This is a genomic window from Nesterenkonia xinjiangensis (assembly GCF_013410745.1).
GTDB lineage: Bacteria > Actinomycetota > Actinomycetes > Actinomycetales > Micrococcaceae > Nesterenkonia > Nesterenkonia xinjiangensis.
The window spans coordinates 2,805,933-3,267,305 of the sequence record NZ_JACCFY010000001.1; the positions used below are offsets into that span (position 1 = coordinate 2,805,933).

384 protein-coding genes, 11 tRNA genes, 1 other RNA gene, 4 pseudogenes and 1 riboswitch (2 of these 401 running past the window's edge) are annotated in these 461,373 nt (G+C 69.1%); of the genes and pseudogenes, 283 read left to right on the forward strand and 117 right to left on the reverse strand.

What is annotated here, in order from left to right:
* The 8 genes from HNR09_RS12630 to HNR09_RS12665 form a co-directional block, all read left to right on the forward strand.
* Positions 1 to 62, forward strand: partial view of a hypothetical protein gene (locus HNR09_RS12630; protein ID WP_179542367.1) — the 3' end only. It extends 394 nt beyond the left edge of the window; the window shows 62 of its 456 coding nt (coding positions 395-456); its start codon lies beyond the left edge, outside the window; it ends in the stop codon at positions 60 to 62.
* A 64-nt stretch (positions 63 to 126) separates the two neighbouring features.
* Positions 127 to 1,119, forward strand: coding sequence for a bifunctional riboflavin kinase/FAD synthetase (locus HNR09_RS12635; RefSeq protein ID WP_179542368.1), 993 nt, complete (start codon positions 127 to 129; stop codon positions 1,117 to 1,119).
* Positions 1,120 to 1,201: 82 nt separating this feature from the next.
* Positions 1,202 to 2,056, forward strand: a complete 855-nt coding sequence (locus tag HNR09_RS12640) for a methyltransferase domain-containing protein (protein WP_179542369.1) — start codon at positions 1,202 to 1,204, stop codon at positions 2,054 to 2,056.
* Positions 2,057 to 2,243: 187 nt separating this feature from the next.
* The gene (gene rpsO, locus HNR09_RS12645) at positions 2,244 to 2,513 is read left to right on the forward strand and encodes a 30S ribosomal protein S15 (protein WP_179542370.1); all 270 of its coding nucleotides are present in this window, start codon (positions 2,244 to 2,246) and stop codon (positions 2,511 to 2,513) included.
* A gap of 299 nt (positions 2,514 to 2,812) precedes the next feature.
* Positions 2,813 to 5,071, forward strand: a complete 2,259-nt coding sequence (locus HNR09_RS12650) for a polyribonucleotide nucleotidyltransferase (protein ID WP_179542371.1) — start codon at positions 2,813 to 2,815, stop codon at positions 5,069 to 5,071.
* A gap of 325 nt (positions 5,072 to 5,396) precedes the next feature.
* Complete coding sequence (locus HNR09_RS12655) at positions 5,397 to 5,561, forward strand: hypothetical protein (protein ID WP_179542372.1); 165 nt, start codon at positions 5,397 to 5,399, stop codon at positions 5,559 to 5,561.
* The gene (locus HNR09_RS12660) at positions 5,558 to 6,424 is read left to right on the forward strand and encodes a ribokinase (RefSeq protein ID WP_179542373.1); all 867 of its coding nucleotides are present in this window, start codon (positions 5,558 to 5,560) and stop codon (positions 6,422 to 6,424) included. The genes HNR09_RS12655 and HNR09_RS12660 overlap by 4 nt, the downstream gene beginning before the upstream one ends.
* 127 nt (positions 6,425 to 6,551) lie before the next feature.
* Complete coding sequence (locus tag HNR09_RS12665) at positions 6,552 to 7,823, forward strand: glutaminase (protein WP_179542374.1); 1,272 nt, start codon at positions 6,552 to 6,554, stop codon at positions 7,821 to 7,823.
* Positions 7,824 to 7,876: 53 nt separating this feature from the next.
* Here the strand turns inward: HNR09_RS12665 and HNR09_RS12670 are convergent, their stop codons facing one another.
* A complete protein-coding gene (locus HNR09_RS12670) occupies positions 7,877 to 9,082 on the reverse strand; it encodes an acyl-CoA dehydrogenase family protein (RefSeq protein WP_179542375.1) in 1,206 nt (401 codons plus the stop codon).
* A 331-nt stretch (positions 9,083 to 9,413) separates the two neighbouring features.
* Between HNR09_RS12670 and HNR09_RS12675 the strand changes: the two genes are divergently transcribed.
* Positions 9,414 to 9,920: a MarR family winged helix-turn-helix transcriptional regulator gene (locus HNR09_RS12675; RefSeq protein WP_179542376.1), complete on the forward strand. Its 507-nt coding sequence runs from the start codon at positions 9,414 to 9,416 to the stop codon at positions 9,918 to 9,920.
* A 34-nt stretch (positions 9,921 to 9,954) separates the two neighbouring features.
* Here the strand turns inward: HNR09_RS12675 and mmsB (HNR09_RS12680) are convergent, their stop codons facing one another.
* The 5 genes from mmsB (HNR09_RS12680) to HNR09_RS12700 all read right to left on the reverse strand — a co-directional run bounded on the left by mmsB (HNR09_RS12680) (position 9,955) and on the right by HNR09_RS12700 (position 14,542).
* Complete coding sequence (mmsB, locus tag HNR09_RS12680) at positions 9,955 to 10,890, reverse strand: 3-hydroxyisobutyrate dehydrogenase (protein WP_179542377.1); 936 nt, start codon at positions 10,888 to 10,890, stop codon at positions 9,955 to 9,957.
* A 101-nt stretch (positions 10,891 to 10,991) separates the two neighbouring features.
* Positions 10,992 to 12,488 (reverse strand): CoA-acylating methylmalonate-semialdehyde dehydrogenase, encoded by a 1,497-nt coding sequence (locus tag HNR09_RS12685; protein WP_179542378.1) that lies wholly within the window; start codon positions 12,486 to 12,488, stop codon positions 10,992 to 10,994.
* 191 nt (positions 12,489 to 12,679) lie between these two features.
* Positions 12,680 to 13,246, reverse strand: coding sequence for a VapC50 family PIN domain-containing toxin (locus tag HNR09_RS12690; protein WP_179542379.1), 567 nt, complete (start codon positions 13,244 to 13,246; stop codon positions 12,680 to 12,682).
* A 4-nt stretch (positions 13,247 to 13,250) separates the two neighbouring features.
* The gene (locus HNR09_RS12695) at positions 13,251 to 13,736 is read right to left on the reverse strand and encodes a helix-turn-helix domain-containing protein (protein WP_179542380.1); all 486 of its coding nucleotides are present in this window, start codon (positions 13,734 to 13,736) and stop codon (positions 13,251 to 13,253) included.
* Positions 13,737 to 13,909: 173 nt separating this feature from the next.
* Positions 13,910 to 14,542 carry an NUDIX domain-containing protein gene (locus HNR09_RS12700; protein ID WP_179542381.1) on the reverse strand — a complete coding sequence of 211 codons (633 nt, stop codon included), beginning with the start codon at positions 14,540 to 14,542 and terminating at the stop codon, positions 13,910 to 13,912.
* Positions 14,543 to 14,624: 82 nt separating this feature from the next.
* Here HNR09_RS12700 and HNR09_RS12705 point away from each other — a divergent pair, with 82 nt between their 5' ends.
* On the forward strand, positions 14,625 to 15,818 hold the full coding sequence (locus HNR09_RS12705; RefSeq protein ID WP_179542382.1) for an MFS transporter: 1,194 nt from the start codon (positions 14,625 to 14,627) through the stop codon (positions 15,816 to 15,818).
* A 23-nt stretch (positions 15,819 to 15,841) separates the two neighbouring features.
* Here HNR09_RS12705 and HNR09_RS12710 read toward each other — a convergent pair whose 3' ends face one another.
* Positions 15,842 to 17,347, reverse strand: coding sequence for an FAD-dependent oxidoreductase (locus HNR09_RS12710; RefSeq protein ID WP_179542383.1), 1,506 nt, complete (start codon positions 17,345 to 17,347; stop codon positions 15,842 to 15,844).
* 147 nt (positions 17,348 to 17,494) lie between these two features.
* Between HNR09_RS12710 and HNR09_RS12715 the strand changes: the two genes are divergently transcribed.
* From HNR09_RS12715 to HNR09_RS12735, 4 genes are all read left to right on the forward strand, one after another.
* On the forward strand, positions 17,495 to 17,821 hold the full coding sequence (locus tag HNR09_RS12715) for a nucleotide pyrophosphohydrolase (protein WP_378937056.1): 327 nt from the start codon (positions 17,495 to 17,497) through the stop codon (positions 17,819 to 17,821).
* Positions 17,808 to 19,628, forward strand: coding sequence for a DUF2075 domain-containing protein (locus HNR09_RS12720; protein ID WP_179542384.1), 1,821 nt, complete (start codon positions 17,808 to 17,810; stop codon positions 19,626 to 19,628). Before HNR09_RS12715 ends, HNR09_RS12720 begins: the two co-directional genes overlap by 14 nt.
* Before the next feature lie 1,517 nt (positions 19,629 to 21,145).
* Positions 21,146 to 22,597: a P-loop ATPase, Sll1717 family gene (locus HNR09_RS12730; RefSeq protein WP_179542386.1), complete on the forward strand. Its 1,452-nt coding sequence runs from the start codon at positions 21,146 to 21,148 to the stop codon at positions 22,595 to 22,597.
* Positions 22,598 to 22,938: 341 nt separating this feature from the next.
* Positions 22,939 to 25,005 (forward strand): serine hydrolase, encoded by a 2,067-nt coding sequence (locus tag HNR09_RS12735; RefSeq protein WP_179542387.1) that lies wholly within the window; start codon positions 22,939 to 22,941, stop codon positions 25,003 to 25,005.
* A 3-nt stretch (positions 25,006 to 25,008) separates the two neighbouring features.
* Here HNR09_RS12735 and HNR09_RS12740 read toward each other — a convergent pair whose 3' ends face one another.
* From HNR09_RS12740 to HNR09_RS12760, 5 genes and pseudogenes are all read right to left on the reverse strand, one after another.
* Positions 25,009 to 25,932 carry a VOC family protein gene (locus tag HNR09_RS12740; protein ID WP_179542388.1) on the reverse strand — a complete coding sequence of 308 codons (924 nt, stop codon included), beginning with the start codon at positions 25,930 to 25,932 and terminating at the stop codon, positions 25,009 to 25,011.
* 1,743 nt (positions 25,933 to 27,675) lie between these two features.
* Positions 27,676 to 28,494: pseudogene (locus HNR09_RS16620) on the reverse strand (alpha/beta hydrolase fold domain-containing protein); the annotation flags it as partial.
* 3 nt (positions 28,495 to 28,497) lie between these two features.
* Positions 28,498 to 29,079 (reverse strand): TetR/AcrR family transcriptional regulator, encoded by a 582-nt coding sequence (locus tag HNR09_RS12750; RefSeq protein WP_179542389.1) that lies wholly within the window; start codon positions 29,077 to 29,079, stop codon positions 28,498 to 28,500.
* A gap of 89 nt (positions 29,080 to 29,168) precedes the next feature.
* Positions 29,169 to 31,349, reverse strand: coding sequence for a YhgE/Pip domain-containing protein (locus HNR09_RS12755; RefSeq protein WP_246348830.1), 2,181 nt, complete (start codon positions 31,347 to 31,349; stop codon positions 29,169 to 29,171).
* A gap of 35 nt (positions 31,350 to 31,384) precedes the next feature.
* On the reverse strand, positions 31,385 to 32,245 hold the full coding sequence (locus tag HNR09_RS12760; RefSeq protein WP_179542391.1) for a hypothetical protein: 861 nt from the start codon (positions 32,243 to 32,245) through the stop codon (positions 31,385 to 31,387).
* Between the two features lie 283 nt (positions 32,246 to 32,528).
* On the opposite strand from HNR09_RS12760, the gene poxB reads away from it, so the two are divergent.
* The 5 genes from poxB to HNR09_RS12785 all read left to right on the forward strand — a co-directional run bounded on the left by poxB (position 32,529) and on the right by HNR09_RS12785 (position 37,124).
* The gene (poxB, locus tag HNR09_RS12765) at positions 32,529 to 34,244 is read left to right on the forward strand and encodes a ubiquinone-dependent pyruvate dehydrogenase (protein WP_179542392.1); all 1,716 of its coding nucleotides are present in this window, start codon (positions 32,529 to 32,531) and stop codon (positions 34,242 to 34,244) included.
* A 99-nt stretch (positions 34,245 to 34,343) separates the two neighbouring features.
* The gene (locus tag HNR09_RS12770; protein ID WP_179542393.1) at positions 34,344 to 35,372 is read left to right on the forward strand and encodes a GNAT family N-acetyltransferase; all 1,029 of its coding nucleotides are present in this window, start codon (positions 34,344 to 34,346) and stop codon (positions 35,370 to 35,372) included.
* A 108-nt stretch (positions 35,373 to 35,480) separates the two neighbouring features.
* Complete coding sequence (locus HNR09_RS12775) at positions 35,481 to 36,176, forward strand: TIGR03085 family metal-binding protein (RefSeq protein WP_179542394.1); 696 nt, start codon at positions 35,481 to 35,483, stop codon at positions 36,174 to 36,176.
* Between the two features lie 73 nt (positions 36,177 to 36,249).
* A complete protein-coding gene (locus HNR09_RS12780) occupies positions 36,250 to 36,747 on the forward strand; it encodes an XRE family transcriptional regulator (protein WP_218881940.1) in 498 nt (165 codons plus the stop codon).
* Positions 36,744 to 37,124: a HepT-like ribonuclease domain-containing protein gene (locus tag HNR09_RS12785; RefSeq protein WP_179542395.1), complete on the forward strand. Its 381-nt coding sequence runs from the start codon at positions 36,744 to 36,746 to the stop codon at positions 37,122 to 37,124. Before HNR09_RS12780 ends, HNR09_RS12785 begins: the two co-directional genes overlap by 4 nt.
* Positions 37,125 to 37,197: 73 nt before the next feature.
* Here HNR09_RS12785 and HNR09_RS12790 read toward each other — a convergent pair whose 3' ends face one another.
* On the reverse strand, positions 37,198 to 39,330 hold the full coding sequence (locus tag HNR09_RS12790; RefSeq protein ID WP_179542396.1) for a RecQ family ATP-dependent DNA helicase: 2,133 nt from the start codon (positions 39,328 to 39,330) through the stop codon (positions 37,198 to 37,200).
* 183 nt (positions 39,331 to 39,513) lie between these two features.
* On the opposite strand from HNR09_RS12790, the gene HNR09_RS12795 reads away from it, so the two are divergent.
* The 5 genes from HNR09_RS12795 to HNR09_RS12815 all read left to right on the forward strand — a co-directional run bounded on the left by HNR09_RS12795 (position 39,514) and on the right by HNR09_RS12815 (position 44,802).
* Positions 39,514 to 41,070, forward strand: a complete 1,557-nt coding sequence (locus tag HNR09_RS12795) for a TIGR01777 family oxidoreductase (RefSeq protein ID WP_179542397.1) — start codon at positions 39,514 to 39,516, stop codon at positions 41,068 to 41,070.
* A 170-nt stretch (positions 41,071 to 41,240) separates the two neighbouring features.
* Positions 41,241 to 42,023, forward strand: coding sequence for an isocitrate lyase/PEP mutase family protein (locus HNR09_RS12800; protein ID WP_179542398.1), 783 nt, complete (start codon positions 41,241 to 41,243; stop codon positions 42,021 to 42,023).
* Between the two features lie 167 nt (positions 42,024 to 42,190).
* Positions 42,191 to 43,501 carry a M16 family metallopeptidase gene (locus tag HNR09_RS12805; protein WP_179542399.1) on the forward strand — a complete coding sequence of 437 codons (1,311 nt, stop codon included), beginning with the start codon at positions 42,191 to 42,193 and terminating at the stop codon, positions 43,499 to 43,501.
* 135 nt (positions 43,502 to 43,636) lie between these two features.
* Entirely contained in the window at positions 43,637 to 44,131 is a 495-nt protein-coding gene (locus HNR09_RS12810; RefSeq protein ID WP_179542400.1) for a hypothetical protein, read from the forward strand.
* On the forward strand, positions 44,131 to 44,802 hold the full coding sequence (locus tag HNR09_RS12815) for a hypothetical protein (protein WP_179542401.1): 672 nt from the start codon (positions 44,131 to 44,133) through the stop codon (positions 44,800 to 44,802). Before HNR09_RS12810 ends, HNR09_RS12815 begins: the two co-directional genes overlap by 1 nt.
* Positions 44,803 to 44,910: 108 nt before the next feature.
* Here the strand turns inward: HNR09_RS12815 and HNR09_RS12820 are convergent, their stop codons facing one another.
* The gene (locus tag HNR09_RS12820) at positions 44,911 to 45,252 is read right to left on the reverse strand and encodes a MoaD/ThiS family protein (protein ID WP_246348833.1); all 342 of its coding nucleotides are present in this window, start codon (positions 45,250 to 45,252) and stop codon (positions 44,911 to 44,913) included.
* A gap of 4 nt (positions 45,253 to 45,256) precedes the next feature.
* Positions 45,257 to 46,339: a GTP 3',8-cyclase MoaA gene (gene moaA / locus HNR09_RS12825; protein WP_179543190.1), complete on the reverse strand. Its 1,083-nt coding sequence runs from the start codon at positions 46,337 to 46,339 to the stop codon at positions 45,257 to 45,259.
* Positions 46,340 to 46,629: 290 nt separating this feature from the next.
* Here moaA and HNR09_RS12830 point away from each other — a divergent pair, with 290 nt between their 5' ends.
* From HNR09_RS12830 to HNR09_RS12850, 5 genes are all read left to right on the forward strand, one after another.
* Positions 46,630 to 48,057: a molybdopterin molybdotransferase MoeA gene (locus HNR09_RS12830; protein WP_179542402.1), complete on the forward strand. Its 1,428-nt coding sequence runs from the start codon at positions 46,630 to 46,632 to the stop codon at positions 48,055 to 48,057.
* A 92-nt stretch (positions 48,058 to 48,149) separates the two neighbouring features.
* Positions 48,150 to 48,590, forward strand: coding sequence for a cyclic pyranopterin monophosphate synthase MoaC (gene moaC / locus HNR09_RS12835; protein WP_179543191.1), 441 nt, complete (start codon positions 48,150 to 48,152; stop codon positions 48,588 to 48,590).
* On the forward strand, positions 48,583 to 49,146 hold the full coding sequence (locus HNR09_RS12840) for a MogA/MoaB family molybdenum cofactor biosynthesis protein (RefSeq protein ID WP_179542403.1): 564 nt from the start codon (positions 48,583 to 48,585) through the stop codon (positions 49,144 to 49,146). The genes moaC and HNR09_RS12840 overlap by 8 nt, the downstream gene beginning before the upstream one ends.
* A 43-nt stretch (positions 49,147 to 49,189) precedes the next feature.
* Positions 49,190 to 49,657, forward strand: a complete 468-nt coding sequence (locus HNR09_RS12845; RefSeq protein ID WP_179543192.1) for a molybdenum cofactor biosynthesis protein MoaE — start codon at positions 49,190 to 49,192, stop codon at positions 49,655 to 49,657.
* A gap of 158 nt (positions 49,658 to 49,815) precedes the next feature.
* Complete coding sequence (locus HNR09_RS12850; protein ID WP_246349273.1) at positions 49,816 to 51,582, forward strand: gamma-glutamyltransferase family protein; 1,767 nt, start codon at positions 49,816 to 49,818, stop codon at positions 51,580 to 51,582.
* A gap of 16 nt (positions 51,583 to 51,598) precedes the next feature.
* Here the strand turns inward: HNR09_RS12850 and HNR09_RS12855 are convergent, their stop codons facing one another.
* From HNR09_RS12855 to HNR09_RS12870, 4 genes are read right to left on the reverse strand one after another with little or no spacing between them, the layout of a single operon-like run.
* Positions 51,599 to 53,011: a hypothetical protein gene (locus HNR09_RS12855; protein WP_179542405.1), complete on the reverse strand. Its 1,413-nt coding sequence runs from the start codon at positions 53,009 to 53,011 to the stop codon at positions 51,599 to 51,601.
* 9 nt (positions 53,012 to 53,020) lie between these two features.
* Positions 53,021 to 53,470: a hypothetical protein gene (locus HNR09_RS12860; protein ID WP_179542406.1), complete on the reverse strand. Its 450-nt coding sequence runs from the start codon at positions 53,468 to 53,470 to the stop codon at positions 53,021 to 53,023.
* Positions 53,471 to 53,479: 9 nt separating this feature from the next.
* Positions 53,480 to 54,241 carry a 4-hydroxy-tetrahydrodipicolinate reductase gene (gene dapB, locus HNR09_RS12865; RefSeq protein ID WP_179542407.1) on the reverse strand — a complete coding sequence of 254 codons (762 nt, stop codon included), beginning with the start codon at positions 54,239 to 54,241 and terminating at the stop codon, positions 53,480 to 53,482.
* 59 nt (positions 54,242 to 54,300) lie between these two features.
* Positions 54,301 to 55,536, reverse strand: a complete 1,236-nt coding sequence (locus tag HNR09_RS12870; protein ID WP_179542408.1) for a heparan-alpha-glucosaminide N-acetyltransferase domain-containing protein — start codon at positions 55,534 to 55,536, stop codon at positions 54,301 to 54,303.
* 19 nt (positions 55,537 to 55,555) lie between these two features.
* Here HNR09_RS12870 and dapA point away from each other — a divergent pair, with 19 nt between their 5' ends.
* The 13 genes from dapA to dapF all read left to right on the forward strand — a co-directional run bounded on the left by dapA (position 55,556) and on the right by dapF (position 70,306).
* Complete coding sequence (gene dapA, locus HNR09_RS12875; RefSeq protein WP_179542409.1) at positions 55,556 to 56,518, forward strand: 4-hydroxy-tetrahydrodipicolinate synthase; 963 nt, start codon at positions 55,556 to 55,558, stop codon at positions 56,516 to 56,518.
* Between the two features lie 173 nt (positions 56,519 to 56,691).
* Positions 56,692 to 58,326, forward strand: a complete 1,635-nt coding sequence (locus HNR09_RS12880; protein WP_179543193.1) for a ribonuclease J — start codon at positions 56,692 to 56,694, stop codon at positions 58,324 to 58,326.
* A 128-nt stretch (positions 58,327 to 58,454) separates the two neighbouring features.
* A complete protein-coding gene (locus tag HNR09_RS12885; protein ID WP_179542410.1) occupies positions 58,455 to 61,616 on the forward strand; it encodes an FtsK/SpoIIIE family DNA translocase in 3,162 nt (1,053 codons plus the stop codon).
* Between the two features lie 55 nt (positions 61,617 to 61,671).
* Positions 61,672 to 62,298, forward strand: a complete 627-nt coding sequence (pgsA, locus tag HNR09_RS12890) for a CDP-diacylglycerol--glycerol-3-phosphate 3-phosphatidyltransferase (protein ID WP_343047546.1) — start codon at positions 61,672 to 61,674, stop codon at positions 62,296 to 62,298.
* Positions 62,299 to 62,346: 48 nt separating this feature from the next.
* A complete protein-coding gene (locus HNR09_RS12895) occupies positions 62,347 to 63,132 on the forward strand; it encodes a nicotinamide-nucleotide amidohydrolase family protein (RefSeq protein WP_179542412.1) in 786 nt (261 codons plus the stop codon).
* A gap of 135 nt (positions 63,133 to 63,267) precedes the next feature.
* Entirely contained in the window at positions 63,268 to 63,714 is a 447-nt protein-coding gene (locus HNR09_RS12900) for a helix-turn-helix domain-containing protein (protein ID WP_179542413.1), read from the forward strand.
* A gap of 110 nt (positions 63,715 to 63,824) precedes the next feature.
* A complete protein-coding gene (locus tag HNR09_RS12905) occupies positions 63,825 to 64,367 on the forward strand; it encodes a MarR family winged helix-turn-helix transcriptional regulator (RefSeq protein WP_179542414.1) in 543 nt (180 codons plus the stop codon).
* Between the two features lie 69 nt (positions 64,368 to 64,436).
* The gene (locus HNR09_RS12910; RefSeq protein ID WP_179542415.1) at positions 64,437 to 64,655 is read left to right on the forward strand and encodes a DUF3046 domain-containing protein; all 219 of its coding nucleotides are present in this window, start codon (positions 64,437 to 64,439) and stop codon (positions 64,653 to 64,655) included.
* A 240-nt stretch (positions 64,656 to 64,895) separates the two neighbouring features.
* Positions 64,896 to 65,945, forward strand: coding sequence for a recombinase RecA (recA, locus tag HNR09_RS12915; protein WP_179542416.1), 1,050 nt, complete (start codon positions 64,896 to 64,898; stop codon positions 65,943 to 65,945).
* A gap of 8 nt (positions 65,946 to 65,953) precedes the next feature.
* Positions 65,954 to 66,694 carry a regulatory protein RecX gene (locus HNR09_RS12920; RefSeq protein WP_179542417.1) on the forward strand — a complete coding sequence of 247 codons (741 nt, stop codon included), beginning with the start codon at positions 65,954 to 65,956 and terminating at the stop codon, positions 66,692 to 66,694.
* A gap of 93 nt (positions 66,695 to 66,787) precedes the next feature.
* A complete protein-coding gene (gene miaB, locus HNR09_RS12925) occupies positions 66,788 to 68,341 on the forward strand; it encodes a tRNA (N6-isopentenyl adenosine(37)-C2)-methylthiotransferase MiaB (protein WP_179543194.1) in 1,554 nt (517 codons plus the stop codon).
* 4 nt (positions 68,342 to 68,345) lie between these two features.
* Complete coding sequence (miaA, locus tag HNR09_RS12930) at positions 68,346 to 69,305, forward strand: tRNA (adenosine(37)-N6)-dimethylallyltransferase MiaA (RefSeq protein WP_179542418.1); 960 nt, start codon at positions 68,346 to 68,348, stop codon at positions 69,303 to 69,305.
* A 29-nt stretch (positions 69,306 to 69,334) separates the two neighbouring features.
* Complete coding sequence (gene dapF / locus HNR09_RS12935; RefSeq protein WP_179542419.1) at positions 69,335 to 70,306, forward strand: diaminopimelate epimerase; 972 nt, start codon at positions 69,335 to 69,337, stop codon at positions 70,304 to 70,306.
* A gap of 58 nt (positions 70,307 to 70,364) precedes the next feature.
* On the opposite strand, the gene HNR09_RS12940 is transcribed toward dapF, so the two are convergent.
* Entirely contained in the window at positions 70,365 to 70,988 is a 624-nt protein-coding gene (locus HNR09_RS12940; protein ID WP_179542420.1) for a methyltransferase, read from the reverse strand.
* 440 nt (positions 70,989 to 71,428) lie between these two features.
* Between HNR09_RS12940 and hflX the strand changes: the two genes are divergently transcribed.
* Positions 71,429 to 73,207, forward strand: coding sequence for a GTPase HflX (hflX, locus tag HNR09_RS12945; protein WP_179542421.1), 1,779 nt, complete (start codon positions 71,429 to 71,431; stop codon positions 73,205 to 73,207).
* Positions 73,204 to 75,249 carry an ATP-dependent DNA helicase gene (locus tag HNR09_RS12950; protein WP_179542422.1) on the forward strand — a complete coding sequence of 682 codons (2,046 nt, stop codon included), beginning with the start codon at positions 73,204 to 73,206 and terminating at the stop codon, positions 75,247 to 75,249. Before hflX ends, HNR09_RS12950 begins: the two co-directional genes overlap by 4 nt.
* Positions 75,250 to 75,274: 25 nt before the next feature.
* Here the strand turns inward: HNR09_RS12950 and lexA are convergent, their stop codons facing one another.
* Positions 75,275 to 76,063: a transcriptional repressor LexA gene (gene lexA / locus HNR09_RS12955; protein WP_179542423.1), complete on the reverse strand. Its 789-nt coding sequence runs from the start codon at positions 76,061 to 76,063 to the stop codon at positions 75,275 to 75,277.
* Positions 76,064 to 76,361: 298 nt separating this feature from the next.
* On the opposite strand from lexA, the gene HNR09_RS12960 reads away from it, so the two are divergent.
* The 6 genes from HNR09_RS12960 to HNR09_RS12985 all read left to right on the forward strand — a co-directional run bounded on the left by HNR09_RS12960 (position 76,362) and on the right by HNR09_RS12985 (position 81,206).
* Positions 76,362 to 76,772: a LysM peptidoglycan-binding domain-containing protein gene (locus HNR09_RS12960; RefSeq protein WP_246348838.1), complete on the forward strand. Its 411-nt coding sequence runs from the start codon at positions 76,362 to 76,364 to the stop codon at positions 76,770 to 76,772.
* A gap of 88 nt (positions 76,773 to 76,860) precedes the next feature.
* Positions 76,861 to 78,006 carry a histidinol-phosphate transaminase gene (locus tag HNR09_RS12965; protein ID WP_179542424.1) on the forward strand — a complete coding sequence of 382 codons (1,146 nt, stop codon included), beginning with the start codon at positions 76,861 to 76,863 and terminating at the stop codon, positions 78,004 to 78,006.
* Between the two features lie 131 nt (positions 78,007 to 78,137).
* On the forward strand, positions 78,138 to 78,755 hold the full coding sequence (hisB, locus tag HNR09_RS12970; protein ID WP_179542425.1) for an imidazoleglycerol-phosphate dehydratase HisB: 618 nt from the start codon (positions 78,138 to 78,140) through the stop codon (positions 78,753 to 78,755).
* Positions 78,755 to 79,393, forward strand: a complete 639-nt coding sequence (hisH, locus tag HNR09_RS12975; RefSeq protein WP_179542426.1) for an imidazole glycerol phosphate synthase subunit HisH — start codon at positions 78,755 to 78,757, stop codon at positions 79,391 to 79,393. Before hisB ends, hisH begins: the two co-directional genes overlap by 1 nt.
* Before the next feature lie 77 nt (positions 79,394 to 79,470).
* Complete coding sequence (gene priA / locus HNR09_RS12980) at positions 79,471 to 80,244, forward strand: bifunctional 1-(5-phosphoribosyl)-5-((5-phosphoribosylamino)methylideneamino)imidazole-4-carboxamide isomerase/phosphoribosylanthranilate isomerase PriA (protein WP_179542427.1); 774 nt, start codon at positions 79,471 to 79,473, stop codon at positions 80,242 to 80,244.
* Positions 80,241 to 81,206, forward strand: a complete 966-nt coding sequence (locus HNR09_RS12985) for an SseB family protein (RefSeq protein WP_179542428.1) — start codon at positions 80,241 to 80,243, stop codon at positions 81,204 to 81,206. The genes priA and HNR09_RS12985 overlap by 4 nt, the downstream gene beginning before the upstream one ends.
* 59 nt (positions 81,207 to 81,265) lie before the next feature.
* Here the strand turns inward: HNR09_RS12985 and HNR09_RS12990 are convergent, their stop codons facing one another.
* The 4 genes from HNR09_RS12990 to HNR09_RS13005 form a co-directional block, all read right to left on the reverse strand.
* A complete protein-coding gene (locus HNR09_RS12990; RefSeq protein ID WP_179542429.1) occupies positions 81,266 to 81,787 on the reverse strand; it encodes a MarR family transcriptional regulator in 522 nt (173 codons plus the stop codon).
* A 183-nt stretch (positions 81,788 to 81,970) separates the two neighbouring features.
* A complete protein-coding gene (locus HNR09_RS12995; RefSeq protein ID WP_179542430.1) occupies positions 81,971 to 82,726 on the reverse strand; it encodes a hypothetical protein in 756 nt (251 codons plus the stop codon).
* A gap of 91 nt (positions 82,727 to 82,817) precedes the next feature.
* Positions 82,818 to 83,480 carry a PepSY domain-containing protein gene (locus tag HNR09_RS13000; RefSeq protein WP_179542431.1) on the reverse strand — a complete coding sequence of 221 codons (663 nt, stop codon included), beginning with the start codon at positions 83,478 to 83,480 and terminating at the stop codon, positions 82,818 to 82,820.
* 71 nt (positions 83,481 to 83,551) lie between these two features.
* Positions 83,552 to 87,565: an FtsK/SpoIIIE domain-containing protein gene (locus tag HNR09_RS13005; RefSeq protein WP_179542432.1), complete on the reverse strand. Its 4,014-nt coding sequence runs from the start codon at positions 87,563 to 87,565 to the stop codon at positions 83,552 to 83,554.
* A gap of 405 nt (positions 87,566 to 87,970) precedes the next feature.
* On the opposite strand from HNR09_RS13005, the gene HNR09_RS13010 reads away from it, so the two are divergent.
* Positions 87,971 to 88,159 (forward strand): hypothetical protein, encoded by a 189-nt coding sequence (locus HNR09_RS13010; RefSeq protein WP_179542433.1) that lies wholly within the window; start codon positions 87,971 to 87,973, stop codon positions 88,157 to 88,159.
* Positions 88,160 to 88,195: 36 nt separating this feature from the next.
* Positions 88,196 to 88,642: a hypothetical protein gene (locus HNR09_RS13015; protein ID WP_179542434.1), complete on the forward strand. Its 447-nt coding sequence runs from the start codon at positions 88,196 to 88,198 to the stop codon at positions 88,640 to 88,642.
* Between the two features lie 304 nt (positions 88,643 to 88,946).
* Here the strand turns inward: HNR09_RS13015 and HNR09_RS13020 are convergent, their stop codons facing one another.
* The 9 genes from HNR09_RS13020 to HNR09_RS13060 all read right to left on the reverse strand — a co-directional run bounded on the left by HNR09_RS13020 (position 88,947) and on the right by HNR09_RS13060 (position 96,478).
* Complete coding sequence (locus HNR09_RS13020; protein WP_179542435.1) at positions 88,947 to 89,441, reverse strand: hypothetical protein; 495 nt, start codon at positions 89,439 to 89,441, stop codon at positions 88,947 to 88,949.
* A gap of 340 nt (positions 89,442 to 89,781) precedes the next feature.
* Entirely contained in the window at positions 89,782 to 90,657 is an 876-nt protein-coding gene (locus tag HNR09_RS13025; protein WP_179542436.1) for a phage major capsid protein, read from the reverse strand.
* A gap of 277 nt (positions 90,658 to 90,934) precedes the next feature.
* Entirely contained in the window at positions 90,935 to 91,579 is a 645-nt protein-coding gene (locus HNR09_RS13030; RefSeq protein WP_179542437.1) for a hypothetical protein, read from the reverse strand.
* A gap of 4 nt (positions 91,580 to 91,583) precedes the next feature.
* Entirely contained in the window at positions 91,584 to 91,877 is a 294-nt protein-coding gene (locus HNR09_RS13035) for a hypothetical protein (RefSeq protein ID WP_179542438.1), read from the reverse strand.
* A gap of 155 nt (positions 91,878 to 92,032) precedes the next feature.
* Complete coding sequence (locus HNR09_RS13040; RefSeq protein WP_179542439.1) at positions 92,033 to 93,346, reverse strand: AAA family ATPase; 1,314 nt, start codon at positions 93,344 to 93,346, stop codon at positions 92,033 to 92,035.
* Entirely contained in the window at positions 93,343 to 93,705 is a 363-nt protein-coding gene (locus HNR09_RS13045) for a hypothetical protein (RefSeq protein WP_179542440.1), read from the reverse strand. The genes HNR09_RS13040 and HNR09_RS13045 overlap by 4 nt, the downstream gene beginning before the upstream one ends.
* 373 nt (positions 93,706 to 94,078) lie before the next feature.
* On the reverse strand, positions 94,079 to 94,294 hold the full coding sequence (locus HNR09_RS13050) for a hypothetical protein (protein WP_179542441.1): 216 nt from the start codon (positions 94,292 to 94,294) through the stop codon (positions 94,079 to 94,081).
* Positions 94,295 to 94,454: 160 nt separating this feature from the next.
* Positions 94,455 to 94,904, reverse strand: a complete 450-nt coding sequence (locus HNR09_RS13055; RefSeq protein ID WP_179542442.1) for a hypothetical protein — start codon at positions 94,902 to 94,904, stop codon at positions 94,455 to 94,457.
* Between the two features lie 98 nt (positions 94,905 to 95,002).
* The gene (locus HNR09_RS13060) at positions 95,003 to 96,478 is read right to left on the reverse strand and encodes a recombinase family protein (RefSeq protein WP_179542443.1); all 1,476 of its coding nucleotides are present in this window, start codon (positions 96,476 to 96,478) and stop codon (positions 95,003 to 95,005) included.
* A 31-nt stretch (positions 96,479 to 96,509) separates the two neighbouring features.
* On the opposite strand from HNR09_RS13060, the pseudogene HNR09_RS13065 reads away from it, so the two are divergent.
* The 11 genes and pseudogenes from HNR09_RS13065 to ssrA form a co-directional block, all read left to right on the forward strand.
* A pseudogene (locus HNR09_RS13065) lies at positions 96,510 to 97,472 on the forward strand (TadA family conjugal transfer-associated ATPase); the annotation flags it as partial.
* Positions 97,469 to 98,329, forward strand: a complete 861-nt coding sequence (locus HNR09_RS13070; protein ID WP_179542444.1) for a type II secretion system F family protein — start codon at positions 97,469 to 97,471, stop codon at positions 98,327 to 98,329. The pseudogene HNR09_RS13065 and the gene HNR09_RS13070, both read left to right, overlap by 4 nt.
* Positions 98,326 to 99,267: a type II secretion system F family protein gene (locus HNR09_RS13075; protein WP_343047547.1), complete on the forward strand. Its 942-nt coding sequence runs from the start codon at positions 98,326 to 98,328 to the stop codon at positions 99,265 to 99,267. Before HNR09_RS13070 ends, HNR09_RS13075 begins: the two co-directional genes overlap by 4 nt.
* Before the next feature lie 95 nt (positions 99,268 to 99,362).
* The gene (locus HNR09_RS13080; RefSeq protein ID WP_179540184.1) at positions 99,363 to 99,599 is read left to right on the forward strand and encodes a hypothetical protein; all 237 of its coding nucleotides are present in this window, start codon (positions 99,363 to 99,365) and stop codon (positions 99,597 to 99,599) included.
* Between the two features lie 6 nt (positions 99,600 to 99,605).
* The gene (locus HNR09_RS13085) at positions 99,606 to 100,034 is read left to right on the forward strand and encodes a TadE/TadG family type IV pilus assembly protein (protein WP_179542445.1); all 429 of its coding nucleotides are present in this window, start codon (positions 99,606 to 99,608) and stop codon (positions 100,032 to 100,034) included.
* The gene (locus HNR09_RS13090) at positions 100,021 to 100,530 is read left to right on the forward strand and encodes a hypothetical protein (protein WP_179542446.1); all 510 of its coding nucleotides are present in this window, start codon (positions 100,021 to 100,023) and stop codon (positions 100,528 to 100,530) included. The genes HNR09_RS13085 and HNR09_RS13090 overlap by 14 nt, the downstream gene beginning before the upstream one ends.
* The gene (locus HNR09_RS13095; protein ID WP_179542447.1) at positions 100,527 to 101,096 is read left to right on the forward strand and encodes a pilus assembly protein TadG-related protein; all 570 of its coding nucleotides are present in this window, start codon (positions 100,527 to 100,529) and stop codon (positions 101,094 to 101,096) included. Before HNR09_RS13090 ends, HNR09_RS13095 begins: the two co-directional genes overlap by 4 nt.
* A gap of 88 nt (positions 101,097 to 101,184) precedes the next feature.
* Positions 101,185 to 102,297 (forward strand): peptide chain release factor 2, encoded by a 1,113-nt coding sequence (prfB, locus tag HNR09_RS13100; protein ID WP_179542448.1) that lies wholly within the window; start codon positions 101,185 to 101,187, stop codon positions 102,295 to 102,297.
* Positions 102,298 to 102,492: 195 nt separating this feature from the next.
* Complete coding sequence (ftsE, locus tag HNR09_RS13105) at positions 102,493 to 104,301, forward strand: cell division ATP-binding protein FtsE (protein ID WP_179542449.1); 1,809 nt, start codon at positions 102,493 to 102,495, stop codon at positions 104,299 to 104,301.
* On the forward strand, positions 104,298 to 105,215 hold the full coding sequence (ftsX, locus tag HNR09_RS13110) for a permease-like cell division protein FtsX (protein WP_179542450.1): 918 nt from the start codon (positions 104,298 to 104,300) through the stop codon (positions 105,213 to 105,215). The genes ftsE and ftsX overlap by 4 nt, the downstream gene beginning before the upstream one ends.
* A gap of 119 nt (positions 105,216 to 105,334) precedes the next feature.
* Positions 105,335 to 105,712, forward strand: a transfer-messenger RNA (tmRNA) gene (ssrA, locus tag HNR09_RS13115).
* Positions 105,713 to 105,819: 107 nt separating this feature from the next.
* On the opposite strand, the gene smpB is transcribed toward ssrA, so the two are convergent.
* From smpB to HNR09_RS13170, 11 genes are all read right to left on the reverse strand, one after another.
* The gene (gene smpB / locus HNR09_RS13120) at positions 105,820 to 106,323 is read right to left on the reverse strand and encodes an SsrA-binding protein SmpB (RefSeq protein WP_179542451.1); all 504 of its coding nucleotides are present in this window, start codon (positions 106,321 to 106,323) and stop codon (positions 105,820 to 105,822) included.
* A 254-nt stretch (positions 106,324 to 106,577) separates the two neighbouring features.
* Positions 106,578 to 106,979: a fluoride efflux transporter FluC gene (locus HNR09_RS13125; protein ID WP_179542452.1), complete on the reverse strand. Its 402-nt coding sequence runs from the start codon at positions 106,977 to 106,979 to the stop codon at positions 106,578 to 106,580.
* Positions 106,976 to 107,515, reverse strand: coding sequence for a CrcB family protein (locus HNR09_RS13130; protein WP_179542453.1), 540 nt, complete (start codon positions 107,513 to 107,515; stop codon positions 106,976 to 106,978). Before HNR09_RS13130 ends, HNR09_RS13125 begins: the two co-directional genes overlap by 4 nt.
* Positions 107,516 to 107,580: 65 nt before the next feature.
* Positions 107,581 to 108,330, reverse strand: coding sequence for a metal-dependent transcriptional regulator (locus tag HNR09_RS13135; RefSeq protein ID WP_179542454.1), 750 nt, complete (start codon positions 108,328 to 108,330; stop codon positions 107,581 to 107,583).
* On the reverse strand, positions 108,327 to 109,229 hold the full coding sequence (locus tag HNR09_RS13140; protein ID WP_179542455.1) for a metal ABC transporter permease: 903 nt from the start codon (positions 109,227 to 109,229) through the stop codon (positions 108,327 to 108,329). Before HNR09_RS13140 ends, HNR09_RS13135 begins: the two co-directional genes overlap by 4 nt.
* Positions 109,226 to 109,999 (reverse strand): metal ABC transporter ATP-binding protein, encoded by a 774-nt coding sequence (locus HNR09_RS13145; RefSeq protein WP_343047548.1) that lies wholly within the window; start codon positions 109,997 to 109,999, stop codon positions 109,226 to 109,228. Before HNR09_RS13145 ends, HNR09_RS13140 begins: the two co-directional genes overlap by 4 nt.
* Positions 109,996 to 110,958 (reverse strand): metal ABC transporter solute-binding protein, Zn/Mn family, encoded by a 963-nt coding sequence (locus HNR09_RS13150; RefSeq protein ID WP_179542456.1) that lies wholly within the window; start codon positions 110,956 to 110,958, stop codon positions 109,996 to 109,998. Before HNR09_RS13150 ends, HNR09_RS13145 begins: the two co-directional genes overlap by 4 nt.
* Before the next feature lie 47 nt (positions 110,959 to 111,005).
* On the reverse strand, positions 111,006 to 111,914 hold the full coding sequence (gene hisN / locus HNR09_RS13155) for a histidinol-phosphatase (RefSeq protein ID WP_179542457.1): 909 nt from the start codon (positions 111,912 to 111,914) through the stop codon (positions 111,006 to 111,008).
* On the reverse strand, positions 111,911 to 113,107 hold the full coding sequence (gene rsgA / locus HNR09_RS13160) for a ribosome small subunit-dependent GTPase A (RefSeq protein WP_179542458.1): 1,197 nt from the start codon (positions 113,105 to 113,107) through the stop codon (positions 111,911 to 111,913). Before rsgA ends, hisN begins: the two co-directional genes overlap by 4 nt.
* Positions 113,104 to 114,525, reverse strand: a complete 1,422-nt coding sequence (aroA, locus tag HNR09_RS13165; RefSeq protein ID WP_343047549.1) for a 3-phosphoshikimate 1-carboxyvinyltransferase — start codon at positions 114,523 to 114,525, stop codon at positions 113,104 to 113,106. The genes rsgA and aroA overlap by 4 nt, the downstream gene beginning before the upstream one ends.
* Before the next feature lie 29 nt (positions 114,526 to 114,554).
* The gene (locus HNR09_RS13170) at positions 114,555 to 115,196 is read right to left on the reverse strand and encodes a DoxX family protein (protein WP_179542460.1); all 642 of its coding nucleotides are present in this window, start codon (positions 115,194 to 115,196) and stop codon (positions 114,555 to 114,557) included.
* A gap of 241 nt (positions 115,197 to 115,437) precedes the next feature.
* Here HNR09_RS13170 and HNR09_RS13175 point away from each other — a divergent pair, with 241 nt between their 5' ends.
* The gene (locus tag HNR09_RS13175) at positions 115,438 to 116,052 is read left to right on the forward strand and encodes a sigma-70 family RNA polymerase sigma factor (protein ID WP_218881941.1); all 615 of its coding nucleotides are present in this window, start codon (positions 115,438 to 115,440) and stop codon (positions 116,050 to 116,052) included.
* Positions 116,049 to 116,345, forward strand: a complete 297-nt coding sequence (rsrA, locus tag HNR09_RS13180; RefSeq protein WP_179542461.1) for a mycothiol system anti-sigma-R factor — start codon at positions 116,049 to 116,051, stop codon at positions 116,343 to 116,345. Before HNR09_RS13175 ends, rsrA begins: the two co-directional genes overlap by 4 nt.
* Before the next feature lie 183 nt (positions 116,346 to 116,528).
* On the opposite strand, the gene HNR09_RS16625 is transcribed toward rsrA, so the two are convergent.
* From HNR09_RS16625 to HNR09_RS13190, 3 genes are all read right to left on the reverse strand, one after another.
* A complete protein-coding gene (locus HNR09_RS16625) occupies positions 116,529 to 116,603 on the reverse strand; it encodes a 50S ribosomal protein bL37 (protein ID WP_378937354.1) in 75 nt (24 codons plus the stop codon).
* 56 nt (positions 116,604 to 116,659) lie between these two features.
* Positions 116,660 to 117,259: a GDSL-type esterase/lipase family protein gene (locus HNR09_RS13185; RefSeq protein ID WP_179542462.1), complete on the reverse strand. Its 600-nt coding sequence runs from the start codon at positions 117,257 to 117,259 to the stop codon at positions 116,660 to 116,662.
* A gap of 260 nt (positions 117,260 to 117,519) precedes the next feature.
* Positions 117,520 to 121,404 carry a multifunctional oxoglutarate decarboxylase/oxoglutarate dehydrogenase thiamine pyrophosphate-binding subunit/dihydrolipoyllysine-residue succinyltransferase subunit gene (locus HNR09_RS13190; RefSeq protein ID WP_179542463.1) on the reverse strand — a complete coding sequence of 1,295 codons (3,885 nt, stop codon included), beginning with the start codon at positions 121,402 to 121,404 and terminating at the stop codon, positions 117,520 to 117,522.
* 310 nt (positions 121,405 to 121,714) lie between these two features.
* Between HNR09_RS13190 and guaB1 the strand changes: the two genes are divergently transcribed.
* The 6 genes from guaB1 (at position 121,715) to HNR09_RS13220 (ending at position 129,049) form a co-directional block, all read left to right on the forward strand.
* Complete coding sequence (guaB1, locus tag HNR09_RS13195) at positions 121,715 to 123,220, forward strand: GMP reductase (RefSeq protein ID WP_179542464.1); 1,506 nt, start codon at positions 121,715 to 121,717, stop codon at positions 123,218 to 123,220.
* A 250-nt stretch (positions 123,221 to 123,470) separates the two neighbouring features.
* Complete coding sequence (locus HNR09_RS13200; RefSeq protein ID WP_179542465.1) at positions 123,471 to 124,877, forward strand: CNNM domain-containing protein; 1,407 nt, start codon at positions 123,471 to 123,473, stop codon at positions 124,875 to 124,877.
* A complete protein-coding gene (locus tag HNR09_RS13205) occupies positions 124,874 to 125,950 on the forward strand; it encodes a hemolysin family protein (RefSeq protein WP_179542466.1) in 1,077 nt (358 codons plus the stop codon). The genes HNR09_RS13200 and HNR09_RS13205 overlap by 4 nt, the downstream gene beginning before the upstream one ends.
* A gap of 144 nt (positions 125,951 to 126,094) precedes the next feature.
* A complete protein-coding gene (locus HNR09_RS13210; protein ID WP_179542467.1) occupies positions 126,095 to 127,096 on the forward strand; it encodes a metal ABC transporter solute-binding protein, Zn/Mn family in 1,002 nt (333 codons plus the stop codon).
* A complete protein-coding gene (locus tag HNR09_RS13215; protein WP_378936972.1) occupies positions 127,089 to 128,075 on the forward strand; it encodes a metal ABC transporter ATP-binding protein in 987 nt (328 codons plus the stop codon). Before HNR09_RS13210 ends, HNR09_RS13215 begins: the two co-directional genes overlap by 8 nt.
* The gene (locus tag HNR09_RS13220; RefSeq protein ID WP_179542468.1) at positions 128,072 to 129,049 is read left to right on the forward strand and encodes a metal ABC transporter permease; all 978 of its coding nucleotides are present in this window, start codon (positions 128,072 to 128,074) and stop codon (positions 129,047 to 129,049) included. Before HNR09_RS13215 ends, HNR09_RS13220 begins: the two co-directional genes overlap by 4 nt.
* Before the next feature lie 16 nt (positions 129,050 to 129,065).
* On the opposite strand, the gene HNR09_RS13225 is transcribed toward HNR09_RS13220, so the two are convergent.
* On the reverse strand, positions 129,066 to 129,500 hold the full coding sequence (locus tag HNR09_RS13225) for a transcriptional repressor (RefSeq protein ID WP_179542469.1): 435 nt from the start codon (positions 129,498 to 129,500) through the stop codon (positions 129,066 to 129,068).
* 244 nt (positions 129,501 to 129,744) lie between these two features.
* On the opposite strand from HNR09_RS13225, the gene HNR09_RS13230 reads away from it, so the two are divergent.
* From HNR09_RS13230 to mmsB (HNR09_RS13300), 15 genes are all read left to right on the forward strand, one after another.
* Complete coding sequence (locus HNR09_RS13230; RefSeq protein WP_179542470.1) at positions 129,745 to 130,986, forward strand: extracellular solute-binding protein; 1,242 nt, start codon at positions 129,745 to 129,747, stop codon at positions 130,984 to 130,986.
* Complete coding sequence (locus tag HNR09_RS13235) at positions 130,983 to 131,939, forward strand: carbohydrate ABC transporter permease (RefSeq protein ID WP_179542471.1); 957 nt, start codon at positions 130,983 to 130,985, stop codon at positions 131,937 to 131,939. The genes HNR09_RS13230 and HNR09_RS13235 overlap by 4 nt, the downstream gene beginning before the upstream one ends.
* Positions 131,932 to 132,909: a carbohydrate ABC transporter permease gene (locus HNR09_RS13240; RefSeq protein WP_246348839.1), complete on the forward strand. Its 978-nt coding sequence runs from the start codon at positions 131,932 to 131,934 to the stop codon at positions 132,907 to 132,909. Before HNR09_RS13235 ends, HNR09_RS13240 begins: the two co-directional genes overlap by 8 nt.
* Positions 132,906 to 133,412, forward strand: a complete 507-nt coding sequence (locus HNR09_RS13245) for a hypothetical protein (protein ID WP_179542472.1) — start codon at positions 132,906 to 132,908, stop codon at positions 133,410 to 133,412. Before HNR09_RS13240 ends, HNR09_RS13245 begins: the two co-directional genes overlap by 4 nt.
* A 99-nt stretch (positions 133,413 to 133,511) precedes the next feature.
* Entirely contained in the window at positions 133,512 to 135,038 is a 1,527-nt protein-coding gene (locus tag HNR09_RS13250) for an alpha-N-arabinofuranosidase (RefSeq protein WP_179542473.1), read from the forward strand.
* A 253-nt stretch (positions 135,039 to 135,291) separates the two neighbouring features.
* Positions 135,292 to 136,644 (forward strand): ABC transporter substrate-binding protein, encoded by a 1,353-nt coding sequence (locus HNR09_RS13255; protein ID WP_179542474.1) that lies wholly within the window; start codon positions 135,292 to 135,294, stop codon positions 136,642 to 136,644.
* Between the two features lie 160 nt (positions 136,645 to 136,804).
* Positions 136,805 to 137,971 carry a LacI family DNA-binding transcriptional regulator gene (locus tag HNR09_RS13260; protein WP_179542475.1) on the forward strand — a complete coding sequence of 389 codons (1,167 nt, stop codon included), beginning with the start codon at positions 136,805 to 136,807 and terminating at the stop codon, positions 137,969 to 137,971.
* On the forward strand, positions 137,968 to 138,396 hold the full coding sequence (locus HNR09_RS13265) for an HIT family protein (protein ID WP_179542476.1): 429 nt from the start codon (positions 137,968 to 137,970) through the stop codon (positions 138,394 to 138,396). The genes HNR09_RS13260 and HNR09_RS13265 overlap by 4 nt, the downstream gene beginning before the upstream one ends.
* Positions 138,397 to 138,413: 17 nt before the next feature.
* Positions 138,414 to 139,439, forward strand: coding sequence for a LacI family DNA-binding transcriptional regulator (locus tag HNR09_RS13270; RefSeq protein ID WP_218881942.1), 1,026 nt, complete (start codon positions 138,414 to 138,416; stop codon positions 139,437 to 139,439).
* A 227-nt stretch (positions 139,440 to 139,666) separates the two neighbouring features.
* On the forward strand, positions 139,667 to 141,403 hold the full coding sequence (gene araB, locus HNR09_RS13275) for a ribulokinase (RefSeq protein ID WP_179542477.1): 1,737 nt from the start codon (positions 139,667 to 139,669) through the stop codon (positions 141,401 to 141,403).
* On the forward strand, positions 141,400 to 142,119 hold the full coding sequence (locus tag HNR09_RS13280; RefSeq protein WP_179542478.1) for an L-ribulose-5-phosphate 4-epimerase: 720 nt from the start codon (positions 141,400 to 141,402) through the stop codon (positions 142,117 to 142,119). The genes araB and HNR09_RS13280 overlap by 4 nt, the downstream gene beginning before the upstream one ends.
* Positions 142,120 to 142,232: 113 nt before the next feature.
* A complete protein-coding gene (gene araA / locus HNR09_RS13285; RefSeq protein WP_179542479.1) occupies positions 142,233 to 143,741 on the forward strand; it encodes an L-arabinose isomerase in 1,509 nt (502 codons plus the stop codon).
* A 72-nt stretch (positions 143,742 to 143,813) separates the two neighbouring features.
* Positions 143,814 to 144,971, forward strand: a complete 1,158-nt coding sequence (gene chvE, locus HNR09_RS13290) for a multiple monosaccharide ABC transporter substrate-binding protein (RefSeq protein ID WP_179542480.1) — start codon at positions 143,814 to 143,816, stop codon at positions 144,969 to 144,971.
* Positions 144,972 to 145,005: 34 nt separating this feature from the next.
* Positions 145,006 to 146,562: a multiple monosaccharide ABC transporter ATP-binding protein gene (mmsA, locus tag HNR09_RS13295; RefSeq protein ID WP_218881943.1), complete on the forward strand. Its 1,557-nt coding sequence runs from the start codon at positions 145,006 to 145,008 to the stop codon at positions 146,560 to 146,562.
* Entirely contained in the window at positions 146,562 to 147,743 is a 1,182-nt protein-coding gene (gene mmsB, locus HNR09_RS13300) for a multiple monosaccharide ABC transporter permease (protein ID WP_179542481.1), read from the forward strand. The genes mmsA and mmsB (HNR09_RS13300) overlap by 1 nt, the downstream gene beginning before the upstream one ends.
* 32 nt (positions 147,744 to 147,775) lie before the next feature.
* On the opposite strand, the gene hrpA is transcribed toward mmsB (HNR09_RS13300), so the two are convergent.
* Positions 147,776 to 151,963 (reverse strand): ATP-dependent RNA helicase HrpA, encoded by a 4,188-nt coding sequence (gene hrpA / locus HNR09_RS13305; protein WP_179542482.1) that lies wholly within the window; start codon positions 151,961 to 151,963, stop codon positions 147,776 to 147,778.
* Between the two features lie 166 nt (positions 151,964 to 152,129).
* Between hrpA and HNR09_RS13310 the strand changes: the two genes are divergently transcribed.
* The 3 genes from HNR09_RS13310 to HNR09_RS13320 all read left to right on the forward strand — a co-directional run bounded on the left by HNR09_RS13310 (position 152,130) and on the right by HNR09_RS13320 (position 155,071).
* Positions 152,130 to 153,164, forward strand: coding sequence for an ABC transporter substrate-binding protein (locus HNR09_RS13310; protein ID WP_343047550.1), 1,035 nt, complete (start codon positions 152,130 to 152,132; stop codon positions 153,162 to 153,164).
* Between the two features lie 157 nt (positions 153,165 to 153,321).
* Positions 153,322 to 153,405, forward strand: a tRNA-Leu gene (locus tag HNR09_RS13315).
* Between the two features lie 238 nt (positions 153,406 to 153,643).
* The gene (locus HNR09_RS13320; protein WP_179542483.1) at positions 153,644 to 155,071 is read left to right on the forward strand and encodes an endo-1,4-beta-xylanase; all 1,428 of its coding nucleotides are present in this window, start codon (positions 153,644 to 153,646) and stop codon (positions 155,069 to 155,071) included.
* A 99-nt stretch (positions 155,072 to 155,170) separates the two neighbouring features.
* On the opposite strand, the gene HNR09_RS13325 is transcribed toward HNR09_RS13320, so the two are convergent.
* Positions 155,171 to 155,860 (reverse strand): 1-acyl-sn-glycerol-3-phosphate acyltransferase, encoded by a 690-nt coding sequence (locus tag HNR09_RS13325; protein WP_179542484.1) that lies wholly within the window; start codon positions 155,858 to 155,860, stop codon positions 155,171 to 155,173.
* Between the two features lie 146 nt (positions 155,861 to 156,006).
* Between HNR09_RS13325 and HNR09_RS13330 the strand changes: the two genes are divergently transcribed.
* The 4 genes from HNR09_RS13330 (at position 156,007) to HNR09_RS13345 (ending at position 160,685) form a co-directional block, all read left to right on the forward strand.
* Positions 156,007 to 156,795 carry an alpha/beta hydrolase gene (locus HNR09_RS13330; protein WP_179542485.1) on the forward strand — a complete coding sequence of 263 codons (789 nt, stop codon included), beginning with the start codon at positions 156,007 to 156,009 and terminating at the stop codon, positions 156,793 to 156,795.
* A gap of 25 nt (positions 156,796 to 156,820) precedes the next feature.
* Positions 156,821 to 157,186, forward strand: a complete 366-nt coding sequence (locus tag HNR09_RS13335) for a hypothetical protein (RefSeq protein WP_179542486.1) — start codon at positions 156,821 to 156,823, stop codon at positions 157,184 to 157,186.
* Between the two features lie 160 nt (positions 157,187 to 157,346).
* A complete protein-coding gene (locus HNR09_RS13340) occupies positions 157,347 to 159,170 on the forward strand; it encodes an AMP-binding protein (protein ID WP_179542487.1) in 1,824 nt (607 codons plus the stop codon).
* Positions 159,171 to 159,314: 144 nt separating this feature from the next.
* Positions 159,315 to 160,685, forward strand: a complete 1,371-nt coding sequence (locus HNR09_RS13345; RefSeq protein ID WP_179543204.1) for a class II 3-deoxy-7-phosphoheptulonate synthase — start codon at positions 159,315 to 159,317, stop codon at positions 160,683 to 160,685.
* Positions 160,686 to 160,706: 21 nt separating this feature from the next.
* On the opposite strand, the gene HNR09_RS13350 is transcribed toward HNR09_RS13345, so the two are convergent.
* Both HNR09_RS13350 and HNR09_RS13355 read right to left on the reverse strand, forming a co-directional pair.
* The gene (locus HNR09_RS13350; protein ID WP_343047551.1) at positions 160,707 to 162,455 is read right to left on the reverse strand and encodes a protein kinase domain-containing protein; all 1,749 of its coding nucleotides are present in this window, start codon (positions 162,453 to 162,455) and stop codon (positions 160,707 to 160,709) included.
* A 31-nt stretch (positions 162,456 to 162,486) separates the two neighbouring features.
* Positions 162,487 to 163,590: a polyprenyl synthetase family protein gene (locus HNR09_RS13355; RefSeq protein WP_179542489.1), complete on the reverse strand. Its 1,104-nt coding sequence runs from the start codon at positions 163,588 to 163,590 to the stop codon at positions 162,487 to 162,489.
* A 128-nt stretch (positions 163,591 to 163,718) separates the two neighbouring features.
* Between HNR09_RS13355 and dinB the strand changes: the two genes are divergently transcribed.
* The 24 genes and pseudogenes from dinB to nrdR all read left to right on the forward strand — a co-directional run bounded on the left by dinB (position 163,719) and on the right by nrdR (position 193,264).
* On the forward strand, positions 163,719 to 164,975 hold the full coding sequence (gene dinB / locus HNR09_RS13360; protein WP_179542490.1) for a DNA polymerase IV: 1,257 nt from the start codon (positions 163,719 to 163,721) through the stop codon (positions 164,973 to 164,975).
* A 275-nt stretch (positions 164,976 to 165,250) separates the two neighbouring features.
* Entirely contained in the window at positions 165,251 to 165,655 is a 405-nt protein-coding gene (locus HNR09_RS13365; protein WP_179542491.1) for a DUF3040 domain-containing protein, read from the forward strand.
* A gap of 539 nt (positions 165,656 to 166,194) precedes the next feature.
* Entirely contained in the window at positions 166,195 to 166,626 is a 432-nt protein-coding gene (gene mraZ / locus HNR09_RS13370) for a division/cell wall cluster transcriptional repressor MraZ (RefSeq protein ID WP_179543205.1), read from the forward strand.
* A gap of 188 nt (positions 166,627 to 166,814) precedes the next feature.
* A complete protein-coding gene (rsmH, locus tag HNR09_RS13375) occupies positions 166,815 to 167,819 on the forward strand; it encodes a 16S rRNA (cytosine(1402)-N(4))-methyltransferase RsmH (RefSeq protein WP_179542492.1) in 1,005 nt (334 codons plus the stop codon).
* Positions 167,816 to 168,481 (forward strand): cell division protein FtsL, encoded by a 666-nt coding sequence (gene ftsL / locus HNR09_RS13380; protein ID WP_179542493.1) that lies wholly within the window; start codon positions 167,816 to 167,818, stop codon positions 168,479 to 168,481. The genes rsmH and ftsL overlap by 4 nt, the downstream gene beginning before the upstream one ends.
* 85 nt (positions 168,482 to 168,566) lie before the next feature.
* Complete coding sequence (locus tag HNR09_RS13385) at positions 168,567 to 170,375, forward strand: peptidoglycan D,D-transpeptidase FtsI family protein (RefSeq protein WP_246348841.1); 1,809 nt, start codon at positions 168,567 to 168,569, stop codon at positions 170,373 to 170,375.
* Between the two features lie 174 nt (positions 170,376 to 170,549).
* Positions 170,550 to 172,283: a Mur ligase family protein gene (locus tag HNR09_RS13390; protein ID WP_179542494.1), complete on the forward strand. Its 1,734-nt coding sequence runs from the start codon at positions 170,550 to 170,552 to the stop codon at positions 172,281 to 172,283.
* A gap of 60 nt (positions 172,284 to 172,343) precedes the next feature.
* A complete protein-coding gene (locus tag HNR09_RS13395) occupies positions 172,344 to 173,810 on the forward strand; it encodes a UDP-N-acetylmuramoyl-tripeptide--D-alanyl-D-alanine ligase (RefSeq protein WP_179542495.1) in 1,467 nt (488 codons plus the stop codon).
* A complete protein-coding gene (gene mraY, locus HNR09_RS13400; RefSeq protein WP_179542496.1) occupies positions 173,804 to 174,910 on the forward strand; it encodes a phospho-N-acetylmuramoyl-pentapeptide-transferase in 1,107 nt (368 codons plus the stop codon). The genes HNR09_RS13395 and mraY overlap by 7 nt, the downstream gene beginning before the upstream one ends.
* On the forward strand, positions 174,892 to 176,577 hold the full coding sequence (gene murD / locus HNR09_RS13405) for a UDP-N-acetylmuramoyl-L-alanine--D-glutamate ligase (RefSeq protein ID WP_378936934.1): 1,686 nt from the start codon (positions 174,892 to 174,894) through the stop codon (positions 176,575 to 176,577). Before mraY ends, murD begins: the two co-directional genes overlap by 19 nt.
* A gap of 28 nt (positions 176,578 to 176,605) precedes the next feature.
* The gene (ftsW, locus tag HNR09_RS13410; RefSeq protein WP_179542497.1) at positions 176,606 to 178,183 is read left to right on the forward strand and encodes a putative lipid II flippase FtsW; all 1,578 of its coding nucleotides are present in this window, start codon (positions 176,606 to 176,608) and stop codon (positions 178,181 to 178,183) included.
* Complete coding sequence (murG, locus tag HNR09_RS13415) at positions 178,180 to 179,289, forward strand: undecaprenyldiphospho-muramoylpentapeptide beta-N-acetylglucosaminyltransferase (protein ID WP_179542498.1); 1,110 nt, start codon at positions 178,180 to 178,182, stop codon at positions 179,287 to 179,289. The genes ftsW and murG overlap by 4 nt, the downstream gene beginning before the upstream one ends.
* On the forward strand, positions 179,286 to 180,770 hold the full coding sequence (gene murC / locus HNR09_RS13420) for a UDP-N-acetylmuramate--L-alanine ligase (protein ID WP_246348844.1): 1,485 nt from the start codon (positions 179,286 to 179,288) through the stop codon (positions 180,768 to 180,770). The genes murG and murC overlap by 4 nt, the downstream gene beginning before the upstream one ends.
* A 41-nt stretch (positions 180,771 to 180,811) precedes the next feature.
* Positions 180,812 to 181,828 carry a cell division protein FtsQ/DivIB gene (locus tag HNR09_RS13425; RefSeq protein ID WP_179542499.1) on the forward strand — a complete coding sequence of 339 codons (1,017 nt, stop codon included), beginning with the start codon at positions 180,812 to 180,814 and terminating at the stop codon, positions 181,826 to 181,828.
* A 414-nt stretch (positions 181,829 to 182,242) separates the two neighbouring features.
* A complete protein-coding gene (gene ftsZ, locus HNR09_RS13430; protein WP_179542500.1) occupies positions 182,243 to 183,517 on the forward strand; it encodes a cell division protein FtsZ in 1,275 nt (424 codons plus the stop codon).
* 55 nt (positions 183,518 to 183,572) lie between these two features.
* The gene (locus tag HNR09_RS13435; protein ID WP_179542501.1) at positions 183,573 to 184,274 is read left to right on the forward strand and encodes a purine nucleoside phosphorylase YfiH/LACC1 family protein; all 702 of its coding nucleotides are present in this window, start codon (positions 183,573 to 183,575) and stop codon (positions 184,272 to 184,274) included.
* A gap of 40 nt (positions 184,275 to 184,314) precedes the next feature.
* Positions 184,315 to 185,088, forward strand: a complete 774-nt coding sequence (locus tag HNR09_RS13440; protein WP_343047552.1) for a YggS family pyridoxal phosphate-dependent enzyme — start codon at positions 184,315 to 184,317, stop codon at positions 185,086 to 185,088.
* 483 nt (positions 185,089 to 185,571) lie between these two features.
* Positions 185,572 to 185,928: pseudogene (locus HNR09_RS16235) on the forward strand (cell division protein SepF); the annotation flags it as partial.
* An 86-nt stretch (positions 185,929 to 186,014) separates the two neighbouring features.
* Positions 186,015 to 186,308 carry a YggT family protein gene (locus HNR09_RS13450; protein WP_179542502.1) on the forward strand — a complete coding sequence of 98 codons (294 nt, stop codon included), beginning with the start codon at positions 186,015 to 186,017 and terminating at the stop codon, positions 186,306 to 186,308.
* A 189-nt stretch (positions 186,309 to 186,497) separates the two neighbouring features.
* Entirely contained in the window at positions 186,498 to 187,547 is a 1,050-nt protein-coding gene (locus tag HNR09_RS13455) for a DivIVA domain-containing protein (protein WP_179542503.1), read from the forward strand.
* Between the two features lie 20 nt (positions 187,548 to 187,567).
* Positions 187,568 to 188,137, forward strand: a complete 570-nt coding sequence (gene lspA, locus HNR09_RS13460; RefSeq protein WP_343047553.1) for a signal peptidase II — start codon at positions 187,568 to 187,570, stop codon at positions 188,135 to 188,137.
* On the forward strand, positions 188,134 to 189,090 hold the full coding sequence (locus HNR09_RS13465) for an RluA family pseudouridine synthase (protein ID WP_179542504.1): 957 nt from the start codon (positions 188,134 to 188,136) through the stop codon (positions 189,088 to 189,090). Before lspA ends, HNR09_RS13465 begins: the two co-directional genes overlap by 4 nt.
* A complete protein-coding gene (gene dnaE, locus HNR09_RS13470) occupies positions 189,087 to 192,632 on the forward strand; it encodes a DNA polymerase III subunit alpha (RefSeq protein WP_179542505.1) in 3,546 nt (1,181 codons plus the stop codon). The genes HNR09_RS13465 and dnaE overlap by 4 nt, the downstream gene beginning before the upstream one ends.
* Before the next feature lie 128 nt (positions 192,633 to 192,760).
* A complete protein-coding gene (gene nrdR, locus HNR09_RS13475) occupies positions 192,761 to 193,264 on the forward strand; it encodes a transcriptional regulator NrdR (protein WP_179542506.1) in 504 nt (167 codons plus the stop codon).
* A 72-nt stretch (positions 193,265 to 193,336) separates the two neighbouring features.
* Here the strand turns inward: nrdR and rpe are convergent, their stop codons facing one another.
* The 5 genes from rpe to HNR09_RS13500 are packed head-to-tail and all read right to left on the reverse strand — an operon-like array spanning position 193,337 to position 198,370.
* The gene (rpe, locus tag HNR09_RS13480; protein ID WP_179542507.1) at positions 193,337 to 194,014 is read right to left on the reverse strand and encodes a ribulose-phosphate 3-epimerase; all 678 of its coding nucleotides are present in this window, start codon (positions 194,012 to 194,014) and stop codon (positions 193,337 to 193,339) included.
* A gap of 16 nt (positions 194,015 to 194,030) precedes the next feature.
* The gene (locus HNR09_RS13485; protein ID WP_179542508.1) at positions 194,031 to 195,704 is read right to left on the reverse strand and encodes an RsmB/NOP family class I SAM-dependent RNA methyltransferase; all 1,674 of its coding nucleotides are present in this window, start codon (positions 195,702 to 195,704) and stop codon (positions 194,031 to 194,033) included.
* Positions 195,701 to 196,774, reverse strand: a complete 1,074-nt coding sequence (gene fmt, locus HNR09_RS13490) for a methionyl-tRNA formyltransferase (protein WP_179542509.1) — start codon at positions 196,772 to 196,774, stop codon at positions 195,701 to 195,703. Before fmt ends, HNR09_RS13485 begins: the two co-directional genes overlap by 4 nt.
* Before the next feature lie 14 nt (positions 196,775 to 196,788).
* Positions 196,789 to 197,397, reverse strand: coding sequence for a peptide deformylase (gene def, locus HNR09_RS13495; RefSeq protein WP_179542510.1), 609 nt, complete (start codon positions 197,395 to 197,397; stop codon positions 196,789 to 196,791).
* A gap of 40 nt (positions 197,398 to 197,437) precedes the next feature.
* Positions 197,438 to 198,370 carry a cytochrome gene (locus HNR09_RS13500; RefSeq protein ID WP_179542511.1) on the reverse strand — a complete coding sequence of 311 codons (933 nt, stop codon included), beginning with the start codon at positions 198,368 to 198,370 and terminating at the stop codon, positions 197,438 to 197,440.
* 256 nt (positions 198,371 to 198,626) lie between these two features.
* Here HNR09_RS13500 and HNR09_RS13505 point away from each other — a divergent pair.
* The 13 genes from HNR09_RS13505 to HNR09_RS13565 all read left to right on the forward strand — a co-directional run bounded on the left by HNR09_RS13505 (position 198,627) and on the right by HNR09_RS13565 (position 207,790).
* Positions 198,627 to 198,700: transfer RNA gene (locus HNR09_RS13505), tRNA-Gly, on the forward strand.
* A 44-nt stretch (positions 198,701 to 198,744) separates the two neighbouring features.
* Positions 198,745 to 198,815, forward strand: a tRNA-Cys gene (locus tag HNR09_RS13510).
* Between the two features lie 42 nt (positions 198,816 to 198,857).
* Positions 198,858 to 198,929 (forward strand) — tRNA-Val (locus tag HNR09_RS13515).
* 26 nt (positions 198,930 to 198,955) lie between these two features.
* Positions 198,956 to 199,032, forward strand: a tRNA-Gly gene (locus HNR09_RS13520).
* A gap of 69 nt (positions 199,033 to 199,101) precedes the next feature.
* Positions 199,102 to 199,232: riboswitch (FMN riboswitch) on the forward strand.
* A gap of 219 nt (positions 199,233 to 199,451) precedes the next feature.
* Complete coding sequence (ribD, locus tag HNR09_RS13525; RefSeq protein WP_246348850.1) at positions 199,452 to 200,585, forward strand: bifunctional diaminohydroxyphosphoribosylaminopyrimidine deaminase/5-amino-6-(5-phosphoribosylamino)uracil reductase RibD; 1,134 nt, start codon at positions 199,452 to 199,454, stop codon at positions 200,583 to 200,585.
* Positions 200,586 to 200,590: 5 nt separating this feature from the next.
* Positions 200,591 to 202,702, forward strand: coding sequence for a 3,4-dihydroxy-2-butanone-4-phosphate synthase (ribB, locus tag HNR09_RS13530; RefSeq protein ID WP_179542512.1), 2,112 nt, complete (start codon positions 200,591 to 200,593; stop codon positions 202,700 to 202,702).
* Positions 202,699 to 203,196, forward strand: a complete 498-nt coding sequence (ribH, locus tag HNR09_RS13535) for a 6,7-dimethyl-8-ribityllumazine synthase (RefSeq protein WP_179542513.1) — start codon at positions 202,699 to 202,701, stop codon at positions 203,194 to 203,196. Before ribB ends, ribH begins: the two co-directional genes overlap by 4 nt.
* A gap of 65 nt (positions 203,197 to 203,261) precedes the next feature.
* Positions 203,262 to 203,525: a phosphoribosyl-ATP diphosphatase gene (locus HNR09_RS13540; protein WP_179542514.1), complete on the forward strand. Its 264-nt coding sequence runs from the start codon at positions 203,262 to 203,264 to the stop codon at positions 203,523 to 203,525.
* A gap of 70 nt (positions 203,526 to 203,595) precedes the next feature.
* Entirely contained in the window at positions 203,596 to 204,447 is an 852-nt protein-coding gene (gene hisG / locus HNR09_RS13545) for an ATP phosphoribosyltransferase (protein ID WP_179542515.1), read from the forward strand.
* An 18-nt stretch (positions 204,448 to 204,465) separates the two neighbouring features.
* Positions 204,466 to 205,236, forward strand: coding sequence for an imidazole glycerol phosphate synthase subunit HisF (gene hisF / locus HNR09_RS13550; protein ID WP_179542516.1), 771 nt, complete (start codon positions 204,466 to 204,468; stop codon positions 205,234 to 205,236).
* 46 nt (positions 205,237 to 205,282) lie between these two features.
* Positions 205,283 to 205,654, forward strand: a complete 372-nt coding sequence (hisI, locus tag HNR09_RS13555) for a phosphoribosyl-AMP cyclohydrolase (RefSeq protein WP_179542517.1) — start codon at positions 205,283 to 205,285, stop codon at positions 205,652 to 205,654.
* Positions 205,641 to 207,212 (forward strand): anthranilate synthase component I, encoded by a 1,572-nt coding sequence (locus HNR09_RS13560; protein WP_179543213.1) that lies wholly within the window; start codon positions 205,641 to 205,643, stop codon positions 207,210 to 207,212. The genes hisI and HNR09_RS13560 overlap by 14 nt, the downstream gene beginning before the upstream one ends.
* Positions 207,209 to 207,790: a Trp biosynthesis-associated membrane protein gene (locus HNR09_RS13565; protein ID WP_179542518.1), complete on the forward strand. Its 582-nt coding sequence runs from the start codon at positions 207,209 to 207,211 to the stop codon at positions 207,788 to 207,790. Before HNR09_RS13560 ends, HNR09_RS13565 begins: the two co-directional genes overlap by 4 nt.
* A 42-nt stretch (positions 207,791 to 207,832) precedes the next feature.
* Here the strand turns inward: HNR09_RS13565 and HNR09_RS13570 are convergent, their stop codons facing one another.
* Positions 207,833 to 208,714: a sulfurtransferase gene (locus HNR09_RS13570; RefSeq protein ID WP_179542519.1), complete on the reverse strand. Its 882-nt coding sequence runs from the start codon at positions 208,712 to 208,714 to the stop codon at positions 207,833 to 207,835.
* 149 nt (positions 208,715 to 208,863) lie between these two features.
* Between HNR09_RS13570 and HNR09_RS13575 the strand changes: the two genes are divergently transcribed.
* The 8 genes from HNR09_RS13575 (at position 208,864) to pyk (ending at position 221,687) form a co-directional block, all read left to right on the forward strand.
* Positions 208,864 to 209,253, forward strand: coding sequence for an HGxxPAAW family protein (locus HNR09_RS13575; RefSeq protein WP_179542520.1), 390 nt, complete (start codon positions 208,864 to 208,866; stop codon positions 209,251 to 209,253).
* Between the two features lie 7 nt (positions 209,254 to 209,260).
* Positions 209,261 to 210,097: an indole-3-glycerol phosphate synthase TrpC gene (gene trpC / locus HNR09_RS13580; protein ID WP_179542521.1), complete on the forward strand. Its 837-nt coding sequence runs from the start codon at positions 209,261 to 209,263 to the stop codon at positions 210,095 to 210,097.
* A 61-nt stretch (positions 210,098 to 210,158) separates the two neighbouring features.
* Positions 210,159 to 211,469 (forward strand): tryptophan synthase subunit beta, encoded by a 1,311-nt coding sequence (gene trpB, locus HNR09_RS13585; protein WP_179542522.1) that lies wholly within the window; start codon positions 210,159 to 210,161, stop codon positions 211,467 to 211,469.
* The gene (gene trpA / locus HNR09_RS13590; protein ID WP_179542523.1) at positions 211,466 to 212,296 is read left to right on the forward strand and encodes a tryptophan synthase subunit alpha; all 831 of its coding nucleotides are present in this window, start codon (positions 211,466 to 211,468) and stop codon (positions 212,294 to 212,296) included. Before trpB ends, trpA begins: the two co-directional genes overlap by 4 nt.
* 128 nt (positions 212,297 to 212,424) lie before the next feature.
* Positions 212,425 to 213,573: a prolipoprotein diacylglyceryl transferase gene (lgt, locus tag HNR09_RS13595; RefSeq protein ID WP_179542524.1), complete on the forward strand. Its 1,149-nt coding sequence runs from the start codon at positions 212,425 to 212,427 to the stop codon at positions 213,571 to 213,573.
* A 358-nt stretch (positions 213,574 to 213,931) separates the two neighbouring features.
* Complete coding sequence (gene gltB, locus HNR09_RS13600) at positions 213,932 to 218,590, forward strand: glutamate synthase large subunit (RefSeq protein WP_179542525.1); 4,659 nt, start codon at positions 213,932 to 213,934, stop codon at positions 218,588 to 218,590.
* Positions 218,583 to 220,049 carry a glutamate synthase small subunit gene (locus HNR09_RS13605; protein ID WP_179542526.1) on the forward strand — a complete coding sequence of 489 codons (1,467 nt, stop codon included), beginning with the start codon at positions 218,583 to 218,585 and terminating at the stop codon, positions 220,047 to 220,049. Before gltB ends, HNR09_RS13605 begins: the two co-directional genes overlap by 8 nt.
* 126 nt (positions 220,050 to 220,175) lie before the next feature.
* A complete protein-coding gene (gene pyk, locus HNR09_RS13610) occupies positions 220,176 to 221,687 on the forward strand; it encodes a pyruvate kinase (RefSeq protein ID WP_179542527.1) in 1,512 nt (503 codons plus the stop codon).
* Positions 221,688 to 221,778: 91 nt separating this feature from the next.
* On the opposite strand, the gene HNR09_RS13615 is transcribed toward pyk, so the two are convergent.
* Together HNR09_RS13615 and HNR09_RS13620 are read right to left on the reverse strand one after the other, a co-directional pair.
* Positions 221,779 to 222,378, reverse strand: coding sequence for a hypothetical protein (locus HNR09_RS13615; RefSeq protein ID WP_179542528.1), 600 nt, complete (start codon positions 222,376 to 222,378; stop codon positions 221,779 to 221,781).
* Positions 222,379 to 222,442: 64 nt separating this feature from the next.
* Positions 222,443 to 222,526 (reverse strand) — tRNA-Leu (locus HNR09_RS13620).
* 151 nt (positions 222,527 to 222,677) lie between these two features.
* On the opposite strand from HNR09_RS13620, the gene HNR09_RS13625 reads away from it, so the two are divergent.
* Positions 222,678 to 223,298: an ANTAR domain-containing response regulator gene (locus tag HNR09_RS13625; protein WP_179542529.1), complete on the forward strand. Its 621-nt coding sequence runs from the start codon at positions 222,678 to 222,680 to the stop codon at positions 223,296 to 223,298.
* A 91-nt stretch (positions 223,299 to 223,389) separates the two neighbouring features.
* Positions 223,390 to 224,889 (forward strand): DUF222 domain-containing protein, encoded by a 1,500-nt coding sequence (locus tag HNR09_RS13630; RefSeq protein WP_179542530.1) that lies wholly within the window; start codon positions 223,390 to 223,392, stop codon positions 224,887 to 224,889.
* A 27-nt stretch (positions 224,890 to 224,916) separates the two neighbouring features.
* Here HNR09_RS13630 and HNR09_RS13635 read toward each other — a convergent pair whose 3' ends face one another.
* A complete protein-coding gene (locus HNR09_RS13635; RefSeq protein WP_179542531.1) occupies positions 224,917 to 226,155 on the reverse strand; it encodes a LysR substrate-binding domain-containing protein in 1,239 nt (412 codons plus the stop codon).
* Positions 226,156 to 226,250: 95 nt separating this feature from the next.
* Here HNR09_RS13635 and HNR09_RS13640 point away from each other — a divergent pair, with 95 nt between their 5' ends.
* Both HNR09_RS13640 and ilvD read left to right on the forward strand, forming a co-directional pair.
* Positions 226,251 to 227,276 (forward strand): EamA family transporter, encoded by a 1,026-nt coding sequence (locus tag HNR09_RS13640; RefSeq protein ID WP_179542532.1) that lies wholly within the window; start codon positions 226,251 to 226,253, stop codon positions 227,274 to 227,276.
* Positions 227,257 to 229,005, forward strand: a complete 1,749-nt coding sequence (ilvD, locus tag HNR09_RS13645; protein WP_179542533.1) for a dihydroxy-acid dehydratase — start codon at positions 227,257 to 227,259, stop codon at positions 229,003 to 229,005. Before HNR09_RS13640 ends, ilvD begins: the two co-directional genes overlap by 20 nt.
* Before the next feature lie 12 nt (positions 229,006 to 229,017).
* Here ilvD and HNR09_RS13650 read toward each other — a convergent pair whose 3' ends face one another.
* The 8 genes from HNR09_RS13650 to HNR09_RS13685 form a co-directional block, all read right to left on the reverse strand.
* Positions 229,018 to 229,803, reverse strand: a complete 786-nt coding sequence (locus tag HNR09_RS13650; protein WP_179542534.1) for a FadR/GntR family transcriptional regulator — start codon at positions 229,801 to 229,803, stop codon at positions 229,018 to 229,020.
* Positions 229,804 to 231,540: a dipeptide ABC transporter ATP-binding protein gene (locus HNR09_RS13655; RefSeq protein ID WP_179542535.1), complete on the reverse strand. Its 1,737-nt coding sequence runs from the start codon at positions 231,538 to 231,540 to the stop codon at positions 229,804 to 229,806.
* Positions 231,537 to 232,430 (reverse strand): ABC transporter permease, encoded by an 894-nt coding sequence (locus tag HNR09_RS13660; RefSeq protein ID WP_179542536.1) that lies wholly within the window; start codon positions 232,428 to 232,430, stop codon positions 231,537 to 231,539. The genes HNR09_RS13655 and HNR09_RS13660 overlap by 4 nt, the downstream gene beginning before the upstream one ends.
* The gene (locus tag HNR09_RS13665) at positions 232,427 to 233,371 is read right to left on the reverse strand and encodes an ABC transporter permease (protein ID WP_179542537.1); all 945 of its coding nucleotides are present in this window, start codon (positions 233,369 to 233,371) and stop codon (positions 232,427 to 232,429) included. Before HNR09_RS13665 ends, HNR09_RS13660 begins: the two co-directional genes overlap by 4 nt.
* Positions 233,372 to 233,393: 22 nt before the next feature.
* Complete coding sequence (locus HNR09_RS13670) at positions 233,394 to 234,935, reverse strand: ABC transporter substrate-binding protein (RefSeq protein ID WP_179542538.1); 1,542 nt, start codon at positions 234,933 to 234,935, stop codon at positions 233,394 to 233,396.
* 17 nt (positions 234,936 to 234,952) lie between these two features.
* A complete protein-coding gene (locus HNR09_RS13675) occupies positions 234,953 to 236,389 on the reverse strand; it encodes an amidase (RefSeq protein WP_179542539.1) in 1,437 nt (478 codons plus the stop codon).
* Between the two features lie 96 nt (positions 236,390 to 236,485).
* Positions 236,486 to 237,265 carry an SDR family NAD(P)-dependent oxidoreductase gene (locus tag HNR09_RS13680; protein ID WP_179542540.1) on the reverse strand — a complete coding sequence of 260 codons (780 nt, stop codon included), beginning with the start codon at positions 237,263 to 237,265 and terminating at the stop codon, positions 236,486 to 236,488.
* A 16-nt stretch (positions 237,266 to 237,281) separates the two neighbouring features.
* On the reverse strand, positions 237,282 to 238,745 hold the full coding sequence (locus HNR09_RS13685) for an aldehyde dehydrogenase family protein (RefSeq protein ID WP_179542541.1): 1,464 nt from the start codon (positions 238,743 to 238,745) through the stop codon (positions 237,282 to 237,284).
* A 168-nt stretch (positions 238,746 to 238,913) separates the two neighbouring features.
* Here HNR09_RS13685 and HNR09_RS13690 point away from each other — a divergent pair, with 168 nt between their 5' ends.
* From HNR09_RS13690 to thiL, 17 genes are all read left to right on the forward strand, one after another.
* Complete coding sequence (locus HNR09_RS13690; protein ID WP_179542542.1) at positions 238,914 to 240,059, forward strand: 3-isopropylmalate dehydrogenase; 1,146 nt, start codon at positions 238,914 to 238,916, stop codon at positions 240,057 to 240,059.
* 304 nt (positions 240,060 to 240,363) lie between these two features.
* Positions 240,364 to 242,238 (forward strand): acetolactate synthase large subunit, encoded by a 1,875-nt coding sequence (locus HNR09_RS13695; RefSeq protein WP_179542543.1) that lies wholly within the window; start codon positions 240,364 to 240,366, stop codon positions 242,236 to 242,238.
* A 3-nt stretch (positions 242,239 to 242,241) separates the two neighbouring features.
* The gene (gene ilvN, locus HNR09_RS13700) at positions 242,242 to 242,775 is read left to right on the forward strand and encodes an acetolactate synthase small subunit (protein WP_179542544.1); all 534 of its coding nucleotides are present in this window, start codon (positions 242,242 to 242,244) and stop codon (positions 242,773 to 242,775) included.
* Between the two features lie 64 nt (positions 242,776 to 242,839).
* Positions 242,840 to 243,865, forward strand: a complete 1,026-nt coding sequence (gene ilvC / locus HNR09_RS13705; RefSeq protein ID WP_179542545.1) for a ketol-acid reductoisomerase — start codon at positions 242,840 to 242,842, stop codon at positions 243,863 to 243,865.
* 96 nt (positions 243,866 to 243,961) lie between these two features.
* A complete protein-coding gene (gene serA, locus HNR09_RS13710) occupies positions 243,962 to 245,563 on the forward strand; it encodes a phosphoglycerate dehydrogenase (protein WP_179542546.1) in 1,602 nt (533 codons plus the stop codon).
* A 23-nt stretch (positions 245,564 to 245,586) separates the two neighbouring features.
* Positions 245,587 to 247,194 carry a methionine--tRNA ligase gene (gene metG / locus HNR09_RS13715; protein WP_179542547.1) on the forward strand — a complete coding sequence of 536 codons (1,608 nt, stop codon included), beginning with the start codon at positions 245,587 to 245,589 and terminating at the stop codon, positions 247,192 to 247,194.
* A gap of 93 nt (positions 247,195 to 247,287) precedes the next feature.
* Positions 247,288 to 248,379: a 3-isopropylmalate dehydrogenase gene (locus HNR09_RS13720; protein WP_179542548.1), complete on the forward strand. Its 1,092-nt coding sequence runs from the start codon at positions 247,288 to 247,290 to the stop codon at positions 248,377 to 248,379.
* A 68-nt stretch (positions 248,380 to 248,447) separates the two neighbouring features.
* Complete coding sequence (locus tag HNR09_RS13725) at positions 248,448 to 249,521, forward strand: branched-chain amino acid aminotransferase (protein WP_179542549.1); 1,074 nt, start codon at positions 248,448 to 248,450, stop codon at positions 249,519 to 249,521.
* 24 nt (positions 249,522 to 249,545) lie between these two features.
* Positions 249,546 to 250,319, forward strand: coding sequence for a fumarylacetoacetate hydrolase family protein (locus HNR09_RS13730; RefSeq protein ID WP_179542550.1), 774 nt, complete (start codon positions 249,546 to 249,548; stop codon positions 250,317 to 250,319).
* 26 nt (positions 250,320 to 250,345) lie between these two features.
* A complete protein-coding gene (gltX, locus tag HNR09_RS13735; RefSeq protein ID WP_179542551.1) occupies positions 250,346 to 251,854 on the forward strand; it encodes a glutamate--tRNA ligase in 1,509 nt (502 codons plus the stop codon).
* On the forward strand, positions 251,851 to 252,582 hold the full coding sequence (locus HNR09_RS13740) for an HAD-IA family hydrolase (RefSeq protein WP_179542552.1): 732 nt from the start codon (positions 251,851 to 251,853) through the stop codon (positions 252,580 to 252,582). The genes gltX and HNR09_RS13740 overlap by 4 nt, the downstream gene beginning before the upstream one ends.
* Before the next feature lie 74 nt (positions 252,583 to 252,656).
* Positions 252,657 to 252,728: transfer RNA gene (locus HNR09_RS13745), tRNA-Gln, on the forward strand.
* 79 nt (positions 252,729 to 252,807) lie between these two features.
* Positions 252,808 to 252,880: transfer RNA gene (locus HNR09_RS13750), tRNA-Glu, on the forward strand.
* An 82-nt stretch (positions 252,881 to 252,962) separates the two neighbouring features.
* Positions 252,963 to 253,038 (forward strand) — tRNA-Glu (locus HNR09_RS13755).
* 128 nt (positions 253,039 to 253,166) lie between these two features.
* The gene (locus tag HNR09_RS13760) at positions 253,167 to 255,599 is read left to right on the forward strand and encodes a helix-turn-helix transcriptional regulator (RefSeq protein WP_179542553.1); all 2,433 of its coding nucleotides are present in this window, start codon (positions 253,167 to 253,169) and stop codon (positions 255,597 to 255,599) included.
* A 5-nt stretch (positions 255,600 to 255,604) separates the two neighbouring features.
* Positions 255,605 to 258,181, forward strand: coding sequence for a LuxR C-terminal-related transcriptional regulator (locus HNR09_RS13765; protein ID WP_179542554.1), 2,577 nt, complete (start codon positions 255,605 to 255,607; stop codon positions 258,179 to 258,181).
* A 49-nt stretch (positions 258,182 to 258,230) separates the two neighbouring features.
* Positions 258,231 to 259,361: a thiamine-phosphate kinase gene (thiL, locus tag HNR09_RS13770; RefSeq protein ID WP_179542555.1), complete on the forward strand. Its 1,131-nt coding sequence runs from the start codon at positions 258,231 to 258,233 to the stop codon at positions 259,359 to 259,361.
* Here the strand turns inward: thiL and HNR09_RS13775 are convergent.
* The gene (locus HNR09_RS13775; RefSeq protein WP_179542556.1) at positions 259,343 to 260,671 is read right to left on the reverse strand and encodes a nucleotide sugar dehydrogenase; all 1,329 of its coding nucleotides are present in this window, start codon (positions 260,669 to 260,671) and stop codon (positions 259,343 to 259,345) included. The genes thiL and HNR09_RS13775 overlap by 19 nt on opposite strands.
* A 118-nt stretch (positions 260,672 to 260,789) precedes the next feature.
* A complete protein-coding gene (locus HNR09_RS13780) occupies positions 260,790 to 261,701 on the reverse strand; it encodes an IclR family transcriptional regulator (RefSeq protein ID WP_378936877.1) in 912 nt (303 codons plus the stop codon).
* A gap of 189 nt (positions 261,702 to 261,890) precedes the next feature.
* Between HNR09_RS13780 and leuC the strand changes: the two genes are divergently transcribed.
* From leuC to HNR09_RS13810, 6 genes are all read left to right on the forward strand, one after another.
* Complete coding sequence (gene leuC / locus HNR09_RS13785; RefSeq protein WP_179542557.1) at positions 261,891 to 263,336, forward strand: 3-isopropylmalate dehydratase large subunit; 1,446 nt, start codon at positions 261,891 to 261,893, stop codon at positions 263,334 to 263,336.
* A gap of 32 nt (positions 263,337 to 263,368) precedes the next feature.
* Positions 263,369 to 263,968 carry a 3-isopropylmalate dehydratase small subunit gene (leuD, locus tag HNR09_RS13790; RefSeq protein ID WP_179542558.1) on the forward strand — a complete coding sequence of 200 codons (600 nt, stop codon included), beginning with the start codon at positions 263,369 to 263,371 and terminating at the stop codon, positions 263,966 to 263,968.
* A 184-nt stretch (positions 263,969 to 264,152) separates the two neighbouring features.
* Complete coding sequence (gene murA, locus HNR09_RS13795) at positions 264,153 to 265,475, forward strand: UDP-N-acetylglucosamine 1-carboxyvinyltransferase (protein ID WP_179542559.1); 1,323 nt, start codon at positions 264,153 to 264,155, stop codon at positions 265,473 to 265,475.
* 20 nt (positions 265,476 to 265,495) lie between these two features.
* Positions 265,496 to 266,239, forward strand: a complete 744-nt coding sequence (locus HNR09_RS13800; RefSeq protein ID WP_343047554.1) for a lysophospholipid acyltransferase family protein — start codon at positions 265,496 to 265,498, stop codon at positions 266,237 to 266,239.
* Positions 266,240 to 266,242: 3 nt separating this feature from the next.
* Positions 266,243 to 267,316 (forward strand): NAD(P)H-dependent glycerol-3-phosphate dehydrogenase, encoded by a 1,074-nt coding sequence (locus HNR09_RS13805; RefSeq protein ID WP_179542560.1) that lies wholly within the window; start codon positions 266,243 to 266,245, stop codon positions 267,314 to 267,316.
* An 8-nt stretch (positions 267,317 to 267,324) separates the two neighbouring features.
* The gene (locus HNR09_RS13810) at positions 267,325 to 268,485 is read left to right on the forward strand and encodes a D-alanine--D-alanine ligase family protein (RefSeq protein ID WP_179542561.1); all 1,161 of its coding nucleotides are present in this window, start codon (positions 267,325 to 267,327) and stop codon (positions 268,483 to 268,485) included.
* On the opposite strand, the gene HNR09_RS13815 is transcribed toward HNR09_RS13810, so the two are convergent.
* Entirely contained in the window at positions 268,448 to 268,996 is a 549-nt protein-coding gene (locus HNR09_RS13815) for a DUF3515 domain-containing protein (RefSeq protein ID WP_179542562.1), read from the reverse strand. The two genes, HNR09_RS13810 and HNR09_RS13815, sit on opposite strands and share 38 nt — an antisense overlap.
* Positions 268,997 to 269,163: 167 nt before the next feature.
* Here HNR09_RS13815 and HNR09_RS13820 point away from each other — a divergent pair, with 167 nt between their 5' ends.
* The 4 genes from HNR09_RS13820 (at position 269,164) to rsmD (ending at position 274,129) form a co-directional block, all read left to right on the forward strand.
* Positions 269,164 to 270,198: an LCP family protein gene (locus HNR09_RS13820; protein WP_179542563.1), complete on the forward strand. Its 1,035-nt coding sequence runs from the start codon at positions 269,164 to 269,166 to the stop codon at positions 270,196 to 270,198.
* Between the two features lie 35 nt (positions 270,199 to 270,233).
* Positions 270,234 to 271,253: a DAK2 domain-containing protein gene (locus HNR09_RS13825; RefSeq protein WP_179542564.1), complete on the forward strand. Its 1,020-nt coding sequence runs from the start codon at positions 270,234 to 270,236 to the stop codon at positions 271,251 to 271,253.
* Positions 271,250 to 273,484, forward strand: coding sequence for an ATP-dependent DNA helicase RecG (locus HNR09_RS13830; protein WP_179542565.1), 2,235 nt, complete (start codon positions 271,250 to 271,252; stop codon positions 273,482 to 273,484). Before HNR09_RS13825 ends, HNR09_RS13830 begins: the two co-directional genes overlap by 4 nt.
* A 93-nt stretch (positions 273,485 to 273,577) precedes the next feature.
* Complete coding sequence (gene rsmD, locus HNR09_RS13835; protein WP_179542566.1) at positions 273,578 to 274,129, forward strand: 16S rRNA (guanine(966)-N(2))-methyltransferase RsmD; 552 nt, start codon at positions 273,578 to 273,580, stop codon at positions 274,127 to 274,129.
* On the opposite strand, the gene HNR09_RS13840 is transcribed toward rsmD, so the two are convergent.
* Both HNR09_RS13840 and HNR09_RS13845 read right to left on the reverse strand, forming a co-directional pair.
* The gene (locus HNR09_RS13840; protein ID WP_179542567.1) at positions 274,102 to 274,998 is read right to left on the reverse strand and encodes a spermidine synthase; all 897 of its coding nucleotides are present in this window, start codon (positions 274,996 to 274,998) and stop codon (positions 274,102 to 274,104) included. The two genes, rsmD and HNR09_RS13840, sit on opposite strands and share 28 nt — an antisense overlap.
* Before the next feature lie 5 nt (positions 274,999 to 275,003).
* Positions 275,004 to 276,305, reverse strand: coding sequence for an aminotransferase class I/II-fold pyridoxal phosphate-dependent enzyme (locus HNR09_RS13845; protein ID WP_179542568.1), 1,302 nt, complete (start codon positions 276,303 to 276,305; stop codon positions 275,004 to 275,006).
* 69 nt (positions 276,306 to 276,374) lie between these two features.
* Between HNR09_RS13845 and coaD the strand changes: the two genes are divergently transcribed.
* From coaD to HNR09_RS13885, 9 genes are all read left to right on the forward strand, one after another.
* Positions 276,375 to 276,857: a pantetheine-phosphate adenylyltransferase gene (gene coaD / locus HNR09_RS13850; RefSeq protein ID WP_179542569.1), complete on the forward strand. Its 483-nt coding sequence runs from the start codon at positions 276,375 to 276,377 to the stop codon at positions 276,855 to 276,857.
* Positions 276,858 to 276,958: 101 nt separating this feature from the next.
* Positions 276,959 to 277,879, forward strand: a complete 921-nt coding sequence (gene galU, locus HNR09_RS13855) for a UTP--glucose-1-phosphate uridylyltransferase GalU (RefSeq protein ID WP_281366354.1) — start codon at positions 276,959 to 276,961, stop codon at positions 277,877 to 277,879.
* Positions 277,880 to 278,019: 140 nt separating this feature from the next.
* Positions 278,020 to 278,577 (forward strand): YceD family protein, encoded by a 558-nt coding sequence (locus tag HNR09_RS13860; protein WP_343047555.1) that lies wholly within the window; start codon positions 278,020 to 278,022, stop codon positions 278,575 to 278,577.
* Between the two features lie 72 nt (positions 278,578 to 278,649).
* Positions 278,650 to 278,853: a 50S ribosomal protein L32 gene (rpmF, locus tag HNR09_RS13865; RefSeq protein ID WP_179542570.1), complete on the forward strand. Its 204-nt coding sequence runs from the start codon at positions 278,650 to 278,652 to the stop codon at positions 278,851 to 278,853.
* A 68-nt stretch (positions 278,854 to 278,921) separates the two neighbouring features.
* Complete coding sequence (gene rnc, locus HNR09_RS13870) at positions 278,922 to 279,626, forward strand: ribonuclease III (protein ID WP_343047556.1); 705 nt, start codon at positions 278,922 to 278,924, stop codon at positions 279,624 to 279,626.
* A gap of 18 nt (positions 279,627 to 279,644) precedes the next feature.
* Positions 279,645 to 280,622 (forward strand): bifunctional DNA-formamidopyrimidine glycosylase/DNA-(apurinic or apyrimidinic site) lyase, encoded by a 978-nt coding sequence (gene mutM / locus HNR09_RS13875; RefSeq protein ID WP_179542572.1) that lies wholly within the window; start codon positions 279,645 to 279,647, stop codon positions 280,620 to 280,622.
* A 565-nt stretch (positions 280,623 to 281,187) separates the two neighbouring features.
* Positions 281,188 to 281,577: a hypothetical protein gene (locus HNR09_RS15975; RefSeq protein ID WP_218881948.1), complete on the forward strand. Its 390-nt coding sequence runs from the start codon at positions 281,188 to 281,190 to the stop codon at positions 281,575 to 281,577.
* Positions 281,578 to 281,705: 128 nt separating this feature from the next.
* Positions 281,706 to 281,954, forward strand: coding sequence for a hypothetical protein (locus HNR09_RS13880; protein ID WP_179542573.1), 249 nt, complete (start codon positions 281,706 to 281,708; stop codon positions 281,952 to 281,954).
* A 166-nt stretch (positions 281,955 to 282,120) separates the two neighbouring features.
* The gene (locus tag HNR09_RS13885; protein ID WP_179542574.1) at positions 282,121 to 282,639 is read left to right on the forward strand and encodes an ElyC/SanA/YdcF family protein; all 519 of its coding nucleotides are present in this window, start codon (positions 282,121 to 282,123) and stop codon (positions 282,637 to 282,639) included.
* Between the two features lie 77 nt (positions 282,640 to 282,716).
* Here HNR09_RS13885 and HNR09_RS13890 read toward each other — a convergent pair whose 3' ends face one another.
* The 5 genes from HNR09_RS13890 to HNR09_RS13910 form a co-directional block, all read right to left on the reverse strand.
* The gene (locus tag HNR09_RS13890) at positions 282,717 to 283,487 is read right to left on the reverse strand and encodes a MerR family transcriptional regulator (RefSeq protein ID WP_179542575.1); all 771 of its coding nucleotides are present in this window, start codon (positions 283,485 to 283,487) and stop codon (positions 282,717 to 282,719) included.
* Between the two features lie 359 nt (positions 283,488 to 283,846).
* The gene (locus HNR09_RS13895; RefSeq protein ID WP_179542576.1) at positions 283,847 to 285,007 is read right to left on the reverse strand and encodes an SGNH/GDSL hydrolase family protein; all 1,161 of its coding nucleotides are present in this window, start codon (positions 285,005 to 285,007) and stop codon (positions 283,847 to 283,849) included.
* A complete protein-coding gene (locus HNR09_RS13900; protein WP_179542577.1) occupies positions 285,004 to 285,600 on the reverse strand; it encodes a TetR/AcrR family transcriptional regulator in 597 nt (198 codons plus the stop codon). Before HNR09_RS13900 ends, HNR09_RS13895 begins: the two co-directional genes overlap by 4 nt.
* Positions 285,601 to 285,716: 116 nt before the next feature.
* Positions 285,717 to 286,496 carry a MerR family transcriptional regulator gene (locus HNR09_RS13905; RefSeq protein WP_179542578.1) on the reverse strand — a complete coding sequence of 260 codons (780 nt, stop codon included), beginning with the start codon at positions 286,494 to 286,496 and terminating at the stop codon, positions 285,717 to 285,719.
* Positions 286,497 to 286,502: 6 nt separating this feature from the next.
* Entirely contained in the window at positions 286,503 to 287,738 is a 1,236-nt protein-coding gene (locus HNR09_RS13910; protein WP_179542579.1) for an MFS transporter, read from the reverse strand.
* Between the two features lie 556 nt (positions 287,739 to 288,294).
* On the opposite strand from HNR09_RS13910, the gene HNR09_RS16245 reads away from it, so the two are divergent.
* Together HNR09_RS16245 and HNR09_RS13925 are read left to right on the forward strand one after the other, a co-directional pair.
* A complete protein-coding gene (locus HNR09_RS16245; RefSeq protein ID WP_179542581.1) occupies positions 288,295 to 289,491 on the forward strand; it encodes an LCP family glycopolymer transferase in 1,197 nt (398 codons plus the stop codon).
* A complete protein-coding gene (locus HNR09_RS13925) occupies positions 289,488 to 291,638 on the forward strand; it encodes a glycosyltransferase (RefSeq protein ID WP_179542582.1) in 2,151 nt (716 codons plus the stop codon). The genes HNR09_RS16245 and HNR09_RS13925 overlap by 4 nt, the downstream gene beginning before the upstream one ends.
* Here the strand turns inward: HNR09_RS13925 and HNR09_RS16525 are convergent.
* Positions 291,604 to 294,849 carry a glycosyltransferase gene (locus tag HNR09_RS16525; RefSeq protein ID WP_179542583.1) on the reverse strand — a complete coding sequence of 1,082 codons (3,246 nt, stop codon included), beginning with the start codon at positions 294,847 to 294,849 and terminating at the stop codon, positions 291,604 to 291,606. The genes HNR09_RS13925 and HNR09_RS16525 overlap by 35 nt on opposite strands.
* 108 nt (positions 294,850 to 294,957) lie before the next feature.
* Between HNR09_RS16525 and HNR09_RS13935 the strand changes: the two genes are divergently transcribed.
* Positions 294,958 to 295,031: transfer RNA gene (locus HNR09_RS13935), tRNA-Gly, on the forward strand.
* Between the two features lie 38 nt (positions 295,032 to 295,069).
* The gene (locus HNR09_RS13940; protein ID WP_179542584.1) at positions 295,070 to 296,290 is read left to right on the forward strand and encodes a glycosyltransferase family 4 protein; all 1,221 of its coding nucleotides are present in this window, start codon (positions 295,070 to 295,072) and stop codon (positions 296,288 to 296,290) included.
* A gap of 37 nt (positions 296,291 to 296,327) precedes the next feature.
* Here the strand turns inward: HNR09_RS13940 and putP are convergent, their stop codons facing one another.
* Positions 296,328 to 297,857 carry a sodium/proline symporter PutP gene (gene putP, locus HNR09_RS13945; protein WP_179542585.1) on the reverse strand — a complete coding sequence of 510 codons (1,530 nt, stop codon included), beginning with the start codon at positions 297,855 to 297,857 and terminating at the stop codon, positions 296,328 to 296,330.
* A gap of 58 nt (positions 297,858 to 297,915) precedes the next feature.
* Entirely contained in the window at positions 297,916 to 298,446 is a 531-nt protein-coding gene (locus tag HNR09_RS13950; protein WP_179542586.1) for a hotdog fold thioesterase, read from the reverse strand.
* Between the two features lie 18 nt (positions 298,447 to 298,464).
* Between HNR09_RS13950 and polA the strand changes: the two genes are divergently transcribed.
* From polA to rpsA, 3 genes are all read left to right on the forward strand, one after another.
* Entirely contained in the window at positions 298,465 to 301,290 is a 2,826-nt protein-coding gene (gene polA, locus HNR09_RS13955) for a DNA polymerase I (RefSeq protein WP_378936849.1), read from the forward strand.
* Between the two features lie 41 nt (positions 301,291 to 301,331).
* Positions 301,332 to 302,768, forward strand: a complete 1,437-nt coding sequence (locus tag HNR09_RS13960) for a GNAT family N-acetyltransferase (protein WP_179542587.1) — start codon at positions 301,332 to 301,334, stop codon at positions 302,766 to 302,768.
* A gap of 242 nt (positions 302,769 to 303,010) precedes the next feature.
* Positions 303,011 to 304,507, forward strand: a complete 1,497-nt coding sequence (gene rpsA / locus HNR09_RS13965; protein WP_179542588.1) for a 30S ribosomal protein S1 — start codon at positions 303,011 to 303,013, stop codon at positions 304,505 to 304,507.
* An 82-nt stretch (positions 304,508 to 304,589) separates the two neighbouring features.
* Here the strand turns inward: rpsA and HNR09_RS13970 are convergent, their stop codons facing one another.
* Together HNR09_RS13970 and HNR09_RS13975 are read right to left on the reverse strand one after the other, a co-directional pair.
* Positions 304,590 to 305,855, reverse strand: a complete 1,266-nt coding sequence (locus HNR09_RS13970) for a class I SAM-dependent methyltransferase (protein WP_246348855.1) — start codon at positions 305,853 to 305,855, stop codon at positions 304,590 to 304,592.
* 5 nt (positions 305,856 to 305,860) lie between these two features.
* Positions 305,861 to 306,559, reverse strand: a complete 699-nt coding sequence (locus tag HNR09_RS13975) for an IMPACT family protein (RefSeq protein WP_179542589.1) — start codon at positions 306,557 to 306,559, stop codon at positions 305,861 to 305,863.
* A 334-nt stretch (positions 306,560 to 306,893) separates the two neighbouring features.
* On the opposite strand from HNR09_RS13975, the gene HNR09_RS13980 reads away from it, so the two are divergent.
* A complete protein-coding gene (locus tag HNR09_RS13980; protein WP_179542590.1) occupies positions 306,894 to 308,735 on the forward strand; it encodes a BCCT family transporter in 1,842 nt (613 codons plus the stop codon).
* 46 nt (positions 308,736 to 308,781) lie between these two features.
* Here the strand turns inward: HNR09_RS13980 and HNR09_RS13985 are convergent, their stop codons facing one another.
* The gene (locus HNR09_RS13985; RefSeq protein WP_179542591.1) at positions 308,782 to 310,077 is read right to left on the reverse strand and encodes a cytochrome P450; all 1,296 of its coding nucleotides are present in this window, start codon (positions 310,075 to 310,077) and stop codon (positions 308,782 to 308,784) included.
* A 27-nt stretch (positions 310,078 to 310,104) separates the two neighbouring features.
* On the opposite strand from HNR09_RS13985, the gene coaE reads away from it, so the two are divergent.
* From coaE to HNR09_RS14000, 3 genes and pseudogenes are all read left to right on the forward strand, one after another.
* Entirely contained in the window at positions 310,105 to 310,782 is a 678-nt protein-coding gene (gene coaE / locus HNR09_RS13990) for a dephospho-CoA kinase (RefSeq protein WP_179542592.1), read from the forward strand.
* A 121-nt stretch (positions 310,783 to 310,903) separates the two neighbouring features.
* Entirely contained in the window at positions 310,904 to 313,045 is a 2,142-nt protein-coding gene (gene uvrB / locus HNR09_RS13995; protein WP_179542593.1) for an excinuclease ABC subunit UvrB, read from the forward strand.
* Positions 313,046 to 313,256: 211 nt separating this feature from the next.
* Positions 313,257 to 314,237, forward strand: a pseudogene (locus HNR09_RS14000) (TerC family protein); the annotation flags it as partial.
* Positions 314,238 to 314,306: 69 nt separating this feature from the next.
* On the opposite strand, the gene HNR09_RS14005 reads toward HNR09_RS14000, so the two are convergent.
* The 4 genes from HNR09_RS14005 to HNR09_RS14020 all read right to left on the reverse strand — a co-directional run bounded on the left by HNR09_RS14005 (position 314,307) and on the right by HNR09_RS14020 (position 320,042).
* Positions 314,307 to 315,716, reverse strand: a complete 1,410-nt coding sequence (locus HNR09_RS14005; protein ID WP_179542595.1) for an alpha/beta fold hydrolase — start codon at positions 315,714 to 315,716, stop codon at positions 314,307 to 314,309.
* 222 nt (positions 315,717 to 315,938) lie between these two features.
* Entirely contained in the window at positions 315,939 to 318,536 is a 2,598-nt protein-coding gene (locus HNR09_RS14010; RefSeq protein ID WP_378936837.1) for a DEAD/DEAH box helicase, read from the reverse strand.
* On the reverse strand, positions 318,536 to 319,198 hold the full coding sequence (locus tag HNR09_RS14015) for an MBL fold metallo-hydrolase (protein ID WP_179542596.1): 663 nt from the start codon (positions 319,196 to 319,198) through the stop codon (positions 318,536 to 318,538). Before HNR09_RS14015 ends, HNR09_RS14010 begins: the two co-directional genes overlap by 1 nt.
* 10 nt (positions 319,199 to 319,208) lie before the next feature.
* Positions 319,209 to 320,042 (reverse strand): HAD hydrolase-like protein, encoded by an 834-nt coding sequence (locus HNR09_RS14020; protein ID WP_179542597.1) that lies wholly within the window; start codon positions 320,040 to 320,042, stop codon positions 319,209 to 319,211.
* Positions 320,043 to 320,258: 216 nt separating this feature from the next.
* Between HNR09_RS14020 and uvrA the strand changes: the two genes are divergently transcribed.
* The 11 genes from uvrA (at position 320,259) to secG (ending at position 333,875) form a co-directional block, all read left to right on the forward strand.
* Positions 320,259 to 323,144, forward strand: a complete 2,886-nt coding sequence (gene uvrA, locus HNR09_RS14025; protein ID WP_343047590.1) for an excinuclease ABC subunit UvrA — start codon at positions 320,259 to 320,261, stop codon at positions 323,142 to 323,144.
* Positions 323,145 to 323,289: 145 nt separating this feature from the next.
* Entirely contained in the window at positions 323,290 to 323,979 is a 690-nt protein-coding gene (locus HNR09_RS14030; protein WP_378937347.1) for a lysophospholipid acyltransferase family protein, read from the forward strand.
* Entirely contained in the window at positions 323,972 to 326,023 is a 2,052-nt protein-coding gene (uvrC, locus tag HNR09_RS14035) for an excinuclease ABC subunit UvrC (RefSeq protein WP_179542598.1), read from the forward strand. The genes HNR09_RS14030 and uvrC overlap by 8 nt, the downstream gene beginning before the upstream one ends.
* A 67-nt stretch (positions 326,024 to 326,090) precedes the next feature.
* Complete coding sequence (rapZ, locus tag HNR09_RS14040) at positions 326,091 to 326,984, forward strand: RNase adapter RapZ (RefSeq protein ID WP_179542599.1); 894 nt, start codon at positions 326,091 to 326,093, stop codon at positions 326,982 to 326,984.
* Between the two features lie 2 nt (positions 326,985 to 326,986).
* Entirely contained in the window at positions 326,987 to 328,051 is a 1,065-nt protein-coding gene (locus tag HNR09_RS14045) for a gluconeogenesis factor YvcK family protein (protein ID WP_179542600.1), read from the forward strand.
* 142 nt (positions 328,052 to 328,193) lie between these two features.
* Positions 328,194 to 329,174, forward strand: a complete 981-nt coding sequence (gene whiA / locus HNR09_RS14050; protein WP_179542601.1) for a DNA-binding protein WhiA — start codon at positions 328,194 to 328,196, stop codon at positions 329,172 to 329,174.
* A gap of 185 nt (positions 329,175 to 329,359) precedes the next feature.
* Entirely contained in the window at positions 329,360 to 329,983 is a 624-nt protein-coding gene (locus HNR09_RS14055) for a superoxide dismutase (RefSeq protein ID WP_179542602.1), read from the forward strand.
* Between the two features lie 311 nt (positions 329,984 to 330,294).
* Positions 330,295 to 331,302: a type I glyceraldehyde-3-phosphate dehydrogenase gene (gene gap, locus HNR09_RS14060; protein ID WP_179542603.1), complete on the forward strand. Its 1,008-nt coding sequence runs from the start codon at positions 330,295 to 330,297 to the stop codon at positions 331,300 to 331,302.
* A gap of 138 nt (positions 331,303 to 331,440) precedes the next feature.
* Positions 331,441 to 332,667 carry a phosphoglycerate kinase gene (locus HNR09_RS14065; RefSeq protein ID WP_179542604.1) on the forward strand — a complete coding sequence of 409 codons (1,227 nt, stop codon included), beginning with the start codon at positions 331,441 to 331,443 and terminating at the stop codon, positions 332,665 to 332,667.
* A gap of 76 nt (positions 332,668 to 332,743) precedes the next feature.
* Positions 332,744 to 333,568 (forward strand): triose-phosphate isomerase, encoded by an 825-nt coding sequence (gene tpiA, locus HNR09_RS14070; protein ID WP_179542605.1) that lies wholly within the window; start codon positions 332,744 to 332,746, stop codon positions 333,566 to 333,568.
* A 55-nt stretch (positions 333,569 to 333,623) separates the two neighbouring features.
* Positions 333,624 to 333,875: a preprotein translocase subunit SecG gene (gene secG, locus HNR09_RS14075; RefSeq protein ID WP_179542606.1), complete on the forward strand. Its 252-nt coding sequence runs from the start codon at positions 333,624 to 333,626 to the stop codon at positions 333,873 to 333,875.
* Between the two features lie 135 nt (positions 333,876 to 334,010).
* On the opposite strand, the gene HNR09_RS14080 is transcribed toward secG, so the two are convergent.
* The 12 genes from HNR09_RS14080 to serB form a co-directional block, all read right to left on the reverse strand.
* Positions 334,011 to 335,162 carry an ABC transporter ATP-binding protein gene (locus HNR09_RS14080; protein WP_179542607.1) on the reverse strand — a complete coding sequence of 384 codons (1,152 nt, stop codon included), beginning with the start codon at positions 335,160 to 335,162 and terminating at the stop codon, positions 334,011 to 334,013.
* Positions 335,163 to 335,174: 12 nt separating this feature from the next.
* A complete protein-coding gene (locus tag HNR09_RS14085) occupies positions 335,175 to 336,839 on the reverse strand; it encodes an ABC transporter permease (RefSeq protein WP_179542608.1) in 1,665 nt (554 codons plus the stop codon).
* Positions 336,811 to 337,824 carry an ABC transporter substrate-binding protein gene (locus HNR09_RS14090; protein ID WP_179542609.1) on the reverse strand — a complete coding sequence of 338 codons (1,014 nt, stop codon included), beginning with the start codon at positions 337,822 to 337,824 and terminating at the stop codon, positions 336,811 to 336,813. The genes HNR09_RS14085 and HNR09_RS14090 overlap by 29 nt, the downstream gene beginning before the upstream one ends.
* 51 nt (positions 337,825 to 337,875) lie before the next feature.
* On the reverse strand, positions 337,876 to 338,700 hold the full coding sequence (locus HNR09_RS14095; RefSeq protein ID WP_179542610.1) for a metallophosphoesterase: 825 nt from the start codon (positions 338,698 to 338,700) through the stop codon (positions 337,876 to 337,878).
* Positions 338,691 to 339,392 carry a tyrosine-protein phosphatase gene (locus HNR09_RS14100; protein ID WP_179542611.1) on the reverse strand — a complete coding sequence of 234 codons (702 nt, stop codon included), beginning with the start codon at positions 339,390 to 339,392 and terminating at the stop codon, positions 338,691 to 338,693. Before HNR09_RS14100 ends, HNR09_RS14095 begins: the two co-directional genes overlap by 10 nt.
* 206 nt (positions 339,393 to 339,598) lie before the next feature.
* Entirely contained in the window at positions 339,599 to 340,399 is an 801-nt protein-coding gene (pgl, locus tag HNR09_RS14105) for a 6-phosphogluconolactonase (RefSeq protein ID WP_179542612.1), read from the reverse strand.
* 28 nt (positions 340,400 to 340,427) lie between these two features.
* Positions 340,428 to 341,372, reverse strand: a complete 945-nt coding sequence (locus tag HNR09_RS14110) for a glucose-6-phosphate dehydrogenase assembly protein OpcA (protein WP_179542613.1) — start codon at positions 341,370 to 341,372, stop codon at positions 340,428 to 340,430.
* 24 nt (positions 341,373 to 341,396) lie between these two features.
* A complete protein-coding gene (gene zwf / locus HNR09_RS14115) occupies positions 341,397 to 342,995 on the reverse strand; it encodes a glucose-6-phosphate dehydrogenase (RefSeq protein WP_179542614.1) in 1,599 nt (532 codons plus the stop codon).
* A 54-nt stretch (positions 342,996 to 343,049) separates the two neighbouring features.
* Complete coding sequence (locus tag HNR09_RS14120; RefSeq protein WP_179542615.1) at positions 343,050 to 344,690, reverse strand: glucose-6-phosphate isomerase; 1,641 nt, start codon at positions 344,688 to 344,690, stop codon at positions 343,050 to 343,052.
* A gap of 224 nt (positions 344,691 to 344,914) precedes the next feature.
* Positions 344,915 to 346,039, reverse strand: a complete 1,125-nt coding sequence (gene tal, locus HNR09_RS14125; protein ID WP_179542616.1) for a transaldolase — start codon at positions 346,037 to 346,039, stop codon at positions 344,915 to 344,917.
* Between the two features lie 69 nt (positions 346,040 to 346,108).
* Entirely contained in the window at positions 346,109 to 348,319 is a 2,211-nt protein-coding gene (gene tkt / locus HNR09_RS14130) for a transketolase (protein WP_179542617.1), read from the reverse strand.
* Positions 348,320 to 348,515: 196 nt separating this feature from the next.
* Positions 348,516 to 349,517: a phosphoserine phosphatase SerB gene (serB, locus tag HNR09_RS14135; protein WP_246348858.1), complete on the reverse strand. Its 1,002-nt coding sequence runs from the start codon at positions 349,515 to 349,517 to the stop codon at positions 348,516 to 348,518.
* 171 nt (positions 349,518 to 349,688) lie between these two features.
* On the opposite strand from serB, the gene HNR09_RS14140 reads away from it, so the two are divergent.
* From HNR09_RS14140 to HNR09_RS14210, 15 genes are all read left to right on the forward strand, one after another.
* Positions 349,689 to 350,477, forward strand: coding sequence for an ABC transporter ATP-binding protein (locus HNR09_RS14140; RefSeq protein ID WP_179542618.1), 789 nt, complete (start codon positions 349,689 to 349,691; stop codon positions 350,475 to 350,477).
* Between the two features lie 7 nt (positions 350,478 to 350,484).
* A complete protein-coding gene (locus HNR09_RS14145; protein ID WP_179542619.1) occupies positions 350,485 to 351,327 on the forward strand; it encodes a sulfite exporter TauE/SafE family protein in 843 nt (280 codons plus the stop codon).
* A complete protein-coding gene (locus HNR09_RS14150) occupies positions 351,324 to 352,199 on the forward strand; it encodes a TrmH family RNA methyltransferase (protein WP_179542620.1) in 876 nt (291 codons plus the stop codon). Before HNR09_RS14145 ends, HNR09_RS14150 begins: the two co-directional genes overlap by 4 nt.
* Before the next feature lie 78 nt (positions 352,200 to 352,277).
* On the forward strand, positions 352,278 to 353,114 hold the full coding sequence (locus HNR09_RS14155; protein WP_179542621.1) for an NAD-dependent epimerase/dehydratase family protein: 837 nt from the start codon (positions 352,278 to 352,280) through the stop codon (positions 353,112 to 353,114).
* On the forward strand, positions 353,111 to 354,520 hold the full coding sequence (locus tag HNR09_RS14160; protein ID WP_179542622.1) for a flavin monoamine oxidase family protein: 1,410 nt from the start codon (positions 353,111 to 353,113) through the stop codon (positions 354,518 to 354,520). The genes HNR09_RS14155 and HNR09_RS14160 overlap by 4 nt, the downstream gene beginning before the upstream one ends.
* 83 nt (positions 354,521 to 354,603) lie before the next feature.
* The gene (locus tag HNR09_RS14165; protein ID WP_179542623.1) at positions 354,604 to 354,861 is read left to right on the forward strand and encodes a type B 50S ribosomal protein L31; all 258 of its coding nucleotides are present in this window, start codon (positions 354,604 to 354,606) and stop codon (positions 354,859 to 354,861) included.
* Positions 354,862 to 355,018: 157 nt separating this feature from the next.
* Positions 355,019 to 356,191, forward strand: a complete 1,173-nt coding sequence (gene lplB, locus HNR09_RS14170; RefSeq protein WP_179542624.1) for a lipoate-protein ligase small subunit — start codon at positions 355,019 to 355,021, stop codon at positions 356,189 to 356,191.
* Positions 356,192 to 356,327: 136 nt separating this feature from the next.
* A tRNA-Leu gene (locus tag HNR09_RS14175) sits at positions 356,328 to 356,414 on the forward strand.
* A gap of 166 nt (positions 356,415 to 356,580) precedes the next feature.
* On the forward strand, positions 356,581 to 357,300 hold the full coding sequence (locus HNR09_RS14180; RefSeq protein ID WP_179542625.1) for a UTRA domain-containing protein: 720 nt from the start codon (positions 356,581 to 356,583) through the stop codon (positions 357,298 to 357,300).
* Positions 357,297 to 358,595 carry an anhydro-N-acetylmuramic acid kinase gene (locus HNR09_RS14185; RefSeq protein WP_179542626.1) on the forward strand — a complete coding sequence of 433 codons (1,299 nt, stop codon included), beginning with the start codon at positions 357,297 to 357,299 and terminating at the stop codon, positions 358,593 to 358,595. The genes HNR09_RS14180 and HNR09_RS14185 overlap by 4 nt, the downstream gene beginning before the upstream one ends.
* The gene (locus HNR09_RS14190) at positions 358,583 to 360,073 is read left to right on the forward strand and encodes a sodium:solute symporter (protein ID WP_179542627.1); all 1,491 of its coding nucleotides are present in this window, start codon (positions 358,583 to 358,585) and stop codon (positions 360,071 to 360,073) included. The genes HNR09_RS14185 and HNR09_RS14190 overlap by 13 nt, the downstream gene beginning before the upstream one ends.
* 22 nt (positions 360,074 to 360,095) lie before the next feature.
* On the forward strand, positions 360,096 to 361,031 hold the full coding sequence (murQ, locus tag HNR09_RS14195) for an N-acetylmuramic acid 6-phosphate etherase (protein ID WP_179542628.1): 936 nt from the start codon (positions 360,096 to 360,098) through the stop codon (positions 361,029 to 361,031).
* Positions 361,028 to 361,990, forward strand: coding sequence for a BadF/BadG/BcrA/BcrD ATPase family protein (locus tag HNR09_RS14200; RefSeq protein ID WP_179542629.1), 963 nt, complete (start codon positions 361,028 to 361,030; stop codon positions 361,988 to 361,990). Before murQ ends, HNR09_RS14200 begins: the two co-directional genes overlap by 4 nt.
* Positions 361,991 to 362,035: 45 nt before the next feature.
* Entirely contained in the window at positions 362,036 to 363,355 is a 1,320-nt protein-coding gene (locus HNR09_RS14205; RefSeq protein WP_179542630.1) for a M20/M25/M40 family metallo-hydrolase, read from the forward strand.
* Positions 363,356 to 363,416: 61 nt separating this feature from the next.
* Positions 363,417 to 364,622 carry an acyl-CoA dehydrogenase family protein gene (locus HNR09_RS14210; protein ID WP_179542631.1) on the forward strand — a complete coding sequence of 402 codons (1,206 nt, stop codon included), beginning with the start codon at positions 363,417 to 363,419 and terminating at the stop codon, positions 364,620 to 364,622.
* Positions 364,623 to 364,659: 37 nt separating this feature from the next.
* Here HNR09_RS14210 and HNR09_RS14215 read toward each other — a convergent pair whose 3' ends face one another.
* A complete protein-coding gene (locus tag HNR09_RS14215; RefSeq protein WP_246349301.1) occupies positions 364,660 to 364,827 on the reverse strand; it encodes a DUF5703 family protein in 168 nt (55 codons plus the stop codon).
* 263 nt (positions 364,828 to 365,090) lie between these two features.
* Between HNR09_RS14215 and HNR09_RS14220 the strand changes: the two genes are divergently transcribed.
* The 3 genes from HNR09_RS14220 (at position 365,091) to mshC (ending at position 367,723) form a co-directional block, all read left to right on the forward strand.
* On the forward strand, positions 365,091 to 365,417 hold the full coding sequence (locus HNR09_RS14220; protein WP_179542632.1) for a primosomal protein: 327 nt from the start codon (positions 365,091 to 365,093) through the stop codon (positions 365,415 to 365,417).
* 91 nt (positions 365,418 to 365,508) lie between these two features.
* The gene (locus HNR09_RS14225; RefSeq protein ID WP_179542633.1) at positions 365,509 to 366,336 is read left to right on the forward strand and encodes an undecaprenyl-diphosphate phosphatase; all 828 of its coding nucleotides are present in this window, start codon (positions 365,509 to 365,511) and stop codon (positions 366,334 to 366,336) included.
* A gap of 94 nt (positions 366,337 to 366,430) precedes the next feature.
* Positions 366,431 to 367,723: a cysteine--1-D-myo-inosityl 2-amino-2-deoxy-alpha-D-glucopyranoside ligase gene (gene mshC / locus HNR09_RS14230; RefSeq protein ID WP_179542634.1), complete on the forward strand. Its 1,293-nt coding sequence runs from the start codon at positions 366,431 to 366,433 to the stop codon at positions 367,721 to 367,723.
* A 14-nt stretch (positions 367,724 to 367,737) separates the two neighbouring features.
* Here the strand turns inward: mshC and HNR09_RS14235 are convergent, their stop codons facing one another.
* Entirely contained in the window at positions 367,738 to 368,676 is a 939-nt protein-coding gene (locus tag HNR09_RS14235) for a proteasome assembly chaperone family protein (protein ID WP_378936797.1), read from the reverse strand.
* A gap of 93 nt (positions 368,677 to 368,769) precedes the next feature.
* Here HNR09_RS14235 and HNR09_RS14240 point away from each other — a divergent pair, with 93 nt between their 5' ends.
* The 12 genes from HNR09_RS14240 to tatC all read left to right on the forward strand — a co-directional run bounded on the left by HNR09_RS14240 (position 368,770) and on the right by tatC (position 382,089).
* Positions 368,770 to 369,504 (forward strand): HAD family hydrolase, encoded by a 735-nt coding sequence (locus tag HNR09_RS14240; RefSeq protein WP_179542635.1) that lies wholly within the window; start codon positions 368,770 to 368,772, stop codon positions 369,502 to 369,504.
* Positions 369,501 to 370,286 carry a site-2 protease family protein gene (locus tag HNR09_RS14245; protein WP_179542636.1) on the forward strand — a complete coding sequence of 262 codons (786 nt, stop codon included), beginning with the start codon at positions 369,501 to 369,503 and terminating at the stop codon, positions 370,284 to 370,286. Before HNR09_RS14240 ends, HNR09_RS14245 begins: the two co-directional genes overlap by 4 nt.
* Positions 370,287 to 370,436: 150 nt before the next feature.
* Positions 370,437 to 371,504 carry a tRNA (adenine-N1)-methyltransferase gene (locus tag HNR09_RS14250; RefSeq protein WP_179543226.1) on the forward strand — a complete coding sequence of 356 codons (1,068 nt, stop codon included), beginning with the start codon at positions 370,437 to 370,439 and terminating at the stop codon, positions 371,502 to 371,504.
* On the forward strand, positions 371,501 to 373,228 hold the full coding sequence (arc, locus tag HNR09_RS14255) for a proteasome ATPase (protein ID WP_179542637.1): 1,728 nt from the start codon (positions 371,501 to 371,503) through the stop codon (positions 373,226 to 373,228). The genes HNR09_RS14250 and arc overlap by 4 nt, the downstream gene beginning before the upstream one ends.
* Positions 373,156 to 374,928 carry a depupylase/deamidase Dop gene (gene dop, locus HNR09_RS14260; RefSeq protein ID WP_425488283.1) on the forward strand — a complete coding sequence of 591 codons (1,773 nt, stop codon included), beginning with the start codon at positions 373,156 to 373,158 and terminating at the stop codon, positions 374,926 to 374,928. Before arc ends, dop begins: the two co-directional genes overlap by 73 nt.
* A 143-nt stretch (positions 374,929 to 375,071) precedes the next feature.
* The gene (locus HNR09_RS14265; RefSeq protein WP_179542639.1) at positions 375,072 to 375,287 is read left to right on the forward strand and encodes a ubiquitin-like protein Pup; all 216 of its coding nucleotides are present in this window, start codon (positions 375,072 to 375,074) and stop codon (positions 375,285 to 375,287) included.
* A gap of 4 nt (positions 375,288 to 375,291) precedes the next feature.
* Entirely contained in the window at positions 375,292 to 376,776 is a 1,485-nt protein-coding gene (gene pafA / locus HNR09_RS14270) for a Pup--protein ligase (RefSeq protein WP_179542640.1), read from the forward strand.
* A gap of 126 nt (positions 376,777 to 376,902) precedes the next feature.
* Complete coding sequence (locus HNR09_RS14275) at positions 376,903 to 378,024, forward strand: FKBP-type peptidyl-prolyl cis-trans isomerase (RefSeq protein WP_246349304.1); 1,122 nt, start codon at positions 376,903 to 376,905, stop codon at positions 378,022 to 378,024.
* Positions 378,025 to 378,196: 172 nt separating this feature from the next.
* On the forward strand, positions 378,197 to 378,601 hold the full coding sequence (locus HNR09_RS14280) for an FKBP-type peptidyl-prolyl cis-trans isomerase (RefSeq protein WP_179542642.1): 405 nt from the start codon (positions 378,197 to 378,199) through the stop codon (positions 378,599 to 378,601).
* A gap of 6 nt (positions 378,602 to 378,607) precedes the next feature.
* On the forward strand, positions 378,608 to 380,980 hold the full coding sequence (locus HNR09_RS14285) for a WYL domain-containing protein (protein WP_179542643.1): 2,373 nt from the start codon (positions 378,608 to 378,610) through the stop codon (positions 380,978 to 380,980).
* The gene (gene tatA, locus HNR09_RS14290) at positions 380,977 to 381,240 is read left to right on the forward strand and encodes a Sec-independent protein translocase subunit TatA (protein WP_179542644.1); all 264 of its coding nucleotides are present in this window, start codon (positions 380,977 to 380,979) and stop codon (positions 381,238 to 381,240) included. The genes HNR09_RS14285 and tatA overlap by 4 nt, the downstream gene beginning before the upstream one ends.
* Before the next feature lie 9 nt (positions 381,241 to 381,249).
* Positions 381,250 to 382,089, forward strand: coding sequence for a twin-arginine translocase subunit TatC (gene tatC / locus HNR09_RS14295; protein ID WP_179542645.1), 840 nt, complete (start codon positions 381,250 to 381,252; stop codon positions 382,087 to 382,089).
* 139 nt (positions 382,090 to 382,228) lie between these two features.
* On the opposite strand, the gene pepN is transcribed toward tatC, so the two are convergent.
* Together pepN and HNR09_RS14305 are read right to left on the reverse strand one after the other, a co-directional pair.
* Positions 382,229 to 384,922: an aminopeptidase N gene (pepN, locus tag HNR09_RS14300; protein WP_179542646.1), complete on the reverse strand. Its 2,694-nt coding sequence runs from the start codon at positions 384,920 to 384,922 to the stop codon at positions 382,229 to 382,231.
* Positions 384,923 to 384,987: 65 nt separating this feature from the next.
* The gene (locus tag HNR09_RS14305; RefSeq protein WP_179542647.1) at positions 384,988 to 387,084 is read right to left on the reverse strand and encodes an acyl-CoA dehydrogenase family protein; all 2,097 of its coding nucleotides are present in this window, start codon (positions 387,082 to 387,084) and stop codon (positions 384,988 to 384,990) included.
* A gap of 116 nt (positions 387,085 to 387,200) precedes the next feature.
* Between HNR09_RS14305 and HNR09_RS14310 the strand changes: the two genes are divergently transcribed.
* From HNR09_RS14310 to hemW, 7 genes are all read left to right on the forward strand, one after another.
* The gene (locus HNR09_RS14310) at positions 387,201 to 388,511 is read left to right on the forward strand and encodes an acetyl-CoA C-acetyltransferase (RefSeq protein ID WP_343047559.1); all 1,311 of its coding nucleotides are present in this window, start codon (positions 387,201 to 387,203) and stop codon (positions 388,509 to 388,511) included.
* A gap of 8 nt (positions 388,512 to 388,519) precedes the next feature.
* Entirely contained in the window at positions 388,520 to 389,878 is a 1,359-nt protein-coding gene (locus HNR09_RS14315) for a 3-oxoacyl-ACP reductase (RefSeq protein ID WP_179542648.1), read from the forward strand.
* Positions 389,879 to 389,971: 93 nt separating this feature from the next.
* Positions 389,972 to 390,928 carry a MaoC/PaaZ C-terminal domain-containing protein gene (locus HNR09_RS14320; protein WP_179542649.1) on the forward strand — a complete coding sequence of 319 codons (957 nt, stop codon included), beginning with the start codon at positions 389,972 to 389,974 and terminating at the stop codon, positions 390,926 to 390,928.
* A 51-nt stretch (positions 390,929 to 390,979) separates the two neighbouring features.
* On the forward strand, positions 390,980 to 392,005 hold the full coding sequence (holA, locus tag HNR09_RS14325; RefSeq protein ID WP_218881950.1) for a DNA polymerase III subunit delta: 1,026 nt from the start codon (positions 390,980 to 390,982) through the stop codon (positions 392,003 to 392,005).
* A 288-nt stretch (positions 392,006 to 392,293) separates the two neighbouring features.
* On the forward strand, positions 392,294 to 392,554 hold the full coding sequence (gene rpsT, locus HNR09_RS14330) for a 30S ribosomal protein S20 (protein ID WP_179542650.1): 261 nt from the start codon (positions 392,294 to 392,296) through the stop codon (positions 392,552 to 392,554).
* A gap of 208 nt (positions 392,555 to 392,762) precedes the next feature.
* Positions 392,763 to 394,619, forward strand: a complete 1,857-nt coding sequence (lepA, locus tag HNR09_RS14335) for a translation elongation factor 4 (protein ID WP_179542651.1) — start codon at positions 392,763 to 392,765, stop codon at positions 394,617 to 394,619.
* A 3-nt stretch (positions 394,620 to 394,622) separates the two neighbouring features.
* Positions 394,623 to 395,894, forward strand: a complete 1,272-nt coding sequence (gene hemW / locus HNR09_RS14340) for a radical SAM family heme chaperone HemW (protein ID WP_179542652.1) — start codon at positions 394,623 to 394,625, stop codon at positions 395,892 to 395,894.
* Here the strand turns inward: hemW and HNR09_RS14345 are convergent.
* Together HNR09_RS14345 and HNR09_RS14350 are read right to left on the reverse strand one after the other, a co-directional pair.
* Positions 395,884 to 396,360: a magnetosome magnetite crystal formation protein family gene (locus HNR09_RS14345; protein ID WP_179542653.1), complete on the reverse strand. Its 477-nt coding sequence runs from the start codon at positions 396,358 to 396,360 to the stop codon at positions 395,884 to 395,886. The genes hemW and HNR09_RS14345 overlap by 11 nt on opposite strands.
* Before the next feature lie 110 nt (positions 396,361 to 396,470).
* Entirely contained in the window at positions 396,471 to 397,295 is an 825-nt protein-coding gene (locus HNR09_RS14350) for a DUF3097 family protein (RefSeq protein ID WP_179543229.1), read from the reverse strand.
* 166 nt (positions 397,296 to 397,461) lie between these two features.
* On the opposite strand from HNR09_RS14350, the gene hrcA reads away from it, so the two are divergent.
* The 10 genes from hrcA to HNR09_RS14400 all read left to right on the forward strand — a co-directional run bounded on the left by hrcA (position 397,462) and on the right by HNR09_RS14400 (position 408,199).
* Positions 397,462 to 398,487: a heat-inducible transcriptional repressor HrcA gene (gene hrcA / locus HNR09_RS14355; RefSeq protein ID WP_179542654.1), complete on the forward strand. Its 1,026-nt coding sequence runs from the start codon at positions 397,462 to 397,464 to the stop codon at positions 398,485 to 398,487.
* A gap of 3 nt (positions 398,488 to 398,490) precedes the next feature.
* A complete protein-coding gene (gene dnaJ, locus HNR09_RS14360; protein WP_179542655.1) occupies positions 398,491 to 399,615 on the forward strand; it encodes a molecular chaperone DnaJ in 1,125 nt (374 codons plus the stop codon).
* The gene (locus HNR09_RS14365; protein WP_179542656.1) at positions 399,612 to 400,424 is read left to right on the forward strand and encodes a 16S rRNA (uracil(1498)-N(3))-methyltransferase; all 813 of its coding nucleotides are present in this window, start codon (positions 399,612 to 399,614) and stop codon (positions 400,422 to 400,424) included. Before dnaJ ends, HNR09_RS14365 begins: the two co-directional genes overlap by 4 nt.
* A gap of 11 nt (positions 400,425 to 400,435) precedes the next feature.
* Positions 400,436 to 401,548 (forward strand): PhoH family protein, encoded by a 1,113-nt coding sequence (locus HNR09_RS14370; RefSeq protein ID WP_179542657.1) that lies wholly within the window; start codon positions 400,436 to 400,438, stop codon positions 401,546 to 401,548.
* The gene (gene ybeY, locus HNR09_RS14375) at positions 401,545 to 402,078 is read left to right on the forward strand and encodes an rRNA maturation RNase YbeY (RefSeq protein ID WP_179542658.1); all 534 of its coding nucleotides are present in this window, start codon (positions 401,545 to 401,547) and stop codon (positions 402,076 to 402,078) included. Before HNR09_RS14370 ends, ybeY begins: the two co-directional genes overlap by 4 nt.
* On the forward strand, positions 402,075 to 403,493 hold the full coding sequence (locus tag HNR09_RS14380; protein ID WP_179542659.1) for a hemolysin family protein: 1,419 nt from the start codon (positions 402,075 to 402,077) through the stop codon (positions 403,491 to 403,493). The genes ybeY and HNR09_RS14380 overlap by 4 nt, the downstream gene beginning before the upstream one ends.
* Before the next feature lie 80 nt (positions 403,494 to 403,573).
* Positions 403,574 to 404,548, forward strand: coding sequence for a GTPase Era (gene era, locus HNR09_RS14385; protein ID WP_179542660.1), 975 nt, complete (start codon positions 403,574 to 403,576; stop codon positions 404,546 to 404,548).
* 283 nt (positions 404,549 to 404,831) lie between these two features.
* Entirely contained in the window at positions 404,832 to 406,574 is a 1,743-nt protein-coding gene (leuA, locus tag HNR09_RS14390; RefSeq protein WP_179542661.1) for a 2-isopropylmalate synthase, read from the forward strand.
* Positions 406,575 to 406,583: 9 nt separating this feature from the next.
* Positions 406,584 to 407,324 (forward strand): DNA repair protein RecO, encoded by a 741-nt coding sequence (gene recO, locus HNR09_RS14395; protein ID WP_179542662.1) that lies wholly within the window; start codon positions 406,584 to 406,586, stop codon positions 407,322 to 407,324.
* Positions 407,324 to 408,199, forward strand: a complete 876-nt coding sequence (locus HNR09_RS14400) for an isoprenyl transferase (protein ID WP_179542663.1) — start codon at positions 407,324 to 407,326, stop codon at positions 408,197 to 408,199. The genes recO and HNR09_RS14400 overlap by 1 nt, the downstream gene beginning before the upstream one ends.
* Here HNR09_RS14400 and HNR09_RS14405 read toward each other — a convergent pair.
* Entirely contained in the window at positions 408,103 to 409,308 is a 1,206-nt protein-coding gene (locus tag HNR09_RS14405) for an alpha/beta hydrolase (protein ID WP_246348865.1), read from the reverse strand. The two genes, HNR09_RS14400 and HNR09_RS14405, sit on opposite strands and share 97 nt — an antisense overlap.
* Here HNR09_RS14405 and HNR09_RS14410 point away from each other — a divergent pair.
* Positions 409,307 to 410,509: a quinone-dependent dihydroorotate dehydrogenase gene (locus tag HNR09_RS14410; RefSeq protein WP_179542664.1), complete on the forward strand. Its 1,203-nt coding sequence runs from the start codon at positions 409,307 to 409,309 to the stop codon at positions 410,507 to 410,509. The two genes, HNR09_RS14405 and HNR09_RS14410, sit on opposite strands and share 2 nt — an antisense overlap.
* Here the strand turns inward: HNR09_RS14410 and HNR09_RS14415 are convergent.
* A complete protein-coding gene (locus HNR09_RS14415) occupies positions 410,436 to 411,047 on the reverse strand; it encodes a DUF3043 domain-containing protein (RefSeq protein WP_179542665.1) in 612 nt (203 codons plus the stop codon). The two genes, HNR09_RS14410 and HNR09_RS14415, sit on opposite strands and share 74 nt — an antisense overlap.
* Positions 411,048 to 411,153: 106 nt before the next feature.
* Here HNR09_RS14415 and HNR09_RS14420 point away from each other — a divergent pair, with 106 nt between their 5' ends.
* The 5 genes from HNR09_RS14420 to def (HNR09_RS14440) all read left to right on the forward strand — a co-directional run bounded on the left by HNR09_RS14420 (position 411,154) and on the right by def (HNR09_RS14440) (position 415,707).
* Entirely contained in the window at positions 411,154 to 411,576 is a 423-nt protein-coding gene (locus tag HNR09_RS14420) for a HesB/IscA family protein (RefSeq protein ID WP_179542666.1), read from the forward strand.
* 386 nt (positions 411,577 to 411,962) lie between these two features.
* On the forward strand, positions 411,963 to 412,832 hold the full coding sequence (gene ctaC / locus HNR09_RS14425) for an aa3-type cytochrome oxidase subunit II (protein WP_179542667.1): 870 nt from the start codon (positions 411,963 to 411,965) through the stop codon (positions 412,830 to 412,832).
* Positions 412,833 to 412,834: 2 nt separating this feature from the next.
* Positions 412,835 to 414,559 (forward strand): aa3-type cytochrome oxidase subunit I, encoded by a 1,725-nt coding sequence (gene ctaD, locus HNR09_RS14430; protein WP_179542668.1) that lies wholly within the window; start codon positions 412,835 to 412,837, stop codon positions 414,557 to 414,559.
* Positions 414,559 to 414,960, forward strand: a complete 402-nt coding sequence (locus HNR09_RS14435; RefSeq protein WP_179542669.1) for a cytochrome c oxidase subunit 4 — start codon at positions 414,559 to 414,561, stop codon at positions 414,958 to 414,960. Before ctaD ends, HNR09_RS14435 begins: the two co-directional genes overlap by 1 nt.
* A gap of 156 nt (positions 414,961 to 415,116) precedes the next feature.
* A complete protein-coding gene (gene def / locus HNR09_RS14440) occupies positions 415,117 to 415,707 on the forward strand; it encodes a peptide deformylase (RefSeq protein ID WP_179542670.1) in 591 nt (196 codons plus the stop codon).
* A gap of 51 nt (positions 415,708 to 415,758) precedes the next feature.
* Here def (HNR09_RS14440) and trpD read toward each other — a convergent pair whose 3' ends face one another.
* A complete protein-coding gene (gene trpD / locus HNR09_RS14445; protein ID WP_179542671.1) occupies positions 415,759 to 416,811 on the reverse strand; it encodes an anthranilate phosphoribosyltransferase in 1,053 nt (350 codons plus the stop codon).
* A 194-nt stretch (positions 416,812 to 417,005) separates the two neighbouring features.
* Between trpD and ctaE the strand changes: the two genes are divergently transcribed.
* From ctaE to qcrB, 4 genes are all read left to right on the forward strand, one after another.
* A complete protein-coding gene (gene ctaE / locus HNR09_RS14450) occupies positions 417,006 to 417,653 on the forward strand; it encodes an aa3-type cytochrome oxidase subunit III (protein ID WP_322479185.1) in 648 nt (215 codons plus the stop codon).
* Positions 417,654 to 417,758: 105 nt separating this feature from the next.
* A complete protein-coding gene (gene qcrC, locus HNR09_RS14455; RefSeq protein WP_179542673.1) occupies positions 417,759 to 418,556 on the forward strand; it encodes a cytochrome bc1 complex diheme cytochrome c subunit in 798 nt (265 codons plus the stop codon).
* Positions 418,557 to 418,634: 78 nt separating this feature from the next.
* Positions 418,635 to 419,717 (forward strand): cytochrome bc1 complex Rieske iron-sulfur subunit, encoded by a 1,083-nt coding sequence (qcrA, locus tag HNR09_RS14460; RefSeq protein WP_179542674.1) that lies wholly within the window; start codon positions 418,635 to 418,637, stop codon positions 419,715 to 419,717.
* Complete coding sequence (gene qcrB / locus HNR09_RS14465; protein ID WP_179542675.1) at positions 419,714 to 421,438, forward strand: cytochrome bc1 complex cytochrome b subunit; 1,725 nt, start codon at positions 419,714 to 419,716, stop codon at positions 421,436 to 421,438. Before qcrA ends, qcrB begins: the two co-directional genes overlap by 4 nt.
* A gap of 122 nt (positions 421,439 to 421,560) precedes the next feature.
* Here qcrB and HNR09_RS14470 read toward each other — a convergent pair whose 3' ends face one another.
* Positions 421,561 to 422,880, reverse strand: a complete 1,320-nt coding sequence (locus tag HNR09_RS14470; protein ID WP_179543231.1) for a replication-associated recombination protein A — start codon at positions 422,878 to 422,880, stop codon at positions 421,561 to 421,563.
* A 183-nt stretch (positions 422,881 to 423,063) separates the two neighbouring features.
* Here HNR09_RS14470 and dtd point away from each other — a divergent pair, with 183 nt between their 5' ends.
* Positions 423,064 to 423,528: a D-aminoacyl-tRNA deacylase gene (dtd, locus tag HNR09_RS14475; protein WP_179542676.1), complete on the forward strand. Its 465-nt coding sequence runs from the start codon at positions 423,064 to 423,066 to the stop codon at positions 423,526 to 423,528.
* Positions 423,529 to 423,583: 55 nt separating this feature from the next.
* On the opposite strand, the gene aspS is transcribed toward dtd, so the two are convergent.
* Positions 423,584 to 425,407 carry an aspartate--tRNA ligase gene (gene aspS / locus HNR09_RS14480; protein WP_179542677.1) on the reverse strand — a complete coding sequence of 608 codons (1,824 nt, stop codon included), beginning with the start codon at positions 425,405 to 425,407 and terminating at the stop codon, positions 423,584 to 423,586.
* Positions 425,408 to 425,542: 135 nt separating this feature from the next.
* On the reverse strand, positions 425,543 to 426,868 hold the full coding sequence (gene hisS, locus HNR09_RS14485; protein WP_179542678.1) for a histidine--tRNA ligase: 1,326 nt from the start codon (positions 426,866 to 426,868) through the stop codon (positions 425,543 to 425,545).
* Between the two features lie 99 nt (positions 426,869 to 426,967).
* Between hisS and HNR09_RS14490 the strand changes: the two genes are divergently transcribed.
* From HNR09_RS14490 to HNR09_RS14590, 21 genes are all read left to right on the forward strand, one after another.
* Positions 426,968 to 428,359 carry a DUF349 domain-containing protein gene (locus HNR09_RS14490; protein WP_179542679.1) on the forward strand — a complete coding sequence of 464 codons (1,392 nt, stop codon included), beginning with the start codon at positions 426,968 to 426,970 and terminating at the stop codon, positions 428,357 to 428,359.
* 92 nt (positions 428,360 to 428,451) lie between these two features.
* A complete protein-coding gene (mltG, locus tag HNR09_RS14495) occupies positions 428,452 to 430,026 on the forward strand; it encodes an endolytic transglycosylase MltG (RefSeq protein ID WP_179542680.1) in 1,575 nt (524 codons plus the stop codon).
* Complete coding sequence (locus HNR09_RS14500) at positions 430,023 to 430,895, forward strand: shikimate dehydrogenase (RefSeq protein ID WP_179542681.1); 873 nt, start codon at positions 430,023 to 430,025, stop codon at positions 430,893 to 430,895. The genes mltG and HNR09_RS14500 overlap by 4 nt, the downstream gene beginning before the upstream one ends.
* 128 nt (positions 430,896 to 431,023) lie before the next feature.
* Positions 431,024 to 432,268, forward strand: coding sequence for a chorismate synthase (gene aroC, locus HNR09_RS14505; protein WP_179542682.1), 1,245 nt, complete (start codon positions 431,024 to 431,026; stop codon positions 432,266 to 432,268).
* The gene (locus HNR09_RS14510; protein WP_179542683.1) at positions 432,268 to 432,804 is read left to right on the forward strand and encodes a shikimate kinase; all 537 of its coding nucleotides are present in this window, start codon (positions 432,268 to 432,270) and stop codon (positions 432,802 to 432,804) included. Before aroC ends, HNR09_RS14510 begins: the two co-directional genes overlap by 1 nt.
* A gap of 27 nt (positions 432,805 to 432,831) precedes the next feature.
* Complete coding sequence (aroB, locus tag HNR09_RS14515) at positions 432,832 to 434,094, forward strand: 3-dehydroquinate synthase (protein WP_218881951.1); 1,263 nt, start codon at positions 432,832 to 432,834, stop codon at positions 434,092 to 434,094.
* 77 nt (positions 434,095 to 434,171) lie between these two features.
* Positions 434,172 to 434,735: an elongation factor P gene (gene efp / locus HNR09_RS14520; RefSeq protein ID WP_179542684.1), complete on the forward strand. Its 564-nt coding sequence runs from the start codon at positions 434,172 to 434,174 to the stop codon at positions 434,733 to 434,735.
* Between the two features lie 3 nt (positions 434,736 to 434,738).
* A complete protein-coding gene (nusB, locus tag HNR09_RS14525; protein ID WP_179542685.1) occupies positions 434,739 to 435,149 on the forward strand; it encodes a transcription antitermination factor NusB in 411 nt (136 codons plus the stop codon).
* 99 nt (positions 435,150 to 435,248) lie between these two features.
* Positions 435,249 to 435,824, forward strand: coding sequence for a bifunctional pyr operon transcriptional regulator/uracil phosphoribosyltransferase PyrR (pyrR, locus tag HNR09_RS14530; RefSeq protein WP_179543233.1), 576 nt, complete (start codon positions 435,249 to 435,251; stop codon positions 435,822 to 435,824).
* Positions 435,821 to 436,840: an aspartate carbamoyltransferase catalytic subunit gene (locus HNR09_RS14535; protein WP_179542686.1), complete on the forward strand. Its 1,020-nt coding sequence runs from the start codon at positions 435,821 to 435,823 to the stop codon at positions 436,838 to 436,840. Before pyrR ends, HNR09_RS14535 begins: the two co-directional genes overlap by 4 nt.
* Positions 436,837 to 438,240 carry a dihydroorotase gene (locus HNR09_RS14540; protein ID WP_179542687.1) on the forward strand — a complete coding sequence of 468 codons (1,404 nt, stop codon included), beginning with the start codon at positions 436,837 to 436,839 and terminating at the stop codon, positions 438,238 to 438,240. Before HNR09_RS14535 ends, HNR09_RS14540 begins: the two co-directional genes overlap by 4 nt.
* On the forward strand, positions 438,237 to 438,737 hold the full coding sequence (locus HNR09_RS14545) for a PH-like domain-containing protein (protein ID WP_179542688.1): 501 nt from the start codon (positions 438,237 to 438,239) through the stop codon (positions 438,735 to 438,737). Before HNR09_RS14540 ends, HNR09_RS14545 begins: the two co-directional genes overlap by 4 nt.
* Positions 438,738 to 438,745: 8 nt before the next feature.
* On the forward strand, positions 438,746 to 439,900 hold the full coding sequence (gene carA, locus HNR09_RS14550) for a glutamine-hydrolyzing carbamoyl-phosphate synthase small subunit (RefSeq protein WP_179542689.1): 1,155 nt from the start codon (positions 438,746 to 438,748) through the stop codon (positions 439,898 to 439,900).
* Positions 439,893 to 443,198, forward strand: a complete 3,306-nt coding sequence (gene carB / locus HNR09_RS14555) for a carbamoyl-phosphate synthase large subunit (protein ID WP_179542690.1) — start codon at positions 439,893 to 439,895, stop codon at positions 443,196 to 443,198. Before carA ends, carB begins: the two co-directional genes overlap by 8 nt.
* Entirely contained in the window at positions 443,195 to 444,046 is an 852-nt protein-coding gene (gene pyrF / locus HNR09_RS14560) for an orotidine-5'-phosphate decarboxylase (RefSeq protein WP_179542691.1), read from the forward strand. Before carB ends, pyrF begins: the two co-directional genes overlap by 4 nt.
* Positions 444,047 to 444,176: 130 nt before the next feature.
* Positions 444,177 to 444,497: an integration host factor, actinobacterial type gene (mihF, locus tag HNR09_RS14565; protein ID WP_179542692.1), complete on the forward strand. Its 321-nt coding sequence runs from the start codon at positions 444,177 to 444,179 to the stop codon at positions 444,495 to 444,497.
* A 176-nt stretch (positions 444,498 to 444,673) separates the two neighbouring features.
* Positions 444,674 to 445,243, forward strand: coding sequence for a guanylate kinase (gmk, locus tag HNR09_RS14570; protein ID WP_322479168.1), 570 nt, complete (start codon positions 444,674 to 444,676; stop codon positions 445,241 to 445,243).
* A 55-nt stretch (positions 445,244 to 445,298) separates the two neighbouring features.
* Positions 445,299 to 445,562: a DNA-directed RNA polymerase subunit omega gene (gene rpoZ / locus HNR09_RS14575; protein WP_179542693.1), complete on the forward strand. Its 264-nt coding sequence runs from the start codon at positions 445,299 to 445,301 to the stop codon at positions 445,560 to 445,562.
* Positions 445,563 to 445,593: 31 nt separating this feature from the next.
* The gene (gene coaBC, locus HNR09_RS14580) at positions 445,594 to 446,907 is read left to right on the forward strand and encodes a bifunctional phosphopantothenoylcysteine decarboxylase/phosphopantothenate--cysteine ligase CoaBC (RefSeq protein ID WP_179542694.1); all 1,314 of its coding nucleotides are present in this window, start codon (positions 445,594 to 445,596) and stop codon (positions 446,905 to 446,907) included.
* A gap of 84 nt (positions 446,908 to 446,991) precedes the next feature.
* Positions 446,992 to 448,191, forward strand: a complete 1,200-nt coding sequence (gene metK, locus HNR09_RS14585) for a methionine adenosyltransferase (RefSeq protein WP_179543235.1) — start codon at positions 446,992 to 446,994, stop codon at positions 448,189 to 448,191.
* 113 nt (positions 448,192 to 448,304) lie between these two features.
* Positions 448,305 to 450,389 carry a primosomal protein N' family DNA-binding protein gene (locus HNR09_RS14590; protein ID WP_179542695.1) on the forward strand — a complete coding sequence of 695 codons (2,085 nt, stop codon included), beginning with the start codon at positions 448,305 to 448,307 and terminating at the stop codon, positions 450,387 to 450,389.
* Between the two features lie 47 nt (positions 450,390 to 450,436).
* Here the strand turns inward: HNR09_RS14590 and HNR09_RS14595 are convergent, their stop codons facing one another.
* The gene (locus HNR09_RS14595; RefSeq protein ID WP_179542696.1) at positions 450,437 to 451,396 is read right to left on the reverse strand and encodes an alpha/beta fold hydrolase; all 960 of its coding nucleotides are present in this window, start codon (positions 451,394 to 451,396) and stop codon (positions 450,437 to 450,439) included.
* A 164-nt stretch (positions 451,397 to 451,560) separates the two neighbouring features.
* Here HNR09_RS14595 and leuS point away from each other — a divergent pair, with 164 nt between their 5' ends.
* From leuS to HNR09_RS14615, 4 genes are all read left to right on the forward strand, one after another.
* Positions 451,561 to 454,086 (forward strand): leucine--tRNA ligase, encoded by a 2,526-nt coding sequence (gene leuS, locus HNR09_RS14600; RefSeq protein ID WP_343047560.1) that lies wholly within the window; start codon positions 451,561 to 451,563, stop codon positions 454,084 to 454,086.
* A 3-nt stretch (positions 454,087 to 454,089) separates the two neighbouring features.
* Entirely contained in the window at positions 454,090 to 455,106 is a 1,017-nt protein-coding gene (locus HNR09_RS14605) for a DegV family protein (RefSeq protein ID WP_179542698.1), read from the forward strand.
* A 123-nt stretch (positions 455,107 to 455,229) separates the two neighbouring features.
* Positions 455,230 to 456,060, forward strand: a complete 831-nt coding sequence (locus HNR09_RS14610; protein ID WP_179542699.1) for a helix-hairpin-helix domain-containing protein — start codon at positions 455,230 to 455,232, stop codon at positions 456,058 to 456,060.
* Positions 456,054 to 458,825 (forward strand): ComEC/Rec2 family competence protein, encoded by a 2,772-nt coding sequence (locus HNR09_RS14615; protein ID WP_179542700.1) that lies wholly within the window; start codon positions 456,054 to 456,056, stop codon positions 458,823 to 458,825. The genes HNR09_RS14610 and HNR09_RS14615 overlap by 7 nt, the downstream gene beginning before the upstream one ends.
* A gap of 122 nt (positions 458,826 to 458,947) precedes the next feature.
* Here the strand turns inward: HNR09_RS14615 and rpf are convergent, their stop codons facing one another.
* Both rpf and HNR09_RS14625 read right to left on the reverse strand, forming a co-directional pair.
* Positions 458,948 to 459,682 carry a resuscitation-promoting factor Rpf gene (rpf, locus tag HNR09_RS14620; RefSeq protein WP_179542701.1) on the reverse strand — a complete coding sequence of 245 codons (735 nt, stop codon included), beginning with the start codon at positions 459,680 to 459,682 and terminating at the stop codon, positions 458,948 to 458,950.
* A gap of 394 nt (positions 459,683 to 460,076) precedes the next feature.
* Positions 460,077 to 461,373 carry the 3' portion of an FAD-binding protein gene (locus HNR09_RS14625; protein ID WP_425488284.1) on the reverse strand. It continues 44 nt past the right edge of the window, so 1,297 of the gene's 1,341 nt are visible here — the last part of the coding sequence; its start codon lies off the right edge, out of view; it ends in the stop codon at positions 460,077 to 460,079.

A 461,373-nucleotide genomic window follows, 5' to 3' on the forward strand; every position in this document is an offset into this window, starting at 1 on the left:
GTCATCGGCCGTCCCGGAACCTGCCGAGCGGAGTCCCTCGGACGGGAATGGGCACCGACTGATCGGTGCTCCATAATAGGTACCGGCCCTGATGCCGACGCACCACCTGCAGATCCGAGGAGACACGTGCATTATTGGAACGGTCTGGATGAGGTTCCCGCGGACCTCGGTCCGACGGCGGTCACCATCGGCAACTTCGACGGTGTCCACCTGGGGCATCAGGAGGTCCTGAGGCAGCTGGCCGTGGCGGCCGTCGAACATGGCTGTGTCGCCGTCGCGGTGTCCTTCGACCCGCACCCGGCCCTGGTGCACCGGCCCGATTCCAGCCCGGAGATGCTCACCGGGGTGCAGGAGAAGATCAACCGGCTGGCGACCACCGGGATCGACGCGCTGCTCATGATGCGATATTCACTTGATCTGGCCGCGCTGACTCCGGAGGAGTTCGTGCTGCGGTGCTTCGTGGAGGGGCTCAACGCCCGTGTGGTGGTGGTCGGGCATGACGTGCGTTTCGGCCGGGACAACACCGGCTCGTTCGAGACCATGGTCGAACTGGGGCGTCAGCACGGTTTCACGGTGGTCGGAGTGGACGACTTCGGCTCGGACCGGCGCTGCTCCTCCACCTGGGTCCGGGAGGCGCTGGCCGACGGCGACGTCGCCGCGGCCCGCGAGGTGCTGGGGCGTCCCCATGCGGTGCTGGGTGAGGTGGTCCATGGGGCCGCCCGGGGCCGCGAGCTGGGCTTCCCCACCGCGAATCTGAGCCAGCAGGCCGAGGGTATGATCCCGGCTGACGGCGTCTACGCGGGCTGGCTGACCGATGGACGCGGGCGGCGCTGGCCCTCGGCGATCTCCGTGGGTTCGAATCCCACGTTCGACGGGGTGCAGCGCGTGGTCGAGTCCTTCGTGATCGGCCGTCCCAAGGAGAAGGTCGAGGACTTCGACCTCTACGGGCAGCAGGTGCGGGTGGAGTTCATCGAGCGCCTGCGCGGCATGGTGGCCTTCGAGGGCATCCCGGAGCTGATCCGTCAGATGGAGGAGGACGTGGTGCGCGCCAAGCAATCGCTGGGCACCGACGATCCGGAGCACCTGGACGCGTGGCCGATCCCGGCCGTGGAGGGCTGACCTGATGGGCCCGGCTGCTCCTGAGGCAGGCGGGGCGGCAGGAGCGTCGCCGAATCGTCCTCGGCTCAGGCCCGGTGATCAGGTGGTCATCGCCGATCCGGGCCGTCGGCGCGTGCTCGGCGGTGCCTACGCCGAAGAGATGGATCGTCCTGCGGCCCGTGAGTATGATTCCCTGCGCCCGCGGTACCCGGGGACGGCGGTGGAGGAGGTGCTGGGCGCGGCGAACGTCGGCCGGGCACCGCTGCGGATCGCGGATCTGGGCGCAGGCACCGGGATCCTGACCCGTCAGCTGCTGGACGTCGGAGCGGACCGGGTGGGCCAGGTGCATGCGGTGGAGCCCAGCCATGTCATGACCCAGGTGCTGGCGGAGACCCTCGACGACGGTGACCAGACCAGCGGCGGCCAGACGAGCGACGGCGAGGGGGCGGGTGCTGCCGGATCCCGGCTGCAGATCCACCTGACGACGGCGGAGGACACCGGCCTGCCGGAGGACGGCGTCGACGTCGTCGTGGTGGCCCAGGCCTGGCACTGGTTCGAGGTCGCCGCCGTGCAGCGTGAGGCCCATCGGATCCTGGCCGCCGGCGGGGCGATGGCGATCCTCTCCAACCATCTCGACACGGCGGATCCCTGGGTGCATCGGCTGACCAGGATCATGCGGGCCGGGGACGTGCATCGACCCGGCTGGGTCCCGCCGATGAATCCGCGGCTGTTCGCCGAGCCGCGGACCGAGGAGTTCACCTGGTCGCGCCGGCTGACCGCCGACCAGGTGCGCGGGCTGGCCACCACGATGAGCTCATGGCTCAGTGCGGGGGAGAAGGAGCGGGCCCGGCGTCGGGCCAATCTGGACTGGTACCTCCAGGAGCACTCGGGTCTGGCCGGAGGTGACCTCGTGGAGCTGCCGTACCTGACGGTGCTGCACACCGCCGCCCGCCGGTGAGAGTCCTCGTCGGTGGCACATGCCGGTCGCTGCGGCGGATTCGTCCTGCTCCCTGGTGCTGGGGTAAAGTGGATCAGTCGTCGTCCGCGACGATCACGCCATGCTGCAGTCCGCGGTGGCTGGCGCTCGATGACGGTCCGCCGTCGTCGGGACTCTGTTCGCGGTACAAGCATCAAGGAGCAATCCCATGGCTTTGGATCCCGCTGTCAAGCAGGAGATCATCAAGGAGTACGCGACTCACGAGGGCGACACTGGTTCGCCTGAGGTTCAGGTCGCCGTGCTGACTCGCCGGATCAGCGACCTCACGGAGCACCTGAAGTCGCACAAGCAGGACCACCACACCCGTCGTGGCCTGATGATCCTGGTGGGTCGCCGTCGCCGTCTGCTCAAGTACCTGCAGAACACTGACATCGAGCGGTACCGTGCGCTGATCAAGCGCCTCGGCATCCGCCGCTGAGTGTCTCAGGCACCGCCCAAGGCGTGCAGACGCTGATACCAAGCTGATGGAACAGGTGGCTCCACACACGGTCGAATGACCGTGGGAGTCACCTGTTCTGTATGCGAGACTATGAAGGACAGGCACGCCGGTGCGAGCATGGATACCACGTGCTCCGGTCCTCGGTAGTGGCCTCCGGGAGCCGCGCGCAGGCGCAGGCAGCCCGTGGGCTTCGATCGATGGCCGTCATGTGGTCTGATCCAGCTCCTCTCGCCGGCGTCCGTGCCTGGTTATTCGACAACTGAGAGGAGACACCTGTTATGCAGGGTCCCGAGGTTCACTATTCCGAGGCTGTGATCGACAACGGTCGGTTCGGCACTCGTACCATCAACTTTGAGACCGGGCGGCTGGCCAAGCAGGCCGCCGGCTCGACTCTGGTCACCCTCGACGAGGAGACCACCATCCTGTCGGCCACCACGGTCGGCAAGTCCCCCCGCGAAGGCTTCGACTTCTTCCCGCTCACGGTGGACGTCGAGGAGCGCATGTACGCCGCCGGGCGCATCCCCGGCTCGTTCTTCCGCCGCGAGGGCCGCCCGTCGACGGACGCGATCCTGGCCTGCCGGCTGATCGACCGCCCGCTGCGTCCCGCCTTCAAGAAGGGCATCCGCAACGAGGTCCAGGTGGTCGAGACCATCCTGGCCATGAACCCGGATGACCTCTACGACGTCGTGGCCATCAACGCCGCCTCGCTGTCCACCCAGCTCTCCGGTCTGCCGTTCTCCGGCCCCATCGGCGGCGTGCGCGTGGCTCTGGTGCACGACTCCGAGGGCCCCCAGTGGGTGGCCTTCCCGAAGTACTCGCAGCTGGAGAACGCCGTGTTCAACATGGTCGTGGCCGGCCGCGTCGTCGGCGATGACATCGCCGTGATGATGGTCGAGGCCGAGGCGACTGACGGCTCCTGGAAGCTCATCAAGGACCAGGGCCGCACCGCTCCGACCGAGGACGTCGTCGCCGAGGGCCTGGAGGCTGCCAAGCCGTTCATCAAGGTCCTCTGCGAGGCGCAGGCCGACCTCGTCGCCCGTGCCGGCAAGGAGCCTGTGGAGGTGCCGACCTTCGTGGACTACGAGGACGACGTCTTCGAGGCCGTGAAGGCCGCCGGCGAGGAGAAGCTCACCGGCATCTACCAGATCGCGGACAAGCAGGACCGCGACGCCGCCGACGCCGAGCTGAAGGCTGAGCTCGTCGAGCAGCTCGCCGGCGAGGGCCAGAAGTTCGAGGGCCGCGGCTCTGAGGTGGGCAAGGCGCTGAGCGCGGTCACCAAGCAGGTCATCCGCCAGCGCATCCTGCGCGACCAGTTCCGCATCGACGGCCGCGGGCTGACGGACATCCGTCAGCTGACCGCCGAGGTCGAGGTGCTGCCGCGGGTGCACGGCTCGGCGATCTTCGAGCGCGGCGAGACCCAGATCATGGGTGTCACCACGCTGAACATGCTGAAGATGGAGCAGTCCATCGACAGCCTGTCGCCGGAGACCAAGAAGCGGTACATGCACAACTACAACTTCCCGCCGTACTCCACCGGTGAGACCGGTCGTGTGGGAAGCCCGAAGCGCCGCGAGATCGGCCACGGTGCTCTCGCCGAGCGCGCCGTGATGCCGGTGCTGCCCTCGCGTGAGGAGTTCCCCTACGCGATCCGTCAGGTCTCTGAGGCACTGGGCTCCAACGGCTCCACCTCGATGGGCTCCGTCTGCGCCTCGACGCTGTCGCTGCTCAACGCCGGTGTGCCGCTGAAGGCTCCGGTGGCCGGCATCGCCATGGGTCTGGTCTCCGATGAGGTCGACGGTGAGACCCGCTACGCGGCGCTGACCGACATCCTGGGCGTCGAGGACGCCTTCGGTGACATGGACTTCAAGGTGGCAGGCACCGAGGAGTTCATCACCGCCATCCAGCTGGACACCAAGCTCGACGGCATCCCCGCCTCCGTGCTGGGTGCCGCGCTGAAGCAGGCACGTGAGGCTCGGCTGCACATCCTGAGCGTCATCAACGCCGCGATCGACACTCCGGATGAGATGTCGGAGTTCGCGCCGCGCATCATCTCGGTGATGGTCCCGGTGGACAAGATCGGTGAGGTCATCGGCCCGAAGGGCAAGATGATCAACCAGATCCAGGAGGACACCGGCACCGACATCTCCATCGAGGATGACGGCACCGTGCTGATCGGCGCCACCAACGGTGAAGCCGCAGAGGCCGCGCGCAGCGCGATCAACGCGATCGCCAACCCGCAGGTCCCCGAGGTGGGGGAGCGGTACCTGGGCACGGTCGTGAAGATCACCACCTTCGGTGCGTTCATCTCGCTGACCCCGGGCAAGGATGGTCTGCTGCACATCTCCGAGCTGCGCAAGCTCAACGACGGCAAGCGCGTCGACGACGTCGAGGACGTCGTGGGTGTGGGCCAGAAGCTGCAGGTCGAGATCACCAAGATCGATGACCGCGGCAAGCTGTCGCTGTCTCCGGTGACCGAGGACGACGGCTCCGGCGAGGAGAAGCAGTCCGTCAACCAGGTGCTGGTCGACTCCGAGTGACTCTGCTGAGCTGACACCAGCTCTGAGCTGACGAAGGCCGGTGGCCGTTCCCTGCGGGGAGCGGCCACCGGCCTTCGTCGTGTGGGGCCGCATCCTCTGCCTCGAGCGCCCAGCAGGTGCGTAGGGTCCTCGGCGGATGGATCTGCCGGATATGTGATGCTGGACATGTGACGCCGGACGACGAGGTTAGCCGCCCCCAGGGGCGGAATTCTTCGCGTACCTGTTCGAAGCGCGCACCTCGACGCCGTCTGCGCCGCTGATGGCATCGTCTCCGAGGTCTCATCGGCCTGCCCCGACCACGGCCCTCTGTCGAAAGGACCGCTCCGTGCAGAAGATCTTCAAACAGCCGGACGATGTCGTGGACGACGTTCTGGACGGCATCTGCCACGCCCACGCGGAGCGTCTGCGACCTGTCGACGCCCCGGGACCGAGCGCGGCGGTGGTCCACTTCCTGCGTGAGCTGGCGGCCCGGGAACAGGAGACGGCATGACGCTTCTGGTCGTGGGATCGATCAATGAGGACCTGACGATTCGGCTGCCCGAGTTCCCCCAGCCAGGGGAGACCCTGGGCGCGTCCTCTGTGACGAGGACGATCGGCGGCAAGAGTGCGAATCAGGCAGTGGCAGCTGCTCTGGTCGGCGCGCAGTGTCGTCTGGTGGCCCGCGTGGGTTCCGACGACGCCGGGGCGGAGGCTCTGCGGGTGCTCCGCGAAGCAGGTGTGGACACCGATGGTGTCCTCGTGGGACAAGGGCCGACGGGTTCTGCGTTCATCAGTGTGCGTGACGACGGGGAGAACACCATCGTCGTTGTCCCCGGGGCGAATGCGCAGCTGCACGTGGAGCACATCCCTGAGGACGTGTTCGACGGGGCCGACTGGCTGCTGTTGAGCTTGGAAGTGCCGCTGGCGACGGTCGGCGGGCTCGCGGCCCGCGCGCGTGCCGCCGGGGTCCGGGTGGCTCTGAACGCGTCTCCGTTGCCGAGCCAGGTCCTGGATCTGACCGATGTGGACATGGTCGTGGTGAACGACGGAGAGGCGTCGAGACTGCTCGGGGACCAGGCGTCGGCCGAGAGTGCGCGTGCAGACCAGCTCGGTGTCGAGACGCTGGTGGTCACCCACGGCGGGGACGGAGCAACGATCCACGGTCGGGAGGGGGACGTTGTCTCGGTGCCGGGGGTGCCGGTGCGTGCGGTCGACACCACGGGCTGCGGTGACGCCTTCGCCGGAGCTCTGGTGGGACGCCTCACCCGTGGTGACACGGTGTCCCAGGCAGGGGCGACGGCGGCACGTTTCGCAGCCGAGGCGGCGACCCGCCCAGGTGCCCAGGCGTCGTATCCTCGGGACTTCGCCGTATGAATCCGCGGCGTGCGCGAAGGGCTTGCCCGCGGGCGAAGAGCGCTGGAAGATGGGGACCGTTCCACCGAGTGGACCCGTCGGCTGATCTGCACTGATCGCCGGCGTCCCAACCTTCGAGAGGACATCGATGCGCTCCCCGATCCTGGACTACCTCGACACGCTGATCTCCGAGACGGATCACATCTCCTCGGGGGAGCCGGCGGACTACATCCCTGAGCTGGCCGCCGCCGACCCTGACAAGGTCGCCGTCGCCCTGTGCACCGTCAACGGTACGGTCTACGCCAGCGGGGACGCGGACCATCAGTTCAGCATCCAGTCGATGTCGAAGCCTTTCGCCTACGCGTTGGCGATCGAGGATCAGGGGCTGGAGAGGGTCCGTGATCTCATCGGGGTGGAGCCCAGCGGGGAGGCCTTCAACGAGCTGTCGCTGGATCCTGAGACGGGAAAGCCCCGGAACCCGATGATCAATGCCGGCGCCATCGCCACCCATGCGCTCATCGCCTCTGAGGGGCAGTCCAGGGTGGAGCGGGTTCTGAAGTTCTTCGGCAGCCTGTCGGGCCGGACGATCGAGATCGATGAAGCGGTGGCGTCCTCCGAGCTCGCCACGGGGGACCGCAACCTGGGACTGGCGTATCTGCTGCACTCCTCAGGGCAGCTCGCCGGAGATCCGCAGGAGTCGGTGACCGGATACATCCGCCAGTGCGCGGCCTCGGTGACGGTCTCGGACCTGGCGCTGATGGCGGCGACCCTGGCCAACGGGGGCGTGCAGCCGCGGACCGGGGAGAGGCTGCTGTGCCGGGAGAGCACCCGCCACCTGCTCAGCGTGATGGCGTCCTGCGGGATGTACGACGCCGCCGGCGACTGGCTCACCGGCGTGGGCATCCCCGCCAAGAGCGGCGTGGCCGGAGGCATCATCGGTGTCCTCCCGGGCCAGGTGGGGGTCGCGGTCTTCTCTCCGCGGTTGGACGGGCACGGCAACAGCGTCCGTGGTGTGGAGATGATGCAGCGCCTGTCCGAAGATCTGGGCCTTCACCTCATGGAGGCGAGCCGTCCAGCCAGGTCGGCGCTGCGCGAGACCCGCATCGTCTCCCTGGAGGGGCGCCCGGCGACGATCTACGTGCTTCAGGGAGACCTGGTGCTCAGCAGCATCGAGGCGCTGGTCCATGAGCTCATCCAGTCCCCGCCGACCACCGATGTGGTGGTCTTCGACATGGCACGGGTGGATGAGGTGCTGCCCGTGGCACGACGCACCTCCTCCGAGATGGCGGCGAAGCTTCTGGATGAGGGGCATCGGATCGTCATCGTCGACCCCGAGTCCATGGTCGAGGACTTCACGGACAGCCGTGGACGAGGGATCGAGCGGTGGAGCCCCGAGAGGCTCGAATCCGCTCTCGCCTGAGATGATCCGCCAGGGCGGGTCCCCGAGGGGCCTCTCCCACCGGATCCCGGGTCCTAGACGAAGGCGGACATTCCGGTGAGCTCTCGGCCGGCGATGAGCATGTTGATGCTGTGGGTGCCCTCGTAGGTGTAGAGCGCCTCGATGTCCGCGGCGACCTTCGCGATCTCGTGGGTGCTCAGGATGCCGTTGCCGCCCAGAATCTCTCGGGCGGCTGCTGCGGATTCTCGGGCCAGCCTGGTCAGCGTGGCCTTGGCCAGCGAGGCCCGCAGCATGGTGAGGGCACCTTCTTCCTGGAGCCGGCTCAGTTCGCCCATGAGGGCAGTGGAGACCGCGAGATTCCCGGCCACCTGGGCCAGGGCAGCCTGGATGAGCTGGAATGACGCCAGGGGAGTGCCGAACTGCTCCCGCTGACGTGCGTAGCCGCTGGCGATGTCGAACAGCGCCTGCTGGGCTCCCACGGCCTGCCAGCCCACCCATGCCCGGGAGGACATCAGGAGATGGTTGGTCACGGAGAAGGAGGTGGCCCCGGGCAGTATGGCGTCCTCGGGCACGGTCACATCGAGCTCGACGTCGGCGTTCTGCATGATGCGCAGGCCCGTCTTGCCGTGGATCGTGCTCGCCCGGTATCCGGGGGTGCCGGTCGGCACCAGGAATCCCTTGATCTGGCCGTCGGCCGTGTCTCGGGCCCAGACCAGGGCGATGTCGGCCATGGTGCCGGCGCCGATCCACCTCTTGGATCCGCGGATCCGCCATTCTCCGTCCGAGAGGGTCGCCGAGGTGGCCAGCCCGCCGGCGATGTCGGAGCCGTGCTCCGGCTCGGTGAGGCAGAATGCGCCGATGGTCTCCAGGGTGCGCAGCCGGGGCAGCCAGCGCTGTCTCTGATCCTCGGAGCCGAGCTGCTGGATGGTGCCGATGATCAGTTCGTTGTGGATGCCCAGCAGCGCGGACAGCGAGACATCGGCTCGGGCGATGGCCGCGTGGGCCAGGCCTTGGAAGAGTGGGGAGGATCCGTCGACGAGCGTCTCGCCGAGTCCCAGTGCAGCCAGCCCGGGGAGCAGGTGGTCCGGGAACTCCTCCGCGTTCCAGGGCTCGATGACGGCAGGGCGCACCGTCTGCTGCAGATGCTGAGTCAGGCCTGCGAGGCGCGCCTGTTCGGCGTCGTCGAGGTGGCGAGACAGCTGCATCAGGTCCAGGTGCTCCTCGCTGGGGACACTCTTGTGGGGCCGTTCCTGGATCACAGGGGTGGTCTGTGTCGTCATCGTCGTCTCCGTCTCCTGGGGTCTGAGCCCTCGTGGGGCTGGTCGCGCGTGCCATGGGTGGTGGCTTTACCGACTATAGGACTTCCAAGTATATTCTAGAGTGACTGCGATCACACATCGACACGAAGGGCATCGAGCTGCCCCAGGCCATCTCGGGTAGGATTCGGCGCGTCCAGCTGCGTCATGTCGACGAGGAGCGCGCAGGCCGGGCGGTCAGGACCAGGGGCCCGCCCGGAGTTTTGAGAGGAAGAGCCGGGTCTCACGCGGCGGTGACCGGCCGTCGTCCCTGCCGCAGAAGGGCTCGCCGTCCCCACTCCCGAAGGAGACCTGTATGCACGACCCCCTCGCCAAGGACCCCATCGCTGAGGTCAGGAGGAACTGGGAGCGGCACGGGTGGGAGTCAGCGGCAGCTCCTGCGGCGGCCGTGACGGCGATCATGCGCACCCAGCAGATCCTGCTGGGCCGCGCCCAGGAGATCCTCAAGCCATTCAAGCTGACGTTCGCCCGGTACGAGGTGCTCTCCCTGCTCAGCTTCTCGCGGGAGAACCGCATGCCGATGAACAAGGCGAGCAAGCTGCTCCAGGTCCACCCGACATCGATCACCAACGCGGTGGACCGGCTGGAGTCCGCGGGGTTGGTGCAGCGCCAGCCTCATGAGTCGGACCGGCGGGCGATGCTTCTGGTGCTGACGCCCGAGGGCACGCAGGTGGCGGAGCGCGCCACGAAGGCGCTCAACGAGCAGTTGTTCGAGTCCACCGGCTTCGAAGAGGCAGAGATCGAGGACCTCAACGCGATCCTCGCCCGGTTCCGCCGGCGCGCGGGGGACTTCGCCGACTGACCGCCGGCGTCTCAGGTCTCGGGGCGCAAGTGCCTCAGGCCTCGGGTGAGGAGGAGTTCTCGCGGATGGTGTTGATGATCGCGGAGAAGTCCTGCCGGGCGCCGTCACCTGCGGCGAACTCGGAGTAGATGGCGGCGGCCAGCCGGCCCAACTGCGCGTCCACCGACTGCTCGTCCAGCGCGTTGGTGGCCAGCGTGAGGTCCTTGGCCATCAGGGCGCCGGCGAATCCAGGCTGGTAGTCGCGGGTCGCCGGGGAGGTCGGCACCGGTCCGGGGACGGGGCAGTTGGTGGTCAGCGCCCAGCACTGTCCGGAGGCCTTGGAGACGACGTCGAAGAGCGCCTGATGGGTCAGCCCCAGCTTCTCCCCGAGCACGAAGGCCTCGCCCACCGCGATCTGGGTGACGCCGAGGATCATGTTGTTGCAGATCTTGGCGGCCTGGCCCAGGCCGTTGCCGCCGCAATGGACGGCGCGGGCTCCCATGATGTCCAGCAGCGGGCGCACAGCGGCGACGACGTCGTCCTCGCCGCCCACCATGAAGGCCAGCGTCCCGGCCTCCGCGCCGACCACGCCGCCGGAGACCGGCGCATCGACGGCGCGGAAGCCGGCCTGCTGGGCCAGTTTTGCGGCCTGTTGGGCCTCGGAGATGTTGATCGTCGAGCAGTCCAGGAAGATGGTGTCGGGGCGGGCGGCCGCCAGCAGCCCGGGCGTCTCCTGGTACGCCGAGATCACGTGCCGCCCGGAGGGCAGCATGGTCAGGACCACCTCGGCCTGAGCGACGGCTTCCAGCGGGTCGGTGACCACCTGCACCCCGTGGTGGCGGGCGGTCTCCATGGCTTCCGGGACCACGTCGAAGCCCAGCACCGGAACGCCGGCGCTGACCAGGTTCGCGGCCATCGGCCCACCCATGTTGCCCAGTCCGATGAAGGCGACGGTCGGGTGCGACGTCGTCTGTGGAGCGTCGGTGCTCATGAGTGTGCCTCCAGGGGTGCAGGGCCGGATATAGGGTCTGATGCGGGGCGGAGCGCGGGGGTGGACGGTGGGTCAGGAGGAGAGGTCGCGTCGCCCACGGGTCAGCTTCCCTCGGGCATGATGAAGCTGGCGCCCTCTTTGATGCCGGAGGGCCAGCGAGTGCTCACGGTCTTCGTCTTGGTGTAGAAGGTCAGCCCGTCGGTGCCGTGCTGGTTGAGGTCGCCGAATCCGGAGGCCTTCCAGCCGCCGAAGGTGTAGTAGGCGATGGGCACCGGGATAGGCACGTTGACCCCGACCATCCCGACGTCCACCCGGGAGCTGAAGTCGCGGGCGGTGTCGCCGTCGCGGGTGAAGATCGCCACCCCGTTGCCGAATTCGTGCTCACTGGGCAGGCGCAGGGCCTCGTTGTAGTCGGCGGCGCGCACGATGGTCAGCACCGGGCCGAAGATCTCTTCCCGGTAGATGCGCATCACGGGGGTGACCCGGTCGAAGAGCGTGGCGCCGACCCAGTAGCCGTTCGGGTAGCCCTCGACGGTGGCGCCGCGGCCGTCGACGACGAGTTCGGCGCCTTCGTCCACGCCCACCCCGATGTAGTCCTCGATGCGCGCCTTGGCGTCGGCGCCCACCACGGGGCCGAAGTCGCTGGTGGGGTCCAAGGAGGGGCCCACGGTGAGCTTGCTGATGCGCTCCACCAACTTCTCCCGGAGGGCCTCGGCGGTGGCCTCACCGACCGGGACAGCGACGGAGATCGCCATGCACCGTTCGCCGGCCGAGCCGAAGCCGGCGCCGATCAGGGCATCCGCGGCCTGGTCGAGGTCGGCGTCGGGCATGATCACCATGTGGTTCTTCGCACCGCCGAAGCACTGGGCGCGCGTGCCGTGGGCGGCGGCGGACGCGTAGATGGACTGCGCGATCGGAGTGGACCCCACGAAACCCACGGCTTTGACCCGGGGATCCTCGATGAGCGCGTCCACCGACTCCTTGTCTCCGTTGACGACGTTCAGGGTGCCCGGGGGCATGCCTGCCTCCAGGGCCAGCTCGGCCAGGCGCAGCGGCACGGAGGGGTCACGCTCGGAGGGCTTGAGGATGAAGGTGTTGCCGGCCGCCAGGGCGATCCCGGCCTTCCACAGCGGGATCATCGCCGGGAAGTTGAAGGGAGTGATCCCGGCGGCCACCCCCAGCGGTTGGCGCAGGCTGTGCACGTCCATCCCCGTGGCGACGTCGTGGGAGAACTCGCCTTTGAGCAGGTGCGGGGCTCCGGCGCCGAACTCCACGACCTCCACGCCGCGCTGGATGTCGCCCTTGGCGTCGTCGAAGGTCTTGCCGTGCTCGTTCGAGAGCGTCTCGGCGAGCTCGTCGCGGTGGGTCTGGATCAGGTCGACCCATTTGAGCAGGATGCGGCCGCGCCGCTGGGGGTTCATGCCTGACCACTGCGGGAACGCGCGCTGGGCGGAGTCGACGGCCCGGCTGACCTCATCGCGGGAGGCCAGCGGCACATGGGAGGAGACCTCGCCGCGCACCGGGTTGAAGACCTCGCGGTGACGGCCGGAGGTCCCGCGCACATGCTCTCCGTGGATGAAGTGGGACAGTTCGGGCATGGGGATGCTCCTTCGTGCGCTGAGTGTGAGGTGCCTCTCACTCGTCACCCTAGGCTCACGTCATTGGACGTGCAACTATCAGGGTGACCGTGCGGCCTCAGAGGTGCGACGGCGCGCGTGTGGTCCGGTAGCGGTGCGCACCGTATGCAGGTCCAAGATCCCGACGGCCGGCCGTCTCCCCGCGGTTGGAGTCAGGCCTTTCTCGACCGCAGATGTGTGAGTTCTGTCGCGAAGAGGGGGAGGTCCATGGTGTCATGGAGCGCTTGCGCGTACCCCTCCAAAGTCATCGATGGATTCTGCATCTGAGCGACGATGTCGAAGGTGATCTGGAGGACGTCATCAGGGTGCAGGTCCAGCTGGTCCAACAAGAAGTCGTCGGGTGTGCGGACGTCGATCTCGTAGGGCCCGACTGACGTGACGGGAAAGTCCTTGGTGTTCGACGTGACGATGAGTTCAGCGTTCGCTCGAATGGCTGCTGCGAGGACATGTCTGTCCTTCTCCTCGTTCGTCATGGCCGGGATCAGATTCGCGTAGTCCTCGACCATGGCATCGGGAAAGTGCTCCCGCATGGCTGAGACACGTCGCCGTGCTGCTTCGGGGCTCAGCCTGAGCTGAGTGACGAGGTTCTTCTCCACTTCTTCGAGGATGTCCTGGGACCAGAGGAGGCGAAAGTGCCGCGCATCGGCCATCCGCATCATCAGATCCGTCGTGGGCATGGGGATCAGTACACAGGCGTCGACGAGTACGGGGAGCGTCACCTCGTCACCTCGTGGAGGTCGATGTCGTCGGCGTGAAGTAGGTGCCGTCGGCGGCTGCCTCTGCGGTCAACGCGTCAAGGGCCTGGCGTCGCTCCTGACGTGCTCTGTTCTCGTAGTCGATGAGGTCTTCCAGCTTCACGCGGCGATGCCGGCCAACCTTGGTGAACGGGATGTCGCCGTGTTCGAGCAGCTTCACGAGTGTCGGGCGCGAGATGCCGAGGTGATCGGCCGCCTGCTGGGTGGTCAACTGGGCATCGGTCGGCACGATGGAGACTCCACGTCCTGCAGACAGCGCGTCCACGATGAGGGTCAGCATGTCGTACACCTCGGCAGGAATTTCCTGCCGTTCGCCGGTCGGGGATACGAGGCACGGTGCTTGCTGTCCGGCCGTTGACGGGGCGCGTTTGACGAACTGGGCAAGTTTCTGGATGTCGTCTTCGACAGCGGGATTCGGCGCTACGGTGGCTCGTTCGAGGGCTGGAGTCGTCATACTCCCATTCTATCCCGTATTCGAAATATTCGAAACACATGGGATGGCGATCGTTCTCAGCGCCATTGCACCGCGGCCGGCACAGCATCGAGTGGCCATGAATCACGGTATCTGGGGTCCCGCACCGGCGTGTCCCAGGGCAAGTACAGGGATTCGTGGCCACTCGATGCTGGTTACGGGGCGACGCCGCGCGGCTGGTCCGCCCACGGCGCCCGGGCGTCGCGGAGCCTGCCGGCACCGGTGCGCACCGCGTGCAGCGCCAGGATCCCAACGACGGCGGAGGGGTTGTGGATCCGTCCGGAGAGCACCGCATCCACCGCCTCGGCCAGGGGCACCCAGGTGGGCACGATCTCTGACTCCTCCGCCTCCCGGGCGTGCAGCTCGGCCTCCGGGACTGCGCTGAATCCCTGAGCCAGGTAGATGCGGATGGCCTCATCGGAGGCGCCGGGGCTGGTGTAGTAGTCCACCAAGGTGTGCCAGCTCTCGGCCCGCAGGTCTGCTTCCTCGAGCAGCTCCCGCTGGGCGGTCTCGAGCATGGGTTCACCCTCGACGTCGAGCAGCCCGGCGGGGACCTCCCACAGGTGCATGCGCACCGGGTGGCGGTACTGGCCGATCAACAGCACGCGGTCCTGCTCGTCCACCGGCAGCACGGCCACCGCCCCAAGATGCTTGAAGTAGGCCCGGCGCAGGGTCTGCTGCTCGGCTCCGAAGCGGAACGAGTCCTCGACCAGGGTGAACAGGCGGGCGTCATGGTGGATGACGGAGGTGTCGACCGGCTTGTGGGCGGGGGAGTCGTGGAGCGCCATGGGGTCAGCCTAACCCTGGGCCGGAGGAGGCTGGTGATGTCTGCTTGTATGTTGTGCACAGCAGACACGAGAGGCGGAGCAGATGGCACAGCGGCAGCGCGGCGCAGCGGGGACGGGCTTCTGGATCGTGGCTCTGCTGCTGTTCAGCGCAGGATGGGCCGCCAATCACTTCGCGTCGATGCTTCCGGTGCTGCGGGTGGAGGGCCCGTTGTCCGCGGTGGCGGTGAACGCCGCCTTCGGCATCTACGCAGTCGGCCTGCTGCCCGGGCTGCTGGGCGGCGGCGGTCTGGCAGACCGGATCGGACCCCGTCCTGTCGTCCTGGCAGGGGGCCTCACCGCGGCTCTGGGCAATCTGGTGATGATGTGCGGGTACACGGAGCCGTTCATCCTCACCGGCCGGCTCATCGTCGGCGTCGGGGTAGGCCTGGCCGTAAGCGCCGGCACCGCCTGGGCCGCGAATGTCCGCGGCATGAACGGCGCGGCGCTCGCCGGGCTGATCCTGACCTCAGGCTTTGCCGCCGGCCCGGTGATCACCGGGGCGCTCGCCGTCGTGTTCTCCGGCACGGCGCGGCTGACGGTCCCGTACGCGACGACGGCGGCGCTCTCACTCCTCGCGGTGGCCGCGGCGCTGCTCGCCGGGAAGGGGGCCGCCGCGCCCACACGGGGCGCTGAGGCCGGGGAACAGGCGAGGTCAGCCCCTGGGCCGCAGCGGAGTGCGTTCAGGGCACTCTCTGCGGCGCTGCCGATGGCTCTGTGGGTGTTCTCCTGCGCCACCGTGGCGTTCGTCGTCCTGCCTGCGCGCCTGCCGGTCTCCGAGGAGCTGCGCATGCTGCTGCCCGGGGCCGCGGCCGCCCTGGCGTTCAGCGCGGGGCTGGGACTGCAGGTGCTCGCCCGGCGAGGACGGTGGGGACCGGTGACCGGGGTGGCCGGGGCCCTGCTGGCCGGGATCGGGTTCACCTTGGTCGGGGTGGGCGGTCAGGCGCCGCCGGTGTGGCTGTTCATCGTGGCGATCCTCATCCTGGGTGCGGCCTATGGCCTGTGCCTGCGTGAGGGCCTGGTCGATGTGGATCGGCTGGCGCCGCCGGCGTCGCGGGGCCTGGTCATCGGTGTCTACTACACCTTCACCTATCTGGGCTTCGGACTGCCGGTGCTGCTGGAGGCCCTCGACCCTGCGCTGGGCCCCTCGCTGCCGCTGTTCGTGCTGGCGGGAGCTGCCGTCGTCGTCGCGATCCTGCGCACGGTGCATATGCGGTTCACGGATCACCTCACCCGGTAGGCGGGACTTCGGCGGGAGCGGTGTCACTCTTCGTCGTGGGGACGGCTGAGGTCGTGAAGCGCCGGGCCCTCGAGCCGTGTGCCGTCGGGGGCGAAGCGGGAGGCGTGCAGCGGGCAGTCCCAGGTGTGCTCGGCGTCGTTCCAGCGCAGGATCCCGCCCATATGCGGGCAGATGGCGGAGACCGCGCAGGTGGTGCCCTCCACGGTGGAGACGCCCAGCGGCCGGCCGTGACGCTGCCCCACCACGCCCTGGCGCTCCGCGGGGGCGTCATGGGGCAGGGAGGTCAGCTCGGCCGAGGCCCAGCCGGTGGCCATGTGCATGCCCGTGGAGAGATTGTCCTTGAAGCCGGTGGCGACGTCGGCGGCACTGGTGACGCGCTCGCTCAACGCCTCCGCCCAGCTGGGGGAGTGTCCGTGGATCTGGGAGGTGATGGCCAGCGCGGCGGCGACCCCGTTGGTCATGCCCCATTTGTTGAACCCGGTGGCGAAGAAGACCGTGCCCTCGCTGTGGGGGAGCGTACCGAGGAGTGGGAGCTGGTGGATGCTGCGGTAATCCTGGGCGGACCACGCGTGGGTGCGCTCGGCACCCGGGAAGTGCTCCCGGGCCCAGGTCTCGAGATCTGCGACGGCGCCGGAGTGGGACGTCGCCCGGCCGACGGAGTGGTCATTGCCACCGATGAGCAGCAGCTCGCTCCCGTCGGCTGCCGGCACACTGCGCAGGGTGCGATCCGGGGAGTCGACGCTGAGGTACATCCCCTGCACAGGGGAGGACCCCTCGGGCAGCCGGAAGGTCAGCGCGTAGGAGCGATGGGCGGAGAGCGTGGCGAAGTGCCCGCCTCGGTCCAGCACGGGCACCCCGGTGGCCAGCACCAGGTGGTCGGCCTCGACGTCGCCGGCGCTGGTCTGCACCGTCAGCGACCGGTGGTGGTCGGCTCCGGTGACCCGGACGCCTTCGATCAGCTCACCATCCCGATCGATGAGCTCATTCGCCAGGGTCTGCAGCACCGGCATCGGGTGGAACTGGGCCTGATCGGGCATTCGGATCGCCCCGGCCACCTCGAACGGCAGCTCGGTGGCATCGGCCCACTGGGCATCCAGACCGGCGGTCTGGCAGGCCTCCAGCTCCCGACGGAGGGTGGCGACGCCGTCCTCGGTGGTGGCGTAGGTGAACGCGTCCCGCCGCTGGTAGGAGACCTTGTGCTCGTCCAGGTGGCGCAGCAGCCAGGCCTGACCCTCCCGATTGGCCTCCACATACGCGCGCAGGATGTCATCCGCCTGGTGCTCCCGGATGCCCGAGAGCACGCTGCCCTGCAGCAGGGAGAGCTTGGCGGTGGTGTTCCCGGTGGCCACCGCGCCCACCGAGCGGGCCTCCAACACGGCCACGCGCTTGCCGGCCCGGGCCAGCAGCACCGCAGTGGTCAGCCCAGTCAGGCCCGCCCCGGCGACGACGACGTCATAGCGGTCCCGGGAGATGAACCCGGTGTTGGTCGGTGTGATGGTGGGGGAGGTGTCGAGCCAATAGGAACGCATGGAATCCTCCGCGCAGCCGGGTGCGATGGTCTGGTGCCCATCCTGGTGTCGGCACCACATCGGCGTCCAGAGCTGAGGCGCGGCAGCTCCTCGAACGCCCTCAGGAACGTTGGCCCCGGGCTTGAGGACTGAAGGAGGACTGATAGCGTGAGCAACGTGGAAGACGCGTTGTCAGAACTGCGAAATTTCGTCCAAGAACGTGAATGGGCACAGTTCCATTCGCCGGAGAACCTGGCCAAGAGCATCGCCATCGAGTCAGGCGAACTGTTGGAGTGTTTCCAATGGTCCGGGGAAACTGGCGACGCGGAGCGTGTCCAAAGCGAACTGGCCGACGTCCTGACCTACTGCCTCCTGCTCGCCGACAGGCTGGGTGCGAACCCCGAGGAACTTGTTCTGCAGAAGTTGCAGCACACGCGGACGAAGTATCCCGTGGACAAGGCGAGAGGCCGGAGCACGAAGTATGACCGGCTTTAGCATCGAGACGATCAGCCTGAACAGTCCGCCGCCGGCGGAGCCCGAGTCCCGACTGCACAATTGGCCCGTCGTTTACACACTCGATGACGGCCACGAGATATACGTCGGGGAGACCCTCAGTGCGATCAAGCGTCTCCGCCAGCATCGCGACAGTGAGACGAAGAATCACCTCCACGCCGTGCGCGTGGTGCTGCATGAGCGCTTCAACAAGTCCGCCGCTCTGGACCTGGAGAGTTTTCTGATCCGATTGTTCGCGGGAGACGGCAAGTACCGGCTGCTGAACCGAAACCACGGAATCGTCGATGCCGACTACCATGATCGCGCAGTCCGTCGAGGCGATTTCGAGGAGATCTTCTCGACGCTGCGGGACCAGGGCCTCTTCGAGCGGTCGATACCTGAGATCGAGCAGTCCGACCTGTTCAAGCTGTCCCCGTTCAAAACGCTCACACCCGAGCAGGCGCTCGCCGTTGAGGATGTCCTGAGGAGCCTGGGTGCTACCTGGGACGCGGGGCCAGGGGTACCGAGGTCGATCGTTGTGGAAGGTGACCCCGGGACCGGGAAGACGATCGTCGCGGTCTACCTCATGAAGCTGCTTCAAGACTTGGCGACTGTGACGGACGAGGAGATGGCCGAGGACATCGATCCCGATGGCCGATTCGCCGAGTTCTTCACCCCGAGCTTCCGGGCCAATGTGAGCACGGGCGATGTAGGACTGGTCGTCCCACAACAGTCGTTGCGAGAATCGATCCGTCGAGTCTTCGGACAGACGAAGCAGCTGTCCCCGGACATGGTGGTCGACCCGTTCGCAGTCGGTGCCGGTGACAAGCACTATTCAGTCTTGATCGTGGATGAGGTCCACCGCCTCAACCATCGGGCCAACCAGCCGTCGGCTCGTCAGAACACCAGATTCCGGGAGATCAACGAGCGCCTCTTCGGAGCAGATGCCCCTGACCTCACTCAGCTGGACTGGATCATCGCGAAGAGCGACACACAGGTTCTTCTCGTCGATCCAGAACAGAGCGTGCGTCCAGCCGATCTGCCGCGGTCCGTCCTCGACGAAGTGATCTCTCGATCAGGGGCGGTAGGGCACCACCACACGCTGGCCTCGCAGCTGCGCCTGCGGGCTGGAGACGGTTACATCCCCCACGTGCGAGCGCTTCTCCAGGGGCGAGCAACGGCTCCTGCGGAGGTCGGCGAGTACGAATTCCTCATGTTCTCGGACGTCAGTGCCATGCACCGCCGAATCAAGGAGCTGGATGCAGTCCATGGCCTGGCCCGGCTTGCTGCTGGATTCGCATGGCCATGGGCGAGCAAAGAGGACAAGTCTGCCTACGACATCCACCTCGATGGCTGTTCGCTGCGTTGGAACTCAAAGGACACAGACTGGGTGAATGCGCCGAAGTCGTTGCACGAGGTCGGATCCATCCACACACTCCAGGGCTACGACCTCAACTACGCCGGAGTGATCATCGGACCGGATCTGCGCTATGACGAGGAGAGTGGCGAAGTGAAGTTCGACAGATCGAACTACTTCGACAAGCGTGGGAAGCAGAACAATCCGAGCCGGGGAATCGTCTATAGCGATGAGGACATCCGGGAGTACGTCCTCAACATCTATCGGGTCCTCATGACGCGCGGAATCCGAGGGACCTTCGTCTACGTGTGTGATCCCGCTCTGCGGCGATACTTCAGCCGGTTCATTCCGGATGCAGAAGGCATCCCGGCTCCCGCAGATCTCACGTGTAACGAAGCGGTTGGAACTGAATATCACGCTCTCCATAATGACTCGCACCAACGGCGGAACTGAACGTGTCGAGTGTCAGGTAGTGCCAGGTAGGGCGACTCCTGCAAGTTGTCGTAGCCACAAGACGATGCCTGCGATGATGACTTCAGAGATGTAGTCCGCCGCGCGTCTGCGTACCTGGTGGCTAGTCCGCGGAAATGTCTGAGGCAGCCGAACCACCTCTCAATGACATTCCGGCCCCTAAAGGACTCCGGACTGAACGCTGATGGCCTGCCAGCGGATGCCCGCTTGGCTTTTCGGCCGATATGCTGATCAACACGTTCAGGGCTAATGAAGCGGATCCTGTGGGCTCCTAACGCCGACCGGGTCGGGGGATGCGAGTCTGCCTTGTCCATGATGACCTCATCGGGATTCATCCGTGGCCGCCCCGGGCCATCGCGCCTATACGGACCTGCTCGAGTAGCGGGATCAGTTGCGGTTACCCCTGCCTGGCCGGTAGTGAAGATGATGCTGTTCGGCAGTCCACGCGAGCCGGCGGCCGGGTGATTGTGGAAGTCAGTCCTTCTCGAGAGCGACCTGTGTATTCTCCTGCCAGGGGGGGGGGTGCTTCTGACGGGCTGCCCGTTATCGCGGTCCCAGCACCATGCAATTGAACTTACACTGCGGAGGCTCCGACACTGATGACCCATTCGATGCCGCTGACGGCGTCCTCATCGACCATGACGTGCTCGAGGGTCTTCTTCCCAGTTCCACCGCTCGCCCAGATCCGTCGCAGTAGGGGCGAGTTCCCGGCTCGTTGCGTCCGGGCGGGTTTCGCTACGGTGCGCCGTTGTGGAGCTTCCAAAGGATGCGATTGATGACTGGGTGGTGTTCCCGCCATCTGCGGCACCCGCCATTGATAGGCAGCAGTTCGATACGTTCCCGGGCTTTATTAGGGATCTCTCAACGACAACATATGCACCGCGACCAACAAGTTGCTGCGCGAGCTAACAGTGCTCAGGTCGAGGTCCGTCAGGACGGTCTCAAGGAACACGGCCTGAACCTTCAGCAGTTTCGCCCCGGACCCAGAGCTCAGTGGGGCATTCGATCTGGAAGCACTCGCACCAACTTCCGGAGCACGCTGGCTCGCGTTGAGCCCTTTGGGCTCCGCAGCTCTGGGCGACGGGTCGTCTTGGCGGCCTCTGCATTGTTCGAGGCGTCGGCTGGTGGCCACCAGATCCAGCTGGCCCGCCATCGTGAGGCCACCGATGCAAAGGGTAGTGAACGTAGGGTTGGAGGGGACGAAGTCTTCCAGATGGGTGTGGTAGGAACTTTCCTCTTCCGGACACCTCGACGTCCAAGTGTCCACCTCCACCCTGTAAGATTTTCATCCTCATCCGCGATGAACCATGGGACTCGCCACCGGGAGAACGGGTGATTGGCGGACTCAACAACGACTTCTCAGGAGCAACAGCGATCTGACAACGGTAGAGTACGAGCAGTTCCACTGGGCTACCTGGGACAGCAGATCTCGCCTCATAGGACAGCTGCACGTAACCTGTGGCGTTTCAATATACCGACGTACGTACTACTCTCAGAGTATGGCCGACATGCTCCCTCGATTCAGTGTCCTCAACTTCGGGCATCTAGATGCTCGCGAAGAAGCTCAGCTACAGCCGGAGCTTCTCACGGAAGGCTATTTCGATTACCAAAACGCCGCGTACGGGCTATCCACAGGGAATACGTGGGGGATCTTGGGGCCGAAAGGTTCCGGGAAATCTGCGGTCCTTGAGAACCTTAGGCTGACATGGCAGGATCGTCATGACAGATTTTTCGAGTACTGGGATCTCTCGAATTTCCCGATTGCCGATGTTGCAGAAATAACTCAAGATATCTCTAAAGGGCCCGCAAGAGCGCGTACCTCCTGGGAGTTTCTTCTTTGGCTCAGAGTGGTTGAGTCTCTGAACAATGATGTAGGCGCCAGCTTGAGTCATGAGTTTGTTGCGCTATTTAAGCGCCTCAAAAGAGCGGGATTCATTGGATCTGACTGGTCGGTTAGCGTAAATAGGTGGACAGGTGGTGGTCTCGGCGCAGACCTAAAGTTGCTGCAGGGAAGCCTGAGATTTAACCGAGAGTCGGTAACTACTCTTGAGGTTTCCAGTGATTTGCGCGAATCCGTTATAAAATCCAAGACAGATTCGAGACACCTAATTGCTGTAGATGGGCTCGATTCGTTCTTCTTCGAAGTCAGTGATCAGTGGACGTCTCTTGCGGGTCTCCTGTCGGCCATGTCGACGGTTAATCACGCGTTGCGCGGTGCGGGGTTGCCGATTACAGTTGCAGTTGCGGGTAGATCGGATATCATCGACATGGTTCCAGATCCTGAAACCAATAAGCTCAAAGAGCATTTTATCTATCTAGACTGGCACTTAAACGGGATTGGTGCGAAGAACCATCTCTGGAAACTTGTCAGCACAAAGGCTGCTGTTATGCATCCCCAGGTAAGAGATATTACTAAACAGTACCTGGGGCGCAAAATCGTGGCTGGTGAGCTTGGCCCATATCATGATATATCTCAGATAATTCTCGACAATACGAGACTCCTTCCTCGGGATATTGTTGCCTTGCTGTCTCATCTCCAGAAGGTTCACACCAGCGAACATCCGGTTCACCCTGAAAAGGTTAAAAGAGCGCTTGAGAGATATTGCGAAGAGTATTTTATTGGAGAGATATTTAATAATCTCGCAGGGATCTTGCCGAGCAACAGGGCTCGGGAGCTCTCGAGCTTCCAGGATGCGCTGCGCGCTTCACCAAGCCGTCTTTTCACAATGGATTACATGACTACTGAGCTCAGAGGCGAATTGGAGCCTTCTGAAATCAAAAAGCTTCTTAAGCAGCTATTCGAAGTTGGTGGAATTGGAGTCAAGTCCGGAGAGCATACAGATTTCACTTTCCGTAGAACTTCTGGTGGGGCCTTCACTACTCGCGGAAAATTCATGCTTCACGATGCGCTTACCCGTGCTTGGAATAAGCCTTGGCGAGACAAGTCGTAGACGACATTGCTGAGTATCTAGACAGCGACGACGCCCGACTTCGGCGGGAGTTGTCATTCATGGTGGACCGCAGGAAAAGGACCGCTCACGGCATGAGCGCGGGGGTGCATCGACGAAAAGCGATTGACCTTGCGGAAGTAGCGTTGGAGCTCGGCGCATGGATCGAAACCCTTTTCGACCCGCGCCAGTGATGCGTCATCTTAGGCTCCGCATTCACCGCAGGTGTCACGTGCGATGCCTGACTCCTTACGCCTCGTGCCTAGATCAGTGCGCATCAGACGTGAACCGTCCTCAGAAGGGTTCAAGACAATTTGCGGACCGCAGAAGCTGGGAGGAGAAAGATGAAAACTCCGGGCCAGGCAACTAGCCTCGAACAGCGGATCCGTGCCCTCACCACTGCGCAGCCCTTCGCAGTCCACTGGGAGATCCGGGACCTGTCTTCCAAGAACTCCGTCACCATCGGCAACGGCGCCGACGTCCAGGTCGCGTCCTTTAGCACCCGGAAGGTCAGCGTGCTGCTGGTCTGCCTCACCCTGGTCCAGCATGGAAAGCTGTCCCTGGACCAGCGGCTGCCCATCACCGCGGAGATGGCCGAGGGTGTGCAGGCCGGCATCATGAAGGACCTCGCCGCCGGCGTCGAGCTCAGCCTCGAGGACCACCTGCGGCAGATGATGATCACCTCGGACAACATCTGCACTCAGCTCGTCTTCGACGCCATCGGCGCAGCCGCCGAGGCGACCAGCCTGCACCAGGACGATCGCGCCGCCGCGGCTCTGCAGCAGGTCAACGACTACTGCGCCTGGATTGGCATGCGCGCCACCCTGCACCGGGAGATCTTCCCGCGCAGCGGCGACCTGACCTGGCATCACAGCATCGAGGCGACGACCGTCACCACCGCCGCCGACCAGGCCCACCTGCTTGCACAGCTCGGCCGCGGCACGCAGGGCACCGAGGCCGCCGAACTTCTGCATCTCACCCCTGAGCTGTGCCGATTCGCCGTCGAACTCATGCGTGGCCTCTACACGCCCCTGCTCGGCGCGGAGACCATTGCGCTGCGCTTCGGGGAGAAGAATGGCCGCGGCCTGCGCAGCCTCTCCCAGGTCGGGCTCGCCACCACCGACGACGGTGCCCCGGTCGCCGCCGTCGCGGTCTTCGCCGAGAGCATCCCCACCCAGTTGCCCGACGGGACCCCTGGCCGTATTGCCGCCTACGAGCTCTTCGGCCAGATCGGGCAGACGATCGAAGCGTGGCACCTGGGGGAGCGACAGCCTGAACCCCGCCAACTCCTGCGTCTGAACCCCCATCAGGATCTCGGCGCCACCGACGCTCAACTGGAGGCGGTCATGTCCCACCAGGGCGTGCTGGCGGCCAGCGGGGGAGTCACCGACAGCGACACCACCTACGCCGAAATCGGTCGGGACGTCGTGAGCAACCGGGAGTTCCACCCGCTCGCCGGCTCCGGGAAGTTCCTCGCCGCGCTCGCCCTCGCTCAACGTGAGGCCGCGGATCCCGGCTTGCTGGAGGCGTCGGTGACCCTGACCGCCGAGCACCGGCGCCGCGCCGCCGTCGGGCCGCTGCATATCTCGCCCGGTTCCGGCCAGAACGCTGGTACGGGCCAGGGCGCGGGCCAAGCCGCGGACGAGCTGACGCTGAGCCTGCACGACGCACTCGGGCTCATCATCCGCACCTCTGACGCCGCGACCTCCTTGGCCGTGCGGGACGCCCTGGAGGCCAGGGGAGTGGACCTTCTCGCCGAGACCCGTGGGTTCCTTGAAAGGTTCAACCCTCCGGGCCAGACCCTGATTCACACCCAGATCACCGGGTTCGAAGACTGGGGGGCCGCCCGTGGCGACCTGCTGACTGGAGAGACCTCACCCCACGAGCTGCGGCAGCTTCTCATGCTCGTCACCGGTTATGGCGGGCTCCTCGGTGAAGAACTGCCCGACCGCGGAGAACCCCTCGTGGCTCCGTCTGCCGCGAGCCGCATGCTGGGCTGGATGTCCCCGGTCTTCGAACCTGCAGGGCTCGCCTGGGCGTTGCCCGGCTACGGGCCGAAGAAGGTGCCCCAGTGGACGGTCTCCGGGCTGGAGACCCGGGGCCCGAGGACCCCGGCTGCGGACGGAGCCTCCGACGCCCACGACGACGCTGACGCCGAGACCCACCCTGAGGGCTGGACGTCCGTGCTCATCACCCGCCGTCCCGGCGTGGAGCCCACGCAGGGAGGGGTGCTGTGGATGGCCGCCTACGTGCCTGCCGGCCCCACCGAAGCCGCTCCCGAGGCGCCGACGCGCACCGGACGCGACGCGGCTCGGATCTTCGGTGAGCTCGGGCTGACCCTGCACCGGCGCGGACTTAGTCGGGCAAAGCTCCGCGGGAGTGTGGCCCCGATGTACATCAGCGACAGCTGATCGTCAGCGGCTGAGCAGCTCCTTAGTCTCGGTCCCGGGTACTGCGACTGAGACCTGAGTACCCCACGGGTCGGTGGTCACCACGCGGTGGCCGTCGTCGTCGAAGTTCAGCCCCCGCATCCGGTAGCGTGCCACCAGGGCGTCCAGGTCTTCTCGGCCGGGCACGGTGATCGCCAGATCCCCCAGCCCCAACCGGGAGGCGCGCGGCCCAGCCCCGCCGCTGTTCCAGGTGTTCATCGCCACGTGGTGGTGATACCCGCCGGCCGAGGCGAACAGCGCCCCCGGCAGGCTGGCGGTCGGGTCGAAGCCCACCGCGCCCACGTAGAACTCCCGGGCACGGGCGACGTCGCCCACCTGCAGGTGCACATGCCCCACCTTCCCGGCCCGGGCCGATCCGGCGTCGAGCACCTCCTGGTCCAGGTGGCGGCGCAGATACGCTCGCGGATCCAGCGGGCGGGTGCCCATGCGGATCTGCGTGCCGTGGACCTCCCAGGTGTCCCGCGGCCGATCCCGGTAGAGCTCGATGCCGTTGCCCTCCGGGTCGGTGAAGTAGAAGGCCTCGCTGACCAGATGATCACTGGAGCCCACGAACCGGGACTGCGGATGCTGGGCCGCCCGGTGCACCGTGGCCGCCAGGGAGGCCTCGTCCTCGAACAGGAACGCCGTGTGGAAAAGGCCCGCCTCGCGCGGATCCACGCTCGGCAGATCCGGGGTGTGGATCAGCCGCACCATCGGGGTGGCGCCGCGGCCCAGCACCCGGTGGACCTCCCGGCCCCGGGTGCGCTCCTGCAGCGGCTCCATGGCCAGGGCGGTCTCGTAGTAGGCGGACATCGCCTCCAGGTCACCCACCCGCAGGGTGACCGCATCCATTCCGGTGGCGGGGTTCAGGATGCGGCCGTCAGCGGCGGGGGAGTGCTGGGTGTCCATGGGCGATCGTCCTTGCGTCGTCGGGCCCCGGGGATCAGGAGACCAGTTGGTTGTTGCTACAAGTGAGAACGTGGAGATGCGGCGAATTGTTCCCCGGTGCGTCGGCGTGGGTGCTGTTGACCTGATCGCGATCCTGTAAGCCCTGGTCCATGTTCTAGTCGTGGAGAACTCACGGACAAAGACTGGGAACGCATCGAACCTCTGCCTCCCGCCAATCGCCGAGGCTACCGGTGGCGAGATCTGCCCGAGTGCTACGAGTCCTGGAAGACCGCTTATGAACGGCTACGGGTCTGACCCTCACCATCGCCAGCACCGTGTTGTGGCTGCGATGACTCACAGGAGACGCCCTAGACGGCGGAGACCATCCTGAACTGTTGGATAGCTCAGTCAACGTCTCGTATCGCGTGACGGATACTCGCGTCGAGGACTTTCTTAGTTCGCCCTTGCTTCCACGGCTTGAAGGTCCACAGAAGAATCTGTGAAACCGTCAGGAAGGCGCAAGAACCCACGACAACGCCCCACGCGACAGAATCCAGGATTGCCCCAGAAGTGAGTCCGGTGATGGCCGGGACAAGAGCGTATGCTCCGGTGACCCATATCGAGGAAGGCGTGAGTTGTTGTTGCCGGACAGCCTCTACACGGTAGGTCATCAGGTTCACTGTCTCTGAAATCAGGATCGTCATAGTCCCAGTCCAAGCCATCGTCCCGATGTCAGGAGGGTCAAGGAGTAGGAAGTTGCCGGTGGCCGCACTGCTGAGGAAAAGAACAGCGAACCAGATCGGGGCGAGAAACGCATGACCGAAGACCGCAGCCCCGAACGATGGGAGATATTCAGATGCTCGGAATAGACGCAACATGTGTCGTTAGACCATGCAAGCGTCGATAACGGAATTGACTCCGAGGACCTTAACGGTGAGCTCGGGATCAACTGTGGTGAGGTCGCCGAGTTCTTGACTCAGCCGCGCCTTGCGGTCTGGAAGATCCTCTGGCGGAGCTTCCCGGAGATCTTCAGGAAGGTCCTCCAGGGCGCTCAGGATCTCCTCGATCTGCGCCTCAAGCTGCGCTTCGGTCTCGGCGGAGGTGAGAGCGGCCGCCCCGTTAGAGGAGCCTCGCGCTGACGCAGAGGTTGCTCGAGAAGGCGTAGCTCCGACGAAGTGACTACCGGCGAGAAGACCTAATGTTCCACTTCCTGCTGTCGTCAGAAATGCTCGTCCTTGCATCGGAGGAAACCTCTCAGGCGGGGAGCTCGACTATTCGACCCTAAGGGCACTGCTGGACGGTAGTAAAGCCCGCAAGAGGGCTCTTCGGACGTCAGGAGCTCATCGCAGATGAGGGGGTAGCAAGGGGCTGAATCCTCCGGTATCCAGCAGGGCCCGGAGGATGCGGTTGGCCAGGTGTCGGAATGCCAGAGCGGTTCCACGCAGATGTTCCCATCGGCCGTTGATCACCTCGGGCTGCCGCTGCGGCACCGCGCGGCTCAGGGGGTCGATTGCCTCGATGAACACTGCTTGCCCGTGCTTTCCGGGGCGACGACATTCTGGGCATCCGTAGTCGCGGACACGTACCCGGAGCATGGTGGTCTCCCGTCCACCGAGCCGTTCCCCTCGCCGTAGCGCGGTCGTCCTCGCGTCGTCGAGGGAGCCCTCGGGCGACCTGCGCGGAGCTGATTTCCCGGACGGACTCGACGATCCGCCGTCGTGCCCTCCGCCCTTCCGGAGTCGGCAGCAGGGGGTAGACATGCAGATGCCCGGGCTGCTCATGGAACTCCACATCCACTCCAGACTCGCGGGCGTTGCGCACGAAGAGCCTGGTGTCCGGGTTCAAGATGTCTCGAGTGCCGCTGAAGATCATCACGCCGCTGATGCCTTGGAAGCCTCCCAGGATCGGGTTGAGGATGGGATCCTCTCCATGCTCACCGATCCACATCTCCGCCACCTCGAGCTGGCCCTTCTTCACCAGCCATGGGTCCGAGGGCTGGACGGCGTCGATCTCAGGATTGGTGAATCGCAGATCGAGCGCGGGCGAGACCAGCACGGTCAGAGCGGTCGGCACGCGGCGTTCCGCCAGTAGGAGGCTTGCCGACATCGCGATGCTGCCCCCGGCGGAATCGCCCATGAGCACCATCTGCTGTTCATGCTGCTCACAGAGCTCCGCGATGCGCGGCACCACCGTCTCCGCCGTGCCGCCCTCATGGGCGAGGGGATACACCGGCATGATTACCGAGACCGATGCCTCGTGGGCGAGTTGCTGCACCCACCGCCAATGGGCTCCCGCAGCCTCATGTATCCAGCCCCCTCCATGGAGGTAGACCACAGTGCCGTGCGCTTCAGCATGGGCAGGGGAGATGGTGTAGATGCGCCACCCTCTGTCCCAGGTGGCTGTGACCGTGACGTCCCGGCGCAGTCGCTTCGGCGGGTTGACCGGTCGAGGCCGCAGCTTCAGCTTGTCAAGATGCCGACGCACGTGTGCACGAGTGCGGTAGTTCCGGTTGGCTCGCCGCAGCCGCATGGCTGCAGGCAGGAGCCTGGCGGTCAGGCTCATATCCTGCTTCGACTCACCCATGCCCTACCCCAGCCCTCCGGCGGACATCGCCACCAGCGCCTGCACGCAGTCCTCCTCGGACCACTCCTGGTGGGTGGTGTGCTGCTCGATGCTCAACGTCACCGCCGCCGACAGCAGGGAGGTCGCCATGATCTCCAGCCGGGCCGGGGACGACGGCGTCTCGGCGTGCCCTTCAGCCACTCGGGCCGCGTCGAGCCGGGCCAGCCGGTCGGTCAGCAGACCTACGATGGCCTCCTTCTCGGCGCGCAGCTGCTGGGACTCGTCATCCCGGCGTCGAGCCAACGCATAGGCCACCAGTCCGGTGAAGGACGGGTACTCGCGCAGGAACGCGAAGGCCGCACGGATCTGCGCGGTGAGGCTGGCCCGGACGGAGGCGAGGTCGCCGACGTCGTCGAGGTCATCCATGATGCGCTGCAGCTCCTCCGCCCCATGCACCAGCATCTGCCGGACCAGGTTCTCCTTGGAACCGAACTGGTAGTACACCGAGCCCTTGGCCACACCGGCGATCGCCGCCAGCTCCTCCACGGAATGCTCTTGCACGCTGCGGTGATCATCCAGGGCCATCATCGCCTGCAGCAGACGCACCCGGGCTGAACCCCGCCGTGGACCTCCTCGTGAGCTCGCTCGTGAACCCGCGGCTGCCTGCGGCCCGCTGTCAGTCTCGCTCACCGCGCTCATGCGGCCTCCTCAATCGCCGGCTGGAGCCGCTTCAGGCTCCACATCTTCTTCTTCCGGATTGCCAGCACCAGCAGCGTCAGCCCCACCCCGGTGGTCGCCAGCAGCGCGGCCAGCGTAGTGGACAGCGTAGCCAGGTCCGCACCGTAGATGACATGCCTCAGGCCATCGACCACGTAGCTCATCGGCAGCACCGGGTGCAGAGCCTGCAGCGGCTCCGGCAGCGTCTCCGGCGGGAACGTACCGCCCGAGGCCACCAACTGCAGCACCAGCAGCAGGATCATCAGCATCTTGCCCGGATTGCCCAGCAGCGCCACCACCCCCAGCACCAGGGCGGAGAACGCCATGGACGCGGCGAACAGCACCGCCAGAGCCAGCCACGGATGCGCCGGAGACAGGCCCAGTCCGGCGACGACGGCCCCGTAGAGCAGCAGGCTCTGCGTCAGCGAGAGCAGCAGGAACGGCACCCAGGAGCCCAGCGCTATCGACGCCGACGGGGCGTTGGAAGCCAGCGCCCGGGTGGAGGTCGGCCGCAGTACCTGCAGCATCACCAGCGCACCGATCCACAGCGACAGGGCCAGGAAGAACGGCGCCATCCCGGCCCCATAGTTGCCGGCCTCGGTCTGCGCCGTCTGGTTGACCTTCAGCGGGTTGCCGATGACCTCGCTGATCTCCTCACGCTCATCATCATCAGGGTTCGGCACCTCCTCGGCCCCGTCATCCAGTCCGTCGGTCAGCTCCTCGGCGCCGTCGGCCAGTTCCACCGAGCCGTCCGAGGCCTCGAGGAGACCATCCCGCAGGGCCACCGCGCCGTCGTTGAGCGCGGTCGCGCCGTCGTTGAGCTCCCCGGCGCCGATGGCCAGCTGCCCCACCCCGTCATGGGCGGTGTCAGCACCATCGGAGAGGTCCGAGGCCCCGGAGCTCAGCTGCAAGGCACCATCGCGGGCGGTGCTCAACCCGCCCGAAAGGTCAGGGGTGGAGTCCGCCAGCTCCGCGGCACCATCGGCCAACGTCGAGCTGCCGGCTAGCAGCTCATCGGCCCCATCAGCGACCTCACGCGCACCGGTGGCCAGCTGATCGATGTCCTCCTGGGCCTCACCCAGCTCCGTGCGCGCCGTCTGGGCGCGGGTGATCAGCTCAGAGTCTTCCGCCACCGAATCCAGCGCGCCGCGCGCCTCCTCCACCTGCTCCTCCTCGATCACCCCGGCGTCAAGGAGGTCCTGCACCGCCTGGTCCGCACGCCCCTCGGCCGAAGCCTCGAACTCCGAGATGATGTCGCTGGCCTCATGGGAGGCGTTCGAGAGCGCTTCATTGCCGTCGGCCACCTGCCCGGCGCCCTCGCTGAGGGTGCTGATCCCGGTGTTCAGCTCCGAGGCGCCGGCGGAGAGCTGCCCGGCAGCGGTGTCCACCGCGTCGGCGCCCTCCTGCAGCTCAGACATCCCGCTGGAGAGCGAGGAGGCGCCGGTGGAGAGCTCATCGGCCCCGTCAGAGAGCTGCTCGGTGCCCTCGGAGAGCTCACCCAGGCCGGTCACCAGCTCATCGACGCCGTCGTCGAGATCCCCGGCCCCGTCCACCAGCTCCACGGAACCCGAGTGCAGCTCACCGATGCCGTCGCTGAGCTCGCCGGCGCCGTCGTGGAGCTGCCCGGCGCCATCGGCGGCGTCGATCAGCTGCCGGTGGATCTGCCCGAAACCGGTCAGCATCGCATCTGCGGTCTCCTGGCCGACCTCGCTGGAGACCGACTCATGGACCTCTGAGGCCAGCACGCTGACGATGTTGCTCAGCAGATAGTTGTTCGCCTCATTGGTGGTGATGTCCAGGATCGCCTGATCGGCAGACTCGAAGCTCGATGGCGAGGCCAGCGCCTCCGAGAAGTCCTCCGGGATGATCAGCGCGAACTGGTGCTTGCCCGAGGCCACGCCCGCCTCCGCGGCCTCCCGGGAGTCGACGGTCTCCCAGCCGAAGGAGGCGTCGTCGATGAGCTCCTCGGCGACGTCGTCACCGACGGTGCGGTGCTCGCCGTCGAAGTCCGCCCCCTCGTCAAGGTTCACCAGGGCCGCGTCGACGTGCTCCAGATTGTCGTAGGGATCCCAGTTCGCATACAGGTAGATGCCCGCATAGAGCACCGGCACCAGCGCCAGCCCGAAGATCGTGATCAGCGGAGTGAAGCTGCTGGTCATCCGCGCGAACTCTGAGCGCACGAGTCGCAGGAACGTCATTCTTTGCCCTCCAGAAGGTCATCCAGGTCGCCCTTCTGCGCCGCAGCGGCTGCGTCCTCAGCGGGCACGTCCTCAGCGGAAGCGTCGGCCAGGGGAGCCTCGTCAGCGGGCGTGTCCTCAGCGAGCTGCTCCAGGGCGTGGTCTTCGACCAGCTCATCCTCTGGACCGCCCTCGTCGACGCCTTCGACTCCCGCGGTGGACTCCTCATCGGCACTCGGCGGCTCATCGTGGTGGCCGGCGAACGCGCAGGTGATGTCCTCCCGAACCGGAGGCGTCTCCAGCAGGGCCAGCAGGGACCGGCCGGAGTCGAAATCACAACGGTCGCTCAGGAAGTCGGCCAGCTCATCGATGTCGACGTCGTGGCGGTCCGGAGAGTCGACCACGGCGAAGCGGACGGCCGGGTCGGAGAAGGCCAGCTCGATGAGCAGGCCGAGCCGACGCAGCGGCTCCAGCGTGTCGATCCGGTCCCCGGCGATGTCCTCCGCCTCATGCTCCGCCAGCCAGGCGCGGACCCCGATCCGCCGGGCCTCGCGGCCCACCCGACTGCGCAGCGGCCGCAGCGCCAGCGACTCGGAGACCACGTTCTTCACGGTCATATGGTGCTCCGGGGCGGTGATGCCGGGGGAGTCCACCAGAGCAGTCCGGTGCCGGAGTGCGCGCAGATCCTCGACGTCGTCGAGGAGCACCGTGCCCTGGTCCGGCACCATCCGTCCGGAGCTGATCAGCGCCAAGGAGGTCCGCGCCAGAGAGGTGGAGGCCTGCAAACCGGAGAGGGCGCCGTCGGCCGCGGAGAAGCTGGTGGGGTCGAGGATCCGACCGCGATGACCGTCGAAGGCCACATCCTGAAGTCTCAGCATGCGACCATCGTACGCTTGAACTGACTGGTCAGTCTAAAAATGTGAGGAGTGCATCATCTCGCGCCCTCCGCCTCCTTCGTCCCCGTCGTCTTCGTTCGTCCCCGTGGAATTCCTCGGGGACGAACGAAGAGCACGGGGACAGAAGCCTGCCCCAAGCCCACCCCGTCGCCGTGACTCCGTTCATAGCCAACAGCCGCGCACAGTCCTAGACTCAGCTCGAGGCGGCCCCCGCCGAGGATCCGGCGGTCACAGGCCGCCCTCTGCCACGGAAGGGGAACATCCGATGCCCACAGTCGCACGCACCATGGTCGACACCCTGCACGCCAGCGGGGTGCAGAGGGTCTACGGGATTCCGGGAGACTCGCTCAACGGCTTCACCGACGCCCTGCGCGCCGCCGGCACCATCGAGTGGGTGCAGGTCCGCCACGAGGAGACCGCCGCCTTCGCCGCCAGTGCCGAGTCCCAGGTCACCGGTGAGCTGGCCGTCTGCGCGGGCAGCTGCGGACCCGGCAACCTGCACTTGATCAACGGGCTCTACGACGCCCAGCGCTCGCGGACCCCGGTGCTGGCCATCGCCGCGCACATCCCCAGCGAGGAGATCGGCTCCGGCTACTTCCAGGAGACCCACCCGCAGGAGCTCTTCCGCGAGTGCAGCGTCTACGTGGAGCACGTCACCCACGCCGAGCAGATGCCCCGACTCATGCGCATCGCCATGCGCGAGGCGCTCGAGAAGCGCGGCGTGGCGGTGCTGGTGATCCCCGGGGACGTCGCCCTGAAGGAGATCACGGCGGCGCCGGAGACGATCCGGGCCACCAGCTCCGTGGTCACCCCGGCCGAGGACGCCCTGGCCTCCGCCGCCGAGGCGCTCAACGGCTGTGACCGGGTCACCATCCTCGCCGGCGCCGGTGCGGCCGGCGCCCATGACGAGCTGCTGCAGATCGCCGAGCGGCTCCAGGCCCCCATCGTCCACGCGCTGCGCGGCAAGGAGCACGTCGAGTACGACAACCCCTATGACGTCGGCATGACCGGCCTGCTCGGTTTCTCCTCCGGGTATCACGCCATGGAGGCCGCCGAGACGCTGCTGGTCCTCGGCGCCGACCTGCCCTACCAGCAGTTCTACCCGCAGGGCGCCACCGTGGTGCAGGTCGACATCCGCGGCGCACAGATCGGCCGCCGCACCCGGGTCGACGTCGGACTGGTCGGGGGAGTGAAAGAGACCGTCGCTGCGCTGCTGCCCCGGCTGGACGCCCACGCCAGCTCCAAGCACCTCGACGGCGCCACCAAGCACTACCGTCGCACTCGCAAGGACCTCGACTCGCTGGCCACACCTTCGAAGCGGACCATCCACCCGCAGTACCTGGCCCGGCTGATCGACGAGGCCGCCGCCGACGACGCCGTCTTCATCCCCGACGTCGGCTCCCCGGTGGTCTGGGCCTCCCGGTACCTGACCATGAACGGCCGACGCCGGCTCATCGGGTCCTTCTCCCACGGCTCCATGGCCAACGCGCTGACCCAGTCCATCGGTGCGGCCTCCGCGGACCCGCGCCGGCAGGTGGTCGCCCTGGCCGGCGACGGCGGACTGACCATGATGCTCGGGGAGCTGCTCACGCTGACCCAGGCGCAGCTGCCGGTGAAGACCGTGGTCTTCAACAACTCCTCGCTGAACTTCGTTGAGGTGGAGATGAAGGCCGCCGGCTTCGTCAACTACGGCACCGGCCTGACCAACCCGAGCTTCGCCGACGTCGCCGAGGCGATGGGCATCCGTGGCATCCGTGTAGAGACCTCCCAGGACCTCCCGGCCGCGGTGGAGGAGTTCTTTGCCCACGAGGGCCCCGCGGTGCTGGATGTGGTCACCGAGCGGCAGGAGCTCTCCATGCCGCCGGCCATCACCGCAGAGCAGGCCAAGGGCTTCACCCTCTACGCCATCCGCACGGTGCTCTCCGGCCGCGGCGACGAGCTGGTGGACCTGGCCCGCACCAACTGGCGCCAGCTGTTCTGAGCGGCCGCCTGATCGGGCACCCCTGACCGGGCACCCCTGATCGGGCAGCCCGACCGACCACCCCTGTGCCGGGCCGCCGGGCTTCGGTAGGGTCGTGACATGGGAGAACTTCTCGATGATCTCGCCGCCGCCCGGGCCGCCTGGACCGGCCTCCAGCTGAGGGACTGGTACGCCCAGGACCGGCTGCTGGCCCAGCTGCGCACCGCGCTGGAGCCTGATGCCGAGCGCTTGGAGAACCCCGAGTTCGGGGCGGAAGTCCGCGACCTCGTGCAGGCCGACGAGTCCGCCGCCGCCGATGACGTCCACGTCGAGGTCGAGGATCCGCTGCTCTGGGCGGACCGACGGATCACCCACGACGACGGCGGCTGGTCGGTGATCGGCATCAGGTTCCGCGGACGCGATCTCACCTGCCCCTTTGTCGACGTCATCGCCTCCTCGCTGAGCCCGACCCCGGAGAACATCCGCAGGATCGTCACCGAGGCGGCGGAGGACCTCCAGGAGTTCCGTCCGCTGACCGCCCGGCTCACCGTCGGGGACCCGGACTCCGGTCTCGCTGAGGTCCACGACGCCTCGGGCATCGGCCCTTCGGCGGTGGACCAGTACCTGGTGGCCGGACTCATCCGGGGGATCAACCACCGCACCCGGGTGGCCTCCTACCGGCGGGTGAGCCTCGAGCCGATGGACCCGACCCTGGCCGCGGCACGGGTGGCCGAGATCTACGCCGCCCACCCGGAAGGCACCCGCTGGGCGACCCCGGCGGGTTCCGACGAGCTGCAGGAGGCCTCTGAGGACGGCGCCCTGTTCGAGATCTTCGCCAATGGTGAGCCCGCCGGGGTGGTCTCCGCCCCGCGCGACGACGACCACGGCCTCAGCGGCCACCTGGTCCAGGAGATCTGTCTGGACGAGGACCATCGCGGCCGCGGATACGGCCCGGCCGTGCTGCAGCGGCTCTGCGAGGAGCTGCCCCATCCGGAGCCGGGAACAGTGCTCTGGGGAAGCATCCACCCGGAGAACGTCCCCTCGCTGCGCAATGCCCATGCCGTGGGACGCACCACCGTGGGTGGCCAGCTCTGGGTCGCCCCAGAGGGACTGCCCGGCATGCCGGCCGCACTGGCCCGCCCGTGGTGAACGTACGCGCCGAAGGACGAGCCACGGGCACGCAAAGGCCCGCCGCCCCCTGATGATCTCCTCCACGACCGATGACCCCCGCCCGCACCCCCGACGACAGGATGCTCCGTGACCTCACCTTCCCTCCGTTCTACCGCCGCCGCCGAACGCCAGGCCTTGGTCCGAGCACTGCGGCAGCACGGTCCGCACGCCCACACCCTCTGTGAGGGCTGGACCGCCCACGATCTGGCCGTCCATGTGGCGGCCCGCGACGCCCGGCCGCACCTGGTGTTCGGCCAGGAGCTGCCCGTCGTCGGCGACGCCGCGCGGGAGAAGTACAAGACCTTCGAGAAGATGGACTTCGAGGAGCTGCTGGATCGCATCGAGGCGGGAGTGCCCTCCTGGCACCCGGCCCGCTCCCGCGCTGTGGACGACGCGGTCAACACCGTGGAGTTCTTCGTCCACACCGAGGACGTGCTGCGCGCTGAGGAGCTGAGCCCCTCCGAGGAGGAGCAGACTGACACCGAATCTGTCGACACTGAATCCGCTGATGCCGAGACCGTCGGAACGGAGCTGCAGCCGCGCCGCCGTCGGGCGCCCGAAGCGGTCCAGCGGAGACTGTGGCAGCACGCCTCCCGGACGCTGTTCCTGGCCGCCGCGCGCAAGCACAACCGGCGTATCACCTTCATCAGCCCCGGCTTCGGCTCCGTCACCCATGGGTCTTCGAAAGACCCGATGATCAGCCTCGAAGGCGCCCCCGGGGAGCTCATCCTCTGGGCCTTCGGCCGCGAGCAGGCCGCGGACGTCGTCCTCCGCAGGCACTGACGCGCCCGTCGCGGGGGAGGCGGCGGGCAGACCGCCCCTGGTTCATAGCAGGGGACCGCTATACCGTGGAGTCATGGATGAGGTCGCTCCGTCGCTGCACGAGATGACCCCGCGGGAGATCCTGCGGGCACGCCGACGCGCCCTCGGCCGGACCCAGCAGCAGCTCGCTGAGGCGATCGGCACCACCCAGTCGGTCATCGCCGCCGTCGAGAGCGGACGCCGACCCCTGAGCGTACCGATGCGGCAGAGACTCCATGCGGCCCTGACCCCAGACCCTACCGAGCTGCTCCAGCGCCACCGGGAGACGATCAAGCAGGCCGCCGAGACCCACGGGTTCACCGGCGTGCGTGTCTTCGGCTCCGTGGCCCGCGGCACCGCGGAAGCCTCCAGCGATCTGGACCTCTTTGTGGAGTACGCCGACCCGCAGCAGCGCCAGCCGCTGGAGATCTTCGGACTCCAACGCCAGCTGGAGGGACTGCTGGGGATACCGGTCGACGTGAACCTGCTGACCGGACGCCCGCTGAAGGGGGCCCGCGCCCAGCAGGCGCTGAAGGAGTCGATCGCCCTGTGACCGACCCCCGACATCACCCCGACCGCACCCCCGAGCTCCTAGAGGACATCGCCGAGCAGCTGGCCGTATGCCGTGACATCGTCGCCGACGGCTACGAGATGTACATGGGCGCCTCCCAGGACTCCTACCTGCGACGTCGCACCGCGGAACGCGCCGTAGAGATCATCGCCGAGGCCAGCCGCCGGCTCGACGCCGATTGGAAGCAGCAGCACCCTGGCGTCCGGTGGCGGTACATGACAGACATGCGTAACAAGATCGCCCACGACTACGGGGCGATCCACGACGACATGGTCTGGGAGGTCATCGTCGGCAGCGTCCCGGAGATGGGCCGGCTCCTGGGCTTGGCCCCGGCGGAGGACCCCTACGGCCCGCACTGAGGCCGTGGAGGCGGAGCGACACGCACGCCGCCGGCCCCCGCCCCGCCCCGCCGCGCCTCAGCCGCGCCGCATCTCAGCCGCGCATGCCCAGAGCGAAGGGCAGCACCAGATCCGCCCCGGCACCGCGCAGCTCCCGAGCCGCCACCGTCAGCGTCCACCGGGAGATCACCTCGTCATCCACCAGCAGCACCGCCGCACCCTGCAGCTGGGACGCCATCTCCTCGGGCACCCGAAACCGGCCCAGCAGCCCGGCCAGCCGGAAGGCGCTGTTCGCCTCCGGTGAGCTGGAGGGCCCGCCGTCGACGGGCTCCAGCGCCCCGGCATAGGGCAGGCGTCCGACCTGGGCCACCCCGCGGGCCAGGGAATCGACCAGCCGCGGGTGGCGCCGGGAGGGCACCGACACCACCACATCCGGCCGCCGCTCCCAGCCCCATTCCGCCAGCACCCGCACCACCGCAGAGGCCAGCTGATCCGGCACCGGGGCGTCCTCGCCCTGGATCGCTTCACGCACCGTCGGGCCCCAGCCCAGATCGGACAGCCGGGCCAGCGCCCGGCCCTCCGCGGCCACCTCGCCCGGACCCAGCCGGCCCTTCAGCGAGAGTCCCAGGGCGCCCAGCCCGGTGGGCCACTGCTTGCGCGGGGCGATCTCCACCCCCACCCGGTCCATCGAGACCCGGGCCTCAGAGACCGAGTCCTGATCCAGCTCACGGGGAAACCACGGCCCCGCGCAGGTGTCGCAGCGGCCGCAGGCGGTGGCGGCGGCGTCGTCCAGGGCTGCGGCCAGATACGCCATCCGACACTGCCCGGGAGGCAGCCGCTCATACTCGAGCATCGACTGCTGCTCGGCCCGGCGCAGCCGCAGGATCGTGTCATAGCGCTCGGCGTCATAGACCCACCCACGCCCGGTGGAAACCCATCCGCCGCGCACCCGGTGCACCGCGCCGTCGACCTCCAGCACCTTCAGCAGCAGCTCCAGCGGGGAGCGGCGGATCTCCACCATCGCCTCCAGCCGGGCCACCGAGAGCGTCTCCTCCGGGTGCTCGGCCAGCGCAGTCAGCACCGCATCAGCACGTTCCTGGGTGGGCATCGAGGCCTGCGCGAAATGCTCCCAGATGCGGACGTCCTCCCGCCCGGGCAACAGCAGCACATCGGCGTTGTCCACCGCACGGCCGGCACGGCCGATCTGCTGGTAGTAGGACACCGGTGACGAGGGCGCCCCCAGGTGCACCACGAAGCCCAGGTCCGGCTTGTCGAAGCCCATCCCCAGCGCCGAGGTGGCGATCAGCGCCTTCACCCGGTTCTCCTTCAGCGCCTGCTCCAGCTGGGCACGCTCGTCCGGATCCGTCTGCCCGGTGTAGGCGACCACGTCATGGCCGTGCTCCCGCAGGTGACGGGTGAGATCCTGCGCCTGCGAGACGGTCAGCGCATAGACGATCCCGCTGCCGGCCAGCGAGCCCAGATGCTGGGTCAACCAGGCGATCCGCTGCTCCGAGTCTGGCAGGGTCAGCACACCCAGGCGCAGCGAATCCCGGCTGAGGCTGCCACGCAGCACCAGGACCTCCTTGCCGCTGGCATCCCCGGCCGGGGAGAGCTGGGCGGCGACGTCCTCCACCACCCGGGAGTTCGCCGTCGCGGTGGTGGCCAGCACCGGGACCGCCGTCGGCAGGTTGCGGACGATCTCCCCGATCCGCCGGTAGTCGGGGCGGAAGTCATGGCCCCAGTCGGAGATGCAGTGGGCCTCGTCCACCACCAGCATGCCCAGCCGATCCAGCAGCCCCGGCAGCACCTCATCGCGGAAACGCGGATTGGCCAGCCGCTCCGGGGAGATCAGCAGCACGTCCAGCTCATCGGCGGCCAACGCCTCCAGCACGGAGTCCCACTCGTGGGCGTTGGCCGAGTTCACCGCCTGCGCCCGCACCCCGGCGCGGGTGGCCGCAGCGATCTGGTCCCGCATCAGCGCGATCAGCGGGGAGACGATCAGGCTCACCCCACGCCCCCGGCTGCGCAGCAGATGCGCGGCCAGGAAGTACACCGCCGACTTGCCCCAGCCGGTCTTCTGCACCACCAGCACCCGGCGGCGCTGCTCCACCAGTGCGGAGATGGCCTCCAGCTGGCCCGGACGGAAGTCATCGTCACGTCCCGTCAGCGCGGTGAGGCGCTCGCGGGCCTCGGCATGGAAGGCGGAGTCCACTGCAGTCTCAGTCATGACGACCACTCTTCCACGGCCGACTGACAGCTGGCCCCTCGGTGCTTCCTCGCGTGTCAGACGCCCTGCTCAACGACGCAGGAAGGCTCCCTGGAGGGCCGCGGGAGTGATAGATTGCGGCCAGAGGGCCGCCGACGGGAAGAACCTCCGTCAGCGGCCGAGGAGTCCGGGCCGGGAGGGCCGATGTCGCGATTCGATCATGAGACGTATCTGCCATTCGCCCGCGACGACGTGTTCGCCTGGTACACCCGCCGCGGTGCGCTGACCCGGCTGCACCCGCCCTTCGCCGGCGAGGTCCTCGCCGAGCCGGAGGACGGCCCCGTCAACGGCGCGGAATCCCAGATCACGCTCAACCTCCCTGGGCTCTTCGGGGCCAGCGCCACCGCCGCCGCCGGCCTGGCCGGCTCCGTGCTGCCATTCTCTCCGCGCAGCCGACTGGCCTGGCACTCCCGGCATGAGGACTTCCGCCCGGGCCACGGATTCACTGATGTGATGATCTCCGGACCCATGCACAGCTGGCGCCACGAGCGGGAGTTCCTGGACCAGGGCCAGGGCACCCTGCTGCGCGAGACCATCACCTACCAGCATCCCGCCGAATCCCGCCTGCCCGGTCCGCTGCGACGCCGCATCCAGAACAGCCTGGAGCAGGAGCTGCACCGGGTCTTCACCTTCCGCGCCCACCAGACGGCCCAGGACCTGGCCTTCCATCAGAGCCATGGCCGACTGGCCTCCCAGCAGCGAGAGCGTCGATCCCATCTGGACGTCGAGGACGACGCCTGCGCGGACGGTCCCCAGGTGGTCGCCGTCTCGGGCGCCTCGGGGATGATCGGCACCCAGGTCTGCGCGCTGCTCGGCGGTGCCGGCATCGAGGTCAGGCGGCTGGTCCGTCGGGACCTCAGTCGGACCGAGGCGGGGGAGTCGGAGACCGGAGTCGGGGAGATCGCCTGGGATCCGGACTCCGGGCAGTTGGACGAGCAGGCGCTCGCAGACGTGGACGTCGTCATCAACCTGGCCGGCCGGCCGCTGGCCTCCCGATTCACCGATGAGCACAAGCGCCGGGTGCGCTCCTCGCGCGTGGACGGCACCACTCTGCTCGCTGAGACGCTGGCCCACCTGGAGGAGACCAGCCCGAGAGGGCGCGCACTGATCAGCGGCTCGGCCATCGGCTGGTACGGGGCCACTGCGCAGGATCGGGTCGGAGCCGCCGGTCAGCTCACCGAGAGCATGCCCTCCGGCACGGACTTCCTCGCCGAGGTGTGCCGGGCCTGGGAGAGCGCGGCCCGCCGGGCCGAGACCTCAGGCGTGCGTGTGGCGACCATCCGCACCGGCCTCGTGCAGTCACCCTCCGGAGGCGCACTGCAGCAGATGCTGCCGCTGTTCGCCGTGGGGGTGGGCGGCCCGCTGGGAGGCCCCCAGATGCAGAGCTGGATCAGCCTGGATGACATCGCGGGGCTCATCGTCCACCTGGCCCTGACCCCGTCGGCCAGAGGCCCGGTCAACGGCGTCGCTCCTGCCCCCGTCACCGCGAGGGCCTACGCCCGGTGCCTCGGCGCGGTGCTCCGGCGGCCCTCGGCGCTTCCCACGCCCTCGTTCGGCCCCAAGCTCCTGCTGGGGGCCCAGGGGTCACGGGAACTGGTCATGGCGGACCAGAACGCCAGCGCGGAGAAGGCTCTGGATCTCGGCTACGCCTTCCGCCACCCCACCCTGGAGGAGGCCTTACGGCACGTGCTGGGACGGTGACCGGCCGTTCCGCCCGAGCCCGCAGCCTCGCACCCCCCCCCCCCCCTTCACACACCTCGCTTCACACACCTCGCTTCACACACCTCGCTTCACACACCTCGCTTCACACACACCGATTCATCCACCCCGATCCCCCCCCCCCTTCCCGCAGACCCCGAGAGGACCACACCATGACCCCCGCTCCCAGCACCGCCGAGCTCGCCGCCCGCGCTGACACCCTGCTGAACCTCCACCACCGGCAGGCCCCGGTGGTCCTGCCCACCGCCTGGGACGTCTGGTCCGCGCGGTTCATCGAGGAAGCCGGCTTCGAGGCGCTCACCGTAGGCAGCCACCCGCTGGCAGACTCCCTCGGCGCGGCCGACGGCGAGGCGATGAGCCTGGAGCAGGCCCTGGAGGCCATCGCCCGCATCACCGCCGGTGTGGACATCCCGGTCTCCGCGGACCTGGAATCCGGCTACGACACCCCACCGGCTGAACTCGTCGAACGGACGCTGGCCGCCGGCGTCGTGGGCATCAACATCGAAGACGTCGTCCACTCCCGGGGAGCCATGCGCTCAGCCCAGGAGCATGCCGACTACCTGGCCGGGATCCGGCAGGCCGCCGACCAGGCCGGGGTCCACCTGGTGATCAACGGGCGCACCGACGTCTACAAGCACACCGGGGACTTCAAGGACCCGCTCTCCGAGACGCTCCACCGGCTCCATCGCATGGAGGAGGCCGGCGTCGACAGCCTCTACCCGGTCGGTCTGCCCTCTGAGGAGGTGCTCAGCACAATCCTGGCCGAGATCCGCACCCCGCTGAACGTCACAGCTCATCCGGAGCAGGGGGCGGTCCCCGACGGGCTCGGTCTGGCACGGCTGACCGAGCTGGGCGTCTCCCGGGTCAGCTTCGGCCCGCTGCTGCAGATGACGCTGGCGGAGAAGGCCTCCGGAGTGCTCGACGGCTGGAAGTAGCAGGGCATCGTCGTCGAGGGCCGGCGGGGCTGAGCCGGCGCAGCGATGCCGGCGGCACATGCGTTCCGGCCGGTGACCTCGCGGCTGCTGGGTTACCCTGGCACCTTGCCGTCGCTCCCGGTCCCACGCCGGGCGCACCCTCGATCCAGCAGGAGCACCCTCACCCCATGCGCGTGACCATCGCCCCCCGCACCGAAGGCATCCTCAACTCCGACGCCGGCTCCACGGTGCGCCGCTCCGTCCTGCCCTCCGGCGTCCGGGTGCTCACCGAGGACATGCCGGGCCAGCGCTCGGTGACCATCGGCTTCTGGATCGCGGTGGGCTCACGGGATGAGGCCCAGCACCAGCACGGCTCCACCCACTTCCTGGAGCACCTGCTGTTCAAAGGCACTCCGAGCCGCTCCGCCCTGGACATCGCCGCCGCCTTCGACGCGGTCGGAGGAGAGTCCAACGCGATGACCGGCAAAGAGTCCACCTGCTACTACGCCCGGGTGCTCGACGCCGATCTGCCCATGGCCGTGGAGGTGCTCACCGACATGGTCACCTCCGCCTCGCTGGATCCGCAGGAGATGGAGACCGAGCGCGGGGTCATCCTCGAGGAGCTGGCCATGGCCGAGGACGATCCCGACGACGTCGTCCACGAGCGCTTCTCCGCCCAGGTGATGGACGGCCACGCGTTGGGGCGGCCCATCGGCGGCACCCCTGCTGACATCCGCACGGCCACCCGCGACGACGTCCACGCGCACTTCACCCGCTGGTACCGGCCGGACGAGCTGGTCATCACCGCCGCCGGCGGACTGGACCACGATCAGCTGTGCCGGATGATCGACGAGGCCCTGGACACCTCCGCCTGGGACACCACGATCTCCCAGGACCCGGCGCCGCGCCGGGTGGGGCAGGAGCAGGTGATCCCGGTCCGCGCAGGGGTGGAGGAGCATTTCAAGCCCGTCGAGCAGGCGCAGGTCATCCTGGGCGGCCGCGGCCTCTCCGCGGCCGACGAGGACCGCTTCGCCCTCTCGGTGATGCACGCGATCCTCGGCGGCGGGATGTCCTCCCGGCTGTTCCAGGAGATCCGCGAACGCCGCGGCCTGGCCTACTCCACCTACTCGTTCTCCGCCGCCTACACCGACGCGGGCTGCTACGGCCTCTATGCCGGATGCCTGCCGGAGAAGGTGGACAGCGTCATCGCGGTGATGACCGCTGAGCTGGAGCGCATCGCCACAGCACCGGTGACCGAGGAGGAGCTCAGCCGTGCCAAGGGCCAGCTGCGCGGCGGGACCGTGTTGGGCATGGAGGAGACCTCTTCACGCATGTCCCGGCTGGGCCGCTCCGAGCTGGTGCGCGGCGAGTTCGTCGACATCTCCGACACGCTCGCTCAGCTGCAGGCCGTCACCGCCGAGGACGTGCGCAGCGTGGCAGGCCGGCTGGCGGACTCGCCGCGGGCGACCACGGTCGTCCGGCCCGGTCGGGACGGCTGAACTCCAGGCCGCGGGGTGGAGGCCCACTGATGACGGGGGCACGCTGCCGCTCCTACACTGGTCCCTTGGACGGCCGACGGCGCCGAGGACGACCGGAGGGTGAGGACCAGGATGCCCGGAAGGGCCAGTGACGGCATGGAGGAACAGCTGATCAGCGACGTCGGGCTGGACCGACGCCATCAGCTGGTCGCCTGCCTGGCCGGAGTCGGCGTGGCTCTTCCCGCACTTGCCTGGGGCTGGTCCACGGCCAGCGCCCTGCCCGTCCTGGGTGGGATCCTGCTGGCCTGTGTGGTCTTCGCCTGGTCCTCGCTGCTGCGGGTGAGGCTCAGCGTGGTCGGGGAAGGGCTGCGCCTGCGTGCAGGGATCTGGTCCGCCGAGATCGTCCCCTGGCAGGCGGTTCAGCAGATCCGCACCGGCGCCCGCACCCAGCTGATCGCCGTGTGGGGCCGGAAGTCCGAAGCCGAGGCCACGCAGTACCTCGTCGACGGGCCCACGCTGCGCATCGTCACCTCCGGACATGAGTATGTGGTCAGCGTGGAGGACTCTCGCGCCGCGATGCAGGAGCTGAGCGCCCACTGGCCGGGCGAACACACGTTGCGCACCCTTGACCCGCAGCAGAGGAGCACCTGATGGACGATCGACGCCGCTATGGTTCCACCCTGGGATCCTCGAGCGCCGGATCGGCGCACACCGGGCGGACACGACCCGGACTGCGCCGACGGCGCCGCGCGGTGGCGTTCGCAGCTCCGCTGCTGGGCGCCCTGCTGCTGTCCGGATGTGCGGGGGGAGGGGAGCAGGACGCCCCCGAACCTGATGAGGACCCGGTGACCACCGCACCGGGGCCCTCGCCGCAGGGTCCCGACGACGACGGCGCAGCCGATGAGACCCAGGGGCCCGATGACATGACCGATCCCGACGAGCCGGACTCCGACGTCGCCCAGACAGACCTTGAGGATAGCGGCGACGGCGACACCGGCGTCCCGGAGCCGACGCCGCAGCAGGTGGAGGAGACCCCCGAGCTCATCGAGGAGGTCCAGGCCACCTGGGAGGCCTACGAGGAGCTCTCCGAGACGGAGCTGGAGGTCATGTTCTACTCCGGGAACCTGAGCTGCTACGGGGTCCGCACGGTGGTCGAGGAGGACGCTGAGGAGGTCCGCATCGCCACGGTCTCCGGCCGACTGCCGGAGGCCGCCGACCAGCCCTGCACCCAGGAGGCCCTCTACGTCTCCGTGGTGGTGGAGCTGGAGGAGCCGCTCGGTGACCGTGAGGTCGTCGAGCTGCCGGACGTCGAGCTCAACTGACCGATCCTCCGTGGAGGAGCGGTCCTGGTGTCACCGTGCGCGGAAGCGGCCCCTGGATGACGGGCGTCTGGATGGCAGGCACCTGAATGAGGGAATGCTAGGCCCGGCTCAGCCGCCGGCGAAGGGCGGGAGCACGTCCACCTGATCCCCGGGTTTCAGCGGCGTGGTCTCCGCCGCGGCCCGCACCCCGTTGATCAGGAAGGAGCAGCGCGCCAGCACGCGGGGCAGCTGCTCGAGGCCCCCCGGGTGACCTGATTCCCCGGGCTCGCCGGGATCACCGGTGCCCACGGCATCGGGAAGTCGCGCCAGCACCGCGGCCAGCGACGTCGGCTCGGACAGTGTCAGGTCCAGCTCCTCGACGCCGGCGGCCTCGGCGGCCGCCGCGAAGAGACGCACGGTCAGGGTCCCGTCGGCGGTCGTGGTGACCGGGTCGTGCGGTGCGGTGGTCATCGGATCATCCTCCGATCGCCGACATCGAACGGCCCGGGCGGGTGAAGGAGTCCAGGTCGAAGCCGGGACGATCGGTGCCGTGCGCGGCCGGCTTGAGCCACATGGCCTCGGCCCAGCGGCGGGCCACGGCGTCGTCGTCGGCTGCCGGATCGCGCAGCAGGTGGGCCAGGTCGACCTCCTGGTGGGAGAACAGGCAACTCATCACCTTGCCCTCGGCGGTGATCCGGGTGCGACGGCAGTCCGCGCAGAACGGCTCGGTGACCGAGGCGATCACCCCGACCCGTCCCAGCGGCGTGCCGTCCAGGGCGAGCACCTCGAAACGTTCGGCCGGCGCGCCGGCGCGAGGCTCGGCATCGGGCTGCAGCTGGAACCGCTCGGAGAGCAGCGCCCTGGTCTGAGCGGCTGAGACCGTGCCTTCGCTGCGCCAGTTCTGGTCGCCGTCCAGCGGCATCTGTTCGATGAACCGCAGCTCGTAGCCCTGGGCGAGCGCCCAGGCCAGCAGATCGGGTGCCTCACGCTCGTTGATCCCGCGCATCAGCACCGCGTTGACCTTCAGCGGCGTCAGCCCTGCCGCTGCGGCGGCCTCCACTCCTCGCAGGACCTTGTCCAGCGAGTCTCGGCGGGTGAGCTGCGCGAAGGTCTCCGGGTGCAGCGAGTCCAGCGAGACGTTGACCCGGTCCAGGCCGGCCTCGACGAGCGCGGCGGCCTTGCGCTCGAGGCCGATGGCATTGGTGGTCATGGCGATCGGCAGGTCGGGGTGGTCGGCCCGGATCCCGGCGATGATCTCCAGCAGATCCGCCCGCACCAGCGGCTCGCCGCCGGTGAGGCGCAGCTCGCGCACCCCCAGGGTGTCCACGCCGATGCGCACCAGCCGGCGGATTTCCTCGGCGGTGAGTAGCTCGTCCTTGGAGAGCCAGGGCAGCCCGTCGGCAGGCATGCAGTAGGTGCAGCGCAGGTTGCACTTGTCGATCAGCGAGATGCGTAGATCCGTGGCGCGCCGGCCGAAGCGGTCCAGCAGCCCGCGGGCAGGATCAGCGTCCTCGGCCCCGGGCAGGGGCTGGCCGGGCCGGGCCGGCAGGCTCGGCATGCCCAGCGGCACACGGTGCGGCCCGTTCGCAGACGCCGGCACCTCAGTGTCCGAGGAGGGCTCCTGCGACTGGGCGCTCTCAAACTGCGCGCCCTCGGCGTCAGCGTTCCCAGCGGCCAGTTCCTCCATACCCCCATGCTACGGGTCCGAGTGTTTCTGTCGCATGACCCCAGGTCCGGCCCGCCGCATCGGCTGTGGACCGCCCTCCAGGCGGCTGGTGATCGTCCGACGGGGCGCCTGGGGCCGTGGAGAAGACGCCCATGTCACAGGCGGGTACTACACTCGCACCCATGGCGCCAGCACCAGCACCATCCCCGTCCGTCCCGGCCACCCGCCGCACCTCCGTGCCCGAACACGTGGAGAGACTCCGCGGTCTGCTGGCCGAAGCCCTGGAGGATCCGGCCCGCCCCCGCACGGAACGACGCCGGGTCACCGACTCCGGCCTGGTGGGCCGGGTGGCCGCCGTCGACGTCGAGGCTCCCGGCCCGCTGCCCAGCTTCGACAACTCCCAGATGGACGGCTTCGCCGTCCGCACCGAAGATCTGCGCACCCAGGCCCGCGGCGCAGCGGGCGAGAGCACCCTGCCCCTAGCGGGGGTGGTTCCGGCTGGCGCGGCGGCCCCTGAGCTTCCCCCCGGTGCGGTGCTCGCCGTGATGACTGGTGCACCCATCCCTGAGGGCGCAGACTGCGTGGTCCCGGTGGAGCGCACCACCGCAGGTCGCTTCGAGCAGATCCTGCCCGCACGCCCGGCACCCGGCGTCGCCGAGGACGCCGGGGACGCCTCACCGGCGCAGGTCACCTTCACCGGCCTGACCGAGGAGGACCTGCAGCCTGGCCGTTTCATCCGCCGCACCGGCTCCGACGTCCAGGCCGGGGACCGGGTCCTCAGCGTGGGAGACGTGCTCACTCCTTCCGTGCTGGGCCTGCTCGCCGCCCTCGGGCTGCCCGATGTGCGGATCCGTCCCCGAGCGCGCGCCCTGGTGCTCTCCACCGGGGACGAGGTGCGACAGCCCGGCAGCCCGTTGCAGCCGGGACAGCTGTACGACGCCGACACTCCGCTGCTCATCGCGGCCCTCGAGAGCTTCGGCGTCGACGTGCAGGCCGCCTCGGCCACGGCCGATGACGTCGAGATCTTCACCGACGTGGTCTGGGCCCTGTTGGCCGAGCATGACCCTCAGCTGCTGGTCACCGCCGGTGGAATCAGCGCCGGAGCCTTCGAAGTGGTCCGCCAGGGACTGGCGAGCCGCGGCGTGGAGTTCGGCTCCGTGGCGCAGCAGCCCGGGGGGCCCCAGGGCTGGGGACTGATCCCTGCACAGGGGCGCCAGCCCGCGGTGGCCGTGATCTGCCTGCCCGGCAATCCGGTCAGCTGCGCCGTGAGTTTGGAGACCCTGGTGCGCCCCGCGCTCGCAGAGCTCGACGCCGCATGCCCGCCCCCTCATCGGCTCACCGTACGGCTGGAGGAGGCGGTGGACTCGAAGCCGGGGGTCACCCAGTACCGGCGCGCGGTCTTCACGGCGCCGGAGGCTGAGGCCGCTGCGTCCGACCCGGAGCAGGGCCAGCCCGTTCCCGAGGTTCGGCTGGTGGGCGGGCCGAGCTCGCATCTGCTGGGCCATCTGGCCCGCGCCGACGTGCTTCTGGAACTGCACGAAGAGGACACCCACGTGGAGGCGGGTGCCGAACGTGAGGCCCTGCTGCTGACCGGAAGGACGTTGCCGTGACCGGAACTGAGACCAGGCCGGAACCCGGCTCCGCGGAGCCTCGCCCGTCGACCCCGACGCTGACCCATGTGCGCGAAGACGGCAGCGCACACATGGTGGACATCTCGGAGAAGGACGTCACCGCGCGCACAGCCCGTGCCCAGGCGGTGCTGCGCACCCGGGAGGCGGTCACGGCGCAGCTCGTCCAGGGGGCGCTGCCCAAGGGTGACGCCCTGGCCACCGCACGCATCGCGGGGATCATGGCGGCCAAACGCACCCATGAGCTCGTCCCCCTGTGTCACCCGCTGCCGCTGAGCAAGGTCACGGTGGATTTCGACGTCGACCAGCCCGAACCCGGCGAGGTGCTCATCACCGCCGAGGTCCGCACCACCTCCCGGACCGGGGTGGAGATGGAGGCCCTCACTGCTGTCTCCGTGGCGGGCCTGACCCTCTACGACATGATCAAGGCGGTGGACCGCGCCGCAGTGATCACCGACCAGCAGGTCATTCACAAGACCGGCGGACAACACGGAGAATGGACCAGACATGACTGACCCTCAGCATCCGTCGGCGGAGACTCCCGCCTACGACGACGATCGCACCCGCGAGAGGATCATCGCCCCGGTGATCGTCTCCACCCGCGCCGCCCAGGGTGTGCGCGAGGACCAGAGCGCGCCCATCATCGCAGAGTTCGCCGACTCGATCGACTTCGGCTGCCGGCCGCCGGTGATCATCCCGGACGGAGAGGGCGTGCTCGCCGCGATCTCCGAACTGCTGGTCCAGGTGGCGCCCGCCGTGATCATCACCTCCGGCGGCACCGGACTGACCCCGGACGACCTCACCCCGGAGTACACCCTCCCGCTGCTGGACAAGGAGATCCCCGGCATCATGGAGGCGGTGCGCGCCCACGGTCGGGCACATAACCCGCTGGCCGCCCTGAGCAGGGGAATGGCCGGCGTCGCCGAGGGCACGGTGATCGTGAATCTCCCGGGTTCGCCGAAGGCCGTCCGGGAGGGCATGCAGGTGCTGGTGGAGATCCTCCCGCACCTGTGTGACCAGGTCTCCGACCTCCGCAAGCACGACGAGTGGGGATCCCCAGGTGACCAGTGAACATGTCGGCACCCCCTCGCCCGAGGACGCGAGCCTCGCTCCGTTGACCCGGGAGGGCACCCCGCACCACGCCGGACCGGCCCCCGCCGCGCATCGACTCCTCCACGCCGCGCTCAGCGCAGAGCCGCTGGACCCGACCCGGGCTCACCACGAGGTCTGGGCGCCGACCGCCGGGGCCGTGGTCGACTTCGCCGGGATCGTCAGGGACCACGACGGCGGTCGCACCGTGGAACGCTTGAGCTACACCGCCCACCCCAGCGCCGAGGAAGCCCTGACCCGGGTGGCCCGGGAGGTCGCCGCAGCCCACCCCAGTGTGCGCATCTGGGCGGCCCACCGGGTCGGAGACCTGCACATCGGGGACCACGCGCTCGTCGTCGCCGTCGCCTCCGCGCACCGCGCGGAGGCCTTCGCCGCCTGCGCCGAACTGGTGGAGCAGATCAAGGCCCAGGTGCCCATCTGGAAGGAACAGTTCTTCGCCGACGGCGCCAAGGAATGGGTCGGCATCGACTGAGCCCTTCGGCGGCACCGCACATCATCGACTGCTCTGCGGCCCGGCACGATCCTGCCGAGGACCGGAGAGACGCCCCTGAGAGGACACTGCTCGTGAGCACCACCTTCACCCACGCCGAAACCTCCACGACCCGCCCCACCCTTCAGGGCCGGTTCGGCATGTCGGCCTCCACCCACTGGCTGGCCACGGCCGCTGCCCAGGCGGTGCTGGAGCGCGGCGGCAACGCCTTCGACGCCGCCACCGCCGGCGCCTTCGTGCTTCACGTCGTCGAACCCCATCTCAACGGCCCCGGCGGGGACATGACCGGAGTCTTCGTCGCGGCGAAGACCCCCGACTCGCCGCAGATCCTCATGGGGCAGGGTCCCGCCCCGGCAGGTGCCAGCATCGAGCACTATACGGGTCTCGGCCTGAGCACGGTCCCCGGGGCAGGCGCGCTGGCCGCCGCCGTGCCCGGTGCCGTCGACGCCTGGCTGGTGCTGCTGCGTGACCACGGCACCTGGGCGCTGGGCGAGGTGCTCGAGTTCGCCATCGACCTCGCAGTGCACGGTGCACCCGTGCTCGAGCGCGTCTCCGCCGCCATCCGCAGCGTGTCCGAGCTCTTCACCGAGCATTGGCCCACCTCGGCGGCCCTGTGGATGCCCGAGGGCCGGCCGCCCGCCCCGGGGTCGCTGATGCGCAACCCCGAGTACGCCGCCGTGCTGCGGGGACTCCTCGCCGCTGGCACCGAGGCTGAGGGCCGCACCGCGCAGATCGAGGCCGCCCGAGCTGAATGGAAGACCGGTCTGGTGGCGCAGAAGGCGGCTGAGTTCGCCGCGACCCCGCATCGCCACTCCGACGGCGGAGACCACGCCGGAGTCATCACCACGGAGGACTTCGCCGCCTTCGACGCCGGCTATGAGACTCCCGCCACCGTGGAGTTCCGCGGCCACACCATCGCCAAGACCGCGGCATGGGGCCAAGGGCCGATGCTGCTCCAGGTGCTGAAGATCCTGGAGGCCTATGCCGACGCGGACCTCGACCCGGGCACCGAGCGGGGCGCGCACCTGATCCTGGAGGCGCTCAAGCTCGCCCTCGCCGACCGTGACGCCCACTACGGCCACGAGGACCTCGACCTCGATCATCTGCTCTCCGAAGCCTACGTCGCAGCACGTCGGGAGCTCATCGCTGAGACCGCCAGCATCGAGTTCCGGCCGGGTGAGCTGCCGGGTCGCTCGACCGTGCTGCCTCCGCTGGAGGAGGCTGAGGAGGTCTCCGGCGGTGCTGGAGTCGGCGCCGGAGTGGGGGAACCCACTGTCAGCAGGCCGGGCGAGCAGACGGTGAAGGCGACGGGGGAGACCCGCGGGGACACCTGTCACATCGACGTGGTGGACCGCTGGGGGAACATGATCTCCGCGACCCCTTCGGGCGGCTGGCTGCAGTCCTCACCGACCATCCCTGGGCTCGGCTTCTGCCTGGGCACTCGGCTGCAGATGACCTGGTTGGACGAGCGGTCACCCTCGCGGCTGGAGCCCGGTCGCCGACCACGCACCACGCTCTCGCCGACGCTGGTGCTCAAGGACGGTCAGCCAATCATCGCACTGGGCACCCCCGGTGGCGACCAGCAGGACCAGTGGCAGCTGCCGATGCTGCTGCGCATGCTCGTCGGAGGTCATTCCCCGCAGCAGGCCATCGACGCGCCCACGCTGCACACCACCTCCTCGCCCGGTTCCTTCTGGCCCCGCACCTGGGAGCCCGGAGGTGCGGTCGTCGAGGACCGCCTGGGCGAGGAGGTCATCAGCGGGCTGGAACGTCGAGGGCATCGGATCACCCGTGCCGGGGACTGGTCGCTGGGCCGGCTCTCCTGCGTGACCCGTGACCCCGCCACCGGGCGGTTGAGCGCCGCGGCGAATCCGCGGGGAGCTCAGGGCTACGCCGCCGGGCGCTGAGCACCCGGGCAGAGCGTCACCGCAGCAGCTGGATCTGCCATTCGCCCAGCAGGTGGGTCATCCACAGCAGCCCGGCCCCAGCCACCGGCGCCGCCGTCACCAGCCAGGGCGGGACCCGCGCAACTGTGCCGGGCAGCACCGGCTCCGGACGGGCGAGACCCGCCTCAAGGATCACCGCTCCCGTGGCGGGGCGGCTGAAGTAGGTGACGTGCTCTGCCCACCACGGGCCCTCCGGATGAGGGGGCACATACCGGACACACACCTGGCCACGCCGGGTGTCGCCGTCGTCGCCCTCGCCGAGCCCGGAGTCGGGGGAACACTGCTCGCGATCCTCCGCCTGGATGCGTGTGGGGAACACCGTCCCCCAGGAGATCGGATCCAGCAGCGACTTCACGTGCCAGATCCGGCTCTGCGGCACCTGCCCCACGTCGTCGGGCCGCCGGCGCAGCCACCTGACCACCGCTGCGGTCAGCGCCCCGTAGAGCACCGCGGCCAGCACCACGACTGCGGCGCCGGAGAGCAGCACCCCGCCGGCCCCGTGGACGGAGACGCCGGGACCTCGCCCCGCCTCGGCGACGGCGTCGAGGCCGCGGGTCAGGGCCAGGTGCAGGAACGCCGGCCATGCCAGCACGAACGGCCACACCACCAGCGGCAGCCACGCGCTCGCCGCCACCACCCGCAGGGTGCTGAGCTGGTGCTCTCCTGAGCCGACCCACACGCAGCGCTCCGGTGCGGTGCGCAGCGCCACCCGACGGCTGAGCTCGGCGCCCTGGGAATGCCCGACCAGGGTGACCCGGTCCGCTCGTGCCGCCGCGGCCTCCACCAGACGGCGCAGGCGCGGCAGCACCGTGTCATCGAGGGCGGCGGAGCGGTAGAGCCACACGTCCCCGACCACCTCGACCAGCACATGATGGAGCCCTCGACGCCAGGGCGGGACGAGCCCGGCCAGCGGGAGCCCGATCAGCAGCACCAGGACGACCAGCGGTACCGCGGCGAGCATCGCGGCCGACGTCAGCAGCGCCGCCAGCCGGCGTCCGGCCCGCCCGACGGCGCCGACGCCGTCCGCGGCCTCCCGCCAGCGGTCGCCGCACCAACCTCCTGCGCCGCTGATCAGCGCGAACGGGGCGATCTCCAGGAGCCACAGCAGCACCACCCAGAATCGGGGCGTCCGGAGCCCGGAGTCCCACCAGCCGTCGTGGAACTCGGCGAGATAGGGCTCGTGGCCGGGAACCTCCACGCGAGCGCGATGGGTCAGTTCGGCCGGGGCGGCCGAGTCCACGGGGAGGTCGGTCAGCGAACCCCCGGCAGCCTCCGCGCCGCGCCGCACGGCGTCCCGGGTCTGCTCGGCGAGGTCCCCGGAGTCATGGACACCGATCCCGTGGACACAGACATACGCGGTGGTGCTGATCTGCGGGGTCGTGCTGCTCACCTGGCGGGGTCAGCCGCGGGCCTCGGCCCGCTGCATCTGAATGGCCTTGCGCATGGTCCTGCGGGCCCGTGCGCGGTCGGCGGCGACGTCGTAGGCCACCGAGAGGCGGAACCAGCTGCGCCAGTCTTCAGGGGTGGCCTCCGCCGCGGTGGCGTAGCGGCGGAACTGCTCGTCCGCCTGCTCGCGATTCGGCCGTCCGCCGGGCGAACGATCCACGGTGTCCTCGGGCAGCCCGCCCTCCTCCGCCAGGATGCGCCCCAGCCGCTCCGAGCCGAGGCCGAAGAGCAGCTCACGCAGCAGCACCCACACGCCCAAGGCGACCACCAGCACTGCACCGACGCCGATGAGCTTCGCGGCGGTCTCCTCGGCGGTGAGCAGCCGCCAGGCGTTGTAGCCGGCGGCACCCAGGAAGATGGTCAGCATCAGGATGACCAACGAGGTCCAGATCTTCGCCTTCATCGATGCCGCCTACAGGCCCAGGTCGAGGTAGCCGTCGAGCCCGTGGGTGAGCCCGGGCCGTGAGGCCACAGTGCGCAGGCCCAGCAGCACTCCGGGCATGAAGGAGGCACGGTCGAAGGAATCATGCCGGAGGGTCAGCTGCTCACCTGCGGATCCGAGCAGCACCTCTTGGTGGGCCACCAGCCCGCGCAGGCGCACGGCATGGACATGGACGTCCTCCACCGTGGCGCCGCGGGCGCCGTCGGGGTCCTGGGTGGTCGCGTCGGGAGAGGGGGCGACCCCGGCCTCGCGCCGGGCGCGGCCCATCAGCTGCGCGGTCCGTGCTGCGGTGCCGGAGGGGGCGTCCACCTTGTCCGGGTGGTGCAGCTCGATGATCTCCGCTGATTCGAAGTACCGGGCGGCCTTCGCGGCGAACGCGGTGGCCAGCACCGAGCCCAGCGCGAAGTTCGGGGCGATCAGCACGCCGGTATCGGGATGCTGGGCCAGCAGCGCCTGGAGGCGTCCCAGCCGTTCGTCGTCCCAGCCGGTGGTGCCGACCACGGCGTGGATCCCGTGCTCCACGGCGAAGCGGACGTTCTCCTCGGTGGCGTCCGGGACGCTGAGGTCCACGATGTGCGTGGCGCCGGACTCCCGCACCAGGTCCAGGGAGTCGCTCCGTCCCAGCCGGGCGACCAGCTCCATGTCCTCCGCGCCGTCGACGGCGCTCACCGCTTCGGTGCCCATGCGCCCTCGGGCGCCGAGCACCGCCACACGAATCTCAGCTTGGCTCATGGTCCCCAGCGTATCGTTCGGCGGGGACACGGCATGACCCCCGGGGACGTCGTGACGGCTCATTGCGGCCGGCGTCCGGCCACACCGACTCCGGCGGCGTGGGTCACCGCCTCCAGGGGGCCGCGGCGTCCCAGCAGCTGCTGCAGCGTCCCGCCGGCCAGCGCCGCCAGCACGAGCGACACCATGATCTCCGTGGAGCCGATCGCGTCGGTGTGGAGCAGGCCGCCCTCGTCGCGCCAGAGGTGCAGCACCACCAGATGCCCCACATAGAGGGTCAACGGCATAGCCCCGGCGCCCACCACCGGTGCGGCCAGCCGGCCCAGCCGGTCAGTCACCAGCAGGCACACCCCCAGCACCAGCAGGGAGGTCCCCACGGTGTGCAGCACATCCATCGAGGTCCCGGAATGCGGGGTGGCGAGCAGGAACCAGCGGTCGTCCTCGATGATCGGCAGCAGGGTGCCGGTCTGCAGCTCTCCACGCACCTCCGGCTCGGGCAGCCCCGAGGTCCTGGCCAGATCCGAGACCACCTCGCTGGTGACCAGCGTGAGCTGACCCACCAGCCAGCTGGAGGCGGCCAGCAGAGCCCCGACGACGGCCAGCCGCACCGCCACCGCCGTCTCGGTCAGGCGCAGCCGCCCGACGGCCATGCCGGTGAACAGGTACGCCGGCCAGATGAGCAGCGGGTAGTAGCCCGTCACCGCGAGGTCCATGGCGAGCAGCTCAGGCTGGAGCAGGTCGGCGAAACCGGGGGAGTGCCACAGCCGCCAGGTCACGGCGAACCCCTCGATGTCCTCGGCGAGCCCGGTGTAGACCCAGCGGAAGGCGAGCGGCGCGAGCAGCACCCACCCGGCGGCCAGACCCAGCAGCGGCTTCACGCCCAGGGACAGGAACGGCAGGGCCAGGAGGAACAGCACCCCGTAGTGGACCAGGATGATCGCCACGGAGGTCTCCAGGGCCGCGACGGCGAGACCGACGACCAGGATCAGCAGGGCCCGGACGGCCACCACCTTCCGGTTCCAGACCACCCGCTCCCGTGAGCCCGCGCCGGCGGCACCGCCGCTGAGCAGCGCCAGTCCGACGCCGGCCAGCAGGGCGAACAGCGCCGAGGGACGGCCGGTGAACAGCCAGCCGGCGAGCGTCGGATCGCCGGTGAACTCGTCGGTGGTGCTGATGACATGCACGGTCATCATGCCCAGGAGCGCGAGGCAGCGTGCGGCGTCGACGCCGGAGATGCGTGAGGTGCGCCTGGTGGGGCCGCGACGCGGCGACGCACCGGCGGTGCTGGGGCTGTCCACAGACGGTAGGCTACTGCCCATGGCGAGCGACAACGAGCTGACACACGAGTTCGACCTCCACCTCACTGAGGGCGAGGTCAAGCACCCGGACCAGACTGACCCGTTCTTCGGGCATCTCATCACTGCGATGGTCACGCCCTTCACCAAGGATGACCGGGTCGACTACGACGCCTTCGAGGCGCTCGCCGTGAAGCTCGTGGACGAGGGCAACGACTCGCTCGTGGTCTCCGGGACGACGGGGGAGACGTCCACGCTGGAGGACCATGAGAAGGAAGGGCTGGTCCGGGCCGCGAAGTCCGCCGTCGGCGACCGGGCGAAGGTCATCGCCGGCACCAGCACCAACCACACCTCCCACGATCTGGAGATGGCCCGGCGCGCCGAGCGCGCCGGCGCCGACGGGCAGCTGGTGGTCACCCCGTACTACAACAAGCCCAGCCAGGACGGCGTGCTGGCCCACTATCAGGCGGTCGCCGATGCTGCGGACCTGCCGCTGATGATCTATGACATCCCCGGACGCTCCGGGATCGCCATCGAGACCGAGACGATCCTCAGGCTCGCCGAGCACCCGCACATCATGTCGCTCAAGGACGCCAAGAACGACATCACCGCCACCACCGAGGTGCTCACCAAGACCGAGCTGGAGGTCTACTCCGGCGACGACCAGAACGTGCTGGCCTGGATGGCCATGGGTGCGGTCGGCGTCGTCTCGGTGACCTCCCACGTAGCCTGCCCGCACTTCCGCCGGATGATCGACGCGCTGCTGAACTATGACCTCAAGGAGGCCCGCATCGTCCACGGCGAGCTCGGCCCGGTCATCCGCGGCATGATGACCCGGGTCCAGGGTGCGGTCTCCTCGAAGCTGGTGCTCGACTGGCTGGGCTTCCCGATCAACGCCGACGTGCGCCTGCCGCTGGTCCAGGCCAACGCCCATGAGAAGGAACTCGTGCTCGCGGACCTCCGTGAGGCCGGCTGGAACCTCTGAACGGTCGTCCGACCGGCCGGCGCAGGTTGACAGCTGCTCGTTCTAGGTGGCGGAGCCATCCAGGACGTACGCTCGATGACAGACTCTGACATATCCGACACACCCGACCCAGGAGGTCCACCACCTTGGCACCACAGCGCCTGATCACCCCGCCCAAGCTGAAACCGGGCACGATGCGCATCGTGCCCCTGGGCGGGCTTGGAGAAGTCGGGCGCAACATGGCGGTCTTCGAGATCGACGGCAAGCTCCTCATCGTCGACTGCGGTGTGCTCTTCCCCGAGGAGGAGCAGCCCGGCGTGGACCTGATCCTGCCGGACTTCAGCTACATCGAGGACCGGCTGGACGACGTCGTCGGCGTGGTGCTCACCCACGGGCACGAGGACCACATCGGGGCCGTGCCGTACCTGCTGCGCCGGAAGCCGGACATCCCGCTGATCGGTTCCACCCTGACCCTGGCCTTCATCGAGGCGAAGCTGGCCGAGCACCGGATCAAGCCCTACACCCTCGAGGTCACGGAGGGCGACGTCGAGGAGTTCGGCCCCTTCGAGTGCGAGTTCGTGGCGGTCAACCACTCCATCCCGGATGCGCTGGCCGTGTTCATCCGCACCGAGGCCGGCAGCGTCCTGCACACCGGTGACTTCAAGATGGACCAGCTTCCGCTGGACGGCCGGATCACCGACCTGCGCCACTTCGCCAAGCTGGGCGAGGAGGGCGTGGACCTGTTCCTGACCGACTCCACCAACGCCGACGTCCCCGGCTTCACCACCCCGGAGAAGGAGATCGGTCCGACCCTGGACCAGCTCTTCGGGACCTCCAGCCGGCGGATCATCGTCGCCTCCTTCTCCTCCCATGTCCACCGTGTCCAGCAGGTGCTCGACGCCGCCCACGCGCACAACCGCAAGGTGGCCTTCGTGGGGCGCTCGATGGTGCGCAACATGGGCATCGCCTCGAAGCTGGGCTACCTGGACGTGCCGGAGGGCATCCTGGTGGACATGAAGAAGGTGGACAACTACCCGGACTCCGAGGTGGTCCTGATGTCCACCGGGTCACAGGGTGAACCGATGGCCGCGCTCTCGCGCATGGCCAACGGCGACCACCAGATCCAGGTGGGGGCGGGTGACACCGTCATCCTGGCCTCCTCCCTGATCCCGGGCAATGAGAACGCGGTCTTCCGGGTGATCAACGGGCTGCTCAAGCTCGGCACCGATGTCATCCACAAGGGCACGGCCAAGGTCCACGTCTCCGGGCACGCCTCGGCCGGCGAGCTGCTCTACTGCTACAACATCGTGCGGCCGAAGAACGTGATGCCGGTGCACGGGGAGACCCGTCACCTGATCGCCAACGGCAAGCTGGCTGTGGAGACCGGCCTGGACCCCGAGCGGGTGCTGCAGTGCGAGGACGGCTCCGTGGTGGACCTGCGCGACGGCGTCGCGCGTGTCACCGGTCAGATCGAGTGCGGCTACGTCTACGTGGACGGCTCCTCCGTCGGAGAGATCACCGACGCCGACCTCAAGGACCGCCGCACCCTCGGCGAGGAGGGCTTCATCTCGGTGGTGACCGTGGTGAACAGGCAGACCGGGCAGATCGTCTCCGGCCCCGACATCCACGCCCGCGGCGTCGCCGAGGAGGACAAGGTCTTCAAGGAGATCAAGGCGAAGATCGCCCGGGCGCTCACCGAGGCCATCCAGGAGAACCGGGAGCACACCACACACCAGCTGCAGCAGATCGTGCGCCGCACGATCGGCTCGTGGGTCAGCCGCAAGCTGCGCCGCAAGCCGATGATCGTCCCGGTGATCGTCGAGACCTGATCCGCACCGCGGGAACTCCGGAGGGCAGGGGCGCCGGGCGCCCCTGCCCTCCGGTGTTCCCGGGGCGATTCGGCCCAAAGGTGTGGCCATCACGCTGATCGGGGCGCGCTCGCGGTAAGTTGGCTGGCATGGCGACACGTACTTCCCCCTCGCGCGCCGCCAGCACGGACGGACGAAAGAAGAAGTCCGCCTCAGCTGCTGCCAGCCGCGCGAAGACGTCGAAGAAGAGCTCCACCACCGCCCAGGACCCCGAACGGGGCAACCTGGCGGCCTCCGCCCTGCGCGGCCTCTGGATGGCCTTCGCCACTCCGGTGGCCTCCGCGATCCGCGGAATGGGCCGTCAGGTGAAGGTGCACCCCGAGGACCGTCGTGACGGCGCCGCGCTGGTGTTCATCCTGCTGGCGCTGGTCACCGCCGTCGTCGACTGGTGGGGTGTGCGCCAGCACGACCACTGGAGCATCGCCGTCGTGCACAACGGCACGGCGGGCACCTTCGGCTGGGCCTCGGCCCTGCTGCCCGTGGTGCTGCTGATCACCGCGGTGCGCTACATCCGTCATCCTCAGGAGCATGAGGGCAACGGCCGTGTCGCCATCGGTCTGACCCTCATCCTCTGCTCCGCGGCGGGCCTGGCCCACCTGGCCCACGGCATGCCCGCGCTCAACGCCGCCTTCGAATCGATGCTCGCCTCCGGGGGGATCATCGGCTACCTGGCCACCGTGCCGCTGGCCAGCCTCATCACCCCCTACCCGGTGTGGGCGATCCTCTCCCTGGTGCTGCTCGCCGGGATCCTGGTCCTCACCGACACCCCCCTGCGCCGCATCCCGCAGCGTGTCGCCGTGGCCAAGGGGTACCTGGTGGGCGAACGGCCCGAGCCGCTGCCCGAGACCAAGCCGCTGGCCGAGGAGGCTTCCGAGGACAAGAGCGCCCGGAAGCCACGCCGCTCCCGTGCCCAGCAGGCCGCACCGGCTGAGGAGGCCGAGATCTTCGAGGACTCTGAGGAGCGCCCGAAGAAGGGCCTGCTCTCCCGGATCCTCGGCACCAGGAGCGCCGGCGAGGCCCAGGAGGGGGAGCAGTTCGGCTCCGACTCGTCAGCCGACGAGGCCTCCATGGCGCAGGCCGGCGACGGCGCCTACGACAGCCCCGTCCTCGAAGAGGGCACCACGCCCGCCGCACCGGCCGTGCCTCCGGGCGTGCGACGCCCCACCGCCCAGGAGCTGGCCATCCAGCGTGCCCGTGGGAAGGCCGCCGAGTCCGGGCAGGCGCCCGGGACCGCAGGTCAGGAGGACGCCGCCTCCGAGGGTGCGCGCGTGCAGCCGGCGCCGCAGCCTGCTGCCGCTCACGCCCCTCAGCCGGCCGCCGTCAGTCCGACCGCGGCACCGGCCGAGACCCCGGCTCCTGCCTCGGCCCTGCCGGTGCGTTCGGAACAGCTCGAGCTGGCCGGAGACGTCACCTACACCCTGCCCGATCAGGCCATCCTGCCCTCCGGCCCGCCGCCGAAGGAGCACACCTCGGCCAACGACGAGATCGTCGAGGCCCTGAACCAGACCTTCTTCCAGTTCAAGGTCGACGCCCGGGTCACCGGCTTCTCCCGCGGTCCGACGGTCACCCGCTATGAGGTGGAGCTGACTCCGGGCACCAAGGTGGAGAAGGTCACCTCGCTGGAGAAGAACATCTCCCTGGCCGTGGCCTCGAACGAGGTCCGCATCCTCAGTCCCATCCCGGGCAAGTCGGCCATCGGCATCGAGATCCCGAACAAGGACAAGGAAGTCGTGGCCCTGGGCGACGTCCTGCGCTCCAACGCGGCGCGCAAGACCGAGCACCCGATGGTGATGGGCGTGGGCAAGGACATCGAGGGCGGCTATGTGGTGGCCAACCTGGCGAAGATGCCCCACCTGCTGGTGGCCGGAGCCACCGGTGCCGGAAAGTCAGCCTTCGTGAACTCGATGGTCACCTCGGTGCTCATGCGTGCCACCCCGGACGAGGTCCGCATGGTGATGGTGGATCCCAAGCGTGTGGAGCTCACCGCCTACGAGGGCGTGCCCCACCTGGTGACGCCCATCATCACCGAGCCGAAGAAGGCCGCGGAGGCGCTGCAGTGGGTGGTCAAGGAGATGGACAACCGCTACGACGACCTCGCCCACTTCGGCTACAAGCACGTCGACGACTTCAACAAGGCTGTGCGGGCCGGGAAGATCCAGCTGCCGCCGGACTCCAAACGGGACCTGCGGCCCTACCCGTACCTGCTGGTGATCGTCGATGAGCTCGCCGATCTGATGATGGTCGCCCCGCGCGACGTCGAGGACTCCATCGTCCGCATCACTCAGCTGGCCCGTGCCGCGGGCATCCACCTGGTGCTGGCCACCCAGCGCCCCTCGGTGAACGTGGTCACCGGCCTGATCAAGGCCAATGTGCCCTCCCGGATGGCCTTCGCGACCTCCTCGGCCACCGACTCCCGCGTGGTGCTGGACTCGGTGGGCGCGGAGAAGCTGCTCGGCCAGGGTGACGCCCTGTTCCTGCCGATGGGCATGAACAAGCCGATGCGTGTGCAGGGCGCCTGGGTCAACGAGTCCGAGGTCCACTCGGTGGTCGAGCATGTGAAGTCCCAGCTGAAGGCGCAGTACCGTGAGGACGCCGTCGCCGCCATGGAGCCGAAGAAGCGGGAGATCGACGCCGACATCGGTGACGACCTGGACCTGCTCCTGCAGGCCACCGAACTGGTGGTCACCACTCAGTTCGGCTCCACCTCGATGCTGCAGCGCAAGCTGCGCGTGGGCTTCGCCAAGGCAGGGCGGCTGATGGACCTGATGGAGTCCCGCGGCGTCGTGGGGCCCTCGGAGGGATCCAAGGCGCGCGATGTGCTGGTCGCCCCGGAGGAACTTCCCGGAGTGCTGGCGACCCTCCGTGGGGAGGAGCCTCCCACCGCGGCACCGTCCGAGGATCCTCCCGAAGCCTACGAGGGCGCCCCGGTGGACCTCGAGCCGGCGGCCGGCGTCGCGACCGGCATCCCTGCCGAGACCGGGCCCACGCAGGCCGCTCCGCAGCAGCCTGCCCAGGTCAGCGAGCAGGCCCGTCCGGCGAGCACCGAGCATGCGGCGACCGGCCCTGTGCGGCCGCAGCCCGGCCGGGGAGCGCCGCCCGCCGGGGGATCCACGATGTCCGGGCTGAGCTCGGCCGATCTGATCGCGCGGGACCTGGCCGAGCGCACTGCCGCGCTCCCCGAGGCGAGGGACTATCATGACGGGCACGACTCCACCGCCGCGGAGGACGCCTGGCAGCTCACCGGACGGTGACCTGTCGGGCGCCAGTCCCGGGCCTGCCTCCCGACCCGCCGAGAAGAGGAGCCGCGTGAGCTCGTCCACCCCAGATCAGCCGAACCCCGAAGAACCGCCGCCGGTGCTGAACATCGCCAACGCGCTCACGATGCTGCGCATCGTGCTGGTGCCGCTGTTCGTCTGGTTCCTGCTGCTCGACGCCGCTCCCGGTGCCGAGGGCGGGCTGGAGGCGACCAACGGCGGCTGGCGCTGGGCCGCGGCAGGCCTGTTCGCCGCGGCCATGATCACCGACAAGATCGACGGAGACCTGGCCCGCGCGCGGAACCTCGTCACCGACTTCGGCAAGATCGCCGATCCCATCGCGGACAAGCTGCTCATCGGCGGTGGTCTGGTGATGCTCTCCGTGCTGGGCGAGCTGCCCTGGTGGGTGACCATCGTCATCCTGGCCCGGGAGCTGGGAGTCACGGTGCTGCGCATGGTGGTCATCCGATACGGCGTCATCCCCGCCTCCCGGGGAGGCAAGCTCAAGACCGTGCTGCAGGCGGCAGGGCTGCAGCTGATGCTGCTCCCGCTGGTGGTCATCGCCGGCTGGCTGGCCGACGTCGCATTCTGGATCGTGATGGCGGCCCTGGTCGTCACCGTGCTCACCGGCGTCGACTACGTGCTCTCGGCACTGCGGCTCCGTCGCGCGGCGCGCTGAGCCCTGACAGCCGAGATCTGAGACCGAGACCCCTAGGAGGCCCAGTTCATGGCCCGAGGAGAGCCGGACGCCCCAGAAGGCAGCCGCGGGGAGACCGCCGGAGGCGTCGAGGCCCATCGGCAGGAGCCCGAACCCGTACGTGCCCACCGCCCCGACCCGGACGTGGCCCATGAGCGGTGGACCCAGGACGGCCAGGACATCTCCGGCGAGGCCGGGCAGATCGCGGACGCGGCCGAGCGGCGCACCGATCCTGTGGAGATCATCCAACGTTGCGCCCATCGCGGGCTCACCCTGGCCACGGCCGAGTCGCTGACCGCCGGCTCGCTGGCGGCCCGCCTGGCCGACGTCCCCGGTGCTTCTGCGGCGCTGCGCGGCGGAGTGATCGCGTACTGCAATGCGGTGAAACAGAGACTGCTGGGGGTGGACGAGGATCTGCTGGAGTCCCGTGGCGCCGTCGACCCCGCCGTCGCGGCGTCCATGGCTCGCGGGGCGGCCTCGGCGACCGGCTCCGTGCTGGGGGTCTCCACCACCGGCGTCGCGGGTCCGGAGCCTCATGAGGGCAAGGAGGTCGGCACCGTGTACGTGGGGCTGGCCTGCAGGAAGTCCGCCGCCCAGCGGTTCGGGCTGCGGCTGCCCGAGGCCTGCGAGGTCGACGATCATGAGTCCTCCGCCGAAGGGGCGCCCGACACGGAGGAGGACTGGATCTCGGGTGCGGTGCTGCTCGATCTCGACGGTGACCGGGCCGCCATCCGGGACGCTTCGGTGGAGGCAGCGCTTAAACTGGTGGAGGAGCTTCTGCTCACAGAACCTCCAGGATTCAACGATCCCCGCTAGAGTGGGGAACAAAATCCGGGAGGATCGGGTTATCCCCCGGTGAAGCGTCTGCATCGCACCGTTTCTGGTGAGGGCCAGCACCTGACCGAGGGGCAGACGCATGAGGGCCATCGGAGTCCACGAAGGAGAAAGTCCATGGTGAGACAGCCAGTCACCGTCAACGGCATCACCCGTTGGAAAGACCTGGACCTCGACGCCGCACCGGCGGCCGAGTCCAAGGAGGCCAAGGCTGTGGTCCTGCGCCAGGAGATCGGAGATGTCCTGCGCAGCATCCGGCAGGCCGAAGGTCGCACGCTGCGTGACGTCTCGCACGGCGCGCGCGTCTCGCTGGGCTACCTGTCCGAGGTCGAACGCGGACAGAAGGAAGCCTCGTCCGAGCTGTTGGCCTCGATCTGCGCCGCGCTCGACGTGCCGCTCTCGGCGATGCTGGGCCAGGTGGCCGAGCGCGTCGCAGCGGCTGAAGGGCTGCATGTGCCGGACACCGTGCCCACCGAGTTCCAGCGCGAGTTCGGCCACGGCGTGGTGCCCGACGGCATCCCCGAGGAGTTCACCCAGGAGGAGTTCGCCCGCAGCTGCGGCTGAACCGATCAGAACGTCCGCGCACGGAGGGCCGTCCCATCGCGGGAGGGCCCTCCGCCGTGTGTGCGCGGGGGTGTCCGAGGTCTGCGCCTCGACCCTTTAGACTGAAGTGCATGGATACGCCCGAGCGCCCTGCCCTGGTCCGCGAGCTGGAGCGTGAGTTCAACCGGCTCTTCGTACGTCGTCGGTTCAACGCCCTGCAGCTCGCCCGTCGGATCGACCCGGAGATCGAACCTGCCTCCTATTCGGTGCTGGCCACCCTGCAGAACGAAGGCCCCGCGCGGATGACCTCCATCGCGCGGCATCTGGGGATCGGCAAGCCCACGCTCTCCCGGCAGCTGACCACTCTGGTCTCTCGCGGGTGGGTCAGCAAGGAGACCGATCCCGCCGACGGCCGGGCCCAGACCGTCTCGCTGACCGCGGAGGGTCGTGAGCGCCTCGAGACCGCTCAGCAGGAGCGTGCTGACCGCTACCTGATGATGCTCCAGGCCTGGAGCCAGGACGAGATCGAGACCCTCAGCACCCTGGTCGCCAAGCTGAACCGCACCTATGCGGAGCATGACCCGGCCGGCCCGGGTCTGCCCAGATCAGACCAGGATCCGCAGGGCAGCGCCCAGCCCTCCGCCGGGGATGGCGCCGCCATCGGAGACGAATGAGCGCCACCCGGTGCTCGTGAGATGTGACGACACCTGCGCGGCGCGCCGCCGCCGGAGAGGACGCTGTTCATGCAGCTGAGCAGATTCTGGTTCCTCATGGAGGGTGAGTTCGGCTCCGGCTATGCGCGCGTGCTGGCGGGCTCGCTCGTGCTCAGCGGCTATCAGAAGACGGCCTCCGAAGCCCTCGAGGCCGGAGTGAGGCCGCGCGACGTCTGGGATGCGGTCTGCGATCAGCAGGAGGTCCCCGAGACGCGGCGGCTCGGCCGAGACATTCCACCGAAGCGCTGAGCTGCACGCTCTCGGAGAGACGGCGACACGCGCATGCTCTTCGAAGCTATGTTCGAGGCCCTGGGGTAATGTTCTCCACAGAAGGTGTCGCATACAGAGTCCGCCACGCCCGACGGTCCACAGCTCAACGCCGCGCGCAGAGACGTGTCAGAGGTGGTGCGTAGTGTCGGAGGCGTCATCACGGCACCGCATCGCACCGGTGCGAGACAACCAGCACAGACGACGTCACAGAGGTGAACCATGGCAGTCAGCCCAGACCGGGAGAAGTCGCTCGAAGCGGCCCTGGCCCAGATCGACAAGCAGTACGGCAAGGGATCGGTGATGCGGCTCGGGGATGAGACCCGAGCCCCGATCGAGACCATCTCCACTTCGTCCATCGCCATGGATGCCGCGCTCGGCATCGGTGGCTTCCCTCGCGGACGAGTCGTCGAGATCTATGGCCCGGAGTCCTCCGGCAAGACCACCGTGGCGCTGCATGCGGTGGCCAATGCACAGAAGAACGGCGGCATCGCGGCGTTCATCGACGCGGAGCACGCCCTGGATCCCACCTACGCCGAGAAGCTGGGGGTGGACACCGACGCCCTGCTGGTCTCCCAGCCGGACACCGGTGAGCAGGCCCTGGAGATCATGGACATGCTGGTCTCCTCGGGGTCGCTGGACATCGTCGTCATCGACTCCGTGGCCGCACTCGTGCCGCGCGCCGAGATCGAGGGCGAAATGGGCGACAGCCACGTCGGCCTGCAGGCCCGGCTGATGTCCCAGGCGCTGCGCAAGATCGCCGGGCGGCTGTCCCAGACCAAGACCACCGCCATCTTCATCAACCAGCTTCGGGAGAAGATCGGAGTGTTCTTCGGTTCACCGGAGACGACCTCCGGCGGCAAGGCGCTGAAGTTCTACTCCTCGGTCCGGGTGGACGTGCGCCGCATCGAGACCCTCAAGGAGGGGACGAACGCGGTCGGCAACCGCACCCGCGCCAAGATCGTGAAGAACAAGATGGCCCCGCCGTTCAAGCAGGCCGAGTTCGACATCCTCTATGGCGAGGGGATCTCTCGTGAAGGCGGGCTGATCGACGTCGGCGTGGAGAACGGTCTGGTGAAGAAGTCCGGCGCCTGGTTCACTTATGACGGTGATCAGCTGGGTCAGGGCAAGGAGAAGGCGCGTCACTTCCTCAAGGACAATCCGGACCTCGCCGATGAGATCGAGCGTCGGATCCGGGAGAAGCTGGGCATCATCGGCCCGCCGTCCGAGGAGGACGGCCCCTCGCTGAAGGCCGTCGACGGCCCCGCCTGAGCTGACAGATGAGTGCCAGCGAGGATCCCGCGTCCGCACCTCAGACCGAGGACCACCAGCGGGACACCATCGATGCGTTGAAGGAGGCCCTCGCCCGGATCGAGGCGGGGGACTCGCCGTCGTCCTTTGATCCGGCAGAGGAGTCCGCCCCCGTCGGGTCTGGGTCGGCGACGGCTCCGGCGTCAGGCTCCCCGGCGGAGCCTCCTCTGTCCCTGGGCACGGAGGCTCCCGATGAAGGGGACGAGCGTGACCGGGCGCGGAATCTGGTGCTGCGCAAGCTCACCGGCTCCGCCAAGAGCCGCCACCAGCTGGCTGAGGCGCTCCGTGAGAAGGAGTTCTCCCAGGAGGTCATCACGTCGGTGCTGGACCGCCTGGAAGAGGTCCAGCTGATCGATGACGCCGCCTTCGCCCGGATGTGGATCCGCACCCGCCACGAGACCCGCGGTCTCGGACGCAGCGCGCTGCGTCGGGAGCTCAAGGACCGCGGCATCGCCGAGGAGACGGCCGAGGAGGCCCTGGAGCAGCTCAGCGACGCTGATGAGGCCTCGGCCGCCAGGGAACTGATCGCCAAGAAGATGCGTGGGGTGACCGTGCCGCCGGGGCAGGACGCCGCCGCCCGCAAGGAGCGGGAGAAGCACACTCGCCGCCTGGTGTCCATGCTCGCGCGGCGCGGCCACAGCCCCGGTGCGGCGTTCCAGCTGGTCCGTGAAGCGCTGGATGAGCACACCGCCGGTGGTGCGGGCGTGTGAACCCGCCACCGCGGGGGCGTAGAATTGACCGGCACCGCGGGTCACACCGCGCCCGAGTCCGAGACTGCCCCCGTGAGATCTGCGAGCGTGACGATGACCGAGACGACCCTGGACCGCACACAGCCGGCGTCGGCCCGCGAGCCCTCGGGCGAGCAGCCGGGGAAGGTCCGCACCTACGACGTGCGCACCTTCGGCTGCCAGATGAACGTCCACGACTCCGAACGCATCTCCGGGCTCCTGGAGAACGCCGGCTACATCGCCGCGGAGGAGCACGCCACTCCGGACCTCGTCGTCTTCAACACCTGCGCAGTGCGGGAGAACGCGGACAACAAGCTCTACGGGCACCTCGGAAACCTGCGCGCCACCAAGCGTGACCACGAGGGCATGCAGATCGCAGTCGGCGGCTGTCTGGCACAGAAGGACCAGAACGCGGTGCTGGAGAAGGCCCCGTGGGTCGACGTCGTGTTCGGGACCCACAACATCGGCTCGCTGCCGACGCTGCTGGAACGCTCCCGGCACAACCAGGACGCGCAGATCGAGATCCTGGAGTCCCTGGAGACCTTCCCCTCCACACTTCCCACCAAGCGTGATGCGGTCTACTCCGGCTGGGTGTCCATCTCCGTGGGCTGCAACAACACCTGCACGTTCTGCATCGTGCCCTCGCTGCGAGGCAAGGAACGTGACCGGCGGCCCGGCGAGATCCTCGCCGAGGTGCAGGCGCTGGTCGAGGACGGAGCCGTGGAGGTGACCCTGCTCGGGCAGAACGTGAACACCTACGGGGTCGAATTCGGTGACCGTGGGGCCTTTGCGAAGCTGCTGCGCGCCTGCGGGGAGATCGAGGGCCTCGAACGCGTCCGCTTCACCAGTCCGCACCCGGCCTCCTTCACCGACGACGTCATCGACGCCATGGCGGAGACGCCCAACGTGATGCCGCAGCTGCACATGCCGCTGCAGTCCGGCTCGGACACCGTGCTGAAGTCCATGCGACGGTCGTACCGGTCCAAGAAGTTCCTCGGGATCCTGGACAAGGTCCGCGCACGGATGCCGCACGCGGCCGTCACCACTGACATCATCGTGGGCTTTCCCGGCGAGACCGAGGAAGACTTCCAGGACACCATGCGCGTGGTCGAGGCATCCCGCTTCTGCTCCGCCTTCACCTTCCAGTACTCGGCCCGCCCCGGCACACCGGCGGCCACCATGGAGGACCAGATCCCCAAGCAGGTGGTCCAGGAGCGCTTCGAGCGACTGATCGCGCTGCAGAACCGCATCACCGCGGAGGAGAACCAGCGGCAGATCGGCACCGTGCAGGAGCTGCTGGTCACCGCAGACTCCGGGTCCAAGGGGTCAGAGACGGGACGACGCTCCGGCCGGGCCCCGGACAACCGTCTGGTGCACTTCTCCGTGCCCACCGGCGCACCGGAGCCACGCCCGGGGGACTTCGTGACCGTGTCCATCACCGACGCGGGCTCCTATCACCTGCTGGCCGATCCGACGTCCGTCGACGAGTTCAGGCTGCGGCGTTCCCGGGCCGGCGACGCCTGGGACCGCGCACAGGCCGAGTCCTGCGGCGTGGGCACGACGCAGGTGGGCGGGGAGCAGCCCGGGGCCGTCTCCCTGGGCATGCCGACGCTGCGCCCGAACGGCTGAGCCCGTGGCCGCCGCGCAGTCGGAGCTGCCGCTGATCGTCGTCGTCGGCGCCACCGCCACCGGCAAGTCGGCGCTCGGCGTGGAGCTGGCCCATCGACTCGGCGGAGAGGTCGTCAATGCTGACTCCATGCAGCTCTACCGAGGAATGGACATCGGGACCGCCAAGGTGACCGACGAGGAGCGCCGCGGGGTGACGCATCACCTGCTCGACGTCCTCGATGTCACCCAGGAGGCCTCGGTGGCCGTCTACCGGCAGCGGGCCCGAGAGATCATTGCTGAGATCCGGGGACGCGGCCGAGTGCCTGTGCTGGTCGGAGGGTCCGGGCTCTACGTGCGGGCCGTCATCGACTCCATCGAGTTCCCGCCCACTGACCCGCAGGTGCGCAGTGTGCTCACCCAGCGTCTCGAGGACGCCGGGTCGGATCCGCTGCGGGAGGAGCTGCGGGAGGTCGATCCCGAGTCGGCAGCCGCCATCCAGGATGACCGCCGTCTGGTCCGGGCCCTGGAGGTCGTTCGGCTGACCGGACGCAGCTTCTCCTCCTTCATGCCGCAGCGGCTCCACGAGCCCCAGCTGGAACCGGTGCGGCAGATCGGTCTGCGCATGCCCCGCGCTCTGCTTCGCGAGCGCATCGAGACGCGCGTGCAGCGGATGGCTGCCGGCGGGCTGCTCGAGGAGGTCCGCACACTGGCCCTCGCCGGGCTGCGCGAGGGTCGGACGGCCTCCCGGGCCATCGGATATCAGCAGTTCCTCGCCGTCCTGGATGGTCAGCTCACCCAGAGTGAGGCGATCGAGGAGACCGTGGCCTCCACCCGACGCTTCGCGAAGCGCCAGGACACCTGGTTTCGCGCCGATCCTCGAATCAGCTGGCTGGATGTGGACATGGACGCCGAGGACGTCGTCGGGGAGCTGGCGGAGCGGGCACAGGTCACGTTGCAGGAAGCGGAGCGCAGCCCCAGACGTTGAACCTCACCGGAACTGATCCCACCCATCCCATGCTCAGGAAGGCATCCACCGTGGCCCATCACCTCTCCGCACTCGACGCGCTGAGCGGCGCCCGATTCACCAAGGCCCACGCGACGGGCAATGACTTCGTGATGCTCTCCGACCCTGACGGCTCACTGGAGATCACGCCTGGGGCCGTCCGTGCCCTGTGCGATCGCCACCAGGGGATCGGAGGCGACGGGCTGATCCGTGCGGTGCCCGCTCGGCTCGCCGCGGAGACGCGGCAGCTGCTCGAGGAGGAGGACCAGCTCTCCGACGCCGAGGCCGAGATGCTCTGGTTCATGGACTATTGGAACGCCGACGGGTCGGTGGCGGAGATGTGCGGCAACGGGGTGCGCGCCTTCGCGAACTTCCTGATCTCCGAAGGCCTCGTGGAGCTCGCCGAGGGGGAGGAGCTGCCCCTGGTCACCCGGGCAGGCATGCGCACGGTGCGCCGAGTCCCCGAGGGCTATGCCATCGGCATGGGCATCTGGTCCTTCATCGACCCGGAGCTCGCCCAGGCCAACGCCTCGGATTCCCTGGTCATCGCCCAGGGGCTCACTGATCCGCGCCCGGCGCTGAGCATCTCCTTGGGCAACCCCCACACGGTGGTGGCACTGCCGGAGGAGGAGGTCCTGGAGGCCCTGGAACTCCATGCGGCGCCGCAGGTGGATCCGGTGCCCCCGCAGGGCACCAATGTGGAGTTCGTGGTCCCCTCAGATCCGCTGGTGGTCGACGGCGAGGGGCAGGTGCGCATGCGCGTGCACGAACGCGGGGTCGGCGAGACGCTGTCCTGCGGCACCGGAGCCTGTGCGGCCGCCGCCGCAGTGCGGGTCTGGGCCGCCGAGGACGGAGTCGACACGTGGACCGTCCAGGTGCCCGGAGGTGAGGTCCGCGTGCGTTTCCTGGCCCGGCAGGACGGTGCCGAGGACGTGGAGCTCTCCGGCCCGGCGGAGAACGTCTTCGCCGGCACCCTCGCCTGAACGGGCGCGGCCTGCAGGGCTCGGGGACGGTTCAGGGAGGGCTCAGCCCTGGGCCGGCTCAGCCCTGATCGCGCCGCACCCGCAGCAGACGGAAGCCCTTGGAGGTCTCGGGGCGGTCAGCCTCGAAGTCGTCGCCGACTGCGGCGAGCATCGAGCGGATCCAGGTCAGCAGCGAGTCCGCACCCAGGTTCTTCTGCACCACGAGCCAGGCTTCGGCGTCGTCGGCGAGCCGGGGGAGCCACAGCTCCAGCAGTTCGTGCAGGACGGCCTTGCCCACCCGGATCGGCGGGTTGGACCAGATGGTGGTGAATCGGACCCCTGAGGGGACCTCCTCCGGGGACATGACTCGCACATTGTCCAGGCCCAGCCGCTGCGCGTTCTCTGCACACAGCTCCCGGGATCGTTCGTTGACGTCCACGGCCCAGACCGTCGCCTCCGGTGCGCGCAGCGCCAGAGTGAGGGCGATCGGGCCCCAGCCGCAGCCGATGTCGAGCAGGTGACCCTCACGGGCCGGATCCGGCACGTGCTTCAGCAGCACCGCCGTTCCCTTGTCGATGCCGTCCGGGGAGAAGATTCCGCCGGCGGTCACCACGGAGACCTGTCGGCCGGCCAGCTCGACGTCGACCTCGCGGCGTCGCGCCGATCCCGAGGGGGTGGTGGAGAAATAGTGCTGAGAGCTCACAGGGTGATGCTATCGCCTCAGCCCGACAGGGGATTCGCCGTCGGGGCGAGAACCCCGTAAACTTGGTGAGCATGTGGATTCCTCACCCCTGATGCTCCCGTGAGCAGCGGCCTCCTGGTCGCCCACGGTCGAGCGCGCAGGCCTCATCGGTCGATGCCCGCCTGCCATCACCCTGCACGAGCTCTGGCCCGCCGTCTGCACGACGTGCCCGCCGGCCGGAGATGACCATCACGTCTCGAATCCGCATCCCTCTCCACGCACCGGAGGACTGATCCTCCACAGCGGGTGCCCTGCCCAGGTCGCACTGCACAGCTGGCGGCCTCCGCTAGTACCGCCGCAGCGCAGAGCCGTAGGATGGAAGGACCCTTCTGGGGGCCGGCCGGAGTCGAGATCCGGTACACAGGGACCCGTCGCTGACCGGCGGTCCCGACAAGGAGATCATGACGAACACCCATCAGGACAACACCACACCCAGCACCGGAGACGAGCAGCACGAGGACATCACGCCCGCTGCCGCAGCCGTCTCCGGTGACCAGGCCTCGGTCGATGCCACCATCGAACGCATCCTGGCCGCCGACGAGGCTCGCGCAGAGACGGTCACCCGCTCTGCCCGGACCCGTTTCGTCGCCGACCCTGCGCATCGTCGTGAGGGAGAGGCCGCCGGGCCCGACCGCCGATCTGTGCTGGACGGGCAGGCTCGGGAGCTCTCGGACCTGCGGACCCAGCACACCGAGGCCGACGGAGATCAGTTCGATCTGCTCGAGCGGCGCTCGCTGCGCCGCGTGGAGGGCCTCTCCACCGAGCTGGAGGACGTCTCCGAGGTCGAATACCGGCAGCTCCGCCTGGAGCGGGTCGTGCTGGCCGGTCTGTGGAGCGACGGGCCCATCGCCGAGGCGGAGCACTCGCTGCGCGAACTCGCCGCCCTGGCCGAGACCGCCGGATCCACCGTGCTGGACGGCTTCGTCCAGCGGCGCGCCACTCCCGATCCCGGCACGTTCTTCGGCTCCGGCAAGGCGGAGCAGATCCGCCAAGCCGTCGCCGAGCTCGGTGCGGACACGGTGGTCGTCGACTCTGAGCTGGCCCCGTCACAGCGGCGCGGGCTCGAGGACATCGTGAAGGTCAAGGTCATCGATCGCACCGGCCTGATCCTGGACATCTTCGCCCAGCACGCCAAGTCCCGGGAGGGCAAGGCTCAGGTGGAGCTGGCCCAGCTGGAGTATCTGCTTCCGCGGCTGCGCGGCTGGGGCGAATCGATGTCCCGGCAGGCCGGTGGACAGGTCGGCGGCGCCGGCGCGGGCATGGGATCCCGCGGTCCCGGTGAGACGAAGATCGAGCTGGACCGTCGGCGCATCAACACGCGGATGGCGAAGCTGCGCAAGCAGATCGCGGGGATGAAGCCTGCGCGTGACGCCAAGCGGGCCAACCGCAGGCGCAATGCGGTGCCCTCGGTGGCGATCGCCGGATACACCAACGCCGGGAAGTCCTCCCTGCTGAACCGCCTCACCGACGCCGGAGTCCTCGTGGAGAACGCGCTGTTCGCCACGTTGGACCCCACGGTGCGCAAGGCTGTCACCCCGGACGGGATCGGCTACACCCTCTCGGACACGGTCGGCTTCGTCCGGCAGCTGCCCACCCAGCTGGTGGAGGCCTTCCGCTCCACGCTGGAGGAGGTCGCCGACGCCGATCTGATTCTGCACGTCGTAGACGCCTCGCATCCGGAGCCGGAGGGGCAGATCAGCGCGGTCCGCAAGGTCCTCGCTGATGTCGACGCCCATGAGGTGCCGGAGATCATCGTGCTCAACAAGGCGGACATGGCCGACGACGTCGTCATCGAACGGATCCGTCGCCGGGAGTCGCGCACCGTGCTCGTCTCGGCGCACACCGGCCAGGGAGTCGACGATCTGCGGGAGCTGATCAGCGAGTCGATCCCGCGTCCGGACGTGGCGCTGGAGCTGCTGGTGCCCTACGCCGCCGGGGACCTCGTCTCTCGGCTGCACGGCTCCGATGCAGAGATCCTGAGCACCGAGTACCAGGCCGAGGGCACCCGGATGAGCGTACGGGTCCGGCCGGAGCTGGCCGCCGAGCTGCAGGAGCACGTCGTGGCCGGTGGTCCCACCGCTTCGGGGGACGCGCCCGCTGAAGGTCCGGACGCTGAAGGTCCGGACGCTGAAGGTCCGGACGCTGACGCCGAGGCGACGGACGAACCGGGCGCTGCATGAGCGCGGAGGCGCCCACCACCCAGTCCACCGGGCATCTGCGGTCGACCACGTTGCTCGAGCACGCCGTGACCGCCATGGGCGGTGTGCATCGGGAAGGCCAGGTCGACATGGCACGCCATGTCGACCATGCCCTTCGACGGCGGCGACACCTGCTCGTGCAGGCGGGCACCGGGACGGGCAAGTCGCTGGCCTACCTGGTGCCCGCCGTCGTGCATGCGCTGGACAGCGAGCGTCCGGTGCTGATCTCCACAGCGACCCTGGCGCTGCAGGCGCAGATCATGGGCCGTGACCTGCCGCGCCTGCTGGAGCAGCTGGGGGACGAGCTTGACCAGGGGATCAGCATCGCCCTGGTCAAGGGGCGTGCCAACTACCTCTGCAAGCACAAGCTCGAGGGCGGTTTCCCTCAGGACGATGAGGAGCAGGCGCTGTTCTCCTTCGGCGACGAGCCCGCCGGTGAATCCGCCCCGGAGCCCGGCTCTCGGTTGGGGCGAGAGGTCGTGCGCCTGCGCGAGTGGGCCGAGGAGACGGAGACGGGAGACCGTGACGACCTCCCCGAGGGGGTCTCGGACAAGGCCTGGCGGCAGGTCTCGGTCAATGCAGTGGACTGCATCGGACCGCGACGATGCCCGATGGCCTCCGAGTGTTTCTCCGAGCTGGCCCGCGAGCGTGCTGTGGACGCTGATCTCGTGGTCACCAATCACGCGATGCTGGCCATCGACGCCTTCGAAGGTCTGCAGGTGCTGCCCGAGCATGACGCGGTCATCATCGACGAGGCCCATGAGCTCGCTGACCGGGTGACCTCCGCCGTCACAGCGCAGCTGTCGGTGCAAATGATCCAGACGGCGGCGAACTCGCTGCGCCGGCACACGTCGCTCAGCGGAGAGGATCTGCAGGCTGCGGCCATCGCCGTCGACGCCGCCTTCCACGCCAAGGAGTCCGGACTGCTGGCACGTGGGCTGGACCCTCAGCAGACCCAGGCCCTCGAGATCGCCCGCAACGCGGCCCGCACCGCCCTCTCGGACAGCAAGCCCTCCGGAGACTCCGACGGCGACACCGGTCGCTCCACGGCTCGAGCCCGGGTGCAGGCGGTCCAGGAGACCGCGGAACGCATGCTGCAGTCTCCGGAGACCCCGGACGTCATCTGGCTGACCAGACCTGGAAGCTTCACCCCAGGAGTGGGATACCGCGAGGCCGACGTCACCGAGCCGCCGGTCGTGAACGTGGCCCCCACCTCGGTGGCCGGTCGGCTCCGCGAGGGGCTCTTCGGCGACAGGACCGTGATCCTGACCTCGGCGACGCTCACCATCGGAGACAGCTTCGAACCCGTCGCCGGCGCGCTGGGGCTGGGTGGGGAGAAAGCCCCTGCCTGGGATGGCGTCGACGTCGGCAGCCCATTCGAGTACCCGAAGCAGGGGGTGCTCTATGTGGCGAAGCATCTGCCGGCTCCGTCGCTGAAGACCGCCGACCAGCAGCGTGATGAGCTTGCCGAGCTCATCGAGGCCTCACGTGGGGCGACGCTGGCGCTGTTCTCCTCGCGCCGTGCGGCGGAGGAGGCGGCCGAGGACCTGCGTGAGCGGTTGGACGTACCGATCCTCTGTCAGGGAGACGCCACGATGTCGTCGCTGGTGCGGGAGTTCGCCGCGGACGAGGAGACCTGCCTGTTCGGCACCATGGGCCTGTGGCAGGGTGTCGACGTTCCCGGCCGATCCTGCCGACTCGTGGCGATCGACAGGATCCCCTTCCCCCGACCCGACGATCCGCTGATGAGCGCGCGCACCCAGGAGGTCGCGCGGCACGGAGGCAACGGCTTCATGCAGGTGGCTGCCACTCACGCCGCCACGCGACTGGCCCAGGGCGCGGGGCGGCTGATCCGCAGCGCCGAAGACAGGGGAGTGCTGGCCATCCTGGACTCCCGGCTGGCCACGGCGCGTTACGGGGGCTTCCTGAAGAAGTCCATGCCGGACTTCTGGCCCACGGTCAGCGGAGACATCGCTCGAGGCGCGCTCCGCAGGTTGGCGGACCACCAGTCCAGCGAGGGCTGAGTCCGCGCGGGCCTCCGTCCTTGGGTCAGAGGCTGCGCAGCACGGTGACGACCCGGCCCATGATGGTCGCCTCGTCGCCGAGGATCGGCTCGTAGCTGCGGTTCTGCGGCAGCAGCCACTGGTGCCCGTCGCGACGGCGCAGGGTCTTCACCGTGGCCTCCTCGTCGAGCAGCGCTGCGACGATGTCGCCGTTCTCCGCCGTATGCTGCCGGCGGACCACCACCCAGTCGTCCTCGAAGATGCCGGCCTCGATCATCGAGTCACCCCGGACCTGGAGCATGAACAGCTCACCCTCGCCGGTGAGCTGGCGGGGCAGAGGCATCACGTCCTCCACATGCTGCTCGGCCAGGATCGGGCCGCCGGCGGCGATGCGCCCGACCACCGGGATGTCAGTGGTCCGGCTGTCGGACTGCTCGCGATAGGCGTCCAGGTCCACCACGGCGCTGTCCACGGCGCGGCGGCGCTCCGCCGGCCCTTCTGAAGCCTGGGAGGTCTGCTCCGCGTCAGTGGGACCCTCAGCGGCCAGGAGGCGGCCTGAGGAGTCACGGATGACCTCCATGGCGCGCGGCTTCCCCGGGACTCTGCTCAGGTAGCCCATCTGCTGGAGACGAGCGAGCTGATGCGTCACCGAGGACAGCGACGCGAGGCCGCAGGCGTCCCCGATCTCACGCATCGACGGAGGATAGCTGCGCTCGGCGAGGGACTGCTGGATCACATCGACGATGCCGCGCTGCCGCTCCGTCAGGCGGGGAGCCTCCCCATGCGTCCGGTCCCGCGGCAGGTTCTTCTCAGCAGGTCGCTTCTCCACGGCCATGTCTCACGCCTCTCTCCGCAGGGTCTCATCGGGTTCGCGGCCGACTCCGGAACGTCACGAGGCCCAGAACGTGCAGTTCATGTCAGAGGGTCCTGATGGACTCTCCGACATGGACGCCCGATCGAACATCGCATCCGAAACTCGGTTCGAACATGTGGCTCAGGCTACGGGAACCGGGCGCCCGGGGCCAACATATTCGAACGCATGTCTGGTCCCGTGTCGAACATGTGTGCTAGAAATAGAACACAGCTTCGAACAGTCTTCGATGCCACAGTCAGTACGAGAGAGGTTCTTCCCCATGCGTCACTCGCACACCTCCTTCACCGCCCGTCCGGTCTCCGGTGCGGCTCACGCATCCGGCCCCCTTGCCTCGGTCGCTCTCGGGCGTCCCGGCATGACCCTGACTCGGCGGGGGCGGCTGCTGCTCATCGGCCTGCCGGCGCTCACTCTGCTGGCCGCCGCCCTGGTCGGACTCGCGCTGCTGGCCGGCAGCTTCGCCAACATGGCCCAGGCCTCGAGCCAAGAGCCCGCAGGTGTGGAGGCCGTCGAGGTCACGGTCGCCCCCGGCGACACGCTCTGGAGCGTCGCCTCGGAGCTGGACTCCGGCGAAGACGTCCAGGTCCTCATCGGGCAGATCGCGGAGCTGAACGGCCTCTCCTCCTCGGAGCTGCACCCGGGGCAGACCCTCCACGTTCCCGTGCTGGACTGATCGTCTGGTGGCCGATGGGCGTGACGCACTGCGTCAAGCTCAGGCTCCACGGTGGGGGCGGGGCCAGCTCCGCGAGTAGGATGGGCGCGTGAAATCTCAGCAGAACGGGGCCGGCGCGACGCCGACGACGGAGAACCCTGACCGATCAGACCGCCTGGCGCGGCTGCCCCTCCGGGATGAGCTGCGCGGGCAGGAGCCCTACGGAGCCCCGCAGCTGACCGTGCGGGCCATGCTCAACGTCAACGAGACCACCTATGACGTCCCCGCCGACGTCGTGGACGCGATCACCACAGAGGTCCGGCACGCCGCACAGTCCCTGAACCGTTACCCGGACCGCGAGTTCACCCGGCTGCGCGAGAAGCTCGCCGACTATCTGGGCCATGGGCTGAGTGCCGAGAACATCTGGGCGGCCAACGGGTCCAATGAGATCATGCAGCACATCCTGCAGGCCTTCGCCGGCCCGGGACGCTCCGTGCTGGCCTTCCCTCCCACGTATTCGATGTACCCGCTCTACGCTCGCGGGACCTACAGCGAGTACATCCCGGGCACTCGGGGGGAGGACTTCACGCAGAGCGCTGCGGACGTCGCCCGGCAGATCCGCGAGCACCGCCCTCATGTGGTGATCCTCTGCTCTCCCAACAACCCGACCGGCACCGCGCTGGGGCTCGATGTCGTCGAGGCCGCCTATGCGGCCGCCCTCGAGGGCGACACTATGGTCGTCGTCGACGAGGCCTACGGGGAGTTCCGGCAGAACGGTACGCCCTCGGCGCTGGAGCTGCTGGCCGGACGGGAACGGCTGATCGTCTCACGCACGATGAGCAAGGCCTTCGCTTTGGCGGGTGGACGGCTGGGCTACCTGGCCGCCGCGGAGGAGGTCACAGACGCGCTGCGGCTGGTGAGGCTTCCCTACCACCTCTCGGCGGTCACCCAGGCCACCGCGGAGGCGGCCCTGGACCACAGCGCGACGCTGATGGCCAACGTCGAGCGCATCAAGTCCCAGCGTGACCGCATTGTGGAGACGCTGAGCAGCTACGGGCTCACCCCCGCTCCGTCGGATGCGAACTTCGTCTTCTTCGGCGGCCTGAGCGATGAGAAGGCCGCCTGGCAGCATCTCCTCGATGACGGCATCCTCATCCGCGACGTCGGCATCCCCGGCCACCTGCGGGTGACTGCCGGCACCGAGGAGGAGACAACCGCCTTCCTCGAATCGCTGCGGCGCCATCTGGGGCGCTGACCCCGGGCCGTGGCCGGGGCGTTCCACCGTCTGAGACCGCTGTCGTGCACGCTGAGGCCTTCCACAGCGGTGCGTAGACTGGACTACGGCGTCACCAGACCCACCCCCCCCGTACCTCACGAGCAGGAGCCATGGGAGCAGAACTGATCTCGGGCCGCGCGGCCCAGATGGAACGAGTGACCTCCGAGTCCAGCGTGCGCGTCCGCATGGACCTCGACGGAACCGGCACCTCGAAGATCTCCACCGGTGTGCCGTTCTTCGACCACATGCTCACCGCCTTGTCGAAGCATTCGCTGATCGATCTGGAGATCGAGGCCAGCGGAGACACCCACATCGACGTCCACCACACCGTGGAGGACACCGCCATCGTCATCGGTGAGGTGCTGCGCACCGCCCTGGGCGACAAGGCGGGCATCCGCCGTTTCGGCGAGGCGACGGTCCCGCTGGACGAGGCGCTGGCGCAGGCGATCGTCGACGTCTCCGGTCGCCCGTACCTGGTCCACACAGGCGAGCCCGAGGGGCAGCAGTACCACCTGATCGGCGGCCATTTCACCGGATCCATGACCCGTCACGCCTTCGAAGCGGTCACGTACCACTCCGGGATCTGCCTGCACATGCGTGTGCTGGCCGGACGGGATCCCCACCACATCGTGGAGGCGCAGTTCAAGGCCTTCGCCCGAGCTCTGCGTGCCGCGGTCGAGTCGGACCCGCGGGTGGAAGGCATCCCCTCGACCAAGGGAGCGCTGTGATGGCGAAGCCTGAGGTCGTCGTCCTGGACTACGGCTCCGGCAACGTCCATTCCGCGGTCCGAGCCCTGGAGCGCGTCGGCGCCCAGGTCACGTTGACCCGGGACACCCAGCAGGTGCTCGACGCCGACGGGCTCGTCGTCCCGGGAGTGGGCGCGTTCGCCGCGGTGATGGAGGCCTTGACGTCCATCGACGCTCCACGCTGGATCGGACGTCGAGTGGCCGGTGGGCGCCCCGTGCTGGGCATCTGCGTGGGGCACCAGATCCTCTTCGAGCGCGGAGTGGAGCATGGGATCGCCGCCGAGGGGATGGGGGAGTGGCCCGGAGAGGTCACCGCCCTGCCGCAGGACGTGGTCGTCCCCCACATGGGGTGGAACACCGTCCGCCCGGCGCGGGACTCGGTGCTCTTCGACGGCATCGAGGACGAGCGCTTCTACTTCGTGCATTCCTATGCCGTCCAGGAGTGGGGCTTCGACCAGACGGTGGACGCCATGTCTGCGCCGAAGGTGACGTGGTCCCACCACGGGGCGGACTTCATCGCCGCCGTGGAGAACGGCCCGCTGGCCGCCACCCAGTTCCATCCCGAGAAGTCCGGCGACGCCGGCATGCAGCTGCTGAAGAACTGGATCGAGAGCCTCTGATCCGCTGGGCCGCCGCATCGGCCAGCCCGCTACGACCACCCGCAGGACCACCGCCGCAGGAAGAGAGATCCGCCGCCATGGCTGAGAGCGCCCCCGAGAACACTCCCGAGACCGCCACCGTGCCCGCCCTGGAGCTGCTGCCCGCCGTCGACGTCGCCGACGGCCAGGCCGTCCGCCTGGTGCAGGGGGAGGCAGGTTCCGAGACCGGCTACGGAGATCCACTGGAGGCGGCCCTGACCTGGCAGCAGCAGGGGGCCGAGTGGATCCATCTGGTGGATCTCGACGCCGCTTTCGGCCGCGGGCACAACCGTGAGGTGCTGTCCCGCGTGGTGAAGGAGCTGGACATCAAGATCGAACTCTCCGGAGGCATCCGCGACGACGAGTCGCTGGACCGCGCTCTGGAGTTCGGCGCGACCCGGGTGAACCTGGGCACCGCCGCCTTGGAGGACCCCGAGTGGACTGCTCGCGCCATCGAGCGCCACGGCGAGGCCATCGCGGTGGGACTCGATGTCCGCGGCGAGACCCTGGCCGCCCGTGGCTGGACCAAGGAGGGCGGCAACCTCTGGGAGGTGCTGGAGCGCCTCGAGGACGCCGGCTGCCCGCGGTACGTGGTCACCGATGTCACCAAGGACGGCACCCTGCGTGGGCCCAACACCGATCTGCTGGCGGAGGTCTGCCGGCGCACCGCCAAGCCCGTGGTGGCCTCCGGCGGGATCTCTTCCCTGCAGGACGTCTCCGCGCTGGCCAAGATGGTCTCCCACGGCGTGGAGGGCGCCATCATGGGCAAGGCGCTCTACGCGGACAAGTTCACCTTCCCCGACGCACTGAAGGCGGCGGCCGCCTCGGCATGACGCACCATCACCGCGAACAGGGGCACCGGCCGGACCCGGCACGGAACCCGCTGGACCAGGGCGCCGGGGTCGCCGAGGACACCGAGTGCTCGGCCCGTGAGCTTCCGTCCCACATCGCGAACCTGCTGCAGCGTCAGTCGCGTGCGGCCGACGGTCGGCCTGCGGACTCTGCGGGCATCCCCTGGGAGGGCCGGAACCTCTCCGGAGAGGGGAATCCGCTGCATGCCTTCGACGGCGACGACGGCCGAGCTGCTGTGCAGATCGTCACGGCGCGTCAGAGGCTGCTGGCCGGAGAGCTGGACGAGGCCGGATTCGTCGCCGCGCTGCAGGGGCAGAGGCTCTTCGTCCCGGTGATCGCCACCGTCGGCGAGCACGGGGAGGCCGACGCCGGCGCCCCTGCTGGTGACAAGGAGGCCGACATCGCTCTGGTGACCATCACCTCCGCCTCGGGGCGTCCGGCCATGCCGATCTTCACCTCAGTGGAGGCGCTGACCTCCTGGCACCCTGAGGCTCGTCCCGTGGCCGCAGAGGCTGAACGGGTCATGCTGGCGGCCCTGGCCGAAGAGTCCGAGCTGGTGGTGCTGGATCCGGGGGCGGACTTCACCTTCGTGGTGCGGCGCCCGGCTGTGGTGGCCCTGGCCCAGGGCGGGCAGTGGACACCCTCATATCAGGACCCGCAGGTGGCCGCGGCGCTGGAGGGAATCGTGGAGCAGTGCCTGGGCGTGGCCCGGCTGGTGATGGCTCCCGGCAGGGGCGTGGGCACGGCGACCTCGTCTGGCACATCGATCGCCGGGGGCGGCAGCGGGCCGGAGCTCAGGATCGGGGTGGTGCTGGAGCCCGGGGTGGATGCGATCGACGGCCGGCTGGCGCTGGCCAGTGTGCAGGCGTCTCTGGAGGACCTCACGGTGCTCCGGCAGAGGGCGGACTCTGTGGAGGTCGTGCTGGCCCGCGAATCTGGCTGAGCGGAGCAGCCACGAGGCGCACCAGAGGTGGTCGGCCGAGACCTGGCGCCTCCTGCCGGTCAGCGCAGCTCCGTCTCCTCCGTGGTCTGCAGGAGTTTCCTGCAGATCTCCCGCAGGGCTGCGGCCTCGTCCTCGTCGACGCTGTCATGGAAGATCTGCCGGATGTGCTGGGCGTGGACCGCTGAGGCCTCCCGGAAGACCCGGCGCCCTTCCTCGGTCAGCGTGGCGGTCATCCCGCGACGGTCGGTCGGGTCCGCGCACCGGCTGATGAGCCCGCGGGCCTGCAAGGACTTGGCCTGGTACGAAAGTCGTGAGGGGGAGAAGACCATCCGCTCGGCGAGCTCCCCCATGCGCAGCTGATTGCCTGTGGCCTCGGTGAGCAGGAGCAGCAGGTTGTAATCGGTCAGGCGCAGTCCGGTGGTGGCGTGGAGGCGCTTCTCCATCTTCACATTGATGGTCGCCGCAGTCTCCACGAATGAGCGCCAGGCCCGTGCCTTGATGGAGGATCCGGTGAGGTCCTGAGCCGCTGGAAGAGCCTCGGCCGAAGAGTCCTGGTCGTCGTCGCCCTTGATGGCGGTCACGCGGGCACCTCCTGCGTGCATCAGTCGTGCGGTGATCGAAGCCTGTTCAGTCTACGTCACCCCAGCTGAGGGGCATCTGAGGCGCCGCGCGGGCGTGCGACGGCACAGTCAGGGCGCCCCGCGGACTTCGCGAGGCGCCCTGACTGTGCCGAGTCGTGCTGAGTCGTGCTGGTGAGTGTGAGGTCAGTCGTCGATGTGGATGACCTCGGCCGAGGTGACGTCCACCGCGATCTCTCGGCCGTTGTCGAGCTCGATGTCCCAGACGACGTCGCCGCCCTCGGTGTCGAGCTGTGCCTCGTCCACGAAGGCGCCGGCCGGATCGCCGGCGTGCTCCTCAGCGGTCTGGAAGGCCTCGGCGATATCGATCTCGATCGCGTCGATCTCGCGCAGATCGTCAGAGTCGGGGGCGTCGTCGTCCTCGGTGTGGACGATCTCGCCGCTGGCCTTCTCCGTGTGGAGTTCACGCTCGATGCCGTCCACGGAGATGTGCCACTCGTAGCGGTCGTCGTCGGATTCCACCTCGAAGACCACACCGTCCGGGTACTCGGCCTGTACGGTCTCCAGGCCGCCGTAGAGCGGGTGGTCCTCACCGGAGGCTGACGGCTCGTCCTCCTCGGCGGGGTCTTCCTCTGCCGTGGCGTCAGCGTCCTCCGCCGGGTCGGTCTCGTCAGCCTCGCCCTGTGCGTCGTCGGCAGCGTCCTCGTCCTCGGTGCCGATGGTCACGGTGGAGTTCGGCTCGCCGTCGCCTGAGGTGTCCAATGTGTCGTCGGGGCCGCAGGCGGTCAGGGCCAGAGCAGCCAGAGCGGCAACGGACAGTCCGGTGATCGTCGCGGGAGAGAGGGTGCGGGAGGCCGGGGTCATAGTGTGCTCCTTGGAGGGGACATGCTCGGAGGGTGCCTGGGGCGAGCGCTCGTGGTCATCGTGCGTGTTCTTCTGCATGCTCAGCATTCTGTGCACCGCAGATGAGAGATCGATGAGACCCTGATGAGGTCTTGATGAGAACCGCCGGTGTGGATCTTCCGACGCGGGATCAGTCGGAGTCCTCGTCCACGGTGTCGGGGTCGCCGCCGATGTTGTTGTCCTCGACGGGGTTGTCGCCCTCGGGCACGATGGCGCCGTTGCGGGCGTCGACGATCACGGTGTTCTCGGAGGTTGCGCCCTCCACCGTGATGGTCCAGACGACGAGGTCACCTTCGCGGCCCTCCAGTCGGGCGTCGAGGACTAGCCCGGACGATTCGGTCCGGGCGATCTGCATGGCGCGCAGCATGGGCACCTCTGCCTCCGGCGCCACCTCCTGCAGCGACTCCTCGGCTCCGCCGCCGTCCAGCGTCTCGACGTCTGCGGTGCCTTCCTGATTGGTCACCACGGTGCGGACCTCCTCTCCGTCGACGAGGATGTCCACTGTCATGCCGGTCTCATCCGCACCGGTCTTGTCGAAGGCGACGGCCTTGCCCTCTTCCACGCCCAGGGCGGTGTTGACCGCCTGGAGGGCCACGTCCCGGGTCAGGTCGATGTCATCGGCGTCATGGGGGTTCTCCGCGGAGGGCTCGGTCGAGGGCGCGAGGGTCTCGTCTTCGTCCACACCGTCCGGCTGCTCGGGCGCGTCGTCGTCGGGGGAGCCGCAACCGGCCAGAAGGCTCGCCGAGACGGCGATCGCGACCAGGGCTGCGGAGCTGCGGGATGCACTGAACATGCCTCCATCTCTATCGTCGCGACCTCCATGGATCCTGGATGTGTCCTCGATGAGCTCACCGATCCGACGTGTCATATGGGCCAGGCCCACTGGATCATCCGCGGCCCCTCGGGCCGCAGGTGCACGGCGCGTCCCGGAGTCGGGCGTCTCAGCACGGGGACGTTCACGGCGAAGAAGTCGGCCTGTGACCGGTGGGTGGGGCTGAGCAGCATGTTGCTCGGTGAGGACCGGGCGTGGTGGGACCAGGGGATCTGCGAGTACAGGGAGCTGCTCGGCGTGGCAGCGCCGACCACCTGCACGCCCCGATGGATCCAGGTCTCCACCGTGCGGTGCTTCTGCGGGTCGAGGCGATCGGCGTCGTCCAGCAGCAGGACCCGTGCTGGGGGCTCGTCCGTCCACGGATCGTCTGCACCCCAGAGCACAGCATCCTCGAGCTGACGGGCCAGCACCTCCAGGCAGGTGCTCCGCCCGGTTCCGGAGGTCCCCAGGATGAGGGTGGCCGGCGCGTCTCTCCAGCCCACGAGCCGCTGGGTGAACTGTTCGACGCCGATGACGGCTTCCGCCCTCCCGGGGGCTCCGGCGGGGCAGGGGACCGCCGCACGCACCTGTTCGAGGGAGATCTGCTCCGGCAGCGGCTGTACCGAGATCTGTGGCCGGACGGAGTTCCGCGGGTGAACCGCAGGACCGCGAGTGGAGGCGCCTGAGCCCTGTGGTGTCGCGTCCGTCTCGGGCACGGTGACCAGCTGGATCTCCGCTCCTGGGCACGGGTGATCGGTGTCGAGGAGGATGCCGCGGCCGGGGAGGCTGTCCACCGGGCGGAGCTTGGGCCACAGCATCCGGGTGTCCTGGGAGACCCCGTGGGGAAGATAGACCCGGCGCGGCAGGCGGGAGCCGACGCGGCCGCTGGACAGCTCGCGCCCGCCGGAGAGCACCACGGAGATCCCGACGTCAGCGCCCTCGCTGATCAACGTGCCCAACAGGTGCTCCATCTGTCCCCCGCCGGGCCCTTGGGAGGCCTGGTGCCATTGGGGGTAGCCGCTGACCACCAGGACGATCTCTTCGTCATCGGGAGACGTCAGGACGCTGCAGGTGCGCCGAGCGCTGAGCTCGTCCTGGAGGAGCTGGAGCAGGTGCTCCACCTCGGCCGGGTGGTCCTCGGTCAGCCAGCTGGCCAGCGCCGGGTGGTCGGCGAAACGCTGCAGGGACCGGTCGCCGTCGAGCAGGTGCACCTGCCAGCGGGGGCAATCCGGCCCGGCGACGCCGCGGAGCAGCTGCGAGGCCAGCGCGACGAGGACCTCGCGACCCCCTGACCCGCCCTCGCCGATCAGGCCGAGGCTGCCGTCTCGGCGGGGATCCCACGGCACCTGGACCTGGTCCTGTTCGCTCGGCAGGTCCACGCGGCCCAGCACCGGCGGCCCGTCTCTTCCGCCTCGGGCGGCGCGCGGATCGAGGTCCTGGGCCAGCGGGGGCACCAGAGGCGTATGGCGACGAGTCCTGCCCGATGCTTGGCAGGCACGGCCGAGGGCACGGACGACGTGCTGGGTGGCCGCCCCGCCGGAGTGGGCGCCCTGTGCCGGCGGGCGAGTGCTCCGGGCCGGCGACACCGCCAGCTTCTCGGTCGCAGCGGTCAGCAGACCTGTCTGGAAGGGGATCGGCTGCTCTCCGGGTCGACGCAGGATCCCGCGGCCGGGAAGGTTCCGTGGGATCCTGCCGGCGTCCACGGTCCCCACGAGGTCACGGGACTCGTCTTCGCTGCGCAGTCGCAGCGTGATGATGCTGCCGATGTTGGCGCGGATGTCGGCGGTGACGACCCCCTGGGGGCGCTGAGTGGAGAGCACCAGGTGCAGGCCCAGCGATCGCCCCAGCGTGGCCAGGCGCATGAGCTCGTCCATGGTCTCAGGGAGCTCATGGGAGAAGATCCGGAACTCGTCGATGACCACCAGGATCCGTGCCAGCGGCTCCTGCGGGCGCAGCCGCCGATACTCCGGGTAGTCCCCCGCCCCGGCGTCCAGGAACAGCCGCTCTCGGCGCACCAGCTCGGAACGGATGCCCTCCAGGGTGCGTTCAGCCTGGGCTTGGGAGAGGTCGGTGATCAGCCGCAGCGAATGCTCCAGCTCGGCCAGGTGTTGGAAGCTGGCGCCGCCTTTGAAGTCGAAGAGCACCAGCGCCAGCTCCTCCGGGCCGTAGCGGGCGGCCCACCCCAGGATCAGCGCCTTGAGCAGCTCGGACTTCCCCGAGCCGGAGGTCCCCGCCAGCAGGATGTGCGGACCGTCCTCCACCAGGTCCAGGTACTCCTCACCGGCGGCGCTGCGGCCCAGCACTGAGAGCAGGGACCCAGCGGCTGACCGGTCCAGCAGCTTGGACGGCAACGGAATCTCCAGCTGATCTGGGACGATCCCCTCAACGAGGAGCGCCGCGCAGTATGGAAGCGCCAGACGCAGGAGATCTTCCAAGCTCGCTCGGGAGAGACCGTCGACCACCAGTCCACGGGCCCCGCCGGACCCGCCATCGATGCGACGGCGGTCGTCGCCGTCCGGCGCCCCTGCCGGATCGGAGAGCGCCCGGTCGACCTCGCGGTGACGCAGCTCTTGGGCGTCGAGATCGATCTCCCAGGCTGAGCGCTCGCCGGGGGCTCTTGAGCACGTCTCCGGAGTCCGGTGCGTGAGCACGCACCAGCCGTGCCGCAGGGCGTCGTGGAGCTGGTCCACGGTGACCGGCTCATCGACCAGCAGCACCGCCGGCGGTGCCGGAGCCTGCAGAGCGTCAGGACGGAGCTGACCGGCGGGCACCACGGTGACCTCGTGATCCTCCAGGACCGAGGGCCAGTGCTCTGGACTCCCGACCACGAGGATCTCGGGTCGGGCAGTGCGCTCGCGGATGATCAGCTGGGCGAGGATCCAGTGCAGGAGCCGGCGACGGACCCGTGGCGGGCCGCTGATCGTCAGCTGCTCACCGGGGCGCAGCGGCACTCCGATGCCGCACTGCACCAAGACGCCCTCCATCTGCCGCGTCGTGGCAGGCAGACCCACCGCCGGGGAGGTCACGCCGTGTCCCAACCGCACCACCGGGGCCGGCGCCGAACCGGTTTCGACGGGTGTCTCCTGCGGTGAGGAGCTGACCGGCGCGTCGTGCTCTGCGGTGCCCGCACGAAGCCGTCGGACCAGAGCCCCGGGAGTGTCCAGCCGATCGTCGACACGATCGGCCCACCGAGAGGCGGCCACGTCCACTGCGGCGCGAAACCGACGACGCCGGCGGGCCGCGTCGGCCACGGTCGCGGCCGCCACCAGCGCGGACACTGCGCTGAAGAGCAGGAAGAACCACATGCCTGTCACGAGCACCAACACGATGCCGATGATCAGGGGTACGCAGGCCATCATGAGCATCATCCGATGCTTGCCCTCCGGCGGAACTTCCTCCACGGGCTCCAGAGGGGGCGGCCAGAGACCGGGAGCGGCAGGGGGCGGTGCTCCGGTGACCAGACGCAGCGTGGCGTCTCCGACGTGAAGGGGCTCCCGGCTCGTCCACGGGGTGGTGGGGTGTCGAGGACTTCGCCACGACCGCGGGGTCTTCGTTGACACGGTCACTGAACGGGCACCGACGTCGATGAAGCAGTGTTCCCGTGCGATGCCTGGGTCGGCGAGCGGGACGGCGACGGATCCTCGGCCTATCGTGTGCCGGCCTCGCGGCAGCGCGAGCAGACGACCTGCGTCCGGCCCCTCGTCCACGCAGAGCTGCAAGGGCGTGACATCACTAGGTGCCGCTCGGCGCTTCTGCGGCTCGCCTGGTCTGTCGATGGTGGAGCCCGAGGCTGTGGGGTGGAAGACCACCACCATGCCTGGGTGGATCCGCGGCGACCCCGGGGGCAGTGCGGCCAGCGGCACGCCGGCGACGGTGGCCTCCACCGGCCTCGGGGATGTCCCAGCCCAGATGGTCAGCGCGTCGTGGAGCTGCGCGCCGGACGGGCGGGCGGCGCCGTCGATACGAAGTCTTGCGTCATATGTGCCATATCCCGGCGCCGAGCGCCGAAGGGCCTGCCAGCGGTGCTGGGGCATCGCCTCCGGTGTGGTGACCACTGTCAGGGTCAATGACAGTGGTCCTCCTCAACAGCGTATCGACCGGCGTCGGCGAGGCCAGCCTAGCCATGTGGCAGCGTTCAGGGAGCCCAGCTCTGACAGAACTGTGGATAACTCCGAAGAAGGGCTCTGTGCCGTCGAGTTATCCACAAGCTGCGTCATCCTTGTGGCTCGTGTCTCATCTGCTGGCTAGGGTGTTGCTCTGTGAGTCCGGCCAGGGACGGGCCGGAAGGACGGGGATCGGCAGGGGAGCCGAGCCCCGGTACCAGGACCGGCGCTGGGAGACGCCGGATGACAGCCGGCACAGCACAGAGGGGGACGAGTCGTGGATGCTCTGACGATCGTGGAGGAGGAGGTCCGGAGCAGATCCGTCTGTGCGGACTGGACCCGGCGGAAGATCGGGGCGGCCTCCGAGACATGGTCGAGGCCGCAGTCGATGAGTATGACAGGCGCTCGATGGTGAGCTCCCTGCCGCTGATCGGTGAGCTGGAGGCGGCAGTCAAGCACATCCTGGACTCGGTGGCGGGTTTCGGAGAGCTTCAGCCCCTTCTTGAGGACGACACCATCGAAGAGATCTGGATCAACGGTCCGCAACTTGTTCGCTAGATATATCCATCTAGGGACGATTTGGAGCACCACACCATGACCACGATCACCATCGACCAGCACGTCAACCCCACCAGCACCCGCTACACCGTCCGCGCCGAAGACGGCACACGCATCGGCAGCTACGTCCAGGCCCACGGGGCTCACGACGTCCAGGGCATCTACCCCGCGAACCCCATCGACCCCGACGGCGAACCCTGCGACCTGCGAGGCCTCGGACGCGGCTGCATTGAGGCTATCGCCTACCTCTGCGACTGCGCAGGCGTCACCGGCTACCGCATCCAGGAGATGCCCGGACTCGTCGAGGTCTCCGACGACCTGCGAGCCTCGATCCTCGCCGCCGTCGAGGACGCCGGAGGCATGGAACAGATCACCGTCTCGCAGATGTTCCGAGCCGCGAACGACCTCGGCGTCGGTGCTCACGTCTTCGCCGCCGTGCTGCCCCTCTCCGAGCTCACCGGACGTGTCAGCGGCTCCCGGTAGCCTCCCAGGCCAGTAGGCCCCCGGTGTTGCTTGCTCCATCACCGGGGGCCTACTCATGTCCGGCACCGGCCCGGAGCCCTTCACCGGCCCGTACCCGCACGGCTACTCTCGGCGCATGGACGACGCCCTACCCGACACCTGCCCCACCTGCAGAGGCGCGATCAGGCCGCGCCCTATCCCGCGTCGCGAGCAGACGCTCACCGAGACCTCACGGTCTCGGAAGTGGACGTGCCCCCGTGGCTGCTACGACGGCCCGGTCAACACTCCGCCCGCACGATAGACCGGCACACCAGAAGCCGGCAGCTCAGCCGCCGGCAGGGACTCCCCAGCGCTGAAACCACCTCGAGGCGGTCGCCAGCGTCTCGGCCACATGCCGCCCTGCCAACAGCTCAGCATAGGCCCGTTGCTGGCCCTTGCTGTCCCGCTCATCCCTGCCCAGGGCCTTCACGCCGCGCCAGATCACACGGACCCCGAACGACGCCGGGAACGTGATCGGGAACGTGACCCCCTCGACCCTCTCCACGGCGACGACGGGGCTGTGTGAGTACCGGTTGCGGGCGAACCTCACGCCCTGAACCGTCTGCCCCGCCGCGTCGTTGCTGCGGGCCTCCCGGTACCCCGTGGCCGTCTTCTCCAGACGCTCATTGAGCATCTGACACCACCACGCGCATTCCAGGACGGCAGCCTCTACCGGGCGCGTGTCCTCGGGCCGGGAGATGAGGGCACGCTCTGCCACCCGGTAGCGCTCAGTCGCCGCGTCGAGGCCCGTCGCCCCGAAGATCAACCGCTCATCTGTCATGGCCCTGAGCCTACGGCGGCAGACAGCAGAAACCCCGGATCCCAGAAAAACGGGAAACCGGGGGGAGATCTCGCTATGGCCGTAGGGGGGCGACCTCGCCACCGGGGAGGGGATACCCCCTGGGGTGGAGTCGGCCCGTGGAGTTGGCGCGGACGGGAGCAGCAGAAAGGATGGAAACATCTGCTCCCGTCCGCGCCGGATTCCTCACTGTGGACGCGTCGGCCAGGGCGCGCCCTACGTGAGGCACTGGCCGCGCCGGAGGCTGTGGAGCAGCGCAGAGAGTCGCTGTCGCAAGGCCTCCGACGTGGGCGGCGCGGCCAGTGGTCTACAGGTGCGAGGGTCAGCCCTCGCCGCCGATGACGACCTTGGCAATAGCCCCGTGATGCGGGAAGCCGAAGCCCACCCGGCACGTGACCTTCAGCGCCACACGGTCACTGGTGAAGTACACGTCACTGGACACGTCGAGTTCGATGTCCTGCGACAGTGCGACGTAGATGTGACGGTGGTCCAGGCCCCACACGGTGCCCTCAGAAACGTGAGGGGAGGGGATCAGCGGACGCCCCAGGAGGTCCCCGTTTTCAAGCAGCACCCGGTTTGAATCGGACGCGTCCTTGAGCTGCAGAATCTGCAACATCGTCGCGGGGTGGGCCACCCAGCCGGAGACCTCCCCCTCATTCGTGGCCACGTCGAGGGCTGCCTCCTGGAACGCATCCAGGTTCTCGAGGGTAGCGACGGTCAGCGCGTCGAGGTCCAGGGACTCGAGCCCACTCGGGGCGTTCGCGTTCGTGGAGGCGAGGTCACCGAAAAATGCCTGATCCACCTTGCGGCCTGCCTCGCGGGCCAGGGACTGGCCGACACGCTGCGAGGCTTCGGGGGTGGAGTCGCGGGCGAGCTCGCGAGTGATCGGCACGATGCCAGCAACCTTCTTCGGGTCGATCACGATCTCGTCCAGTTCGGGGGCGTCGGTGACGATCTCCTGACCCTCGGCCACCCATTCGGCGGACGGGTCTTCGCGCCACACGGGGATTCGCAGCTCTGAACGCTGCTGGTACCGGTGGACGGTGGTCAGCTGCGGGGCGGCGGGGAGGGCGTCACCCTCGGGGTGGACGCCGCCGCCGAGGGCGAGGGATGAACGGAACAGTGGGTCAAGTACCAGGTCCGTGTACTCGGGCTGCAGCAGCCCGGATGCGCCAGTGGTGGCGGTGGTGAAGCTCATGAGGTGTTCAGCCTTTCGGGAGGACGGCGGGGCGCGTGACCAGTGCCAGACGGGCGCGCAGCGTGGCCCGCTGCGGTCAGGTGGCGTGTCCCCGCCTGTGATGGTGGGGTGTGGTTCCGCGCCGCGTCCTGGCGGCTGACGGTGCCCCTCCTGGGGGCTGAACGGTGAGGTGCGGTCTTACTCTGCCGGGTGCCCTCCTGGGGCGGTCTTCCCTGGCATGGCCGACCTCACCGTTCAGCATATCAGCGCCGGTGGTGGGTGCCGGTGGCTGGGAGGGTCAGCGGCGGTGGGCTGCGCCCTTGATGAGGTCGTCCCATGAGGTACTGCTGCCCTGGCGGTCGATCTGGTTCTCGAGGCCTCGGAACGGATTGGGCAGGCCGAGTTCTCTGGCCGCCTTCCGGTCGGCTTCGCGGATGGCGGGAATGCTGAAGGTACCGTCGTCGGCCCGGAAGTCCTCGAGGGCGTAGCCGAGCCTGCGCAGCGGTTCGGCGCTGCGCAGGGTACTGAGGTGCTTGCCGACCTCGGCCCACTGGTAGGCGTCTAGCTGCTCTTGCAGGGCCGCGTTCTGCTGCTGGGCTGCTTCGAGCTGTGTCTCCGTCTCGCGGAGCCTGCGCCGGTACTTCGCGGCCTCGTTGCGGCGTCCGGTGGTCTCGTCGGCGTCGCTGGTGCCGTCCTCGCCGTCCTGGTCGCCCTCAGAGTGGCCCTCGGGGCTGCTGGTGGCGTCCTGGTGGCCCTCGGGGGCGTTCTCGGGGCTGCTGGTGGGCTCCCGGCCCTCCTGACTGGCTGCTGTGTGCTCCTGTGAGCGGCTGGGAGTCTCGGGGCGGGCGCTGGTGCCCTCGGGGGCCTCCTGGCCGTCCTGGGCGCTGCTGGCGGCGTCCTGGCTGGCGTTGCTGCTGGTGGTGGTGTTGCTGGTGGTGGTCATGGGGTCATCCCTCCTGGTCGGTGGTGTTGTTGTCGGCGTGGAGCAGTTCGCGCTGCGTCTGGTCTTGCATCTGCGACAGGCAGGCCTCGGCATTGCCCCCGGTTGCGGCGTTGATCGCTGAGATGCTCATAGCGGCGAGCGCTTCGACGGCTCGGAGCAGGTCGTCGCCGTCGAGGTCGTCGAGCACCTTGGCGCGGTGCGGGTCTCCTCGGTAGACGGCGAGGGTGTAGGCGTAGGCCCTGGCTCGAATGTGGGCGGGGAAGTAGGCGGCTTCGCCCGGTGGTGGTGTGTGGCTCATGGGTGTGGTGTCCCTTCGCGGTCTGAAGTTCGCTGGATAGTGGTGGTGCGGTTCTGGCGTAGTGTGCTGGTGGAAGTGCAAGTGCGCTTATATAAAGCGCACTTAGCGCACTTCCGTAGCGCGCTGTTCAGCACGGTTAGCGCAGTTCAGCGCAGTTAGGTTTTCGCGGGTAGCGCGTACTCCTTCCCGCCGCCTCGTCCCTGCCTCGGACGGGCCACCACTCGGCCAGTGGCGACATGCTCGTCAAGCGCCTGCCGGATGAGGTTGTTGTCCCCGGCGATGCTCTTCTCGATCAGACGTTTCGACTGCCAGCCCTCGGCATCTGACAGGTGCTCGAGCACCCTGTCGCGCAGCTGCTCGAGCTTGCCCGTGATCCTGTGCTGCTTCCGGCTACCCCCGGCGATGCGCAGCGCCCCGTCGTTGAACTCGATCAGCGCCTCGGGGAAGTCCACTTCCCGGCCGTAGGCCTTGAAGTAGCGGTCAGATGCGGGGTTGTCGGCCTCGGCTCGGACAAGGGTCCACATGGCATCATTGCTGGCCAGCAGCGCCGAGTCACCGCGTGCCCGCTCCGAGTTGTGGCCGGTATGGGTGACGATCAGTGACTCGTCCGCGCCAGCCTCGGCCATGAGCTCGTCCCAGGAGGTGAGGAACCTCCCGGCCTCGCGGTTCTCGTCGAGGCCGAGGGCGTCGAGGACGGGCCGCAGGTTGTCCAGGACGACCACCTGCGAACCCTCGAGGGCGCGCGCCCATCGGGTGCGGGTCGCCGGGTCGAGCACGTTGAACCTGGACAGGTCACCGCGCAGGGACAGCACCCGGACGTGTTCGGCGTTGTGGATGCGCTGGGCCGCCAGCCACCGGGCGAGCTGTCCGCGCCCCATCTCCGTGTCGATGAGGGTGACCCCGGCCTCGGCGGGTTCAACGCCGAACCTGTCGAGTAGCGGGTCGCCGTCTGCGAGGCTGCGCAGTAGGTTCGCCATGAGGGTTGTCTTCCCGGCCTTCGGCGGGGCGGCGAGTAGCACCCTGCCGCCCCTGGGCCAGAGGTCTTCTACCCTCCATGCGGTTTCCTCGTCCGCGTGGTCGTGGATGAACGCGTCGAGGCCTGCCGGGGCAGGGATGGTGGTCTCTGCTGCCTGCTCGGCGGCGAGGGCGCGGCGGGCGTCCTCCCTGGCGCGGAGGCTGCTCACCTGCTGGCGGACGCGGGCTGCGTGGACCTGCTCATCCAGCGCCACCGGGTCGGCTACGTCCTCCCGTCCGCCGAGCACGGTGGCGAGGGCGGCGTTCCACAGGTGCGGGCCGACGTCGTCAGGGACGTCGCCGTGACGACGTTCCACGGTCCGCAGGTAGCTCCGGTGAGTGGTCTCGACTGCCTGCCGCTGCTCATGGGGCAGGCCGTCGAGAATGTCCCGGATCAGGCCGTGACTCTTGGGGTACTGGTTGCGCAGTACGGTCATGTCGGGGGCTGTGGTCACGTGTCCGCCTCCTGCCTGCGCTGGGCGATCTGGCGGGCGCGCTCGCCGGGGTAGCTGGGGATGTCGGCCCGGTCGGCTCCGGTGATCCAGTAGGTGCCCGTGGGGTGTGCGTCTGCGTACCGGCCTGCGCAGTGGGCGACTCTGCTGAGGATGGCGGGGATGTCCTCGCCGTAGCCGCGTCCGGTGCCGTGGTTGTGTTCACGGCGGCAGAACGGGCAGCGGACGACGACGCCGAGGGTGTACCGGGGCACGCCGAGTTCGTCGGTGCCGTGTGGCCCGGACCAGTAGACGCGGATCGTCTCGGCCTCGGCCAGGAGGGGAATGTCTTCCCAAGTGGGGGCGCTGGTGTGTCGGCTCATGGTGTGCCCTCCTGCCCTGTGATGGGGCGGAGTTCGCACACGTGCACTTCACCGTGGAGCCCACGGGAGCGGGCCCGCTGGACGGCCTTCTGGGCGGCGTCGAGGGATAGGTGTACCTTGCGCCGGTAGCGGGGCTGGCCGTGGGCGGTCTGTACCTGTGTCAGGGCGACGTAGACGCCTGTGATGCGGGCGGTGAGGTCGAGGCGTGGCCCGTCCTCGACGGCGGGGACAGGGGCAGGCTGGTCGCTGGTGACTGTGTTCCCACGGGTACCGGGGTGGGGTATCATGGTGGTGTCGTCAACGACGCGGCATGGTTCTCCTTCGTCCGCAGCGCCCCGGCCCTCTCCGGTCGGGGCGCTGTTGTGTGCGCTGGTCATGCGCCTTCACCTCCTGGGTGAGGGGTGAGGGCTGCGACGATGCGTTCCCGCTGCTCGCTGGTGAGTGGGGGAGCGGTGGCGAGGGTCTTGGCGACTGCGGCCTCGAGCTTCGCGGCGGCGAGCTCTCGGCGGGCCTGGTCTGCGGCCTGTTGGTCCCCGTACCGTGTTGCGGCTCCGAGGCGGGCGCGCGCCTGTGAGATGTCCGAGGGCATGAAAATGGCTCCCTGGAAATTGGGCAGCGCGGGGCTGCTCAGCTTCCGGGAGCCGTTGGGCTACACACGCGGTCTGCGTGCCCGTGGTCCATGCATGTAGCGGCATGGAGCGCATGGGTCAGCCTGTGGCTGACTCGCCACCTATGCTAATGCATCGGGCTTAAGCAATCACCGCGACACGACGACCAGATGCGACCGCCTCGACATGGGCGCGGATGAGCTGGTCCACCCGGTGGCTCAGGACGGCACCGCACTCACCGCATGGCAGGTTCCACGCTCCGCCCTCGGGTGGGCTCCCCTCTGCGAGGCGGCGCGGATCGACGTGTGGCCCGCGCCGAGACTGGCCGACCCGCAAGCCCCTCACGGTCCCGCCGAGCGTCAACGTCAGGCCCGTCGAGTGCGCTCGCCGGTCGTTGCGCTTCTGGTGGTCCAGGCGTACGCGCACAGCCTTGCCGCCTCCTGCGGCCCGTAGTGCCGCGTCCAGCTCATCCGACGCCAGCAGGCGCGCAGCGGCCACCCGGCCGGGGTCCAGTGCCTGCAACCGTTCTCGCTGCTCGTCGGTGACGTCGCCGTCCTCTGGCGTCGGCAGTCCGGTCAGCAGGCTTGCCATGTCGCGTATGCGCTGCGCCTCGTCTCGGGTCTTTCCCCGGACTGTCCACCCATGATCCGGCTGAGGGGGGCGCGCTCCGCTACCGCTCTGGTGCGACGTCATGCCGTCACCTCCTGTCTCTCGAACGTCACTGTCACGCTGTCGGGGTCATACTCGCGACCATTGCCGGAGCCCACCCGGTCCACGCGGATGCGCAGACCGACCTCCCCGAGGATGCGCAGCACCCGCCGCCGCTGCTCGACGTCGGCCCCGTCCCACACGGTGGCCGCATCTGGACCGGCGAACCCCTCGAGCCCGTCGGCAGGCATGGACCGGGCGAGCTGGGAGCGGGCAGCCTCGAGCTGTGGCCGTAGCTTGCCCGTGATGCGCTGGAATTGGTCACCTGTGATGATGTCGTCCGCGAACTGGTCAGCGGCCAGGCCTAGCTTCGCCTCGAGGGCGTCCACCCTGCTCCGCGCTTCGTGGGCCGCTTCGGCGTCCCCGCCGAGCAGCCTCACGCCCTCCCGCTCGAGGTAGCCGACGACGACGGCGCTCACATGCTCGTCGAGGTCTGTCATGGGCCGGGAGACACGCATACACCCGGCGTGCGGGCACGTGTACGCCGCCGCGTAGGTGCGGACCCGGTAGCGAGGCTCGGACTCACCGGCCAGCGGGGGCACCTTCACCCGATACGTGTACCCTTTCTTGCCGACCAGGTAGCGACCGCACTCGCCACACTCGGCGATGCTGGTCAGCAGATACCGGACTGCCGTGCCCCGGTTGTTGGTCTTCCGTGCCGGGTCGGTCAGGTGCGCGACGACGCGCTCGTGAGTCTCCCGGTCGATGATCGGCTCCCACTGTCCCGGCCCCATCTCCTGGCCCTTGTACGTCCGGATGCCGCAGTTGCGCCACCGCAGCAACATGCGCCGCAGCGGTTGCGTCTGCCACGGCCCGCCCCTGGGCGTGGTGACGCCGCGCTCGGTCAGGTCGTTGACGATGCTCCACAGGCCTTCACCGGCGAGGACACGGCGCACACACTCCCGTACGACTGCCGCCTCGGCCCGGTTGATGGTCAGCCGCTTGTCAGCGGTGATGTCCCACCCGAACGGGCGCGGCCCCGCGTGCTTCCCCGCCTCGGCAAGCTCCTGATGCTTCCGACGGACGCGGCGACTCAGCTGCTCGACCTCATGCCGGGCCACAGTGCCCTTGATGCGGGCCGTCATGCGCCCCTGTGGCGTGGACAGGTCAATCTCACCGCCGACGCTGGCGAGCTCGAGCCCGTGACGTTCTGCCCACTCGATCACGCCCTCGAGCTCTCGCGGCGTGCGGGTCAGCCGGTCTACGTCCCAGACCACGACGGCACGGACACGGCCTGCGTCCACGTCGCGGGCGAGCCGCTGATACGCCGGACGGGGCTTGCCCTTCGACGCGCTCACGTCGTTGTCCTCGTACACGTCCACCACTTCCCAGCCCTTGCGGGCGGCGAGGGCTTCGCAGTCCTGCCGCTGGCGCTTCACGCCGAGGCCGGTGTCTTCGGTGTCCTGCGAGATGCGGACGTAGATGCCTGCTGGTGTCGGTTGCATGGCGCTGCTCATGACTCTAGGCTACCCCTAGCGAACAATTCCCCCGCAGGAGGTCTTCGTGGCTCGCGGGGGCCGTTCGGAGCTGACGTCCGTCACGTTGACCGAAGAGCGGGTCCGTGACCTCGTGGAACGCATGCTGAAGAGCTCCGGTCGCCGGCTGGACCTGTCCTCACCTTTCGTGGACGCCGCCCTGCCTGACGGCTCTCGTCTGCATGTGGCGATCCCCGACATCACCCGTCGCCACTGGGCGGTCAATATCCGCAAGTTCATCGCTCGCGCCTCCAGCCTGGATGATCTCGTCCATCTCGGTTCGCTCTCGGTGGCCGCCGCCCGCTTCCTGGAGGTGTGCGTCGCCGGCGGCATGAATGTGCTGGTCTCTGGTGCGACGCAGGCCGGCAAGACCACGATGCTCAACTGCCTGGCATCGGCCATCGGGCCCCGGGAGCGGGTCATCACCGTGGAAGAGATCTTTGAGCTCCAGCTGCCCCTCCGCGACGTGGTGGGTCTGCAGTGCCGCCAGCCGAATCTCGAGAACGAGGGCGCGATTCCGCTGCGGCGACTTGTCAAAGAGGCGCTGCGCATGCGCCCTGACCGATTCATCGTCGGTGAGGTCCGCGAGGCGGAGAGCCTGGACATGCTCATCGCGCTCAACAGCGGCCTGCCTGGCATGGCGACAGTCCACGCCAACGGTGCTCATGAGGCACTGACCAAGATCTGCACCCTGCCCCTGCTCGCCGGGGAGAACATCGGCCGCAGTTTCATCGTGCCGACGGTCGCGTCCTGCGTGGACCTGGTCGTGCACTGCGCTCGTGACGGGAGGGGGAGCCGTCACGTCGAACAGATCGTGGCGGTCGGCTCCCGGGTCGAGGCCGAGCGCATCGAGACCTCCACACTGTTCATCCGCAACGAGGGGGAGCTGCAGGTGAGTCCGAGCGCGATCTTCGACCTGCCGAAGCTCTCAGAGGACGGCCACGGCCAGCTGGTGAGGGCGGGGGTGCTGGGGTGAGCCTGCTGCTGGGCACTGCCCTGGGGATGGGCCTGCTGCTGGTCTGGTGGTCGTTCTGGCCACGTCGAATGGACCGTCCTGATCGTGCTGGAAGGCGCGCGGGGCGCCTTCGGCGTCTGCTCGCGGAGGCAGGGCACCAGCGTGTCGGGGTCTCGGGCGCGGTGACGGCGATCCTCGCCTGTGCGGTAGTCGGCTTCCTCCTCGTGATGCTGCTGACCGCGGCGGTCCCGGTCGCGCTGTGCTTCGCTCTCTTCGCCTCCTCCGTGCCCGTGGTGGTGCTGCGTTGGCAGGCGGCACGCCGACGTGCGGCGCTCCGAGAGATCTGGCCCGACGTCGTCGACCATCTTCGCTCCGCCGTGCGGGCCGGGATGTCGCTTCCTGAGGCGCTCATCCAGCTGGGCAGCTCCGGCCCGGCACCGCTGCGTGAGCCCTTCGTGGAGTTCTCCCGGGACTATCGCGCGGGCCAGAACATGCAGACGTCCCTGCGGCGGCTCAAGGAGAGACTCGCCGACCCGGTCGGTGATCGGATCATCGTCGCGCTGACCATCACTCGAGAAGTGGGAGGCTCGGATCTGGGCAGGCTGCTGGGAACCTTGGCGGAGTTCCTCCGCGAGAATGCCCGCACCCGCAGCGAACTCGAAGCACGTCAGTCGTGGACGGTCAACGCCGCGAAGCTGGCCGTCTCCGCGCCCTGGGTCGTCGTGCTTCTGCTCTCCACTCAGCCGGAGGCCGCAGAGGCCTACCGCGGGATGACGGGGCTGATGGTGCTCGCCGCAGGCCTGGTGGTCTCCCTCGTCTGCTATCGACTCATGCTGCGTATCGGTGCGCTGCCGGAGGAAGAGAGGGTGCTGCTGTGAGCGTCACGATCACCTGGGCCGTCATCGCCGGGCTGGGACTCGGCCTCGGGCTGCTGGTGGTGGTCTCCTCCCTGCCGGTGATGAACCGCCCCCGCTTCGTCGATCGGATCTCCCCGGCCCTGCGTTCCACAGGAGTGGGCGTCGGGCTGTTCACGCCCACCGCGCCGCCTCTGGTCCCTCTAGGGGCCGTGGGACGGATCTTCACCCCGCTGCTCAAGGCCGCCATGGTCCGTCTGGACAGATTCAGCCTCGATGTCGCCGCGCTGCAGCGTCGCCTGGACCAGGCGGACTCACGGAACGCCCCGTCGGAATTCCGGCTCCAGCAGGTCGCCATGGGTGCTGCAGGTGCTGTCCTGGGGGCTGCGATCAATCTGGTGGCCTTCGTCTCCGGGCAGTTCCACGGGGCGGTGGCCGTGCTGAGCGTGACTGTGCTGGCCGTGCTGGGGTTCGCCCTTCGCGACAACCTGCTCAGCTCACAGATCCGCCGTCGTCAGCGCCGGATGCTCTCCGAGTTCCCCACGGTGGCGGAGATGATCGCCCTCGCGGTCAGCGCCGGGGAGAGCGCTCCTGGGGCATTCGAACGGGTCAGCCGAGTCTCCCGCGGCGAGCTGAACGTCGAGCTCACCCGAGTACTGCGGCAGACCCAGGCCGGCACGAGTTTCTCCCACGCACTGAAGACCATGTCGTGGCGTGTGCAGTCACCACCGATCTCACGATTCCTGGAGGGCATCATCGTGGCGATGGAGCGGGGCACACCTCTGGCCGACGTCATGCGGGCTCAGGCACAGGACGTCCGAGACCTCTCGAAGCGCGACCTGATGGAGACCGCGGGCAAGAAGGAGATCTCGATGCTCGTCCCACTCGTCTTCGGGGTGCTTCCGCTGACTGTAATCTTCGCCGTCTACCCCGGGCTCGAACTTCTTTCCATCGGAGTTTGAGGCCCGCACTGCACTTGACCACCGTACGCACCGAGACCTGAGCTCCAACCACTGAACCGATCACCATCCATCACATCATCGGAGAGGAACACACCATGTACGTCCAGAAGAACCAGCCCCAGACGCCAAGCTGTGACGAGCGAGGGGACCTCCAGCACGGCCGTGGCCCGGCCGCGCTGCTGACTCGTCTGCACACCGAGGAGCGCGGTGACGTGCCGGGCTGGGTGATGATCACCCTGATGAGCGCCGTGCTGGTCGCGGGGCTGCTGGCCATCGCCCAGCCGGCGCTCCAGGGGCTGTTCAGCGACGCCATCGACCAGGTGTCCCGTTGACCTCCGATGGTGAAGCTCAGTAAGTCCAGCCCGTGCGGGGGACGGGTCGAGTGCCGATCCCTGCTGCGTGAGGAGCGTGGTGCCGCCACTGCGGAGTTCACCATGGTGGCCACACTGCTGGTGCTGCTCACACTGGCGGTCATCCAGCTGATGACCTTCGTCCACGTGCGCAACACGCTCATCGACGCCGCCTCCTCCGGCGCTCGCTTCGGGGCTCTGCACGACCGCACCGCGGAGGACGGGGTGGAACGGACACGATCGCTCATCGCCTCCTCGATCGCCGGCGACCATGCCGGAGACGTCACCTACACCTACGTCGATGAGGAGGAAGGCCGCACGTTGCGCATCACGGTGCGGGCCGGGGTCCCGCTGATGGGGATCGGGCCCGGTCTCGGAATGCTCGAGGTGCAGGGGAGGGCCTATGCCTTCGACTGACACCCGTCCGTCGACTCGTCGACTCCGGACGTCCGGGGCTGCCGGCAAGCTTCTGGCCCCGCTGCGCCGTCGGCTCGGGCCGGTGGAAGCGGAGGACGGCTCCTCGATCGTGGAGTTCATCCTGCTCGCCGTGCTGCTGCTGATCCCGATCATCTACTTCATGCTGGGCGTCTCATCAGTCCAGGGCGCCTCGTACGCCGCGTCCGGGGCAGCCGACCAGGCCGCGAAGATGTACGTGGCCGCCGAAGGCGGCGATCCGCGGGCCGACAGCCGCAGTGAGGCCGCGGTGCTGGCTGCGCTGCAGGACTTCGACATCGCCGCAGATCGGGCCACCGTCAGTCGGGGCTGCCCGCAGGGTGACTGCACCGCCGACGGTGACCTTGTCACCTTCTCGGTCGAGATCCAGGTCCCGGTGCCTCTGGTCCCTGACGTCGGGTCCTGGCAGCCCACCCTGGTCACGGTCTCCTCCACCTCGGTGCAGGTGCAGGGCGGATGAGCGACGGGACCCGACCTCAGAAGTCCACTGGGGGATCAGTACCGCACCGCGAGGGGAGATGCCCCAGGAAGGACCGCAGGACCGCTGGGGGAGTCCACCGTCGCGTCCTGCCTGGCCTCCGTTCCGGCGTCCGAGCCCGCTGCCGGCAGCTGCATGACGAGGAGTCCGGCCAGTCCACGGTGCTGATCCTGGGCATGATCCTGGTGGTGCTGATGCTCGTCTCCGTGGTGGTCGGCGCCACTGCGGTGAACCTGGAGGCCCGCAAGCTGCTCTCGGCGGCCGACGGCGCCGCCTCCGCAGCGGCACAGAGCGCCGCGGGAGCAGGCTCCGCACCGACCCTGACCTCCTCTCAGGTCCGCGCCCAGGCTCAGGACTATCTGGACGCCTCCGGTGCGCACGGCCGCCTCCCCGGGCTCGAAGTCACCGACGCGTGGGTCGCGGACGGCGGCCAGACGGCCCACGTCCGGCTCGGGGCTTCGGCCGAGCTGCCGATCCTCAGCTGGTTCCTGCCCGCCGAGATCCCGATCAGTGCAGAGTCGCACTCCCGGGTCAGCCTCAATCGATGAGCCGCAGCGGTGGAGTCCTGCGCAGCCAGCGCCGGATCTGGTGCCGCGGCAGGCGAACCTCCCCGCCAGCCGGTAGGGTGGAGACGTTATGGCAGAGACTGATTTCCCCACTGAGCTGCGCTCCCTGCGCTCCACCCTCACCCGCATCACCGACGTCACCGACGTGGACAAGCTCCGGGACGAGGTGGCGGAGCTCAGCGAGCGGGCTGCCGCGCCGGACCTGTGGGACGACCAGGCCAACGCACAGAAGATCACCTCCCAGCTGAGCCACAAGCAGTCCGAGCTCGAGCGCCTCACCAAGCTCGCCGGACGCATCGACGACGTCGAGCTCATGGTGGAGATGGCCCACGAGGAGGGCGACCAGGAGGTCCTCTCCGACGCGGCCCAGGAGATCGAGTCCATCCGCAAGGCTCTGGCCTCCCTGGAGATCGTGACCCTGCTCGCCGGGGAGTACGACGAGCGTGACGCCGTGGTGACCATTCGTTCCGGTGCCGGAGGCGTGGACGCCGCAGACTTCGCCGAGATGCTGCTGCGCATGTACACCCGCTGGGCCGAGCGCCGCGACTGGACGGTCAAGGTCCTCGACACCTCTTACGCCGAAGAGGCCGGCCTGAAGTCGGCCACCTTCGAGATCAAGGCCCCCTATGCCTTCGGCACCCTCTCGGTGGAGGCCGGCACGCACCGCCTGGTGCGCATCAGCCCCTTCGACAACCAGGGCCGCCGCCAGACCTCCTTCGCCGCCGTCGAGGTCATCCCGCTCATCGAGGGCACCGACAGCATCGACATCGATGAGAACGACCTCAAGATCGACGTCTACCGCTCATCCGGTCCCGGCGGCCAGTCGGTCAACACCACCGACTCCGCGGTGCGCATCACCCACCTGCCCACCGGCACCGTGGTCTCGATGCAGAACGAGAAGTCGCAGATCCAGAACCGCGCCGCCGCCATGCGAGTCCTCGAGTCCCGCCTGCTGCTGCTCAAGCAGCAGGAGGAGGCCGCGGAGAAGAAAGAGATGGCCGGCGACATCAAGGCCTCCTGGGGTGACCAGATCCGCTCCTACGTGCTGCACCCCTACCAGATGGTCAAGGACCTGCGCACCGAGCACGAGGTCGGCAACACCTCGGCGGTGCTCGACGGCGACCTCGATGGCTTCATCGATGCCGGCATCCGCTGGCGTGCCCAGTCCCTCCTGGAGAACTGAGCGCGGCCGGGCTCCCGGACCCTCCGGGCTGCCTGGTCACCTCTCCGGTGCCCCACCGGTGGCCCAGGAACTTCCGGCACGCCGTCCCTGATGGCCCGAAAGCGGCCCCAGCTGAACTAGAGTCAGAACGCGCCGGCCTGCCTTCCCCGACCTGTGCCCCGAATGGCCGGTGCGCGCCGGGGCAGCTGGTGAGAGATGATCCGCTTCGAACACGTCACACGGCGCTATGAGCCGGGAGGCCGTCCGGCCCTCGACGACGTCACGGTGGAGTTCAACCGTGGTGATTTCGTCTTCCTGATCGGCGCCTCGGGCTCTGGAAAGTCCACCCTGCTGCGCATGATCCTGCGCGAAGGCCTGCCGCAGCGCGGCAAGGTCACGGTGGCCGGCCAGAACCTCGGCCTCATGCTGGAGCGCCGGGTGCCGGACTACCGGCGAAGCGTCGGCATGGTCTTCCAGGACTTCCGCCTCCTGCCGGACAAGACCGTCTTCGACAACGTGGCCTTCGCCATGCGGGTCATCGGAGCCAAGCGCTCGCAGATCCGTGAGCGGGTGACCTCGGTGCTGGAGCGGGTCGGACTCGAGGACCTGGGCCGCCGCTATCCGCATGAGATCTCCGGCGGAGAGCAGCAGCGTGCCGCCATCGCCCGAGCCATGGTCAACGAGCCGGCCATCCTGCTGGCAGATGAGCCCACCGGCAACCTGGATCCGCGAGCCTCCGACGAGGTCATGAAGATCCTGCGCTGGATCAATGCCTCTGGCACCACCGTGGTGATGGCGACCCACGATCGCGCCATCGTGGACCGCATGCGCCGCCGGGTCGTCCAGCTGCACGACGGGGCGCTGGTGCGCGACGACGAGCGCGGCTCCTACGACCCGCCTCGCGGTTCACACGCCTGGACCATTCTGAGCGAGCAGGAGACCAGTGGGGCGCTTCGAGCCCACGACCCGCGCCCCGCGCCGGCACCGGCGGCGGAACCGGCGCCGCACACGGTCACCGCAGATGCCGCCCGGAGCGCCGGCGAGGATGTGCCCGCCGTGGCCTCCTTCGACAGCGACTCGGAGTCCACACCGGAGCCCGGCACCACGCCCGAGGAGAGCCCCGCGCCCGGGGAGGAGGGGATCCACGTGAGCTGGCCGGACCACCTCCGCGGTCCGCAGGCCGTGGTCGACGTCCCCGAGCCCACTGGCGAGTTCGACGGCGCCGAGATGCCTGACCTGGACCGTGACGGCTACACGGAGCCCGAGAGCGGGCTTGAGCCCGAGGGGGAGGGCGCAGACCCCGAGAGGCTGCGCGACGCGCTGCGTCAGGCTGTCTCCTCTCACACGCAGATGTCCGCCGGACCGGAGGGCGCCGCGGAGAAGCCACGGCTCTCCTGGCTGTCTCACGCCGCCGGGGGAGAGGTCGACCGCCAGGGCAGTGCCGCGACTCCCGCAGCCCCTGGGTCTGCCAACGACCGCCGTGATGAGATCGAGGATGCCCGGCTCCGCGCGCAGAGCAGCGAGGACGAGCCGCCCATCCATGAGCCGGACCACCCGGCCTCTCGCGGCCAGGGCCCCCGACGACGCCTCCCGGTGCCGCCGGCCAGTCCGGCTGAGTCTGCCACGGCGGCGACTCCCGACGAGGGGGAGGGCCCGGCCTCTTCTGACCCGCCCTCCTCTGAGCCTGCGCCGCCTGACCCGGCTTCTGTCGAGCCGGCCGACCGTGACGTCCCGGAGCACGTGCCCGATGCTGACCGCCCCGCCAGCGCCGTCGACGCCGAGGGCGAGGAGGTCGCCGACCTGCCCCCGGAGCATCACCAGTCTGACGCAGCTTCCCCGGCGGATGATCCCATCGAGCATGCTCCACCCGGCGGGTCGAGCCCCGACGTCGAGTCTCCTGAGGTCCCGAAGCCACGCTCCTCGGCCTCCCAGTCCACCTATACCGACACCCGCCGCACCGCTGAGCAGCTCGGGGTCACCGGAGAGCATCGCTCCATCTGGCGACGACTGAGGAGGAACCGATGAATCGCCTGCTGTACATGCTGCGCGAGACATTCACCTCGCTGCGCCGCAATGTCGCCATGGTGGCCTCGGTCATCCTGGTCACCTTCATCTCGCTGACCTTCGTCGGCGCCGCCGCGCTCATGCAGACCCAGGTCGATCAGATGACCGACGACTTCTACGACCGGCTCGAGGTCTCGGTATTCCTCTGCACCGAAAACTCCACGCAGTCGGCCTGCCCCACAGGGGCGATCAGCGCGGACCAGCGTGAGGCCCTCGAACTCTCCCTGGAGGAGGGCGCGGCGAGCCAGTACGTGGCCAGCTTCCGGCACGAGTCCCAGGAGGAGGCCCTGGAGAGCTTCCTCGAGTCGCGCGGTGAGAGTGCCCGCACCGCGTCCCTGGAGGCCGCAGACATGCCCGAGTCCTTCCGGATGCTGCTCCATGAGCCGGAGGAGTATCCGATCGTCACAGAGCTGTTCTCCTCGGCGCCGGGAGTGGAGACCGTGGCCGATCAGCAGGAGGTCCTCGATCAGATCTTCGCGATCCTCAACGGGCTCACGATCGTCGCACTCATCATCGCTGCGGTCATGATCGTCTGCGCAGTGCTGCTGGTCTCCACCACCATCCGGCTCTCCGCCTTCAGCAGACGCCGGGAGACCGGGATCATGCGTCTCGTCGGCGCTTCGAAGTCGATGATCAGGCTGCCTTTCGTCTTCGAAGGCGTCATCGCCGCAGTGATCGGCTCCCTGTTGGCCTGCGCGGCGACCTGGGTGGTCGCCGAGTTCCTGCTGGGTCAGTGGCTCTCCCAGCAGGTCCCGGGGATCCAGTTCATCGACGCCTCCTCCTCCTGGATCATCATGCCGGGGCTGGTGCTCATCGGTGTGTTGCTGGCGGTGCTGTCCTCCTGGCTGACGGTCCGTCGCTACCTGCGCGTCTGAGCGGCGCCCCGCTCCAGGAGCCCTGTCGGAATATTGTGGCCCCGGCCTCGGTTGTCCTATACTGGAACACCTGCGCCGCACCGTTGGTGTGGCAGGGACGGTGATTGACAACCGCATAAGGGGACGATCGGTTTCGACGATCTGAGTTGAGCATGGGGAAGCGGGCCGAGGATGTAGGGTGACCTCGTAAATACCACTCTGCAAAACAATAAGTGCCGATTCTAAGCGCACTGACTTCGCCCTCGCTGCCTGATAGCAGCGACCGCGAGTCTGTCGGCCTGAGTTTGCTGTCGACTCAGCAGCCGGCATCAGCTAGATAGCCACTGGACGCCGTCCTTGTCGTGGGGACGTCGCTCGACAATTTCACGACTGGGCCCGGGTCAGCCACTTGTCTGCATGATGGCTGGGGCCGAGTAACACCCAATGCGCAGACTGCGCCCGGAGAAGTCCATGCAAGGCCAGATCGGACGCGGGTTCGATTCCCGCCGTCTCCACGAAAAGCCCCGCCAGGGTCTCCCTGGCGGGGCTTTTCTATGCGGTCCTCCCTGCGAAGGTGTGCTGGTCGACAGGTCAGCGCACCCGGTGCGTGGCGCTCAGGAGAGCCTCAGGCGGCGCCGCGGTTGCGATAGCGCATGGCGCGCTGGGCGTCGCGCTCGTCCTGCTTGCGACGCAGCGTCTCGCGCTTGTCGAACTCGCGCTTGCCCTGGGCGATGCCGATCTCGACCTTCGCGCGGCCATCCTTGAAGTACAGCTGGAGAGGGACGATCGTGTGGCCCGGCGACTCGATCTGCCGGGTGATCTTCACCAGCTCCTTGTGATGGAGCAGCAGCTTCCGCTTCCGGCGGGCGCTGTGATTGGTCCACGTGCCGTTCAGATACTCCGGGATGTGGACCTGCTCGAGCCACAGCTCGCCGCCGGAGGAGAATGCTGCGAAGCCATCTGTCAGCGAGGCCTGCCCTTCGCGCAACGATTTCACCTCGGTGCCGGTCAGCACCATCCCCGCCTCGTAGCGGTCCAGGATGTTGTAGTCGTGCCGTGCTCTCCGGTTGGTGGCGACCACGTTGTTGTTGGGGTCCTTGGGACCCTTGCGTGAGTTCTTCTTCGCCATGGTGCCACCTCCTCGCAGCTGCATCGGGGCCAGTGCCCGCGGCCGCATGGCCGGCCGCAGAGCCGACTGTCCATCATACACCCAGGGTGATCCCTGTGGGGGAGATCACACCACGCGGCGTCGGTCGACGCAGTCCGCGGGGACCCGTCGCGTGGCAGGCCCTCCCCGCGCCGCCGTCGAGGCCCTCACCGACGGCCTCCCATACAGGACCGATCCCTGGGCCCTGCCTCGCCGGTTCCGCTGAGCGGAGGTGCTCAGAGAGACCCGAGCCCGGACAGCGCCAGCCCGATGCCGGCGGCCAGGAACCCGCAGGCGACGTTGACCAGCCAGATCCAGGCGGCCTGCATCCGCTGGCCGTCCACCCATCGCTGGGCCGCGCGCAGCGAGACCGTCGCGAAGGTGCTCAGCGCACCGATGAGCCCGTAGCTGACCACCGTGATGACACCGGGGGAGAAGACCCCGGACTCGGGCACGGCCTCCAGGGCCGTCAGCGCGGAGAACCTCCCGAAGAGGAAGCCCAGGAACAGGCAGCCCAGCGAGTTCGCCACCAGGATGCCGTAGCGCACATAGCGGTCCAGCAGCAGGCGCAGCACCGCTCCGGTCGCACCGCCCAGGGCCACCCCGAGAACCACAGCGACCGAGAGGGTCGTGGTCATCGGCTCTCACCCCCGGGGCCCTGATCCGCCCGCGCACCGCGGCGCACATAGGGGTCCTCCACACCTCCGAAGATCGCCCGGCCCACGGTGACCCCCGCCGCGGCGGCCCCGGTGGAGGCGATGACGCTGATCAACAGATAGAACAGCATCTCCACGGTCCCCGGGTTCACGTAGGTCACGGCGCTGAGCTTCTCGAAGGCTCCGCCGGGCACCGCGGGCATCACCGCCAGGATCACCAGGGAGAAGGTCGTGTAGGAGCCCAGCAGCCCGGTGCCCAGCACCGGCACCGCCCAGCGGCGCAGCGCCGGCCGGGCCGCCGCGATCCCGGTGAGCATCCCGAGCATCCCGGAGCCGGTGATGTTGATGAGCAGCGTCGTCCAGGGGAACTTCATGCCGTGCTCAGGGATGACCTGCCCCAGGCTCAGCCGCAGCAGGGCGCCCACAGCTCCGGCGCAGGCGACCAGCAGGATCAGCGCCGGCAGCGGGGGAGCTGTCGGCGCCGCAGCGGCGGGAGCGGGTGTGACGGGAGAAGACACCGTCCAAGCCTAATACGCCGCACGGCCCAGGAGGTGCAGCCCGGTCGGATGAAGCTGCCTCGGGTTCAGCCTGTGGCGTCCTCGGACAGCGGCGCCGACGACGGCCGGGACGTCGTCACCACCGACACCCGCATCGCGTGAGCCAGCTCATGGGCCAGCCGGATGCCTTCCCCTGCCCCGGTGCGGGCCACCACGACGTCGCCGGCGTCGGAGGCTGTCACCTGCACCTGCGCGCCGATCTCCATGTCCTGCTCCGCCAGGATCCGCAGCGCGTCCGGAACTCCGTCGTCCACCTGTTCCAATCGCACGGCCGAGGCGGCCGGAACCCGGCACAGCAGCTCGGTGTCCGGATAGTCCATGCTCAGGTCCGGGCCGGGGATGGGGTCACCATGCGGGTCCACCCGCGGATGTCCCAGGCGGGAGTCGAGCCGGTCCACGAAGTTCTCCGAGACGGCGTGCTCGAGCCGCTCGGCCTCCTCGTGGACCTCGTCCCAGCCGTAGCCGAGCTCGCGCACCAGCCAGGTCTCGATCAGGCGATGACGGCGGACCATCGCCAGAGCCAGCTGGCGCCCCTGCTCGGTCAGCCGGATCGGGGCATAGGGCTGATGGTCGACCAGGCCCAGGTCTGCCATCTTGCGCACCATCAGCGTCACCGACGGGTTCGACACGCCCAGGGTCCTGGCCAGCGCCGAGGCGGTCACCGCGGCGTCGTCCCACTCGGCCAGCCCGTAGATGGTCTTGGCGTAGTCCTCCACCGACGTGGTCGCCGAGGCGGTGCGGGTGGAGCGTCCCTGGGCGGAGGTGCGCGGGGTCATGAGGTCCTCTCGGTGGACGCGGAAGCCTGATCAATTCTAGGTGCCGCCGGACGATGCCGCCGCACCGCCTGGCCCAGCAGGCCCTTCCGGGGGGCGAAGAGATAGGCCGCAGTGAACTGCGCGGCCTGGACCAGCACGATCGTGCCGCCGGTGGCGATGTCGAGCCAGTAGCTGGCATAGACCCCCACCACCGCCGAGGCCACCGCCGAGGACGAGGCCACCGCGAGCATCGGCCCGAAGGTGCGGGTGACCAGCAGCGCCGTCGCCCCGGGGATCACCAGCATCGCCACCACCAGGATGATGCCCAGAGTCTGTAGGGCGGTCACCGTGGTCAGTGCCAGCAGCATCAGCAGCACCGCGGAGAGCCCGGCGGTCGAGAGGCCGATGGTGTGGGCGAAGGTCCGGTCGAAGGCGAGCAGTGTGAAGTCCCGGCGTTTGATGAGCAGCACCGCCGCGGTCAGCGCGCCCAGCACCAGGACCTGGTAGAGGTCCGTCCGGGAGGTTCCCAGCACATTGCCGAAGAGGATGTGCTGCAGGTGCGTCTGGCTCGGGGTCCGGGAGATCAGCACCAGGCCCAGCGCGAACAGCGAGGTGAAGACCACGCCGATGACGGTGTCGTGCTTCAGCGTCGAAGAGGTGCTGATCCCCCCGATCAGTGCGACCGCCAGCATGCCGAACACGAAGGCGCCCACGGCCATGGGGACTCCGAAGATGTAGGCCAGCACGATGCCCGGAAGGATGGAGTGGGCGACCGCCTCTCCCATCAGCGACCACCCCATGAGCACCAGCCAGCTGGAGAGCAGGCCGCACACCCCCGCGGCGACCACCGACACCAGCAGGGCGTTCTGCATGAACCCGAATTCCAGAGGCCCCAGCAGCAGCTCGGACAACGTGCTCATCGTTGCCCCTCCGACCCCGGCAGCTGCGGACCCAGCCCCAGCACCGTGCCGAAGGCCCGGGCCAGGCGCTCTTCGGTGAGCACCGCTTCGGGAGGCCCGGAGGCCAGCACGGTGCGGTGCAGCAGCACCACCTCCTCGGCCAGCTCCGGGATCCCTTCCAGGTGATGGGTGGAGACCAGCAGCGTGGTGCCGGCGTCGCGCAGCTGGTGCAGCACGGAGACGATCAGCTCTTCCGAGGCGCGGTCCACCCCGGCGAAAGGCTCGTCCAGCAGCATCAGCGGCGCCTCCTGGGCGATCGAACGGGCCAGGAACGCTCGCCGCCGCTGCCCGCCGGAGAGCTCACCGATCGTGCGCGTCCGCAGTCCGCCCAGGCCCACCTGGTCCAGGGCCGCACCGACCCGCTCGCGATCCGCCGTCCGAGGGCGTCGGGTGAAGCCCATGTGCCCGTAGCGACCCATCATCACGGTCTGCTCCACCGTCACCGGAAAGGAGTGGTCCACCTGATCATGCTGGGGGACGTAGCTGACCAGGTTGCGACGACGTGCCGCCTGAGGGCTCCGGCCGAACAGCCGCACCCGTCCGGCGGCGGGGGCGCGCAGCCCCAGCAGCGCGGCGAACAACGTGGACTTGCCCGAGCCGTTGGCGCCCACCAAGGCGCAGAGCCGGCCGGGCGTCACCGTGAGGTCCACCTGCTCGAGGGCCAACACTCCGGGGTACCCGGCGCTGAGGCCGTGCACTGCGATGGCGTCCGGGGCCGACTGGCTCATCATTCGGACCCCTCCACGTCCGCCCCATCGAGGATGAGCTCCAGGTCATGGCGCAGCAGATCCAGGTAGCTGGGCACCGGGCCGTCCTCCGCGGAGAGGGAGTCCACGTACAGCGGCTCGCCCAGCTCGGCGCCGGAGTCCTGGGCCACCTGCTGCTGGGCGGCCTCGTTGACGGTCGACTCGCAGAACACCGTGGGGACGTCATGGTCCTGCACATAGCGGATCTGCGCCTCGATCTGCTGGGGCGAACCTTCGTCATCGGCATTGACCGGCCACAGATAGTGCTCGCCGAAGTCGAGGTCCTCGGCCAGGTAGCTGAAGGCGCCCTCACAGGTGACCAGGTGGACGTCGTCGAGCTGCTCGGCGCGGTCGCGGGCCTCGGCGTCGAGATCCTCAAGCTCCTCGCGCAGCGCATCGGCGTTCTCGGCGAAGACCTCGGCGTCCTGGGGGGAGAGATCCGTCAGTGCCTCCTCGACCCCGTCGACGTACTTCACGCCCTGCTGCGGAGACATCCACGCATGCGGGTTGATCGGCATCTCCGTGGAGTCGTCCGGGTGGCCGGGCAGCCGGGTCACCGGCAGGGGATCGATGTCATCGGTGACGACGACGGTGGACGCCTCGGACTGGTCGAGGAACTGCTCCAGCCAGGCCTCCAGGCCCAGTCCGTTGGCCAGCACCAGATCGGCCTCCGCGGCGTCGCGCACATCACCGGGGGTGGGGTCATATTCGTGGATCTCCGCCCCCAGCGGAGTGATGGAGCGGACGTCGACCCGGTCGCCCCCAACCTCGGCGGCGATGTCCTGCAGCACGGTGAACGTGGTGAGCACCACCGGCACGTCCTCACCGCCGGGCTCTGCCCCATCCGATCCGCTGTCCGATCCTCCGGCGGGGGAGCAGGAGCTGAGCAGCAGCGCACCGAGGGCGAGGAGTGCGGCCGTGGACGTCGTCGTGGAGTGGGGCATGGCTCCAGTATGGTTTAGGCATACCTAAAGCTGCAAGCAGGGGTGGTTCAGGAGTCGCCGATCTCCGCTGATTCCGCTGATTCCACTGACTCCGCCGGTTCCCCGGCGACCGGCCGCACGGTGCTCCCAGCGCGTCCCTCTTCCATCCATGGAGTGGGGTTGTCCGCCGCCAGGGCGCCCAGCGCCGCCTCGTGCAGCAGGCCGTTGGTGGCCAGTGCGTTCGTCCCGGCGCAGCCGGGTTCGCCGTCCAGGGAGGTGAACAGCCCTCCAGCCTCGGTCACGAGGGGCACCAGGGCGGCCATGTCATGCAGCGCCAGCTCAGGCTCTGCCGCCAGGTCCACAGATCCTTCGGCGACCATGCAGTAGGACCAGAAGTCCCCGTAGGCGCGGGTCCGCCACACGGTGTCGGTCAGCTCCAGGAAGTTGTGGATCCGGCCGATCTCCCGCCACCCTGCCAACGAGGAGTAGGAGAAGGACGCGTCCTTCAACGTGGCGACCTTCGAGACCCCCAGCTGGGTGGCCGCGGCCAGAGACTTGCCGGTGTAGGCGCCGCCGCCCTTGGCGGCCCACCAGCGGCGATTCAGCGCAGGGGCGCTCACCACCCCGACCACCGGCTCCCCGTGGTCCACCAGAGCGATGAGCGTGGCCCAGACGGGGACGCCGCGCACAAAGTTCTTGGTCCCGTCGATCGGGTCGATGACCCACCGTCGGGGCCCCGACCCGGAGGAGCCGAACTCTTCGCCATAGATCGCGTCCCGGCCCCGTGTGCGGCCCAGCTGGCCACGGATGGTCTCCTCGGCCCGCCGGTCGGCGTCGGTGACGGGGGTCAGATCCGGTTTGGTCTCCACGGTGAAGTCCATGGACTGGAAGGAGGCCATCGTCTGGGCGTCCACCGAGTCGGCGATCATGTGAGCGAGGCGGAGATCCTCGGTATAGGGGCTCGAGCGGTGGTTCATGGGGACAACCCTAGTCGTTTCTCGTCCTGCTCCTCAGCTGAACCGGTCAGTGAGGACAGCAGCCCGCGCAGCGAGGCCAGCCTGCTCGGACCGTGCTCGCCGGCGTGTCCGTCCTCCACCCAGCTGTCCAGGGCGCAGCCGCCCTCGGGTGCGGCATGGGCACAGCCCGGCTCGCAGCCGGTCGAGCCCTCCACCAGGTCCCCGAAGGCCGCCAGCACGTCATCGGGGTCCACATGGGCCAGCCCGAAGGATCGAACCCCGGGCGTGTCGATGATCCAGGAGTCCCGGGCGGCGGCCTCGTCCAGCGGGGATCCCGGCTCCGAGGACGGTTCGAGGTTCAGCGCCACGGCGGAGGAGGAGGTGTGGCGACCCCGTCCGGTCACCGCGTTGACGCCTCCGATGGCCCGATCCGCGCCGGTCAGCGCATTGACCATCGTGGACTTGCCGACGCCGGAGTGCCCGATCATCGCCGTGACGTGGCCGCAGAGCAGGCCGCGCAGTCGGGTGACGGCCGCAGGGTCCAGCCCCGGCGCGGGGACGCCCGCCTCGAGCTGGCCGTCCTCCTCGGCGTGCCCGGAGACCACCGTGGCCAGACTGAGTTCGGCATAGTGGCTGATCAGCCCGGCCGGATCCTCGGGGTCCTCGGCGAGATCCGCTTTGGTGACCAGCAGGATCGGGTCGATGTCGGCGTGATAGGCGGCCACCAGGGCGCGGTCGATGAAGCCGGTCCGCGGCGCCGGGTCGGCCGCGGCGACCACGATGAGCAGCTGGTCGGCGTTGGCCACCACGACTCGCTCGGCATCATCGGTGTCGTCGGCGCTGCGGCGCAGCAGCGTCGAGCGCTCCTCGATGCGCACCAGACGGGCCAGCGTCCCCTCCTCGCCGGAGGTGTCGCCCACCAGGGCCACGACGTCGCCGGGGACCACCGGAGTGCGGCGCAGCGCCTTCGCGCGCACGCCCAGCACCACCCGTTCCTCGAGCGGGGCCCGGCTCTCGGCGCCGGAGGAGGAGGCGTCCTCTCCCTGGTGCATGCGCACCGTGTAGCGTCCGCGGTCCACGGTGACCACGCGGCCGAGCTCGGCGTCGGGATGCTCGGGGGTGTCCTTGGTGCGCGGGCGGGAGCCGCGCTTGTTCGGCCGGAATCGGATGTCGGACTCGTCCCATTCCCGGCGTGAGGACCAGTGGCGGCTCATGGCGTCTCAGCGTCTCCCGAGTGGCCGGAGCTGACCAGGTCCTGCCACAGCTGCGGGAAGGTCGGCATGGTCTTCGCGGTGCAGCCGATGTCCTCGACCTCCACCTCGTCGACCACCAGACCCAGGACGGCGGCGAAGGTGGCCATCCGGTGGTCGGCATAGCTTCGCACCAGCCCACCGTGTGAGATGGGGGACAGGACCCGGAATCCGTCGTCGGTCTCCTCGGCCTCGCCCCCCAGACGGCGGATCTCCGCCGCCAGGGCGGCGATGCGGTCCGTCTCATGGCCTCGCAGGTGAGCTACCGAGGTGAACGTCGTCTCGCCCTCGCACAGGGCCGCCAGCGCCGCCACGGTGGGGGTGAGTTCCGCAGTGCCGTCGACGGTGCCCGGCGTGGTGAGCCGCTGCGGCCCGCGGACGGTCAGCGTCAGAGTCTCCCCGCCGGCCTCCTCGGTGGTGGAGATCGCTGCGCCGAAGTCCGCCAGCAGGCGGGTCCAGCGGCGTCCGATCTGTGTGGAGGTCTTCGGCCAGCCGCGCATGACCACCTCGCCGCCGGTGACGGCGGCCGCGCAGAGGAAGGGACCGGCGTTGGAGAGATCGGGCTCCACCCGGACGGTGAAGGCCGGAATCGGTCCAGGCTCCACCCGCCAGGTGAAGGGCTGCGGGGAGCTGACCGTCACACCGAGCTGCTCCAGGACCGTCATGGTCATCTCCACGTGCTCCAGTGACGGCACGGAGGTGCCCGAGTGCCGCAGGGTCAGGCCCTTGGTCATGCGAGGAGCGGCCAGCAGCAGGCCGGAGACGAACTGTGAGGACGCCGAGGCGTCGATGGCTGCCTCGCCGCCGTCGAGCCCGCCGGGGGAGTGCAAGGTGAACGGCAGCGTGGAGGGGGCCTGGGAAGCTGGCTTCGAGGACCCTCCCGGGGCGGATCCAGCGTCCCCGGTCACCGCGACGCCGAGCTCGGCCAGGCCCTGGAGCACGGCCCCCATGGGGCGCACCCGGGCCTCCGGGTCGCCGTCGAAGTGCACGGTCCTGCCGGTCAGTGCGGCGACAGCCGGCAGGAACCGCATCACGGTGCCGGCCAGGCCGCAGTCCACCCGGACCTCTGGGGCGTGTGCGACGGAGGGGTGCCCGGCGGAGGGGTGGGCGGCCTGGTCCAGCGGCAGCGGGGTGATCCGCACGGCCTGCTCGCCGGTGCCCGCCGGGTCCGAGATGTGCTCCACCCCGGCGCCGAGCTGCTCCAGGGCAGCGAGCATCAGGGCGGAGTCGCGCGATTCCAGGGCGTTGATCACCAGGCAGGGTCCGTCGGCCAGCGCGGCCAGCAGCAGGAGTCGATTCGTCAGCGACTTCGAGGCCGGGACGACGACCTCTCCACGCACCGGTGCCCCCGCACGCGGCGCAGGCCACGGGGTCGGGGGCACCGGGGGAGTGTCAGCAGACATGGCGGTGCTCAGAACGCGTCCTCCGCCTTCTTCTTCCCCTCCTTCGCGGCTGCGGAGATGGCCTTGACGGCCTCCTTCTCAGCACGCTTGAAGCTCTTGGCGGCGTCACGCTCCAGGGCCTTGGCGGTCTTGACGGCGTCGTCCCCGAAGTCCTCGGCCCACTGGTACGTCTTGTCCCGGAACTGCGCCCCCTTCTTCCGGGACCGTGTGGCCAGGTGCTCGGCGCGCCAGCCCAGCGAGGGCTTGCCGTCGAGGTCCGCGACGGCCAGGCCGAGCCCGCCCAGGATGGCCAGGTTCTTCAGCAGCGTGTCGCGCTGAGAGGTCAGGTCCTCCACGGACTCCAGGCCCGCGCTGCGAAGCTCCACATAGCTGTTGACCTTGTGCACCCCGACCAGGGTGAAGGCGGCCAACCGCGGGAACCGGCCGATGGCCAGGGCGACACCGGCGACGACCTCGACGCCGCCCAGCACCTGAGCGGTGCGACGTGGGTCGGCGGTCACGATCTCCGCCTGGGGGATCAGCGAGCTCAGCTCCTCCAGGGTGGGCTCCAGCTTCTCGGCGGCCTCCTCCGTGTTGCGGAGGCGGTCGATGCCGTCGGCGATGAAGCCGGCGCCGAGCAGCGGGCGGGCGACTTTGCGGATCAGGGACATGGGAACCTCCTGTGGCGCCGCGGCGTCGGGGTGTTCGCCCGGCTCCGCGTGCTGTGAACTCGGTTGAGCGGTGGATGCCGGAGCATGTGGCGTCCGGCATCGTCCAGAAGACAATCTACCCAATCAGCCCCGGTCGGGGAATTGTGGACCGCGCTTCGTCGTTGTCCTGTCCATGACCATAGGCACGCTGGAGCACCCCGCCCCGACGCCGGTCCGAGTCATGCGCGTAGACTCATGGGTGATGGAAGACCGTGACGAGAACGTGAATGTGGCCGAGGAGACCGATGCCCAGCGTCGTGTGCGCTTCGAGTCCGATGCACTGCAGTATGTCGACCAGCTCTACTCTGCGGCCATGCGCATGACGCGCAATCCGCAGGACGCTGAAGACTTGGTGCAGGAGGCCTACACCAAGGCCTATTCGGCCTTCCACCAGTACAAGCCCGGGACGAATCTCAAGGCGTGGCTGTACCGGATCCTCACCAACACCTACATCAACATCTACCGGAAGAAGCAGCGCCAGCCCCAGCAGGCCAACACGGACACCGTGGAGGACTGGCAGATGGCGCAGGCCGCCGAACACACGTCCACCGGGCTGCGTTCGGCCGAGGCCGAGGCGCTGGACCACCTTCCGGATTCGGACGTCAAGGACGCCCTGCAGCAGATCCCCGAGGAGTTCCGCCTCGCGGTGTACTTCTCCGATGTCGAGGGTTTCGCCTACAAGGAGATCGCCGAGATCCTGAACATCCCCATCGGTACGGTCATGTCCCGACTGCATCGTGGCCGCAAGCTGCTGCGCGAACTGTTGACCGACTATGCCCGCGAACGAGGCTTCAAGAAGCAGGAGGCTCGAAAATGAGCGAAGACCGCACCACGGAGGAATGCCTCGGCGGGGACTGTCGGGAGGCCGAGGAGCGGATGGAGCGCATCTACGAGTACCTCGACGGCGCGCTGAGCAGAGACGACCTCGAAGAGGTCCGCACCCACCTGCATGACTGCCCGGACTGTGCCTCAGACTACGACCTGGAATGCATCATCCGGTCCGTGATCCGTCGGTCCTGCGCGGAGCGTGCTCCAGACACCCTGAAGGTGACGATCATGGAGCGGATCAGCGAGATCCGCATCGAGGCCGGGCACGAGAGTCGCCGCTGACCCCAGCCGCACCTGCAGACATGACAGAGCCCCCGCCGGAGTGATCCTGCGGGGGCTCTGCCCTTCTCTGTGCGCTCGCTGTCCGTGGCCCTCCGTCGCCGGAGGAGGCACGGCGCGCGCCGCGGCCTCACGCTCGCGGGCTAGCTGCGGAGCGTTCAGACCTGAGAACAGGTCTCAGACGAGTCAGCAGTTGGGCCGCTTGCCGTGGTTGGCGCTCTTCTTGCGGCGGTCCTTGCGCTTGCGTCCACGCTTGCTCATAGGGGAACTCCTTTCGTCGGCTGCGCTCCATCCTACCGGACGGCGGCGCGGGCGACTCAGGCCGCAGGCTCGCGGAGACCCAGCCACTGATACCAGCCACGGTGCAGCACCAGCCAGGCGATGAGCCCATAGCCGGCCTGGCCCGGGACCCCGTCGTTGGCGGCGAGATCATGGCGCCACTGCTCGTGCTGAACCAGCGGGGTGAGGGTGTCGACATAGACGTGGGATCGGCGTGAGGCCACGTCCTGATAGGCGGTGTTGAGTTCGGCCAGCCGCTGGTTGCGCTCCGGGTCCAGGCCCGGTGGGGGACCGACCACCAGGCAACGGATCCCCTCCTGGCTCGCGCGATCCAGGATGTTGGCCAGGTTCAGCCGCGAACGTGCCGAAGAGGTCGTGCTGTCCAGATCGATGTCGTTCAGGGCCACGATCAGGTGGTTCTCGGTGTCCTCGCCGAACCTCGGGGCGGCCTCGGCCTGCCAGCGGTGGGAGAGCGCTTCGGTACCCTCCCCGGGCATGGCCAGCACATAGGGTTCCAGCTGCACGGATTCCGTGGGGGTCTTCGCCAGCACGCGGCCGAGCCACCCCAGCGCGCGGGGGTCCCCCGCTCCGGTGAGAAGCTCATTGCCGACGGCGACGATTCTGATGCTGCGATCCACGTCGTCCCTTCCTCTGTGACGCCGTCCGGACCCGGGTCGCCGGGGGGACGGCTGGCGGACAGCGACTTTCCTTCCCCTGACGTTACCGCCTCAGCTGTCTGCCGTCGGTGTCGGACGCGCCACGGGAGCTCATCGCCCCGGCCGACGTGGTGGAATCCGTCTCCTGACGTGCCGCGCGGCAGAGACGGCAGAGACGGCGGAGGCCGTCGGCCCTTCGGGTCGACGGCCTCCGGAGCCACCGGCTCAGCGCGGGGACACGCTCATCCGTCCACGTGCGAGAACGCCTGGGAGAGGAGCTTGTCGAGCTCCTTGGCGTGGCGGCGGGCCTGGCCGACCGAGGTGGCGGCCGACTCCCGGCGTGAGACGAGCTGCAGGTCCTGATCCAGCAGCGGCTGGAGGTTCAGCCCCAGGAACGGCCACGGGCCCTGGTTCGCCGGCTCGTCCTGCGTATAGATGAAATCCGTCGCCGACGGGTAGCTGGCCAGCTCTTCGCGCAGCTGGTCGACCGGCATCGGGTAGAGCTGCTCCAGACGCACGATCGCGGTGGTCTCATCCTCGAGCTTGGTGCGTGTCGCCACCAGGTCGTAGTACAGCCGGCCCGAGGTGATCAGGACCCGCCGGACCTTCGAACGGTCGACCGTCTCGTCACCGATGACCTCCTGGAAGGTCTTGGACGTGAAGTCCTCCACCGAGTTGGCCGCGGCCTTCAGGCGCAGCAGCTGCTTCGGAGAGAAGACGATCAGCGGGCGGCGCGGTCGGGCGACGGCCTGGCGGCGCAGCAGGTGGAAGTAGTTCGCACCAGTGGAGGGCATGACCACGGTCATGTTGTCCTCCGCGCAGAGCTGCAGGAACCGCTCCGGGCGACCTGACGAGTGGTCCGGGCCCTGGCCCTCATAACCATGCGGGAGCAGCATCGTGACTGACGATCGCTGGCCCCACTTCTGCTCCGCGGTGGCGATGAACTCGTCGATCACGGTCTGTGCCCCGTTGACGAAGTCGCCGAACTGCGCCTCCCAGAGCACCAAGGCCTGAGGGTTCTCCACCGAGTAGCCGTACTCGAAGCCGAGCGCGGCGTATTCGGAGAGGAGCGAGTCATAGATGAAGAACCGTGCCTGGTCCTCGGTGAGGTTCTTCAGCGGATACCACTCATCGCCGTTGGCCCGGTCGTGGAAGACCGCGTGGCGCTGGACGAAGGTGCCGCGTCGGGAGTCCTGGCCGGCCAGGCGGACCTCGATGCCCTCCATGAGCAGCGAGCCGAAGGCTGCGATCTCCGCGAAGCCCCAGTCGATGCCGCCCTCGCGGGCCATCTTGGCACGCTTCTCCAGCAGCGACTTCAGTTTGGGGTGGGGCGTGAACGTGTCGGGGATGTTGGTGTGCACCTCGCCGATGTGGGCCAGGGACTCCTCAGAGATCGCCGTGTCGGTGGCGCCCCGGACGGGCACGTCCTCCTCCAGCTCAGAGGCGGTCGGGGCGACGGCGTCTTCGTCGCCTCCGGTGCTGGAGATCGTCGAGACCGGCTGCGTCTGGGCCGCGTGCGTCTCGGTGAAGACCCGCTCCAGGCGCTGCCGATAGTCCTGGAGGGCCTGGTCAGCCTCGTCCTGGGTGATGTCACCGCGTCCGACCAGGTTCTCGGTGTAGAGCCGTCGTGTCGAGCGCTTGGCCTCGATGAGGTTGTACATCTTCGGCTGGGTCATCGACGGGTCGTCGCCCTCGTTGTGGCCGCGACGGCGGTAGCACACGAGGTCGATGATGACGTCCTTGTTGAACCGCTGGCGGTACTGGAAGGCCAGCGACGCCACCCGGGCCACCGACTCCGGGTCATCCCCGTTGACGTGGAAGATGGGCGCCTGGATGGCCTTCGCCATGTCGGTGCAGTATGTCATCGAACGGCCCCACTGCGGAGCGGTGGTGAAGCCGACCTGGTTGTTGACCACCACGTGCACGGTGCCGCCGGTGCGATATCCGCGCAGCTGGGAGAGGTTCAGCGTCTCGGCGACCACACCCTGGCCGGCGAAGGCTGCGTCGCCGTGCACCAGCAGCGGCAGCACGGAGAAGGCGTTCACCCCGTCGGGGCCCTGGTCCAGCCTGTCCTGCATGGCGCGCACGATGCCCTCCAGCACCGGGTCGACCGCCTCCAGGTGCGAGGGGTTCGCGGCCAGATAGACGCTGGTGGAGTTTCCCCGGTCGGAGGTGAAGGACCCGCGCGTGCCCAGGTGGTACTTCACGTCCCCGGACCCGATGCCGGCCTCGCGACCTTCGAACTCGCGGAAGATCTGCGCGTAGGTCTTGCCGGCGATGTTGGCCAGCACGTTCAGCCGCCCACGGTGGGCCATGCCGATGGCGACCTCTCCGAGGCCCTCGTCCGCGGCCTCGGAGAGGATCACGTCCAGGAGCGGGATCAGCGACTCGCCGCCCTCCAGGGAGAAGCGCTTCTGCCCGACGAATTTGGTCTGCAGGAACGTCTCGAAGGCTTCGGCGGAGTTGAGCCGGCCCAGGATGCGGAACTGCTCGTCACGCGAGGGCTTCTCGTAGGGGTGCTCGATCTCGTCCTGGAACCAGTGGCGCTCCTCGGGCGACTGGATGTGCATGTACTCGATGCCGGTGTTGCGGCAGTACGTGTCACGCAGCACCCCCAGGATGTTGCGCAGCGGCAGCATCTGCTTGCCGCCGAAGCCGCCGGTGGGCCAGTCCCGGTCCAGGTCCCACAGGGTCAGGCCGTGGGACTCGATCTCCAGGTCCGGGTGCTCGCGCATCCGGTACTCCAGCGGGTCCACCGAGGCCATCAGGTGACCACGCACTCGGTAGGCGTGGATGAGCTGCTGGATCCGGGCGACCTTGTTGATCTGGTCCTCGGGGTTGACCTGGATGTCGGCCGACCAGCGCACCGGACGGTACGGGATGCGCAGCGCCTCGAAGATCTCGTCGTAGAAGCCGTTCTCGCCCAGCAGCATCTGGTGGATGGTCTTCAGGAACTCGCCCGAGCCGGCGCCCTGGATGACCCGGTGGTCATAGGTCGAGGTCAAGGTGATGACCTTGGAGACGGCCAGCTTGTTCAACGTCTTCTCCGAGGCGCCCTGGAACTCTGCGGGGTACTCCAGGGCCCCGACGCCCACGATGCAGGCCTGGCCCTTGGAGAGCCTCGGGACCGAGTGCACGGTGCCGATGCCGCCGGGGTTGGTCAGCGAGACGGTCGTGCCGGCGTAGTCGTCCGGAGTGAGCTTGTTGTCCCGGGCACGTTTGACGACGTCGTCGTAGGCGGCCCAGAACTCGGTGAAGCTCATGTCCTCGGCAGCCTTGATGTTCGGCACCACCAGGGCACGTGTGCCGTCCGGGCGCGGCATGTCGATCGCCAGGCCGAAGTTCACATGGGCGGGCTGCACGGCCGCGGGCTTCCCGTCCTTGACGTCATAGGTGACGTTCATCGATGGGTTCGCGCGCAACGCCTTCATCATGGCGTAGCCGATGAGGTGGGTGAAGGAGACCTTGCCGCCGCGGGTGCGCTTGAGGTGGTTGTTGATGACCACCCGGTTGTCGATCAGCAGCTTCGCCGGCACCGCCCGGACCGTGGTGGCGGTGGGGACGGAGAGCGAGGCGTCCATGTTGGCGGCGATGGCCTTGGACATGCCCTTCAGGACCGTGACCTCGTCCTGCTTCTTCTCCTTCGGGGCGTCGTCACCGCGGCCCGGGGACGGCTCCGAGGGGATCGGTGTGGTCCCGGAGTCCTTGGACTTCTTCGTGGTGGGCTGCTTCGGGGCCACCGGGCGGCTGCCGGTGGTGGTCTTCTCCCCGGAGGGCTTCTGCTGATGGTCCGGCTCGGCGGGCTTGGCCGTGCTGGGGGTGCTCTCGCTGCGGGGGCTCTTCTGGTTCGCTGCGGTGGGGCGGCTCTCGGCGGCGGTGCCGGAGTTCTTCGCCGCAGAACGGGTGGTCGGGGAGGAAGAGGTCGACGAGGACTGCTGGGCGGCGCCGTTGCCGGCCCGCGTCTCGGAGGCGCGGGCCGGAGACTCATCCTCGAGCCTGCGGAAGATGTCGGCCCACTTGCGGTCCACCGATTCGGGGTCCGCCTTGTACTTGTCGTATATGTCGGCGACCAACCATTCGTTTCCGGGGAACTCCTCCGCGAGACGGCTGGACGTTAGCTCTGGCACTGTGGATACGCCTCTTCCATATGTGTTGTGTCGGTTCGCCGCACCGCCGTACCTTCATCCCGGGCCGAGGTGCTCGGCCTGCGGTGCGATATTCCCACCTGGAGGGTCACGTCGACGGCGTCCTCACCGCCTGCGAGGCTCGCGCCCCGGCTGGCCGGCGACCCTCTCGGTCACCTCGTCCCAGCATAGTGACTTTCCCGACGGGGCCGCCACCGGGCGCGGTATCGTGTCAGATGCCGTGCGACACGTCCTGAGCGGAGGTGTCCCCGCGGCGCGAGCGCCAGACCACGAAGGGCGGACGACCACCCCCATGAAGTTCATCAACGAGCCCACCACCGATCTGACCTATGCGGATGTGTTCCTGATCCCATCCCGGTCCGAGGCGATGTCTCGCATGGAGGTGGACATCTCCGCCGACGACGGCACCGGATCCGCCACTCCGCTGGTGGCGGCCAACATGACCGCCGTGACCGGGCGCCGGATGGTGGAGACCATGGCCCGCCGCGGCGGGCTGGGAGTGCTGCCCCAGGACATCCCGCTGGAGGTCATCCGTCAGGTGGCCGAATGGGTGAAGTCCTGCCACCCGGTCTTCGAGACTCCGTTGAAGGTCGGACCGCAGGACACCCTCCTCGACGTGATCCACCTGCTGGACAAGCGCAACCATCGTTCGGTCTGCGTGGTGGACGAGGACCTCCGGCTGGCCGGGATCGTCAACGCCGAGGACGGGGAGGGTCAAGACCGCTTCTCCTCCGTGGGCTCCGTGATGCGGATGCCCCAGGTGCGGTTCACGACCTCGGAGCTCGGTCTGGAGGAGCATGCGGACGTGCAGGATTCCCAGGCCCTCGATGCGGGGCTGCGACAGGCCTTCCTCGCGATGGACGAGTCCGGCTGCGACTATGCGCCGGTGACCACCGCCGACGGGACCCTGGCGGGGGTGCTCACTCCGCGGGGCGCGCTGCGTTCCACGCTCTTCGCGCCCAACCTCGACGCCTCAGGCCGGCTCAAGGTGGCCGCCGCCGTGGGGATCAACGGTGACGTCGCCAGCAAGACCGAGGGCCTGCTCGACGCCGGTGTGGACGTGCTGGTGGTCGACACCGCCCATGGGCACCAGCGCAAGATGTTCGAGGCGCTGGGCACGGTGCGTCGGGTGGTCGACGCTCGGGGCGAGGACGCGGCCCGCGTACCGGTGGTGGCCGGCAACGTGGTCACGGCCGAGGGTGTGCGTGAGCTGATCGAGGCCGGGGCCGACATCGTCAAGGTCGGGGTCGGTCCGGGCGCGATGTGCACGACCCGGATGATGACGGCGGTCGGCCGGCCGCAGTTCTCCGCCGTCCTCGAGTGTGCAGCCGCAGCCCGAGCGCTGGGGCGGCACATCTGGGCCGACGGAGGCGTCCGGCACCCTCGAGACATCGCCCTCGCCTTGGCCGCCGGCGCCTCCCAGGTCATGGTCGGCTCGTGGTTCGCCGGCACCTTCGAGAGTCCCGGCGACCTCATCACCGAGGCCGACGGGCGTCGCTACAAGGAGAGTTACGGCATGGCCTCCGCCCGCGCGGTGCAGCACCGCACCGCCGGTGAGGACGCCTTCGCCCGGGCGCGGAAAGGGCTCTTCGAGGAGGGCATCTCCTCCTCGAAGATGTACCTGGACCCGCAGTCCCCCGGAGTGGAGGATCTGCTGGACACGATCACCGCCGGGGTGCGCTCGTCGATGACCTATGCCGGGGCCCGCGACCTCGCCCAGTTCCATGAGCGGTCCGTCGCCGGGGTGCAGTCCGCGGCAGGCTACGAGGAGGGCAAGCCGGTGCCCACCACGTGGTGATCGCAGGGGCCGCGTCCGGGCTGCCGCGCGGCGCAGTGGTGACCGTCCTCGCCGCGCTGTAGACTGCGAAGCCTTATGGAGTATCGACAACCGGGCTCGCGCCCGATTCTCACTGTTCCTGTTCACCTGCCGGCCCAGTCCGCCCTGATCGGGGCTTCGGCCCACCGATCCGCGAGACCACACCGCCTCCCCGCCCGGACCACGGCTCCGCCGTGTCGCTCCGCGGAGTCGCGGGGGTGCAGCTGACATCGTGGAATGGATTCTCCTGGGCGTCGGACTCCTGCTGATCCTCGGCACCGGATTCTTCGTCGCCGTCGAATTCTCCCTCGTGGCCCTCGACCAGCCCACCGTCCAGCGTGCGATCGACCGCGGCGACCGTCGCGCGATTCCGCTGATGCGTTGTCTGAAGTCGTTGTCCACGCAGCTCTCCAGCTGCCAGCTGGGCATCACGCTGACCACCCTGCTCACCGGATACGTCGCCGAGCCGGCGTTGGGTGCGCTCGTCGCGGGGCCCCTCGAGGCGCTCGGTGTGCCGGACCAGGCCACCGGGGCGGTCTCGCTGACGGTGGCGATGGTCATCGCCACGCTGGTGACCATGCTCATCGGTGAGCTGGTGCCGAAGAACCTCGCCATCGCCGAGGCCTTCCACATCGGTCGCGCGCTCGCCCGTCCGCAGCTGGTCTTCACCGCGCTGTTCCGTCCGCTGATCGTCGTGCTCAACGGCTTCTCCAACCAGGTCCTCCACCGTTTCGGCTTGGAGGTCAAGGAGGAGCTCTCCGGCGCCCGGACCCCGGAGGAGCTGTCGTCGATGGTGCGTCGCTCGGCGATGCTCGGCACCCTCGACGAGGGCACCGCCGCGTATCTCGACCGCACTCTGCGGTTCTCCGAGCGCACTGCCGCCGATGTCATGACGCCGCGGCCACGGATGATCACCGTCGAGGCCGAGGCTCCGCTGACCGAGCTGATCGACGTCGCCCGCCGGACCGGCCACTCGCGTTTCCCCGTGCTGGGGGAGTCGGTGGACGAGGTCCGCGGGGTCGCACACCTGAAGAAGGCGGTGGCCGTCCCGCGTGCCAAGCGGGAGGGACTCGTGGCCGCCACCGTGATGAGCGAGATCACCCGGATCCCCGAGACCATCCATCTCGACGCGCTGCTCTCCGTGCTGCGAGAGGCGCCGCTGCAGGTGGCGGTGGTGGTCGACGAGTATGGCGGCACCGCCGGAGTGGTCACGCTGGAGGACCTCATCGAAGAGATCGTCGGAGAGGTCGCCGACGAGCACGATCGGCTCACCCCCGGAGTGCTCCAGGCCGCGACCGGAGACTGGTACTTCCCGGGGCTCCTGCGCCCTGACGAGATCAACGCCCAGATCCTGGAGCTGGACATCCCGGAGGACTCCGCCTACGAGACCGTGGCCGGCTTCCTGCTGGACCGGCTGGGCCGGATCGCCGCCGTCGGCGACGAGGTCGAGGTCCAGGGCGGGCTGCTGGCAGTGGTCGGCGTCGACGGCCGGCGCATCGACAGGGTCCGTTTCACCCCTGATCCTGAGGCGCGCCGTCTCGCCGCGGAGGCCGCCGCAGCGCGCGCGCATCGCGCCGCGGCGGAGCGTGCGGAGCACATCCGCGCCGCCGCAGACCGCAATGGGGGTGAGCACCGATGATGGCCGATGTGATGGGCATCGTCTGGCTCGTCGTGCTCCTGGCCGGCAACGCCTTCTTCGTGGCGGGTGAGTTCGCCGTCATGAGCGCCCGGCGCAGTCAGATCGAGCCGAAGGCCGAGGCGGGCTCCACCGCCGCTCGCACCGCGCTCTACGCCATGGAGCATGTCTCCCAGATGCTGGCGATCGCCCAGCTGGGCATCACCGTGTGCTCGCTGCTGATCCTGCAGGTCTCCGAGCCGGCGATCCACCATCTGCTCACCGAGCCGCTGACCATGGTCGGGCTGAACGCCACAGCAGCCTCGGTCACCGCCTTCCTCGTGGCGCTGGCGCTGGTCTCGTTCCTGCACGTCACGCTCGGCGAGATGGTGCCGAAGAACTTCGCAGTCTCGGTGGCCGACCGGGCTGTGCTGATGCTGGCGCCGCCGATGGTCGTGCTCTACAAGGTCCTGAAGCCTGTCATCCTGCTGCTCAACCATGCGGCCAATGCGGTGCTCCGGCTCTTCCGCGTCACACCGCGCGACGAGGTGGTCTCGACCTTCACCCTGGAGGAGATGCAGTCCATCGTGGCGGAGTCCACCCGTGGCGGCACGGTGCACGACGACGCAGGGGTGATCGCCGGGGCGCTGGAGTTCGGTGATTACACCGCCGATTCGGTGATGGTGCCGGTGGAGGACGTCGTGACGGTCCCGGGCGGCGTCACCCCGAGACAGGTGGAGAAGGCCGTGGGACGCACCGGTTTCTCACGCTTTGTCGTCCTGGACGAGGAGGGGGCGCTGGCCGGCTATGTCCATCTGAAGGATGTGATGAGCCTGCCGGAGTCCCAGGTCGGTGAGCCGATCCCGGTCACCGCGGTGCGTTCGCTGGGCAACATGGCCTGCGAGGACGAGATCGAGGACTGTCTGGCGCAGATGCAGCGCACCGGCTCCCACCTGGCCCGTGTGATCGATGCAGAGGGGGTGACGCGCGGGATCCTCTTCCTCGAGGATGTCCTGGAGGTCCTCGTGGGGGAGATCCACGATGCCACGCAGGCGCAGGACTCGCGTCGGCGTCACCGGGTCGGGGAGGAGGCCTGAGCCCCTCTGTGTGCTGTGGGCAGGATCATGCGGATCATCTGCAGATGAGATTTGTTCGCAACAACGAGCAGGCGTACGCTGTAACCCGCCTCGGGCATGGACGCGCCCGAGAGACTCGCCACCGTACATCAGAAGGACCACACCATGTCCGAGATCGCTCTCACTCCTGCTGGACCTGCCGCCGACTCCCGTCAGGGGACCGGCCGTCGGCCACCGTGGGTGCGGGCTCTCGGACTGTTGGGGGCTCTCGGGCTGGGCCTGACGGCCTGCGGCGAGGGAGAGGCCGGCGCAGGGGAGGACGCCGGGGCGGTCGACGGCGAGGACACCGGCCTGGTCATCGTCGCCTCCACCGATGTCTACGCGGATCTCGCCGAGAAGATCGTGGGTGACACCGCTGAGGTGGATGCGATGGTCGACAACCCGGCGATGGACCCGCACTCCTACGAGGCCACCCCGCAGGACCGTCTGCTCATCGAGCAGGCCGACGTGGTGATCGCCAACGGCGGCGGCTATGACCCGTTCATCACGCGCCTGGCCTCGTCGGCGGACAAGGATGACCTCGTCTTCCAGATCCTCGACGGGGAGAACCACCATTCGCACGAGTGGACGGGCAGCTATGAGAACGAGCACGTCTGGTACGACCTCGCTCTGATGGCTGACTTCGCCCATGAGTTCGGCGAGCACATGGGCGACCTCGCCCCGGAGAACGCGGACCTCTACACGGAGAGCGCGGAGCAGCTTGCCGGGCAGATCGAGGAGCTCGACGAGCGCAACCGCGCCGTGGACGCCGAAGGCCTCGCCTACCTGGCGACCGAGCCGGTCTCCCAGTTCCTGCTGCTCGACGCCGGCTTCGAGGACCTCACGGAGGAGCAGTTCCTGGCAGCGGTGGAGCATGGCGACGATGTCGCTCCCCGGCTCTATCAGGACGCCCTGGACATCGCCACGAGCGATGACATCGACATGCTGGCCTACAACGAGCAGACTGAGACCAACCAGTCCCAGCAGATCCGTCGAGCCGCTGAGGACGCCGGCGTCCCGGTCCTGGAGTTCTCCGAGACGCTCCCTGAAGACACCGACGACTTCCTCGAGTGGATGGATCGCAACATCGACGAGGTCGAAGAGATCGTGGAGGCTGGACGTGGCTGATCCCGGTGCGAGCCCGGCGGTGCTGTCACTGGACGGAGCCGGGATCGCCTTCCATGGGCGCAGGCTGTGGGAGGGGGTCGACCTTGACCTCTCCGCCGGCGAGTTCCTCGCCGTGCTCGGCCCCAACGGAGCCGGGAAGTCCACCCTGCTGAAGGTCCTTCTCGGACTGCAGCGGCTCAGTTGGGGCGAGGTCCGCGTGGCCGGGCGTCCGGTGCGCCGCGGCAGCAGCACGGTCGGCTACATCCCCCAGCAGCATGCCATGCCGGCGGAGACCCCGCTGCGCGCACGGGATCTGGTGGCCCTGGGGCTGGACGGGCACCGCTACGGCTTCCGGCTGCGGCCGCGCGCGCAGCGGCGCGAAGTGGACCGGCTCCTCGAGCAGGTGGGCGCCACGGAGTATGCGGAGATGCCGGTGGGGCTCCTCTCAGGGGGCGAGCAGCAGCGCCTGCGGGCCGCCCAGGCACTGGCCTCCGATCCGGCGGTGCTGCTCTGCGACGAGCCGCTGCACTCCCTGGATCTGCATCATCAGCAGGCCATCACCGATCTCATCCAGAGGCAGGCCACCGAGCGTGGTTCGGCCGTCGTCTTCGTCACCCATGAGATCAATCCGGTCATCGAACACGTGGACCGGGTGCTCTACCTTGCGCGGGGTCAGCACCGGATCGGACCGACTCGCGAGGTCATGCGTTCCGAGGTGCTCAGCGAGCTCTATGGCGCCCCGATCGACGTGATCGAGCATCGTGGCCGGCTCGTGGTCATGTCCCATCACCTGGAGGGGCATCACTGCGCGCCCGGACACGGCGGGACGGGGGACGCCGCCCATGGGCCTGAGGCGCAGGCGCGGGCCCCGGAGGACCCCCGGGCCGGGGTCGGCCCGCACGTCCACGACGACGACCATGAGCCCCACGGCCATGCCTCATCCCGGCATGTTGGGCGGGAACAGGCGCCCGAGGGGCGTCGGATGGGAGCTCCCCGATGATCGAGCAGATCACGTCCTCATTCAGCGTGGACGGCTACTGGGAGCTGTTCTCCCTGGTCCGGAACTCCGTGATCGCCGCCGCCGCCCTCGGCCTGATGGGAGGGGTCATCGGTGTGCTCATCATGCTCCGCCGCACGGCGCTGGTCGTGCACGGCATCGCTGAGATCTCCTTCGCAGGTGCGGCCCTGTTCCTGCTGATCGGCCTCGACGTCGTGCTCGGTTCGGCGATGGGCGCCGTGGGGGCGGCGCTGCTGATCGGTGTGCTCAGCCTCAAGGACAAGGACACCAGCGCGGTCACCGGCGTGCTCATGCCGTTCGGCCTGGGGCTGGGGATCCTCTTCCTCTCGCTCTACCAAGGCCGCTCGGCGAACCGCTTCGGGCTGCTGACCGGGCAGATCGTCGGAGTGGACGACATGCAGACGCGCACCCTGGTCACCGGCGCCCTGGTGATCACGGCGCTGCTGGCCGTCGTCTGGCGGCCGATGCTGTTCTCCTCCATCGACCCGCAGCTCGCTCAGGCCCGCGGTGTCCCCGTCAACGCGCTGTCCCTGGTGTTCATGGTGCTGCTCGGCGTGGCGGTGGCGATGTCCGTGCAGGTGGTGGGCGCGCTGCTGGTGCTCTCCCTGGTGGTCGTCCCGGCCGCGGCGGCGCTGAAGGTGACGGCCCGGCCGGTGATGGCGGTGGGCCTGTCCATGATCTTCGCGCTGATCTCCTCGGTGGGCGGCATCATGCTGGCGATCACCGGGCAGATCCCGATCAGCCCCTACATCACCACGATCTCGTTCCTCATCTACCTGGTCTGCCTGCTCATCGGCCGCGGCCGGCGGCTGCGGCGTCAGGAGCAGGCGGCGCAGGTGATGGCCGGCCCCGAGGGCGGGTCTGTCCGTGGTGGGCAGGAGCTGGACCACAGGTCTTCGGAGGCATCCGTGGGCCCCGAGGCCCAGGGCGCCGAACGTCGGCGGGCGAAAGTCTGATACCCCGCACGCCCGATCAGGACGCGTCGCGCAGGCGTGCCGCGCAGGCTTCGCAGAGGCCGAAGATCTCCAGGGTGTGCTGCACGTCGGTGAACCGGTGCTCGGCGGCGAGCTCCTCGGTCCACTGCTCGATGTCCGGGGCTGCGAACTCCACAGTCAGCCCGCATCCGCGGCACACCAGGTGATGGTGGTGCTCTTCGCGAGCACAGAGGCGGAAGATCGCCTCGGTGTCGTCGGGACGCAGCACGTCGACCAGGCCCTCCTCCTGATGCGACTGGAGGATGCGGTACACGGTGGCCAGCGAGACCTTCTCGCCGCGTCCCTCGAGGATGCGGTGCAGGTCCTGAGCACTGACGAAGTCCTCCAACGAGCTCAGCGCGGCCCACACAGCTCGCTTCTGGCGCGTGGAGCGCCCGCGCACCGGGGGCGTGGCGGTGTTCTCAGCAGTCACAGGTCTGGTCCTCCCTGCGCAGAGATGGGCTCTGGCATCACTCCAGCCTAACAGCGCCGCGCCTCCGACGGTCCCCGTCTGCGGCGGGCAGAGGTGCGTCCGGGTGGCCGCTGCCGCCGGCTCCTGACCGTGACCTCGACCGCACCTCTGACCGCCGGAGTCTCCCTCATCCCTTGACGGGGAACTGCCTCTCGAGTACTTTATCGATAAATCAGTGTGACCCAGACAACACTCGGAGGCGAACATGAGATCACGGTCCCAGCTGGCCGGACTCGCCGCAGCAGCCCTGGTGCTGCCGCTGGCGGCCTGTGGAGAGGGGGGAGGTGAGGAGCCTCTCCAGTTCTGGAACCTGCTGAGCGGGGACGACGGCCGGTTCATGCAGCAGATCGTCGACGACTACAACGACACCGATCCGGAGATCCCCGTCTCCTTCCAGCCCGCCCCGCGAGACGACATGTACATGCGGATGTACTCGGTGGCGCGTGCCGGCTCCGACATCCCCGACGTCGTCCTGGCACACAATCTGGTGATCGCCGAACTGGCGACCAATGAGATCCTCACCCCCGTTGAGCCCCTCATGAGTGAGCAGCCGGAGCTGCGGCAGGAGAACTACCTCGACGCCGCCTGGGAGGCAGGGGTCTACGACGGTGCCCAATGGGGCATTCCGCTCGACCTCCATGGGCTGGTCACATATTACAACGTTGCACTAGTGGAGGAGCTCGGCCTGGAGCACATCCTCGACGACGGCATCGTCACCGTCGAGGAGCTCCTCGAGCTGGAGGACGAGCTTCCGGACGACCTCTACGCCACCACCGCCTGGTTCATGCCCGGTCTCATCTACAACTGGCAGTACAACGTGGGCGACGGCGTGGGAGGGGCCGCCGAGGACATCGACTTCGGCGGCGACAGCTACGTGGAGTCCTTCGAAGCGGTCAAGGCGCTGCAGGAGTCCGGTCTGATGGCTCCCGAGGACTCCGATGCGGCACAGGTCTTCCGCAGCGGACGTTCCGTCTTCCACCCGTCGGGCACCTGGGAGATCAGCGCGCAGGACGAGGTCGAGGGCCTGGAATGGGATCTCACGCACAGCATGCAGCTCGATGCGGAGAATGCGGTGAACCAGTTCGAGTCCCACTCCTTCGTGCAGATGGCCGATGAGGACCGCGATCTCGAGCGGGACCGGGCGGTCGCGGACTTCCTGGAGTTCGTGCGCACCAACTCGTTGCACTGGGCAGAGGCCGGCCAGATCGTCGCCAGCCGTGACACCTATGACAGCGACGCGTATGCGGAGTACCCGCAGTCCTTCTTCACCCAGCCTGAGAACGAGGGGCTGCTGGTGACGGACAACTTCGAGTTCGCCCCGTACGTGGGGGAGGCGCTCTGGGATGAGGCTCAGAACGTGACGTTCGGCCGGTACAGCATCGAGCAGGCCGTCGAACGGATGAACTCGTCCACCCAGGCCCGGATCGAGATGGTGGAGGCGCCATGAGCACCAGCACGACTGCACGCCGCGAGGCGCGGACCCGCACCCGTCGGGCCCCCTCGTCGTCGAGGAGGCTTCCGCAGGGGCTGCGCGCCTGGCTGCGTGCGCTCCCGTTCATGGGGCCGCACCTGGTCCTCTTCGCCGTCTTCGGGCTCATCCCGGCGGTCTTCGGCATCTACGTGGCCTTCACGCAGTGGAACCTCGTCGGAGATCCGGAGTTCATCGGACTGGACAACTTCCGGGTGCTCTTCGACACGGACCACGCCTTTCACCGGATCTTCATCAACGGCCTGTGGAACACCATCCTGTTCGTGATCATCGGTGTCCCGCTGCTCATCGGAGTGCCTCTGGTGCTGGCGGTGCTGCTCTCCCGGAAGGACCTGCGCGCGGCGAACGTCTTCCAGGGCATCTTCTTCGTCCCCGGCCTGATCTCGGTCTCGGCGGGCGCGATCGCCTGGAACCTGGTGTTCAACCGAGAGTTCGGGCCGGTGAACCACTATCTGGGCACCGACATCAGCTTCACCACCACCCAGCCCTGGGCCTGGGGGACGATCTTCGTGCTGACCATCTGGGCGGGCATCGGCGGCAACCTCATCATCTATCGCTCGGCGATCTCCGCGGTGCCCCAGGAGCTCTACGAGGTCGCCTCCATCGACGGGGCCGGCGCCGCGCGATCCTTCATCAACGTCACCCTTCCATCGATCCGCCTTCCGCTGCTCTACACCACGGTGATGACGACGACCGCGTCGTTCAACGTCTTCGCCCAGCCGCTCATGCTCACCAACGGCGGGCCCGCCGACAGCACCACGGTGCTGATGATGGAGGTCCGTGATCTGGCATTCGGCGGCGGGCCCTCCATCGCCGGTGTCGCCTCCGCCATGGCCGTGCTCCTCGGCCTGGTGCTCATGGCCATCTCCGCGATCCAGTTCTTCATCATGTACAGGAGGACCGATGTCTGACACAGCCGTCATCGAGACCGACCAGAGGGCCCCGGGCCGAGGCGGCGCCGACGGCGTCCCCGGCCACCCCTTCCCCGGCGCACAGGGCGGCGGGCGAGGCCGGCGCCGCAGGATCCCCGGGGGCAGTCCGATGCGTTCCCGGATCGCGCTGATCATCACCTATGTGGTGCTCGCCGCCCTGGCGCTGATCTGGCTGCTGCCGGTGGTCTTCTCCCTGTCCACCTCGTTCAAGTCGCCCACCGAGTTCGCCTTCGAGGCCTTCCGGATGCTTCCGGCCCAGTGGGTGGCGGACAACTACATCGCTCTGCTCAACGACGTCGCCGGCTATCCGGTGCTGCGGTGGTTCTGGAACTCCATGTTCATCTCCACGATGCACGCCACTCTGACTGTGGTGGTGGTGTCCATCGCAGGCTACGGCTACTCGCGACTGGACTTCCCCGGCAAGGACACCCTGTTCTTCACCCTGCTGGCGATCTCCCTGTTCCCCGTCATCGCGAACCTCATCCCGCTCTACGAGATCGTCGCGCGGCTGGGCTGGGTCAACTCGCCCTGGGCGATGATCGTGCCGGGCCTCGCCGGAGTGGCGAGCATCTTCCTGGTGCGCGCCTTCATGGCGGGGATCCCCAAGGAGATGGACGACGCCGCCCGCATCGACGGGGCCGGAGACTTCCAGATCTTCTTCCGGATCGTGCTTCCGCTGATCCGGCCCATCCTCATCGTGATCTTCCTGTTCGCCTTCACCGGATCCTGGAACGACTTCCTGTGGCCGTTGATCGTGTTCAACGACGTCGAGCAGATGCCGATCACCGCAGGGCTCCAGCTGCTGCAGAACATGCTGGGGGCCTATGACAGCATCGGCCAGCTCATGGCCTCGGCCGTGCTGGCGATGATCCCGACCCTGGTGCTGTTCCTGGTGGCGCAGAAGTACTTCGTCAGCTCCTTGAGCATGTCCTCCGGGATCAAGGGATGACCGTGATGGTTCCCCGCCAGGCCCGGCGCTCCACCCGCCCCACCGGCTCCACCCGCCCCACCGGCTCCGCCCGGCCCCCGCGCCGGCGGGCCGAGCGGGCCCTGCTGTTCATCGCGGCCGGTTGGAACGCCGTGCTGGCAGTGATCACCCTGTTCCCCTTCCAGTATTGGTTCGCCTCCAGCGGGTACCAGGGACTCGAGGAGGCCGATGCCCTGGGGTCGGCCTCGATGGTCACCGAAGTGGCCGCCGTAGTGCGGACCTACGGGATCGCCGTGCTGGTCGGCGCGCTGCTGACCGCGGTCATCGCCTGGCGGCTGAAGATCGATCACAGCCGGGCCGTCACCTGGTGGCTGATCGCCTGCGTGGTGGGCACGTTCATCACCCGTGACGTGGTCAGCGTGCTGCTGTTCAGCGTGTGCCTGGCCGTCTACCTCTCCCGATCCCGGGCCCTGCGCCTCCATGCCGAGGCGGAGGCGGCACGGGCCCGCGAGGCGCCTGTCTGACGCGCCGCCTCGCACGCTGCCGCCGGCCCGCCTGCAGGCGCGCATCCCCAGTCCTCCGTCGGGCGTCCGCGTCCTAGCCTTCCGAGATCAAGGAGATCCATGAACCCCGCCCCTGCCCTGACCGCCGTCGTCGACATCGACGTCCCAGGCCCCACAATCAGTCGCCACCTCTACGGCCACTTCGCCGAACACCTCGGCCGGTGCATCTACGACGGGTTCTGGGTCGGTGAGGACTCCGAGATCGAGAACATCGGTGGCATCCGGGCCGATGTGGTGGAGGCGCTCCGCTCCATCGCCATCCCCAATCTGCGCTGGCCCGGCGGCTGCTTCGCCGATGAGTACCACTGGACCGACGGCGTCGGCCCCCGCGATGAGCGCCCTCGGATGGTCAACACCCACTGGGGTGACGTCGAGGAGAACAACCACTTCGGCACCCACGAGTTCATGGCACTGTGCGAGCTGCTGGACGCCGAGCCCTACATCTCCGGCAACGTCGGCTCCGGCACGGTGAAGGAGACCAGCGACTGGGTGGAGTACCTCACCCGCGCAGGCGACTCACCGATGGCGCGCCGGCGCGCTGAGAACGGGCGTCGGGAGCCCTGGTCGGTGAAGTTCTTCGGCGTGGGCAACGAGCCCTGGGGCTGCGGCGGCAACCTGACCGCCCAGCAGTTCAGCACCCTGGCCCGCCAGCACGCCACCTATGCGCGGAACCACGGGGAGAACAGCCTCTACCGCATCGCCGCTGGGGGATCCGAGGACGACTATGTCTGGACCGAGGTGCTGATGAAGCAGCTCACCCGCGGACTGCAGGATCCCTCGCCCAGCGACCTCTACCAGGCGATCTCCTTCCACTGCTACACGATGTCCGGGTCCTGGATGGACAAGGGTTCTGCCACGGAGTTCAGCGAGGAGGAATACTGGACGACCCTGGCTCGGGCGGAGCGCGTCGGCGAGATCCTGGCCGGACATGTCGCGGTCATGGACGCCTACGACCCTGCCAAGAAGGTGGGACTCGCGCTGGACGAATGGGGGACGTGGTGGAACGTCGAGCCCGGCACCAACCCGGGCTTCCTGCATCAGCAGAACACGCTGCGCGACGCGTTGGTCGCCGCGGTGCACTTCGACGCGTTCCATGCCCATGCGGATCGGCTGCGGCTGGCCAACATCGCCCAGACCGTCAACGTGCTGCAGTCGATGCTCCTCACTGACGGGCGTCGGCTGATCCTGACGCCCACCTACCACGTCTTCGCGATGAGCGTGGGGCATCACGACGCACGCCGTCTGCCGGTCAACCCGGTGCGGGCCGGTGCGGTCCATGAGGCCGACGGGCGTGAGGTCTCCACGGTGAAGGTCTCCGCCTCCACCAAGGACGGGACCGTGACGATCACCGCGGCCAATCTGGATCCGACCTCCTCCGCCGTGGTCGAGCTGCACCTGCGTGGTGGTGACAGTGGGGTGATCACCGGGGCGCAGGTGCTGACCTCGGCCGACCCGCGGGACCACAACACCGCGGAGGACCTGGACCGTGTCGCACCCGTCCCGTTCGAGGGGGCGGTCTGGGACGGTGGCCTGTTGAGGCTGGACCTGCCGGCGGCGAGTTTCGTGAGCCTGCAGCTGAGCGCCTGAGCCGAGCCTGCCGCGGCCGCTCGCACCCGTGCAGAGGGAGGGTGTTGACCGGAATGAATCGATACAACTACTGTATCGATACAGGATGTGAACTGCATCACATTGTGCGGGCTCGGCGACAGCCGCCGTTCCCGACATCGAACGGCCCGTGAGGCACTGCACCGGCCGCGCGCCTGAGAGCACACCGCACGTGCTCGTCTGACCTCGGACGGACCGCCCCCGGACCGTCCGTGACACTGAAGGGGAGAACACCATGACCACCACCACGACCACACCTCCGAGCAGAAGCAGCCGCACCGCGCCGCACGGGTCCAGGGCACCTCGACGGCTGGGGCGATGGGCCCGGCTCACCGCGGCAGGCTGCGTCGGCGTCGTCGCCCTCACCGCCTGCGGCAACGGCGGAGGGGGAGGCGGAGGCGAGGACGACGACGTCACCCTGCGCTTCGCCTGGTGGGGTGCGGAGCATCGCAACGCGCTCACCGAGGAGCTCGTGGAGCTCTACGAGGAGCAGAACCCCCACGTGACGATCTCCACGGAGTACACCGACTGGGAGGGGTACTGGGACCAGCTGGCGACGCAGTCCGCCGGAGGAGACGCTCCGGACGTCGTCCAGATGGACGACACCTATCTGCGGGAGTATGCGGACCGGGGCGCGCTGCTTCCCATGGATGAGCTCGACACCTCCGGCTTCGAGTCCGAGGTCGTGGACAACGGCACCACCGACGACGGCCTGATGGGCATCACTACGGGCGTCAACACCATGACCGTGCTGGCGAACCCGGATCTCTTCGCGGAGGCGGGACTCGAGATTCCGGACGACACCACCTGGACATGGGAGGACTACGCGGACCTCACCGAGGAGCTCAACGAGACGCTCGGGGACGGCATTTGGGGTGACGGCGGAGTCCCGCAGACCGTGGACCTGCAGATCTGGCTGCGCCAGCAGGGCAAGAACCTCACCACGGATGACGGCGAGCTCGGATTCACCGTGGAGGACGCCGAGGAGTACCTGGAGTTCCAGCTCGAGCTGCTGGAGCGCGGTTCCTATCCCTCGGCCTCGCTGATGCAGGAGGAGTCCAACGCCGCACCCGGTGAGTCGATCTTCGAGCAGGGTGAGCAGGCCATCGGTCGGTGGTGGAGCAACATGGTGCCGGGACTCTCCGACGTCGCCGAGACGGACTTCGAGATGCTGCGCTACCCCTCCATGAGCGGCAGCAGCGTCGACAACGGCCTGTGGTTCAAGGCCACCATGATGTTCTCGATCACCTCGCAGACCCAGCATCCGGAGGAGGCCCAGGCCTTCGTGGACTTCCTGGTCAACTCGGAGGAGGCCGCTGAGATCACCGGCATGGACCGGGGGCTGCCGGCCAACGAGGACGCCCGTGAGGTGGTGCTCGCCCAGCTGGAGGGCCAGGATGCGGCCGTGGCCGAGTTCATCGAGGAGGTCGAGGATGAGATCGGTGAGGCGGAGCCCGTGCCGGCCCTGGGCTTCTCGGGCCTCCAGGACATCGCCTACCGCTTCTGCGAGGAGATCTTCTTCGGGCGGCTCGACCCGGCGGAGGCCGCCGAGCGCATGCACGCAGAGATGGAGAGCGAGATCCAGTGATCCGCTGAGCCGATCATCGCTGGAACAGAAAATGAACAGGGCCGGATCGGCGCCGGGGCCCCGCCTGTTGCTAGCATGCGACAGGCGGGACCCTCGTCACCGGACGAGGTCTCGCGACGGTGGTGACGTGGAGGAGGCGCACTCGGTGAGCACGGTGAGGATGAGCGATGTCGCGCGGGCGGCGGGGGTCTCCACGATGACTGTCTCCAACGTGGTCAACGATCGTCCCGGCGTCAGTGCCGAAGTGCGACGCCGGGTGCTCCGGCAGCTCGCGGACTCCGGCTATCGGATGAACGTCTCCGCGCGGAACCTGCGCTCCGGCCACAGCGGTGTCATCGGTCTGGCGGTTCCCGGCCACGACGTCCCGTACTTCGGATCGCTGGCCATGCACATCGCCCGCGAGGCCGATCAGCGAGGCTACCGGGTCGCCGTGGAGCAGACGGGCGCCCAGGAGGCCGGCGAGGTGGCCGCCATCCAGTTCTCCCGCGCGATGGACTACGACGGACTCATCCTCAGCATCGTGGGCATGGACCTGGAGAAGCTCGAGGTCGCCCCGACCTTCCCCATCGTCCTGCTCGGCGAACGGGAGAATCCCACCGCCGCGGACCATGTCAGCATGGCCAACCGGGAGGGCTCCCGGGCCGCCGTCGAGCACCTGCGCGAGCAGGGCGCCCGACGCATCGCCTTCATCGGAGGCCCCGACACCCCTGACCAGACCATCCACAGCCTGCGACTGGGCGGCTATCGCAGTGCTCTCGAGCAGGCCGGGCTCGGCGTCGACCCTGCGCTGCTCTTCGACGCGTCCGAGGTGACGATGGAGTCCGGACGTCTGGCGGGACATCGGCTCGCCCGAGAGATCCGCTCCGCCCGGCAGGAGGGACGGCCGGCGCCGGACGCGGCCTTCGCCATCACCGACACCGTGGCCTTCGGCGCTCTGCGCGGCCTGGCCGACCATGGGGTGACCGTTCCCGAGGACCTCCTGCTGGTCGGTTTCGACGACATTCCGGAGGCCGCATTCATGGTGCCCGCGCTCAGCTCGGTGGCTCCGGACCTGGCCTGGACCGCCCGCCGGGCCGTGGAGCTGCTCCTGGAGCGCATCGGGGCCTCCGGCCGGCCTGGCGGCGCCGAGTCTCGGCAGGTGCGGGAGGAGACCATCCCGTGGTCGCTGGAGGTGCGAGAGTCCTCCACCCCGGTACGATCGCAGCAGGGGTCCGTGCCGGTCCCAGGCGCCGAGCACACGGAGGGCTCTGCGATGGCCGAACAGGACGCCTTTCTCGTCGCGCAGACCCCGCCATCGTCGTCCACTTCGACAGGAGACGCATCATGAGCACCGTGTTCACCAAGATCATCGACGGCGAGCTGCCCGGCCGATTCGTCTGGCAGGACGAGGTCTGCGTGGGCTTCCTGAGCATCGCCCCGCTGGCCTATGGGCATGTCCTGGTGGTGCCGCGCCAGGAGATCGACCGCTGGACCGATGCCGAAGGGGAACTGGTCGCCCATCTGATGCGCGTGGCCCATCGGATCGGCAAGGCCCAGGTGGAGACCTTCGGCTCAGCCCGCGCGGGCCTGACCATCGCCGGTTTCGAGGTCGATCACCTCCACGTCCACGTCTGGCCGTCCGACTCCATGGCGGACCACGACTTCGCCCGGGCGATCACTGATCCGGACCCGCAGACCATGGACGAGTCAGCGGAGAGGCTGCGCGTGGCGCTGCGCCTGATGGGCGATGCCGACACCGTGCCGGCCGGCTGAACGAGACCACGGTGGCGATGACCTCCCGACAGCCCGTGGGACGTGCTCCCTCGATGGTCGACGTCGCCCAGGTCGCAGGAGTCTCGCACCAGACGGTCTCTCGGGTGCTGAACGCCCCCGACGCCGTCCGTCCGGAGACCCGTGAGCGGGTCGAGCAGGCCATGCGCGGCCTCGGCTACCGGCGCAACAGCACCGCCCGGGCGCTGAAGACCCGGCAGACCGGCCTGATCGGCGTGGTCAGCCCCGGAGACTCGACCTTCGGGCCGAGCCGGATGACGATGGCCATCGAGGAGGCGGCACGCGAGACGGGCTATGCCACCGCGTTGAGCGTGGTCCGGGAACCGGGGCCCGAGACGGTCGACGACGCGCTGGAGTTCTTCCTGGACCGGGGCATCGACGGCATCGTGGTCATCGCACCCGTGGTGGCGATGGTCGAAGCCGCTCGTCAGATCTCCCGCAGCGTGCCGGTGGTGGTGCTCGCCTCCGTCGCCGAGCCGTCCGCAGAGATGCAGGTGGTCGGCATCGATCAGATCGAGGGCGCGCGTCGGGCGGTGCGGCATCTGCATCGGTCCGGGCGGCGACGCATCGCCCACGTCTGCGGGCCGGAGGACTACCTCGACGCCCAGGGGCGCATCGTCGGCTGGCGTGAGGAGCTGCAGGACGCCGGGCTGCCGGTCGCGCCGCTGGCGCGGGCCGGAGGATGGGCCGCCGCTGACGGGCACGCCGCGGCCAGGCGGCTCCTGGCGGAGCAGTCTGCGCACGGCCCTGCCGGGGAAGACCTCCCGGACGCCGTCTTCGCGGCCAACGACTATCTGGCTCTGGGCATCATCCAGGCCGCCCGGGGAGCGGGCCTGCGCGTCCCCGAGGATCTTGCCGTGGTGGGCTTCGACGACGTCGACGGCGCGGACTTCTTCTCCCCTCCGCTCACCACGGTGCGGCAGCCCTTCGAAGAGGCCGGAGCGGCGGCGATGGCCGCCCTGTTCGGAGGCGAGGGAGTGGACTCGTCCATCCAGCCGCAGCTGGTGGTGCGGAGCTCCGCCTGAGCGGTCGCGGGCGCCCTCCCGGTCAGCCCGGGTCGCTGCGCTCTGCTGCGCAGCTGGGTCCTTCCCTCTCAGGCCTTTCCCGCTTCATCATGGGGTGGCATGGACCACATAGGGATGTTAACGTTAACATGATCGTGTCCGGTATCACAGGGGCGGAACCGCCCTCCGGCGGTCGGTCAGGCCTCGGGCCGCGCGCCGCCTCTCGACCTTGAAGGAGCTCGTTCCCGATGACCTCTCCCGACGCCGTGGTGATCGGTGTCGACTTCGGCACTCTCTCCGGCCGCGCCCTCGTGGTGCGCGTGTCCGATGGGGCCGAGCTCGGCACCGCCGTCCAGGAGTACCGCCACGCCGTGATGGACTCCACGCTCACAGCCCACCAGGGCGAGCCGCTGCCGCCGGACTGGGCGCTGCAGCTGCCGGCCGACTACGTCGACGTGCTCAAGAACGCCGTGCCCGCAGCGCTCGAGGCCGCAGGCGTCTCCGCTGATCAGGTCATCGGCATCGGCACCGACTTCACCGCCTGCACCATGGTGCCTACGACTGCCGACGGCACCCCGCTGAACGAGCTGCCGACGTTCGCCGACCGTCCGCATGCCTATGCGAAGCTCTGGAAGCACCATGCCGCACAGGGCCAGGCTGACCGCATCAATGCACTCGCCCACTCCCGCGGTGAGGCCTGGATCAACCGCTACGGCGGCTTCATCTCCTCCGAGTGGGAGTTCGCCAAAGGTCTGCAGATCCTCGAGGAGGACCCGGAGGTCTACGCGGCGATCGACCACTGGGTGGAGACCGCCGACTGGATCGTCTGGCAGCTGACCGGCCGCTACGTCCGCAACGCCTGCACCGCCGGTTACAAGGGCATCTATCAGGACGGCGCCTACCCCTCGAAGGACTTCCTGGCGGCGCTGAACCCGGGCTTCGAAGGGTTCGTCGAGGACAAGCTCGATCATGAGATCGGGCAGCTCGGAGACCGCGCCGGGGCACTCTCGGCCGAGGCCGCCGCGTGGACCGGACTGCCGGAGGGCATCGCCGTGGCCGTGGGCAACGTCGATGCCCACGTGACCGCACCGGCCGCAGACGCCGTCGAGTCCGGCCAGATGGTGGCCATCATGGGGACCTCCACCTGTCATGTGATGAACGCCGACGTGCTCGCCGAGGTCCCGGGCATGTGCGGGGTCGTCGACGGCGGGATCCTGGCCGGCGCCTGGGGCTATGAGGCCGGTCAGTCCGGAGTCGGGGACATCTTCGCCTGGTACGTGCAGAATCAGGTGCCCGGCGCCTACGCCGAGGAGGCAGCCTCCCGAGGGCTGAGCCTGCACGAGCTGCTCACCGAGAAGGCTGAGACCCAGCCGGTCGGAGCTCACGGACTGGTGGCCCTGGACTGGCACTCCGGCAACCGCTCGGTGCTGGTCGACCATGAGCTCTCCGGACTCATCGTGGGCCTCACCCTGAGCACCAGGCCTGAGGACGTCTACCGGGCGCTGGTCGAAGCCACCGCCTTCGGCACCCGCACCATCATCGAGGCCTTCGACGCCTCCGGGGTTCCGGTCCGTGAGCTCGTCGTCGCCGGCGGCCTGCTGAAGAACCGATTCCTGATGCAGCTCTACTCGGACATCACCAAGCTGCCGATCTCCACGATCACCTCGGATCAGGGCCCCGCGCTCGGCTCGGCCATCCACGCCGCTGTCGCCGCCGGCACCTATCCGGACGTGCGCAGCGCGGCCCCGGTGATGGGCGGGCGCGTCGTCGAGGCCTACACGCCTGACCCCGCGGCGGCGAAGGCCTACGACGCGCTCTTCGCGGAGTACAGGGCGCTGCATGACCACTTCGGGCGGGGCGGCGACGACATCATGCGTCGGCTCAAGCGCATCCGTCGGGAGGCGCACGCCGCCCAGGGCGCCGGCAGCACCGCGACCGACGCCGACGTCGCGGTCTCCGCCCAGACCCAGGAGGCTCGCGCATGATCCGGCTCTCCGAGCTGCCCTCCGACGTTCAGGAGTCCGTGGCCCGCACCCGGGAGAAGGTGGCAGCGCTCCACGCCGAGCTGCCGCGCAACGAGCTGGTCGTCTGGACCGCCGGCAACGTGTCAGAACGGGTCCAGATCCCGCCTGACGCCGACGGCGTCCCCGGTCTGTTCGTCATCAAGCCCTCGGGCGTCTCCTACGACGAGCTCGCCGCAGAGAACATGGTGGTCTGCACCCTCGACGGGGAGAAGATCGAGGACGGCACTCCGGATCGGCTCCGGCCGTCCTCCGACACCGCCGCCCACGCCTATGTGTACCGCCACATGGACGGCGTCGGGGGAGTGGTGCACACCCACTCGACCTACGCCACCGCCTGGGCGGCGCGATCCGAGGCGATCCCCTGCGTGCTGACCATGATGGCCGACGAGTTCGGCGGGGACATCCCCGTCGGGCCCTTCGCCCTGATCGGTGACGACTCCATCGGCCGCGGCATCGTCGAGACCTTGCGCGGGTCCCGCTCGCCGGCGGTGCTGATGGCTCAGCACGGCCCCTTCACGATCGGCGCGGACGCGAAGGCCGCGGTGAAGGCCGCCGTGATGTGCGAGGAGGTCGCCCGCACGGTGCACTTCGCACGCGCCTACGGCGAGCCTCCGCGCATCGATCAGGAGCAGATCGACTCGCTGTTCGACCGATACCAGAACGTCTACGGGCAGTAGACCGACGACGTCGCCCCTCGAGCGTCCCGCGAGGCGGGTGCTGACCGCCTCGCCTCCACTCGACTCCTCGTCCCTCGACCCCACATCGCTGCACTCTTCAGGAGAACCCACCCATGGCATCCCCCTTCACCGGCAAGAAGATCTGGTTCCTCACCGGCTCCCAGGACCTCTACGGCGAGGAGACCCTTCGTCAGGTCGCCGAACAGTCCCAGCGCGTGGCCTCCACGCTGGACGCGGCCGAGGACATCCCGGTCACCGTCCAATGGAAGCCCGTGCTCAAGGAACGTGACGCCATCCGCCGCGCGGCGCTGGAGGCCAACTCCGATCCTGACTGTCTCGGAGTGATCGTCTGGATGCACACCTTCTCACCGGCGAAGATGTGGATCCAGGGTCTGGACGCGCTGGACGTCCCGCTGCTGCACCTGCACACGCAGGCCGACGCCGCGCTGCCCTGGGCGGAGATCGACATGGACTTCATGAATCTCAACCAGGCCGCCCACGGCGACCGGGAGTTCGCCTACATCGCCACCCGGATGGCCACCCCGCGCAAGACCGTCGTCGGGCACGCATCCGATCCGCGGGTCACCCGCCGTGTCGGCATCTGGACGCGTGCGGCGGCAGGCTGGGATGCGCTGCGGAACCTGAAGCTGGCCCGCTTCGGCGACAACATGCGCAACGTGGCCGTCACCGAGGGGGACAAGACGGAGGCCGAGATCCGACTCGGCGTCTCGGTGAACACCTGGGCGGTGAACGACCTCGTCGAGCGGGTGGACGCCGTCGAGCAGTCGCAGGTGGACGCTCTGCTGGCAGAGTACGACGAGCTCTACGACGTCGCCGAGGATCTCCGCGTCGGCGGCGGGCGCCGTGAGTCGCTGGCCTACGCCGCGCGTCAGGAGGCCGGGATGCGTTCCTTCCTCGAGGAGGGCGGCTTCGGGGCCTTCACCACGAACTTCGAGGACCTCGGGGGCCTGCGCCAGCTGCCAGGGCTGGCCGTGCAGCGCCTCATGGCGGCCGGGTACGGGTTCGGCGCCGAAGGCGACTGGAAGACCGCCCTGTTGGTGCGCGCGGCCAAGGTGATGGGCCACGGCCTGCCCGGGGGCGCTTCACTGATGGAGGACTACACCTATGAGATGACTCCGGGGGAGGAGAAGATCCTCGGGGCCCACATGCTGGAGATCTGCCCGAGCCTCACCAGTGCGAAGCCGCGGGTCGAGGTCCATCCCCTGGGCATCGGGGACCGCGAGGACCCGGTGCGGATGGTCTTCGACACGGACCCCGGGGAGGGGGTCGTCGTCGCCATGGCGGATCTGCGTGAGCGTTTCCGTCTCACCGCCAATGTGGTCGACATCGTCGAGCCGGAGGCCGATCTGCCGAACCTGCCGGTGGCCCGGGCAGTGTGGGAGCCGCGGCCGGACTTCGCCACCTCGGCGGAGTGCTGGCTGACCGCCGGGGCCGCGCACCACACGGTGCTCACCACCGCTCTGGGTCTGGAGGCCTTCGAGGACCTCGCCGAGATCGCGGCCATGGAGCTGGCGGTCATCGATGAGAGCGTGACCACGCGGACCTTCGCCAAGGAGCTGCGGTGGAACGCGGCGTACCACCGCCTGGCCCAGGGGCTGTGATAGACATCACCCAGGATGTTCGACGTCGGACACTCACACCGCGCGCCCTGGCGGCGCACTGAAGGAGGAGACATGCGTTCCACACTCACCACCGTCCTCGGGGCCGGAGCGGCCCTGACGTTGCTGCTCACCGCCTGTGAGGGAGAGGGAGCCGGGACCGGGGACGGCGCCGGAGGCGACGGCGACGCCGCTCCGGAGGACATGACCATCGGTGTGGCGATGCCCACCCAGACCTACGAGCGCTGGCTGCAGGACGGTGGGAGCATCGAGCAGGGGTTGGAGGATCTGGGCTACGGGGTCGACCTGCAGTATGCCGACGACGACATCCCCACCCAGTCCCAGCAGATCGACCAGATGATCACCCAGGGAGTCGACGCGCTGATCGTCGCCTCCATCGACGGCTCGGCGCTGACCAGCCAGCTCGACGCCGCCGCCGCTGCCGACATCCCGGTGATCGCCTATGACCGTCTGCTCACCAACTCTGCGGATGTGGACTTCTACGTCACCTTCGACAACTACGAGGTCGGGGTGAACCAGGCGAAGTCGCTGCTCTACGGCCTCGGTGTGCTGGACGAGAGCTTCGAGGACGCCGACGACGCCCCGGAGGGTCCGCTGAACATCGAGCTGTTCGCCGGCTCGCTCGACGACAACAACTCCCATCTGTTCTGGCAGGGCGCGATCGAGACCCTCGAACCCTACCTGGAGGACGGCACCCTGGAGGTCCCCTCCGGGCAGGACAGCATCGAGCAGGCGGCCATCCAGCGGTGGGAGCAGGAGACCGCCCAGGAGCGCATGGAGAACCTGCTGACCAGCCATTACAGCGGAGACGACGAGTTGGACGGTGTGCTCGCCCCGGCGGACCCGCTCTCCCGAGGCATCATCACCGCGCTGCGTAATGACGGCTGGGGCCCGAGCATCGAGGACGGCATGCCGATCGTCACCGGTCAGGACGCGGAGATCGCCACGATCTCGCTGATCGACCAGGGCATCCAGCACTCCACGATCTTCAAGGACACCCGCCTGCTGGCCGATGAGGCGGTGCGTGCCGCGGAGGCCTACCTGCAGGGCGAGGAGCCGGAGGCCAACGACACCGAGACCTACGACAACGGTGAGATCGTGGTCCCCTCATTCCTGCTCGAGGTGGAGATGGTGCTGCAGGACAACTACGAGGAGATCCTCGTCGACTCCGGCTACTACACCGAGGAGCAGGTCGAGTCCGGCCAGCTGTGAGGGACCGGTCCCAGGCGGATGACGAGGAGGACCCATGACAGTCAGGACGGCTGTGGAGGACCCGATCCTCCAGATGCTCTCGATCACCAAGCGTTTCCCCGGCGTCGTCGCACTCTCCGAGGTCTCGCTGACCGTCGAGAGAGGCGCGATCCATGCGATCTGCGGGGAGAACGGCGCGGGCAAGTCCACGCTGATGAAGGTGCTCTCCGGGGTGTACCCGGCCGGCGGCTACGAGGGCGAGATCCGCTTCGAGGGGGAGGCGGTGTCCTTCAGCGGGATCAACGACTCCGAGGATCACGGAATCGTGATCATCCATCAGGAGCTGGCGCTGGTGCCTCACCTCTCGGTGGCGGAGAACATCTTTCTCGGCAACGAGCAGGCCACCGCCGGGATCATCGACTGGCATGAGACCAACGTCCGTGCGGTCGAGCTCATGGACAAGGTCGGGCTGCACGAGAATCCCGTCACCCCGGTCGGAACCCTCGGGGTCGGCAAGCAGCAGCTCATCGAGATCGCCAAGGCCCTGTCGAAGAACGTCAAGCTGCTGATCCTCGACGAGCCCACCGCTGCGCTGAACGACGACGACTCCGCCCATCTGCTCGGGCTCATCCGTGACCTGCGCGAGGAAGGCGTCACCTGCATCATCATCTCCCACAAGCTGGGAGAGATCGCCGCGGTCGCCGACGCCACCACCGTCATCCGTGACGGTTCCACGATCGAGACGATCGAGATGCACGACGGCGCCACGGCGGAGCAGACCACAGCCCGGATCATCCGGGGGATGGTCGGCCGCGACATGGAGCACATGTATCCGGAGCGGGACGTGGAGATCGGTGAGGAGATCCTCCGCATCGAGGACTGGCACGTCACCCACCCGAACCAGCCGGACCGGGTCGTCGTCGACGGCGCCTCGCTGCATGTCCGGGCGGGGGAAGTGGTGGGCATCGCCGGCCTGATGGGTGCCGGACGCACGGAACTGGCGATGAGCGTCTTCGGGCGCTCCTGGGGCCGGGACATCCGCGGCACCGTCTCCATGCACGGCACTCCGGTGCGGATCCGGAACGTGTCCGACGCCATCGAGCACGGCATCGCCTATGTGAGCGAGGACCGGAAGCAGTACGGGCTGAACCTCATCGAGGACGTCCGGATCAACATCACCGCCGCCGGGCTGAAGAAGCTGGCACCGGCAGGCTGGGTGAACGCCAACGAGGAGATCGCCGTCGCCGAGCGCTACCGGAGCTCGCTGAACATCAAGGCCCCCTCGGTGCTCTCCATCGTGGAGAAGCTCTCCGGGGGCAACCAGCAGAAGGTGGTGCTCAGCAAGTGGCTCTACACCGAGCCCGAGCTGCTGATCCTGGACGAGCCCACTCGCGGCATCGACGTCGGCGCGAAGTTCGAGATCTACTCGATCATCAATGAGCTCGCCGCCGCGGGGAAGGCGATCCTGGTGATCTCCTCCGAACTCCCCGAGGTACTGGGGCTCTGCGATCGCATCTACACGCTCTCGGCCGGCCGCATCACCGGCGAGGTGGACGCGGCCGAGGCCACCCAGGAGGGGCTGATGGAACTCATGACCAAGGAGAGTGACTGATGGCCGGCACGTCCAATCTGCGCGAGCTGCTCACCCGCAACCTGCGGCAGAGCGGCATCTACATCGCCTTCGTCTTCATCGTCCTGCTGTTCACCGTCCTCACCGGAGGCACGCTGCTCAGTCCGGGGAACCTGACCAACCTGGTGCTGCAGTACTCCTACATCCTGATCCTGGCCATCGGCATGGTGATGATCATTGTGGCGGGACACATCGACCTCTCCGTGGGGTCGGTGGTGGCGTTCACGGGCGCGGTCTCGGCGGTGGTCGTGATCAGAGAGGGGATGCCGTGGTGGGTGGGCGTGATCGCCGCACTGATCACCGGTGTGCTGGTGGGGATCTGGCAGGGCTTCTGGGTGGCGATCGTCGGCATCCCGGCGTTCATCGTCACCCTGGCGGGCATGCTGATATTCCGTGGCCTCACCATGCAGACCCTGGACAACGTCTCGCTGTCCCCGTTCCCCTCGGAGTACCAGTACATCGCCGGTGGGTTCCTCAACGGACTGCTCGGCGGACCCGGCTACGACGTCTTCACCCTGTGCATCGGTGCGATCGCGGCAGTGGGCTTCGCCTGGTCCCAGTGGCGGAACCGCATGCGCAAGCTGGAGTACCGTCAGCCGGTGGAGGCCCTCTGGCTGTTCGCCGTGCGGGTCCTGCTGGTCGCCGCGATCATCATGGCCTTCGCCTGGCGGCTGGCCAATGCGCGCGGCACGCCGGTGGTGCTGATCCTGCTGGCGGCTCTGGTGCTGCTCTACGGGTTCATCACGCAGCGAACGGTCTTCGGCCGTCACATCTACGCCATGGGCGGCAACCTCCAGGCGGCCAAGCTCTCCGGGGTGAAGACCCAGCGGGTGAACTTCCTGCTGTTCATCAACATGGGGGTGCTGGCCGCCGTGGCCGGCATCGTGTACTCCGCCCGGTCCAACAGCGCCCAACCCGGCGCCGGGTACATGTTCGAGCTGGATGCGATCGCCGCCGCCTTCATCGGAGGGGCCGCGGTCACCGGAGGTGTCGGCAAGGTCCAGGGCGCGATCATCGGGGGCCTCATCATGGCGGTGATGTCCAACGGCATGCAGATCATGGGCATCGACCAGTCCACGCAGAACGTGGTGCGCGGCGTGGTGCTGGTCCTCGCCGTGGCCTTCGACGTCTGGAACAAGAAGCGGGCCACCGCGGACCGCTGACACCTCGCCCCGGCGCAGGGGAGGACCACCGCTCAGCGCGACCCCTGCGTGATGGCTCGGCGGATCCGTTTGGCCGAGACCGTCTGCGCGGTGCCCAGCTGCTGGGCGAAGAGATTGACCCGCAGCTCCTCCAGCATCCACTTCACCCCGGCCAGCTGCTCCGGCACCGGCAGCTGGTCGGGCACCGCTTCGATGGCCGTGTCGTACTCGTCCTCCAGCTTCTGGACCAGCGCCATGTCCTGGGCGTCCTTGGTCAGGCCCTGGCCGGCCTCGAGCCGGTCCAGACGCAGTGCCATCGCCTGCAGGTACCGGGGCAGATGCCGCATCTGCGTCTGCCCGGTGGCCGCCACGAAGCCCGGATGCACCAGCACCTCCAGCTGGGCGCGCATGTCGCTGACGGCCGGCTGCAGAGCGGCGGAGCCGGCTGAGTCCAGCCGTGTCCCCAGCTGCGCAGAAGCGGTCAGGACCTTGGCCAGCACGTCGGTGAGGGACAGCACGGTCTCGATGAGCTCTGCACGGGCCTCCCGGGCGACCTGTTCGAACTCGACGGCGCTGAAGGGCAGCTCCGCCGGCACCAGATGGTCCAGGGCCGCGGTGGTGCAGTCGGTGACCAGGGACTCCACGGTCCCGTGCGGGGAGCGGCCGAACGCGAGGCGCTCGCGGTTGCTGAGATGGTCCACCACATAGCGCTGCGGAGAGGGCAGGACCTCGCGCAGCAGTGCGACGACCCCGCGGCGGTGGACCCGGTGCTGGTCGGCGGCGGAGTCCTGGATGGTGCAGTGAACCCCACGGCGTCCCTGCTGCTCCTCCGCCAGGGCCGGATAGCCGGTCACCTCACGACCGCCCACCCCGCGACTGAGCTCCCGAGGCAGGTCGCCGAAGGTCCAGGAGGTCTGCTCCCGCTGGGCGGGCACGGGCGAGGCTCCTGCCGAGGTCTCGGTCCCGGGACCTTCTGCGGCGTGCTGATGCCGCCCGGATCTGCCGGATCTGCCGGAACTGCCCGGCATGGCCTGCGGCGGCACCGAGGCGGCGCCCCGGGAGCCCTGGGGGGAGCCGGGCCGGCCCTCCTCGCGCTTGCCGCCTCCGGCCAGCGACCGACTGATCGCCTCGCGGTTCTGCTGGGCGAAGCGCAGCTGCAGCTCTTCCAGGTCCTGGGAGCTGTCCAGCACCCGTCCGCGCTCGCTGAGCACGGCGTAGGTGAAGCGCAGGTGCGCCGGAAGCCTCCGCAGGTCGAGGGCCTCAGGGTCCACACGCTCGCCGCGCAGCCGCTGAAGCACCGTCGCCAGTGACGGGGCGAGCGGATCCTCTCCGGGGACGAACTCCTGCTCGAGGCGTGTGCGGGCCTGGGCGGCCACGTCCGGGGCCGGCACGAAGTTCTTGCGCAGCTGCTTGGGCATCGACCTGATCAGCTGGGTGATCAGCTCCGTGCGCAGCCCGGGGATCAGCCAGTCGAAGTGAGTGGGCCGCAGCTGGTTGAGGAAGAGGATCGGCACCCGGACGGTGACGCCGTCGGCGGTGGTGCCGCGTCCCTCGCCGCGGCTCCAGGAGTCCGGATTGAACTCGTAGCGCAGCTCGAGGCGCAGGCCGTCGAGGTCCAGGTGTTCGGGGAACGCCTCGACGTCGACGGCCTCGGCACCCTCGCCGAGGACATGATCCTCGGTGAGGTCGAGCAGCTCCGGGGTCTCGTGGCGCTGGTTCTTCCACCAGGAGTCGAAGTGCCGTTGGGAGGTGATGTCCTGCGGCAGCCGCTCGTCGAAGAACGCGAAGAGCATGTCGTCCGAGGCGCGCAGATCGCGCCGTCGAGTGCGGTTCTCCAGCTCCTCGATCTCCTGGAACCGCTCTCGGTTGCGCCGGTCGAAGTGGTGCCGGGTCGTCCAGTCGCCTTCGACGAGCGCGCGCCGGATGAACAGCTCGCGGCTCTGCTCGGCATCGATGCGGCCGAAGAGCACCTGTCGGTCCGCCACCACCGGGACCCCGTAGAGCGTCACCTTCTCGGTGGCCACGGCAGCGCCCTGGCGGGCGGACCAGCGCGGCTCGGAGTGGGTGCGTTTGACCAGGTGCGGGGCGAGCTCCTCGATCCACGTGGGGTCGATGCGCGCGGCTGTCCGAGCCCACAGTCGGGAGGTCTCGACCAGCTCGGCGGCCATGATCCAGTCGTGGGTCCTCTTGAACAGCCCGGAGCCCGGGAAGACGGCGAACCGCGTGCCGCGGGCGCCTTGGTAGTCACGGGTCCGTGGGCTGTACAGGCCGATGTGGCTCAGCAGCCCGGAGAGCAGCGATCGGTGCACCGCGTCGTGCCGTGCCGCCGGCTCCACGGGCATCTGGCTGCGTCGGCGGGGTCGGGTGATCGGTCCCAGGTCCGCCTGTCTCGCGAGATCGGCGAGCTGGACCACCAGATCCTGCCACTCCCGGACCCGCAGGTAGTTCAGATGCTCACGGCGGCACATCTTGCGGAACTGGTTGCCGGAGAGCTCCTGCTGCTGGATGAGCAGATGCTGCCAGAGGTTCAGCAGCGCGGAGAAGTCGGAGGCGTCGTCGGCGAATCGGCGATGCATCTCATCGGCCTGCTGGCGGACGGCGGCCGGGCGCTCGCGCGGGTCCTGGATGGAGAGGCCGGCCACCAGCACGGTGACCTCCTCGAGGCAATCCCGCCGGCCGGCCTCCACCATCATCCGTCCCAGCCGAGGGTCCACCGGCAGCTGCGCCAGGGCACGGCCCACCGGCGTGATCGACCCTCGACGCTCCTGCTCGCCCTGGCGACTCCGGCGCGCGCCCCCGCCCGGGGCCTTGCCGCCGGTGTGCAGTGCGCCCAGCTCGGTGAGGAGCCGGACCGCGTCGGTGACCGCCTTGGCGTCGGGAGGCTGGACGAAGGGGAAGTCGAGGAGGTCCTCAGGGGTGCGGGTGATCCCCATCGAAGACATCTGCAGCAGCACCGAGGCCAGCGAGGTGCGCAGGATCTCCGGATCGGTGAATTCGGGACGCGACTCGAAGTCGCCCTGGGAGTAGAGCCGGATGCAGATGCCGTCGCTGGTGCGGCCACAGCGTCCTGCGCGTTGGTTCGCGCTGGCCTGCGAGATGGCTTCGATGGGCAGCCGCTGGACCTTGGTGCGGGTCGAGTACCGGGAGATGCGGGCTGTGCCGGTGTCGATGACGTATTTGATCCCGGGCACGGTCAGCGACGTCTCGGCGACGTTGGTGGCCAGTACGATCCGTCGCCGACCCCCGGGGGAGAAGACACGCTTCTGCTCGGCCAGCGAGAGCCGGCCGAACAGCGGGAGGATCTCGGCGTCGGCGAGCCGACGGTCGCGCCGGACGACGTCGGCCAGCGCGTCGGCGGCGTCGCGGATCTCCCGTTCTCCCGGGAAGAAGACGAGCATGTCTCCGTCGGGCTCCTCGGCGAGTTCGAGCACGGCGTCGCCGACGGCGTCGATCATGTCCCGCTCCTCGGAGGAGCCTGCACCTGCGGAGTCCTCGTCGAAGGCGTCCTGCTCGCTGGTCTCGACGTCGGGGCGCAGGGACCGGTAGCGGACCTCCACCGGAAAGGTGCGTCCGGAGACCTCGATGATCGGCACCGTGGGCTCGTCCGGGTCAGGGCTGAAGTGGGTCGCGAAGCGCTCCGGATCGATGGTCGCCGAGGTGATGATGACCTTCAGCTCCGGACGCTTCGGCAGGATCGACTTCAGGTACCCGAGGATGACGTCGATGTTGAGGCTGCGCTCGTGGGCCTCGTCGATGAGGATGGCCGAGTACCGGCGCAGCATCGGGTCGCGGCGCAGCTCGGTGAGCAGGATGCCGTCGGTCATCAGCTTCACCGAGCTGGCCTCGGAGACCTCGGAGGTGAAGCGGACCTGGTAGCCGATGTCCTCGCCGATGCCGGTGCCCAGCTCCTCGGCCAGTCGCTCGGCCACAGTGCGGGCGGCCAGTCGGCGGGGCTGGGTGTGCCCGATGATGCCGTCGCGCTGCAGCCCCAGCTCCAGGCACATCTTCGGCAGCTGGGTCGTCTTGCCGGACCCGGTCTCCCCGGCGACGACGACCACCTGATGCTCGCGCAGCGCCTCCAGGATGATCTCGCGCTCGCCGGTCACCGGAAGCTCATCGGGGTAGTTCAGGTCTTCTGCCGTGAAGCTGCGGCGCTCGGGGCCTCGTCGGGACCGACCGCCCTCGCGTCCGGCGTTCGGGCGTGGGGAGCGTCGGGAGGCTGTGCGCGTGGGTTCAGGCATGACGCCTACGAGTCTATCGAGTCCCGGCACGTCGCCGTGCCGGACATCCTCCGGTGTCATCCTCGTGCCGGCGAGGCATCCGTGCGAGCATGTCTAGCGATCGATCTGCCGTCCCGGGGCCCGTGCCCGCGGGGATCGGCACCCGTCTGAGCTGAGGAGGACGACCGTGCGCAGCACCATCGGAGGAGGGGCGTCCCGAGGACCGCTCCAGGGGACGGCCGGCCTGGCGGCCGTGACTCTGCTGCTCAGCGGCTGCGGTGCGGAGCCCGGCGGCGCGGACCAGGACGGCGGAGAGGGTGAGGCGCAGAGCTTCTCCATCGGCATCGCCCAGCCGGTGGCGCATCCTTCGCTCGATGCCACCCGGGAGGGCTTCAAGGAGGCGGTGGAGGATGCCGGTGTGCAGGTCGACTGGGAGGAGCAGAACGCCCAGGGCGACGCCTCCATCGAGGCGACGATCGCCTCCCAGCTCGCGGGCGGCGGTCATGACCTCATCGCCACCATCGCGACCTCGCAGTCCCAGCAGATCGCCACGGCGACCCAGGGCGGTGAGACCCCTGTGCTGTTCATGGTGATCACCGACCCGGAGGCGGCGGGACTGGTGGAGTTCTGGGAGGCTCCGGGCGGGCACATGACCGGCACCTCGGACCTGAACCCCGTCGACGAGCAGCTCGAGCTGATCACCGAGATCGACCCCTCTGTGGAGACGCTGGGCATCCTGTACGCCTCAGGGGAGACCAACTCTCAGGTGCAGGTGGACCTGGCCGAGGCGGCCGCCGAGGATCTCGGGCTGGACATCCGCACCGCCACCGTGACGAACTCCGCCGAGGTCCAGCAGGGCGTGGAGGCGCTCGCCGAGGTCGACGCCCTGTGGATCCCTACCGACAACGTGGTGGTCTCCGCGCTGGAGTCCGTGGTCCAGTTCGGTCAGCAGCAGCAGATCCCCCTCTTCGCCGCTGACGTCGACTCGGTGGATCGCGGAGCGGTGGCCACCTACGGTGTCGATCACCATGCCATCGGCAGGCAGTCCGGACAGATGGCGCTGCGCATCTTGCTGGAGGGGGAGGACCCGGCCACGATGCCCGTGGAGGTGTCCGAGGAGCATGAGCTCCACGTGAACCCGCAGGCGGCCGAACAGATGGGTCTGGAGGTCCCGGAGGAGATCCTGGACGCCGCGGACGTGGTGGTCGGGGAGGGGGACTGAGGCCCGAGCAGTGTTGTGGCGGGCGTCACGGAACCTCGATTAGGCGACCGGCTGAGCTTGTGGTTAGGATGGATATCGCTGTTCGACGGAGTGAACGGAACGAGGCCTGCCGGTGACGGTGGGATAACGGGCCGAGAAGCTTCCTGGATGGCAGCTCGCGCGAGTGGCGGAATTGGTAGACGCGCTGGCTTCAGGTGCCAGTGCCTTCACGGGCGTGGGGGTTCAAGTCCCCCCTCGCGCACGAGCCGACAGAAGGGCCCCGGAGGATGTCCTCCGGGGCCCTTCTGCGTCTGCAGGTGCGGCAGGGAGTGTCTGTGACGGTTGACACACGATCCTCGAATAAATAGTCTCTCGGGAAGACAAAACATGGGGTGGGCCACATCTCGCCGGACGAACGGCGGACCTGGCTCAGGCTGACCAGCGATGAGAGCGCTCCCTCCATGTATGTCTGACCGAGCACTCGAACTCAGGAGGATCACATGCCATCGCAGACCACCACGCGGCGTCTCGCCGCCGCCCTGTGCGCCGGGCTGTTGACGGTGTCGTTGGGCGCGGTCGCCGCGCAGCCGGCTGCGGCCTACGCCCCCGACGGCGCGCAGGAGCAGGGCGCCCCGGGGAACTCGGGGAACGTGGGGCGGCCGGACAGCCCGGGGAACTCAGGAAACGCCGGACGGCCGGACAGCCCGGGGAACTCGGGGAACGCCGGACGGCCTGAGAACCCTGGCAAGCCGGACAATCCCGGGCGCCCCGGAGACGGGAACGACGCCGAAGACGGCCAGTGCGCCTTCGCCCCTGAGGGCGGACGCACCGCCTATGAGGCCGACCGCGACTCGCTCAGGGCCCACAGTGACGACGACATCCGCATCGGCAACGTGGCCGCAGGAGGCGGCCACCACTCCGACGAGGAATACCCGGACCCCTTCCCGGATGACGCGGACTATCGACAGCACCTGGCCGAGGAATATTCCTCGATCACCCATGAGAACTACCTGAAATGGGAGTTCGTCCAGCCTGAGGAGGGCGTCTACGACTTCGAGGCCGCCGACGCCGTCGTGCAGCTCGCCCAGGCGCATGACATGGATGTCCGTGGCCACGCGCTGTCCTGGCACTCGCAGAACCCCGACTGGTTGGAGGAGGGTGACCACAGCCCCGAGGAGCTCCGGGAGATCCTGGAGGACCATGTGCGCACCGTGGTCTCCCGCTACGCCGGCTGCATCCAGCAGTGGGACGTCGCCAACGAGATCTTCGGCGACGACGCCGACGCCACCATCCGCGACGACGAGAACATCTGGATCCGTGAACTCGGCGTCGAGATCCTCGACGACATCTTCCGCTGGGCCCATGAGGAGGATCCTGAGGCGCTGCTGTTCTACAACGACTACAACGTCGACGGCATCAATGCGAAGTCCGACGCCTACTACGATCTGGTCCAGGAGCAGCTGGACCGCGGAGTGCCGGTGCATGGCTTCGGCGCCCAGACCCACTTGAGCATGCAGTACGGCTTCGATGAGACATACCAGGACAACCTCGAGCGATTCGACGCCCTCGGACTGCACACCGCGGTGACCGAGATCGACGTCCGCGGAGAGGTCGATGAGGGTGACCGGATGAGCGCCGCGGACCGCGCGGGCGCGGCCGAGAGGTTCGAGACCGTCCTGCAGGTGTGCCTCGAGGTGGAGAACTGCAACTCGTTCACCGTCTGGGGCACGCTGGACGCCCACAGCTGGGTGCCCAACACATTCCCAGGCGAAGGCGACGCCACTCTCCACGAGGGGGACTACGAGCGCAAGCCGACCTACTGCATCATCCAGCGCACACTGGTCGAGCATGCCGAGGGCGCCGAGGTCTGGGACCAGGACGCCGCTTTCGAGCAGTGCCGCGGGCTCCTCGAGCAGGCCGGCGTCTGAACCGCCACCACCGTCGGTGACGATCATCGGGGGGGGGGGGGGGGGTGAAGGCTCAGCGGGTGGCGAGGAGCGCCGGGACCCTCGCCGCCCGCTGCCGGCTCAGGACTCGCCTGCCTCCAGGCGGCGCTTCACGTCCGCGGCATACCGGTCCACGTACTCCTGTCCGGAGAGCCTCATGATCTGGTACATGATCTCGTCGGTGACCGCCCGTTGGGCGAAACGGTCCTCCGCATTGTCGTGATAGGCCTCGAAGGTCAGCGGCTCCCCGATGATGAGCCCGACCCGGCGGATGGAGGGCACCTTCTTGCCGATCGGCTGCACCTTGTCCGTGCCGATCATCGCCACCGGGATCACCGGCACCTGCGTGCGCAGCGCGAGTCGCGCCACGCCGAGCTTGCCGCGGTAGAGGCGACCGTCCGGGCTGCGGGTGCCCTCGGGGTAGATCCCCAGCAGTGCGCCCTCGCGCAGGGCCTTCTCCCCGGCGTCCAGAGAGTCCTGGCTGGCGCGTCCACCGGAGCGGTCCATCGGGATCTGGCCGGTGATGTCGAAGAACTTCCGGGTCACCCAGCCGGTGGCGCCCCTCTTCACGAAATAGTCCTTCTTGGCCAGGAACCGCACGGGACGCGGCACCTTCACCGGCATGAACACCGAGTCGGAGAAGGACAGGTGGTTGGAGGCCAGGATGGCGGGACCGTCCTCGGGGATGTTGTCCAGCCCTTTGACCCAGGGGCGGAAGAGGGCGTTGACCGCAGGGGCGACGGCGAAGGTCTTCGCGACGTAGTAGAACACGAGCCGGGGCGTCCTTCCTCGGAGCGGGGGCCACGGCAGGCAGGCCGGGCCCGCGGGAGGTCTGTCAGGCAGGCCGGCCGGAAGCGGGTCCGTCCGGGGCGGCCGTGCTCCACTCTAGACCGTGGGCCTGCGGCTACTGTGGTGCCATGCCCCACCGGACACTCGATGCCCCGACCGTTCACCAGGCCTCTCGCGGACCGGTCCCCGCCCCCGGCATGCCGGGGGTGCTGCTGCTCCACGGATTCACCTCCACGCCGGCGTCCATGGCGCCGGTGGCCGGGGTGATCCGCGACGCCGGCTGTGCGGTGCACGTGCCGATGCTGCCGGGCCACGGCACGCGCTGGCAGGATCTCAACACCACCTCCGCCGAGCAGATCCTGCGGGCAGCGCTGGCCGGGTGGGATCGGCTGGCTGCGAGACGTCGGGAGGTCGCCGTCGTCGGGCTCTCCATGGGAGGTGCCCTCGCGCTCCATGTGGCCGCGCGGCGGAGCCCCTCTGCCGTGGTCGCCATCAATCCGTGCCTGCGGCTGAAGCCCTTCCAGCTGACGCTGGCGCGGCTTCTGGGCGGGGTGCTGCCCTCCACGACGCCGGTGGGCGGGGACATCGCCAGGCCAGGGACGGTGGAGGAGGCCTATGACCGCACTCCGGTGCGCGCGGTGGCGACTCTGGGGCGGCTGATCGCACAGGTCCGCGGTGAGCTGGACGACGTCCGCGCCCCGGTCCTGCTGCTCCGGTCGGCGAGGGACAATGTCCTTCCGCGCTCTTCAGCGGATACTCTGGTGAACAACATGGATCCAGGGCAGCTGACGGAGGTCGTGCTGGAACGCTCGCTGCACGTCGCCACCCTGGACCACGACGCCGACGCCGTCGGCTGGCGCACGCTCGAATTCCTGCGCGACGCCGCGAGGTCGGGCGAGCCGCAGGCAGGCCCATGATGCAGTTACCTTCAGGGGAGGACGAATGACCCGCCACCGCGACGACGATCCCAGTGCGATCTTCAGCCGTCGGGGATCCTCTCGGCCCGTGAGCGGCTCGGGGCCGGGGCCCCGGGACTGGTCCGTGGACGAGGATTCGCTCGATGAGATCGATGACTTCAGACCGCCCAACCCGAAGAGCCCGCTGGCCGGGGCCAAGCCCGCCGTCGTGCTCGGTGTGGTGCTCGCCGTCGGAGGGCTGCTGGCGCTGCTGCTGCTCACCTGGCTCCCCATGACGATTCCCTCCTGGGCTGCTCCGGCGCTGATCGGCGTCACGCTGGTCGGTCTGGTGACGCTGTTCCTGCAGATGCCGCGGAGCCGCACGGGGTCCGGTGACGGGGCACAGGTCTGAGCCGCCGGAGGGATTCCATGACCTTGTGGACAGCAGCCCCTCCCGGTCATTACTGTGAGTCGGGCCACATTGTAGTTACCATCAAGTAGTGCCCCACGCCGTGAGGTGGTGCCGAGCACCTGGCCCCACTGCAGCGGTCCGTCGACAGAGGAGTCCAGTCGTGAAGGAATTCGCCGCCCCGCCGGTCATCGAGGTCCCTGCCGAGCTCAACATCACCGACCTGCTCGAACGCCAGGTGGAGGCGGACTCCGCGAACGTGCTCTTCGGCCGCCAGCTCAGCCCCGGTGAGTGGACTGACGTCACCGCCGGGCAGTTCCGGGAGGACGTCGTCGCTCTCGCCAAGGGTCTGGTGGCCCGCGAGATCCAGGAGGGGGATCGGGTGGCCATCATGGCCCCCACGCGGTACGAGTGGACCCTGCTGGACTTCGCCATCTGGTACGCGGGTGCGGTGACCGTGCCGATCTATGAGACCTCCTCGCCCTCCCAGGTCGCCTGGATCGTGGAGGACTCCGGAGCGCGTCTGGTCTTCGTCGACAGCGCTCCGCACGAGAAGGTCGTGGACCGCGCCGTCTCCCAGGAGAAGCTGGAGAGCGTCAGCGGGGTGCTTCGTCTCGACAATGACGATCTCGACTCCCTCCGGGCCGCCGGTGCCGAGGTCGAGGACGCGGAGATCGAGCGACGCCGCTCCCGGGCCGGCCTGTCCGAGCTGGCCACCATCATCTACACCTCGGGCACCACCGGGCGGCCCAAGGGGTGCGAGCTCACCCATGGGAACTTCACCGAGCTGTCCCTGCAGACCACCAAGTCGCTGGCGCATGTGGTGAATAAGGACTCCTCCACGGTGATGTTCATCCCGCTGGCGCACGTCTTCGCCCGGTTCATCTCGGTGCTGTGCGTGGCGGCCGGCGCCCGTGTCGGCCACACCGCCGACATCAAAGACCTCGTCGATGACCTGGGTACCTTCCGTCCGACCTTCCTGCTGGCCGTGCCGCGCGTGTTCGAGAAGATCTACAACGCAGCCATGATGAAGGCCGAGGGCGACGGCAAGGGCGCCATCTTCGCGAAGGCCGCCCAGACAGCGATCGACTGGTCCAAGGCCCAGGAGGCCGGCAAGGTTCCCTTCGTGCTCGGCATGAAGCACAAGCTGTTCTCGAAGCTGGTCTACTCCAAGCTGCATGCCCGCATGGGCGGGCGCGTCACCCACGCGGTCTCCGGAGGAAGTCCGCTGGGTGCCCGGCTGGGTCACTTCTTCCATGGCATCGGGGTGATGATCATGGAGGGTTACGGGCTCACCGAGACCACGGCGCCGATCACCGTGAACACCCCGGAGAAGTTCAGGATCGGATCCGTCGGGGTCCCGCTGCCGGGATGTGCGGTCAGGATCGCCGACGACGGCGAGGTGCTCGGCAAGGGCGTGTGCGTCTTCTCCGGCTACCGCAACCGCCCGGAGCTCAAGGACGAGGCGTTCACCGAGGACGGCTGGTTCCGCACCGGCGACATCGGTTCGCTGGACGATGACGGCTTCCTGACCATCACCGGTCGCAAGAAGGAGATCCTGGTGACCGCGTCCGGGAAGAACGTGGCGCCGGCCCAGCTCGAGGACCAGATCCGTGCTGACGCAGTCGTCTCCCAGGTGGTCGTGGTGGGCGACGCGCGGCCGTTCGTGGCCGCGCTGATCACGCTGGACCCCGAGACCCTGCCGCAGTGGCTCCAGCGGCACGGCATCGACCCGCAGACGCCGATGAGCGAGCTCATCACCCGCGACGAGATCCTCACCCATGTGCAGTCGGTGATCGATCGTGCCAACGAGTCCGTCTCCCGTGCCGAGTCGATCCGCACCTTCAGGCTGCTGGAGGAAGACTTCACGATCGAGTCCGGGCACCTGACCCCTTCGATGAAGATCAAGCGTCCCAGCGTGATGAAGGACTACTCCGACGTCGTCGACGACCTCTACTCCGAGGCCGCGGCCGGACGTGAGAGCTGAGCGGGACCGGTGGGGCCCACTGCGGCTGTGGCGCGTCAGTCCAGCATCTGGACCGAGCGCCCCCCGCATTGGGTCGACCCGCGGTGTGAGCCTTAGGCTTATGACGTGACTACTACGCCAGAGAAGACCTCCGTCCAGACCCCGTTGACCGCGCCCGGAGAGATCCTCCACACCGGTGCCGCCGACTATCCGGGTCTCGACGAGTGGCGTCGGCTGCCCATCCGGCAGCAGCCGGACTGGCGTGATCATCCCGACTTCGACTCCGCCGTCGACGAGCTCTCCTCCAACCCCCCGCTGGTCTTCGCCGGGGAGGTGGACAAGCTCAAGCGCCGACTGGCCAAGGTCGCCTCCGGGGAGGCCTTCCTCCTGCAGGGCGGGGATTGTGCGGAGACCTTCGCCGGAGCCACCGCGGACAAGATCAGCGCCCGAGTGAAGACCCTGCTGCAGATGGCGGTGGTGCTCACCTACGGCGCCTCCCTGCCGGTGGTGAAGATGGGCCGCATGGCGGGCCAGTTCGCCAAACCGCGCTCCTCGGACATGGAGACACGCGGAGACGTGACCCTGCCGAGCTTCCGCGGCGAGATCATCAACGGCTTCGACTTCACCGAGGACTCCCGCATCCCGGACCCGAAGCGCATGGTGCGTGCCTACAACACGTCCGCCGCCACGCTGAACCTCGTGCGGGCCTTCACCGAGGGCGGTTTCGCCGACCTGCGGGCGGTCCAGCAGTGGAACAAGGGTTTCATGGACAACCCGGCGCATGCCCGCTATGAGTCCATCGCCGGCGAGATCGACCGCGCCGTGCGGTTCATGGAGGCCTGCGGTGCAGATTTCGACGCGTTGAAGCGCACCGAGTTCTACGCGGCTCACGAAGCTCTGCTGCTGGACTACGAGCGGGCGCTGACCCGCATCGACTCCCGCACCGGCGAGCCCTACGTGACCTCCGGCCATTTCGTGTGGATCGGGGAGCGCACGCGGGAACTCGACGGCGCCCATGTGGACTACCTCTCCCGTGTGCACAACCCGTTGGGCGTGAAGCTCGGGCCGAAGACCACAGTGGAGGACCTGCTGGCGCTCATCGAGAAGCTCGACCCGCAGCGTGAGCCGGGCCGCCTGACCTTCATCACCCGGATGGGCGCGAAGAACATCCGTGAGAAGCTTCCCCCGCTGGTCGAAGCCGTGCGCGACTCCGGAGCCAAGGTCGTCTGGGTCACGGACCCGATGCACGGCAACACGATCACGGCCAAGAACGGGTACAAGACGCGTCAGTTCGACGATGTCATGGACGAGGTGCGCGGGTTCTTCGAGGTGCACCGCTCGCTGGGGACCTACCCCGGCGGCCTGCACGTGGAGATGACCGGTGACGACGTCGCCGAGTGCCTGGGCGGCTCTGACATCATCGACGAGTCAGCCTTCGACGCCCGCTACGAGTCGCTGTGCGACCCGCGGCTGAACCACAAGCAGTCCCTGGAGATGGCCTTCCTCGTGGCGGAGGCGCTCACCCAGGTGGAGTGAGCCTCGGCCCTCTTCGCAGCCTCAGTCGCCTCGGAGCGCCCCGGCCACCATGGTGGGGAGTTCCGAGGCGTCGCTGTGTCCGAGGCTGGGGATGATCTCTGGGCTCAGCCCCAGGTACCAGGCGAAGAGCACCAGCAGGGCGGTGCAGATCATCACGACGGCGATGGTCAGCCACGTGCGCGTGGGGGTCGGTCGGGACAGCTCCACAGTGGGGCGCTGACGACGGCGTCGCTCGTCGCCGGGCTGCTCACCGCGGCGGCGCACCCAGGCGGCGGGCCCGCGCCCCGAGGCCGGTTCGTCCCGGGATTCCTGCTCGCCACGGCGCAACGGACGCAGGGGCCCGACGGCGGAGAACTCCGAGGTCTCCTCAGCGCTCAGTGCCGCGGAGCCGGCGGGCCGGTGCAGGGCGTCGGTCGGGCCGGCCGGGGCCGTCTCTGTGCCGGAGGGCCGTTCCGGACCGGGCGCAGCAGCGAGCACCGTGGTGGCGTCGTCCCCCTCGGGCGCCCCGACGGCACCATCGGGCTCATGAGAGACCACGGGGCCCTGCCATGGGGCGTGCTGCTGCCCGGGGTCCGGTGAGCGGAAGGCCTCGGTGGGGACCTCCGCGACGGTCTGCCGTTCATCCTCCTCCAGCGTGCTTCCGGCACGGGCGTGCAGCAGGGCGGCGGCGACGTCGTCGTCCCACGCATCGGCCTCCACCCGAGTGGGGAACTCCTCCTGGGGCCCCCACGCGGCGGTGGCGCCCTCATCGGCGCTCTCCAAACCACCCTCGGCGGAGGCCTGGCCCGCGGCCGCAGCTGCGTGCCGCTGCTCGGCCGGGGCTGCTCCGGCCTCGGCGCCCGGAAGCACAGCCGTCCCGTCGGGCGTTCCGCCGTCGTGCGTCTCTTCTCCCGCGGGGTGCTCCTGGGGAGGAATGTGGTCGAGGTCCTCCTCGCGGAGTTCCGCACGGCACCGGCGTACCAGGGCGAGGAGCTCGTCGGCGTGCTTGGGACGCTCCTCGACCGCGGGACGCGTGGCCGCCCGGACGACCTCGTCCAGCGCCGGGGAGAGCCCGGGAACTGCGGCAGAGGGTGCCGGCACCGTGGAGTTCACGTGCTGGAAGGCCACACGGACCGGGGAGTCCCCGGTGTAGGGCTGCACCCCGGTGAGCATCTCGTAGAGCAGGATCCCGACGGCATAGATGTCGGCGCGCTCGTCGGCACCTTCACCGGAGAGCAGCTCAGGTGAGATGTAGGCGACCGTCCCCATCAGCGTGCTGGTGCCGGAGTGGTGCGTGGCGGCCCGGGCGAGGCCGAAGTCGGCGAGCTTGATGCGCCCATCCCGAGAGACCAGCACGTTCTCCGGCTTGATGTCGCGGTGGACGAGACCGGCTCTGTGGGCGGCGCCGAGCCCGTGGAGGATGGCTTCGGTGTAGGTCAGCGCCAGGCGAGGGGTCATCGGGCCGCGCTTGAGCAGGGTGCGCAGCGTCGCCCCGGGCACGTGCTCCATGACGAGGTAAGCCGTCTCACGGGTCTGCCCCTGGTCCAGGACCTGGACGACGTGGGGATGAGAGATCAGGGCGGCGTTGCGGGCCTCCTGCTCGAAGCGCTCGACGACCTTGCGATCCTCGGCCAGATGGGGGAACAGCACCTTGAGCGCCACGTGGCGGCCCAGACGCGCGTCACGGGCCAGGTAGACCGTCGACATGCCGCCGCGGGCCACCCGGTCTTCGATCTCGTAGCGTCCGTCGACGGTGGTGCCGATCCACGGATCTGACTGTTCGGTGCTCACCTGGTCCAGCCTAGCGAAGACTCGGGGCTGCTCACCTGCTGCGCCGCACCAGACGGTCGCTGACATCCTGCAGGTCCGTCAGGACGTCTTCGGCCACGCCCGCCTCGCGCAGTCGGCGCACCTCCTCGTGGCTGCGCTCCAGGAGCGACTCGATGCTGCGCTCGACCTCCGCGACGGCGCCGGCGTCGGTGAGGATCTCCCGCGCGCGCTCCACGGATGCGGCAGAGAGCTCAGGGTCACCGAGCATCGCCTCCAGTTCGCGCGCCGCGGGTGCGGGGGAGCGGAAGAGTCCGTAGGCGACCAGCTCGGTCCGCTTGCCCTCGCGCAGGTCGTCACCCACCGGTTTGCCGGTGGTCTCGGGGTCGCCGAAGACGCCGAGCAGATCGTCCCGGAGCTGGAAGGCCTCGCCCACGGGCAGGGCGGCCGCGGCCAGGAGCCGGCGCAGGGGTTCCTGCGCGCCGGCCAGCGCGGCGCCCAGGACCACGGGGTGCTCAGTGGAGTATCGGGCTGCTTTGTAGCGCAGCACCTGGCGGGCACGGACGACGGCCTGGCCTTCGTCCTCGGCAGCGGGGGCCACCTCGGCGTGGACGTCGAGATACTGCCCGGTGATCACCTGGGTGTGCATCTGCTGGAAGCTGCGGCGCGCGGCGGCCAGCGCCTCCTCGGCGCCGTGCCGGTCCCGGGCGGCCGCCTCCGCCCCGGCGAAAGCCTCGCCTGCCCAGGAGAGCGCCAGGTCGCCCGCCAGGATCGCCCCGGAGGTTCCGAAGTGCACCGGATCTCCGGTGAACGCCTGCTGGCCGTGGAGCGTCTCGAAGCGCCGGTGGGTGCTCGGCTGGCCGCGGCGAGTCGCCGAGCGGTCGATGACGTCGTCGTGGACCAGCGCCGCTGCCTGGAAGAGCTCGAGGGAGACGGTGAGACGGTCCAATGCCGGGTGCGAGCCCGCCTCGCCCCCGGCCGCCCTCCAGCCGATCCAGGCGAGCACCGGACGCAGCCGCTTGCCTCCGCGGGTCAGCGCCGCCAGCGTCTCGACCAGGGGTGCGGCGTCCGGGGAGATCTCGGCGACCTCGAGTCGCCGCTCGTCCACGTGGTGGGTGCAGCAGGTCGTGACGTGGGCGATGAAGTCCGGGGTCCGCATCCGGGGTGGCCTCCTGGGGTCGGGACGTAGTGACCGCTGGGCACCGAGGCGCCGGGACGGCGGTTGCCAGCCTATCCCGTCGAGTCGCTGTCGGGTTCCGGGTCAGAGCAGCTGAGTACCCTGGGAGCATGCACGAAGGAACTCCCTCGCGGCAGGACCGGCGGCCGCGGATCCTGGCGCATGTGGACATGGACGCCTACTTCGTCGAGGTCGAGCTTCTGGAGCGGCCGGAGCTGCGCGGACGCAAGCTCATCGTGGCCCAGGACTCGGGGCGCTCAGTGGTGCTCTCGGCGTCCTATGAGGCGAGGGCCGACGGTGTGCGCTCGGCGATGCCGCTGGGACGCGCCCGGCAGCTGAGCCCGCGCGCCCTGATCCTGCCCCCGCATCCGTTGCGGTACCGGGAGTTCTCGCTGCGGATCATGGAGTACTTCGGCACGGTGACCGATGCCGTCGAGCAGCTCAGCGTCGATGAGGCGTTCCTGGACCTGACCGGAGCCCGGCGACGGCTGGGGACGCCGGAGGAGATCGGCCGGACCATCCGCCGCGAGGTCCGGGAACAGTTCGGGCTGCCCTGCACCGTGGGCATCGCCGATCGCAAGTTCATCGCGAAGATCGCGTCGACCCGGGCCAAGCCTGACGGACTGCTCGTGGTGCCGCCGTCGCAGCGGCTCGATTTTCTGCACAGCCTGCCGGTCCGGGCGCTCTGGGGCGTGGGCGGTACCACCGCTGCCGCGCTGGAGCAGCTCGGAATCAGCACCGTGCGTCAGCTGGCAGAGACCCCGGAGGATCTGCTGCGTCGACGTTTCGGCGTCACCGGCTCACACCTGCGTCGGCTGGCCTGGGGAGATGACGAGCGGACGGTGCAGCCCCACCGGGAGGAGAAGAGCATCGGGGCGGAGGAGACCTTCGCTCAGGACGTCTCCTCCACCGCGGAGCTCCACGAGGAGATCCTGCGCCTGAGCCATCGGATCGCGGCCCGGCTGCGCGCCGCGGGGATGTCGGCCCAGGGCATCAGCCTGAAGCTGCGCTACCGGGACTTCGAGACGCTCACCCGCAGTGCGACGTTGACCCACCCCACCCAGTCTGCCCTGACCATCCGTTCCCGGGCGGCGGTGCTTCTGGATCGGCTCGGTCCGCGGGCTCAGCCGGTGCGGCTGATCGGAATCCGCGCCGAGCGGCTCCATCACGACGGCGGAGCGCTGCAGCTCAGCTTCGACCGGGCTGAGACCAACTGGATCGATGCCGAGAACGTGCTCGACGCCGTCGCACGTCGCTTCCCCAGCGCCGCGGTGGGTCCGGCGTCGCTCCTGCGGTCGGAGAGCGGGGGGCGGGAGGACACCGATGCTGCCGACGATCGGAGCAGCGCTCCGGACGACGTCGGCTGAGCTCGTCCCCTGCGGGGTCCAGGGAGAGCGGGTGACCCGGCGGCGTCACGATGTCGCAGGGGTTCGTGACCGGTGGCATCCAGCTCCGACGTGCGCGGAAGTTGAACCTGGACGTCAGCTGAACACTCGGTCACAGCACTGTCACAGGACGGATCACAGCTAGGTCTCGGGCCCGCCGAGACGGTAGAATGATATTCCAGGCGAACCTGCTTGGACCCTGTGCGAAGAAGGACGCCCAGGGACAGCGACCGCCGGCGACTGCAAGGAGCGTCACGATGCCACTCTCGGAGCGAGAACAGCGCATGCTGAAGGAACTGGAGGAGCAGCTCCAGTCCGAGGACCCCGGTTTCGCGACGTCGATGCAGGAGGCGCCCACCGGGAAGGTCAACATCCGGAATCTGGTGCTCGGGCTCCTGATCGCCGTCCTCGGTCTCGTCGTCCTGCTCTTCAGCATCTACAGCCAGTGGATCCCCGTCGGGGTCGTCGGCTTCCTCGTCATGGGTGCCGGTGTCTATTTCGCGACCACCGGAGGCACCGGGGCGGGATCGTCCCGGGGAGGTTCCGGAGGGAACGGCGGCGGCGGAGGCGGGGGAGGTCCCCGTGGCACGACACCCAGCCCCTCGGGCTCATTCATGAGCGGACTCGAGCAGCGTTGGGAGGAGCGCCGCCGCCAGGACTGATCGTCCTGGTCCGGCCCACGCCCTGATCTCGCGCGACCCGCTGGGTGGCGCGGCGCCCCTCGCTCTGGTGGCCCTTGTGGCCTGAAAGATTCTCGAAGCCCTCCTGGGAGATCCTCCCGGAGGGCTTCGCTGTGTCCGGCGATCGCCGGGCGTCGGCGTCGGATGAGTGGGGGCGGGCCCGCGGGCCCGCCCCCACTGATGGTGACCGGTGTCCTCCACTTCCCACCACGCGAGTCTCCACTTCCCACCACGAGGGTCCCCACTTCCCACCACAGGCGGTCCACCGCTGCCCTCCGGCGACGCCGTGAGGGCCCCCCGAACGGCCCGACCTCGCCGCGGCGCCCCACCTCCCACCACCTCCTGCTGTTCCATGAAACTCCATGTCAGCGCGATGCGACGGTGGAGTCAGACGGATCTCCCCGGGGTGGCATGGGGCATGTGGGTTGAAAGTGGGGGGAAGTGGGGTAAAGTGGAGGGCGTGAGAGGGAAGAGGGTTCCTGGAGGGCGATTCAGCGCGAACATGTGAGGCGGTGGGAGCTGTGTTCCTCGGCACCTACACCCCGCGCATGGACGAGAAGGGTCGTCTGATCCTCCCCGCGAAGTACCGTGACGATCTGGCTGAAGGCCTGGTCCTCACACGCGGGCAGGAACGGTGCATCTACGTGTTCAGCACGGAGGAGTTCCAGAACGTGCATCAGCAGATGCGCCAGGCCCCGCTGACCTCTCGACAGGCACGTGACTACATCCGCGTGTTCCTGTCCGGCGCCTCGGACGAGACGCCGGACAAGCAGGGTCGCATCACGATTCCGTCGGCTCTGCGGGAGTACGCGGGGCTCGATCGCGATGTCACGGTGATCGGCGCGGGGGACCGGGCTGAGATCTGGGACAGCGCGGCATGGAACGCCTACCTGGAGGAGAAGGAGTCGGAGTTCTCGTCGACGGACGAGGAGGCCATTCCGGGAATCTTCTAGGTGCACGGCATCCTCCGGGATGCCACAGCGTGCGGCACGCCGCACGGAACCACGAACAGGCGAGAGGGTCCTTGGGCGAGTTCTCCAGCCGCTCCGAGCGCATCCTGACATCCCTTCCCCGGTGTCAGGCGGCATCGGCGCGGAGGGGGAACCTGGTCAAGGATCCTCTCCGGCATCGGGAGGCGAACATGGCAGAGCGGAGTCCTGGAGACCGGCACGTCCCCGTGATGCGCGATCGATGCGTCGAGCTGCTTCTCGGCCGCGCGGACGTCCTTCGCCGGGCCGGACATGCGCCGGTGGTCATCGACGCCACCCTGGGCATGGGAGGCCATGCTGAGGCGCTCCTGTCCTCCTGCGACGATGTCCGGGTCATCGGCCTCGACCGAGACACCCAGGCCCTGGAGCTGGCCGGCCGACGGCTGTCCGCCTACGGAGAGAGGTTCCGCGGGGTCCGCACCGTCTACGACCGGGCGGACGAGGTCGCAGCGGAGGAGCTGGTCGACGGTGAGGCGTTGGCAGGGATCCTCTTCGATCTGGGCGTCTCCTCCCTTCAGCTCGACGAGGCCGAACGCGGCTTCGCCTATTCCTACGATGCTCCGCTGGACATGCGGATGGACGCCGCGGCGGACTCTGAGGACGAGACGGCCGCCGAGCTCCTCGCCCGGATCACCGAGGCCGATCTTCGCCGCATCCTCAAGGAGTACGGCGAAGAGCGCTTCGCCGGACGGATCGCGTCACGCATCGTGGCCCGGCGAGGCAGCACGCCGTTCACCTCCACCGCAGATCTTGCGGCCGTCGTCGATGCCGCCGTCCCGGGTGCCTCCAAGCGCACCGGCGGTCATCCCGCCAAGCGCACCTTCCAGGCGCTGCGCATTGCGGTGAACCGCGAGCTCGAGGTCCTGGCCGAGGCCGTGCCGCGTGCCATGGACGCCCTGCCGCTGGGCGGCAGGCTCGTGGTGCTGAGCTACCACTCCCTGGAGGACCGGCTCGTCAAGCAGTCGATCACCTCTCGGACCAGATCCTCAACACCCCAGGGGCTGCCAGTGGAGCTCGAGGAGCACCGGCCCACCTTCCGACCGCTCACCCGCGGGGCCGAGATTCCAGACCAGGAGGAGATGGCCGTCAACCCGCGAGCCGCCTCCGCGAAACTGCGATCGGCTGAGAAGATCAAAGTTGTGAGGAGCACACGATGAGCACACAGGCTGTTCCCGAACAGGACCTGTCCCCGGCGCGCTCCGCTGCAAGGCCGCAGCAGTCCCTCGGCCTGGCCGCGCCGGCCCTGCGTGCGCTGCCGAAAGTGCGCCGCCGCCATCGTGGTCTCACCGCCGGCATCATCGCTCTGATGGTCGCCGCGCTCGCCGTGGTGCTCGCGGTCAACATCCACGTGTCGAACGCCCAGTATCGGGTCGTGGAGCTCAGCAACCAGCACCAGCTGCTCACCCAGCAGAATCAGGCGCTCGAGCAGCAGGTCCTGCACCTGCAGTCGCCCCAGGTGCTCTCCGACACGGCCGTCTCGCTAGGCATGGTGATGCCGTCCGAGGCGGGTGCGTTCGATCTCGCCACCGCTGAGGTCAGCGGATCGGCCGAGGCCGCGGACTCGGCCGATCGCCCGTCCCGCTTCGTCTCGACTCCGGTGCAGCCCGGGGACGAGATGGCGCCTTCGCTGGATGTCGCGGAGCAGGCCGGCGGCGCCCCCTCCGGGATGCTCGGGACCGGCGCGTTGAACACCCTCACCCTGCCCGCCCCGGGGCACAATGGACAGCAGGCCGCGGAGGCGCCGGCCACAGAGGGCGGGTCCGATGACAGTCCTCAGCGGCTCAACGGCGGGACCATCCCGGCCCCCGGCCTGAACTGACAGCGCTCGGCCGTCGGGCTCCGCACCGTCGGTGCCCGGTCCCGTCCGCCGACCGCCCCTCAGACCTCGGAGGATCCCAGCAGCGATGGTGACGTCGAATCAGAGCGTGGACGACCGCCGCACGCGTGAGGGGAAGGTCATGTCCCAGCGCATGCGCATCGGCCTCGCGGCACTGATCGCGCTGCTGCTCGTGCTCGGGGTGCGGCTGTTCCACGTGCAGGGGCTCGACCCCTCAGGACACGCCCAGGCCGCCGTCTCCGAGCGTCTGCGCAGCATTCCGCTGCCCGCCGAGCGTGGAGACATCCTTGACGCCGAGGGGCGCACCCTGGCGACCAGCGTGCAGCGCTACGACCTGGTGGTCGACCAACGGCTCGTCGATGACTTCAGAGTCCGCGACGAGGTCACCGGTCTGTGGACCACCATGCCCCTGCAGACGGCGATCGCGGACCTCGCCGAGATCCTGGATGCCGAACCGGATGACCTGGAGGAGCGGATGAGCGGAGACCGCGCCTATTCGGTCCTCGCGCGTTCCATCACCCCCGACGAGCGTCGACGTGCCGAGGACCTTGACATCCCCGGCCTCTACGCCGAGCCGGTGTCCCAGCGCACCTACCCCTCCGGGGCGGTCGCGGGCTCCATCCTGGGCTTCGTCGGGTCCGACGGCGCCCCGCTGGAGGGCCTCGAACTCGCTCAGGACTCTGCACTCTCCGGCACCGACGGGGAACGCACCTTCGAGATCGCCGCCGACGGCGTCAGGATCCCCACCGCTCCCTTCGAGGAGATCCCTGCCGAGGACGGACAGGACGTGCGTCTGACAGTGGACCAGGACCTGCAGTGGTTCGCCCAGGAGGCGATCGCCCAGAAGGCCAATGAGTACAGCGCCGTCTGGGGCAACGTCACGATCATGGACGTCCGGACCGGCGAGATCCTGGCGATGGCAGACTCGGAGACGGTGGATCCGGCTGACCCCGGCGCCACCGATGAGCTGTTCCGGAGGCCCATCGCGCTCACCCAGGACTTCGAGCCAGGTTCCACCGGCAAGGGCATCACCTTCGCCCTGGCACTGGAGGAGGGTGCAGTCCTGCCCACCGACGCATTCACGGTGCCGAACCGTCAGGAGTTCGACGGCCAGGTCATCAACGACTCCATGCGCCATGAGACCTTCGACATGACGGCCGCCGGGATCTTCGCCCGGTCCTACAACACCGGCACGGTGATGATCGGCAACGAGGTGTCCGAGCAGGACCGCTACGACTGGATGCGCCGGGTCGGCATCGGAGAGGAGCTCGACGTCGGGCTGACCTCCTCCGCGGACTCCGTGCTGCGTCCTCCCGAGGAGTGGGACGCCCGGCAGCCCTTCACCACGCAGTTCGGCCAGGGCTACACCACCACGGTCCTGCACAACATCAGCCAGTTCCAGACCTTCGTCAACGACGGCGTCCGGGTGGATCCCACGCTCATCGACTCCTACATCGACCCGGACGGCACCGAGCATCCCGTGGAGGGCGGCTCCGAGCGTGTCTTCTCCTCAGAGACCTCCGAGGAGATGCTCAAGCTCATGGAGGGCGTGGTGGATCACGGAACCGCGAGGGCCGCGCAGATCCCGGGCTACCGCGTGGGCGGCAAGACCGGCACGGGGCAGGCCGCCGGAGAGGGGGGAGGCTTCGACGGGCATACGACGTCCTTCATCGGCGTCGCACCGCTGGACGACCCGCAGTATCTGGTGTCCGTGACCGTGCACCGCCCGCAGGGCAACTGGCGGGACTGGACGGTGGCCGACACGTTCTCCGATGTGATGTCCTACGTGCTGAGCACAAGGAACGTCCCGCCCTCCGGAGAGGAGTCGGAGGCCTACGACGCCTTCGTCGGTGACGATCAGGACAGGCCATGGTGAGCGCCGCGATGATCATCCGATGACCCTCGGATGACAGCCGGAAGGGCAGCTCCGCGCAGGTCACCGGCGGTGTCACCGATGTCGCATTCTGAGCTGCCCACCGGAGCTGCGGTGTCGTGATAGAACTTTCAACGGTCCAGCCCATCTGCCCCCTCCACCGGAACGAGAGACTCGATGCCCACCCCAGACGCCACGCTCTCCATCGCGGAGCAGGACAGCGTGTTCAGGCCCCGGAAGGTGCACGGCACCACTGTGGGCGTGCTCACCGAGGAGCTGCAGGCGGCCGGCTATGAGCCGCTGCTGACACCTGTGGGGCGTCGCGAGCACGAGACGCGGCTGAGCGGAGCCGCCATGAACCCCCAGGCCGTCGGACCCGGGGACCTGTTCGTGGCGGTCAGCGGTGCTCGCGCGCACGGCGCGGACTACTCCCGGCAGGCCGTCGACGCCGGCGCCGCGGCGGTGCTCACCGATGCCGCAGGGGTGGACCGTGTCCGGCATCAGGTGGGCTACCGAGTCCCGGTGCTGCAGGTGCAGCGCGTCCGCGAGGCCGTCGGACCGGCCGCCGCGGTCATCTACGGGAACACCGCGGCCTCCGAGCCGGCGCTGTTCGGGGTGACCGGCACCAACGGCAAGACCACCACCACCTACTTCCTGCGCTCGCTCCTCGAGGAGCTGCACCGTCCGCGAGGCCAGCACACCGGGCTGATCGGCACCATCGAGATCAGCGCGGGCCAAGACGCCATCCCCTCCCAGCTGACCACCCCGGAGGCGGTCCAGCTGCACAGTCTCATGGCGTTGTTCCGGGAGCGTGGCATCGCCGCGGCCGCCATGGAGGTGTCCTCACATGCCATCAGCTATCGGCGTACCGCGGGCCTGTACTACGACGTCGCCGGATTCACCAACCTCACGCAGGACCATCTGGATCTGCACGGCACGATGGAGGAGTACTTCGCGGCCAAGGCGGAGCTCTTCACCCGTCGTCGCACGCGGACCTCGGTGATCACCGTGGACGACCCCTGGGGCCACCAGATGGCCTCGGTGGCCACCGGTCGCGTAGTCACTCTGGCGACTGCTGGGCAGGCCGCGGAGGTGGACTGGCAGGTCGTCGACGTCGAGCCTGACGGGATGGGGCACCGCTTCACGCTGCATCACGCCCGCAGCGGTGAGCGCCTCCGGACCCGTACGGGCCTGCCCGGGCTGTTTAACGTCTCCAACGCGGCACTTGCGGCCGTCATGGTCCTGGAGGCGCCTGATGCCCCCTATGGGCGACAGGAGGTGGCCGAGGCCCTCCAGGAGCGCGACCCCTTCACGATCAGCGTGCCGGGTCGCATGCAGGTCCTGTGTGAGGCGCCGGCGGCGATCGTGGACTTCGCCCACAACCCCGACGCGATGATCCGGACCCTGGACGCGGCCGCCGCGACGAAGGGAGAGGGCCGGATCATCCTGGTCATCGGCGCCGCGGGGGAGCGGGATCGCAGCAAGCGCCCCACGATGGGGGCGATCGCAGTCCGCATGGCCGATCATGTGATCATCAGCGACGATGATCCCCACGGGGAGGACCCGGCGCAGATCCGCGCCGAGGTGATGGCCGGTGCCCGAGAGGCCGTGGAGTCAGGCGGCCTCACCACGCAGCTGGAGGAGATCGCCCCGCGCGCCGAGGCGATCGAGCGCGCCGTCGCCGCGGCCTCTCCCGAGGACACCGTCATACTGGCCGGGCGTGGCCACGAGGTGCACCAGGACTTCGCCGGGGAGCACCGCCCGATCGATGACCGGGTGGAGCTGAGCGAGGCGCTGCTCCGGCACGGCCACTCCCCATGGGAGATCATGGACTCCACCGTGCGGCAGAGCAGCCTCCAGACCGACGGCGTCCGGAACAGTCCACCCCAGCAGTCCGACGACCATGGGTGACGCCGCCCGCCGCCGCACCGCACTGCCCGCCACGACCCCACAGATCGGACCCGAGACAGCATGATCGAGCTCTCCGCGGCTGAGATCGCCGAGATCACCTCCGGCCGACTCTCCGGCCTCGATGACCCGCAGGCGGTGATCGTCTCCGCCGCGGAGACGGATTCGCGCGCCATGGAACCCGGTTCCCTGTTCATCGCGAAGCCCGGCGAGATCACCGACGGCCACCTGTTCATCGACGCCGCGCTCGCGGCCGGAGCCTCCCTGGTGCTCGCTGAGCGGGAGACCGCCGATCCGGCGGGGAGGCCGCATCCGGCCGTCATCGTGGACGACGTCGTCGAGGCGATGGGACGCCTCGCCGCGCAGGTCGTGAGCCGCATCAGGGCTCACTCGCCGACCACCGTCATCGGCATCACCGGCTCGGCCGGCAAGACCACCACCAAGGACCTCCTCCGAGCCGTGCTCGAGAAGGAGGGACCCACCGTGGCGCCGAAGGGCTCCTACAACGGTGAGGTGGGCGTCCCGCTGACGGTCTTCACCGCGTCGTTGGACACCCGATACCTCGTGGTCGAGATGGGCGCGGACGCACCCGGAAACATCCGCTACCTGGCGCAGATGGTGCGTCCCGACGTCGGCGTGGTCCTGATGGTCGGCTCCGCCCACGCCGGCAAGTTCGGCGGCGCGGACCGCATCGCCGAGGTCAAGCAGGAGCTGGTCGAGGAGGTCGGCGCCCAGGGGGTGGTCGTCCTCAACGACGACGATCCGCAGGTCCGTCGCATGGCCGACGTCGCCTCCGCCCCGGTGACCTGGTTCTCCGCGGACTCCATGGACGCAGTCGAGGGTGCGGTCACGGCCAAGGAGGTCCGTCTGGACGACGACGGCCACGTCCGGTTCACCCTGTTCCTCGGTCAGGAGATGCACGAGCTCACCAGCGGTCTGACCGGCACCCACCACGTGACCAACCTTCTGGCCGCGGTCGCCGCGGCACGCGCCGTCGGAGTGGCGGGCGAGCGCATCGTCGAGAGGCTCGACGGCCTGGGCCCCGGGAGCCGCTGGCGCATGGAGCGCACCGAGCGGCCCGACGGGGTCACGGTCATCAACGATGCCTACAACGCCAATCCTGAGTCCATGCGCGAGGCGCTGCGCACCCTGGCGATGGTCACCCGGCCCTCCGGGCGTCGCTCGGTGGCGGTGCTCGGAGCGATGCTCGAACTCGGTGACGAGTCGATCATCCGGCACGCCCAGCTGGGCGAGACCGTCGTCCGGCTCAACATCGACCGCCTGCTGGTGGTCGGTGACGCCGCCTATCCGCTCTACCGAGGTGCCGTGGCCGAGGGCAGCTGGGGTTCCGAGGTGCACTGGGTCGCCACCGCCGAGGAAGCTGAGGCTCACCTCGACCAGGAGCTGGTCAGCGGCGATGTCGTGTTGTTCAAGTCGTCGAACGGCGCAGGACTTAGACTGCTGGGAGATCGGATCGCCGCGAAGGGCTCCGACGACGTCGACGGCGGGAAGGCAGGTGCCTCGTGGTAGCAGTGGTGATCGGCTCGGTCCTGGGCCTGATCCTGACCCTCCTCGGCACCCCGCTGTTCATCCGGCTGCTGGTGAAGCGCAGCTACGGCCAGTTCATCCGGGACGACGGTCCGACCTCGCATCACGTCAAGCGGGGAACACCGACCATGGGCGGCGCGGTCATCGTGCTGGCCGTGGTGGTCGCCTATTTCGTGACGCACCTGTTCCTGGTGCTGACCCGTGAGCAGACCACCGGACCGACCGCCTCGGGCATGCTCCTGCTGCTGCTCATGGTCGGCATGGGCCTGGTGGGCTTCGCCGACGACTTCGCGAAGATCAGCAGGAAGCAGTCCCTGGGTCTGACCCCATGGGCGAAGATCACCGGCCAGGCCGTGGTCGGTGTGCTCTTCGCGGTGCTCGCGCTGAACTTCCCTGACCCCCGCGGGATCACTCCCGGCTCCACGGCGATCTCCTTCGTCCGGGAGACCGCTCTGGACCTCGCCTTCGCGGGCCCGATCCTCGGGGCGATCCTGTTCGTGATCTGGGCCAACGTCATCGCCACGGCGACCACCAACGGAGTGAACCTCACCGACGGACTCGACGGCCTGGCCGCCGGCGCCACGGCCATGGTCACCGCCGCCTACACGATCATGTCGATCTGGCAGTCGAACCAGTCCTGCGGCGGAGTCCGTGCAGTCGACGCGGTCTGCTACCAGGTGCGAGACCCCATGGACCTGGCTCTGCTGGCAGGCATCGTCACCGGCGCGCTGATCGGATTCCTGTGGTGGAACACGTCTCCTGCGAAGATCTTCATGGGTGACACCGGATCTCTGGCGCTGGGCGGTGCGCTGGCCGCCTTCGCGATCCTCAGCCACACCCAGCTGCTGTTCGTCATCCTCGGCGGACTCTTCGTCATCATCACCCTTTCGGTGATCATCCAGGTCGGATTCTTCAAGATCTCCGGGGGGCGTCGCGTGTTCCTGATGGCGCCGCTGCAGCACCATTTCGAGCTCAAGGGCTGGGCCGAGGTCACCGTGGTGGTCCGCTTCTGGATCATCGGCGCTCTGACCGTCGGCATGGGCATGGCCGTCTTCTACGGCGAGTGGGTGCTCACGCAGTGAGCGGGGCGCTCCACCCCCCGGCACCTCAGGAGCAGGGGGCGCCACAGGATCGTCGGCTCCCGGTCGTCCGTCCCGACCTCCTCGGCTGGGACGCTGGCTGGGAGGGTCTGCGCGTGGTGGTGACCGGGCTGGGCGTCTCGGGCTTCGCGGCCGCGGACACCTTGGCCGAGCTCGGAGCCCGGGTCGTCGTCGTCGACAGCGGGACGGGCGAGGCCCAGCGGAGGTACGCCGAGACCCTGGAGCTCGTCGGCGTGGTCGAGGTCCTGCTCGGCGCCGGACACACCGCCGAGCTGCCCGCCGTGGAGGGCGAGCCTGCCGAGCTGGTCGTCACGTCCCCGGGCTGGAGGCCCGATGCGCCGATCATCGCCGCAGCGCTGCGGCAGCAGGTGCCGGTCTGGTCCGAGGTGGAGCTGGCCTGGCGCCTCGGGGCACGGCCCGGGGCCCGGCAGCCGGAGTGGCTGGTGCTCACCGGCACCAACGGCAAGACCACCACGGTGGGTCTGCTGGAATCGATGCTGCGGGCCGACGGCCGCCGTGCTGTGGCCTGCGGCAATGTCGGCACGCCGGTGCTGGACGCCATCCGTGACCCCGAGGGCTTCGAGACGCTGGCGGTCGAGCTCTCGAGCTTCCAGCTGCATTACACCGAGCTGCTCGATCCGGTGGCCTCTGCCGTGCTGAACATCGCCGCCGACCACGTGGACTGGCACGGAGGGTTCGAGCAGTACCGGGCGGACAAGGCACGGATCTTCGAGAACACCCGAGTCGCCTGCGTGTACAACGCGGAGGACCTCGCCACCGAGCAGATGGTGGCCGAGGCCGATGTCCAGGAGGGCTGCCGGGCGATCGGATTCACCACGGCCACGCCCGGCCCCTCCATGCTGGGTGTGGTGGATGACGTCCTGGTGGATCGCGCCTTCCTCGCGGAACGACACCGCCAGGCCCTAGAGATCGGCCAGCTGGCCGACTTCGGTCCCATGGCGCCTCAGCACCTGGTGGCCAATGCGCTGGCCGCGGCCGCTCTGGCGCGCGCCGCCGGAGTCTCCCCGGAGGCCGTCCGCGAGGGCATCCGTGCCTATGAACCGGGGGAGCATCGGATCCAGCCGGTGGCGAAGTCCCAGGACGTGCTGTGGGTCAACGACACCAAGGCCACGAACCCGCATGCCGCGGCGGCCTCGCTGAAGAGCTTCCAGGACGTCGTCTGGATCGCCGGAGGGCTGCCCAAGGGTGTCGTCTACGACGAGCTCGTCGTTGAGGTGGCCCCGCGGCTCAGGCAGGTCATCCTGCTGGGCAGGGACTCTTCCCAGCTGAGATCCAGCCTGGAGCGACACGCGCCCGGCGTGCCGGTGGTCGGTGGACGCGTGGGGGATGATGGGGGCGGCGGCCCGCTCCCTGCGCTGGAGCGGCGGCTCCGTGGAGAGGACGGCGCCGACGCGATGCGCGCCGCCGTCGAGGCGGCCGTTGAGCGGGCGGAGCCGGACCAGACCGTCCTGCTGGCTCCCGCCGCAGCGTCGATGGACCAGTTCGCCTCCTACGGGGCGCGCGGTGAGGCCTTCATCGAGGCGGTCGCCGCGCTCATGGACCGGCGCCACGCCGGCGAGGCCCGGCTGGGCCGGCCGGGGCCGGCGCACGCGGAACAGGCTGAGCAGGAGCGGACCGAGGACCGCTGAGGAGAGCACCACGGATCAGGAGGACGGCATGGACGACCGACGACCCCGTCTCCCCTCCGTCAGGCGGCCCGCATCATCGGCTCCCGACTCGCGTCCGGAGGCGGCCCCTGCCGAGCACGGGCCGACCACGGCCGCGGATGCGGAGGACGCCGCAGCAGGCGCCTCCCGTCCGGCCGCGGAGCCCTCCCCGGAGGAGCTGCGCAGCCGCATCCACGTCGTCGAGACCGCCGGGCCCGACGCAGGAGGCGTGACGGAGGCGCAGGCGCCCGCCGGGGAGCCCGGCGGATGGAAGGTCGAGCGTGCCTCCCGCTGGTCCGGCAGGATCCGCCGCTTCTGGCGCTTCACGGAGGGCGGCAGCGCCCACACCAACTTCTGGCTCGTGCTCGGCTCCACCCTGGCACTGACCGCCATCGGACTGACCATGGTGCTCTCCTCCTCCTCGGTGGACGCCTTCGGAAACTCCGGAAGCTCCTTCACCCTGTTCATCCGCCAGGCGATGTGGGCCGGAGTCGGGCTGATCGGCATGTTCCTGATCTCCCGGCTGCCCGACCGTGCCCTGGGCCTGTTCGGCTGGGTGCTGATGATCTTCTCCGGGCTGCTGCTGGCGCTGGTCGTCTTCACCCCGCTGGGGCATGAGGTCAACGGCTCCAAGAACTGGCTTCGCCTGGGCCCGGTCCAGGGACAGCCCTCGGAGCTGGCCAAACTCGCGTTGGTCCTGTGGGGCGCGGCGGTGCTGACCCGGAAGGGACGACTGGTCCGGCAGTTCGTCCACTGGGTCATGCCGCTGGTGCTGCCCGGTGCCCTGTCGATCCTGGTGCTGGTCCTGCTTGGTGGTGACCTGGGCACGAGCCTGATCATCCTGCTGATGGTGGGCACGCTGCTGTTCACCGTCGGCGTCTCCTGGCGCTACTTCGCGGTGACCGCGGTCTCCGCCGTCGTCGCCGTCCTGCTCCTGGCCTGGACGAGTTCCAACCGGCTCTTCCGCATCCAGGCCTGGCTGGGCATGAACTGTGACCACGCCTCGGACCCTTGCCACCAGTCCCAGCAGGGCATCTACGCGCTGGCCACCGGCGGCTTCTGGGGCGTGGGCCTGGGCCAGTCCCGGCAGAAGTGGCACTACATCCCTGAGGTGGAGAACGACTTCATCCTCACGATCCTCGGCGAAGAGCTGGGACTGTTGGGCACCCTGGTGGTCCTGCTGCTCTTCGGCGCGCTGATCCTGGGGATCTTCCGGGTCGCCACCAACACCACGGACCGCTTCGCCCGGCTGGCGTGCATGGGCATCGCCGCCTGGCTGGTGGGCCAGGCGTTCATCAACATCGGGATGGTCACCGGTCTGCTGCCGGTCATCGGGGTGCCTCTGCCGTTCATCTCCTATGGCGGATCCGCGCTGACCTGTGCCCTGCTGGCGGTCGGGGTGGTGCTGAACTTCGCGCACCGACGACGCCGCGAGGATCGCGATCGGGGCCATGCTGGACCCGAAGAGACTCGAACAGGGGAGAGCCGCACCTCCTCTCGCGTGGCCCGCTCCCGGGTCCCGGAACCCAGTCCAGAACGGAGTCGGCGTCCTGCCGGCCAGAACAGGAAGAAGGCCGTCTCTCCATGAGCACACCCTCTGTGGTCCTCGCCGGCGGCGGCACCGCCGGCCACGTCAGCCCGATGATCGCCGTCGCCCGAGCCGTGGAGCGGCTCGCGCCCCAGGCGCTGGTGGCGATGATCGGCACCGAAACAGGGCTGGAGACGCGTCTGGTGCCGGAGGCAGGATATGCGTTGGAGACCATCGAGAAGGTCCCCATGCCCCGGCGGCCCTCGCGGGACCTGGTGCGCTTCCCCGGACGATTCCGGAAGGCGGTCGACGACGCCGCCGCGATCCTCACCGCCCGGGACGCCGATGTGGTCATCGGTGTCGGGGGATACGTGTGCACTCCTGTCTATCTCGCGGCCCGGCGTCTGGGAGTGCCGGTGGTCATCCACGAGGCCAACGCCCGGCCCGGTCTGGCGAACCGCCTGGGCTCCCGGCTGGCGACGTTCAGCGGTGTGGCCTTCGAGGGCACCCCGCTCAAGGGAGCCCGGTGGGTGGGCATGCCGATGTCCCGGGAGATCTCCCAGCTCGACCGCTCCGCAGCGCGCGAGAGGGCGCGCCGTGAGCTGGCCCTGGATCCGGACCAGGTGACGCTGGTGGTCACCGGAGGCTCCTCGGGCGCGGCTTCGGTCAACCGAGCGGTCGCCGACTCGCTCGACGAGCTGCTGGCCACCGGGGCCCAGGTGCTGCACCTGACCGGCCGGGACAAGATCGTGCGTGACGAGTCCGGGGTGCCCGTGGCGCGTGAGGGGTATCATCAGCGCGAGTACCTCGACGGGATGCAGCAGGCCTATGCGGCCGCGGACCTCATCGTCGCCCGGTCCGGGGCGGCCACCGTCTGCGAGATCGCTGCGGTGGGCTTGCCGGCGGTCTTCGTCCCGCTGCCCATCGGCAACGGTGAGCAGGAGCTCAACGCCCGAGAGCTCGTCGACGCCGGAGGGGCTCTGCTGGTCAAGGACGAGCACTTCACCAAGGACTGGATCAGGCGCAATGTGGCCCCGCTGCTGGCCGACCCGCGACTGCTGCGCACCATGGAGGGCCACGCCGCCGAGCGAGGGATCACCGACGCCGACGAACGCATGGCCCGGGCCGCGCTGGACGCCGCAGGACGCGGGGAGGGAGAGCGATGAGCGACGGAACCGTCTCTGAGGAGCCCATGCAGGAGCCGCTGACCCCCGCACAGCTGGGACGGGTCCATCTTCTGGGGCTGGCCGGTGTCGGCGTCTCGGCCGTGGCCCGTCTGCTGCAGGCCGCCGGGGTGCCGATCTCCGGCACGGACGGCAAGGAGCTGCCGGTGCTCGATGAGTTCCGCGCGGCAGGGGCCTCAGTGCGCGTGGGCTACCGTTCCGAGAACATCGCGTCCGTCGAGCGGGAGACCGGGGAGAGGATCAGCACGATCATCGCCTCATCGGTCGCAGCCGAGGGCAACCCGGAGTACGACGAGGCCCAGCGCCGTGGCCTGCGCGTGCTGCACCGCTCCGAGGGGCTGGCCGCGGTGATGGTCGGACGCCGCTCCGTGGCGGTGGCCGGCACCCATGGCAAGACCACCACCTCGTCGATGACCACGGTGCTGCTGGAGCAGAGCGGACTGGAGCCGAGCTTCGCCGTGGGCGCGACGGTGGCCGGACTCGGCGTCAACGCGGCCTCTGGGGCGGGGGACTGGTTCGTGGCCGAGGCTGACGAGTCCGACGGGTCGCTGCTGAACTATCGCCCGGAGGTCGCGATCATCACGAACGTGGAGGCCGATCACCTGGACCATCACGGCACAGCCGAGGCCGTCCACCAGGTCTTCGTGGACTTCACCCAGCGCATCCTCGACGGCGGTGAGCTCATCATCTGCCGTGATGACTCCGGAGCCCGCCGACTGCTCGAGCAGGTCTCGTCCGACCTGACGGCCCGGGGCGTCACGGTGACGTCCTACGGGACGTCCTCGGAAGCGGATCTGCGCCTGGAGGGCCACGCCGAGGCGGCCGTCGGCGCGCTCGGGCAACGGTTCACCGTGCGCACCGGACAGGGGCCCGATGCCGAGCAGGCGCAGGTGAGTCTCGCCGTGCCGGGTCTGCACAACGCCATGAACGCGCTGGCAGCGCTGGCCGTGGGCCTGCGCGCTGGTCTGGACCTCCACGAGGGTGCCCAGGCGCTGGAGCACTTCCAGGGCGCCGCGCGGCGCTTCGACCACCGCGGCGAACACCGCGGTGTGCGGGTCTACGACGACTACGCCCATCACCCGACGGAGGTCGCCGCCGTCCTGACGGCCGCTCGTTCCGCAGTGGGGGAGCAGGGCCGGGTCCACGTGGTCTTCCAGCCGCACCTCTTCAGCCGGACGCAGCTCTTCGCCCAGGAATTCGCCCAGGCGTTGGCAGCTGCGGACACGGTGGCGGTGCTCGACATCTATCCGGCTCGGGAGGAGCCCATCGCCGGAGTGACCTCGGAGCTCATCGCCGAACCCCTGTTCGCCCGTGCCGGTGCCCCCGCAGGAGGACGGCTGGATCGTCGGGAGGCGGTCCGAGTCGTCGCAGGAGCAGCAGGTTCCGGGGACATCATCCTCACCCTCGGGGCCGGTGACGTCACCGCGCTGGGCCCTGACCTGGTGGAGGCGCTGCGAGGATGAGTCCCCGCCGCCCTCGTCGCCCCTACGCACCGCGTCCAGGGGTGACCCCGTCAAGCACGCCCACGGAGCCCGATGCCGAGGAGTCCCGGGAGGATCTCCGCGCAGCGGATCCTGGCGGTACGGACCCCAGTGGTGACGTGCCGGGATCTGAACGTCCTGCCGCCGCTGACCCGCAGCTGGAGGAGGACGGCACGGTCGTCGCCCTCGGGGCGGAGCGGCCACGCCGCGCGAGGATCGCCGCTGAGGAGGTCTTCGACGACGGAGGCGGGCCCGAGGAGGACCCGCAGTGGAGCTCTGCCGACTCGGAGACTGCCGAGCCGCTGCCGTTCCCCGAGCCGGAGGTCGTCGGGGCGCGCCGCCGCCGTCGTCGTCGCTTCGGCTGGGCCGCGGGCGTGCTGGGTGTGCTGGTCGCCGTCGTCGCGGTGCTCTACTTCTCCCCGCTGCTGACGATCCAGCAGGTGCAGGTGGAGCGCAACGACCTGCTCACCGATGGGCGCGCCCAGGAGCTGCTCCAGCCCCTCTACGGCCGACCCCTGCCGCAGGTCGGCAACGCGCAGGTCCAGGACCTGCTGGCCGAGGAGGCGGTCGTCGAGGACGTCATCGTCCAGGGAGAGCTGCCGGACACGCTGACGGTGGAGGTCGTCGAGCATCCGCCGGTGGCGGAGGTGCGCGAGGGCGACGGGCTGCTGTTCTACAACGAGCACGGCGAGGTCATCCGCAGCTTCGAGGACGCCGGCGACGATGCTGCGCAGGGGTACGCCACGCCGCGGATCAGCCACCAGGCGGCGCTGCAGGACGAGGCGGTGTTCCGCACGATCGTCTCGGTCCTGGGAGAGCTTCCCCCCTCAGCCCGGGAGGCGATGGACTCCGCCACCGCGGACTCCATCGACTCGGTGCAGCTCATCCTCGACGACGGGCGCACCGTGCTGTGGGGCGGGGAAGACCTGGGCGAGGCGAAGGCCACGGTGCTGGAGGCGATCCTCGCGTCCTCCGCCGAGGATTTCACCGAGGCGGAGATCATCGACATCTCGACACCGGACACGCCCGTGACCCGGTGAAGCTGCTGGTCGAAGGCATGCTGACGCGCCGCACGGCCGATGGTCGGGCCGTGTCCAGTCAACGCCGGTAGAGTGGCGGAGAAGGCAACCTTCGACCCAGGTCGAACGTTCGCGAGAGATCTAAGGTTCAAGTGCAACGTGAACGTTGCCGAGGGTTGTGGACCACAGAACAATGGCAGGGGTACGGAGGCTCCCGTCTGCTCGACGAGCCGCTGCGACGTCTGGGCTTCCTGATCACCGGCCCGGTGTGACCGCGAACCACACCGGTCCGGCCGGGGAGGCCGACGGGTCAGCAGGATCCCCCGCCTCGGCGGAGGGTCCGGCAGACTGACAGTGAGGAGTCGCGCTGGCGGCTCGCAGGGCGGCGGGGGTCTCCGTGCCTATGACGTGAGAGACGAGCAAGGGACACACAACGTGGCAACACCGAACAACTACCTGGCCGTGATCAAGGTCGTCGGCATCGGTGGCGGCGGCGTGAACGCCGTCAACCGGATGATCGAGGTGGGCCTGCGGGGCGTCGAGTTCATCGCCATCAACACCGATGCCCAGGCCCTCCTGATGAGCGACGCCGACGTCAAGCTCGACATCGGTCGTGAGCTGACCCGAGGTCTCGGCGCGGGCGCCAACCCCGAGGTCGGCCGCCAGGCCGCCGAGGACCACGCCCAGGAGATCGAAGAGGTGCTCACGGGCGCTGACATGGTCTTCGTCACCGCCGGCGAAGGTGGTGGCACCGGCACCGGCGGCGCGCCCGTGGTGGCACGCATCGCCCGGTCCCTGGGAGCCCTCACCATCGGTGTGGTCACCCGGCCCTTCACCTTCGAAGGCCGTCGCCGCGCCAGTTCGGCCGAGACCGGCATCGAGGGGCTGCGCGACGAGGTCGACACCCTGATCGTGATCCCCAACGATCGGCTGCTCTCGATCTCGGACAAGAACGTCTCCGTCCTCGACGCCTTCCGCTCGGCGGACCAGGTGCTGCTCTCCGGCGTCCAGGGCATCACCGACCTGATCACCACCCCGGGGCTGATCAACCTGGACTTCGCCGATGTGAAGTCCGTGATGCAGGGTGCCGGCTCGGCGCTGATGGGCATCGGCTCGGCCAACGGCGAGGATCGGGCGGTCAAGGCCGCCGAGCTGGCGATCGCCTCTCCGCTGCTGGAGGCCTCCATCGACGGCGCACACGGCGTCCTCCTCTCGATCCAGGGCGGCAGCGACCTGGGCCTGTTCGAGATCAACGAGGCCGCGCGCCTGGTCCAGGAGGTCGCCCACCCCGAGGCCAACATCATCTTCGGCGCCGTCATCGACGACGCTCTGGGGGATGAAGCCCGGGTGACGGTCATCGCCGCCGGCTTCGATCAGGTCGACGCCACGTCGGCCCCGCAGCAGGCCCCGGCCCACTCGGCCCCGCAGCAGGCCAACCGGGCCTCTTCGCCCGCGCCCGCCGCACGCCCGCAGCCGTCCACCGTGCCCGGCACGACGCCGATTGCCGGCGGCTCCGTTCCCGGGACGACTCCGGTCCATCAGCCCGCCCACTCGGTCCAGCAGCACCACGCCGGTGAGCATGAGACTGCTCCGCAGCAGCAGGTGCCGCGTCAGGCCCAGCAGGAGCAGCAGGACATCCCGGACATCGTGGAGTCGGACTACACCGGCAGCCGCAGTGACGATCTGGACGTCCCCGACTTCCTGAAGTGACGGGCGTCCGATGAGGGCGACAGGCGACGCGGACTCGCCGTTCTGGTGGCATGGCATGACCGCCGACGGCGAGGTCCACGTCGCCTTCACGTCTGTCCGTGCGGGAAACCTCGCACGCCACGTCGGGGAGCAGCAGCGGGACGCCGTCGCCAGCCGGCGCCGCGGCCTGGAGGCTCACATGGGCGTGGGCTCAGGAACCCTGCGCTTCCTGGATCAGGTCCATTCCGCCCTCGTCCTGGATGCTGCGGAGCACCCTGCCGATTCCGCGCATGCGCCCACCGGGGACGCATGGATCTCCCGCGGAGGCGCCGAACCGCTGGCCGTCATGGTCGCCGACTGCCTGCCGGTGCTGCTGGTGGGTCAGGGTCAGGGCAGCGCACCGCTGATCACCGGCGCTGCGCATGCCGGCCGCGAGGGGCTGATCGGCGGAGTGCTGGAGAACACCGTGACGGCGATGCGGGAGCATGGCGCCGAGAGCGTTCAGGCCTGGGTCGGGCCAGGGGTCTGCGGCTCCTGCTATGAGGTCCCGGCCGCCATGCACGAGGAGCTCGGGACCGTGCGTCCCGCCCTGGCCTCACAGACGACCTGGGGGACCCCCGCGCTCGATCTCCGCTCCGAGGCGGAGGAGATCCTCCGTGAGCTCGGCGCGGGGATCGCGGAGCTGGCCGGCTGCACGCTCGAAGACGAGACGCTCTACTCCCATCGGAGGGCTCCCGGAGAGGGGCGTTTCGCAGGGCTCGTCTGGCGCGCCCGCTGAACTCCTCGGGACCCGCTGTGGACTCACCTACAGTGGAGGGGTGGACCTGAACAGCATCCCCGCACCCGAGATCGATGACCGCCGCACCGAGGAGCTCCGCACCCGCCTGGCCGCTGTGCACGAGCGCATCGATCGCGCCGTGGAGCAGGCTGGACGGACGGAGCGTCCCGAGCTGATCGTGGTCACCAAGTTCTTCCCTGCCGAGGACGTCCTGCGGCTCCTGCGCCTGGGTGTCCGGGACGTCGGGGAGAACCGGGACCAGGAGGCCGCCGTCAAGGCCGAACAGGTCGCCCGCCTGGTGACGGCGCACGAAGCGGCCGGCCCTGCGGTCCGACTGGAGCTGCCACGGTGGCACTTCGTCGGCCAGCTGCAGTCCAAGAAGGCCCGCTCGGTGGCCCGCTACGCCTCGACCGTGCATTCGGTGGACCGGACCTCCCTGCTGAGATCCCTGCGCACCGCGGCGGATCCAGCGTCCCCGCTGGAGTGCCTCATTCAGGTCGACCTGCGTGAGGAGATCCCTGAGGACTCCCGTGGAGGCGCGGCGCCGTCTGAGGTCCCCGCCTTGGCGGAGGGGATCGAGTCCGCCGAGGGTCTGCGGCTGGCCGGCGTGATGGCGGTCGCTCCGCTGGGGGAGCCGGCCGCTCCTGCGTTCGCGCGACTGGCCGAGCTGTCGGCCCTGATGCGTGTCGACCATCCCCAGGCAGACATGATCTCGGCGGGGATGAGCAATGACCTGGAGGACGCGGTGGCCCATGGCGCGACACACCTGAGGATCGGTCGCGATGTCCTCGGGAACAGGCCCCTGCCGCGATAGTGTCAGAAGCGCGCAGTGACAATCCCAGGACCTTCAGGACAGAGCCCGATGCCTGCTCGCGTCGAGGTTCGACCATCCGAGGTCCAGACTTCCCCCAGGAGAATCCTCATGGCCGGTGCATTCAAGAAGACCATGATCTACCTCGGCCTGGCCGATGGAGATGACTACGAGGACGACCGCTTCGGTGCCGAGGAGCGAGGCTCGGCCCGTGGCGAGGCGGGCTCGCCCGCCGCCGAGGCTCCCCGTCAGGCCGCCACGGCCGCCCGAGGTGCAGGTTCGACGGCGACGACGCAGTCGACCCGCACCGGAGCAGTGCCGGCCGTCCCGGCAGCCTCCGTCTCCCGTAGCTCGGAGGTCGTCTCCCTCGACGCCGCCCACGGCGCGGGCGGGCAGGGACCGGCCTCTCGGGCCGCCGGGGCGCACGGGGGGTCGGAGGAGGGCACCGTCGGTGCCGGCCGCTACAACAGCTCCAGCCTCGCCGTGGATCCCGAGTACCGGGCTCCGGTGACCCCGATCAAGCGTGCCCCCTCCTCCCGGGATGAGAGTTCCGCAATGCGTAGAATCACGACCGTCCACCCGCGCTCCTACAACGATGCTAAGGTCATCGGTGAGTCCTTCCGCGACAGCATCCCGGTGATCATGAACGTCACCGACATGGGAGAGGCGGAGGCCAAGCGTCTGGTCGACTTCTCCGCGGGCCTCGTCTTCGGCCTCGGAGGTTCGATCGAGCGAGTGACGAACAAGGTCTTCCTGCTGACTCCCAAGAACGTGGAGGTGCTCACCGAGGAGCGCGCGGCAGGCGACTCACCGACCTCCGCGCAGTTCTTCAACCAGAGCTGAGCCCCAGGGCTGACACGAGGTCCTGAGGGCCGCACTGCTGAGCCCTGAGACGACCCCGCCCCTGATCAGAGGAACGACGCCGAACTGTGGACCTCATCGCCGCCCCGATCTATCTGCTGCTGACCATCTTTCAGCTGGCCCTGGTGATTCGGATCATCTTCGACATCACCCAGCAGTACGCGCGCCAATGGCGCCCCCGCGGGCTTCCCCTGGCGCTGGCCATGGGGGTCTACGCGGTGACCGACCCCCCGATCCGCTGGCTCCAGAAGCGCATCCCGCCGCTGAACCTCGGGGGGATCGCCCTGGACATGGGCTTCATCATCGTCTTCCTCGGGGTGGTCATCGCGAAGATGATCGTCCGAGCTGTCGGCGCGGGTTGACCGTCCCTCGCCGAGGTGCCTGGAGGTGGGGCTCCAAGCCTCGCTTGAAGGTTGAGGTCGAACCTTGAGGCGGCGAGCAGGTATCCTTTTCGATGACCGCATGACATTCCCCAGGACGCTGTAGGCCCGCGGACCGACGCTGAGTTCCGCTCCTTCACGCTAAACCGCTTCTCGACGAGGTGACACTGCATGGCCCTGACTCCCGACGACCTCCTGAACAAGGAGTTCCCGGAGACCAAGTTCCGTCCCGGCTACGAAAAGGACGCGGTCGACGACTTCCTGGACGACGTCGTCGTCGAGTTCCGTCGACTCATCCAGGAGAACGAGGATCTCAAGGCGCAGGTCGCCGCCCTCGAGGAGCAGATCGAGGAGAACCCCGCCAACCTGGAGCCCGACGAGCTCAATGACGCCGGTCTCTCCGGCTACGCCGGCACCGCGGCCGAGGTCACCGGGACGTTCTCCCCGGTCACTGAGGACCCGGAGGACGAGGGTGGCGACGACGACGCGACCGAGTCCGTCCCCGAGGAGACCGCCGCAGAGGTTTCGTCACCCGAGGACGAGGCGGAGGACATCAGCTCCGTCACGGCGTACCCGGAGTATCCGCTGGGCACCCGCCCGGCCCAGCCGGCCCCCGAGGCCCCCGCCGCCGCGTCGTCCCAGGAGGGCGGAGAGAACGCCGACGGCGTGGCCTCCACCGCCACCGGCGTGCTGGCCATGGCCCAGAAGCTGCATGACCAGTACGTGGCTGAGGGTGAGCAGACCCGCGCGGCGTACATCGCCGAGGGTGAGCAGACCCGCGCCGCGTACATCGCCGAGGGTGAGCAGACCCGGACGGCCCACATCACCGAGGGTGAGCAGACCCGGACGGCGTACATCGCCGAGGGCGAGCAGACACGTGCGGCCTACATCGCTGAAGGTGAGACCACGCGCGACCAGTACATCGCTGAGGGTGAGAAGACCCGGGCGGAGTACATCGCGGAGGCTGAGCGTCGGCGCGCAGAGATCGTCACGGAGGCGGAGACCCGCGCGGAGAACATGATCGAGGAGGCTGAGCTCACCTCATCCCGTACGCTGTCCGTCCTGGAGCGCAAGAAGGCTGACCTGGAGACGAAGGTCAGTGAGCTCACCAGCTTCGAGCGCGACTACCGCGCCCGCCTGAAGGACTACATCGAGGGCCAGCTGACGGACCTCAACAGCCGGGGCTCCATCGAGAAGGAAGCCACCGGCACCGAGCTGTGAGCGCCGGTCAGCTCCCGTCCGTGTCAGCGCAGCCGTCGGCCAAGGGGCCCTCTCGTCGGGTCGCGATCCTGACTGCCGCGGTGATCGCGACGTTCGCCTGGGGCGTGGACCAGCTCACCAAATGGTGGGTCGAGTCCTCCATGGTCCTCGGCGAGCAGATCGAGGTGCTGCCGCCGGTGCTCTACTGGCGCTACCACCTCAACCCGGGCGCCGCCTTCTCCCTCGGCACCGACCACACCTGGTTCTTCACGCTGGTGATGACCGGTGTGCTGGGCTTCGTGATCTGGCATTCTCGCCGACTCGGCGGCTCCTGGCTGTGGGCGTCGGGGCTCGGCGGGCTCGCCGGGGGCGTGGCCGGCAACCTCACCGATCGCCTCTTCCGCCCCCCGGCCTTCGGGCTCGGTGAGGTGGTCGACTTCATCGCCGTCCCGAACTTCGCCATCTTCAACGTGGCCGACTCGTTCATCGTCTGTTCGATGATCGCGGTCTGCGCCATGATGGTCTTCGGGCTGAACATCGACGGCACGCGGGAGACGACGCGAGATCGAGGTGCTGACGCGAGCTCCTCGGAGGACGAGGAGGACCGATGACCGGCGAGCAGGAGCCGTCGGAGGTGCTCCTCGAGGTTCCTGCCGATCAGGACGGAGCCCGAGCCGACGCCGTCATGGCGGTACGGTTCGGGCTCTCGCGCACTGAGGCCGCCTCCTGGCTGGCCTCAGGGGCGGCCCGGCACCGCGCGGGGCGACGAGCCGGGCAGCCGGTGAAGAAGTCCGAGAAGCTGGCGCAGGGGGTCGTACTCCAAGTGACGGTGCCTGATCGTGACGATCCGTTGGAAGTGGTGGAGGAAGTCGTGGAGGACCTGCACCTGCTGCATGAGGATGACGACATCGTCGTCGTCGACAAGCCCGTGGGCGTCGCCGCCCACCCGTCCCCGGGGTGGACCGGCCCCACCGTGGTCGGAGGCCTTCTGGGCCTGGGCGTGAAGCTCACCACCTCGGGCGCCCAGGAGCGACGAGGCATCGTCCACCGGCTCGACGTCGGCACCTCCGGTGTGATGGTGGTGACCAAGACGGAGCATGCCTACAGCGTGCTCAAGGACGCCTTCCGCACCCGCACACCGTCGAAGACGTACCACGCTCTGGTCCAGGGGCTTCCCGACCCCGTGGACGGCACCATCGACGCTCCGATCGGCCGACACCCAGGTCATGAGTGGCGCTTCGCCGTCGTCGAGGAGGGGCGCGAGTCCCGCACGCACTATCGGCTGCTGGAGGCCTTCGGGAGGGTCAGCCTCATGGAGGTGGCGCTGGAGACGGGCCGCACCCACCAGATCCGGGTCCATTTCTCAGCGCTGGGGCATCCCTGTGCCGGCGATCTGACCTATGGCGCGGATCCCACCCTGGCCGCCGAGCTCGGACTGACCCGGCAGTGGCTGCATGCCTCGGAGCTCGGTTTCACGCACCCCTCGTCCGGAGAGTGGGTGAGCTTCCGCTCGGAGTATCCTCAGGATCTCGCCGGAGCCCTGCACATCTTGGAGGATCGATGACCACGACTGGCGATTTCGTCCACCTGCACAACCACACCGAGTACTCGATGCTCGACGGCGCGGCGAAGATCGACGAGCTCTTCGAGCAGACCCAGCGCCTGGGCATGCCGGCGGTGGCCACCACCGACCACGGCTTCCTCTTCGGTGCCTATGAGTTCTGGAAGACGGCGCAGAAGTACGACGTCAAGCCGGTGATCGGGCTGGAGGCGTATCTGACCCCGGGCACCCATCGCACGGAGCGCCGGCGTGTGAAGTGGGGCGAGGGTGTCGCCGGGGAGAAAGACGTCTCCGGCGGCGGCGCCTACACGCACATGACGATGTGGGCCGAGGACACCCGCGGCATGCACAACCTCTTCCGCATGGGGTCCCTGGCCTCCATCGAGGGCTACTTCTACAAGCCGCGCATGGACCGCGAGGTCCTGGAGACCTATGGCAAGGGGATCATCGCCACGACCGGATGCCCCTCCGGCGAGATCCAGACGCGCCTGCATCTGGGCCAGTACGAGGAGGCGAAGAAGGCAGCCGGCGAGTTCCAGGACCTCTTCGGCAAGGAGAACTTCTACTGCGAGCTCATGGACCACGGCCTGGAGATCGAGCGCAAGGTCAAGGGCGACCTGCTCAAGCTCGCCAAGGAGATGAACCTCCCGCTGCTGGCCACCAACGACCTCCACTACACGCATCAGCATGACCACAAGGCCCATGGGGCGCTGCTGTGCGTACAGTCCAACTCCACCCTGGACGACCCGAAGCGCTTCAAGTTCGACTCGGAGGAGTTCTACCTGAAGTCCGCCGCGGAGATGCGCGCGCTCTTCCGCGACTTCCCGGAGGCCTGCGACAACACGCTGGCGATCGCGGAGCGCTGCCAGGTGGAGTTCAACGAGTCGGCGTCCTACATGCCGCGCTTCCCGGTCCCGGAGGGGGAGACCGAGGAGTCCTGGTTCATCCAGGAGGTCGAGCGGGGGCTGGCCTACCGGTACCCCTCCGGAGTGCCGGACAAGGTCCGGAAGCAGGCCGAGTACGAGATCGGCGTCATCACGCAGATGGGCTTCCCCGGCTACTTCCTGGTGGTCGCCGACTTCATCACCTGGGCCAAGGAGAACGGGATCCGCGTGGGGCCCGGGCGAGGTTCCGGAGCGGGCTCCATGGTGGCGTACGCGATGCGCATCACCGACCTGGACCCGCTGGAGCACGGGTTGTTCTTCGAACGGTTCCTCAACCCGGACCGCGTGTCGATGCCGGACTTCGACATCGACTTCGACGACCGTCGGCGCAGCGAGGTCATCGACTACGTGGTGCGCAAATACGGGGATGAGCGTGTCGCGATGATCGTCACCTACGGCACCATCAAGTCCAAGCAGGCGCTGAAGGACTCGGCGCGCGTGATGGGTGAGCCGTTCTCCACTGGAGATCAGCTCACCAAGAAGATGCCGCCGGACGCGCAGGGCAAGCCCATGCCCCTGTCGCAGATCTACGACGAGAGCTCCCCCCGGTATTCCGAGGCCGGGGAGATGCGGGACTTCCTGGATTCCGATCCGCGGATGAAGGAGATCTTCGACCTCGCGTCGGGTCTGGAGGGGCTGAAGCGTCAGTGGGGCGTCCACGCGGCCGGGGTGATCATGTCCTCGGATCCGCTGATCGACATCATCCCGTTGATGAAGCGCGAGCAGGACGGCGCGATCATCACCCAGTTCGACTACCCGATCTGTGAGTCGCTGGGCCTGATCAAGATGGACTTCCTGGGTCTGCGCAACCTGACGATCATCTCCGATGCCCTGGAGAACGTCCAGAAGAACCGAGGCGTGGAGATCGACCTCGAGACCCTGGAGCTGGACGACCGGCCCGCCTATGACCTGCTGGCCAGCGGCAAGACGCTGGGAGTGTTCCAGCTCGACGGCTCCGGTCTGCAGTCCCTGCTGAAGGCGATGAAGCCGGACAACTTCGAGGACATCTCCGCGACCATCGCTCTCTACCGCCCGGGTCCGATGGGTGCGAACTCGCACACCAACTACGCGATGCGCAAGAACGGCGGACAAGAGGTCACTCCCATCCACCCGGAGCTCGCGGAGCCGCTGGAGGAGATCCTCTCCACGACCTATGGCCTCATCATCTATCAGGAGCAGGTCATGGCCATCGCCCAGAAGGTGGCGGGCTACTCCCTGGGCCAGGCGGACATCCTGCGGCGCGCGATGGGCAAGAAGAAGAAGTCCGAGCTGGACAAGCAGCAGGTCGGCTTCTTCGGGGGGATGGCGGAGAACGGCTATTCCGAGGAAGCCGCCCAGGCCCTGTGGGACATCCTGCTGCCCTTCTCCGACTATGCGTTCAACAAGGCCCACTCCGCAGCCTATGGACTGGTCGCCTACTGGACCGCATACCTGAAGGCCAACTACCCGGCCGAGTACATGGCCGCGCTGCTGACCTCCGTGGGGGAGAACCGCGACAAGCTGGCCCTCTATCTCGCCGAGTGCCGCCGCATGGGCATCACCGTCACCCCGCCGAGCGTGAACGAGTCCACTTTGAACTTCACCCCGGTCGGCGATGAGATGATCCGCTTCGGCATGGGCGCGGTGCGCAACGTGGGCGCCAATGTGGTCGCCGGCCTGGTGGAGGCCAGGGAGGAGCAGGGGAGCTTCCAGTCGTTCTCGGACTTCTTCAAGAAGGTCCCTCAGCAGGTCTGCAACAAGCGCACGATCGAGTCGATGATCAAGGCCGGGGCCTTCGACGACATGGGTCAGACCCGACGCGCGCTCGTGCAGGTCCACGAGCAGGCGGTGGATCAGGCGGTCAAGAAGAAGAAGGACTCGTTGCAGTATGAGACCGACATCTTCGGAGCCATGTCCACCGGGGAGGACGACATGGACGACTTCGACGCCGTCCAGGTGCCGGACCTGCCCGAGTGGGACAAGAAGGACAAGCTGGCCTTCGAGCGCGACATGCTCGGCCTCTACGTCTCGGATCACCCTCTGCAGGGCCTGGAGCGGGTGCTCGCCCAGCATGCCGACCGGTCCATCAGCTCGCTGCTCAGCGAGGACGGCCCGGCAGACGGTGCCTCGGTGACGATCTGCGGGATGATCACCACTCTGCAGCGGCGCATCGCGAAGTCCTCCGGCAACCCGTACGCGCGGGTGGAGGTCGAGGACCTGGCCGGCTCCATCGAGGTCATGTTCTTCGGCAAGGCCTACCAGCCGATCTCCACGGTGCTCGCTGAGGACCTCGTGGTCGCCATCAAGGGGAGGCTGCAGCGGCGCGACGACGGCGCGGTGTCCATCTCGGCTCAGGAGATGATCGTGCCGGAGCTCGACGGCGAGGCGGGCAGCGGTCCTGTGGTGCTCACCGTGCCCAGTCAGCGGGCCAGCGAGAAAGTCGTCACTCAGCTGGGGGAGGTGCTGCGGCGTCACCGCGGAAGCAACGACGTCCATGTGCAGCTGCTCTCCGGGGACAAGGTCGAAGTCATGCGTCTGGGGGCGCACTATCAGGTCACGCCGTCGCCATCGCTGTACGGCGATCTGAAGGTGCTCCTGGGCCCGAGCTGCCTCCAGGGCTGAACCCCGTTCATCACCACAACATCTTGTGGTCCGCATTTTGTTGCGGCCCATATGTTGTAGGTAGAATGTTCACGTCACAGCCATTGTGACTCGGCGCTCGATTGTGAGGACGAGAGGAGGGTGCCGAGATGTTCTGCCCCTATTGTCGGCATGACTCCTCCCGGGTCGTGGACTCACGGACGCTCGAGGACGGATCCGGGATCCGGCGTCGTCGCCAGTGCCCGCAGTGTGCCAAGCGGTTCACCACGATGGAGACCACCTCGCTGAACGTCATCAAACGTTCCGGGGCGGCCGAGCCCTTCGACAGGTCGAAGGTCATCAACGGTGTGCGCAAGGCCTGCCAGGGACGGCCCGTCTCCAGCGACGACCTCGCCGTGCTCGCCCAGGAGGTGGAGGAGGCCGTCCGGGCCTCCGGCAACGCCGAGGTCGACGCCAATGACGTCGGGCTGGCGATCCTGGGGCCGCTGCGGAAACTCGATGTCGTCGCCTATATGCGCTTCGCCTCCGTCTACCGGGGGTTCGACAACCTCGATGACTTCGAGGAGGCCATCGAGGGGCTCCGGCGTGAGGAGCTGCATCCCAGCGGGGGCGACGGCGCCACCGTGGTGCAGCCGCGGTTCGGTTTCCGCTAGACTCTCAGGTGTACCGGCGGTGCTCTCTTCAGGGGAAGGTTGAGAGCGCCGCCGGTTCTTCTGTCCGGCCGGTCAGCCGGTGAGCAGGCCGCGGAGGTCTGCGATGGCGGCGTCGGGGTCCTCGGCGGAGTAGACGGCCGACCCGGCCACGAAGGTGTCGGCCCCGGCCTCAGCGGCCCGTAGGATCGTCTCCGCGTTGACTCCGCCGTCGATCTGGATGGCGATCTCGCCGCCGAGGTCGTCCACGGCCCTCCGGGCCCGGCGGATCTTCGGCAGCACGAGATCCAGGAAGGCCTGCCCGCCGAACCCAGGCTCCACGGTCATCAGCAGGACCATGTCCAGCTCCCCGAGCATGTCGAGGTACTGGTCGATGCCGGTGGCGGGCTTGAGGGCCATTGCGGCCTTCGTCCCCCGGGCATGCAGCTCTCGGGCCAGACGCACCGGTGCCTTGGCGGCCTCGGCGTGGAAGGTGACCGACTCACAGCCGAGCTCCGCGTACTGCGGTGCCCACTGGTCGGGGTCCTCGATCATCAGGTGGATGTCCATCGGAAGGTCCGTGGCCTTCCGCAGCGACTCCACCACCGGCAGCCCCATCGTCAGGTTCGGCACGAAGTGGTTGTCCATGACGTCCACGTGCACCGCGTCGGCGGTGCTGATCCGAGAGAGTTCGCGCGCCAGGTTCGCGAAGTCCGCGTTGAGGATGCTGGGGTGGATGCAGGGTGTGCGGGGGCTCGGTGTCGAAGTGTTCACAGATCGATCCTATGCCTCAGGCGTCCTCGGCGGGGCGGTGGAGGAGGGCGAAGAACATCGCGTCGGTGCCGTGGACGTGCGGCCACAGCTGGACCATGCGACCGGCGGTCCCGCCAGTCCCGTCGTCAGCCCCCTGAGGGGCCGGGGTGAGCAGCTGCGCCGCCTCCGGCGTCCCGGTGCCGCGCATCGCGTCGTGGACGTCGAGCAGGCGCAGATCGGGGCGACGTCGCAGTAGGTCCTCGACCTGCACCACCGATTCCGCCATATGCGGCGAGCAGGTCGCGTAGCCCAGCAGCCCGCCGGGCGCGAGGGCCTCGGCGGCGGCGTCGAGCAGCTCCTCCTGCAGCACGGTCAGCTCGGCCAGGTCTGAGGGGCTGCGCCGCCAGCGGGCCTCCGGACGACGGCGCAGCGCACCCAGTCCGGTGCATGGCGCGTCCACCAGGATCCGGTCGAACCCGCCGCGCGCGGCGATGCGCCCGCGCACCTCCGGGTCCTTCGCGATCCCGCGGCCGTCACCTTCGCGGACCTGCCACGCCGAGTCGCTCACGGGGGAGAGCGCGCGGCGCACGAGCTCAGCGCGGTGTGCGGCCGGCTCGTTGGCGAGCAGGACGGCCCCCTGCTGGGCGGCCAGTGCCGCCAGCAGCGCCGCCTTTCCTCCCGGGCCCGCACACAGGTCCAGCCAGTGCTCCCCGGCGGCGTCGGGCTCCCGAGCTTCTGGGGCACGGGCGGCGGCCAGCGCACGGGCGATCCACTGGGAACCGATGTCCTGGACACGCAGCTCACCCTCACGCACACCGGGGAGGCGCCCCACGTCGCCGCCGCGGAACACGGCGGCACCGTCGAGGAGCGTGCTGCGTTCGGCGCCGGCCTCCACCGCAGAGGTGAGCCGGTCCTCTCCGGCACCTGGGAGATCCACCAGATGCACCTCCGGGGCGGCATTGTCGGCGGCCAGCAGTTCGGGCAGCTCCTCGCTCCGGTCGGCCAGGCGCAGCGCCTGCTTCAGGGAACGGACCACCCAGGCGGGATGGGCGTGGCGCAGGCCGAGCTCCTCATCGGAGCCGGCGGTGAGGCCCCGCTCCCGGATCAGCTGCGCGAGCCAGGCGTCGCGGTCCTGGGCGCTGATCCGACGCAGCACGGCGTTGACGAACCCTCCCGGGCCGGCACCGATCTCTCCACGCACGAGGGCCACGGTCTCCGAGACCGCGGCGTGGGCGTCCACGCGCATGCCGAGGAGCTGATGGGCTCCGAGGCGCAGCGCGTCGAGGACCGGGGCGTCGAGATCCTTCAGGGGGCGGTCCACGCAGGCGGCGATGATCGCGTCGTAGGTGCCCTGGCCGCGCAGCGCGCCATAGGCGAGCTCGGTGGCGAAGCCGGCGTCTCGGCGATCCAGCCGTGCACGGCGGATCTCCGCGGGCAGGGTGAGGTTGGCATAGGCGTCGTCGCGGCTCACGGCACGCAGCACCCGCCAGGCGGTGCGCCGGGCCGCATCGGCTTCGCGCCGACGGCGGCTCGGGGCCTCCGCACTGCGATTCCGTGCCCGCGAGCCGTCTGCCCCGCCGCGGTGCCGCTGTCGACCGGCGGCGTCCCGGCGGTCGGCGCCCCCGCTCGGGGGGTCTGTCGGGTTCCGGCCCTCGCCTGTGCCCCCGCTGTGGCGTCGCGGGCCGCCTCGTGCGGGTCGCTGGTCGCTCATGCCTGATCCTCCTCGTCGTGGCCGCCCAGCACGACGCGGCCGCGCAGGCCGCGCAGCCAGTCGGCGGCGCTGATCATCCGTTTGCCGGCCGGCTGCACCGCGCTGAGCACGACGCCGCCCTCGGCGGTGCGCAGGACGACCACATCGTGGGCAGCGGCGCGGTCCGTGGGAGCCCGGGCGACGTCGCCGGGCACGGCGCGGGACAGCGGCTCCGGCAGCTCGGCCTCGTAGACCCGGGCGGGTCCCAGCTTGATCCGCTGCTCGCCGTGCAGGGTCCAGGCGCCAGGTTCGGGGATGGTGGCGTTGATCCGACCCGCCACGGCCTCGGCCTCCTGCCGCGGGTCGATGAAGGCGTCCTCACGACCGAGCTTGCCGGCGAAGGTGGGCTCGCCACGCTGGGGCACCGGCACGGAGGTGCCCTGCAGCAGCTCGGGCAGCAGCGCGGTCAGCAGGGTCGAACCCAGCCGAGTGAGGTCCTGCAGGACCGCCCCGGCGCTGGCCTCGGGGGAGAGCGGAACCTCGCACACGGCGTGGATCGGGCCGGTGTCCATCCCCGTCTCGAGCTGGAAGACGGTGGCCGCAGCGGTGGCGTCGCCCGCCAGGATCGCGTGCTGCACCGGGGCGGCCCCGCGATGGCGGGGCAGGGCGGAGTAGTGCAGATTGACCCAGCCATGCGGCAGCGCCTCCAGCGCGGTCCGCGGAAGCAGCGCCCCGTAGGCCACGACGACACCGAGGTCGACGTCCCAGGCGGTGATCGCCGCCAGAGTCTGCTGATCGATCCGGTCGGCCTTGACCACCGGCAGCCCCAGCTCGTCGGCGGCCTGGGCCACCGGGGAGGGGGTGAGACGCCGTCTGCGCCCCACCGGGGCATCGGGGCGTGTGAGGACACCGGCGACGGCGACACCGTCGGCGATCAGCGTGTGGAGGCAGTCTGCGGCGATCTGCGGGGTGCCGGCGAAGAGCACCCGGCCCTCCCGCGGGCCGGTGATCAGCTGGTCCCGTGTGACGGCGGCATGGGCCTCATGGAGTTCGTCGAGGGTGAAGGTGCGGGGGCTCGGAGCAGCGGTCATGGTGTCCTCTCGCGTCATCGACGGGGTCCGCTGTGCGGCGCGGCGGGCGGCGCGGCGAAGAAGCTGCTGCCGGCGCCGACTCCGGTCGGAGGTGACGGTGCGGCGGTCTCGCGAAGTGTGCGCATGGCCCGGCGTCGGTCCTCGCCGGTGAGCCGATCGATGAACAGCCGGCCGTCCAGGTGGTCTGTCTCGTGCTGGAAGCAGGCCGCCAGCAGACCCTCGGCCGCGATCCGAAGTGCAGCGCCGTCCGGGGCGGTGCCGGTGAGCACCACCCGCTGAGCGCGGTCCACCGGCGAGTAGACGCCGCCCACCGAGAGGCATCCCTCGCGCAGCAGGTTCTCCTCCTCGGCGGGGTGGTCCGCGTCGCGCGGGGTGGGGCCGATCGGCCCCACCGAGACGAGCTCAGGGTTGATCACGGCGCCTCGCGAACCCATTGCGTCATAGGTGAAGATCCGCAGCCCTACGCCGATCTGCGGGGCGGCCAGGCCGATGCCCCCGGCTGCGTCCATGGTCTCGTACATGGCGGTGACGAGCTCGGAGATGCGTGCGTCGAGCGCGCCTACGGGCGCGGCGGGGGTGCGCAGGACGGGATCGCCGAGCTTGCGGAGCGGGAGAACAGCCATGGAGACGATCCTACTGCCGGGACATGCGGTGGCCCCGGGCTCACACCCTCGGTGTGACAGGTGGCACAGCGTCGGTGGGGGATCCGGCGCCGGCCGGTGCCGGGGCGCCGACGGCCGCCCGTGCAGCCGCGGGGGCCGGGGGAGGAGGCAGGGGCCGCAGCGCGGGCCCGGCCTCGGCAGTGCGTCGGGTGTGCTCCCAGACCTGTCGCAGCGCCCAGAACTTGTGCCAGTGGGGCTTCAGCGCGTCAGGCGAGGCCTGGACGGGGACCACCTCGGCCTCGGAGATCGCCACCGCCATGAGCAGAGACTCCTTCCCGTGGGTCCAGGGCTCCCAGATGCCGGCCTGCGCATCGACGAGGCGTTCCTCGGCCTGCATCCCGGCCACCAGCTGCATGACCACCGACTCATTGAGCGGCTTCGCCCGTCCGCGCCGGTCAAGCCCTTTCGTCTTGAAGTCGATGACGCAGGTGCGGCCGGCGATCTCGGCGACCAGGTCCAGGGTGCCGGCGTAGCCCACGGCATGGTTCCAGACCGTGATCTCAGCGGCGATCGGGCGCACGTCATAGAGCTGCCACCACTCGTCGAACCGGTCGGCGAAGGCGGACTCCCCGTGCTCTGTCAGCACTGCGCGGGCCGACTCGGCCTCGTGGGCACCTCCCAGGGAGCGCAGCGCCACCTGCTCCGCATAGTGGTGGACCCGGTCTCCGCGGCGGGCGGCGGCGTCCCGGAAACGTTCGGCGGCGGAGGAGGCATGTCGCGCCAGGGTCTTCAGCTGGGAGGCGGAGCCGACCGCCCCCGTCAGCCGGTCGTCCTGGACGAGCTCTGTGGTGGCCAGGTGTCCGGCCCAGCCGGTGAGGTCCTTGGGTTCCTGGCCGATCACCGTGGTGATGGAGGGGACCTCGGGGGCGGAGGTGAGCGAGCGGGAGTACATCCGGCCGAACTCTGTGGCATGGGCGAGGGTGGGCTGTGTCATCACGGCCCAGTCTGCCACGCGCCTCTGATGCGCAGCGGGGCCGCGGCGTCGTGTCCGAACCGATCCAGGACGGTCTGAGCTGCTCCGGATCCTTGGAAGGACGGGGATTCGCCAGGTCACAGCGCCGAGTGTGACGGCGGACACGCCACGCCGATTGGACGAGCGGCCGAGGGCTGGGCTAGAGTTTCATGTCGTCGGAGAGCGGACATTCGGGCAGGCCGAGAGGCGCGTCAGAAGGTCAGCTGGAAGCCGACGTGCGGATGTAGCTCAGCTGGCTAGAGCATCACCTTGCCATGGTGAGGGTCGCGAGTTCGAATCTCGTCATCCGCTCGATGGGCTCGAAGGAGTCGATCCCGACTCCCGGAGACGGGTACGGTGGGGTGGCCGAGTGGCGAGGCAGCGGCCTGCAAAGCCGTCAACGCGGGTTCGATTCCCGTCCCCACCTCGCTCGGGCCGCCTCGGCGGGCCGAACAGCTGAATTGAATAGGCGCGATTGGCGCAGCGGTAGCGCGCTTCCCTGACACGGAAGAGGTCACTGGTTCGATCCCAGTATCGCGCACTGAGTGGTCTATACTGATCACTCGTGCGGATGTAGCTCAGCTGGCTAGAGCATCACCTTGCCATGGTGAGGGTCGCGAGTTCGAATCTCGTCATCCGCTCCAGAAGAAGGGCCCGGAATCCTCAGGATTCCGGGCCTTTCTCGTCTGTGTGGCAGACTTGTCCACGACACACTTCGTGCTCCGGGGTCGGTGAAAGTCCGAACCGGCGGTGAAAGTCCGCGACCCGAGGCCGTTCGCGGCCACGGTTGAACCGGTGAAACTCCGGTACCGACAGTCAGAGTCTGGATGGGAGAAGCACGAAGGCCGGTCGACGACCGGGGCGCCTTGTGCACCCCTTGTCGGGCCGGCCGCCGCGCAGGCATCGTCGCCCCGGAGCCGACTCCACCGTCGGGCCTGGGAAGGACACATCGCTCATATGGACGGTCTGCGCCGGCTCCTCGAAGCCGCCACTCCGAGCACTGGACGTCTCCTGCAGCCGTCTGCCGCCGACGTCCCGGTCCGCGCCCAGGAGCAGGCTCGGCATGGCTGATCAGCTGGACGAGACCCGCATGCGCGCGGCGGTGGAGGCCGCCTACCGCGGTCCGCGCGGTGCCAACCCGTTGGTCGGGGCCGTGCTCGTCGCCGCGGACGGCACCGTCCTGGCCGTGGGACATCACCGTGGTGCCGGGAACCTCCACGCCGAGCGGGAGGCACTGACCCGCATCGCCCGCACCTCACCCGGCATGGACCTCTCGGACGCGACGCTCTACTGCAGCCTCGAGCCCTGCCGCCACCACGGGCGCCAACCTCCGTGCACCGAGGCGATCCTCTCCGCCGGGGTCGGGCGCGTCCTCTACGGTGCCGACGATCCCACCCCCGACGCCTCTGGAGGGGCCACGGTGCTGCGCGCGGAGGGGGTCGACGTCGTGGCCGGCGTCCTCGCCGAGGAGTGCCGGCGGATCAATCAGCGCTGGGCCCGGGCCCAGCGTGAGGGGCGCCCCTTCGTCACGGTCCACCTGGCGCAGAGCCTGGACGGTCGCATTGCGGCCGCTGACGGCACCAGCCAGTGGATCACCTCGGCGGCCTCGCGGGAGCACACCCACCGGATCCGCCGGCGGATCGATGCGATCCTGGTGGGCAGCAACACGGCCGCAGTGGATGATCCGCGGCTCACCGCCCGGCTGCCCGACGGGACGCTTTCCGAGCATCAGCCGCTGCGCTGCGTGATGGGCCGGCGTCCGCTGTCCGAGGACGCCCGGCTGCGCCGGGGCCGCCCCGAAGGCGAGGGCTGGGTCCAGCTGCGCACCCATGACCCGCTCGAGGCCCTGCAACGCCTCGGCGAGATCCAGCACGAGGGACACCCGGTGCGGCATGTCCTCATCGAAGGGGGATCCCGCGTGCTGGCCGCCTACTTCGCCCAGGATCTGGTGGACGAGATCTTCGCCTACCAGGCGCCGCTGATCCTCGGCGCCGGACCCTCCAGCGTGGGGGACATCGGCGTCACCACGCTCTCCGCGGCCCGACGCTACGCCCAGGACCCCGCCGAGGGCGGGGCGGTCCGGATCCTCGACGACGACGTCTGCGTCCACCTCCAGCCGGCGGAGGACGCCCATGTCCCCGACTCATCCGACGCTCCGGCCGATCAGGCCGGTGCACCAGCAGACAGGAGCAGCTGACCAGCATGTTCACCGGAATCGTGACAGGCCTCGGCCGGGTGGTCTCCCGGCGGCCGGACCCGGCCCGCGGGGTCGAACGACTGAGCTTCGAGGCGCCCGGACACGTCGAGGGCCTCGCCCTGGGCGGGTCCATCGCCGTCAACGGCGTGTGCGTGAGCGCCACCGCCATCGAGGGTGAGACCGTCAGCGTGGACCTCATCGTCGAGACCCTCAAACGCACCACCATGGGACAGCTCGACGTCGGGGCCCGGGTCAATCTGGAGCGTTGCCTCCCCTCGGGCGCCCGCCTGGACGGACACGTGGTCCAGGGCCACGTGGACGGCATGGGGTCGCTGCTGGAGCGGGACGTCAACGAGGGCCGGCACCGCTTCGCGGTGGGCCGGGATCTGGCCCCGTTCATCGCAGAGAAGGGCTCGATCGCCGTCGACGGCGTGTCGCTGACCGTCACGGCGGTGTCGGACGCGGGCGCGTCCGAGGCATGGTTCGAGGTGGGGCTGATCCCCACCACGTTGGTCGAGACCACGCTGGGCGCGCTGCCCGACGGCGGACAGGTCAACCTCGAGGTGGACGTGCTGGCCAAGTACACCCGCCGGATGCTCGACCTCGACGCTGTCGCTGAGGCCGCTGAGGTCGCTGAGGTCGCTGAGCACGATGACCCGGGCGCCCCCGAGGTTCCGGTGCCGGCCGTCCGGCGGCCGGACACTCCGGCTCCGGTGCTCGACCCGATCGAGGTCGCGCTGAACCAGCTGGCCAAGGGGCGACCCGTCGTCGTCGTCGACGATGCCGACCGCGAGAACGAGGGTGACATCATCTTCCCGGCGGCCGCGGCCACCGAAGAGCTCATGGCGTTCACCGTGCGGCACTCCTCCGGGGTGATCTGCGTGCCGATGAGCCGGGAGCGCGCCGAGCACCTGCGTCTGCCCCCGATGGTGGAGGCCAACCAGGACCCGAAGGGCACCGCCTACACGATCAGCTGCGACGCCGGCTCCGGGGTGAGCACGGGCATCAGCGCCGCAGACCGGGCGCGTACCGCCGCCCTGCTGGCCGACGCCGCCGCCGAGCCGCACGACCTCACCCGGCCCGGCCACCTGTTCCCGCTGATCGCCGACGACGCCGGCGTGCTGGGGCGGGACGGCCACACCGAGGCCGCCGTGGATCTCTGCCGGCTCTCCGGACACCCGGAGGTCGGGGTCATCGCCGAGCTCGTCCATGACGACGGCCGGATGATGCGGCTCCCGGCGCTGCGCGAATTCTCCGACGACCACCAGCTGGCGCTGATCTCCATCGCCGACCTCATCGCGTATCGCGGGGGAGAGCCTCGCCCGGAAGCCGTCATGGACGCCGTGCAGGCCTCCTGGGAGCGCCCCGAGGAGGAGTCCAGCGCATTGGTCACTCCGGGTCCGGTGGTGACGCTGCCCACCGTGCACGGGATCTTCGCCGCCCAGGTGTGGACCGAGCACGCCACAGGCCACGAGCACCTGCTCATCTCCGCCCGGTCCCGGCCCGCCTCGGAGACCGGTGCCGCGGAGGACCGACCGCTGATCCGCATGCATTCCGAGTGCGTGACCGGAGACGTGCTGGGCTCCCACCGCTGCGACTGCGGCACCCAGCTGGCCTCGGCCCTGGAGTCCATCCAGCGCGACGGCGGCCACCTCCTCTACCTGCGCGGTCACGAGGGACGCGGCATCGGGCTGGCCAACAAGCTGCGCGCCTACAGCCTCCAGGAGCAGGGCGCGGACACGGTGGAGGCCAACGAGATGCTCGGCCTTGCCGCGGAGCTGCGTGACTACACCGGCGCCGCGGCGATCCTGCACAGCTGCGGGATCACCCGGCTGACCTTGCTGACGAACAACCCGGACAAGGTGGAGTCCCTGCTGAAGGCGGGGCTCGACGTCCAGCAGGTCCCCTCCAACGGGGTGGTGCACGAGGAGAACCGGAGGTACCTGCGCACCAAGCGGGACCGGATGCGCCACCTGCTGGACCATCTCGGCCTGGAGGACCGCGAGGCCCGTGGGGCCTGGACAGGAGAGGATCCGGGGGCCGCGGAGGAGCAGATCGCCGACCATGAGGAGCCTGCGGAGCGTTCGCGCCCGCTCGACGAACAAGGAGAGAGATGAGCAGCACCGGAACCCCTGAGATCGACACCGCCGAGCTGGAGAGTCTGCGCGCCGCCGCCGAGAAGCCGCTGCGTGTAGCAGTGGTGGCCTCACGCTGGCACACCCAGGTCATGGACGGCCTGATCGCCGGATCCCGCCGCTTCCTGACGCAGATCGGAGTGGAGGACATCACCCTGGTCCGAGCCCCGGGCAGCTTCGAGCTGCCGGTGCTCAGCGCCGCGGCGGCCTCCGAACACGATGCCGTCGTCGCGCTGGGAGTGGTCATCCGCGGGGGGACCCCGCACTTCGACTACGTCTGCCAGGCCGCCACAGATGGCCTGCTGCGGGTCGCCCTGGACACCGGTGTGCCTGTCGGCTTCGGCCTGCTGACCTGCGATGACGAGCAGCAGGCCCTGGAACGCGCAGGTCTGGAGGGCTCCCAGGAGGACAAGGGCTTCGAAGCGGCGCACGCCGCGGTCTCCGCCGCCGTCGAGGCGGCCCGGCTCGCCTCATGACGGGGGAGGCGACGTATGACGGGCCAGAATCGTCGTCGACCCCCGGAAGGGAATACCCTGGGACGGTGAAGAACTTCGACCAGCTCTACGCCGAACTCGCCGAGAAGGCGACCAGCCGCCCGGAGGGGTCCGGCACGGTGGCCGCGCTCGACGCCGGCGTCCACAGCATCGGCAAGAAGATCGTCGAGGAGGCCGCAGAGGTGTGGATGGCCTCCGAGCACGAGTCCGACGAGGCCGCCGCGGAGGAGATCTCCCAGCTGCTCTACCACCTCCAGGTGATGATGCTCGCCAAGGGCCTCAGCCTGGAGGATGTCTACCGACATCTGTGAGCAGCCGGCCCCTGGGCCGACAGCCCGCGAACCATACTCGAACGACATCCGAACAGGGAACGACACCTCCATGCTGCGTGTAGCTGTACCGAACAAGGGCGCCCTCTCCGAGGCAGCCATGGCCATGCTCTCCGAGGCCGGATACGTCCAGCGCCGTGACAAGCGCGAGCTGGTCATGATCGATGAGGAGAACGACGTCGAGTTCTTCTACCTGCGTCCCCGCGACATCGCCGTCTACGTCGGCTCCGGAACCCTCGACGTCGGGATGACCGGCCGCGACCTCTTCCAGGACGCCCGGGTCGACCATGGCGCCGAGGAGATCATGGGGCTGGGATTCGGCGGGTCCACCTTCCGGCTGGCCGGCCCGGCCGGCAGATTCCGTTCTGCCGAGGATCTGGCGGGCAAGCGCATCGCCACCAGCTATGACGGTCTGCTGAGCCGCTGGCTGGAGGACCAGGACCTCCCCGACGTCGAGGTCGTGCACCTCGACGGCGCGGTGGAGACCGCCGTGCGCCTCGGGGTGGCCGACGCGATCGCCGACGTCGTGGAGACCGGCAACACCCTCAAGGCCGCCGGCATGGAGACCTTCGGAGAGCCGATCATGCGCTCCGAGGCGATCATGATCTCTCGCCACGGGGAGCGTCCCGCAGGCATCGACCGGGTGAGCCGGCGTCTGCAGGGCGTCCTGGTGGCCCGCCAGTACGTGATGATGGACTATGACATCCGCCGCGAGCACCTCGAGGCGGCCAGCGCCATCACGCCGGGGCTGGAGTCGCCGACCATCTCGCCGCTGGCCGACGAGAACTGGGTCGCCGTGCGCTCCATGGTGCTCGCCAAGCGGACCAACCAGCTCATGGACGAGCTCTACGAGCTCGGCGCCCGAGCAATCCTGGTCACCTCCATCCACGCCTGCCGGGTCTGAGCGGGGAGGCTCCACGAGATGTCACTGGCCGTGAGAGTGATCCCCTGCCTCGACGTCGACGCCGGCCGGGTGGTCAAGGGCGTGAACTTCGAGAACCTGCGCGACGCCGGAGATCCGGTGGAGCTCGCGCACCGGTACAACGACGCCGGAGCGGACGAGCTGACCTTCCTGGACGTCACGGCCTCGTCCGCGGACCGGGAGACCACCTATGACGTGGTCACCCAGACCGCGGAGGAGGTCTTCATCCCGCTGACCGTCGGCGGCGGGGTCCGCACCCAGGAGGACGTCGCCGCGCTGCTGCGCTGCGGGGCGGACAAGGCCTCCATCAACACCGCTGCGGTGACCCGCCCGGAGGTCATCGACGAGATCACCGGCCGCTTCGGCTCCCAGGTGCTGGTCCTGTCCCTGGACGCCCGGCGCACCGAGGATCTCGGCGTCGCCTCCGGCTTCGAGGTGACCACCCACGGCGGACGCCGGGGGACCGGGATCGATGCGATCTCCTGGTGCCGCGAGGCAGCGGAGCGCGGAGTGGGAGAGATCCTGCTGAACTCCATCGACGCCGACGGCACCCAGAACGGCTTCGACGTCGAGATGATCCGCGCGGTCCGTCACGTGACCACCGTCCCGCTCATCGCCTCAGGGGGAGCCGGCCGCCCGGAGCATTTCCCGGCCGCCATCGACGCCGGCGCCGACGCAGTGCTGGCCGCCTCGATGTTCCACTTCGGCCCGGTCGACATGATCGCCCAGGTCAAGGAAGCCATCCGCGCCGCCGGGCACCCCGTCCGCTGACCTGGCTCGTCCGCCCGCCACCCGCCCATCCGCCGAGGAGCTCGCCATGACCCAGACCCCGCTTCCCGCCGAGATCCGCGAGAAGGTCACCTTCAACGATGCCGGGTTGCTGCCGGCCATCGCTCAGGACGCCGCCAGCGGCGAGGTGCTCATGCTGGCCTGGATGAACGCGGAGGCGCTGGCGTCCACGCTGTCCTCGGGCCGGGCGACCTACTGGTCCCGGTCGCGGGGGGAGCTCTGGCGCAAGGGGGAGACCTCCGGGCATGTGCAGCAGGTCCGTCAGGTGTCGTTGGACTGTGACGGGGACACCGTGCTGCTGACCGTGGACCAGACCGGTCCGGCCTGCCACACCGGCACCCGGACCTGCTTCTCCGGGCGCGAGGTCGTCCTGGAGGGAGGACATGATGACCAGACCTGATCGTCGATTCGGCACCGTCTCTCCCAGCGCCGAGGAGTTCGCCGAGCTGGCCCAGGACCATCGCGTCATCCCGGTGACGATGCGGCTGCTCGCCGACGGGCACACCCCCTTGAGCATCTACCGCGCGCTGGCCGACGGCCGGCCCGGCAGCTTCCTGATGGAGTCTGCGGCCCCGGGGGCCGCATGGTCCCGCCATTCCTTCATCGGGGTGCGCTCGCAGGCCACGCTCTCGGAGCGGGCGGGTCGTGCCGTCTGGCTGGGGGAGCCGCCTGCCGGCACGCCGCAGGAGGGCACCACCGCCGAGGTGCTGCGGGAGAGCCTCGAGTTCCTCGGCGGGGACAACGGCAGGGCGCGCATCGGGCAGCTGCCGCACCTGACCTCCGGACTGGTCGGATACGCCGGCTGGGACGTCGTCCGGCACTGGGAGCGGCTTCCGCACCCTCCGGTGGACGATCTCCACGTCCCGGAGATGGCGATGAACCTGGTCAGCGACCTGGTCGTCCATGACAACCGAGACGGCACCGTCACCCTGGTGGCCAACGCCTTCAACCGCGACGGGCGGGACACCGGGGTGGAGCATGCCTACGCCGACACGGTGGCACGGCTGCAGCAGATGCGCGCCGCGCTCGCCGAGCCGGTGCAGCCGGGAGTCTCCGTGGGCGAGCCGGACTGGCAGGAGGCCGTGGAGGGCGATCTGGAGCATCGGGTCGAGCTCGCCTGGGACCAGGACGAGTACCTGGCGACGCTGGGAAAGGCCAAGCAGGCGATCGTCGACGGCGAGGTCTTCCAGATCGTGGTCTCGCGCCGCTTCGAGGTGGCCACTCAGGTGGACGCGTTGGCGGTGTATCGGATGCTGCGTCTGCTGAATCCGAGCCCCTATATGTACCTGCTGCACTTCGAGACGCCCGAGGGCGAGCCGTACCAGGTGGTGGGCGCCTCTCCGGAGGCGCTGGTCACCGTGGAGGACGGCACCGTGGTCACCCACCCGATCGCCGGCACCCGCCCGCGCGGGGAGACCCCGGCGGAGGACGAGCGGCTGGCTGAGGACCTGCTCGCCGACGAGAAGGAGCGGGCCGAGCACATCATGTTGGTGGATCTGGCGCGCAACGATCTCGCCAAGGTCTGTGTGCCGGGCTCGGTGCAGGTCACCCGGTTCATGGCGGTGGAGCACTTCAGCCACGTGATGCATCTGACCACACACGTCCAGGGTGAGCTCGCGCCCGGATCCTCCTCTTATGACGTGCTCGCAGCCACCTTCCCCGCGGGTACCCTGTCCGGGGCGCCGAAGCCTCGTGCTCTGCAGCTGCTCGATGCCTGGGAGCCGACCGGTCGGGGTGTGTACGGGGGAGTCGTCGGGTACTTCGATTTCTCCGGCCGCATGGACGCGGCCATCGCGATCCGCAGCGCGCTGCTGAAGGGCGGCCGTGCCTACGTGCAGGCCGGCGGAGGGATCGTCGCGGACAGCGACGACGACGCGGAGCGTCTGGAGACTGTGAACAAGGCGGCGGCCCCGCTGCGTGCGGTGCTGGCTGCGGATCGGATGGAGGACGTGCGATGAGCCGACGCACCGTGGTACTGGCCGGGCTGGTCGCCGGAGTGCTGCTGCTCGCATCGGCCACGCAGCCCTGGGTGATCGCCTCCGGGCTGGGCGAGGTCTCGGCGATGGATCGGGTGGAGATCCCCGGCTCCGACATCGCCGACACGGTGACCGCGATGGCGCTGGTGGGCCTGGCTTCCGCGGTCGCGGTGACGATCGCCAGGCGCATGGCGCGGTTCGTGATCGGTCTGCTCCAGCTAGGGGCCGGCGCGGTGGTGACCGTGACGCTGCTGCAGGTGATCGCCGCACCGGGTGAGGCGTCCTTGGGAGCGCTGGGAGAGGTCACCGGGACGACCGAGCTGGCCCAGCACTATGCCCTCGGACCGGCGGTGTGGGTCGGACTGGCCGGAGCGTTCCTGCTGGTGCTCGCCGCGCTCGCACTGCTGGTCTTCTCACGGCGCTGGCCGGACCGGAGCTCGAAGCGGTATGAGAAGTCCCGCGCACCTGCGGGCAGCGAGGAGGATGAGGACGACCCCGACGAGTTCGACCTCTGGGACGGACTCACCGCGGGGGAGGACCCCACGTCCGGCCGTCGCTGAGGATCTCCTGCCCCGGGATTCCCCGGTCGTCCTCGCGGGTGCTCAGCTCCCCACCTCCACCTCCAGCTCAGGGTCCTGGGCCCACTGGCTGAAGCTGCCCGGATACAGCGCCGCCTCGAAGCCTGCCAGATGGGCCGCCAGGGTGGCATGCGCCGCGTTGACCCCGGATCCGCAGTAGCTGATCACAGGCCGGTGCTCCTCAGCCCCGGCCGAGTGCAGCCGGGAGCGCAGCTCCTCGGCGGGCAGGAAGCGGCCGGCGTCGTCGACATTGCCTGCGGTGGGCAGGTTGACGGCACCCGGGATGTGTCCGGCCCGAGGGTCGACCGGTTCATGCTCGCCGGTGAACCGCTCCGGGGCACGCACATCCAGGAGCACACCCGCCGCCGGGCGCCCCGTCTGCAGATCTGCGGACAACCGGCGGACGGTCTCACGATCCACAGAGGCGGCGGACGGCACCCCGTCCGGCTCCCGGAGCGGGTCCTCGAGCAGGATGGTGCTGGGCTCGGGGGCGACCTCCCCGGTCTCCAGCGGCAGGCCGGCCCGTCGCCACGCCTCGAGGGCCCCGTCGAGCACCCGCACGTCCTGCACTCCGGCACGCCGGAGGAGCCACCAGGCCCGCGCCGCGGCCAGGTTCTGCAGATCGTCATGGACCACCACGGTGGTGCCGGGCCGCAGCCCCCAGCGTCTCGCCGCCTGCTGCAGCGTGGCCCGGTCGGGCAGCGGGTGCCGTCCCTGGGCGGCGGGCCGTCCGTGGGCGCTGAGCTCGTGGTCCAGGTCCACGAACACCGCGCCGGGGATGTGGCCCGCACGGTGGTCCTGCCGCCCGTCCGGCCTGTCCAGCCGCCAACGGACGTCCAGCACGGTCGGAGGAACGGGGGAGCACAGCAGCGCGTGAAGCTCGTCGGCGGTGATGAGTGTCGGCATGGACACCACCCTGCTCCGCATCCGGGGCGCTGTCCAGCAGGAGCAGAGGGCCGGGAGCCCCCTGGTGCGCAGGAGGACATCTGGTCGGAGTCCGGCGGGCGGGCATGGCAGAATGGAGGGCGAGCAGACGTGATCGAGAGAGGACTCTGATGACCACCACGCAGCAGCGGACCGTGCGCGACGTCGAGCAGCAGCCGGCCGCCGGTGAACAGCCCGGCGACGCCCACATCCACCACGACCACATCGGTCATGGATCGACCCCTGCCGCCTGGGCTCTCAGCCTCACCCTGATCGTGGGCTCCATCGTGGCGGGCATCGGCTTCGTGATCGAGGTCTGGGTGCTGGCCTACATCGGTGCGGCCTGCGTCCCTCTCGCGCTGATCCTCGGTTGGGGCCTGAAGAAGGCCGGCTACGGTGTGGAGATGGACAGCTGGTCCGTACTGGAACGCGGCGAGGACCCGCGTGACCACCAGGGGCCCGCCATGCCTGACAACACCTCCGGCACGAGCCAGCGCGTCCCTGACGCTTCCACCAGCTGAGCCGCCGGTGAGCACCGAGACCCCCTCCTCCGCCGCGGCCACAGGTACCGTCCTCGACGGCATCATCGCCGGCGTGCGTGAGGATCTCGCCGTCCGCCGGGCCGCGGTCCCGCTGGCCGATCTCGTCGCCCGTGCCGCCGATGCCCCCGCTGCTCGGGATGGTCTCGCCGCCCTGCAGGGAGGCCGCTCGGACGCTCACGGTGTGCGCATCATCGCCGAGGTCAAGCGGTCCTCGCCGTCGAAGGGCGCACTGGCCGACATCCCGGATCCGGCCGAGCTGGCACGTGCCTACCAGGTCGGTGGCGCCGCCGTCGTCAGTGTGCTGACCGAGCAGCGTCGCTTCGCCGGCTCGCTGGCGGACCTCGATGCGGTCCGCGCGGCCGTCGACCTGCCGATCCTGCGCAAAGACTTCATGGTCGAGGAGTATCAGTTCCACGAGGCGCGGGCCCACGGCGCCGACCTCGTGCTGCTCATCGTCGCCGCGCTCGACGACGCACGCCTCCGCGATTTCCTCGCGCTCACCCACGAGCTCGGGATGGAGGCGCTGGTCGAGGCGCACACCGAGGAGGAGATCGCTCGCGCCGTCGATGTGGGCGCGCGCATCGTGGGAGTCAACGTACGCAATCTGAAGACCCTCGACGTCGACGTCGCCCACTACGGCACCATGGCGCGCCATCTGCCCGAGGGCGTGGTCCGCATCGCCGAGTCCGGCGTGGACGGACCCGGGGTGGTCGCCGACTACGCCGCCCAGGGAGCCGATGCGGTGCTCGTGGGGGAGGCTCTGGTCCGCGACGGGGACCCCGCCGCCGCACTGGGCCGCTTTCGCGCCGCCAGCCGCTCCTGAACCCCGGGCCTCGGCGGGCCCGGGCGTGCGGCACGCTTCACCACCTGAACAGGAGAACCTCATGACTGCAGAGTCCGCCTCCGGGAGCTTCCGCGACGCCGCGGGTCCGTACTTCGGGCCCTATGGCGGGCGATGGATGCCCGAATCCCTGGTCGCGGCCCTCGACGAGGTCGAGACGACCTTCCTCGAGGCCCGTGAGGACGAAGAGTTCCTGGCGGAGTTCCACCGGCTCTGCCGGGACTACACGGGCCGGCCCTCGCTGCTGGCGGAGGTGCCGCGCTTCGCCGGAGAACAGGGGGCAGCTCGGATCTTCCTGAAGCGTGAGGACCTCAACCACACCGGTTCGCACAAGATCAACAACGTCCTCGGCCAGGCGCTGCTGGCCCGGAGGATGGGCAAGACGCGACTCATCGCGGAGACTGGCGCCGGTCAGCACGGGGTGGCCACCGCCACCGCCGCGGCTCTGATGGGCATGGAGTGCGTGGTCTACATGGGCGCAGAGGACACTCGTCGCCAGGCCCTCAACGTGGCGCGGATGAGGCTGCTCGGGGCAGAGGTCGTCCCGGTGGAGCACGGAGCCCAGACCCTGAAGGACGCGATCAACGAGGCGCTGCGTGACTGGGTCGCCACGGTGGAGACCACCCACTATCTGCTCGGCACCGTCGCCGGTCCCCACCCGTTCCCCGCCATGGTGCGCTGGTTCCATCAGGTGATCGGGGAGGAGGCCCGCGAGCAGATCCTCGAACAGACCGGCCGGCTCCCGGACGCGGTCTGCGCCTGCGTGGGCGGGGGCTCCAACGCGATGGGCATCTTCCACGGCTTCCTCGACGACGCCGACGTGGACCTCCACGGTTTCGAGGCCGGCGGGGACGGCGTGGACACCGGTCGGCACGCGGCGGCGATCACCCTGGGACGGTCAGGGGTGCTGCACGGAGCGCGCTCCTACCTGATGCAGGACGAGGACGGGCAGACCGTCGACTCGCACTCGATCTCCGCCGGTCTGGACTACCCCTCGGTGGGTCCGGAGCATGCGCATCTGGCCGACGTCGGTCGTGCCGTCTACGAGCCGGTCACCGACGCGGAGTGCATGGTCGCCTTCGAGACGCTGTGCCGCACCGAGGGCATCATCCCGGCCATCGAGTCGGCCCACGCCCTGGCGGGCGCCGCCCGGCTCTCGTCGAGCTGGACCGAGGCGGATCCGGAGGCCGCCGCCGAGCGGATCATCATCGTGAACCTCTCCGGCCGTGGGGACAAGGACGTGGCCACCGCTGCGGAGTGGTTCCGGCTGCTCCCCGGCCAGGCCGATGCGGCCGAGGCCGGACAGACGGACCAGGATGCCGGCCGCGCGCCGGAGACGGGAGTTCAGGCATGAGCGCAGAGAAGATCTCCGGCGCGGCAGCATCGTTGAGCACTGCGCGCTCCTCCAAGACCGCGGCCAGGATCGAAGCCGCCCGGGCCGAGGGCCGAGCCGCGTTCGTGGGGTACCTGCCCGCCGGCTATCCGGACAAGGAGTCCTCCATCGCTGCGGCGCTCGAGCTGGTCCGCAACGGCGCCGACGTCATCGAGATCGGCATCCCGTACTCGGACCCGGTCATGGACGGCCCGGTCATCCAACAGGCCACCACGGAGGTCCTGGCGCGCGGGTTCCGCATCGACGAGGTCTTCGAGATCGTCCAGGCCGTCACTGACGCCACGGAGGCAGCCGTGCTGGTCATGACCTACTACAACCTCATCGACCGCATGGGGGCTGAGGAGTTCGCCCGCCGTCTGGCCGAGGCCGGGGGAGCCGGGGCGATCACCCCGGACCTCATCCCGGACGAGGCTGAGGACTGGATCGCGGCGACCGAGGCCCATGGTCTGGACCGGGTGTTCCTCTCCGCGCCGACCTCGTCCCCGGAGCGGGTCGCGGAGATCGTCCAGGCCTCCCGCGGGTTCGTCTACGCGGTCTCCCTGATGGGTGTGACCGGCGCCCGTTCGGAGGTCTCCCACGCTGCGGAGCGGGTCGTGCGTGCCGCCCATGACGCAGGTGCTGAACGGGTCTGCGTGGGGCTCGGCGTGTCCACACGGGCGCATGTCGAGGAGATCGGCCGCTACGCCGACGGGGTGATCGTCGGCACGGCGCTGGTCGCCGCCCTGCGCGACGGAGGGCCGGAGGAGGTCGGCCGCCTGGCCGGCGAGCTCTCCGGCCGTCCGGCCTGAGCGACGTCCCGGCCGCGCCCGGGGCATCCTGCCTGATCACATTGCACAGCCTGAGCGCCTAGACTGCTCCCCGGTCGGCTCCACGTCAGGAGCGACCGGGCATTCACCACGGAGAGGACGACGCGTCAATGACTTCCACTGCAGCGGCTGCCGCGACGGACGGCGACCTGCTCGCGGGGTTCCCCGCACCGCCCTCCAGCGGTCTCGACCTCGGACCCATCACCCTGAACTTCTATGCGCTGTGCATCGTGGCGGGCATCGTCGCCGCGATCCTGCTGACCTCGCGCCTGTGGAAGTCTCGGGGCGGCAGCGCCGACAACGTCATGGACGCGACCTTGTGGGCCGTCCTGCTGGGCATCATCGGAGGGCGGCTCTACCACGTCTTCTCCTCGCCTGACGCGTACTTCGGCCCGAACTTCGACGGCTCGGGCGATCTTTCGCTGATCCCGCAGATCTGGCGGGGCGGTCTGGGGATCTGGGGTGCGATCCTGCTGGGCGCGGTCGGTGTCTGGTTCGCCTGCCGCCGTTACGGCATGAAGTTCGGCGGATTCGCCGACGCGGTCGTGCCCGGGGTGCTGCTGGCCCAGGCCATCGGGCGCTGGGGCAACTGGTTCAACCAGGAGCTCTATGGCGGTCCGACGGACCTTCCCTGGGGCCTGACGGTGGACATGGAGCACCGGGTGCCGCAGGTCTCGCACATGAGCGAATCCACCCTGTTCCACCCGACGTTCCTCTACGAGAGCATCTGGAACCTCCTCGGCGTGGTGGCGCTGCTGTTCCTGTATCGGCGGTTCCAGTTCAAGCAGGGCATGCTGGCCTGGACCTACGTGGCTTACTACACGCTGGGCCGCTTCTGGATCGAGAGCCTGCGCATCGACGAGCTGGACAAGTCGACACAGTTCATCAACATCCTCGGGCTCAACTGGCGCCTGAACATGTGGGCCGCCGTGCTCACCTTCCTGGTCGCCGTCGCGATGCTCTACGTGCTGTGGTCGAAGCGTCCGCGCACCGCGGAGCAGCTCGCCGAGGAGCAGGAGGTGTTCACCCCCGGTCACGGCCCCCGCGCGGAGATCGCAGACGGCGCGGCCGACGGTGATGACGACAGCGCAGGCGACGGTGATGAAGACAGCGCAGCAGACGCCCAGGACACTGCCGATGCCGACGGTGAGGCTGCCGACGACGTCGACGCCGAGGATGCCTCCTCCCGTCCGGATCCTGAGACTGTCTCTTCGGATCCGCGAGGACAAGCCTCGGGAGGCTCCGCGAAGGAGAGCTGAGCCACGCGCCGCAGGCGCTCCGTGTTCCAGATCGTGAGATGCGATTTGCGTCCACGGTGCCTGCGCGCGGAAGATTGGTCTGATCAGCCTGAGACTCAGGCAACACCGGTGTGCCCGTCGACTCGCATCCGTTGACGACGGCCACCCGAGGCTGGCCACGGCCCATGCGCGAGCGCGAACCACGCTGCTCCGCCTGAGCGCCGAGAAGCATGAGACGCACGACGAGGGCGCCCGGCCCGTTCGCGAGAAACAGCGGTGGGCGGTGCGACCGCCCCGGCGGAACGCGTCCCTCCAGCACACAGGGGTCGATGATGTCCCCTCCCATGGAACGTCCGTATGCGGAGGAAGGAACACCGTCATGTCCACACAGGGATCGCTGGGCACATACAGCCCTGCTCCTGCCGATGGCGCGCAGGGTCCTGCCGAGGGGGTCGTGAGCCCCTTCGTGCGTTTCTCCGCCTACCCGGAGAAGAACGGCCTCTACAGCCCGGAGAACGAGCACGAGAACTGCGGCATGGCCGCCGTCGCGACACTCCGCGGCGAGCCCGGCCACGACATCGTCGACCATGCCCTGGTGGCGCTGCGCAACCTCGAGCACCGCGGTGCGGTCGGCAGCGACGTCGGCACCGGTGATGGTGCTGGACTGCTGACGCAGATCCCGGACGAGTTCTTCCGTGCTGTGGTCGACTTCGAGCTCCCCGCCGTCGGCGGCTACGCCGCCGGCACGGCGTTCCTTCCGCAGTCGGAGTCTGAGCGTGAGCAGATGTGCCTCTCGCTGGAGGACCTGGCGGCAGAGCAGGGCCTGACGGTGCTCGGCTGGCGTGAGGTGCCCATCGACGATTCGATGATCGGAACCCTGGCCCGGGAATCCATGCCGCATTTCCGGCAGCTCTTCGTGGCGCTGGCACCCGAGGGTTCGGAGGAGTTCAGCTTCTCCGCTCCGGGCACCCTGGACCAGCGCGCCTGGCGTCTGCGCAAGCGCGGCCAGAACCGCCTCGGTGTGTACTTCCCCTCGCTGTCCTCGAAGACGATCACCTACAAGGGCATGCTGACCACCGCGCAGCTCGAGCCGTTCTTCCCGGATCTCTCTGACGAGCGGTTCAAGACGACCCTGGGCATCGTCCACTCCCGCTTCTCCACGAACACGTTCCCGTCCTGGCCGCTCGCCCAGCCGCTGCGCAACATCGCGCACAATGGCGAGATCAACACGGTCAAGGGCAACCGGAACTGGATGCGCGCCCGTCAGTCGATGATGGCCGGCGAGCTCCTGGGGGAGGACCCGGAGTACCTCTTCCCGATCTGCACGCCGGGTGCCTCGGACTCCACATCCTTCGACGAAGCCGCCGAGCTGCTCATGCTCTCCGGTCGTCCGTTGGCCCAGTCGATGCGCATGATGGTGCCGGAGGCGTGGGAGAACCACGAGTCCATGGACCCGGATCTGCGCGCCTTCTACCGCTACCACTCCATGCTCATGGAGGCGTGGGACGGACCTGCCGCCATCGCCTTCACCGATGGTCAGCAGGTCGGCGCGGTGCTGGACCGCAACGGCCTGCGTCCGGCCCGCTACTGGGTCACCGACGACGGACTGGTGGTGATGTCCTCGGAGGTCGGCGTCGTCGACCTGGAGCCTTCCCGCATCGTCCGCAAGGGTCGGGTGGCCCCGGGCATGATGTTCCTGCTCGACACGGTCGAGGGCCGGATCATCGAGGACGAGGAGATCAAGTCCGGATTCGCCTCCTCCCAGCCCTGGCAGGAATGGGTGGACGAGAACCTCATCGAGCTGGAGGACCTCCCGGAGCGTCTCCACGTGCGCCACCCCAAGGAATCGGTGCGTCTGCGTCAGCAGACCTTCGGCTACACCCACGAGGAGCTGCGCATCCTGGTGGGTCCCATGGCCTCCACCGGGGCGGAGCCGCTCGGTGCGATGGGCACCGACACTCCGATCGCGGTGCTCGCTGACCGTCCGCGGCTGCTCTTCGACTACTTCGTGCAGAATTTCGCCCAGGTGACCAACCCCCCGCTGGACGCGATCCGCGAGGAGCTGGTGACCTCATTGGGGCTGCACATCGGCCCCAACGGCAACGTGCTGACCACCGACAAGGTGAGTGCGAAGCAGGTCGCCCTGGACTTCCCCGTCATCGACAACGACCAGCTGGCCAAGATCGCCAACATCCGCAGCGAGGACGGCCACAAGATCGCGATGAAGGTGCGCGGACTCTACCGGGTCGGCAGCACCGAGGAGGAGTTCCGTCAGCGCATCCGTGATCTGTGCGAGCAGGTCTCGGCGGCGGTGAACCGCGGCGTCAGCTACATCGTGGTCTCCGACCGTGACTCCAATGCGCAGTGGGCCCCGCTTCCCTCGCTGCTGCTGCTCTCGGCCATCCATCATCATCTGCTGAAGTCCGCCAACCGGACCCGCGCCTCGCTCATCGTGGAGGCCGGCGACGTCCGCGAGGTGCACCATGTGGCCTGCCTGATCGGCTACGGCGCGGCCGCCGTCAACCCCTACCTGGCCATGGAGTCGGCCGAGGACATGGTCCGCCGCGGTGAGATCACCGGCGTCTCCGAGTCGCAGGCGGTGCACAACCTGCTGACCGCTCTGGGCAAGGGCGTGCTGAAGATCATGTCCAAGATGGGCATCTCCACTGTGGCCTCCTACTGCGGCGCGCAGACCTTCGAGGCGGTCGGTCTGGCGCAGAACGTGGTGGACCAGTACTTCTCAGGCACCCATTCGCCGATGGGCGGGGTGGGTCTGAAGGTCATCTCCGCGGAGGCCATGTCTCGGCATTCCAAGGCCTACCCGCAGGATGGCAACGACATGGGCCGCGGCGACGAGCTGGAGGTCGGCGGAGAGTACCAGTGGCGCCGTGAGGGCCCGCCGCACCTGTTCAACCCGGAGACCGTCTTCAAGCTGCAGCACTCCACGAAGACGCGGCGCTACGACGTCTTCAAGCAGTACACCAAGGCGGTGGACGATCAGTCCCAGGCCCTGATGACGCTGCGCGGGCTGATCAAGCTGCAGGGGAACCGCAGCTCGATCCCGGTCTCCGAGGTCGAGCCGGTCAGCGAGATCGTCAAGCGTTTCAACACCGGGGCGATGAGCTACGGCTCCATCTCCCAGGAGGCCCATGAGACCCTGGCGATCGCCATGAACCGCCTGGGTGCGCGCTCCAACACAGGGGAGGGCGGGGAGCACCCGGCCCGACTGGTGGATCCGGAGCGCCGCAGCGCGATCAAGCAGATCGCCTCCGGCCGGTTCGGCGTGACCAGCCAGTACCTCACCCATGCCGACGACCTGCAGATCAAGATGGCCCAGGGCGCCAAGCCCGGTGAGGGTGGCCAGCTGATGGGCAAGAAGGTCTATCCCTGGGTCGCCGAGACCCGTCACTCCACACCGGGTGTCTCGCTGGTCTCCCCGCCTCCTCACCATGACATCTACTCCATCGAGGACCTCGCCCAGCTGATCTATGACCTCAAGCGGTCGAACACGGGTGCCCGGGTCCATGTGAAGCTCGTGGCGCTCAACGGAGTGGGAACGGTGGCGGCCGGCGTGACCAAGGCCAAGGCCGACGTCGTGCTCATCTCCGGGCACGACGGCGGCACAGGCGCCTCCCCGCTGAACTCGCTCAAGCATGCCGGCGCCCCCTGGGAGCTCGGATTGGCCGAGGCTCAGCAGACGCTGATGCTCAACGGCCTGCGCGAGCGGGTCACCGTGCAGGTCGACGGCCAGCTGAAGACCGGCCGCGACGTCGTCATCGCTGCGCTGCTGGGTGCGGAGGAGTATGGCTTCGCGACCGCCCCGCTGGTGGTCTCGGGCTGCATCATGATGCGCGTGTGTCACCTGGACACCTGCCCGGTGGGCGTCGCCACGCAGAACCCGGTCCTGCGTGAGCGCTACACCGGCCAGGCCGATCATGTGGTGAACTTCTTCGAGTTCGTCGCCCAGGAGGTGCGCGAGTACCTGGCCGAGCTGGGCTTCCGCACCCTGGACGAGGCGATCGGGCACATCGACTCCCTGGACCTCGATGATGCCAAGCGTCACTGGAAGACCGACGGCCTCAACCTGGACTCCGTGCTCGGCGGCTATGACCCGGAGGACCCGGCGATCCGCGGGGGACTGCGTCGCACCGGCGGGCAGGACCACGAGCTGGAGAAGCACTTCGATGTGGCGCTGATTGAGCAGGCCCAACCGGCGATCCGCCACGGGCAGCACGTCACGCTGCAGCGCAAGATCATCAACACCGACCGTTCGGTGGGGACCATGCTCGGCCATGAGGTGACCAAGGCGCTGGGGCTCCGGACCCTCGACCCGGACACCATCGAGGTGGACCTGGTCGGCGAGGCTGGCCAGTCCCTGGGGGCTTTCCTGCCGCATGGGATCACCCTGCGGCTCTCCGGCGATGCGAACGACTACGTCGGCAAGGGGCTCTCGGGAGGACGCGTCGTCGTCCACCCGGACCCCTCGGCGCCGCTGGTCGCCGAGACCAATGTCATCTCCGGCAACGTGATCGGCTACGGAGCGACCTCCGGCGAGCTGTTCCTCCGTGGACAGGTGGGGGAGCGGTTCCTGGTCCGAAACTCCGGGGCCACCGCCGTCGTGGAGGGAATCGGAGACCACGGCTGCGAGTACATGACAGGTGGTCAGGCGCTGATCCTCGGCCCCACGGGCCGGAACTTCGGCGCCGGCATGTCCGGCGGCACCGCCTTCGTGCTGGACTTCGATGAGGACCGCATGAACAACCAGGCCCGCTCCGCCCGTGACCTGCTCCTGCTCCCTCCGGACGAGGAGGACCAGCAGATCATCCTGGACCTGCTCCGCCGCCATGTGGAGGAGACCGGCTCGGCAGTGGGCGAGCGCCTGCTGGCAGACCCTGCCGGCACCTTCGGGCGCATCACCAAGGTGCTGCCCCGCAACTACGACGCCGTGCTGCGTGCCCGCTCCTCCGCCCTGGATGACGGGCTGGACCCGGACGGGGACGAGACGTGGCAGAAGATCCTGGAGGTGACCCGTGGCTGATCCGCGCGGATTCATGAAGCACCGTGAGCGCCAGGACCGGCCCTCACGCCCCGTGCCCGTACGCATCATGGACTTCAAGGAGGTCTACGAGCGACAGCAGAAGGGCACGGTGCAGACCCAGGCCAGCCGTTGCATGGACTGCGGCATTCCGTTCTGCCATACGGGCTGCCCGCTGGGGAACCTCATCCCGGAGTGGAACGACCTCATCTGGCGGGATCAGATGGAGGAGGCCTCCGCCCGGCTGCACATGACCAACAACTTCCCGGAGTTCACCGGGCGCATCTGCCCCGCCCCCTGCGAGACCTCCTGCGTGCTGGGCATCAACCAGCCTGCAGTGACGATCAAGCAGTCCGAGGTCTTCATCGCCGACGAGGCCATCGCCAACGGCTGGGTGGAGCCTGTCCTGCCGCAGCGGCTGACCGGCAAGACCGTGGCGGTGGTGGGTTCCGGGCCGGCTGGCCTGGCCGCGGCCCAGCAGCTGACCCGTGCCGGACACACCGTGGCCGTCTACGAGCGGGACGACAGGCTCGGCGGACTGCTGCGCTACGGGATCCCGGACTTCAAGATGGAGAAGCACCACGTCGACTTCCGGGTCGAGCAGATGGAGGCGGAGGGCACGCGCTTCTACACCTCCACGGCCATCGGTGAGGACATCACCTGGGACTCGCTGCGCGAGAGCTACGACGCCGTCGTGGTCGCCACCGGCGCGATGGTGCCGCGAGACCTGCCGATTCCGGGTCGAGGCCTGGACGGCGTGCACTACGCCATGGAGTACCTGGTGCAGTCGAACAGGGCGACGCACGGAGACTCGGTGCCGGAGCAGATCCATGCCGAGGGCAAGCACGTGATCGTGCTCGGCGGTGGTGACACCGGTGCGGACTGCATCGGCACCGCGCATCGTCATGGCGCGGCCTCGGTGACCACGCTGGCCATCGGCACGCAGCCCCCGGAGTCCCGCGCGGCTCATGAGCCCTGGCCCATGGATCCGAAGATCTTCGAGGTCACCTCGGCCGACCAGGAGGGCGGGGAGCGTCGCTACCTGGCCTCCACCGTCGAGTTCCTCGGCGATGAGCACGGTCGGGTGCGTGCGCTGCGCGTGGCTGAGACCGAGTACAACGCGGACGGTTCGCGCACGCCGAAGGCAGGCACCGAGCATGAGATCCCTGCGGATCTGGTGCTGCTCGCGCTCGGCTTCCTCGGCGCGGAGCAGGCCTCCCTGTCCGACCAGATCGGCACGACCTTCGATCGTCGCGGCAACGTGGTCCGCTCGGAGGACTACATGACGTCCTCGGACGGCGTCTTCGCCGTGGGCGACGCCGGACGGGGGGCATCGCTGGTGGTCTGGGCCATCGCCGAGGGGCGCGCGGCCGCCAAGGAGGTCGACGAGTACCTGGAGGGGTCCTCCCGCCTGCCGGCCCCGGTCAAGCCTTCGGACCGGGCGATCTCGCTGAGCGGGTGAGCGTCCGGCCCTCCGTGAGATAGGCTCATGGTGTCGGCCGCCGGATCTCCGGCGTGCCCTCCAGCTGGCCCAGCGTCGTGCCAGAGGATCGAGAACTTGACAGTCCTATACGACAAAGGGTGAGGCATGAGACACGCGAAGATCGTCGCCACCTTCGGACCGGCGACCGCCGGCTATGAAGTGACGCGCCAGCTCGTCGAAGCAGGGGTGGACGTCGCCCGGGTGAACATGAGCCACGGCGACTACACCGTCCATGAAGAGACCTACCGCACCGTCCGCGAGGTGTCCAAGGACCTGCGCCAGGCGGTGGCCATCTTCGCTGACCTGCAGGGACCCAAGATCCGCCTGGGGCGCTTCATCGAGGGCGAGCACGTGCTCGCCGAGGGCGATCGGTTCACGATCACCATCGACGACATCGACGGCACCAAGGAGCGCTGCTCCACGACCTTCAAAGGTCTGCCCGGTGATGTGAAGCCCGGCGACACTCTGCTGATCGACGACGGCAAGGTCTCCCTGCGGGCCCTGGAGGTGACCGACACCGACGTCCTGACCGAGGTGGAGGTCCCTGGCAAGGTCTCCAACAACAAGGGCATCAACCTGCCCGGTGTGGCCGTCTCCGTGCCGGCGCTGAGCGAGAAGGACGAGGAGGACCTGCGGTGGGCCCTGCGCATGGGCTTCGACATGGTCGCCCTGTCGTTCGTGCGTGACGCCACGGACATCGAGGCTGTCCATCGGATCATGGATGAGGAGGGCCGGCGCGTGCCGGTCATCGCCAAGGTCGAGAAGCCGCAGGCGGTGGACGCGCTGCAGGACATCGTGGACGCCTTCGACGCGGTGATGGTCGCCCGTGGTGACCTGGGTGTGGAGCTTCCGCTGGAGGAGGTCCCGATGGTGCAGAAGCGCGCCATCGAGCTGGCCCGCCGCTGGGCGAAGCCGGTCATCGTGGCCACCCAGGTGCTGGAGTCCATGATCGACAACCCCCGTCCTACCCGCGCGGAGGCTTCGGACTGCGCCAACGCAGTGCTCGACGGCGCTGACGCGGTCATGCTCTCCGGGGAGACCTCGGTGGGCAAGTACCCCGTCAAGACCGTAGAGACCATGGCCTCTATCATCGAGGCGACCGAGCGCAAGGGCCTGGGTCGGATCCCACCGCTGGGTTCCACCCCTCGTACCCGTGGAGGCGCGGTCACCCGCGCGGCCGCCGAGATGGCGGAGCAGCTGGGTGTGAAGTATCTGGCCACGTTCACCCGCTCAGGCGACTCGGCCCGGCGGCTGTCCCGTCTGCGTCGTGAGCAGCCGATCTTCGCCTTCACCCACGTGGAGCACACCCACAACATCATGTGCCTCAGCTGGGGCGTGCAGCCTCGGTGGGTGGAGTTCGCCTCCCACACGGACAAGATGACCGCACAGGTGGACAAGCTTCTGCTGGAGGAGGGCATCGCCCAGCCGGAGGAGCTGGTGGTCATCGCGGCCGGTTCGCCTCCAGGTCAGGCCGGCACCACGAACATGGTCAAGGTGCACCGCATCGGTGACATCTCGGACGCGGCGGACATCGATTCGCTGCGGCGCGGTGACGCCCCGCCGAACCGCGAGCCGGTGGGGCCGTGGCCGGCGCGCAGCGCGGACAGCGCACTCTGAGGGGCTCGTCCCCTCTCTGCATGACGGAGCCCCGTGGCGATCTCGCCACGGGGCTCCGTCATGCCCGGGTCGGTGTGTCCGCCGTGGCCAGCTATCCGGGGTAGTGCGGAGCCCAGGTGAGGAAGGCGGCTCCGACCCCGACGCCGAGCAGGCTCCCCAGCATCACCTCGAGGGCGCTGTGGCGCTGCAGGACGAGCCGGGCCCAGCACACGAGCATCCAACAGGCTGCCCCGAGCGCCCACCAGGTGTCTCCGGGAAGTCCGGCGGGGACGACGAGCCCGGTCAGCGCAGCCAGGATCGCGTGCACGCTGATCTTGACGCGGGTGTTGACGACCATGACGGCGAGCAGCGTCCCGACCCCGAGGCCTGCGGCGAGGCGGACGTCGACGGTGGTCGGAATGATCAGCAGCAGAGCAGTCCCGAGCAGCATGGAACCCAGGGCGAGGGCATAGACCAGGTGCCGCTGGCTTCGGTGGCGGACGTATCGGTCAGTGGCCGCCCCGCGACGGACCAGCACGAGGATGATCGCCCACGGGACGACCGCGAGGAACGTCACCGCGATGAGCGATGCCCACCACCACAGGGGGTCGGTGAGCACAGCCACCTGGACCAGCAGCACGGCGATGAGCGGGGAGGGGCTCAGCACGTCGGTGAGCAGCTGGGCGAGGCGGAGGCGAGCGCGACGACGCATGATGTCAGAGTCTAGGCCGCCGAGGCTTCCACGAGGTGCCGCAGGAAGATCCCTGCAGCATTTCTGGTGCCCGAAGTGGGACTCGAACCCACACACCAGAGGTACCGCATTTTGAGTGCGGCGCGTCTACCAATTCCGCCATTCGGGCCGGTGCCAGTCCTCAGGGCGTCTGTTCGTCTCATGGAGGCGACCCTGAGGTGCCTGAACAGCATAGCGGGCGATACCCTAAAGGGGACAACCGGCCCGTCCATCAGCCGTCTGCCCTGTGCGGACGGCCCGGACCTCATCCAAGGAGAACGGTGACTGAAGAGCAGCAGTCCGCCCCATCGGGCGACGCCCCCGCGGAGACCCAGGGCCGTCGCGTCCTCGTCGCCGAGGACGAGACCCTCATCCGCCTCGACATCGTCGAGATCCTCACCGGCGCCGGCTACCAGGTGGTCGGCGAGGCGGACAACGGCGAGCAGGCGGTGGAGCTCGCGCGGGAGCACGAGCCCGAACTCGTCGTGATGGATGTCAAGATGCCCAAGATGGACGGCATCACCGCGGCGAAGGTGATCGCGGAGGAGCGCATCGCCCCCGTGGTCATGCTCACGGCCTTCTCGCAGCGTGATCTCGTCGAGTCCGCCCGCGAGGCCGGCGCGATGGCCTACGTGGTCAAGCCGTTCACCGAAAACGACCTCATCCCCGCGATCGAGGTCGCGGCCGCACGGTTCGATGAGATCCGAGCGCTGGAAGAGGAGGTCACCTCCCTGGCTGACAAGTTCGAGACCCGCAAGCTGGTCGACCGCGCGAAGTCGTTGCTGACCAGCAAGATGGGGCTGAGCGAGCCTGAGGCATTCCGCTGGATCCAGAAGACCTCCATGGACCGCCGGCTCTCGATGCGCGAGGTCGCTGAGACCGTCGTCGACCAGATGTCCTGACGGACTCGTCCACCTGTCGCCGTCTTCCGTCGGACGTGTCAGGGGTGGCGCCTAGGGTGTGAGACATGGACACCGCGGCGCCACACGCCGTGTGGCAGGACCCCGGCACGGACGCCGTTCGCGGCGTGCCACGCTGGCGCTGCGGCGTGCTGAAGCTGAGCAGGTTTGCGCCGCCCTCCAGGTGGTCGACGACGCCGACCGTCGCCTCGCCGCGCAGGATCTCACCGGGCAGCTGCGTGAGCTGGAGCGCCGGGCCGTCCGTGCCCAGATCGCAGGCGCGATGTGCCTGAGCGAGCACTCCGTGGCGACGCTGCTGAGGCAGGCTCGCACGGCACGCCGGGACCTGCCTCGGACCTGGCGGGGCTTCCGCGAGGGGCGGCTCGATGCCCGGACCCTGCGCCGCATCGTGGAGACCAGTGAGCAGCTCGTCCACCCTGCCAGCCTGGAGGCGCTCGACGCGCGGGCCACGGCCTGCGCCGAAGAGCGGCGTCCCGCACAGATCGACGCCTGGCTGCGCCGGTTCGTGGCTGTGCGTGAGCCGGAGGAGCATCGGCGCCGGGCACAGGCTGCCGAACGCGCCCGAGGTCTGTGGCTGGAGCACCTGGACGATGGGATGAGCCATCTGCACGCGCTGCTCCCCACACTGACCGCCGAGGCCATCCGGAACCGCCTGCGTGCTGTGGCCGTCAGTCCCACTCAGCCGATCCCTCACCACTCGACACTCACCCCGGACGGGTCGGAGAATTCTGACCCGGCCGGTGGACTCGCTGAGACGCGTGCGGGAGGCGACCCGCGCACTCTCGCCGAGCGTGAGGCTGACCTGTTTGCCGCCTGGCTGCTCGACGGTCGCACCGTGCGTGACGCGTCCGTCGAGGCGTCAGTGGCCGTGATGGTGCCGCTGGCGCCCCTGGCCGGACAGAGCGATGCGCCGGCTGTGATGCGCGACCGGTCCCGCCCGGTGCCGCCGGACCAGGTACTCGGGCTGCTGGCTGATCCTTCCACCCGCCTTCGGTGGCACACGATGATCGTTGACCTTGCGGAATCCGATCCCGACTCGCCCGATCTGCAAGCTCCGTCAGACGGGCCCGCCATCGGCCCGCCCGCCCGTGATGGGCGCAGGGGCGATCTGCTGAGCACGACGGACCCACCGTCTGACTCCGGAGCCTCACCGGCGCATCCCGGTCTCGGTCCGACGGGTGTGGAGTTCGACGTGCTCGCCCATGAATACAGCGGACGATTCGTGCCGCGTGTGCTGCGTGATGCGGTGTCCTTCCGTGACGGCACCTGCCAGGCGTCGGACTGCACCGTGCCCGCAGAACGATGCGACGCCGACCACCGGCTGCCCTGGCCCGCAGGCTCCACCGCGGCGGCCCATCTGCAGATGCTGTGCCGGCGGCATCACCGGATGAAGTCTCACGGTGTGCTGCCTCAGGCAGAAGACACGCGGGACCAGCGACCCGACGTTCAACACCCTGGCGTTCAGCACCCCGGCGATCATCGTCCGGACGTGGGTCGTGCCGCCGGGCCTCCCGCCCGCACCGTGGACCTGGTCTTCCCGCCGCAGCAGGTGGAGTACGTCTGCGCCGCCTGAACGCCCCTCTCAGCTCGGCGGGTGCTCTCAGCTCGGTGGGCCCATCTCGAAGTACACCGGGTGGTGTCGGCTGCACCCCGGGTTGAACGCCGCCCCGCAGCCGGTGCATCCTTCGGCCTGGAGGTACTCGGTGATGCTGAACCGCCGTCGGCACACGCCGCAGAGCAGGGCCTCGGCGTCATGCCGATCCGCGGGCCAAGGCAGCACAGAGTGGTCCTCGGCCCCGGCATGGCAGTGCAGGCAGGGGTACCAGCGTCCGCAGCAGTGGAATCGGATCGCCACCACGTCCAGTGCGGAGGCGTAGTGCACACAGCGGGTCTCGTCGTCCACCACGGGTCCTGCCACCTCGCCCGGGGACGGCTCACGGTGGGCGTCCTCCAGCGCGGCGCCGGTCTCCTGCAGCAGCCGGGTCACGGTGCGGACGGCAAGCCGGGCATGCCGATCGGGGCGGCTCAGAGCCACGATGGAGCGCTGCGCCCGGACACCGGTCAGCGGACGCAGCACGAGACCCTCACGGGGGCGGGTGGTGAACCCCGGCAGCAGGGCGGCGCCCATTCCGGCAGCCACCAGCGACTCCACGAGGCGGTTGTCGCGCAGCCGCACTCGACGGGACAGTGGGGCTCCGAGCTCGTTCTCCAGAGCCACGAGAACCGTGTCGAAGGGGTAGCCCGGGGGCACCCCGATCCACTCCAGCGCTTGCGCCTCCTCAGGGCCGATCGCTTCGGCGCCTGCCATCGGGTGGTCGGCCGGCAGCGCCACCACGAGGGGTTCATGCGCCACCACGGTGACGTTCAGCTCCTTCGTGCCCGCGGGGGCGTCTCCGCTCAGACTGTGGGCGATCACGATGTCGGAGTCGTGGGCGCGCGCCGCGAAATCAGCCTCGGCCAGGTCGAAGTCATCCAGGTCCACTACGATCCCTGTCCCAGCGGTCCGCGCCAGCAGGCCCGGCATGAGCGCCTCGCCGGCGCTGGGCAGCGTGCCCAGGGTGACGGTCCCGGCAGGGGCGCCGCGCCGAGCGTCCAGCTGGGCCTGCAGGTCGGCCATGCGCTCGGCGATGTCCGCCGCCCCGGCGGCCAGCAGCTCTCCCTCCGGTGTCAGCCGCACCGTGCGTGACGCCGGCTCCACCAGCCGCACCCCCAGGTCCCGCTCTGCCGCGCGCAGGTGCTGGGACACTGCCGAGGGAGAGCGGTGGGTGGCCTTCGCCACAGCAGCCAGTGTTCCGCGGGCGGCGAGCTCGCGGAGGAGTTCAAGATGTCGGTGCTCCATGGGAGGCATCATCCCACCCATTCGTCAGTTCTGCTTCACTGCAGGTGCAGAATGATGCGCTGGTGCTGATGAGTGCTGCGAGGAGAGACTGAACCATGCCCATCCGTCATGTCCTCCTCGCGCTCACCGTCGCTCTGCTCTGGGGCCTGAACTTCCTTGCCATCCATCTCTCGCTCCAGCAGTTCCCGCCGCTCTTCCTGGTCGCTCTGCGCTTCGCCGTCCTGGCCGTGCCGACCCTCATGCTGGTGCCGCGCCCGGACGTGCCGCTGCGCTGGCTGATCGGCTACGGGCTGGGCTTCGGCACCCTGCAGTTCTTCGGGCTGTATCTGGGCATGGCGGCGGGCTTCCCTGCAGGACTCGCCTCCCTGGTGCTGCAGTCGTCGGCACCCTTCACCGTGCTGCTCGGCGCGCTGCTGCTCCATGAGCGGCTCGGACTCCGCCGGGCCGTCGGCGTCTCCGTCGCGGTGGCCGGGCTGGTCGTCGTGGGGCTGGCCCGCGGGGGCCTCGACGGCTGGGCGCCCTTCCTGCTGGTGGTGCTCGGCGGCTTCGGCTGGGCCCTGGGGAACATCGCCTCGCGACAGGCCCGGTCCGAGAAGCCCATGCACCTGGTGCTGTGGATGACCGTGATCCCGCCGCTTCCGATGCTTGCCCTCTCGCTCACTGTCGAGGGACCGGAGCAGATCGCCCATTCCCTGACCACCGCCTTCACCGCGGCCGCCGTCCCGGCCTGGCTCGGCCTGCTCTACACCATCACTGCCGGAACCGTCATCGGCTCCGCGGTGTGGGTCTGGCTGATGGCCCGCCACCCGGCCAGCACCGTCGCGCCCTTCTCCCTGCTCGTGCCGGTGGTCGGGATCCTCACCGCGTGGGCGGCGCTCGGGGAGGTGCCGCTGCAGGGGGAGATCCTCGGTGGGGTCCTGGTGATCGGAGGGGTGCTCTGGGCCAACAGCCGGGCCCGGCGCCGGCCACCTGCGCAACCTGTGCCTGACCCTGTGCCTGACCTTATCGGCGAGCCCTCCACCACCTCCGCGCTCGTCTCACATTCCAGAACGGCGGCGAGGTGCCTCCCCGCGCCCTCCGAGCCCGGTATACGATCTGCCTATGGCACAGAGCACCAGTGAGGACACCCCGTTCACCCCTCCGCAGCCGGTCACCGGCCCGTCGACCGCCGAGAAGCCCCGCAGCTGGCAGGTCACCGACGGCTACACCCGCGCTCCCGCCCGCGGCATGCTCCGCGCCGTGGGCATGGGGGATGAGGACTTCTCCAAGGCGCAGATCGGCATCGCGAGCTCCTGGAACGAGATCACCCCCTGCAACCTCTCGCTGGACCGCCTGGCCCGTGCCTCGAAGGAGGGAGTCCACGCCGGAGGCGCCTATCCGCTGGAGTTCGGCACGATCTCCGTCTCCGACGGGATCTCGATGGGCCACGAGGGAATGCACTACTCGCTGGTCTCCCGCGAGGTCATCGCCGACTCGGTGGAGACCGTCATGCAGGCCGAGCGGCTCGACGGCTCCATCCTGCTGGCCGGCTGTGACAAGTCCCTGCCCGGCATGCTCATGGCCGCGGCCCGTCTCGACCTCTCCTCGGTGTTCCTCTACGCCGGATCGATCATGCCCGGCATCGCCCGCTTCGCCGACGGCACAGAGAAGGAGGTCACCCTGATCGACGCCTTCGAGGGCGTCGGTGCCTGTGCCCGCGGCGCCATCAGTGAGGCCGACCTCGACGTCATTGAGCGCGCCATCTGTCCCGGCGAGGGGGCCTGCGGCGGCATGTACACCGCCAACACCATGGCCGCCATCGGTGAGGCGCTGGGCATGTCCCTGCCGGGCTCCGCGGCTCCGCCCTCGGCGGACCGTCGTCGAGACACCTTCGCCCATCGTTCGGGCGAGGCTGTGGTGAACCTTCTCCGCCAGGGGATCACCACCCGCGACATCCTCACCAAGCCTGCCTTCGAGAACGCCATCGCTGTGACCATGGCTTTCGGCGGCTCCACCAATGCCGTGTTGCACCTGCTGGCCATCGCCCGGGAGGCCGGCGTCGACCTCACCCTGGACGACTTCAACCGCATCGGTGACAAGGTCCCGCACCTGGGAGACCTGAAGCCCTTCGGCCAGTACGTGATGGCCGACGTCGACCGGGTCGGCGGCGTCCCGGTGGTCATGCGCGCCCTGCTCGACGCGGGGCTGCTCCACGGCGACTGCCTCACGGTCACGGGCCGGACGGTCGCGGAGAACCTCGCGGCCATCAATCCGCCGGACATCGACGGCAAGATCATCCGCTCGCTGGACGACCCCATGCATCACAACGGGGGCATCGCCGTGCTGCGTGGATCCCTGGCGCCGGAGGGCGCGGTCGTGAAGTCGGCCGGCTTCGACGCCGAGGTCTTCGAGGGCACCGCCCGGGTCTTCGAGCGTGAGCAGGCTGCGCTGAAGGCCCTGGAGGAGGGGAAGATCCATGCCGGCGACGTCGTCGTCATCCGCTATGAAGGGCCCAAGGGAGGCCCCGGCATGCGCGAGATGCTGGCGATCACCGGCGCCATCAAGGGCGCCGGGCTCGGCAAGGACGTCCTGCTCATCACGGACGGCCGCTTCTCCGGAGGCACCACGGGATTGTGCATCGGCCATATCGCCCCTGAAGCGGTCGACGGCGGTCCGATCGCCTTCATCGCCGACGGCGATACCATCCGTGTGGACATCGCCGGACGTTCCATCGAGCTGGTGGTCGCCGAGGACGAGCTGGCCCGCAGACAGCAGGAATGGACTCCGCTGGAGCCGTATGTGACCACCGGTGTGCTCGGCAAGTACGCCAAGCTGGTGGGTTCGGCGGCCGAAGGGGCCTACTGCGGCTGAGCTCTGCCCCTGTCAGCCGAGCAGCGGCCCCAGCGCCTCAAGCTCCTCGGCGGTGAGCCGATCCTTGTAGAAGCGGTAGATGTTCTCCGTGGCGATCTTCCGTGCGCCGGTCGGGTCCTGGGCCTGGATGCGCTCGGTCAGTGCGGCCGCGTCCTGAGCAGAGCGGCGTAGCCGCGAGCTCAGCGCCGTGCTGTCGGTCTCGCCCCCGAGTCGCTGCCGGGCGATGGTCGTCAGCGCTCCGTCGACGGCCTGCCCGGTCGCCTGCAGCAGCTGGTTGCCGGAGGCGGCGCGGATGGCCGTGTGGAAGCCGGAGAGCAGCACGCCGAACTGCTCCGGGAGATCCGCAGGCGCCTCGGGCTCCGCGGTGGATGCCCGGTCGGCCAGATGCGTGAGGTCAGCGGCCCGGGCGGAGATCTCCTCCTTGGCCTGGGTGTCGTCCGAGGCAGCGGCGAGCAGCGCCGACTGGCCCTCCAGAAGCAGCCGGAACTGGATCAGCTCCGCTCGGGTCGTGCCCTGCTGGTGCGTCATGCGCAGCAGCGGGCGCTCCAGGGCCTGAGGAGTGAACGGCAGCACCTCGGGGCCCCGCGGGTCGCCCGCTCGGGTGTTGACGACCCCGGTGGCGTGCAGCACCCGCATCGCCTCACGCACCGTGGGCCGTGAGACCGAGAAGGTCTCCATCAGTCTCCGCTCGCCGGGGAGCCGATCGCCGGGGTGCAGCCTCCCCTCGCGGATCCCAGCCTCGATCTGCTCCACGATCATCTCGTAGGAGGGCACCTTCTTCACCGGTTCGAAGCGCATCTAACGCACCTTGTCTCTGAGTCGGGGGATGGCGGACACCAGCTCTTTCGTATAGGGGTGCTGAGGAGATTCCAGCACGTCCGCTGAGGGGCCGCACTCCACGATGTTGCCGGCCTTCATGACCGCCACGACATCACAGCTGTGACGGACCACATTGAGGTCATGCGAGACGAAGACCAGGGTGAGCCGGTACTCCTCGACGAGGTCGTCCAGCAGATTGAGGACCTGAGCACGCACGGAGACGTCCAGCGCAGACACAGCCTCATCGGCGATGAGGATCTCCGGCTTGGTGACCAGAGCCCGGGCGATGGCGATGCGCTGGCGCTGCCCGCCGGAGAACTCGTGCGGGTGCTTCGCGGCCGAGCTGAGTGGCAGCCCGACCTGCTGCAGGAGCTCGTCCACCCGGCGGCTCCGCTCGGTCCGGGACGCTGTTCGCAGCGGTTCGGTGATGATGTCTTCCACTGCCATCCGGGGATCCAGAGATCCCATCGGGTCCTGGAAGACGATCTGCATGGTCTCACGCAGCCAGCGCAGCTGCTTCTCCCGACGGCGGCTGATCACCTGTCCGCTCACCTCCACCTGACCTGAGCTCGGGTCGTCGAGCGCGGTGAGGAGTCGAAGCAGCGTCGACTTGCCGCAGCCGGACTCCCCGACGATTCCGAACCGCTGCCCTGCGGCCACGTCGAAGGAGACTCCCCGCAGCGCCCGCACGGTGCGACCGCGGCCGAGGAGCCCAGGGCTGCCGTACGTGCGGGTCAGGTCACGGACCCTGAGCGCCGGGTCCTCCACCTCGTTGAAGACGGGGGAGGAGCCGCCCTCGGTCAAGGTCTCATGCTGAACGGCCCCGGCCCCGGCTCCGGCCGGGGGTACGGGCGTCTCGACGGGATCCGGGCGTTCCGGGGGCGGTCCGTCCACGGTCACCAGTCGCCTGGTGGCCGGGTGCGTCTCGAGGGCGGAGGCGGCCATCAGCGCGCGGGTGTAGGGATGCTCCGGTGCGGTGAACACCCTGTCGAGGGGCCCGCTCTCCACGATCTGTCCGTGGCGCATGATGATCACCCGGTCGCACACCTCCGAGACCACGCCCAGATCATGGGTGACGAACAGCAAAGAGGAGCCTGCGCGCCTCACCTGTTCGGTCATGAGGTTCAGGGCCTGCTTCTGGACGGTGACGTCCAGGGCGGTGGTCGGCTCGTCGGCCAGCAGGAGGTCCGGCTCATTGGCCATGGCCATCGCCAGCATCACGCGCTGCCGCTGGCCCCCGGACATCTGGTGCGGGTAGACGGTGGCGGCACGGGCGGGCTCGGGGATGCGCACCGAGGAGAGCAGCTCGAGCATGCGCAGTCTGCGGTCTGTGGTCCTCGGCTGGTGGATCCGCAGGCTCTCGGTCAGCTGATCTCCCACCTTCATCAGAGGGTTCAGCGCCGTCATGGGCTCCTGGAAGACCATGGAGATCCGGTCTCCACGGAGAGTGGCCATCTGCTTCTCCTGCGCCGTCAGCAGGTCGACCGGCTGAGGGCCGCCGTGAAGAGTGACACGCCCGTCGGCGTGCAGGCCTGGACCGAGCAGGCCGATCACGGAGAGGCAGGTCAGGGACTTGCCTGACCCCGACTCGCCGATGAGGCCCACGCGTTCCCCACGGGAGATGCTGAAGTCGATGTTGCGGACCAGCCGGTCCGCGCCCGCGCGGACGGAGAGGCCTTCCACGCTCAGCAGGGGTTCTGCACGGCCGACGCTCAACGCGCCACCTCCATTCGCGGGTCGAACCGGTCCCTGAGCCCGTCGCCGAGCAGATTGAAACCCAGCACGGCGACGGCGACGGCCAGCCCTGGCCACAGTACGGTCAGGGGTGCGACATGCAGGACGGACTGGCCGTCCTGCAGCATACGGCCCCAGGAGGCTGTGGGCGGGGGAGTGCCCAGGCCGAGGAAGCTCAACGCCGCCTCCGCGAGGATGGCGATGGCGAATCCCACGGTGGCCTGGACGATCAGGATGCCGCGGATGTTCGGGAGCACATGACGCACCGCCAGATAGAGCGCTCCCCGCCCGGCGGCGCGGGCGGCCAGGGCGAATTCGCGGCTGAGGACCTGCAGAGTGCCCGAGCGGACGACTCTGGCCACACCCGGTGCGAGTCCGAGTCCCAGAGCGATGATGGCGGTCAGCGTGCTGGGCCCGAAGACCGCGGCGAGGATGATGGCCAGCAGCAGCGCTGGGAAGGCCTGGAGGATGTCATTGCCGCGCATCAGCCACATACCTGCGCCGCGGTCGGTCATCGCCGCGATGATGCCGAAGGGCACACCGAGGGCGAACCCCACCGTCACCGTGCCGAGCCCGACCAGCAGCGGCACCCGTGAGCCGGCCAGCAGCATCGACGCGATGTCCCGGCCCAGTCCGTCCGAGCCCAGCCAATGGTCGGCGCTGGGACCGGCCAGACGGTCGACCGCGTGGGTGGCTGTGGGGTCCTGGGGGGTCCAGAAGAGGGAGACCAGCGCCATCAGCAGCACGGCAGAGACCAGTACGCTGCCGGCGAGGATCATCGGGCCGCCGCCGCGGCGGCGACGGCGCAGAGGCGGCACCTCCTCAGTCTGCGGCGCGGAGCGGTTCTCCGGGCTGCTCTTCCTCGTGCTCATCTCGTGCTCCTGAGGCGGGGGTCGATGACGGGGCGCACCAGGTCCACCAGCAGGTTGACCACGAGCACCAGGATCACCACACACATCACGATCGACTGGATCATGATGAGATCGCGGTTGGCCACCGCCCGGATCAGGGTGGACCCGAGCCCGGGGATGACGAACACCGTCTCGATGACCACGGCCCCGATGATGAGGTTGGCGAACTCGATGCTGGTCACCGTGACCACGGGCACCAGGGCGTTGCGGAGTCCGTGACGGATCAGGGTCCTGCCCGGGGTGAGGCCCTTGGCCCGGGCGGTGCGCATGAAGTCCTCCCGCATCACCTCCAGCACCGCAGCACGGGTGTAGCGTGCCAGGATGGCTCCGTTGACCAGGCCGAGGGCGAGTGCCGGGAGGGCCAGATGTCGGAGGAAGTCCACGCCCGCCGCCGGCGGCGACCACCCTCCCGAGGGCAGCCACCCCAGGGCCACCGCGAAGACCGCGATGAGGAGCAGGCCGGCCAGGAAGTTGGGCACGGAGATGCCCAGCTGGCTCAGGCCGGAGAAGAGCGCACCGTCGGGGCGGTGGTGACGCACGGCGGAGAGGATGCCCAGGGGCAGCGCGATGAGGACTGCCACGCAGATGCCGCCCAGCACCAGCAGCAGCGACACCTGGAGCGCATCGAGGACCTGGGGGGCCACCGGCGTGCGGGACGCGTAGGACAGTCCCATGTCGCCGCTGAAGAAGCCGGTGACCCATTCCAGGTAGCGGACCGGCAGCGGCCTGTCCGCGCCCAGCTGCTGGCGCAGCGCCTGCACCTGCTCCTCGCTCGCCTGAAGGCCCAGCTGCGCCCTCGCCGGGTCACCGGGCAGCACCCCCAGCAGGAAGAAGACCACCACTGAGGCGACCATCACCGTCAGGACGAAGACGCCCAGCCGACGGATCACGTGCAGCAGCATGGTTCTCCTCCACCCGCTCGGATCACTCGGCGACGGTGACGTCGGACAGGTCGATGCCCACGCCCAGGTCGTTCTCGGGCAGGCCGGAGATGCCCTCGGTGGAGAGGACCACGTTCGGCGCGTTGTACAGCCACACCCCGGGGGTGTCCGCGACGATCTGCTCGGTGAGCTCCTGCATCGTCGCCACGTACTCGTCGTCATCGGTGGCGGAGGCGGCCTCGGCGAAGAGGTTCTGTGCCTCCGGAGAGTCGTAGCCCCAGTAGTAGTCGGCGTGGGCGTAGTTGGCCATGTTCCGGGGCTCCACGTGGTTCACCAGAGTGAGGTCGAAGTTCTGGTCGACCATGTTCTCCTCGACCCATACGGCGGGGAACTCCTGCGTCTGCAGGGTCACCTCGATGCCGACCTCGTTGAGATTGTCCTGGATCACCTGGGCGGAGGCCTCCGCGTAGGCCCTGTTCGGCACGGTGAAGGTCAGCGAGAGGTCCTCGACCCCCGCAGAGTCCAGCTTCTCCCGGGCCAGCTCGGGGTCGTGCTCATAGGTGGTGGAGAAGTCGACGAAGTAGGGATCAGTGGGAACGGTCGGTCCGCCCAGGATCTCCCCGTAGCCGGCAGTGGCGGCCGCGAGGACCGATTCCCTGTCGATGGCGTGCTGGAGGGCCTCACGCACCGCGGGCTGGGCCAGGGCCTCGTGGTCGGGGTTCATCGACATCACCACCACGCCCTGGGTCGAGCCCACCAGGACGTCGACGTCGTCCTCGGCCTCGAGGCTCTCCAGCTGGTCATAGGCCTCGGAGCGAAGGATGGCGTCCACACCGCCGGTGCGGATGGCGTTGGCGGCGGCGGAGGCGTCTTCGTAGTAGACCAGCTCCACCGTGGCGGTCCCGGCCGGTTCGCCCCAGTACTCATCATGGCGCGCGAACTCCATGCGCACCGCGTTCTCGTAGGTCACGAATTCGAAGGGGCCGGTGCCGTTGGCCTCGGTGGCCAGGCTGTCGACGCTGTCGGGGGAGAACATGGTGCCCAGCGGACCGGCCAGCCAGAAGAGCGCGTCGTAGTCCGGCTCGGAGAGCACCACGGTGACCTCGTGATCGTCCACGACCTCCACCGAGTCGATGGCCGACAGGTCCTCGGGGGTGTTGGCGGACCACTCGTCCAGCCGCTCCAGCGAGAACTTCACGATCTCGGCGTCGAACTCAGTGCCGTCGTGGAAGGTCACTCCTTCGCGCAGCTGGAACGTGTACTCCAGGCCGTCGTCGCTGATCTCCCAGGACTCGGCCAGCAAGGGCTGGAGCTCGCCCTGGGAGTCGACGCGCACCAGACCCTCGTAGACGTTGTAGAGCAGCGCTTCGAAGATCGCGGCACCGCCTGTGGTGGTGAAGTCCAGGTTCGCCGGCACTGCGAACATGCCGATGCTGACGCTCGCGTCGTCGGCGACGACGCCGTCGCTGTCGGTGCCGTCGGCCGGAGAGGCGTCATCGGCGCCGGCGTCGCAGGCGGTCATCAGCGTCAGGGCGCCGATGGCCAGGACCGCGGTGAGTGCCGTGCTGGATGGGGCTGGTCTCATGATGGTGTCCTTGTCTCTCAGCGTCCGGGGATGACATGGTCGGTGACTCGCCCGCGCGGCCAGGGTCGGGAGGCGTTCTGCGGACGCTCACCCTCGAAGAAGGCCGCCGCGGCCAGCGCGGTGCGATCCTGGTGGCGCTGGGCGGCGATCTGGAGGCCCACAGGGCTCCCCTCCGAGGTGAATCCGGCGTTCACGGAGGCGGCGGGCATGCCCGCGAAGTTGTAGCCCACACAGAAGTGGATGTGCTCCATGGCCCGATGCACGTCATTGGACGGCATCGGCCACTCCGCGGGGAAGGCCGCGCCGGGGGAGATCGGGGAGAGCACGATGTCGAGGCCGGCCGAGGCGTCCAGCACGGTGCGGCCCAGCTCGATCTGAGCATCATGGGCCTCCAGAGCCTCCTCGGCGCTGATCGACGAAGCTGCCCGGCACCAGTCGGCGATGAACGGCAGCATCTTCGCCTGCTGCTCTGGCGCGAGCTGCTGGTATCTCCTCCAATGGCTGGCGCGCCAGAACTTGTCGATGAGGTCCACCGTGCCCGGCGTCAGATAAGGGGGCACCTCCACGACCTCCGCTCCCGCGGCGACGAAGGTCTCAGCCGCCCGCCGGATGAGGGCGGCGACCTCCGGATCGACCGGGGCGCCGTCGCCGATGTCCAGCATCAGGCCCACGTGCAGCCCGATCGGGTCCAGCTCGAGGTCGAGCCAGTCTGTGCCGTCCTCACGCAGCGACCAGGGATCTGCCGGATGCGGCCCGGCGAGCACGCTCATCGCTCGGGCCAGGTCGGCCGCGCTGCGCCCCATCGGGCCGATCGTGCGTCCTGGGTAGGGCGGGTCCACGGCGATTCTGCCGTAGGTCGGTTTCAGCCCGGCGACCCCGCACCAGGACGAGGGCAGACGGATGGACCCGCCGATGTCCGAGCCGAGATTGATCGGGGCATAGCCGGCGGCAGAGGCGGCCCCGGCTCCTCCGGAGGAACCGCCTGGGCTCCATTCCAGGTTCCAGGGGTTGCGGGTGATCGGGTGGGCGGACGAGATGCCGGAGGAGAGCATGCCGAGCTCAGACATGGTGGTCCGTCCCAGCACGCAGGCTCCGCCGCGCAGTGCCCTGTCCAGCACGGGGGCGTTCTGCCCGGCCGGTATCGGGAGGTTGGATGCTGAGCCCAGGATGGTCGGCCGGCCCGCCACCTGTTGGTTCTCCTTCAGGGTGAGGGGGATCCCGTCCAGAGAGCCCAGGGGCCTGGACCGTTCCCAGCGCCGGGCCGAGGCTTCGGCGGCGGCCAGAGCCGCCTCGTCGTACCGGTCGTACATCGCTCTCAGGGAGGGTTCGAGGGCATCCATCCGGTGGAGGCAGGAGTCGACGACGTCGACCGGGCTCAGCTCGCCCGAGGCGTAGCCCGAGGCCATCTGCCCCGCGTCGAGATCCGAGAGATGAGGTGCGGACAGCGATTCCATGGAGTGACCCCCGCAGCGTCGAGATTCAGTGTGCAATGCATCACGTGGACAGGTATGTTACTGGCCTGGCCAGTAGGAGGCCAGGGTGGGGAGTCCTCACGGGGGAGTCGGCGGGGTGAATCGGCCGTCGATCGCAGTCCACCCCCCGTCGACGCGAAGGCTGGTGCCGGTGACGTAGCCGGCGGCGTCCGAGGCGAGGAAGACCACCGCCCCGGCGAGCTCGGAGGGCACGGACCAGCGGCCCAGCGCGCTCTTGGAAGCGTAGGCCTGGTACCACTGCGGGTCGGACTTGATCTGGTGCGTCAGGGACGTCTCCACCACTCCGGGGGCGATGGCATTGACTCTCACCCCCGCCTCGCCGAACTCGGCGGCGGCGGTCTTCACCAGCTGCACGGCTCCCGCCTTGGTCGCGGCGTAGACCGACTGGCCCGGCTCCACCACCTCCTCGCGGATGGAGGAGAAGACGATGATGCTGCCGCTTCTGCGTGCCACCATCGGCGCCCCGAACTGTTGGATGACCATGAACGTGCCCTTGAGATTGAGCGACACCACGCGGTCGAACTCCTCTGGGGAGTAGTCCAGGATTCTCTTCCGGACGTTCATGGCGGCGGTGAGCACCACCGCGTCCAGCGGGCCCAGATCCTGGGCCGCCCGGCGGACGGCCGCGGCGTCGGTGACGTCCAGCTGCAGCGGGTCGCCCGCCACCTCCTCGGCGGCGGACTGTGCTGTGCCGATGTCCTGGTCTGCGCAGGTGACGTGGGCCCCGTGGTCCTTCAGGGCCTTGGCCGCCTCGAGGCCGATTCCCCCGGCGCCGATGACCAGCGCCCGGCGTCCGTCCAGGCGGAACAGGTCCCTGTACGTGTGCGTCGTGCTCATCGTGCTCCTTCGATGCCTAGTCCGGCCGGATGATGGCCATCCGGGTGACGGTGAGTTCCTCGATGGCGAATCTGGGCCCCTCGCGTCCTATGCCGGAGTCCTTCACCCCGCCGTAGGGCATGATGTCTGAGCGGAAGCCCGGCACCTCGTTGACGACGACGCCACCGACCTCGAGCTCGTCGATGGCCCGGAACGCGTTGGTCAGCGACCGGGTGAAGATGCTGGCATGGAGGCCATAGCGGGAACGGTTCACCATCTCGAGGGCCGCGTCGAGGTCAGGCACCGACCGGACCCCGATCACCGGCGCAAAGATCTCCTCGCCCCATGCCTGCGCCGACTCCGGCACGTCCAGCAGCACGGTGGGTTCCACGGCCCCGGCGGTGGCGTGGCCCCCGTGCAGGATCCGGGCGCCGAGGCGTTCTGCCTCGGCCACCCAGCGAAGGGTGCGTTCGGTGGCCGCGGCATCGATGAGCGGCGCGACATCGGTGGCGGGGTCCCGCGGGTCACCGACCCGAAGGGCCTCGACCAGTGGGGTGAGCTCGGTCAGAAACGCCTCACGGACGGCCTCGCAGACCACCACCCGCTGCACCGCGATGCACGCCTGCCCGTTGAAGTAGTACCCACCGCGAACCACGGCCTCCGCGGCCCTGGCGGGATCTGCCTCGGCATCGACGATCAGCGCCGCATTCGACCCCAGCTCCAGGAGGGTCTTCCGTGGGGCCGCATCCCGGGCGATCTGGTGGCCGACGGCGTCTGAGCCGGTGAACGAGACTGCTGCCACCCGGGGGTCGGTGACCAGATGGCGGCCCACCTCGGCGTCTCCGGTGACCACCTGGATGATCTCCGGAGGCGCGCCGTGTGCGGTCGCCGCCTCTCGGACCAGGGTCGCCAGCCACAATGTCGTCAGGGGAGTGGCCGGGGCGGGTTTGCAGATCACCGGGCAGCCCGCGGCGAGAGAGGGTGCGATCTTGTGGCTGGCCAGCAGCAGGGGTGCGTTGAAGCCGGTGATGCCGACCACCAAGCCGATCGGCCGCCGGGTCCAGAACCCATGCATCCCGGCGCCGGAGGCCTGCAGGTCGAGCGGCACGGTCTCGCCATGGATATGAGCGATCTCCTCAGCGGCGGCCGACCACGTGACCAGGGTGCGCGAGACCTCCATCTCGCAGTCCCTGCGCACCTTGCCGGTCTCTGCCACGAGCAGCGCTACGAACTCATCGGCGCGGCTGCGCAGTGCCTCGTGGACGTCCAACAGAATCTCCCTCCGGACCTTGGAGGTGAGCCTGCCCACGGTCCTGGTTGCTGCGGCTCCGGCGCCCAGTGCTCGCTGCGCATGCTCCACCAGTCCGACCGGCGCGTGGGCGACGACTGAGCCGTCGAAGGGGAAGACGACTTCGGAGGTCGGCACATCCTGCACCCATCCAGGACCGAGGGGGAGCCCGTGGGGGATCGACGCCAGGCAGAGATCGGGTCGCTGGTCCATGGTGAGGTTCTCCTGGTCCGGGATGACGAGCGGCGCGGGGTACTGGTCAGGCCAGTAGTGGGCCCCCTATAGTTTGATCCAGGTCACACTGAGCGGTCAAGGTCCGGAGCTCGCATGAGGAATGGCCACCGCTCTCAGCCAGGTCAGGATGGAGAGGACAGGACCGCCATGAGGACGTATCGGCTCGCCGTCGTCAAGGGCGACGGCATCGGCCCTGAGGTGACAGAGGCCGCGTTGCGAGGGATGCATGCCGCGGCGCGGCGCTGCGGCTTCAGTCTGGACACGGCAGACGTCGATCTCGGGGCCGAGCGCTACCTGCGCACCGGGGAGGTGCTGGACGAGGGGACCGTCTCCGCCCTGCGAACCCACGACGCCGTGCTCCTGGGCGCCGTCGGAGACCCCAGGGTGCCCCCGGGCATCCTGGAACGCGGCCTCATCGTCGCGCTGCGGGTCGCCTTCGCCCAGTCGGTCAACATTCGTCCCGTCCGGCTGTATCCGGGAGTGCAGAGCCCCATCCGCGGAGTCACTGCCCAGAACTGCGACCTGGTGGTCATCCGCGAGAACACCGAGGGTCTCTATACCGGGGGAGGGACCCTCGCCCATGCCGGCACTCCCCATGCGGTGGCCGTCCAGAACTCCCTGACCACGGTCGCCGCCACCACGGACACCGTGGAGTTCGCCTTCCGGCTCGCGCAGGAGCGACGTCGCCGGGTGACCTTGTGCCACAAGACGAACATCCTGATGCATGCCGGGCAGCTGTGGCAGGAGGTGGTGGACCAGGTGGCTCTGCGCTACCCCGAGGTGGAGCACGACTACGTCCACGCCGACGCGATGTGCCAGCATCTGCCGCTGGATCCGGGCCGCTTCGACGTGGTGGTCACGGACAACCTCTTCGGGGACATCATCAGTGATCTCGGGGCGACGGTGCAGGGCGGCCTCGGCCTGGCCGCCAGCGCCAACTACAACGTGGCAGGCTCGGCTCCGAGCATGTACGAACCGGTGCATGGGTCGGCACCGGACATCGCGGGGAAGGGGTGGGCCAACCCCGCTGCTGCGGCCCTCTCGGCGGCGCTGTGTCTGGCCGGCCTCGGTGAGCGGGAGGCCGCACTGTGTCTGGAGGCGGCCACAGCCTCCGTGCTGGCGGAGCTGCCTTCTCTGGCCGGCCCCGGCATGGGCAGCGACACCGCCGCACTGGGTGAGCGCATCGCTGCCCGGGTCATGGACGTCGACCCGGCACAGCACGCGGGTGGAGGCGGATCCCTGATGAGTGCTCTGAGTCGGCTCGCCCGGGAAGGGGCGACGGCCGTGATCTGAGCCGTCCACTCAGTGAGACGGGTTCATGGTCTGTTGACACCCGTCATGCGCCCGGGAAGCATAGAGGCCATGCGTCACCTGCTACGAGTAGCCGTACTCGCCGCCGGGGGAGAAGTGGAGTGATCCACCTTCCTCAGGGTGGTCCGAGCCCTGTTCGTGGCGGGCGGGACGACGGTCGCACCCTGAGCTGACGTATACGCTCAACCCCGGTAGAGAGCCCCAGCAGGGACGCTTTTCTGTCGGGGTTTCTCCTTTCCGGGTTCCCGCATCACCCGCCCAGGGACAGGACAACAGGAAGTCAACGATGAGCACACCAGCTGCGACGAGCCCCGCGGCGCTGGCCGCGAAGAGGCCGCGCCCCAGTCACACGACCTCGACCGATCGTCGTCTCTACGGACCAGGCCAGCCGGTGGAACCTGTGCAGGTCACCGGCTCCCAGTCGATCGTCCGCAGCCTCGAGGCACTCGGCGTGACCGATGTCTTCGGCATCCCCGGCGGCGCCATCCTGCCGACCTATGACCCGCTCATGGACTCCGCCACGGTGAACCACATCCTCGTCCGTCACGAGCAGGGTGCGGGCCATGCGGCTCAGGGCTACGCGATGGTCACCGGGGAGGTCGGCGTCTGCTTCGCCACCTCCGGACCCGGCGCCACCAACCTCGTCACGCCGCTGGCGGACGCGCACATGGATTCCGTGCCCATGGTTGCGATCACCGGTCAGGTGAACGCGCAGGTGATCGGAACCGATGCGTTCCAGGAGGCCGACATCGTCGGGATCGCCACCCCGATCACCAAGCATTCCTTCCTGGTCACCGACGCCGACACCATCCCGCAGGTCATGGCCGAGGCGTTCCACCTGGCCTCCTCCGGACGGCCCGGACCGGTGCTGGTGGACATCACGAAATCCGCCCAGACCGCGCAGACGACCTTCTCTTGGCCGCCGAAGATCGGTCTCAACGGGTACCGGCCGGTGACCCGCGGACATGCCAAGCAGGTGCGTGAGGCGGCCAAGCTCATCCGCGAGGCGAGCCGCCCGGTGTTCTACATCGGCGGCGGCGTGATCAAGGCCGACGCCTCCGCGGAGTTCGCGGCCCTGGCGGAGACAGTGGGCGCGCCGGTCGTCAACACGCTGATGGCTCGCGGCGCCTTCCCCGACTCCCACGATCTCAACGTCGGCATGCCTGGCATGCATGGGACGGTCTCAGCCGTCGCCGCCCTGCAGCGCGCCGACCTGCTCATCACTCTCGGTGCCCGCTTCGATGACCGCGTCACCGGCCAGCTGGACAGCTTCGCGCCCGATGCCAAGGTCATCCACGCCGACGTGGACCCGGCGGAGATCTCCAAGAACCGGCTCGCCGACGTGCCGATCGTCGGGTCGCTGAAGGAGATCGTCCCGGAGCTCGACGCCGCGCTGACCGACCTGTTCGAGAAGGAGGGCCGGACGGAGATCGAGGGCTGGTGGCGTCAGCTGCGGCGTCTTCGCGAGACCTACCCGCTGGGCTGGACCGAGCCCGAGGACGGCGCGATCGCGCCGCAGAAGGTCATCGAGCGCATCGGCAAGGCCGCCGGCCCGGAGGCGATCTACGTGGCCGGGGTCGGTCAGCATCAGATGTGGGCCGCCCAGTTCATCGACTACGAGCGCCCCCGCCAGTGGCTGAACTCCGGCGGCCTGGGCACCATGGGCTACTCGGTGCCGGCCGCGATGGGCGCCCAGGTGGGCAATCCCGAACGGGTGGTCTGGGCCATCGACGGCGACGGCTGCTTCCAGATGACCAACCAGGAGCTGGCCACCTGCGCCATCAACGACATCCCGATCAAGGTCGCGGTGATCAACAACTCCTCCCTGGGCATGGTCCGCCAGTGGCAGACGCTGTTCTACGAGTCGCGCTACTCCAACACGGACCTCAACACGTCGCTGAACCCCTCCGGCGAGGCCGTCGTGCGCATCCCTGACTTCCTCAAGCTGGCAGAGGCCTATGGCTGTGTGGGCCTGCGCTGCGAGCGGGAGGAGGACATCGACGACGTCATCGCCCAGGCGATGGCGATCAACGACCGTCCCGTGGTGGTCGACTTCGTGGTCAGCAGAGACTCGATGGTGTGGCCGATGGTGCCGGCAGGGGTGTCCAACAGCGACATCCAGGTCGCCCGCAACATGACGCCGGAATGGGACGAGGAGTAGACCATGACCAGCCCTCAGCCGAACCCCGGTGCCCAGCGCCGCACCCTGTCCGTCCTCGTCGAGGACGTGCCCGGTGTCCTGACCCGTGTCTCGGGCCTCTTCGCCCGCCGGGCCTTCAACATCGACTCCCTCGCGGTCGGCCCCTCCGAGATCGCCGGGCTGTCCCGCATCACGGTCGTGGTCGATGCCGACGCCGAGCTTCTCGAGCAGATCACCAAGCAGCTCAACAAGCTCATCAACGTCATCAAGATCATCGAGCTGGCACCGGAGAACTCGGTGCAGCGCGACCACCTGCTGATCAAGGTCAAGGCCGACTCGCCGACCCGGCTGCAGGTGACCCAGGCGGTGGACCTCTTCCGCGCCAAGATCGTGGACGTCTCCGTGGACTCGCTCACCGTCGAGGCCACCGGCGCCCCGGACAAGCTCAACGCCTTGCTGGAAGTGCTCGAGCCCTACGGCGTGCGGGAGATCGTGCGCTCCGGCACGCTGGCCATCAGCCGAGGCTCGAAGTCCATGACAGACCGGGCGCTCCGCTGAGCGGCCCGGGCCCCACCCACGACATCCCTCATCAGAAGAACCCATCACTCAAGGAGATCTCGACGTGACTGACCTCTACTATGACGACGACGCCGACCTGTCTGTCCTCAGCGACAAGAAGGTGGCCGTCATCGGCTACGGCTCGCAGGGCCACGCCCACTCGCTCTCGCTGCGGGACTCGGGTGTGGACGTGCGAGTCGGTCTCAAGGAAGGCTCCAGCTCCAAGGCCAAGGCCGAGGAGCAGGGACTGACCGTCAAGCCGGTGGCCGAGGCCGCCGCCGAGGCCGACGTCATCATGATCCTGGTCCCGGACCAGCACCAGGCCGCGGTCTACTCCTCGGAGATCGAGCCGCACCTCAAGGCCGGCGATGTGCTGCTGTTCTCCCACGGGTTCAACATCCGCTACGGCTTCATCACCCCGCCGAAGGACGTGGACGTCGCCATGGTCGCCCCGAAGGGCCCGGGCCACGTGGTCCGCCGCGAGTACGAGGCGGGTCGTGGTGTGCCGGCGCTGATCGCTGTGGAGCAGAACCCCAGCGGCCGGGCCAAGGAGATCGCCCTGGCCTACGCCAAGGGCATCGGCGGCACCCGTGCCGGCGTCATCGAGACCACCTTCACCGAAGAGACCGAGACCGACCTGTTCGGCGAGCAGGCGGTGCTGTGCGGCGGCGCCTCCCAGCTGGTGCAGTACGGCTTCGAGACCCTCACAGAGGCCGGTTACAAGCCCGAGATCGCCTACTTCGAGGTCCTGCACGAGCTGAAGCTGATCGTCGACCTCATGGTCGAAGGCGGCCTCACCAAGCAGCGTTGGTCGATCTCCGACACCGCCGAGTTCGGCGACTACGTCTCCGGCCCGCGGGTCATCTCCCCGGAGGTCAAGGAGAACATGAAGGCCGTGCTCGCCGACATCCAGGACGGCGGCTTCGCGAAGCGCTTCATGGACGACCAGCGCAACGGCGGCGCTGAGTTCGCCGAGCTGCGGAAGAAGAACGAGGCGCACCCGATCGAGTCCACCGGTCGCGAGCTGCGCAAGCTGTTCTCCTGGATCACCCAGGAGGACGACTACACCGAGGGCACAGCCGCCCGCTGAGCCGCTAGAGTGTGTGGGGCCGGGCCGGTCACCGGCCCGGCCCCACACGTCTGACCGGAGCATGACAGACCACCCATCACCGAGAAGAAGGACACTGTGAGCATCAACCGCCCCGTCGTCGTACTCGCCGAGGAACTCTCTCCCGCCACCGTCGAGGCCCTCGGGCCGGACTTTGAGATCCGTCAGTCCGACGGGACCGATCGCCAGCGTCTCTTCGCCGATCTCTCGGACGCCGATGCGCTCATGGTGCGCTCGGCCACCACTGTCGACGCCGAGGTGCTCAGCCACGCGCCCCGGCTGAAGGTCGTCGCCCGCGCCGGCGTCGGACTGGACAACGTGGACATCAAGGCGGCCACCGCCGCCGGCGTCATGGTGGTCAACGCCCCGACGTCGAACATCATCTCCGCGGCCGAGCTGACCTGTGCTCACATCCTCGGTCTGGCCCGGCACATCGCGCCGGCCACCCGAGCGCTCAAGGACGGGGAGTGGAAGCGCTCCAAGTACTCCGGCGTCGAGCTGCAGGACAAGGTCCTGGGCGTCATCGGACTGGGCCGCATCGGTGGCCTGGTCGCAGAGCGTATGAAGTCCTTCGGCATGGAGCTCATCGCGTACGACCCCTACGTCACCTCGGCGCGCGCCCATCAGATCGGCGCCCAGCTGGTGACCCTCGAGGAGCTGTTCGCCAAGGCGGACGTCATCACCATCCACATGCCGAAGACCCCCGAGACTCTGGGCATGCTCAACCGTGAGGCCTTCGAGAAGATGAAGGACACCGCGTTCGTGGTGAACGTGGCCCGCGGCGGACTGGTCGACGAGGCAGATCTCGAGGCGGCTCTGGCGGAGGGCCTCATCGGGGGCGCCGCCATCGACGTCTTCGCCAGCGAGCCCTCCACCGACCTGCCGTTCTTCGGCCGGGAGAATGTGGTGGTCACCCCGCACCTGGGCGCCTCCACCTCCGAAGCCCAGGAGAAGGCCGGCGTCTCCGTGGCGCGATCAGTGCGCCTGGCCCTGGCCGGCGAACTGGTGCCCGACGCGGTCAACGTGGCCGGGGGCGCCATCGACGAGCTCGTCCGCCCCGGAATCCCGCTCATCGAGAAGCTGGGCCGGGTGCTCAACGCGCTGGCCTCGGATGCCTTCACCGACGTCGAGACCGAAGCCGCCGGCGAGATCGCCGAGCACAACGTCGACGCTCTGCAGCTGGCCGCCCTGAAGGGCCTGTTCACCGATGTCGTCTCCGAGCAGGTCTCCTATGTCAACGCGCCGATCCTGGCCGAGCAGCGCGGCATCGCCACCCGGCTGACCACCACCCCTGACGTCGAGGACTACCGCAACGCGCTCACCGTCCGCGGCGCCACGGCCTCCGGGGTCAACCTGGAGGTCCGCGGCACGCTCACCGGTCCGAAGCAGATCGAGAAGATCGTGGGCGTCAACGGCTACGACCTCGAGATCCCGCTGACCGACCACCTGGTGATCTTCGAGTATGCGGACCGCCCCGGTGTGGTCGGCGCCCTCGGCCGGATCCTCGGCGAGGCCGAGGTGAACATCGCCGGGATGCAGGTCTCCCAGGACACCCGGGAGGAGCGCGCCCTGGCCGTGCTGGCGGTCGACGCGGCCCTGCCTGCCGGTGTGCTGGAGACCATCTCCCAGGAGGTCGGCGCGGCCCTGGCCGCTGAGGTCGACCTCGAAGAACGGAACTGAGAGGAACTGAGGGGCGACCACTGATGTCACGACCCGCCTACTATCTGACGACGGCGATCACCTACCCCAACGGTGAGCCGCACATCGGCCATGCCTACGAGTACATCTCGGCCGACGTGATGGCCCGCTTCAAGCGCCTCGACGGGTACGACGTCCGTTTCCTCACCGGCACCGACGAGCACGGGCAGAAGGTCCAGCAGACCGCTCAGGCTGAGGGGATCACCCCCTACGCTCTGGCCACGCGGAACGCCCAAGCGATCAAGAGGGTGGACGATGAGGTGCTCGGCATCTCCTATGATCGCTTCATCCGCACCACCGACGACGACCACTACGTGGCCTCTCAGGCGATCTGGCGGCGGATGGTCGAGGCCGGGGACATCTACCTCGACAAGTACGCCGGCTGGTACTCGGTGCGTGACGAGCGGTTCTTCGCCGACGACGAGACCGAGGTCCGTGAGGACGGCGAGCGATTCGCGATCGAGACCGGCACGCCGGTGACCTGGACCGAGGAGGAGAGCTACTTCTTCCGGCTCTCCGCCTACCAGGAGAAGCTCCTCGAGCTCTATCGGTCCCACCCGGAGTTCGCCGCGCCGGCCAGTCGCTTCAACGAGGTCATCCGCTTCGTGGAGAGCGGCCTGGAGGACCTCTCCATCTCCCGGACCACCTTCGACTGGGGGGTCCCGGTGCCGAAGGATCTCACGGCCGGGCAGACGGAGCTGGACCATGTGATGTACGTCTGGGTGGACGCGCTGACGAACTACCTCACCGGGGCCGGGTTCCCGGACACCGAGTCCGAGGAGTTCCGGCGGCGCTGGCCCGCCGATCTGCACATCATCGGCAAAGACATCTCCCGGTTCCACTGCATCTTCTGGCCGGCGTTCCTGATGAGCGCCGGCCTGGAGCTGCCGCGCCGGGTGATGATCCACGGATTCCTGCACAATGCGGGGGAGAAGATGTCCAAGTCGGTGGGCAACGTGGTCGCCCCGGCCGCGTGGACCGAGGCCTACGGCCTCGACGCCGTGCGGTTCTTCCTGCTGCGGGAGTTCCCCTACGGCCAGGACGGCTCCTACACCCATGAGGCCGTCGTCGGACGGAAGAACTCGGACCTGGCCAACAACCTGGGCAACCTGGCGCAGCGTTCGCTGTCGATGATCGCGAAGAACTGCGAAGGCGCTCTGCCGGTCGCGGGTGAGCTCAGCGAGGAGGACCGGGCGATCCTGGACCAGGCCGCCGGGCTGCTGGAGATCTGCCGCGCCGCCTATGGGAAGCAGGACTTCCACCGGGCGCTCGAACGCACCTGGTACGTGCTCGGGGAGGCCAACGCCTATTTCGCCGAGCAGGCGCCCTGGCAGCTGAAGAAGACGGATGTGGAGCGCATGAACACCGTGCTGTGGGTGACCGCCGAGGTCCTCCGCCGGGTCGCTCTGCTCATCCAGCCGGTGATGCCGGGCTCGGCCACCCTGCTGCTGGACGCCCTGAGCGTGGATGCCGGCGGCGACGCCGGTGCCACCAACGCCTCCAACACCGGTCCGCGCAGCTTCGCCGCCTTCGATGAGGAGCTCGTCGCAGGCACTCCGATCGCGAAGCCGCAGCCGATCTTTCCGCGGCACGAGGAGCCGGTCGTGGTCTGAACCGGGCCGTCGGGTGTCGCCCGGGGTCTCAGATGCTGAGAGCTCAGGTGCTTCTCTCGCCGCCCGGCGGGAGAAGCACCTAGCCTGAGGGACATGTCTGACATCGTTGCGCAGAACCCCATCGGCACCACGTTCGACATCGCCGTCGTCCCCGGGGACGGCATCGGCCCCGAGGTGATCGCCGAGGCTCGCCGCGTGCTCCAGTCCGTGCTCGACGCGGCCTCAGTGGCGGTGACCTGGACCGAGTACTCGCTGGGCGCCGCCCACTGGGTGGAGACTGGGGAGACGCTCTCGGAGGCGACTCTGGAGCGGCTGCGCGGCCATGATGCCATCCTCTTCGGTGCCGTGGGCGCCGACCCGCAGGACACCCGCATCCCCTCGGGGCTCATCGAGCGGGAGCTGCTGCTGAAGCTGCGGTTCAGCCTCGACCACAGCATCAACCTGCGTCCGGCCCGCACCTACCCGGGCACCGCCACTCCGCTGGCCGGAGACCCGGAGATCGACTTCGTCGTGGTCCGGGAGGGCACCGAAGGGCCCTACGTGGGCAACGGCGGAACGATCCGTCGCGGCACCGCCCATGAGATCGCCACCGAGGTCTCGCTGAACACCGCGCACGGGGTGCGCCGTGTCGTCGCAGACGCCTTCTCCCGTGCCGCACAGCGCCGCGGCCGGCTGACTCTGGTCCACAAGCACAATGTGCTCACGCACGCCGGGGACCTGTGGCGCCGCACCGTGGAGGAGGCCGCCGCCGAGCATCCCGAGGTCAGCTGGGACTACATGCACGTCGACGCCGCCACGATCCACATGGTGCAGGACCCTGCGCGCTTCGACGTCATCGTCACCGACAACCTCTTCGGTGACATCCTCACCGATCTTGCCGCGGCGGTCACCGGCGGCATCGGCCTCGCCGCCTCCGGGTCGATCAACGTCGAAGGCTCGGCGCCCTCGATGTTCGAGCCGGTGCATGGCTCCGCCCCGGACATCGCCGGCCGGCAGATCGCCGACCCGACCGCGGCCGTCCTCTCCGGCGTCCTGATGCTGCAGCACCTCGGACTCGCCGAGCCCGCCGCGCGCCTGGAGCAGGCCGTGCACGCTCAGCTCGCGGAGTGGGCCCGGGACCCCGAGGCGGCTCGCGGGCTGAGCACCGCCCAGCGCGGCGAGGCTCTCCTGGCCCGACTCGGCTGAGAGGTTCCCGAGCCGTCGGTCAGCGGTAGAGTGGACCGCACGCAGAGAACGAGCGAAAGGCTGTTCCCATGACGTTCGACGTCACCTCACACCCTGAGCCGACGACGGAGGCCCGTCGCCAGCAGATCCTGGCCGACCCGGGCTTCGGCACGAACTTCACCGACCACACCGCGGTGATCGACTGGACCCAGGGCGCCGGCTGGCACGGGGCCCGCGTGGAGCCCTACGGTCCCATCACCCTGGACCCGGCCGCGGCCGTGCTGCACTACGCGCAGGAGATCTTCGAGGGCATGAAGGCATACCGTCATGCCAACGGCGGAGTCCACACCTTCCGTCCGCGGGAGAACGCGCGCCGGATGAACCGCTCAGCCCGCCGGATGGCCATGCCGCAGCTCGACGAGGAGCTGTTCGTGCAGTCGCTGGAGGCGCTGGTCGGGATCGACGCCGACTGGGTCCCCAGCGGCGAGGGCGAGGCGCTGTACCTGCGCCCGTTCATGTTCTCCACCGAAGCCTTCCTCGGGGTGCGCCCGGCACGGGAGTTCACCTATCGGGTCATCGCCTCGCCGGCCGGCAACTACTTCGGCGGCGAGCTCAAGCCTGTCCGGATCTGGGTCACCCGGGACTTCACCCGTGCGGCGCCCGGGGGGACCGGCGACGCGAAGACCGGCGGGAACTACGCCGCCTCGCTGGCCGCCCAGGCGCAGGCCACTGAGAAGGGCTGCGACCAGGTGCTGTTCCTGGACCCGCTGCATGACAACGCCATCGAAGAGCTGGGCGGGATGAACGTCTTCCTGGTCACCGCCGACGGTCGGCTGATCACCCCCGAGCTGACCGGCACCATCCTCGAGGGGATCACCCGGGACTCCGTCATCCAGCTCGCCAGGGACCGCGGCCTCCAGGTCGAAGAACGTCGCGTCACCCTCGACGAGTGGGACCGCGGAGTGCAGGACGGCACCGTCACCGAGGTCTTCGCCTGCGGCACCGCCGCGGTCATCACGCCGATCGGCGAGCTGCTCGACGGCGACCGCACCATCGCCTCCACCGGAACCGGTGAGGTCACCCAGTCGATCCGTGCCGAGCTGCTCGGGATCCAGACGGGGACGGTCGCGGATCGCCACGGCTGGATGCACCGTCTCGTCTGAGGCTCGCGCGATAGGGTGGTGAGCATGCGCATCGCACGTTTCGTCACTGACGCAGAGCCCACCTTCGGAGTCGTCACCGGAGAGCCCGGACAGGAGACCATCACCGAGCTGGTCGGAGATCCCTTCTACCAGGGGATCCAGCAGACCCAGACAACGCACGCCCTCGACGACGTGCGGCTGGTCGCTCCGATCATCCCGCGGAGCAAGGCGATCGGCGTGGGCCGCAACTATGCGGACCACGCCAAGGAGATGGGCCATGACCTGCCCGTCTCGCCGCTGCTGTTCCTGATCCCCAACACGGCAGTCTCCGGGCCCCACGAGCCCATCACCCTGCCCTCCTTCTCGGAGGAGGTCAGCTATGAGACCGAGCTGGCCGTGGTCATCGGCCGGATCTGCAAGGACGTGCCTGTGGAGCGGGCCGCCGACGTCATCTTCGGATACACCGTGGGCAATGACGTCACGGCCCGTGACGCGCAGCGGACCGACGGACAGTGGGCCCGGGCCAAGGGCTTCGACGGCTCGACCCCCCTGGGCCCCTGGATCGAGACCGAGCTGGACCCCGAAGGGCTGCGCATCTCCGGCCGCCTCAACGGAGAGACGGTCCAGGACGGCACTACCGCGGACATGGTCTTCGGGGTGCCCGAGCTGGTCTCCTACATCTCCCAGGCCTTCACCCTGCTGCCGGGTGACGTCATCCTCACCGGCACCCCCGCCGGCGTCGGGCAGGTCTCCTCGGGAGACCGCTTCGAGGCCGAGATCGAAGGCATCGGCACCCTGGTCAACCACTTCCGCAGCTGAACACCCACAGGAGTCACCACACCACCATGAGCATCCCCGTCGTCGACGCCTCCACCCCGGTCCGCGTCAGGTTCTGCCCCTCACCGACCGGCACGCCGCATGTCGGCCTGATCCGCACCGCGCTGTTCAACTGGGCCTACGCCCGGCACACCGGGGGGAAGCTGGTGTTCCGCATCGAGGACACCGACGCCGCCCGTGACTCTGAGGAGTCGTACCAGCAGCTCTTGGAGGCGCTGCGCTGGCTGGGGCTGGACTGGGACGAGGGTGTCGAGACCGGCGGTGAGCACGGCCCGTACCGACAGTCCCAGCGGGGTGAGATCTACGCCGACGTGCTGGAGAGGCTGAAGGCCGCCGGGCACGTCTACGAGTCCTTCTCCACTCCCGAGGAGGTCGAGGAGCGGCACCGCGCCGCCGGCCGTGACCCGAAGCTGGGCTATGACAACGCCGACCGGGATCTCACCGGGGAGCAGATCGCCGCCTTCCGTGCCGAGGGCCGGGATCCGGTGCTGCGGCTGCGGATGCCGGCCGAGGACCTCACCTTCACAGACCTGGTGCGGGGGGAGATCACCTTCTCCGCGGGTTCCACCCCGGACTTCGTGGTGGCCCGTGCCAACGGGCAGCCGCTCTACACGCTCGTCAACCCCGTGGACGACGCGCTGATGGAGATCACCCACGTGCTGCGTGGTGAGGATCTGCTGTCCTCGACGCCGCGCCAGATCGCCCTGTATCGGGCGCTGCACGACATCGGAGTGGCCCGGTACATGCCGCTGTTCGGCCACCTGCCCTACGTGATGGGGGAGGGGAGCAAGAAGCTCTCCAAGCGGGATCCGGAGGCGAACCTGTTCCACCATCGGGACCGCGGATTCATCCCGGAGGGCCTGCTCAACTACCTGGCGCTGCTGGGCTGGTCGCTCTCCGCGGACGAGGACATCTTCACCGTGGACCAGTTGGTGGAGCACTTCGACGTCGCCGACGTCCTGGGCAATCCGGCGCGTTTCGACACCAAGAAGGCCGAGTCCATCAACGGCACCCACATCCGCCGACTGGAGCCCGCGGACTTCCGTGACCGCCTGGTGCCCCATCTGCGGGCTCTGGGGCTGGTGGGCGCGGAGCTCACCGCGCGGCAGGGCCGCATCCTCGACGGCGCCGCGCCCCTGGTCCAGGAGCGCATCGCGCTGCTCAGCGAGGGTGCGGACATGATGGGGTTCCTGTTCGTCGGCGACGAGGACCTGGAGATCGAGCCCAAGGCATTCAGCGGTCTCGGGGAGGACGTGCTCGGCACCCTCGACGCGGGCGTCGCGGCGTTGGAGGGCGTGGCGGAGGATTCCTGGCACACCGAGGTCATCGAGGGGGCCCTGCGCGGGGCGCTGATCGACGGCCTCGGCCTGAAGCCCCGGAAGGCCTTCGGGGCAGTGCGCTCAGCGATCTCCGGACGCAGGGTCTCCCCGCCGCTCTTCGAGTCCATGGAGCTGCTCGGCCGGGAGTCCTCGCTGGCGCGCCTGGCACGCTTCCGTGCGGAGGTCGAGGCCCGGTGAGCCCGGCCGGCGTCCTGTTCGACGTCGACGACACGCTCGTCGACCTGGAGGGTGCGATGCGGGCCACCTTCCGTGAGCTGGCCTCCGCACACCTCCTCCGCGAGGGGGTCGTCTGGGAGGACTCCGCCTGGGAGGCCGCGGAGAGCAGCTTCTGCGGCGACGCCGGTCAGCAGTACGCCCGATACCTCGCCGGGGAGCTGAGCTTCCTGGAGCAGCGGATCGCTCGGGTCCGGGACGCCTACCGGGCAGCCGGGGCGCCGGTTCCGGATCCGCAGAGCCTGCTCCACTGGGAGGACGGGTATGAGCAGGCGGTGAGACGGCGCTGGCGCCCCTTCAGCGACGTGCCGGAGGCCCTGGCCCGGCTGCGCTCTGCTGGCGTGGCGGTGGGCGCGGTGACCAACAACGTGGCCGCGTATCAGCGGGCGAAGCTGGGCATCGCAGGGCTGGGCGGATTCGACGTCGTCGTCGGCACCGACACCGTCGGGGAGGTCAAGCCGGCGCCGGCGATCTTCCACGAAGGCGCCCGGCAGCTGGACCTTGCCCCGGCCTCCTGTGCCTATGTAGGAGACAATCCCGTCGTCGACGGCGTGGGCGCGCGCGATGCCGGGCTGGAGTCTGTGCTGGTGGATCGCAAGGGCATCGTGGAGTCCCCCGAGGGGGTGACCAAGGTCGCCACCGTGGAGGCCGCCGTCGATTTTGTGCTCGGGGCACCTGCTCGTGTAGAGTAGTTTCCCGTTGCGGGGCGCGCGGAAAGCCGGGACGAGAGATCCTCCAGGCGAGCCGAATGGCCAGCAACAGCCGATGGGCTATGGTGTAATCGGCAACACAGCGGTTTCTGGTACCGTCGTTCTAGGTTCGAGTCCTAGTAGCCCAGCGCGATCCGATTTGCGGATCGAAAACCCAGTCGATAGGCTGGTGCAGCCCTCGGCGACGAGGGCATCATAATGACATAGGGCCCCATCGTATAGCGGCCTAGTACGCCGCCCTCTCACGGCGGTAACGCGGGTTCGAATCCCGCTGGGGTCACGGTCGATGGTCTCCTGTTCCTTTCGAGGGGCGGAGGCCATCTCTCCGTCAGCTGCCTTGACGGCAGCTGAAAAGTGAATATGGCCCCATCGTATAGCGGCCTAGTACGCCGCCCTCTCACGGCGGTAACGCGGGTTCGAATCCCGCTGGGGTCACCATATTCAGAAATGCCTCGGATCACATGATCCGAGGCATTTCTTCTGTCTGCCGGCACCACCGGCCTTTCTCCCTTCTCCGGCGATCAGGGAATCTATAGGATGCAGGAGGAAGCTCCGAGAGGTTGCCCATGACTGGTGCCCGTCCCCAGGCCGCCCCCGGCGGCGCAGACTTGATGATGGTCGAGGCAGACTGGAAGCGCGCGCTCGACCACTGGCAGTCGCGCCCGGCGGCGGCCCTCTTGGTCGAGGGTGAGCACGGTGCGCCGAGCGAACGCTTCATCCAGGAGCTGGCCCGAGCGACGGGAACCCGCCTGCATCTGCTCGGCGCCGACGGGAGGGTTACGGCTGAGGCGGTCTCCACCGTGGTCTCCACCGTGCTGTGCCCCCACCTGGAGACGCCTGCCCACGGGCCCGGAGCCGTCCTGGTACCCGGAGCGGACCGCCTCGACACGAGTTCGCTGACCGCGCTGGATGGCCTGCTGCGGCAGGAACGCGTGCCCGTGATGCTGACCTGTTGGCCCGGTTCGGACTTCGGGTATCGCTTCGCCCGGGTCGCGGGTGCGCCGCGAGGGCTTCGCGTGAGCCTGGACATGCTCCCGGTTGCCGCGACCCAGCGGCTGCTCACGCGGCTCTTGGGCGTCCCTCCCACCCAGACCCTGACCCGCTACCTCCACCAGGTCTCCGGGGGACATGTCCTCGAGCTGGAGGACGTGGTGGAGGTCGGACTCGTCGAGGGTTGGATCAGCGCCGCCGGCCGGCGGGCGTCGATCGCGCGACTGCCGGACTGGCTGGATCGGCGCACGGCGCGTGGGACGGTCCGCAGACTTCGGGAGGGCACGACGCCCGTGGGCCTCGACGTGCTTCAGCAACTCGCCGAGCTTGGGCCGCGCGACCTCTCCTCGCTGGCCGCAGACTCCACGACGCGGGACGCGGTCTTCGGGCTGGAAGCGGCAGGTCTGGTCGTCCTGGACCGTTCCACGGTCGGGCTCAGCTGTGCCGCGCACCAGCATGCCCTCTCCTGCGACACCGAGAGGTCGGAACGGTCGCGCGGTGAGCCGGCGCCGGAGTCCGCGCTGGGTAGGGCGCTGCGCGGTGAGCCGGTCGGGGAGGAGGAGGGAATCACCAGAGCCTCGCAGCTGCTGCGCAACGGGCTCCTGTCCCAGATGCGGGTGCTGCTGCGTCGCATGGATGCCCATGATCCCCGGGTGTCCTGTCTCGAGGCAGCCGCTCTGGCCGCACAGGGGGCACCGGCTGCAGGACTCGCGGTGTTGGACGCCGGGGATCCTCCCGTGACTGGCGGTGTCGCGACCCTCGCTCACGAGCTGCGGAGCTTCATCCGTTTCGGCCTCCTCGGCGACCAGGGTGACCCGTCGGGGCCGCGATCAGACCTCAGCGGTCGGCTGTGCACCTTCCGCGAGACCCGGGCCACGGAGTATCTGCGACGCTTCTGCGCGCCGGCTCCGGGCTCGTGGGCCCCGGTCCTGGGCGACACCGCCCTCAGCGGTGATCTGCAGCCCCTTCAGGTGGAGACCTACACCCTGCTCGCACTCGATGCCTACGCCGCTGCGCTGGCCGGCCACAGAGACAGGGCCCGCACGGCGCTCCAGGCTCTCGAGCAGTTCGGTGAGCAGGGAATCCCCCTGGTGTGCCTGTCCTGGGTCGCCGAACGGGTCAGCGTCGCCCGTGTCCTGCTCGATGCCGCGGATTCGCTGCTCCCCGAGGACTGGACCACCCGGCAGGTCCCGGAGCGCACGCTCGCCATGGCTCTGGCCGTCGGCATCGTCGAGGTGTTCCGCGACGTCGTCCGCGGGGTCCGCCCGGAGAGCCTCCACGGCCGGCTGGAGGATCTCTGGAGCGAGTTCGAGGCCGGTGGGCCGGGCGGCCACGTCACGCGCATGCAGCTGGAGGCGCTGGACTTCCTCATCGACGGGGAGCGATCGAGGGATCTCATCGGGCCGCCAGGGGTCGCGGTGACGAGGGTGGGGGAGTCTTACGGGGATGCCTGGGTGACGGCGATGCTCGGGCTGGCGCGGCTGCTCCACGCCCCGGCTGAGGCCGTCGGCTCCCTCGTCCGGTCCCAGACGAGCGATGAAGCGACCGTCCCTGGGGTGCGTCGTCTCATGCTCCGCTGTCTGGCGCTGCGGCGCGCGCGGGAACTCGCGACGACGGACCTCGTCCTGCTGCTGCAGGCCTGCCGACGGGTCGACGTCGAGGAGGAGATCCTGGACATGCTCTCTGCGCACATCGCAGGAGATGCAATCCAGATCAGGGCCTCCATACAGCGGCTGGGGACGAGCCATCCCCGGCTGCATGTCTGGGAGCATCTTGACAGCTCGGGGGAGGGCCCCCTGCGGTGGAACGAGGTCTATGCGACGTTGTCGCCCCGTGAGCGAGAGACGGTCGCGCTTCTGATGAATGGGCTCCGATCCGCCGATGTGGCTGAGAGGCTGGGGATCAGCCCCCGCACGGTGCAGACCCATATCCGTCACGTGTACCGGAAGCTCGGCGTGGGCTCCCGCACGGCACTGCGTGCCCTTCTCACCCGGGGGAGTCCTCGCTGATGCTGATGCCGCCCCTTCTTGTGGAGGCCCCGGACTTCCGCCCCTCCCGTGCACTGGCGGAGGCCCTGCTCACCGTCGACGACTACGACGTGGCCGCCGTGATGATCCCGGCCCTCTGGGGCGCCGACGAGCTGCTCGGCGAATTGGCGGGGCGGACCCGAGTGCATCGGCTGCGCCACGACGCCACATCGGGGGAGTCTCTCGCCTCAGCACTCGGGCCGCCAGGGGTGGAGAATGACGCGGGCGCAGTGGGCTTCATCGTTGTCCAGCACCCTGCAGAGCTGGAGGGACGGCGGTTCAGCGAGCTGCTGGAGTTCGTGTCCGGCCGGCCCCTGACCGTGTTGCTGATCCTGCGGAGCCAGCAGGACCTGCCGGAGTCGGTCATCCGGCACGGACGCACCGGCCGGGTGGTGACTCTTGCCGTGCGGGCGCTCACGCCGGAGGACACCGTTCGTGCGATGGTCCGAGAGCTGGGTGGTCCGGTGACTTCGCTGGCGGCCCGGCGCACGGTGCTGCTCAGCGGAGGCCACCCCCAAGCGGTGAACATGGTGCTCGACCGGGCGCGTCGCACCCAGGTGCTGAGACCAGTCGACGGTGTCTGGAGGTGGGAGCCCGAGGAGCCCGCCTTCCGCCGCAGGCTGGCCGAAGAGCTTCCGGAGCTGATGCGTGGCTTGGAGGAGAAGGAGCATGAGCTCCTCCGCCTGATCTCCTGTGCCTGGCGACTGCCGGAGTCCTGGGCGGTCCGGGAGTTCGGAGTCTGCGTAGTGGACAGTCTGCGGGCGCAGGGCCTCATCGGTGTGGATGCCCCGGCTCCTCATGGCCCTCCGGAGCTCAGGATCACCTCGGAGCTGCTGGAGAGCGGCATCGCCGACCGGATGCGCCCTGCCGAATCGGCTCGCCTCTGGCATGTCATGGGGGCGACGGTCCCCCGGGTCGGGATCGGCGCGACGGCCGAGATCGGCCTGATCTGGTGGGCGGCACGCGTGGGGGAGCAGGTCGGTGTCGAGGAGGCGCTGCGCGCGGCACGCGGGGCGATCTCACGCTCCTGGTACGGGCCGGGGATCGCGGTGCTGGACGCGATGGCGGAGGATCCCGGCCCCACGGCGCGGGTGCTCCGTGCCCGCGCCATGCTCGGACTGGGACGCGTGCGGGAGGCGCTCCAGGATCTCGGGCGGCTCGTCCGGCACTCTCCGGGGGACACCGCCCCGTCCTCTGAGCGGCTCGACGCGCTGCGGCAGGGGCTCCTCCTGGCGCGTAGGCTGAGCCTCTTCCAGCCGGCTGCGGCGGCCCCGCTGGTCCGGCAGCTCTCCGCGGTGCTGGGGCCGGGGACGACTCCGACACTCGACCGGATCGTCGGCATGGCCGACGAAGCCGTCTGCCCAGGAGATCCTGAGGACGTCGAAGGCGCCCGCCGGTGGCTCCAGGAAGTGCGCCGGATCCACCAGGAGGCCCCCTGTGACGAGGCTGCCGTGGCCCAGCTCCATGTCGGCGCCCGCCTCGGTCTCGGACGGCATCCGGACCTCGGACGCCTGGTCCTGTCCTTGCTGCTGGACCAGCTGGCCCGTGAAGGTGGCCGGCCGGATGTCGAGGAGGCCGCACACAGCCTCCTGCTGATGATCACCATGGTCACGGGGTGGCATACCGACACCCTGCGCCTCGACGTCGGGACCTGGCGTCACGGGGCCGCGAACCCGGCGACGGGCGCCGCCGTGGCCGACACGGTCGGGGCCGTCGCCGCCATGCAGGAGGACCGCATGCACACCGCCGCCCAGTTCGCCGTCTCGGCGATGGCGTCCTGGGAGTGGGACGACCCCTACGGCCTTCTGCCGTTCGCCTCCGCCGTGCACGCCGCCTGCGCCTCGTACGTGGACCCTGAGGTCGCCGCCGAGGCCCATCGTGATCTGCGTCTCCGTGGGTTCGAGGAGTCCGCGGGCTTCCCGGCGCTGCGCCTGGCCACTGCCGGAATGGCCCTGGTAGGGAGCGGCCCCGGTGCCTTCGAGGTCGCCGATGCCCTCGTGCGGCTCGCGGAGCGTGCCCGTGAGGCAGGGGAGTGGGCCCAGGAGCAGCAGCTGCTCCTGCTCGGAGCGCTCAGCGGCTGGCCTCCCGCTGCTGACGCGATCGGGGAGTCGTCGTGGGGGCGCAGCACGGGCCGGGCCCGCATGATCGGGATCCTCGGGGAAGCGATGATCACCGAGTCCGACACGAGGGCCCTGGAGATCGCGGATGTGCTGCTGCAGGCCGGGGCCAGGTTCTTCGGTCTGGCGGTGCTCATGGTCCGTTGGCAGAGACGCCATGAACTCGACCTGTCCCAGCGGGCCTGGATCGTGCGGACCGTGCTGGAGGCGCGGAGACGGGCGCCGGAGGGCTCGTGGGTGTTGAGCACCTTCACCGAGCTCGACCTCTCGTCCCGGGAGGAGCAGGTCCTCGGGCTGTTGCGCCGCGGCGAGCCGACCCGCCAGGTGGCCCGCATCCTGAGACTGTCACCACGTACGGTGGAGGCCACGATCTCCCAGCTGCTCCAGCGGTTCTCCTGTCGGAACCGCATGGAGCTGATGGAACTCGGACTGGTGGACCTGGAATGACAGGGGACGTCCCGGCCGGACGGTGACGTCCCATGGGATCATGGGACCCATGTCAGAGACCCGCCCCGCCGACCCCGCCGACCCTGAAGGCGCTGACACGGTCCAGCAGCTCGGAGAGGACGTGGTCCTCGCGGCCCTGCGCGAGGTCATCGATGCCCACAACGCTCACAACGCCCCTGATGCCCATCGTGCCCCGGCCCCTCCTGGGCGAGGGGTGCCGGTGGGCATGCCTGTGGGTCCGGGCGACGACGCCGCAGTGCTCCGGCTGGAGGACCCTCGGCTGGTGGCCACCACCGACACCATGTCCCAGGACCAGGACTTCCGTCCCGGCTGGTGGGCCTATCCCGCCGAGGCCGCGCATGGCGTCGGGACCAAGGCCGCGGCTCAGAACCTCTCGGACCTCAGCGCCATGGGCGCTCGTCCGGTCGCACTGTTGGTGAGCCTCACTCTGCCTCCGCAGACCCGCCTGGACTGGGCAGTGGGCGTCATGTCCGGGATCGCGGCGGCGGCCACGGCGCCCGGCGCTGCGGGGTGTGTGATCGCCGGCGGGGACCTCGGCTCCGGCGATGTCGTGTCGGTGACCATCACTGCGCTGGGGACGCCGACCGGGGCGAGGAGCCTGCTGCGCTCGGGGGCGCGGCCGGGAGATCAGCTGGCCGTGTGCGGGCCGCTGGGTCGGGCCGCCGCCGGTCTGGCGGTGTTGGAAGGGGAGGTGTCGCCCGCGCGGGGCGCCGAATCTCTGCTGGAGGCCTGCCTCGATGCCCAGCGCCGTCCCGCCCCGGACCTGACGGCGGGGCCCCGGGCGCTGGCCTCCGGCGCGACCGCGGGACTTGACGTCTCCGATGGGCTGCTGCGCGACGCGGACCGGCTGGCCCGGGCGTCCGAGGTCGCCCTCGTCCTCGAGGAGCAGTCTCTTGCCGAGGAGATCACTGCGCTGGGCCGTCTGGACGCGCACAGCTCCCGCGGGTGGGTGCTCGGCGGGGGAGAGGACTATGCCCTGCTCGCGACCTTCCCCGGTGAGGCAGACCTGCCCGAGGGTTTCCGTCGGATAGGAGAGGTGCGCAGTTGCGACGGTGCCCCCGGCGTGTTCGCCGGGGGCACCGTCAGCGCTGGATGGGACTCGCTCCGGCAGGGCGAGGGGCCCGCCTCGAGGTCCGGCTCTCAGTCCTGCGGGAAGTGACGGCCGAGCTGGGCGAAAGTCCAGCCGGCGCCCTCCCACTGCGCGGCGTCGAGCACGTGGCGGGCGTCAAGGAAGTTCTTCGCGGCCACCACTCCGTCCAGGTCGGCGGGAGTCAATGCCTTGAACTCATCCCATTCGGTGGTCAGCACCACCAGATCGGCGTCCTGGGCGGCTTCGGACAGGGAGTCCACATAGCCCAGGCGCGGGAAGCGCTTCGCGGCGTTCGCATTGCCTTCCGGATCATGGACGAAGACCTCGGCGCCGGAGTTGAACAACCGGTTGGCCACATCCAGACCGGGGGAGTCGCGCACGTCGTCCGAGAGCGGCTTGAAGCTCACCCCGAGGACAGCGATGCGGCGCCCGCTGAGGTCCCCTAGGATCTGCTCGGCGAGGGTGACGACCCGGTCGCGGCGTCGCAGGTTGATCTGGTCCATCTCATTGAGGAAGTTCATCGTGTGGTCCAGGCCGAGCTCGGAGACCCTGGTCTGCAGGGCGCGGATGTCCTTGGGCAGGCAGCCGCCGCCGAAGCCGACCCCCGCGTTGAGGAACTTCCGACCGATGCGGGCGTCGTGACCGATCGCGTCCGCCAAGGTGCGGATGTCACCGCCGACAGTCTCGGTGACCTCGGAGAAGGCGTTGATGAAGGAGATCTTGGTGGCCAGGAAGGCGTTGGCGGCGACCTTGACCAGCTCGGCGGTCTCGAAGTCGGTGGCGACCCACGGCGTCTCGCGGCTCAGCGCGTCGGCGTAGACCTCGCGCAGCGTGGCCTCGTCCTCGGGGGAGTCCGTGCCGACCACCAGGCGGTCCGGGCGCAGCGTGTCCTGCACCGCGAAGCCTTCGCGGAGGAACTCGGGGTTCCAGGCCAGGGCGACCCTGACGCCCTCGCGGGACTCCTCGGCGACCAGGTCGCGCAGCCGCCTGGCGGTGCCGACCGGCACGGTCGACTTGCCGACGATCAGCGCGTCCTTGGTGATGGCGCGTGCGAGTCCGGCGGCGGCCGTGTCGACGAACGTCATGTCCGCCCCGGTGCCGCCGCTCTGCTGGGGAGTGCCCACCGCGATGAAGTGGATGTCCGCCCAGCTGCCGACCGCGTCGAGGTCGGTGGTGAAGCGCAACCTGCCCGAGTCCACGTGGCGGCGGATGAGCTCCGGCAGGCCGGGTTCATGGAAGGGCAGCTCCCCGCGCGAGAGGCGTTCGATCTTCTCCGGGTCGACGTCGACTCCGACCACGTCGAAGCCGAGCTCCGCCATGCACGCCGCGTGCGTGGCGCCCAGATATCCGGTACCGATGACACTGATGTTCTTGATCACGGACCCATCATAGGTGCGTGAGTGGGGGAGCCGGCGGCACAACGTCCGGGCGGCGGGTCTGTGACGATCCAGGCGTCCGAGGCCAATGCGCGAGGGGGCGGCGACGTCGGCGGCGACCTCAGGGGCGCCCGGGATCCTCTCCGAGTCCGTGCTCGGCGGCGTCGGGGTTCTTCCGGACCATCTCGGTCAGCTGATGAGCGGCCTGGACGACCACTTCAGCGTGCTGACGGCCCGGCTGGCGGGTCAGCCGCTCGATGGGCCCTGAGATGGACACGGCGGCGATCACCCGGCCGGAGGGGCCGCGCACCGGCGCCGAGACCGAGGCGACGCCGGGCTCGCGTTCACCCAGCGACTCGCCCCAGCCGCGTCGACGTACCCCGGCCAGCACCGTGGGGGTGAAGCGAGCCCCCTGGAGTCCTTCGACGAGGCGCTCGTGGTCCTCCCAGGCGAGGAGCACCTGGGCGGCCGAACCGGCTCGCATCGACAGCTGGGTCCCGATCGGAATGGAGTCGCGCAGTCCGATGGGGCGCTCCGCAGAGGCCACGCAGACCCGCGCATCGCCCTGCCGGCGGTACAGCTGGGAGCTCTCGCCCGTGGCGTCACGCAGCCGCAGCAGGATCGGCCCGGCGGCGGAGACGAGCCGGTCGTCACCGGCGGCCGAGGCGAGTTCGGCCAGTCGGGAGCCGATCACGTAGCGGCCGCGGACATCTCGGCTGAGGAAGCGGTGATGGATCAGCGCCGAGGCCAGCCGGTGGACCGTGGGGCGGGCCAGGCCGGTGCATTCCACGAGCTGGGCCAGGGAGGCCGGGCCGGCCTCCAGGGCGTCGAGGATGAGGACCGACTTGTCCACCACGCCGATTCCTGAGGGGGAGTGCAGCGGGCGGGGCGGGCCCAGCGGCGGCTCCGCGGGGCTGGCCGGGTCAGCTGCGTGTCCGCGCTGCGGGACAGTGCCGGGCCGTTGAGGGCCGGACGCGGAAGCGGCGGGTCGGGAGGCTCGGGGTCGGGGAGCACCGGCTCGAGGGCTGGACATAGATGACATCATACTGCGAATCCGAGGAAATATCTCAGATAGTGAGACCTGGCTCCGCGCGGGGTCCTGAGCTGCGTGTCGCCGATTCGGCTCCCGCAGTTCATATAGTGAGACCCGGGCGTCCAGGTCTGGATACCGCCTGGCAACGATGCTTCTGTAGTGGTATAGGGCCGACCTCAGGAGGATCCCATGGAGGACAAGCCGCTGACGATGGCGGAGAAGGTGTGGCATGAGCATGTCGTCGTGCCCGGCGAGGAGAAGGGCGGGCAGCGCACGCCTGACCTGCTCTACATCGACCTGCATCTCGTCCACGAGGTGACCTCCCCGCAGGCCTTCGAAGGGCTGCGGCTCGCCGGTCGTGAGGTCCGCCGTCCCGATCTCACGATCGCCACCGAGGACCACAACACCCCCACGCTGGAGATCGACAAGCCGATCGCCGATCCGATCAGCCGCAAGCAGGTGGACACCCTGCGCGCCAACGCCGTGGAGTTCGGCATCAGGCTGCACTCGCTCGGCGACGACGATCAGGGCATCGTCCACGTCGTGGGCCCGCAGCTCGGGCTCACTCAGCCTGGGATGACGGTGGTCTGCGGCGATTCCCACACCTCCACCCACGGCGCCTTCGGCGCGCTGGCCATGGGCATCGGCACCTCAGAGGTCGAGCATGTGATGGCCACCCAGACGCTCTCGCTCAAGCCGTTCAAGACCATGGCCATCACGGTCGAGGGCACGCTGAAGCCCGGGGTCAGCTCCAAGGACATCATCCTCGCGGTGATCGCGAAGATCGGCACCGGCGGCGGACAGGGCTATGTGCTCGAGTATCGCGGCTCCGCCATCGAGCAGCTCTCCATGGACGCCCGGATGACGATCTGCAACATGTCCATCGAGGCCGGCGCCCGAGCCGGCATGATCGGCCCGGACGAGGTCACCTTCGAGTACATCAAGGGGCGCCCCCACGCCCCGGAGGGCGAGGACTGGGACGCCGCCGTCGAGAACTGGCGCTCGCTGCGCACCGACGAGGGCGCGGAGTTCGACGCCGAGGTCGTCATCGACGCCGACGAGCTGGAGCCCTTCGTCACCTGGGGCACCAACCCCGGCCAGGGGGTGAGCCTCTCCGACGTCGTGCCGGCGCCGGAGAACTTCGACGACCCGGGGGACCGCGACTCCGCAGAGCGAGCGCTGAAGTACATGGACCTCACCCCCGGCACGCCGATGCGGGACATCCGGGTGGACACTGTCTTCCTGGGCTCCTGCACCAACTCCCGCATGGAGGACCTGCACGCCGCCGCGGAGATCCTCCGAGGCCGCCAGAAGGACCCGCAGGTGCGCATGATCGTGGTGCCGGGATCCCAGCGGGTGCGCCTGCAGGCGGAGGCGGAGGGGCTGGACCAGGTCTTCAAGGACTTCGGCGCCGAATGGCGCTTCGCGGGCTGCTCCATGTGTCTGGGCATGAACCCGGACCAGCTGCAGCCGGGGGAGCGCTGTGCCTCCACCTCGAACCGCAACTTCGAGGGCCGCCAGGGCAAGGGCGGCCGCACCCATCTGGTGTCCCCTGTGGTCGCCGCAGCGACCGCGGTGCGCGGCACGCTGTCCGCACCCTCTGACATCCTGGCCCCCGCGCCGCAGCCGGCCTGAGCCGGCGTCCCCCACGAGGAGCTGAATCGAGCATGGAACCCATCATCCGGCACACCGGCGTCGGCGTCCCGCTGCGCGCCTCCAACGTGGACACCGACCAGATCATCCCGGCGGTGTACCTGAAGCGGATCACCCGCACCGGCTTCGAGGACGCGCTGTTCTCCTCCTGGCGCAGGGATCCTGAGTTCATCCTGAACCAGGACGCCTACCGTGAGGGCACAGTGCTGGTCGCCGGTCCCGACTTCGGCACCGGATCCTCGCGCGAGCACGCCGTGTGGGCGCTCAAGGACTACGGATTCCGTGTGATCATCGCCTCACGCTTCGCCGACATCTTCCGCGGCAACTCCGGCAAGCAGGGGCTGGTCACGGCCCAGGTGGCCCAGCCCGACGTCGAGCTCATCTGGAAGGAGCTCGAGAAGGAGCCCGGCGCCGAGGTGGAGGTGGACCTGGCGGCCCGCACCGTGCGCTGCGGTTCGGTGGAGTCGACCTTCGAGATCGACGACTACACCCGCTGGCGTCTCATGGAAGGCTTCGACGACATCTCGCTGACGCTCACCCACGCCGAGGACATCTCGCGATTCGAGGCGACGCGTCCCCGCTGGAAGCCCAGGACGCTCCCGGCCCGGATCTGATCCCTCCGGGGCAGTGACCTGGATCGCCGTGATGCTGGGGATCCGCTGGGAACCGGCTGGGAAGATCCCCCGTCATGGAATCGTTGCCTTCCCGCGTGGCTGAATTGTCCGACGGCGTCCACGACGTTGGATACAGTGGCAAGGCCACATCTCCTGTGCATCACGAAGGGATCGTCGAGTCACTATGGCCAAACTGCTCACCATCCAGGGTGGAAAGCCCCTCGAGGGCAGCGTCCGGGTCCGCGGCGCGAAGAACCTTGTGCCGAAGGCCATGGTCGCCTCTCTGCTCGGCAGCGAACCTTCGAAGCTCCGCAACGTGCCGGAGATCAAGGACGTCGAGATCGTCACGAATCTGCTGACCATCCACGGGGTGACCGTCGACGTCGAGCCGGAGACCGGTGACCTCACCCTGGACCCGCGGCAGATGCGCAATGCGGAGCATTCCGAGATCGACACCCATGCGGGTGACTCGCGCATCCCGATCCTCTTCTGCGGTCCCCTGATGCATAAGAACGGGGAGGCCTTCATCCCGGATCTGGGTGGCTGCCGCATCGGCGACCGCCCGATCGACTACCACCTGGAGGTCCTGCGGACCTTCGGCGCCGTCGTCGACAAGCAGGTCACCGGCATCCATATCACCGCGCCCAAGGGCCTCAAGGGTGCCAAGCTCGACCTTCCCTACCCGTCGGTGGGTGCCACTGAGCAGGTGCTGCTCACCGCCGTCATGGCTGAGGGCATCACGGAGCTGAAGAACGCCGCGGTGGAGCCCGAGATCCACGACCTCATCGCGATCCTGCAGCAGATGGGCGCGATCATCTCGGTCAACACCGACCGGACGATCCGCATCGAGGGAGTGGACCGGCTCAGCGGATTCCGGCACCGGGCGATCCCGGACCGCAATGAGTCCGCCTCTTGGGCCTCCGCCGCGCTGGTCACCCGCGGTGACATCTACGTCCGCGGTGCGGCCCAGCGCGACCTCACCGCGTTCCTGAACACCTACCGGAAGATCGGCGGGGAATTCGAGGTCGACGACGACGGCATCCGCTTCTGGCACGCCGGGGACCCGCTGAAGCCCCTCGTCCTGGAGACCGACGTCCACCCGGGCTTCATGACCGACTGGCAGCAGCCGATGGTCGTCGCGCTCACCCAGGCCCATGGGGTCTCCATCGTCCACGAGACCGTCTACGAGAACCGCTTCGGATTCACCGAGGCGCTCAAACGGATGGGCGCCTCCATCCAGCTCCACCGTGAATGCCTGGGGTCCAACCCCTGCCGCTTCGGCCAGCGGAACTTCCTGCACTCGGCCGTCATCTCCGGGCCCTCCGAGCTGAAGGGCACCGACATCGATGTGCCCGACCTGCGCGGGGGCTTCTCCCACCTCATCGCGGCACTCGCCGCCCAGGGCACCTCTCGCGTCACCGGCATCGAGATCATCAACCGCGGCTATGAGCGGTTCATCGACAAGATCGCCGGACTCGGCGCTGACGTCGAGATGACTGGCCGCTGAGGCTGGGTAGGCTCTCTGCTGTGACACCTCCTCGCCACACCCCGACCTCGCTCAGCATCCGTGCCGCCGCGAACGCGGTGCGTCCAGCTTTGAACCTGGTCCTGAGCAAGCAGTGGGACGGCCTGGACCGTCTTCCGCGTGGGGGCTTCATCGCGGTGGTCAACCACATCACTGAGATCGACCCGCTGGTGGTCGCCCACGCCGTGTACAGCAGCGGCAGCACCCCGCACTTCCTGGCCAAGGACTCGCTGTTCAGGATCCCGGTGTTCGGCGGCATGCTGGGCCGACTGGAGCAGATCCCCGTGGCGCGGGACCAGCGGGGCGCGCAACGGTCCCTCCAGCAGGCCCGTGAGGCCCTGGCGGCAGGCGGGGCCATCGTCATCTATCCCGAAGGGACGCTCACCCGGGACCCTCAGCTGTGGCCCATGCGTGCCAAGACCGGCGCCGCTCGGCTGGCGCTGAGCACCGGGGTCCCCGTCGTGCCGATCACCCATTGGGGAGTCCAGGGTCTGCTGGCTCCCTACGGGAAGGTCCCCAGGATCCTGCCACGCCCCCGGTACCGGCTGCGTGTGGGGGATCCGGTGGACGTCGCCGACCTGCGGGAGCTCCCCAGCACGCGCAAGGTGCTGGCCCGGGCCACCGAGCGCATCGAGGATGCACTCACCGAAGGGGTGGCCGCTCTGCGCGGCGAGGAGCCGCCCGAACTCATCTGGGACCGCGCGCTGCGCCAGCGGGTCCCGCGTCGTCAGGTCCAGGAAGGGTGATCCATGAACGTGCAGAACATCGCCCGGCAGGCTGAACCGTCCTCCGGGGCGCAGCACGGCGCCCGGATCGCGGTGCTGGGCGCCGGCAGCTGGGGCACCACGTTCGCGAAGGTCCTCGGCGATGCGGCCCGATCCTCCGGCAGCCCGGTCGAGGTCGTGCTGTGGGCCCGCCGCGAGGAGGTCGCCCGAGAGATCACCGAGGACCACACGAACACCTCCTATCTGGGTGACGTCCCTCTGCCCGAGTGTGTGCGGGCGACCACCGACATCGCCGAAGCGGTGACGGACGCGGAGGTCGTCGTCCTGGCCGTGCCGGCCCAGTCGCTGCGCTCGCACCTGACCGCCGTGGGAGAGGTGCTGGACGACGAGGCCGTGCTGGTCTCTCTGATCAAGGGGCTCGAGCGCGGCACCGACATGCGCATGTCCGAGGTGATCGCCGAGGAGCTCGGTGTGGGGCCTGCGCGCGTCGCCGTCGTCTCCGGGCCCAACCTGGCCATGGAGATCGCCCGGGAGGAGCCCACCGCCTCGGTGGTCGCCTGCGCGGAGGTGTCCGTGGCCGAGCGGATCGCCGCACTGTGCAACAACGCCTACTTCCGGCCCTACACGAACACCGATGTCGTCGGAGTGGAGATCGCCGGCATCGTCAAGAACGTCATCGCCCTGGCCGTGGGCATCTGCGACGGCCAGCGCCTCGGGGACAACTCCAAGGCCTCGGTGATCACCCGCGGCCTGGCCGAGACCACACGGCTGGCCAGCGTCCTGGGCGGCCAGCTGGAGACCTTCTCCGGGCTGGCCGGGCTGGGCGACCTTGTGGCCACCTGCGCCTCGCCGCTGTCCCGCAATCGCAGCGCCGGCCGGCTCCTCGGAGACGGCCTGACCGCCGAGCAGGTCACCGCCGAGCTGACCCAGACCGCCGAAGGGATGAAGTCAGGCTCGGCCGTGGTCGACCTGGCGCGCCGCCACGGTGTGGAGATGCCGATCTCTGAGGCGGTCGTGGCCGTGCTCGAGGGCACGCTCGTGGTGGACCGCATCGCCTCGCTGCTGCTGGCCCGAGACCTCAAAGCCGAAGGGAAGTGACCCTCTCCATGCCTGAACCAGTGCAGCCCGGACCTGCTCAGACTCGCCCTCGTGTGCTCGTCCTCTACGGCGGCCGCTCCTCGGAGCACGCAGTCTCCTGCGTGACCGCCGCCGGAGTGCTCAAGGCCGTGGACGAGGAGCAGTTCGACGTCGTGCCGGTGGGGATCACGGCCTCCGGCCAGTGGACCCGCCCCACCGTGGATCCGCGGACCCACACCTTCAACGGCGGGGCCCTGCCCCGGGTGGCGCCGACCGCCTCCACGGTGACGCTGCACGGCGGCGCCGACGGGGCCGGAGCCCGCACCGGCGAGCTGCTCGAGGTCGGTCCTGCCGGCGAGAGCACGCTGCTGGGACCTGTCGACGTCGTGCTGCCCCTGCTGCACGGCCCCTTCGGCGAGGACGGCACCCTGCAGGGGATGCTGGAGTCCGTCGGGGTGCCGTATGTGGGGGCCGGGGTGCTGGCTTCGGCCGTGGGCATGGACAAGCACTTCATGAAGGTCGCCTTCGAAGCCGCAGGACTGACGGTGGGTCGGTACGAGACGCTGAGCGCCCGACAGTGGCGCCGCGACCCGCAGGCGGCGCTGGACCGGGTGCGTCGGCTCGAGCTGCCGGTGTTCGTCAAGCCTGCACGCGCCGGCTCTTCCGTGGGGATCACCCGCGTGGACGGCTGGGAACAGCTCGACGAGGCAGTGGCGGTCGCGCAGAAGCACGACCCCAAGGTGGTCATCGAAGAGGGCATCTCCGGCCGTGAGATCGAGTGCGGGGTCCTGGACGGTCGCGAGGGGGAGTCCCCGCGCGCCTCGCAGCTGGGGGAGATCGTCGTCCACGACGGCGGAGAATCCCATCAGTTCTATGACTTCACCGCCAAGTACACAGACTCTGCGGCGGCCGACCTCAGCTGTCCTGCGGACCTGCCGGCGGAGGTTGCCGAGGAGATCCGGCGGCAGGCGGTGATCGCCTTCGAAGCGGTGGATGCCGAGGGCATCTCCCGGGTGGACTTCTTCTACACCGACGCCGGGGAGATCGTGATCAACGAGATCAACACCATGCCCGGCTTCACTCCGATCAGCATGTACCCGCAGATGTGGAGAGCCACCGGGATCGACTACTCGGAGCTGATCACCGAGCTGATCACCCTGGCTCTTCAGCGTCCTGTCGGTCTTCGCTGACGTCCGAGCCGTCCGCGGTGTCCTCGATGTCCTGCTCGGTGGAGGTGCATTCGCGGGTCTGATCGATCCGCTCCACTGCTCCGGAGAGCGCCAGCATCACCGTCGAGGATGGGACCTCTTCGACATCGAGCAGCACCTCCACCGCGGGCTGCCGGCCGTAGCTGATCAGCCGCCAGTCGGCTGAGTCCTCCTCCAGCGCGAGCCAGTCGACGCCGTCGGCGCTCACACAGTGCTCCGGGCTGGGGCCCGGCGGCTCCACTCCGCAGCGCACGACCACCTGACTCGGGTCGCCCCAGACCGCGGTGCCCTGCGAGTCGGTCTCGCGCTGGTCGTGCTCGCCGATCACCTCCGGCAGGGCCAGCATCACGTGGGCGCACAGCGGGTCGGCGGCGTGCGGGGCGGGCTCCACAGAGGCCACGCCCCCGGAGCAGGCGGTCAGTGTCGCGACGACGGGGATCAGGGCCGGGACGTGCAGTCGGCGGCGGCTCGTGTCGGTCCGGAGAACGGGCATGCACGACACCGTAGCTGAGCGGCCCACCGAAGGGCTGTCACGGCTCGTCACAGTTCTGGCATATCCTGGGACGACGTCGACCCGTTCATTGCACGTCGACCGTCGGACGCCGTTCGCGGGGAGACCCGCCGTCCGACGGCAGGGGCGCGCCCAGCTGAGGAGCACATATGGCAGAAGAGACCGTCGAGACGGCGCGTCAAAGACGGAAGAAGCGCAGCCGGATCACCATCGGCATCGTGCTGGGTTCCTTGGTGATCCTGGTCGCAGGCGCGCTCGTCGCCGCGCTGATGTATCTGAACTCGCTCTCCCGGAGCTACGAGGACAATGTCCAGACCTTCGCCGAGGAGGATGTCTTCCCGGACGAGGAGGGGCGTCCCGCCAAGGACGACGACTCGATCAACGTCCTGCTGATCGGTTCGGACGACCATGGCGGCTCCGGCGAGTCCGAGGACCTTCCCCGGGTGCCGCAGGGTGGGCGCTCCGACACGATGATGCTGGTGCACATCCCGGAGGACCGGGACAGCCTGCAGGTGATGTCCATCCCGCGTGACCTCTGGGTGGAGGTGCCTGAGCACGGTTGGCACAAGGTCAACGCGCCGCTGGCTCTCGGTGGGATCGCGCTGACCGTCGACACCCTCGAGGGCCTGTTCGACGTGCGCATCGACCATGTCACCTCGGTGGACATGCTCGGCTTCATCGGCCTGGTCGAGGCCCTGGGGGGAGTGGACGTCAACTCCAGTTACTCCGAGGCCTTCACCACCGGGGAGGGGCACACCTTCGAACCGGGCGTTCAGCACATGGACTCCGAGCAGGCGCTCTCCTTCGTGCGGCACCGCGCGACGTTCCCCGACGGGGACCTGCAGCGGGTGCGTAATCAGCAGGCCTTCATCCGCGCGGTGGTCCAGGAGTCGCTCTCACCCTCGAACCTGACCAACCCCGGCCAGGTGCAGGACATGGTGGAGACCTTCTCGCCGCATCTGGTGGTCGACGACACCCTGGACGCTCGGGCCGTGGGCTCGCTGGCCTGGCAGATGCGCGGCGCCGCCGGAGACATCCAGCTCTTCACGCTCCCGACCGGCGACTCCGGACGTTCTCCCGACGGCCAGTGGATCTGGAACCAGGACACCCAGTCGATGGCGGAGATCTCCGAGGCCCTGAACGACGGCACGCTCCAGGAGTACGTGGACGAGCGCGACCTCTAGCGCCGCCGGCACCAGAACGCAGCACGAGGAGGACGATGAGGGGCAAGGTCAAGGGCCGCCAGGCGGTGCAGGGCTGGTTCGCGCTCGCGGAGCAGTCCCTCGACGCCCGAAGGGGCCAACTGGACCTGCTCAACGTGTTCCCCGTCCCGGACTCGGACACGGGGACGAACATGCTCGCCGCGGTGCGCACCTGTCGTCGTGCTGTGGAGAGCTCTGAGCAGGAGGATCTGGGCGAGCTGCTGGCCGCTGTGGGATCTTCGGCCATGGTGGAGGCCCACGGCAACTCCGGGACCCTGCTGGCGGTGCTGCTCTCCGGCATCGCCGAGCCCCTCCACGGGCATCAGCGGCTCACCGCGCCCGGGCTGGCCGACGGTCTGGAACGGGCCAGCCTGCGGGCGTGGAGCGCCCTGTCCGAACCCGTAGTCGGGACCATGCTTTCGGTGCTCGACGCCATCGCCGCGGAGATCCGTTCCAGCGCCCTCGCCGCTGAGGAGCCGGAGAGCCGCGCCGCGCTCCAGGAATGTCTGCACCGGGCGCTGCGCTCCGGTCGAGCCGCGGTGGAGGCCACCGTGGATCAGCTGGACGAGCTGCGCGCCGCCGGGGTGGTCGACGCCGGCGGCACCGGCCTGCTGCTGATCTTCGATGCGCTGCGTGCCACAGTCTGTGGGGAGGAGCTCGCCGAGGACCTCCTGGACGGGCTGCCCGGCCTGCTCGGCCCGGCGCCGCAGCAGACCGTCGAGGCCGCGCAGGGTGGGTCCCCTATGCGCCCTGCCGCGTCAACGACCCCGCAGCAGACCGAGCATGCCGCCGCGATCCGCCTGGTGGAGATCATGGCCACCGTCCGCCTGGACCCGCTCGGCGCCGCGTCGCTGAGGCACCGGCTCGATGAGCTCGGGGATTCGGTCATCATCACCCCCGTCGATGTCGAGGCGGATGCCGCGGGAGCCTACCGCTGGCGGGTGCACGTCCACACCGCCCGGCGTGGGCCCACTGCTGAGGCGATCCGCGCCGCCGGATCGGTCGAGGCGCTCACCCTCACGGAGCTCGGCGGATGAGCGGACACGGACCCCAGACGCCGCTGGACCGGCTGCTCGGTGAGGCCTCCGCGCGCACTCTGGAACGTGAGCTCGGACTGCGCACCGCTGAAGATCTGCTCGAGCACATCCCGCGCCGCTGGGTCGAGCACGGGCAGCTCTCCTCGCTGGCCGAGCTGCGCGAGGACGAGCACGTGACCTTCGTGGCCCGGGTGGTCAGCTCGTCCAAACGGCGCATGCAGCGTCGCCGCGGCTTCCTGGTGGAGGTGCTCGTCGAGGACGACGACGGCGTCCGCCTCCAGATGGCCTTCTTCCAGGGACACGGGGCCTTCCGTGATCTGAACTCCGGGGTCCGGGCGATGTTCCACGGCAAGGTCGGCAGCTATGGGGGCCGGCTGACCCTGAACAATCCCGACTATTCGGTCCTGCGGGAGGACGCCGAGGAGCCGCCGGGGCTCCCCGCCCATGGACCGTCGGGCGCTCCGCTTCCGGGGGAGGGGCGGACCACTCCGGTCCCGTTGTATCCGGCCACGGCGAAGGTCTCGAGCTGGGAGATCTACCGCTGCGTGCGACTGGTGCTGGAGATGGTCGACCTCGACACCTGGCCGGATCCGGTGCCTGTCGAGGTGGCCGACTCCGAGGACCTCTGCGGTCTGGCCACCGCCTACCTGCTGATCCACCGGCCCGCGCGCATGGAGGATCCCGCTGAGGGGCTGCGTCGGCTGCGATTCCAGGAGGCCTTCCTGCTGCAGGCGCTGCTGGCCCGGCGTCGTGCGGTGGCGGGCCTCGGGGTCGGGCACCCGCGGCCGCGTCGCGAGGACGGGCTGCTCGGGGTCTTCGAGGCCGCCCTGCCCTTCACCCTCACCGCCGGACAGCGAGGCTGCGGGGAGCTGATCGCCGCGGATCTGGCCGGCGCCGAGCCGATGAACCGCCTGCTGCAGGGCGAGGTCGGCTCCGGCAAGACGCTGGTGGCGCTGCGTGCGATGCTCCAGGTCGTGGACGCCGGGGGCCAGGCGGCCCTGGTCGCGCCCACGGAGGTGCTGGCCGCCCAGCACGAGCGGTCGCTGCGGGGGATGCTCGGCGCGTTGGCCGGCACGGATCTGCTCTCGGCCTGGGACAGCCCGGATGACGCCCCGGCGGTGAAGGTCACTCTGCTGACCGGCTCGATGAGCACCGGGGAGCGTCGACAGGCGCTGCTGGACATCGCCTCCGGAGCGGCGGGCATCGTCGTCGGCACCCATGCCCTGCTGGGGGAGAAGGTGCAGTTCGCCGACCTGGGGATCGTCGTCGTCGACGAGCAGCATCGTTTCGGCGTCGAGCAGCGTGACGCTCTGCGGCACCGCTATGCGGTCACCCCGCACATGCTGGTCATGTCGGCCACCCCGATCCCTCGATCGGTTGCGATGACGGTGTTCGGCGATCTCGAGCTGACCATCCTGGACGGGCTGCCGGCCGGCCGGCAGCCGATCCGCACCCATGTGGCTCGGATGGTCCAGGGCCCGCGGGTCATCGGCCGGGTCTGGGAGCGCATCGCTGAGGAGGCCGCCGCCGGGCATCAGGCCTATGTGGTCTGCCCGAAGATCTCCGAGTCGGACCAGCGTGAGAACCCGGAGACGGGGGTGCAGATCGAGCAGGACGCCTCCGTGGAGCTGCTCGCCGAGCGGCTCGCGGAGCATCCGCTGATCGGCAGACTGCGCCTGGCGAGCCTGCACGGTCGGATGGACGCGACCCAGAAGGAGGCGGTGATGACGGCCTTCGAACGCGGAGAGATCGATGTGCTGCTTTCCACCACCGTCATCGAGGTCGGGGTGGACGTCCCCAACGCCACCGTGATGGCGGTGCTCGACGCTGACGCCTTCGGCATCTCCACGCTGCATCAGCTCCGCGGCCGCATCGGCCGCGGTTCCGCGCAGGGTCTCTGTCTGCTGGTCACCCGGCTGCCGGACGAGCACCCGTCCCTGGAGCGTCTGGAGGAGGTCGCCGCGCACAGCGACGGCATGGAGCTGGCTCGGCTGGACCTTCAGCGTCGGCGCGAGGGCGATGTGCTCGGCGCCTCCCAGGCCGGCCGCAGCACCACGCTGAAGCTGCTGCGCATCGTCCGGGACGAGCAGGTCATCACCGGTGCCGCCGACCATGTGCAGGCCATGACGGCGGCGGATCCGCAGTGGGAGGGCCACGCCGTGCTGCGGGAGGCGATCGACGCCTGGATCGCCCGCAGCGACGGTGCCGACGCCTACCTGGAGCGCGGCTGAGCCGAGCCGGCCGACATCCCGCACGACCGACACCCCGGACGGCCAACACCCCGCACGACCGACATCCCGCACGACCGACAGAGAGGCGCATCAGTGGCGCGTATCATCGCCGGCACGCACAAGGGCCGCCGTCTGGCGTCGGTCCCCGGGGAGGGGACGCGGCCCACGAGCGATCGGGTCAAGGAGTCGCTGTTCTCCCGCCTCGAGGTCTATGACGCCCTCGAGGACGCCGTCGTCGTGGACCTCTTCGCCGGCTCGGGGGCGCTGGGGCTGGAGGCGCTCAGCCGCGGCGCCCGCCACGTGGAGCTGGTGGACCGGGCCGAACCGGCGTTGCGCACCCTGCGGCGCAACGTGACGTTCTTCGAGGCGCACCGGGCCACAGTGCACCGCTGTGACGCGCTGCGCCACCTGCAGCGGCGTGACGACGCACCGATCGAGCTGCTCTTCCTCGACCCGCCCTACGCCCTCGAGGAGCAGGAGCTCACCGCTCTGCTGGCCGCGGCGGTCCCGCAGCTCCATCCCGCGGCCACCGTGGTGGTCGAGCGGGACGCCCGGAGCCCGGAGCCCAGCTGGCCGGAGGGCCTGGAACGTTTCCAGGAGCGCGCCTACGGCACCACTCAGGTTTGGTTCGCCGAGCCCTCCTGAGCCGCGAGCCAGATCTGGAGCTCATGCCCGCTGAGCACCTCGCACGGATGTGGTCCGGCGGCCCAGACCGCCTCAGCGGCGCGGGACCGGATCGGAGCGTCGGCGACGGCGACCACCAGGTTCCCCGCGACGGCGCCGTCGAGGACATCGGCAGGGGCGGTGACCAGGCACCGTGCGGCGTCCGCGGCCCCGGCGCCGGCCACCAGTCGGCTGATCAGCGGGCGGGCGAAGGCCAGTCCCGGTTCGTCACCGAGGTTCATCACCAGCACCCCGCCGGGGGCCACGATCGCTCCGAGCCGGCGGCAGAACTGCGTGGAGGTGACCGCCTCGGGGGCGTCGGCACTGTTGAAGAGGTCGACGACGACGGCGTCGTGGTGACGTCCGGCAAGCGCCCCGCCGGGAGCCAGGGCTGCGGCGGCGTCCGCGACGATCGTGTGCGGGCGGGTGCGCATCGGCAGCGTCTCGAGCACGAAATCCATCAGCTCGGGCTCGAGGTCCAGCACGATCTGCTCGGGGGCGGGCAGGTGTCGTTCTGCAGCTCGGTGCTCCACCCAGCGCGGCAGGGTCAGGGCCCCGGCGCCGAGGTGCAGCACGCGCCGTCCTCTGGTGGAGGCGGCCTCGTCTCCCAGCGCGTCGAGCACCGCGCCGATCCGCACCGTGTAGTCATGCAGCAGCCAGCCGGGGTCATCCGTCTCGACGTGGGACTGCTCGACGCCGTCGATGGTCAGCACCACTCCGGCCTCGGTGAGATCGTCGGCTCGCAGCTCGGCCAGAGTGCCCGAGCCGGAGAGCCGGATGCTGCGCGGAAGGGTGTGCGGCGGGCTGGGTGTCGGCGTCCGCGCCGCGGGGTTCTCCTCGGGGTGGACCATGGTGCTCAGCCCAATGCTGCGGGAAGGCGCTCGCGCAGTCGGCGCATGGCCTCCTCGATGGTCCGCGGCTCCTTGCAGAACGCGAAGCGGACCAGTCGCTGCAGCTCGTCATCCGTGCTGGCGCGATGCTGGATGGTCAGCGCGGCGACCGGAATCGCGGCGACGCCGACCTCGCGCGTCAGCACCTCGCAGAACTGCGGGCCGGAGAGCTCGGTGACCTCGGCGATGTCGGCGACCACGAAGTACCCGGCCTCCGCCCGATTCGGGCGCAGCCCGGCCTCCCGGAGGCCTTCGCGCAGCAGGTCGCGACCGGCGGCGAGCGCGGCGGCGTTGGCGGCGAAGAACCCGTGGTCATCACGCAGGCCCTGGGCGATCGCCCACTGGTAGGCGGGTCCCGAGGAGAAGCTGAGGAACTGCTTGACCCCGCGCACTTTGTTGAGCAGCTCCGTGGAACCGGTGATCCAGCCGACCTTCCAGCCGGTGAGCGAGAAGGACTTTCCGGCCGAGCCCACGGCCACGGCCACTTCCTGAGCGCCGGGGACCGAGAGGATCGTGCGGTGGCGGTGGGCGGCGTCGTCGAAGACCAGGTGCTCATAGACCTCGTCACACATGATGCGCAGCCCATGGCGCCGGGCGATGTCGACCACCCGGCGCAGCTCCTCCGGGCTGAAGACCGTTCCCGTCGGGTTGTGGGGGGTGTTGATCAGGATGAGCGATGTCCGGTCCGTGACGGCGGCCTCCAGGGCGTCGACGTCCGGGCGGAAGTCCGGTGCGCGCAACGGCACGCCCTTCAGCTCGGCGCCGGCCAGGGCGGTGCAGGCGCCGTAGGAGTCGTAGTGCGGCTCGAAGGTCAGGACCTCGGAGCCGGGTTCGGCGAAGGCCAGGATCGCCGCCGTGATGCCCTCCGTGGCGCCGGTGGTGATCATGACCTGCTCGGCGGGGTCCAGGGTGACGTCGTATCGCCGCCGGTGGTCCTCGGCGACGGCTTCGCGCAGCACCGGCAGTCCGAGTCCGGGGGCGTACTGGTTCGGCGGGCCCACCTGCGGATCCGTGATGGCCTCCGCGGCGGCCGCCAGGAGCCAATCCGGGCCCTCCCGGTCAGGGAAGCCCTGTCCGAGGTTCACAGCATCATGGGCCAGAGCGGCGGCGGTGGTGCGCTCATAGATGGTGGGCAGCACCGTGGCGGTCTCGAAGTCGAACGTGTTGGCCCCGATCGCCGCCTTGGCCCAGAGGGGGCGGTGGTCCAAGGGGACGCGGGAGAGGGCGGCGGAGGCGGATTCAGACTGGTGGCCGGAGCGGGAGAGCATGCCTCCCATCGTAGACACATCCGTCTTCCCTCCCGCCGAGGAGGGGTCACCTGCAGTAGTGTCCTGTACATGCAGTCAGCCGTGTGCCCCGGATCCTTCGACCCCCTGCACAACGGGCATGTCGAGATCATCGCTCGTGCCTCCAACCTGTTCGACGAGGTCATCGTGGCGGTGTCCCCGAACATGCACAAGAGGCCCATGTTCTCCGTGGAGGAACGCATGGAGATGGTCCAGGAGACCTTCGCCTATGTGCGCGGAGTGACGGTGAGGCCGCTGGGCGAGGGACTGCTGGCCGAGTTCTGCAAGGCCCACGGCGCCAACGCGGTCGTCAAAGGGCTGCGGGATGCCAAGGACCTGTCCTATGAGACTCCGATGGCGACGATGAATCGCCACCTCTCCGGGCTCGAGACGATCTACCTGCCTGCCGACGGTCGTTACACACATCTGTCCTCCACCCTGATCAAGGAGGTTCACAGCCTGGGCGGAGATGTCTCCGAACATGTGCCTCGGGCCGCGCAGCGGCGTCTCGCGGAACGGCGTCACGAGGCCTGAACCACGCCGCGGCGGAGTCGGTGACATGCTAGATTCCCCGATACTGCGGTCCTTCGTACCATCAGTCCTCGGTACCCGAGGCGTGAACCAGAGAGAGGTCGATGAGCAGCATGAAGCCGATCAGCAAGGCCGTGATTCCAGCGGCGGGCCTGGGGACCCGCTTCCTCCCGGCGACGAAGGCCATGCCCAAGGAGATGCTGCCGGTGGTGGACGAGCCGGCCATCCAGTACGTGGTGGCGGAGGCCTCCGCCGCGGGCCTGGATGACATCCTGATGATCACCGGGCGCAACAAGCGTTCGCTGGAGGATCACTTCGATCGGGTTCCGGCGCTGGAGGCCACTCTGGAGGCCAAGGGAGACACCGCGAAGCTGGCGGCGGTCCGGGAGGCCACCGAGCTCGGCGACATCCACTATCTGCGCCAGGGGGATCCCAAAGGGCTGGGGCACGCAGTGCTGTGTGCTCGTCAGCACGTCGGGGATGAGCCCTTCGCGGTGCTGCTGGGCGATGACCTGATCGACCCCCGGGACGAGCTGCTGACCACGATGCTGAACACCCAGCGGGAGCTCGGTGGATCGGTGATCGCGGTGATGGAGGTCCCGGTCGAGGACATCAGCGCCTACGGGGTGGTCGACACCGGGCGTGCGGGTGCCGGGCTCACGGAGAACGGTGACGAGACCGTGGTGCCGGTCACCGGGCTCGTGGAGAAGCCCCCCGTGGAGGAGGCGCCGTCGAATCTGGCGATCATCGGCCGATACGTGCTGCATCCGGCGATCTTCGATCAGCTCGAGCAGACCCCTCCGGGACGTGGTGGTGAGATCCAGCTGACCGATGCGTTGCAGACGATGGCCTCGACTCCGGCCGAGCAGGGTGGCGGGGTGCACGCGGTGGTCTTCCGCGGACGCCGCTATGACACCGGGGACAAGTTGAGCTACATCAAAGCCGTGGTGACCCTGGCGGTGGACCGCGAGGATCTCGGCGCGGACCTGCGGACCTGGCTCAAGGAGTTCGTCCCCGGTCTGTGATCCGCGTCCGGTGAGAGGGCCCACGACGACACGCCGCCGAGGGTGCTCCGGCCGGATTCGTCACCGGCGCCGGGGTGGGATAGACTGGCACGTCGGTCCTCGAGGATCGAATCGTTCGTCGTCCGCAGGGAGTCTCCACCGTGGCTGCACCGCACGGAAGTGCCCTGGTGATCGATGCGAAGGAGCTCCGGGGCAGACCCGGGACCCAGCAGCATCTCGCCAGGACCGTCGGCGTGCCCGCCGGTTTCTCCACGGTGCTCGTGGGATTCCCCGAGGGCGAGGATCTCGAGCTGGATCTGCGGATCGAGTCGGTGCATGAGGGCGTGCTCCTCACCGGCACCGTCTCGGCACGGATGTCCGGCCAGTGCGGGCGCTGTCTCGGGGAGCTGGGACAGCCGCTCGAGGTGGACGTCATGCAGCTGTTCACCTACCCGGAGCGCGCCGCCGACGCGTCCGAGGAGGACGAGGACGAGCGTCTCATCGGCGAGGATCTCAGGATCGACCTGGAGCCGGTGCTCCGTGACCTCATGGTCTCGGCCCTGCCGTTCCAGCCGATCTGTCGCGAGGAATGCCCCGGGCTGTGCTCCCAGTGCGGACTCCGCATGGAGGACGACCCCGAGCATTTCCACGAGCAGATCGACCCCCGCTGGGCGGCCCTGGCCGACCTGCGGGACGGGCTGGACGAGCCCGAGGACTGACAAGACCCCACCGGGGAGGGGCCGCGGCCCCTGCCGATGACCTGACCGACACCGAGAGAGAAGAGAGACACAGTGGCTGTTCCGAAGCGGAAGAAGTCCCGTGCCAACACCCGTCACCGCCGTTCGCAGTGGAAGGCCCAGGCGCCTTCGCTGGTCAAGACGGTCGAGAACGGTCGTGTCGTCTACAGCCAGCCGCACCAGGCCAAGCTCGTGACCGACTCGGCCGGCACCCCGCTGTTCTACGAGTACAAGGGTCGCAAGGTCGCCGACGCGTGACCTCGACGGCTCCTCCCGGCGGACCCGTCGGAGCGGATGACCAAGAATCACTGGTGAAGAGTCTCGGGGTGCACATCGCCCCCGAGACTCTTCGCTGTGCCCTGACGCACCGGTCCTACGCCTACGAGAACGACGGGATGCCCACCAACGAGCGTCTGGAGTTCCTCGGTGACTCGGTGCTGGGCTATGCCGTCACGGACTACCTGTTCCGCACCTATCCGGATCACTCCGAGGGGGATCTGGCCAAGCTGCGCTCTGCGCTGGTGAGCACCCGGGCTCTGGCCCGGATCGCTCGCGCCCTGCAGGTCGGGCCGCACATCAGCCTCGGCACCGGCGAGCTGCGCACCGGCGGCCAGGACAAGGACTCGATCCTCGCCGACACCATGGAGGCGCTCATCGGGGCCGCCTACCTCTCGACCTCCTTCGAGACCGCCCGCCGCCTGGTGCTGCGACTGGTGGTCCCGCTGCTCTCCGATGCGCAGGCGATGAGTGCCGGCAAGGACTGGAAGACGACGATCCAGGAGATCTCCGCCCAGCGTGGGCTGGGAGACATCCGCTACGGGATCGAAGGGTCGGGACCGGACCATGACAGGAGCTTCACCGCGACACTGATCATCGGTGGCGTGGCCTACGCCTCGGGGACCGGCAAGTCCAAGAAGGACGCCGAGCGGGAGGCTGCTCGACGCTCCGTGGAGAAGCTGGCCGGCGGCTCATCTGACGCCGTCCGGGACGATGTGCTCGACGACGTCCTCGGTGACGTCCTGGACCGTTGACCCGGAGAGCGCCCCGCCATGCCTGAGCTGCCCGAGGTCGAGGTCGTCCGTCGTGGACTCGCCGCCTGGGTCGCCGGCCGTCAGGTGATGGACGTCGACGTCCATGACGCGCGCAGCCTTCGTCGGCATGAACCGTCCCCAGGCTCTGACCCGGGGAATCCTGCTGACGCCCCCACCCAGCCCGACCCGACGCCCTTCGCCCGCGGCGAGGACTTCCGTGCCCGGCTTCGCGGCCGGACGTTGCAGGAGCCGCAGCGCCGCGGGAAGTATCTTTGGCTTCCGCTGGACTCTGCCGACTCCGCGCTGCTGATCCATCTGGGCATGAGCGGTCAGGTCCTGGTGGAGGATCGCGCCGCCGCGGCGGAGAAGCACCTGAAGATCTCTCTGGACCTCTCCGCCCGCCCTGGTGCACCGGAGCAGCTGCGCTTCGTGGATCAGCGGATCTTCGGAGGCATGCAGGTCACTCGACTGATCGCCGCCGACCATGCCTCCGGCGCGGTGCCGGCCCCGGTGGCGCATATCGCGGCCGACCCCTTCGAGACGGCCGCCGACCCCTCCGCTGATGAGCGGCTCTTCCGGGCTCTGCGCCGCAGGCGTTCCGGGCTGAAGCGCGCCCTGCTCGACCAGTCGCTGATCTCCGGAATCGGAAACATCTACGCCGATGAGGCACTCTGGCGCGCCGGGCTGCACTTCGCCCGCCGAACCGAGACGGTCACCCGCGACGAGACCTCCCGGCTGCTCACCGCCGCCCGGGCGGTCATGTCCGCCGCGCTCGAGGCCGGAGGGACCAGCTTCGACTCGCTCTACGTCAACGTCAACGGCGCCTCGGGGTACTTTTCCCGTTCGCTGCAGGCCTATGGGCAGGCGGGCGGCGAATGTTCCCGCTGCGCGGTGGACGGTCGCAGCGCCGGGGTGATCCAGCGGGCCAAGTTCATGGGCCGCTCCTCCTATTGGTGCCCGGTCTGCCAACCGCGGCCCCGCAACGGCCGGTGGTGAGCCATGTACCAGAGGCCGCCGTTCTCGTGCAGTGACTTATCTCGGGCGTGTTCGTTCGAGGAGCTCGCTGACTAAGCCCACCGCTTCCTCGCCCGGACCACGGCAGGGAGCGTTTCGGTGAATCCTCCAATACACGCGTTCATGGGGCTCAAGTTTTCGGGGTCTGCTCTGTCATGCAGCGTCGCATCGGCATAGTGCGCCCCAGAATGGGCCCTTGTGGGAGTTTTCTGGGCATTCTGTCGGTCTGTGGCTTGTGAGCGTGAGTCTGGGAGCGACACACGGCGGTGTTCTGGACCGCGTCATACAAACGCACTCTCCGAATGTGATCAGATCGGGCGTCGATCTCCTACTACAGGGGGAGATGGCCTAATCACGAAGACTCAGTCACCTGAGAATCTCTGAAAAAGTCCTACTCAGGAATGTTCCTGGGCAGTTGTGCGCCTCATATTCTCGATGCAGTAGATATTCGTCATGCCCCTGAACGGGAGTTAAGGAGAATGAGATGACTGAGGTATGTGTCCACGGGAAGCAAAGTCTGACGACCCCGAGGAGAGTCCATCGCGCGATGTCGCTCAGCGCGGTCGGATTGGCACTCGGGCTGGTCCTGAGCGGGTGTGGGTTCTTCGAGGAAACACGAGCTGTGACCTACGAGGTCGAGACAGTGTCCGACGGAGCCGATGCTGAAAACTTGCGGGTTGAGTATCTCGGACGTGAATCCGGGGTAAGTGGGCAGGAGACAGTGGGATCCACGGTGACGAACGGCTCTCTTCCAGCACAGTTTGAGACGCTCGGTCGAGTCGATGATGATGTGTCGGTCTCCGTCGCCGGGGTTGCCGACGTCGTCCTGCGTTGCGTGGTCATCGTCGATGACTCCCACACTTTGGCGGAATCGGAATCGAGTGCTCCAGGTGAGGGCGTGGAGTGCAGTGCCACAGTGCCTGCGCCGGAAGATTAGCGATGATGCTCTTATGGACGTGGCAGATACTGTGACTGTGCGGACTTGGGACAGCGGGTTGGGGGCTGACGAGGTATTTCCGTGACGGACGCCGACTGGGATCCTTCGTCCGAGGAATGTTCGGAGCGTTGGCCGCACTTGTCGCTGGTGGACTTCTCGCGCTGGAACATGGCCACCCCGAGGTGCTTATCGGTACTGGGCTCACTGCCGTGGTGATCCTGGTCGCAGGAAATGTTCTTGGCTACCGGGTTCTGACCGTGTTCCTCTTGTGGAGCGGCGTCACCGTGCTGCGTCGAGAGAGCCGCTCACTGGGCAACGCTTCTGCCCTCGTCACTGGGATCGCGCTAGTCTCTCCCGACCACATTGCGATTGCTTGAGCCCTCCGGTGCGGTCCATGATGATGTGGGCTACTTGATTCGCTATGGCCTCCACCTCGCGGCGACGCTCTTCGTGGGTTATTTCGAGTTCTGTTTCTCTGTCTTTCTCGTGGCGTCGTTGCTCTACCGGTGAAGACGGGTTCAGCTCACCCCTGAGGCTGTCATCGTGCTCGGGGCGGGCCTCATCAACGGTCAGGTCCTGCCATTGCTGGCCGGCCGGCTCTGCCGTGGGCTCCACGCCCAGCGCCAGTACGGTGCGAAGCTACTGGTCACCAGTGGCGGTCAGGGGCAAGACGAACCGGTCCCCGAGGGTGATGCGATGCGTGACTACCTGATGAGCCAGGGAGTCACACCGGACCGGGTCATCGCGGAGACAGCTTCGAGCAATACAGCGGAGAATCTCAAGTTCTCTCGCGAGCTGTTGGGTGACCCGCAGTCGTCTGTGCTGGTCGTGACCAGCAGCTACCACGTATTTCGAACCGCTCTCCTGACTCGGAAGCTTGGCATGAGGGCCCATGTCATTGGGCCGAGAACTGTATGGTATTACTTCCCCAGCGTAGTGATCCGGGAGTTCATAGGGATCCTACGTGACCAGCTGAGGTTCCATGTGGCAGCAGGCGTGATCATCATCGCTGTCAGTGTCCTCAGCGTTGCCTTCTCCTCTACTAGGTCCGCCCCGGGGTGACTGAGAATCACCAGACGTGACTGGTGACCAGATCGTCGCTCCGAACGAGGCGAGCGATCGCCGCGGAACCCTAGCACTCAGGGCCGTTCGTTCTGGCTGAACCGTTGGGCAAGCACGCTCAGGGCTTTGCGCTGTTGCGGGTTGTAGGTTTCGGTGCTGTATTTGTCCAGCAGTTCTGCTGCTCGCCCCAGATCGGTGGGGTGGTCGTCTGTGGTGAGGGGTGAGTCTAGTTCCGCGAAGAACGCGGTAAAGTCGTCAACCAGCTCGGCGATCTGCGCCTCACTGCTAGTCGAATCAAGAGCCTCGAAGCGCCGAGAGATGTCGGCAGAGGAGGCAAGAAGGGCTGAGTCCTCGCTGAGCTTCTGGTAGACAGCCATCAGGTATGCCTTGCCTGTCTCGTCGGAGAAGTGGCTCCACAGGATGGCCTGGTCACGGTCCATCTGAGCCACACGCTCGGGGTAACCGGCCATGTCAAACGGTGGGTAGAACGGCACCAGCTCCGCCGGTAGATCCGGGGCAGCCTGATGCGCGCGCAGGTGGGCGATCACTTTTCGCTGTGCGGTGAGCTGTTGGATCTGCTGCAGCAGTTCCTGGTCAAGGTCATCCAGGTATTGGCCCTGAGCCAGCCCGTCTGTCTCAACATCATCGAGAACGGAGTCCATCTGGTCCAGGGGCATGCCCAGGCTGCTCAGTTGCCTGATCCGCAGCAGCCGGACCAGATCAGTCACACTGTACTCGCGGTAGCCGTTGCTGGTCCGTGGCGGCTCTGCAAGCACGCCGACCTGGTGGTAGTGGCGCAGGGTGCGCACGGTGACACCGGCCAGGCGGGCTATTTCAGCGCTGCGCATCTCATGCCTCCTCGGCAGCTTCGGGCGGGGGCTACTCCAGGTTACGGAAGGCCGAGGAGAAGACGGCATAGACCACGAAGATTACCCACAGCCCCAGGAAGATCAGCGCGCCCGCATCAAGACTTAACTAGGCGACGCCCGACGGCCGCCGTGGCTCACTGTGTCAATGACGCGTGAACCCTGGTCACCCAGCGACGGGGCGGTCTTCGCCAGTTACTTGCGATTCCTTGGCTGGTAAGCCAAGAGGCGCGATGGTGTGATCTTGGCCTGCTCGGTGAGTTCGACAATTTCTTCTGCACGGCGAAGTCTCCTTCTCCTTCAGCTGCCCGGAGGGGAAGTGTCTTGCACGACGAAGAGCATCAGTTCGTTGATGGGGCGCTGAAGACGCCGTGCCTGCCGAAGGCCGCCACGGCGAAGCGTTCACCTATGAGTTCGTGCGAGGCGGTGTCAGGGTGCAGGGAATCCGGAAGCGGCAGACGCTCCGCGTCCTTCTGGCCGTAGAGCCTCAGCCCGTCCAGGTAGGACAGGTTCGGATCGTCCGTGCGCGCATCGACGAGGCTCTTCAATGCGGTGCGGATCACCTGCAGGGTCAGTCGGCCCTGTGCGGTGTCACCGGGCCGACCCGTTGCGGTGAACCGCGCGGTGCCGGTGCCGAAGGATTCGGGGTCAATGGCCCCCGGCCCGGGAGTCTCTTCGTGGATTCCGCAGAAGATCGGCGATATCAGCAGAATCGGTGTGGTTGGGTGGCCCTCCCGGATCGTGTCGAGGAACCCGTGCACAGCGGGCACGAAAGCGCGCAGCCGCATCGCATCCGCGTTCACGATGTTGATGCCGAGCTTGACGCTGATGTAGTCCGCCGAGGTGTCGCGGATGACGCGCGCCATGAACGGGTCTGCGAAAGCGCTGCCGCCGAAGCCGAAGTTGTGCAGGCTCACGTCGGCCCGCTTGGCAGCGACGGCGGGCCAGATGCGGGTGGGGGAGATGGAGTTCGAGCCGTGGCTGATGGAACTGCCGTGATGCACCCACACCGGACGGGTCTGTTCTCGAGGGGACAAGGGCTGATCAGAGTGCATCGACCTCAGCTCGATCGCCTCGTTGTGCGGCAGCCAGAGTTCCACGAGCTTCTCGCCGTGGGGGAGTCCGTCGATCTGCACGAGGTCCGCCGCGCCCTCGATCACTGCTGTGCGGCCAGTCTCCATGTCGAACTCGAATTGGTCACCCTGGGCGAGGACCCGTGAGTCCCAGTCGGCACCGTCCACGACGACGTCGACCGCACCTCGCGCGCGCTGCAGTCCGCGATAGGTCACGCGCGTGGAGTGGATCTCGAGGGTGATCGAGCGGGCCTCGGTGGTGAACTCCAGACGAACGCCGGAGGGCTGGGTCTCCATCAGAGAGAGCTGGTGGTCTGCGTGACGTTCTCGGGTGGCCTGCGGGAGCCGGTGCGGCTTGATGCCGCGGGCGGTGTGCTCAAGTTCAGTGGTCCCGTGGATGAACTCGGCGGAGATGGGGGTCGCGATCATGGGCTCTTCCTCGTCGGGTTGGTGGACCGGGTGGTCCAGGTGTCGAGGATGGTGTCCAGAGCTCCCAGTAGTTCTGGCCAGGTGCAGTCGGCCTCGGGCTGGCTGTGCGCGAAACTTCCGACTCGCTCGAGATTGACAAAACCGTTGATCGCGCTGCCCACGATCCGGGCCGGGTGCACGTGATCCCGTTTTGCGATCCCGTATCCCCACAGCACAGAGTTGGCCGTCTGGACCAGGCGGTGCGCTGCGGGGTTCTTGGCGACTTGCACTCCCATGGGCTTCTGAAGCGCCTCCCAGCACCCAGGGCGGCTCCGGGCGTAGCGGCGATGCGCGTCCGCGAACCCGGTCAGCGCGCTTTTTCGTGAACGGCCCATGATGGCGTCAGCGATCATCTCCGATAGTTCCTGCAGCGCGAGAATGGCGATTCCGTCGCGCAGAGCGGCGATGCTCCCCACGTGGGTGTATAGGCTCGGAGCCTGCACGTTCAGTGAGCGAGCTACTGCGGAGAGAGTGAGTGCGCTGTAGCCCTGGGTGTCTGCCAACGCCGCGCCGCGTTCAATGACCGCAGACCTCGACAACATCACTCTGTTCATGCCACTAGTCTACACCTAATAGGCTCTATCCTATTGGCCATAGGAGGACGGCCGTGTAGGTGTGCCCGCGCTGGGATCCGTGCTCATCGCGTCCCGCAGATTGAAGGGTCCTTGTCTCATGGGTACTCAGACGTGGAACTCTCGTCATTTCGGTCGTCGAGGTCGGACCGAACCTTGTCCAGGACGGTCCGCTGGGCGGAGCTGAGGTAGTTCGTCGTGTGCATTCTGAACCAGGCTTCCGGCGGTGGAGGGAACTCGGGCAGGTCTTGAGTGGCGAGTTCAGCCAGTACGGGCAGGAACAGCTCCGTGATCTGATCAGCGAGAGTCATCATCTCTTCACGCGAAGATTCTTCGTCAAGGTCCGCCCATGCTGTCATTGCTGCCGCAGCGGCCGAGGCCCGGTGAGGGTGGCTGAGTAGTTCATAGATCGCCGTCAAGTAGCCCTGGCCCTGGCTCCCGATCAGATGCATCAGCAGCAGAGTGTGGTCGCGATCGACGGCGGCCGCGCGTCCAGTCAGGCCAGAGTGGCGCAGAAGATTGTGGAACGATGCGATCTCCGGAGGAAGGTCAGGCAACGCCTCGTATCGTCTGAGGTGTGAGAGGAGCTCGCGTTGTCGGGTCAGGTTCTCGATCTGCGTCGCGTATTCCTCGTCCAGGGCGTCGAACAGCGCACTGGGAGGTGGATCGTCGCCCTCGAGCATGGTCGAGATCTGGGGCAGGGAGAAGCCGAGTTCGACCAGGCGTCGGATTCGTAAGACTCTGACCAGCGCGTAGGTGTTGTAGTCGCGGTAGCCGTTGCTCGACCGCGCCGGCTCCTCCAGCAGCCCGATCTGGTGATAGTGCCTAAGCGTCCGGACGGTGATGCTGGCACGGTCAGCGAGGTCACGGCTACGCATCGCGCATCACCTCTTGATCCTGTCCAGCGGGGCAAGTTTTTCAAGGCTGCGCATCGACCGGGCGAACAGTGCCACCAGGAGTCCAAGAGACCACAGCGCGGCGAGTGACACAAGCGCTGTATGGAGGCCCAAGAATTCTGTCATTGCTCCGGCGAGGAAGATGCCCAGAGGTGTGGCTGCCGTGACGAACGTGTTCTGCGTACCGAGGACGCGTCCGCGTTTGTCTTCCGGGATCCGCTCGATCGAGAGCACCCCGACCAGCGCTCCGAAGAGCCCGACGGAGAAGCCAAGGACGAACGCCCCGACGAAGAGTATCCACACCGATATCAAAGAGGCCACGATCGCGAGGCCGAGCACGCTGCCCAGAGAGCCCGTGACGAACCATGCGCGACGAGAACCCCGCGTTCCAGCAACGGCGTAGATCGCGCCTCCGACCAGTGACCCGGCGGCGATGGCACTCATGACCAGACCAAGCAGACCTGGACGATTGATCTCGGTGAAGTAGAGCGGCAGGATGATGCCTTGGAGTCCTCCGATGGCGATGACTGCAGAGGTGGTCAGGATCGTGGTGACCAGGACGAACTTGTTGCAGATCATCTCGGCCCACCCTTCTCGCAGCTGCCCCCAGACGCGGCGGACTGGGGCCTCGCTGGCCTTGGCTGTTCGTTCGAGTGTTCCCACACGGTGGGGAATCATCAGGGTCAGCAGCGCCGCGGCCAGTGAGGTGCTGGCCGTGACCCATAGGGCTGTGGTGCCGTCCCAAGTGGTGAGCATGAACCCGGCGGCTGCGGGACCAACGACGATCGCGACCGCGCCTAGTGCTTCGCGGGTGCCTGTGATGCGTTCCGCAGACATCCCGCCGTGGCGGATGACGGCAGGGAGTAGGGCTTCGCGTGCGGTGATTCCTGGGACATCACCGATGGCGCCGATGATTCCGAACAGGACGAACCAGCCGACAGAGAGTCCGGTAATCATGTCGACGAGGGGAAGTGCGCCCATCGCGGCAGCAGAGATGAGGTCGGTGAACACGGATGAGGTTCGTCTGTTGATTCTGTCGATGACCACGCCCATGAAGATTCCCGCGAGGATGGCGGGGATGATGGTGGCGGCTGCGACGGTGCCTGCGGCGAGGGCACTTCCGGTGGTGTGGAGCACAAGCAGAGGCAGCACGATGGCCGCGATGGAGTTCCCCAGTGCGGAGAGGGTATAGGAGGCAAGGTATGTAGCGGGTAGAAGTCTCATGGGATGAGCCAAAACTATGACGTCGCGGCGGAGTCAACTGGACTGGTTTGCCTCTGCCGCTCTTGCTCCTACAGCCGACAGCTGAACCATCCTCTCCCGGGCTTCTATTCGAACTCAACATCACCAGTGGCGCCGCACTGGCCGAGCCTCACGGCTCCAGAGCCCGGACTCCTACTGTGCGGACCGTTCACGCTCTGATCGAGGCGCTTGCACAACGACCTGCGGAGCTCGCCGAGCGGCTGCCAGTCAACCTCCGGCGTCAGTTCAGATGGGCTGCGGCGTTCCATGAGGGGGAGAGCCCAGCGCGATGGGAGAGCCGTGCGACACCTTCGCCGACACGCCCCGTGCGACGGTGATCTGCCGCACGGCGTTCATGGGCAGATCCTCCTACTGGTGCCCCGGATGTCAGCGCCGGCCAAGGACGGGGCGCTGGTGAGCTCTCGCATGTCCGCTAGCATGGCTTGGATGACTGCAGGGCTCGAGAGGGGCCCGCGAGTCCGGGGCACATGTGACGACGCTCCGAGCACACGACTGTTCCGTTCCCAGGGGAGGACCTGTGGCTGATCACGACTCCGCCGCGGGGCGGCAGCCTCACCGACCGCGTCGGGCCAGGCGGCTCAGCGATTCCGCACCGCCGGCCGGCTCCGCCGCCGGGCCGGAGACGCGTGCCGATCGGGAGCAGCGGAAGGCCCGCCGCCGACGCAGACGTCGCATCGCCGGCTGGACGACCGGTGTGATGGCTGTGCTCGTCGCCGTCGCCGTGGTGACCGCCGGCCTCTATCTGCGCGGCCTGCAGACCGACTTCGACGAGAACCGCAACGTCCTGCAGATGGATCTGGAGGACGAGACGGCGGGCCGCACCAACGACGGCGTGATCAACATGCTGCTGCTGGGCTCCGACAGTCGGGGCGACGGTCTCGACCTCGCAGAGATCAAGGGTGAGGACGGGGAGCGCTCGGACACGATGATGTTCGTGCACATCCCTGCTGACCGGTCCGGGGTGTACGTGATGTCCATCGTCCGCGACCTCTGGGTCGACGTCCCGGGCCACGGCGAGGGGCGTATCAACTCTGCCCTGGACGCCGGCGGCTACGAACTGGTGATCGACACTGTCGAAGAGCTGCTCGACACCCATATCGACCACATCGGGATCATCGACTTCGACGGATTCGAGGACCTCACTCAGGCGCTTGGCGGGGTCTACGTCGACAATCCCGTCGCCTTCTCGGCCGGACAGCTGAACCCCTCCTTCTACCCGCAGGGCACTGTCCGCCTCGAGGGATCCGACGCCTTGCGGTACGTGCGCGAGCGAAAGTCCTTCCTCGAGGGAGACTTCATGCGGGTGGAGAACCAACAGCGCGTGGTCCAGGCGATCGTGGACCGATTCCTCAGCGCCGAGACGCTGACCAGTCCGCAGCGCATCTCCGACGCGGTCAACAGCTTCGTCCCCTACCTCTGGATGGACGAGGGCCTGGACTCCGGGACTGTGGTGGACTATGCGCTGCAGATGCGCGACGTCCGCTCCCAGGACATCCACATGTTCACCATCCCCACCGGGGAGCCCACCACCACCTCCGGCGGGGCGCAGGTCCTCCTCCAGGACGAGGAGGCGCTGCAGACGCTCAGCACCTCGCTGCGCCAGGAGAACATGGACGGGTTCCTGGAGCTCATGGAGACCCGGGAGCAGGAGGACATGCCCGAGGACCTCACCGAGGACCCCGAGGCCGAGTCCACTGAGGTGCCGCAGCCGTGAGGCGCGTCCAGCTGCTCACCCATTCCTACTGGCCGGAGTCCACGCCCCCGCAGCGACGCTGGCAGCGCCTCACCGCGTCGCTGGTCGACGAGGGCTGGGAGGTGGACGTCGTCACTCCCGCGGCCGATCCGCGGCAGACACCGGCCGCTCATCAGGACCAGGGGCGGATGAGCCTGCGCGCGGTCGCCGGCCCTGCCGGAGAGCGGATCCTGCGCCTGCCGCGGCTCCTGCTTCGGGACTCCCGGATGGGCCGCTTCGCCTCAGACGCCGCCGCCGCTGCGCTGATGGTGCCGCGCGCCCTGGGCGCCCGGCGCCCCGACGTGGTGGTGGCCACCGTGCCGGCCCTGCCGGTGATCTGCGCGGGCTGGATGGCAGCCCGGCTGCGTCGGGTCCCGCTCGTGGTCGACATGCGGGACGCCTGGCCTGATCTCGCCCGCGAGGCCGGAGTCCGCGCGGGCCCTGCGGGTCGGCTCATGGAATCAGTGGTGACCGGGGTCCAGCGCGACGCCGCGCTCGTGGTGACCGTCACCTCCGGATTCGCCGACCGGCTCGCCGCCCGCGGAGTGCAGCGGGTCGCCACGATCAGCAACGGTGTGGACCTGGCCGGCGTCCCGGAGCTGACGCACCGGCCCCGAGAGGCCGGGACGCTCCGCGTCGCCTACCTGGGCAATCACGGGGAGAGCCAGGCTTTGGATGCGGCCATCGACGCCGTCAGGACTGTGCACAGGGCCGGCGAGGTCGACGTCGTGCTGCGCCTCATCGGCTCCGGCACGCAGAAGGAGCGACTGCGTGACCGTGCGGGTGACTGCCCGGCGATCGAGTTCCATGATCCCTGCCACGGCGAGCAGGTCTGGGAGCACTACCGTTGGGCGGACTCCGCCCTGGTCAGCCTGCGCACCGACTGGGCCTCCTTCGCCTGGACCGTGCCGTCGAAGACCTTCGAGCTGCTCGGTCTCGGCAAGCACATCACTGCCGCCGTGACCGGGGAGGCCGCTGAGACCCTCCGCCAGGCGGAGAACGTGCGGGTGCTCGACGACGCCGGTGAAGGCCGGGCACCCGTCGATCGCCTGGCCGAAGCCCTCACCTCGCTGGCCCGTGATCCCGACTCCACTCCGATCTCGCGGTCCGGTCGCCGGTGGGTGGCTGAGCACGCCGACCTGCCGGCCCTGGGACGACGCTATTCCGCGCTGCTCGAGGAGCTCGTGCCTCACGGATCGTCGACCGACCCCCGGGCGAACGCGGCACGCAGTCCGGTGGACTGGGACCGCCTGTGGGTCTGCGTGTGCACGTATCGGCGTGATGACCTGCTCGTCGAGCTGCTGGAGTCCCTGCGCGCTCAGCGTGCCCCGCAGCTGCCGCGTCTGCTGGTGGTGGACAACGACCCCGACGGCGGCTCGGCCGACACGGTGCGCCGGCTCTGGCCCGAGGCGCGTTGGGTGCATCAGCCGCGGCCAGGGATCGCTGCGGCCCGTAACGCCGGGCTGGACGCCCTGCCCGAGGACGCCGACGCAGTGGTCTTCGTCGACGACGACGAGCGCGCCGCCCCGGACTGGCTCGCCGCGCTGGTGCGCACCGCCGACGCCTCAGGGGCGGACACGGTCTCCGGTCCGGTGCGGTCCCTGCTGCCGCCGGGGATCCCTGCGGATCTCGCTGACGAAGGTTTCATCCGCCGCATCGACTTTCCGACGGGGCCGTGGGCCTTCCGCCCGGCGACGAACAACGTGCTGGTCCGAGCCGACTGGTTCACCCAGGAGCCGGCCTTCCGCTTCGACGAGGATTTCAACTTCAGCGGGGGCGAGGACTCCGAACTCTTCGGCCGACTGCAGGCCGCGGGCGCACAGAGCTGGTGGTGCGCCGAAGCCGAGGTCAGCGAGGACGTCCCCGCCGAGCGGGCGACGCCTGAATGGATGCGTGCCCGCGGGGTGCGGTCCGGTCACGTACGGGCCAAGAAGGCGGCCAAGGTCGGCCACGGGAGCGCCCGCATCGCCGGAGAGGCCATGACTCGCATCGCTCTGGGAGCCGGCCGGGTGGCCCTGCGCCGGCTGCAGCGCCGCCGCGTCGGCTATCAGGACAGCCTGTGGCTGCGGGAGGGCGTCGGCATGCTGCAGACCGTCACCGGCCGCGCACGTGAGGAGTACGCCCGCTGAGATCGGCGGTTTCCCCATCAGGTTCCTCAGCCGATTCCTCACCACGTTCCTCAGCAGTCCGCGAGGGAGCCGCCAGTGCCTGATCCAGTGCCTGCTCGGCGGCCATCACCGCATCCCACGGACCCCCTGGGGCCTCGAGGTGCCGCTGGTCCTCGCGCAGCTCGGCCATCATCGCCAGCTGGGCCGTCGGCTCCGGCTTGAGCGTGCGCCGATACACGGTGCCCAGAGCCCGCCCCGGCAGAGTGGCCTTGAAGGCGACGGCCTGCCGAGAGGCCTCCTTGAGGAGACGCCGTCGGGAGGCGCCCAGGGCGGGTCGCAGCGCCGCGGGCGCAGGCAGCCGACCGCGCAGCGCCTGCTGGGGGTTCGCTAGCCCGAAGAAGCGCAGCGCCTTGGGGGAGCGCCACCGGTGGGAGGTCGGGTTCGGGACGTACTCGGCGATGATCTGGCGGATGATCCTCTCGGACTCCTCCCGGTGCTCCGGCGCCACTCGGGTGAGCTTCCACAGGTACCAGGTCACCAGGAAGTGTTCGAAGCGGGTCTCCAGATAGTCCCGCATCAGTCCCGTCTCGCGCAGCCAGGCCGCGCGGGCGGACTCGAGGATGAGGTACTTGCGGAAGTACTTCGGGGTCACCACGTTCACGATGGAGGTGTCCACCGCCCCGTAGTAGACGTAGACCGGGCGGTCCACGGCCAGGTAGGCCTTGGTGTGGTGCAGCAGCTGCTGGAAGAAGAAGGTGTCCTGACCGGTGGCGCCTTCCGGCTGGGTCAGCCCGAGGCTCTTGAGCCAATAGGTGCGGGCCACCATGCCCTCGATGCTGGCCGGTCGGAACTTGACCGCGCGCAGCGCGTCGCGTGTCGGACGCCGCAGACCGTCGACCTCGGGGATCCCGGCGTTGAGCCACCGGTGCACGTCCAGCACGGTGCGCCGATGGGTCCAGGTGATCTGGGTCCCGAGCGCAAAGTCGGCCTCCTCGGCGTCCTGGAGGCTCTCCATCAGGTGGATGTAGCCGTCCTCGTGCTGCTCGTCATCGGGGTCGAGGTAGGTGACGAACGGGGTGAAGGTCAGCTCCAGCCCGGTGTTGCGCGGCCGGGAGGCGGAGCCGGAGCCGCCCGGGGCGTGGTGGAAGGCCGAGACGTTGGGGTGGATCCGGGCGAGCTCGTCCACCACGGCCGCGGTGGAGCCATCGGTGGAGCCGTCGTCGATGAGCAGCACATGCATCTGCTCGAAGGACCGCGAGCGACGCAGTGAGGCGAAGGCCTTGTGCCGCAGGTGGTGTCCGTTGTTGTAGATCGGCACGATGACCGCCAGATCCAGGCCCAGCTCCTCGGCGGTGCGGCGAAAGACCCGGCGTGCCGTCGCAAGCTCCTCATCGCCTTCCGGGAGCCCAGGCTCGGCGCCTGCCCGGTTGCCTGCCCGGCTGCCTGCCCGGCTGCTCTGCCCGGTGGGGCGGTGCTGCAGGTGGTCGGTGGCATAGGTCCGCTCACCGAGCAGCGCCTGGGCGAGACGGTCGGGTGTCCGGAGCGCCTCAGGGGCCAGCGCGCCGGCCGCGATCCTGTCGGCAGGCCGGCGCAGCGCGGAGAGCTCCAGCGCGCCGCCGCCGTCCAGGGAGCCGAAGCGGTGGTGCCGGTGGGCCTGGGGATCTGTGCCCGCCGCATCGCCGTCGAGCTTGACCGTCAGCGCGGCGGACTGCAGGCGGAAGGCCGCCGTGTGGTCGGCGGCGTAGTCCGGCTCGTAGCGACGCGCGGGGCTCACCGGCATCAGGATATCGGTCTCCTCGAGGCGGGCCGGAAGCTCCTCCCAGCCGACCACGTCCACGGGGCCGCGACTCTGTGCGGCCAGATCTGCCCGCAGCTGGTCGGTGGGCTGCTCGGCCACGGCGAGCAGGCGATCCCCGGGCAGCTCCACGCTGGCGCCGACGATTGCGGCCAGCCGGGCCAGCAGATCAGCGCCGTGGCTCTCCAGGAAGACCTGCCTGATGCCGTCGCCCTGGGCACGGCGCAGGGTCTCCAGGTCCAGGTCGCGCAGCGTCGCGGCGACCTCGTCGGAGGAGTTCGCGATGCGCACCTGCGGATAGTAGGAGTTCAGGCCCTGGTTGTAGGTGGAGAGGACCAGGGTGCCCGCCGCCTGCAGCTCGAGGGCACGGTTGGCGAACATCGTCTGGCTGGCCAGCACCGAGTTCAGGTTCACCGCGACGTCGGTCACCCGCTGCAGACCCATCAGCTCGTGGTGGTCCAGGGCCGGGACGCGGTAGGGCCAGTACTCGTAGGGGAGGAGCTGATTGGGGCTGGGCAGCTCGGCGTCGTGGTAGCGGTCCACCACGGCCAGCGGGCGGCCGGCCTGAAGGACACCGTCGAGGATCCACCGGCCGTAGGCGGCACGTTCAGGATACTTCCTGCCCATCCAGGAGCCGGCGAAGATCACCGGTCGACGAGCGGAGGTCCAGTCCGGCTCCCCGGCGGCGGGCCGGGACCCGATGGGGGAGTGCAGCAGCGGGTTGATCGCGAAGGGCAGCACATCGACGCTGCGTGCCTGGGGGCAGTCATGCCGGTAGTCCTCCACCACTTCGGCGGCCGTGGTGAGGATGTGCTCGCAGGCCCGGGCGACGTCGAGGAACTGCCGGTAATCCGGCGGATCCTCCTTGCCGTAGTAGACGGTGGGGACACCGGCCTCGCGGAAGGCCGGGATCAGCGTTTCGGTGAGGAGCCGGCGGCGGCGCCTGGCCTGCGGGCCGGTGACGTCCCAGGAGTGCCCGTCATGGCCCCGCCAGGTTGCGGCGACCAGCAGCACGTCCACCTCGTGGAGATGACGGCGCCAGGTGGTGGGGGTCAGCGGGACGAGCTGCGCCAGCCCGGAGAACGTGTCGAAGAGGAACCGGTCGCAGATGATCCCGATGCGCAGCCCCAGGCGAGGGCGTGAGATCCCCTCCTCGGGCGCTGGCAGTGCGGCGGCGGCCTCGAGGGCCTCCTCGACTCCGCGGCGCGCGGTGGCGCGGGCCTGAGCGGACTCGACGAGGGGAGTGTCGCAGGGTTCGAGCTCCGCGGCACGGGCGCGCATCGCCTCGGCGCGACAGCGATGTGCCTCAGCCAGCGGGGACCAGATCTGGGGTCGGTGCGTGCGGACCAGCGCGGCGGCGGCGTCGTCGTGCGCGACGGCCGCGGTGACCAGGGGCGTCGCGGGCCGCGCCTCGGGACGGGGAAGCTCGGAACTCACCCTTCGAGGGTATCCCGAGCGGGACGGCAATCCGAGACGGCGCGTCGGTTTTGGAGGGTGCGCGGTGCCTTGCTAAGCTGAGTCACCGTTGCGGCTGCGGTCGCGAACGGGGATGTAGCTTAATGGTAAAGCTTTGGTCTTCCAAACCAACGACGCGGGTTCGATTCCCGTCATCCCCTCCATCTCCTTCCTGATCTCCTCTGCCTCCTCAGGAGCGTGCATGCGAGTCCCCCGCCGTCGCACGTCGCGGGACCGTGACTCCCGGCCGAGGGTCCATCTGGTCGTCCAGCCGACCGTTTCCCACTACCGCGAGCCGCTGCTCCGGCGTCTGCTCGCCAGCACTCGGCTCGACGTCGACCTGGTGGGCCGGTACCGCAACAGCGAGGGATCCGCCGCGGACCGCATCCAGTCCGCCTCCCCGGAGCTCCTTGAGCAGGTGACCCCGTTGCGCTTCCTCTCCTGGGGAGAGCTGTGGTGGGAGCGGGGCCAGGTCGGGGCGGTGCTCTCCGGCAAGCATGACGCCTACGTCCTGGCCGGGAGGATCTACACGCTCTCTGCCTGGGTCGCGCTGCTGGCCGGGCGGCTGACCGGCCGCACGGTGCTCCTCTGGGGCCATGGGTGGAAACGGCCCGAGGACGGGCTGAAGCGCCGACTGCGCCTGGCGTTCTACGCGCTCTGTGACGGGCTGCTGGTCTATGGCGACCGTGCTCATGACCTCGGACGCTCCTACGGGGTGGCCGAGGAGAAGATCGCCGTGGTCTACAACAGCATCTATTCGGAGGACCAGCTGGCCGAAGGCCCTGCCGAGGAGCAGCCGGAGCCCGGCCACCCCGGCGAGGATCTGGCGCGTGGCGCGGAGGCTGCGCGGCGCCCCACCCTGATCTACAGCTCCCGGCTGACCGCGCGCCACCGCCTGGACACGCTCGCGGAGGCATTGGAGATGATGCCGGCACGGACCCGTCCCCGGGTGCTCGTGGTCGGCGACGGCGTCGAGCGGCCCCGGCTGGAACGACGCTTCGCCGAGGCCGAGGTGGACGCGGACTTCCTCGGCGCCGTCTATGATCTCCCCACGCTACGTCGGCTCTACGCCCAGGCCGACGCGGCGGTGTCCATCGGCGGGGCCGGGCTCAACGTCACCCAGGCGCTCAGTCTCGGAGTCCCCGTGGTCGCCGAGGGCGGCAACCCGGACTCCAGCCCGGAGATCGAGGCCGTCATCGATGGTGAGACCGGACGGCTCTACCGCAGCGGCGACCCTGAGTCCCTGCGAGAGGTGCTCCAGGAGCTCGTCGAGGATCCTGCCGGCCTGCGCCGGATGGCTCGACGCGGTCTGGAGGTCGTGCGTGAGCGATACACGGCCGAACGTCACGCCCAGGCCATGGAAGAGGCGATCCTCGCCTTCCTCGACGCCCGCGGGGCGCCCAGGAGGACGAGGATCGCCTGATCCGGCCGGGCACGTCCCGGCAGGTGCGGCCGGAGCGTCAGGACGCCGGTGTGCGCGCCCCGGCGACCACCAGCATCTCGTCGAACTCCGCCTCCACCGCGGGGTCCTCACGCCAGGTGAGGCGGGAGACCAGCCACGCGGCGAGGGTGGCCAGCAGGAAGCCGGGCACGATCTCGTAGATGAACCCGGAGAGCACGTCGACGTTGCCCCAGATGCCCACGGTCACCGCACCGGTGATCATGGCCGCCAGCGCCCCGGGCATCGTCAGCCGACGCCAGTACAGGCTCAGCAGGATGATCGGGCCGAAGGCCGAGCCGAATCCGGCCCAGGCGAAGCCGACCAGCTCGAGGATCGTGGAGTCGGTGTCCAGAGCCAGCAGCGCCGCGATCACCGCCACGGTCAGCACCGCCCCGCGGCCCAGCATCAGCTGGTGGCTGCGGCTGGGGGTCCGCCCGAAGGAGAGGTAGATGTCCTCCACCAGGGCGGAGGAGCACACCACCAGCTGCGAGGAGATCGTGGACATCACGGCCGCCAGCACGGCGGCGAGCAGCAGAGCGGCGATGAACGGGTGGAACAGCACCTGGGAGAGCACCAGGAACACATGCTCGGGGTTGGCCAGCTCGGTGCCCTGCTCGTGGAAGTAGGCGATGCCGATCAGTCCGGTGAAGACGGCGCCGGTGGCGGCGATGGCCATCCAGCCGATGCCGATCCGCCGCGCGGCCGGGGCGTCGGCGGCGGAACGCATCGCCATGAACCGCACGATCACGTGGGGCTGGCCGAAATAGCCCAGGCCCCAGGCGGCCGCGGAGATGACCCCCAGCGCCGAGGCCCCCACCAGGAAGCTCATCCGGTCCACCTCGGCTCCGGCGTCGGCGACGCTCGCGGCGAGGTCCGCGGCGCTCACCCCGGAGGTGACCTCGCCCCAGCCGCCGAGGGTGATCAGCGCGATCAGCGGCACCAGCAGCAGGCCCAGGAACATCATCGTCCCCTGGACCACATCGGTCAGCGACGCGCCCAGGAAGCCGCCCACCAGGGTGTAGACCACAGTGACGCCGGCGACCAGGAGCATGCCCTGCAGGTAGTCCATGCCGAAGGCGACGGTGAAGAACTCTCCGCCGGCGACCATGCCGGAGGAGACGTAGAAGATGAAGAACGCCAGGATGATCACCCCGGCGATGATCCGCACAGCGTGGTTGTCGGTGCGGAAGCGGGCCTCCAGGAAGCTGGGGATGGTGATGGAGTTGTTCGCCACCTCCGTGTAGGCACGCAGCCTCGGCGCGACGAACTTCCAGTTCAGCCAGGCGCCGATCGTCAGGCCGATGGCGATCCAGGCCTCGACCAGGCCGTTGAGGTAGATCGCCCCGGGCAGGCCCATCATCAGCCAGCCCGACATGTCGGAGGCGCCGGCGGAGAGCGCAGCGGTGGAGGGCCGGAGCTTGCGTCCGGCGAGCATGTAGTCGGTGAGGTCCGTGGTGCGCCGGTAGGCGTAGTAGCCGATGGCGACCATGCACGCGAAGTACAGGATCACCGCCACCAGCTGGACCGTGGTGTTCGCAGTCTCGATCATAGGCCCGAGTATCGCACCCAGTGACCCGTCTCACCGGACATTGCCGCGCGGGCGGCCCTCACTCCCGAGGGGTGAGGATCATGTTCGTCATCCGGGCCGTGGACAGCCTCCGCCCCTGCTCGTCTCGCATCACGATCTCATGGGAGGTGAGGGTGCGCCCCAGGTTGATCGGGGTGCAGGTGCCGGTGACGACGCCGTCGGTGACCGCCCGGTGATGGGTGGCGCCCAGCTCGATGCCCACGACGGGGTGGACGAGCTCCAGGGTGAGGCGCACGTGCAGGATCGCCGCCAGTGAGCCCAGCGTCTCGGCCAGCACCATGTGCGCGCCCCCGTGGAACAGGCCCATGTTCTGCTCGTTGCCGGCCACCGGGAGCGTGGCCACCAGGCGCTCCGGGGTCATCTCCTCGAATCGCAGGCCCATCTTCTGCCCCAGCGGGGCCACGCCGTGGGGCCCCATCATCCCATGCAGCTCCTCGGGCACGCCGGCGGCGCGGAGCCGGGCGGTGCGTTCAGCGTCGTCGGGGATCTGGCTGGGGTCCGGTCGCAGGTGCGCCTCGGGGGCGGTGCGGGCGGTGAAATCTCCACTCATGCCCACTAGAGTTGCACTGTGAGCCAGCAGAGTGAAGCCAGCCCCGAGACCGCACCCGCCGCAGCATCCTCATCCGGGGGTGAGAAGCTCCTCATCATCGACGGTCATTCGATGGCCTTCCGCGCGTTCTACGCCCTGCCTCCGGAGAGCTTCCTCACCGACTCCGGCCAGTACACCAACGCGGTGCACGGATTCACCAACATGCTGCTCAAGCTCATCCGCGAGGAGGAGCCCACCCACGTCGCGCTCGCCTTCGACCTGGACACCCCCACCTTCCGGCACACGTCCTATGACGAGTACAAGGCAGGCCGGGCCAAGACCCCGGAGGAGTTCCGCGGGCAGATCGCCCTGATCAAGCAGGTTGCCGCGGCCATGAACATCCCGGCGATCACCGTGGAGGGCTACGAGGCGGACGACATCGTCGCCACCTGCACCACATTGGCCGAGCAGGCGGGCTGGGAGACCCTCATCGTCTCCGGGGACCGCGACGCGCTGCAGCTGGTGACCGAACGCACCACCCTGATGTACCCCACCTCTGGGATCTCCAAGGTGACCCTCCTGGACCCCGCCGGAGTCGAGGCCAAGTACCTGGTGCCGCCGGCGAAGTACCCGGACCTGGCGGCGCTGGTCGGCGAGTCCGCCGACAACCTGCCGGGTGTGCCGAAGGTCGGGCCGAAGACCGCCGCGAAGTGGATCGACCAGTACGGCTCCACCCGGGAGATCATCGCCCACGCCGACCAGATCGGCGGCAAGGTGGGTGAGAACCTGCGTGCCGCCCTGGACGACGTCGAGCGCAACCTCGAGCTGAATCGGCTCGTCCAGGACCTGGACCTGCCCGTGGCTCTGCAGGACACTGCCCTGACCCTTCCGGACCGGGACGCCGTCGAGCCGCTCTTCGACGCCCTGCAGTTCAACCAGATCCGTGAGCGGCTCTTCGAGACCTTCGCCCAGAGGTTCCCCGAGGCCGAGATCGCAGCGGAACCCACCGAGGAGCTGCCGCCGCTGCGCGTCCTCAGCGAGGCTGCCGAGCTCACCGAGGCCCTCGACGCCACGGAAGGACCGGTCGGCGTCGCGCTGTGCCTGGACCGCAGCGGGGAGGGTCTCTCCACCAAGTCGCAGCGCGACGAGGCGGCACGGGTGGCCGAGGCGCTCGCGGTCGTGCTGGTGCCCGAAGGTTCTGCAGAGGCGCTGGTGATCTCGCTGCTGGAGGCGGACTCGGCGCTGGAGACCGCGCTCGGCGAGTGGATGGCCGAGGCCGGGCGCCCCAAGCTCATCCATGACCTCAAAGACGCCGGACGGCGCCTGGCCCGGCGGGGCCTGCGGCTGGCCGGAGCGGCCGAGGACACCCTGATCTCCGGCTACCTGATCCAGCCGGATCGACGCAGCTTCGCCTTCGCCGATCTGGTCACCCAGTACCTGGGTGCTTCCACGGAGCCCGGCGACTACCTCTCCGAGTCCGCGGCCGCAGAGGTGGAGTCGAGCGGCGGGGACACGCTGTTCTCGGCGCAGGACGCCGTCTCCGGGGTGAGTCGGGCGGACCTCGAGGCGGCAGCCGTGCACGGGATGCTGCTGCATCGGCTCAGCGCGGTGCTGCGCGAGCAGGTCGCCGGCCGCGACGCCTCGGCTCTGCTCCATGATCTGGAGATCCCCCTGGCGGAGGTGCTGCTGCAGATGGAGCTCACCGGCATCGCCGTCAGTCGGGAGCGTCTCGAGGCCCTCGACGCCGAGTTTGAGGAGTCCATCCGTGCTTCCGCCGAGGCGGCCTATGCCGCCGTCGGACATGAGGTGAACCTGGGCTCTCCCAAGCAGCTGCAGACGGTGCTCTTCGACGAGCTCGGCCTGCCGAAGACTCGCAAGACCAAGACCGGCTACTCCACCGACGTCGAGTCCCTGCAGGATCTGCTGGTCAAGACGCAGAACGAGTTCCTGGTCCACCTGATGGCGCACCGGGACGCCACCAAGCTGCGCCAGACCGTCACCGGCCTGCGCGGCGCCGTCGACGACGACGGACGCATCCACACGACCTACGCGCAGACGGTCGCCGCGACCGGCCGGCTGTCGTCGCTGCACCCGAATCTGCAGAACATCCCGGTGCGCACCGCCGCCGGACGCCGGATACGCGACGCCTTCGTGGTCGGGGAGGGTCATGAGGAGCTGCTGACCGCCGACTACTCGCAGATCGAGATGCGCATCATGGCCCACCTCTCGGGGGACCAGGCGCTCATCGACGCCTTTCGGGCGGGGGAGGACCTGCACAGCTTCGTCGGCGCGCGGGTCTTCGGCGTTGGCACCGAGGAGGTCTCCACGGAGATGCGCTCCAAGGTGAAGGCGATGAGCTACGGACTGGTCTACGGGCTCTCCAGCTTCGGACTGTCCAAGCAGCTGGGCATCGGCGTGGACGAGGCCCGTGACCTGATGAACGAGTACTTCCAGCGCTTCGGGGCGGTGCGGGACTATCTGCGCGAGGTGGTCGAGCAGGCCCGCACCGACGGCTACACCTCCACCCTCTACGGGCGGCGCCGCTACCTGCCGGACCTCACCAGCGACAACCGGCAGCTGCGTCAGATGGCGGAGCGGGCCGCGCTGAACGCCCCGATCCAGGGTTCGGCGGCCGACATCATCAAGCGGGCCATGCTCGACGTCGACGCCGCCCTGCGGGAGGCCGGCCATGACTCACGGATGCTGCTGCAGGTCCATGACGAGCTCGTGCTCGAGGTGGCATCGGGGGAGCGGGAAGCCGTTGAGCAGCTGGTGGTGGAGCGGATGCGCGCCGCCGCGGAGCTCTCGGTGCCGCTGGACGTCCACGTCGGAGTCGGCGCCTCCTGGCATGAAGCGGCCCACTAGCACGCGTTCCTGGATCACGCATTCCTGGATAAGGTGGGGCTGTGACTTCTGAGACTCCCGTGCAGACCCCAGCCGCTGCTCCGCGTCCACCTGCCGTCGCCCCGCTCGCTGAGGGCCTGCGCGCCGAGACCTTTCCCGTCGTGGCCGATGCGGACGGCAAGGTCAGTGATCCCCGGGTAGTCGCCTTCACCCGTGGCGTGGGCCAGGGCTTCTATGAGCGGTGGTCCTCCCAGGAGGAGACGGACCGCTGGGTCGGTGCCCTCACGGCGGACGGTCAGCGGCTCACCGCGGTCTATGTGGACCCCGGCTTCTCGGGCCTGGAGCCCTGGGGCGAGACTCTCGAGCGGCTCGGGCATGGACCCGAGCATCCGGTGGGGACGTTCGCCGAGTGGGACAAGACGATCAACGCCGGCGGTCCCGATCTGCTGCCCGCCCGGCTGATCTCTGCGGTCACGGTGAACCCGGGCTTCCGACGTCGGGGGATCCTGGCGCACCTGATGACCTCCCGGCTGGCCGCGGCGGTGGATGAGGACATGCCCCTGGCCGCACTGACGGTCTCCGAGGGCGGCATCTATGGGCGCTTCGGCTATGGGGCGGCCACCCGTGAGCAGCGGATCCAGGTGAACGCGACTCCTGCCGGGGACGGGTTCGCCCTGCGCACCCCGCCCACCGGGACCGTGCTGACCGTGGACCCCACGCGCCTGGGAGAGACCCTTGAGGAGGTCTTCGCCGCCCAGCACGTGGGGACCCGCGGTTCGGTGGACCGTCACGAGGCCACGCGAAAGTTCGGCACCGCCCGGTGGAGCCCTGACGACGTCAGCTCCTGGAACCGTGCCGCACGGGCGGTGGTGCACGTGCGCGAGGACGGGGAGGTGGGAGGCTGCGCGGTCTTCTCCTTCGACGGCTGGGACACCGACCCGCCCACTCTGCGCGTGATCGACATGATCGCGGTGGACGCCGCCAGCCGGATCGAGCTGTGGCGGCACCTGACGAGCATGGATCTGATCCAGCGCGTCGTGCATCGCCAGGCGCCGGTGGAGGATCCGCTCGCTCAGGCGCTCGTGAACCCGCGTGCGCGCGAGGTGACCGGAGGCCAGGATGTGCTCTGGATCCGTGTGCTCGACGTGGTGCGCTGCCTGCAGGCCCGCGAATGGGCCGCCGACGGGCAGATGCGTCTGCGGGTGGAGGACCGCCTCGGCATCATCGACGGCGACTACCGGGTGAGCGTGCGTGCGGGTCTGGCACAGGTGGAGCAGCTGGAGCCCGTCCGGACGGGCCCGGGATCCGTCCAGGAGGAGGCGCCGGCCCTGCGTGTCGATGCTGAGACGCTGGGCACGCTGCTGTTGGGCGACGTCTCCCTGCGCACGCTGCACGCCGCCGGCCGCGTCACGCTCGAGTCTGCCGGGGAGGCCGATCTGCGTCGGCTGGCGGCCAGCTGGGACCTGCCCACCGCGCCGCACTGCGCCACGCACTTCTGACCCGCCCCAGACGTCCGCCGACCGGCCGGAGGGCCCGGTTGAACAGGATTGCGCGGGGAGTATAGACTGGGCGGGCGCGTTCTGCGCACAGAGTCGATCCAGACCTCTGACACAGATCCTGTTCGGCCCTGACGCCCCTGGGCGCCCGGGCCCGCAGCATGTCATTCGTCCTTCGCTCAGTGCATCAGGAGAACCGTGCACTGACCAGTCAAGCAAACGATCCATATCGGAGCCCCTACTACATGACCACCACCGCAACCGCCCCACAGGTCGCCATCAACGACATCGGCACCGCCGAAGAGTTCCTCGCCGCCGTCGACGAGACCATGAAGTACTTCAATGACGGCGACCTCGTGGAGGGCACCATCGTCAAGGTCGACCGTGACGAGGTCCTCCTCGACATCGGGTACAAGACCGAGGGCGTCATCCCGTCCCGTGAGCTGTCCATCAAGCACGATGTCGACCCGGACGAGGTCGTCGCCGTCGGCGACCAGGTGGAGGCTCTGGTCCTCACCAAGGAGGACAAGGAGGGGCGCCTGATCCTCTCCAAGAAGCGCGCCCAGTACGAGCGCGCCTGGGGTGACATCGAGCGCATCAAGGACGAGGACGGCGTCGTCTCCGGCACCGTCATCGAGGTCGTCAAGGGCGGCCTCATCCTCGACATCGGCCTGCGCGGCTTCCTGCCCGCCTCGCTGGTCGAGATGCGCCGTGTCCGGGACCTGGCTCCGTACATCGGCCAGGAGATCGAGGCCAAGATCATCGAGCTGGACAAGAACCGCAACAACGTGGTCCTGTCCCGCCGTGCGTGGCTGGAGCAGACCCAGTCCGAGGTCCGCTCCTCCTTCCTCAACAAGCTCGAGCGCGGTCAGGTCCGCACCGGCACCGTCTCCTCGATCGTCAACTTCGGCGCCTTCGTGGACCTGGGCGGCGTCGACGGTCTGGTGCACGTCTCGGAGCTGTCCTGGAAGCACATCGACCACCCGAACGAGGTCGTCGAGGTCGGCCAGGAGGTCACCGTCGAGGTCCTCGAGGTGGACATGGACCGTGAGCGTGTCTCGCTGTCCCTGAAGGCCACCCAGGAAGACCCGTGGCAGACCTTCGCCCGCACCCACGCGCTGGGCCAGATCGTGCCCGGCAAGGTCACCAAGCTGGTGCCCTTCGGCGCGTTCGTCCGCGTGGAGGACGGCATCGAGGGTCTGGTGCACATCTCCGAGCTGGCCGTCCGCCACGTGGATCTGGCGGAGCAGGTCGTCTCGGTCGGCGAGGAGCTCTTCGTCAAGGTCATCGACATCGACCTCGAGCGTCGCCGGATCAGCCTGTCGCTGAAGCAGGCCAACGAAGGTGTCGAGCCTGAGGGCGAGGAGTTCGACCCGGCGCTGTACGGCATGGACGCCGAGTACGACGACGAGGGCAACTACAAGTACCCCGAGGGCTTCGACCCGGAGACCAACGAGTGGATGGAAGGCTTCGAGGAGCAGCGCGCCGTCTGGGAGGCCCAGTACGCCGCGGCTCAGGAGCGGTGGGAGGCCCACAAGAAGCAGGTCGCGGCCGCCATCACCGCCGACGCCGAGGCCGCCGCTCAGGCGTCCATGGGCGGAAGCAGCTCGTCGTCCTCTTCATCGAAGTCCGAGCCCGCGCCGTCCAACTACTCCTCCTCGCAGCCGACGGAGGACGCTGGCACCCTCGCCTCTGACGAGGCGCTGGCGGCTCTGCGCGAGAAGCTGACCGGCAACAGCTGATCCTGAGCATCTGCTGAGCCGCTGAAGGCCCCGTGCCACCCTCCGGTGGGGCGGGGCCTTCGCCGTGTCCGGGCTGATCTCGTCAGTCGGGCTTCGTCGACTCCGTGACGGTGAACTTCGGATTGCGAGCCAGCTGGCGGGTGGGCCCCACCTCGCGCTGCAGCATCAGACGATGCCGCAGATGCGAGTTCCACACGCAGAGCAGCTTCCCACCGGGCCTCAGCACGCGCCCGACGTCGGAGAAGAGCCGGTGCGCGACCGAGGGGTCCACCGCGTTGCCCCGGTGGAAGGGCGGGTTCAGCAGAATGGTGGACACGCTTCCGTCCTCCCAGGAGGACAGCGCGTCGTCGTGCACCGTGCGTACCCGGTCGGCGACGCCGGCCGTCTCCGCGGTGCGACGCGTGGAGGTCACGGCCGAGGCGGACTGGTCCACCGCCACCACCTGCGCCCGGGGATCACGGAGCGCGGCCCAGGCGGCGATCGTGCCGTTGCCGCATCCGAGGTCCAGGACCTCCCCGCCGTGGGGGAGCAGCTCCCCACCCGCGTCACCTGCGAGGGTGGACAGCAGGAACCGGGTGCCGGGGTCCAAGCTCGTCCCGCCGTAGACCGCGCCCTCGGCACAGAGCGTCAGATCCTGGTCCAGCCCCAGGTCGGTGACGTCCCGGTGTGTGTGGCGGCGCGGGAACGGGGCCTCTCGTCCGCGGCGTGGGCCGCGGGCGGTGATCACCCGGGCCTTGCCCCGCCCGCGTCCGGGGACGACATCCGTGAACTGAGCAGAGAGCACGTCGTTCATCGAGCGGGTCATGTGCTTGTCTCGGCCTCCGGCCAGCAGCACCACGTCCTCGGCCGCATGTTCGGCCACCGTCCACGCCCAGTCGGCGAGGGTCTCCAGGGAGCGGGGGAGCGGCATCAGCACCGTGTGCGCTCCAGCGAGCAGCTCGGCGGTCACGCCGGGGCCACGAGTGATGGCGCCGAGCTCAGCGGAGAGCCCCAGTCGGGCGGCGTTGGCCACCAGGGCGATCTCGGCGCCGCGGGTGTCCTGGCCGACGCGGAGCAGCTGGGCGCTGGGCTGAGGGACCCCGGCCAGCAGACCCAGGGTCAGCGCGCCCCAGCGGTCATCGATCACCGCGATGTCCCGGGTGGGGTGCCCGGCGGAGAACCAGGCAGCGGCGGTGTCCAGCAGGAGCCTGTCGGCCGCATCGGCGCCGGGGGCCTCGGGCGGATGCTGACGCAGCGGGGCCAGGATCTGATCCTGGCTCAGTGCTGACGCGACGACCTCGGGAGTCCGGCCTGCCGGCAGCGGAGGGCCATGCTGATCCTCAGGAGTCACGGGTGTCATGGGCGTCATAGGTGTCATGGAAGGAGCTCCAACCAGCCGATGCCGTCATCCTGGAGGGCGGCCCGCCCGGAGGTCAGCTGGGCCAGCCGCGCCTCCAGGGCCGCCAGGTCCTCGGCGGTGTCATCCACCGCCAGGCGCAGCTGTGCGGCTGATCCGGCCCCGTAGTCGGTGCCCAGCACCTCGACTCCTGTGGCGCGCAGCTCGTTCTCCCACCGGCCCACCACTGCCACAGGGGCGGAGAGGCGCACCTGCCGCATCCTTCGGCGGCGGCGCAGCAGCCCCCGGGACTCGGCCTGTCGGACCGCGGCCACCACCGAGTCGGAGTAGGCGCTGACCAGGCCCCCGGCGCCCAGCAGGTTGCCGCCGAACCAGCGGACGACGACGGCGACCGCATCCGTGAGGTCCTGGCGGCCACCGGGCATCGCGGCATGGGTGAGGGCTTCGAGCATCGGCGCCCCGGCGGTGCCGGAAGGTTCGCCGTCGTCGTTGCCGCGGCGGATCTCCTGGACAGGTCCGATGACCCAGGCGCTGCAGTGGTGCCGGGCGGAATGATACTCGCGGCGCAGGCCGTCGACCACAGCCTGGGCGTCGCCCACGGTCTCGGCGCGGCGCAGCACGGTCAGGAAGCGGGACTTCCGACGCTCCAGCTCGACGACGACGTCCGCGTCCTCGGCGAGGACGGTGCACAGGCGGCCGGCGCGGGGGGAGGTCATCGTCCATCAGTCTAGAGGAGCCCCTGGGCCCACCTGTTGCACAGGAAGTGAGCAGCCGGCTCCCAGGAGATATTCGGGAGATGATCACGATGCAATCACGAACTGCGTTCTGTTCGCTCCATGATCCTGGACCCTTCCCGTGATCGGAATGAGACTTCCCTGCACTGGCCGTCGAGAGGGCGGGGTCGTAGAGTGTACGCATTCACCTGGAGCTACACGCCGTGCCAGGTCAACACGTGAAAACAATGGCGTTTTCTCATACGGTGTGTGAAACGTTCCGGAACGCCGCGACCCGGCGGACCGGAGACACGGCAGACCCACGAAAGGCACCCTCATGCTCGAAAGGTTCCACGACCTCTTCAGACTGCGCACGAGCCCTGTCGTGTTCTTCGTCTCGGCGGTGATCATCCTCGGGTTCGTGGTGCTGACCCTCCTGATGCCGACCGGCATGGGGGAGTTCTTCGGCACCGCTTCCGACTGGATCTACTCCAACCTGGGCTGGTTCTACGTCTCAGGTGTCACGGTGTTCCTGCTCTTCCTGATCTATATCGCGCTGGGGCGCTTCGGGCGCATGCGACTCGGCCAGGATGACGAGACGCCGGAGCACTCGGACGTCTCCTGGTTCGGGATGCTCTTCGCCGCCGGGATCGGGACCATCCTGATGTTCTGGGCGGTGGCGGAGCCGGTCAACCACTTCGCGAATCCGCCGCGCGGGATCTCCGCCGAGGAGGCTTCGGAGATCGCCCAGGGCGGCGGTTCGGTGGACCCGACGACCGTCGTCGGAGGGACCGCCGAGGCGGCCTCCGAAGCGATGGGCTTCACGCTCTATCACTTCGGCCTCCACACCTGGACGATCTTCACCCTGCCGGGCCTGGCCTTCGCCTACTTCATCTACAAGCGCAACCTGCCGCCGCGGGTCTCCTCGATCTTCCAGCCCATCATGGGGGAGAAGATCCACGGCCCCCTCGGCAAGGCGATCGACATCCTCGCCATCGTCGGCACCGTCTTCGGCGTCGCCGTGTCCATCGGTCTGGGCACCATGCAGATCAACTCTGGGCTGGCCGAGCTCTTCGGCATCGAGGAAGGGGCGCTGTCGCAGATCATGATCATCGCGGCGGTGACGATCGTCGCCCTGATCTCCACGCTGCTCGGGGTGAACCGAGGGATCAAGCGGCTCTCGAACTTCAACATCTGGGTGGCTGTCGCTCTGCTGGTCTTCATCCTCATCACCGGGCCCACCATCTACCTGCTGCGCGGCATGATCGAGTGGACCGGCGTCTACGCGACGATGCTGCCGGAGCTGGCCTTCTGGAACGACACGATGGCCGACACCGGCTGGCAGAACGGCTGGACGATCTTCTACTGGGCGTGGACCATCACCTGGTCGCCCTTCGTCGGCATCTTCATCGCCCGAATCTCCCGGGGCCGCACGGTCCGCCAGTTCGTCGCGGGCGTGCTGGGCCTGCCGACGCTGTTCACGATCGTCTGGTTCGGGATCTGGGGGACGGGCACCTTCGACATCGAGATGGAGGGCGACGGCGGCCTCGTCGACCGGGTCGTCGGCGACGGGGACATCCCGGGGGCGCTGTTCGCCTTCCTCGGGGACTTCCCTCTGGTGACCGTCACCTCCGCAGTGGCGATCATGCTGGTCTCCATCTTCTTCATCACCTCGATGGACTCCTGCGCCCTGGTGCTCAATGACATGTCCAGCGGCTTCGAGGGCAAGGTCCCCGCCCATCAGAAGGGCTTCTGGGCCGTGGCCATCGGGCTGATCGCTGCGATCCTGCTGACCGCCACCGGGGACGGCGGGCTGGAGGCGCTGCAGAACGTGGCCATCGTGCTCGGGCTGCCCTTCTTCCTGCTGGGCTACCTGATGATGTTCAGCCTGTCCCGGGCGATGCGGGAGGACGCCGGCGAGATCGGACTGCTGCGCACGCGCCGGTGGCTCAAGACCCTGCCTCCGGAGGAGTACGAGCGGCGCATGGAGGAGGCCGACGAGACTCTGGTCCAGGCCGTGGTCGCCCCCGACTTCCAGGAGGGCACCCAGCCGGAGGGTGCACCGGAGGTGGAGCACGTCGAGCAGCCGGAGATCGTCGAGGAGTACCGCATCCGCACCGGCGAGACGGCAGTCGTGGACCCGGCCGATTCAGGAAGGTTCCCGCCTCGGCAGGGATGAGCCGCGGCTCGGCCGAGCCTCGGAGCCCCGCTGCGCCTCGCCCCGTTCACCGCGGATCGAGGCGCAGCGGGGCTCCGTCGCGGGGGACGTTGGTGATGTTCCGAAGCCGCGTGCGGGACGGGCGCTCGGCGACCGGGTCGGTTCGGAGCAGCACTTCGCGGAGCACCTCGGCCGCCTCCATCTGGGCGAAGGCGGCGCCCAGGCAGCGGCGGACCCCGCCGCCGAAGGGGACCCAGGCGCCAGGGTCCAGGGATCCGTCGAGGAATCGTTCCGGGCGGAAGTCCTGTGGGGCGGAGACATGCCGGGGATCCTGCTGAGTCAGCATGATCGCCGGGGCGACGGTCACTCCGGCAGGCAGCGTCCAGCCGCCGATCGTCTGCTCGCTGCGCAGTGTGCGGGCCACGAAGTCGATGATCGGATGAAGGCGGAGGGTCTCCTTGAGGCAGGCCTCCAGGAAGTCGTCGTCGCCGTCGTCTGCGGCCTGGCGGGCGCGCCGGCGGACCTCCGGGCGGCGGCCGAGCTCATGGAGCGTCCAGGCCAGTGCGGAGGCGGTCGTCTCGTAGCCGGCCAGTACCAGGGTGACCAGCTGATCGCGCAGCTGCGCGTCGTCCAGCCCGGCACGGATCAGCATCGAGAGCACGTCTGATCGCTCCCGGGCCTCCGGCGCCTCCGGCGCCTCCGGCGCCTCCGACTCTCGACGCCGTTCGGCGATCTCCTCGGCGACGAGCCGGTCCACGGCTTCGAGGTTCCGCCGCTCGGCCCGCCAGGGCGGGAGTCCGCGCAGCCGCGGGTACAGCCACCCCAGGGCGACCACCGGTCCGACCTCCACCAGGCGCAGCAGCCTCGGTCGCAGCCGGTTCAGCCGTTCAGAAGCGGTCACGCCGAGGACCACCTGGAGCATCACCTCCAGGGTCACCGCACTCATCCGCTCCAGCGTCGCCACCGTCCGGCCCGTCCGCCAGGTGGAGACCTCCTCCACCACCAGGCGGTGGACCGTCCTGCGATGGTCGCGCACCGCTCCGGGGGAGAACGCCGGCATGAGGCTGCGCCGCAGCGCGCGGTGGTCCTCGCCGTCCGTGAGCATCACGGAGCGATCCCCCATGGCCGCACGCAGCACTTCGTTGCCTCCTGCCCCGCTGAACTCCCAGGAGTCTCCGGCGAAGATCTCCCGGATGTCCTCCGGGTCCGAGAAGAGCACCAGTGTCTGCGGCCCGGGAAGCAGCCGGAGGGTCACGGTCGGTCCGTAGCGGTCCTGCAGCCGAGGGAAGCTGCGCAGACGTGCGCCGTAGGTCATCAGAGTCTGTGCGACGGCCGGCAGCCGCGGACCGGGAGGGAGCATCATGCCGGGATTCTTGCATAGACTCGGACCATGACCGGCAGCTCCACCGCCCGCCCGACGAATTCCGGACCCGCATCCGGACCTGACGCCCCGCAGACCCTGCTGGTGGGTCTGACCGGTGGCATCGCCTCCGGAAAGTCGGCGGTGTCGGCGCGGATGGCCGAGCGGGGCGCCCTCGTGATCGACGCGGACGTGCTCTCCCGATACGCCCTGCAGCCAGGCGGCGCGGCGCTGGCCGAAGTCGTCGAGGCGTTCGGCGAGTCGGTGCTCCAGCCCGACGGGGCCCTGGATCGGGCAGCGCTGGGGGCGGTGGTCTTCGGGGACCCGAAGGATCGGGAAAGGCTCAACCGGATCGTCCACCCGCGGGTGCGTCAGCAGGCACGGGCCCTGCGTGAGCGCGCCGAACCCGGAAGCATCATCGTGGAGGACATCCCGCTGCTGGTGGAGACCGGGCAGTCCGACCGCTTCGACGTGGTCGTGGTGGTCCGGGCCCCGCAGAAGGAACGCATCCGCCGCATCGTGGAGGATCGGGACAGCACCGAGGCTGATGCCCGGGCGCGCATCGAGGCGCAGGCCACCGATGCGCAGCGGGTCGCGGCCGCTGACGTCGTGCTGGACAACTCCGGCACGCTGGAGGAGCTCCACGACCAGGTGGACGACCTCATGGACCGGCTCCTGCGCCCCGACCGCGGCGGCCTGGCGGGATGAGCTCCACCGCACTGTGACGGGGGCAGAGGATCGAAGACATCTTCGAGGCGACGCGATAGGCTGTCCTGGGCGGGCCGGAGCTCCGGCCCGCGGCATCCACGAGACGGGAGGCGAGGGAACGATGTCTCTGGCACCGAAGATCAGCCGCACCGTGGCACCGTTCGAGGTGATCAGCCCGTTCCAGCCTTCCGGGGACCAGCCGAAGGCGATCGAGGAGCTGGCCGAACGCATCGAGGGCGGTGAGAAGGACGTCGTGCTGCTGGGAGCCACAGGCACCGGCAAATCCGCGACGGCGGCGTGGCTGGTGGAACGCATCCAACGGCCCACGCTGATCCTGGTGCAGAACAAGACCCTGGCCGCCCAGCTCGCCAACGAGTTCCGCGAGCTGCTGCCGAACAACGCGGTGGAGTACTTCGTCTCCTACTACGACTATTACCAGCCCGAGGCCTACGTCCCGCAGACGGACACGTTCATCGAGAAGGACTCCTCGGTCAACGAGGAGGTCGAGCGGCTGCGCCATTCGGCGACCAACGCCCTGCTCACCCGCCGTGACGTCGTCGTGGTCGCCACGGTCTCCTGCATCTACGGCCTGGGCACACCGGAGGAGTACATCGCGCAGATGGTGCCGGTCCGCCGGGGCGAGGCGATCGACCGCGACGAGCTGCTCCGCCGCTTCGTGGCCATGCAGTACGCGCGCAATGACACGGACTTCCACCGCGGCACCTTCCGGGTGCGGGGTGACACCGTGGAGATCATCCCTATGTACGAGGAGCTCGCTGTGCGCATCGAGTTCTTCGGCGACGAGATCGAGGCGATCTACACCCTCCATCCGCTCAGCGGCACGGTGGTGCGCGAGGAGGAGGAGATGTACATCTTCCCCGCCAGCCACTATGTCGCCGGCGACGAGCGTATGGCGCGGGCGATCACCGCGATCGAGGACGAGCTGCGCGAGCGGCTGAAGGAGCTGGAGTCCCAGGACCGGCTGCTCGAGGCGCAGCGGCTGCGCATGCGCACCACCTACGACCTCGAGATGATGCAGCAGATGGGCTTCTGCAACGGCATCGAGAACTATTCGCGGCACATCGACGGGCGTCCCGGGGGGTCCGCCCCGCACTGTCTGCTGGACTACTTCCCGGACGACTTCCTGCTGGTCGTGGATGAGTCGCACGTGACGATCCCGCAGATCGGCGGCATGTACGAGGGGGACATGTCGCGCAAGCGGACCCTGGTGGAGCACGGGTTCCGCCTGCCTTCGGCGATGGACAACCGTCCGCTGAAGTGGGACGAGTTCCTCGAGCGGATCGGGCAGACCGTCTACATGTCGGCCACGCCCGGCCCCTACGAGCTCGGGGTCTCCGACGGCGTGGTGGAGCAGATCATCCGTCCGACCGGTCTCATCGATCCGGAGATCGTCGTCAAGCCGACCAAGGGACAGATCGACGATCTGCTCGACCAGATCCGCTCCCGGACCGCGCGCGACGAGCGGGTGCTGGTCACCACACTGACCAAACGGATGGCCGAGGACCTCACCGAGTACCTGCTCGACCACGGGATCAAGGTGGAGTACCTGCACTCCGACGTGGACACCCTCAAGCGGGTGGAGATCCTTCGCGAGCTTCGGCGAGGCACCCACGACGTCGTCGTCGGCATCAACCTGCTGCGTGAGGGCCTGGACCTCCCGGAGGTCTCGCTGGTGTCGATCCTTGACGCGGATAAGGAAGGTTTCCTGCGCTCGGCCCGGTCGCTCATCCAGACCATCGGTCGCGCGGCGCGCAACGTCTCGGGGCAGGTGCACATGTACGCCGACCGGATCACCGACTCCATGCGCCAGGCCATCGACGAGACCGACCGGCGCCGGCAGATCCAGCGGGAGTACAACACGGAGCACGGGATCGATCCGCGCCCGCTGCAGAAGCGGATCGCGGACATCACCGACCAGCTCGCCCGCGAGGACGCCGACACCGCCGACCTGCTGCAGGGCATGGGCGGTCTGGCCACCGGTTTCGAGTACGGCAAGGGTCATCGCGGCTGGACCGGATTCCAGAAGGACGGCGACGGTTCCGCCGAGGGCACGCCGGCGGAGTCCGGATCCGCAGCATCGACGACCCCGGCCACCGACCTGGCCGACCTGATCGAGCAGATGACCGGACAGATGCACCATGCCGCCGAGGAGCTGAACTTCGAGCTGGCCGCCCGGCTCCGTGACGAGATCGGGGATCTGAAGAAGGAGCTGCGGCAGTTCAAGAAGGCGGGGCACGACTGAGCCGCAGGACTGGAGCCGACCGACGAGCACCGGGAGGCCTCGGGTGTACGATGGTGTTCTGCGTGAGGGAGTATCCGTCAGCGCTGTGAACGTCAGCACGCGGGTCGAGGTCGATCCGCCGGGCACAGCGATCCGAAGCCGTCAGGGCGCCGGGTGGAGAGACTCACGAGGACCGTCCACATCCTCGTGATCGTCGAAAGGACTCCCTGCCGTGGAGATCACACCCCTGGTCTGGGGACTCACCATCCTGCTGATCGTCGGACTGCTCGCCTTCGACTTCGTCTTCCATGTGCGCAAGGCGCACATCCCCACCATCCGCGAGGCGGCCGTCTGGTCGAGCATCTACATCGGTGCCGCACTGGCCTTCGGGCTGGTGTTCCTGGCGATGGGCGATCCCACGCTGGCCACCGAGTACTACGCCGGCTACGTGACCGAGAAGGCGCTCTCGGTCGACAACCTGTTCGTGTTCCTGGTGATCATCGCCAGCTTCAATGTCCCCCGCGAGGACCAGCAGAAGGTGCTCCTCTTCGGGATCGTCTTCGCGCTCATCGCCCGCACCGCGTTCATCCTGCTCGGCGCCGGGCTGATCCACGCCTTCAGCGACGTCTTCTACCTGTTCGCCGGCATCCTGCTGCTCACCTCCGTGCAGCTGCTGAAGAAGGGCTCGAGCGGGACGGACCCCGCCGAGGAGGCGGACAACATCATCATCCGGCTGGCCCGCCGGTTCCTCCACACCACCGAGCACTACGACGGTGACAGGCTCATCACCCGGGTGGACGGCAGACGGATGCTCACCCCGATGCTGCTGGTGATGGTCGCCATCGGCGGCACCGACATCCTCTTCGCCGTGGACTCCATCCCGGCGATCTATGGGCTCACCCAGGAGCCCTACATCGTCTTCGCCGCCACGGCATTCTCGCTGATGGGGCTGCGTCAGCTCTACTTCCTCATCGACGGGCTGCTGGACCGCCTGGTGCACCTCTCCTACGGGCTCGCCGTGATCCTCGGGTTCATCGGCGTGAAGCTCCTGCTCCACGCCCTGCACGAGAACAACCTGCCCTTCGTCAACGGCGGCCAGAACGTGCCGGTGCCGGAGATCCCCACCGGGATCTCCCTGGCCGTGATCCTGGCGGTGCTCGCCATCACTGTGGCGACCTCGCTGCTGTCACCGGCCGGGCGGGCCTCGCGCGCGGCACGGGACATCGAGGGCACGGAGCCCGTCCGGCGCGGCTGAGGCGCCGGCGCCCGCCACCCGTCGTGCTCAGTCGATCCGGGCGTGGACTCCGCGTCCGTCGGCGGTCGCCGCTGAGTCCTCGTCCTCCTCAGGGGAGGGCACCAGCGGCGGCGGGGCGTCGGTGCGGTGCAGCAGCTCGCGCAGGATGCGAGCGCCGTCGTCGTGCAGGCCGTCGTGATGGTGCTCCGCAGTCTCCCAGACGCTGAGACCGGCCACCTGCGCCGCGGTCTCCAGGGACAGCTCCCGCGCCACGTAGACATCGTCACGGTAGACCGCGGCGGCGGCCGGGACGGTGTTCCTGGCCAGTCGGTCGGTGTCATAGAGCGGGGCCCAGTCCTCGACGGCGGCGAGCCGGTCGGCGGCATCGGCCAGCGGGGCGAGCACCGGGTCCAGCGCCACATGATGGCGCAGGATCATCTCCCCGGTGAGGAGCGGAGACTCCGCCGCGGGGGAGAACTCGGGGTGCTCCTCGAGGATCCGTTCCGCCGCCCACCCGGTGGCGCCCCGCCCCTCGGTGAGGTCGGCGGGCTGTCCGTAGATGGACTCGTGCATCAGCGCGTACATCGGAGCTGCGGCGAAGGAGATCTGCTGGTGGACGGCGCTGAGGAACGTGTCGGAGAGGACGTCCGGCCCGGCGGCGTCGAAGGCCTCCTCGAGCAGGAAGTGCAGCAGGTCGGCGCGCGTGTTGCCGCCCAGCAGCATTCCGAGCATCTGGAGGCGAGGGACGGTCAGCGGGGAGCCGTCGGGCAGCCGCACCTCGTGGCGACGCAGATGGTCGACCACCTCATCCAGCCGCTCGCGGTCCTCAGGGAAGCGGGAGAAGTGCTCCCGGTTGCGGGCGGCCATCTTCGTGTAGGTGGCGCGATAGACCTGGTCGGCGTGGCCGGTCAGCGGGGCCAGGCCGCCGGTGATCAGCGCCCTGTCCAGCGACTCCGGGAAGGCGGACAGATACGTCAGGGTGCAGAAGCCGCCGAAGCTCTGGCCCAGCACGCTCCAGGACCTCAGCCCCAGGTGGCGGCGGAAGGCCTCGGCGTCACGGACGATGGAGTCGGCACGGAAGTGTCGCAGATGCGCGGCCTGCTCCGCGGGTCTGCCACGTCGCAGCACGTGGTGTCGCGTCAGCGGCGTGGACAGCCCGGTGCCGCGCTGGTCGAGCATCAGGATCCGGAATCGACGTCCGGCCTCCTGCATCCAGCTGGGAAGCCGGGCCGGGCGCACGCCCTTGCCGCCGGGGCCGCCCTGCAGATACAGCAGCCACGGCATCCGTGAGACCTGTTCCGGGCCGCGCTCCGCAGCCTCGGCGCTGACGAACTCCCGGGCGAAGAGCTGGAGCTGCTCGGCCCCGGGATCGGCATGGTCCAGCGGAACCTGCAGTCGATGCTCCACCAGTCGTGTGCCGTCGAGCAGTGTGCGGGCGGGGGAGGGGGTGTGGTGCATCCTGGCTCTCTCTGCTGACCGGTCACGGGTCCGCCGGGCGGCGGCTCCGCCCCCGCGGCCGCGGACCGCCGGGGGAGGACGATGGGAGCTGACTCGGGCGAGATGGCCAGCTCCCACCGAGGGATCAGTGTGTCATAGGCCACAGTCGCCGGTCACGCCGCGAGGACGTCGACGCCGGCCGGGTCACTGGGCGGGGTCACTGGCCGGGGTCACTGGGCGGGGTCACTGGGCGGGGGCCTCCTGGAGCTCGCCCACATGATCGACGAGCACCACCGGCGTACCGACCTCGTCCGAGGCCGCCAGGTCGATCCAGGCGTGGATGCCCCAGTCGTGGTTCCCGTCGGCGTCGTCGAGGACCTGCACCGCCCGCCAGAACCCGGCGCGACCGGCCGGGGCCTCGTCGAGGCGGATCAGTGCGGGACCGCGGGAGGAGCCATCGGTGAAGACATCGTCGTAGACGTCGAAGAAGGTGTCCATCGCCGTGCCCCAGCGGCCGGCGTCCCATCCGGACTCGCCGTCGAGCTGTTCCAGCTCCCGCTCCTTCTCATGGGCGAAGAGCTCCGCGCGGAGGAACATCGAGTTGCGCACCATGACCCGGAAGGCCCGCACATTGTGGGTCACGCCCTCCGGCTCGGCCGGTGCGGCATCGGTGAGGTCGAGATCCTCGGCGGTCGCATCCTCTGCACCGGAGGCCAGTCGCTCCCACTCCTCGAGCAGCGAGTTGTCGGTCTGACGGATCATCTCGCCCAGCCACTCCACGAGGTCCTCGAGTCCTTCGGTGACCTTCTGCTGGGGAACGGTCTGGCGCAGCGCCTTGTAGGCGTCCGTGAGGTAGCGCAGCAGCACGCCCTCCGACCGGGAGAGCTGGTAGTGGTTGATCATGTCGGTGAAGCCGAAGGCTCGCTCCACCATGTCGCGGACGACCGCCTTGGGGGCGAGCTCGTGGTCACCCACCCAGGGGGCGGAGGTGCGGTAGACCTCGAACTGCTGGGTGAGCAGCTCGCCCAGAGGCTGCGGGTGGGTCATCTCGTCGAGGATGCGCATCCGCTCCACATAGTCGACCCCCTCGGCCTTGAGCTCGGCGATCCTCTCCGACTTCAGCTTCTTCACCTGGGCGCCGGTGACCTGGTAGGGGGTCTCGAGGATCGCCTCGATCACGGAGATGACGTCCAAGACATAGGTGTCGGACTCCGGATCCAGCAGCTCCAGGGCCGCCACGGCGAAGGGCGCCAGCGGCTGGTTCAGCGCGAAGTCGTCCTGCAGGTCCAGGGTGAGGTCCACGGTGCGGCCATCCTCATCCGGCTCCTCCAGGCGCTCCAGCACCCCGGCGGTGAGCAGCTCGCGTAGGATTTGCAGCGCCCGGCGCTGCAGCATCGCCTGCCGCACCGGGGTCTCGTCGGAGCTGAGGATCAGCCGACGCATCGCCAGGATCGGGTCTTCGGGCCGCTGCAGCAGCTGGAGGATCATCGCGTAGCTGATCTGCATCCGCGAGACCATCGACTCCGGGGAGGCCTCCGTGAGGCGCTCGAAGCTCTTCTCGGACCAGCTGACGAACCCATCCTGGGGCTTCTTCTTGCCCGCCGAGCGGATCGCCTGGGCGACCTTCTTCTCGTCATCGCCGTGCTTGGCGCGGGCCTTGCGCAGCGCCTGTTCGTTCTCGATCACGTGCTCGGGCGCCTGCACCACGACCCGGCCTTCGGTGTCGAAGCCGGCCCGGCCTGCGCGCCCGGAGATCTGGTGGAACTCGCGGGCGTTGAGCTGGCGGGTGCGCTGGCCGTCATACTTGCTCAGCGCGGAGAGGAGCACCGTGCGGATGGGGACGTTGATCCCCACGCCGAGGGTGTCGGTGCCGCAGATGACCTTGAGCAGGCCCTCCTGGGCGAGCTGCTCCACCAGACGTCGATACTTGGGCAGCATGCCTGCGTGGTGCACACCGATCCCGGATCGCAGCAGCCGGTTCAGCACCTTGCCGTAGCCCTTGGCGAAGCGGAAGGTCTCCAGCCGCTGACGGATGAGCTCCCGCCCCTCCTTGTCCACCACGTTCAGCGAGGCCAGTCCGGCGGCACGTTCTGCGGCCTCGCGCTGCGAGAAGTGCACCACGTAGACCGGCGCCTGCTCCCCGGCGACCAGCTCCTCAAGTTTGTGCTGCAGCGGGGTCATCGAGTACTCGAAGTGCAGCGGCACCGGCCGCTGGGCTGAAGAGACGGTGACGACGTCGCGTCCGGTCCGCTCGGCGATCTGCCGCTCGAAGCGGCTCGTGTCGCCCAAGGTGGCCGACATCAGCAGGAACTGCGCCCCGCGGAGCTCCAGCAGCGGGACCTGCCAGGCCCAGCCACGCTGCGGGTCGGCATAGAAATGGAACTCATCCATGATGACCGGGCCGACCTCAGCCTGGGCGCCGTCGCGCAGCGCCTCGTTCGCGAGGATCTCGGCGGTGCAGCAGATGATCGGAGCGTGGGCGTTGACCGCGGAGTCACCGGTGACCATGCCGACGTTCTCGGCGCCGAAGGTCTCCACCAGGGCGAAGAACTTCTCCGAGACGAGCGCCTTGATGGGGGCGGTGTAGACGCTGCGCTCCCCGCGGCTGAGTGCGAAGAAGTGGGCCGCGGTCGCGACCAGCGACTTCCCTGAGCCGGTCGGGGTGGCCATGATGACATGACGCCCGTCGGCCAGCTCCAGGACGGCGTCCTCCTGGGCGGGGTAGAGGGTGATGCCGCGCTGGGCGGCCCAATCGGTGAAGGCCTCCACGAGCTGAGAGGGGTCGGGAGCGTCGCCGTCGGAGGGGGCGGGACGCAGAGTGTCGAGTCGAAGGGCCGCCACTACCAGCCGCGCTCCCGCCACTGGGCGAGCTGCGGCCGCTCGGCGCCGAGCGTCGTGGGGTCGCCGTGCCCGGGATGGATGACCGTGTCATCAGGGAAGGCTTCGAAGAGCCTGGACTCGACGTCGTCGATGAGCGAGGCGAAGTCCGCATCGCTGTCGGTCTTGCCGACGCCTCCGGGGAACAGCGAGTCGCCGGTGAAGATGTGGGTGGGTCCGTCCTCGACCGGATAGACGAAGGCCACCGAACCAGGGGTATGGCCGCGCAGCTGGATGACGTCCAGGCCGATGCCGTCGTACTCGACGAGGTCGCCGTGGGCCAGACGACGATCGATGCGCACGCCCTGCGCCTCCTCGACGGCGTGAGCGTCATCCTCTCCCGCAGCGGTCTCCACGCCCTGGGCCACTGCGGAGAGCGCGCGGACGTGGTCCCAGTGCCGGTGCGTGGTCAGCACAGCCCGCAGCTGGGGCGCGCAGGGCGTGTCCGCGGCGGCCGCGGCCAGCATCGCGCGGATCGCCTCGGCGTCGTCGGCGGCATCGATGAGCACCTGGACCCCCGACTTCTTCGCCGTGAGCAGGTAGACGTTGTTGCTCATCTCGGAGACCGCGATGCGGCGGACGGTGATCGCCGGGAGGTCGTGGATCAGTGAGCTGTCGGTGGCCATGAGGGACAGTCTATGGTCTGCTCTCGCTCAGATGCCATGACGCCGTCGGGCCTCCCGCCGCCTCGGGCCTGCGGCCGCCGGTCGCACCGCTGAGGACGCCGCCGAGCACAGCGTCCAGGGCGGTGCGCAGGCCGGCGGCATCCTCGACGACGATCTCGGCCCCGGCCTCCTCGAGCTCGCCGACGGGCGCGTATCCCCAGCGCACGCCGATGCACGGGATGCCGTGGGCCTGGGCGCCCTCCACGTCGAAGACGCGGTCGCCGACCATCGCCCGCGGCACGGGCTCCGTCCCCAGGTTCTCCGTCCCCACGTTCAGGGCCTGCAGCGCGGCCGCGAGGATGGGCCCCTTGCCGCTGTGCGGGATCGACTCGTCCGGGTGGGAGCCTGAGATGACGTCGAAGGCCGTCGCCAGGTTCTGGACCTCCAGGAGCCGCTCGGCCAGCGGCTGCGGCTTGGAAGTGGCCACGGCGAGGGCCGCTCCGGCCGCGCGCAGCTCGACGAGCAGCTCACGGATCCCCGGATAGACGGTGGAGGCGGCCATGCCTCGCGCGAGGTACTCCTGTCGATAGTGCTCCACGATGCCGGGCAGCTGGGACTCACGAACCTCGGGCAGCGAGAGCAGGCTCTCGGCCAGCGGCGGACCGACCATCGCGTCCAGGACCGCGGGCTCCGGGACAGGGATGCCGTGGGCCTTCAGCGCGGCGGCGATCCCTCCCGTGATGGCACCGCCGGGGTCCACCAAGGTGCCGTCGAGGTCAAAGAGCACGACGGCGGCGGGTGTCGGCGCGGGGGCGTCGGGAGGCGTGGGGGCATCGGTGCCGGAAGCGGGCGTCAGGTCGTCCATGCCCCCATCCTCTCAGCACCGAGGTCGGGGCTCCGGTGCCGTGGTCGGTCCACCAGGATCGAATATTTGTTCGATCGCGAAAACGGGCATAGACTGGTGCGCGTGTCTGAGCGATTTGCCGAGGTCCACGGCGCAGTGATCGAATCCGTCGACGACTATTACAGCCGGGGTCAGCGCCGGAAGGCCGGCGCCAACGGGACGATCGGTCGTGCCGAGGTGGACCGCATCGTGGTCCAGGGGGCGCGCGAGCACAACCTCCACGACGTCGCCGTGGAGCTGCCCCGCAACGCGTTCATCGTCTTCACCGGGCTCTCCGGGTCGGGGAAGTCGTCCCTTGCCTTCGACACGATCTTCGCCGAGGGTCAGCGCCGGTACGTCGAGTCGCTCTCGGCCTACGCGCGCATGTTCCTCGGGCGGGTGGACAAGCCCGACGTCGACTTCATCGAGGGGCTCTCCCCGGCGGTCTCCATCGACCAGAAGTCCACCTCGCGGAACCCTCGCTCCACGGTGGGCACCGTCACGGAGATCCACGACTACCTGCGCCTGCTCTGGGCGCGCATCGGCGTGCCCCACTGCCCGGTCTGCGGCGAGACCATCGAGCGGCAGACCCCGCAGCAGATCGTGGACCAGATCCTCGACCTTCCCGAGCGCTCCCGGTTCCAGGTGCTGGCACCGGTGGTCCGCGGTCGCAAGGGCGAGTTCAAGGACCTCTTCCGGGACCTCGCCGGCCAGGGCTTCGCGCGCGCCGTCGTCGACGGCGAGACCGTCCAGCTCAACGAGCCGCCGGTCCTGGAGAAGCAGATCAAGCACCACGTCGACGTCGTGGTGGACCGCCTCGTCATCCGCGAAGGGATGCGCCAGCGGCTCACCGACTCGATCGAGACCGCGCTGCGGCTGGCTGAGGGCCGCGTCGTGGTGGACCTGGTGGACCTCGCCGCCGACGGGACTCCGGAGGATCCGGAACGGGTCCCCGAGGGGCTCGTCGGCCCGAAGCAGCGCAGCTTCTCCGAACACCTGGCCTGCCCGAACGAGCACCCGCTGCCCATCGATGAGATCGAGCCGCGCTCCTTCTCCTTCAACTCGCCGTTCGGCGCCTGCCAGACCTGCTCCGGCATCGGCTCCCGGCTCGAGGTGGATGAGGAGCTCGTCATCCCTGACGACACCCTGTCACTGCAGGACGGAGCGATCGCGCCGTGGAACCGCGGCAAGGCCTCCAGCGAGTACTGGATGCGGCTCATCCGGGCCCTGGCGGAGGAGCTCGAGTTCTCCGTGAACGTCCCCTGGCAGGAGCTGCCGAAGAAGGCACGCACGGCGCTGCTGCAGGGGCGCAACCACAAGGTCGTGGTGCAGTACCGCAACCGCTTCGGCCGGGAGCGCAAGTACTCCACCGGCTTCGAGGGCGTGCTCTCCTACCTGCACCGTAAGTATGAGGAGACCGAGTCGGACAACGCCCGGGACCACTACGAGCAGTACATGCGGCAGGTGCCGTGTCCGGCCTGCGACGGTCAGCGGCTGAACCCGGCCTCCCTCTCGGTGCTCATCGAGGGGCGCTCCATCGCCGAGGTCTCTCGCCGGCCGCTCGAGGAGGTCGTCGAGTTCTTCGCCACGCTCAGCCTCTCGGCGCGGGACGCCACGATCGCCGAACAGGTCCTCAAGGAGATCCTGGCTCGGCTGAACTTCCTGCTCGACGTGGGCCTGGGCTACCTCAACCTGGAACGCGCCGCCGGCACGCTCTCCGGCGGAGAGGCCCAGCGCATCCGGCTGGCCACACAGATCGGCTCCGGACTCGTGGGCGTGCTCTACGTGCTCGACGAGCCCTCCATCGGCCTGCACCAGCGTGACAACAGCCGACTCATCGGAACGCTCACCCGGCTCCGGGATCTCGGCAACACGCTCATCGTCGTGGAGCACGACGAGGACACGATCGCCGAGGCCGACTGGGTCGTGGACATCGGCCCGGGAGCGGGGGAGCGCGGCGGTCGCATCGTGCACTCCGGCTCCGTGGAGCGGCTGAAGGCCAATGAAGACTCCATCACCGGGGACTATCTGGCGGGCCGCCGGACCATCGCCGTGCCCGCACAGCGGCGCCCGCTCGACACGGAGCGCATGCTGCGCATCGTCGAGGCCCATGAGAACAACCTGGCCGAGGTCAGCGTGGACCTCCCGCTCGGCGTCTTCCTGGCGGTCACCGGAGTCTCCGGCTCGGGCAAGTCGACCCTGATCAATGAGATCCTCTACAAGTCTTTGGCGAATCGGCTCAACAACGCCCGTCAGGTGCCGGGCCGTCATCGTCGGATCGACGGGGTCGACCACCTCGACAAGGTCATCCATGTCGACCAGAGTCCGATCGGGCGCACCCCGCGCTCGAATCCGGCCACCTACACCGGCGTGTTCGACCACATCCGCAAGCTCTTCGCCGAGACCCAGGAGGCCAAGACGCGCGGCTACCAGCCGGGGCGGTTCTCCTTCAACATCAAGGGAGGCCGCTGCGAGGCCTGCTCGGGCGACGGGACGCTGAAGATCGAGATGAACTTCCTCCCCGACGTCTACGTCCCCTGCGAGGTCTGCCAGGGAGCCCGGTACAACCGGGAGACCCTGGAGGTCCACTACAAGGGCAGGAACATCGCCGAGGTCCTCGCCATGCCGATCGAGGAGGCCGCTGAGTTCTTCTCCGCGTTCGCGCCGATCGCCCGGCACCTCACCACCCTGGTCGACGTCGGACTGGGATACGTGCGCCTCGGTCAGGCGGCCACCACGCTGTCCGGCGGTGAGGCTCAGCGCGTGAAGCTCGCGTCCGAGCTGCAGAAGCGGTCCAAGGGTCGCAGCATCTACGTGCTGGACGAGCCCACCACCGGTCTGCACTTCGAGGACATCCGCAAGCTCCTCGGTGTGCTGCAGGGCCTGGTGGAGAAGGGCAACACCGTGGTGACGATCGAGCACAACCTCGATGTCATCAAGTCTGCGGACTGGGTCATCGACCTCGGCCCGGAGGGTGGCACCGGGGGCGGACTCATCGTCGCCGAGGGCACGCCGGAGCAGGTCGCCGAGCACGCCGAGAGGACCGGATCGCACACCGGGACGTTCCTGCGCACGGTGCTGTGACCTGCGGCCCGGGCCGGCGCGCTCGCTGTGACGGGCCACTCAGCGGGTACACTGAACCGCGGCCCAGCACGGACGGCGCACCGCGCCCTGCGACACGAAGGAACTGCACGTGAGCACAGACCCCACCGCGCCCCTTCGGAAGCGCGTGGTCACCCACGATGCGATCCGGAAGACCTTCGCCGCGTATGTGAAGATGACCTGCCGCCCCACCATCACCGGCCTGCACAACGTGCCCGACGACGGCGGCTTCGTGGTGGCCAGCAACCACCTCTCGTTCCTCGACTCGGTGCTGATCCAGGCGATCTTCCCGCGTCCGGTGAGTTTCTTCGCCAAGGCTGAGTACTTCACCCAGACCGGGCTGAAGGGTCGGGCCATGAAGATGTTCTTCGAGTCGGTGGGCTCGGTGCCCGTGGAGCGGCAGAGGAAGTCCGCCAGCGTCGAGGCGCTGCATCAGCTGGGCGACATCGCCTCGTCCGGTTTCGGGGTGGGCATCTACCCAGAGGGAACTCGCAGCCGCGACGGCCGCCTCTATCGTGGCAAGAACGGCGTGGGCTGGCTGGCGCTGGCCACCGGCGTCCCGGTCGTCCCGGTCGGGCTCCGGGGCACCGAGGACCTCCAGGCAGCGGACTCCAACCGGGTGCGTCCGGCGAAGTTCGAGATGCACGTCGGAGAGCCCCTCCACTTCGAGCACATCGGCGAACGGCATCCGCTGCCCATCCGCCGCGAGGCCACGGCTCGGGTCATGGACGCCATCGCCGCGCTCACCGGACAGGAGCGCGTGGACAGCTACAACAGCCCTCCGGTCGACAGGACTGACGTCGGCGACGATGGCTGACCCCGCCTCCTACCGTCCCCGGCAGGGAGAGATCCCGACCTCCCCGGGCGTCTACCGTTTCATCGACCCGCACGGGCGGGTCGTCTATGTCGGCAAGGCCAAGAACCTGCGCGCCCGACTGAACTCCTACTTCGCCCGCCCAGCCGGCCTGCCGCCGAAGACCTACGCCATGGTGCACACCGCCGCGCAGGTCGAGTGGACGGTGGTCGGCTCCGAGCTCGAGGCGATCCAGCTTGAGTACACCTGGATCAAACAGCACGCTCCGCGGTTCAACATCATGTACCGCGACGACAAGTCCTATCCGTACCTCGCCGTCACGTTGAATGAGAAGTACCCCCGGGTGCAGGTCATGCGCGGTGACCGCCGACCCGGTGTGAAGTACTTCGGGCCCTTCCACCCCGCCAAGGCCATCCGCGAGACCGTGGACACGATGCTGCGCGTGTTCCCGGTGCGCAGCTGCTCCTCAGGGGTGTTCCGGCGAGCTGAGGCGGCCGGGCGACCCTGTCTGCTCGGGTACATCGACAAATGTTCGGCCCCCTGCGTGGGCAGGGTCAGCCCCGAGGAGCATCGTCGGCTCGCCGAGGAGTTCTGCGAGGTGATGTCAGGGCGGCCCGGCCCTCATGTCCGTCGCATCCAGGCGCAGATGGACGAGGCGGTCGCGGAGCTGCGCTACGAGGACGCCGCCCGTCATCGCGACGACCTCGAGGCCCTGCGTCGGGTCTTCGAGCGGAACGCGGTGGTGCTCTCCGAGGACACCGAGGCTGACATCTTCGCCTTCGCCGAGGATGAGCTCGAGGCCGCGGTGCAGGTCTTCCACATCCGCCAGGGGCGGATCCGGGGGCAGCGCGGCTGGGTCGTGGAGAAGGTGGAGGAGACCGACTCCGCTGGCATGGTCGAGCAGCTCCTGCTTCAGGTCTACGGCTCCATCGAGGACGCCGAGCGCATCCCGCGCGAGGTCCTCGTGCCGGCCCTGCCCGAGGACGCCGAGCAGATCGGGGCGTGGCTGCGGCAGCGCCGCGGGGCCGCCGTCGACCTGCGCGTGCCTCAGCGTGGCGACAAGGCCGCCCTGTTGGGCACCGTGCGGGAGAACGCCGAGCAGGCCTTCGCCCTGCACAAGGCGCGACGCTCGTCGGATCTCACCACACGTTCCCAGGCGCTGCGTGAGCTGCAGGAGGCGCTGGACGCTCCGGAGCCGCTGCTGCGCATCGAGTGCTACGACATCTCTCACACCTCCGGGACTCATGTCGTCGCGTCGATGGTGGTGCTCGAGGACGGCCTGCCGAAGAAGCGCGACTACCGGCGCTTCTCTCTCCGCGGCGAGGCGGCCCGCGACGACACCAGCGCCATGCATGATGTCATCACCCGGCGCTTCGCCCGCCACCTCGAGGAGCAGATGGCCCTCGACACCCCGGGAGGCGCACCTGAGGAGGAGCCGGGGCAGGAGCGAGTGGAGGAGGCCGGGGAGGAACCCCATGAAAAGGCCCCCGCCTCCGCGGAGAACCCGGCGGAGGACCCGGTGGAGGACCCGGTGGAGGACCCGGTGGAGGACCCGGTGGAGGACCCGGTGGAGGACACGGCGGTGGACCGCGAGGGTGGTCGCTTCGCGTACCCGCCCAGCCTCGTCGTCGTCGACGGTGGCCAGCCGCAGGTCGCCGCGGCACGTGCCGCGCTCGACGCGCTGGGCATCACAGATCTGCCGGTGATCGGTCTGGCCAAGCGCCTCGAGGAGATCTGGCTGCCCGATGACGAGTTCCCGCTCGTGCTGCCGCGCACCTCCCAGGCGCTCTACATGCTTCAGCGCATTCGGGATGAGGCCCACCGCTTTGCGATCGCCTATCACCGCAGCAAGCGTTCTCGCGAGATGACTGCCTCCGCCCTCGACGACGTCCCGGGCCTCGGCCCGGCTCGGCGCCGCGCGGTCGTCGAGCACTTCGGTTCGGTGGCGCGGCTGCGGCGAGCCAGCGTGGAGGAGATCACCGTAGTCCCCGGTGTCGGGGAGGCCACCGCCCGGCGGATCCTCGAACACCTGGCCGCTGAGGGCTGAGGTCTCCAGGTCAGGGTCGGTGCAGAGAGATTGTTGACCGCGCTGCCGGGGACGTAGGCTTCCGGGTATGAGCGACGGACTGATCCCGGTGAAACCCCCCGAGAACGAGCTGCTGATCGTCACGGGCATGTCGGGCGCCGGACGCACCACGGCAGCCCATGCGCTGGAGGACCGCGGATGGTATGTGGTCGAGGGGCTCCCCGCAGAGCTCATCGGCACGATGCTCGACCTCATCGCCCGCAACCCCGGGTCGGTGGAGAAGCTCGCCGTGGTCATCGACGTCCGTTCGCGCGGGCCGTTCTCCGACATGCTGGACGCGCTGGGACAGGTCCGCGCCGCCGGCATCACCTACCGGATGCTCTTTCTGGACGCCTCCGACGAGCTCCTGGTGCGCCGCTTCGAGCAGGCGCGTCGTCCCCACCCGCTGCAGGGCTCCGGGCGCATCCTCGACGGCATCGTGGCCGAGCGGGACATGCTCAAGGAGGTCAAGGCCGGTGCCGAGGTGGTGGTCGACACCACCGATCTCAACGTCCACGGGCTGGCCCGCGAGATCACCGAGATCTTCGCCGAGGACGGCCCCATCCAGCTGCGGCTGAACGTGATGAGCTTCGGATTCAAGTACGGGGTGCCCGCTGACGCGAACTTCATCGCCGACGTCCGTTTCGTCCCGAATCCGCACTGGGTCCCGGAGCTGCGTCCATTGACCGGACTGGACGAGCCGGTCCGCGAATACGTGCTCGTCGATGAGGGTGCCGGTGAGTTCGTGGACCGCTATGTGGAGGCGCTCAAGCCTGTGCTGGAGGGCTATCGGCGGGAGAACAAGCACTACGCCACCCTTGCGGTGGGCTGCACCGGAGGCAAGCACCGCTCGGTAGCCATCTCGGAGGAGCTGGCCCGCCGCCTGGACCAGGTCCCCAACGTCACGGTGAACACCGTGCACCGCGACCTGGGTCGGGAATGAACATGGCGCAGCCCTTCCCGGTGCCGCAGCCGACCGGGCCGGTGCCGATCGTCCCCTCGACGGCCCAGTCCCGCGGCGCGGTTCCTTCGCGCCGTCGTTCCTTCCGGGTGTCCGCGCTCGGCGGCGGACATGGCCTCTCCGCCACGCTGGCGGCCCTGCGGATCATCGCCGCGGAGCACCTGACGGCTGTGGTCACCGTCGCCGACGACGGCGGCTCTTCGGGCCGCATCCGCCAGGACATGGACGTCCTCCCGCCTGGAGATCTGCGCATGGCGCTGGCCGCGCTGTGCGACGACACCGAGTGGGGCAGGACCTGGGCCCAGGTCATGCAGCACCGGTTCCGCTCCCGCGACGGAGTCAGCGGGAGTCTGGACGACCACGCCATGGGCAACCTGCTGATCGTCGCACTCTGGGAGCTCATCGGCGACCCGGTGGACGGGCTGCGTTGGGCCGGGGCTCTGCTCGGCGCCCGTGGACAGGTGCTGCCGATGTCCCGGGAGCCGCTCACGATGTCGGGTCTGGTCCATCGGCCGGCCCGGCTGGGGGAGGAGCCTCCGGAGCCGATCCGGGTCTCCTCCCAGGTGGAGCTGGCCCATGCCGGCCAGCTCGGGCGGCTGACCGGGGTGCGCCTGCATCCGGAGGACGCCCAGGCCTGCACCGAGGCGGTGACCGCCATCGAGCTCTCCGACTGGGTCGTCTTCGGACCGGGGTCCTGGTACACCTCGGTGCTGCCGCATCTGCTGCTGGACGGGCTCAGCACTGCTCTGTGTGAGACCGAGGCCAAGCGGTGTATTGTGATGAACCTCACGGCGGACACGGATGAGACTGTCGGGATGTCCCCGGCGGATCATCTGGAGATCCTCATCGACCACGCTCCTGACCTGCACGTGGACAGGATCATCGCCGATCCGGCCTCTGTGCGGGGCGACGAGCGCACCGCCTTCGAGGATGCGGCGGCGCGGCTCGGTGCCCATGTCAGCTACCACCGAGTGCACAAGGAGGAGGACCCCGAGGTCCACGACCCGCTCCGCCTGGCGATCGCCTTCGACGAGGTCTTCGGGACCTGAGGGTCGAAGCCCCGGATGGGAGGCTCTGCGTCCTGCATGTCATGCGGCTCACACCCTCGACGCCTTGCCCAGCTGATTCCAGTACCATGTCGAAGCCCGTTGCCGAGCTGACCGCGACAGAATTCACCGGAGGAACGTTCATATGGCGCTGACCGAGTCGGTCAAGGAAGAGCTCTCTCGCCAGGAGATCTCCACATCCTCCGAGCGCAAGGCCGAGGTCTCGGCCATGCTGCGGTTCGCCGGCGGGCTGCATATCATCTCGGGCCGGATCGTCATCGAGGCCGAGCTCGACCACGCCGCGACCGCCAGGCGGCTGCGGGCCGCGGTCACCGAGGTCTACGGCCACTCCAGCGAGATCATCGTGGTCTCCGGCAGCGGGCTGAAGAGGGGGAGCCGCTATGTGGTCCGGGTGGTGCGCGAAGGGGAGGCCCTCGCTCGCCAGACCGGACTGCTCGACGCTCGCGGGCGCCCTGTGCGCGGCCTGCCCTCGGTGATCGTCAACGGATCCGTCGCCGACGCCGTCGCCGTCTGGCGCGGAGCCTTCCTCGCCCACGGTTCGCTCACCGAGCCGGGGAGGTCCTCCTCGCTGGAGGTCACCTGCCCGGGCCCTGAGGCCGCGCTGGCGCTCGTGGGTGCCGCCCGCCGATTGGGCATCACCGCCAAGGCGCGCGAAGTGCGCACGGTGGACCGGGTGGTCATCCGTGACGGTGACTCCATCGCTCAGCTGCTGACCCGTATGGGCGCCCATCAGGCGCTGCTGGTCTGGGAGGAGCGTCGGATGCGCAAGGAGGTCCGTGCCACTGCCAATCGGCTGGCGAACTTCGACGACGCCAACCTTCGACGCTCCGCACAGGCAGCCGTCGCCGCCGGGGCTCGGGTGGAGCGTGCGCTGGAGATCCTGGGCGAAGAGGTGCCTGAGCATCTCCGGTATGCCGGCGAGCTCCGGCTGCAGCACAAGCAGGCCTCGCTGGACGAGCTGGGCCGGCTGGCCGAGCCGCCGATGACGAAGGACGCCATCGCCGGACGTATCCGGCGGCTGCTCGCCATGGCGGACAAGCGGGCCCAGGACCTGGACATGCCCGGCACCGACATCAATGTCACGCCGGACATGCTCGACGGCTGACCTCAGTCGCCAGGAGGCATTTAGGAATGCCTAAATATTGATCTCGGCAGTGCATTTCCTCCCGTGGTGAACATCGGCTGTCATAGTCGGTAACCCCTTATGCGTTCTCGGTCGGAGTCATAGGATTGAAGGCGATCGGGGCTCGACGTCCCGGCCCGATGAATCCCTGCTGCAAGGAGCACCGCATGGCTGAGTACACGCTTCCTGAACTCGACTACGACTACGCCGCTCTGGAGCCGCACATCTCCGCGCGCATCATGGAGCTGCATCACTCCAAGCATCATGCGACCTACGTCAAGGGCGCCAACACGGCGCTGGAGAAGCTCGCCGAGGCCCGAGAGAAGGGCGACTACGCCACCACGCCGAAGCTGCTGAAGGATCTGCAGTTCAACCTGGGCGGCCACACCAACCACACGATCTTCTGGAAGAACCTCTCTCCGGAGGGTCAGGAGCGTCCCGAGGGCGAGCTCGCCGCCGCCGTCGACGAGTACTTCGGCTCTTTCGAGAAGTTCCAGGAGCAGTTCACCCAGGCCGCGCTGACCATCCAGGGCTCCGGCTGGGCGATCCTCGCCTTCGAGCCACTCGGCGGCAATCTAGTGATCGAGCAGTTCTACGACCAGCAGAACGGCGTGCCGGTGGCCACCACCCCGCTGCTGATGCTGGACATGTGGGAGCACGCGTTCTACCTCGACTATCAGAACGTCAAGCCGGACTACGTGAAGGCGTTCTGGAACATCGTGAACTGGGAGGACGTGGCCCGGCGCCTGGAAGCGGCGCGCTCCGGCGCCGCCAAGCTGGTCACTCCCTGACCCGCGGCCGGGAGCCTCTCCCGGCCCGGACTCAGATGGTCCATATCGTGGACTCATGCCGAAAAGCTCACCCGTGATGCGCTGAGGTATGAGAGAATATGACCTGATAATTCAAGACTGCGTTCTACGGACAACCTGAGAACAACGAAGTTGTTGGGGGTCAGTGGCGCCGGGCGAGAGCCCGCGCTGCTGATCCCCAACGTGTTTCTCGGGACGGTTTCGACCCGCTCCGGATCCCGGGGCGGGTACGCAGTCCGCGCACCTCATCGGTCCGCCGACCCGGTGGACGGAGAAGTCTAGGAAGGGAACCTATGGCGACGAAGATCGCGATCAACGGCTTTGGACGCATCGGCCGCAACGTGCTCCGTGTGATCGAGGACCAGGGGCATGACCTGGAGCTCGTGGCGATCAATGACCTCACCGAGCCCGGCCAGCTGGTCAACCTGACCAAGTATGACTCGGTCCTCGGCCGTTTCCCGCAGGACGTCTCCCTCGACGGTGACCACCTCGTCGTCGGTGACCGTCGCATCCGCCTGCTCTCGGACCGCGACCCGGCGAACCTGCCCTGGGGCGATCTGGACGTGGACGTCGTCCTGGAGTGCACCGGCTTCTTCACCACCAAGGACACCGCCGGCAAGCACCTGGAGGCCGGCGCGAAGAAGGTCATCGTCTCGGCCCCGGGCAAGGGCGTGGACGCGACGCTGGTGATGGGCATCAACGAGGACACTTACGACGCCGAGAACCACACCGTGGTCTCCAACGCCTCGTGCACCACGAACTGCCTGGCTCCGCTGGTGAAGGTCCTCAACGACGAGTTCGGCATCGTCGAGGGCCTGATGACCACCGTGCACGCCTACACCGGCGACCAGCGTCTGCACGACGCCCCGCACAGCGACCCGCGCCGCGCCCGCGCCGCCGGCGTGAACATGGTGCCGACCTCCACCGGTGCGGCCGCCGCCATCGGTGCGGTCATCCCCGAGGTCGACGGGAAGCTCGATGGCTTCGCCGTCCGCGTCCCGGTGATCACCGGCTCCGGCACCGACCTGACGGTGACCGTCGAGAAGGACGGTGTGACCGCCGAAGACGTCAACGCCGCCTTCAAGAAGGCTGCTGAGGCGGAGCTCAAGGGCATCCTGGCCTACAACGAGGACCCGATCGTGTCCTCCGACATCGTCGGCGACTCGCACTCATCGATCTTCGACGCCCCGCTGACGAAGGTCATCGGCCACACCGTCAAGGTGTTCTCCTGGTATGACAACGAGTACGGCTACAGCTCGCGCCTGGCGCAGATGGCCGTGCACGTCGGCGCCAAGCTCTGAACGGACCACCGCCTCTGCGGCCGGTGATCCGATGACCGAGGCCCCGCCTGCCCGACCGCCTGCGCGGACGTGGCAGGCGGGGCCTCGTGCGTCCCCCCCCCGTCCCGATCCCTCTGACCGATTGGTACTCTGAATCCCATGACTGCCTCCACTCTGGACACCCTGCTGGCTGACGGCGTCACCGGACGTCGCGTCCTGGTCCGTTCGGACCTCAACGTCCCTCTCGACGGCGGGGCCGTCACCGACGACGGCCGCATCCGCGCCTCACTGCCGGTGCTGGAGAAGCTCGCCCGGGCCGGCGCGAAGGTGCTCGTCACCGCCCACCTAGGCCGGCCCAAGGGGCAGGTGGATCCGCAGTTCTCGCTGGCACCCGTCGCCTCCCGCATGGCTGAGCTCAGCGAGGTCCCGGTGCGTCGCGCCGAGGACCTGGTGGGCCCCTCCGCGACGCAGGCCGCCGCTGATCTGGCCGACGGCGGGATCCTGCTCCTGGAGAACGTCCGCTTCGACCCCCGCGAGACCTCCAAGGACGGCGCCGAGCGTGCGGCGCTGGCTGCTGAGCTGGCCGCGCTGACGGGCGGGTCCGGCGCCTACGTGAACGACGCCTTCGGTGCGGTGCACCGTCGTCACGCCTCGGTCGCCGACATCACCTCCGAGCTGCCCGCTTACCAGGGGGACCTGGTGCGGGACGAGCTCGTCGTCCTCGAGCGGCTCACCGAGTCCCCGCAGCGCCCCTACACGGTGGTGCTGGGTGGGTCCAAGGTCTCGGACAAGCTCGCCGTCATCGAGAACCTGATGGCCCGTGCTGACACGCTGCTCATCGGCGGCGGGATGGTCTTCACCTTCCTGAAGGCACAGGGCCACGGGATCGGCAACTCCCTGGTGGAGGATGACAAGCTCGACACCGTGCGCGGCTTCCTCGCCGCGGCCCAGCGTCACGGCTGCCGCATCGTGCTGCCCACCGACATCGTCATGGCCTCCGCCTTCGCCGCCGACGCGGAGCACGAGGTGCTGCCGGTCGAGAAGCTGGAGTCCGGTGCCCATGGTGCCGAGGCGCTGGGTCTGGACATCGGCCCGGAGACGGCCGAGGCGTTCGCGCGAGAGATCGGCGACTCGAACACCGTGTTCTGGAACGGCCCCATGGGCGTCTTCGAGATGGAGGCCTTCGCCTCCGGCACCGCAGCGGTGGCCCGGGCGCTGACCCAGACGCAGGCCTTCACCGTGGTCGGCGGCGGGGACTCCGCCGCGGCCGTGCGACGTCTGGGCTTCGAGGAGTCCGGCTTCGGCCACATCTCCACCGGCGGGGGCGCGAGTCTCGAGTACCTGGAGGGGAAGTCCCTCCCGGGCATCGACGCGCTGCAGCGCTGATCCGCCGGATCCAGGGCATTCTGAGACCCCACGCGACACCCCGCGACCGACCACTGTTGGAAGGACCACCCCACTCATGACCGCACAGAAGGACGGACAGTTCGTCCGCCGCCCGCTGATCGCCGGCAACTGGAAGATGAACATGGACCATATGCAGGGCATCGCCCTGGTCCAGAAGCTGGCCTGGACTCTGGACGACGCAGGCCACGACTTCGAGCGCGTGCAGGTCTCGGTGTTCCCGCCGTTCACCGACCTGCGCGGCGTGCAGACGCTGGTGACCGGTGACAAGCTCTCGCTGGACTACGGTGCCCAGGACCTCTCTGAGCACGACGCCGGCGCCTACACCGGTGACATCTCTGGCCAGTTCCTCCATCGCCTGGGCTGCGCCCAGGTGCTCATCGGCCACTCGGAGCGCCGGGAGGTCCATGGGGAGTCGGACGAGCTCCTCAACCGCAAGATCCGCGCCGCGCTGCGCCACGAGCTCGTGCCGGTGCTCTGCGTGGGCGAGGGCCTGGAGGTCCGCCAGGCCGGAGAGCACGTCTCGCACACCCTGGCGCAGCTCGATGGTGCGCTGGAGGGCCTCGGCGCCGAGGAGCTCAGCCAGCTCGTCGTCGCCTACGAGCCCGTGTGGGCCATCGGCACCGGCGAGGTCGCCGGGCCGCAGGACGCCCAGGAGATGGCCGCGGCTGTCCGCGCCCACCTGGCGCAGCGCTACTCAGCGGAGTTCGCCGACGGCGTGCGCGTGCTCTACGGCGGCTCCGTGAAGGCGAAGAACGTGGCGTCGATCCTGGCCGGTGCCGACGTCGACGGCGCCCTGGTCGGCGGCGCGAGCCTGGAGGCTGAGGAGTTCGCCGGCATCGCCTCTTTCGAGAAGCACGTCGACACGGGCGACGCAGGCTGACGCGCCGGGTTATCCTGATAGCTGCTGAAACAACAACCGTCCACGAAAGGCCGCTGTGTCTGCACTGACCATCGCCCTCCAGGTCCTCCTGGCCGTCATCAGCCTCCTGCTGATCCTGCTGATCCTGCTCCACAAGGGTCGCGGCGGCGGCATGTCCGACATGTTCGGCGGCGGCGTGACCTCCTCGCTGGGATCCTCCGGCGTCGCGGAGCGCAACCTCAATCGGCTCACCATCACGCTCGGCGTGATGTGGGGCCTCATCGTCGTCGCGCTCGGCCTGCTCATCCAGGTGAACGTGGACGTCTGACCGGCCCGGGGAAGCGTCCCCCGCACATCATCGCGAAGGCCCGCGACCCAGCGCCGTGAAGGGCTCGGTCGCGGGCCTTTCGCATGGTGGGGGCGTCTCGTGAAGAGGCTGAGAGCTGCTCAGCCGCCCCCGGGGTCACCCTCCAGATGCTGTGCGGGCAGATCGCGGCGGCGCAGGGGGTCGGGAGGACTCGGACCGATGTGGTCGATGCATCGGCGGAAGAGGGCCTTCGGGAAAGAAGAGCCCTCCGATCACGTCCACGCCCACCAAATCGCCGGGAGCCGGCTGCCAGCCCGCGGTCTCTCCGCGCATGCGCCGGCCCGACCAGTGCAGCTCCACCGTGTGGGCATGCCGGCCGTAGAGGCTGGAGACCACGTCGGCACCTCCGGTCTCCTCCGGACCGACGGGGGAGAGGACCACATGGTTCGGCGTCACGGCGAGCTGACCCGGCACCGAGGGCTCACCCTCGGGAAGGTCGGTGGAGACGTTGCGGCGGGGAACCATCAGCGGGAGCCCGTCCGCGTGGAAGCCGTGTGAGTCCAGGACCCCGTTCAGGAGCGTGGCGTCGTTGAGGAACTGTGCGACGAAGCCGGTGGCCGGCTGCGCCACGACCTCGGCAGGGCGCCCTGCCTGCAGAATCCGACCCTGGTCCAGGACCACGATGCGATCTGCGATGGCGAGAGCCTCTGAACGGTCATGGGTGACATGCAGAACGGTGAGGCCCAGATCCTTGGCCATCGACTGCAGCTGGGAGCGCAGCGTGGCCCGCAGCGGCTCATCCAGCGCGGAGAGCGCCTCGTCGAGCAGGAGCACACGGGGCTGATGGATGATAGCCCGGGCCAAGGCGACCCGCTGACGCTGTCCGCCGGAGAGCTGGTCGGGCCGGCGTCCTCCCATGCCCGCCAGCCCCACCAGATCCAGCACCTCCGCGACGCGCCGTTCCCGCCGGGGTCGTCGGACGCCGGCCAGCTTGAGCGGGTAGGCGATGTTCTCGCCCACCTTCATATGCGGCCACAGCGCGTGCTGCTGGAAGACCATCCCGAGTCCGCGGTGCTCCACGGCGACGAGGCTCTCCGGAGCTGAGACTGGGGCGCCGTCGATGCTGATGGTCCCTGCGCTCGGGGAGATGAAGCCGGCGAGGCTGCGCAGCAGAGTGGTCTTCCCTGATCCGGACGGCCCGACCAGGGCGATAAACTCGCCGTCGGCGATGTCCAGGGAGACGGACCTCAGGGCCTGATGCCCGTCGGCGAAGGTGACGTCGACGGAGTCGAAGTTCACGGTGCTCATGGCGGTGTCCTTTCAGCGGGAGCGCAGTCGGCTGGTGATCAGTCCCATGCCCACCAGCCCGACCACGGTGACCAGGACTGAGAGCGCGGCGGCGGGCCCGTAGGAGCCCGCCTGCTGCAGGTTGAAGATGGCGACGCCGAGGGTCTGCGCGTTCGGCGCCAGCAGCAGCGCGGAGATGGTCAGCTCGCGCATCGCCGTGAGGAAGACCAGCAGAGCACCGGCGGCCGCAGCGGGGATCGCCAGGCGGACCGAGACGTCGGAGAAGGCACGGACGGGGTTGGCGCCGCTGATCCGTGCCGCTTCCTCCAGGGTGGCGGAGGTCGATCTCAGAGGGGCCTCGATCGCCTGGACCACCAGCGCGAGGAAGGACATCACATACGCGCAGAGGATCAGCCACGGGCTGTTGTAGAGGCCGAGATGAGGGGCCAGCAGGAGCCACCCGACGGCGACGATCAGCCCGGGGACGGCCAGAGGAAGCAGCGCGGTGGTGCGCAGCGCGCTCCGACAGGGAAGCGAGGTGCGGGTGATGACGGTCCCGATCGCCAGTCCCACCGTGCCGGTGATGAGTGCGGCACCCGCGGCCAGGCCGAGACTCAGCTGCGTCCCCTCAGTGGTCCAGCGGCTCTGCAGCACGGTGCCGAAGTGCTGCAGACTCAGGTTCTCCCAGGTGAGGTCCACACCGGGGGCAGGCATCAGGGACTGCAGGAGCAGAGCGCTCAGCGGCAGGACTGTGATGCCCATCACGAAGCTCCAGGTGAGCCCTCCCAGCAGCAACGGACGCCGGAGCCTGACCAGCTCTGCGGCCGAGTAGGAGGTCTCCATGGGGTAGGACCCCCGGGAGAATCTGCGCATGAGCAGCATGCCCAGCGCCGTCATCGCCAGGAGCACGCCACCGACGCAGGCCGCCAGCTCCACCGGGTTCTCTACGGTGCCGGAGCGGACGAATCGGTAGGCGATCGTCGCCAGGGTCTCATAGCGCTCCGGCCCGCCCACCAGCGCGGGGATCCCGAAGTCGCCGAGGTTCGAGACCGCCACCAGGATGAAGGACGAGACGAGTGCCGGCTTCAGCAGAGGAAGGGTCACGTCCCGCAGCGCACGCCGGCTGTCGGCCCCTGAGGCCCTTGCCGCCTCCTCCAGCTCCGCCGGGATACGGGCCAGGGCGGCGGCGATGAGCAGATAGGCGATCGGATACGAGTGCAGGGCCAGGAGCACGATGACGCCGTCACCCCCGTAGATGATCCACAGCGGGCTGCCGAGCAGATCCTGCGCGACGCTGTTGATCAATCCGGAGGGCCCGAAGAGGCCTGTCCAGCTGATCGCTCCGATGAAGGGCGGGATGAGCATGGGGCTCAGCGCGAGGATCCTCAGCGCGGCGCGCCCAGGCAGCGAGGTGTGCTCGATCAGCAGCACCAACGCTGCGGCGATGAGAACAGCCAGGATCCCGGAGCCGGTGGCGGAGGCGAAGCTGTTCCATGCCGCGCGCGCGACGTCGGGCTGTGCGAGCTCCGGAAGGCGGCCGCTGACCGCCCCGTGGAGCACCACCGTGCCGAGCGGCACCAGCACCAGGCCGAGGCAGAACAACCACAGCCCGGCGTTGAGGAGTCCCAGGGAGGGCGAGCGGAGCAGGGAGGCCCGCCCTCCCCGGAGGTCAGCCTCCGATGTGGCCGTTGAAGGCATCCAGCGCCTCACTGTGGACCTCGGTGATCTCCTGGAGGTCTGCGTCCATGAACTCGATCTCCCCGAGAGCCGGGGCTCCCTCCGGGCTGCCGGCATCCGTGCGGACCGGCAGGTAGTTCTGCCCTACGGCGAACTCCTGCCCGCGCCGGCTGATCACATAGTCGACGAAGGCCTGGGCCGCTTCGGGTTCCTCGGTGGCCTCGAAGATGCCGATGGGCTGGTAGATGGAGGGCACGCCCTCGGCGGGGTAGGAGACCTCCACCGGGGAGCCGGCGTCGCGCAGGTCGCGCATCATGAAGTCCACCACGATGCCGACCGGCTGGCTGCCCTCGGCCACGGCCTGTCCCACGGGGCCGTTGGACTCGGCGATGACCGGGGAGTTGGCGCCCAGCTGCTCGAACCAGGACTCGCCGAGGCCCGGGTGGAGATACCAGACAGCCGAGTTGAACGCGGCGGCGCCGGAGACGGCGGGGTCGGGCAGGGTGATCTGGCCGTCGTATGCGGCCTCGGAGAGCTCCTGCCAGGACGATGGAGGGGTGTCGAGCTCATGGGTGTTGTAGGCGATGACGGTGGGGATGACACGGGTGCCCACGTAGTAGCCCTCCGGATCCCGCCAGGTCTCGGAGACCGAGGAGAGCTCCTCGGAGTCCAGCTCCCTGAGGAGGCCGTCCTCCTTGAACCCTTCGAAGGTCGGCGCGTCGGCCGCCAGGAAGACGTCGGCCCCGGGGCCGACGCCGCTGAGGTCGGTCTCCAGGCGTGCGGTCAGGTCCCCGGTCCCGGCCCGGAAGACGTCGACCTGGATGTCCGGCTCCACCTCGCGGAAGTCGGCGAGCAGCGCGTCGATCTTCTCCTGAGGCTCCGAGGTGTAGAGCGTGATGGTCGCGCCGTCGGGCGCCCCCGCCGCGCCGCTTCCGCAGGCGGTGAGCAGCAGGCCGGAGAGCACAGCGATGCTGAGCGCGGACCGGCGTCGTGCGGTGTGTGACATGGTTCCTCTGCTCTGTTGGTTCTGCTCTGTTGGTTCTGCGTTGTGTGGTGATCAGGTGTGGTGATCAGGCGTGATGAGGTGGACATCGGAGGCCTGCGGCGGGGCGCCGAAGAGCAGCGGGGCGTCCTCGGTCAGCGGGAAGGCGGTGACGCTCCAGGCCTCGGGAGTGAGGCTCAGCAGGCAGTATCCGGGGGCGTCGGCACCGCCTGCCGGGGCAGAGGCTCCCGGGAGCATGATCTGTCGGTAGGAGAGCGCGGGCCCGCTCCAGACAGGGTGAGCACCTAAGCTGCCGCTCTGGGCGTGGTGGTAGTGACCGGTGAGGAGCAGACGGACATCGTCGCCGCTGCGCCGCAGCAGCTCACCGAGCGCCGCCGGGTTCCGGAGACCTTTGCCCTGCAGCGCCGGCAGCGGAGAGGTCAGTGGGCTGTGGTGCAGGCACAGGACCGTCCCCAGGGGGAAGCAGGGCCGCTCGCGGAGCTCATGCTCCAGCCATTCCAGCTGAGCCGGATCCAGCTGCCCGGAGGAGCTGTCCACGACGATGAGGCGCAGCCCTTCCACCTCTCGGGCGAAGAACCGGCGCGCCAGCAGCCCGGTGAAGCGGTCGGCCGCCACGACGTCATGGTTGCCGACCACGGGGATCAGCGCCGCGCCGAGCGAACTGGCGAGTCGCTCCAGCTCCTCCATCGCCGGCGCCAGCGCAGCAGGGGAGCAGCGGTCGATGATGTCCCCGGTGACCAGCACGACGTCGACCTCCGGGCGATGCTCGGTGAGCTGGCTCTGCAGGGCGCGGATGCGCGCGAGTCCGTCGACCTCGCCGTAGAGGTCTCCACCGGCGGTGGCGTGGATGTCGCTGAGGTGGAGGATGTTCAGCTGCATGCCGCAGCCCCTGTGCCCAGAGTGATCAGGGCTTCTTCGCTCATCCCGTGGTGGCGGAGATAGCCGGAGGCCCCTCCATAGAGGGTCTCCACCGTCTGGAGGGTCGCAGCCAGCGCGTCGTTGGGGCTGGTGGTGTGCACCGCGAACGCGGAGCGGTGGTCCTGCTCGTCCAGCCCACGCCGCGTCAGCGTGGCCAGCACAGTGCGGTGGTGCTCCTCGGGAAGCTGGCCGGCGGAGAGCGCATAGTCCTTCAGGACGGCGGGAAGGGCGTCCCCGGAAGCCCGGCGCAGCAGGGCGGTCACCAGCCCCGTGCGGTCCTTGCCGATCGCGCAGTGGACCAGAGCCGGTCCGGGCGCCTCGTCCACAGTCTGCGCCGCCTCGGCGATGGCTCCGCCGCGCTCGTTCAGCAGGAAGGAGCAGATCTCCGGCAGCGTCCCGGTCTGCGGCGGGCCGTCAGGAAACTGATAGAGGGGGACATGGTGCACCTCGAGCCCGGGCAGCCGGGGACTGAGCCGTTCGGAGGGATCGCGGAGATCCACCACAGTGGTCACCCCGAGGTGGAGAAGCCGACGGTGACCGGAGGTCTGCAGTCTGTCCAGGTGGGCCGAGCGAAGCAGCCAGGGACGTCCATCTGCTCTTGTGCCGGCGACGCGGGTGTTGAACGTGCCGGGGAGGTCGAGGATGTCTGCCACGCGTGCGTCACCATTTCATGGGCCTGAGAACCTTGCGGCTCCATCGTGGTGACTGCAGGTGAACAGCGGACGACGCAGAAGGCATCGATCGTTGAGGCCCGGGTGAACTCACGGATCTCCAAGGAGGTCCCCAGCGGGAGGCCGGTGTGCCCGGGGAGTGGGGGGGGAGCTCCGCCGCGCAGCGGTGGGCGGACTGCCCCGAGCCTTCAGAGCTTCGAGGCTGCGGCCCTGTCCAGGTGCCAGACGGTCTCCGCCGCGCCGCGGGCGTTCTTGGCCGGGATCTCCTCCACCGGGGTGCCCACCTGGAATGCCTTCTCCGCGGCGTCGGCCTTGTCCTCACCGGTCACCACGGTCCAGACCCGGTGAGCGCTGTGGATCGCGTCGAAGGTCAGCGAGACCCGCGCAGGCGGCGGCTTGGGGGAGTCCTCTTCACCCACCGTGCTGCGTCCCGTGACGGCCAGGGAGGTCTTGCCGGGGAAGAGGCTGGCGATGTGGCCGTCGGGGCCGACGCCCAGCAGGATCACCGCGAAGCGCGGCAGCGCCAGGCCCGCGGGGGAGTCGTGCGGAGCATGTGCGGCCAGCTGTGCGGCATAGATCTCGGCACCGGCCGCAGGGGTCTCAGCCTCGGCGAAGGACGGCATCCGGTGGATGTTCTCCACGGGAAGGCCGTATGCGGCGACCAGCAGGTCCAGCAGCGCCTCGTCGGCCTGCTGGGCATTGCGCTCGGGATCTCCCGTCGGGAGCAGCCGCTCGTCCCCCCACCAGAAGTGCACGGCCGCCAGATCGAGTCCTTCGGCGGCGCCGGAGCGGAACAGCTCCGCGGCCGCCGCGAGCGTGCCGATGCCGGCCCCGCCGCCGGTGAGGACGACGTGGGCGGCCCCCTCCTCCTCGACAGTGCGGCGCAGCAGTGCGACGAGCCTCTCAGCCACGGCCCGGCACAGTGAGTCCCTGTCCTCGAACAGCTCGGTGCGGGGTTCGGCGGCGGCGGTGTTCAGCGACACGGTCATGGGTCGGTCTCTCCTCGGGGACGGGGATTCAGACGGCGGACTGCTCCATGCAGGCCGAGAGGTCGGTCTGGGGGAGCCCGCGGGTGAGGACCTCACCGAAGACCTCGTCGGCGTCGAGACGCCGCATCTCCTCGGAGAGGCAGTCCTCCAACGTGCGGTGCGGCAGCGGCACCTGCTGCACCGGGGCGTCCTGAAGGTGCAGGGAGGCGATGTCGCCCCCCGGACGGGACAGCACGACGTCGCCCGCATCGGTGTGCAGCCGCACGGCGCTCAGACCGCGGTCCACGGTGTGCCGGGTCAGCATGACCGGCACTCCCAGTGCCAGCTGCAGCCAGGCCGCCAGCAGCGCGGAGCTGGGCAGCTCCGGGGCCGCCTCCACCGTCGCGCCGGTGATGTCCTCGGCGTCCATGGTGTCCAGGATGCTGGCCAGCTGGATTCGCCAGCCGGTGATGCGGGTCCACGCCAGGTCCGAGTCGCCGTCGTGGTAGCTCTCGGCCACGGTGCGCAGCGCCTCCAGCGGGCGGGCGCTACGGGCGGTGTCGGTGATGCGCCGGTGCGCGATGCTGCCGATCGGAGTGCGGCTCACATCCTCCGGCACCTCGTCGGCCCACCAGGCGACGATCGGGGCATCAGGCAGCAGCAGCGCGGCCACCATGGCCTCGTTCTGCTCGGCCAGTTCGCCGGAGGCGCGCAGCACGATCACCTCCGAGGCGCCGGCGTCGCCGCCCACGCGGATCTGGGCGTCCAGACGCGTGGGGCCGGCGGGGTCGCCGGCGGCCAGCACGATGATCCGGCAGGGATGCTCCCGCGAGGCCAGGTTCGCCGCGGCGATGGCCGGCTCCGAGTTCTCCTCGGAAGCCAGGATCACCAGCGTCAGCACGCGGGTCAGGGCGACGACTCCGCCGGCCTCCCGCATCTGGTTCATCTGCTTGGAGACCTTCGAGGTCGTGGTGTCCGGAATGTCAACGATCACAGGTCATCTCCTCGTCTTGCCCGGCTACGGCCGGCGCCAGGTGCGTCCGTCGCGGGCCAGCAGCTCCTGGGCCGACGGAGGGCCCCAGCTGCCCGGAGCATAGGGCTCCGGCTGCTCGTCCAAGGAGGCCCAGTGCTCCTCGAACGGGTCGAGGATCTTCCAGGACAGCTCCACCTCCTCGTGCCGGGGGAACAGCGGAGGCTCACCGAGCAGGACATCCAGGATGAGCCGCTCATAGGCCTCGGGACTGTCCTCCGTGAACGCATGCCCATAGCCGAAGTCCATGGTCACATCGCGCACCTCCATCTGGGTGCCGGGCACCTTGGAGGCGAAGCGGATGGTCGCTCCCTCGTCAGGCTGGACCCGGATGACCACGGCGTTCTGTCCGAACTCATGGTCGTCGTGGTCCAGGAACAGCAGGTTGGGGGCGCGCTTGAAGATCACGGCGATCTCGGTGACCCGGCGCCCGAGGCGCTTGCCAGCACGCAGGTAGAACGGCACTCCCGCCCAGCGGCGGGTGTTGATGTCCAGCTTCAGAGCCGCGAAGGTCTCGGTCCTCGAGGCGGGGTTGAACCCCTCCTCGTCGAGGAATCCGACGACCTTCTCGCCACCCTGCCAGCCCGAGGTGTACTGCCCGCGTGCGGAAGCCGCATCAAGGTCCTCGGGCAGGTTGACGGCGGCCAGCACCTTCTCCTTCTCGGCGCGCAGGTCCTTTGCGTCGAAGGAGATCGGCTCCTCCATCGCGGTGAGAGCCAGGAGCTGCAGCAGGTGGTTCTGGATCACGTCTCGGGCGGCGCCGACGCCGTCGTAGTAGCTGGCGCGGCCGCCGATGCCGATGTCCTCGGCCATGGTGATCTGAACGTGATCCACATGCTGGGCGTTCCAGAGGGGCTCGAAGAGCTGGTTCGCGAAGCGCAGCGCCAGAAGGTTCTGCACGGTCTCCTTGCCCAGGTAGTGGTCGATGCGGAACACCGAGTCCGAGGGGAAGACCTGCTCCACCACGCGGTTGAGCTCGCGGGCCGACGTCAGGTCATGCCCGAAGGGCTTCTCGATGACCACCCGGCTCCACGGCGCGGTGCGGCCGTTGCGCGAGGCGGTCTCCTCCGCGCGGCCGGCGAGCCCGTGCGCGGAGAGCTTCTCACAGACGATCTCGAAGGAGTTCGGCGGGATCGAGAGGTAGAAGGCGTGGTTGCCGCGTGTGCCGCGGGACTCCTGGACCTCTCGCAGCGTCTCGCCGAGCCGGGAATAGGCGTCGTCGTCGTCGAAGCCGGTGGCCGGGACGAACCTCAGGCCTGCGGAGAGCTGGTCCCACACACGCTGGTCGAAGCTGGTACGGGCAGAGGCCTTCACATGGGCGAGGACCTCCTCGGCGAACTGCTCGTGCGTCCATTCGCGACGGCCGAAGCCGACCAGTGAGAAGCTCGGCGGCAGCAGCCCCCGGTTCGCGAGGTCGTAGATGGCAGGCAGCAGCTTCTTGCGGGCCAGGTCACCAGTGACGCCGAACATCACCATGGCGTTGGGCCCGGCGATGCGGTTCAGGCGCCGGTCCCGGACGTCGCGCAGCGGGTTGCTGCTGCGGGCGGTGCGGCTGCTGCGCTGGGTGCTCCGAAGAGTCGGATTCATACGAGCTCTCTCTGTGTCTCTCCTGGTCAGGACAGGGCGTCTCGACTGTGCGTGTCAGGACAGGGCGTCGACGGCGTCGAGGACCTGTGTGAGTCCCGCGGCACGGTCCTTCAGATGCACCTGCAGCACCGGCATGCCGTGGCCCGCGAGGACTTGGGCGTCCCCGGCAGCCTGGGCGCCGATCAGCTTCTGCAGGGTGAAGGGACGCTCCGGGACCTCGACGTCCGTGTCGGCATCGGTGGTGATCTGCAGGAACGCCCCCACGTGTGGTCCGCCCTTGTGGAACTGGCCGGTGGAGTGCAGGAAGCGCGGACCCCACCCGAAGGTGACGGGACGGCCGGTGAGCGCGGCCAGCTGCGGTCGCACCTCCTCCAGACGGGTCTCGGTGGTCCGGTCCAGGTAGGCCATGACCGCGAGGTAGCCGTCGCTGGGCACCTGTCCGAGCAGCGCACGCAGGGCGGAGACGAGGTCCTCGCCCGTCGCGGCACCGCCGTCGCCCCGGATCTCCACGGATCCGTCGACGACGGCCTCGCCGGCCTCCGGGGCGGGGGTGTCGAGCAGCCCACGTGCCGCGGTCTTGGCCGACTCCACGTCGGGCTGATCGAAGGGGTTGATGCCCAGCAGAGCGCCGGCCACGGCCGTGGCGACCTCCCAGAGGACGAACTGGGCGCCCAGGCTGCCGCCGGTGCGGACCACATGGGGGGTCACCACCGTGTCAGCGGCGTCGCCGTCCACCGAGGAGCCCTCCTCGACGTCGGGGTCGATGATCTGCACGACCAGGACGTCGTCGAGCTCACTGGTCAGCTCCGGCTCGCCGTCGGAGACGATGACCGGGAGCACGCCGGTGCCCTCCTTGCCGGTCGACTCGGCGATGAGCTGCTCGATCCACGCGCCGAGCCCGACCAGCGGGGAGCCGGCGTCGGTGATGACCAGCTTGTTACGCAGCGGCTGGGTGCCGCCGATCGCCGAGGCCAGCTGCAGCCCCGGGTTGGCGTCGTCGTCGCCGGTCAGCACCGTGAAGGCCTCTTCGGCATCGTCCAGCAGGCTCTCGACGTCGGCTCCGGCCAACCCGGACGGCACGAGGCCGAAGGCTGTGAGCGCGGAGTATCTGCCGCCCACCGTGGGGTCGGCCTCGAAGATGGCGCGCACGCCTTCTGACGCCGCCGACTGCGCGAGCGGGGAGCCCGGGTCGGTGACGATCACCGTCCGGGACGCGGCATCGATGCCGGCGGCCGCGAAGGCGGCGGAGACGATGCGGCGCTGCGAGTCGGTCTCCACTGTGGAGCCGGACTTGGAGGACACCACGAGCACCGTGCGTCCGATGTCCTCGCCGACGACTGCCGCGACGTGCTGCGGGTCCGTGGAGTCCAGCACGGTCAGCGACACTCCGTCGGTGGCGCAGATGACCTCGGGGGCCAGCGAGGACCCGCCCATACCGGCCAGCACCACGCGGTCGACTCCCTCGGCGATGAGGGCCTCACGGAGTTCGGCGATGCGGGGCAGCAGGGCGCGGGAGTCGTCGAAGAGCGAGACCCAGCCCAGCCGCTTCGAGGCCTCGTCCTCAGCGGCGGCGCCCCAGAGCGTGTGGTCCTGGGCGGCGAGACGGCTGGCGAACTCGTGGTCGATCAGGCCAGGGACCTGGACGTCCACTGCGTCGCGGGCGGCGCCGCGCAGGGTGAGGGAGAGGGAACTCATGGTGTGCATCCTTTCGAAGCAGAGGCTGTCGAGGCAGACTGTCGCCTCGGGGCGGCCGCGTGAGGCCGGTGGCGTGGCCGAGTCTCGGGGTGAGGCGGAGTCTCGGGGTGAGGCGGAGATGAGGCTGAGGAGGACTGAGCTGCCGACCTCCGGCGACGTCGGGTGTCCGACGTCGCCGGAGGGGCGGATCAGCGGCCGTGGTTCGGCCGTTCAGCGAGTGGTCCTCAGGCGACGACCCGTCGCAGCCCGGTGTCGATGGTGCCCAGCAGCCCTTCCCAGGACTTCACGAATTTGTCGAGACCTTCGGCCTCCAGGACGTCGACGACCTCGCGGTAGCTGATGCCCGCGGCGGCGATGCCGTCCAGCACACGGTTGGACTCGACGTAGGTGTCGGTCATCGTGTCGCCGTCGACGGTGCCGTGGTCGGCCAGGGCCAGCAGGGTCTTCTCCGGCATCGTGTTGACCACGCCGGCGGCGACCAGTTCGGTGACGTACAGGGTGTCGGAGAGGTTCGGGTCCTTCGTGCCGGTGGAGGCCAGCAGCAGCCGCTGCGGGTGGGCCCCGCGCTCGGCCAGCAGCTGCCAGCGCTCGGAGCTGAAGGATTCCCCGGCGATCTGGTGCGCCAGACGGGCGTTGGCCAGGGCCGCGGAGCTGCGAAGCTTCTCGGTGCCCGGCTTGCCCTCCTCGGCGGCCAGCTCGAGGCGCTTGTCGACCTCGGAGTCCACGCGGGAGACGAAGAACGACGCCACCGAGTGGATCTTCGAGATGTCCCGGCCGTCGGCGTGGGCCTTCTCCAGGCCGAGCATGAACGCGTTGATGACCGCCCGGTACCGCTCCAGGGAGAAGACCAGCGTGACATTCACGCTGATCCCCTCCGCGAGGACGGCGGCGATCGCCTCGATCCCCTCCACGGTGGCGGGGATCTTGATCAGCACGTTCTCACGGTCGACGGCCTCCCAGAGCTGCTTGGCCTGGGCGATCGTGCCCTCAGTGTCTCGTGCCAGGCGGGGGTCGACTTCGATGGAGACCCGGCCGTCGACTCCGTCGGTGCGCTCGTAGACGCCGGAGAAGACGTCGCAGGCCTGCCGCACGTCGGTCGTGGTGATGTCGAAGACGGCCTTCTCGGCGTCGGCACCGGCGTCCGCGAGCTCGCTGAGCTGCTGCTCGTACGCCTCGCCCTTGGCCAGGGCACTCTCGAAGATCGTCGGGTTCGTGGTCACGCCGACCACATGGTGGCTCTCGATGAGTCCGGCCAGCGAGCCGGAGTCCAGACGTTCACGGGACAGGTCGTCCAGCCAGATGGAGACGCCCTGCTCGGAGAGCGCCTGCGTGTTCGCGTTGGTGGTCATGGGTGTGCCTCCTGGTGGCAGGTCTGCGGGCGGCGGCGCCGCCCAAGGGTCAGGTCAGCGGGCTGGGTGTCAGCGTGCGGCGGCCACGGACTCCTCCGCCGCCTCGGCGACGGCCTCGGAGGTGATCCCGAACTCCCGGTAGAGGGTCTGGTAGTCGGCGGAGGCACCGAAGTGGTCCAGGCCGATGATCCGCCCGGCGTCGCCGACGATGTCCCGCCAGCCCATCGAATGGGCGGCCTCCACGGAGACGCGGGCACGCACTCCGGCGGGCAGCACGGACTCGCGGTACTCCGCACTCTGCTCGAAGAACCACTCGCGGCAGGGCATGGAGACCACGCGGGCTGCGAGACCCTTCTCGGCGAGCTGCTCGCGCGCCTCGACGGCCAGCTGCACCTCGGAGCCGGTGCCGATCAGGATCACATCGGGGGTGACCGCCTGGCCATCCCTGACGGCCTCGGCCAGCACGTAGGCTCCCTGAGAGACTCCCTCGACCGAGCCGAAGGACTCGGCGGTGGCTTGGCCGTCCCCACGCTCGTAGGTGGGGATGCCCTGACGTGTCAGGGCCAGACCGGCCGGGCGGTCCCGACGGCGCAGCACCTCGCGCCAGGCGACGACGACTTCGTTCGGGTCACCGGGGCGGACCACGTCCAGGCCGGGGATGGCCCGCAGTGAGGCCAGCTGCTCGACGGGCTGGTGGGTGGGGCCGTCCTCGCCGAGACCGATGGAGTCGTGCGTCCAGACGAAGATGGAGCCGATCCCCATCAGCGCGGCCAGACGCACCGCCGGACGCTGATAGTCGGAGAAGATGAGGAACGTGCCGCTGTAGGTGCGCAGCGGCGTCGACAGCTGGATGCCGTTGGTGATTGCCGCCGCCGCATGTTCCCGGACGCCGAAGTGCAGGTTCCGACCGAAGGGGTTGCCGGAGAACTTGGAGGTGGAGCGCTCCTCGGGCACGAAGGAGGGCGAAGCGGCGATGAGCGTGTTGTTGGAGCCCGCGAGGTCGGCGGAGCCGCCCCAGAGCTCGGGGAGGACGTCGCCCAGGGCGTTGAGCACCTTGCCAGAGGCGGCGCGGGTGGCGACGGCTTCACCCGCAGGGAACTTGGGCAGGCTCTCCTCCCAGCCCGTGGGCAGCTCGCCGGCGCTCAGCCGGTCCAGCAGCTCGGCGGCCTCGGGGCTGGCCTGGCGCCAGGCCTGGTAGGCCTGATCCCACTCGGCGTGCGCGGCGGCACCGCGCTCGACGACGTCGCGGGCGTGGGAGAGGACCCCCTCGTCCACGGCGAAGTGCTGCTCCGGGTCGAATCCGAGGACCTGCTTCAGGGCGGCAAGCTCGTCACCGCCCAGCTTCGATCCGTGGACGCCCCCGGTGTTCTGCTTGTTCGGGGCGGGCCAGCCGATGATGGTGCGCAGGCTGATCAGAGAGGGCTTGTCCGTGGTGGCCTTGGCCTCGGCGATGGCGCGCTCGAGCTCCGCGACGTCCTCGACGTAGTCGCCGGTCTTCAGCCAGTCCACGCGCTGTACGTGCCAGCCGTAGGCCGCATAGCGGGCCGCGACGTCCTCGGTGAAGGCGATGTCCGTGTCGTCCTCGATGGAGATCTTGTTGTCGTCGTAGATGACCACGAGATTGCCCAGCTGCTGGTGGCCGGCGAGCGAGGAGGCCTCGGAGGTGACGCCCTCCTGGAGGTCGCCGTCGGAGGCGATGACCCACACGTGATGGTCGAAGGGGCTCTCCCCGGGGGCCGCCTCAGGGTCCAGCAGTCCGCGCATGCGGCGCTGGCCGTAGGCGAAGCCGACGGCGGAGGCCAGGCCCTGGCCGAGCGGGCCGGTGGTGATCTCGACGCCGTCGGTGTGGCGGTACTCCGGGTGGCCGGGGGTCAGCGAGTCCCAGGTGCGCAGCGCCTTGATGTCGTCGAGCTCCAGGCCGTAGCCGGAGAAGAACAGCTGGAGGTAGAGGGTCAGCGACGTGTGACCGGGGGACAGGATGAACCGGTCGCGGCCGATCCAGTGCGGGTCCTTCGGATCATGCCTCATGACCTTCTGGAAGAGCAGGTACGCGGCCGGAGCCAGCGACATGGCCGTGCCCGGGTGGCCGGAGCCGACCTTCTCCACGGCGTCGGCGGCGAGCACGCGCAGGGTGTCGACGGCCCGCTCGTCGAGATCGCTGAAGACGGCGGAGTCGTTCACGGCTGTTTCGGTCACTGAGATTCCTCCAAGGTTTCGACGGATGACAACGAGGCTGCACTTCGTCGTGCCGCGCGTGTCCAGACTACCGGGGTCGAGCATATGTGTCTCGCATCATGTGGTGATTGCCGAATGCTCACGCGAGCGGTCATGTGAGGTGAGGATCGCTCGGGACGGCGTTCGGCGTCGCTCTGGCCAGGGAAGACGGCCACTTCCGCGTCCTCAATGGCGACAGGTCGTCCGTCCGGATGATGGAATGCGGTTTCCCAAATCCGTCGCGACACAGGACGTCCGTGATTCACTGCTCAGATGAGTGGTCCAGATGAGCGGCGGTGGCCGGCTGCTGGTCCAGCCCCAGCGCCAGGCCCACGAGTTCGAGCGACCGATGCCGGATCACCAGGTCAGCATGCTCCGCCAGTGCCGGCTTGGCGCAGAAGGCCACGCCGACGCCGGCGGCGGTCACCATGTCCAGGTCGTTGGCGCCGTCGCCCACGGCGACCACCGAGGCTGCAGGGATCCCCTGGTCGGCCGACCAGCGACGCAGGCGGTCCGCTTTCGCGGCCCGGTCCACCACCGCACCCTCAACGCGGCCCGTGAGCCGGCCGGACTCGACCTCCAGCAGGTTCGCATCGGTGAGGGAGAGCCCGAGCCGGGCGGCCAGCGGATCGAGCACCTGCACGAAACCTCCCGAGACCGCGCACGCCGGCCACCGGCGTCGGCGGAAGTCGCCGATCAGCGTCTCGGCGCCGCAGGTGGGCGAGACCGCCTGCACTGTGGAGTCGATCACCGACAGCGGCAGCCCCGCGAGCACGGCCACGCGCTCGTGGAGCGAGTCGGCGAAGTCGATCTCCCCGCGCATCGCCCGCTCGGTGACCGCGGCGACCTCCTGCTCGCGTCCGGCGTGCCGGGCCAGCAGCTCGATCACCTCCTGGTCGATGAGGGTCGAGTCCACGTCCATCAGCAGCATCTTCGGCGCTTCGGGGCGCATGCCGGCCGGGAGCACGGTGGTGGTCACCGGCGCAGCACCGTCGAGGGCCTCCTCGCCCTGTCCCTCGGCCTCCAGCTGTTCGGCGACCCGGTCGGCCACGTCATGGAGGAGCGAGATCAGCAGCTGGGTGCCGTAGGAGTCGTCGGAGTCATCCAGCGTCACGGACCACCGGGCGACCTCCACCTCCCCGTCGCCGGCGGCGTCGCGGACCGCCACCCGGCGGGTCTCCACGCTGTGCACCGCTCCGCGGCGCTCGAGCTCCGCGGTGAGCGAGCGCAGCAGCGGAACATCCAGGCGCCGTGCGGCGATCATGGCCACCGCCCCCGGGGGCAGATCCGGAGAGGGCGCCGGGGCCGACGGGGAGGCCGAAGGGGACGCCGGCGTGGAGGCCGGGGAAGGGGTTGAGGAGGGGGGAGGAGACACGCGGTCGGAGGGATCAGTCATAGTGCGACCAGGGTATCCGGCTTCGATAGTGTGGGGCGCATGAGTCCAGTCCTCGACATCCAGGGCGTCAGCGTGCGCCGCGGCCGGAAGAATCTGCTCGACGACGTCACGTGGTCCGTCGCTGAGGACGAGCGCTGGGTGGTGCTCGGACCGAATGGGGCAGGCAAGACGACCCTGCTGCAGATCGCGGCCGCACGGCTTCACCCCACGGTGGGGTCGGTGCAGATCCTGGACGAGACGCTGGGCGCCGTGGACGTCTTCGAGCTGCGCCCGCGGATCGGACTGTGCTCCAACGCGCTGGCCTCCTCGATGCCTGTGGGGGAGCGGGCCCTGGACATGGTCGTCACCGCCGCCTACGGCGTCACGGGCCGCTGGCGGGAGGAGTACGAGCGGCTCGACGAGCGTCGCGCCTTCGAGCTGCTCAACTCCTGGGGCGTGGGCACCCTGTTCGACCGGACCTTCTCCACGCTCAGCGAGGGGGAGCGCAAGCGTGTCCAGATCGCGCGGGCCCTGATGACCGATCCGGAGCTGCTGCTGCTCGACGAGCCCGGGGCCGGGCTCGACCTCGCCGGGCGTGAGTCGCTGGTGCACCGCACCGCGGAGCTCGTGGCCGCCGAGGAGGCGCCGACCACCGTGCTGGTCACCCACCATCTGGAGGAGATTCCGCCGGGATTCACCCATGTGCTCCTGCTCCGTGAGGGCCGCACAGTGGCTCAGGGGCCGATCCGTGAGGTCCTGACCTCGGAGAATCTGTCCACCACCTTCGACATCCCCCTGCAGCTCCACGAGCGCGAGGGGCGCTTCTCCGCGTTCGCCACCACCGGCTGAGTCTGCGATGGAGCTCCTCGGACTGGGCCTGGACCAGGTCCTCATCATCGCGCTGGCCGCGGTCTGGGCCGGTGCCATCAACGCCGTCGTCGGCTCCGGCACGCTGGTGACCTTCCCCGTGCTGGTCGCCATGGGCTTCCCGCCGGTGACCGCGACCATCTCCAATGCGATGGGCCTGATCGCCGGCAACATGGCCGGCACCTGGGGATATCGTCGCGAGATCGCCCAGGTGGGTGGGACGCTGCTGCGTCTGGTGCCCGTCTCGCTGCTGGGCGGCGTCGTCGGCGCCCTGCTGCTCCTCACGCTGCCGGAGGAGGTCTTCGAGACCGTGGCGCCGGCGCTGATCGTCGTAGCGCTGGGCTTCGTGGTCTTCCAGCCGCGCCTGCAGCGCTGGGTGCGGGCGCGCAAGGCCGCCGAGCAGGAGCGGCTCACTCGGCTCGCTGAGGACAACGGCCAGGAGCCTCCGGCCGAGCGCCCGGAGGTCGGGCCGCTGTTGATCGCTCTGGTCTTCTTCGCCGGGGTCTATGGAGGCTACTTCGTCGCCGCCCAGGGGGTGCTGCTGGTCGGCATCCTCGGGGTGTTCCTCGCGGCGAGCCTGCAGCAGGCCAATGCGGTGAAGAACGCGCTGGTGCTCACAGTGAACCTCACCGCGGCGGTCAGCTACCTCTTCCTGGCCATAGACCGCATCGAGTGGGTGGTCGTGGCCATCATCGCCGTGGGCTCCACCATCGGAGGCTTCACCGGGGCCTGGGTGGGGCGCCGCCTCAGCCCTCTGGTGCTGCGCCTGGTGATCGTCTCCCTCGGGCTCGTGGCTCTGTTCGTCATGATCCGCAACCTGCTGGGCGCATGAGCGGCCCGTCTCGTCCCGTCGACGCCGGAGAGGCCCGTGCGGTGCCCAATCCGGTCATCCACCTCGACTCGGCCGATGACCCCCGTGTGACGGATTACCGGTCTCTCACCGACGCGGGGCTGCGCCGTCGACAGGACCTCGAGCACGGGATGTACATGGCCGAGTCCAGCCAGGTCGTCCGCCGGGCGGTCGCTGCCGGACATCGGCCGCGATCGTTCTTCATGGAGCATCGGCACCTGGCGGGCCTCGCTGACGTCGTCGCCCGCTGGCCCGACGCCCCCGTCTACGTGGGCGAGGAACAGGTGCTGGAGGCCATCACCGGATTCCACCTGCACCGCGGGGCGCTGGCGGCCATGCATCGACCGCCGGAGCTGAGTCTGGAGGAGGTGCTGGCTGGACTCGGCACCGGCTCGGAGAAACAGCGGCTCCGGATCGGGATCCTGGAGGATCTCACCGACCACACGAACGTCGGTGCGGTGTTCCGGTCCGCTGCGGCTCTCGGGCTGGATGCCCTGATGCTGTCCCCGGCCTGCGCGGATCCGCTGTACCGCCGGGCGATCCGGGTCTCGATGGGGGCTGTCTTCCAGGTGCCCTGGACGCGGATCCACCCGTGGCCCGATGGTCTCGCGGGCCTGCAGGAGGCTGGCTTCGTGGTGGCGGGCATGTCGCTGGGGGAAGGATCCATCACCCTGGATGCGCTGGTGGCGGAGGATTACCCCCGGCTGGCCCTGGTCCTCGGCAATGAGGGCGCTGGACTCCGGGCGGAGACGGACCGACGTCTGGATGCGCGGGTGACGATCCCGATGATGCCCGGGGTGGACTCGCTGAATGTGGCCGCGGCCTCCGCGGTGGCGTTCTACGCCACACGCTGATCGGCGCGGCTCGGAGTCCCTCCCGGGCCCAGCCTCCGCCAGGCACCCGCCTTCGTGGTCTGTGCCACACTGGTGCGCATGCGCATCGCACTGACAGGCTCTTCAGGCAAGCTCGGATCTGTGGTCGCGCGGGAGCTTCGTGCCGCCGGTCATCGCGTGATCGGCTTCGATCGCACGGGGGAGCGGGATCGCGACTTCGTGCAGATCGATCTGACGGACCACGGAGAGGTCGCCGACGCCCTGGCCTCGGTGAACGACACGCACGACGGCGTGGACGCGCTGGTGCACCTCGGCGCCATCCCCGCCCCGGGGCTCGCTCCCGATGTCGCCACCTTCCACAACAACATGCTCGCCACGTTCAACGTGTTCTGGGCGGCGACGAAGCTGGGGATCACCAGAATCGTCCACGCCTCCAGCGAGACCGTGCTGGGACTGCCCTTCGACGTGCCCCCGCCCTACATCCCGGTCGACGAGGAGTATCCGGCGCGCCCCGAGTCCGTCTACTCGCTGGTGAAGCACCTCGAGGAGCAGATGGCGATCGAGCTCGTGCGGTGGAACCCGCAGACATCCATCACGGCGCTTCGCTTCTCCAACGTGATGTGGCCCGAGGACTACGACGTCTTCCCCTTCGACGAGGATCCGCGCGAGCGCAAGTGGAACCTGTGGAGCTACATCGACGCCCGCGACGGCGCCCAGGCCGTCGAGAAGGCGCTGCAGACCGCACCTGCCGGCTTCGACCGATTCATCATCGCCGCCGCGGACACCGTCACCACACGCGACAACGCCGACCTGGTGGCCGAGGTGTTCCCCGAGGTGCCGATCCGCGGCGACCTCGGTGAGCACGACACGATGCTCTCCATCGAGAAGGCGCGCCGTCTGCTCGGCTTCGAGCCGCGGCACACTTGGCGCTCATGATCCGTGGCGACGCGCTCGTCATCGGGGCCGGCGTCGCCGGGCTGACGGCCGCCCGCCTGCTCGGCCGGGCGGGGCGGTCCGTCGTCGTGCTGGAGGCCCGGGACCGCGTCGGCGGGCGGGTGCACACTGCACACGGGCTCGACCTCGGTGCCAGCTGGATCCACGGGATCGACGACAATCCCGTGGCCGAGGCCGCCGCGGCCTTCGACATGCCCATGGTCGAGTTCACGGTGGGCGGATATCAGGTCGACGGCCGTCCCGTCGTGTACTTCGGGCCCGACGGTGCACGCCTTTCTGCCGCGGAGGCCCGAGCCTTCGCTGAGGACGTGCACACCGTCGACCGGACGCTCGTCCCGCTCATCGAGGCCTCCGGCCCGACCGACTCCTATCGGGATGTCGCTGAGGCCGCGCTCGCGGCCCAGGGGTGGGACGCCGACCGGGCCCAGAGGGTCCGTGATCACCTCGCCCATCGCAGCGAGGAGCAGTACGGCGTCCGGATCGAGGATCTCGCCGCACACGGCCTCGACGATGACGAGATCATCGGCGACGAGGTGATCTTCCCTCGCGGCTACTCCGCGCTGCCGGAGAACCTCGCCGCCGGACTCGACGTACGTCTCGAGCATCTCGTCACGCGGCTCATCTGGGGCGCCGACGGCGTCGTCGTCGAGACGGACCGGGGCAGGTTCGCCGCGGACACCGTGGTCGTCACCGTGCCCGTCGGCGTGCTCAGGTCCGGCCGGCTGCGGGTGGAGCCGCCGCTTCCGGAGCCGGTCTCGACGGCGCTCGGACGCCTGGAGATGAATGCCTTCGAGAAGGTGATCCTGCGCTTCCCGCGCCAATTCTGGGACGAGGACGCCTACGCCCTCCGGCAGCTGGGACCGGAAGGGCACTGGTGGCACTCCTGGTACGACCTCACCCGGCTCGACGGCGTGCCGACCCTGCTGACCTTCGCCGCCGGGCCCGCCGCGGAGGGGATCCGCGCCTGGAGCGACGAGGAGGTCGCCGACTCCGTGCTGGTGCAGCTGCGGAGGCTGCACCGCGGCGTCCCCGAGCCCACCGAGGTGCACATCACGCACTGGGGCGACGATCCGTTCGCCTGCGGGTCCTACGCCTACATGCCGGTCGGGTCCCGTCCCGAGGACCATGATGACCTGGCGACCCCGATCGGCGGCGTGCTGCACATCGCGGGAGAGGCGACCTGGGGCGAGGATCCGGCCACGGTGACCGCGGCGCTGTGCTCCGGACATCGCGCGGCCGAGAACGTCCTCGGCGGTCGCATCCCGATCTCCGAGATCTGGGCGGGCTCCGAGACTGGGGCGGAATCCGAGATAGGGTCAGGATCCGAGGCCGGGATCGGGCATGATCGGCGCCCGGGTGAGTTGGGCCGAAGGGCCGGCCTGGGATAGGATGGTGTGCTGGTCCGAAGAGGGCCCCCTGATCCACGCGCCTCTGGCAAAATCCAGCGGCAGACACGAAGGACATCCGCATCATGAAGTCTGACATCCACCCCACGTACGGGCCGGTCATCTTCAACGACCTCTCCTCCGGTGAGAAGGTCCTGACCCGCTCCACCGCCACCTCCACCAAGACCATGGAGTGGGAGGACGGCAACACCTACCCGGTGATCGACGTCGAGATCTCGGCGGCCTCCCACCCGTTCTACACCGGCAAGCAGCGGATCATGGACTCCGCCGGCCGTGTGGACAAGTTCAACAAGCGCTTCAAGGGCTTCGGCGGCAAGAAGTGAGACGTCGCCACCGCCTCTGACGTCCCGCACGGCGGAGGCAGCACGACGAGGGCCGCGGCACATGCCGCGGCCCTCGTCGTGTCCGGGGAGCTTCAGCGGTCAGGATTCGCCCCCGGTCCGCCGGCTCCCGGTGTCCGGCAGTACGATGGTTGCCGTGATGAGCCCCCAGCAGAGCAGTCCGCAGCAGCCCCCCTCCTCCGGCGTCGCGGGAGCTGGTCCCGTGGCCGGCGTCGTGCGCCCCGGCACCGGGGCCACCCGCCACGGCGAGTACAAGGTCGCCGGCGGCAAGTTGGTCGTCGTCGACCTCACCGTGGACGAGGAGGCCCGCCGCATCGCCGCCGTTTCGGTCAACGGTGACTTCTTCCTCGAACCTGACGACGCCCTGCTGGACCTCAACCGCTCGCTGGTGGGGCTCGACGTCGACGCCGGCCGAGAGACCATCGCCCGCGCGGTGGAGGCCGGCATGCCCGACGATGCCCAGATGTTCGGCTTCGACGCGGGGGCCGTGGGCATCGCCGTGCGACGAGCCCTGGGGCATGCGACCACCTGGGCAGACCATGAGTGGGAGATCCTGCCGCCCGTGAAGCTGCCGATCGCGCTCAACGTCGCCCTCGACCAGGTCCTCATAGAGGAGGTCGGCCGGGGGAACCGGCCGCCGCTGCTGCGCCTGTGGGACTGGAGCGAGCGGGCCGTGGTCATCGGCTCCTTCCAGTCGCTGATCAACGAAGTCGACGCCGAGGCGGCGCGTGTCACCGACACCACCGTGGTGCGCCGGATCTCCGGCGGGGGCGCCATGTTCATGGAGCCCGGCAACTGCGTGACCTATTCGCTGTGCGTCCCCCAGTCCCTGGTGGACGGGATGAGCTTCGCCGACTCCTACCCGTTCCTCGACTCCTGGGTCATGGAGGCGCTGCGCGAGGTCGGGGTCGAGGCCTCCTACAAGCCCCTCAACGACATCGTCTCAGCGGCCGAGGGCGAGTCCCGGGGGCGCAAGATCGGCGGCGCGGCGCAGAAGCGGCTCGCCAGCGGCGCCATGCTGCACCACGTGACCATGAGCTATGACATCGACGCCGAGAAGATGCTGCAGATCCTGCGCATCGGCCGGGAGAAGGTCTCCGACAAGGGCATCACCTCGGCCGTGAAGCGCGTGGACCCGCTGCGCAGCCAGACCGGACGCAGTCGAGAGGAGATCCTCGAGACGTTCATGGAGGTCTTCGGCCGACGCTACGGCGCCCGTCCGGCGGCGATCCGTGATGCTGAGATGGTGCGTGCCCGGCAGCTGGTGGAGGAGAAGTTCGGCACCGAAGCCTGGACGTCTCGCGTCCCCTGAGGCCGGTGCGCCCGGACCGCACACCCTGCCCCTGCCGTGCCCCTGAGGAGCAGCAAGGAGGCACATGGCCCGATTCGTGAACCACGTGGCACGCGTGCTAAAGTTTCATGTCGTTGCCCACGGGCATCGATCACCCGCGCGGGTGGCGGAATAGGTAGACGCGCTAGCTTGAGGTGCTAGTCCTCTATTAATGAGGGTGGGGGTTCAAGTCCCCCTCCGCGCACGATCCAGGCCCCGGTCTGATCAGGATCTCTCCTGATCAGACCGGGGCCTTCTCGTTGTGTGCCCGGCGGAGTACAGCCGGGACGGGGAGGTCTCCGTCACCGTCGACGCCACAGAGTTAGTCCAGTGGTCTTGATTTTGAGAGTGGCGTATGTCTCAATGGGCGGGTGACGAAGTATCACGGGATTCGGGACCAGCTGCTCGAGCGGATCGACACCATGGCCGCGGGGGAGCAGCTGCCCTCTGAGCGCGAGCTCGCCGCGGAGCTCGGCGTGGCCAGGATGACGCTGCGCCGCGCCATCGACGAACTCGTCGTCCGCGGCGCCGTGCGTCGCCGCCACGGCTCGGGAGTCTTCGCCCTGGGGCCCAAGCTCGACCAAGGGCTGGCCGCAAGCTCCTTCACCCGGGACATGCAGGCCCGCGGACTGAGGCCCGGCGCCCGCACCCTCTCCTTCGACACGGGCCCGGCGGGCCCGCTGGCCGCCCGTCGGCTGGATGTGGCCCCGGACACCGCGCTGATCCGCCTGACCCGCCTGCGTCTGGCAGATGACGAACCCATCGCCCTGGAGCAGCTGCACGTGCCCGCCGAGCTGGTGCCCGGACTGAGCCGGGGAGACCTCGAAGACCGTTCCTTCTACACGCTGCTGGCGCAGCGCTACTCCGTGACGCTGGCTAAGGCTGTGCAGACCATCGAACCTACAGTCCTGGACGCCCAGGAGTCCCGCGACCTCGCCGTGCCCGAGCACACCCCCGCCCTGCACTTCGAACGCACCTCCTGGGACGCCGACGGCCGGGCCGTCGAGTTCGTCCGCTCCGTCTATCGAGGGGACCGGTACAAGATCCGCACCGAGCTGGCCCTGCCCGGGCCCGAGCAGGAGGCACCGTGATCATCACCGGCCTGATGTCCGGAACCTCCGCCGACGCACTCGATGCGGCCCTGGTGGAGATCACCGACGACGTCGACGGGACCCTGCACCTGGACCTCCTGGCGGCACACGAGATCCCCTTCCCCGAAGCGCTCTCCGCCGACATCCACCGACTGCTCACTCCTGGGGAGGTTCCGCTGGAGCTGGTCAGCAGCGTGGACCGTGAGCTGGGCCTGCACGGCGCCGGCGCCGTCGCGGCACTCCTCGAAGCGTCCTCGGACCGGACCGGCCGGCGATGCGAACTGGTCGTCACGCACGGACAGACCATCCGCCATGAGGTGGTCGACGGCCAGGTGCTCAGCACCCTGCAGATCGGCCAGCCCGCCTGGATCGCCGAACGCACCGGCCTCCCGGTGCTCTCAGACATCCGCGCGCGGGACGTGGCCGCAGGCGGTTCCGGAGCTCCGCTGGTCAGCCTCCTGGACCACCTGCTTCTGGCCGGACGCCCTGGTGCCGCCGCCGATCGCGCCACGGCGATGCTCAACCTGGGCGGCATCGCCAACATCACCGTGGTGGCTCCGGGCCGCGAGACGATCGCCTTCGACACCGGCCCGGCCAACGCGCTCATCGACGTCATGGCACGGAGACTCAGCGGCGGTGCCCAGCACTGGGACCGTGAGGGCCGACTCGCCGCCCAGGGAGAGGTGGACCAGCCTCTGCTCGAGGCTCTCCTCACCGAGCCCTACTATGCCCGGCCGGCCCCGAAGACCACGGGCAAGGAGCTCTTCCACGGAGATCATCTCGACGCCGCACTGCACAGACGCGCCACCCTGCCGGGCCCACGGCCCAGAGACGTCGACGTCGTCGCCACCGTGACCGCGCTGACGGCTCGGACCGTGGCCCAGGCCTGCCGCCGCCACGATGTCGGCGAGGTGGTCGCCTCCGGCGGCGGAACCCGCAATCCGACGCTGATGCGGATGCTGCGCGCTGAGCTGGCGCACGGGGGAGCGCCCATCGAGCTGACCACCACCGATGACGCCTTCGGCCTGCCGGAAGGCGCCAAGGAGGCCTGCCTGACCGCATTGCTGGGCTGGCTGAGCTGGCACGGGCTGCCCGGCACCCTGCCCAGCGTCACCGGCGCGGCGCACCCCTCCGTGGCCGGACGCCTGACCCCCGGACACGACCCCCTGGCTCTGCCCGATCCGCGTGGCCGGATGCCCGACCGCCTGCGCATCCGCCGGGCCTCGGAACCAGCCGCCGCCCCGACGACCACCCCCGCGCACCAGAGCCCAGGAGGCCCGGAATGCACACCCTAGACCTCATCGTCATCCTCGGATACCTCGCCGCCACCGCCTGGCTGGGGCTGCGTCTCAGCGGCCGCCAGGCCGGGCTGAAGGACTACTTCCTCGGGGGACGCAACCTGCCATGGTGGGCCGTCTGCCTCTCGGTGGTGGCCACGGAGACCAGCGCGCTGACCGTGGTCGGCACCCCGGTGATGAGCTATCTGGGGGACTTCTCCTTCCTCCAGGTGGCCGTGGGCTACCTCATCGGACGCATCGTGGTCGCCTTCCTGATGCTTCCGCGCTACTACGACGGCGAGATGGTCACCGCCTACGCCTATCTGGGCAAGCGGTTCGGGCAGAGCACCCAGACCACCGCCGGGGTGACCTTCCTCTTCACCCGCCTCCTCGCCGATGGTGTGCGGGTCCTCGCCGCCGCGATCCCGATGAAGCTCATCCTGGACGGCATGGGCCTGCACACGAACTACTTCACGATCATCGTGATCCTCTCCGTGGTCACCATCGCCTACACGTTCATCGGCGGCATCAAGGCTGTGGTCTGGGTCGACGTCGTCCAGATGTGCCTGTACGTGCTGGGCGGATTCCTGGCGATCATCGTGGTCTCCATGCAGACCGGCGGCGGCTGGTTCACCGACGCAGCCGCAGACGGCAAGCTGAACCTGCTGGTCACCACCGGCAATCCGCTGTCCGACGCCTCCACGCTGATCCCCTCCCTGATCGGAGGCGCGGTCTTCGCGATGGCCTCCCACGGGGCCGACCAGATCGTGGTCCAGCGTCTGCTGACCTGCCGCAGCCGTGGTGAGGCCCAGAAGGCGCTCATCGGCTCCGGCATCCTGGTCTTCTTCCAGTTCCTGGTGTTCCTGGTGGTCGGTCTGGCGCTGTGGGGATACTACGAGCAGCGCGCTCCGCAGGACCTGGGGCTGGGGCGCGACGATGAGATCTTCCCCCTGTTCATCATCGAGGCGCTTCCGGCCGGCATCTCCGGTCTGCTCCTCGCCGCGATCCTGGCCGCCGCGATGAGCACGCTGTCCTCCTCGCTGTCGGCGCTGTCCTCCTCCACCGTGACCGATGTCTACGCGAAGATCCTGCGGCGCCCGCTGGGGGACCGGGAGGGGCTGCGCGCCGGCCGGTGGGCCACTGTCGGATGGGGCCTGGCCTTCATCGTGCCGGCGGCCTTCTTCCAGTCCGACGAGGGCAACATCGTGATCCTCGCCCTGGGCATCGCCGGCATCACTTACGGAGGGCTGCTCGGGGCGTTCATCTTCGGCATCGTGAACAGCAGGGCCCGAGCCGCCGACGCGAACATCGCCTTCGTCGCCGCGGTCGCGGTGAACCTGTTCTTCTTCGTGATGGAGAAGTATGTGGTGGGGGAGGTCTGGGTGGCCTGGCAGTGGTACCCGCTGCTCGGAGTCATCGTCACACTGAGCGTGGGCGGACTGCTCGGGCTGCGCCATCCCGCCCCCTCCCGCGCCGCCGACGTGCCCACCACCTGATCGTTCCCCGGGAAAGGACCCCATGGACCAGCACGACGCCGCACTGCCGCCCACGGAACGGCGCAACCCCCGCACGGAGAACCTGGAGGAGCTCAGCACCCAGGAGCTGCTGCGCCGTCTCCATGACGAGGACCACCGGGCGGTGTCCGCGGTGGACGCGGTGCTGCCCGATCTCGCCGTCGTAGTCGACCGGGCCGCCGAGAGGTTCAGGCGCGGAGGCGATGTGCACTATTTCGGAGCAGGGACCTCCGGGCGGCTGGGGGTGCTCGACGCCAGCGAGCTGCTCCCGACCTTCAACCTGCCGCCCGGGAGGGTCGTCGGACATATCGCCGGCGGACCTCGCGCGCTGCAGGAGGCGGTCGAGGACGCGGAGGACTCCGTCGACGACGGCGCCGCCGCAGTGGCGGAACTGGGCGCCGACGACGTCGTCGTCGGACTCGCCGCCAGCGGCTCCACCCCCTACGTGGGCGGGGCGCTCGCCGCCGCCCGGGACCGTGGACTCGCCACTGTGCTGATCTCCAGCAACCCGGAGGCCCCGCTGCGGGCGCACGCAGACCATCACCTCTGCCTCGACACCGGGCCGGAGGCCATCACCGGCTCCACGCGCCTGAAGGCCGGCACCGCGCAGAAGCTGGTCCTCAACGCCTTCTCCACCGCCCTCATGGTGGCCGTCGGACGGACCTGGAGCAACCTCATGGTCTCCATGGTCGCCACCAACGCCAAGCTGCGCGAACGCACCGTGCGCATTCTGCGCGAGGCCACCGGCATCGAGGAGCCTGCGGCCCGCCGGACGCTCGCCCAGGCCGAGGGCGACCTGAAGACCGCCCTGCTGATGACGCTCTCCGGCCTCGATGCGGATCAGAGCACCCGCCTCCTGCATGAGCATGCCGGCTCGGTCCGCGATGCCCTGCGCGCCGGTGAGAAGCCTGCCACGCAGCGGGACCAGGGGCGGACATGACGTTGCTCGGCATCGACGTCGGCGGCTCCGGCAGCCGAGCGGCCCTGCTCGCCGGCGACGGCGCGACACGCTGGGTGCTCCACGGTCCGCGTGTGGAGGTCCGCCCCACCGGGAGCACCGTCGCGGAGATCGTCCAGGAGCTCATCCGCCAGATCCGCGAGCAGCGTCCAGCGGACCTGCTCGATCTGGAAGGTGCCGCAGTCGGCGCCACCGGCCTCGCCTCCCTCGTGGCCCGGCCGCAGGACATGCTGGAGCTGCTGGGTCGGGAGACCCGCACTGCCGGGGCGGTGGCCATCGACGCGGTCACCGCACACCTCGGAGCGCTGGGCGGTGCGGGCGGAGCCGTCACTGCGCTGGGCACCGGTGCCATCACGGTCAGCCACCCTGGTCCGCAAGGCCCCGGCCGCTGGCGGCGGATCGACGGTTGGGGGCATCTGCTCGGGGACCGAGGGGGAGGATCCTGGGTGGGGCGGCGCGCGCTGGAGACCGCGCTGCGCGCCCATGACGGCCTCGACCCGGCCGGGGCCACGATCCTGGCGCAGGGCGTCCGCCGGTTCGGACCGCCGGGCAGCTGGCCGGCGCAGATCTATCCGCGCCCGGACCGCGCGGGGGTGCTCGCCTCCTTCGCCCAGGACGTCGTCGGTCTCGCCGAGCACGATCCCAGCGCCCGGAACATCCTCCGTGAAGCCGGCAGGGAAGCCGCCGCGGGCACCCTGGCGGCGCTCGAGGCCGCCGAGTGGACCGAGGACACACCGGTCCCGCGCCGGGCGGCGCTCGCCGGAGGTCTGGCCGGGACCACGGGGCACCTCCAGGAGAGCTTCCGCGCCGTGCTCGAGGAGGCCGATCCGCCTGTGGATCTGGTGCCCTCCCAGGGGGACCCGCTCGACGGCGCCCTGCGCCTGGCGCAGATGGTGGCCGACGGGGTCCGCGTGGCACAGGAGAGCCATGTCTGGACATGAATCCCGCTTCCCTTCGGGCGCCAGGGCGAGCGATAGGGTGGTCCCATGACTGACGCACTCGACCCCGCAGCCCTCTCCGAGCAGGACGTCGTCGACTTCTGCCGGGACCTGATCCGGATCGACACCACCAACTGGGGCAACGGGCGCTCCCACGGGGAGCGCGTGGCGGCCGAGTACTGTGCAGAGATCATGCGCCGGGCAGGTCTCGAGCCACAGATCTTCGAGTCCGCCCCGGGGCGGGCCTCCGTGGTGGCACGCTGGGAGGGCACTGACCCGGAGGCCGGCGCGCTGGTGGTCCACGGGCACCTCGACGTGGTCCCGGCCCAGGCGGAGGACTGGCAGGTGGACCCCTTCGCCGCCGAGATCGTCGACGGCATGATCTGGGGCCGCGGTGCGGTGGACATGAAGGACATGGATGCGATGATCCTTGCCGCGCTGCTGCGCATGCGTCGCGAGGGGCACCGGCCGGAGCGAGACATCATCTTCGCCTTCTTCGCCGACGAGGAGGACAACGGCACCTACGGCGCCGGCTGGCTGGTGAAGAACCACCCGGAGCTCTTCGCGGGCGCCACCGAGGCCATCAGCGAGGTCGGCGGATTCTCGACAGAGATCGCCGGCACCCGCGCCTATCTCATCCAGACCGGTGAGAAGGGCTTGCACTGGACGAAGATGATCGCCTCGGGCACCGCCGGGCACGGCTCCGCGGTCCAGACCGACAACGCCGTCGTCACCCTCGGTGCTGCCGTCGCGCGCATCGGCGAGCACGAGTGGCCCATCGAGTACACCAAGACCACCCGGGCCCTGATGGAGCAGCTCTCCGAGCTCACCGGCATCCCCTTCGACGAGCAGGACCCCTCCGCGCTGCTGGAGGCCACCGGCAGCACCTCGAAGTTCATCGCCGCCACGCTGCGCAACACCTCCAACCCGACGGTGCTGGAGGCCGGTTACAAGCACAACGTGGTCCCGGGCACCGCCGAGGCGCTCGTCGACGCCCGTACCCTGCCGGACCAGGACGAGAAGGTCGCGGCCACGCTGCAGGAGCTGGCCGGGGACAAGATCCGCTTCGAGCTGCAGAACGGCGGACCCTCTCTGGAAGTGCCGTTCTCCGGGGCCTTGGTGGAGGACATGGTCGCCTCGCTGCGAGCGGAGGACCCCGAAGGCGTCGTGCTCCCGTACATGCTCGGCGGCGGCACGGACAATAAGCACCTCTCCGCGCTGGGCATCGCCGGCTACGGGTTCGCCCCGCTGCAGCTCCCTGCGGAGCTGGACTTCACCGGCATGTTCCACGGGGTCGACGAGCGCGTGCCGGTGGACTCGCTGATCTTCGGCGTGCGGGTGCTGCATCGTTTCCTGGCCGCCCAGTGACGGAACGGGCCGGTCACTGCCCGTCACTGCCCGCGCAACACCGCCTGAGAGGACATTCCCAATGGGCCCTGACCACCGTGACCTCCTCGCCGAGAATCCCGATCCACGGGTGCGTGAGCTGGTCTCCCATGTGCTGACCCCGGAGCTGCTGGACCGCGTCCGATCACGTGCACCGGCCTACGACGAACGCAACGAGTTCTGCCACGAGGACCTGGCCGAGCTGATCGAGGCCGGTTACCTGCGGGCACTCGTGCCGGAGGAGCTGGGAGGGCTGGGCTGGGACCTGCCGGACCTGGTCGCGGGGCAGCGGCTGCTGGCGGCGCACGCCCCGGCCACCGCGCTGGCGGTCAACATGCACCACGTGTGGGTGTCCGCAGCTCGGCAGATGGTGGCCCGCGGTCATTCGGAGTTTCGACAGGTCCTCGAGGAGGCCGCGGCGGAGGAGATCTTCGCCTTCGGGATCTCCGAACCGGGCAACGACGCGGTCCTCTTCGACTCCGGCACCGAAGCCCGTGTCGCCGAGGACGGCTCGGTCAGCTTCACGGGGATCAAGATCTTCACGACGCTCGCACCCGTGTGGACCCGGCTGGGTCTCTTCGGACGCGACGTCGACGGCGGCGAGACGCCGCTGATCTTCGGCTTCCTCGAGCGCGAGGCCGACGGCTGGCGCAGCCTCGACGACTGGGACACCCTGGGCATGCGGGCCACCCAGTCGCACACCACCGTCCTGGAGGGGGCGCGGGTGCCGGCCGGACGGATCGTGCGACGACTGCCAGCGGCTCCGAACCGGGACCCGCTCGTCTTCGCGATCTTCTCCTCATTCCTCGGGCTGCTCGCCGCGGTCTACACCGGCATCGGGGATCGCGCCCTGGAGCTGGCTGTCGCGCACGCCGGCTCCCGCACCGCCCGCACCACCGGGCAGCCGCTCAGCACCGATCCGGACATCCGCTACCGGCTGGCCGAGGCGCGGCTGCATCAGCTCGTCCTCGACGCGCAGCTGCGGGGCGTGATCGAGGACATCGAGACCGGCGCAGATCACGGAGAGCTGTGGTTTCCCCGGCTGGTCACGCTGCGCACCAGCGCCACCCGCACGGCTCGCGACGTCGTCGACACCGCGCTCCAGGTCAGCGGGGGAGGGCAGTACCGGCGGCTCAGTGAGCTCAGCCGGCTCTATCGGGACGTCCTGGCCGGTGTGCACCACCCCTCCGACGACGAGTCCGCCCATAGGACGTTGGCGACGTCGCTGCTGGGCCCCCTTGAGGGATGATCCGCCGCCGGCGGGCGCGTGTCAGCTGCGGCGACGCTCAGAGGGTGGGCCGGACCTTCATGATCCGGCGACGCAGCCAGTATTTGCGCACCCCTCCGGTGTACAGGCGGCTGCGGCGCAGCTCCCATTTGCCGTATTCCGCGTGGTCGACGATCCGTCGTCGGACCTCTGTGAGGGATTCTCTGGGCTGACAGGTGATCACCATGTACTCCCAGTGCAGGCCGGACGCATCGTCGGCCGTGTACCGGGCGGCGGAGGAGGGGAACGCGGAGAACTGCTGGGACATTCCTGCCGATCACGCTCACTCTCTGGAGTGCGGCCGAAGGGCGATGTCAGCGCGGCATCGCCTCTGCGATTGAGTGCACCCTAGCACCCGTTCCCCGCACTGTGGTCACGCGCGTCGGGAACGTGTCCGGAAACTCTCCCCGAGGTCTTACCCCACGGCCTGGGCGTTGGTACGGTGTGCCTATGAACATCGATCCCCGCGTCGCATTGAGCACGCTGACGAACGCTCTTGAAGAGCATCTCTCTGCTTCACTCAACCGCCGAGGCGAGCAGGACCCGTCGGTCGAGGCTGCCTTCTACGGGATCGCCGACGCCTTCGAAGGCTACGAGGACGCGCTCTTCGCCGCGACCGGAGAGGTCACCCCGCTCGACCTCTACGACGAGGACGAGGACTCCGACGACGCGTTGGACGAGGACGACGAGGATGACGACGTCCTGGAAGAGGACCTCGAAGACGACGAGGACCTCGACTCCGAGGACGACGAGGAGCGTGACGAGGGGCGACGCTAGAGGCCCTGCTGCGGGGCGCCGCGCACACGGTGTCGGATCTCACCCGGTGAGGTGGACCGCCGGACCGCCCTGGATGATCTAGGCTCAGCCTGTGCAGTGGATTGAAGCGATCATCCTGGGACTGGTCCAGGGCCTCACCGAGTTCCTCCCGGTCTCCTCCTCGGCGCATCTGCGCATCGTGGGGGAGTTCCTCCCAGGAGCGGCAGACCCCGGCTCCGCGTTCACCGCGATCACCCAGCTCGGCACGGAGACGGCGGTGCTCGTCTATTTCTGGCGGGACATCGTGCGCATCCTGCGGGCCTGGTTCGCCGCCCTGACCGGCAGGCTTCCGCATCGGGACCCGGATGTGCGCATGGGCTGGCTCATCATCGTCGGCACCATCCCGATCGTGGTGCTCGGCCTGCTCTTCGAAGATCTGATCGACACCACTTTCCGGACGCTCTGGCTGGTGGCCACGATGCTGATCATCTTCGGCGTGCTGCTGGCCGTGGCCGACGCCACCGGTCGGCAGGCCAAGCCGTTGGCCGAGCTGAGCATCCGAGACGGCATCCTCTTCGGCTTCGCCCAGGCGTTGGCGCTCATCCCGGGGGTCTCGCGATCCGGCGGGACGATCACCGCCGGTCTGCTGATGGGCTACACCCGTGAGGCGGCTGCCCGGTACTCCTTCCTGCTCGCGGTGCCGGCGGTCTTCGGCTCCGGCCTCTACAAGCTCCTGGGCTCTGTGGGGGAACAGTCCGGACCGTACACGATGGGCCAGACCATGGTCGCCACCGTGGTGGGCTTCGCTGTGGCGTACGTGATCATCGGCTGGTTCCTGCGCTATGTGTCCAGCCACTCGTACACGCTCTTCGTCAACTACCGCATCGTGGTGGGCCTGCTGGTCTACGCGCTGCTGGGCCTGGGCATCATCAACGCCTGAGCGGAGGCCGCAGGAATCGACAGGCTGGAAATACCCAGTCCGTGGCCGACGTTGTCCACTGACCGGACTGCCCGCGCAGAAAGGACCCCCACGCGTGAAATCCTGGACCTCCCCGGTCGTGCCGACCCTCCCGCCCCTGCCGGAGGCTCTGCAGCTGCACGACACCGCGCGCGGAGGTCTGGCCGACGTGGCCTCCCGCGACGGCCTGGGCTCGCTCTACGTCTGCGGCATCACCCCCTATGACGCCACGCATCTGGGCCACGCGAACACCTACCTCCAGTTCGATCTGCTGGTCCGCTACTGGCGCGCCTGCGGCCTGGACGTCCGCTATGTGCAGAACGTCACCGACATCGATGATCCCCTCCTGGAACGTGCCGAGACCACCGGCGTGGACTGGCGCGTCCTGGCCGAGGACCAGACGGAGCTCTTCCGGACCGACATGCAGGCCCTCGGCGTGATCGCCCCGGACGTCTATCTCGGTGCCGTGGAGACCATCCCTGATGTCGTCGAGGACGTCGAGGCGCTGGTCTCCCACGGGGTGGGGTACCCCGTGCCGGTCCCCGCCGAGGACCTTCCCGAGGGGGTGGCGCAGGCGCACGACGTCTACTTCGACATCGCCGCCGCCCAGGCGCGCACGGGCTGGCGGCTGGGAAGCGTCGGCGCCTACGACCGCGGCACGATGGAGGAGCTCTTCCCGGAGCGCGGGGGAGATCCTGACCGTCCGGGCAAGCGGGATCCGCTGGACCCGCTCCTGTGGAGGGCCCGCCGTGACGGTGAGCCCTCGTGGGACGGCCGGAGCCTCGGCGAGGGACGTCCGGGCTGGCACATCGAGTGTTCGGTGATCGCCCGACGCCATCTGCCGGCTCCCTTCACCGTCCAGGGCGGAGGGTCGGATCTGCGTTTCCCCCATCATGAGTTCTCTGCCGCCCACGCCACCGCCGCCGAAGGGCTCCCGCTGGCCGAGAGCTACGTCCACACCGGCATGGTGGGGCTCGACGGAGAGAAGATGTCGAAGTCCCGCGGCAACCTCGTGCTGGTCTCCCGGCTGCGCCGGGAAGGAGTGGACCCTCAGCTGATCCGGGTGGCGCTGCTGGGCCAGCACTGGCGGCACGACTGGAGCTGGAGCGATGACCTTCTCGACCACGCCCAGGTGCGGATGGACCGTTGGAACGCGGCACTGGGCCGCGCCCCGGAGACGCACGACGGCAGCCCCGACGTCGCCGAGGACCTGCAGTACGCGCTGCATGCCGCGCTGTCGATGAACCTCAACGCCCCGGCTGCGCTGGATCAGCTGGACCTGTGGGCGTCCGGGCAGATCGCGGGGGGCACCGGTCAGGACAGGGTGCGCGAGGTCGTCGCCGGGCTGCTGGGCCTCCGATTGGGCTGAGGCTCCGGGGCTGTTCAGCCGTCTCCGGGCTCCGGGGGCCGCCGGCGGCGCAGGTAGCGTTCGAATTCTCGGGCGATGGCCTCGCCGCTGGCCTCCGGGAGGCTCGGCGTGTCGGTGGCCTCCTCCAGTCGCTGGACGTACTCGGCGATGTCGGTGTCCTCCTGAGCGAGCTCGTCGACCCCACGCTCCCACGCCTCCGCGTCCTCGGCGACCTCCTCGACCTCCAGGGTGAGGCCGAGCAGATCCTCGAGCTGCCGCATCAGTGCCAGCTGCGCTTTCGGGGAGGGCGCCTGACCGACGTAGTGCGGCACCGCCGCCCAGAGCGACACCGCCGGGATCCCGGCCTGGTTCGCTGTGTGCGCGAGGACTCCGACGATCCCGGTGGGCCCCTCATAGGTGGGTGCGTCCACATCCAGGGCGTCCTGCAGGGCGGCGTCCTCGCTGGAGAGCGCGGCGGGGATCGGACGGGTGTGCGGCACATCGGCGAGCAGGGCCCCCACCAGGACGATGGCAGCGACATCATGCTCGACCGCCTTGGTGAGTATCTCCGCCGTGAACGCCTGCCAGCGGAAGCTGGGCTCCACCCCGTTGACCAGCAGGAGATCAAGCGGCGTGGACTCCGGGCGTGCCCGGTAGATCCTGGTGGCGGGCCAGACGATCTCCCGGTGCGTCCCGGTGCGTCGCACCCGGGGGCGGGTGAACTGATAGTCGTAGTAGTCCTCATCGTCGATGCGCTCCACGAGCTCGCCGTCGGCGGCCGTGGTGATCGACCGGACGGCGGAGGAGGCGGCACCACCGGCGTCGTTCCATCCCTCGAAGGCCAGCACCATCACGGTGGGGCGCGCGTCGGGAGTCTCTGCGGACTCGCGCAGGTGATGGATGAACCGGGCCGCGCGGGCCTCGGTCTCCTGGGGGGCGTCCTCGGGCTGGCTCTGCTCATCCACGCTTCTCACACTAGCCCTGGCGCCGAGGGGAGGGAAGTGCTGACCAGGGCGTGTGACGTCGGTGACGGCGTGAGCGCGGGAGCGGCCCTTAGGATGGATCCCATGCTCTCCCACACCTCCTCGGCCGATCCGTCCCGTCCGCTCCAGGCGGTGTTCTGGGACATGGACGGGACCCTCGTCGACACCGAGCCCTACTGGATCGCCTCCGAGTACGAGCTCGTCGCCGCGCACGGCGGCACCTGGTCCGAGGAACAGGCCCATTCGCTGGTGGGGCAGGCGCTCACCCACAGCGCAGCGGTGCTGCAGGCCGCCGGGGTGGATCTGAGCGTCCGGGAGATCATCGACCACCTCATCGGCAGGGTCGTGGCGAAGGTCCGGGAAGAGATGCCGTGGCGCCCCGGGGCCCGTGAGCTGCTGCAGGAGCTGCACGCCGCGGGGGTCCGCTGTGCGCTGGTGACCATGAGCGAGGGTCCGCTGGCCCATGAGGTCGTGGACGCTCTGCCTGAGGGGCAGATCGAGTTCATCGTCTCCGGAGACATGGTGACCCGCGGCAAGCCTGATCCGGAGGCCTACCACCGGGCCTTCGAGCGCATGGCCGCAGACCACCCCGAGCCGCTGGAGCGCGGACGCTGCCTGGCCGTGGAGGATTCCGTGCCGGGCACCGCCGCCGCCGCCGACTCCGGGATCGTCACCCTCGCTGTGCCGCATATGAGCCCGCTGCCGGACTCCGGTCGCTGGCACGTGCTGCCCAGTCTGCGCGGCCTCGGGGTCGATGCCCTGGAGCGCCTGGTCTCGGTGTCGCCGGGGAGCGCGCTCGGCTCCCTGGTGCGCCCATGACCCGGCGCCTGAGCGGCGGCGGATTCACGATCGCCCGTGTGGCGGGCACCCCGGTGCGCCTGCAGTACTCCTGGTTCCTGGTCAGCGCGGTGATCGTGGTGCTCTTCGGGCCGCAGGTGCAGCGCATCTTCCCGGAGATCGGTCCGCTGGCGTACCTCGTCGCGGCCGCCTATGCGGTGCTGCTGCTGGTCTCGGTGCTGGCCCATGAGCTCGCGCACGCGCTCACCGCCCGAGCCTTCGGCTGGCCCTCCACGGAGATCGAGCTGAACCTCTGGGGCGGGCACACCCAGTTCGTCACCCGGGGCGCCACTCCCGGGAAGTCGCTGGCCGTCGCCCTGGCCGGGCCGGCCGCGAACCTGCTCATCGCCGCCGTCGGCTGGGCGCTCATCGAGGCGCTGGAGCCGGTGGGGGTGCTGGGCATGCTCGCCTCCGTCACCGTGCTGGTCAACTTCCTCGTCGGCGTCTTCAACCTGCTGCCCGGGCATCCGCTGGACGGCGGGCGCATCGTGGAGTCTGCGGTGTGGCGCTCCACCGGCAGCCAGGATCGCGGCATGCTGGCCTCCGGCTGGGCCGGACGTGCCGTGGTCGTGGCGATCGCGGCCACCGTGCTGGCGCTGGCGGCATCGGGGTCTCCACGGGTCAGCATCCTGGTCGTGGTGGTGGCCACCATGGTGTGCTTCTTCCTCTGGCAGGGCGCCGGCGAGTCTGTGCGGCTGGCTCGGGCCCGGCTCGCGCACCGCCGCGGCCTCGACGGCGGGCGCGAGGGCTCCCAGGAGCGATAGGCTCTTCGGTGAGCCCGACGGCGCCCGCCAGGGTGCCCGCGCGAGCAGCGACCTGACACCCTTTCGACGAGAGTGAGATCCGTGAGCACCACCCCCGAGTCCGACCCGGCAGCATCCGTGACCGAGGGTCGCGGCCCTGTGGGCGTGCACATGCGCAAGGGCCCGCTGCAGGCAGGACAGCGCGTGCAGCTGACCGACCGGCGGGGGAGGCCCAGCACCATCACGCTCCAGCGTGGCGGCGAGTGGCACACGCACCAGGGCGTGCTGCGCCATGACACGCTGATCGGCCAGCCGGAGGGGATCGTGGTCGCCAACGACGCCGACCATCAGTACCAGGTGCTGCGGCCCCTGCTCAACGACTACGTCCTCTCCATGCCGCGCGGGGCGACCGTGGTGTACCCGAAGGATTCTGCGCAGATCGTGCAGATCGCCGACGTCTTCCCCGGAGCGCACGTGGTCGAGGCGGGCGTGGGCTCCGGAGCCCTCTCGCTGTCCCTGCTGCGTGCCGTCGGCGATCAGGGCACCGTGCACTCCTACGAGCGCCGAGAGGACTTCGCAGAGATCGCTCGGGGGAACGTCGAGGGCTTCTTCGGCCAGCGGCACCCCGGCTGGCAGGTCCACGTCGGAGACATGCAGGAGCAGGTGCCGCGGATCGAGGCACCGGGCTCGGTGGACCGGGTGGTGCTGGACATGCTGGCGCCCTGGGAATGCCTCGACGCCGTCCGCCGCGCGCTGGCGCCCGGTGGTGTCTGGGTCAGCTACGTCGCCACCGTCACCCAGCTGTCGCGGCTGGCCGAGGCGATCCGCGCCTCCGGGGTCTTCACGGAGCCGGAGGCCCACGAGACCATGCTGCGCACCTGGCACCTCGACGGGCTGGCCGTGCGTCCCGACCATCGGATGGTCGCCCACACCGGCTTCCTGCTCTCCGCGCGTCGGCTCGCCGATGATCAGACGCCGCTGCAGCTGAAGAAGCGGGAGAAGCAGTCGGAGGTCACCGCTGAGGACATGGCGGCCTGGATGCCTGAGGACGCCGTGTGGGACGAGCACACCCTGAAACGTCGCACCGTCACCGGACGCAAGGCGCGCAAGGCCGCCACCCATGCGAGGAAGATCGCCGACGCCGCTCGTGAGGGCGACGCCGTCGCGCCGGCCGAGGACGCCGGCCGTGCCGACCACGACCCGCAGGGCGGGGGCGGCAGAGAGGAGCAGACACCATGAGCCAGGAGCACACCCCCGGTTCCCCGACCGGACCGACGACTGCCTCCGCCGAGCAGCTGCAGGAGCGGCTCGACCGCACCCACCGGCAGCTGGACGCGCTGCGCCAGCGCAGCCGGCAGCTCGAGCAGCAGCTGCAGACCGCCGGGACCAACAACCAGCGGATGGCCCGCCTGCTGGAGACCACCCGGAACCAGATGGACCAGCTGCGCCAGGCGCTGCACGCCGACGGGCAGGCTCCCTTCACCTTCGGGACCGTGATCGGCTATCGGGAGAAGCATGAGCTTGTCGAGGGCCGCGAGATCGAGGCCACCACCGGGCCCGGCGTTGACATCCTCCACGCGGGTCGCAAGATGAGGGTCAGCGTGTCGCCGCTGCTCGATCCGGCAGAGCTCCGCCCCGGGCTGGAGGTGCTGCTCAACGAGCACCTCGCCGTGGTGGCGGTCCTGCCGGCCGAGTCCACCGGTGAGCTCGCCCGCGTCAAGGAAGTGCTGCCCGACGGCCGACTGGTGATCCTCAGCCGGGGAGAGGACGAGCGGGTGGTGCGGCTGGCCCTCGGTGAGGGGGACGTCAGCGTCCGGGTGGGCGACGCCGTCACAGTGGATCTGCGCACCGGCACCGCCACCGAGGTCGTCCCGCTCTCGGAGGTGGAGGACGTGGTGCTCGAGGAGACCCCGGATGTGTCCTACGCGGACATCGGAGGGCTCTCTGAGCAGATCGAACAGATCCGTGACGCCGTGGAGCTGCCGTTCCTGCACTCTGACCTGTATCGCGAACACGGGCTCAGCGCGCCCAAGGGCATCCTGCTCTACGGGCCGCCCGGCTGCGGCAAGACGCTGATCGCCAAGGCGGTGGCCTCCTCGCTGCAGGGCGGAGGCGCTCCCGGCGGGCACAAGAACGGGGAGGTCGCGGCCCCGCGCAGCTTCTTCCTCAACATCAAGGGCCCTGAGCTGCTCAACAAGTACGTCGGCGAGACCGAGCGGCACATCCGGGTGATCTTCTCCCGGGCGCGGGAGCGCGCATCGGCGGGCCACCCCGTGGTGGTCTTCTTCGACGAGATGGAGGCGCTGTTCCGGACTCGCGGCACCGGAGTCTCCTCGGATGTGGAGACCACCATCGTCCCGCAGCTGCTGGCCGAGATCGACGGAGTGGAGTCGCTGGACAACGTCATCGTCATCGGCGCCTCCAACCGTGAGGACATGATCGACCCGGCGATCCTGCGTCCGGGCCGCCTGGACGTTAAGATCCGCGTCCGCCGGCCGGGTGCGGCCGGTGCGCGCGAGATCCTGGGCATCCATCTGGGCGGACGTCTGCCGCTGCGCGCCGACTTCGTGGCGGAGCAGGGCGGCCACGCCTCGGCTGTCCAGGCATTGGTCGAGGCCGTCGTCGCCCGGCTCTATCCGGCAGAGTCGGAGCCACGGCTGCGACTGGTCCATGCCGACGGGTCCCGCACCGACTTCGCCGCCGCGGACTTCATCTCCGGCGCCGTGCTGAGCAACATCGTCGACCGGGCCAAGAAGTCCGCGATCAAGGAGTTCCTGGCCTCGGACCGCCGCCCCGACGCCAAGGGGCTGACGGAGGACCAGCTGCTGGCGGCCGCTGAGGCAGAGCTGCGGGACCAGGAGGATCTGGTGAACACCGTCGACCCGCAGGAATGGGCGCGCGTGCTGGGGGCGGCCCCGTCCCCGGTGGTCGGCGTCGAGCGGCTGGCCGGAGGCCCGTCATGAGTGTGCGTCGGCTGATCGGCATGGAGACCGAGTACGGCATCCACGCCCCGCAGAATCCACGGGCCAGCCATGTGGCGCTGTCCATCGAGCTGGTCAACGCCTATGCGGCGGCGGTCACCGAAGAGGGCGGCGCCGTCGCCGGCACGGAGTGGGACTACCAGTCCGAGTCCCCGCTGGTGGACGCCCGCGGCTGGGTGCTGCCGCGCTCCGCCGCGCATGCCAGCCAGCTCACCGACACCGCTGAGGCGCTGGACGGCGTGAGCGGGGGAGATCCTTCGCCCGCGGACGTCGCGAGCCCGGCCGACGTCTCCGAGGGGCAGCAGGGGCACGGGGACTCCGAGTTCCATGCGCCCGGCTCCGCACACTGGCGGGGCGACTTCTTCCGGCTGCGTGAGGGGCAGCCGCAGCTGCTGATGAACCTGGTGCTGTCCAACGGGGCGCGGCTCTATGTGGACCACGCCCACCCGGAGTACTCGGCCCCGGAGACCATCGGCGCCAGGCGCGCCGTGCTCTACGACGTCGCCGGTGACGTCATCGTGCGCCGTGCCGCGCAGCGGCTGGCTGACGAGGAGGGCAGCCCGGAGCTGCTGCTGTACAAGAACAACACCGACGGCAAGTCCGTCTCCTATGGGGCGCACGAGAACTACCTGGTCCCGCGCGAGGTGCCTTTCGACCAGCTGGTCGCCGGACTCATCCCGTTCTTCGTGACGCGGCAGATCATCTGCGGCGCGGGGCGGTTGGGGATCGGTCAGCGGGCCACCGGCGTCGGATTCCAGATCTCCCAGCGCGCAGACTTCTTCGAGGAGGAGGTCGGCCTGGAGACGACGGTCCGTCGGCCGATCATCAACACCCGGGACGAGCCGCACGCGGACGCGGACCGGCATCGCCGGCTCCATGTGATCATCGGCGATGCCAACATGAGCGAGTACTCCGCCTGGCTGCGCGTGGGCACCACGGCGCTGGTGCTGGACCTGATCGAGTCCGGACATGCCCCGCAACTTCGCCTGCACGATCCCGTGGAGGCACTGAAGGCGATCTCTCACGATCCCTCGCTGACCACCACCGTGCGGACGAACCGTGGCCAGATGACGGCCCTGGACATCCAGCGGCTCTACCTGAAGGCCGCGATCTCCCGTGCCTCGGAGAAGTCCGGGCCGAAGACCGCGCTCACCGCCCCGGACACGGAGACCGCCGAGATCCTCGAAGCCTGGGGGACGCTGCTGGAGGATCTCACCGAGGACGTCTCGCAGGCGGCGGACCGTGTCGACTGGGTCGCGAAGCTGGCCCTGATGGAGTCCTACCGGCGCCGTGACGGGCTGGACTGGGATGCGCCCCAGCTGAAGCTGATCGACCTGCAGTACGCCGATCTGCGGCCTGAACGCGGGCTGTACCACAAGCTCGTACGGGCCGGCCGGATGCGGCGGCTGTTCTCCGACGAGCAGATCGCGTGGGCCGCCGCGCACCCGCCGGAGGAGACCCGCGCCTGGCTGCGCGGCCAGCTGGTCGCCCAGCACTCCGAGCACCTCGTGGGGGCCAGCTGGGACCAGATCCTGCTCCGCACAGGCCCGCTGGCCCGCGCCACCCGGCTCAGCATGACCGAACCGACCCGCGGCTCCCGGAACGACGCCGAGCTGGTCCTGCTCGACGCCGACACCCCGGAGAAGCTGGTGGCCGGTCTGACCCGGCTGCTGCAGCCCTGAGCGGGGCGTGTCTGCGGGGCCGTCCTGACGGCCTCGGTGGCAGGGTCGTAGACTCGACCTGAGGCCTGAGAGAGATCGAGACCGCCGAACCGTCGGCGCCCAGCCCGGGCGGCGTCACCTCGGCGGGGAGAAGAGGAGCGACCATGCCGTCCCAGCCGCAGCGCCGTCCCAGCGAGAGCGCCCAGGACCGACCCGCAGTGCCCGACGACGGCGCCGCAGCTCCGGTGCCCGCCGGCGGCAGCACCCAGTCCCAGGGCCGCGCCGAGGAGCTCGACAGCCTGCTCGACGAGATCGACTCGGTGCTGGAGACCAACGCGGAGGAGTTCGTCAAGGGGTTCGTCCAGAAGGGCGGGCAGTAGCCGGATGGAGCGACGCGTCGTCGGTGTGGAGACCGAGTTCGGACTGGCCCACCAGGGGCGCGGGCGGCGCGGTCTGCCGCCCGACGAGGCGGCCCGCTACCTGTTCCGCCCGGTGGTCGACTGGGGGCGCAGCTCCAACGTCTTCATCCCCAACGGCTCCCGCCTCTACCTCGATGTCGGCTCCCATCCGGAATACGCCACCGCCGAGTGTGACGACCTCCTCGACCTCATCGCCTCGGACCGCGCCGGCGAGCTGATCATGCATGATCTCGCGCTCCGCGCCCAGGAGGCGATGGCCGCCGACGGGCTGCCCGGCTCGGTGTACCTGCTGAAGAACAACATCGATTCCCAGGGCAACTCCTACGGATCCCATGAGAACTACCTGATTCCGCGCACCACCCATTTCCGGCGGCTCTCCACGGTGCTGCTGCCCTTCCTGGTCACGCGGCAGATCATCGCCGGGGCCGGGCGGATCGTGCCCCCAACCGAGGACCAGGAGGCCCATTTCGCCTTCTCCCAGCGGGCGGACCACATGTGGGAGGGCATCTCGTCGGCCACCACCCGCTCTCGGCCGATCATCAACACTCGCGACGAGCCGCACGCCGATGCGGCCGTGCATCGTCGGCTGCACGTCATCGTCGGGGACTCCAGCATGTCCGAGACCACCCAGCTGCTGCGCTTCGGCTCCACGGACCTGGTGCTGCGAATGATCGAGTCAGGGGCGCCCCTGGGGGATCATGAGCTGGAGAACCCGATCAGCGCGATCCGCCACATCAGCCATGACGTCACCGGCCGGGCGAGGGTGCGGACACGGGAGGGCCGCCAGGTGACCGCCGTGGAGATCCAGCAGAACCTGTTCGATCGGGCACGGAGCTTCGTGGCTCGGCACGGTGCTCACCACGATCGTGTCGGGGAGGTCCTCGAGCTCTGGGGCCGCGCCGTGGAGGCGGTCGCCAGCGGGGACCACTCGCTCATCGATCGCGAGATCGACTGGGCGATCAAACGACGACTCATCGATGAGGTTGCCGGCCGAGCCGGGCTCGGGCTCGGTGACGCGCGACTGGACCAGATCGACTTCGCCTATCACGACATCCACCCGGACCGAGGGCTGTTCCACCTGCTGGTCCGCCGGGGGCGGGCCGTGCGGCTGCTCGACGAGGCCCGGCTGCGACGTGCGATCACCGATCCGCCGGCCACGACACGTGCGGCGGTGCGGGGACGCTTCCTCTCCGCGGCCCGGGCCCATGGCGCCGGGCACACCGTGGACTGGGTGCATCACAAGCTGGTGGACCGGCCCCTGGAGGCCGTCATGGTCAAGGATCCCTTCGCCGCCGAGGATCCGCGGGTCGACACGCTGCTGGGCAGGCTCCGCGGCGAACTGCGCGAGCTCGACGACGCCGAGCGGGAGGCACAGCCGGGACCGCTGGCGCTCTCCGAACGGTATGTGGCGACATCGCCGGTGCCTCCGCCGGAGCCGCCGCTCATCTGAGGAGACGCGCTGACCTGGAGCGACGCCTCTGCCCTGAGCGAGGCTCCGGGTCGACCCTGTACAGTTCACCCTGGCGACATCACCGCCCGCCCCGATCAGTTGTGGAGGACACCCTTCGTGCGAAAGATGCAATACGCCCTGGCTGCCCCGGCAGTGCTGCTGCTGGCCGGCTGCTCCAGCGACGGACTCGGCGACACCTCGGCTCTGTCGGGGATCGATCTGCACTTCACCGACGAGGGTGTTCCCGAGGTGCTGATCAGCAATCCTGTGGAGTCCGACGAGGAGTCCTCGCTGATCCTGTCCCAGGGGGACGGCGATGAGCTGGATCCGGAGCAGATCCTGCACGTGTCCTCGGCGACGGTCGACCCGGCCAGCGGCGCGGTGCAGCAGGAGAACTTCAGCGAGGACACGCCCTCGCTGCTGTTCCTGCCGATGATCCAGGAGCAGAGCGAGTTCATCTACGACTCGCTGGTGGACACCGGGGCGACCGTCGGCTCCGACATCGCACTCTATGAGCCGGGCAGCGCCGAGACCGGCGGTGCGGACTCGCTGGTGATCCTCCGCATCGATGACCAGGTGCCCGCCCATGCGACCGGCGAGGAGCAGGAGCAGAGCGGAGACCTGCCGGAGATCACCTCGGAGGTCGGCGAAGCTCCCACGCTCCCCGCCGCTCCCGATGAGGAGGAGGCTCCGGAGGAGACCGAGAGCGAGGTGCTCATCGCCGGCGAGGGTGCGGAGATCGGAGCCACTGACCAGGTCGTGGTCCGCTACACCGGCTGGACATGGTCCGACGGGGAGGTCTTCGACTCCGCGTGGCCGGGCGTCACACCTCCGGACTCGGAGCAGGCTGCCGAGGACGGGACCACCGAGGACGAGGAAGCCGAGGACGACGGCGAGGACGACGAGGCCGCGTCGGTGCCGCCAGCCAGTTTCCCCCTGGACAACCTGGTGGACGGATGGGCCGAAGGGCTGGAGGGCAAGCACGTCGGTGACCGTGTGCTTCTGGTGATCCCGCCGGAGTCCGGCTACGGCGAGGCCGAGGGCCATGATCTGCAGGACGAGACGCTGATCTTCGTGGTGGACCTCATCGCCTCCGCCCCGGCGCCCGAGCAGACCCAGGAGCAGATGCCGGAGCAGCCCGAGCTCACGGAGGAGGAGCTCGAGGAGCTCGAGGAGATGATGCAGGAGCAGGGCGGCGAGGACGCAGACGCCGACGACACAGACGCCGACGACACAGACGACGACTGATGTCACTGAGCTGACATGGATGACCGGGGCGCCCCGGGAGCATCACCTGCAGGTGATGCTCCCGGGGCGTCCTGCATGTGCCCAGGGTGAGCAGGGACTCTCCGCGCCGAGCATCGGCTCTCGACTCCGTTAGGCTGGGACGAGTCGTCCCGCAACGGAGAGGAAATCCCCCATGTCTTTCGGTCAGCGCAGCTACGACCGCACCCGTCCTGAGATCGACTTCCCCGGCGACACCCCTCCGGAGGAGCTCGTCGTCGAGGAGCTCATCCCCGGCGGCGGCCCGGGAGTCGAGCCCGGAGACCAGATCTCCTGCCACTACGTCGGGGTCTCCTGGTCCACTGGTGAGGAGTTCGACGCCTCCTGGAACCGCGGCCAGCCCCTGGACTTCACCGCCGGCGCCGGCCAGGTGATCTCCGGCTGGGACCAGGGCCTGATCGGGATGCAGGAGGGCGCCCGGCGCCGTCTGGAGATCCCGCCGCATCTGGCCTACGGGGAGCAGGGCGCCGGAGGGGCCATCGGTCCGAACGAGACGCTGATCTTCGTGGTCGACCTGGTCAGCATCCGCCGAGCCGGCTGAGCCGACGTGGTCGGGTACCGGCACATCAGCCGCCGCGCCGCGGACCGCGTCGTGGGCATCGACGGGGGCATCGACGGGGACGTCGTCGCGGAGTATGAGGCCGCCTCGCACGCCACGGGTGCGGAGGAGACTCAGGACGTCACCGCCGACTCCGGGGTGAGCCGTGCCCTGTCCCTGGCCGCCACGCTGATCGACGCCGCGCCGAGCGGACTGACCAAGGCTGAGGTCCGGGAGCGCGTCGAGCACTACCGGACTGCGGGTGACGGGGCCTCGGCGGAGGCTTTCGAGCAGCAGTTCAGCCGGGACAAGCGGCATCTGCGACGCATCGGCATCGAGATCACCGAGCAGGGTGGCGGTGCGGAGGATCGCGAGGGTCGTGGAGGCGACCACGAGTTCCGCTATCTGATCGATCCTCAGGCCCACGGGCTGCCGCTGCTGGAGCTGGACGCCGAGGAGGTCGTCGCGCTGCGGCACACCGAGCTGCTGTGGAGCGGCACCCGAGCCCAGCAGGCGATCCGTCAGGCCTCGGGAGCGCTGCTCGCGCCTCATCTCGGCGAGGGCGGGCTCCCCGACGTCGGCGGACCGGCGCAGTCCCAGCCGTCGGCGGTCCGCCTGGGACTGGCGGACGATCAGGTCCTCGACCACCTGGCCGTGCTGGCTGAGGCCCGCGGCTCACGGGTCGTCGGATTCGACTACGGCCCGCGCGGCCGGCACCGCGCTGAACGCCGCCGGACTCTGCCTCTGGGCGTGGGGTCGCGCGGCGGCTGGTACCTGGTGGGCCACGACCTGGACCGCGATGCCGTGCGGGTCTACCGATTGGACCGCATCCGGGGGGCGATCGAGCCGCTCACGGTGCAGGACGACGGTGCCGCCGCCATCCTGCAGGGCATCGCGGAGGGACGGGTCGATCCCCGGAAGGTCACCCAGGAGCAGCTCGAGACCCTGGGGCCGGTCCATGGTACCGAGACCGTGGAGCTCGCGGTCGCCGAGGCGCTGGTGCCCTCCTTCCTGCCGCATGCCCGGGCGCAGAGTGCTGAGGATGTTGAGAGCGCGGATGGTGCGGTCACTCAGCGCCGGCGGAGCCGAGGAGACGGCGCCCGCAGGCTCACCGTGGAGACTTCGCTGCACGACTCCTTCGTCGGGAAGGTCGCGGCGGCGGGGCCCCAGGTGCACATCCTGTCCGGTCATCGGCTCACCGCTCTGGTGCGGTCCCACCTCGAGTCGGTGCTGCGCGCCCACCGGGACGTCCCGGCGGAGCCGATCGAGCTGAAGCCGGTCAAGCACGGGGCGAGGAACGACGCCCTGGTCAAGATCGCCCGTGTGGTGAGCATCGCCGCCTATCTGCAGGCCTCCGGCGGCGCCAGGGTCAGCGACCTGCTCCGGCGCTACAGCCTGGAACCCCGCCAGCTGCACCGCGACCTGCTCTCACTGCAGCAGTCTGCGGCCTTCGACGACGCGCAGTTCGGCCACTACATCGACATCACCCCGGAGCTGCCGCTGACCCGTCGCGTCTTCGAGGAGCGGCTGGTCCCGGAGGATCCGGTGATCAGGGTGCAGCTGCCCGGGGAGCGGCTCAGCAGCACCCTGGGCAGGCCGCTGCGGCTCTCCACCCCGCAGGCGCTGTCCCTGCTCATCGGACTCGAGGGTCTGATCGCCTCGGAGGACCCCACTGAGGAGCTGGTCCGGGCCGCCGCCGAGCGGCTGCGTGACCGGATCCGGGCCATCGTGCCTGAGGAGCTCGACGTCACCGCAGCCGAGCTGAGTGTGGTCTGGCACAGCGACGATGACTTCGGCCGGGAGCCCCAGCTGCACGCGGCCCTGGGGGCCGGTCATGCCGTGGAGCTGCTCTATGAGGACCTTCAGGGGCGGCGCACCAGGCGCACCGTCGATCCGGTGAACCTGCTGCATGACGGGCCACGCACCTATCTGCGTGCCTGGTGCCGCTCTGCCCAGGGGGAGCGGAACTTCCTGCTGTCTCGGATGCTGGAGCTTCGTCCGCTTCCGGAGACGCCGTTGAGCCGGGAGTCGCTCCGGCTGGCCGCCGAGCCCGCGCGGCGTCCTGAGGTTCCCCGGCTGCCCGAGGACACGCTGGTCACGCTGCGCTTCGCCCCGTCGGCCGTCGCACTCGCCGACGGCTGGGCGCCGCTGCGAGAGGCGTGGCATGAGGGCGGCGCCCGCACGGTGGAGGTCGCACTGCGCAGCCCGGCCATCGCCGTCGACCTGGCCCTGCGCTCTGGCGGCGACGTCACCGTCACCGCTCCGGAGGAGCTCTCTGCGGAGGTGCTGCACCGGGCCGAGGCGGCGTTGGCGGCGGTGCGGAGGAACGCGTCCAGCTGCGTGGAGTATCCTGAGACACAGACGAAAGGACGCACTCCATGAACATCACCGGTTGGCAGATCGCCATCATCGCCCTGCTCATCATCCTGCTGTTCGGTGCGCCGAAGCTTCCGCAGCTGGCCAAGTCCGTGGGCCAGTCGATGCGCATCTTCAAGTCCGAGGTCCGCACGATGAACGACGAGTCCCAGGACAAGGAGCCCGAACCCGACGCCGACGAGCGCCCGGCGGTGGAAGGCCGCGTGGTGGACCCCTCCGAGTCTCCGCGCCGCCGCGGCTCGGAGCAGCGCCGGGACCACGCCTGAGGGCGGCCGATGGCCGGGACGCAGGACGAGGATCCCCGGACCACCGGACGACGCCGCAGGAAGAGACGCCGCAGGGACGCTGAGGGGAAGATGCCCCTCAAGGAGCATCTGCGTGAGCTCCGCAACCGCCTGATCAAAGCCTGTCTCGGCATCGTCGTGGGTGCGGTCGCGGGCTTCTTCCTCTATGACACGATCTTTGCGCTGCTGAGCTCCCCGGTGGTCGACTTCGACGACGTCGACCGCAGCACCGAGATCGCTTTCAACACGGTCGGGCAGCCGCTGGACCTGATGATCCGCATCTCCCTTTTCGTGGGCATCGTGATCTCGTCTCCGGTGTGGCTCTATCAGGTGTGGGCGTTCATCATGCCCGGGCTGCAGAAGAAGGAGAAGCGCTATGCGATGGGCTTCATCGCCGCCTCGGTGCCGTTGTTCGTCATCGGGATCGCCATGGCCTATGTGGTGCTGCCGCAGGCGATCCGCTTCTTCTTCACCCTGAACCCCGAGGGCACCTCCAACATCATCGCCCCGGATGTCTACTTCACCTTCGTGCTGCACCTCTTCCTGGCCTTCGGGATCGCGATGGTCATCCCGGTCGTGCTGGTCGGGGTGAACATGATGGGCCTGATCACCGGTCGGCGGGTGCTCAAGAGCTGGCGCGGCACGCTGATGTTCATCGCGCTGATCTCCGCGATGGCCGCCCCCGGCGGTGACGCGATCACCATGTTCTTCATCGCCGGGCCCCTGGTGGTGCTCTTCGGGGTCGCGATCGTGCTCTGCCTGCTCAATGACAAGCGGCGCGAGAAGCGCGTGGCCGCGCGTGAGGCCGCCAACGAGGATCTCGTCGCCTAGTCATCGCCGGCCAGCAGGTCCTTGTCGGCTCTGAGATCGTCGCTCAGTTGCGGATCGTCGCTGAATCCAGAGACGATCCGCAACTGAGCGACGATCTGGGGCGGGGCCCGGCTGGTGACTCGCCCCGGGGGAGAGCCGCTCAGCTCCGAGCGGCCTGCTGGGCGCGAAGTCCACGCAGCAGGTCGTCCTGCTCCTCGATCAGGATGCGCCGCAGGGCCGCGGGCGCGTCGTCGTGGGCCCGGAGCCACTCGGCGGTGCGCCGGGCCGCGGGGTGCTCCTCAGGGGACTGGCCCGCCTCGAGGTCCTGGACTCCCGGGTAGAGCCCGGAGACCACCCGGGTGGCCTGTCCCTGACTCATTCGCGTCCAGACGTCCTGCAGAGCGGCGAAGTAGTCCTCGTCGTGATCCGCGACGAGGGTGGCCGGTCCGCAGCGGAACCCCACCACGGTGGCGGTGAGGTGGTCGTTGGAAAGCTCCGCACCGTGCTCGTCCGTGCCGGCGATCGCCTGGGCGAAGGCTGCACGCTTGACCTCCGCCTGGGGTCGGGCGGCCAGCGCCAGCCGGTGGGCGATCCGCCCGCGTGCCGTGGTGCGGGCGGCGAGCTCGGCGTCGAGCACCTCATGCTGGACCCGCCCGTGGACGGTCAGCGCCTGGAGGAACGCCCAGCGGATCTCCTCGTCCAGATCCAGCCCGGAGATGCCCAGGGATGCGGCCTCGCCGTCGAGCAGCGCGGCGAGCAGCTCCAGCTGGGACGATGTCTGGCGCGAGAGGGTGGCGAGCGTGCGGGCGGCCGCGCGCTGCCGGTCCCCGCCCGCCTCCTCGGAGATGAACTCCGCCAGGCGTCCGGCGAACCTCTCCTCCAGCGCCTCGCGCTGCTCGACCGGAGTGTACAGCTCCAGGGCACGGACGCTCTGCCGCAGCAGCGCCTGGACGACCACGACCTCCTCGATCTGGAGGCCCAGGGTCATGACCGCCTCCAGGAAGCGGGAGGCGCTCAGCTCACCGTCGCGGACCATGGACCACAGTGCGGCCCAGACGGTGGCGCGGGACAGCGGGTCCTGCACGGGGTGGACCAGCACAGCGGCCACAGACTCGGCGTCCAGGCTGAGCTTGGCATAGGTGAGGTCCTCCTCGTTGGCCAGCAGCAGTCGCGGAACCCCCGGAGCGGGCAGCTCCAGCCCGGACACCACGGTCCGGCCGTCCAGGGTCGCAGGCACCGAGCCGGTGCGGCGCAGCGTCCCGGTGCTCCTGTCCAGCACGTGCACCCCCACATCGACCAGATGGGGCCGGGTGACCTCCTGGCCCGTGGCCGGATCCACACCACCCTCGACGACGGCGACCGATCCGTGCGACTCCACGGTCGCCGAGATCTCCGGCACCCCGGCAGTCTGCAGCCAGGCCTGCGCCCAACCGGCCATGTCCTGCCCGGAGACCTCCTCGAGCACGGTGAGGAAGTCAGCGAGGCTGGCGTTGCCGAAGGCGTGGCGGGCGAAGTACCGGCGTGCGGCCTCGCGGAACGCCTCCCGGCCCACGAAGGCGGCCAGCTGCTTGAGGACCGAGGCGCCCTTGGCATAGGTGATGCCGTCGAAGTTCTGGTCGGCGGCCTCCAGATCGGTGATGTCCGCCACGATCGGGTGGGTGGTGGGGTACTGGTCCTGCACGTAGGCCCAGGCCTTGCGCCCGTTGGCGAACGAGATCCACGAGGTCGTCCAGTCGGTGGCCTCGTCCACGGCCAGGGAGCCCATGTAGTCGGCGAAGGACTCCTTGAGCCACAGGTCGTCCCACCAGCGCATGGTCACCAGGTCCCCGAACCACATGTGCGCCATCTCGTGCATCAGGGTGTTGGCGCGCGTCTCACGCTGGGCATCGGTGGCGGCGGTGTCGAAGACGTACGCCTCGGTGAACGTCACCAGTCCCGGGTTCTCCATCGCGCCGAGGTTGTACTCCGGCACGAAGACCTGGTCGTACTTGCCCCAGGGGTAGGGGACGGCGAACTCCGCGTGGAAGAAGTCCAGCCCGCGACGGGTCAGGTCCAGCAGCTCCTCGGCGTCGAGATGCTCCGCCAGGGCGGATCGGCACAGCACCGCCAGCGGCACCTCGAGAGGCTCTTCGCCCTCCACACCGCCGCTCCAGAGACCGTCCACACGGTGGTAGGGACCGGCGAGCAGCGCCGTGATGTAGCTGGAGAGCCGTCGAGTCTCTGCGAAGCGGACCCGCACCAGGCCCACGCCCTCGAGACCCTCCGCGGCCCCCGGGACCTGTTCGCGGGAGGTCTCCGCCCCGTTGGAGCGCAGCTCCCAGGTCTCCGGACCGGTGATGGTGATCCGGAAGACCGCTTTGAGATCGGGCTGCTCGAAGACCGGGAAGACCCGTCGGGAGTCCGCCGGCTCGTACTGCGTGTAGAGGTAGACCTGCCCGTCGGCGGGGTCCACGAAGCGGTGCAGACCCTCCCCGGAGCGGGAGAACCGCGAGGTGGAGCGGATCTCCACCAGGTTCTCCTCGGCCAGCTCCGGCAGGCGGATGCGGGCGGCTCCGACGTGGTCAGCCACCGGAAGAGCAGTCCCGTTGAGGACGACCTCCTCCACGGAGGCACCCAGGTAGTCGAGGAAAGTCTCCCCGCCCGGGGCCGAGGAGCGGAAGCTGATGCGCGTGGTCACCGGATAGGTCGTGGCCCCCTCGGCGGCCGCTGCGGAGAGGTCGACGTCGACGTCGCAGGTCTGCACGCTCAGGTGCGCCGAACGCGCGGCGGCCTCGTCCCGGGTGAGGTTCTCCACCTCGGCCCGGGGGAACGGGCCGTCGAGGTCGGCGGATGCGTCAGTGTCAGTGATAGTCATGACACCATTCAACCGCATCCGCCGAGCGCGGCGCCGGCCTCTTCGACGCGGTCCGGGGGAGAGCCTCAACCCCCCTTGCGCTGGCTCCGACGCTCCTGCTGACGCCGCTTGACCAGGATCTTCTCGTCGACCGGGGCTTCCGAGGAGGCACGCAGCACGCGGTGGTGCTCCATCGCCTCGTCCTGTCGCTCCTGCTCGGCGCCGGAGGCGACCTCCATGCGCACGTGGTCGGCGGTGTAGCCGAAGGAGTCCACGATGTCCTGGGCCAGAGGCCGGAGCCGGGCGAGCAGCCGGTTGATGTAGGGCGAGAGGGTCCTGGCCCGCTGGGCGGAGATCCTGCCGTGGAGGAGGTACCAGTCCAGGGTCTCCTCGATGCGGGTGAGCGCATAGACGTCGCGCAGCCAGGTGAGCACCTGCCGAGTGCCGGCGTGCTCCACCTCCTCGAGGGCCTCGGTGAAGGACTCCCACACCAGAAGGTCAGCATGGGCCTTGGCGGCGTTGATGATCTCGTACTGGTGCTCGTTGAACGTCGCGGCCTGCTCAGCCTGAGGTTTGCGGGCCACGCTGCGCAGCTGGCCGGCGACGTCGGCGACCATCTGCCGGACCCGATCGGTGAGCAGCTCGCGCTGCACCTCGGTCTGCTTGAACCAGTTGGCGCTGCGCCGCTCGTCACCGGTGTCCTGCACCGACTGCAGGGCCCGCCGCAGCCCGAACCGGTGCAGCACGGTGGACTGTGCCTGGGAGGCGACGTACCGGGAGAGGGCACCGACATCGGCGTCCTTGAACTCGGAGGCGTAGTCGCTGAGCAGTCGCTTGGCCACCAGCTGCAGCAGCACATTGTTGTCACCCTCGAAGGTGACGTAGATGTCCAGATCGGCGTGCAGGGTTGTGAACCGGTTCTCCGCGATGAAGCCGGCCCCTCCGCAGGCCTCCCGGGCCTCCTGCAGGGTGTCCAAGGCGTGCCAGGTCGCCACCGGCTTGATCGCCGCCGCGAGGGTCTCCAGCTCCTGACGGTTCTCGTCGCTGTCGTCGGCGCCGGAGAAGACGTCGTCGAACTTGGCCAGCAGCTTCTCCTGGGCGAAGCTCAGCGCCACGGTGGTGGCCAGCCGGGGGAGCAGGCGCCGCTGGTGGAGCTGGTAGTCCATGATGACCTCCTCCTGCACCGGGGAGGAGGCGTTGAACTGGCGGCGCTGGTTGGCGTAGGTGACCGCGCCGATCAGCGCCAGCTTCGAGGCCGCCACCGAGGCGCCGGTCAGCGAGACCCGCCCCTGCACCAGGGTGCCGATCATGGTGAAGAACCGCCGCCCCGGGCTCTCGATCGGGGAGGAATAGGCACCGTCGGCGGTGACGGCGCCGTACCGGTCGAGCAGGTGGCTGCGCGGGACGCGGATCGAGTCGAAGCGGATCCGTCCGTTGTCCACACCGTTGAGCCCACCTTTCTGGCCGTCATCGGTGATGGTGATGCCGGGGAGGGTGTTGCCGTCATCATCGCGCAGGTGGCAGTAGAAGCAGTGGACCCCGTGGTTCACGCCGTCGGTGATCAGCTGGGCGAAGACCACGGCGTCCTTGCCGTCGACCGCCGCGTTGCCGAGATAACGCTTGGTGGCCGCGGTGAACGGGGTGTGGATGACGAACTCCTCGGTGTCCGGGTCATAGGTCGCGGTGGTGCCGAGGGAGGCCACGTCCGAACCGTGCCCGATCTCGGTCATCGCGAACGCCCCGGGCACGCTGAGGTCCATGATTCCGGGCAGGAAGCGTCGATGGTGCTCCTCGGTCCCCAGGTGGAGCACCGCCGCGCCGAACAGGCCCCATTGGACCCCGGACTTGATCTGCAGCGAGGGGTCGGCGGTGACCAGCTCCTCGAAGGCGGCGATGTTGCCTCCGTGGGAGTCAGCCCCGCCGAACTCCCGGGGGAAGGCTCGGTGCACCGCATCTGCGGAGACGAGGTCGTGGAGCTGGCGCAGCACGCGCTCGCGGTGGTCCTCCTTGGTGAGGCCTTCGATCTTGTGGAAGCGCTCCTCGGCGGCCAGCGCCCGGGAGACGCGCCGCGTCTCGGCCCAGCGGCCCAGCAGGACCTCCTCGAGCACAGCGGTGTCGAGGGATGGTGAAGCCACCTCGTGGTCAGTAGTGTCGGTGGTGGTGTGACTTGTGGTCTGACTCATGGTCCGACTCCTTCGCCCGCGTGGTCAGTGTGACAGTGATGATCGACACAGCTAGTCTAAGATACTGATCAGTAATAACGCCAAGTCCTGGTTCCCCGACTGGAGGAGAACACCTCGTGACCACCCCTGACCTGACTCGCCCTGACCGGACGCGTGAGGCCGTCATCATCGGCGGCAACCGCATCCCCTTCGCCCGCGCCCACGGCGCCTACGCTTCTGCCTCGAACCAGGACATGCTCACCTCGGCGCTCAACGGCCTGGTGGCACGGTTCGGGCTGCAGGGCCAGCGTCTGGGCTCGGTCGCCGGGGGAGCGGTGATGAAGCACTCGAAGAACTTCAACCTGATGCGTGAGTCCCTGCTGGGCACCCCGCTGGATCCTGCGACCCCCGCCACCGACGTGCAGATGGCCTGCGCCACCGGCATGGAGGCCATCGGCTCGCTGGCGGACAAGATCCGGCTGGGCCGCATCGAATCCGCCGTCGGTGCCGGTGTCGACTCCATCTCGGATGCGCCGATCGTGGTCACCGACGAGCTGCGCGGCATCCTCATGGAGGTCAACCGGGCCAAGACGCCTGGTCAGCGTCTCAAGGCGCTGACGAAGATCCGGCCGGGCCACCTCGCACCGCAGGCCCCCGGCGTCAACGAGCCGCGCACCGGAATGTCCATGGGCGAACACATGGCCGTCACCGCCCATGCCTGGGGGATCGGCCGTCAGGAGCAGGACGAGCTCGCCCTGGCCAGCCACCAGAACCTCGCCGCCGCCTACGACGACGGCTTCTTCGACGACCTGGTGACCCCGTTTCAGGGAGTGCAGCGCGACACCAATCTGCGGCCCGACTCCAGCCTGGAGAAGCTCGGGCGGCTGGCTCCCGCGTTCGGCCGGGACCTGGGGGAGGAGGCCACCATGACGGCCGCCAACTCCACCGCGCTGACCGACGGCGCCTCCGCGGTGCTGCTGGGCTCCGAGGAGTACGCCGACGCCCACGACCTGCCCAAGCTCGCCACGTTCGTGGACTACGAGCAGGCGGCGGTGGACTTCGTCGACGGCGCCGAAGGGCTGCTCATGGCGCCGGCCTACGCGGCCGCGAGGATGCTCACCCGCAACGGTCTCACCTTGGAGGACTTCGAGTACTTCGAGATCCACGAGGCCTTCGCCTCCACCGTGCTGGCGCAGATCGCCGCGTGGGAGGACGAGGACTTCTGCCGGGAGAAGCTCGGTCTGGACGCTCCTCTGGGCCGTGTCGACCGCAGCCGGCTGAACCTCCACGGCTCCTCGCTGGCGGCCGGGCACCCCTTCGCCGCGACCGGCGGCCGGATCGTGGCCACGCTGGCGAAGATGCTCCACGGCAAGCCCGGCAAGCTGGGCTTCATCTCGGTCTGCGCGGCCGGCGGCCAGGGCGTCACCGCGATCCTGGAAGGACGGTGAGCATCCCGATGTCCCGTGACACCTACACCGAATTCGTCAACACCTCGGTCGGCAAGCGCCTGACCAAGGCTCTCGGCCTGCCTCAGCCGGCGCGTCTGCGCCGTCATCGGCCCGGCGAGGCCGTGGTCCGGGGCCCGGTCGTGGTGGTCGGCACCAGCTCGGCCTCGGACGAGATCGCCGCGCTGCTGCTCGGCTGGGGCCTCGACGTCCGTCGCCACGTGGAACCCCGGGAGCGCGTCTCGGCGGTCATCGCCTGCTTCGACGCCGTCACCACTCCGGCCGACCTCAGCGAGACCGTGCTGGGTCTGGGCCGGGTGCTGAAGCAGGTCGGCCCCTCCGGACGCGTCATCACCCTGTACCGCCGGCCGGAGACGGCGGTGGACCCCGCGGTGCGGGCCGCCCGCAAGGGCGTGGAAGGGCTGACCCGCTCCGTGGCCCACGAGATGCGCGCCGGCGCCACGGCCAACGGCCTGATCCTGGCCGAGGACCTGGATGTGGCCGCCCCCTCCGTGGCCGGGGGACTGCGCTTCCTGCTCTCCGGTCGCTCGGCCTTCGTCTCGGGGCAGCTGCTCACCGTGGACTCCGTCAATGGGACGCTTCCCCAAGACTGGGACCGTCCCCTGCAGGGGCAGGTCGCCGTGGTCACCGGCGCCGCGCGCGGCATCGGTGCTTCCATCGCGGAGGTCCTGCACCGCGACGGCGCCCGAATCATCGCGGTGGACGTGCCCGCCGCCGGAGAGCAGCTGGCGGCCACCGCGAACCGGGTGGCCGGCACGGCGCTGCAGCTGGACATCACCGCCGAGGATGCCGGAGAACGGATCCTCAGCCACGCCCGCCAGCACCACGGACGGCTCGACATCGTCGTCCACAACGCCGGCATCACCCGGGACAAGCTATTGGGCAACATGGACGCCGGGCGCTGGGACTCGGTGATCGCAGTGAACATCGAGGCTCAGCTGCGGATGAACCGCGCACTGCTGGCCGATGAGCTGTTCAACCGTCCCGAGGGCTCCAGCGGGCCGCGCATCGTCTCGCTGGCCTCGACCTCCGGGATCGCCGGAAACCGTGGGCAGACCAACTATGCGGCCTCTAAGGCGGGCGTCATCGGGATGGTCGCCGCGACGTCAGCGCAGCTCGAGGCCCGCCACGGGACGATCAACGCCGTCGCCCCCGGCTTCATCGAGACGGAGATGACCGCCCGCATGCCCTTCGCCACCCGCGAGGTGGCCCGCAGGCTGAACTCGCTGAACCAGGGCGGCCGGCCGGTGGACGTCGCGGAGTCGGTGGCCTACCTGGCCTCTCCGGCGGCGGGCGGCACCAGCGGGCTGACCCTGCGCGTCTGCGGACAGAATCTGATCGGTGCGTGAGCGGATGAGGACGTGCCGGACACCGGAGCTGCGCACCGCGCCGGAGTCGCGCAGGAGCCCGGAGAGTGACCGGCGAGCAGGGAGGAGCAGCACATGAGCCCCGAGGAGATCCGAAGGATCGAGCTGCCGGCGCTGCCGCAGGTGTACCTGCGCGCCGGCTGGGAGGCCGCACGTTCCGTCGTGGGCGGTCGGTCCGGCGCGGGCGAGCAGGGCATGCTGCCCGCAGATGCCGTCGTCGCGCGGCACCCCGGAACGACGTCCGCCCAGGTGGAGGACTACCGGCGACTCGTCGGCGGTGAGGTCTTCGACGGTCGCCACCGCAGCGGGCTGCCCTCGGTCCTCGTCCACATCATGGGCTTCCCCGTCCAGATGGGCCTGCTCGGCAGGGAGGACTTTCCGCTGCCGCTGATGGGCATGGTGCATCTGAGCAATGTGGTGGAGCATCGTCGTCCCGTGACGGCGGAGACCCCTGTGCAGATCCGGGCCTGGGCGGAGGGGCTGCGGCCTCACCGCCGCGGCACGGTGTTCGACGCCGTGGTCGAGGTGCTGTCCGAGGGTGCCGAGGTGGAGGAGCCGACCGAGTCGGACGTGCTCTGGCGCGGCACGTCGACCTACCTGAGCCGCGGGGTGCATCTGGCAGGGCGGCCGGACGCGTCCCAGACGGAGAGCCGTTCAGGTCGGGACGAGTTCACACCTCCGTTGAAGACTGCACAGTGGAGCCTGGGCGCCGACGCCGGCCGACGCTACGCCGCGGTCTCGGGAGACTGGAACCCCATCCACGTCAGCGGGATCAGCGCGCGGGCACTGGGCATGCCGAAGGCCATCGTCCATGGCATGTACGCCGCCGGGAGGATGCTGGAGGGTCGTGAGCCCGAACAGGCGGGGCATCGTTGGCGCATCAGCTTCGAGGCGCCCATGCGGCTGCCCGGCACCGTGGCCTTCCACGCCGGGCGCGACGAGGCCGCCGAAGGAGCGGTCTGGAGCTTCACCGGCTGGGACGCCCGCAAGGGCAGGCGGCACTTCCACGGCGAGCTGGTCCTGCCCGCCTGAGGACGGCCCGGCGTGGTGCACGTGTCATCGCCACCCTCTAGGATTGTCTCCATGGCAGCGGCACAACGTGGTTCAGGGCAGCGCGGGCGCAGAGGCGCGGCCCCGAGCGCCGGGGAGGACTTCCGGACCGTGGAGCCGGCGGCGCTGATGCTGCTGCGAGGCCCCGAGGACTACCTGGCCTCCCGGGCCATGGATCGCATCAAGTCTCAGCTGCGCGCTCAGCACCCGGATCTGGAGTACACCCGATTCGACGTCAGCGTGGCCGCCTCCGGGGAGCTCGCGACCCTGGCCTCGCCGTCGCTCTTCGGGGAAGCCCGGATGATCCTCGCCGAAGACCTCGCCCAGATGAACGACACCTTCCTGGCCGACGCGCTGGCCTATCTGGACGAGGTCGCCGATGACGTCACACTGGTGATGCGGCACTCCGGGGGGAATCGCGGCAAGAAGCTGATCGATACGCTTGCCGGCCGTGCCGTCGTCGTCGACTGTGCTGCGGCGAAGTCCGACGCCGACAAGATGGACTTCCTGCGCCGGGAGTTCCGTGCTGCGGGCCGGGAGATCCAGTCCGACGCCGCCCGCGCGCTGGTCGCGGCCGCGGGCTCGTCGTTGTCCGACCTGGGAGGCGCCTGTCAGCAGCTGATCCGTGACGTCGCCGGTCAGATCACCGAGGACGATGTCGATCGCTACCACGGGGGGAGGGTGGAGGCCACGGCCTTCAAGGTGGCCGACGCCGCCTTCGAGGGGCGCCGTGACGCCGCCACCCGGCTGTACCGACACGCGGTCTCCACCGGTGTCTCGCCGATCGCGGTGACCGCCGCGCTGGCCCGCAAGGGGCGGCAGATCGCAGCGCTGGTGGACCACCGTGGCAGCACCGACCGGCTGGCATCCAGCCTGGGGGTGCCGCCGTGGCAGCTGCGGCAGGCGGCCGAGACGGCCCGCCGCTGGCAGTCGCACCGCGCGGCCGCGGCGGTGGAGGCGGTGGCTCGGGCAGATGCCGAGGCGAAGGGCGCCTCACGGACCCCTGAGTACGCCGTGGAGCGGGCGATCGGCATCATCGCAGGCTCGGTGGGCCGCTGACAGGCCCCTGACCAGCAGCGTCCTGGAGTGCTGCCACGGTGGCGGCCCCCGGCGCGCCGCGTCCTGACGGGACCGCGGCCCAGTTCTCTGCTACCATCTATAGGCAGTGTCCACGGCCCTCGTGGCCGGCACTCCCTGCGGCAGAGAGCTCTCCGCGCGGCGTCAGGTCCCTCTGCCTGATGACGTCACGCGATCGCCATGGCACCCCACGCCCCTCAGTCTGTCTTCTGCCGCCCAAGCAGGGATGCAGCCCTCACCACACAGTGAACCCAGACAGAAAGACAACACGTGGCAAACATCAAGTCTCAGAAGAAGCGCATCCTCACCAACGAGAAGGCTCGCCTGCGCAATCAGGCCGTGAAGTCCGAGCTCAAGACCGCGGTGAAGAAGGTCCGTAAGGCGGTCCAGGCCGGTGACAAGGACGCCGCAGTGGCGGCGAACCGCGAGGCCGGTCGGAAGCTGGACAAGGCCGCCACCAAGGGAGTCATCCACAAGAACCAGGCGGCCAACCGCAAGTCGGGGCTGGCAGCCAAGGTCAACGCCCTCTGATCCTCGTCGGCTCCGCATACGTGGAGCCCTCGACCGCGGGCCCCGTCGCACTTGCTGCGACGGGGCCCGCGTCGTGTCGGCGTGGAACTCTCCCGCCGGAGGGGACGAGCCGTGTCCGGAGGATCCCGGGCGCGTCCCCCGCGGAGTTTCATGGAAGAATGGAGCGTCAGCCGCACATCGCGTCTCCGAGGGAAGGACCATCCGCACCGTGTCTCCGAAGGCCCGCACTCCTCAGGTGCCCGCCGCGACCGATCCTGGCGTGATCCGCAACTTCTGCATCATCGCGCACATCGACCACGGCAAGTCCACGTTGGCGGACCGCATGTTGCAGCTGACCGGAGCCGTCCAGGCCCGGGAGATGAAGGCGCAGTACCTGGACCGGATGGACATCGAGCGTGAGCGTGGCATCACGATCAAGTCCCAGGCGGTGCGCATGCCCTGGGAGCACGAGGGCAGCACCTACGCCTTCCACATGATCGACACGCCGGGGCACGTGGACTTCTCCTACGAGGTCTCCCGCTCGCTGGCCGCCTGTGAGGGTGCGCTGCTGCTGGTCGACGCCGCTCAGGGCATCGAGGCCCAGACGCTGGCCAACCTGTACCTGGCCATGGAGCACGAGCTGACGATCATCCCCGTGCTCAACAAGATCGATCTGCCGGCGGCGATGCCGGACAAGTACGCCGAGGAGCTCGCCCATCTCATCGGTGGGGATCCCCAGGACGTCCTGCGCGTCTCCGGCAAGACCGGCGAAGGCGTGGAGGAGCTGCTGGACCGCATCGTGGAGGAGATCCCGGCGCCCGAGGGCGACGCGGATGCTCCCGCCCGGGCGATGATCTTCGACTCGGTCTACGACACCTACCGCGGGGTGGTGACCTTCGTCCGCGTGGTCGACGGCAGCCTGGGGCACCGGGAGCGCATCAAGATGATGTCCACCGGTGCCACCCACGAGCTCCTCGAGATCGGCGTGTCCTCTCCGGAGCCGGAGCCCACCAAGGGCCTCGGCGTCGGTGAGGTCGGATATCTCATCACCGGGGTGAAGGACGTCCGCCAGTCGAAGGTCGGCGACACCGTCACCTCCCAGCGGAAGCCCGCCGAGGAGATCATCGGCGGTTATGACGAGCCTCGGCCGATGGTCTTCTCGGGGCTGTTCCCGATCGACGGCTCAGACTTCCCGGTGCTGCGCGAGGCGCTGGAGAAGCTCCAGCTCAACGACGCCGCCCTCAGCTTCGAGCCGGAGACCTCTGCGGCGCTGGGCTTCGGGTTCCGGGTGGGCTTCCTGGGCCTGCTGCATCTGGAGATCACCCGCCAGCGTCTCGAGAGCGAGTACAACCTCGATCTGATCTCCACCGCGCCCAACGTCATCTATCATGTCACCGCTGAGGACGGCTCGACCCATGTGGTCACCAACCCCAGTGAGTTCCCGGACGGCAAGACGGCCGAGATCCGAGAGCCGGTGGTCGACGCCACGGTCATCGTGCCCAGCGAGTTCATCGGAGCGGTCATGGAGCTGTGCCAGGCGCGTCGCGGCTCCATGGAGGGCATGGACTACCTGTCCGAGGACAGGGTCGAGCTGCGCTACCGGCTGCCGCTGGCGGAGATCGTCTTCGACTTCTTCGACCAGCTGAAGTCCCGCACTCGAGGCTATGCGTCGTTGAACTGGCAGAGCGAAGGCGATCAGGCCTCCGATCTCGTCAAGGTCGAGATCCTGCTGCAGGGGGACAAGGTCGACGCGTTCTCCGCGATCACCCACCGCGATCATGCCTATGCCTACGGGGTCAAGATGGCCTCGCGGCTGAAGGATCTGATCCCGCGGCAGCAGTTCGAGGTGCCCATCCAGGCGGCGATCGGTTCGCGCATCATCGCCCGCGAGAACATCCGCGCCATCCGCAAGGACGTGCTCTCCAAGTGCTACGGCGGCGACATCAGCCGCAAGCGCAAGCTGCTCGAGAAGCAGAAGGAGGGCAAGAAGCGCATGAAGATGGTCGGCACCGTGGAGGTGCCTCAGGAGGCCTTCATCTCCGCCCTGTCCTCAAACGAGGACTCGGGCGAGAAGGGCAAGAAGTAGCCCGTGCCCGCCACGCTGCCGCTGGGAGAACCCGTCCCGGCCGACGGCGCGCTGCCCGAGCAGGTGCTCGCTGCGCTGCCGGGCCGGGCCTCCAGACCTCTGGGGCTCTACGTCCACATCCCGTTCTGCTCCGTGCGCTGCGGGTACTGCGACTTCAACACCTACACCGCTGAGGATCTCGGCCCCGGGGCGTCACGCGAGTCCTACCCGGACACACTGATCCGCGAGCTGGAGCTGGCCGCGGACGTGCTGAAGCGTTCCGGGGCGCCGGCGCGCCCGCTGACCACCGTCTTCTTCGGCGGCGGCACTCCGACGCTGCTCCCGGCCACGGAGCTCTCGCGCATCCTGGTGCGTGCCCGCGAGCTCTTCGGCCTGGCCCCCGACGCCGAGGTCACGACCGAGGCCAACCCGGACACCCTCGATCCGGCTGCGGCGGAGGTGCTGGCGGATGGCGGATTCACCCGAGTGAGTCTGGGCATGCAGTCCGCCGTCCCGACGGTGCTGCGCACGCTGGACCGCACTCATGACCCGGCCAACGTGTCACGGGCCGTCGACGCCGCCCGGCAGGTGGGGCTGCAGGTTAGTCTGGACCTGATCTACGGCACGCCGGGGGAGAGCCTGGCCGAGTGGCGCACCAGCCTCGAGACGGCCGTGGCGCTCGAACCGGAGCACATCTCCGCCTATTCCCTGATCGTCGAGGAGGGCACCGCGATGGCGGCGAAGGTGCGCCGCGGCGAGCTGCCCGACATCGACCCCGATGACCATGCCGACAAGTACCTGCTCACCGATGAGCTGCTCGGCGCCGCCGGCCTCCGCTGGTACGAGGTCTCCAACTTCTCCCGGGACGAGGCCACCCGTTCCCAGCACAACCTGAACTACTGGCTGGACTCCGACTGGTGGGGCGCGGGCCCCGGCGCGCACTCCCATGTGGCAGGGCTGCGCTGGTGGAACGTCAAGCACCCGGCCGCATACGCCCAGCGACTGGCCCAAGGGCTCGCGCCCGGCCACGGGCGGGAGGTGCTCGACGACGACGCACGGGCCCTGGAGCATCTGATGCTGCGCCTGCGGATCGCCGAGGGTCTGGACGTGGCGGCCCACGAGGCGCTGCCCGGAGCCGTGCCGCTGGAGGACGCGATGCTGCGCGGCCTGGTGACCGACGGGCTCGCCGCGGATTCTCCGCTGCGGCCGAGCTCGGCGAACCCGCGAGGCCGTGTGGTGCTGACGCTCAAGGGCCGCCTGCTGGCTGACGCGGTGACCCGCCGCCTCAGTGGATGAGGCGCAGGTTCATCCGGTACCGGTAGGGACGGCCCTTGTTGCACTCGATCCCGGCGACCAGGCCGGAGATCGTCATGACCATCCAGAGGAAGACGGCGACCAGGCCGAAGATCCATCCCACGGCGGGGATCAGCGCGAGGACATAGCAGACCAGCAGCACCACGGTCACCGGGAGGGTGAAGTTCAGCGCCTCCTTGGACTCCTGGGCGGTGAACGGGCCGCGGTCTCGGAAGACCAGGTAGATGATCAGCGACGGGACACAGCCCATGAGTCCGCCGAAGTGGGACAGCGTCGCCCAGCGGCGGTCCTCGGACGGGGTCAGCGGCAGCGCCGCGTCAGAGGACCCCTCGACGCGGTCGGAGTGGCTGGAGTCCGGGGGACCTGAGGTCGCGGGGCGTCGGTGCCCGGACCGGTGGGGACCATCCGAATGTGGCTGCCGCGAGTGTGGAGGCTCGGACTGTGGCACGGTGCCCCTCTCTGATGCTCGTGGGATGAAGGACCCGCGGCGCGGTGGGCGCCGGAGTGGTCGACATTCTACCGTCCGCGCCTGGACGCTGACCGGGGGCGACACCCCGTTCAGACGGTGACGAAGTCGATGAGCTCCTCCACCCGTCCGAGCAGCGACGGCTCCAGGTCCGCGTAGCTGCTGACCGTGCCGAGGATCCGCTTCCACCCTGTGGCGATGTCTCGGCGGTCCCGGTGCGGCCAGCCCAGCGCCTGGAGGGTGCCGACCTTGATGTCGATGTGCCGGGGGATGTCCGGCCAGCGCTCCAGTCCGAGCAGCCGGGGCTTCACCGCCTGCCACACATCCACATAGGGGTGGCCCAGGACCATGACGTTGCCGGCGGCCCCCCGCATGGCCATGGCCTCTGCCGCGATGCGGCTCTCCTTGGATCCGGGCACGAGGTGGTCCAGGAGCACGCCGACCCGCCGCTCCGGGGCGGGGCCGAACCCCTGGAGAGCACCGACGAGATCGTCGGCACCGTGCAGGGGCTCCACGACGATCCCCTCGAGGCGGAGGTCCTCGCCCCAGACCTTCTCGACGAGTTCGGCGTCGTGGGTGCCTTCCACCCAGATGCGCGAGGCGCGAGCCACGCGGGCGCGGGCGCCGTCCACCGCGAGCGAGCCCGAGGCGGTGCGGCGCGGAGCCTGCGCGGCTGTCGGTCGCGGAGCGGGGGCGATGACCTCCACGGGGGCGCCTTCGTGGAGGAACCCGTGGCCCAGCGGGAAAGCGCGGCTGCGTCCATGGCGATCCTCGAGTCGGACCAGGTGGATGCCCCCGGAGGCCTCCACCCCCACGACGGCCCCCACCCAGCCGGACTCGGTCTCCTCGAGCACCGTGCCGGGGTCGGCAGGCACCTGCGGGACCCTGCGATGCTGCGCGCGACGGCGGGAGGCCATGTCAGTGGGGCCCCAGGAGGACCAGTCGGTGGAGAAGTGAGGAGAGGTCACAGGGCGGGAGCCTAGCAGCGGCGTCGCAGGCTTCGTCGGATCTGACCGACACGCGCTAGAATTGGCACTTGCTGCAGGAGAGTGCCAGCCGTTGTCGGGAGAGGAGAGTCGCAGGATGTCGGACACCCGTCGTCTGCAGGTGCTGCGTGCGATCGTCGAGGACTACGTGCAGACCCAGGAGCCGGTGGGTTCGCGGGCGCTGGTGGAGCGCCACAACCTGGAGGTCTCTCCGGCGACCATCCGCAATGACATGGCCTTTCTCGAGGCCGAAGGGCTGATCGCTGCGCCGCACACCTCGGCAGGCCGCATCCCGACCGATCAGGGCTATCGCATCTTCGTGGACCGGATCTCCGAGGTGAGGCCGCTCTCCCGCGCGGAACGCCGTGCCATGGACACGCTGCTCGAGGCTGCGGACGACCATGACGAGATGCTCGAGCAGACCGTCCGGCTGCTCGCCATGCTGACCAACCAGGTCGCCGTGCTGCAGCACCCCCAGCAGTCCACCGCCAGGATCCGGCACATCGAGGTGCTCTCCATGGGCACGCACAAGGTGCTGGTGGTGGTGATCCTCTCCTCCGGCCGGGTGGAGCAGCGCATGGCCACCATGGCCGCTCCGCTGGACGACGAGTCCCTGCAGCGCATCGGCCAGCGGCTGGTCGAGGAGCTCCACAACCGCTCGGTCTCGGCCCTCCCGCTGCCCATGGACCAGCTCGTCGGCACCGTCGAACCGTCGCTGCAGCCCGCCATGGCGATCGTGGCCCACACGGTGGAGACGGTGCTGGAGGCGGGGCGCGTGGATCGCATCATCATGGCCGGCACTGCTAACCTCGCCAGGTCCGATCGCGATCTGGGTCCCTCCATAGGCCCCATCCTCGAGGCTCTCGAGGAGCAGGTGGTGCTGCTGCGCCTGCTCACCGAGATGGAGCAGGACCGCCGCGGACTCTCGGTCCGCATCGGTCACGAGACCAGCCACGATTCGCTCGCCGAGACCTCCGTGGTGGCGGCGGAGTACGCGATCGGCGACGGCGGCGCAGCCGCCAAGCTCGGGGTCGTGGGCCCCACACGCATGGACTACGGCTCCACCATGTCAGCGGTGCGAGCCATGGCACGGTACCTGTCCCGGATCCTCTCTGAAGGGTGAGAAGTGACTGACTACTACGAGGCGCTCGGCGTGAGCCGTGGAGCGTCCACCGACGACATCAAGAAGGCGTACCGGAAGAAGGCGCGCAGGCTGCACCCGGACGTCAACCCGTCGGAGGATGCGGCTGAGCAGTTCAAGCTCATCGGGCGTGCCTATGAGGTGCTCTCCGACGCCGACAAGCGCCGCAACTATGACGCCACCGGCGATGAGAACGGCCGCTCGCCCTTCGGCGGCGGCGGTTTCGGCGGTGGTCAGGGCTTCGGCGGCTTCGGCGACATCTTCGAGACCTTCTTCGGCTCGGGCGCCTCCGGGCCGGCCTCGCGCACCCGCCGCGGCCAGGACTCGCTGATCAGGATCCGCCTGGACCTCAAGGACGCCGTCTTCGGCACGACCAAGGAGGTCGAGATCGAGACCGCGGTGACCTGCTCGGTCTGTCAAGGCTCCTGCACCCGGGAGGGCACCAGCCCCACGACCTGCCCGGACTGCCAGGGGCACGGTCAGGTCCAGCGCCCCATGCGGTCCATCCTCGGCACCGTCCTGCAGACCGAGACCTGCGCCCGCTGCGCCGGGTTCGGCAGCATCATCGAGGACCCCTGCCAGGAGTGTGACGGCCAGGGCCGTGTCCGGGAGCGTCGCACCCTGAAGGTCAAGATTCCCGCCGGGGTGGACAAGGGGAACCGCATCCACCTGGCCGGCGAGGGGGAGGCCGGTCTGGCCGGCGGGCCGCAGGGCGACCTGTTCATCGAGGTCGATGTGCGTCCTCACGAGGTCTTCACCCGCCGCGGAAACGATCTGCACGCCACGGTCTCGATCCCGATGACGGCGGCCGCACTGGGCACCACCGTCAGCCTCGACACCTTCGACGGCGTCGAGGAGATCGAGGTGAAGCCGGGCACCCAGTCCGGTGAGGTCCTCACCGTCCGCGACCGAGGGGTGGCCCACCTCCGCGGCGGGGGACGCGGTGCGCTCAAGATCCATCTCAAGGTCGAGACTCCGGCGAAGCTCAGCGACCGGCAGCGCGAGCTGCTGCGTGAGCTCGCCGTCGAGCGTGGCGAGGAGCTGGGCGAGTCCACCACCGAGCACCGCGGCGTGTTCGCCAAGCTCCGCGAGGCCTGGGACAGTCTGTGACGGCTCCGCTGTTCCATCTCGAGCCGGGGCGGCTCGACGGGGTCGAGGTCGGTGGTCAGGTCGTGCTCGACGGCGCCGAGGGGCACCATGCCGCCACGGTGATGCGGCTGAGCTCCGGGGAGGAGATCCAACTCTCCGACACCCGGCGGCTGCGTGTGACCGGCGAAGTGATCGAGGCCGCGCGGGGTGAGCTGACGGTGGTGGTCTCTGACGTCCGCCGAGAGCCGCTCGAGCGGCCCCGTCTGGTGCTGGTCCAGGCGCTGGCTAAAGACCGTCGTGACCTGCAGGCGGTCGAATCGGCCACCGAGCTCGGGATCGAGGCCGTCGTGCCCTGGGAGGCCGAGCGGTCCGTGGCCCGCTGGAAGGCCGGCAGGGAGGCGAAGAAGCACGCCGAATGGGTGTCCATCGTGCGCACCGCGGCCAAGCAGACTCGCCGGACCGCCGTGCCGGAGGTCGAGCAGCTGCACACGACCGCTCAGTACTGCCGACGGATCGTCGAGCAGGCTGGGGTCGCCGTCGTCGTGCTCCATGAGACCGAGGAGCGCTCCCTGGACGGCGCACTCCGGGAGCTGAACGCCGTCGATGCCGAGGAGCTCCATCTGGTGGTGGGGCCGGAGGGCGGAATCACGCCCGGTGAGATCGAGCGGCTGGTCAGCTCCGGAGCCCGCGTGGCTCGGCTCGGTCGCACCGTGCTGCGCTCCTCCACCGCCGGACCGGCGGCACTGGCCGGCGTGCAGGTCCTGCTGGGGCGATGGAGCGGACCGGGGAGCCCGGAGGCGGGTGCCTCGGGTCCTGTGCGACGGCAGTAGACTGAGCACCGATGACTGATACTCCTTTCACCTCGGCCGACTCCACCTCCGGCGTGGCGGCCGGTGCCGCCGCCTCCCCGGTGGGAAGCATCGAGCGCACCGTCCACTTCGCGGACCCGGACAGCATGTTCCGCACCCTCGGGCCACAGGACCTGGCCGTCCGCATCCTGCAGGGGATCAGCCCGGCAGCCTCGATCGGGCTGCGCGACCAGCTGATCACCGTGGCGGGCCCCGAGCAGGACGTGCTGCAGATCGTGGAGATCCTCTCGCAGCTGAAGAGCCTGGCGGCTTCCGGCACCACGGTGGGTGAGGAGCTGATCGAGCAGGTGGCCACGATGGTGCGGGCGAATCGTGCCGGGGCCTCCGCGAAGATGGTCACCACCAACATCCTCTCCCATCGGGGCAGGACCATCCGGCCCAAGACAGCCAACCAGCAGACCTATGTGGACCAGATCGACGAGTCGACCGTGGTCTTCGGCATCGGACCCGCCGGCACCGGAAAGACCTATCTCGCCATGGCCAAGGCGGTCCAGGCGCTGCAGGCCAAAGAGGTCAACCGCATCATCCTCACCCGCCCGGCGGTGGAGGCCGGAGAACGGCTGGGGTTCCTGCCCGGGAGCCTCAACGAGAAGATCGACCCCTATCTGCGGCCGCTCTACGACGCGCTGCACGACATGATCGACGCCGAGTCGATCCCGCGGCTGATGGAGTCGGGGATCATCGAGGTCGCTCCGTTGGCCTACATGCGGGGCCGCACGCTCAACGACTCCTTCATCATCCTCGACGAGGCGCAGAACACCACCGCCGAGCAGATGAAGATGTTCCTCACCCGGCTGGGCTTCAACTCCAAGATCGTGGTCACCGGGGACATCACCCAGGTCGATCTGCCTCGCGGCACCGACTCGGGCCTGCGCACGGTCCTGGAGATCCTCGAGGGCGTGCAGGACATCATGATCTCCAGGCTGGGCTCCGAGGATGTCGTCCGCCACCAGCTGGTGGGTCGCATCGTCGACGCCTACGAGTCCTTCCAGCAGCATCAGGAGGGACGGCGGCCGCAGGGCCGGCGCCGCCCCCAGGGCGGGCCAGGGCGTGCCGCCGACCATCGCCAGGAGCCTCGCGGATGACCAGCGAGGACACCGCGCCGGCAGGCTTCACCCAGCCGGTCGGCGTCGTCGTCGACGACGATTCTGGATCCTCGGCGGTGCCCGCCGACATCGAGGAGACCCTGGGACGGCTGACCGGGTTCCTCTACGCCCGGATGCATCTGGATTCTGCGGTGGAGCTCACCGTGACCCTCGTCGACGACGCCCGGATGGAGCAGCTCCACCTCGAGTGGATGGACCTGCCGGGCCCCACAGACGTGCTGAGCCTCCCGATGGACGAGCTGCGCCCGGGGACCGCCTCGGCGGCGGTGACCGAGGGGATGCTCGGGGACGTCGTCATCTCGCCCGAGGTCGCCCGCCGCCAGGCCGCGGCCGCCGGGCATGACGTCAGCGACGAGCTCGCGCTGCTGACCGTCCATGGAGTGCTCCACCTGCTGGGCCACGACCACGTCGAGGCCGAGGAGCGTCGCACGATGTTCGAGCTGCAGGCCAGCCTGCTCGAGGGCTTCCTGGGCCGCGCGGCCCCGACCCCCACCGTCGACGACTCATGATCACCGGGCTGCTGATCGTCGCGGCGCTGCTCTGCGCCGCCGTGGCCGCTGTGCTCTCCACCGCCGAGGCCGGGCTGATACGGCTCTCCCGCCGGGAGGCCGAGGACATCGCCGAGCGGCAGGGCTCCGGTGCCGTGCAGATGCTTCTGCAGGAGCCGGTGCCCCACACGGTGGCCCTGCAGCTGTGGCGGTGGCTCTTCGCCACGGCCGCAGTCGTGCAGATCACCGTCGGGGTGCAGCTGGCCGTGGACGATGTCGCGCTGGCCGCCTTGACCGCCGGCGCGGTGCTGGTGGTGGGCGGGGTCGGGCTGGCCACGGTGTCGCCGCGGCGGCTGGGCCGTGCCCACCACCTGATGGTCTCCGCGGCTACGGCCCGCCTGGTGCGCGGCCTGCGGCTGGTGCTGGGGCCGATCCCGGTCATGCTGGCCGGCATCGGCGCCCGCATCGCCCCGGGCCCCGGCGAGGCCTACCAGGGCTTCTTCGACGACGAGGAGTTCCGCGAGTTCGTGGCCCGAGCGTCGGAGACCGACATCCTGGAGGACACCGAGGCCGAGCTGATCCAGTCGGTCTTCGACCTCTCCGCCACGCGCGTGCGGTCCGTCATGGTCCCCCGCACCGACATGGTCACCGTGGACACCGGGGCGAGCCTGCCGGAGGTCATGACGCTGTTCCTGCGCTCCGGCTACTCCCGCGTGCCGGTGGTGCGTGGTTCGGCCGATGACATCACCGGGATGGTGTACCTCAAGGACGTGGCCTATCTCGAGCATCAGCTGCGCACCGGTGAGGCCGCTGCGGAGTATCGCGGGCGGGCCGCCGAGGCGATCACCGTCGACGAGGTGCAGCGGGACGTCCGCTACGTCCCCGAGTCCAAGTCGGTCTCGGAGTTCCTCTCCGAGCTGCAGCGGGAGTCCACCCACGTCGCCGTCGTCGTCGACGAGTACGGGGGCACCGCCGGCCTGGTGACCCTCGAGGACCTCATCGAGGAGATCGTCGGTGAGATCGTCGACGAGTACGATGTCGAGGCGGTCGAGGTGGAGGACCTCCCGGACGGGCGCCGACGGCTCTCGGCACGGATGGCGGTGGACGACTTCGCCGATCTCTACGACCTCGACCTCGATGACGAGGAGGAGGTCGACACCCTGGGCGGCCTGCTGGCCAAGACTCTGGGTCGAGTGCCGATCGCCGGCTCCGAGGTGGAGATCGAGGGGGTCGTGCTGCGGGCCGACCGGCTCGAGGGCCGCAGGAACCGCGTCAGCCACGTGCTGGCCTGGGAGGTGGAGGGCCGACGCGGCGCCCGGGCGGGCCTCGGAACGGACGACGCCCCGGAGGCTCTCGCCGAGCAGACCGCGGACGGCGGGGAGGCCGAGGACCTCGAGGCCACCGCGGAGAGCGCCCACGCACGGCAGGGACAGTAGAGGGAGCAGGAGTACCCGCCACGACGGCGGCGCGCGACGCACCAGGACCAGGACCACAGGATCGACCGGCAGGAGCAGCGGTGAGCAAGGACGCAGAGATCACCTTCGCAGAGCACGACGAGAATTTCCGCGCTGGGTTCGCCAGCTTCGTGGGGCGGCCCAATGCGGGGAAGTCCACGCTGACCAACGCACTGGTCGGCGCGAAGGTGGCGATCACCTCCTCGAAGCCGCAGACCACTCGGCACACGATCCGCGGCATCGTGCACCGGTCCGACGCGCAGCTGGTGCTCGTCGACACCCCGGGCCTGCACCGGCCGCGCACTCTGCTCGGGCAGCGGCTCAACGACCTGGTCGTCGACACGCTCTCCGAAGTGGACGTCGTCGGCTTCTGCCTGCCTGCCGACCAGAAGATCGGCCCGGGAGACCGGTTCATCGCGGGGCAGCTCACGAAGCTGCCGCACAAGCCGGTCGTCGCTCTGGTCACCAAGACCGACACCGTGCCGCGGGACTCTCTGGCCGAGCAGCTGATGGCCGTGGACCAGCTCGGCCGTGAGCATCTGGCGGGGGAGGGGAAGCAGGCTGACGGCTTCGCCGCGATCATCCCGGTCTCGGCCGTCGCGGGCGAGCAGACTGATGTGGTGGCGGACGAGCTGGTGTCCATGATGCCGCTGTCCCCGCCGCTGTATCCGGAGGGTGAGCTGACGGATGAGCCGGAGGCCGTGATGGTCGCCGAGCTGGTGCGTGAGGCGGCCCTCGAGGACGTCCGCGACGAGCTGCCGCATTCGATCGCGGTGGTCGTCGACGAGATGATCCCGCGTGAAGGGCGTCCGGAGGGTCGGCCGCTGCTCGACGTGCACGTCAGCATCCATGTGGAGCGTGACTCCCAGAAGGCCATCATCATCGGCCGCGCGGGGTCCCGGCTGCGCGCCATCGGCACGGCGGCCCGCGAGGGGATCTCGAAGCTGCTGGGCACCCCGGTCTACCTGGACCTCCACGTCAAAGTCACCAAGGACTGGCAGCGCGATGCGAAGAAGCTGGGTCGGCTGGGCTTCTGACCAGGGCCTCCGCGGGGGCGTCGTCCACAGTGTGGAACGTTCCGAGACGGTCCTGGGCAGGTCTGGGCCGACGTGCTAGCGTGAGTGATGTGCAGAACATGGCCACCGCCCCGCGTCTACGTCAGCTTCTCCGCCGCAGCGGGGACCAGCTGGCGCGCGTGCAGCACATCATCCACGGCGCAGCATCCTGACAAGCCGAACCTCGTTGCGGAGTCTCCACCCCCGGTCCTGCTGACCGGCGTCTCGGCTTGATGCCCGCACTCTCACGACCCAAGGATGAACGATGCGCACTCTGCAGCAGCCCTCCCCGATGCCCTACCACCGGTACCTGCCCTTCCAGGAGCAGATCACCGTCTCCCTGCCTGACCGCACCTGGCCGGACCAGGTGATCGAGTCCCCGCCGCGCTGGTGCGCCGTGGACCTGCGGGACGGCAACCAGGCGCTGATCGACCCGATGTCCCCCGAGCGCAAGCACCGGATGTTCGACCTGCTGGTCTCCATGGGCTACAAGGAGATCGAGGTCGGGTTCCCCGCGGCCTCCCAGACGGACTTCGACTTCGTCCGACAGCTGATCACCCAGGACCGTATTCCTGAGGACGTCTACATCCAGGTCCTCACTCAGGCGCGCGAGCATCTCATCGAACGCACCTTCGAGGCCATCGAGGGGGCTCCGCGGGCGATCGTCCACCTCTACAACTCCACCTCGGTGCTGCAGCGGGAGGTCGTCTTCCGCCAGGACAAGGACGGCATCGTCGACATCGCCACCCAGGGGGCACGACTCTGTCGCAAGTACGAAGAGCAGATGCGCTCCGCCACCGAGGTCGTCTACCAGTACTCCCCGGAGTCCTTCACCGGCACGGAGCTGGAGTTCGCCGCGCACATCTCCGACGAGGTCGTCGACGTCTTCGGCGCGACCCCGGAGAAGAAGGTCATCGTGAACCTGCCCGCCACCGTGGAGATGGCGACCCCCAACGTCTATGCGGACTCCATCGAGTGGATGCACCGCAATCTGCGCCACCGCGACTCGATCATCCTCTCGCTGCATCCCCACAACGACCGCGGCACCGGCGTCGCGGCCGCCGAGCTGGGATACATGGCCGGCGCAGACCGCATCGAGGGCTGCCTCTTCGGCAACGGTGAGCGCACCGGCAATGTCGACCTGATCACCCTGGGCATGAACCTGTTCAGCCAGGGGGTGGACCCGCAGATCGACTTCCGTGACATGGACCACATCCGACGCACCGTGGAACATTGCAACCAGATGCCCGTGCCGGAGCGTTCTCCCTACGGCGGCGACCTGGTCTTCACAGCCTTCTCCGGCTCACATCAGGACGCGATCAAGAAGGGCTTCGACCACATCGAGCGGCGCGCCGCCGAGCAGGACCGCGAGGTCTCCGACATCACCTGGGCCGTGCCGTATCTGCCGATCGACCCCAAGGACATCGGCCGCAGCTATGAAGCGGTCATCCGGGTGAACTCACAGTCCGGCAAGGGCGGCGTCGCCTATCTGCTGAAGTCCGAGCATGGGATCGAGCTGCCGCGCCGGGCGCAGGTGGAGTTCTCCCAGGTCATCCAGCGACGTGCCGAGGACGGCGGCGGCGAGGTCTCCGGCGAGGAGATCTGGCAGATCTTCCAGGACGAGTACCTGCCCGTGGACGGCGACTCCCGGCGCTGGGGCCACTATCGCTTCGGGGAGGTGCGCACCTCGTCCACCGCGGAGGGCTCGTTCTCGATGGACCTCGAGCTGCAGACCAACGGGTCGATGGTGGAGCACCACGCCGAGGCCAACGGGCCGGTGGCCGGACTGGTCGACATCCTCTCCCGCGACGGCGTCGACGTCCGAGTCCTGGACTACACCGAGCACGCGATGAGCCAGGGCGGCGACGCGCAGGCCGTCGCCTTCGTGGAGTGCGCCATCGGGGAGCGTGTGCTGTGGGGCGTGGGCATCGACCACAACACCACCGCGGCATCCCTCCAGGCCGTCGTCTCGGCAGTGAACCGGGCGATCCGCGACACGGAGTCGTAGACTCGATCTGTGGCCGGATCGACCTTCGCCTCGCGCAGCTATCGCGACACCGCACTGGTCCTCCGCACCCGGGACCTGGGTGAGGCGGACCGCATCATCACGATGCTGACCGCCTCCCACGGCCTGGTCCGGGGGGTGGCCAAAGGGGTGCGCCGGACCTCCTCGAAGTTCGGCGCCACCGTGGAGCCCTTCATGGTCGCCGATGTGCAGCTCGTCCACGGCCGCAGCCTGGACATCGTCACCCAGGCGATCTCCCAGGGCTCCTACGGAGCCATGATCGTCGCTGACTATGACAAGTACACCGCCGCGAACATCATGGCGGAGGCCGCCGAGCGGCTCACCGAGTCGGAGGGGCTGGACAGCCGACCCCAGTTCCGTCTCCTGCACGGTGCCCTCTCGGCGCTGGCCCGCGGTGTCCATGAGCCGGACCTGGTGCTCAACTCGTATCTGCTGCGTGCACTGAGCACCGCCGGCTGGGCGGTGACCTGGACGTCCTGTGTGGCGTGCGGCCGGCCCGGCCCCCAGCCCGGGTTCCATGCTGCGCTCGGCGGTCCGGTGTGCGACGACTGCCGTCCTCCGGGGACCCGCCAGATCACGGCGGGGACCGCGGACCTCTTGCACGCCCTGCAGCAGGGCTCCTGGCAGGTCGCGCGATCCGCCGACCGGCAGGCGCGTCACGAGGCCGGCGGCGTGGTCACCAGCTACGTCCAGCACCACCTCGAGCGCAGGCTCAGCTCGCTCGGGAGATAATGGAGCCCATGGCATCACAGCGCAGCGCACACCGGCGCCCGTACTCCGACCCCTGGCCCCACCGTGACGGCGCCCGGCCGCCGCTCCTGCCCGAGGAGCTGGTCCCGCGCCACGTGGCCGTCGTCATGGACGGCAACGGGCGCTGGGCCAACCAGCGTGGACTGCCCCGCACCGAAGGACACCGCGCGGGCGAGGGCTCACTGATGGAGGTGATGGCCGGAGCGATCGAGGCCGGCGTCGACCATGTCTCCGTCTACGGGTTCTCCACGGAGAACTGGAAGCGTTCCCCCGAAGAGGTGCGCTTCATCATGAGCTACTCCCGGGACGTGCTGCGCCGCCAGCGGGACGTGCTGCACGACTGGGGCGTGAGGATCCGCTGGAACGGCCGACGTCCGAAGCTGTGGAACTCGGTGATCCGCGAGCTGGAGGCCGCGGAGGAGATGACCCGTGACAATGACCGCTGCACCCTCACCATGTGCGTCAACTATGGCGGGCGTGCGGAGATCACCGACGCGGTGAGGCGCATCGCGCAGAAGGCGGCCGCGGGCGAGCTGAACCCCGCGCGCATCCGGGAGTCGACGATCGCCGCCCACCTCGATGAGCCGGACCTGCCCGACGTCGACCTGTTCCTGCGCAGCTCGGGGGAGCAGCGGCTCTCCAACTTCCTGCTCTGGCAGTCCGCCTACGCGGAGATGGTCTTTCTCGACGTGCTCTGGCCCGATGTGGACCGCACCACCCTGTGGCATGCCCTCGAGCTCTACGCCCAGCGTGATCGGCGCTACGGCGCCGCCGTGGACCGGGTGTCCCGCTCGGCCCGTTCGGCCGGCTCCGCCGGGGCGGCGGACTCTGCCGGGACCTCGGTCTCCGGTCCGTAGGCGCGCAGCCAGCGCAGCACCTCTCCGAACGCCTGCCGACGGACCGGCTCGGGCGAGGCGAAGACATCGTGCATCGCGCGGCGCAGCCGGACGACGGTGACCCGGCTTCCCAGCTTCACCGCGCGGCGGGCGAGCAGCTCGACGTCGAGCACCGTGTCGGACTCCAGGAGCTGCTCATTCCACTGTCTGCTGTAGACGGTCTGTGTGGAGAGCAGGACCAGCACGGGGATCTCCAGGGACAGCCCCTCATGGACCTGTCGGTGCCCGGCGAGGACCGCGCGCAGCCAGCCCGCCGACATCCGGAAGGACTTCCGCGGCCGCCAGAGCGGATGCAGCGTCCACTCACCCTGGGCCTGGTCCGAGAGCGACTGCCAGTAGTTGTCCACTCGCGGGACCCGCAGCGGGCGGCGCGGGTTGAGGTGGCTCAGCGGCGCGAGAAGGCCCTCCACCGCGGTCCGGGCGGCGGCATCCCCGGGAAGTTCCAGCCACGGGCTGTTCAGCACCAGGGCCGAGGCCTCACCTGGGTGCCGGTGCGCCCACAGCGCGGCGACCAGCCCTCCGGTGGAGTGCCCGTGGATCACCGGTGCCGGAGCTCGGGGATGCTCCTGGCGCATCACGGCGAGCGCCGCCTCGAGGTCCGCGTCATACTCGACGAGATCGTCGATGTACCCGGGGGTCTGCCAGGCGCGCAGGCTCCTGCCGTATCTGCGCAGGTCCAGCGCGTAGAAGGGGCGGCCCTGAGCCGCGAAGGCCTCGGCCAGCGGACGGTTGTAGAAGTAGTCGGACCAGCCGTGCAGGTGCAGCACCGGGGCGCGCGGGACCCCGTCGAAGCGGGCGGCATGGTCGGAGTCGAGCCCCGGCACGGAACCGTCCTCACCGTCGTGGCGCACCAGGGTCGCACTGATCGGCCCCTCCTCGTCCTCGCCCAGCGGCAGCGTGCGTCGCACGCAGCCGGGGAGCACATCGGGGACCCACTGACCTGCGGGGGAGTCCTCGAGCAGCTCCTGCTGCGGGACTGTCGGGGTGATGTCGGTGTGCGCCATGGATCCATAGTAGGGAGTCGTCGACGCCGCGGCCATCGAGGCACCGGCGGCATAGGATGGCATCATGCGACGTGATCCCCTCCCGGGCGCCGGACCGGCCGCCGAGACCCGCCCAGATGCCCTCTACTCCGCCGTGTTCCGTGGGGTGCTCTCCCGGATGGACCCGGAGGACGCCCACCACCTGGCCGTGCGGGGGCTGCGCGCCGCCCACGCGCTGGGGATCACCCGGGTGCTGGAACGGATGACTCGCCCGGATCCGTCGCTGGCTCGTGAGGTGCTGGGGCACCGCTGGCCCTCTCCCTTCGGACTCGCCGCCGGCTTCGACAAGGGCGCGATCGCGGTGCTGCCGCTCGCCGCGCTGGGCTTCGGGCATGTGGAGATCGGCACGGTCACGGCCCAGGCTCAGCCGGGCAGTCCGCGGCCGCGGATGTTCCGGCTGGTGAAGGACCGTGCCCTGATCAACCGGATGGGCTTCAACAACGACGGCGCCGAGGAGGTGCGGCACCGGCTGGACGAGACGCGTCGCCGCATCGAGGACCTCAAAGCCGCCGGTCGCCATGCGCCGGTGGTCGGGGTGAACATCGGCAAGACCAAGGTCACGCCGCTGGACGACGCCGTGGAGGACTACCTGATCTCCACCCGCAGGCTCGCGCCGGTGGCGGACTACCTGGTGGTCAACGTGTCCTCGCCGAACACCCCGGGGCTGCGCCAGCTCCAGGACATCGAGGCTCTGCGGCCGCTGCTCGAGGCGGTGGCCCGGGAGGCGGACTCAGTGGCGCGTCGGCACGTCCCGCTGCTGGTCAAGATCGCTCCGGACCTGGCGGACGACGACGTCGACGCTGTCGCCGATCTGGTGGCGGACCTCAGGCTGGACGGAGTGATCGCCACGAACACGACCATCTCGCGGGACGGGCTGCAGACCCCGGTCTCCGTGGTGGAGGCCGCCGGGGCCGGCGGGCTCAGCGGCCCGGTGCTCGCCGAGCGGGCGGTCGCCGTGCTGAGCCGGCTGCGCGCCCGCCTGCCGGAGCAGACCGTGGTGATCTCCGTCGGAGGAGTGGTGAGCGCCGCCGACGTCGCTGAGCGACTCCGGTCGGGAGCCGATCTCGTCCAGGGCTACAGCGCCTTCATCTACCAGGGGCCCTTCTGGGTCCGGGGGATCAACCGCGGCCTGGCCGCGATGGCGCCGGACCGGCTCAGGAGGGGAACTCGCCGCGGCCGACCAGGGGCTTCGGCAGCCGCAGACGGCGGATCTGCAGGGCACGCATGATGGCGTAGAAGCGGATGCCCTTCTCCTTCTCGCCGAAGCGCTCCTCGATCTTGCGGCGCACGCTCCTGGCGACCCACCAGCACTCGACGAGGACGACGAGCACCAGCAGCCAGAGGAACTGGCTCATCACGATGCGCAGCTGCTCCGGGACGGCCAGGGAGATGAAGAGGAACAGGAGGACGACGATGAGCATCCACTCGCCCACGCCGGTGCGGGCGTCGATCCAGTCCCGCACGAAACGGCGTTGGGGGCCGCGGTCACGCACCGGCAGGTAGCGCTCGTCGCCGGTCTCCATGGCGATGCGCTGCTTCTCCCTCAGCTGGCGAGTACGCTCACGCTGCGTCTGGCGGGCGACCTTCCGGTCGTTCGGCACCAGGGGCCGCCGGCGTGCGGCGACCTGGTCCTTCCGCCTCGGCGTGGGCTGGCCCTTGGGCTGCGGGGGGCGCCTCTCCTCCGCCTCGCGTGCCTCCTGCTCGGCACGTTCGGCATCACGACGGGCGACCTCGGCCTCTTCCTGCTTCTTCTTTCGTCCTAGCACCGCACCAGTCTACCGGGAATGATCAGGAACACCTCCGGCGTTGATACGGTGAAGAGCAAGAGACCGACCCAGCCCGACACTCGTCGAGATCGGAAGAGGTGCACGGATGAGCACTCCCACCCAGGACACAGCGCAGGACACAGCACAGGACCCGGTCCAGGAGACCGTCCAGGAGACCCCGGGCACTGTGGAGGGGCACAAGCCGCACCAGGTCGCACTGACCGAGAGTGCGGCCCAGAAGGTGGCCTCGCTGCTCGAGCAGGAAGGTCGCCAGGACCTGCGGCTGCGCGTGGCCGTGCAGCCGGGCGGCTGCTCGGGCCTGATCTACCAGCTCTACTTCGACGAGCGCCTGCTCGACGGTGACGCGCTGCGTGAGTTCAGCGGCGTCCAGGTCGTCGTCGACAAGATGAGCGTCCCGTATCTGGAGGGCGCGTCCATCGACTTCGAGGACTCCATCTCCAAGCAGGGCTTCACGATCGACAACCCCAATGCCGGAGGATCCTGCGCCTGCGGAGACTCCTTCCACTGAGCTCACGACGGTCCCCGGATTCGTCATATTCATGACACGATCCGTCACCTGATCCGAGTCCCGGCCCCGGCGCCGGGACTCCGTGACGAGAACTCCGCCTGCGCCGCGTTTCTACGCGGTGTAGAAGCGGAGTTTTCGTGCATCTGACCTGATCACCTCACCCCTCTCGGCGGCCTCGCCACAGCCCCCGGGGCTGCCTTCCTGCACTCGTGGCCGTGTCATAGCCGCCGGGTGCGGGGAGCGAACTACTACAGTTGGTAGTAATCTTGTCGTCGAAGCGTCCAAGGCCGTCCAGCGGTGCTCGTCCACGCGTGACCAGCAGCTCTGCGGGCGGCCCCATAACGTGCCGATCGCATTCGCACACCGAGGAAGAGGAAGGGCCGTCTGTGAGTTCGCAGAAACGAACCGGCAGCCGAGGCCAGCGCGCCGTCAAGGGGATGGCGCTGGCCAGCGCGGCGGCACTGGTGCTGACGGGCTGTTCGGAGCAGGTCCAGCGTGGCTGGCTCCCCGGCAGTCGTGAGACCACCAGCAACACTGCTGAATTGACCGACCTGTGGGTCAACTCCTGGATCGCGGCTCTGGCCGTCGGCCTGCTGACCTGGGGTCTCATGCTCTGGTGCATGGTGGCCTACCGGCGTCGCAAGGGGGAGACGGGATACCCGCGCCAGCTGGCGTACAACATCCCGCTCGAGATCATGTACACCATCGTGCCGCTGGTCATGGTGGGGGTCCTGTTCTTCTACACCGATCAGGTGCAGCGCTCCGTGGACGAGGCCCATGCAGACCCGGACCTCGTCGTCGACGTCCGCGGCAAGCAGTGGGCCTGGGACTTCAACTACAGCTATGACGGCGACGAGCGCTACTTCGCCGGCACGCAGGCCCACCTCACCGGTGAGGAGGGCGTGCGCGAGCAGCTCCCCACCCTGTACCTGCCGGTCGACCAGTCAGTGACGTTCGAGCTGAACTCGCGTGATGTGATCCACTCGTTCTGGATCCCCGCGTTCCTGCAGAAGCGTGACATGATCCCGGGCCGCACCACCGAGATCCACCTGACTCCGCAGGAGGAGGGCAGCTTCGACGGCAAGTGCGCCGAGCTCTGCGGCGAGTACCACTCTGAGATGCTGTTCACCGTGGAGGTCGTCTCCGAGCAGGAGTTCCGCGACTACCTCGAGACCCTGCCCGAGGGTCACCTGGGTGACGAGTACGACCGGAACATCAATCTTCACGACGACGTGACTGCGACCGAAGGGGACTGATCGTGGCGACCTACGAATACACCGCTGACGAACGCGCGGTAGAGTCGCGCGTCGTGCCCCGGTCCAAGGGCCGGATCGTCGTGAACTGGCTGACGACCACCGATCACAAGACGATCGGGTACATGTACCTGATCGCCTCGTTCCTGTTCTTCTGCATCGGCGGCGTGATGGCGCTGATCATCCGCGCCGAGCTCTTCGAGCCGGGCATGCAGTTCCTGCAGACCAAGGAGCAGTACAACCAGCTGTTCACCATGCACGGCACGGTGATGCTGCTGATGTTCGCGACTCCGCTGTTCGCGGGCTTCGCCAATGTCATCATGCCGCTGCAGATCGGTGCTCCGGACGTCGCGTTCCCGCGGCTCAACGCTCTGGCGTTCTGGTTCTTCCTCTTCGGCTCGCTGATCGCCGTCTCCGGCTTCCTCACCCCGCAGGGTGCCGCCTCCTTCGGCTGGTTCGCCTATGCGCCGCTCTCCGACACCACCTATTCGCCGGGGGTCGGGGGAGACCTGTGGGTGTTCGGCCTGGCGCTGTCCGGCTTCGGCACCATCATGGGTGGCGTCAACTTCATCACCACGATCATCTGCATGCGTGCTCCCGGCATGACCATGTGGCGCATGCCGATCTTCACCTGGAACACGCTGATCACGGCGATCCTGATCCTGATGGCGTTCCCGCCGCTGGCGGCCGCGTTGTTCGGCCTGGGCCTGGACCGTCGCTTCGGCGGCCACATCTTCGATCCGGAGTCCGGCGGCGCCATCCTGTGGCAGCACCTGTTCTGGTTCTTCGGGCATCCCGAGGTCTACATCATCGCCCTGCCGTTCTTCGGCATCATCTCGGAGATCCTGCCGGTGTTCAGCCGCAAACCGATCTTCGGGTACAAGGGGCTGGTCTACGCGACGATCGCGATCGCCGCCCTGTCGGTGACCGTGTGGGCGCACCACATGTATGTCACCGGCGCGGTCATGCTGCCGTTCTTCGCCCTGATGACCATGCTCATCGCGGTCCCCACGGGAGTGAAGTTCTTCAACTGGATCGGCACGATGTGGCGGGGCTCGATCACCTTCGAGACACCCATGCTGTGGAGCCTGGGCTTCCTGGTCACGTTCCTGTTCGGCGGCCTGACCGGCATCATCCTGGCCTCCCCGCCGCTGGACTTCCACCTCTCCGACACCTATTTCGTGGTGGCGCACTTCCACTACGTGGTCTTCGGCACCGTGGTCTTCGCGATGTTCGCCGGCTTCTACTTCTGGTGGCCGAAGTGGACCGGCAAGATGCTCAACGAACGTCTGGGCAAGATCAACTTCTGGATGCTGTTCGTCGGCTTCCACGGCACGTTCATGATCCAGCACTGGCTGGGCGTGATGGGCATGCCGCGGCGTTATGCCGACTACATGGTCGAGGATGGGTTCACCGCGATGAATCAGTTCTCCACGGTCTTCTCGATGATCCTCGGCGCCTCCCTGATCCCGTTCTTCTGGAACGTCTGGATCACTCACCGCAAGGGCAAAAAGGTCCTGGTCGACGACCCGTGGGGCTTCGGAGGCTCCTTGGAGTGGGCGACGTCGTGCCCGCCGCCGCGGCACAACTTCTACTCCCTGCCGCGCATCCGTTCGGAGCGTCCGGCACTGGACCTGCACCACCCGGAGCTCTCCGACAGGCACAGCCTGCACACTCCGGCGGGCAAGGTCTTCGGCCCCGCTGACCAGAAGGACAAGGCAGGTATCTGATGAAGACGAATTCCGGACTGTTCGGCCTCCTGGGCGTCTTCGTCCTTCTCGTGGCTTTCATCTATGGGTTCGTCACGGGCTTCGAGGAGCTGGCCGGCTTCCCGCTGCTGCTGCTCACCGCCGGGCTGGGCTTCATGCTGTGGTTCTACCTGCGGCTGACCGCCAAGCACTCGGAGGTCATGGACTCGGACAACCCTGAGGGTGAGATCCACCAGCAGGCGGGGAACTACGGGGAGTTCGCTCCCTGGAGCTGGTGGCCCCTGGGCCTCGGCTTCTCCAGCGCCTTCGTGTTCTTCGGCATGGCCTATGACTGGTGGGTCGTGTTCATCGGCGCCATCCCGGCGATCTTCTTCGTCACGGGCTGGGTGCTGGAGTACAACCGCAAGCGCTACGCCCACTGAGCGCCCTTCTGCCGGGCTCGCAGCCTGGCAGGGGAGCTCCGTGTCGTTCCCACCCACGACGACGCCCGCCGGCGGCTCTGCCCCGGCGGGCGTCGTCATGGGCGGACCGCCCGTCGTCGGGCGTCCCTGAGGATCACCATCGAGAGGACCGAGCCCATGACCATCCGCCCCATCACCATCCACGGTGAGCCGGTGCTGCACCGACGGGCCGCAGAGGTCGAGACCATCGACGGCGAGATCCGTCAGCTGGTCGAGGACATGTATCAGACCATGGACGCCGCCCACGGGGTAGGCCTGGCGGCGCCTCAGATCGGCGTGGGGCTGCGCATCTTCACCTACGCGTATCCGGACTCCGGGGCGGCGCCGCCCCGGGGAGTGCTGATCAACCCCGCGCTGCGGCTCATCGGCAAGGTCTCCAGGAACCCCCCGGACCCTGACGAGGAGACGGAGGGCTGCCTGTCGGTGCCGGGCTACGGCTTCCCACTCACCCGCAGCGGCCATGTGGAGGTGTCCGGGCTCGACCTCGACGGCACGGTGCGGCGATTCGAGGCCACCGGGTGGTTCGCGCGCATCATGCAGCACGAATACGACCACCTCGACGGCTACCTCTACGTCAATCGTCTGGACCAGAAGTGGACGCGGCGCTGGAAGAAGGCGATGAAGAAGGAGGGCTGGACGGAGCCGGGAAACACCTGGATGCCCGGGGTGGACACCGACCCGTTCGGCCACGACGACACCGAGGACTGAGCGGCCCTCGCCGGGCGGCCGTCGCGGTGCTGCGGCGCCGGGAGGCAGCCCTCAGGCGTGGCTGAAGTCGACCCAGCGCTGCAGCACCGCGGCGGCCGCCCCGGAGTCGATCGACTCCTCGGCACGTGCCCTCTGGGCGTGCAGCCGCTCCAGCAGGTCACCCTCGGCAGAGTCGTCGACGGCGGCGAGCCCCGCGGCCGCGTTGATCAGCACCGCCTCACGGACCGGCCCGGGCTCTCCCTCGAGCACCTGCTGGACGATCGCAGCGTTGTCCGTGCCGCTGCCGCCGCGCAGGGAGTCGACGTCAACCTGGCTGGTCCCGAGGTCGCTGGGGGAGAACTCGTGGTGGCGGACCTCGCCGTCGCGGACCTCCCAGAGGTCGGTGGAGGCAGAGGTGGTGATCTTGTCCCGCCCGTCCTGGCCACGGAAGACCAGGCCGCGCGTGCCTCGTGCGGCCAGCACCTGGGCCATCTTCGGGGCGAGGCCGCGGTGCGCGCAGCCCAGGGCCTGTGCATCGACCCGTGCGGGGTTGGAGAGCGGACCCAGGAAGTTGAAGATGGTGCGGACTCCCAGCTGGCGACGCGTCGGGGCCACGAAACGCATCGACGGGTGGAACCCCTGAGCGAAGAGGAATGTGATGCCGACCTCCGTGGCGGCGCGCGCCACCCGTTCGGCAGGCAGCGTCAGGTCCACGCCGAGGGCCTCGATGACGTCGGCGGCGCCGGCGGTGGTGGAGGCGCCCCGGTTGCCGTGCTTGACCACCCGCGCGCCGGCCCCGACGGCGACCAGCGAGGACATCGTGGAGATGTTCACAGTGCCGAGCCGATCTCCTCCGGTGCCGACGATGTCCAGCGTGGGGCCCGGGATGGAGATCTCCACGGCCTTGGACATCATCGTCGCCGACAGCCCCACCAGCTCGTCGGCGGTCTCACCCTTGGCGCGCAGGGCGATCAGGAACCCGGCCACCTCGGCATCGGTCAGCTCGCCGCTCATGAGCCGGTCCATGGCCCAGGCGGAGGTCCCCGAGGTGAGGTCTTCACCGGCGAGCAGAGCGTCCAGCAGGTGCGGCCAGGTGGGCGGTGGGGAGGTGGCTGAGTCGGTCACCGGACCAGGATATCCCGGCGCCCGACACGCCGTTTCTCTACATTTCGTAGAAATTTCTGACACATTCCCACCGGTGCTGACCTTGGTACTTCCTGGGAATGACGGGGGATCGCCGGTCTGACAAGGAACTTGGGGACGCGCCACGCACCCCTCGCCGATGGCGGACGGGCAGCGATTCAGGCAATAATGTCCTCGTGACGTCTGCAACCCAAGCCCCCAACGCTCCGGCGCGCACGCTGCCGAACCGCCCGAACATGGTGTCCGTGGGCACCATGGTCTGGCTGACCAGCGAGCTCATGTTCTTCGCCGGCCTGTTCGCGATGTTCTTCACCCTGCGCTCGACGCAGCCCGAGATGTGGGCGGAGTACAGCTCGCGACTCGACATCACCCTGGCCACGATCATCACCGTGATCCTGGTGGCGAGCTCCGTGACGGCGCAGTTCGGAGTCTTCGCCGCCGAGCGTCACCAGCCCCGCCGCACCGGTTCACTGATGAACATCAAGAACTGGGGCATGGTCGAGTGGTACATCCTCTCGTTCCTCATGGGCGCGATCTTCATCGCCGGCCAGACCTTCGAGTTCGCGGAGCTCGTCTCCCACGGCGTGGCGGTCCAGACCAACGCCTTCGGGTCGGCCTTCTACATCACGACCGGCTTCCACGGCCTCCACGTCATCGGCGGGCTCATCGCCTTCCTCTACGTGATCGCCCGGGCCTACTTCAGCGTGAAGTTCACGCACAAGGAGGCCAGTGCCGCCGTCGTGATCTCGTACTACTGGCACTTCGTCGACGTCGTCTGGATCGCGCTCTTCGGCGTCGTCTACCTCCTGCCACTCTTCGTCTGACCGGTGGCCCCCGTCGGCCGGCTGGACGCTGAACATCCCACCCACCCATCACTCGGCCCGCAGGACCGCACGCGGGCCCCGCACCGAGAAGTTAGGAACCGGCACGTGAAGGCACTCTCACAGAAGCGCCGCCACCCCTTCGCTGGAGTGGCACTGCTCCTCCTGGGCCTCCTGATCACAGGGGGGCTGTATGCCGCTGCCACCACCATCAACCAGGCACAGGCCAGCAACGAGGCCGACGGGTACTCGGCCAGCGACGTCGACGAGGGAGAGCGCCTCTTCGTCGCGAACTGCGCGACCTGCCACGGGATCAACGCCGAGGGGACCGACGCCGGACCCTCGCTGATCGGTGTCGGTGCGGCCTCCGTGGACTTCCAGGTCGGCACCGGACGCATGCCGATGCAGATGCAGGGTCCGCAGGCCCAGGTGAAGCCGCAGCAGTTCAATGACGAGCAGACCATGCAGCTGTCGGCCTATGTGGCCTCGCTGGGCGCGGGCCCGGCCGTGCCTGCGGAGGAGCACACTGACGCGGACCAGGGTGACCCGGCCCGCGGCGGCGAGCTGTTCCGCATCAACTGTGCCATGTGCCACAACGCCGCGGCCGCCGGCGGCGCGCTGACTGAGGGCAAGTACGCGCCGTCGCTGCACGGCGTCGAGGAGCGCCACATCTACGAGGCCATGCAGACCGGCCCGCAGAACATGCCGGTCTTCAACGACGCCAACATCCCCCCGGAGGACAAGCGTGACATCATCGCCTTCCTGAAGACCTACGACTCCCAGGGCACTCCCGGCGGCTTCGCGCTCGGCTTCCTGGGTCCGGTCTCCGAAGGTCTGTTCATCTGGACCGGCGGGTTGGCAGTGCTCATCGCCTCGATGGTCTGGCTCACCTCGCGCTCCTCCTGAGTCGCCGGCCGCGGTGAGCCGCAGACACCGCACACACGCACCCACCACGCAAGCACTCAAGCAAAGGACGAGAACCATATGGGCGAGCACGGTCACGGCGACCCGCATGAGTCGGGGGCCGTCATCACTGCCGGTGACGGGGAGTCGGGCAAGTACGCCATCGACAACCCCGGTCTGCCGCCGCACCGCCCGCGGGTGGCAGATGAGGACCCGAAGGCCGCGAAGCGCTCCGAGCGCCAGGTCGCCACGCTGTTCCTCATCTCGATCATCGGCACCGTGATCTTTTTCATCGGCTACTTCGCCGTGGAGCTCAGCGAGGACCTCCACGCCCTGCGCCTGCAGAACACGCTGCTGGGCCTCGGCGTCGGGTTCGCGATGCTGGGCCTCGGCCTGGGCGTGGTCCACTGGGCCAAGACCCTGATGCCGGACCATGAGCTGGTCGAGGCCCGCAAGCCGCTGCGCACGGAGGAGCACCGTCAGGAGGCGGAGCAGATCATCGACGAGGTGCTCGACGAATCGGGCATCAAGCGCCGTCCGCTGATCCGCAACACGCTCATCGGTGCCGCCGTGCTGGCCCCGCTGCCGTTCATCCTGACGCTGCGCGACCTGGACCGCTCTGAGGACTTCGGCATGGACCGGATGCGCCACTCCCTGTGGGAGGAGGGCGTCCGCCTGGTCCGCGACCCCACCGGCACCCCGATCCGCGCCGCGGACATCACCGTGGGCTCGGCCATGCACGTGATCCCGGAGAACCTGCGTGAGGTCTCCGGCCACGCAGACCGTCTCTCGGAGAAGGCCAAGTCCGTGGTGCTGGTCGTGCGGATGAACCCCGACGAGATCCAGCAGGTGACCCCGGGCCGAGAGGACTGGACCCACGACGGCATCATCGCCTGCTCCAAGGTCTGCACCCATGTCGGCTGCCCGGTGGCGCTCTATGAGCGGCACACGCACCACCTGCTCTGCCCCTGCCACCAGTCGACCTTCGACGCCGCGCAGGAGTTCAAAGTGGTCTTCGGCCCCGCCGGCCGCCCGCTGCCGCAGCTGCCCATCGCCGTGGACGAGGAGGGTTTCCTCATCGCTCGCAGCGACTTCACTGAGCCTGTCGGCCCGACCTACTGGGAGCGTGGCTCCACTGACCCCGAGGGTGATTACAACGCATGAGCGCCTCCAACGAGACCTACACCGAGGACCAGTACCTCGAGACTGAGAAGTACCAGCCCGCCACGTCGACCGGCCGTATCGCCAACTACGTGGACCAGCGAGTCGGCGGCTCCGGCATGGTCCGTGAGTTCGGGCGGAAGATCTTCCCGGACCACTGGACCTTCATGTTCGGCGAGGTGGCCCTCTACAGCTTCGTCATCCTCATCCTCTCGGGGACGTTCCTGACCTTCTGGTTCGACCCGTCGATGGCCAGCACCCGCTATGACGGCTCCTATGCGCCCCTGCAGGGCCTGGAGATGTCCACGGCCTACGCGACAGCTCTGGAGCTGTCCTTCGACGTGCGCGGCGGCCTCTTCATGCGTCAGCTGCACCACTGGGCGGCGCTGCTCTTCGTGATGGCGATGTCGATCCACATGCTCCGTGTCTTCTTCACCGGAGCCTTCCGGAAGCCGCGCGAGCTCAACTGGGTCGTCGGCTGCGCGCTGCTGATCATGGGCCTGGGTGCCGGCTTCACCGGCTACTCGCTGCCGGACGAGGTGCTCTCCGGCAACGGCCTGCGCATCATCGACGGCATCCTGAAGGCCCTGCCCGTGGTCGGGACATACATGTCCTTCTTCCTCTTCGGCGGAGAGTTCCCCGGCGGCGAGGTCATCCCGCGGCTCTATGTCATGCACATCATGGTCATCCCGGCACTGATCCTGGTGCTGATCGCGGTCCACCTGTTCATGGTGGTCACGCACAAGCACACCCAGTACCCCGGCCCGGGCCGCACCGAGCGCAACGTGGTCGGCTACCCGGTCGGTCCGGTGTATGCGGCCAAGGCCGGCGGCTTCTTCTTCATCGTCTTCGGGATACTCGCGGTCATCTCCGGCACCTTCCAGATCAACGCGCTGTGGAACTACGGCCCCTACGACCCCTCGCCGGTCCAGGCCGGGGCCCAGCCCGACTGGTACATCGGTCCGTTCGAGGGCGTGCTGCGACTGATGCCCGGCTTCCTGGGCAACATTCCGCTCGAATTCGTCATCCCCACTCCCTGGGGTGGGAACTCCGTGGCGACTCCGGTGCTCATACCGCTGATCCCTGTGGGCATCATGTTCCTGGTGATGTTCATCTGGCCGTGGGTCGAGTCCTGGATCACCGGGGACAAGAAGGAGCACCACATCCTGGACCGTCCGCGCAACGCTCCGACGCGCACCGCGGTCGGCGTCGCCAGCGTGACGTTCTACTGCATCATGTGGGGCATGGGGTCCAACGACCTCATCGCCACGCACTTCCACCTCTCGCTCAACGACATCACCTACTGGTCGCGAGTGCTGATCTTCGTGGGCCCGATCATCGCGTTCATGCTCACGAAGCGGATCTGCCTGTCTCTGCAGCGCAAGGACCGGGAGACGGTGCTCCATGGTCATGAGGCCGGTGTGATCGAGATGCTGCCGCACGGGGAGTTCCGTGAGAAGCACACCCGCCCGTCCGACTACGAGCTGTACACGCTGGTGGCCTATGAGGCTCCGGCCCCCTCGGGCCCGCAGCCGAACGCCAAGGGCCGGATCACCCGCATCGAGAAGTTCCGGGCGAAGCTCAATCAGTGGTTCTACGAGGACCGTGTCGAGCCGGTCAGTCGCGAGGAGTACCTCGAGGCCCTGGAGCACGATCACCACGGCGACGGCCACCAGGGTGGTCTCGAAGCCACGGATCGGCACACGATCGAGGCCAGGCACTGAGCATGAGCCGGGCCATCGGCTGAGCAGCTCCGGCTGACACGACGACGGTGGGGCCGCTTCCTCTTCGGAGGAGGCGGCCCCACCGTCGTCCGGGCAGCGGGGCGCCGGATCCCGTCAGGAGTTCAGCTGCGCCGGCGCACGATGGCGCGGAGCTTCTCCAGCCGCTGGGCGACGGCGCGCTCCTGGCCGTTGCCGGTGGGGCGGTAGTAGTCGACGTCGAGGAGGTCGTCCGGCGGGTACTGCTGGGCGGCCACGTGATGTGGCTCCTCGTGGGCGTTGACATAGCTGCGGCCGTGGCCGAGCCGGTGTGCGCCCGAGTAGTGCGCGTCGCGCAGGTGCATCGGCACCGGGCCCCCGCGGCCGGCTCGGACGTCGGCGATGGCGGCGTCCAGGGCCCGATAGGAGGCGTTGGACTTCGGTGCGGTTGCGATGTGGACCGTCGCCTCGGCGAGCAGGATGCGCGCTTCCGGCATGCCGATGAGCTGGACGGCCTGCGCGGCGGCCATCGCGGTCTGCAGCGCGCTGGGGTCAGCCATGCCCACCTCTTCGCCGGCAGCGATGACCAGGCGGCGTGCGATGAATCGCGGGTCCTCCCCGGCGACGACCATCCGCGCCAGGTAGTGCAGGGCGGCATCGGGATCAGAGCCCCGCAGCGACTTGATGAACGCGGAGACGATGTCATAGTGCTGGTCGCCGTCGCGGTCGTAGCGCTGGACCGCATGGTCCATCGCCTGCTCAGCATCTTCGGCGGTGATCGTCACCAGGGGGCGGTCTGTGGTCTCGGCGGATTCTGCGCCCTCACCCTCGGCCTCGGCGCGTCCTGCGGCGACGGCGGCCGCCGCCTCCAGTGTGGTCAGCACCCGACGAGCGTCGCCGCCGGCCATGCGCAGGATGTGTCCGCGGGCGTCGTCGTCGAGTGTGAACGAGCTGTCGAGGCCGCGCTCGTCACGCAGGGAACGGTCGATCAGCGCGCCGGTGTCCTCGTCGGTCAGCGGTCGCAGCGTCAGCAGCAGCGAACGGGACAGCAGAGGTGAGACCACGGAGAACGAGGGGTTCTCCGTGGTCGCGGCGACGAGGATGATCCACCCATTCTCCACTCCGGGAAGCAGGGCGTCCTGCTGGGCCTTGTTGAACCGGTGGATCTCGTCGAGGAACAGCACGGTGGTCCGCCCGTGCAGATCCCTGTCCTCCAGCGCCTGGTCCATGACGCGACGCACGTCCTTGACCCCTGCACGGATGGCGGAGAGCTCCACGAATGTGCGGGACTCGCCGCGGGCGATCACATGGGCGAGCGTGGTCTTGCCCGTGCCCGGCGGGCCGTAGAGGATGACGGAGGAGGCACCCGCGGGACCGCGGGATCCCTCGGTGAGGATCCGCAGTGGAGAACCCTGGTCCAGCAGATGCTGCTGGCCCACCACCTCGTCCAGGTTCCGTGGGCGCATGCGCACTGCCAGCGGGACGTGACGGCGTCGTCCGCCGCCCTCCTCGTCCGCGGCGGAGAACAGATCGCCGGTCAGGGGATCGGTCACCGGACACTCCTCGTAGACATGTTCGAATCGGACAGCACCACTCTACCGCCGCGCGCCGGTCGAGGCGGTGCTCTCCACGGTGCCAGAATGGGCACCATGCGTGCCGTGATCCAGCGAGTCTCCCGTGCCCAGGTCCGCGCCGAGCTGGCTCAGGGCGGCTCCCACGTCTCCGGCTTCGACGGCGAGGGCCTGGTGGTCCTGCTGGGCGTCACCCATGGGGACACCGAGCAGGAGGCCCGGCTGCTGGCGGAGAAGACCTGGCGGCTGCGGATCCTGGCCGATGAGCGTTCCGCCGAGCAGGCGGGGGCTCCGGTGCTGGCCGTCAGTCAGTTCACCCTCTACGGAGACGCGCGCAAGGGACGCCGCCCCTCCTGGAGCAGGGCGGCGCCCGCGGAGGTGGGGGAGCCCGTCTGCCGGGACTATGTGTGGTTTCTGCGCGAGCTCGGCGCCGAGGTCCTCACTGGCGTGTTCGGCGCGGCCATGGAGGTGGAGCTGGTCAACGACGGTCCGGTGACGCTGATCCTCGACACGGAGGAGCTGCGCAGACCCCGCCGGAGCTGAGTCCGACGGGCCCTGCGCGGGTCACCGGCCTGCGTCCGTGGATGGAGCGGACGGGTCAGGCCTCGGCCGTGGCGTGCTGGGTGGCGGCGGAGGCCTTCTGACCCTCGGGAGCACCGTCCGTGCGCTCGGGACGTGCATCCACTCCAGCCTCTTTGCGCTGCTGGGGGGTGATCGGCGCCGGTGCTGCGGTCAGCGGGTCGAATCCACCGCCCGATTTCGGAAAGGCGATGACCTCGCGGATCGAGGACTCCCCGGTGAGCAGGGCGACCACACGGTCCCAGCCGAAGGCGATGCCACCGTGCGGGGGCGCTCCGAACTTGAAGGCGTCGAGCAGGAATCCGAACTTCTCGCGTGACTCCTCCTCGCCGATGCCCATCACGGCGAAGATCCGCTCCTGCATCTCCCGCCGGTGGACACGGATCGATCCTCCGCCGATCTCGTTGCCGTTGCAGACGAGGTCGTAGGCGTAGGCGAGGGCCTCACCAGGCTCGGTGTCGAAGCTGTCGGCGAACTCCGGCTTCGGCGCGGTGAAGGCGTGGTGCACTGCGGTCCAGGTTCCGGAGCCGACGGCGACGTCACCGGCTGCGGTGGCCTCAGCAGTGGGCTCGAACATGGGTGCGTCGACGACCCACACGAAGGACCAGGAGTCGTGGTCGATGAGTCCCGTGCGTTCGGCGATCTCCACGCGGGCCGCGCCGAGAAGCGCACGAGAGGCCTTCTGCTCGCCCGCGGCGAAGAAGATGCAGTCTCCAGGCTGAGCGCCGACGGCCTCGAGCAGGCCGGCCCGCTCCCGCTCGGAGAGGTTCTTGGCGACCGGCCCGCCCAGCTCGCCGTCCTCGGTGACGAGCACGTAGGCGAGCCCCTTGGCGCCGCGCTGCTTGGCCCACTCCTGCCAGGCGTCGAGGGTCCGGCGGGGCTGGTCGGCTCCGCCGGGCATGACCACAGCGCCCACATAGGGGGACCGGAAGACCCGGAACGGAGTCTCGGAGAAGTACTCGGTGAGCTCCACCAGCTCGAGGCTGAAACGCAGGTCCGGCTTGTCGGTGCCGTAGCGCGCCATCGCCTCACGGTAGGTGATCCGCGGCAGCGGGCCCTCCAGGTCGACGTCGATCAGCCGCCACAGTCGCTGGACGAGCTCCTCGGTCAGGCCGATGATGTCCTCCTGGTCCACGAAGCTGGCCTCGATGTCCAGCTGGGTGAACTCCGGCTGACGGTCCGCGCGGAAGTCTTCGTCGCGATAGCAGCGTGCGATCTGGTAGTACTTCTCGAATCCGCCGACCTGCAGGAGCTGCTTGAACAGCTGCGGGGACTGCGGCAGGGCGTACCAGGCGCCCGGAGCTAGGCGGGCCGGCACCAGGAAGTCGCGGGCACCCTCAGGAGTCGACCGGGTCAGCGTCGGAGTCTCGATCTCGGTGAAGTCCTCGGAGTGCAGGAACTCCCGGGCCACGCGGTTCGCCTCCGAACGCAGGCGCAGGGCGCGCTGCGGGGCTTCCCTGCGCAGGTCCAGGTAGCGGTGACGCAGGCGCGCCTCCTCACCGACCTCGACATGCTCGTCCACCTGGAAGGGCAGCGGGTCGGCGGTGTTGAGCACCGTGACCTCGGCGGCGATCACCTCGACCTCGCCGGAGGCCAGGTGGGGGTTCTCGTTGCCCTCGGGGCGGCGCTCCACGGTGCCGCGCACCTGGAGGACGTACTCGTTGCGCAGCGGGGCGAAGTCCTTCTCGTCGCGCACCACGACCTGGGCCACGCCGGAGGCATCGCGCAGGTCGAGGAACGCCACGCCGCCGTGGTCGCGGCGACGGGCGACCCAGCCGGTCAGCGTCACGGTCTGTCCGATGTGCTCGGCGCCCAGGGCGCCGTTGTGATGTGTGCGAAGCACGGTGTCCTTCCCTGGAGGTCTGTCGGAGGTCGCTGCGGCGGTGGTGCGTCGCGTCGGCCTCGTGGTGCTGGTGTATGGCGTGTGGTGGCTGCTGCGTGGCACGTCCGTGCCTCGTGGTCGGAGCCCGTTCCCGGATCAGCCCGCGGGGAGCACCCGCGGGACCAGATCCTCCTCGGGCGGCGTCCAGGTCCGGGGATCTGCGGCCACCTGTTCGCCGGAGCGGATGTCCTTGACCTCGTGAAGGCCCTGGTCGTCGGTGAACCACACGAAGGGGATGCCGCGGCGGTCGGCGTGGCGGATCTGCTTGCCGAACTTCTCGGCACGCAGGGCGACCTCCACATTGACCCCCCGGGACCGGAGCGCGTCGGCCACGTCCTGCGCCGCTCCCCAATCCTCGTCGGTGCGCAGCGCCACGTAGACCGCACTGGGCACCGCACGGGTGGAGGTCACGGTGCCTTCGGTCAGCATCCGGGAGACCAGACGCGTCACTCCGATGGAGAGCCCGACCCCGGGGAAGCTGCGCTTCCCCGCCGAGGCCAGCGACTCATAGCGTCCGCCTGAACAGATCGAGCCGAGCGACTCGTGACCCTCGAGGACGGTCTCATAGACGGTGCCGGTGTAGTAGTCCAGCCCGCGGGCGATGGAGAGGTCGGCCACCGCGCGTCCGGGCACGCGGCGTTCGAGCTCCCCGATGACCTCGGCGAGCTCGGCCAGGCCTGCGTCGAGCAGCTCGTGCTCGCCGCCCAGCGCACGGACCCGCTCCACGAAGCTGAGGTCCTCGGTGCGGATCTGGGCCAGGGCAAGCGCCTTCTCCGCCTGCTCGGCGGTGGCACCGGCGGTCTCCATGAGCTCGGCGGCCACCCGCTCACGACCGATCTTCTCGAGCTTGTCGATCGCGCGGAGCACCGCAGCGGTGTCCTGCAGCCCGATCGAGAGGTAGAACCCCTCGGAGAGCCTGCGGTTGTTCACCCGCAGACGGAAGTCTCCGATCGGCAGCGACTCCAGTGCACGGGCCATCACCACGGCCAGCTCGACGTCGCAGCGGAACGGAAGCGCTCCGTCGCCGACGATGTCGATGTCGGCCTGGGTGAACTCGCGGTATCGGCCGTCCTGGGGGCGCTCCCCCCGCCAGACCTTCTGGATCTGGTAGCGGCGGAAGGGGAAAGCCAGGTGCCCGGCGTTCTCCACCACGTATCGGGCGAAGGGCACGGTCAGGTCGAAGTGCAGCGCGAGGCGGGCCTCGGCGTCGTCCTGCGCCTGGAGTCGGGAGACGCCGTAGATCTCCTTGTCGATCTCGCCCTTCTGCAGCAGCGTCTCCACCGTCTCCACCGCGCGGGACTCGACGGAGGAGAACCCATGACGCTCGAAGACCTCCCGCAGCGTGTCGAGCACGTGGAGCTCCACCAGGCGCTCCTGGGGGAGCCACTCGGTGAAGCCGGAGAGGGACGTTGTGCGTGCCATGCGGAGAGGACGCTCCTCACTGGAGGTGACGGGTCGGAAGACTGGATCATCATACCGGCCCCGTCGCAGGTCGCGCGCGGTGCCGGTAGGGTGGTGGTCATGAGTGCCGCAGTGAGACCCGGACACCACGAGACCACCCTCGACGAGGCGCGACGGCGGGCGCGAGTGGACGAGGACGGACACGTCTTCGCCCTGTCCTCCTCGGCTGAGGCGCAGGCCGCCACGGCGGAGGCAGCCACAGGGGAGGCAGCCACAGGGGAGGCAGCCACAGGGGAGGCAGCCACAGGGGAGGCAGCCACAGGGGAGGCAGCCACAGGGGAGGCCTACGTCGGGCAGTATCCGGGCGCCACGGTCGAGGAGGCCCTGCAGTACTTCACACGGAAGTTCGATGAGCTCTACAACCGCGCGCTGCTGCTCAGAGCCCGGGTGGAGACTGCCGCCGACTCTGCCAAGGCGCTGCGTGAGAGTCGGGACGCCCTGCTGGCTGAGCTCGACGGCGGCGCCTGGGTGGGGGACACCGACTCCCTGCGGAGCATCCTGACCGCACTGGGCGAGGGCATCGACGCCCGCGCCGTCCTGGAGAAGGAGCAGGCGGAGAAGGCTGTGGCCGAGCACCTGGCCGTCCGCGAGGAGATCGTGGCAGAGGCCGAGCGGCTCGCTGCCGCGGACCCTGCCACCCAGCATTGGAAGTCGGCCCAGCAGCGCATGGGTGAGCTCTTCGACGCCTGGAAGGCTGAGCAGAAGAAGCCTCCGCGCCTGACGAAGTCTCAGGAGGACCCCTACTGGAAGCGGTTCCGTGCCGCGCGCAGCACCTTCGACAAGGAGCGTCGCGCCTTCTTCAGCCACCGGGACAAGGAACACGGAGAGATCAAGAAGGTCAAGGAGGAGCTCATCGCCCGCGCCGAGGAGCTGCAGCACAGCACCGACTTCGGCCCCACGACCAAGGCCTACCACCGGCTGATGGACGAATGGAAGGCCTGCGGCCGCGGTGCCCGTCGGACCGACGACGCCCAGTGGACGCGCTTCCGCGCGGCCCAGGACGTGTTCTTCGCTGCGCGCGATGCGGCCAATGCAGAGGTCGACGCCGAATACGGCGCCAACCTCGAGGTCAAGGAGCAGGTGCTGCAGGAGCTCGAGAAGCTCATGCCGTTCTCGGCTCCCGATGCCGTCCGCGACGAGTATCACGCCCTGCTGGCACGCTGGGATGCGGCCGGGCGCGTGCCGCGCGGTGACGTGAAGCGCATGGAAGGCGCCCTCAAGCGCGTCCAGGACGCCTTCCGCGAGGCCGAGCAGGCGCACTGGCGGCGGACCGACCCGGAGACGATGGCCCGCCAGAATTCCATGCTCGCCCAGCTGGATGAGACCATCGCCGGACTCGAGCGGGAGCTCGCAGACGCGCGTGCTGCGGGGGATTCGCGGGTGATCGCGGAGGCTGAAGAGGCCCTCGAGGCGCGGCTCAGCTGGCGCAGGATGATCGCCGAGGACGGCTGACCGCGCCGAGATCGTCCCTTTGACCGAGCTTTGATCACGAATAGATTACAATCGCACAGACATGTGCTGTTGACACCAGTGAGGACCCGCGCGTGAGCGATGATATGCCGCATCAGGCGGGCTCCCGCCGTCGCCGTCGAGAGATCCGCGAGGCACGGGAGCGCGCTCGGGCGGACCACCAGGCTGCGCCGCACCGGGCATCTGCCGTCGGCGGCCCAGGCACCTCGGCGGCCTCCGGGGCTCCGGTCGGGCAGGTCCCCTTCGAAGAGGCCATCGGCGCGGCGTCGCCGGATCCGGCCGGGAGGGCCCAGGTCGCCGGAGAGGTCCACCCCGCGGAGCTGCCTGATGCCGAGGACCTGAGAGAGGCCGAGGACCTGCTGGGCCCTGAGGAGCATCTCGACCAGGACCACATCGAGCACGACGCCGACGGCACGCCGCTGCTGATCACCTCCTCCAGCTACGGCCGCGGGTATCAGACGGTGACGCCCATCGCCACAGGAGCCAGCCGTGAGATCCTGACCAGGCGGCACGAACGGCGTCGACGCCGGAACATCGCCCTCGGGCTGGTCATCAGCGGCTTCGCGGTCCTGCTGGTCATCTTCGCCCTGGTGTTCAACGCCGTCTTCGGGGGCCTGCTCTCCGGGCCGGAGGACTATGACACCCAGGCCGGCGAGACGACCACCTTCGAGGTCAACCAGGGCGAGGGCTGGGCCGTGGTCGCCAATCGGCTCGCCGACCAGGGGATCATCGCCAGCCCGGAGGCCCTCGATGCGGCCCTGCGTGAGTCCGACGATGTCGGGATCCTGCAGCCCGGTGAGTATGAGGTGCGCGAGGAGATGCCCGCCGTCGATGCGATCGCCGCGCTCACTCCGGACGCGGCGGGCCAGGACTACGTCGCGATCGCGGCGGGCTGGCGCATCGACGACGTCTTCGCCGCGCTCGAGGAGGGCACCGGATTCTCCGAGGAGGAGTTCCGCGAGGCCGCCGAGGACCCCACGGACTACGGGCTGCCCGAGGAGGCCTCCACGCTGGAGGGCTACCTGGCCAGGGGGGACTACCGCTTCGACCTGGACGCCGAACCGGAGGAGATCCTCCAGATCATGGTCGACAGGACCTTCGAGTACTTGGAGGATGCCGGGATCACTGAGGAGGACGAGCAGTGGCGCTCCGTGATCATCGCTTCGCTCCTGACCGGAGAGGCCAATCACCAGGAGCGGGACGGTGGTGAGCGGGAGGAGGACTACCGGCTGATGGCCGGAGCGATCGAGAACCGGCTCGACCCGGACAACAGCGAGACCGACGGCCTCCTGCAGATCGACGCGGCGGTCAACTATGGTCTGGGCCTCTCCGGCGACCTGCACTTCCCGGAGGAGGAGCGGTTCAACGCGGACAACGAGTACAACACCTACGTCCATCAAGGACTGCCGCCGGGACCGATCGCCGCCCCCGTACCGGCCACGCTGGAGGCCGCCGCCGATCCGGCCGACACCGACTACTACTACTGGGTGACGGTCAACGTCGAGACGGGCGAGACGCGCTTCAACGAGACCTACGCTGAGCACCTCGAGGATGTCGCCGTGTTCAACGAGTACTGCGATGACAACCCCGGGGTCTGCAGCCCCGCCGACGAGGAGGCCGCCGAGGCTGAGGTCGAGGAGGGCGAGTGAGGGGTACCCGCGCCGCGGTCCTGGGCCACCCCATCGGCCACTCGCTCTCCCCGGCGCTGCATGGTGCGGCCTATCGCCTGCTAGGGGTGGACATTGACTACTCGCGCCGGGACGTCGACCTCAGCGGCCTCCCACGGTTTCTGGCGACCGAGGGCGCCGACCAGGACTGGGTCGGATGGTCCGTGACCATGCCGCTGAAGGCCGCGATGGTCTCGCACATGGACACCGTCTCGGCTCGTGTGGAGACCCTCGGGGTGCTCAACACCGTGGTCCACGGCCCGGACGGCATGCACGGTGAGAACACCGACGTCGACGGGATCGTCACCGCGTTGGGCGAGGCCGGGCTGCGGACCGGCGCCACCGATCAGGGCCGGTTCGGCGTGATCGGTGCCGGCTCCACCGCTGCGGCCGCGCTGGCGGCGGCGGCTGAGCTCGGGTTCCAGGAGGTCCGCTCCTATGCGCGATCCCCTCAGCGCGCGCAGGCGCTGCATCCGGTGGCCGAGGCGCTCGGACTTCGCCTACGCCTGCTGCCGCTCGGCCGGCTCGGCGGGGATCTGGCCGGTGACGAGCTGGCCGCTGTCGTCTCCACGCTTCCCCCGCGGGCGGCCGACGAGGTGGCCCCGGGGCTGCCTCGGCTGCCGCAGAACGTGGCGCTGCTCGACGTGGCCTATGATCCGTGGCCCTCGGTGCTGGCCGGGGCGTGGGAGCGGGCTGGGGGACAGGTCGTCTCCGGGCTCGCCATGCTGCTGCACCAGGCCGTCCGGCAGGTCGAACGGTTCACCGTGGGGTCCTCCCGGCCCGCCGCCTCGCTCTCCGCCGAGGAGCACACAGAGCTGGTCGCGCGGATGCGCGCGGCCCTGCCTCGCTGAGCAGTCCCGCTTATCAGTCCGGCTGAGCAGCCCCTGCCCGCCGGAGGCAGGACACGGGGGCGTCCATCAGGCGGAATTCGCCGTCGTCGACGCCTCCCGGGGTCTGCCGACATGGCATCATGGAGGCCATGTTGCGTTGGCTGACCTCCGGAGAATCACACGGCCGTTCCCTCGTCGGCATCATCGAGGGCCTTCCCGCCGAGGTGCGGCTGACCACCGAGATGGTCCAGGACGCCCTGGCGCGCCGTCGCCTCGGATACGGCCGCGGAGCTCGGATGAAGTTCGAGAAGGACCAGGTCCGTCTGCTGGCCGGTGTGCGCCACGGGCTCACCCTCGGCGGGCCGCTCACCATCGAGGTCGGCAACACCGAGTGGCCCAAGTGGGAGAAGGTCATGTCCGCGGACCCGGTGGATCCCGACGAACTCGAAGGGCTGGCCCGGAACGCGCCGCTGACCCGACCTCGCCCCGGCCACGCCGACTACACCGGCATGCAGAAGTACGGCTTCGACGAGGCCCGCCCGGTGCTGGAGCGCGCCTCGGCCCGGGAGACGGCCATGCGTGTGGCGCTGGGCTCTGCGGCCCAGTCGTTCCTCTCCGACCTGGGGATCACCACGGTCTCGCACACCACCGCGATCGGCTCCGTAGAGATCCCGGAGGACGCCGAGACGCCCTCGGCCCGCGAGGTCGAGCGCCTCGACGCTGACCCGCTGCGCTGCACGGATCCGGAGACCAGCCGGCGGATGGTCGCCGAGGTCGACGACGCCCACAAGGCCGGAGAGACCCTCGGCGGCGTCGTCGAAGTCGTCGTGGACGGGCTTCCTCCCGGACTGGGTTCCTTCGTCCACTGGGACCGGCGTCTCGACGCCCGCCTGGCCGGTGCGCTGATGGGCATCCAGGCGATCAAGGGCGTCGAGGTCGGCGATGGTTTCCGCACTGTGCGCCGACGTGGCTCCCAGGCCCATGATGAGATCGAGCCCGAAGGGGCCGGCGTCCGCCGCACCACCAACCGCGCGGGCGGCATCGAGGGCGGCATGAGCATCGGGACCCCGCTGCGGGTCCGGGCAGGCATGAAGCCGATCGCCACCGTGCCCCGCGCCCTGCGCACCGTGGACACCGCCAGCGGCGAGCCCACCACGGCGCACCACCAGCGGTCCGACGTCTGTGCCGTCCCGGCCGCCGGGGTCGTGGCCGAGGCCATGGTCTCCCTGGTCATCGCCCAGGCCGTGCTGGAGAAGTTCGGCGGAGACAGCCTCCCCGAGGTGCGTCGGAACCTCCAGTCCTACCTCGCCTCGCTCCCTGAGCTCGGCGCCGACCCCACACGCACCGGCACCGACGGTGACCCGCTGCAGGCCCCCGCGGCCATGCAGGACTGATGGCGGGGCCCGAGCGCATGCCGGACCTCTCGCGCAACATCGTGCTCATCGGCCCCATGGGCTCCGGCAAGTCCACGGTCGGGGCGGCGCTCGCCCGCCGGATGGGACGCCCGCATGTGGACACCGATCACTTCTTCGTCGCCCGCCACGGCAGCATCGCCGAGTACTTCGTCCAGCGCGGGGAGAGCGCCTTCCGCGCCGAGGAGGAACGGGTGGTCGCCGAGCTGCTCGATGCACCTCGCCCGTCGGTGATCAGCCTGGGCGGCGGCTCCGTCCTGAGTTCCCGCACCCGCGAGGCGCTGGCGGAGCAGCTGGTGGTCATGCTTGACCTCACCGAACAGCAGGCGGCTCAGCGGCTGGGTGACGGCTCCTCCCGACCGGTGCTGGGCGACGACCCCGTCACCGCGTGGCGCCGCATCTATGCCGAGCGCGAAGCCCTGTATCGTGAGTGCGCCGACGTGGTCGTCGAACCCGCCGAGGGGACGATCGACGAGCGAGTCGATACCATCGTCAGAGCACTCCGTGCCGTCCACTGAATCCCCACGAGGAGAAGACCTCACTCCATGAGCCCGCAGGCAGACACTGCATCGCACGACGCTGCACCGCGAAACGACGCACCGCACGACGCCGCGCCCGGCGAGGGATCCCCGTCCGGGACCGCCCCCCAGGGGTCCGGCTCCGCGGAGACGGCGGAGCAGCGGCCCGAGCCCACCGTCATCACCGTCGGGGACGGCGGCGGCTCCGGCGGACAGGAGCTCGGCTACGAGGTCGTGATCGGCAACGGCCTGCTGGGCCGCCTGCCGCAGATGATCGGCGCCCAGGCCGAGCGGGTCCTGGTCATCCACCCCCGCGCCCTGCGCGCCACCGGAGACGTCGTGCGTCAGGACCTCGAGAACGCCGGCTACAAGGCCGTGGTCGCAGAGATCCCTGACGCCGAGGAGGGCAAGCACATCCAGGTCGCCGCCTTCTGCTGGCAGGTCCTGGGGCAGAACGACTTCACCCGCTCCGATGCGGTGGTGGCCGTGGGCGGAGGTGCGGTGACCGACGTCGCCGGCTTCGTCGCCGCCACCTGGCTCCGGGGAGTGCGTGTGGTGCACATGCCCACCACCCTGCTGGCCATGGTCGATGCGGCCGTCGGCGGCAAGACCGGCATCAACACCGCCGAGGGCAAGAACCTGGTGGGCGCCTTCCACCAGCCTGCCGCGGTGCTCGCTGACCTCGACACGCTCCTGACGCTGCCGCGCAATGAGCTCGTGGCCGGTCTCGCCGAGGTGGTCAAATGCGGTTTCATCGCCGACGAGCGGATCCTCGAGATCATCGAGTCGTCGCCGGAGCAGGCGCAGAATCCACACTCTCCTCAGCTGCGCGAGCTCATCGAGCGGTCCATCAGAGTCAAGGCCTCGGTGGTGAGCGAGGACCCCAAGGACTTCGGGACGCGCGAGTCGCTGAACTACGGCCACACCCTGGCGCACGCCATCGAGCTGGCAGAGCGGTATCAGTGGCGCCACGGCGCGGCGGTCTCCGTGGGCATGGTCTTCGCCGCGGAGCTGGCGCGGAGCCTGGGCCGTCTCGATGACGCCACCGCGGACCGTCACCATGCGGTGCTCACCTCGCTGGGGCTGCCGGTCACGTACCGCGACGATCGCTGGAACCAGCTCCTGGAGGGCATCCGACGGGACAAGAAGAACCGCGGGGACCAGCTGCGCTTCGTGCTGCTCTCCGGGCAGGGTCAGCCGGCCACGGTGGAGATCCCGGACGCCTCGATCCTGTTCGCCACCTACCAGGAGATCGGGGAGTCGGACGAAGGGTCGCCGGTCTCCCTGTAGAATCGACACCCGCTGACGCCGTCACGTGCATCGACCGACGCACTGACACCTGCATCCGAAGTGAAGAAGGGCAAGTAGTGGCCACCTCCAATGACATCAAGAACGGCTCCGTCCTCAAGATCGAGGGCCAGCTGTGGAACACTCTGGAGTTCCAGCACGTCAAGCCCGGCAAGGGCGGAGCGTTCATCCGGACCAAGCTGCGGAACATCACCTCCGGCAAGGTCGTGGACAGGACCTTCAACGCTGGTGCGAAGGTCGAGTTCGCCACGGTGGACCGCTCCAACTATCAGTACCTCTACGCCGACGGTGAGGACTATGTCTTCATGGATCTGCGGGACTTCGATCAGATCACCGTCCCGGGCACCGTCCTGGGCGACGCCGCCAACTTCCTGCTGGAGTCCCAGCAGGTGAGCATCGCGCTGCACGAGGGCACCCCGCTGTATCTGGAGATGCCGCCCTCGGTCGTGCTGGAGATCACCTACACGGAGCCGGGCCTGCAGGGTGACCGCTCGTCGGCCGGCACCAAGTCCGCCACCCTGGAGACCGGACACGAGATCCAGGTTCCCCTCTTCGTCGACCAGGGCACGAGGGTCAAGGTGGACACGCGGTCCTCCGAGTACCTCGGCCGCGTCACGGACTGACCCGTGGCCAGACGAAGCAAAGCTCGCCGTCGTGCCCTCGAGATCCTCTTCGAGTCCGAGCAGCGTGGCGCGACGCCCCTCGAGGTGCTCAGGCTCCGCCGGGAACGGGCCGACCTGGTGGTCGACGACTATGTGGTGACCATCCTCGACGGCGTGGGCGCCCAGCGTGAGCGCATCGATGAGCTGCTGACCACCTACTCGCGCGGCTGGACCCTCGAACGGATGCCGCGGGTGGACCTGATGGCGCTGCGGATCGGCGCCTGGGAGCTGCTCTACAACGAGGAGATCCCCGACGGCGTCGCCGTCGCCGAGGCCGTGGCCCTGGTCCGGGATCTCTCCACCGACGAGTCCCCGCCCTTCGTCAACGGGGTGCTGGGTCGGCTGCAGAAGATCAAGCCCACGCTGCGGGACTGATCAGCCCGAGCCGCTGTCGGATCCGCTAGAGTGGTGACGAACAGCTGAATACCCGCTGTCTCCTTTAATGATCGTCCCGTGAGGCGAGGAAGGAGTCGCCTGGTGAATGCACCAGAGACCTCTCAGGTCATGTCCGCTCCCGATGTGGAGCGGGCCTTGACGCGCATCGCGCACGAGATCGTCGAATCCCATCGTGGAGTCGAGGACCTTGTGCTGCTCGGCATCCCACGCCGCGGAGCCCCCCTGGCCCGCCGCCTCGGCGATCGTCTGGCCCATATCGACTCGGCCTTCGACGCCGCCCGCTCGGTGGGCTCGCTCGACATCACCATGTATCGGGACGATCTGCGCTCCGGCCATGCACGCACCCCGGAGCCCACGCTGCTTCCCGAGACCGGGGTCGACGGCGCCACCGTCGTCCTGGTCGATGACGTCCTCTACTCCGGCCGCACGGTCCGCGCCGCCCTCGATGCGCTCTCCGCGCTGGGACGCCCGCGTGCGGTGCGTCTGGCGGTCCTGGTGGACCGCGGCCACCGTGAGCTGCCCATCCGCGCCGACCATGTCGGCAAGAACCTGCCCACCTCTCGGGAGGAGCGGGTCTCGGTGCGTCTCGCCGACGTCGACGACGTCGCGCCCGAGGACGAGGCCGTGCTCATCGTGAGGGGGCCGCGTTCATGAGGCACCTGCTCTCCACCGCCGACCTCTCCCATGCGGACGCGCTGCGCATCCTCGACACCGCCGAGGAGATGGCCGGCGTCGCGACCCGCGAGGTCAAGAAGCTGCCCACGCTGCGCGGCCGCACCGTGGTGAACCTCTTCTTCGAGGACTCCACCCGGACGCGGATCTCCTTCGAGGCTGCGGCCAAGCGGCTCTCGGCCGACGTGATGAACTTCTCCGCCAAGGGGTCCTCGGTCTCGAAGGGCGAGTCCCTGAAGGACACCGTCCAGACCCTGGAGGCCATCGGCGCCGACGCGATCGTCATGCGGCACTGGGCCTCCGGGGCGGCCGCCCAGCTCGCCGAGTCCGGCTGGACGGACTGCGCGGTGATCAACGCCGGAGACGGGACCCACGAGCACCCCACCCAGGCGCTCCTCGACGCGCTGACGCTGCGCCGCGGATGGGCCGAGGGCCGGGGCACCGAGCCCCGGGGCACCGACCTGAGCGGCATGCGCGTGCTCATCGTCGGAGACATCCTGCATTCCCGGGTGGCCCGTTCCGGAGTGTGGCTGCTCAGCACCCTCGGTGCGGAGGTCGGCCTCGTCGCCCCGCCGACACTGCTGCCGGTCGGTGTGGAGCAGTGGCCGGTCACCGTCCACTACAGCTTCGACGAGGCGCTGGCCACCGGCCCGCACGCGGTGATGATGCTGCGCGTCCAGGCTGAACGGATGGGGGGCTCCTTCTTCCCGAGTCCGGCCGAGTACATCCGACGCTGGGGTCTCACCGATGGGCGGCTGGCCGTCGTGCAGGGTCTCGACGGCCCGGCCGGCGCCGGAGGGATGATCCTGCACCCAGGTCCGATGAACCGGGGGGTGGAGATCTCTGCGGCCGCCGCCGATTCACCGCTGAACCGTGTGCTCGATCAGGTGTCCCACGGAGTCTCGGTGCGCATGGCGGTGCTGCACCTGCTCCTGAGCGCCGATCGATCCGCAGCAGCCGAGAAGACCACCATGACCATTCCAGGGGGCATCGCATGAGGCAGACCACCGAGACCACCGAGGCCGGCGGGACGATCCGCGAGGAGACGCCGCTGCTCATCAGCGGGTCCTCGCCGTACGGGGAGGAGCGCGCCGACCTGTTCATCGCTGAGGGCCGCATCCGGGCGCTCGGCCCGGAGGCGGCCGCCGAGGCCGAGCGGCTGACGGCCGAGCACGGCCCGGACGCGGTGCGCCGCATCGACGCCGAGGGCCTCATCGCCCTGCCGGGGATGGTGGACCTCCACACCCATCTGCGCGAGCCCGGACGCGAGGACGCCGAGACCGTCGAGAGCGGCAGCCGTGCCGCGGCCCTGGGCGGGTTCACCGCAGTGCACGCCATGGCGAACTCCTCGCCGGTGGCCGACACGGCCGGCGTCGTGGAGCAGGTCCACCGGCTGGGCCTGGAGTCCGGCTGGACCGAGGTGCACCCGGTGGGTGCCGTCACCGTCGGGCTGGCGGGGGAGCAGCTCGCCGAGCTCGGCGCCATGGCGGACTCCTCCGCCCAGGTGCGGATGTTCTCCGACGACGGCATCTGCGTCCACAACCCGGTGCTGATGCGCCGGGCGCTGGAGTATGTGAAGTCCTTCGGCGGCTTCATCGCCCAGCATGCGCAGGAGCCGCTGCTCACCGACGGCGCCCAGATGAACGAGGGCTGCGTCTCGGCCGTGCTGGGTCTGCCCGGCTGGCCCGCCGTGGCCGAGGAGGCGATCATCGCTCGTGATGTGCTGCTCACCCAACACGTCGAGTCTCGTCTGCACGTCTGCCACGTCTCCACGAAGGGCTCGGTGGAGATCGTCCGCTGGGCCAAGGAGCGCGGCATCGACGTCACCGCGGAGGTCACTCCGCATCACCTGATCCTCACGGAGGAGATGGTCCGCAGCTTCAACCCCGTCTACAAGGTCAATCCGCCGCTGCGCACCGCGGAGGACGTCCATGCGCTTCGCGAGGGCCTGGCCGACGGCACCATCGACGTCATCGGCACCGACCACGCCCCGCACCCCACCCAGCTCAAGGAATGTGAGTGGCACCAGGCCGCGATGGGGATGACCGGACTCGAGACCGCGCTCTCCGTCGTCCAGCACACGATGGTCGACACCGGTCTGATGGACTGGCGCCGATTCGCCGAGGTCAGCTCCGTCCGACCCGCAGAGATCGCCGGGCACCCCCACCAGGGCCGTCCGCTGGCGGTCGGCGATCCGGCTCATCTGATCCTGGTGGATCCGCAGGCGCGTCGCACGGTCCGCCCCGAGGAGCACGCCACGAAGGGACGCAACTCTCCCTTCTCCGGGATGGAGCTCCCCGGCCAGGTGCGGACCACCATCCTGGCCGGCCGCGCCGTGGTCGACGAGGGCGCTCTGCAGCGCTCCCTCACCGGCAGAAAGGCTGATCACCGGGCATGACGCAGGTCTATCTGAACTATCTCTACGTCTCGATCGCGATCATCGCCGTGGCGGCGCTGCTGCTGTGGTGGGGTTGGCGCGGTCGCAGGCGTCGCCAGTCCGGGCTGCCCGAGCCGGCTGAGATCGGCCCGGAGATCATCGACACCGAACCTCTGGCCGCCGGAGAGGGGATGGTCATCGGCACGGTGAAGGCCGCCGACTATCTGGACCGCGTGGCGGTCCACGGCCTGGGCATCCGCACCGACGGCCGTCTCGAGGTCCATGAGCAGGGGGTGGCGGTGTTCCGTGCCGGAGCTCGGAACTATCTCATCACCCGGGATCAGCTGGCCTACACGCGCACCGACCGTGGTGTGGTGGGCAAGTTCGTGGAACGTGACGGGGCCCTGATCGTCGGTTGGACGCTGGGCGCCGAAGACGTCGAGACGGCGTTCCGGGCCCGTCACGCCGAGTCCCATGACCAGCTGCTGAGCCAACTGAAACGTCTGACCGAGGAGTGAACCACCACATGAGCACCTTCGACCCTGCCCTCCTCGTCCTCGAGGACGGCACCGTGCATGAAGGGACCGCCTACGGCGCCCGCGGCTCGCGGTTGGGTGAGGCTGTCTTCGCCACCGGCATGACCGGCTACCAGGAGACCCTCACTGATCCCTCGTATGCGCGGCAGATCGTCGTCCAGACGGCTCCGCACATCGGCAACACCGGGGTCAACGACGAGGACTCCGAATCCCGTCGGATCTGGGTGGCGGGCTACGTGGTCCGCGACGCCGCGCGGCGCGCCTCCAACTGGCGCAGCCGCCGCAGCCTGGACGAGGAGCTCGTCGCCCAGGGCGTCGTCGGGATCCAGGGGGTGGACACTCGCGCGGTGACCCGCCACCTGCGGTCCGCGGGGTCCATGAAGGCCGGGATCTTCTCCGGGGAGGCCTCTGCCCGCTCGGTGGCCCAGCTGGTCGAGGAGGTCCGTTCCCAGCCCTCGATGAAGGGTGCCCGGCTCGCCGAGGAGGTCACCACGGAGCAGGCCTATGTGGTGGAGCCTTCCGCGCACGGCTGGGAGGGTGAGCCGGTGGCCGTCGTCGCCGCCATCGACCTGGGCATCAAGACCATGACCCCGGTCCGAATGGCCGAGCGTGGGCTGCGGGTGCACGTGCTGCCGGCCACTGCGAGCCTGGCGGACATCGACGCGGTCTCGCCCGCCGGGGTGTTCCTGTCCAACGGCCCGGGCGACCCGGCGACAGCGGCCGATCAGGTCGGCCTGCTGCGCGAGGTCCTCGACGCCGGGATCCCGTTCTTCGGGATCTGCTTCGGCAACCAGATCCTGGGCCGGGCCCTGGGCTTCGGCACCTACAAGCTGCCCTTCGGACACCGCGGGATCAACCAGCCGGTGATGGACCACACCACCGGCAAGGTGGAGATCACCTCGCAGAACCATGGCTTCGCGGTGGATGCCCCGGTGGGGGAGACCCTCACCGCGCCGGAGGAACGGTACGGCCGTGTGCAGGTCAGCCACTCCAGCCTCAACGACGGTGTCGTGGAGGGCCTGCGCTGCCTCGACATCCCGGCCTTCTCCGTGCAGTACCACCCGGAGGCGGCCGCCGGGCCCCATGACTCCGCCTACCTCTTCGACCGTTTCGTCGAGCTGATGAAAGTGAAGGACAATGCCTAAGCGTCAAGACCTCAAATCCGTGCTGGTCATCGGCTCGGGTCCGATCGTCATCGGCCAGGCCGCGGAGTTCGACTACTCGGGGACCCAGGCCCTGCGGGTGCTGAAGGAGGAGGGCATCCGGGTCATCCTCGTCAACTCCAATCCGGCCACCATCATGACCGACCCGGAGTTCGCCGACGCCACTTACGTGGAGCCGATCAGCCCCGACGTCGTCGCCAAGATCATCGAGAAGGAGCGCCCGGACGCGATCCTGCCCACCCTGGGCGGTCAGACGGCGCTGAACACCGCGATCGCCCTGGACAAGGACGGCGTGCTGGAGAAGTTCGACGTCGAGCTCATCGGGGCGAACATCGCCGCCATCGAACTGGGCGAGGACCGCGAGAAGTTCAAGGGCGTCGTGGAGCGTTCGGGCGCGGAGTCAGCCCGCTCCCGCATCGTCCACTCCTTGGAGGAGGCCTTCGAGGCCGCCGAGGACCTCGGATACCCGATGGTGGTGCGTCCCTCCTTCACCATGGGCGGGCTGGGCTCCGGGCTCGCCTATGACGCGGCGGACCTGCGGCGCATCGCCGGTGCCGGCCTCCAGTACAGCCCCACCACCGAGGTGCTCCTCGAGGAGTCGATCCTCGGCTGGAAGGAGTACGAGCTCGAGATGATGCGCGACGCCCACGACAACGTCGTGGTGGTCTGCTCGATCGAGAACCTCGACCCGGTCGGCGTGCACACCGGCGACTCGATCACCGTCGCGCCGGCGCTCACGCTCACCGACCGCGAATACCAGAAGCTGCGCGACATCTCCATCAACGTGATCCGTGAGGTCGGCGTGGACACCGGGGGCTGCAACATCCAGTTCGCGGTGGAGCCGGGGACCGGCCGTGTGGTCGTCATCGAGATGAACCCGCGCGTGTCCCGCTCCTCCGCGCTGGCCTCGAAGGCGACGGGCTTCGCCATCGCCAAGATCGCCACCAAGCTCGCCGTGGGATACACCCTGGACGAGATCCCCAACGACATCACGCAGAAGACCCCCGCGAGCTTCGAGCCGACCCTGGACTATGTGGTCGTGAAGATCCCGCGCTTCGCCTTCGAGAAGTTCCCCGCCGCGGATCCCACGCTGACCACCACCATGAAGTCCGTGGGGGAGGCGATGGCCATCGGTCGCAACTTCACCGAGGCCTTGCAGAAGGCCCAGCGATCCCTGGAGCAGCGGGGCTCGGAGTTCGACTTCACCCCGGCGGGGAAGGAGAGGCTCACCGAGCTGCTCGAGGGCATGGCGACCCCGACCACCGAGCGGATCCATCAGGTCCAGCGGGCGCTGCACTCCGGGGCGACGCTGGAGCAGGTCCATGAGATCACCTCCATCGATCCCTGGTACCTGGACCAGATCGAGCTGATCAACGAGACGGCTCGAGCGATCGCCGAGGCCAAGGAGCTGACCCCGGCCCTGCTGCGCACCGCCAAGCGGCATGGCTTCTCGGACTCCCAGATCGGGGCGCTGCGCCATATGGACCCTGCGGTGGTCCGCGGCGTGCGGCACGCCCTGGGCATCCGCCCGGTCTACAAGACCGTGGACACCTGCGCGGCCGAGTTCGAGGCCTACACCCCGTACCACTACTCGTCCTACGACGTCGAGGACGAGATCAGCCAGCATGAGAAGCCCTCGGTGATCATCCTGGGCTCCGGGCCCAACCGCATCGGCCAGGGCATCGAGTTCGACTACTCGTGCGTCCACGCCACCATGGCGCTGCGTGACGCCGGCTACGAGACGGTGATGGTCAACTGCAATCCGGAGACGGTCTCCACGGACTACGACGTCTCCACCCGGCTGTACTTCGAGCCGCTGACCCTCGAGGACGTCCTCGAGGTCATCGCGGCCGAGGAGCGCACCGGGGGCGTGCACGGGGTCTTCGTGCAGCTCGGCGGCCAGACGCCGCTGAAGCTTGCTCAGCAGCTCGCTGACGCCGGGGTGCCGATCCTGGGCACCTCGCCGGAGGCCATCGATCTGGCCGAGGACCGAGGGGAGTTCGACCAGGTGCTGCGGAGAGCGGGCCTGGTCGCCCCGAAGAACGGCACCGCCGTCAGCTTCGAGGACGCCAAGCGGGTGGCCGACTCGATCGGCTATCCGGTGCTGGTGCGCCCCAGCTACGTGCTGGGCGGGCGTGGCATGGAGATCGTCTATGACGAGCCCGGCCTGGCCCGCTACATCGCCAATGCCACCGAGGTCACCCCGGAGCATCCGGTGCTGGTGGACCGTTTCCTCGAGGACGCCATCGAAGTCGACGTCGACGCGCTCTACGACGGCGAGGAGCTCTATCTCGGCGGCGTGATGGAGCATATCGAGGAGGCCGGCATCCACTCCGGGGACTCCGCCTGCGTGCTGCCGCCGATCACCCTCGGCCCGGACGTCCTGGAGCGGGTCCAGCACGCCACCGAGGCGATCGCCGCCGGCGTCGGGGTGCGAGGCCTGATCAACATCCAGTTCGCCCTGGCCTCGGACATCCTGTACGTCATCGAGGCCAATCCGCGAGCTTCCCGGACGGTGCCGTTCGTCTCGAAGGCCACCGGGGTGCAGCTGGCCAAGGCCTCCGCGCTCATCGGCACGGGGGTCTCCATCGCGGAGCTGCGCACCGGATCCGGCCATCCCTCCGGGGGACTCCTGCCGACCTTCGGCGACGGCTCTCTGCTCCCGCCGGGTGCTCCGGTCTCGGTGAAGGAGGCTGTGCTGCCCTTCAACCGGTTCCGCACGCCGGAGGGCCGTGTGGTGGACTCGCTGCTCGGCCCGGAGATGCGTTCCACCGGTGAGGTCATGGGCATCGACAAGCACTTCGACACCGCGTTCGCGAAGTCCCAGCTGGCCGCGAACAACCCGCTGCCGACCTCCGGCAAGGTCTTCGTGTCGGTGGCGAACCGGGACAAGCGTGCCATCGTGATGACGGTCAAGCGCCTGGTGGACCTCGGCTTCGAGATCGTCTCCACAGGTGGCACCGCCGATGTGCTGCGGCGCAACGGCATCAGTCCCTCGGTGGTGCGGAAGATCGCCGACGCGCCGGGGGAGGGGGAGACCATCCTCGACCTGGTCGAGTCCGGTCAGATCGACCTCATCGTCAACACTCCTTCGGGAGGCGACGCCCGCAGCGACGGCTACGAGATCCGCGCCGCGGCCACCTCCATGGGCACCCCGGTGATCACCACCGTGGCCGAGCTCGGTGCCGCAGTGCAGGCCATCGAAGCCCAACGCCAGTTCAGCTGGTCGGTGACCTCGCTGCAGGACCACGCCGCCCGGCTCGCGGAGCTGTCCGCATGAGCACCGGCGTGCCGCGGTTCGGCGCACGGCTGGCCGAGGCGATCGCTCGCCACGGCCGGCTGTGTGTCGGCATCGACCCGCATCCGCACCTGCTGCAGGCCTGGGGGCTGAACGACGACGTCTCTGGGCTCAGGGAGTTCGGCAGCCGGGTCCTGGAGGCCGCCATGGGCCGGGTGGGCGTGATCAAGCCCCAGGTGGCGTTCTTCGAGCGGCGAGGGCCCGCCGGCCTGGCTGTGCTCGCGGAGCTGCAGCAGGAGGCCCGGCGGGAAGGGCTGCTGGTCATCGCCGATGCCAAGCGGGGCGACATCGGCTCCACGATGGCCGGCTACGCGGACGCCTGGCTGGCACCGGAGGCCGAGCTGGCCGCGGATGCGCTGACGGTCTCCCCCTATCTGGGCTTCGGCTCGCTGCGTCCGGCGCTCGAGGTCGCCCGACGACACGGTGCCGGGCTGTTCGTCCTGGCGCTGACCTCCAACCCGGAGGGGCGGGAGGTCCAGCTGGCACGCACCGAGGACGGCACCGTGGCCTCGCGGATCGCCGCCCAGGCGGCCGCAGAGAACCCGGCGCCGCAGATCGACGGGGCCCTCGGCGACGTCGGCCTGGTAGTCGGGGCGACCACCGCCGGGCTGGCGGAAGAGGCCGGCGTCGACCTCACCGCCGGGGCGATGCCGCTCCTGGCCCCCGGCTTCGGTGCTCAGGGCGCCACCGCTGAGGACCTTCGCACCGGTTTCGCCGAGGCCCACCGTCAGGTGGTGGTGAACTCTTCCCGAGGCATACTCGCCGCAGGTCCCGACGTCGCGGCGCTGACGGCGGCGGTCCGGCGGACGGCGGAGGAGCTCGCCGACTGACCCGCCGGCGGTGCGGGTTCGCCCGGTCGGTCGACTGCCCCCTGATCTGGGGGAACGGACTATTGCCCCACGGGCGAATAGCGGCTAGATTCTGCCACATGTGATAGGCGGCGCAGCAGAGGAGAACACCGTGGCCCTGCGAGAACTGAGCAAAGAAGAGCGCGACATCGCCCGGCAGAAGGCATTGGCGGCCCGGATCGAACGAGCCGAGCTGAAGGAGGCCTTCGGGTCGGGGAGAATCAGCTTCGAAGATGTCCTCGTCAAGGCCTCGACGTCCGAGGCAGTGGCCCGTCTGAAGACCGTCGAGCTGCTGGAGGCCCTCCCTGGTGTGGGGAAGGTCACCGCGGCACGCACGCTGGAGGCGCTCGGAATCTCCGAGAACCGCCGCATCGGAGGTCTCGGCATCAAGCAACGCACAGCTCTGGCCAAGCACCTGGCCGAGCTGGCCTGAGCTGATCGCGGAGGACGAGTCGGACGGCACCGAGCCGGGGCGTTAGGATGGACGGCATCCTGATCCCCAGGGTCGACGCGTGTTCCCGGCACACCGCCGCCCACGCCCCGTCGACCCGACCGATGCTCCGCAGCCGCCCTCGTGCGCCGCGGCGCCGTGCCGAGGAGTCCGTAGACGTGAACGAGCCCCAGGTCACCGTGCTGGCAGGCCCCACCTCAGTGGGGAAGTCCACGATGAGCCGCTACATCCGAGAGAACTACCCGGCGGTCTGCTTCTCCGTGTCCGCCACCACTCGGGATCCGCGCCCGGGAGAGGTCGACGGCGTCGACTATCACTTCATCTCTGCGGAGGAGTTCGACCGTCTCGTGGAGCAGGGCGCCTTCCTCGAATGGGCCACCGTGCATGGTCGGCACCGGTACGGCACGCTGCGATCCACGGTGGAGGAGGCGTTGGGTGCAGGGCGCTGCGTCCTGCTGGAGATCGACCTGCAGGGCGCCCGCCAGGTGCGGCGGACCATGCCGGAGGCCCAGTTCGTGTTCCTCACGCCCCCCTCCTGGGAGGAGATGGTGGCGCGTCTCACAGGTCGCGGCACGGAAGGGCCCGAGGAACAGCAGAGGAGACTGGAAACCGCTAAGATGGAACTCGCGGCAGAATCCGAGTTCGACGTCACCGTCGTCAACGACGACCTCGACCGCGCCGCCGCCGAACTCGTCGCCCTCATGGGCTTCCAGCGGAACGCCGTCTGAACGACGGCCGACCTGACGCGACCGACCACACGCGACCGACAAGGACCATTCTTCAGTGACTGAGAAGCTCGAAGGCATCATCGACCCGCCGATCGACTCCCTGATGGGCAAGAGCGCCTCCAAGTACGCCCTGGTGCTCTTCGCCGCCAAGCGCGCCCGTCAGATCAACGCCTACTACGCGCAGCTCCACGAGGGCCTCTTCGAGTACGTCGGCCCGCTGGTGGACACCAAGCTCAACGAGAAGTCGATCTCCATCGCCCTGCGGGAAATCGACCAGGACCTGCTGGTCAACCACGCGGCCGAGAACCCGGCCTCCTGACCGGCCCCGTCCGAGACGTCTGATCGACCTGATGCGCATCATCCTGGGAGTCAGCGGAGGAATCGCCGCCTATAAGGCCGTGCATCTTCTCCGCCTGCTCCGGGAGGACGGGCATCAGGTCGATGTCGTTCCCACGCCGGCCGCCGAGGAGTTCGTCGGCCGGCCCACCTGGGAGGCGATCAGCGGCCGCAAGGTCAGCACCTCGATCTTCTCCCATGTGGACGAGGTGCGTCATGTGCGGCTGGGGCAGGAGGCGGACCTCGTGGTCGTCGCGCCTGCCACCGCCGACCTGCTGGCCCGGGCCCGCGCCGGCCTGGCCGACGACCTGCTGACCTCCACCCTGCTCGCGACCGAGGCGCGGCTGCTCTTCGTGCCCGCGATGCACACCGAGATGTGGCGGAATCCGGCCACCGTGGACAACGTCGCCACCCTGCGCGGACGGGGCCACGAGGTCATGGAGCCCGCGGTCGGTCGGCTCACCGGAGCGGACTCCGGCCCTGGACGCCTTCCCGAGCCCGAGGACATCCATGCCAGAGTCCGCGAGATCCTCGCCGAGTTGGACGGCACCTCCGCCCCCGCAGCACCGATCTCTGCGCCCTCGGCGCAGAACGGGCTGCTCGCCGGACGCCGTGTCGTCGTCACCGCCGGAGGCACCCGCGAGCCGCTGGACCCCGTCCGCTACCTGGGAAACCGCTCCTCCGGCAAACAAGGTGTCGCGCTGGCCGCCGCCGCCGCCGCCGCCGGGGCGCAGGTGCATCTGATCGCCGGGATCATGGAGGTGGCCGCACCCGAGGGCGCGGCGGGCATCACCGTGGAGCGGGTGGAGACGGCCGAGGAGCTGCACAACGCTGTGGCCTCCGCGGGCGACGAGGCGGACCTGCTCCTCATGGCCGCCGCCGTGGCGGACTTCCGCCCCGCGGACTACACCGAGGCCAAGATCAAGAAGACCGAGGACGGCGTAGACCCGGTCATCCACCTGCAGCGCAATCCCGACATCCTGTCCGCCACCGTCCGTCGGCGTGCGGAGCGGGGGACCGGCCCCACCGTCATCGTCGGCTTCGCCGCAGAGACCGGTGACGCCGCGAACGACCCGCTGGACCTCGCGCAGGCGAAGCTGCTCCGCAAGGGGTGTGAGCTGTTGGTGCTCAACCGGGTCGGCGAGGGCCTGGTGTTCGGCCAGGACGACACCGAGATCCACATCCTCGCCTCCTTCGGAGTCCAGGGGCTCCTCGGGGAGGCCGACCCGCTGCACGTCACCGGCTCCAAGCAGGAGGCGGCCCGCGCCGTCGTCGAGCGCGCCGGCGAGCTCCTCAGCAGGCAGGCCCGCTCGCCTTACGCTCTGTGAAGCCAGCGCCCGGCGGCTCGGCCGGGGCCGTCGCCGCTGGCGTAGGATGAGCCGGTGACCAACACCAGCGCTGCCTCCTCCGACATGCCCACGCCGCAGGCACTGCGGCTGTTCAGCTCCGAGTCGGTGACGATCGGCCATCCGGACAAGATCTGTGACCAGATCTCCGACGCGGTGCTCGACGCCATGCTCGCCGTGGACCCGGAATCCCGGGTCGCCGTGGAGACCCTGACCACCACGGGACTCGTGCATGTCGCCGGGGAGGTCACCACCTCCGGCTACGTCGAGATCCCGCAGATCGTGCGGTCCACCCTCCTGGACATCGGCTACGACTCCTCGGCCAACGGTTTCGACGGCGCCCGCTGCGGCGTCTCGGTGAGCATCGGCCAGCAGTCCCCGGAGATCTTCGCCGGGGTGTTCAACTCGCTGGAGGCCCGCTCGGGGGCCGAGGACCGCCGCGACGCGCAAGGTGCCGGTGACCAAGGCATCATGTTCGGCTACGCCACCAACGAGACCGACACCTTCATGCCCACCCCGATCGCCCTGGCGCACCGGCTCTCCGCCCGCCTCACCGAGGTCCGGCAGAACGGGCTGCTGGAGTACCTGCGCCCGGACGGCAAGACCCAGGTCACCGTCGGCTACGAGGGCGACCGGCCGGTGAGCCTGGACACCGTGGTGGTCTCCACCCAGCACACCCAGGAGACCTCCCAGGAGCAGCTGCACGCCGACCTGGCCGAGCACGTGGTGACTCCGGTCATCGAAGCCTCCGGACTGGACGTGGCAGCCGCCTCACAGATCATCAACCCCTCCGGCCCGTTCGTGGTCGGGGGCCCGGTCGGCGATGCGGGTCTCACCGGACGCAAGATCATCGTCGACACCTATGGAGGCTTCGCCCGCCACGGCGGCGGTGCCTTCTCGGGCAAGGACCCGTCCAAGGTGGACCGTTCCGCCGCCTACGCCATGCGCTGGGTCGCGAAGAACGTCGTCGCCGCGGGTCTTGCCGACCGGGCCGAGATTCAGATCGCCTACGCCATCGGTCGTGCCCGCCCGGTGGGCATCTACGTGGAGACCTTCGGCACCGAGACGGTGGACCCGGCACGCATCTCCGCGGCCATCGACGAGGTGTTCGACCTCCGCCCGCTGGGCATCATCGAGGACCTGGACCTCAAACGGCCGATCTATCGGGAGACGGCCAAGAACGGCCACTTCGGCCGGGAAGGGGCGAACTTCCCCTGGGAGCGTCTCGACCGGGTCGACGCCCTGCGGTCCTTCTTCGGCGCCTGAGGCCCCTCCGCTGATCGGCGGCTGGTGCAAGGCCCCCGTCCTCCCGGCGAGGACGGGGGCCGTGGCATCCGCCGGACTTTCTGGGTGTCAGCCCGGGCGCGTAGCATCGTCCGGTGAGCAGGGCCGGCCGTGCAGGACTCCCCGAGAGCGTGTCTTCACCGGGCCCCGGACGCGGTGACGCCGCAGGACAGGACAGGGGGCGGGTGATGGCGGAGCAGGACGATCAGCAGCCGGCGCTGCTGGATGCGCTGGCGCCCCCGCCGCCGGCCCGGCTGCCCGCCGGAGCCGCCGAGGAGCTGCCGGTCGCGCGGGTGCTCCTGGACTCCGGGGTGCCCCACCTGGACCGTCCCTTCGACTACGTCGTGCCGCGGGACCATGCCGGGTCCGTGGTGGCCGGCAGTCGGGTGAAGGTCCGATTCTCCGGGAGGGAGATGCTCGGCTTCGTCGTGGAGCGCCGTGCCGCACCGGGTACCGCCTCCCGCCTCTCCATGATCCACAAAGTCGTCTCGGCGATCTCGGTGCTCTCTCCGGAGGTCCTCTCTCTCGCCGAGAAGGTCGCGGAGCGCGGCGCCGGGGTGACCTCCGACGTGCTGCGTGCAGCGATCCCTCCACGAGTGGCCAGGGTGGAGAAGGAGTTCGCCGGGCTCGTGGCCCCCGAGCCGGTCCTCACGCCGGCGGAACCCGGCCCGCGTCGAGCCGGGCTGGCCCTGACCTCCTACGGCGAGCAGGGCTGGGCCGCGCAGATCGTCGACGCCGTGCGCCGCTGCCTGGAGGGCGAGGGCGATGCCGTGGTCGTGCTGCCCGACGCCAGGGACGTGGAGCATGCCGCCGCGGCGCTGGAGGCCGCACTGGGAGAGGAGCAGGTCGCCCGGCTGACCGCCGACGTCGGCCCCACACCCCGATATCGGGCGTTCCTGCGCCTGCGCTTCGGCTTGGCCCGGGTGGCGGTGGGCACACGCTCGGCCGTATTCGCCCCGGTGCCGCGGCTCCGGCAGCTGATCGTCGTCGACGACGACGACTCCGCGCACTCGGAGCCGCGCGCCCCCTACCACCACGTGCGCGAGGTCGCGCTGCAGCGCACCGTGCAGACAGGATGCTCGCTGCTGTTCCTCTCCACCTCCCGAAGCCTGGAGGTGCAGCGGCTGGTGGAACGCGGCTGGCTTCAGGAGGCCGCACCAGATCGGGACTCTCGCCGGGAGGCCTCCCCGCTGATGATGGCCACTGCGGACTCCCACCATCGGGAGCGGGATCCGATGTCGCGCCAGGCGCGCCTGCCGGCTGCGGCCTACCGGACGGCCCAGCAGGCGCTGCAGCATGGACCGGTGCTCGTGCAGGTGGCGCGCGCCGGCTTCATCCCGGCGGTGCTGTGTCAGCGCTGCCGGTCCCGGCAGCAGTGTCCGTCCTGCCATGGGCCGCTGAGCCTGCCGGCGCATCATGAGCAGTCCGGCACCTTGCGGTGCCGCTGGTGCGGGCTCCACCACCGCGGACACCGGTGTGTGGAATGCGGCCATGACCGCTTTCGGGCCGGGGTGCGCGGAGCGGATCGGACCGCTCACGAGCTGGGGCGGGCCTTTCCCCACATCACGGTGATCTCCTCCACGGCGGATCATCCGGTGCGCACGGTCTCCTCCGACCCTGCCGTGGTGGTCAGCACCCCGGGGGTGGAGCCGATCGCGGAGGACGGATACGCGGCCGCGCTCCTGCTCGACGGGGATGCGCAGCTCAGTCGTGAGGGCCTGGACGTGCCGCGCCGGGTGCTGGCCCGCTGGTTCCGGGCCGCGGCGCTGGTGCGCCCCCATGGGGAGGCCCCGCAGCGTTCGGGTGCCGTGGTGGTCACCGCGGAGGTCGAGGAGCTCACGGCCGCCCTGGTCCGCTGGGATCCGGTGTCCTATGCCCGCCGGGAGCTCTACCGGCGGCTCGAGCTGGGGCTGCCCCCCGCGAAGCGGATGCTCAGCCTGACCGCGGAGCCTGAGGACGCCGAGGCCTTCACCCGGTCAGCCGGGCTGCCGGAGGGCGTCGACTGGATCGGGCCCTCGCCCATGGAGGACGGACGGCACCGGTACCTGCTGTTCTTCGGCTATGCCCAGGCCCAGGAGATCATCGCCGAGCTGAGCCGGCTGCGACGCACGCAGAGTGCCCAGCACTCGGCCCGCGCGGTGCGGATCGTCGTCGACGACGTGGACGCCCTGCAGGTCTGAGAAGCTCTGAGCGGGTCGGGGCTCCGGAGGTGTGCGCCGGGGCAGGATCACAGCCCGCGCAGGAACCGACGGATGGCACGTGCCGTCTCGGCAGGCTTCTCATAGTGCAGCAGATGCCCGACACCGCGGATGACCTCCATGCGGCACTGGGGGAGCCGGCCGGCGAGCCGCTGACGGCCTCGCAGCGTGCTGAGCTGATCGCGGGCTCCGACCACTAGGAGGGCAGGGAGATCCAGCCGTTCGGCGAAGCTGGTCACAGTGGTTCGGCTGGAGGACCGGTAGGCCTGCAGCACGGTCTCGCGGTCGGCGAACCCACCGAAGTGCTGCTGATGCTGGTCTCGGACGTAGCGGACGACATCGCTGTCCCGAGAGACGATCATCGTGAGATTGGTCACTCCGAGTATCAGCGGTGAGCGCAGCAGGGCCAGCGCCCAGGGTTCCGGAAGGCGGCCGCATGCCCGGTAGTAGGCCTCGACGGCGGCGGCTCCGGGGAGCAGCCGGCCGGTGAAGATGCCGTCGCTGATGGGATTCAGCAGCCCCAGGCCCGCCCAGCGGCGGCCCTCCGGGAGCGACTGTTGCCAGGCCGTGTGGGCGGCGGCGACGATGGAGCCGAAGGAATGGCCCAGCAGGACGTCCTGGTCGTCGAGGTCCAAGGAACGGGCCAGGGCCTCCACCACCCGGGCGTAGGTGTCGGCGTCGTGCACCCCTGAGGGGAGGGGTGGGCTGGCGCCGAATCCCGGGAGGTCGGGCACCAGGAGCTCCTGCTCCGGCAGGGCGTCCACCACCAGCTGCATGCCGTGGTGGTCGCCGCGGAAGCCGTGGATGAGCAGCAGGCGGCGTCGTGGCCCCCGACGACGGCGCACCGGTGGGTAGTGCCAGAGCGACACCGGGCAGGTGATGGTGACGCCGTCGGCCAGAGTGACGGTCAGGATCAGGGTACGGAGCTCCCCGGGCCGGGAGGGATGCTCGCTCCAGGGAGCCGGGGAGGGGCGGGAGGGCAGAGGCACGAGACCAGGGTAGCGGTGCCGCCTGGCGGTGATTCGTCACTTAGACTGGGACGGGCTGGAGATCGCGTGGCCCTCCGGTGCTCATGCCCGGAGCCGCGCCGGCCCGAACGGCCCATGAACGACCCTTGACCGTCCCCGATGACCGACCACGAGGTGCCCCCCAGGTGAGCAACGCGAGCGAGTCCGCCGCGGCAGAGGCCGCGCAGACCTCCGAGAAGCCCAAGCCGTACGACTTCGCCGAGATCGAGGCGCGCTGGCTTCCGTTCTGGGAGGAGGACGGCACGTTCGAGGTGGACCCCGAGGACACCCGTGAGCGCCGCTACGTGCTGGACATGTTCCCGTACCCCTCCGGTGACCTGCACATGGGCCACGCCGAGGCCTTCGCCATCGGCGACATCCCGGCCCGCTACGCCCGCCTGCGGGGCTGCAACGTGCTGCACCCGATCGGCTGGGACTCCTTCGGGCTGCCCGCTGAGAACGCCGCCATCAAGAACGACGCGCACCCGGCGGACTGGACCTACGCCAACATCGAGACACAGGCCGCGTCCTTCAAGCGCTACGCGATCAGCACAGACTGGTCCCGCCGCCTGCACACCTCGGATGAGTCGTACTACCGCTGGACCCAGTGGCTCTTCCTGCAGTTCCACCGTCGCGGTCTGGCCTATCGCAAGGACTCGCCGGTCAACTGGTGCCCGAAGGACCAGACCGTGCTCGCGAACGAGCAGGTCGTCGACGGCGCCTGTGAGCGCTGCGGCACCCAGGTCATCAAGAAGGCACTGAACCAGTGGTACTTCAAGATCACCGAGTACGCGGACCGGCTGCTCGACGACATGGATCAGCTCGCCGGGCATTGGCCCGAGCGCGTGCTGAGCATGCAGCGCAACTGGATCGGGCGCTCCACCGGTGCCACCGTCCGGTATGAGATCGAGCCGGTCACCGACGGCGCCGACGTCGCCCCGATCGACGTCTTCACCACCCGTCCCGACACCCTCTACGGGGTCACCTTCATGGTCGTCGCCGCCGACGCCGACCTGGCCCAGCAGCTCGTCACCGAGGAGCATCGCCAGGAGCTGGAGAGCTACCGGACCGCTCTGGGTCACGTCTCGGACATCGAACGTCAGTCGGCCGACCGGGCCCGCACCGGAGTCTTCCTGGGGCGTCACGCCGTCCACCCGATGACCGGTGAGAGGCTGCCCGTCTGGGCCTCCGACTATGTCCTGGCCGACTACGGCACCGGCGCGGTCATGGGTGTTCCGGCCCATGACCAGCGTGACCTGGAATTCGCCCTGGCCATGGGCCTGGACGTCCGCGTCGTCGTCGAGACCGGGGAGGAGCATCCTGCGCAGTCCGGGTCTGCCACCTCCGGTGAGGGCGCCCTGGTGAACTCCCCGGCCTGGGACGGACTGGGCAAGGAGCAGGCGGTCCCTCGTGCTGTGCAGGTGCTGGAGGACAAGGACCTGGGCCGCGCCACCGTGAACTATCGGCTGCGTGACTGGCTGCTGTCCCGCCAGCGCTTCTGGGGCGCACCCATCCCGATCGTGCACTGCCCCAGCTGCGGCGAGGTCCCGGTGCCCGAGGAGGAGCTGCCGGTGCGGCTTCCCGCCGACCTGCGCGGTGAGCAGCTGGCGCCGAAGGGAAAGAGCCCGCTGGCCGCGGCAGAGGAGTGGGTCTCGGTGGACTGTCCCGGCTGCGGGGAGCCTGCCACCCGGGACACCGACACCATGGACACCTTCGTCGACTCCTCTTGGTACTTCCTGCGGTTCCTGAACCCCCAGGACGACGCCCGGGTCTTCGATCCCGCCGAGGCAGACCGCTGGATGCCGGTGGACCAGTACGTCGGCGGCGTGGAGCACGCGATCCTGCACCTGCTCTATGCCAGGTTCTTCACCAAGGTCATCCACGATCTCGGCCTGATCAGCTTCGACGAGCCCTTCAAGGCCCTGATGAATCAGGGCCAGGTGCTCAACGGCGGCAAGGCGATGTCCAAGTCGCTGGGCAACGGGGTGGACCTCGGCGAACAGCTGGACGCCTACGGGGTCGATGCGGTGCGCCTGACCATGGTGTTCGCCTCCCCGCCGGAGGACGACGTCGACTGGGCCGACGTCTCGCCCTCGGGGTCGGCCAAGTTCCTCGCACGGGCCTGGCGCGTCGCTCAGGACGTCACCAGCGACCCGGGCACAGACCCGGCCGACGGCAGCGACCAGCTGCGCTCGGTCACCCATCGGACCGTCGCCGACGTCGAGCAGCTGCTCGAGGACCAGAAGTTCAACGTGGTCATCGCCCGCCTCATGGAGCTGGTCAATGCTGTCCGCAAGGAGATCGACTCAGGTGCCGGCCCTGCCGACCCCGCGGTCCGAGAGGGTGCCGAGATCGCCGCGCGGATTCTGAGCCTGGTGGCGCCCTACACCGCCGAGGACATGTGGGCGATGCTCGGCCGAGAGCCCTCCGTAGCGAACGCCGGATGGCCGAGCGTGGATCAGAGCCTGCTGGTGGAGGACACCACGACCGCGGTGGTGCAGGTCAAGGGCAAGCTGCGCGACAAGCTCGAGGTCGCCACCGACATCAGCGCCGAGGATCTGGAGGCCCGCGCACTGGCCCTGCCGAAGATCCAGAAGTACATCGAAGCCGACGGCGGTGTCCGGAAGGTGATCGTCCGGGCGCCCAAACTGGTCAACGTCGTCACGGGCTGACCCATGGACCCCGCATCGGCGGCCCACCGGGACGAGCTGCTCGCGGCCTGGATCCAATCCTCCCGGGGCCCGCTGGCCGGGGGCGGACCTCGCCGTGCCGGCCTGTGGGGAGCCCGCCGGCGGCGTGGCGGCATCGCCGTGGTCACCGACTCCTCCTGCTCCCTGCCCTCCGAGCTGTTGGACGCCGCCCGGGTGCCCGTGGTGTCGGTGCCGATCCCGGTGATGATCGGGGAGCAGATCTACACCGAGACGGCCGGAAAGGCGCGCGGGTCGGCCGGTGCCGGCACCCCGGGTGATCAGACGGAGCTGGACCGGGACCTGGCCCTGGCGGTGGCGCAGGGGATCACGGTGCGCACCTCCCGTCCTTCTCCGGGGCGGCTGGCGCAGACCTTCACCGCTCTGCAGGAGCAGGGCTGCGACGGCATCGTCGCGATTCATCTCTCCTCGAAGCTGTCCGGGACGGTGGACGCGGCTCGTCTCGCCGCGGGGGAGGTGGACATCCCTGTGCGCGTCGTGGACTCACTGCAGACCGGAGCCGCTCTGGGACATGCCGTCCTCGACGCCGCAGCCGCAGCCGGCCGGGGCGTGGGCCTCGAAGAGGTCGCCGACACCGCCGAGCACAGCGCCCGTGGAGGCACCTCGTTCTTCGTGGTCCCGAGTTTGGAGCAGCTGCGCCGCGGAGGGCGCATCAACGCGCTGGCCAGCCTTCTGGGCGGTCTGCTGTGGGTGAAACCGCTGCTCGGTCTGCAGGACGGCGAGGTGCAGCTGGTGGAGCGGCCGCGGACGATGCCTCGCGCCATGGAACGGCTGATGGCCCGGGTGGAGGAGTCGGCCGCAGGGATGGAGCGGCCTCGCCTGGTCGTCCACGCCTTCGGCAATGCCTCCCCTGCGGTGGAGCTCGCCGACCAGGTCGCCGGCCTGTCCTCGCGCCCCGTGCCGGTGGTGGACCTGCCCCCCTCGCTGGCTGCTCATCTCGGGCTGGGGGCGCTGGCCGTGTGCTTGACTCCCGAGCCCGGGTGATGTCCGCGCGCGGTGGCTGGCTGTTCCTCCACAGGAGGGCTGCGGGGGCCGTGACACGCGGACCCCTCCACAGGGCCTGCTGAGCCTCTGCGGGCGGTGCCACGGGGCTCCTACCGTGGTCGCATGGAGGATCCAGGGCTCTGGGACGAGGAACCGGTGCTCTCCCGTCGAGAGAGGCTTCGCCGGGAGCGGGAGGCCGCCCATCAGCGACCCGTGCGCACCCGTCTGCGCATCACTGCCGCGGCGGCGCTCGTGGCCGCCCTCCTGGCCTGGCTGCTGGTCTCATGGGCGACAAGCTCTCCGTCCTCCTCCGAGCCGCTGCCCGAAGCTCCGGAGCTGAGCGGCTCCGACGACGGCGGTCCGCGGCCCCGGGAGACTCCGCCGGACGGAACAGCGCCGGCGGGGACGCCGGACGAGGCGTCGGACGGGGAGGGAGGCTCCACTGTGGGCCCCGGGGAGGATGAGGCTCCGGTGCTCGTGGTCCATGTGGCCGGTGCGGTGAGAGAACCCGGCGTGGTCGAGCTGCCCTCCGGTTCCCGGATCCATGACGCGCTGGAGGCGGCGGGTGGTGCTGTCGAAGGCGCCGCACTGGAGGCGCTCAATCTGGCCGCCGAGGCCGTGGACGGTTCCCTGATCCACGTGCCCACCCAGGAGGAGGTCGACGCCGGTGGGCCGCCACCCATTTGGCCCCAGGACGGTGCGGGCCAGGACCCTGCGGGCCAGGATCCATCGGATGGGTTTCCCGGGGACGGTGCAGAGGAAGCTCCGGTCAACCTCAACGAGTCCGATGCGGGGCAGCTGGAGCAGCTGCCCGGCATCGGACCCGCCCTGGCCGAGCGGATCGTCGACCATCGCAGCGATCAGGGCCCCTTCGGTTCGCTCGAGGAGCTGGCCGGGGTGCGGGGGATAGGCCCGGCGATCCTCGAGGACATCGCTGGCCAGGTGACATGGTGAGGCACCTGCCACCCGAACACGTCACCGAGGGTGAGCACGGCCGCGGCGCGGAGGCCCATCGACTCCCTGATCCAGTCGGAGACGGCATCCGCGGCAGGGAGGTCGGTCACCCGGCCCGGCCGGTCGATCTGCGGCTGCTCCCTGCCGCCCTCGTGGCTTGGGGCGCCGCATGGATCACCGTCCAGGCTTCGGCGGCCACGGCTCTCGGCCTGGGTGCGCTCCTCGGCGGGGTGGGGGCTCTGCTGCTCGGTGTGCTGGTCCTCCTTCATCGGATGATGTCTTCGGATCGGTGGGTGCTCCTCGCCGCGGCGCAGGTGGCGGTCTGCTTCGTGGCCGGGGGCTCCGTGGCCCTGAGTGCGCATCAGGCGCACCAGCGGGTGGAGGTCACAGGGTGGGAGGAGGCGGTCGAGGCTGAGGTCCCGGTCCGGGTCGAGCTGCGCGTGGTCGGAGCACCCCGCGAGGCGGCCCGTCCTGGCCCCGACGGTGCTGGCCGCTCTGTGGCCCGGGCCAGGGTCAGCGCCTTCGAGCATCGCTCCGCTCCGCCCGATGACCACATGGCACAAGGAGAAGACGCCCATGGCACATCAGCGTCACGTTCCTGGCGACGTGTCCACACCGACGCCGTGCTTCTGCTCGACGCGGACGTGGCTACGGAGCTGCAGGTGGGCGAGCGGCTCCACGGTCTGGTGCGACCCATCGGCACTGAACCAGGGGATCGGGCCACGGCACTGCTCATACCTTTCGGCGTCGATGCCCTGACACCCTCGTCCGGAAGTCTCGAGCATGAGGGGCGGGCCGTGTCCAGAGCCGTCGAATGGTGGAGTGAGATCCGCAGGTCGGTGCGTGAGGGCACCATCGAGGCCTCAGGGCGGGCGGCCGGAGACGCGCCCGAGCTGCTCCCTGGGCTCATCCTTGGAGACAGGAGCGGACAAGATGATGACCTGACCGAATCGATGCGTGCAGCTGGCATGACGCACCTGACGGTGGTGAGCGGAACCCACTGCGCGCTGGTCATGGGAGCGTTCCTGGGTCTGCTGCGCCTGCTGAGGACGCCCCGGCTCCTGGGTCTGCTCCTGGCGCTGCTCGGGCTGGTGCTCTACGTCGGCCTCGTCGATCCCGCCCCGAGCGTCATCCGGGCGGCGGTGATGGGTGCCCTGGGAGCCCTGGCCCTGTTCTCCGGGCGTCGCCGGGCATCGTTCTCCCTGCTGTGCGTGTGTGTGCTCGGCATGTTGATCTGGGATCCTCACTACGCCGTGGAGCCTGCGATGCAGCTCTCAGCTGCGGCGACGGCAGGAATCATCCTCACCGGAGCGCGCATCCAGGACGTGCTCAAGCGGGTGCTGCCGGGGATCCTTGCCGGTCCTGCGGCGCTGGCCCTGTCCGCCCAGCTCTTCGTCACTCCCGTGCTGCTGCCCCTGAGCGGGGGCGTCACCACCTACGCCGTGCCGGCCAACATCCTGGCTTCGCCGCTGCTGCCGTTCGTGACGGTGCCGGGGCTGTTCGGCGCGCTGCTGTCCCCGATCGTGCCGGGCCTGGCAGGAGGAATGCTCTGGCTCTGCGGGTTCCCGGCGGCGGCCATCGGATGGATCGGACGCCGGGCGGCCGCCTTGCCCCAGGCGGTGGCGCCCTGGCCCGAGGGGCTGACGGGCGCGGCACTGGTGGTGGCCTATGTCATCGCTGTGGTGCTGCTGACCCGACGGCTTATGACCGGACTCCCATCGAGTGAGCCGGCTCAGTCGGAGGGGCCGCGGCATGCGGGGCCGCGGTCAGGGCCTCTTCGCCGGACTGTCCTCGGGCTGCTGCGCTCCGGAGCTCCTGTGTGGTCCTGTGCGGCCGTGGCAGGGGCGCTGACGGCCCTGGTGCTCCCGGGGAGGTTCCCTGGGGCGACAGGCGCCCCTGAGGGCTGGAGCGTGGTGATGTGCGATGTGGGGCAGGGCGACATGCTGGTCGTGCGCAGCGGCGTGCGAAGCGCCGTGGTCGTCGATGCGGGGGAGGAGCCCCACCTGGCGGATGACTGCCTGAGCCGCCTGCAGGTGGAGACCGTGGACACGCTCTTCATCACCCATGAGCACCGCGATCACTACGGCGGCGTCGCGGGCGTGATGGAGGGGCGTGTTGTGCACGAGGTGCTGTACGGCGGCAGCGCGGACTGGACGCCTCGGGCCGAGCCGGAGCTGGAGACCGCGCTCGATGACGTGCCCGTGCGTCGAGTGGGCCCCGGCGAGACCTCGGAGTCTGGGAGGCCGTCGGGGGAGCCGCCCGGTATGGCGGGAGAAGAGGCGAGGGGATCTGGTCTGTCGGAGGCCAGGGTCCGCTGGCAGGTGTGGCTTGCCCACCAGCACTATCCGGAACCCAATGACAACTCGCTGGTCGTGCTCTTCGAGCTGGTGGACGGCGAGGCCGAGTCGCAGTCTCGGGGCGGTCGCGATGATCCGTGGCGACTGCTCGCCACCGGTGACCTCGAGGAGGACGCGGCCCGGCTGGCGATCCTCACCGGCGGCCTGCCTGAACATGTGGACGTCCTGAAGGTCGCCCATCATGGTGCCGCGAACGGCGGCACCGAGACGCTGGAGAGCACCACCTCGGAGGTCGCTCTCATCGGTGTCGGGGAGGACAACTCCTACGGGCATCCGGCCCCCTCCATCCGCCGTGCCCTGGAGGAGGCGGGAACGAGCGTCTACCGCACTGACCTTCATGGAGGGATCGTACTGCGCCTGGGGGAGGGAGAGATCGAGGTTGAGTCGCTCGGAGCAGCTGTGCCGTGAGCCCACCTGCCCCAGACGCGCCGAAGGCGGCCTCGGCAGAGGATGTCTGCAGAGGCCGCCTTCGGGTGCGGCAGTGACGGGTCAGTGACCGGCGTCGCTGTCCTGAGTGTTCAGTCTCTCGATCAGAGGACCGGGAGCTTGAGCTCCTGGCCGACGAAGATCAGGTTCGGGTCGTCGATCAGGTCAGCGTTGGCGCCCCACAGGTCGCGCCAGTCCTCGACACCGAGAGCGTCGGAGATCTTGGTCAGCGAGTCGCCGGCGGCGATCGTGTAGGTCTCGTCCGAGACCTCGACCTCAGCGTTCGGCTCAGCCGACGGCGAAGACGGGGCCGGAGCCTCCTCCTGCACCGGGGCTTCCTCCTGCACGGGAGCCTCCTCCTGCACGGGAGCCTCCTCCTGCACCGGGGCCTCCTCCTGCTGAGTCTCCTCAGCCGGAGCCTCTTCCTGCACCGGGGCCTCCTCCTGCTGAGTCTCCTCAGCCGGAGCGGAGTCGTCGGCCGGAGTGGAGCTGCCCGGGCTGCCCGAGATGCCCAGGCTGGCGGTGCATGCCGGCCATGCGCCCCAGCCCTGGATGGCCTGCAGCTTCTCGGCGCGGTGGATCTGCTCCTGCTTGGAGGCCTCGTGCGGGTAGCCGGAGCCGCCCACGGCCTGCCAGGACTGCAGGTTGAACTGCAGGCCGCCGTAGTAACCGTTGCCGGTGTTGATGGACCAGTCGCCGCCCGACTCGCACTGGGCCAGCTGGTCCCAGACACCGGAGGCGTTAGCGGCCGGGGCCGCAGCAGCGACGCCGGCGCCGGCGAGGGTGGCAGCGGCCAGGCTGCCGCCGACGATCTTCTTGAAAGTCTTGTTGGTCTGCATTAGGCAGTAGCTCCGAAGTCCCCGACACTCGGACCCTCCCGGGCCTTCCTCATGTCACCGTCCAGCTTCATTCACGTCGAATCGTGGTCACGTTCACCAGGGCCGACACAATGGACGGTGACGGGGAGTCTGTCGGCCCCTGTACTTCCGCAGCGCCGGCGTCGTCGATCCGGTGCGAACCAGATCACGCCAACATCACGGAAGATGTCCGCCACCCAGTAAAAGGTCTCAGAACGATTGCGTCAACCTGGCCGATCCGGCGCGTCGGGGGCAAAAACCCCGGAATCATGCCGATCCACCCTCGTTACCGTCTCGTGATCTAAGTTCCTGTGAAAAACGTGTGAGTGATGTCGCGCCTCGTGACCCGCTGCACGATCCACCGTGACGTTCCAGGTCAGAGGCCCATCGAGGCCAGGAAGTCGTTGCGCAGTGCGCCCTCCGGATCGAAGCGGCCGCGCAGACCGGCGAAGTCATCCCAGCGCGGGAAGCGGGACCGGACTTCCTTCGCCGGGAAGGTGAACAGCTTGCCCCAGTGGGGGCGGGCCGAGGCTGGAAGTGCCTCCTCGAGTCGGGGCAGGAGTGCCGTGACGGCGGCCTGATCCGGACGCCAGGTGAAGTGGAAGCCCACGGTGTCTTCCTCATGAGCGGGGCTGAGCCAGAGCCTGTCTCCGCTCATCGTGCGCAGCTCGTTGGCCAGCAGCAGGGGACGGATCTGCGTGGCGAGTCCGCGGATCGCCTCAAGAGCGGCAGCGGCATCTCTGCGGGGCACCAGGTACTCGGTCTGCAGCTCGGCGCCGGCGGAGGGGGTGAAGCCCAACTGGAAGTGTGGGAGGCGGTCGTACCAGGGGCCGGGGATCCCGCCCTGCTCGGAGCAGGACTCTGCAGAGACTCCTGGGAGTGGGTGTCGCTTCTCCGTCGCAGGCCGGGCGCCCAGGAGCTCCACAAGGTCATCCGACTCAGCCTGGGTGACCTGCGCGGGCACAGCAGACTTGACCCAGATCTGGTCGGCGACGTCGGTGCGGCTCCAGGTGGTGAAGATGCTCACGCTGCGACCGAGGCGGGTGACGTCGTCGAAGTTCTCCAGGACGGCCTCCCAGCGTGGCTGCTCCAAGACGGTCTGGGCGATCTCGTAGGTGGGCTCCACATCGAGCTCCAGGGTGAGTATCGCCCCGAGCGATCCCAGGCTGACCACGGCCCCGTCGAAATCCGGCTCGCCGCGGTGCAGGGTGTGGGTGGTCCCGTCGGGGGCCATGATCGTCAGGGTGCGCACCGCAGAGGCCAGTGTGCCGATCTGGTCGCCGGAGCCGTGGGTGCCGGTGGACACTGCGCCGGCCACCGAGATGTGCGGCAGGGACGCAAGGTTGCCCAGAGCCAGGCCCTGCTGGTGGAGGGTCGGGGCGAGGTCGCCGTAGCGCATTCCTCCGGCGACTGTGACGGAGTCCCGATGGACCTCCAGAACCGGAGGCATCAGATCGAGGCAGATCAATGTGCCGTCGGTGTCGGCGATGGTGTTGAAGCTGTGCCGGGAGCCGAGGAGACGCTTCGGCCCAGGGTGCGTCATGGCCGCCCTCAGCTCGTCGACGGAGCGCGGGTGGAGCACCTCGTGTGCCCGATAGGTCAGGTTGCCTGCCCAGTTGTGCTCTGCGGGCCCGGGGGTCGTCCGGCCTCGCTGTGGCCGCCTGCTGGTCGTG

Coding starts and splice junctions, on each gene's coding strand:
- mutM (WP_179542572.1), top strand. CDS start 279,645: ATGCCTGAGCTGCCCGAGGTCGAGGTCGTCCGTCGTGGACTCGCCGCC.
- arc (WP_179542637.1), top strand. CDS start 371,501: ATGAGCCAGGAGCACACCCCCGGTTCCCCGACCGGACCGACGACTGCC.
- HNR09_RS14095 (WP_179542610.1), bottom strand. CDS start 338,700: ATGCAGCTGAACATCCTCCACCTCAGCGACATCCACGCCACCGCCGGT.
- carA (WP_179542689.1), top strand. CDS start 438,746: ATGAGCACCTTCGACCCTGCCCTCCTCGTCCTCGAGGACGGCACCGTG.
- HNR09_RS14140 (WP_179542618.1), top strand. CDS start 349,689: ATGAGTCCAGTCCTCGACATCCAGGGCGTCAGCGTGCGCCGCGGCCGG.
- moaC (WP_179543191.1), top strand. CDS start 48,150: ATGGTGGACATCTCGGAGAAGGACGTCACCGCGCGCACAGCCCGTGCC.
- HNR09_RS13390 (WP_179542494.1), top strand. CDS start 170,550: ATGCCCACCCCAGACGCCACGCTCTCCATCGCGGAGCAGGACAGCGTG.
- thiL (WP_179542555.1), top strand. CDS start 258,231: ATGTCAGAGACCCGCCCCGCCGACCCCGCCGACCCTGAAGGCGCTGAC.
- araA (WP_179542479.1), top strand. CDS start 142,233: ATGGCATCCCCCTTCACCGGCAAGAAGATCTGGTTCCTCACCGGCTCC.
- HNR09_RS12755 (WP_246348830.1), bottom strand. CDS start 31,349: ATGACCAGCAGCTTCACTCCGCTGATCACGATCTTCGGGCTGGCGCTG.
- HNR09_RS13335 (WP_179542486.1), top strand. CDS start 156,821: ATGACCCGCCACCGCGACGACGATCCCAGTGCGATCTTCAGCCGTCGG.
- HNR09_RS13950 (WP_179542586.1), bottom strand. CDS start 298,446: ATGAGTGGAGATTTCACCGCCCGCACCGCCCCCGAGGCGCACCTGCGA.
- zwf (WP_179542614.1), bottom strand. CDS start 342,995: ATGAATCCGACTCTTCGGAGCACCCAGCGCAGCAGCCGCACCGCCCGC.
- HNR09_RS12805 (WP_179542399.1), top strand. CDS start 42,191: ATGCGCGTGACCATCGCCCCCCGCACCGAAGGCATCCTCAACTCCGAC.
- HNR09_RS14090 (WP_179542609.1), bottom strand. CDS start 337,824: ATGTCACACACCGCACGACGCCGGTCCGCGCTCAGCATCGCTGTGCTC.
- HNR09_RS13815 (WP_179542562.1), bottom strand. CDS start 268,996: ATGCCCGTTCTCCGGACCGACACGAGCCGCCGCCGACTGCACGTCCCG.
- moaA (WP_179543190.1), bottom strand. CDS start 46,339: ATGCCGAGCCTGCCGGCCCGGCCCGGCCAGCCCCTGCCCGGGGCCGAG.
- putP (WP_179542585.1), bottom strand. CDS start 297,857: ATGATCGAGACTGCGAACACCACGGTCCAGCTGGTGGCGGTGATCCTG.
- HNR09_RS12740 (WP_179542388.1), bottom strand. CDS start 25,932: ATGGACACCCAGCACTCCCCCGCCGCTGACGGCCGCATCCTGAACCCC.
- HNR09_RS13570 (WP_179542519.1), bottom strand. CDS start 208,714: ATGCCGACACTCATCACCGCCGACGAGCTTCACGCGCTGCTGTGCTCC.
- HNR09_RS13575 (WP_179542520.1), top strand. CDS start 208,864: ATGACCACCACGCAGCAGCGGACCGTGCGCGACGTCGAGCAGCAGCCG.
- HNR09_RS13395 (WP_179542495.1), top strand. CDS start 172,344: ATGATCGAGCTCTCCGCGGCTGAGATCGCCGAGATCACCTCCGGCCGA.
- HNR09_RS13485 (WP_179542508.1), bottom strand. CDS start 195,704: ATGAGCGACCAGCGACCCGCACGAGGCGGCCCGCGACGCCACAGCGGG.
- hflX (WP_179542421.1), top strand. CDS start 71,429: ATGACGAACACCCATCAGGACAACACCACACCCAGCACCGGAGACGAG.
- HNR09_RS12985 (WP_179542428.1), top strand. CDS start 80,241: ATGACGCACCATCACCGCGAACAGGGGCACCGGCCGGACCCGGCACGG.
- HNR09_RS14435 (WP_179542669.1), top strand. CDS start 414,559: ATGAAGACGAATTCCGGACTGTTCGGCCTCCTGGGCGTCTTCGTCCTT.
- metK (WP_179543235.1), top strand. CDS start 446,992: ATGCCCACGCCGCAGGCACTGCGGCTGTTCAGCTCCGAGTCGGTGACG.
- nrdR (WP_179542506.1), top strand. CDS start 192,761: ATGTTCTGCCCCTATTGTCGGCATGACTCCTCCCGGGTCGTGGACTCA.
- HNR09_RS14545 (WP_179542688.1), top strand. CDS start 438,237: ATGACGCAGGTCTATCTGAACTATCTCTACGTCTCGATCGCGATCATC.
- HNR09_RS15975 (WP_218881948.1), top strand. CDS start 281,188: ATGTCGCTCAGCGCGGTCGGATTGGCACTCGGGCTGGTCCTGAGCGGG.
- HNR09_RS13560 (WP_179543213.1), top strand. CDS start 205,641: ATGACCAGACCTGATCGTCGATTCGGCACCGTCTCTCCCAGCGCCGAG.
- mmsB (WP_179542481.1), top strand. CDS start 146,562: ATGGCCGGCACGTCCAATCTGCGCGAGCTGCTCACCCGCAACCTGCGG.
- ribD (WP_246348850.1), top strand. CDS start 199,452: ATGGCTGATCAGCTGGACGAGACCCGCATGCGCGCGGCGGTGGAGGCC.
- tatC (WP_179542645.1), top strand. CDS start 381,250: ATGGCCGGGACGCAGGACGAGGATCCCCGGACCACCGGACGACGCCGC.
- murQ (WP_179542628.1), top strand. CDS start 360,096: ATGGACCAGCACGACGCCGCACTGCCGCCCACGGAACGGCGCAACCCC.
- HNR09_RS14370 (WP_179542657.1), top strand. CDS start 400,436: ATGACTGATACTCCTTTCACCTCGGCCGACTCCACCTCCGGCGTGGCG.
- HNR09_RS12800 (WP_179542398.1), top strand. CDS start 41,241: ATGACCCCCGCTCCCAGCACCGCCGAGCTCGCCGCCCGCGCTGACACC.
- HNR09_RS12960 (WP_246348838.1), top strand. CDS start 76,362: ATGCGTCACTCGCACACCTCCTTCACCGCCCGTCCGGTCTCCGGTGCG.
- HNR09_RS13080 (WP_179540184.1), top strand. CDS start 99,363: ATGTACGTCCAGAAGAACCAGCCCCAGACGCCAAGCTGTGACGAGCGA.
- holA (WP_218881950.1), top strand. CDS start 390,980: ATGGCAGCGGCACAACGTGGTTCAGGGCAGCGCGGGCGCAGAGGCGCG.
- rapZ (WP_179542599.1), top strand. CDS start 326,091: ATGAGCGACGGACTGATCCCGGTGAAACCCCCCGAGAACGAGCTGCTG.
- coaE (WP_179542592.1), top strand. CDS start 310,105: ATGACCGGCAGCTCCACCGCCCGCCCGACGAATTCCGGACCCGCATCC.
- HNR09_RS13385 (WP_246348841.1), top strand. CDS start 168,567: ATGGTGACGTCGAATCAGAGCGTGGACGACCGCCGCACGCGTGAGGGG.
- HNR09_RS13650 (WP_179542534.1), bottom strand. CDS start 229,803: ATGCGCTTCGAACCGGTGAAGAAGGTGCCCTCCTACGAGATGATCGTG.
- HNR09_RS13135 (WP_179542454.1), bottom strand. CDS start 108,330: ATGACCCCGCGCACCTCCGCCCAGGGACGCTCCACCCGCACCGCCTCG.
- HNR09_RS14405 (WP_246348865.1), bottom strand. CDS start 409,308: ATGATGCCATCCTATGCCGCCGGTGCCTCGATGGCCGCGGCGTCGACG.
- HNR09_RS13500 (WP_179542511.1), bottom strand. CDS start 198,370: ATGACACAGCCCACCCTCGCCCATGCCACAGAGTTCGGCCGGATGTAC.
- hrpA (WP_179542482.1), bottom strand. CDS start 151,963: ATGCCTGAACCCACGCGCACAGCCTCCCGACGCTCCCCACGCCCGAAC.
- HNR09_RS14315 (WP_179542648.1), top strand. CDS start 388,520: ATGTCCCGTGACACCTACACCGAATTCGTCAACACCTCGGTCGGCAAG.
- HNR09_RS13980 (WP_179542590.1), top strand. CDS start 306,894: ATGCTCGAAAGGTTCCACGACCTCTTCAGACTGCGCACGAGCCCTGTC.
- HNR09_RS14190 (WP_179542627.1), top strand. CDS start 358,583: ATGCACACCCTAGACCTCATCGTCATCCTCGGATACCTCGCCGCCACC.
- HNR09_RS13055 (WP_179542442.1), bottom strand. CDS start 94,904: ATGGCAAGCCTGCTGACCGGACTGCCGACGCCAGAGGACGGCGACGTC.
- HNR09_RS14245 (WP_179542636.1), top strand. CDS start 369,501: ATGACCCGGCGCCTGAGCGGCGGCGGATTCACGATCGCCCGTGTGGCG.
- carB (WP_179542690.1), top strand. CDS start 439,893: ATGCCTAAGCGTCAAGACCTCAAATCCGTGCTGGTCATCGGCTCGGGT.
- HNR09_RS14065 (WP_179542604.1), top strand. CDS start 331,441: ATGACTGCCTCCACTCTGGACACCCTGCTGGCTGACGGCGTCACCGGA.
- HNR09_RS13975 (WP_179542589.1), bottom strand. CDS start 306,559: ATGACCTCCCCCCGCGCCGGCCGCCTGTGCACCGTCCTCGCCGAGGAC.
- dinB (WP_179542490.1), top strand. CDS start 163,719: ATGCACGAAGGAACTCCCTCGCGGCAGGACCGGCGGCCGCGGATCCTG.
- HNR09_RS13680 (WP_179542540.1), bottom strand. CDS start 237,265: ATGAGCACGACGCACACGTACAGGGACCTGTTCCGCCTGGACGGACGC.
- gap (WP_179542603.1), top strand. CDS start 330,295: ATGGCGACGAAGATCGCGATCAACGGCTTTGGACGCATCGGCCGCAAC.
- HNR09_RS14200 (WP_179542629.1), top strand. CDS start 361,028: ATGACGTTGCTCGGCATCGACGTCGGCGGCTCCGGCAGCCGAGCGGCC.
- tkt (WP_179542617.1), bottom strand. CDS start 348,319: ATGCTCGACCCCGGTAGTCTGGACACGCGCGGCACGACGAAGTGCAGC.
- HNR09_RS14240 (WP_179542635.1), top strand. CDS start 368,770: ATGCTCTCCCACACCTCCTCGGCCGATCCGTCCCGTCCGCTCCAGGCG.
- HNR09_RS14320 (WP_179542649.1), top strand. CDS start 389,972: ATGAGCCCCGAGGAGATCCGAAGGATCGAGCTGCCGGCGCTGCCGCAG.
- HNR09_RS12880 (WP_179543193.1), top strand. CDS start 56,692: ATGCGCATCGTGCCCCTGGGCGGGCTTGGAGAAGTCGGGCGCAACATG.
- HNR09_RS13240 (WP_246348839.1), top strand. CDS start 131,932: ATGTCTGACACAGCCGTCATCGAGACCGACCAGAGGGCCCCGGGCCGA.
- HNR09_RS12695 (WP_179542380.1), bottom strand. CDS start 13,736: ATGACGACTCCAGCCCTCGAACGAGCCACCGTAGCGCCGAATCCCGCT.
- dapA (WP_179542409.1), top strand. CDS start 55,556: ATGGCGAGCGACAACGAGCTGACACACGAGTTCGACCTCCACCTCACT.
- HNR09_RS14020 (WP_179542597.1), bottom strand. CDS start 320,042: ATGGACGACCTGACGCCCGCTTCCGGCACCGATGCCCCCACGCCTCCC.
- HNR09_RS14215 (WP_246349301.1), bottom strand. CDS start 364,827: ATGGTGATCACCTGTCAGCCCAGAGAATCCCTCACAGAGGTCCGACGA.
- HNR09_RS13145 (WP_343047548.1), bottom strand. CDS start 109,999: ATGATGAGCCAGTCGGCCCCGGACGCCATCGCAGTGCACGGCCTCAGC.
- qcrA (WP_179542674.1), top strand. CDS start 418,635: ATGGGCGAGCACGGTCACGGCGACCCGCATGAGTCGGGGGCCGTCATC.
- rpsO (WP_179542370.1), top strand. CDS start 2,244: ATGGCTTTGGATCCCGCTGTCAAGCAGGAGATCATCAAGGAGTACGCG.
- gltX (WP_179542551.1), top strand. CDS start 250,346: ATGAGCATCCCCGTCGTCGACGCCTCCACCCCGGTCCGCGTCAGGTTC.
- HNR09_RS13985 (WP_179542591.1), bottom strand. CDS start 310,077: ATGATGCTCCCTCCCGGTCCGCGGCTGCCGGCCGTCGCACAGACTCTG.
- HNR09_RS13435 (WP_179542501.1), top strand. CDS start 183,573: ATGACCGCCGACGGCGAGGTCCACGTCGCCTTCACGTCTGTCCGTGCG.
- HNR09_RS12735 (WP_179542387.1), top strand. CDS start 22,939: ATGAAAACTCCGGGCCAGGCAACTAGCCTCGAACAGCGGATCCGTGCC.
- HNR09_RS14220 (WP_179542632.1), top strand. CDS start 365,091: ATGAACATCGATCCCCGCGTCGCATTGAGCACGCTGACGAACGCTCTT.
- HNR09_RS12895 (WP_179542412.1), top strand. CDS start 62,347: ATGGCCCGAGGAGAGCCGGACGCCCCAGAAGGCAGCCGCGGGGAGACC.
- HNR09_RS13720 (WP_179542548.1), top strand. CDS start 247,288: ATGTCTGACATCGTTGCGCAGAACCCCATCGGCACCACGTTCGACATC.
- HNR09_RS13805 (WP_179542560.1), top strand. CDS start 266,243: ATGAACGTGCAGAACATCGCCCGGCAGGCTGAACCGTCCTCCGGGGCG.
- ybeY (WP_179542658.1), top strand. CDS start 401,545: ATGACCAGCGAGGACACCGCGCCGGCAGGCTTCACCCAGCCGGTCGGC.
- HNR09_RS13565 (WP_179542518.1), top strand. CDS start 207,209: ATGAGCCGACGCACCGTGGTACTGGCCGGGCTGGTCGCCGGAGTGCTG.
- HNR09_RS12780 (WP_218881940.1), top strand. CDS start 36,250: ATGGATGAGGTCGCTCCGTCGCTGCACGAGATGACCCCGCGGGAGATC.
- HNR09_RS13825 (WP_179542564.1), top strand. CDS start 270,234: ATGAGGGGCAAGGTCAAGGGCCGCCAGGCGGTGCAGGGCTGGTTCGCG.
- HNR09_RS12660 (WP_179542373.1), top strand. CDS start 5,558: ATGACGCTTCTGGTCGTGGGATCGATCAATGAGGACCTGACGATTCGG.
- HNR09_RS13690 (WP_179542542.1), top strand. CDS start 238,914: ATGAGGACGTATCGGCTCGCCGTCGTCAAGGGCGACGGCATCGGCCCT.
- HNR09_RS13170 (WP_179542460.1), bottom strand. CDS start 115,196: ATGTCCCTGATCCGCAAAGTCGCCCGCCCGCTGCTCGGCGCCGGCTTC.
- HNR09_RS14410 (WP_179542664.1), top strand. CDS start 409,307: ATGCGACGTGATCCCCTCCCGGGCGCCGGACCGGCCGCCGAGACCCGC.
- leuD (WP_179542558.1), top strand. CDS start 263,369: ATGGAACCCATCATCCGGCACACCGGCGTCGGCGTCCCGCTGCGCGCC.
- HNR09_RS12665 (WP_179542374.1), top strand. CDS start 6,552: ATGCGCTCCCCGATCCTGGACTACCTCGACACGCTGATCTCCGAGACG.
- HNR09_RS13250 (WP_179542473.1), top strand. CDS start 133,512: ATGAACCCCGCCCCTGCCCTGACCGCCGTCGTCGACATCGACGTCCCA.
- HNR09_RS13760 (WP_179542553.1), top strand. CDS start 253,167: ATGACTGGTGCCCGTCCCCAGGCCGCCCCCGGCGGCGCAGACTTGATG.
- HNR09_RS12850 (WP_246349273.1), top strand. CDS start 49,816: ATGTCGGCCTCCACCCACTGGCTGGCCACGGCCGCTGCCCAGGCGGTG.
- HNR09_RS13365 (WP_179542491.1), top strand. CDS start 165,251: ATGCCACTCTCGGAGCGAGAACAGCGCATGCTGAAGGAACTGGAGGAG.
- HNR09_RS12700 (WP_179542381.1), bottom strand. CDS start 14,542: ATGGCGCTCCACGACTCCCCCGCCCACAAGCCGGTCGACACCTCCGTC.
- hisN (WP_179542457.1), bottom strand. CDS start 111,914: ATGAACCACCGCTCGAGCCCCTATACCGAGGATCTCCGCCTCGCTCAC.
- HNR09_RS13820 (WP_179542563.1), top strand. CDS start 269,164: ATGGCAGAAGAGACCGTCGAGACGGCGCGTCAAAGACGGAAGAAGCGC.
- HNR09_RS13050 (WP_179542441.1), bottom strand. CDS start 94,294: ATGCCCTCGGACATCTCACAGGCGCGCGCCCGCCTCGGAGCCGCAACA.
- HNR09_RS13970 (WP_246348855.1), bottom strand. CDS start 305,855: ATGACGCCCATGACACCCGTGACTCCTGAGGATCAGCATGGCCCTCCG.
- HNR09_RS12830 (WP_179542402.1), top strand. CDS start 46,630: ATGGCGCCAGCACCAGCACCATCCCCGTCCGTCCCGGCCACCCGCCGC.
- HNR09_RS13035 (WP_179542438.1), bottom strand. CDS start 91,877: ATGAGCCACACACCACCACCGGGCGAAGCCGCCTACTTCCCCGCCCAC.
- HNR09_RS13615 (WP_179542528.1), bottom strand. CDS start 222,378: ATGCGTCGTCGCGCTCGCCTCCGCCTCGCCCAGCTGCTCACCGACGTG.
- HNR09_RS14145 (WP_179542619.1), top strand. CDS start 350,485: ATGGAGCTCCTCGGACTGGGCCTGGACCAGGTCCTCATCATCGCGCTG.
- HNR09_RS14535 (WP_179542686.1), top strand. CDS start 435,821: ATGAGGCACCTGCTCTCCACCGCCGACCTCTCCCATGCGGACGCGCTG.
- dapF (WP_179542419.1), top strand. CDS start 69,335: ATGCTCAGGAAGGCATCCACCGTGGCCCATCACCTCTCCGCACTCGAC.
- HNR09_RS13255 (WP_179542474.1), top strand. CDS start 135,292: ATGACCACCACCACGACCACACCTCCGAGCAGAAGCAGCCGCACCGCG.
- HNR09_RS13000 (WP_179542431.1), bottom strand. CDS start 83,480: ATGTTCAGTGCATCCCGCAGCTCCGCAGCCCTGGTCGCGATCGCCGTC.
- HNR09_RS13455 (WP_179542503.1), top strand. CDS start 186,498: ATGGCCCTGACTCCCGACGACCTCCTGAACAAGGAGTTCCCGGAGACC.
- coaBC (WP_179542694.1), top strand. CDS start 445,594: ATGCGCATCATCCTGGGAGTCAGCGGAGGAATCGCCGCCTATAAGGCC.
- murA (WP_179542559.1), top strand. CDS start 264,153: ATGGCCAAACTGCTCACCATCCAGGGTGGAAAGCCCCTCGAGGGCAGC.
- HNR09_RS14045 (WP_179542600.1), top strand. CDS start 326,987: ATGGCGCAGCCCTTCCCGGTGCCGCAGCCGACCGGGCCGGTGCCGATC.
- HNR09_RS13015 (WP_179542434.1), top strand. CDS start 88,196: ATGACCACGATCACCATCGACCAGCACGTCAACCCCACCAGCACCCGC.
- whiA (WP_179542601.1), top strand. CDS start 328,194: ATGGCGCTGACCGAGTCGGTCAAGGAAGAGCTCTCTCGCCAGGAGATC.
- HNR09_RS14015 (WP_179542596.1), bottom strand. CDS start 319,198: ATGGCCACCGACAGCTCACTGATCCACGACCTCCCGGCGATCACCGTC.
- HNR09_RS12705 (WP_179542382.1), top strand. CDS start 14,625: ATGGCACAGCGGCAGCGCGGCGCAGCGGGGACGGGCTTCTGGATCGTG.
- HNR09_RS13320 (WP_179542483.1), top strand. CDS start 153,644: ATGCCATCGCAGACCACCACGCGGCGTCTCGCCGCCGCCCTGTGCGCC.
- HNR09_RS12770 (WP_179542393.1), top strand. CDS start 34,344: ATGGGAGAACTTCTCGATGATCTCGCCGCCGCCCGGGCCGCCTGGACC.
- hrcA (WP_179542654.1), top strand. CDS start 397,462: ATGTCGGACACCCGTCGTCTGCAGGTGCTGCGTGCGATCGTCGAGGAC.
- HNR09_RS13140 (WP_179542455.1), bottom strand. CDS start 109,229: ATGAGCACGTTGTCCGAGCTGCTGCTGGGGCCTCTGGAATTCGGGTTC.
- HNR09_RS13060 (WP_179542443.1), bottom strand. CDS start 96,478: ATGAGCAGCGCCATGCAACCGACACCAGCAGGCATCTACGTCCGCATC.
- dop (WP_425488283.1), top strand. CDS start 373,156: ATGGGCGCGCGTGCTGGGGGCGGCCCCGTCCCCGGTGGTCGGCGTCGA.
- HNR09_RS14160 (WP_179542622.1), top strand. CDS start 353,111: ATGATCCGTGGCGACGCGCTCGTCATCGGGGCCGGCGTCGCCGGGCTG.
- HNR09_RS14080 (WP_179542607.1), bottom strand. CDS start 335,162: ATGAGCACCGTGAACTTCGACTCCGTCGACGTCACCTTCGCCGACGGG.
- HNR09_RS13840 (WP_179542567.1), bottom strand. CDS start 274,998: ATGGTCCACCCCGAGGAGAACCCCGCGGCGCGGACGCCGACACCCAGC.
- HNR09_RS13020 (WP_179542435.1), bottom strand. CDS start 89,441: ATGACAGATGAGCGGTTGATCTTCGGGGCGACGGGCCTCGACGCGGCG.
- HNR09_RS14305 (WP_179542647.1), bottom strand. CDS start 387,084: ATGAGTCAGACCACAAGTCACACCACCACCGACACTACTGACCACGAG.
- HNR09_RS14280 (WP_179542642.1), top strand. CDS start 378,197: ATGTCTTTCGGTCAGCGCAGCTACGACCGCACCCGTCCTGAGATCGAC.
- HNR09_RS13230 (WP_179542470.1), top strand. CDS start 129,745: ATGAGATCACGGTCCCAGCTGGCCGGACTCGCCGCAGCAGCCCTGGTG.
- ilvN (WP_179542544.1), top strand. CDS start 242,242: ATGACCAGCCCTCAGCCGAACCCCGGTGCCCAGCGCCGCACCCTGTCC.
- pepN (WP_179542646.1), bottom strand. CDS start 384,922: ATGACTATCACTGACACTGACGCATCCGCCGACCTCGACGGCCCGTTC.
- HNR09_RS13900 (WP_179542577.1), bottom strand. CDS start 285,600: ATGAACAGAGTGATGTTGTCGAGGTCTGCGGTCATTGAACGCGGCGCG.
- aroC (WP_179542682.1), top strand. CDS start 431,024: ATGTTGCGTTGGCTGACCTCCGGAGAATCACACGGCCGTTCCCTCGTC.
- qcrB (WP_179542675.1), top strand. CDS start 419,714: ATGAGCGCCTCCAACGAGACCTACACCGAGGACCAGTACCTCGAGACT.
- HNR09_RS13355 (WP_179542489.1), bottom strand. CDS start 163,590: ATGCGGACCCCGGACTTCATCGCCCACGTCACGACCTGCTGCACCCAC.
- HNR09_RS13780 (WP_378936877.1), bottom strand. CDS start 261,701: ATGTCCAGCCCTCGAGCCGGTGCTCCCCGACCCCGAGCCTCCCGACCC.
- HNR09_RS14005 (WP_179542595.1), bottom strand. CDS start 315,716: ATGCACCACACCCCCTCCCCCGCCCGCACACTGCTCGACGGCACACGA.
- HNR09_RS13265 (WP_179542476.1), top strand. CDS start 137,968: ATGAGCACCGTGTTCACCAAGATCATCGACGGCGAGCTGCCCGGCCGA.
- HNR09_RS13635 (WP_179542531.1), bottom strand. CDS start 226,155: ATGGAGCACCGACATCTTGAACTCCTCCGCGAGCTCGCCGCCCGCGGA.
- leuC (WP_179542557.1), top strand. CDS start 261,891: ATGGAGGACAAGCCGCTGACGATGGCGGAGAAGGTGTGGCATGAGCAT.
- HNR09_RS13010 (WP_179542433.1), top strand. CDS start 87,971: ATGGTCGAGGCCGCAGTCGATGAGTATGACAGGCGCTCGATGGTGAGC.
- HNR09_RS13685 (WP_179542541.1), bottom strand. CDS start 238,745: ATGGACCAGCGACCCGATCTCTGCCTGGCGTCGATCCCCCACGGGCTC.
- guaB1 (WP_179542464.1), top strand. CDS start 121,715: ATGAAGTTCATCAACGAGCCCACCACCGATCTGACCTATGCGGATGTG.
- lgt (WP_179542524.1), top strand. CDS start 212,425: ATGACTTCCACTGCAGCGGCTGCCGCGACGGACGGCGACCTGCTCGCG.
- HNR09_RS13205 (WP_179542466.1), top strand. CDS start 124,874: ATGATGGCCGATGTGATGGGCATCGTCTGGCTCGTCGTGCTCCTGGCC.
- HNR09_RS12730 (WP_179542386.1), top strand. CDS start 21,146: ATGGCCGACATGCTCCCTCGATTCAGTGTCCTCAACTTCGGGCATCTA.
- hisG (WP_179542515.1), top strand. CDS start 203,596: ATGCTGCGTGTAGCTGTACCGAACAAGGGCGCCCTCTCCGAGGCAGCC.
- HNR09_RS13090 (WP_179542446.1), top strand. CDS start 100,021: ATGCCTTCGACTGACACCCGTCCGTCGACTCGTCGACTCCGGACGTCC.
- HNR09_RS13725 (WP_179542549.1), top strand. CDS start 248,448: ATGACGTTCGACGTCACCTCACACCCTGAGCCGACGACGGAGGCCCGT.
- HNR09_RS14165 (WP_179542623.1), top strand. CDS start 354,604: ATGAAGTCTGACATCCACCCCACGTACGGGCCGGTCATCTTCAACGAC.
- HNR09_RS13660 (WP_179542536.1), bottom strand. CDS start 232,430: ATGAGCACGAGGAAGAGCAGCCCGGAGAACCGCTCCGCGCCGCAGACT.
- ftsW (WP_179542497.1), top strand. CDS start 176,606: ATGGACGACCGACGACCCCGTCTCCCCTCCGTCAGGCGGCCCGCATCA.
- HNR09_RS14085 (WP_179542608.1), bottom strand. CDS start 336,839: ATGCCTTCAACGGCCACATCGGAGGCTGACCTCCGGGGAGGGCGGGCC.
- dapB (WP_179542407.1), bottom strand. CDS start 54,241: ATGAGCCAAGCTGAGATTCGTGTGGCGGTGCTCGGCGCCCGAGGGCGC.
- pyrF (WP_179542691.1), top strand. CDS start 443,195: ATGAGCACCGGCGTGCCGCGGTTCGGCGCACGGCTGGCCGAGGCGATC.
- murC (WP_246348844.1), top strand. CDS start 179,286: ATGAGCGACGGAACCGTCTCTGAGGAGCCCATGCAGGAGCCGCTGACC.
- ribB (WP_179542512.1), top strand. CDS start 200,591: ATGTTCACCGGAATCGTGACAGGCCTCGGCCGGGTGGTCTCCCGGCGG.
- HNR09_RS14610 (WP_179542699.1), top strand. CDS start 455,230: ATGGAGGATCCAGGGCTCTGGGACGAGGAACCGGTGCTCTCCCGTCGA.
- HNR09_RS12760 (WP_179542391.1), bottom strand. CDS start 32,245: ATGCTGAGACTTCAGGATGTGGCCTTCGACGGTCATCGCGGTCGGATC.
- HNR09_RS14605 (WP_179542698.1), top strand. CDS start 454,090: ATGGACCCCGCATCGGCGGCCCACCGGGACGAGCTGCTCGCGGCCTGG.
- HNR09_RS13150 (WP_179542456.1), bottom strand. CDS start 110,958: ATGCCCCACTCCACGACGACGTCCACGGCCGCACTCCTCGCCCTCGGT.
- HNR09_RS14275 (WP_246349304.1), top strand. CDS start 376,903: ATGCAATACGCCCTGGCTGCCCCGGCAGTGCTGCTGCTGGCCGGCTGC.
- coaD (WP_179542569.1), top strand. CDS start 276,375: ATGCAGTCAGCCGTGTGCCCCGGATCCTTCGACCCCCTGCACAACGGG.
- HNR09_RS14120 (WP_179542615.1), bottom strand. CDS start 344,690: ATGAGTTCCCTCTCCCTCACCCTGCGCGGCGCCGCCCGCGACGCAGTG.
- HNR09_RS14470 (WP_179543231.1), bottom strand. CDS start 422,880: ATGCGCCCACGGAACCTGGACGAGGTGGTGGGCCAGCAGCATCTGCTG.
- rsmH (WP_179542492.1), top strand. CDS start 166,815: ATGGCAGAGCGGAGTCCTGGAGACCGGCACGTCCCCGTGATGCGCGAT.
- HNR09_RS14265 (WP_179542639.1), top strand. CDS start 375,072: ATGCCGTCCCAGCCGCAGCGCCGTCCCAGCGAGAGCGCCCAGGACCGA.
- hisF (WP_179542516.1), top strand. CDS start 204,466: ATGTCACTGGCCGTGAGAGTGATCCCCTGCCTCGACGTCGACGCCGGC.
- HNR09_RS14250 (WP_179543226.1), top strand. CDS start 370,437: ATGCGCAAGGGCCCGCTGCAGGCAGGACAGCGCGTGCAGCTGACCGAC.
- HNR09_RS12675 (WP_179542376.1), top strand. CDS start 9,414: ATGCACGACCCCCTCGCCAAGGACCCCATCGCTGAGGTCAGGAGGAAC.
- HNR09_RS13730 (WP_179542550.1), top strand. CDS start 249,546: ATGCGCATCGCACGTTTCGTCACTGACGCAGAGCCCACCTTCGGAGTC.
- HNR09_RS13905 (WP_179542578.1), bottom strand. CDS start 286,496: ATGCGTAGCCGTGACCTCGCTGACCGTGCCAGCATCACCGTCCGGACG.
- ribH (WP_179542513.1), top strand. CDS start 202,699: ATGAGCAGCACCGGAACCCCTGAGATCGACACCGCCGAGCTGGAGAGT.
- HNR09_RS12650 (WP_179542371.1), top strand. CDS start 2,813: ATGCAGGGTCCCGAGGTTCACTATTCCGAGGCTGTGATCGACAACGGT.
- HNR09_RS12910 (WP_179542415.1), top strand. CDS start 64,437: ATGCAGCTGAGCAGATTCTGGTTCCTCATGGAGGGTGAGTTCGGCTCC.
- smpB (WP_179542451.1), bottom strand. CDS start 106,323: ATGGCGAAGAAGAACTCACGCAAGGGTCCCAAGGACCCCAACAACAAC.
- HNR09_RS13330 (WP_179542485.1), top strand. CDS start 156,007: ATGCCCCACCGGACACTCGATGCCCCGACCGTTCACCAGGCCTCTCGC.
- HNR09_RS14490 (WP_179542679.1), top strand. CDS start 426,968: ATGAGTGCCGCAGTGAGACCCGGACACCACGAGACCACCCTCGACGAG.
- lexA (WP_179542423.1), bottom strand. CDS start 76,063: ATGGCCGTGGAGAAGCGACCTGCTGAGAAGAACCTGCCGCGGGACCGG.
- hisB (WP_179542425.1), top strand. CDS start 78,138: ATGGGAGCAGAACTGATCTCGGGCCGCGCGGCCCAGATGGAACGAGTG.
- HNR09_RS13045 (WP_179542440.1), bottom strand. CDS start 93,705: ATGAGCCGACACACCAGCGCCCCCACTTGGGAAGACATTCCCCTCCTG.
- HNR09_RS12840 (WP_179542403.1), top strand. CDS start 48,583: ATGACTGACCCTCAGCATCCGTCGGCGGAGACTCCCGCCTACGACGAC.
- HNR09_RS14380 (WP_179542659.1), top strand. CDS start 402,075: ATGATCACCGGGCTGCTGATCGTCGCGGCGCTGCTCTGCGCCGCCGTG.
- dnaE (WP_179542505.1), top strand. CDS start 189,087: ATGACCACGACTGGCGATTTCGTCCACCTGCACAACCACACCGAGTAC.
- HNR09_RS14400 (WP_179542663.1), top strand. CDS start 407,324: ATGGAGCCCATGGCATCACAGCGCAGCGCACACCGGCGCCCGTACTCC.
- HNR09_RS13095 (WP_179542447.1), top strand. CDS start 100,527: ATGAGCGACGGGACCCGACCTCAGAAGTCCACTGGGGGATCAGTACCG.
- HNR09_RS13125 (WP_179542452.1), bottom strand. CDS start 106,979: ATGACCACGACCCTCTCGGTCGCTGTGGTTCTCGGGGTGGCCCTGGGC.
- HNR09_RS13025 (WP_179542436.1), bottom strand. CDS start 90,657: ATGAGCTTCACCACCGCCACCACTGGCGCATCCGGGCTGCTGCAGCCC.
- HNR09_RS14155 (WP_179542621.1), top strand. CDS start 352,278: ATGCGCATCGCACTGACAGGCTCTTCAGGCAAGCTCGGATCTGTGGTC.
- pgl (WP_179542612.1), bottom strand. CDS start 340,399: ATGACCGTGTCGCTGAACACCGCCGCCGCCGAACCCCGCACCGAGCTG.
- pyk (WP_179542527.1), top strand. CDS start 220,176: ATGAGACACGCGAAGATCGTCGCCACCTTCGGACCGGCGACCGCCGGC.
- HNR09_RS13665 (WP_179542537.1), bottom strand. CDS start 233,371: ATGCTGCTGCACGTGATCCGTCGGCTGGGCGTCTTCGTCCTGACGGTG.
- aroB (WP_218881951.1), top strand. CDS start 432,832: ATGAGCCCGCAGGCAGACACTGCATCGCACGACGCTGCACCGCGAAAC.
- HNR09_RS12810 (WP_179542400.1), top strand. CDS start 43,637: ATGGAGGAACAGCTGATCAGCGACGTCGGGCTGGACCGACGCCATCAG.
- HNR09_RS12710 (WP_179542383.1), bottom strand. CDS start 17,347: ATGCGTTCCTATTGGCTCGACACCTCCCCCACCATCACACCGACCAAC.
- HNR09_RS13465 (WP_179542504.1), top strand. CDS start 188,134: ATGACCGGCGAGCAGGAGCCGTCGGAGGTGCTCCTCGAGGTTCCTGCC.
- HNR09_RS14210 (WP_179542631.1), top strand. CDS start 363,417: ATGGGCCCTGACCACCGTGACCTCCTCGCCGAGAATCCCGATCCACGG.
- HNR09_RS13890 (WP_179542575.1), bottom strand. CDS start 283,487: ATGCGCAGCGCTGAAATAGCCCGCCTGGCCGGTGTCACCGTGCGCACC.
- HNR09_RS12860 (WP_179542406.1), bottom strand. CDS start 53,470: ATGAAGGCGAAGATCTGGACCTCGTTGGTCATCCTGATGCTGACCATC.
- tpiA (WP_179542605.1), top strand. CDS start 332,744: ATGACCGCACAGAAGGACGGACAGTTCGTCCGCCGCCCGCTGATCGCC.
- HNR09_RS14205 (WP_179542630.1), top strand. CDS start 362,036: ATGACTGACGCACTCGACCCCGCAGCCCTCTCCGAGCAGGACGTCGTC.
- prfB (WP_179542448.1), top strand. CDS start 101,185: ATGGCAGAGACTGATTTCCCCACTGAGCTGCGCTCCCTGCGCTCCACC.
- HNR09_RS12950 (WP_179542422.1), top strand. CDS start 73,204: ATGAGCGCGGAGGCGCCCACCACCCAGTCCACCGGGCATCTGCGGTCG.
- HNR09_RS14350 (WP_179543229.1), bottom strand. CDS start 397,295: ATGGCCTCCCGCCGTCGCGCGCAGCATCGCAGGGTCCCGCAGGTGCCT.
- rpf (WP_179542701.1), bottom strand. CDS start 459,682: ATGCAGACCAACAAGACTTTCAAGAAGATCGTCGGCGGCAGCCTGGCC.
- rsrA (WP_179542461.1), top strand. CDS start 116,049: ATGAGCGAAGACCGCACCACGGAGGAATGCCTCGGCGGGGACTGTCGG.
- HNR09_RS12900 (WP_179542413.1), top strand. CDS start 63,268: ATGGTGAGACAGCCAGTCACCGTCAACGGCATCACCCGTTGGAAAGAC.
- hisI (WP_179542517.1), top strand. CDS start 205,283: ATGACCCAGACCCCGCTTCCCGCCGAGATCCGCGAGAAGGTCACCTTC.
- pafA (WP_179542640.1), top strand. CDS start 375,292: ATGGAGCGACGCGTCGTCGGTGTGGAGACCGAGTTCGGACTGGCCCAC.
- HNR09_RS13235 (WP_179542471.1), top strand. CDS start 130,983: ATGAGCACCAGCACGACTGCACGCCGCGAGGCGCGGACCCGCACCCGT.
- HNR09_RS12790 (WP_179542396.1), bottom strand. CDS start 39,330: ATGACTGAGACTGCAGTGGACTCCGCCTTCCATGCCGAGGCCCGCGAG.
- tatA (WP_179542644.1), top strand. CDS start 380,977: ATGAACATCACCGGTTGGCAGATCGCCATCATCGCCCTGCTCATCATC.
- HNR09_RS13940 (WP_179542584.1), top strand. CDS start 295,070: ATGCGAGTCCCCCGCCGTCGCACGTCGCGGGACCGTGACTCCCGGCCG.
- HNR09_RS13220 (WP_179542468.1), top strand. CDS start 128,072: ATGATCGAGCAGATCACGTCCTCATTCAGCGTGGACGGCTACTGGGAG.
- HNR09_RS13895 (WP_179542576.1), bottom strand. CDS start 285,007: ATGATCGCGACCCCCATCTCCGCCGAGTTCATCCACGGGACCACTGAA.
- serB (WP_246348858.1), bottom strand. CDS start 349,517: ATGATCGCCGCACGGCGCCTGGATGTTCCGCTGCTGCGCTCGCTCACC.
- HNR09_RS12820 (WP_246348833.1), bottom strand. CDS start 45,252: ATGACCACCGCACCGCACGACCCGGTCACCACGACCGCCGACGGGACC.
- HNR09_RS14150 (WP_179542620.1), top strand. CDS start 351,324: ATGAGCGGCCCGTCTCGTCCCGTCGACGCCGGAGAGGCCCGTGCGGTG.
- HNR09_RS12795 (WP_179542397.1), top strand. CDS start 39,514: ATGTCGCGATTCGATCATGAGACGTATCTGCCATTCGCCCGCGACGAC.
- mmsB (WP_179542377.1), bottom strand. CDS start 10,890: ATGAGCACCGACGCTCCACAGACGACGTCGCACCCGACCGTCGCCTTC.
- leuA (WP_179542661.1), top strand. CDS start 404,832: ATGCGCACTCTGCAGCAGCCCTCCCCGATGCCCTACCACCGGTACCTG.
- HNR09_RS13270 (WP_218881942.1), top strand. CDS start 138,414: ATGACCTCCCGACAGCCCGTGGGACGTGCTCCCTCGATGGTCGACGTC.
- HNR09_RS12685 (WP_179542378.1), bottom strand. CDS start 12,488: ATGCCCGAACTGTCCCACTTCATCCACGGAGAGCATGTGCGCGGGACC.
- HNR09_RS13910 (WP_179542579.1), bottom strand. CDS start 287,738: ATGAGACTTCTACCCGCTACATACCTTGCCTCCTATACCCTCTCCGCA.
- HNR09_RS12920 (WP_179542417.1), top strand. CDS start 65,954: ATGAGTGCCAGCGAGGATCCCGCGTCCGCACCTCAGACCGAGGACCAC.
- HNR09_RS13845 (WP_179542568.1), bottom strand. CDS start 276,305: ATGCTCTCCCGCTCCGGCCACCAGTCTGAATCCGCCTCCGCCGCCCTC.
- uvrC (WP_179542598.1), top strand. CDS start 323,972: ATGGCTGACCCCGCCTCCTACCGTCCCCGGCAGGGAGAGATCCCGACC.
- HNR09_RS13280 (WP_179542478.1), top strand. CDS start 141,400: ATGATCCGGCTCTCCGAGCTGCCCTCCGACGTTCAGGAGTCCGTGGCC.
- trpA (WP_179542523.1), top strand. CDS start 211,466: ATGAGCGCAGAGAAGATCTCCGGCGCGGCAGCATCGTTGAGCACTGCG.
- mmsA (WP_218881943.1), top strand. CDS start 145,006: ATGACAGTCAGGACGGCTGTGGAGGACCCGATCCTCCAGATGCTCTCG.
- HNR09_RS13260 (WP_179542475.1), top strand. CDS start 136,805: ATGAGCGATGTCGCGCGGGCGGCGGGGGTCTCCACGATGACTGTCTCC.
- HNR09_RS13765 (WP_179542554.1), top strand. CDS start 255,605: ATGCCGCCCCTTCTTGTGGAGGCCCCGGACTTCCGCCCCTCCCGTGCA.
- recA (WP_179542416.1), top strand. CDS start 64,896: ATGGCAGTCAGCCCAGACCGGGAGAAGTCGCTCGAAGCGGCCCTGGCC.
- HNR09_RS12885 (WP_179542410.1), top strand. CDS start 58,455: ATGGCGACACGTACTTCCCCCTCGCGCGCCGCCAGCACGGACGGACGA.
- ftsX (WP_179542450.1), top strand. CDS start 104,298: ATGAATCGCCTGCTGTACATGCTGCGCGAGACATTCACCTCGCTGCGC.
- rpsA (WP_179542588.1), top strand. CDS start 303,011: ATGACCACCACCGCAACCGCCCCACAGGTCGCCATCAACGACATCGGC.
- HNR09_RS12720 (WP_179542384.1), top strand. CDS start 17,808: ATGACCGGCTTTAGCATCGAGACGATCAGCCTGAACAGTCCGCCGCCG.
- lplB (WP_179542624.1), top strand. CDS start 355,019: ATGAGCCCCCAGCAGAGCAGTCCGCAGCAGCCCCCCTCCTCCGGCGTC.
- hisS (WP_179542678.1), bottom strand. CDS start 426,868: ATGGCACGCACAACGTCCCTCTCCGGCTTCACCGAGTGGCTCCCCCAG.
- HNR09_RS13210 (WP_179542467.1), top strand. CDS start 126,095: ATGTCCGAGATCGCTCTCACTCCTGCTGGACCTGCCGCCGACTCCCGT.
- miaB (WP_179543194.1), top strand. CDS start 66,788: ATGACCGAGACGACCCTGGACCGCACACAGCCGGCGTCGGCCCGCGAG.
- HNR09_RS14055 (WP_179542602.1), top strand. CDS start 329,360: ATGGCTGAGTACACGCTTCCTGAACTCGACTACGACTACGCCGCTCTG.
- HNR09_RS12905 (WP_179542414.1), top strand. CDS start 63,825: ATGGATACGCCCGAGCGCCCTGCCCTGGTCCGCGAGCTGGAGCGTGAG.
- HNR09_RS13695 (WP_179542543.1), top strand. CDS start 240,364: ATGAGCACACCAGCTGCGACGAGCCCCGCGGCGCTGGCCGCGAAGAGG.
- chvE (WP_179542480.1), top strand. CDS start 143,814: ATGCGTTCCACACTCACCACCGTCCTCGGGGCCGGAGCGGCCCTGACG.
- dtd (WP_179542676.1), top strand. CDS start 423,064: ATGCGTGCCGTGATCCAGCGAGTCTCCCGTGCCCAGGTCCGCGCCGAG.
- HNR09_RS13245 (WP_179542472.1), top strand. CDS start 132,906: ATGACCGTGATGGTTCCCCGCCAGGCCCGGCGCTCCACCCGCCCCACC.
- def (WP_179542510.1), bottom strand. CDS start 197,397: ATGGCTGTTCTCCCGCTCCGCAAGCTCGGCGATCCCGTCCTGCGCACC.
- priA (WP_179542427.1), top strand. CDS start 79,471: ATGGCTGAGAGCGCCCCCGAGAACACTCCCGAGACCGCCACCGTGCCC.
- HNR09_RS13810 (WP_179542561.1), top strand. CDS start 267,325: ATGCCTGAACCAGTGCAGCCCGGACCTGCTCAGACTCGCCCTCGTGTG.
- HNR09_RS14510 (WP_179542683.1), top strand. CDS start 432,268: ATGGCGGGGCCCGAGCGCATGCCGGACCTCTCGCGCAACATCGTGCTC.
- HNR09_RS13175 (WP_218881941.1), top strand. CDS start 115,438: ATGGAAGACCGTGACGAGAACGTGAATGTGGCCGAGGAGACCGATGCC.
- HNR09_RS13030 (WP_179542437.1), bottom strand. CDS start 91,579: ATGACCACCACCAGCAACACCACCACCAGCAGCAACGCCAGCCAGGAC.
- HNR09_RS14540 (WP_179542687.1), top strand. CDS start 436,837: ATGAGGCAGACCACCGAGACCACCGAGGCCGGCGGGACGATCCGCGAG.
- rsgA (WP_179542458.1), bottom strand. CDS start 113,107: ATGAGCCGCCACTGGTCCTCACGCCGGGAATGGGACGAGTCCGACATC.
- HNR09_RS13675 (WP_179542539.1), bottom strand. CDS start 236,389: ATGGAATCGCTGTCCGCACCTCATCTCTCGGATCTCGACGCGGGGCAG.
- HNR09_RS12670 (WP_179542375.1), bottom strand. CDS start 9,082: ATGACGACACAGACCACCCCTGTGATCCAGGAACGGCCCCACAAGAGT.
- HNR09_RS13670 (WP_179542538.1), bottom strand. CDS start 234,935: ATGAGACCAGCCCCATCCAGCACGGCACTCACCGCGGTCCTGGCCATC.
- HNR09_RS12995 (WP_179542430.1), bottom strand. CDS start 82,726: ATGCAGAAGAACACGCACGATGACCACGAGCGCTCGCCCCAGGCACCC.
- metG (WP_179542547.1), top strand. CDS start 245,587: ATGTCACGACCCGCCTACTATCTGACGACGGCGATCACCTACCCCAAC.
- galU (WP_281366354.1), top strand. CDS start 276,959: ATGAGCAGCATGAAGCCGATCAGCAAGGCCGTGATTCCAGCGGCGGGC.
- def (WP_179542670.1), top strand. CDS start 415,117: ATGACCATCCGCCCCATCACCATCCACGGTGAGCCGGTGCTGCACCGA.
- HNR09_RS14615 (WP_179542700.1), top strand. CDS start 456,054: ATGGTGAGGCACCTGCCACCCGAACACGTCACCGAGGGTGAGCACGGC.
- ftsE (WP_179542449.1), top strand. CDS start 102,493: ATGATCCGCTTCGAACACGTCACACGGCGCTATGAGCCGGGAGGCCGT.
- ftsL (WP_179542493.1), top strand. CDS start 167,816: ATGAGCACACAGGCTGTTCCCGAACAGGACCTGTCCCCGGCGCGCTCC.
- HNR09_RS13640 (WP_179542532.1), top strand. CDS start 226,251: ATGCCCATCCGTCATGTCCTCCTCGCGCTCACCGTCGCTCTGCTCTGG.
- trpB (WP_179542522.1), top strand. CDS start 210,159: ATGACTGCAGAGTCCGCCTCCGGGAGCTTCCGCGACGCCGCGGGTCCG.
- murG (WP_179542498.1), top strand. CDS start 178,180: ATGAGCACACCCTCTGTGGTCCTCGCCGGCGGCGGCACCGCCGGCCAC.
- fmt (WP_179542509.1), bottom strand. CDS start 196,774: ATGACCGCTGCTCCGAGCCCCCGCACCTTCACCCTCGACGAACTCCAT.
- HNR09_RS12815 (WP_179542401.1), top strand. CDS start 44,131: ATGGACGATCGACGCCGCTATGGTTCCACCCTGGGATCCTCGAGCGCC.
- hisH (WP_179542426.1), top strand. CDS start 78,755: ATGGCGAAGCCTGAGGTCGTCGTCCTGGACTACGGCTCCGGCAACGTC.
- HNR09_RS14420 (WP_179542666.1), top strand. CDS start 411,154: ATGAGCACTCCCACCCAGGACACAGCGCAGGACACAGCACAGGACCCG.
- tal (WP_179542616.1), bottom strand. CDS start 346,039: ATGACCACCAACGCGAACACGCAGGCGCTCTCCGAGCAGGGCGTCTCC.
- poxB (WP_179542392.1), top strand. CDS start 32,529: ATGCCCACAGTCGCACGCACCATGGTCGACACCCTGCACGCCAGCGGG.
- uvrB (WP_179542593.1), top strand. CDS start 310,904: ATGTCTCTGGCACCGAAGATCAGCCGCACCGTGGCACCGTTCGAGGTG.
- HNR09_RS13830 (WP_179542565.1), top strand. CDS start 271,250: ATGAGCGGACACGGACCCCAGACGCCGCTGGACCGGCTGCTCGGTGAG.
- araB (WP_179542477.1), top strand. CDS start 139,667: ATGACCTCTCCCGACGCCGTGGTGATCGGTGTCGACTTCGGCACTCTC.
- gltB (WP_179542525.1), top strand. CDS start 213,932: ATGTCCACACAGGGATCGCTGGGCACATACAGCCCTGCTCCTGCCGAT.
- HNR09_RS13085 (WP_179542445.1), top strand. CDS start 99,606: ATGGTGAAGCTCAGTAAGTCCAGCCCGTGCGGGGGACGGGTCGAGTGC.
- ilvD (WP_179542533.1), top strand. CDS start 227,257: ATGGCACAGAGCACCAGTGAGGACACCCCGTTCACCCCTCCGCAGCCG.